Below are 461,373 nucleotides of genomic sequence, written 5' to 3' on the forward strand. Positions count from 1 at the left end.
ACTTAAAGGCCTATCTTCCCAAGGATAGCTTTTCAGCCTTAATGATATCCTTACATGTTACTGCGACCAATCTTTTGGACGGTACTTTAAAAATCTTCAATAAGGGTGAGCTCATTAAACCCATATTGGCTTCTGCAGCCGTTCCTGGGTTATTTGCACCTGTTCCCTTTAAAAACGGTTACTATGTTGACGGAGGCACTTTGAACAATTTCCCCGTTGATTTAATTAAAGATTCTTGCGATCAGATTGTAGGAATTTATGTAAATCCATTTGAAAAAATCACGAAAACAGAGTTGAAGCATGCACATAATGTATTGGAGCGTGCATACCATATAATGGTTGCCAACGAAACTGTGCTAAAATTTGATCAATGTGATGTTTTGATACGTCCAAAGCGCATGGCAGAGTTTAGTATGTTTTCCCTAAAAAATATAGATGTTCTTTTTGAACTCGGGTACAAATCCGCCAAAGAGGCCTTAGGGAACAGTAGTCTTTTTAAAGATCCTAAAATCTAGTTGATTCAAATTTCGACTATAAATCGATTTAAAATTTATCAAGAATTAATACACCTTTACGAAACTGTCCTTGCTTAAAAATAGAGGCTGAAAAGATGAAAAATCCCAAACCCAGCACATATATCACTTAAAAATAAATAAAAGGAAACCCATCCCGAATGAATCCATTTTAAATAATTACCAATGGTCTATTCGAGAGGGGTTTACTACTGATATTAGATTATGAGTAGTACAATTAATTTAAGAAATCTGTACCTTTTTTGGAGGTGTTTTTTTTGCTTCTTCCTTTTTAGCAAGGGTAAAGCTTAAAATACCGTCGTTATATTTGGCTTTGATCGCTTCCTGTTTTACACTTTCAGGCAATTGTAAGGAACGTTGGAAAGCGTTGTAACTAAATTCCCTTCGGGTATAGTTTTCCTCTTGCTCATCATCAGAAACGGACTTTTCAGCAGAGATATTTAAACAACCGTCTTCAATGGTTACTTCAAAATCTTCTTTGGCAAACCCGGGTGCAGCTAGTTCAATTTCAAACGTGTCATCGGTTTCCTTTATATTCAATGCAGGTTCTGATCTTTTACCGTTCCGAAATTGATCGGGCAACATATCCCTTACCCAACTACGGTTGTCAAAAAAATCGTCCATGTCAAAAAAATCTTGAGTAATCAAATTTCCAAAGGGTCTTCTTTTAAATTTTATGAGTGACATAACATTTTTATTTTTTAGGTTATACATTAGATTAAATCTCGAAAATACGTGCTACGATCACTTATCAAAATGATGTAGGTCAGTCTCATGTATTTTTTTTGCCTTTACTTTTGAGAAAATGAAAAACAGTATGTCCGCACATAAGTTTGATATAAAAGGATTGACGGATCAGGAAGTTGAGGCTTCGAGAAAAAAACACGGATTGAATTCCTTAACCTATAAAAATGAAAATGGTTTTTATGATGCACTAAAAAGTTTAGCCAAGGAGCCCATGGTAATCTTGCTTTTGGTGGCCTCATCTATCTATTTTATAAGCGGGAATGTAGGAGACGGTGTTTTTTTGGCGGTAGCAATTGTTTTAGTAGCCTCCATTTCACTTTATCAGGATTCTAGAAGCCGAAAGGCACTTGAAAAACTAAAGGCCCTTACCCAACCTAATTGCAATGTCATAAGGAATGGAAAGGTCATTGGGATACCCAGCGAACAGGTTGTAATAGGTGATAGTCTAATGGTTGAGGAGGGTAGCTTGATCCCTGCTGACGGAACCATTATCCATTCCAATGATTTTTCCGTTAATGAGTCCATTTTAACAGGAGAATCCCTTGCTGTTTTTAAGGATTCCAAAAAGGAGAATAATTCCATTTACAGTGGTACAACAGTAGTAAGTGGCTTGGCCATTGCAACCGTTGTTGCAATAGGTAATAATACGGAACTGGGGAAAATTGGCAAAAGTCCGGAGGCTATTCAAGAAGAAAAAACACCCTTGGAAAGACAAATCTCAAATTTTGTCAAAAAAATGTCAGTTTGGGGCGTGGTCGTCTTTTTGTTGGTATGGGTAATGAACTATAATAAATCCCTGGATTTGATAGGTAGCCTGCTAAAGGCCCTAACCATTGCGATGAGTATTCTACCTGAGGAAATACCAGTAGCTTTTACAACATTTATGGCGTTGGGCACTTGGCGCCTGATGAAAATGGGGATTTTGGTAAAACAAATAAAAACAGTTGAAACCCTGGGCAGCGCTACGGTAATCTGTGCGGACAAAACCGGTACCCTTACCCAAAATAAAATGAGCTTGGCAAAGGTTTTTGTACTGCAATCCGGAGAAACATCCGACCCAAAAACTGAAGTGGGCCAAGCTGAGAAAGAATTGATTACTTTGGCTATGTGGGCGAGTGAACCAATTCCCTTCGACCCTATGGAAGTAGCACTCCATAATGCCTATGGTCAGTTGATAGATCCTGACGAGAGATTAGATTACCATATGGTGCATGAATACCCAATTGGAGGTAAACCGCCAATGATGACGCATCTTTTCCAAAATGCAAAAGGCCATCGTATCATTGCGGCCAAAGGAGCTCCTGAAGCATTTTTTGAAACTTCAAATTTAACAATACAAGAAAAGTCCCAAATAGAGGCGACCATAAAAAGTTTAGGAAAACAGGGTTATCGGTTATTGGGGGTTGGACAGGCCCATTTTATGGGTACGGAATTTCCTGAAACACAACAAGAATTTAAGTTCGATTTTAAAGGAATTGTAGCCTTTTATGATCCACCCAAAGAAAATATTGCCAAGGTATTGGCATCCTTTGATAAAGCGGGAATCGAGGTGAAATTGGTTACCGGAGACAATTCGGAAACCGCAATTGCCATAGCGAAGGAAATTGATTTTATTGGATATGAACGATGCATGTCCGGAGATGAATTGATGCAATTAAATGACGTTGAATTAAGGGAAAAAGTTAAAACAACCCAGGTTTATACACGAATGTTTCCTGAAGCCAAGCTCCGCATTATTAATGCTATTAAGGCAAATAATGAGGTGGTAGCCATGATTGGTGACGGAGTAAATGACGGCCCTGCTTTAAAAGCGTCACATTTTGGAATAGCTATGGGTAAAAAAGGGACGGAAATTGCCAAACAGGCAGCATCACTAATATTAGTGGACGATGATCTTTCCAAATTGTTGGATGCCATAGCCATTGGAAGAAAAATTTATACAAATCTTAAAAAAGCAATTCAATATGTTATATCCATCCATATCCCAATCATATTGACCGTATTTATCCCATTGGCATTAGGCTGGCTCTATCCCACGATTTTCTCTCCTTCCCATGTTATATTGTTAGAATTGATTATGGGTCCTACCTGCTCAATTATCTACGAAAACGAACCCATGGAAAAAAATGCCATGGTTCAAAAACCTAGGCCCTTTTCTACTACCTTTTTTAAATTTAAGGAATTGGTGACCAGTATATTACAAGGAATCGCCATTACCATTGGGGCTCTGCTGGTATATCAATATGCAGTTTTAGAAGGATTTAGTGAATCCCTTACTAGAACCATGGTTTTCATTGTATTAATCTCAGCGAATATTTTCTTGACCTTGGTCAACCGTTCCTTTTACTTTTCAATTCTAACTACACTTAAGTATAAGAATAGTCTAGTTCCCTTAATAATTGGTATTACCGTTATCATAGCCGGACTCCTATTGTACATTCCTGCATTAACCCGTTTTTTCGAATTTGAGAAGCTTATGCCAAAGAACTTGTTCATAAGTATAGTTACGGGATTAGGATCGGTAATCCGGTACGAATTGGTTAAATGGGGCAAGCGACTTAGTTGACCCAAGATAATTGAATACTTACAGTTTCATTCCAAAAGCCAAATCACCCGCGTCTCCGATTCCAGGAACAATATATCCCCTACTATTAAGTTTTTCGTCTATGGCAGCAATCCATAAATGCGTGTTTTTGGGAAAAGTTCTTGTAATATGCTCAATTCCAGCTTTTGAGCCTATTACGGAAAGGATATGAATCTGATTTGGTTTTCCGTGATCCTTCAAGGCTTCAAGAACATTTTCCAATGTTTTCCCTGTAGCTAACATAGGATCGGTAAGCACCAAAGTTTTACCGGACAAAGAAGGAGCGGCAAAATATTTCACAATAACTTCAAAAGCATCCTCATCGCCCCTATGATGACGATAGGCCGAAATAAAAGCGTTCTCGGCACCATCAAAATAATTCAACATACCTTGATGCAAGGGCAAACCTGCCCGTAATACCGAACATAAGACCAGTTTATCCTTTGGTAAGGATATTTCCTTACTTCCAAAAGGTGTTTGTACCGTAGCATTAGAATAATTCAAGCTTTTACTCAACTCATAGCTGAGGATTTCCCCAATCCGCTCTATATTTCGGCGAAAACGCATGGAATCCCTTTGGGTGTCAACATCACTGATTTCTGCAATAAATTTATTTAAGAGCGTGTCTTCCTCGCCAAAGTGATGTACGGTCATTGTAGAAATATTTTACTTTAAAGGTACAGATTTGAATAGGATATATTCTCCAATATTAGTCCTATCAACGATACCTGCCAACATACCGTCATCCATTACCGGGAAAAAATGTTTCTTTTCTTTTGCGAACAGTTCCAATACCTTTTCCATTTCCATTGACGCATCTACCGTCTTAAAATCTTTATCCATAATATCTTTAACAACAAGCAACGGGTTGTTTGCATGTTTTATAATATGTTTACGGGTAACAATTCCAACAATCTTGTCATGCTCTATAACAACAAAATCCTTCTCTGTACCAGCAAGGGTAATGTCAATGACGTCCTTTACTGTATGGACAGGACTTAACAAAGTTATATTCGTTACAGTCGCTTCCCTCACCAAATGACCTCGCAATAATGAATTTTGCTTTACCATTTGGTTCTCGCCATAAGCTCCAAAAAAAATGAAAAAGGCGATTAGAATTAGAAATGGATTAAAAAAAAGTCCAAGAATGAAAAATATAATCGATAGGCCCTGACCAATGGAAGATGCTATTTTAGTAGCCTCAACTCGACCAAATCTAAAGGACAATAATGCTCTTAATACCCTGCCTCCATCCATAGGAAACGCAGGAATTAAATTAAAGACCACCAACATTACATTGGCAATAAAAAGATAGAATAAAAAATTTTGGATTGTTGTTTGGTACAACACTTCCTCCAAAACGATGGCATCAAAGTTAAAATAGCTTTTTACGGGAACTACCAATAAAATTAGAATGGCAATAACCACATTAACAGCTGATCCGGCAAGGGCAACCAACAGTTCCTGCCTAGGTTTTTCAGGCATCTTTTCCAACATAGCAACTCCGCCAATAGGTAAAAGTGTTATTTTTTGGGTGTTGATATTGAATTTTTTTGCGGTTAAGGCATGACCTAATTCATGAAGTATAACGCATATAAACAAGACTACAATAAGGGCTTCATTAAGTACTATTCTATCCAAATTGAATCCTCGCTGGATTTCTAGGAAAGCGACCCAAAACAACAATAGGGTAAACGTCCAATGTACTTCTATCTTAATCCCGGAAATACTCCCCAATTTTAAGACCCCTTTCATATTGTTTTGTTTTTAGACGAAAGTATCCCGGAGGTACTTTTTCAACAATGACATTGGTCATATGAGACCATTTGGTAGACTATTATATTTGAGAAAACACAGTTAATAAGACCCACAAAATGAATAGGATAATTACACTAACGGTCAACCCCGCCATAGACAAAAGCACTACTGTATCGGGAATAAAACCCAATAATAAATTAAGATGTAGCCATCCCGTCTATGAAGCAGGTGGTGGGGGTATTAACATTTCCCGAGTGCTTCTCGAACTGGGTGGAACATCCTTATGTATGTATATGGCAGGAGGGCCTACAGGAACCCTTTTAAACGAAATGTTGGTCGATTTTGGTATTCCACAACTAGTAGTTCCAATAAAAGGGTGGGTACGTGAAAACTTTGCGGTAACTGATACTGCGAATAAAGAACAATACCGATTTGGGATGCCCGGACTGACAGTCAAAGAACAAGAATGGAAAAAGACTTTGGAGCAACTGGAAGCTTTACTTACGGAAGGGGATATCTTGGTGGCCAGTGGGAGTCTTTGCCCTGGTATGCCAATTGATTTTTTTGCCGAGTTTCTAAAATTGCACGAGATAAAAATGTGAAATATATCCTGGACACCTCGGGGGAAGCATTATTGAAAGGTGCACGGGCCGGAGTATATTTGTTAAAGCCCAATCTAGGAGAACTCGCCACACTTTGCGGAGTAGAAACGATTTCCTTTTTGGAGCTGGAATCTATTGCGCAAACTTTTTTAAAAAACAATCCTTGTGAGGTATTAGTGGTTTCATTGGGACCTCAAGGTGCCGTAATGCTTACTGCTCAATCGGTTGATTACATTTCTGCACCCATAGTGTACCAAAAAAGTACTATCGGTGCTGGTGATAGCATGGTTGCAGGAATGGTCCATGCTCTTGCCCAGGGGAAATCATTATCAGAAATGGTCAAATATGGAGTTGCCTGTGGAACGGCAGCCACTATGACGGATGGCACCCAACTGTGTAAAAGGAAGGACGTGGAGGAATTAAATGATTGGATAAGCTCCAATTCCAACACATCTCAAAAAATAAAAATCAACGCCTAAAGCAAAACATATTCAAGACAACTACCATGGGAACATACCAAGTAGAAAAAATTGATAAAGATTCTAGAGCAAGGTTCATTAAAAATTTGCTAAACGATATTCAGGCATTACAAATCATGCTGAAAAAAGGTATGATTGAAAGTAAGGTAATGCATATTGGTTCTGAACAGGAGTTTTGCTTGATTGATGAGAACTGGCGTCCTACCCGAGACGCGATAAGAATCCTAAAGGCTATTGACGACCCCCATTTTACGAACGAAATTGCCCGATATAATCTTGAAATCAATTTGGATCCTGAAGAGCTAAAAGACAATTGTTTCTCGGTGATGGAAAAAAAACTGAGGATATTACTTAACAAAGCAATGCAGACCGCCAACAAATATGGTAACAAAATTATATTGACGGGTATATTGCCAACAATTACAACACAGGAGCTTTCCATGGAGTTCATGACACCAAACATCCGCTACGAACTCTTAAACAATGCGGTAAAATTACTACGTAAAAAAGATTTTGAAATGCATATTCGTGGGGTGGACGAACTATCCATTAACCATGACTCCGTTTTGTTCGAGGCTTGTAATACCAGTTTTCAAATGCATCTCCAAATCGCTCCAGATGATTTTGTAGCCAGTTATAATTGGGCTCAGGCAATTTCAGGACCTATACTGGGTATAGCCACCAATTCTCCTCTTTTGATGGGGCGCGAACTTTGGAGCGAGACACGCATTGCCTTGTTTCAACAGAGTATAGACACAAGAAGTTCTTCCTATACACTTCATGACAAACTGGCCAGGGTCACCTTCGGTAATTCATGGCTATCAGGGTCCATTATAGATATTTATAAGGAAGACATCGCCCAGTATGAAGTTATGTTGACCAATAATGTGGAAAAAGATTCTCTCTTAGAATTAAAAAAGGGGGGAAATCCCAAAATTGAATGCCCTCAATTTGCACAATGGCACTATTTATCGCTGGAACCGTCCTTGTTATGGTGCAACTAAAAAGAATGCCCATATCCGCATTGAAAACAGATACCTTCCTTCAGGATCTACAGTTCTCGGATGAAATGGCAAATTTTGCGTTTTGGGTAGGACTCATGAAATCCGAGACCTGCGGAATTTGACGACATAGGCAAAATCATGGACTTTCAGGATGCTAAGGATAACTTTATTAAGGCGGCGAGAAATGGGGCTGCAAGCATAATGCTATGGAAAGGAACTGAGATACCCATACGAGATTTAATTATCAAGGAATTACTCCCACTTGCGTATGAGGGATTAAAAAAATGCACTATCAATCCGAATGACATCCATCGTTATTTGGAAGTCATAGAGAAAAGGGCCAAAGGAAATAGTGGTTCAAGATGGAGCGTTCTAAGTTACCGTCAACTCAAAAAGAACATGAAACAAGACGATGCCGTTATTGCTCTAACGGAGGCAATTTATGAAAACCAGCAAACATTAGACCCTGTTTCAAATTGGCCAATAATTCCTAAAAGGTTTAAGGTTCGATCCAGTGCCGGACTGGCAAAACACATAATGTCCACCCAATTGCTCACCGTCAATGAAAACGATATGGCAGATATGGCCACCACCATTATGAATTGGAAGAATATTCACCATGTTCCAGTATTGAATGACGAGAATGAACTTTGTGGTCTCTTGACTTGGAGCCATATGACCGAATATCTAAAAGAGCGGTCAGATTTTACCACCGCCAAAGTAGGAGACCTGATGGTAAAGGAAGTAATCTCTGTAGCTCCCGAAACCGATTTGGAAACCGTTTACGAGTTACTTGAAAAAAATCATATAGGCTGCGTACCCGTAGTAAACAAAAGCTCCCTTGTTGGTATTATTACTCTAAAAGATATGACCGAAATATAAAATGGTAAAGGTTTATAGTAAGGCACTTGATCAATCCATTGAAATAAATCGTATCCTTGGACAGTTGGAGGGTAATACAGCCGGGCCCACCATAATTTTCACGGCTGGAATTCACGGCAATGAACCATCTGGTGTTTTCGCATTGGTCAAGGTGCTTGATGATATCAAATCAAAAAGCATTGATGTTCGAGGAAAGGTATATGCCATTGCCGGCAATGTTTCTGCCCTTAAACAGGGCGTACGATATAACCGAGAAGACCTGAACCGTATGTGGAATGATGAAAGGGTCGCATGGCTATTAAAAGAGGACAAAATCATTAAAAACGAAGAAGACTACGAACAATACCAACTTTATACAATAATTTCTAAAATTTTAGAAGTAGATAACGGATCCTTTTATTTTGTTGATCTGCATACCACTTCAAGCCCAACAAAACCCTTCATTACGGTTAACGACACACTCCTGAATCGGAAATTCACAGAACAATATCCGGTACCTTTACTTTTAGGGATTGAAGAATATCTCGGAGGGTACCTTATTAAGTTACATTAATCAACTTGGCTACATAGCCTTTGGATTTGAATCTGGACAGCATGATGCTCTTTCTTCTATAGAAAATCATATCGCATTCGTATACCTCACATTAATTTATACTGGTGTCATTCTAAAAGTCGGGGTAGATTACGATACCTATTATACCATTCTTAACCGTTCAACTAAAGATTTGAACCATGCATATGAAATTGTACACCATCATAAAATAGGACAAGATGAAGATTTCTATACAATACCGGGATTTACAAATTTTGAGCCGGTAAAAAAAGGGCAACAAATCGCTACCAGTAAATCGGCACCGGTTGTTACACCTATAAAAGGAAATATCTTCATGCCCTTATACCAGAAAAAGGGTGAAGATGGCTTTTTTATTATAAGGTACATACCTTCTATCTTTCTCTCACTTTCTTCATTACTTAGAAAATTGCAAGTAGATCATATCCTCGCCATTTTACCAGGCGTTTCATGGATTTCAGACCAGAAAGATGCATTAAGGGTGGATTTAAGGGTAGCGAAATTCTTGGCAAAAAAATTCTTTCATTTAATGGGGTATAGAAGTAGACGCATTAATGAAAATTTCCTAATAGTGAAGAACCGGGAGGCGGTCTCCAAAAACAAAGAGTATAAGAACACGACTTGGTATCGCAACTCGTATTAGGTAACTTAAAACCTTATCTTACTTAATTTACTAGTTATTCCAATATGATATAAATCATTAATCAAAAACCACACAATCAGTAACTTGACCCGCTAAACCACTATTATAAACATATTCAATACGATTCCTATTACACAAATCATGTCAATAAAACAGTAAATCAATGGACTACTATTTTTCTACCGAATTAAAAAACATAACATTTGAGGAAGCAATTTCAAAAACAAAAGAGGCCTTAAAAGAGGAAGGTTTTGGAGTTTTGACTGAAATAGATATGAAAACTACCCTTAAGCAAAAACTAGATGTTGACATCTTAAATTATAAAATTCTTGGGGCCTGCAATCCATCTATGGCTTACCATGCGCTTCAGGCAGAAAACAAAATTGGCACCATGCTACCTTGCAATGTAATAGTACAAGAGATTAAGGAAGGTAATATAGAAATTGCGGCTGTAGATCCAACTGCCTCCATGCAAGCTATTAAAAACGATGCCCTTATTTCGATAGCGAAAAAAGTACGTGCAAAACTTGAACAGGTAATTCAAAGCCTAGGCATAAGCTAGGTTTATTGTCAATAAAACACCTTAAACCTGTGGCGCCAACAATATAGAAGAATGTAGCTGAAAATTCCCTTGTTTTCCAATAGGTATATCTACATACTGACTAAAATCATTTTATGCTATTTTTCTGATAATTAACTTACTGGTCAAACTATAAGGGTAAATGCGGATGGAAACCTCAGCTAAAAATAACATATGCCAAAGTTGTGGGATGCCCATGCACCACTTGTCGGATTTTGGTACCAACAAAGACGATACCATAAATATGGATTATTGTCATTTTTGTTTTCTGAAAGGAAAATTCATTGACCATGGTATTAGCTTGGAACAGAAAATCGAAAAAAATATAGGAATCGCCCATGAAGCAGGTATGACCTTAGAGGAAGCCATACTTTTGGCGCGCGAAACCCTTCCTACGCTTAAACGATGGAAGGGTTTGAAACCGATGGCATAATCAGGGTATAAATCGATTCGTTGTGAACCATAATAACACGCGCTTTTCGTTCATCCAGGTTATTGAGGGGCTAGAAGGGGTTATAGTAATAATCGTGGGCTATCTATCATTTTTCCTAAGACCACTTCGGGATAGATGGGGGTTGAGTAAAGAGCAAGCTTTGCAAACATTTCCGGGTGATGAAATCGTACCAGTACCAAAGACAAGATTTACCCATGCCATTGAAATAAATGCTCCATCCAAATATGTTTGGCCCTGGATTGCCCAAATCGGTCAGGGTAAAGGTGGATTCTATACCTATGAGGCTCTTGAGAATTTAGTTGGATTGAATATTTACAATTCAGACGCTGTACTATCTGAATTTCAAAACCCGCAGATCGGTGACAAGGTCGGCTTTGCACCCAAAGATGCCCTCCCTATTGTTATTTGCGATCATGGCCGTTGTATGGCAATTGAAAACGCACTGGACATGGATACGAACAAATTGTATAATCCTAAGGTAGGCCGGCCCAAAAACTATTTACACCTTACTTGGCTTTGGTATGTTGAAGATATTGATGAAAAACGTTCAAGGTTTATCTCTAGAAATAGGGTTGACTTTAGTCCTTGGTTCAAAAACAAATTAATGTTCGGCAGTTTCTCTGAACCGATAGTATTTGCGATGGACAGAAAAATGTGTTTGGGCATTAAAAAACGAGCAGAACGGTTGTTCACCAACTCGTTTTCCTAAATCAGGTTTAAAAATCTTACTGAACTGATATACATCATTTTATCGGTATTTCATCTACTTTACATTTATCCGATGATATAGGTTTCGGTATGAATCTGATTCCCAATCATTTACTTCCCCCTAAACAATATTTAAAACGAGTGCTACCTGAAATACCAAGGGGAAAATTATGAAATCGTGGAAACGAGTACAGCAACAGATACCAAACCTTCTCAATAGTGAAATCAGAAAAATCTATCCTTTAAAGGAAGTAAAGGAGGCCATCCATGATTATAGGAGCCAAATGACTGGAGGCAAAATTTTGTTGCAAATGTCTTAATAAAGCAGAATACAAATGAAACATTCTCTCACCAGTTTATCGACTAGAAAAGCGGCAAGTACTGTAGGCGTTGCCTTTATAACTTCTGTGCTTATAGTAACCCTAGTTGATGATTTTCTTTTGGCCAATTTTGTGATACCGGGGGATACCGAGATACTTGCAAAAGATATACAGTCCAATGTTAGGTTGTTTCATTTTGCAGTTGTTGGATATTTGGCTGTACTTGTGCTAGACACCCTTATTGGTATTGCGCTTTATTTTGTGCTCAAGCCAGCTAATATTAGGCTTGCATGGCTAACTTCTGCCCTAAGACTTTTGTATGCCCTTACCTTGGTTATTGGAATTTTTGCTCTGGTATTCCAAGTTATTGATGTATACGGATATGCATTTATAAAAGGTATTGGATACATTTTTTTTGCACTTCATATCCTTCTACTTGGTTACTCAGTTTTACGGTCGGTGTATGTCCCTAAAAGTCTTGGAGGATTATTGATACTTGCGTCGTTTACGTATATCATATTTTTTGTGGATGTTCATCTTCCCAAAACATTTGAGGTTATTATAATGTCGACGATGGCCATTGCGGAACTTTCACTAAGTATCTCGGCTTATTGTAAAAAGAAATAGACTACCTGAAAAATAGTTTTTAGGGGTCAAAGCATGGATATATTTTATAAAATAAAGAATTATGAACGGCGCAATTTTTTTCTCAGGTAAATATGGCAGTACGGAACAATATGCCAACTGGATCGGTGAGGCTACTGGCCTACCTGTATTCAACATCAAGGACTCCAAGGCTGATCCTTTAAAGTACGATTATCTAATCTTGGGCAGTTCAATTGTCTATTTTAAGTTAACCATCCGTAAATGGGCAAAGGCCAATCTATCCAAACTCAACGGGCAATCTAAGGTTCTTTTCTCTGTTTCTGGTGCTGATCCTAGCGATAAGCTCGAGAGATGGGTATCCAAATCATTGCCCTCCGTATTATTGTCACAAATGAAACATGTGGCACTTGGCGGTAGATTGGATCATTCGAAAGTCGGTTGGTCAGTTCGGCTGATGCTTTGGATCGGTTCCCTTATCAATCCTGATCCATCGGCCAGTAAGGAAGAGCGATTTGGATTTGACCATGTGGACAAAGATAGCATTGAACCCATTGTAGAATGGATCCGTCAATTTCAAACAGTAAAGTAATTTGACACTTCAGTATCTTTCGTTCTTCTTAGAAAATATTGAGGAGCTTGGATTCGTTTGAAATTCCGCTACCCTAAATGCCATTAACAGCATTTTCCTTGTTTCTAATTAGATTTAAGGAATATATTAAAGTAAGGTCAGTACTTGCATGCTTCTGTGCTTCATTATAAGCTATCAGCTGCCGTATTTAATTAAGATTGCCATCTGACCGGCATGATGGTTGGTATGGGATACAATTCGCCCAAAAGCCTCCGCTTTTGTCTTTGTCCCGAATTCTTTGGTGGTCACCAGGGTTTCCCAATCCATTTCCTCTTGCCGTTCCACGATAGCTTTTAGGGATTTAAATGAATAATAAACATAGTCATTAAGTTCAGAAAGATTGATCCATTCACCCGTATCGGTTGAGGCTATTACCGTTTTGGCTATTACCTTAACTCCGGATGCACCAAAAACGTTCTTTGCAAAGAGCAGTTCTACGTCACCAATATGCCTAATAAGAAAACCGACACTATTTACAGAAGGTGGCAGCTTCTTCTTCAAATCTTCCTCTTTGAGTCTTTCAAGTTGATTGGTAAAACGTGTTCTTGCTTCTATCCGGAGTTCCAGGAATAATTGTGTTTTTGATTTCATCTATTATGGACTAAATATCCCTTATACTTTTTAAGCCCTAAATTAACCATCTGAATAGCGGCCGCACTAGTGATTGTAGCCCCGGAGATACCATCGACATATACACCATCATCCATCCTTCTCTCCATATTTTGTTGAAGGGTAAAGGAATTTTTATCTAAGTCAATTTTTGTTCCTACAAACTGATTTTCAAAAGTACTTTGTGTCACTGCCGATCCGTAACCATATGTTTCCGACTTGTGGTCAAATTCAATCTTTTTGATTTCCAAAGTCTTTATATCAACCAACACCTTTGCCCATATAGCTCCCCCAAACCCCTTCCCCTTTATTGATAAAATAGCTGAATTTGTATTTTTAACTTCAAATATGGGCAACACTTCTACAGTATTGGATTTAATCAATTCCTTATACAATAGAATACCTTCATTCATGTCAATATCCGTTGTAATTCCTTGGGCATCAATTTTTTTAAATGCAATTAATGCGTCCATATCCACGCGACCGGAAAAAGTAGAATCGGCAAAATTCAGTATTTCCTTTTGAACGGGGGATAAACCCTCATTCTTAGGCAAATCTTTTATAGTCTTTTCGCTATCGGGTATAGTACCCTTTGGTTTTTCTTTACAACTAAAAAATAAAATAATAAGCAATCCAATAATCCAAAATGCTCTCATAATTAAGTTTTTAGGTGTTTAAAAATGGCCATCAATTCTATTATCCTTTTTTTGAGGAAATAATTGCTGTTATAACGAGTCCCAAACCTATCCCGGATAAGATGCATGCAACCATTAACAATGGTGAGGTTTGTAAAAAGGCAAGTCCGACACCCACGCCTACCATGGTCATTCCACCTATAGCCCAAACACTCTTGTCCTCTTTTTTGTCTTCCATGATACTATTTATTGTAATATTTAATTGACCAGCATACCTCCATCGACAATGTGCATGCACCCCGTAACCATTTTACTATCCTCTGAAGCTAAGAAAAGTGCCATATCTGCTATTTCACTTGACTCTACATAACGACCAAAAGGGACTGCAGCTTCAAAACCATTGATTACTTCCTCAGGATTTTCAGGTGATATATCCTTTTCTATCCTCCTCATCATTTGATTGTTTACCGGACCTGGATGGATGGTATTCACTCGTATTTTGTTAGAGGCAAATTCCAGGGCTGCAACCCTCATTATGCCAATTATAGCATGCTTGGAGGACACATAGGCACCCAATCCCGCAAAACCCTTTAGTCCAGCAACGGAAGATGTAATCATCACACTACCACCAGCCTTCATTTTAGGAATTACATACTTGCAGCCATACCATACCCCTTTTAAGTTTACGTCAATAACACTATCAAAAATATCATCGGGATATTCCGCAATGGGCTTTGAAGTTCCCTCTATACCAGCATTTGCAAAAAAGATATCTATCTTATTATGAACTTCCAAAGTGTATGCAACCATCTTTTCGTTATCCTTCGGTTTGGAAACATCCACAACACAATACGACAAATTTTCGTGATTTATTTCCAAACTAGCCTTCTCCAATGCTTCTTTACTAAGGTCAGCAATGACTACCATGGCCCCTTGTTCCGGAAATAATTTTGCAGTTGCTATTCCAATACCACCTGCACCACCTGTAATAATGGCTACTTTATCCTTTAATCGACCCATATTTTATTTTCCTTGGAAACTGATTTGTTATTATTAAGTACTTCTTACTTCAATTTTTTAATGCTAATTTTCGTATTTCCCAACCTTGATCTTTACCATAAACCGCAACAAGGTCTTCAGCTAAATATTTTGCCCCAATTGTAGGCACCTGATACCGTTTCTTGGTCATTTGGATATTATGCCGACGTTCAAAAAACTCATCTATTTCACCTGAGGCATCCACCAATACATCAAAGAATTTAAACTCATAGATATCAAGTTTAAATTCATTTTTACCTTTCAGTGTCTTTTCGAACAAAACTCCAGTGGTATAGCCATTCTTAAAAGGGTACACATTTAAGAACTGGGGTTCTATTATGGTATTTCCTTTCGTATCCATAAATCCGTATATGGGAACACCATCCTCTACATTCTTGGTAATTAGACATCTACCCTCTTGAAATATAGGATATCGCACTCCGGAAATATCGGATTTGGACGTATCGGCATTACTGTTCCAATAAACATCATTTCTAAAATCAATTACCAAGGTTCCGTTCTCATCAATGAACCCCCACTTTTCACCTTGTCTAACACCAGCCAATCCTTCATTAAAAGGGGCTATTTCATCAATACCCTTAAGTTCCTGCGCCATCAATGTTAAAGGCAACATCCATAAAAAAGTCATTATTAATAATGTAGTTCTCATAACTTACTATTTTAGTATTCGTTTAAAATTAAAACAGTGATCATTACCCTGAAATGATAAAAGTCATCTGTACATGTGGTGTGGATTTTTTGGGCAAGCTTTTACGTATGTCTTCCAATTCGCCCAGCGACAGTTATTTTCTTATGTAAATAAAGGTCGTGTCAACATATCTTTCGGTAGTATCATCGCTATATTCAAGGTGGTTGACCTCGGTGGGCCAATCATGAGCGCGAACCAAATCCAGAAATTCAGCCATACTTATAATTTTTGGTTTTTTCTTCTTCACGACCATCTATTTACATAGACCGCTTTTGGGAACATAGGCAGTTGTGCAATTAAGTGTAAAGATTCTTCAGTCGGGAGAATATCTCGGAGCGCATGCATGATGGCAATGAAAATACGCCCCGCTTTATCTTGATCATTGGACATATTCATCTCCTTGGCATAATCTTTTAGAAATGTATAGCCTTCCGTAGCATATTGGTTAAAATTAAGAGCCATGAGGGTTCACTTTAAGATGAAACACAAAAGTTATAATTACTGTACGACCCTGAAATGATTTAAATCATTTTACCAAGAAGGAGGCCACTTTACCTTTGTTCAGGAATTCAAATATGTTTTTATGACTGTAAATATTCAATATATAGACATGCCGGAAAGTGAGTCATTAAGTGAGATAGTAACTCGAAATCTTCAAAAACTAGCACATAAATATCAATTCATAATCCGTGGAGATATTTATTTTAAGTTAGGTCAAGGAAAAGATGGAATCGATAAAATTTGTGAAATACAGCTAAGTGTGCCAGATCCCGCATTTTTGCAAAATCCATTGAAGATAATTTTGAAAAGTCCGCAGCTGAAACTTTAGGTGATTTAGAGCGGCAATTGAGAAAACGTAAGGAATCATTTAATAGACGTAAAAAAGCCATTTAGTATGAAAAGAATTTTGGTACCTGTAGATTTTTCTGAAACTTCAACTCATGCTTTGGAGATTGCCGCACTAATTGCGAAACGGCAAAAGGCTGAAATTGTAGTATTGCACATGTTGGGTCTTTCAGAAGCCGTACTGACTAAAAATGAAATACAGGAATATGAGGAGGCCGGATATTATATGGAACTTGCTAAAAAGCGATTCATACCTTTTTTGGACAAACCATATTTGAAAAATATTAAGATAAGGGAAATTGTCCAAAACTATAAGATTTTCAAAGAGTTCAACACCTTGGCCCAAGAACAAAAGATTGATTTAATAGTCATGGGGTCACACGGGACCAGTGGGATAAGTGAAGTGTTGGTTGGATCAAATACTGAGAAGGTAGTGCGTACGTCAAATGTGCCCGTGCTTGTAGTAAAAATGCAAAACCCGAATTCAAGATCGAAAAAGTGCTTTTTGCTTGTGACTTTTCTGAAGATGCTATTTTAGCGTTTAAAAATGTTCTAGCATTTACTGACAGCTTTTCCGCCAAATTAAAACTTATCTATATCAACACTCCATACAAAAGTTTTAAGAGCACGAACGAAATCGAAGAAAAAATCTCAAATTTCTTTTTTAAGTCAAATGACACATCACAAGAAGTGGTAATTTATGATGACTACACTATTGAACAAGGTTTGTTGAACTATTCCCAAAAAGGCGGTTTTGATTTACTTGCCATACCTACACGCGGTAGAAAGCCTTTTTTACATTTTTTATTAGGTAGTAGAAGTATAGGTGAGGATGTTGCCAATCATGCCAATATACCTGTTCTCACCATTAAAATCTAAAATCTCGAAATAATTATATACCAAGCATAACCATTTAATCTATTTCAACAACAAATCTAGCTTTGCTAAAATTATTAATTCTGACTTATTCTTTCCCGAAAAAGATGCAGCAATAGCACTTGCGGTTTTTTTTGCCGAGGACTTTATTTCCTCCGTAAAGGCATGCGGGTGTTCTTTATAAAATTCCTTGAACTCATCAAAACACTCATCACTGCTTTTTGGATATTCCATGAGTACATCGAAAACGATTTCTATTTGGTTAGCAGAGTCGGTGCCATACCTATCGGTAAAGTCATCTAAAGACAGCCAATCTTCCTTTACAATTTCTTTTAACTTATCCCATTCCTTAGCGTGAACGCTACCATCGCTTATCGCAACGGCGTAAAACAATTTACCCAAACTTTCATAGAGCATATTCATGGTTCTAGACGTATTTTTCATCTTATTTCTCCTTTTAAGCACTTAAAAGTATCGTATGCCGCATACTTGGCATATGACAAAAATCAGTCTAGAATCTTTATATTTGATTTATGCGTGTTTTCCGAGAAAAACAGTAATATTTTCAATCTACTTTCAGAAGGGGTTTCCGATGGTATTATTGTCATAAATGAAGAACAGATAATTGTAGCCACCAATACTTCAGCAGAGGAAATGTTTGGTTATGAAAAGGAAGAACTCATTGGAAAACCATTAGAAATCCTAATACCAAGAAGATACCACAACCATCACGACACCTATGTTCAAAATTTTTTCGCCAAAGGTGGAAAACGCCAAATGGGGCATGGAAGGGATTTATATGGTATTAGTAAAAATGGTCACGAGTTTCCCGTTGAGGCCGGTCTCAACCCATTTAAACTATATGGTTCTACCTACATCATGACATTGATCATTGATATTACGGAACGTAAGAGAAGAGAGAAAGAACTAAGCCACTGGGCACGTATCTTTGATGAATCACTGAATGAAATTTATGTTTTTGATACTGATAGTCTTAGATTCATTAACGTAAATAAGGAAGCTCAGCGAAATTTAGGATATAATTTGCAGGAATTGACGGAGATGACACCTATGGACATTAAACCTGACCTCAACCTTTCAGAATTTAGGTCTTTGTCAAAGCCACTCTTGGAGGATGAGATGGGCAAGGTGGATTTTGAAACTAAGCACCTAAGAAAGGATGGCACTTTATACCCGGTAGAAGTCCACCTACAACTTTCCCTAATGGGGGAGAAGAAAGTATTTTTTGCAATCATTTTAGATATAACCGAACGCAAAGGTTATACTGAAAAACTTGAAAAAATGGTAGAGGAACGAACAAGGCAGTTAACAAAAGCCCTGGCCAAGGAAAAAGAACTGAACGAATTAAAAACACGGTTCTTATCGCTCGTTTCCCATGAATTCAAGACCCCTTTGAGCAGTATTTTAACATCCATAACTTTATTGGGAAAATATACCGAAACAGAACAACAGGAAAAACGTGATAAGCACGTAAATACTATTAAAAACAAAGTAAAATACCTAAACACCATTCTGAACGATTTTCTATCCTTAGAACGCTTGGAATCCGGAAAGGTGAACTATAAAACCGAAATCTTTCCTTTGAGTAAAGTGGTGAATGAAGTAATATATAACGCTAACATGTTGCTCAAATCCGGACAGAAAATCCAGTATCCCGATAACATAGATGAAGCAATCGTTTTTTTCGATGAAAAGACACTGGAATTGGCACTTTCCAACTTGGTTCATAATGCCATTAAGTATTCCCAGAAGATTCCATTATTGATATAAAATTGGAAATTGGGGAGGAATTTGTTGTTATCAAAGTCATCGATGAAGGCATTGGAATTCGAGAAGAAGATCAGAAGCATATATTTGACCGGTATTTTAGAGCCGAGAATGCCTTGGTTACGCAGGGTACAGGAATCGGTCTAAATATCTCAAAACAGCATCTTGAAAACTTGGGGGCGAGTCTCGAATTCTCCAGTAAGATAAATGTTGGCTCTACCTTTGTTTTGCGAATTCCAAAAACTTAATCCCAATTAGAAAATGAAACAACTACTATTAATTGAGGATGATAGGGCACTACGTGAGAATACAGAGGAGCTCTTAGAGCTCTCGGGCTACTCGGTGCTAACTGCTGCAAACGGAAAAATGGGAATCCAATCCGCAAAGAAAAACCTGCCGGACATCATAATTTGCGACATTATGATGCCTTTAATAGATGGATATGGAGTTTTGGAGGAATTGTCATCCGATGAAAAAACCAAACACATACCATTTATTTTCCTGTCCGCCAAAACAGAACACAAAGAAATCCGAAAAGGCATGCATCTAGGGGCGGATGATTACCTAACCAAGCCATTTGAAGAAGAAGAATTGATCAGTGCCATTGAAAGTAGATTGGCCAAGGCACAGCTTTTGAACCGTATGCTCGATTCAAAAACTTCTGAACAGGCAGCATCAAACGATGAAATGCGTACTTTACATGAGCTTAAAAACTTTTTTGATGACAATGGTGAGGTAGTGGATTTTGTTCCAGGTGATATTATTTATAAGGAAGGTTCACGGTCAAATAAAATTTATCTTATTCTTAAGGGGTTGGTCAAGGGTCATAGTATGGATGCAGACGGTAAGGAACTCACAACATCCTTATATAGTGCAGATGATTTTCTCGGGATTTACCTCTTTTTTGAACAATGTTCCTTATCAAGAATCCGCAACAGCTTTAGAACAAGTAAAACTCGCCGGTATTTCCAAAGAAAACCTCAGGGAGATTTTAGGAAAAAATAAGGACATTTCTTTAGAGCTAATGGAGTTGTTTACTCAGAACATCACCATAATAAAAGCACAGTTACTTCAAATGGCCTACAGCTCAGTACGTAAGAAAACGGCGCAAACGTTATTACAGTTCGCAGAAATCATGAAAACAAAAACTGATGAGCCAATCAAAATTTCCAGAAATGATCTTGCCAGTGTGGCAGGAATAGCTACTGAAAGTCTAATACGCACCCTATCTGGTTTTAAAAAAGAGGGGCTAATTGCCATTGAGGGTCGTAACATTAGAATCATGGAACTTGAGGCTTTACAATATGTCGATTAGTCTTTATGATTGCAAAATCAAAACACTAAATAAGCTGACAAATATCATGTAGTAGGTTTATTCAATGGTCTATTTTTGCGTACCGCGACCAGTTTAATGAAGCATATTTTAATACCTACAGACTTCTCCGAAAATTCTTGGAACGCGCTTGAATATGCGATATATTTTTTTAAAACTGAAGTTTGTAGTTTTTATATACTGCACGTTGGAGAATTGAGCAAATCAGAAATCAAGAATAATTCCTTTGTACTTCCACGAAAAACTAAAAGTCCTGTCATAAGAGAGAAATTGAAATCACTCTTCGAAAGAATTACCGATGTATCCACAAATGATAATCATCATTTTATAGCACTTCAAGATTACGGGAATTTTATTGATATTGTGCGTAAGACAGTGGAAACAAAGAAAATAAACCTTATAGTGATGGGTACTAAAGGAGCTTCGGAATAATGGAATCCATTGTGGGAAGTAATACCGGGGATGTTATTACAAAAGTGCTTTGTAATGTACTGGTGATACCTGAAAACGCTTCATTTATGACTCCACAAAAAATTGCGTTTCCTACAGATTATAATCTTTACTACACTTATCCCATTTTAAGAACCCTTACAGAACTATTACGTATTACAAATGCCGATCTTCAGATATTTAATGTGGTACAGGTTAATATCCCATTAACTGACGAACAAGAAAAAAACAAAGACTACTTGAAAGATTATTTGGATGAAACCTTTCCTAAATCACATAGTTTTCACAGTGTTCATAATCAGGATGTAAAATCCAGTATTCTAAATTTTGTTAATGACAACCAGATTGATATGTTGACAATGGTTGCTAAGAATTTAAATTTCCTCCAACAAATCCTATTCGACACTACAATCGAAAAACTAAGTTTTCATACCACCATACCAATGTTGGTCTTGCACGAATAACTAAGACCATTTTGAATATTGCAAGAGCAATAAAAAAAGATCATACCTATAAATAAATCATGTAGCATTTTTTTGATTCCCCTGCTCTAACAGCGAATTATACAAATACAATGGTTTTAGGGTACATACTATACACCTCCTGGGGAATAACTATTTCCAACTGAACCTAGGGACAGGTACAGATAGTGAAATGGTGCTTTTGGTGTAAATACAAATCATAAAGCGGTTGTGATTACTTGAGCTGGGCATCATTGGAAAATTCATCTAATTCCCCCAAGAATCACAACATAACTTCATCTATTCAAAACCTACATAGACAAAATGAAGGTGATATCATCGACCTTACAGGTTTCTACACAGTTCTAGGCACCGTATAATTTATTCAAAGCCTAAGAACGCCTTAAATGACCTTTGTCATTTGATGATATAAAGATCAAAAATACCTTTAGGTAAAATACTTCGGAAATGAAAAATATACTAATACCAACAGATTTCTCGGAAAACGCTTGGAATGCCATCATCTATGGATTGGAATTATTCAACAAAACATCTTGTACATTTTATATAATAAATGTTCATCCCATAGCGGCATATTCTGGTGGTGAGCCTGCAATGTACATTTCTTCTGAAATACTTGAAGAAAGTATCTTAAAGGAAAACAAAGAAAAGATGAACAACTTGATCAAAAGAGTGGAACACCTTCCTATAAACACCAGGCATACTTTTAAAACTGAGGTTTCTTATGGGTTTTTTACTGATCATATAAAGAAAGAAGTCAACAACAAAGATATTGACTTAATTATCATGGGAACAAAAGGTGCGACAGGATTAAAGGCCGTTTCTATGGGAAGTAATACAGGTGATGTAATTACCAAAGTACCCTGTGCCGTTTTAGCCGTACCCGAAAACGCAAAATACAGTAGGCCTAATGAAATAGGATTTCCAACGGATCTTCAATTGGGTTACAATTGGAAAGTAATGCAAAATGTAAAGGAATTGGTCATAGCACATAAGTCGGCGCTACGGTTTTTATATGTTTCGTCAAATCAAGAAAGATTTAGTGAACAACAACAAAAGAATCGCCAATTCTTGGAGGATTATTTTACGGATACCGAATTCTCCTTCCATATCCTAACGGGTAAAAAATTAGACGAAACCATTCAAAATTTTATTGAATGTCGGGATTTGGATATGATTGTAATGGTGGCCAAACATTTGAACTTTGTGGAACGGATTCTTTTTAGGCCTACGGTTGAAAAAGTTAGCTACCACACAACAGTTCCTTTTTTAGTCCTGCACGATTGAACATTCAAAAAACTCTATTGTATTTTTTCAGATATCATGTTTGAAGTTTTCAAATCAAAAAAATTAAGAGTTATAGAAAATAATATACTTCCATGAACAAAAGAATATTAATACCTACCGATTTTTCAAAAAACGCTCTGAACGCTGCCAGATATGCTTTTGACCTTTATGCAAAATTGAATTGTGAATTCTACTTTCTAAACGTTTTCAACTTAGACGGCTATACGACCAAATCGCTAATCTTACCGGAACCGTGAAAGTGCAGAATACAAGACCGCAGAAGCAAAATCCAAAGACTCTTTTCTAAAACTCTTGGATATGTTGAAACTACATCATGATAATCCCAAACATACCCTTCACACAATTTCTGCCTTTAATTTTCTTTCTGAAGCGATAAAGCGAACCATTGCTGAAAAAGATATTGATTTAGTAGTCATGGGTACCCAAGGAGCCTCCGGAACAAAGGGTGTCATTTTTGGAAGCAATACGGTAAAGGCGATGGAAATAATTAGGGAATGTCCTGTATTGGCAGTACCCAAAGACATACAGTTTACAAATCCAATGGAAATTGTTTTTCCAACAAATTTTAAAACTTCTTTTAAACGTCAAAAACTCATTTATCTTATTGAGATTGCAAAAATGTTTGAGTCGACTGTAAGCATATTATATGTAAGTAAAAAACACGATTTAACGGAACTACAAAAAAGCAATAAGCAATTGTTGGAAGATATTATGGAACCCATCAGTTATAGCTTTCATCACTTAACTGAAAAAGACGTATCAGAAGGCATAACTTCATTTGTTGAAAGTAGGAATAGCGATATGATTGCATTTATAAATCATAAGCATTTTTTCTTCAATAGTGTCTTCTCGAAACCATTGGTAAAGGAAATAGGTTATAAGCCCATCGTACCAATCTTGGCCCTACACTGATAGGGAAGGCCTTCTTCAAAAAGAAATTGAATCTACTGCGAGAACTGTAATGTAATTTGAAATACCCACAAGCGAAGCAAAGAAACCGTTGCCTTGACGCTATTAAGTACTTGGAGAGCGACCAAAAAATTTATTTCGGCCCACATCCACTAAAACTCCAACTATTCTTTTCGAAATCAATAATATCCCAATAATTACATTTAAATTATCGTCGATTTTGATACTATGTTGAATTTGTAAAAACGTCCTTACCCAAACCAACCTTAAATGAAAACGATTTCCAATATCAAAAAAAGCATATTCTTTATTCTATTTATAATCCTTTTTACGGCAAACCTGGATGCTCAAAATTCAATGAACACATACGAGGATTTAGTCGTTATTTTCAAGGAATGGAGGATCTTTGAAAATCCTCCATTACGAAATGGGGCACCGGACTATACCGAAGAAACATTCGAAAAAAGATGGCCTGCATTCCAAACCCTTCAAAAAAAGCTTCAGGAAATGGACACCACACAATGGTCCATTCCCCAGCAAGTGGATTGGCGTATCGTTAATGCGGAAATGAACGGGTATAACTTTAACCATCGTATCCTAAAACCTTGGCAGCGAGATCCTGCCTTTTATACTACCATTTGGACAGACCGAAGCGACGTACCAGCACATGAAGGTCCTACCCATCATGCCGTTCTGGATTTATGGACATACGATTTTCCATTGAACAAGGAACAACGCATCAAATTATTGGCAGAATTGGAGGTCATTCCGCCCTTGAACGAACAGGCAAAACTAAACCTGACCGGGAATGCCAGGGACCTATGGATCGCAGGTATTCGTGATATCAAAACCCAGATCACCAACTTAGAGGATATGAAACAGCTTCCGGGAGTCTCAAAGGACCGAAAATTGTTGAAGGCCATTGAAGAAGCAATCTCCTCCACGGATAACTTGGCAAAATGGTTGGAGGCCGAGGCAGCGACTAAAACGGGTCCGTCCGGTATTGGAAAAGAAAATTATACCTGGTACCTGCAAAATGTGCATTTGGTTCCATTAACATGGGAGGATGAAGTCATGATTTTAAAACGGGAACTTTCCCGAGCTTGGTCGGCCTTAAAACTCGAGGAGCATCGCAATAGAAACCTACCTGAATTGACAGATGCCAATTCACCCGAGGAATACGACCGTCGTGCCAAAGCTGCTGCCAAAAGTCTCTTGGATTTTCTCGACAAAAATGAAATGGTCACGGTAAAGGATTATTTTGAACCAGCATTAAATGCACATCTTGGCGGTTTTGTACCCCGCGAAACACGCAACTTTTTCTGGATTACAGCGCATTTTGACCAACGTCCCCTCTACTCCCATTTTTATCATTGGTTTGAGCTGGCTCGTATGGACACCGAACCACATCCTAGTGAAATCAGGCGAACGCCCTTGCTGTACAATATTTTCGATTCACGAAATGAAGGTACGGCCACGGCCGTAGAGGAAATGTTCATGGATGCCGGACTCTATGATGATTCACCCCGTTCAAGGGAAATCGTATATATAATGATAGCCCAACGAGCCGCTAGAGGACTTGGTTCCCTGTATGCCCATGCCAATATCATGACCATGGAAGAGGCTGGGGGCATTCATTCCGAATATACTCCAAGGGGCTGGATGAAGACCGAAAAGGAATTGTTGCTTTTTGAACAGCATCTCTATTTACGTCAACCGGGCTATGGCACCAGCTACATCACCGGAAAATATCTGTTGGAAAACACCCTAGCCGAATACGCCCAAATGAAAGAAGGCAAAAATGAACCTTTTGAAATGCGCGCTTTCTTTGATGAATTGAATTCGGTAGGAAGTATTCCTATATCCCTTGGTAGATGGGAAATGACCGGTGTAGAAAATTACTTAGGACAAGAATAGTGGTAATAACCGAATCCTTTTCGTAATGTCCGATGCCAAACCAAAAAAATTAGCCCGGCAAATGGGTATATTGGCCCTTACCGCCACGGGGGTTTGTTCCATGCTGGGAGCCTCCATCAATGTGGTGCCCTTTATGATCCAGCGAAATGTTCCCGGTATTGGGCCCTATGTATTGCCAGCCTTTGCCTTTGCGGCGATACCCGCATTGTTTGCAGCTTTGGCATATGGCATTTTAGGTTCGGCCATGCCAAGGGCCGGTGGCAGCTACATTTATGCCAGCCGAGGCCTTAATCCCTACTTGGGTTTTATTGCCAGTTTTTCGCAGTGGTTCGGGCTTTCTATTGTTATTGGTGTCATTGCCTATGTGACTGTTCCCTTCATCAGAGATGTCACCTTGGCATTGGGTTGGGAAGGAATCTCACAAAGTTTGGAAATTGGTTGGATCAGGGTGACCATCGCCTTGAGTCTCATTTGGGCCTTTGTAGCTATCAACATCCAAGGCATTAAGAGTTACGAGCGCATTGTCCTGCCCATGATGTTCCTCATGTTTGGTTTGGGGGGTATCGTCATCGTTGCGGGATTGATCTATGATGCATCTGATTTTCTATTGGCCCTTGAAAACAAAACGGGAACCACTTTTCAGCCCACTGAACAGACCGATTTTGACTGGCGCATCTTCCTATCGGCCGCTGCCCTATTGTTCTCCAGTTTTATTGGGTTCGACTCCATTGCGCAGGCAGGAGGTGAGGCCAAAAACCCGACAAAATCCCTTCCCACAGCTATTCTTCTCGGCCATTTTTGGTGTAGGGTTGTTTTACTTTTTGTTTGCCGCATCGGTATACCATATCGTTCCATGGAGCTATGTGGCCCAGGAAGCGATGAATAAAGATATTTCCGCGCCCGGCCTTTTAAGTTATGTATTGTCCTCCTGGTTTGGGAATCGCAATTTTGGCCGGGGCCGCCATTGCCTTGATCAATGACCTACCGGCCATGCTTTTGTCCGTCTCCCGATTGATGTTCGCATGGGCGAAAGACGGTATTTTTCCCAAGGCCGTTTCCAAAATACACCCTAAAAACCGAACCCCGTACATGGCCCTTTGGGCGGCAGGAGGCATGGCCAGCATCGGTGTGTTGGGCTCCCATTTTGCGGGCGATTTCTTTTTGGGTATTGACATTATGGTCACTTCCATGATGGTGAATTTTTTGTTGATGTGCATCACTTTGGTTTCCATCGGCAAACTTAATCCTGCCCTTGCAAAGCGAATCGGTGTCATAAAAAATAGGACAATGCAGCTGCTAATAGGCTGGTTAGGTATAGTAACGCTAACGGCTTTTTTAATCATCCATACCTATAAAGATATGGTGGCGGAGACCACCGCCTGGTATTTTCACTCCACCCCCATTTGGCTCATCGTCATGGGCGTGGCAAGTGGTATCTTTGTGTATAATTGGGTCCGACTCACAAAAAATGAACCCCATTTAAAAAATAGATTTTTACAACTTCCCGAAGAATAAAAAATGGATACAACAATAGAGTTAGCGGATGGTTTTGAGATTTCACGTGTTGTGACCGGACTTTGGCAAATTGCCGATATGGAACGGCACGGAACTACCTTAGATCCCGTGGAAACGGCCAAATACATGCAGCCTTATCTCGGATGCTGGACTAACTTCCTTCGACATGGCAGACCATTACGGCTCCAGCGAAATCATTGCGGGTACTTTTAAAAACAATCTTGCCGATAAAAAAACTGTCCAACTTTTTACCAAGTGGGTACCCAAACCGGGTAAGATTACAAGGGAAGAAGTTCGGGGGGCGGTCAATATCGCCTTAAATAGGATGCAACAAACTTCCATTGACCTCATGCAATTTCACGCATGGTACTATCCGGATCCCAGTTGGTTGGATGGATTGATCTATTTGAAGGAACTAAAGGACGAGGGACTTATAAAGCATTTGGGGGTTACCAATTTTGATGCCGCCCATTTGCGCATTGCCCTGGCCAGCGGCATTCCAATTGTTAGCAATCAAGTGTGCCATTCCTTGATCGATCAACGTGCCCTAGGAAACATGGCCGCGGTCTGTAAACAATACAACGTAAAACTATTGGCTTTTGGCACCTTGGCAGGTGGCTTTTTAACCGATACTTGGCTGGGCAAGCCCGAACCCAAAAAAGAAGAATTGCAAACTTGGTCACAGATGAAGTATAAGCGCTTCATCGATGCTGCCGGGGGATGGGAACCTTATCAGCACGTGTTGAAAACCGTACGCACGGTGGCGGATAAACATAGGGCCTCCCTTGCCAACATTGCCACACGCTATATTTTGGAAAATCCGGCCGTGGCTGCTGTAATCGTTGGAGCACGGTTGGGTAAAAGTGAACACATACAGGACAACAGAAACATGTTGGACATCACATTGGACCCTTCTGATATGGAAACCATCAAAAATGCGTTGAAAGGGTTAAAAATGATTCCGGGTGACTGTGGGGATGAATACCGAAAGCCTCCATTCTTAACGGCATCAGGCGACCTCAGCGACCACTTGGAAACCATTCCAAAGGCGTTTACCCCGATAAAAACCGGGCACAACCGTGAACAGATTTATAGCGGTACGGAATGGGAGGAGTATGCGGGATACTGCAGGGCCGTAAAAGTGGATAACAGGATCCATGTCTCGGGGACGACCGCCACACATGGAAACCTGAGAATAGGCGGGAACGATCCAGCGGCACAGACCCATTTTATCATCGATAAAATTGAAGGAGCTATGACCTCTTTTGGTGGTTCGTTGGCCGATGTGGTCCGTACCCGAATTTTTGTGAACGAACTGACCGATTGGGAACTTGTGGCCCGCGCCCACGGGGAGCGTTTCAAGGATATCAACCCCGCAAACACCTTGGTAGAGGCCAAACTGGTGGGCGAAGGCTATCCGGTGGAAATTGAGGCCGAAGCGGTTTTAAGCCAATAACGCACCTATTCCATTTCCCAGTCCAAATCGGATTTTTTGATTTCCAATGCAAAGTCCTGCCACTTGGTTTTCATAAAATCGTCCACGGCACTGGAAAAATCGGAAACCAATTGGGTAGCCCGTTCCAAGGCTTCCCAATGTTGTTTGGATGGTTCCGTGGTCCGGGCAGCCGCAATCTGTAGGACTTCCTTAATTTTTGAATGGGCCGAGGTTTCAAAGGATTGCCAAGCCCCTACCTGACGATCCGGTCTTGGGGTCTGCCCTTTTGCTTTTAAGGTTTTTAAGTCGGTTTTCATTCGGTTGATTTTTCGTTGTAAGGAAGTGTTCGATTTTCCCGATGCATCGGAGACTTGCTTAAGTAGCTTATCCACCTTTTTCTGCTTTTCATCTATGGATGTAAGTTGTTCCGAAATCTGTTTTACCAGCTCATCGGCCGCTTTTCTGTAGTCGTACAATTGCCGGTCTACGGCTTTATCCAAATCGAAACGAGGATCCGGAATCACTTTTACTTTGGTGGTATCGGATACAGTTCCATAGTTCAGGACGATGGTATAATCTCCCGGCAGCACTGGAATATCCCTTGAAAAATCGTCCGTCCAGGAACCGGGTAGGGAACTTGACTTTTTGTCCAATTTCCAAAGAAGGTAGTTGAGTCCGACTTTGAGATTTTTGGTTTCCACCGAATTGATGTTATTGCCTTCATGATCAAAAATATCGGCCTTAATGATATCCCCCTCCTTGGGTACTTCCGAAAGGTAAAAGGGGATTTCGGTTTTTTGAAAGACCTTGTTCTCGCCCTCAAAAGTGGTGTGGAACCCGATCCAAATATTCCCGGGCGGATTTATAAATAGTCCTTTGACCTGTACGGCATCGTTCATGGGTAGGGCGGTCAACCCCTCTTTCAATCTGTTCCCGGCAATTTCACGTAAGGACAACAAATCGTCCAGCACCCAAATGGCCCTTCCAAAAGTTCCTACGATTAAGGCAGATTCCGTTTCCTGAATTTTTAAATCCATGGTGGAAACTGAGGGAAAACCGTTTTTAAACTGTGCCCATGTTTGGCCTTCATCGGCACTGATCCAAAGTCCGTGCTCCGTCCCTAGAAAAACCAGATTGGGTTCTATGGAATCTTGGATAACGGTGAGAGCGTATCCACGTACCGTATTACCGTTTACCATTCGCTGCCATGTCTTACCAAAGTCATCGGTCTTAAAAAGATAAGGCGCATAATCGCCCTTTCTATAATTGTTCACCACCATCCAAGCGGTTCCTTTTTTATAGGTCGATGCCTGAATCTGGGCGATCCACCCTTCTTCCGGCATATCGGTTACATTGGAAGTAAGATTGGTCCATGTCTCTCCACCGTCCGTGGTCAATTGCACCTGACCGTCATCGGTACCTGCCCAAATCAACTTCTCGTCCAGTTGACTAGGAGCTATGGTGAGAATGGAACTATAACGTTCCGCCCCGGAAATATCCAGCGTAAGACCGCCATAATCCCCTTTTTGATACTCCGGATTATTGGTGGACAGGTCCGGGGAGATAACCTTCCAAGTAGCCCCTTTGTCCAGGGTATAATGCACGAACTGGGACCCGTAGTAGGCCGCATCGGGATTAAACGGATCCCGTGCAAAACCAGCGTTCCAATTAAAGCGCAACTCGGTTTTAAGATCGGGCGCTGGCGGTTGTATGTTCACATAGTAACCCGTTAACTTATCATATCGGTACAAATTTCCATTTTGTGAGGAACCGTAGCCAAATCGGGAGTTGTCCAAATCGGGCGAAATGTCAAAACCATCGCCACCCACTAAATATTGCCAATATAGGGTACGGATGCCCCCGCGTTTCCATGTATAGGCCGGGCCGGACCAATTGCCATTATCCTGCATGCCTCCATACACATTGTAAGGCCGGTCGTTATCCACACCTACATGGTAGAATTGGGCCACGGGAATGGTCTCGGGAAAATACCAGCTTTTACCATGGTCATGGGTAATTCCCAAACCGCCATCGCCCCCAATGATAAAATGCTTTGCATCCTTGGGATTGACCCAAAAGGCATGAAAATCGGCATGGATTCCTTTGGTTTCGTCGGCAGGAATCATGGGAATCGTATCAAAAGTCACGGCCCCGTCATAACTGACGGATAAGGGCTGATAAATATTATAGACTCTATTGGCGTCCTCTGTATCCACCGCCAAATCCTGAAAGTAAAAAGGTCGGTTGTTCGCAAATTTGGGCGTATCATTGATCAATTCCCAATGCACTCCTGCATCATCGCTGCGGTATATGGCGTTTTTTTTCGCTTCTATCTTGGCGTACATCCTATTGGGATTTGACGGTGCGATCGCCAGCCCAATTCGGCCCAAATTGCCCGCAGGCAGGCCTTCATCTGCCCCTAATTTCTTCCAGTTTTTTCCTGCATCCTCGCTCACAAAAAGTCCGGAGCCTTCCCCTCCCGATGTAAAATAATACGGGGTACGTTCGTGCTCGTATAAGGCCACGAACAATTTCCTGGGATTCCTTGGATCCATGACCATATCCGCAACGCCCGATTTCTCATTGGTAAATAGAATTTTCTCCCAATGGGCACCGCCATCAACTGTTTTGTATAGCCCCCTATTTGGATTGGCCGAAAAAGGGTCTCCCATGGCACCAACATAGATAGTATTTGGGTCGTTAGGGTCAATGATAATCCTGTGGATGGTCTTGGTAGCTTCCAAACCCATGTGTTTCCAACGTATCCCACCGTCCTCGCTTTTGAAAATTCCCATGCCCAAGTTCATGGAGTTTACGGGGTTTCCTTCGCCGGTACCGACCCATATCACATTGGAATTACTTTGTTGGATGGCCAAGGCCCCAATATTCTGTGTGGGCTGGTTATCAAAAACAGGTTTCCAAGCAGAACCGCCATTCTCAGATTTCCACACCCCACCGGAGGCGGCCCCCACATACATGATTTTGGGATCATCGGTCACGACATCAATGGCTGTTATCCTGCCACTCATATTTGCAGGCCCCACGTTCCTAATTTTTAGGTTCTGTAGTTTTGAAAAATCGATTTGTTGGGCAAAGCACGTAACTATAAAAAAAGTAGAAAAAAGAAGCGTAAAAAGTGATTTGTTGGCCATTGGAATTATTGAGTTAAAAATCAAAAATAAACCATCCAAAACAATTCAGATACACATTATTGATCTCCTAAAATAGGATTTCAGATTTAACTAAAGTAGGCCTTCGCTTTCTAAGGTTTTTTTGAGTTTTGACTGGTTATCCCAAAATCGATCTTTTATCTTTTGCATAATGACTTGAAAATCAGAATGATTTTTCAGTGGTTGAATCAGTGGTTCATCTTCAATTAATAAAAACCAATAGAGATAATTCTCTGCTTTGGAAAATATTCTAAGCTCTTCGACTGCCTCATTGATCTTACCTTCATAAGCGTATTTCCAAACGAGATTTACACTTTTATAAGTTGATTGATCCCCTTCGCAGTATTCAGAGAAATCATTAAACAGTTTCTCAGCTTCCTTGTCCAACCCCATCTCTTTATAGACCTGTGCAATTTTGACGTTTTCCTGCTGATAAATATCCAGTCCATTTGCTTCCCTGGCTTCCACAAATTTTTTAAAATAGGAATAGGCACTGTCATAATTTTCCTCAATGTAGTACAACTTCCCTATGTCCTGTAAAATATCCGGACGGGTAGTATCCTTCTTCCATTCGTTTAAAAGTAAATTCCTTGTACGCTTAATATTACCATCTTTGGCAAATAAAATAAATGCCTTTAAGTGCGGAGCAAAGTAGTTTTCAGCATTATAATCCAGCGACTTGTTGATATATTTCAAGGCTTCATCCGGAAATCCTGACGATACAAGGGCATTGCTTAGCTGTAAATACGTGTAGCTGCGGGTAATGGAATCACTCGCAACGGTAAGCTGAACCCCTTTTAAGGCATATTCCAGGTATTTATTGGTATTGGGAAGCATATGTGAGTAAAATTCCGCCAGTATTTGTACCGCCAGCGATGAATTAGGATTATACTCCAATGCCTTATCAAGATGTGGCAAGGCCAAATGGTACTCCTTTGTTTGTATATAGTAAAAGGCCTTGGCGACCAAACTTTCGGCAGATTTTGAATCATATAGCAAGGCCTTATCCGCAAAGCTGTTTATCTTTTCGGTGTACTGTTTCTCAAGTTGCGACATTTCGAGCAGATAGTATGAAATAGCGATGTTGGCATAGGCCAGGGCAAACTCCGGATCCTGCTCTATGGCTTTTTCAAATAATGCAATGGCCTCTTCCAACCCTTCATTAGTGCGCGAATAATAAAGATCCAATGCTTGTAGATAGTAATCATAGGCCAATAGATTGTCAGTTGGTATTTTTTCAATCTGCTCCAATTCGGCCGGTGTCACGATAGCTTCAATGGCATCTGCGATTTTCTTGGCCACATCGTTTTGCAATTCAAAAATGTCCTCAACTTCACGACTGTACTGTTCGGACCATATAGGCGTGTCCGTCGTTGCATCTATCAATTGTACATTTAGCAAAACGGTATTTCCAACTCGTTGACCACTACCCTCTACCAAATAGTTCACATGGAGTTCCTGTGCTATCTCCTGCACATTTTTTTGGGTTCTTCTATATTTTTCGACGGAAGTTCTACTGATAACCCTCAAATCCTCAATTTTTTGAAGATTGTTCAGCGCCGATTCCATCAGCCCGTTTACAAAATAAAGGTTAGTAGAATCACTACTCTCATTATTAAAGGGAAGCACAGCAATGGATTTCTCCAATATCACCGATTGATTTGGCTCTTTTTTGGAAATAAAAAAATAAGCGGCCATGATTAGCAAAACTCCAACAATGGCAACAACCGGCCAAAAATAACGCCGTTGCCGACCGGTATCTTGTTGTGGGGGCAAGGACAACTCTGTCTCCTTATGTATTTCCCCTGGAGAAAAACCATATTGTTCCCTAAAGCATTTTATAAAGTATGAGGTACTTCCAAAACCTACTTGATACGAAACTTCGGATACCGTAGAATCGGTTTCCTTTAACAAGTTCATGGCCTCTTCCAATCTAATTTTACGTATAAACTGACTTGCAGATAATTGGGTCTCCTTTTTTATTTTCCGAAGCAAATTGGATCGGCTCATGTGCATGGCATCCGCCAACTCGGATACCCCAAATTGTTCATTAGAAAGGTTTTTGAGAATTATGTCCCTGGTTTCTACTATAAAGGTTGACCTGTTCACAGATTGGATAGAATACTAGTTTTTGCTCGCCCTAAATTAGAAAAAATGTAGGAAACTAAGGCATTTCCTAGAATCGCCTATCATGATAGACCAAACACCATATTGCGTCATATTTTATACCGTTGCGTCATAGTTTTTATCCCCTCCTGAAACTTGATACGTTCTTCCGCATAGCTCGTAAACCTTGCATCACAGCCTCATCGACCTTTGTAATATCAAAAAAATCATATAAAAACCTTTAAAAATTTATGCATGAAAACAATCAAAAAACAAATTATCTTAAGAACGGCCATTACTGCCTTTACCTTAATTTCAACTATTTGTTATGCTCAGAAGAATTCAGCTTCTCATAACAATTTTACCAGAGATGGCTTTATGTTCGAATTTGGCCTTGGAGGTGGTGTTATTAGTATTGAAGATAGTGGGGGACTCCGAAACTATGATGATAGTCAAGGTGGTGGTACTTTTCCGGAATTAAAGTTTGGTTACATGTTGAATAACAATTTGGCGATTACCGTTTCTTTACCTGGAATGATTTACACGCTTGATGAAAATGATAGGGACTTTGGTGGTATAATACCTTCTGTTCAGTATTGGATAAAGGATAGATGGTGGCTACATGGCGGCGCTGGTTTAGCAATAGATTCTCCTGCTCTATACGATATCAAGGAAAATGTTAATGACGATTGGAATACAGGTATAGCAGCAATGGTTAGTACGGGTTATGAAGTCTACAGAAAAAACAAATTTGCATTAAATGTGCAATCCAAACTCCTTGTTGGTGGTGTAAAGCTAAACAATGACATTGACAGAGAGGTTGTGCAATTTAGTTTGGGAATTGGTTTTAGCTGGTTTTAATTAATAAGGAATTTTAAAAAGTAAAGAAAATGAAAAGTCTATTTGTAATACCATTGGCATTAATGATTCTTAGTGCCTGCAGTGACCAATACAATACAAAAACCGAACAACCAACACCAGCTGATTATACGGCAGGTGAAAAATGGGTCTCGGAAATATAAGGGTGTGACTACTGAAGGAGAAGTACGCTCAGAAGGAACAGATACAAGGGTAGTCGTAAGTTATGATGGAGTTTTGGGAATGACTATCGGTAAAGATACCATTCCAATTGCAGAAATTGCAAAACCAGATGACAGTGAAACACCAAAGTACGACTGGCCACTTGAAATTGGCAAAAAGTGGAAATATGAGAATAATTGGACTAGTCAGGATGGAACCACCGGAAATCAAAGTCAAACTGCCGAAGTACTATCATTCAAAGAAGAAACAGTGGAAGCCGGAACTTTTATGGCATACACCATTAAATATTCCGGCAAGACTACCAATTCCAGGGGTTACAATGCAAATGAAACAGAAGTTTGGTTGTATGCTCCTGCCGTGAAAAATTTCATAAAACTAACCCAAGACCAAGGTGAATTTCACTACGTAGAGGAATTAATCGTATACTCAAAACCTAAATGAAAGCAAAAATGATTGTAAATAATGAACAAACGCGTATGATTAAGACAGCGAGAACAACCGGTATATGGTATTTAATGATGGCTATTACAGGAATTCTAGGATTTATGGTCTTTCATTCTCAAATATTCGTATCCGGTAATCCTGAACAAACCCTATCGAATTTGGTAGCATTGGAATCGACTGCAAGAATTAGGTTACTGTTAGAGTTTGCTATCGTACTATCACAGGCACTCACCGCTGTTTGGTTTTTCAAATTATTTAAGGACAATTATGAATGGGAAGCTTGGACGCTAGGTATATGGGGCATGGTGAATGCCATAGCCATAATGATAAGTGCAATTTCAATAGCCTCAGCAATAGGTATTGCAAATTCCGATATAAGTATTACGGAAGACAAAGTTCTACTAATTCAGATGCTTCAACATATGATTTCAAATGCTTGGGGAATTGGTGGTCTTTTCTTTGGGCTTTGGTTATTTCCAATGGGATACATTGTTATTAAGTCTAAAAGGTTGCCTATCTGGTTAGGAAGAGTTCTTATTTTAGGTGGTATAGGCTACCTGATTAGCACTGTTATACGCTACGCAGGAATTAATTTAAGCTTCAATAGATTTCTTATGCTACCCGCTACCATTGGAGAATTTTGGATGATAGGGTATTTACTAATTTTTGGAATAAGGCCAATCAACGAGAAAAATTAAATATAAATGGCATACAACATTGGTTAAAAAACAAAAGGTTGAAAGTTTTAAGTAAAGATTATGACATTCGACAAAAATCAGTTCTCGGATGAAAGATTTTCGGTTCTAAAACCGTACTTTTCTTACTAGAGACCATTGCGGCTAATTTGAGTTAACCTATGAAATTATTTAGAAAAATTCGGCATAAGTTAATTTTAGACAATAAGAAAACGCAGTACCTGAAGTATGCGTTAGGCGAAATTGTTCTAGTAGTCATTGGAATTTTAATTGCGATACAGATAAACAATTGGAACCAGTCGATTAAGGATAAGGATTCCTTACATGAATATTTGACTAAAATTAAATCTCATACGGCTGAAGATATAGAACAACTAGCAGGATTAACAAAAGGACGAAAACAAATTTCAGACATCTGTAAAGAAGCACGCAATAGCATTTTAAATAAGACCGAAAAAGAGAATCTTTTTTTATTCAAAGTAAGCGGGGCTGCTTTTGCCGATTTCTATTTCAAACCAAATTCAGGGGGGTATGAATCTTTGAAAAACTCTGATTTTTATGGAAAAATAAATAATACCAAACTTGATTCACTATTGGCTAAATATCATGGTTTAGTGGATATCATTGCGGAAAATGAGCGAAATTACAATCAATATGCCGTGTACCAAGAAAATTATCTCGATTCGCAATTCGATAGGTCACTTATGTTGGCTTCTGCGTTTATGCCATTGGATTCCTTAGCAACCAAAGCCACACCTCAATCCGAATATGACCAAGCATTTATCGAGTTTACAGCAGAACCTGCTTATAGAAATGTTATAAGTCTAGCTGCGTGGCAGTTTGACACGATGATTGAACAATATAGCGAGTTAACAGAACTAGGACATCTCATCATGGAAGAAATTAATACGACAACCGGTGACTAAAAAAGAAAATATAATCCAAAAAAATGGGATACTAGCCACAACTTGAATACAATCAGTTGAAATACAAAAAACAACAACTGTATTGATGTAGCAGCCTACAAAAAATCATGAAGACACTCTTCAAAACAGAACAAGGAAAACAAGCTATTTTACGTCTATATGATGAAAAGCTAAAGGAACTCAAAATTGCGCATAAATTTCTGAAGGTGAATACATCTTTTGGTGAAACAAACGTAATTGCAACTGGCAATTCAACTAATCCACCAATAATTTTAGTGCATGGCTCAAATGGCTGTGCACCAATAGCTTTAGAAACGTATCCAAACTTACATAAAACACATCGAGTATATTCTATTGATGTTCGGCTCAACCAAATAAAAGTGCTGGCACCCGTTTGAGCATGAAGGATGATTCTTATGGAAAATGGATGATTGAACTAATCCAAAATCTAAATTTAGACTCAGTAGCAATGGCAGGTTTCTCCTTTGGCGGATTAGTGATTTTGAAAACGCTTGAATACGATGAAAGTAGGATTGCCGGAGTCTATTTGTCTGCCCCAGCTTACATCGTAAATGGCAATCCATTAATAGCATTGTTCAAAATTTTCATTCCGATAAAACGATACATAAAGACTAAAAAACCAAAATACATTGAGAAGTTTTTAACGGAACTATTCACCGAAAGGGATGAATTTGCTTTCAAATTCCTATCAAAAGTGTTTTTGGAGTTTGAAATGGACTTCACACCAGTACCCGTGATTGATGCGAAGAATGCTGCCAATATTAAAACGCCGATTACAATTTTTGCTGCCCAGCATGATATTATTTTTCCCGGTAAGAAAATGCTAAAAAGAGCAAAAAGGATTTTTCCATCCTTGACATTGGATAATTTACTAATTGATTCAAAACACGTTCAGAGCAAAAACCAAAACCAAATCATTGAAGAAGTAATAATTAAAAATCCAATTTAATTTACTTTGACTTATGCCTTTCTCGGACGTACCGTATGGCCTGACCATTAGCATAGTATTAATTCAATTGGCACTCGAATGAAAGAAACATTTAAATCACCAATCATACCGAATGTAGCAGAAGCGAAAAAAGACACTATCCCAATAAGTGTGCAAATAGAAAATTATGGGTAATTCCAGTATTTCCACTAATAGCTTGCCACTAGGTCATAAATCCTGCTTTGCGTCATAATTTATATGAATTCACCATAGTTTTTATCCACTCCTGAAACTTGATATATGATTCCGCATAGCTTTTAAACCTTGCTTCATGACCTCATCGACCTTTGTATCATCAAATAAATCGATTAATAATCTTAAAACAAAAAGTCATGAAAACAAGTTCTTTCAAATCGTTTAAAAACAGAGTAGGTATCTCCGCTCTTATGTTAATATTCTTAACAGGATGTGGTGAATCGGCCAACAAGGAAAAAGTAACAACAGCTGTTACCAATGAAAAAAGCGTTCCTAAACCTACTATGGATCTACAGACGGCCATATTATCGAATAATGCAGAAGTAGTAGAACAGCATATTGCTTACGGAACTGATATCAACAAAAAAGAAGCCATGAGTGGTTCCACACCGTTGATTACCGCAGTAACTTTTAATAAAGGAAAGATTGCGGCAAAACTTATTGATGCAGGAGCTGATCTTACCCTTAAAAACAACGATGGTGCTACGGCTTTACACGTTGCGGCATTCTTTGCACGAGTAGAAATGGTACAACTCTTAATCGATGCCAATGCGGATAAATCCTTAAGGAACAACTTTGGAGCTACCGCTAGAGAATCTGTAATGGGTCCCTATAATGAAGTTAAGCCCATTTATGAAATGTTACAGCAACAGTTGGCTCCCATGGGCCTACAGTTAGATCTTGCCGAAATAGAAAAAACGCGTCCTGTCATTGCAATGATGTTGCAATAGGACATTTTAATCCACTAAAATGAAAACACAAAGAAGATACGACATTGATTGGTTGCGGGTCATTGCCATAGGCCTGCTTCTAATCTACCATATAGCCATTGTTTTTCAACCTTGGGCCATGTTCTTGGGATTTATTAGAAGTGAGGATTCATGGGAGGGTCTGTGGAAGCCAATGACCATGCTCAATGTCTCGGCGCATACCATTCTTATTCTTCGTTTCCGGTATGGGAGTGTATTTTGCCATGAAAAAAAGGAATTGGAAGCAAATGGTTTGGGAACGTTCCAAAAGGATTCTTTTACCTTTTCTCTTTGGAATCGTGGCCATTACACCGCTTCACATGTATATTTTTCAAAGCTATTACAAAATACCCTTAAACTATTTTCCACATATGGGTCACTTATGGTTTCTAGGTAATATTTTTTGTTATGTTCTACTATTGATGCCGTTATTTTTTCTTCTAAGAAAACACGAGAATGGTACGTTTCAAAAAGTACTGTCCAAAGTGATGAATCATCCTTTGGAATCACTAAGCATTGCCCTTTTCTTCATTTTGGAAACGTATATACTACAACCTCAACCCTTTGCGATGTACGCCCAAACCTGGCATGGCTTCTTTTTAGGATTACTTGCGTTCCTTTTTGGTTTTATGTTTATGTACAGCGGTACTAATTTTTGGAAAACCGTCTTACAATGGAAATGGGGGTATTTTGGCTTGGCTGCCATATTATATGCGATTCGATATTCCATTTTTGCCACCGAAGCACCAGGGTATTTAATGTCCCTTGAATCTATAAGTTGGATTCTATGGGTATTTGGAATGGGTTATGGCTATTTAAATAAACCTAGCAAAACGCTTACCTATTTAAGTCAAGCTGCATATCCAGTCTACATTGTTCATATGTTCGCTTTGTATTTGGGAGCATTATTAATTCTACCTACTGGACATACCTGTATCCGCTAAGTTTATTATCATTACGATATTCACTATGGCGCTCTGCTTTTTAATCTATGAATTCCTAATACGTAGAATTCCGTTCGTAGGGCCTTTATTCGGTTTGAAATGGGATATAAGACCTAATCCGAATAAAAAGCTACCTGAAATACAAAACACTTTCGATAATGAAAATCTTAAAACGGGAAACGAATCCCTATCTTAAAGACTTATAGTTAAAATGATGAAAAAAAAGGCTCACACTATTTTTAGAATCGTATTGCTTACGAGCACTGCAATCTCCTTGTTTTTCGTACCATGGTCTATTGTTTGGGCCTGGATAGTTCCATTACCGGATTCGGTACAGGAACAAGTGGAAGAGGCTTTGGATAGAGGGTTCGATGGCATCATAGTCTATGTGGATAAAGCCGGTGAATCACCAAAAACGTATACGGCCGGATGGCATGATTGGGACCACACTATACCTGCCCGTAAAGATGCTTTGTTTAAAATTGCGAGCGTAAGTAAACTGTACCATGCAGTTGCTATTGCTAAATTGGTACATAATCAGAAGTTATCTTTGGATAAAACCTTGGCCGATTACTTTCCGTAATTAGAGGGCAGAATCGAATATGCCAACGAAATCACGTTGCGCATGATGGTTCAGCACAGAAGTGGTATTCCTAACTATACGGATACCTATAATTATTGGGCAAACCCAAAGGAATCATCCGAAGAAAACCTAGCATTGATCTTGGATCAACCAGCTACTTTTAAACCTGGAAAAGGGTACGAATATAGCAACACCAATTATTTGTTGCTCTCGGAACTGATTCAAAAAGTAACCGGAGAAAGTGAGTTTCATTATTTCAAAAAGGAAATCCTAGACCCATTAGGCCTAAAAAATACGTTCGCTTCTGTTAAGGATGTCAACCTAGACGACGTAATGAGTGGATTTTATGTGGGTCATGATACCGACTTAAAAACGGATGACCAAGGAATGGTGGCCACTGCGCAAGACGTAGGTAAATTTTTAAGGGCACTTAACGATGGCATCGTATTTAAGGGAGGGGAACGTGAAATATATGCATCAATATATGTGTTCAACCACACGGGATTGGTACCAGGATACCGGACCATAGCAAAATATGATGAAGATATGGATGCTGTAATCGTACAATTCACCAATACCACTAATTTTAAAGGGTATAATTGGAATATTTCCGAAGTTATATATAATCGAATCGTTAAATTAGTGCGTCGTGGACAAAACGAATAAAACCTTGAAAACGATAACGGCTATTATTTTTGTTCTAATAGCAATAGTACTAGGAATCATTTTTTATCTCGGACGTAGAATTTCCTACTGGCCTATCGAGCTATTTTAAAAGGGAATATTATGGTCAATTTGGGCCTTTAGCCTTATGTATAGAATTGTTGGCTGCAGGTATTTATTTATTAAAACAAGATAAAAAGGTGAATTTCGCACTAGCCCTTTTTGGTTTTTCGGTACTTATGGATTTTCTATTTAGTATACTGGGAGTCTTTCCAAGTTCTTTACCGGTATATGCCAAGGTAATTTTTTTAATTTGTTCTGCTTGGTCCCTTTGGTTAGCATTTACGGATAGCTTCAATCTTGGGCGTATTTCCGTATGGGGTGCCTTAGTTAGCTTTATTTTGGGAAATATTGTTGAGTTATTTTTCAATCTTTGGTAAAGTATCAGTACAAAAATCATTTATGACATACTTGAATTCCTCCTATTTTTTTGATTACAACGATACTACAATTGACGTTCTCCTAAAGAAGTCGCTACCTAATGACCTTTCATCTAAGGAGAAGGCCATTAGATTATATACCCTTGTTAGGGATGGTTGGAAATACGACCCATATAGTATTAGCCTTTCTAAAGAAAACTACAGATCAAGCACGATTGTACAAAAATCAACGGGAAACTGTGTAGAAAAATCCATTCTATTAATTTCCCTTTTGCGCGGTGTGGGCATTCCGGCCGATTGCATTTGGGTAAGGTTAAGAACCATATCGCAGTGGAGCGTTTAATGGAAAAATTTGGTTCCAACGAGTTAACACCCCATGGTATGGTCAATGCATTTTTAAATGATTCATGGCTTAAAATGTCTCCAGCATTCAATTCCTCGCTGTGTAAAAAATTCAAGGTGGAGCCATTAGAGTTTAACGGTAAGGACAGTTCCTATTTACAGCAATACAATAACACGGGGAATCTATTTATGGAGTACATTGAGGACTATGGATATTTTGAAGACGTGCCACTCGATTTTATGAAAAAAAATATTGAGGAACATTACCCCCATATCTTCAAAACAAAAAAGGGAAAGACCGAATTTAAATTATAAATATCTCTTAAAACTTTGTTAAACCTAATGTTTGCTGGTTAAACAGAAACTGTTCCAAATCTATCTTTTAGCTACATTTATGGGTACCAACTCAAATGATTGACAATGCAAAAAGATTTAAAAAGGTTTAAAACCGCAGTTTCATTATAGTTCAAACTTACCTTAAGTACTATCTTCTTATTGGTTTCCTGCAATGAAAAACCTATTGCGGATGTATCGAAGCCTGAAGAAAACAGGTTTACTACAACTGTTTTGACAGAACCCGGAGAATTGGACGAGCCAATGGCCTTTACTTTTCTCAACGATACAGAAATGCTACTGGTTGAAAGGAAAGGAGGGGTTAAATCCTTTAACGCTGATACAAGAATCGTCAAAACCGTTGGAACTGTTCCCGTAAATATCATCTATACAAACAAGGAAGGGCAAACGAGGGCTGCAGAGGAAGGTTTGATGGGTATTGTCGCGCATCCTGATTATGCAACCAATCATTGGATATTTATGCTTTATGCGGATCCGGATGAACCCAAACACGTTTTGGCACGATGGGAATATCGAGACGGAAAGCTCTTGGATGAAACCAAAAAGGTAGTTTTGGAATATCCTGCACAACGCGAAGTATGCTGTCATACAGGGGGCGGTATGGTATTCGATAAAAATGGTAATCTTTTTATGACCATTGGAAACAATACGGCCAACCCACCCCAAGGAACATCGAATTTGGATGAACGACCCGGCCATGAAACTTCAGACGACCAAAGGATCGCTGGAAACTCCAATGATTTGAGAGGATCTATTATTCGTATCCATCCGGAAGATGATGGTTCCTACACCATTCCGGAAGGTAATCTCTTTCCCGAAGGTACACCTAAGACACGACCAGAAATTTATACCATGGGCCACAGAAATCCATGGAGAATATCCATCGATAATGAAACAGGATTTATTTATTGGGGCGAGGTAGGCCCCGATGCCTCAGAGGACTTTGACCAAGGACCCGTGGATATGATGAATTTAATCAAGCCAAAGGTCCCGGTTTCTTCGGTTGGCCTTATTTTATTGGCGACAATAAACCATATGCCGATTATGACTATGAAACAGATTCCATTTACGGTTATTTTGACGTAGAAAAACCGATGAACACCTCTCCAAACAATACGGGAATCACAGAGTTACCCCTACCACAAAAAGCCTTTTTCTCGGTATCCCTATGGCTACTCAGAAGAGTTTCCACTTTTGGGAAGTGCTGGACGTAGTGCTACGGGGAGTCCCGTTTTTAGACAGGCAGATTTTCCGGAATCAGATAAAAGGTTCCCTGCCTACTATGAAGGGAAATGGCTAATGACAGAATTTATGCGCGGTTGGATCATTGCCGTTACGATGGATGAAAATGGGGACTATGTTTCCATGGAACCCTTTTTACCTAACGAGAATTTCTCCAGTGCCATAGACATGCAGTTCAGTCCGGGAGGTGACCTGTATGTATTGGAATATGGTTCCGCCTGGTTTAGAGGCAATGAAAATGCGCAAATAAAAAGGGTACAATACAATGGAGGTAATCGGATTCCGATTATACAGGCCAGTGCTGATAAGAAAGCTGGGGCAGTACCCCTTGAACTAAACCTTTCTTCGGAAGGCACATTGGACTATGACAATGACGCGTTGTCCTATCAATGGACAGTGTCTTCAGAAAATGGATTTTCTGAAAGTTTGGAGGGCCCCAATCCTAAAATCACCTTGGAAGAGGCCGGTATGTACACCGTGAACCTTCAAGTGACCGATAGTGAAGGAAATAGCAACGAACAACAGTTTAAGGTTACAGCAGGTAACGAACCACCAAGTATCGCTTTGGAAATCGTGGAAGGGAATCAGAGCTTCTTTTTTCCGGACAATCAGCTTTCCTATAACATTAAAGTTGCGGACAAGGAAGACGGTTCCGTAACTGACGGAGGTATCAAGGAAGAAGAAGTAGCCGTCAACTTTGACTATGCCCCGGAAGGTTTTGACCCCATTGAAATTGCTCAAAACCATGTGAGCACAGACGAGTGGATTACGCTGTCAAAAGGGAAGTCCTTAATCGATGGGAGCGATTGCCTTTCCTGCCACCGCGTTGATATCCGTTCCATAGGACCCAGCTACCAAGAGGTAGCTGCAAAGTACAAGAACGACATTCAAGGGCAAAAGGTGATAGCCCAACGCATAATAAATGGTAGCGTGGGCATCCGGGGCGAGCATGCCATGAGTGCCCATCCGGATCTAGGTGAGCAAGATGCCGCATTGATCGTGGACTATATTATGGGACTTAATGACCCTGAACAGGAGATAGAAAAGGTTCCGCTTTCGGGCAGCTATACCACTTCCGTACCCCAAAAAGAAAATGGAAAAGGAAGCTACTTGTTACGTGTGGCATACACAGATAAAGGAACGGACAAGGTTCAACCCCTAACTTCAGAAAAGATCATTGCGCTGCGTAACCCTGTCATCACATCGGAAGAATATGATGAAGCTAATGGTATTAAGTTATTTATAACCCCAAGAAGATCCTTGAAGATGGAGAAGGACGGTGGATGGTTGTCCTATAAGAACATTGATTTTACGGGTATTTCCGAAATGGTCATAAATGCCGAGGCTTCTACCCGTACCCAAGATATTGGAGGGGTCATTGAAGTACATTTGGATGCTCCGGACGATCCTTTGGTTACCACCACGGAAGAAATAGCCCCACTGGAAATCGATTTTAGGGCAGAACTGCAACGACTAAGAAGCGAGTGGGAAGCCGGAGGAAAAAAAGGCCCGGAACCAAGTTTTAGAACGGTCATGGCATTATCCCAAAAAACGATTCCGGTTGATGTACAGGATGTAAATGGCTTTCATGACCTGTATTTGGTGGTTAAAAACCCAAATGCGAAAGAAGGCCAGTTATTGATGCAGATAAATACGGTAGAGTTTAAGCAAAGCTCGGAATCTTTATAAAAGAAGTTACATGATACTAAAAAAGGCAAGCCTGTTGGCTTGCCTTTTTTATTGATTATCAGTTCAATGACCGAAATTCCTTTGGCGAATACCCTACTTGCTGTTTGAACAAACGGCTAAAATGTTGCGGATACTTAAAGCCCAGTTCGTAGGCAATTTCACTGACAGATTTGTTCGGGTCAAAAACCTTGCTTTTTGCTACATCTATCAATTTGGTCTGAATATATTCTTGGGCGGTACTCCCTGTTTCCTTTTTGACCAAATCCCCAAAATAATTGGAGGATAAATGCAGCTGATCCGCAAAATAACCCACCGAAGGAAGGCCATATTTCTGTGGCTTTTCAGAATCCAAATAATCGTTCAAAAGGGCGTCGAACTTTTGTAAGGCCCCTAGGTGGGGAATCTCCCTTGTTAAGAACTGGCGATCATAAAACCGAAGCGAATAGTCCAACAATAATTCAATATTACTTACAATCAACTTTTTACTGTGCTTGTCCATATTTTGCTCCAGTTCAAATTGAATTTTATCCAAAACGCTCAGGATCAACCCTTGTTCTCTTTCTGAAAGGTGCAAGGCTTCTTTTACCCCATACGAAAAGTATTTGTAGGATTTCATTTTACGGTCCAACTCGGTACCCAATAACAAATCTGGATGGAAAATAAGGGCATATCCCTTGGGAACATAGTCCGGGTCATATGTGAGCTCTACCTCTTGCCCCGGTTCCATAAATACCATAGAGCCTTCATCAAAATCGTATTGGCCGCCTCCATATTTTAGCTTACAGTTTTTGGCCATTTTCAAAAAAACGGCATAGCAATCAAAACGTAAACGATTGAAAGAATAATCTGGATGAGAAGCAGTTTTCTCGTAATCCAAAATACCAACCAAAGGGTGATCAGGTTTGGAACTGCGCCAAGCAAAATAGTCGGCTACAGATTTAATATGGTAAACGTTCTCCATGGGTTATTTGAAATTGTAATATAAAGATAAGCGATTGATTTACAGATAATCAAGGGCAAACCTCAAAATCGGTAATATTGGTATGAACATCCGTAATCTGGGTAATGTTTATTGCAGTTTATTCCGGTAGGCACTGGGAGACATTCCTAAAGCCTTTTTTACATACCTACTAAAAAAAGAAGTGCTAGAAAAGTGAAGCGTATCCGAAATTTCGGTTAATGACAAGTTTTTGTTTTGAAGCAATAGAACTATACGTCTTGTGGTGTAATTCTTAATCCAATCCATGGCCGTTTTTCCACTATTTTTTTTACAAACCTCAGTTAGGTATTTAGCTGTTATGCATAATTTGCCGCTATAGAATTCTACCTCACGGTGTTCCATACAGTGCTCTTGGACCATGCTCAAAAAACGCTCAAAAATAGAGCCTCTAGTTTGATTTACGTCCCTATTTTCCATCTCTTGCGCCAGAATATTCCACATATCCATCACAAAAATTTCGGCCTGTCTATTTAAAATCTCTTTCCTAAACTTATGATTTTCATCATTATATTTTTGGTAAAGTAGATTAAAATTAGCCTCGCAACGGAGCTTAAAAGTTTTGTTAAGCTGTACAACCGGATTTGATTGAGTAAATAGAAAACCCTTAATTCCCCAACCTATATCAGGATTATTCTTACTTAATAAATCGTAAGACACCAACAAATAAGTTGCTTTAAAGTCCGGAGATAAAAAAAACTCTCTTACATCAGAGCCAATAAGCCATATAACAAAATCATTCTTTTTAATACTGTAAGAGGTATTACCAATTTTAAACTGACCTTCTCCCGAATGACATAAAATATGGGTAAAATATAATTCCAAATAGTTATCAGGAATTTTGGATCCATCATAATGGTCTAACAAGATTACTTCTTCCATTTATATAAAAAAGTGTTTTGTGCTATTCTTATTTTAAATATTTCTTAAAATATACCGATAATTTTATTTTCAAAGGCTATTTACAGTGTTTTATACAAGTATTACCGTAATATTTGTCATATTATAATAATGGTTGAAAGGTACATTTGTAAACTGGTTATTAGAAGTATAAGTCATATATCTAAAAACTATCAACTATGTAAATCTTTCAAAAATGAAAAAAATCTTCACAATTCTTTTAATTATCTCTGTTATGACTACACAAGCACAAGACATACAGGCCTTACAAGACCGAATGGATTTAAAACATTTGGTAGATACTTTTTCCAATTTGGCAGACACAAAAAATGTAGATGCACAACTACTTTTATTTACAAAAGATGCAGTTGTAGAATCTATAAGTAATAGTAGCTCAAGTTCTAAATTAGTAGGGCACGAGCAAATAGGAACAGCCTTTAAAAACTTCTTGGGTCTTTTTGAAACAGTATATCACCAAAACGGACAACAAACGGTCGAAATTAATGGTGATACTGCTTCGGGTACGGCATATTGTACTGTTGTGTTAATTGGAAACAATGATGGACTAAAAACCATGACCACCATGGGTGTACGTTACCAAGACCAATATGTTCGCATGGATGGAAAATGGCTTATTGCCAAACGTATTTCCAACTTTATGTGGCAAGATGTTAAATCAATAGAGTAATCCCAAAACATCAAAAAATGAAAAACAAGCAACAAAAGACGGTAAAATCCATTGAATTGGGTCGAAGAAAGTTTATAAAAAACACCGTTCTTACCGGTGGGGCATTAGCAGTAAGCCCTTCACTTTTTAGTATGGGTTCAAAATACCGTCAACTTTGGGCGAACCTGCCCGAGATATCTGAAAAAAGAAAACTGGGAACCCTAGAAGTCTCTTCAATGGGCCTCGGTTGCATGAACATGGCGGGAATCTACAACGACCCCATGCCAAAAGAGGCCATGATCGCGGTAATTAGAGAAGCCATAGATCGCGGATTGACATTTTTGGATACGGCAGAAGTTTATGATCCGTATTTGAGCGAGGAAATGGTCGGTGAGGCCATTAAAGGCCAACGAGATAAATTGGTGATTGCCACAAAATTTGGTTTTGACTACAACAACGGCCGAGTTGTGGGTCGCAATAGCAGACCTGAAAATATCAAAAACGCTCTCGAAGGTTGTTTGAAAAGATTGCAGACAGATTACATTGACCTTTTTTACCTACACAGAAACGACCCAAGCGTACCTATGGAAGATATTGCTGGTACGGTAAAAGACATGATTAAAGAAGGTAAAGTGAAACACTTTGGCCTATCTGAAGTTTCACCCGATACCATTCGTAAAGCACATGCCGAACAAACAGTAAGTGCATTACAATCAGAATATTCATTGTTACAACGAGTAGTGGAATATCAAGTTTTGGATACTTGTGAAGAACTGGGCATTGGTTTTGTACCATGGGGCCCCGTAGCCGAGAGGGTTTCTTACCGACAGATTTCAACCGGAGACCCCAGTATCACACCGAAGGGCCCAAGTACCTTATTTTACTGAGGAAGCGCGCCAAAATAACACGCTACTATTAAACGTGGTAAAAGAATGGGGCAAGAGAAAATCGTGTACTCCGGCACAAATCGCTATAGCATGGGTACAAGCCCAAAAACCATGGATCGTGCCTATACCGGGCACCACCAACCCTAAACACTTGGCAGAGAATTTAGGGGCAGAAGCCGTAAAGTTCACTGATACTGAATTAAAGGATTTTAGAACGACCATTGAAAAAATAGAACTAATGGGTGTACGTGAAAACGCGTCCGTATTAACCGATTTATAATCTTACTTGAACGATGATGATTGATTATTTAGACTCTAAAAGGGTGTGGATTGTAACTTGCTACACCCTTCTTTTCACCTCTTTAGTTTTAGGGCAATCTTTACAAGATTTAAAAACCCCACATGAACCTCGGTGTTACAATCGCAAGGCAGCTTTTATGTGGGTGGTGAAACCGTAGAACAGTCTTTTGAAGAATTAGGAAGCTTTGGGCCAGGAAAAACCATAACCGTAAATCAAATGTATGTACGATATATGACACCGGTGACCGAAGCAAAAAAGTTACCTGTTATCATGATTCATGGTATGGCCCTAACAGGTAAAACTTGGGAGACCACCCCGAGATGGCCGTATGGGCTGGGACGAGTATTTTATACGTAACGGTCATGCAAGTTACGTAGTGGACCAAGTGGCCAGGGGGCGTTCGGATTTAACCAAGCCATTTTGAACAACATTAGAAAAGGTGAAGCAAAGTCTGAACAAATGCCAATGGCCGAAGGTTTTCAGACGAATGGGTTTGGCGTAATTTTAGAATTGGCACAGGCGAGAACCAAGCTTTTGAGAACACCCAATTTCCAACGGAGTTTTTAGATGAACTTTCAAAACAAGGTGTGCCGGATATTAGTGGGATTTTACCCAACTACAATGCCAATTACAAAGCCCTCTCCATGTTAGCCAATGATTTAGAAAAAGCTGTATTAATAAGTCATTCGCAGTCCGGTTTTTTTCCTATGGAAGCTGCTTTGGTAGACCCAAAAGGCATTGCCGCAATTGTAGCCCTCGAACCTGGTTATTGCCCAACAAATTTAAGTAAGGAGCAATTAAAAAGGCTCTCCAACATTCCAATGCTTATCATTTTTGGTGATTATCTAGACACTACTACTGGCATAGACCACTCTTGGCAACGTGCTTGTGAGCAATGCGAGACCTTTTCAAAAAGCATAAACGAAGTGGGCGGTAACGCTCAAGTAGTCCGTTTGGCAGATGAAGGAATCAAAGGTAACAGCCACATGCTGATGCAAGACAATAACCACTTGCAATTAGCTGATAAAGTAATGAAATGGATGGACAGTTTAGAACAATAGTTAACCTGATTTTTTTCCTATCAGTAATATTGGTATGAACATCCGTAATCCGGGTATTACCTGCTGATATATATCTAATTAATTTTGGTGCATCTAAATTGTAGGTAGTGTTATCATTTAAAAAAAGGCGTGTTTTAATCTTAATGATGTTTAGCTTTTTCCTGTTGTTATCCACAATGGCAACCGGACAGGACACTTATAAAAGTATACAAGCTAAATTCATAAATGAGACCATTACCCTAGACGGTGTATTGGATGAACCCATTTGGCAAACGGCCCAGATTGCAGGAGACTTTCAACAATTTTTCCCGTCTGACACAGGTAGCTGCAGAACATAAGACCGAAGTAAAAGTATTATATTCAGCAACCCATTTATATGTGGGAATTTATGCTGAAAAAGCCCCAGGGGATTATGTAGTATCTAGTTTACGCCGCGATTTTGGCGCCTTAACGAATGACAATATTTCGTTGTTGTTCGACACGTTTAGTGACGGTACCACAGCCTATTTTTTTGGGGTGACCCCCTACGGTGTTTTACGGGAAGGCCTGGTTTCTGATGGTGGTACTGCGTTTAATAACACTTGGGATATTAAATGGCAGGCAGAAGCTACGCGTTTTGACGACCATTTTGTAATTGAGGTCGCAATACCTTTCACCTCAATGAAATTCCCTGAAGGAACAACTTCCTGGCGTTTTAGACCCTATCGATGGAACAACCAAGTAAACCAACAAGATACGTGGGTAAAAGTGCCACAACAGCAATTGTTATCCAGTTTGGCCTACATGGGCGAACTGAATTTTGAAAAACCGCTAGGAGAATCCGTAATGCCAATTGCGCTGATACCTTATATAAATGTATTGGCTGATAAGGACTATGGAAATGATGTTGCAAACACCAAATTTAAAACGGGCGGCGATGCCAAAATTTCTATAGGGAACGGAATGAATTTGGATTTGACCTTGAATCCTGATTTCTCCAATGTGGAAGTGGATGATATTTTCACCAATCTGACCCGATTTGAAGTACGCCTTCCGAGAAAAACGCCAGTTTTTTATAGACAACAGCGACCTTTTTGAAAATTTCGGTAACACTTTTAACGAGGCCCGACCCTTCTTTTCAAGACGAATTGGATTGGCCAGGGATGCCAATGGGAACTTAATCCGAGAACGATATCATCGGTGGGGTTCGTTTAAGCGGTAAACTCAACAAAGATTGGCGTTTAGGTTTTCTGAACATTCAGACCGCTAAAGATGAAGCCAATGAAATTACCTCAAACAACAATATGATGATTGCCCTCCAGCGAAAAATAGGAGCGCGGTCCAACATTGGTGCTTTTTGGGTCAACCGGCAAGTAGTGGGTGATGAGGATTACATAACACCGGATGAAAATTACAACAGGGTGTTGGGTATGGATTATAACTTGGCATCGGCCGATAATATCCGGAATGGAAAGTTCTATTTGCACAAATCCTTTCAACCCAACGATTCAAAGGGAAATCTTTCTTCCCAGGCCACGGTGACCTACAATCCCGTGACATTGGCGCATTATTGAAGATTTGGTCTACATTGACCAGGATTTTAGGGCAGATTTAGGTTTTGTACCGCGTAGGGATATTCTAAAATGGGGGAACGGAATTCAATACATTGCCTATCCCCAAGGTGGAATTTTTAACACCCATGGTTTTAGGGCACTTTCAGTAATGTTTTGGAGACCCAGTTTGGATTATAAGAAAACAGACCACCGATACAGCTTAAGTTGGGAAACCGACTTTAGAAATCAGGCTTCGGCCGAAGTATCATTTACAAATAATTTTATATTCCTGACCCAAGATTTCGACCCTACCGGAACACCTGGAGCCATACCCTTACCCGGTAATCAAGGGTATCATTTTAATCAAGTAAGTTTTGAATACCAATCAAACAACAGTAATATACTCACCTATGGTGGCACAGCTACCATTGGTCGCTTTTTTAACGGTGAAATCTCTTCGGTAGGCGGCCAGGTCGGTTTACGAATACAGCCCAAAGCGCAAATAAGTGTTGGGTTGGATTATAACGGCATTCGCTTACCGGACCCCTATGCCGATGCCGATATTTTCTTTGCCACGCTTCGTTCAGAAATCACCTTTAGTAAAAGCGTATTCTGACCACCTTGGCACAATACAGCAACCAACAAGAGAATTTTGGTATTAATTCACGATTACAATGGCGTTTTGCACCACTTTCTGATTTGTTTTTGGTTTATAACGATAATTATTTTACCAATCCGTATAGTCCAAGATTTCGTTCTATAAACCTTAAATTGACCTACTGGCTAAACTTATAATTTTTAAATTATCAATTATGAAATATGTTGTTTACCTATTTGTATTGTTTTTTTCTTTTGGAATTTCTGCCCAAGACTCAGAATATCCTATTTCTTCCTACCTCACTGAGGGGATTAAGGCACCCAACACCCATTATATTGGGGAGGCTTGGCTAAACGGAATCATTCACGATGATGCTGAATTGGGCTACAACATCACCAAGGCAACCTTTAAGGCGAACTCGACGTTGGATTGGCACAAGCATGAAACCCCACAAGTATTGATCATTGTTGATGGCGAAGGCTACTATCAAGAAAGGGGCAAGGAACCCGTAATACTTAAGGAAGGAGATGTAATTCGATGTGCAAAAGACACGGAACATTGGCACTCCTCGTCCAAAAATAAAGACGTGACCTATTTGGCCCTGTATGGAGGAAACAGTCCCACCACTTGGACAGAGGTACTGACCCAGGAATATTATGACAGCGTGGCCGAAAAGCTGCAATAGTAGTTATAAATAAATTTTACTTTAGGTCTTCCTTTTCAATAATTAAACGGCAACCGACCATGAGGAAAATCATTCCGACCATTTTATTATTATTTGGATTTGCATCATTTGTAAGTGCCCAAGAAGAAGACCGTAAATTTTTGGATGATTTTCGTGGGGTGGCCAGTGTTACCCAAAATGGTATTTCATTAGTGCCTTCCTTTTCTTTGGGTGATCCTGCCCTAATGTTTGATTTAAAGTTTACCAAGGGAAGATTCAGTTTTGAACCTGATATGCGGTTCGCCCTGGAAGGAAAACCATGATCATGCTTTTTTGGTTTCGGTACAAGGCCATTCAAAAAGAAAAATTCTCATTGAGGGTGGGTGCCCACCCGGCCCTGAATTTTAGGATCGTTAGTGTCGTTCGAAATGGACAAACGGAAGATATTTTGGAATCCGAGAAGATATATAGCTGCAGAAGTGGCCCCAAGTTATGCCTTGACCAAGAATACAGGAGTTGGTTTGTATTATTTGCACGGTCGTGGTTTTGATGAGGGCGTGAAATTATCCCATTTTTTTACACTCAATTCGTATTTCAACAACCTATATATTACCAACCAATTATATTTTAATGTGTCGCCACAAGCTTATTATTTACGACTGGATGGTGACGAAGGTTATTATGCCGTTGGTTTCATTACGTTGGCAAAAAAGGACTTTCCTGTAACGGTTTCCGCCATATTCAACAAAGCCTTAAAGACGGAAATCGCACCGGAAGATGATTTTCTATGGAACATTTCGTTGGACTACCGTTTTGGTGGTAATTATAGAAAGAGAAAGAATATAAAATGAATTCCTCCCTATCATCCAAAAAGCCCAAGACCTATCTCGGAAATAGGGGAAAACTTCTTGAAAAGATTGGAAGGACAATTCCCCATAAAGGATTCCTCCCAGGTTTTAAAATTCAGAACGGCTTCAGACTTTGCCAATGAATTGAACATTCATGTGAATTCTTTAAATAGATGCGTCAAATTATACACAGGACGTAGTACTACGGAAAACATCAACAGATCTCTTTTAAAAGAGGCCAAAAGACTGTTGAGAAAAAAACATTGGCCCATTCATAAGGTTGGCTTGGTTTTAGGTTTTAAGGAACCCAATCATTTTAGTTCCTTTTTTAAAAAGTACGAAAGCATAAGTCCCACAGAGTTTAGGTCAAAAAGGATAAAGTGATTGGGATGAGAATTACATTGCTTTTTCTTTTTATTTCCAAATTACTGGTTTGTCAAGATACTTCCCATTTTGGAGAAAGGTCTTTGGTCGTGTATTTGTCCGGAACAAAAAATACTCAGGTGGTTGCCGAAATGATACATGATAAAGTGGGTGGCGATTTGGTGGCTTTGGAACTTGAAATTCCTTATCCGGAAGACTATGACGTCATCGTAAAGCAGGTTTCCTACGAAAATGCCAATGGAATTCTACCAACACTCAAAACGCGAGTAAGCTTAGACGAATACGAAACTGTTTTTATTGGCTTCCCAACTTGGGGCATGCAACTGCCCCCACCCATTAAAAGTTTTTTAAATCAACACGATTTAAGTGGTAAAACCGTAATCCCCTTTAACACCAATGCCGGTTATGGCGTGGGCAGCGGTTTTACACAAATAAATGCACTGTGCAGGGATTCAAAAGTACTAAAGGGAATATCCATTAAAGGCGGCATTGAAAGGGATGGGGTTTTTCACGGCTATAAAAGATGACCGAAAAAAAGAGGTAAAACAGTTGTTGGACAATTGGCTATCAGACCTTAAACCTCCGGGTATCAAAAATTAAAATTCTTAAAAATTTAACACTCTAGCCTTTAAAAGGTTTGAATTTCATATCGATTTTAATACAAATTAGGTTTATTTTTAAATAAAATTAATCAAAATGGCAACTTTCAATTTAAAGATCAACGGGAAATCCCATGAGGTAGACGTTGATCCATCTACACCCATGTTGTGGGTACTACGGGACCATTTACAAATGGTAGGCACAAAATATGGCTGTGGTATCGCCCAATGCGGAGCATGCACGGTACATTTAGACAACAATGCCGTTAGGGCGTGTCAGTTACCGGTATCATCGGTCGGTGACCAGGAAATCACCACCATAGAAGGATTATCGGAACATGGCGATCACCCTGTGCAAAAAGCATGGCTAGAAGTGGATGTTCCCCAATGTGGCTATTGCCAGGCGGGTCAGATTATGTCCGCCTCAGCATTATTGAAAAGGAATCCAAATCCTTCTGATGAAGAGATTGAGGCTGCTATGAACGGGAACATTTGTCGTTGTGGTACCTATGTTCGCATCAAGAAAGCAATTAAAATGGCCTCAAATGGCGAATTAACCTAAATATAGAAACCCATGACATACGTAAAAACAAAATTAGGCCGAAGGGCCTTCATAAAAAATACCGGTTTGGCCGGTGGTGGATTGGTTACGGGGTTTAGTTTTTTCAATTCCTGTAAGCCTAAAGTTGCCGAGGCCGTCGCCATGGAATTGGAAATGCCCAAAGAGTGGTATGAAATTAATGGATATCTTAAAATTGGGGATAACGGGGTTGTGACCATCATGTCTCCAAACCCTGAAATAGGACAAAATGTACGTACATCCATGCCGATGATTTTGGCGGACGAACTTGAGATCGATTGGAAGAATGTCGTCGTGGAACAAGCACCGTTGAACACCAATTTATATAGTTGGCAGGTAGCCGGGGGAGTCGTTCCATTGCGAGTTCCTGGCAGAACTTGAGGATGGCTGGCGCCACGGCAAGACACATGTTAAAGGAAGCTGCGGCCCAGGCATGGCAAGTTCCTGCTAATGAAATTACGGCAATTGCCGGGGTATTAAAGCACGAAGCCAGCGGAAAATCTGCTGGGTATGGCGAAATGGCCTCAGCTGCAGCAGGTCTAGAAGTACCGGAAGAGGTAACATTAAAAAGTATTTCAGATTTCTCCATTATTGGCACTACCGGAAAGAATGTGGACGGTAAGAAAATAGTTACCGGCCAACCCCTCTTTGGTTTGGACGTGCAGCGTGAAGGGATGTTAATAGCCGGTTTGGTACATCCACCTGCATTTGGGCAAAGGTTAAAATCCTTTGATGCCGAAAAAGCCAAAAGTATGCCGGGAATAAAAGACGTTTTTTCCATAAAACTGTATGATGACGATTACAAGAAAATGGCTTTCCATTTTACCGCATTCAATGAAGTGGTTGTTGTGGTAGGTGAAAGCACATGGCAGGTTTTTGAAGCGAAAAAGGCCATTAATGCCGAATGGGAAGACAATCCTGAAAGAACCGAGGTTACCTCCATGTTCGGGAACGACATGACGGCGACCTATCCTGCAGGGATGGAAAATTCTGAAGTCCATACCGCAAAATTGAAGGAAATGATTGCCCGCAACGCCAAGGTTTCACGAAAAGATGGCAACCCGGAAAAGGCGTTCAAAGAAGCTGCCAAGGTTATAGAACGCAGTTATAGCTGTCCTTTCTTGGCACATAATACCATGGAACCCATGAACTTTTTTGCCAATGTAACCGAAGATCATGCTGAGTTGTTGGGCCCTACCCAAACACCGGAGTGGATGGAAGTTGCCGTGGCGGAACGTTTGGGCCTTCCATTGGAAAAGGTGGATATACAAATGACCCGCCAAGGCGGTGGTTTTGGGCGTAGACTATATGGGCACTTTATGGTGGAAGCAGCCGCTATATCGCAACGGATGAAAGCCCCAATAAAATTGGTCTATGCCCGTGAAGATGATATGAGCCAAGGTATTTATCGCCCAGCCTATTATGCAACATATCGTGCGGCCTTGGACGCAGACAACAACCTGATTGGTTTCCATGTAAAAGCTGGTGGTATACCAGAAAGTCCCTTGTTTGCAAATCGCTTCCCGGCTGGGGCCATTGATAATTATCTGGCGGAAGATTTCACGGTGGACTCCAATATCACAACAGGTGCTTTTCGTGCGCCAAGATCCAATTTTATTGCAGGGGCAGAGCAATCGTTCCTGGATGAATTGGCTGAGGAAATGGGCAAAGACCCTATTGACTTTAGATTGGAATTGCTAAAACGTGCCCAAGAAAATCCTGTGGGCAGCCCGGAATCCAACGATTATGATGCCTCCCGCTATGCAGGGGTGTTAGAATTGGTTCGTGAAAAAGCCAATTGGGGACAGGATCAGCCAGGAGTCCATAGAGGTGTATCTGCCTACTTCTGTCACCAAAGCTATGTAGCACAGGTTTTGGATGTTGTTATGGACGGAAACAAACCGGTAGTGGATAAGGTTACTGCCGCTATCGATTGTGGTATCGTAGTGAATCCAGGGGCAGCTGCCAACCTTTCAGAAGGCGGTGCTGTGGATGGCATTGGCCATGCCATGTATAGCCAGCTTACTTTTAATGAAGGAAGTGCGGAACAAAACAATTTTGATCGTTACCGATTAATTCGACATAGTGAAGCCCCAAAATCAATAGAAACCCATTTTGTGGAGAGTGATGTTGACCCAACGGGTATGGGTGAACCGCCCTTTCCTCCTATTATGGGCGCATTGGCCAATGCATTGTATAAGGCAACGGGACAACGGCATTACCATCAACCCTTTGTTACCAACCTAAAACCTATAGTAGGGTAATTATTGAAATAATTAAGCGCAAAAAGACCTGTAAAATTTACAGGTCTTTTTTGTTAATTAAAGGCAGGTACGGTACTAAACTCGGTCTAAGACAGGTGTTTTCAGTATTAGGATCACCTATTATTTCCTTGGAAGCTCGACAAGGCCATTTTCTATTGTCTCAAATTGAGACTTTAACACTTTTAAAAGCCTCTTTCTTTAAATAAATCACTACATTTCCAAGATTATAATTAATAAGCCGACAGATTATTTCAAAAGAAATCCACAAACTTTCAATCATTTAACAATTTGAAAGTCATACCCATAACCTTAGAACCATAATTTATTCAAAGGAACACGAGTAAAGTAATCATGGACAAAAAAAACATATTTGAACGTTTGACCTCAGGTGAGGTTATCCCTATGGACGATCCCGATTATAGCGCAATACGGGAAATGGTCAACAGAACTAAAAAGTTATCCAACCAATTGAACAGTGCGGACGATGGAGATGAAATCCGTAGGCTTTTGGGTGAAATCATCGGTAAAAAAGTAGATGAAAGCACCACCTTGTTCACCCCATTTTATACCAACATCGGTATCAATATTATGCTGGGTAAAAATGTATTTATCAACCATGCCTGTAGTTTTTTGGATTTGGGAGGTATTGAAATTAGGGATCATGTGATGATCAGATCAAGAGTGAATATAACTTCAGAAAACCATCCGACAGAAATTTTAACGAGAAAAAGCATGGTACCTGGCAAAGTGGTTATTGAAGAGAATGTTTGGATAGGTGCAGGAGCCACCATTCTTCCGGGCGTAACAGTAGGTAAGAATTCGGTAGTGGCCGCTGGTGCCCTAGTAAATAAGAATGTTCCACCCAACACAGTTATGGGCGGTATTCCCGCAAAAATCTTAAAGAGATTAAATTAACCAATAAACTTTTAAACATGAAAAATGAATATCAAAAACCCAAGGACTCATTTGCGATGAAGACCTTTAGAAAATCCTTGTATTTGTTCATGGTAGTCCTCACAATGTTCCCTTCTTTGATTCGTTCCCAAGAAGTAGGACAAACAGAGCGGCTGGTATCACCGGAAGTTGAAGAAGATAATTCCGTTGTTTTTAGAATTAAGGCCCCACAAGCCGAAAGCGTAAGTCTATCGGGCAATTGGATGGCTATGGTACCCAATGGCGAACAAGGTATGTTAAGACAGACCGTAGAACTATCTAAAGACGATAAAGGAGTTTGGTGCACAAAAGTCGGTCCGTTGGAACCTGAACTATATGGCTATACATTTTCTGTAGATGGGGTTACCACTTTAGACCCTTCAAATTTAAAAGTGGCCCGCGATGGAATATTTAGGACTGAAAGCTTACTTTATATACCAGGTGAAGCTTCAGACTTATATTGGGCAAAGACTGGCCCAAAAGGAAGTGTACATCAAATCCGGTACAATTCACCAACGCTGGATTTAACACGTCGTATGTATGTATATACACCTCCAGGATATTATGAGTCCAACGAGGATTATCCAGTTCTATACCTTTTGCATGGCGGAGGTGGAGATGAAGAAGCTTGGCCTACGTTAGGTGTCGCTCCAACAATTATGGACAACCTGATCAATAGTGGAAAAGCGAAACCAATGATCGTGGTAATGACCAATGGGAATCCCTCACAAGCTGCTGCACAGACTATCACTCCAAAATTGCCCAATGTAGATGTATCCGGGAGAGGAATGGCCAGTATGCTTTTTGAAAAAAGTCTAGTGAATGACGTCATTCCTTATATAGAAGCCAATTTCCAAGTTAAGGCCAACAAAGAAAACCGTGCGCTTACAGGTCTAAGTATGGGCGGTTTGCAGACCATGAATACTTCCTTCGCACACCCGGACCTTTTCAATTACATTGGGGTCATGAGTATGGGTTTTGCAGATTTAAGCCGTTTTGGAATAGAAGTGAATCACTCTAAAAGAGCCGAACAAATAGTGGCACTCAAGGATGCAAATCCTAAATTATATTGGATTGCCTGCGGAAAAGATGATTTTCTTTATGAAAGTGTAGTTACGATGCGCGAAGAACTGGACAAGCACGATTTTGTGTATACGTACAGAGAAAGTACAGGTGGACATACTTGGACCAATTGGAGAATATACCTTTCCGAGTTTGCTCCCATGCTTTTTAAATAATCAAAAAATAATCGCACAATAGCCTAAACCCTAAAATTTAAATAATGAAACTAACTATAATTAGTAAACAATTACCTTTTTCGCTGCAATTGGCTCTTTTTCTCACCCTGAGCATTGGCACTGGACAGGCTCAAGAAACTAAAAAGAGGTTACCCATCATCGATGTTCATGTACATGCCATGAAGGCAAATCCAAATTTCACATCAGAGATGTGTCCTTGGTTTCTCAAGGATATGCCGGGAAGCGGCCCTAACCAAGAGCCACCTTCCTTTATGAATACCGACTGTGTAGCACCGCTAAAAGCCGCCAAAACAGATGCCGAAATGCAAGAAGCCATCCTAAGGGCCAACAAAGAATTGAATATAACCATGGTGGTAAGTGGTGATGCTGGTGTCATCCATAAATGGCACAGCGCAGCACCGGATAAGATTATCCCTTCCCTGGGCATAAGCAACTCCAATCAAATGACTGTAGAAGCCTTTAGGGACTCACTTTCCAATGGTTTTTACAAGGTGATGGGCGAGGTTGCCCCACAATATCAAGGAATGTCACCAAGTGACATGTCCTTAGACGAATATTTTGGAGTCGCCGAAGAATTAGGCATACCTGTTGGAATACATATGGGAACTGGTGGTAATGGCATGGCCAATATAACTTCACCTAAATACCGTGCATCCCTTGGCCAACCATTTCTCTTGGAAGATATGCTTGCAAGACATCCTAAACTAAAAATATGGGTAATGCACGCAGGGTATCCCATGGCAGACCAAATGATTGCCTTGATGGGGGCGAATGCCTATGTTTATGTGGATCTGGCCGGCTTCATTTGGAGCTATCCGTTGGAAGAAATTCATGCCTATTTAAAAAGATTGGTACAGGCAGGCTTTGCCAAAAGGATATTATACGGAACGGATTTAATGATTTGGCCCGGTCTACTAGAAACTTCCATTGGTGTTATACAAAATGCCAATTATCTTTCCGAAGAGCAAAAACGCGATATCCTTTTTAACAACGCTGTTCGCTTCTTCAATTTGGACGCCTCTAAATTTGAATAACTAAGAAGTTTCCTCAAGACATCATTTTTTACTGATCCTTTGGATTTATCATAGGATCAGATTTTCCAATTTACCCCAATTCATGTCGAATTGCGCCATTTTCAGTAAAATCTTGACTGTTTTCCTTTAAAAATAAAGGTTTTTGGCCATTTATTTGGATTTTTAGATAAAAGGTGTAGGTTATGAATTAGTCATAATCTAAAACACTTTTATGCGTCAACTAAAAATTACAAAGCAAATCACCAACCGCGACACCAAGTCACTTGAAAAATACTTTCAAGAAATCAATAAAATTGATTTGATTACGGCAGAAGAGGAGGTGGAATTGGCCCAGCGAATAAAGCAAGGGGATCAGGAAGCTTTGGAAAAATTAGTAAACGCCAATCTTAGATTTGTAGTCTCCGCTGCCAAACAGTATCAAAATAGAGGCTTACGATTAACCGATTTAATCAACGAAGGAAACTTAGGTCCGGTTAAAGCCGCCAAAAGGTTTGATGAAACTAGGGGTTTTAAGTTCATTTCCTACGCCGTTTGGTGGATAAGGCAATCCATCTTACAGGCCCTTTCCAAGAAAGGTAAGGCTATAAGGTTGCCTCAAAATAAAATAGCCACTAATACCAAAATTTACAAGGTATATTCCTCATTGGAGCAAAAACTGGAACGTCCTCCAATTCCATCAGAAATTGCCAACGAATTGGATATGAGCGTAAAAAAGGTAGAAAGTTCCATAAAGAATTCCGGTATAGTCCCTATCACTGGATGCGCCTTTTAAGGAAGAAGAGTCATCAAATCTCTACAATGTCCTATCCTCTAAAGATGCGGACAAACCAGATGAGAAAATGATGGAAGAATCCCTAAATAAGGACTTGGACGAAGCCTTAAACACCATACCCGAAAGACAACGTGATGTTATTCGCCTATTTTATGGTATTGGAAAGGAACCGCCGATGAGTCTTTCGGAAATTGGTGAACTATTTGATATTACTAGGGAACGTGTGAGACAAGTACGTGAAAAAGGACTACGTGCACTAAGAAATAAGTCCGAAACAAAGTTTTAAGAACCTATTTATAAAAAAAAGAATATGCTAAAGATAGAAGTAAAAGAAGGAGAATCCATTGAGAGAGCCCTAAAACGGTATAAGAGAAAATACAGAAGAACTAAAGTATTGGATACTATTAAAGACAATCAATATTATACCAAACAATCCACTGAAAGGAGAGAAGCACTACAAAAAGCCGAATATAAGCAGCAATATTTATTGGAGAACGAAGACCAATAATCGTTTTGTTCCCCATTATCAATACAGTTGCAATACAGTCATAAAATTGACGATATCACTATAATATTGGTTAATCTTTAAAGATTAACCACCTGAAAATCAATATAACATAAGCTTAACATGGCAAACTTGTAAGACCAGCGTATAATTTTATGTTACACACCCACTAATACCAAAGAATGAAGATTATTTATGTAAAAAGAGAAAGTAATGTAAGAGAAGTGTACAGAACAAGACTTGGACGCTTAAACTCAAAAGTGACCTATATTAAAAAATACTTTTTAGGGTTGCCGTTCAAAACCATTCACAAATACACGCACACTTTTTTCGCTAAAAAAAATAATAGAGTAGAAAAAATGCTATTCGTTTAAGCTAAAAATTCAATTTCAAATTTTAATAAACAACAAAACTATAATATGAAGATTTTAGTAATCGGAGCAGGAAATATGGGACTTACCTACGCAGAAGGAATGTCCAAATCCAAACTTTTGAAAAGAAGAAATATCATGGTATTGGATACCTCCGAGGAAAAATTAGAAGAACTTAGGAAAGAGGCCAAGTTCGACACTTTTAAGGAGTTGGCAGAATGTGTTCCCCAAGCGGACATTATTTTTCTTGCAGTTAAACCTTATCATGCAGATGGTTTAATGATGAAAATGGAGCCATTGGTGAACAAAGGTCAGATCGTTATTTCAATAATGGCCGGGGTTACCATCAACACAATTAAAGAACTTACCGGATTAAAGAAAGTGGTAAGGGCTATGCCTAACCTACCTGCCAAAATAGGCAAGGGACTAACATCTTTTGTCGCATCGGAAGAAATCTCTAGAATAGAGCTATTAACCATTGAAAGCTTGTTGGACACTACGGGTAAATCTATTTTGGTAAGTGATGAAAACTTTATCGACGCTTCCACAGGAATATCGGGTAGTGATCCTGCATATGTATTTTACTTTATGCAAAGTATGATGGAAGCCGCACTGAAAATGGGATTCTCCAAAAACGTCTCCAAGGTGCTCGTAAGCCAAACATTTACCGGTGCCATTGAACTATTTAACCGGAACGATCTATCACCTAATTCCTGGATGGACAAAGTGGCCAGCAAGGGAGGCACTACCCGCGCTGCACTTGACAGTATGGAGGGCAACAACGTAGGTGAATTGATTAAGGAAGCAGCATTCGCCGCTTTTGAACGTGCCATTGAACTTGGAAAAGAAAAATCCTATGTATAAAGAAAAAATAGTGGTAAAGGTTGGTACCAATGTAATGACCAACAAGGACAATAGAATTGTTAGGCCAGTTCTCAGAAATCTGGTCGAACAAATCGCGAAATTATATGAAAGGGATATCATTACAGTACTAGTTTCCTCAGGTTCCGTAATTGCAGGAAAAGAGGTTTTGGGTAAATCCAATATTGAGGATAGAACCCAGCGAAGGCAAGTATATTCTGCCATTGGACAACCTCGAATGATGCGGCTTTATTATAATATATTTCATGATTACGGAATGAAATGTGCCCAGGTACTTCCCACAAAAAGAGATTTTAGTCCAGGGATCCATAGACAAAATATGATCAATTGTTGCGAAGGTCTTCTTTCAGAAGGTGTTATACCCATTGCAAATGAGGATGACGCTGTTTCGGTAACCATGAGTATGTTCTCGGATAATGATGAGCTGGCGAGCCTTATAGCACAACTTTTGAATGCGGACAGGTTAATTATCCTTACCGATATAGATGGGCTTTACACAGGAGATCCCAAAGCCAAGAACAGCAATCTGGTAGAACATGTAAAACCGGAAGAAAATTTGGATAAGTATATTAAGGACAATAATAAGAGAGAAGAGGAAGGACGTGGAGGTATGGGCTCCAAATTGGATTATGCCCAGCAGGCTGCGGCCAACGGTATTCCTACCTATATAGCCAATGGTAAAAATAATAATACCATCATCGACATCATCGATGGTAAAAATGTAGGTACTAGAGTCACCTTGGAAGAAGAAGAATTAATAAAATGAAACTATTGACTACGGATAAAAAAAACAACGTTTTGGACAGTATGATGCGACTGTTGGATGAAAATAGGGAAGGCATCATCAAAGCGAATAAAAAAGACCTTGAACTCTTTCAAAAAGAGGACTAAGGCCATGTTTGATCGACTTATTGTAACCGATACCAAAATTGATGGTATGATTAAATCGATCAAGGAAGTACATAGTCAGGAAGACCCTGTAAACAAACCAATTTCAACAAGGGTTTTGGAAAATGGTTTGGAAATCATCAATAAAACGGCCCCCTTTGGCACCATTATGATTATTTATGAGTCGCGACCGGATGTAACCATAGAAGCGGCTGTCTTAGCCTTTAAGGCCAGTAATAAAATTCTATTGAAAGGCGGAAAGGAAGCTTTGCATAGCAATACCATACTTACCAAACTTTGGCACCAAGCCTTGGAGGAAAACGGCCTTCCAAAGGATTATATACAATTAATGACCTTGAACAGACAGGAAACACAGGATTTCCTAAAAAATCCAACAGAAAAATTGGACCTCATCGTCCCTAGGGGCGGGGAAAGGTTGATCAATTTTGTGAAGGAACATGCCAACTGCGCGGTTCTTGTGAGTGGTAGGGGAAACAATTTCCTGTATGTGGACACTACTGCCGACTGGGAAAAAAGCATCAAGGTAATCATGAACGCTAAGACCGATAAAATTTCGGCGTGTAATGCGTTGGACAAAATACTGATCAGTCAGAAAATCGATAACTACGAACAAAAACTGACGGAGTTGTACAATCTATTGAGCTACAAAGGTGTTGAAACGTGGGTGGACAAAACGGTGGGCAAGACCTTGACATCTGCCAAACCGATTACGGACGAAGCCATGTGGAAGGAAGAGTTCCTGGCGATGAAATGCTGTTTGGCGGCAGTAGACTCGTTAACCGAAGCGGTAGCCAAAATCAACGAACATTCCGGAGGGCATTCAGCCACCATCATGACCAATGATAAAGGAAGTGCCATGCGATTTATGGAGGAGGTGGATTGCGCAGCGGTCTATCAAAATGCTTCCACAAGATTTACCGATGGCGGTCAAATGGGCGTAGGCGCGGAACTTGCCATTAGTACGGACAAGCTCCACCACAGGGGCCCCTGGGATTGGAGCAATTGGTCACCAATAAATACTACGTTTTTGGCGACGGTCAAATAAGAAAGTAGCAATTCTATTCAAAACCAAATCTTAATATATGTTTGAAACAATAGAAAGTATAGACGGGGCAACCATATATCATGGCGAAATCCATAATCGCGTTTATCTAAGTGAAATTAATTCAGGAAAAATTGATTCGATTTTGCCAAAAATGAAGGCCTTGGCAAAACAAAAAAAGTACGATAAGATTCTGAGTAGGGTTCCTGAAGATGCCATCAACCATTTTAAATCAAATGGATACAAGGTAGAGGCAAAAATACCCGGGTTATATAATGGTATGACCACGGGATATTTTTTGGCGGACTATTTAAGCAAGAACAGGCACCAATGCGATGAAAAGCAATTAAAAACCATAGAAACGGTTAAAACCATTGCAATGGCCGCCAACAAGCCCAACGAAAATCCGCATATGAGGGTTCCAAATGATTACATGGTAAGAAAGTTGGATAAAAATGATTTTTCCGAATTGGTAGCGTTGCACGAGAAAGCCTATAAATATCATCCTAAGCACATAAAAAGGGAGCAAGATCTTGAGCAATTGGCGGAATTGGACCATCAATTTCATGGCTTGTTCGTTAGGGGCGAGCTCTTGGTTTCCGCCATATTAAGGGAACATACGAAGGAATCCAATCTTGAAATTGTTGATTTTGCCACACACCCGGACTATAGGGGACAAAACCTCTCCTACTACTTGGTCCAAGAAATCAAGACGCTTATGGATAATAAAAGATGTACCACTATTTACGCTTTAGCAAGGGCTACGAGCTACGGTTTAAATATAACCTATAGTAAACATGGCTTTAAATATGCCGGTACGTTGACCAACAATGCCTTTGTAAGGGATGCTTTGGAAAGTATGAACGTATGGTATTACAATTGATGTTTTGAAAAGCGGATTAATCGAAACTTCTTGTGGGGTCAAAAGGGGTTATATCCATGGAAGTAGTTTCGCCATCCATAACCTCAGAAATTAATTTTCCAGTAGCGGGCCCTAAACTCCAGCCCATCATGGCATGGCCCGTTGTAATGAAAAGATTATTGAATTTTTCCGTTTTTCCAATATATGGTAGGCCATCCGGGAGACAGGGCGAAGTCCGCATTTAGCATTTTCAATTTCCGTTTGGGTAATCTCAATATCCGGATAGAATTTCTTTACTGCTTCTGCAATTGCCTCTACCCTTACCACATTTATATCATAGTTCACTCCTGAAAATTCCATGGTACCTGCAAACCTAGTAAATCCAGCCATGGGTGTAATCGCCACTTTGGCTTCCATTAAAATCGCCGGAAGTTCTATTCCCGTGGGCCGATGCACATCGATGCAATACCCTTTCCCTGCCTGTACTTGTAATGTAAGACCCAGCTGTTTTACCAAATCATTGCTCCAAGATCCGGAAGCCAAAACCACGTTGTCCGGATGGTAAATTCCCTTGTCGGTTTGCACCTTGTTGATTGTGGTATTTGTGTACTCGAACTTTAATACCGCTTCGCCATAGTTTATTTGAACGCCGTTCTTTAATAGATACTCCTTCATTTTGGCCATGAAGACCGTTGGCGTGGTATGGGAATCGCAAAAATAATGAAGGGCTCCCTTCCCTATAATTTGGGTATCCCCATGCAGCTTCTTTAATTCATCGGTTTCCAAATGAGAAACTTCTAAACCAAATTCCTTGGCCTTTAAGGCCACTTTTTTCTCGGCATCTCCATATTTATCGGTCTGATAAATCATGAGAAGCCCCTTTTTCTCCGGATGGAAGTCTCCCAAATCACCGGATTCCTTTATTTCATCGTACAAACTTGAGCTTAAAAGATTGATGTCCTTGATAATGGGTGCGGCCCTGTCCACCTTTTCCTTGGTCGAGGATTTATGAAAGGCCCAGGCCCATTTAAAGAAATCGAAATCCCATCGCGGTTTGATATAGAACGGGCTTTTAGGGTTCAACATCATTGACAATCCTTTTGTAATTACCCCGGGTGCCGCCATAGGTACAATATGACTGGGCGTTAGGTATCCGGCATTTACAAAAGAGGCTCCTTGGCCGCCCATGGATTTTTCCACTACCGTGACCTGATGCCCTTTTTTGTGCAGGTAATAGGCTGAACAAAGCCCCATTACACCAGCACCAATAATCAATGTCTTTTTCTTCTCAGCCATATTATATTACTTGAAAACCCATGGCATAAGGGTGCGATTCATCGATGGTAATTTCATTATAGCCATACTTTCTCGCCCACCCTTGTATACTTGGTACGATGCCCGTAAAATTACCAATTTTGCATTCCTTTTCAGCCATGCCTATGAATTTTGAACCGATGATGCTTTCATGTACAAACTCTTCTCCAAGCCCCAGTTTCCCTTTGGCATACCACTGGGCCATGCGCGCCGAGGTCCGGTACCACAAGGGGAACGATCAATCGCCTTATCTCCATAGAAAACGGCATTTCCGGCCGTAGCACCAGGTGAAATGGTGGTGCCCGTCCAAAGCACATGGCTCACATCCTTGATGGACGGATTTTCCGGATGCACGAATGTTCCAGGATATTTCAAGTTGATATTCTGCCGAAGTTCCCGGGCCATTTCTATCAATTGGGAGGCCGAATAATCCTGCAATCCCGAAAAGTTTTTCTGTGGATCAAAGATGGCATAGTAGTTTCCACCATACGAAACATCAAAAGTAAGTTCCCCTAAAAAACTGGAGGAAACGGTCAGATCCGATGCTGCCAAATAAGAACCGACATTAACCAGTTTTACCCATTCCACTTTGTTTGCGTTCTGTTCGTAGGTCACCTCCACCAAACCTGCCGGGGCTTCCATTCTGATCTTGCCGGGTTCCTTAGGAACGACAACCCCTTCTTCGATGGCCATGGTTATCACACCGATACTACCATGACCACACATGGGAAGGCAGCCACTCGTTTCTATAAAGACAATGCCAAAATCGTTTTCAGGATTGGAAGGGGGGTATAAAAAAGCACCGCTCATCATATCATGACCCCTAGGTTCGTACATCAAGCCCTTTCTGATCCAATCATACTCCTTCATAAAATGAAGCCGCTTTTCGCTCATATTCGACCCCTCCAAAGTAGGCGCACCTTCGACAATCAACCTTACCGGATTTCCACAGGTATGGCCGTCAATACACTTAAAAACATGCTTTTTCACTCAAATCAATTCCTTTTACTACTAATGTATTTATTCACTCTTCTTTCCAAAATGGGCAATGTCACCGTACCCTGACCTAATATTACCTCGTGAAACTCACGAATGTTAAAGTCGGGATCAAGTTCAGTCTCCGCCTTGGTTCTCAACTCCCGTATCTTTAGCTCACCCATCTTATAGGATAAGGCCTGTCCAGGCCATGCAATATATCGATCCGTTTCCGTATTGATTTCATGGAGCGAAAGCGCGGTATTGTCCTTCATAAAATCCAATACCTGTTGCTTTGTCCATCCTTTGGCATGAATGCCCGTATCCACCACCAAACGGGCTGCACGCCACATTTCATAGGTAAGCTTTCCAAATTTTTCATAAGGTGTTTTGTACATGCCCATTTCATTGCCCAAAAACTCAGCATACAAGGCCCATCCTTCCCCAAATGCGGAGAGATACATATTCCTTCTAAATTGGGGTATACTATCAGACATTTCTTGGTTAAGACTCCCTTGCAAATGATGTCCCGGAACTGCCTCGTGAAGGGTCAAGGATGGCAGCACGTATAAAGGCCTACTGTCCAATTTATAGGTATTCACCAAATAATATCCGGGTTCGGTGGGACTCCGAGAACCGGAATATCGCCCACCGGTATATTTTGGTGCCAAGGCATCGGGTACTTTTTTGACACCATATGGTTTTCCGGGCAAGGTGGAAAAGTAGGCCGGTAACTGCGCATCGATTTGCTTTGCAATGTTTCGGGCCTCTTTTAATAACTCCTCTCCATCGGTCACATAAAACTGGGGGTCGGTGCGGAGAAACTCCAAAAAGTCGGCAAAACTTCCCTTGAAACGGACGGACTTGATAATCTCTTCCATTTCAGACCGTATCCTAGCAACCTCCTTGAGTCCAATTTGGTGAACATCCTCGGCCGTATAGGTATTAGTTGTGGTGTAATAGTTTACCCTATTCTGATAGAGTTCGTCTCCCCCAGGAGTATCGGAAATCCCAAATGAATTTCGAGTACCTGGCAGGTATTCCGATTCAAAAAAGTCCTTTATTTTTTTGAAGGTTGGAACGACCGATGCTTCTATGGCGACTTTGGCAGCACTAAGTACGGAATCTTTTTGCACTTGTGTAAGCGATGAAGGCAAGTCCAAAAAGGGACCGTAAAATGCATTGTCCACAACCTTTTCAGTGATATGCTGATTATAGGTAGATTCATACCCCTCAAAAATCACCTTGGGTTGCGAAACTTTTTTTTCTAGAGCCATTCGTAATATTTGGAAATGCTCCTCTGCAAAACGTGGCATATCATTTAAAACATTTAAATAGTTCTTAGCGCTTTCATAATTGCGAAGGGGTCTTATTCGGTAATTTAGGCTCAGGTGAAAACCTTGATCCGCTTGGATTGGGTTAAGATACAGTCCGAAATTATACTCGTCCACCCTATTTTGGATAGTGAATTGTAATAATTCCAAGGAAATCTTTTCCGTTTCGGAAAGATTTTTAGTTTCAACCGATTCCAGTTTCTTCAACTGTTTAGCAGCGAAATCCGCATCCTTCTTGTAAACTTCGGGAAGGTATCGGCCTAAGGGAAATTCATTTCGATCGTACAATTGAAACGACTCCACTTCCTCGATAATTTTTTCCAAAGCTTCCTTTTGGGCATGCATGGGACTTGCATATAAAAGTATCCCAAAAACTAAGATCAAAATTCGCTTATCGATTCGTATTACCATCGTCTTTATATTTACGCCATTGCTTCTTCCAAGTGCAAATAATCCGGCAATTGGGGTCTGTTCGCCATCCCGATTTCGATAATTTTCAGTACTCTTTCGCGCTCCGCGCCTTGTAAAGGAAGTCTTGGCGCCCTAACATTTTCGGTACCGATGCCGGTTGCAACCTCGGCCAATTTAATGTTTTGCACCAATTGTGGATTAATGTCCAATTCCAATAGTGGCAGAAACCACCTATAGATTTCCAAGGCCTCTTTGATCCTTCCGGCCTTCGCCAGTTTATATATGGCAACCGTTTCAGCAGGGAAGGCGCATACCGGACCTGCGACCCAGCCTTCCGCTCCCATCAGCAAGCTTTCAAGACCTAAGGTATCTACACCGGTCAGCACTTTAAGTCGGTCTCCAAATCGATTCTTTATACGGGTGACGTTGGAAATGTCCCGGGTACTTTCTTTAACAGCTGTTATATTTTTTTCCTCCAACAAGGTTTCGAACATATCCAAAGTGACCATAATTCCATAATCAATCGGATTATTATAAATCATTATGGGCAAATCCGTGCTTCTTGCCACCTCCTGAAAATAGGTTACCGTCTCAAAATCATTGGCCTTATATCGCATTGGGGGCAACATCATAAGACCCATTGCACCGTTCTTCTCGGCAGCCTTTACGGCATCCTTGGCTCCTTGGGTAGTCTGTTCCGCAATGTTCAAAATAACCGGAACTTTTCCATTCACGATTTCAACAGTCTTTTTCAACAAGGTCTCCTTTTCAGAACCTGTCAGTGTACTTGCCTCACCTAAGGTACCTCCCAATATTATTCCATTGACTCCTGCAGCCACTTGTGCCTCAATATTGACCTGAAACATTTTCAAATCTAAAGATCCGTCATTTGTAAATTTTGTTGTAACCGCGGGCATAACCCCGCTCCATGAAAGTGCCATATCTAGATAATTTTGTTTGCTTAAAATTACGTAGCAATAACATGAAGCCCTAATTGGATTTTATCCTATTTAAATACTATATTACCCTTATTGTTGGTTGAAGTTTCCATTTTGTGAATAATTTGAACTAATTTAATAGTATGAAGGTATTACCGTTTATTATTCCCAAATCTCCGTCCGAAAATTTGGTGTTTCAAATCGACGAGGAAATACGATTTTATGATAAGCTTCACCAACATGAGGAAATACAGATAAGCTATATAGAACGGGGTGCAGGTAAACTTGTATTAATGGATGGTATCCACCAGTATCATTCCCACGACCTATTTGTTATCGGGAGTAATCTACCTCATCTGTTCAAAAGCGAGGACATTGGTCACATCAATTCCAAAATGTACACCTTGTTTTTCACAAAGGAATCCTTTGGTGAAAATTTCTTCCATTTATTGGAATTAAAACCAGTAAGCGGATTCTTTGATAAGGCTCAAAACGGATTTAAAGTCCTAGAAAATCAGGACCAACTTGGGTTTTATATTAAGGACATGGAAAATAGCAATAGGTTCGAACGCTTTTTAGGTTTGTTGAATCTACTTAACAAGTTATGTGAAATTCCTTCTGAAAACCTCTCTGTTCTAGCTCCCAATAAGGTTCGCAGTTTGGACGAGGGTGAAAGACTACAACGTATCTTTGACTTGGTCATTAAAAATTTTCAGAGGCCTATACCCTTGGAGGAAGTGGCTTCTTTAAGCTACATGACCAAGAACTCTTTTTGTAGGTTCTTTAAAAAACATACCAACAAAAGTTTTATGGATTTCCTGATCGAATACAGGATAGCACATGCCTGCCAACAGCTATTGCAATCGAATACCATTTCCGTAGCGGAAGTTGCAGAGGCATGTGGTTTTCATTCACAATCAAACTTCAACAAGAAATTCAAGGCAATAAAGGGAGTCTCCCCCACTGCCTTTAAAAAGAGCATGGAGTAGATATTTCCATTAGTCGACATTATTACTATAAATTTTGCGTAAATTATAGTAATTTCCCCCTCGTTAACAATCACTTAAAGAATACATTGGCATGAAAATTTGGTATACCTCAGCTTCACTTTTATTATTTGGATTTTTAAGTTTTGGACAAAAGGCCAATACCAAAACCTTTGAAAAATTTACGGAACTTAAAGTCTATGACCGCATTGTAGTTTCTTTGGTAAAGAGCAATGAAAACAAATTGGTCATCACTGGAGATGACCGTGACGAAGTGGAAATTTCCAATAAAAATGGACTTCTAAAGATTAAAATGGAGTTTGGCAATTTTATGGATGGTGACGAGGCCAAAGGAACACTCTATTACACGGAAGATCTAACGCTTTTGGATGTGAACGAAAATGCAAAAATTGTTTCTGAAGAAACCTTTAAGGGCGATAAAGTAGAAATAAAAGGTCAAGAAGGAGGCGTCATAGATCTAAAAGTTGCCTTGGAAGATGTATATGTCCGTTCCGTATCCGGTAGCGAGATAACATTGACCGGAACCAGTAAAAAACAAGATATATCGGTCAACACTGGTGGAAAAGCCTATTGCAAGGATTTAAGCACTAATGAAACAACCGTCACAGTAATGGCCGGTGGGAGGGCAGACGTTAAGGCATCCGATGAAGTAATTGCCAAAGTAAAGGCTGGCGGATCCATCTATATCTACGGAAATCCCAAAAATATTAAAAAGGACAAAGTGTTTGGAGGTAAGATTGAAGAAATGGATTAGTTATTGACCAATTTCCCTAGCTTCGAAACCAACCAACTCACTATTTTGAAATTCCGGGGTTACTTCAATGGGATTACAACATACCTCGCAATCCTCTATATACGTTTGGCGAACAATCGAAGGATCCATGAGCATTGACACCTCTTCCCAGCAATAAGGACATTGAAAAAAGTGTTCGTACATGATGCTGCAAGATTAATTTCCCTTGAGTCTTTTTGTCAACTCCTCCAAGGTCATTCTCTGCACTAAGTTTTCAGCATTAGAAGTGAATATAACCTCATTACCTAGTTTCAGCTCCAATTCATCCTCTTCCCTGTCCAAGAACAAGTCCGAAGCCTTGGCCTTAATCTCCTCCAATTTAATGTCAAAGCGTTTTTTTAAAGTAATATCCTCACCAGTTCGGGCCAATTCAAAACCCGTATAGTCAAATAAACGTTTTAATCCACTAAAAAAACGGATTCCCACGAAAATTAAACCCGCCATGGCAAATTTTACGGCAAGGGTAAATACATCTACTTCATCTCCATTAATAAATGTCATTACCAAGTTTACCACCCCATTTACGCCCACAAAGAATATAACCAAACCTAAAATAAAGGCGAATACATCCGTTAAAGTGGCATTCATGGTTCTAGTAATCAAAAACTTATTATCCGTGGTCTCCGCCTTGAAACCAAAATCCTTCAAATATTCAAAGTTTTTGATGCGGGATATTTTATCCTTGATAGCGGCATCCAATTCTGAAGTATCGGCAATGATACCTCTCTCCTTAATCTCCTCCTTTAAAATAAGTTGGGACTCAAATGTTAATTGAGAATTTTGATCCAACACCTCCAAAAGTTCCTTGTCCGTTTTATCCTTGTACATGGTACTATACTTTATAAATTGGCCTGTGCCTGTTATAATTCAACATTCATTAATTGCCCTGTTAGCTGAAGTAATTGTAGTTCCGCTAACTTGGCATCGTACTTTGCTAAATTCTTGTTGGTTTGGGCATTTAATAAATTGATTTGTGCTTGCCGCAATTCAACCGACGCAATTTGCCCTAATTTATACTGCTCATTGGATCGTTCAAAATTATTTTTAGCCGTAACAACATTCTGTTCTTGCAACTTTAATATTTCCAATCTGTTTCCATAGGTTTCCCTTGCGTTTTCAATATCACGACGTACCTCTAGCCTAGTTTGTTCCTGGGTAATTTCTTGATTATCCAACAACAATCGAGCATTTTTGATTTGGGTAATATTGCCTCCTCCATTAAACAAGTTCCAAGTCAAGTTAACACCTGCTGAAATACCTGTAGATACGCTGGAAGCCAAGAAGTTAGTCGCTGGAAAGTTACCTTCATTCCAACCATAGGATCCTGTCAGCCCGATAGTAGGTAAAAAAACAGACGTACTCGATTTAAGTGTGAGATCATTGATTCTAATGTTCCTTTCCATTTGTTGGATACGAACATTGTTTTCAATCCCTCTATTTAAAAACTCTTCCAACCTAATAGGGTCTGTAAACGAAACAACGGTATCTACTTCAAAAGAGGTAACAAGTTCTCGATTCAAAAGTAAGTTTAAGTCCCGTTTTGTATTTCTGAGTGATTGCCTTTCATTCATAAGATTTATACTATCGTTAACCAAGTCCACTTCAGCATTCAAAACGTCCAATTTATTGGTTCTCCCAAATTCAAAACTATATTCGGCACGCTGCAGACGATTTTTAGTATTTGAAAAAGTTTCTTCTAGCACGTTTATATTCTCCGTTAATCTTGCTACCTCGAAATAGACCGTGAACATTTGAATCATAGTGGTCTCAATAGTTTCCCTCGCCTGTAATTCACTAAGATTGTACTCTTCCTTAAGTCTTTTGAAATCATAAAATCTACCAAGACCATCAAATAGAGTGTAGTTGAGCCCTAGTGAGGCATTGTAACGTGTAGACTCGGCACCATCAATAGCTCTAACAGAACCATCCTGAAAAGTAGCTTCTTGATTATTCTTGTCATAAGACCCTCCAGCAGTTCCTGTAAGCGTAGGGAGATAACCCGAGTTTAGGATACTCTTATTGTTTTCTGCAATCTCCATATTATTGGTTGCTATGATGATTCCAAAATTATTTTCCAAAGCTTTAGCAATCGCTTCTTCTTTGGATAGTAAATTTTCTTGTGCAACAGCTAAAAAGGAAGACAGTACTAAGAAAATTGTTAAGCTGAATTTTGTCATTATAAGGTTTCTTCTAATTCTTTATGATGTGGTTTTTCCTCCAGTATATTTCCATTATGGTCATGATTACCCAGTCCCTCAAGATGTTCCTTTTCCCTTTGCTCGAGGATAGCTCTTTCTACCTCTTCCTTGGTAATCTTATGTCCGGATGACAACATTCTATTTTTAGATTTTAGATTATTACCAAAGGACAAAAATAATGGTAACATTAGAAGTGTAAGTATTGTTGCTATGGCAATACCGTAGGCAATTGAAATAGCCATAGGCTTCAAAAACTGGGCTTGCCTACTTGCTTCTGCCATTAACGGGGCCAAACCAGCAATGGTGGTTACGGAAGTTAGAAAAATAGCCCTAAATCTAGACCTACCTGCCTCATAAATGGCCGCATCAAAGGTCATTCCCTCACGTAGGTTGCCATTGAATTTTCCAATAAGCACGAGTCCATCATTAACCATAATTCCTATCAACGCAATAATACCCAAGACAGAAAGAACGTTAATGGGGAAATCATGAATCCAATGCCCCCATGCGACAGCGGTAAAGCTAAAGGGAACCAATAATAATAGCATTAAGGGTTGACTGAAACTCCTAAAGGTAAAGGCAATCGTGATATAAATGAGCAGTAATACTGATAAGCCCACAACTTTTAGAGAGCCCGTTAGTTTGCCCAATTCCCTATTTTGTCCTTCATATGAGGCCGCTACTGTGGGATATTTGGACGTAATTTCAGGCATGATAACATTTTGGATTTCGGCCATGACTTCTGTTGGACTATCCTTGATATCCTTCATATCGGCAGAAACCTGAATTTCCCTTCTACCCTCCAACCTATTTATGGCTACGTCCCCTCTCTCGATAGAGTACTCAGCAATTTCATTTAAAGGCACACGATCTCCTGTTGGCGTAACAATTCGCATTTCATCCAAGTTGGTAATAGACGACCTATCTTCTCTATCATATCTTACCCATACCCTAATCTCATCTTGTGACCTTTGAAAACGCTGCGCCTGCACTCCAAAGAATCCAGCCCTGACTTGGTTCATGACCGTTCTCAAATCCAATCCCAATAAATAGGCATTTTCCTTTAATTGTAACCTGATTTCCTTTATACCGGCCGGATCATTATCAGAAATATCCTTTAGTCGGGTATTGTTCTGTAATATGCCTTTCAATTCATTTTTGGCCGCCTTGAGTTCCTCAATATTGTTCCCCAATAAAGAAACAGAAACCGGGGAACCACCAAAATTCCCCCCTGAACCATAAATCAGGCTTTCTACACCAATAACAGGCCCCACCAATTCTTCAATTCTTCGGGTTACAATGTCTGCCACCACCTCATCTGGACGTTCCTCACCTGGTAAAAGGTTTATATTCAACTGAGCCGTTGACGATCCTGGATCAATTCTTCGAATCATATTTTCGAACATCATTTTGTCCGAATTCGGCAAGTATTTATCCGTTAGTTCCTGATTTACTATTTCTGCCTTTTCTTCAATAAGGCTGATAATGGAATCCGTAATCTTTTCATTGGTACCGTTCGGCATTTGCAATTCTATATTCACCCTATCACTTGCGATTCTCGGAAAGAAAGCGGTTCTGATGATACCACCTCCAAGAGCACCGAATGTCAAAACCAATGCCATGGCAAAAAAGCTAAATGTGAGCATTTTATATTTCATGGCAAATCGTAAAGATGGGCTGTACAATTTGTCCCTCATCCACATCATCAATCGATCTCCAAAATCATTGATAACCCTAAGTTTTGCAAAAGCACTGGCCATGCCTTTTTTTGGCTTATTGTCCAAAGGCTGTAACGCCTTTGAATGTGCCAAATGCGCTGGCAAAATAATTAAAGCTTCCACCAAAGAAACAACCAAAGTCAGTATAACTATTACCGAGACTTCCCCAAAAAATTCACCTATTCTACTATCTAAAAATAAAAAGATGGAGAAGGCTAAAATGGTCGTTATAATAGCCGAAATAATAGGAGGCAATACTTCCATGGTGCCATCCACAGCGGCCTGTACGGGCGATTTCCCCTTTTCATAATGCTGATAAATGTTTTCGGCAATAACGATACCATCATCCACCAAAATACCGATAACGATAATCATACCGAACAGGGACAATACATTTATGGTCACATCAAAAAATCCTGCGAACACGAACATTCCCAAAAATGCCACTGGCAAACCAAAAGCTACCCGGAAAGCAAGTCTTGTGTTGAGGAAGAGCGACAGGAATATCAATACCAATATCATCCCCATGATGGCATTCTCTGTCAACAACTGTGTCCTTTGAACTAATGTTTCAGACTGATCTGAAACAATGTCCAACTTTACATTGCTGTATTTTTGATTAAATTCCTCTACGTAAGCCTTTACATCGTTTGCGGATTGGATAAGGTCTTCCGTATTGGTACTCGTAATAGAAGTATTTACTGATAAATTCCCGTCAAAATAAGTCGCGTTAGGGTTTTCGGCAAACCTATCCCTTATATCCGCTACATCCTTCAAACGCACTGTACTACCCGAAGGATCTGCGCGTACAATCAAATTGGAAAGTTCATCGCCGTAATAAGACCTGTTGTTTGCCCTAATCAAATACTCCTCGGCATCTGTCTTAATATTCCCCCCAGTAACTAAAATGTTGGCGTTTCCAACGGCTGTAGCAACCTCCTGAAAGGAGATTCCATAGGCTAAAAGACTATTTTCATTTACGGCAATCTCTATTTCCTCCGCTGGAAATCCGGAAATTTCAATTTGGGAAATACCTGGAATGGCTCGCAGATCATTCTCAATCTGCCTACCTACATTTTTTAAAGTAGCTAAAGGAATATTTTCGCCGCTTATGGCAAAGGAAATTGTTTGACGCACCGCTTCCAATTTGGAAACCACAAGTGGTTCCATGCCTGTAGGAAAAGTCGGAACCCTGTCAACGGCATTTTTCACCTCAAGCAACATGAAGTCTATATCCCTACCCTTTTCTATTTCAATATTAATACTCCCACTGTTCTCCCTTGAGGTAGAGGTCACACGATCAACACCCTCCAATCCCTTTAAATTATCCTCTATCTTAAGTACAATACCTTCCTCAACCTCTTGTGGTGAGGCACCAGGATAGGTAATGGTTACGGATATATTTTTAGAATCGGTTAACGGAAAGAAGGAGGATTTAAGTGATTTTGCCCCTACTATTCCGAAAAGGGCGAAGGAAATCACTACCACATTGACCGCAACATGGTACCTAATAAAATATTCAATAATTTTTCGCATTATCCTTTGGAATTATCTGATTGGTCTTCGTATATCTTTACGGTCATACCCGTATATGCCCCAATCAATGGTTTGGACATAATTGTCATTCCATCAGGAACATCCTTCAACACCACACTTTTTTCTGAAAAATAAACAGGCTGAACATCGATAAGGTCCAAAACGGAATCCCTTACCACAAATATTTTATCGCCCTCCAACAATAAGCTTCTGTCTATTTCTATAGCGTTCTCCTCTTTTTTGGCGTCCAAGTTAGCTTCAAGGTACATGCCTTCCCTTAACTTGTCGTTGTCCACTTCAATGTAGGCTTTGATAGTCTGTGAGGCTTGATCTACCCTCCCATTTATCCTTGTAACTTTTCCTGTATACGTGTCATCACCATCCAAACTGGATAATCCAACAGATTCCCCTACTTTTAACAAATCCGTAAAGGACTTACTAACGGAAACCTCCAATTCATAAACACCCGGATTAATGAATTCACCCAATTTCTGACCGGCCCTCACCAAAGTACCTTCCGTCACAAGTGCTTCTGTGAGCACCCCAGTGAAAGGAGCAACAATGCGATATTTTGAAAGTCGTTGTTCCGGATTCTTGACATTGTAATAGCTTGAAAGAATTCCTCTACCAGTAATAAAGAAACGCTCGCTTTCAGAGTTCATTTCCGGTAACTTGGGCGTACTTTTGGAAAGGTCAAAACCATTTAAGTAGTCCTGCCATTTAGGATAGAAGTCTCGGATAGTCCAACCTTAAATCGGCATAATAGAAGTCAACTCATTATAGAGGTTGCTCTTCGCAGATTGTACACTCGCCGCATATTCCTCTGCATCTATACTAATAATGGTCTCGCCCTGTCTATAGGCCTGTCCCTCCTTGAACAATTTATTTCCTCTTCTAAATACCCCTTGGACCTCAGCATAAAGTTCAACCCGTTGTTTAGCCCTAAGGTTTCCATTCGCCGTAACCACAATTGGAATGGTTTTGTTTTCAACTACCTCCGTAAAAACGGTCTTTACAACCTTTTGTGCCCTTGGCTTAAAGACTTTCTTATTGTCAATTATCATTTTGGCCAAGAAAAATGAGGCTAGTATTAATACGATACCTAGTCCGGTAAAGATGATTTTTCGCATTTTGGTTTTGGTTTTAACTATTGATTTTTAAAACGACTACAAATATAGTCCTGTATATCTCCAACACTTCTGTAATGTAAGTGAAACGTCCAAATTGAATTGTGAAACGACTTGAATCAAAATTTAACTTTTCGCTAAGGATCCAAGCAAAATCCAATTGGCTCTAAAACATCAATCTAAGCAGACTTTAAAATTTCAACTTAATAACTATCAATGGATTAGAGTGCAATCGAACACTTTCAAAGGGCGAAACTACAAAAAATCGCTTCCCGTCTATGATCAAGGAGAGGTTAAAAATTTCATAAAACTTTTGTGTAGGTAATGTGCAAACTGGTCGCAGAGTTGAATATTGGATAGTTCATAAAACAAAAAAGAGGTGCTACCAACACCTCTTTTTTCACCAAACTAACTAAAAGTGTAAACTACTCTTAATTTTCTATGTCTTCATATTTTGTATCGGCCATTCTAGTCCTATCAAGCTTGAGTTCCTTAAACTCGTATTTTTTGTCAAATCCATCGTAATCGAATACCAAATACTCTCTTGTTTTAAGTTTTTCTAGATTCTTAAAGGAAGAAAAATTGTTGTTCTGTATTTGAAAGATTTGAAGACTGGCCAATTGGTCGAATTCTTTCGGAATTTCACCATTAAGACTATTGTTCGCAAGGATCAATTCCTTCAATTTGGTCAAATGACCTATTTCACCGGGGATAGCCCCTTCCAAAGTATTTTCAAAAAGACCTAGAGTTTCCAACTGCGCCAATTGTCCAAGAGTATCCGGAATAGTACCATTTAATGAGTTACTGGAAAGATTTAAGACTTTTAGATTTCTTATTTCCCCAATGCTTTCAGGAATACTTCCGGACAAAAAATTATTGAAGGCAGTAAGTTCCTCTAAATTTGAAAGTCCCCCTATGTTATCCGGCAGAGTTCCCTTTAATCTGTTCATCTCCAACTTGAGGACTTTTAGGCTTGTTAAATGGGCCAAATCTTCCGGCAATTCCCCGGTAATTAAATTAAACGCCAAATTCAAAACCTTTAGATTTTCCAATTTAGACATCCCTATCGGTAGCGGCCCCATTAAGTTGTTTTGAAAAAGATTGATTTCTACAACTTTATCGTCGACAACCTTAACCCCATACCATTCAGAAACGGGTTTTTTCAAATCCCACTTTCTGATCCAATGTGCACCGTTCGTACTATTGTAGAGTCCAATCAATGCCTTTCTTTCCATTTTGGAAACTTTAGCCATGCCAAGGCTTGATATTAGCATAAACGCTGAAAGAACTATGTAGAGCTTTTTCATATACTAAGAAGATGGTTACCGTTTAGTGTATTAAGAATTATCTTACAAATTTCTTACAATAACGATGAACGAGCAAAAATTATCGTTTAAGGGAGCTTCTATGTTGTGAAAATGCCTGAAACTGTTGTGAAAGAGTAAATACTGTATGTCTGTTTTTATCTGATACTCTCAATTTCCAAGGTAAGGGCTTCCCATTTTTCCATATGCTTTTCCAATCGTGCCTTTTTAGATTGATACTCATCAAAAAAGTTTGGCTTGGCAATCGTGGCATCATAATTCATTAATAAATCATGATCTATTTTTTTTATTTCCCTTTCTAGTGTGGATATCTTGCTTTCTATTCCGCTAAGCTGGTTCTTTAGACTCTTTAGTTGCTTTTGGTCCTCAAAAGTGGTATTCTTCTTTTCAACAGGTTTCTCCTCCTTTTTCTCTTCCCTCTTTTCTATACTTCTAAAATCATTGACTTTGCGCTGTTCCGAGATAAAAATCAATGTCCCCTAAATATTCCTTTATTTTTCTGTCCTTGAATTCATAGACTTTATTCGTTAGACCTTGAAGAAAGTCCCTATCATGGGAAACTAGGATAAGTGTTCCCTCAAAGTTCAAACATGCTTGCTTAAGTACATTTTTGGATTTTATGTCCAAATGGTTGGTAGGCTCATCCATCACCAAAACATTAAAGGGCTGCAAAAGCATTTTGGCCAAGGCCAAACGATTACGCTCGCCTCCGGATAACACTTTTACAAATTTTTCCACATCATCTCCCCTGAATAGGAATGACCCCAAAATATCCCGTACCTTACTTCGGTTAGATTCGTTGGCTGCGTCTATCATAGTATCCGGAATGGTCTTATCACCATCTAAATATTCCGCTTGGTTTTGGGCAAAATAGCCAATTTGAACATTATGCCCCAATTTTATATGGCCACCATGTTCCAATTCTCCAACGATGATTTTTGCCGAGTGGATTTCCCTTGCCCGTTCTGTCCTACAAAGGCTGTTTTACTATCACGCTCCACCAACAAATTGATATTATTCAAAACTTCCTTGTTCCCATAGGATTTAGAAAGGTTTTCCATTTCCACGACCACCTTTCCTGGGGTAACGGAAACTGGGAATCGAAGGCTCATAACACTGTTATCATCCTCGTCAACTTCAATCCGTTCAATCTTATCGAGCTTTTTAATTAGTGATTGAGCCATGGATGCTTTGGTGGATTTAGCCCTGAACTTTTCAATCAATCGCTCTGCTTGTTGAATCTCACGATCTTGGTTTTTTTGCGCACTTAACTGCTGTTGACGAATCTCGTCCCTTAATACTAGGTACTTAGAATAAGGTTTGTTGTAATCATAGATCCTACCCAATGATATCTCTATGGTTCTATTGGTCACGTTATCCAAAAACATTTTGTCATGAGAAACAATCATTATCGCTCCGGTATAATTGTTCAAAAATTGTTCGAACCAAATGATGGATTCGATATCCAAATGGTTGGTAGGCTCATCCAGCAGGAGTACATCATTACTTTGCAATAATAGTTTGGCCAATTCTATACGCATGCGCCAACCACCGGAAAAGGTTTCGGTCTTTTTATCAAAGTCTTCTCTTTTAAAGCCTAAACCCTGTAAAATTTTTTCGGTCTCACCTTGATAGTTATAACCGCCCAATATTTCATAGTGTGAGGTCACGTCGCTCAAATCAATTATGAGCTGATTATAGCCATCACTTTCATAATCCGTTCTTTCTGCTAATTGATGATTGATTTCATCCATCTTTGTCTCTAGAACTTTTATCTCTTCAAAGGCTTGATAAGCCTCTTCCAAAACGGTTCTACCCAATTCAAAATCTATATCCTGACGAAGAAAACCGATCTTAATGTCCTTCTCAATAGCAATAGTACCGAATCTATTGGCATATCCTTGGCCAACAACTTTAGCAATGTGGATTTTCCAGCACCATTCTTTCCAACAAGACCTACCCTGTTACCGGCGTTCAACCGAAAAGATATTTCCTCAAATAAATATTCCCCGCCAAATGAAACGGATAAATTATGAATGTTCAGCATTCTTTCTTTGTTTAATACCCTAAGAAATCAATGGATTTGTTTGCATCATTGATTCCCTTTTGGAATTTGCAAAGGTCAAAAAAAAGGATAATAACGCGATAGGATTTTAACAGAAGTTCCTATCCCTTGAAAACAGATTCATAAATGCAACTGCTAATGATTAATTTAGGCCAAATGCTGAAACCTATCAATGTTAACTTCATCGTTCATTAATGTCCCCTGCTCTATATTATAGAACAATTCCTTTGCCGCCCATGGTGCAATCATTACACCGTGGGAACCAAAGCCATTTAAAATATGAAGCCTTTTTTGGGTTGGATGGGTTCCTAGTAAAGGCCTTCTATCCTTTACCGTAGGTCTTACACCCGCAACGTGCCCTACCACTTGATATGGACAGTTGATCATCTTTTCCAATTTTTTAAGCAATTCCTGCTTAGTTTCCCCCGAAGGTATATTATCCTTATCTACGGAATTATAATTAGCTCCGACCAAATAAAGATTTGTCTCAATGGGTATGACAAAAATGGAGGCCTTGATTGCATTTTGCTCCCTTAATTCAGTAGATTTTATTACCAAATACTCCCCCTTTGAACCCTGTACCGGTAGATATTTAAAGAATGGATTTTTCTTTATTCCAAAGCCTTCGGCAAAAACAAGATTCTTAGCCCTGATTCCGTTGTACTCTATACATTCGCCCATTACATTTAAATGAGAATAATCAAAGGTGTCCGATAAGAATTTATCTCGCGAAAGTATCTTTTCTTGGTAATTGATCAGGAATGACTCCGTTCTTAATCTATACGCACCCATTAACTTTCCAAAATCAAATGGAGCTAATAGAGACTCGTTTGTATTGCGCACCAATTGCGGAGATAAAAATTGTTTCAGCACTTCCTTGTCGGAAGCTTCAAACCACATATTTTGTTCTTCTATAGAGCTGAACTTGCGTAATATGGGCTGATCCTCCACTAACTTGATTTTGAGTTGGCGCTCCAGATCCGGATAAAAATTTTGGGAAAGTGGCAGTAGTTCGTCGGCCTTCCAAGCAAGACTAAACCGTTTTAATATTACGGGATTAGATAGCCCAGCGGCCACTATGGAAGAAGTTTGGGATTGGTCACTTATCACAAAAAAACTCTTTTGATTTTGCCTTAGTGTTTCACAAAAGGCCGTTCCAGCCAAACCTAAACCCACAATAATATAATCCACCATTTGGCAAAAATAGAATAAACAAAAAAAGCTCCGATAGATTATCGGAGCTTATATTATTGAATTGGAATTTTTTTTGGCTAGTAAGCCCACATATCTTGTTCCCTGTCCCTAATCGCTTCTTTGATGCGTTTAGCTTCCAACAATTGGAATAGGGCATTATCCGCAATGTAATCATTTACTTCACGGTCTCCATGAACATTATCTTCCTTATAGATAACGGCATTGAACCTTCTTGCATTCAATAACATATCATAGGAGATTGGTTGGGCAGAATTTTGCTGATTAAATACCTTGGCCTCGTGCAAAATTTCGCGAGCATCAGGATACCATACCCGGAATAGTTCAACCATATCTCGGATTTTCATCATCGATGAAGTTTACGTCCGGAGCAACCGGAGCAATCCCCAACAAGCGATATTTTAACTCTCCTTGTCTTTTGTCAAAATACCACATTCCTTTTATATGGTACTCCTCAATTTCAGCGGCGGTTATATCTCTGCGGGTAATGTATTCTGCAGAAACCTGCTCGCCGGCATTCATTTGTTCGTAACCATAATCCAATGTGTCTACTGACTGCAGTGCACCAGAAAGATCATTATAGGTTCTTTTCTCAGTGAAGTAGGAATCTACATAAGCTTCCAGTTTCCCTTCCCTAAGATTTTTTATCAATACATGGTACAGGGACCTTCTGTCCTTTCCTATGTCCATAGTATCTGTTGGATAATATAATGGGAAGTTTACTCTTTCATCCAGGTCAATAGTTTCCCAAAGCGTCTTGGACCAAAGAATGTCCCTGTCATCCACATAACCATATTCTAAGGGAGCGTCATTGTCCACAGCTTTTTGCTGTTCCGTACGCACACCTATTTCTTCCGGTTTTTTGGCGTTCAGAATATTGGCTTGGGCCATCATGGAAGCTGGTAACAAAGTTACCGCACCCATTACTAAAACATTTTTCCAATTCATTATTTTAAAACTTTAAAATTAACCGGGCAACCAATTTTAAGGTTACCCGGTAGTATTCTACTTGTATTAATTAGTTATCTCTATTACTACTGGAGATACCTTTTTCAACTTGTAACTTTTATTGTTTGTGATATATGCTTCAATATCGAATATTTGTACAATATCACCTCTACCTGCACGTTTAAGGGCAGCTTTAGCTTTGGAATCCAACTTATTACCGTTAACACTAACCGTTGGTTGACCAGGAACTTTGAATTTAAATCCGCTAACAGCAAGATTCAAGTCAAAATCAAAATCATCCAGCATGGCTCCAATCGTAGCTATTTCTACATTGGCTCTTGGCAATTTAAGACTACCTGCTTGCTTGCTAATAGTACCTTCCGGTCTTGGTATATCCTTAATTCTAAACTCAGACCTAGAAGAAACCGTTTGTCCATCAGGCAATGTACCGAAGCGGATATAGTAACCGTTCTACCCGTACCAGGATTCATAACATAGTTGCTACCACCTATAGACTTAAGTCCAGGTGCGGATGCACTTACTTTGTTATTTGGAATACCAGGGATGGAGATAGACATTGGGTTCGCAACTCCACGATATACTACATTCATTTTATCAGCAGCAATCAAAGCAGCGTTGGGCTTGGAGATTGTAGCAAATGAGTTACTTACAGGCACCTCGATTTCCTCACCATCCTGCATAAAGTAAATATTTCCTTCTACTTTGTGATCACCGGCATTACCGGCACCGATCAACATTTTAACACCACCGGCTTCCAATTTATAATCAGAACCTTCAGATAGTTTTCTACCGTCCAAGGTCAATTCAGCTCTTACAGGAGTAGAAGTATTATCAGTTTTACTGATGATGATTTTACCATCATACTTTTCTCCAGCATAATATGCTGATTTAGAAGCAGAAAGTGAAGTAGCAAAATTCTTTAAAGAAACTTGACTTGTCAACTCTCCCTCCAACATAGACTTTAATGCAGCTTCCTCTGTAGCTTTTACGTCAGCTTGTAAAGAAGTTAACTTTGCCAAAGAAGCTACTAAAGGATATCCTTCATAGTGATAGTTGATCCAATCTTGCTTTGTACCATCTCTTTTTTCAACCTTTCCATTTTCATCACCTGTTTTAAAGCGATCGATAACGGATTGTTTTAGTGAAGAGGGAACGATAGTAGCAACCTGATCTCTATAGTCAGTAAGTCTTTTCATAAATTCTTGACCACCTTCTGATAGATTATCACCTTGAAAGAATTTCTGATCCAAATAATCTGAATTATCCATACGGGCATAATCCTTTGGATCTTCCAATCCTTCTGTCATACCATCCTTAAGAGACTCCAAATAATCAAAGTACTCTTGGGACATCGATTTAATTTTCCGGGCATTTTCGTACAGCTTTTCATATTTAGCTGCATCTTCCGATGCCTTAGTTTCTAGACTACCCAAGAACGCTTCGTTACTTGCTGTAGTCTTTTCGTTAGAAGTCTCTAGCTTTTCATTCATAATACCGAATGCCGCTAGCACCTCTTTACTCATATTTAACGCCAGCATTGCGATGAAGATCAAATACATAAGGTTGATCATCTTCTGACGTGGTGTTTGTTTTCCTCCTGCCATGGTTTTTTAATTAGATTTTAATTAATACTGATTTGGTTTGGTTTTATTAAAATCCAATTTAGTTTCTGTTCATTGCAGACAACATTCCACCATAAACACCATTCAAAGAAGAAAGGTTTGTAGATAGAGAGGCCATTTGCTCTTTAAGTGCGCTAGCATTTTGTACAACTTCCTCATTAACGGAAGCTTGTCTGCTTGCACTTTCCAATTGTACTTTATAAAGACTGTTCAAAGATTCCATTTGAGCGGCAGCTTGTACCATTTCCTCAGAATACTTCTTGGTAGATTCCATTGCATCAACTGTTGGAGCGATACCTTTAGCGGCACCTTCAAAGTTCCTGATACTAGAACCTAAGCTTTCCATAAGGTTGGCATCTACACCAGCTTCTTTTAACAAGTCATCCAATTTTTTGGACAAAGAAGTTTCTGCTTCCTTAACTTCAGCTAGTTCGTTTTTCCTTCCTTTGGATTCTCCACCAGCTAATTCGGGTATACCAAAGACCAATCCAATTCGTCGTCTACAGGTTCAAATGCACTAATAGCAAATATTAAGGCTTCTGTGATAAGACCGATAGCCAATAAAAGACCACCTGTTAAAGATCCGAACTCCCAGTGAAGAATTTTAAATAATGCACCTATAATTACGACCGATGCTCCAAGCCCGTAGGCCATGTTGAATAGTTTTTTTGTTGATTTTGACTGTGCCATGATTTAATTTTAATTTAAGGTTTAATACTAAAGATTTGGTTACTAATTTTAATTGATTTGATATGAATAGTTTACTTGTTTACTGTGTTGAATCTTCCTCGCCCATGTAATCCTGAACTGTTCTGAAGCCTATATAACTACGTGCAGAATCTGCATATTCGTAGTCCCTTGTACTTACTTGTAAGAAGTAGGCAACGTCTTTCCAGGAACCGCCTCGTATTACTTTTCTTGTATTAGATTGATCACCACCATTTGGGTTCATTGTAGATACATAATCGTAGGCGCTTGGATCATAACTAGAATTGATCCACTCTGCCACATTACCTGCCATGTTGTACAGGTTAAAATCATTGGGCTCATATGATTTTGCCTCTACGGTATATAAAGCCGCGTCAGCCGCATAATCACCTCTTTGTGGCTTAAAGTTCGCCATGAAACAACCAGTATCACTTATGACATATGGTGCACCCCATGGATATGTCCCACCTTCGATTCCACCCCGGGCAGCATATTCCCATTCTGCCTCTGTTGGTAACCTAAATTGGTTGACAAACTGTTTTCCACGACTTTTTTGGTCATCGTTCTTAAACTTGGTTCTCCAGTTACAAAAAGCTTTTGCTTGTTGCCAGGAAATACCTACTACAGGATAATCACTGTAGGCATCGTGCCGTAAATAATCATTGTGCATAGGCTCGTTGTAAGAGTACTCGAAATCCCTAATCCATACTGTCGTATCAGGATAAATTTCCAACTCTTCATGACGAATAAAGTCCTTTCTGCTACCCTTGCCTTTTTTGGCGGCACGTGCTGCAGCTTCAATATCCATCCAGCTATACTTGTACTTTAATTTTGTAACGTCTATACTTCTTTGACCGTTATATGATTCCTCCTCCGGAATATATAGGGAATCCATAACCTCGGCATAATACTCATCTGGATACTCTGAAGTGTCCCAAATAAGATCTTCATCTTTATTTAAAGCCCTTCCCTCATATCCTGTTTCTCCCATGCCGGAGTAATTGTCCAACATATACTTGTCATAAACAGATGCTCTTGTGGTATCCGCATCCTTAAAGGCATACTCACCGATTCCTCCATCTTCACGATTCAATACCAAGTTCGTCCGCCAAAATGGCCAATCGGGTTCTGGTGATTGAATCCTTTACCCATTCCACGAACTGACGATATTCACTGTTCGTAATTTCAGTATCGTCCATATAAAACGATCTTACCGTAACTGTTTTGGTTGGTGCGTTTAAAACTTTGGCTTGGTCTTCTTCACTTTTACCCATAATGAAAGAACCCCTTGGGATAAGTTCCATTCCATATGGTTTTTCTCGGATACCATTTTTTGCCCTGGACGCCGACTAGCTCTCCTTTACCCTTTGACCCACAACTCGTGAGCAAAAAAACAAACGCTATAGATGATAACAATAGCTTCTTCATACTTTAGGTTAAATTTCGATTATGGTTAAAATGCAAATACTATAATGTTATTCTAACTCTTAAAACTATGTTTTGAATAAATTATTGTATTAATAATTTTATGCGTTACTAATTTTTCAATTAATTAAAGCCCTTTTTATAGGCCTTAAACCACCTTTCGGGAATTTTTTGGTCACATGCGTCCAAATAATCCTGCTCTGTGCAAGGTAATAACGCTGGTGTACCTTCTTTAGTATGTGAAGTAAAAATTGATGGCACCTCTACCCACCATCTTTCGGTCAAAAGACTCTTGTAGAAAACCAGTTCCTCTTCTTCGTTGGGAACATTGTACTTGGTAAAGTCTTCCGTTTTATTATAAGGGGACTCTTTGATTCGGTAATTGATACCCTCAATAAAATACCATATTATCTGGGCCAATAGCTGTTGACATTGGATGTTGTTTTCCATTTCAAAAATGCCAAAGGCCATAACGCGCTCACTGATACCTGCATATCTTGCAATGGCACAAATCTCCCTACCGGTAAATCCGTTCGGGGAAAAATTTCCGGAAAATCCAATCTCACTGGCCTTTATGGCCCTAGAATCCAAGCTAACCATATGGGCATTTCTAAGTACCGGCTCCGCCAAGGAAAGATCATTGGCGATTTCACCTAGCCTATAGGAATCAAAAAAAAGCCGTTCCATAAGGTCTACCTCCTCTTGGGCATTAAAATAGCTCTGATAGCCAATATTGGAAAAGTTAAAAAGATTATTGGGTTTGTCAGTGATGATTTTGCTCATGTAAGAATGGGAAGATATGAGTTCGTCATCGATTCCAAAGTCGAAACGACTGTCTACGGCGACAAGATTGATCATGTCCTTTATTCCGTCAAAAGCGCGATATGCTGGATAAGTAATGTCCTGGGTAGCACCCAAAATGATTGGAATGATACCTTCCTCTAAAAGCCCCGCGGTAACTTCCTTCACTACAAAGTAGGTGTCGTCAACAGTTTCACCCTCTTCCAAATCACCAAGATCCACAATAGTAGTATCCCAGTTCCCCAACATCAATTTATACAATTGTAATCGGATGGCGGATACATCCAACGTTTCCAGTTTTTTCTCGTAGGCGTTTCCGGACTCTTTGACACCAAAGAGGGCGACCGTAGCATTTGCCAAAACAGGCAAACCGTCCTTTTCTGTATGTATATGGGTGTTTCTACCTATCGCCTGAGCAGGCAACAACTCACAATGTGCAAGTACTTTATCTGCTACGGGAACTAAAAAATCAAAAGCCATATGGATTTTGAGGTATTAATTTTGGTATTTCAGGAGGATTTCTCCATAACTCCCTTTCAAAATTATACTACTTTTTTGATTTAGGTTTCGCTTTTGTCTTTTTTTTAGGGGCCTTTTTTTCAATTAATTCGGAAGCTTCCTCCAAAGACATTTTAGAAACATCGACCGTTTTGGCCAATTCTACCTTTACCTTGCCCTTGATTATATTGTGTCGGCCCCATCTAGCCTTTTCAATTCGAATACCCTGATCTGGCCAGTTTTGAACCACCTTTTCCCGTTCCTTTTGCTTTTTGTCCTCAATAAGCTCTATAATATCTTCATTGGACAAGTTATCAAAGTCATACTTTTTATTGACATTGATAAACACACCGTTCCATTTAATATAAGGTCCAAAACGTCCTACACCTTTGGTGACATCTTCTCCTTCATAATTGGCAATAGGAGCATCGGCCTTTTGCTTCTCTTTGATAAGCTCAATGGCTCGTTCCATCTCAACTTCCATGGCACTTTCATCTTTTGGAAGGGAAATAAAGGTCTTACCAAAACGCACATAGGATTCAAACCTACCTACATTTGCCTCAACCTCCTCACCCTCATAAACTCCTAATTTTCTTGGAAGTTTAAAAAGATTCATGGCCTCTTCATAGGTAATCGTATTTAAGGACTGATCGGGTAAAAGACTGGCAAATAGTGGTTTTTCCTCTTCCTCGACCGTTCCAATTTGAACCATCGGCCCAAATCGACCCAAACGTACAGAAACCTGTCTACCTGTTTTGGGGTCTTTTCCCGAACCCTTTCACCACTTGCCCTATCGGCATTTTCTTCAACATCAAGGACATTGGGATGAAAATCCTTATAAAAGTTTTTCATCATTTTTTTCCAATCCTCCTCCCCGGTAGCAATTTCATCAAAATCCTCCTCTACCTGTGCCGTAAAGTTGTAATCCAGGATATTTCCAAAATTACTTACCAAAAAATCGGTTACAATAGTCCCAATGTCAGTAGGCACCATTTTACCCTTATCGGATCCCACGTTTTCAGTAAGATTCTTTTCCTTTATTTTATCGGCCTCCAAAACCAATTGGGAATATTTTCTTTCCGTACCCTCTATGGTTCCCTTTTCTACATAACCTCTATTTAGGATGGTAGAAATAGTTGGTGCATAGGTAGAAGGCCTTCCTATACCCAATTCCTCCAGTTTTTTAACCAAAGAAGCTTCCGTAAATCTATAGGGAGGTCTTGTAAACCTCTCCGTAGCCGTTATATAATTATTATATAGGACCTCTTCCACTTTCATAGAAGGCAACATTCCATCTTGTTCCTCTGCCAAATCCTCATCATCTACACCTTCAAGATATACCTTAAGAAAGCCATCAAATTTTATTACTTCCCCATTGGCAGTAAATTCCTCCGAATGTTTATCAGCTTGAATACGTACATTGGTACGTTCCAACTCTGCATCGCTCATTTGGGAGGCAACGGTTCTTTTCCAAATAAGGTCGTACAATTTAGCCTGATCACGCTCCAGGGAAGGCGATTGGTTTGACATATCGGTAGGTCTGATAGCCTCATGCGCTTCTTGGGCACCTTTTGATTTACCTGTAAAGTTTCTAACTTTACTATATTTCTCTCCGTAATTTTTTACAATTGCTTCCTTGGCGGAGTTTATAGCCTCACCGGAGAGATTGACACTATCCGTTCTCATATAGGTTATGAGTCCCGCTTCGTATAACCTTTGTGCCACTTGCATGGTTCTACCCACCGAAAAATATAGCTTTCTTGAAGCCTCTTGTTGCAATGTTGAAGTAGTAAAAGGGGCCGAAGGGGATTTCTTGGCTGGTTTCTTATCAAGTTTGGCGACGGAATACTCGGCTCCAATATTTTGTTTCAAGAAAGCATTCGCCTCTTCCTTAGAATCAAAGGCTTTTCCCAATTTTGCCTGGAAGACGCTACCCGATTCCGTCCGGAACTCTGCAGAAATTTTAAACGAAGCCTCTGCTGTAAAGGCCTCTATATCTCGCTCTCTTTCTACAATAAGTCTAACGGCGACCGATTGTACACGACCCGCGGACAAGCCCGGTTTTATCTTTTTCCAAAGTACAGGTGACAGCTCATACCCAACTAAACGATCCAATACCCTTCTAGCTTGTTGGGCATTCACCAAATTATAATTTATATCCCTCGGGTTTTCGATGGCCCTTTGTATGGCCGCCTTGGTAACCGAGTTAAAAACGATTCTTTTGGTTTTCTTTTTATCAAGTCCCAATTCTTCCGCCAAGTGCCATGATATCGCCTCTCCCTCACGGTCCTCATCACTCGCTAGCCAAATGGTTTCAGCCTTGTTCGCTAAATCCTTTAACTTCTTGACCAAGGCCTTTTTTTCTTTGTCCACAATATATTTTGGCGCAAAATCATTCTCCACATCCACTCCCAATTCCTTGGAGGGCAAATCCGCAATATGTCCAAAACTGGACTCTACCTTAAAATCTTTTCCTAAAAATTTTTCTATGGTCTTTGCTTTTGCCGGGGACTCAACTATAACTAGATTTTTGGCCATGCACTGTTTTTTATGAGCAACAAAAGTAGTCGATTTTTTTAATTTGCTTCTACATATAGCATTCACAAACAAAAAACACCCTTACTTCTAAAGGTGTTTTATTGTTTATTATAGTAAGAATAAATTCTATCTGAATATTCAATTCAGCTCAAATGTGCTTATTAATTTTATATCATTTTCCGAGATATTCATACTGTCTTAAGGTACCATTACCTATCATCAACAGACTATTTTGCAAGGGTATTACATCATAGGCCTCGATATTCCGGAAATGGTTCAAAGGAGTAATATTAGGAGCATTGCTTTTATCGAACACTTTCAAGCCATCGCTACCGTCGCAAATGAAGAGTTTGTCCCCTTTAATACCAAGTCCATTGGGCCCGAACATAGGATAAATGACCTTTAATTCAGGATTTTTTAAATCGGATATATCCACCACATAAAGACCGCTTTCAGTATTCCCACAAAAACCGCCACCTTGGAGGGTGATATAGGCGTAGCTGCCATCAACCACAACAGGGTCACAGGCTGTTCCATGTCTAAATTCCGAAATAAACTCCGGTTTGGCAGGATCCTTTATGTCATAAATATACATTCCCTGTCTTCCGCCAATAAATAATACTTCACCTTGGGCGAAAATAGTCTCAATATCCCAAGCTACGGATACATCGTCCATGGCTACTGGAGTTTCCAAATCTGAAATATCAAAAATATTAAGGTCGCTGTAATCGACCACATATAAATAATCCCCAACGATTCTGAATCGAGCCATGGAACCACCTTGGCCTACATTTTCCTGTGCCGTATTTATTGCGTTGTCAGTTGTAAAAAATTCACAGTTATCGCATCTATATTGCTCCTCATATTCGGATACCGGTCTCCGCTCCATATTTACTTCCCAACCAACCACTACATACCTATCATAATCAATATTCCCATAGTCATAGATATCGGCCTGAGGAAACTCAACATTTTGCACCCGGACATCATAGTTCTTGTAAATGGCGTTTACCATACGGCTCGTTAAGCTTATATTGTTAATGTCTGAAATATCAAAAATGACCAAATCACCGTAACTATCGGCAAATAGCTTGTCATCCTTTATGGAAATATCATTATTCCCCTCCAACTTAATAAAAGCTATATTTTTAGGGTTTACAGGATCATTATTGTCTATCACATGAAATCCGCTACCTACATCATTGATAAAGATAAAATCCTTATAGGCATAAATTTTTCCCGAAGACTGTATGGGAACCGGGTCAATAATATCAATGGCTTCAGCCTTAAAGGAAATGGCATCCTCGAGTATGGGCCGCGCAACCAAATAATCCCCATAAGGACCATCATCATCACAAGAAACGAATGGAAGCGCAACCAAAAACAACAACAGTATTATATTCTTTTTCATTTGTTTAGCAATTAATTGGTTTTACGATATTAAGATGCGAATTGATAGTCCAAGTTGCGTTATGTTTCACGAAATATTTTAGTCAAGCAACTTTAATCAACTCACATGACAACAGACTTGTTTTCAGAAATTCATAAACTATAAAATAAAGCTAAATAAAACTGTCATCTTGTCATATTTTTGAATATAATGTTATCTTTGCGCACCCTAGATTCAATGGCAATTAAAGCAGTTTATGGAGAAAATAATTGATGAGAGTAAACAAGGTTCCGCTTTAAGAACCCCTACTAAAATTCAGAATAATAGGAATCTATACATAGAAAGTTATGGCTGTCAGATGAATTTTTCCGATAGCGAGATAGTGGCCTCTATTACGGCGCAAGAAGGATTCAATACGACCGATCAATTAGAGAATGCCGATTTAATTCTGGTGAATACTTGCTCCATCCGTGAGAAGGCCGAACTAACGGTTCGCAAACGTTTGGAGAAGTTCAATGCAATCAAAAAGGAACGACCAAACCTCAAAGTGGGTGTATTGGGGTGTATGGCAGAAAGGTTGAAGCATCAGTTCTTGGAAGAGGAAAAGATAGTAGATATGGTCGTAGGGCCCGATGCTTATAAAGACCTTCCAAACCTCATTCAGGAAATTGATGAAGGCAGAAACGCCGTTAACGTGATACTTTCAAAGGACGAAACCTACGGGGACGTTGCCCCAGTAAGGTTAAATACAAATGGAGTTACCGCTTTTGTATCCATCACTAGGGGTTGTGACAATATGTGCACATTCTGTGTAGTACCCTTTACCCGGGGAAGGGAAAGAAGCCGGGACCCACAATCCATAATAAACGAGGTAAACGACCTTTGGGATAAAGGATTCAAGGAAGTGACCCTATTAGGGCAAAATGTGGATAGCTATCTATGGTACGGTGGTGGTTTAAAAAAGGATTTTGGAAAGGCTTCCGAAATGGAACAGGCCATGGCAGTCAACTTTGCCCAGTTACTGGAAAAAGTTGCACTCGCCCAACCCAAAATGAGAATACGCTTTTCCACATCCAATCCACAGGATATGACCTTGGATGTCATCCATACCATGGCCAAGTTTGATAATATATGTAATTACATACACTTGCCAGTGCAAAGTGGGAGTAATAGAATCTTAAAAGCGATGAATCGCCTACACACCAGGGAAGAATATTTTGAGCTTATAGATGATATTAGGAAGATTATTCCCGATTGTGGTATATCCCAGGATATGATTACCGGATTTCCGACTGAAAATGAGGAAGATCATCGAGATACGTTGAGTTTAATGGAATACGTAAGATACGACTATGGTTTCATGTTCGCATATTCGGAAAGACCGGGAACATTGGCCGAAAGAAAACTTGAAGATGACGTTCCACAAGAAATAAAAAAACGCAGGTTAGCGGAAATTATCGACTTGCAAAGACAACATTCCTACGAACGTATTAAAGCCAATCTTGGGAAAACACAGGAAGTATTGATAGAGGGGCCTTCCAAAAAATCCGATGCCCATTGGATGGGAAGAACCTCCCAAAATACCGTAGCCGTTTTCCCAAAAGAGGAATTCAAGATTGGTGATTTTGTCATGGTGGAAATGCAGGATTGTACATCGGCAACGCTATTGGGTAAGGCCGTAGGGTATTCCACTAATAATTAAGAAGATACAGAAGTGTAAATGGAAAGTATACAAAGCATAAAACAACGATTTGAAATAATTGGTCAAGACCCTAAGTTAAACAGGGCCATTGAAAAGGCTATTCAAGTTGCCCCTACCGATATATCCGTTTTGGTTACTGGTGAAAGTGGTGTCGGTAAGGAGTCCATACCCAAAATCATACATTCTCTATCTCATAGAAAACATGCGAATTATATTGCGGTAAACTGTGGCGCGATCCCGGAGGGAACCATAGACAGTGAACTTTTCGGCCATGAAAAAGGTGCCTTTACAGGTGCTACGCAAACAAGAAGTGGTTATTTTGAAGTGGCTGATGGAGGTACTATTTTCCTGGATGAAGTTGGTGAACTTCCACTAACTACTCAAGTGAGACTTCTAAGGGTTTTGGAAAATGGCGAATTTTTGAAAGTAGGTTCTTCCCAAGTACAGAAGACAAATGTTAGAATAGTGGCTGCGACCAATGTAAATATGTTCGACGCCATAAAGAAGGAAAAGTTTAGGGAAGATCTTTACTACAGGTTAAGTACTGTAGAAATTAACATTCCACCGCTACGTGAAAGACAAGAAGACATCCATTTATTATTTAGAAAGTTTGCTTCAGATTTTGGACAGAAATACAAAATGCCTACGATTCGTTTGGAGGACAGCGCTGTAGACTTATTATTGAAGTACCGATGGCCCGGTAATATTAGGCAGTTAAGAAATATTGCGGAACAAATATCTGTCTTGGAAGAAAATCGCTCCATTGATGCCGCAACACTCAATAGTTACCTTCCTCACAGTGTGGGTAGTAACCTTCCTGCCGTTGTTAACAATAAAAAATCAGAAAGTGATTTCAGTAATGAAAGGGAAATCCTTTATAAGGTACTGTTTGATATGAAGGGGGATTTGAACGACCTTAAAAAGCTGACCATGGAACTCCTTAAAAACAACGATACACAGAAAGTACAGGAGGAAAATGAAAATCTCATTCGCAAGATATACGGTGACAAACAGGAGGAAGAAATTGAGGAACAAGATATCTCCCCAATGGAAGTGCTGCATCTACCTGAACCCAAGATAGAACGCACCTATGCCTCTGCACCACAAGAAGACAAATATCATTTTGCTGAAGAGATTGAGGAAGAGGAAACTCTATCTTTACAGGAAAAGGAAATTGAATTGATTAAAAAGTCCTTAGATAGAAATAGAGGAAAGAGAAAAGCAGCGGCTTCCGAACTTGGAATATCAGAACGCACACTGTATCGGAAAATTAAACAGTACGATTTATAGGATTAAAAAGAAAGCATTGAAAGTAGGAAAGTATATTAGTGGATTCTATTTGATAGCCCTTATGGTGACCATAAACGGTTGTGGCATTTATAATTTTACCGGTGCAGGTCCCATAGATGCAGAAACCTTTCAGGTAAATTACTTTCAAAATTATGCCACCCAAAGTCCAGGTTCAACCTTTGAACCAGGTATGGATAGGGATTTTACCCAGGCCCTTCAAAACAGAATATTGAATCAAACCAGTTTAGATCTGGTGAACAACGGCAATGCAGACCTTTTATACGAGGGTGAAATCACCGAATATAGGATTTCACCGATGTCTGCCACAGCACGCCAAACTGCTGCTCAAAACCGATTATCGATAAGGGTAAAAGCCAGGTTCTATAATAGAAAAGATCCGGATGCGGATTTTGACCAAAGCTTTTCCTTTTTTTATGACTATCCAGCAAACGTGCAACTGTCCGCTGTGAAGGACGAAGCCCATGAGGTCATTTTTGAACGTATCACCCAAGACATCTTTAACGCATCCCTAGCAGATTGGTAACCTATGACAATAACGGACTTTACATACTTCCTTGAACATCCCAATAAAGTTGTAGACCCTTTACAGACAAAGCAATTGGAGGATATCATTGAAGAATATCCATATTTTCAAGCGGCCCGAGCGCTCCATTTGAAAGGGCTAAAAAATCTGCACAGCTATAAATATAACAAGGCGTTAAAAATCACGGCCGCTTATACTACGGACCGCGACATTCTTTTTGATTTCATTACCTCCAAGGATTTTCTTCAATATGATTTACCGTCCTCTTCCGAAGTATTGGAATCCATAGATTCTGAAGAACCTCAATCGTCAGTTATATCAGAAAAGGAAAAGCAGTTGATCGAGGAATCCGAGGATAGGCCCCTTCCACAAGATGTCCAAGACGCAGAACATATTTTGGATCCGTGAAATCTTTACCACCAAGGAACCTTCCGAAGAAATCAAAAAAGAGGTGAACTCCCTGGATATAGGCAAGCCCCTCAACTTTAACAAAGAGGAAAAATATTCATTTGCAGAATGGCTTCAACTTGCCTCCAAGAAAAAAATTGATCGAGAAGATAACGATGAGGGGGAAACGGTTGAAAAAGCTCGGGAAAAGGAATCAACAAATGAGGAGCCATCTAAAAAGGCTGTTCTTAAAAAGCAAAAGTTCGACCGTATAGATAAGTTCATTGCAGAAAATCCCAAAATTGTTCCGAAAGAAAATATTAAGTCTTCCTTCGATCCAAAAGACTCTATTAAAATTGACAAAAATGAGTTAATGACGGAAACTTTGGCAAGGGTTTATCCGGAGCAAAAAAAGTACAAGAAAGCCATTCAAGCCTACAAAATTTTAAGTTTGAAATATCCGGAAAAAAGTAGTTTCTTTGCAGACCGAATAAAATCGGTGCAAAAAATTCAACAAGAAAATAAGTAGGTAAAATGAGTACATTTTCAATATTTCTGATACTGATCATTATTGTTTGCTTTTTATTGGTATTGGTAATTATGGTACAAAACCCTAAAGGCGGAGGGTTATCATCTTCTTTCGGTGGCGGAGGAAATCAAGTTGTAGGAGGTGTCAAGAAGACCGGTGACTTTTTGGACAAGAGTACCTGGACATTGGCGGGGCTTTTGGTCGTATTGATATTGGCCTCGAATATTGCCTTAAAAGGAAATTTTGGCGATGCTGATTCTAAATTATTACAAGGTGACGATATTGAGACAACGGTACCTGAAACTTTGCCGGAGGAGGTAACTCCACCTGTCACAAACGATACTCCAACAAACGACAGTTTGTAGTCAAGACACTAATAATCCATATAAAATGCCAGCTTAATGACAAGCTGGCATTTTTGTTTTTACAATGTGTCAGTTTTTAGGTAATGGCATAATTTCTGCCTCTTAAGTGTGAAACTTAAAAAAATCAATTTAAAATTTTAATATTATGGCTAAAGTTAATATCAAACCATTGGCGGACAGAGTTCTTATCGAGCCGATGGCAGCTGAAACAAAAACTGCATCCGGAATCTACATTCCGAGATACGGCTAAGGAAAAACCTCAAAGGGGTAAAGTGGTTGCCGTAGGACCTGGAACCAAGGACGAAAAAGTTACTGTTAAGGTTGGTGATACCGTTCTTTACGGAAAATATGCCGGTACAGAATTAAAGTTGGATGGTTCTGACTACCTAATGATGCGCGAAAGTGACATTTTAGCGATTATCTAACAACATAGCTCGGATTACTCCAGCAAGAAAATCAAATTAAATACAAATAAAATTGGCCAAAGTTTCAAAAACTTGGCAAGACTTAAACTAAAAATAAAATGGCAAAAGACATAAAATTTGACATTGATGCAAGAGATGGCCTCAAAAGAGGTGTTGATGCGTTGGCAAATGCGGTAAAAGTAACCTTGGGATCTAAAGGTAGAAACGTAATTATCAGTAAATCCTTTGGTGCTCCACAAGTAACCAAGGACGGTGTTACCGTAGCAAAAGAAATTGAGCTTGAGAACGCACTAGAAAATATGGGAGCGCAGATGGTTAAAGAAGTAGCTTCCAAAACCAACGATTTGGCTGGTGATGGTACCACTACTGCAACCGTTCTTGCACAGGCAATCGTAAAAGAAGGCCTTAAAAACGTAGCTGCGGGTGCGAACCCAATGGACCTAAAAAGAGGTATTGACAAAGCGGTTGAGGCTATCGTTGAAAACTTGTCCAAACAAGCCAAAAAAGTGGGTGACTCTTCCGAAAAGATAAAGCAAGTTGCCTCTATATCGGCAAACAACGATGATGCTATCGGGGATTTAATTGCACAGGCTTTTGGTAAAGTTGGTAAAGAAGGGGTCATTACGGTTGAGGAAGCTAAAGGAACCGATACGTATGTGGATGTTGTAGAAGGTATGCAATTTGACAGAGGATACCTATCTCCATACTTCGTAACCGATTCGGAAAAAATGGTTACTGAATTGGACAATCCATATATCTTGTTATTTGACAAGAAAATCTCCTCCATGAAGGATTTACTTCCTGTATTGGAGCCAGTGGCACAATCAGGTAAGCCTTTATTGATTATCGCAGAAGATGTGGATGGTGAAGCATTGGCAACTTTGGTCGTGAACAAATTAAGAGGTTCCTTAAAAATTGCCGCTGTTAAAGCTCCAGGTTTTGGAGATAGAAGAAAAGCAATGTTAGAAGATATCGCAATCCTTACAAAAGGTACGGTAATATCTGAAGAAAGAGGATTCTCTTTGGACAATGCAACCATTGATATGCTAGGTACTTGTGAAAAAGTACAAATAGATAAAGATAATACGACTATCGTAAATGGTGGGGGTGTTGCCAAGGATATCAAGGCAAGGGTTAATCAAATAAAATCTCAAATTGAAACCACCACTTCTGATTACGACAAAGAAAAGCTACAAGAGCGTTTGGCTAAATTGGCCGGTGGTGTCGCAGTTCTTTATGTTGGAGCTGCTTCTGAAGTAGAGATGAAAGAAAAGAAAGACCGTGTAGATGATGCATTACACGCTACCGGAGCTGCCGTGGAAGAAGGTATTGTAGCCGGTGGTGGTGTTGCCCTGGTAAGAGCTAAATCGGTACTGTCAAAAGTAAGCACTGAAAACGAAGACGAAGCTACAGGTCTTCAAATCGTTGCCGAGCTATCGAGTCTCCGCTAAGAACCATCGTTGAAAATGCCGGTGGTGAAGGCTCTGTAGTAGTAGCTAAAATCTTGGAAGGAAAAGGTGATTACGGTTATGATGCAAAGTCAGACAAATTTGTTGAGATGATGAAAGCTGGTATCATAGACCCTAAGAAAGTGACAAGAGTAGCATTGGAAAATGCAGCTTCGGTTTCTCGGAATGATTTTGACTACGGAGTGTGCTTTGACCGACATTAAGGAAGATGCACCTGCAGGCCCACCAATGGGCGGCGGCGGAATGCCAGGAATGATGTAATTCATTGAATAAAAGCAATTTATTGCAACCATATGAAAACCGCTCTTATATAAGAGCGGTTTTTTTTAATCATAAAAAAACCACCTTCTTTCTTTACAGAAGGTGGTTTCTTTTTCCAAAAGTAAGGCCTATCCCATAGGTCCGAACATGACTACTTCTTTCTAGGAGCAGCTTTTGGAGCAGCCTTTTTACCAGCTTTTGCCGGTGAAGGTTTCCCAGCTGTTTTACCAGCTGATTTTGCTTGTGCCATTTGGTATCTAATTATTAGAAATTTGAGCTAAAGTATTCCAGTTTTTGATCCTTGATATTTTTGTTATGAAAATATTAACTAAAATACAGCTGCACTATATGAACACAACTTATAAGTATCTGTTTTTAAGAATTTTATAATCAATTAGGCAACCTTGAAATTTTAAAGTCAAACCATTGCATTTTTAATTGTTTAACCCCAATTTTACACCTCAAATAAACTCGTATATGTTTACTTCTTTACAATCCGAAATTATTTCAATTCTAGAATCGACAAAAGATACAGATTCAAAACTTCTAGAGGTCTGTGAATTACTAAAAAAGAAGATAGACCATTACGACTGGGTAGGTTTTTATTTTAAGAACGGTGAAAAAGAGGAATTAAAGTTAGGGCCATATGCCGGTGCCCCAACGGATCACGCGATTATCCCTTTTGGCAAGGGTATTTGTGGACAGGTTGCGGTTAGCAATAAAAACTTTGTAGTACCGGATGTGAAGGCACAGGATAACTACATCGCCTGCAGCATTACCGTGAAATCTGAAATCGTAGTGCCTCTCTTCGTTAATGGTGAAAACATTGGACAAATAGATATAGATTCCAATACTTTGGATCCGTTCACAGAAGAAGATGAACGGTTTTTGGAATTCGTGAATTTGGAGGTTGCCAAAATTCTTTAAAACTTTCCTGTTTTTGTTGATAAACTCAACCTTGTTTTACTTCTAAAAAAAGTACTTTTGTTGCCTTAATAGAAACCATAAGTATCCTATAATGAGCAGCTCAAAAAAAGCCTCCTCGGCCTTAATTTCCGTATTCCACAAAGATGGTCTCGGAACCCATCGTTAAAAAATTTCAAGAATTAGGTATTACCATATATTCCACAGGAGGAACGGAGAAATTCATTAAGGATTTAGGTATAGAAGTTATCCCTGTAGAAGACGTTACAAGTTACCCTTCCATTTTAGGGGGTAGGGTCAAAACTCTTCATCCAAAAGTTTTTGGAGGAATCCTAAATAGACAGGATAACGAAAACGATGTGGCCCAGTTGGAAGAATTTGATATTCCCCAATTGGATATTGTCATCGTTGATTTGTACCCTTTTGAAAAAACGGTGGCCAGTGGTGCTTCTGAACAGGACATCATTGAAAAAATCGACATTGGAGGTATTTCATTGATTAGGGCCGCTGCCAAAAATTACAAAGACGTCATATGTGTTTCTTCCATGGATGACTATGCGGAATTTTTGGATATTATTTCTAAAAACAACGGGACTACTACTTTGGAAGAACGAAAGAAATTTGCCGCCAAATCATTCAATATTTCTTCCCATTACGACTCGGCCATTTTTAATTATTTCAATCAGAACCACGACATTGCGGCTCTAAAAGTGAGTGAGACCAATGGAAAGGTGTTGCGTTATGGGGAAAACCCGCATCAAAAAGGATTTTTCTTTGGCGATTTTGATGCCATGTTTTCCCAACTACACGGCAAGGAACTTTCTTACAACAATTTGTTGGATGTAGACGCCGCTGTAAATTTAATGTTAGAGTTTAAGAATGAGGCGCCTACCTTCGCTATACTAAAACACAATAACGCATGTGGGTTGGCCCAACGAGATACGCTTCACCAAGCTTATGTAGATGCCTTGGCGGGCGACCCAGTCTCGGCTTTTGGAGGTGTTTTAATCAGTAACAAGGAAATCGATAAGGACACCGCAGAGGAAATTCATCAATTGTTTTGCGAAGTGGTCATTGCCCCAAGTTATTCAGAGGATGCTTTAGAGATCCTAAAAGGAAAAAAGAACCGTATCATTTTAGTTCAAAACGAAGTGGAAATGCCGAGAAATGCAAGTAAGAACATGCCTCAATGGAATATTACTTCAGGAAAAAGACCATAAGACAGATACTTCTGCAGACTTGAGCCATGCGACCAATACTAAGCCCAGTGAGCAGGAGTTAGAGGATTTACTTTTTGCTTCCAAAATATGCAAGCATACCAAATCGAACACCATTGTGTTGGCCAAGAACAAACAGCTTTGCGCGAGTGGAACCGGCCGGACATCGAGGGTCGATGCTTTAAACCAAGCGATTCATAAGGCAAACTCCTTCAATTTTGAATTAAAGGGCGCCGTTATGGCCAGTGATGCCTTCTTCCCATTTCCGGATTGTGTGGAGATTGCTGATAAAGCTGGAATAACAAGTGTGATACAACCCGGAGGGTCGATAAAAGACCAGTTAAGTATAGATTATTGCAATGAAAATGGAATTTCAATGGTGATGACCGGTACACGTCATTTTAAGCATTAATTTTACTACTTTTGTCGATATATTGCACCCCCTAATCCATAACCAAACATTATTATATGGGATTTTTTGACTTCTTGACCGAGGAAATAGCCATTGATTTAGGTACGGCTAACACCTTAATCATCCACATGGATAAAGTCGTGGTAGACAGTCCTTCTATCGTAGCAAGGGATAGAGTAAGTGGAAAAATCATTGCCGTTGGTAAAGAGGCCAACATGATGCAAGGAAAAACCCATGAAAATATAAAAACCATTAGACCTTTAAAGGATGGTGTAATTGCGGATTTTGATGCATCTGAAAAGATGATCAACATGTTTATAAAGAACATTCCAGCACTTAAGAAGAAATGGTTCCCACCTGCTTTGAGAATGGTCATCTGTATTCCATCGGGTATTACGGAAGTGGAAATGCGTGCGGTTAAGGAATCTGCAGAAAGGGTGAACGGTAAGGAAGTTTACTTGATACATGAACCCATGGCAGCTGCAATTGGTATTGGCTTGGACATTATGCAGCCAAAGGGAAACATGATTGTTGATATAGGTGGTGGAACCACCGAGATTGCAGTAATAGCCTTGGGGGGTATAGTATGCGATAAATCGGTTAAGATTGCAGGTGATGTTTTTACCAACGATATCATCTACTATATGCGTACACAGCACAACCTTTATGTAGGTGAAAGCACGGCAGAAGCCATAAAGATTGAAATTGGTTCTGCGACCGAAGACTTGCAATCTCCACCGGAAGAAAAATCCGTTCAAGGAAGGGATCTTTTAACGGGAAAACCAAAACAGGTTCAAATTTCCTATCGGGAAATTGCAAAAGCCCTTGACAAATCTATCTTAAGGGTTGAGGATGCGGTCATGGAAACCCTATCGCAAACACCACCTGAACTGGCTGCTGATATTTATAATACCGGGATTTATTTAGCCGGCGGTGGATCCATGTTACGTGGATTGGACAGGAGACTTTCACAAAAGACAGATTTGCCCGTCTATATTGCCGAAGATCCTTTGAGAGCCGTTGTTCGCGGTACCGGTATTGCCTTGAAAAACTTGGAAAGATATAAGAGCATTCTAATCAAGTAACTTCTCATATCAATTCCTAAAATGAAAATTTAGAAGTGAATGCAACAGATTATAAATTTTCTGATACGGTATAAGATATTCCTGTTATACCTTTTGTTGCTCTTCATTTCCTTAATTTTCACTTTTCAATCCCATTCATACCATCAATCTAGGTTCCTCAACTCCGCCAATTATTTTTCAGGTACCATTTACTCGTTTTTTGACAATACAACTTCCTATTTTGGTTTAAGGGAAGAAAACGAAAAACTGCTGCGGGAGAACCAAAGGTTACGATACCAACTGTACAATAAAAAAGCCAACAGCATACAACCATTGGATTCTTTGGAAAGTAATTATTTGGTTGTCCGTGGAAGGGTGATAAAGAACAGTTACTCTGACCAGCGCAACTACATTACTATCAATAAAGGAAGAAAAGACAGTGTAGAACAAGATATGGGGGTAATCACTTCCAAAGGCATACTTGGTATTGTTGAAAATACCTCGTACGGATTTTCTACCGTTCAAAGTATACTTAACGAAAAGTCCAACATAAATGCCAAAATAAAAAACTCAAATCATTTTGGTTCGTTAATATGGGATTCCAAGGATTATAATACTGTTCAATTGGTAGATATTCCCGAGACTGGTACAACTTACTATAGGAGATACCATAGTTACCGGAGCTATGAGCAGCATTTTTCCTGAGAACGTTCCTATTGGGATAATAAAGAAATTTGATTTGGACAAATCCAAAAGCTTTTACCATATAGATGTTTCGCTTTTTAACGACATGACCAACATTAACAATGTTTACATCATAAAAAACCTAAATAGGAAGGAAATTTTGGAACTACAGGAAGAAACGGAAACAAATGATTAATAACTCCTTTTTCATAAATGTATTAAGGTTTGTACTTTTGATTTTGGTGCAGGTTCTTGTCTTTAATAGACTGAATTTCTTCGGCTACATTAATCCAATGGTCTATGTGTTGTTCCTGTATTGGTATCCTATAAAGAGAAATAGAACAACCTTTATTCACGGTCTGTTTTTTTCTTGGACTTTTAATCGATATTTTCTCGGACACCTTAGCTTTAAATACTGCGGCCTCCGTTACCATAGCCTATTTAAGGCCCTCGATTATGAGGTTCGTTTTTGGCGTGAATTATGAGTTTCAAAGCTTTAAGTTAAATAGCTCTACCAAGGCACAACAATTTACATTTTTGGCGTTATTAATTGTAATCCATCATGTTATATACTTTACACTGGAGATTTTTAGTTTTGCAAATGCGCTATTAATTATTAAAAAAAGTATCACAATAGGGGCGGCATCTATAATATTATGCTTATTGTTCAGTTCCTTATTCAGTACTAAGAGGGAATGAGAAGAGTTTTACTTTCATCGATTATCATAATAATAGGAATTACCTTTTTAAGTAGGTTATCCTATCTACAGATATTCAGTTTCTCACCCGATCAAGTTATTGAAGACCCTAGTATTAAGAGATTATATACCTATCCGGAAAGAGGTTATATATATGACCGAAATGGAAATCTTCTTGTAGGTAACGACCCTGCTTATGATGTAATGGTCATCCCAAGGGAGGTTCAGCCTTTGGATACTTTAGAATTTTGCGAAATGTTGGGTATCGATAAGAAGAAATTTATTGAAAAACTAACCAACGCAAGGGTCTATTCCCCAAGATTACCTTCTGTTCTAGTACCTCAACTTTCTAAAGAGGACTATGCCAAGTTGCAGGAAAAAATGAGGAAATATAAAGGGTTCTATATTCAAAAAAGGTCCTGAGGTATTATGATACTCCAAGTGCCGCAAATGTCTTGGGATATATCAGTGAGGTGAATGAAGGGGATTTGGCCAAAAACAAGTATTATATACAAGGTGAGTTGAGAGGGAGAACAGGTGTAGAAAGATACTATGAAGAACTTTTAAGGGGTAGAAAAGGGGTACAGTATATACAAAAAGATCGATTTAACAGAGATATTGGTCCTATAAAAATGGTTCTCTAGACACATTACGGGAACAAGGGAAACAGATCAGTATAACCTTGGACAAAACCCTTCAGGAATATGGCGAACGCTTAATGGTAGGTAAAAGGGGCGGAATTGTGGCATTGGAACCTGCAACTGGTGAAATTTTAAGTATGATTTCAGGGCCAACCTACGAACCTTCCCTTCTCGTAGGTAGACAACGCTCCAAAAACTATACGGAACTTTATAATGACACCATTGCAAACCCTACATGGGATCGTTCCATCCACGCACAACAGCCACCAGGCTCACCATTTAAAACATTAAACGCTCTTATTGCCTTACAGGAAGGCGTAGTTAACGAGAATACAACAATACAATGTTATCACGGATTTTACGTCGGAAGAAAAAAACGAGGTTGCCATTGTGGTGGAGGAATGAGAAATCTCAACAGTGGTATCTATAAATCCTGTAATGCCTACTTCGCAGGAGTTTTTAGAAAGATTTATGAAAAGTTCGAAACTACGGACGAGGCTATGGATGTGTGGGAAAAACACATGAAGAGTTTTGGCCTAGGAGATTATCTAGGGTACGATTTACCTTTTGGTCAAAAAGGAAGAATACCGAGTAAGGAATACTATGACAAGTGGTACGGGGATAACAGATGGAGCTCCAGTTATATTATCTCCAATTCCATTGGACAAGGGGAGGTCCTAGCGACTCCTGTGCAATTGGCAAATATGGCAGCAGCGATTGCCAATAGAGGCTTCTATTACACGCCTCACATCCTAAAAAAGGTAGAAGGAAAAGACATTACAGACCCAAGGTTTACCGAAGCCAAACACACTACGATAGACAAACAATATTTTGAACCAGTTATTCAAGGTATGGCCGATGTATATCGGAAAGGAACGGCAAGCCATTTGCAAATACCGGGAGTCGAAATAGCTGGAAAGACAGGCACAGCTGAAAATTTCACAATAATTGATGGCTTACGCACCCAGTTGACAGATCATTCCGTATTTGTGGCATTTGCCCCTGTGAACGACCCAAAAATTGCGATAGCGGTTTATATTGAAAATGGATATTTCGGTTCAAGATATGCGGGTCACATAGCCTCTTTAATGATCGAGAAATACTTGAAAGGCGAAATTACCGGAAAGGATATGGAGAAGAGGATGTTAGAAAAAACACTGGAACACGAATATGCCAAACCTTATAGTGGCGAGGAATTTAAAATAAACGAACGTGTTTGGTAAGGTCTTAAGGAGAATAGATTGGCTTACGATTCTTATTTATTTGGCATTGGTATTCATCGGTTGGACCAATATATATTCCAGTACATTTAGTGAAGAACAATCCTCACTCCTAGATTTAAGCACTCGATCTGGGAAACAGCTTTTTTTTATGATTGTAAGCTTGGCGACCATAATCGTAGTCCTTGCTTTGGAAGCCAATTTCTATGAACGTTTCGCAAGCATATTTTACCTCCTTACAATTCTTTCCCTTCTAGGACTATTCTTATTTGGAAAAACTATCGCAGGGGCAACCTCTTGGTATGACCTTGGCTTTTTCAATTTTCAACCGTCTGAGTTGGCGAAGGTAGCCACTGCCCTGGCCCTTGCAAAATATTTGAGTGACATACAAACTGATCTTAGACGTACAAAGGATCAGCTTTATGCTTTATTGATTATACTAATTCCAGCTTTGCTCATAATACCACAACCTGATCCAGGAAGTGCCCTGGTATTCTTTTCGTTGGTTTTTGTAATTTTTAGGGAAGGTTTGCCTCTTTATTATTTGGGAATAGGGCTTACCTTGATTTTAATCTTTATAGTTACCCTGATGTTCGGAACAATATGGTTGATTATAGGTCTATCACTCTTCATCGTTTTGTTCTTTCTTTTGAAACGCAAGTCACTTAAGGTTCCTATTATTCCTTTAATAGCCGGTTCCATTGCCATAGTACTTTTTTCTTTGTCAGTAAATTTTGTATTCAATAATATTTTTGAGCAGCGCCATAGGGATAGGTTCAGCCTTTGGTTACGCTTGGAAAAAGATCCGGAAAAATTGGAACAAATTAGAAAGACCATCGGATATAATACTTATCAGTCCGAAAAAGCGATAGAATCCGGTGGATTTTCCGGAAAGGGCTTCTTGGAAGGCACACGTACCAAAGGGGATTTTGTTCCTGAACAGGATACCGATTATATATTTACAACCATAGGGGAAGAATGGGGGTTTGTAGGAACCGCTACAGTCATCATTCTCTTTTCAATTCTTTTTTTAAGATTGATCTATCTAGCGGAACGGCAAAAAAATGCATTCTCAAGAATGTATGGTTATGGAGTAATATCTGTCCTTTTAATCCATTATTTCATCAATATAGGTATGGTCATTGGAATTTTACCTACCATTGGCATACCCTTGCCCTTTTTTAGCTATGGAGGCTCTGGACTACTTTTCTTTACCCTTTTACTATTTATATTTTTGAAGTTGGACACAAATAGATTAAAAGAGAATTTTTAAAATTTCCATTCTCCGGTACCAACCACTCGTTCCAATTCTTTTTGATATTCATTATCAAGCTGCTTAAAAAAGTTGATTCCGGTTACTTTTTCTATACTATCAACGGGAACACAGTATTCTTCCAAAGGATTTTGCCGTTCAACACCCTTCATTAAAAAGCCAATTAATTTGAGTTGTCCTTTTTCCTTTCGTGCTACAATTTTATAGAAACTTTTAGGCACATCGACATCCTCGTCTCCTATTTCTTCTAAACCTAACTCCAATACACCGCCGGTAACTACATATAAAGTGCCGTACCGTTTCGCCCATTCCCTCACCTGTATTTCCAATCGATTCCAAATACGAGAATTGAAGTCCTTGTCTTGAGGACTGATATTGCTTGTATAAAAAGTTTCGTTATAGGCTTGTTCCGAAAACCGACGATCCCCAGCTGGGCATAAATGCCCCCTATCATACCCCGAACCTCTATAGTTTCGCCAATCGGCCGACTTGGATTGCACCCATGGATCCTCGATGAAATAGGGCCTTTTTCTATCATCGTAAGTCAAATGCCTTTTATCCAATACATAGGCAACCCATTCAGCTTGTTCATAGGGCTCATTGTATGATAAGGAAAAATAAGAATGATGTACAACCTGTTTTGTAGTGGAGCTGGGCAAATACTCCAAAGGAAATGTACTTTCCAGGTTCTCTATGCTATTTTTTGAATAAGTGCTCGGCGTATAAAAGTTCTCAAAAGCCCGGAACCCGATGATACAGACAACTATTAAAATGGAGTATATTGTACTATTTTTACTATATCTCGGACATCCTTCAAAGTTACTTACAATTTTGTAAGATTTATGATTTGGGAACGACAGATGGTATATATAACAATTATAAAAAGAAAGGACATTTTATGGCACTTACTTGGAAAGATGTAATTCATTTTTCTGTTAAAGGAAATCCTATTCCGAGACAGGCGCGTAGAAAAATCAGAAAACGAATGGAGAGAAACACTTACTCCCGAACAGTATAGGATAACGCGAAAAAAAGGAACTGAAGCGCCTCATTCAGGTGCTTTGTGCAGTGTTCATGATGCAGGAAAGTATGAATGTATTTGCTGTGGCACTCCCTTATTTGACTCCAGTATTAAATTTGAATCCGGAACCGGTTGGCCAAGCTTTACTCAACCCATAAAAGAGAACGCCATTAAGTATATAAAGGATTCCTCCTTTGGAATGGTTCGTGTCGAAGTGCTTTGTAACACTTGTGATGCCCACTTAGGACATGTTTTTCCTGATGGCCCCCCTCCCAGTGGATTACGCTATTGCATTAACTCGGAATCAATGAAAATGATAAAGGAGGAAGTCAATGAATAATTCAAATTTTGACTCTATTGTAGTAGGAGGAGGCTGTTTTTGGTGTACCGAAGCTGTATTTCAGGAAATCAAAGGCGTAGAAAACGTAATTTCGGGCTATACGGGCGGAAATGCACCTGGCAAACCCACTTATAGGGAAATTTGCTTCGGCCTTACCGGTCATGCCGAAGTTGTTAAGGTTACCTACGACTCTTCAATGATTACATTGTACGATCTTTTGCAAATCTTCATGACCACCCATGACCCAACTACTTTGAACAGGCAAGGTGCTGATGTAGGAACCCAATATCGCTCGGTTATTTACTATGCAAATGATTACCGAGAAAAAAATAGCGGAAAATGTATTGAATGACATTGCCCCACTTTATGATAGCCCCATCGTTACCGAATTATCACCTATGGGTGTATTTTATGAGGCCGAGGACTATCACCAGGATTACTATAAAAACAATAGCTCACAAGGATATTGCCAAGTTGTTATTAATCCTAAGCTTACCAAATTGAGAAAGTTATATGCTACTAAAATTAAATAAAAAAAGGCCCCTTTTAAAAGGGGCCTTTTTTTATTTAAGACTTAAGATATTTAATTTTTTACACTGCTGGCCAGTTTTAGATTCTTAAGGTTATTCATTTTTAAGTCTTCCAAAACATTAACGGCTTCTTCAACGTATACATCCTTGGCCAAGCTTTTATGCCATCTATCTCTTTTTTCCCTTAATACAGAATCTTGGGTAAACAGTTCCTGCTCGTATTTTAAGGACTCAAAAGTCAATTTGGAATCATAGTCCGATAGATTCTTAAAATAATCGGATTGCTCCTTATCCTTCTCTTTTTCCTCTTTATAGGTGACATAGTTTAAGGAAATCTCTGTTTCATCCTGTTCAGACTTCAACCATTTGGCGTTCTCCTCTATAAGCTTTATCTGTGGATTACTGGCCATTCGCTTTTTACTATTGGCAACCGTTTTGTCATAATCCAAATAACCATCCCAGATTTCATAGTCGGCAGGGGTAATCTTATCCCATTTCAAAGGGTTTGCTTGATCTCGCTCCCCTAAATCAATATAACTGTATTTATCTCGGCACGACAACATCACTTTTTACACCTTCCAATTGTGTAGAACCACCATTTATTCGATAGAATTTCTGAGTGGTCAGTTTTATGGCCCCTAAATCACCGTGCTCATTACTACGGACGATATTATCCAAAGGAATTACATTTTGTACGGTTCCCTTTCCAAAAGTTTGTTTGCTTCCTATTACAATCGCTCTTTTGTAATCCTGCATGGCAGCTGCCAATATTTCTGAGGCAGATGCTGATAGTTCATTTACGAGAACCACTAAAGGTCCGTCCCACTGTATTCTCTCATCCTTGTCGTCGTAAACTTCTTTTTGCTTGTTTCCAGATCTTACCTGTACGATTGGTCCGTCCTTTATAAAAAGACCGGCCATTTCAACAACGGTCTTCAAAGATCCGCCACCGTTATCCCTAAGATCCAAAATAAGTCCTTCAACACCTTCTTCCTTTAAACGCTCTACTTCCTTGGCAACATCGGTTGCAGCGTTTCTTTCATTGTAATCTTCAAAATCAACGTAGAATTTTGGAAGGTTTATAATTCCAAATTTTTCATCCCCTCTAATGATGTTAGCAGATTTTGCATAAGATTCTTCCAATTCTACCACATCCCTGGTCAAGGATATTTCCTCCAGTGAACCATCTACCTTTCTAACAATTAAATCAACGATAGTTCCTTCGGATCTTTGATCAATTTAATTGCATCATCCAGGCGCATCCCAACAATATTTATGGGCTCCTCGCCATTTTGACCAACTTTGATAATTTCATCACCTACTTCCAATCGTTGATCTCTCCAAACCGGACCTCCGGAAATGATTTCTACTATTTTGGCTCCTTCCGGTTTTTTCTGTAACCTAGCACCGATCCCTTCGAATTTTCCGGACATATTCATATCGAACTTTTCCTTGTCATCCGGGGCAAAATAATAGGTATGGGGGTCAAACTCGTCCACGATGGTATTGATATACTGTACAAACCAATCTTTACGCTCTAGGTCATCAACAAAATCGAAAAACTCATCCAAAGTAGCTTCTGTGGATTTTCTTGATTCTATTTCAGCTTCTTCAGGGGTATGCGCACTATGATCGTGGTCATCCGCCACAGCCTCCTCTATTGATTTTTCCGCATGGGAGATTTTTGAATCATATGTACCGAGAGTCGCATACTTCAACTGCTTCCTCCATCGTTCCTTTAATTCATCCCTATCGGAGGCAAAAGGCTCTTCGTCATATTTTATACTGATACTTTCATTTTCCGTGTAGTCAAAAGGCTTTTCTAATACTTCTTTATATATATTCTTGGCATCGCCCATTCTTTGAATCAATCTTTCATATACCAAGTTAAAGAATGAAATATCCGTGTTCTTGATTTGATCGTCAATTTGAAATTTGTATTGTTCGAAATCGGCGATGTCCGAAGCTAAAAAATATCTTTTTGTAGGATCGAGTACATCAATAAAGTCCTCAAAAACACTTACTGAAAAATCATCGTTGATATCCTTTGGCTCGTAATGTCCTTTTTCCAATACATAGGTAATGAGGTCTAATAATAATTTATCCTTATCGTCATTATCAAAGGACTTATTGGTGAAACTGCAGGAAGCTACAGCTACCAGCATCACCGTAAGAACATATGCTAAATTTCTTTTCATAAATATATTTTTAAATCTAATTTTCAAAACCTTAGAATTTGAAGATTATGTGTGCAACTTTTATGTCGAAATCCTCTAAGATAAAGAAAAAACCATGCCAATTAGGAGGCGGGGAATTAATTTTTTGTTAAACGACCCAATCGGCAAATCCTATTTAAAAACGTATTTTTACCCTAGAAAGTATATGCCATGGGAAAACCTTTGATATTGGTAACCAATGATGATGGGATTACCGCCCCCGGGCTTAGAGCATTGGTCTCCTACATGAAGGAAATAGGTGATGTTGTAGTAGTAGCCCCGGACAGCCCCCAATCCGGCATGGGACATGCCATTACCTTGGATAGCACCCTATATTCAAAAAAAATGCAAGTGGACCTCAGTCATACCGGAACAGAAGAATACAGCTGTAGTGGTACCCCTGCAGATTGTGTAAAACTAGGGCTTCAAGAACTATTGGAAAGAAAGCCCGATATCTGTGTAAGTGGAATCAACCATGGCTCTAACTCCTCGATAAACGTAATCTATTCAGGTACAATGAGTGCTGCCATCGAAGCAGGAATAGAAGGGATTCCGGCCATAGGATTTTCATTATGTGACTACAATTGGGATACAGATTTTTCACCTGCAGAAGTTTATGTTAAGAACATAGTGGGCGAGGCACTTACTTGTGGAATTCCAAAAGGAGTGGTTCTCAACGTAAACATACCCAAACTGCCAAAGCAGGAGTTAAAGGGAATAAAAGTATGCCGGCAGGCAAAGGCCAACTGGAAAGAGAAATTCGATAAAAGAACAAACCCAATGGGCAAGGATTACTATTGGTTGACTGGCGAATTCGAGCTTTTGGACAAAGGGGAGGATACGGATGAATGGGCCTTGGCGAACGGGTATATTTCCGTAGTGCCTACCCAATTCGACCTTACTGCACATCATGCCATACAGGACATAAACAATTGGAATTTGAAATGAACATAAAAAAAGAACTCTTGATCGGATTTTTGGTGGGCATTATAGCCAATAGCGTGGGCACTTTGGCCTATATCATTCTATTTTCAGATCTAAGTATTTCAGAGACCTACAAAGCCGCTGTTTCCCAAGGACATGTAGGTAGTCTCTTGGCACTGGGTGCCATCTTTAACCTGATTGCTTTTTTTGGTTTTTTGAGAATAAAGAGGGACAACCGTGCCAAGGGGGTTCTTATAGCTACTATCCTTACCGCTTTGGTCATTCTGTACTACAAAGTTTTCTAGAATGAAATACTACATTATCGCGGGCGAAGCTTCCGGAGACCTTCATGGATCCAATTTGATCAAGGCTATAAAGGTGGAAGACCCGGAAGCTCATGTGCGTTGTTGGGGAGGAGATTTAATGAAGGAGGCCGGCGGAACGTTGGTAAAACACTATAAGCAAATGGCCTTTATGGGTTTTTTGGAGGTATTGATGAATCTCAATACCATATTCAAAAACATTGCATTTTGTAAAACCGATATTAAAAATTCCGCCCCGGACATCATCGTTTTTATAGATTATTCAGGTTTTAACCTGCGAATTGCAAAATGGGCCAAAGAGAATGGTTATAGAACCAACTATTACATTTCTCCTCAAATATGGGCATCTAGGGAAGGAAGAATTGAAAAGATAAAGAGGGATATTGATGCGATGCACGTCATTTTACCTTTTGAAAAGGAATTCTATGAAGGTAAGCACCAGTATCCGGTAAATTTTGTAGGCCATCCTTTAATTGATGCTATCTCCATGCGCGCAGAGATAGACGAATCAACCTTTAGGAAATCATTTAGGCTAGATGAGCGCAAACCTATAATAGCCTTATTACCAGGAAGTAGAAAACAGGAGGTACAAAAAATGCTTTCCATAATGTTGTCAATTACCGAAGATTTTCCCGACTATGAATTTGTGATTGCAGGCGCTCCTAGTTTGGAAACCGAATTTTACCAACCCTTTCTAGAAGGTCAAAATGTGAAAATGGTAAAAAATAAAACGTACGATTTGCTATCCTTTGCAACCGCCGCCTTGGTAACCAGCGGGACCGCCACTTTGGAAACCGCTCTATTTGGTGTTCCGCAAGTGGTTTGCTATAAGGCCAATTGGGTTTCCTATCAAATTGCCAAAAGGATTATTACCTTGGAATACATTTCATTGGTAAACCTCATCATGAAAAAGGAAGTTGTAAAAGAACTTATTCAGAACGACTTAAACACTGAACGGCTAAAAAAGGAACTAACCGCAATACTAACTGGTAAAAAAAGAGAGGAAATCCTCATCGAATATACCGAACTTCGACAAAAATTGGGAGGAGTAGGCGCCAGTAAGAAAGCTGCAGCTTTGATTGTGGCAAATGCCAAATCCTAATTCAAATCAATCCATTACAAAATAATTCTATAATTTTGATGTTCAAGTAAGAGATACTACTTGAAACCAATGCGCTATTTTTCCATATTTCTGTTACTTTTTTTCATGGCCAGTTGTGGCAGTTCCAAAAAAAAGTTAAGCTCTACAGAACGCACCATATCCGTTGCCGCCGCGGATGAAGAGCGCAGAAATGATACTTCGAATGAGGCAAAGGATTCACCAAATGTATCGAACTCTCTTGAAATTCCTAGAGGATATGTCTCAAAAGCCGACGATATAATCAATACCGCGTTAACATTTTCTCAGTATCCGTTATAAATACGGTGGTACCACCGGAAAGGGTATGGATTGCTCCGGACTGCTATACGTTTCTTTTAGTGAGCATGATGTTGAGCTTCCAAGAACCTCCAGTAGAATGGCAGAAAGAGGCAAAAGAATCAGGGTCAAGGATATTGAAAAAGGAGATCTTCTTTTTTTTAAAACCACTAGAGGTTCAAAGCGTATCAATCATGTGGGAATGGTAGTTACGGTGGATGATGATGAAATAAAATTTATTCATGCTTCTACCTCAAGGGGGGTAACCGTATCTTCGTTACGGGACGGTTTTTGGAACCAGGCTTTCGTAAAAGCCACTAGAATATTATAGCATGAAATTGCTGGCGTATGCATCGATTAAGCTTACGCTTCTACTAATACTAGGAATCCTCATAGGATATACCTTTCAAATACCAATTAAATATTGCTTTGGTTTTTTATTGTGCTGCTTTGCGATATTGGGATATTTTTTCATTAGAAAAGCCGACAAAACTCTAAAGTTTAAACTAGTAGCGGGTATAACTGTAATTTTCATAGGAATGTTTTCCTTCCTACAATCCCAGTCGATACAGTATGATCATTATTTCAAGAAAGTTCAAAAAACCGAATTCCCTCTGCTTCAGGTCAAAATAACGGATGTACTAAAACCTAATGCATTCTCGCAAAATTACGTAGCCGAAGTGTTAATGGCAGATGGTAAGAAAACAATTGGAAAGATTCTTATAAATCAGTCTACAGACAGTATTCACAATACATTTCAGGTGGACGATGAGCTTTTCATAAAATCAAAAATATCACCTATTAACCCACCACTAAACCCCCATCAATTTAACTTTAAAGAGTACATGGGGCACCTAGGAGTCCACCATTCTTTAAAGCTCAGCTTGGAGAACTTCACCGTATTGCCAAACCCATCCAAGACCTTAATCGGTTATGCACAGCAAGTACGCTCCAATATCATTAAAAAGTTAGAAAATGAAGATTTTGGAAGGGAGCAATTATCAATTATACGGGCCCTGCTTTTAGGTGAACGGACGACTATCTCGGAGGATACTTATTCCAACTATGTAGATGCCGGTGCGGTACATATATTGGCAGTCTCCGGACTTCATGTCGGAATTTTGTTGATGCTTATCCAATTTGTACTGAGACCATTGAACCGTCTTCCATACGGCAAAAAAATAGTATTGTTCCTAACGTTGATCTTACTCTGGGCATTTGCTTTTATAGCCGGCCTTTCGCCCTCAATTATCCGTGCCTGTGCCATGTTCACTTTTGTTGCCTATGCCATGTACATGAACAGGCCTTCAAATAGCTTCAATATTTTGGCCTTGTCCATGTTCTTTATATTATTGGTAATTAATCCCAATTTATTGTTTCAGGTGGGTTTTCAGATGAGCTATGCCGCAGTGTTCGCCATAGTTTGGATCTACCCCTTATTACAAAAATGGTGGTTTCCAAAGAATAGAATAATAAGATATCTATGGCAATTGCTATCGGTTAGTATCGCTGCCCAATTAGGTGTTTTGCCCATCAGCCTATTCTATTTTCACCAATTTCCAGGGTTGTTCTTCATATCAAACCTATTGATTGTACCCTTTTTAGGGTTGATACTTGGGATGGGTATGATCATTATAGTATTATCCTTAGTAGAAAAGTCATCAAGTTCGTTGATTTGGATGTATAATGAAGTTATTGGGCTTATGAATAAAATTGTTTCTTGGGTAGCAAACCAGGAAACTTTTCTTTTTAAATCCATTTCCTTTGATGAAATGCAATTGACCTTAGGGTATCTTGTAATAGGTTCACTGGTATTCGCTTTCTCCAAAACAAATTATAGACGCATTATGTTGTTTTTGGGTTTCCTTTTGATGTTCCAAACTTACACGATTTATAAAGAATTTGAAGCAGGCAGTAAAAGTGAAACTATCATATTGCATCAAGTAAAAAATTCTGTGCTATTTGATAAAAACGGCAATATGTTGAAGGTTCTTACAGTGGACTCCACGAGATTAAAACGATTAGTAGATAATTATATCGTTCAAGAACGCATCGACCAAACCCGATACCTTCCAGTTAAAAACAGTTATTTGATATATGACAAGTCCCTACAAATAATCGATAGCGCAGGAGTTTACCTGCCGACGAATACAAATACCATATTTCTACTTACGAAATCTCCCAAAATAAATCGGAACGTTTTATTCAAGAAGCTAATCCTAAAGAAATTATTGCGGATGGCAGCAACTACCCTAGTTTTATCGCAAACTGGAAACAAACTTGTTTACAATATAAAATCCCATTTCATTATACAGGTGAAATGGGATTTTACAGATTAAACTTGGATTGAACTAATGGTCGGCAAGTTCGAAGTCTTCGGCTTCTTCATCCGAAATTTTTGATTCTCCATCCTCTGCTCCGTGAGCCAATCTTTTTAATGGTTTGAGCATAAGAATTACCAAAAGGCCAATTAATGTCCAAATAACGGCGATACCTGTAAATATTTCAAATTCCCCAAGTTCTTGGGAAGCCTGTCCTATTAAGCCAGCAACCTTGTTTCCCAATCCGGTAGCCGCCCAATAAAGACCCATAATTATGGAAGCATATTTTAACGGGGCCAACTTAGTAATATAGGATAATGAAACCGGTGAGGCACATAATTCACCAATAGTATGTAATAGGTAAGCCAAAATCAACCAATACATTGCTGAAGAACCATTGGCCTCATACTCAAGGGATGCTGCACTCATAAAACCAAATCCTAAGGCCATAATGATCAATCCAACAGCAATTTTAAACATAGAGGAAGATTCCCTTCCCTTTTTTCGCCACTTTAACCAAAAGGCACCAACCGCAGTTGCTAATGTTATTATAAAAAATGAATTAACTGATTGAAAAACAGAGGCAGGAATTTCGAACAAACCAAAAAAGTTTCTATCCGTTTTCTGCGAGGCATATAAATTCATTAGCCCTCCAGCTTGTTCGAAAGCGGCCCAAAATAAGATGATCAATAGAAATGAAATCAGTAATACTTTAATTCGATCCTTTTCTATACTTGTTAAAGGCCTATCAAGAATCTCCCGGTCCTTTTCATTTTTTCTACTTATCAGGTTTCCTACGTTGGTCAGGTATTTTTGTCCCCGGATGTATACCGCCTGGCCTAAAAACATTCCGATTGCAGCCAATCCAAAACCATAGTGCCAATTTATATTTTCACCTACATAACCACATACTATCGGAGCCAGGAATCCCCCAATATTAATTCCCATATAAAAGATATAAAAACCAAGGTCCCTACGCTCGTCTTTTTGCTTATACAAACCACCTACCATTGACGAAATATTTGGTTTTAAACAGCCCACACCCAATATGATGAAAAGACAACCAATATAAAAAGTGGTTTCTGAATTAAGTGCCAATACCGCGTGACCAATACACAAAAGAATACCACCGAGCATTACCGTTTTCTTTTGCCCTAAAAGTCTATCGGCAATCCATCCTCCGGGTATGGATGACACATAAACGAGCATGGTATACCAACCATATAATGCCAATGCTTCATCATTTGACCATCCAAAACCTGCATTGCTGGAAGTAGTTTCCGCTACTAAAAACAAGGTAAATAATGCCCTCATTCCATAGTATGAGAACCTTTCCCACATTTCGGTAAAAAACAGAATATAAAGTCCTACTGGGTGTCCAAATAATTCTTTCTTATGTGCGGGTTTAGCGTATGCCATAATATTTTGGTTTGGTTAATTGGTCGGTTATAAATTTTCCTTTACAAAGTTTGTCATCTTGTTAAATAGATGGACTCGAGTGTTTCCTCCATAAATCCCGTGGTTTTTATCTCGGGTAAATGCCCCATTCAAATTGTTTGTTGGCTTGTACCAGGGCCTCTATCATTCGCATGGTATTCTGTACATGAACATTGTCATCACCCGAACCATGGATCAATAAAAAATCACCTTGCAACAATTCCGGATAATTAAAAGGAGAATTGTCGTCATATCCACTTGGATTTTCCTCCGGCGTTCTCATAAAGCGTTCCGTATAAATGGTATCATAAAAACGCCACGAGGTTACAGGAGCCACGGCTATGGCCATCTCAAAAGTATCATTACCCTTTAGCAAGGAATTGGTGGCCATATGACCTCCAAAACTCCATCCCCAAATTCCGGTTCTATTTGAATCAATATAAGGTCTTTCACTTAATTTTTTGGCTGCGGCTATCTGATCTTCCGTTTCATACTTTACTAAATTCAAATAGGTGACCTTTTTAAAGTCCCTTCCCTTATATCCTGTACCCCTGCCATCTACACAAGCAACAATATAGCCTTCTGCAGCTAACAACTGATGCCAATAATCCCTAGTATTGTACCATGTATTACTTACACTTTGGGAACCGGAACCACTATATTGGTACATCAACAAAGGATACTTTTTGGAGGCATCAAAATCCTGGGGTTTTATCAAGTACATATTTAGGTCGTTCCCATTAATATTGATGGTCGAGAATTCTTTCGGATTAATGATATACCCTTCCAATTTCTTCAACAAGTCAGTATTATCCTTTATATCCTTCAATTTCTTCCCCGTTAATGCCTTATGCAACGTGTAGACAGGTGGGGTGGTAGCATTGGAAAACGTATTAATGAAGTAACTGAAATCGGTACTGAACGATGCACTATTCGTACCTTTATCGACTGTCAGGCCCCTTTTGTTTTTGCCATCACTTTCCACGCTATATACCCCTCTATTTATAGAGCCATTTTCCGTGGATTGATAATATACCTTATCCTCATTTTGATCATATCCATAGTATCGGGTAACCTCCCAATTCCCTTTGGTGATTTGATTCATGAGTTCTCCATCGGAATTATATAGATATATATGGTTCCAACCATCCTTTTCGCTCGTCCAAATAAAACTGTCGTCTGCCAAGAATGTAAGATTGTCGGTAATGTCCACATAGGCCTCATCTGTCTCCTGCAATAATAGGCGAACGGCATTAGTACCGGCATTAACCTCGTGCAGCCTTAAATCGTTTTGATGCCTATTAATAGTTTGAACGCTCAAATAGTTTGGATTGTTCATCCATTTTATTCTAGGTATATAATAAGGGTCTCCCAAATCAACTTTAGAAATTGTTCCATTGAGAACATCCAATAAGTGAAGACTTACCAACGCATTGTCCTCTCCCGCTTTTGGATATTTAAACACATTTTGGGAGGGATACTTTTCGACACCGTACATATCCATAGAAAATTCAGGTACATTGGTCTCGTCAAATCTTAAAAAAGCGATTTTAGTTCCATCGCTGTTCCATTCAAATGCACGTACAAAAGCGAACTCCTCTTCGTAAACCCAATCCGTAATACCATTAATAATTCTATTTTTTTTACCATCCATGGTGACCTGTTTCGTAGTACCCGTACTCAAATCCATGATATAAAGATTATTTTCCTTTACGTAAGCCACTAGTTTACCATTTGGTGACAATGCCGGTTCCTGAATCTTTTCCGAACTAATTTGGGTAAGGGTTTTCGATTGAATATCAAAGACGTAAAAAATACCTAATGTAGACCTCCTAAAGATAGATTCTACCTCTGTAGCCAATAAAACCTTGGATTCATCCTGACTAAATTCGTAAGAGGAAAAATTTTCTACTCCTTCTAAGTCATTTGATGTCACTATAGTTTCTACTTTATCCAGGGTTTTATAATCATATTTATCTATCGAAGAAACCTTTCTTGCCGAATCAAAATTCAATACAGTATACTGCTTGCCATTGTTCATGGAACGAAGTACGTCAAGACCTTGTGTGCTAAAGGTACCCGAATAAATTTCTTCTACAGAAATATTTTTTTGTTGAGCCCGAACAGTAGATAGAAAACCTATCAAACAAAGTGCAAGAATGTAAAATTTTCGCATGAAATGATCAAATTTGTTAAATTCTCCAAGTTTACCACTAATTCTCTAAAAAACCTCGATTTCCTTTTAAAAAGACCCCAACTTTAACGATGTATTCACGTTCACAAACATTATTCCCAATATCATTATCTTTATTGCTTAATTACCATTTTTAGGGTCTTTTTAAAGACTCTAATAGACCGTCTTTACTCAAGAAACCTAGAAAAATGAAGAAGCCCATTGCCGGTTTTTCAAAGCTTTCCAAGTCAGAAAAAATTGAATGGATCGCTACAAACTATACCCAAAACCCAAAACAATCAAAAAAAATCCTTGAATCATACTGGAATACAGATCCAAGGTTACAACAGCTCCATGACGAGTTTATAGAAAATACCATTAGTAATTTTTATATGCCGATGGGCATTGCCCCCAATTTTTTAATCAACGACCGACTTTACGCCATTCCCATGGCTATTGAGGAAAGTTCCGTAGTAGCTGCTGCCAGCAAGGCCGCCAAGTTTTGGGGTGATAAGGGAGGGTTCAAAACGACGATTTTGGGAACGGAAAAAGTGGGTCAGGTACATTTTATTTTCAAGGGCGACAAATCCAAACTTGAAGAATTTTTTCGTTCCATCAAGCCAAAATTACTGACAGATACCGAACATTTAACAAACAGTATGGTAAAGCGAGGAGGAGGTATCAAAGACATCGTCCTGAGAGATAAAACAATGGAGCTGGAAAGTTATTTCCAACTTCATTGCACTTTTGAGACCCAAGACGCCATGGGGGCCAACTTTATAAATAGTTGTTTGGAACAATTTGCTGCGACCCTCAAAAAAGAGGCCTTGAACCATTCCAATTTTACAGGTGAGGAGCGACAGATTGAAGTGGTAATGAGTATTCTCTCCAACTACGTTCCTAATTGTTTGGTTAGGGCTGAAGTGAGTTGCCCAATTGATCAATTACAGCTGTCCAATGATATATTGCCAAGGGAATTCGCCGAAAAAATGATAAGGGCAGTTCAAATTGCCAAGGTAGAACCCTACAGGGCCGTTACCCATAACAAGGGAATTATGAATGGCATCGACGCGGTGGTATTGGCCACGGGTAACGATTTTAGGGCCATTGAAGCGGGAGCTCATGCGTATGCTGCCAAAAATGGCAACTATTCCAGTCTTACCCACGCTAAAATAGAAGGGGATATATTTACTTTTTGGATAGAAATCCCTTTGGCCTTGGGAACCGTGGGCGGGCTTACAAAGCTCCACCCCATGGTAAAACTCAATCTAGAAATCCTGCAAAATCCATCGGCAAAGGAATTGATGGAGATTATGGCTGTTGCTGGTCTAGCCCAAAATTTTGCTGCCGTAAGCTCATTGGTCACCACGGGAATTCAAAAAGGGCATATGAAGATGCACCTTATGAATATCCTTAACCAACATGCAGCCACTGATGAGGAAAAAACATCCCTTATAGAACATTTTAAAACCCATATGGTCACCCACAGGGGTGTTTTGAATGCCCTTGAAAACCTACGAAAATAAATGATGGAGTTCTACAGTAACGGGAAATTACTGCTTACGGGAGAATATGCCATTCTAGACGGAGCCAAGGGCCTTGCTTTGCCTACTAAGTTTGGCCAGTCCTTGACAGTAAAAAAATCAAAGACCGGACAAATAAATTGGCGAAGTCTAACAGAAAACAACACCCCTTGGTTTACAACCGATATTTCAATAGATAATTTTAATGTTATAACTACATCTGATGTAGCGGCTGCTCATAGATTGGTACAAATTTTCAGGAAAACTAAAAGCCTAAATCCCGCCTTTTTAGATTCTTACCAAGGTGGTTATGTAGATACCAAACTGACGTTCCCAAAAGATTGGGGTTTGGGCTCTTCATCTACCCTCATTAATAATATGGCACAATGGGCCGAAGTTGATCCTTATCAGCTATTAGAAGACACTTTTGGTGGAAGTGGATATGATATTGCCTGTGCACAAAGTGACTCTCCCATCGTCTATCAGAAAATTGAAGGCAATCCAAATGTAGAAATAGTGGATTTTGACCCTGCCTTTAAAGACCGACTTTTCTTTATTTATTTAAACAAGAAACAAAACAGCAGGGACGCTATTGAAACATATCGTCAATTAGACATTGACAAAAAAGAGCTCGTTGCCGAAGTAAATGATCTTACTTCTCTGTTGTTAGGAGCAAAAAACTTAGATAGGTTTGAGGCAATTTTGAATCGGCATGAAATTTTACTCTCGGACACCTTAAAGTTACCAACCATCAAGCAGCAAATATTTCCGGACTATCAAGGAAGCATAAAAAGCCTTGGAGCTTGGGGCGGGGACTTTATATTGGTCACCGGAAGACAACAGGAAATGGAGTATTTCATTAATAAGGGGTATGCCACTGTTATCCCCTATTCCAAAATGATCCTATAAAAAAAGACTCTCAATTAAGAGAGCCTTTCTTAAAAATACTTTATAAAACTACTAATAGAATGTAGCTCTTTTATCTTCAATTTCGGAAGACTCCTTAAGGGCATTATATACTTCCGAGTTTACCCTGTTCGCCGCATTGGTCTTTAAGGTATTACTATACGTAGCGTAATTATCCAATTTTGGAGCTTCCGTTCTTTTGGTCACTTCAATTTTGAAAATACCTGTATTACCTTCCAATAAATCGGAAGTTTCACCTTCCTTCATTCCATATGCAGTACCAACGACCACTGGCTCGCTACCGGCACCTGGTATGGTCGGTGACTTGACGGTTAATGCACTAGCGGTAGAAACCGTGGTATTATTATCGGAAGCTATCGCATCCATGGCCTTCCCTTGATTTGCAGCTATTATTTGAGCTGCCTTTCTTTCCTTTCTTATGATAGGCAATACCGTTGCAGAAGCATCCTCGGCACTCATAAGTCCTTCACTGTAAACCCCCGTAAGTTGAACCACAGCATAGCCATCGTTAATATTAAAACGCTTGATATCACCAACTTCAGTATCGTCATTAAATGCCCATTGAACGATTCCTCTTTGAGCACCTAACCCAGGAAGGTTCTCGTCCAATTGCTTTATTTTATTAACTGGCCTAACCAAGTACTCGCTTTTTTGGGCGATATCAGAAAAAGAACCTTCATCCTCAATAGTTTCCATTTCAAATTTGGTAGCATCGGTAAAAAGCTTATTTGTAGTTTCTTCTGAAGCCGCTATTTCCCTTGACAACGTTGCTATTTGAACCAAATCTTCCTTATCATCAATTTTTATCACATGGAATCCAAAATCTGTTTCTACCATTCCAATAGTCCCCACAGGATTATCGAATGCAAAATCATTGAAAGCGGGAACCATTGTACCTTGTTGAAAATAGCCTAAGTCTCCACCATTTGGGGCAGATGGTCCATCTGAATTATCCCTAGCCAATTCCGCAAATACAACACCAGATTTTTTTGCCTCTGCCAGCAAACTTGTTGCTTCCTTTTCTGCCTCTTCCTTGGTTCTTGTCACCTCTCGGATTAGCTCCGGTAGCACCTTCATAGGCAATCAAAATATGACTTGCCTTAACCGAACCATTGGGTCTTCTTCCCATCATTTTGGATATCTTGTAGGAACCTGCATCTTTATACGGACCATAGATCTCACCAACATTCAAAGTCATTAATGTATCTGCAATGCTAGAAGGCAAGTTCTTTTTTGCTTTGAAAATCGTATCCAATTTTATATCGGAATGCCTATCAAGAAAGGCTTCCATATCCTCAGTGTTCCTAAAGCCTGATATAGTATCGTTCCTATCGGTCTGTGCATTATACTCGATTGTATCATCCAATAATTTGGTAACTTCTTCCTTTATTGCCAAATCATCCGCTTCAGATGGTTTCTCACTAAAATAAACGAACTGTATGTCGCGCGCTGGATCTTGCTTAAAATCGTCCTTATGATTATTGATATAAGTGGAAATCTCACTTTTGGTCACAATGATCGTACTATCCGGGATAGAGGAGTAAGGAACCCTCACATATCGAATATCCATTTTCTCATTGGCCAATTTATAGTCCAATTCACCCTCTTTCAAAGTAGCTCCTACTCCCGCCTTGATCAGGTCAAAATAAGTTTGCTCCTTGGCCATTTGGATGATTTCGTTTTCGGTCTGTAACCAAAATTCATATTGAGCAGGATTGTTGTTTTTCCAATCCAATACAGTAGATCGGAATCTGTTGGCATCAAAAACCCCATTTTCATTCTGAAATTCAGGATTTTGAGCGTAGCCCGTGGTTCTCAGAAAATCAACGATTTGATCCTGTTCTATACCAATTCCAAGGTCTTCAAACTGCTCTTCCAAGATGCTTCTTCTTACCTCTTGATCCCAAACTTGATTCATAGTCTGCATGGAAGAAACCGTTGGCCCCATTCTTTGGGAGGCCGCCTCGACCTTTTGTCTAAACTCGTCAATGGATATTTCATTACCATTGATTTCAGCCACAGAAGAGCCAATTTTTCCTCCAGCTCCAAAATTGCTACTTGTAAATACACCTGAGATCACAAAGGCGAAAAGTGCCAAACCAATTATCAGTATTAATACCGTGGTACGCTTTCTAATATTTTCTAAAACTGCCATCCTATCGAATCAAATAATTAAAATCAGTTGGCGAAATTACCATTTTTAATTGAAATAATAAAAACTAAAACATCATGCCAAATGCAATGGTACAGGCATCCTATTATTTCATTGGAGAGTCTATTTCTTAGCCTAAAAATATGATTAATCTTCCTTTAGAATTTCTAGGGAGACTAGGTCTATTTTGGTGTTTGAGACCTCTAATACGGTAAACTTGAAATGGTCTACTACAATTTCCGAATTCTTTTCAGGGATTTCCCCAACTTGATGGACCAAAAGACCTCCCAATGTCTCAAATTCATCCCCGATGGGAAGTTCCAATTTATAGTTCTCATTGATATAATCCACCTCCAATCGCGCCGAGAATAGAAAGTTTCTTTCATCTATCTGTTCTTCCCTAAGATCGGTGGTGTCGTGCTCATCTTCAATTTCACCGAATAGCTCTTCCACAATATCCTCCACAGTCATCAAACCGGAAGTACCACCATACTCATCCAGAACTACGGCCATACTTTTTCGCTTTTTTATGAGCACGTTGAGGATATCCTGTATAAGCATCGTTTCAGGTACAAATTCCACTGGCAACAAAATACTCTTAATAGTTTTTGGCTTTTTAAAAAGTTCATAGGAGTGCACATATCCTATTACATTATCAATGGTATCCTTGAAAACCAATATTTTGGAATAGCCTGTCTCCGTAAACAACTTGGCTAAATTTTTTGGTGTTTCATGAATTTCAACTGCTGTTATCTCCGTCCTGGGAACCATTACCTCCCGGGCTTTCACTTCTGCAAACTCCAAGGCATTTTGAAAAATCCGGATTTCGGAATCTACTTCGTCTTCCTCTTCCACGGTTTCCATTTGTTCGGTAATATAATCGCCCAATTCCAGCTTTGTAAATGCCAACTGCACCTCGTCACCGGAAGTTCTAAATATGTATTTTAAAATGAAGTCCGAAACATAAATAACAAAGTCAGAGATAAAACTAAACGCCAAATAAAAAAGATAGGCAGGTACGGCCAATAATTTCAATAGACTATTCGAATAGATTTGGAACAACACCTTTGGCAAAAACTCAGCAGTAATAAGGATGACCAACGTAGAAATAATGGTTTGGGACAATAGACTGAAATCAGTCAAAAACACCCTCAAAACTTCGTTTTTTGGATTCATACCCAAGAACCAATTCATAAGCACCTCTCCCATAAAAAGACCATATACCACTAAGGCAATATTATTGCCTATGAGCATGGTCGCGATGAACTTGGAAGGCCTTTTTGTAAGTCGGGTAAGAACCTTGGCCAGTAAACCCGCCTGCTTCTTCTCTATTTCAATATGGATTTTATTCGCAGAAACGAAAGCAATTTCCATTCCGAGAGAAAAATGCGGAAAATACCAAGGAAAGAACAATAATAACAATACTGCTATCCACCGCTATTTTTGATTATCCTTTGAGCGTTGTTCAAACTTTTTACGATAGTTTCTTCTAAAAAAGAACATTCCAATAGATACTACCGCAAAAAAAATAAAAAGATAGGCCATACTTCTATCCGAATTCCAGTCTGTGAAAATTCTGTAAATTGAAAAGACGGCCACAATTATATATAAGTATTCCGTATATCTTAAAATCTTAATCATCCTTATCTTCTTTAATCAACATTAGACCATAGGTTTTATGGGCGTTTAAAAAACTAAGGTCCTTTTTTATATCCATTCCTTCCCCATCCATAACGGTACCATCCTCCGGATTTGTAAACTTAAACTTTTCTTGGGTAAATGCCCACTCATTTTCGCGATCGTAGTACAACTGGGGGGCCTCCAACTTTTTACCATCATGCCCTTTTATTACTACGTTACCTTGAAGGTCAATGATAGTAGTTGACGCGTAGTATATACCATAGTCCGCTTCAATGGTGGTTTTTTCATTTCTTTCATTAAAAATTTCAACTAACAATCCTTCCGGAAAGGTTTGATAAGGAAAATCCAAATTCTCGAAATCATTTCGCAGTGATCCTGATATGACTGCCAATACCTTCGAAGAACCTACTTCTTCAGAATTTAAGTTTTCCTGGTAACTCAGTATATGTAAGGACAAAATTCTCTGCAACTCCTTGTGGAAAAACCTCTCTTTTAGCCTCATCACCAACACGTTTGTAGTTATCCTTGCATGAAAAAAAAAGCATTGCCATGGAAACCATGGCAATGCCCTTGAATATATCTACAGAATGTATCGTCATTTTATAATGAAGGTACCTTTACGCTACCTCCTACCCAACAAGAAAAAGATACTGATTGACCAGCCATACCTGCGCTGAAAATCATTTCCTTAGTTGGCGCTTTTGCGTTGTAACTAGCAGCAGCTTGACTGGCCCTACCACTTAATGCTGGGTCAACCCTTCCAGCTTGTCTCGCCATCTCAGCTGCTTTCCAATAAATGGCACGCTTTTCAAAAGGCGTACTACCACACTCATTGGCGCTACCAGCATATAGACTGGCAATTAACAAATAGGCCCTACCATTCGCAGGATTTGCATCAATAGCCTTTTGGGCATAACTTCTAGCCGTAGACCTACTAGATCTAGTGTAACTAGTTGCGATTTTATAAGCGATATTTGATTTTTTCTTTGAATCCGTTTCCAACTCCAAAGCTTTGTTATAATCGGCAACAGCTCCGTTTGTATCACCACTTGATTTCTTCAGGGAACCTAAATAGACATAGGTGTCAGCAGAAGGGGCAAGTTGTGCCTGAACCTCAACCAACTTTTTAAACATAGGATCCTCAGTACACTCTTTACTATACATTCTACCTACAGCACCTTTAACCCATTTTACATCACCCTTCTTTTCTTCAAAACTTTTTTCATACAAAGGGATAAGATTTTCACAATCTGCTAGCTTACCTAATTTAGAATCTATACTACCTGCAATTTTACCGTAATTCTCAGAATAACTATTCGCCACTTTTAGTGATCTTTTCTCTTTAGAAGTAAGTGTGCCTGCTTCTTCCTTGGGAAGCAATTGGGCTATTTTATCTGTATACTTTTCATTTTCCTCTTCAATTTTTCCAGTTACCTCATCGTAAACGTCAAACACTTCCTGAAGTTCCTTTTTTCCGGCATCGTGCAAATCCACTAAACTAGAAAAGTAAAGATATAACGCCTTTGGATTGGTGAAATTTTCCCTATCCTTGGTAAAGGCTTCAGACAACATACTGTACATTTCGGAATCATCTGCCATTTTGTTGTCATACTTTACCATGGCCTTATCTACCATAGTTTCCCCCGGACTTGTTTTTGAAGCAAAGTGTTTCAACTTATTGTCATACAGACCCATTAAATCATTAATGTATCCTTCCTTTTCCGCCCCGGAAGATTTTTCTATTTTATCATTTAGGATACGTTCCCCATATACATAAATGGCATTATTTAACTGTGGACAAGTCTCATAGGTCTTTTTCCAAGGCTCATAGGCCGCTTCATAATTTTTTACCTTTGCATGCTCAGAAAATATAGACAGATTCGTCATACATTCAGGATTTTGAGCCTGCGCATTACTTACTCCCATCATCCCAAGGAACATAATTGCCGCGAAGTAAAGTTTCGTTTTCATCATTCTAAATTTAAAAGTGGTTAATGTACTAAAAATTTATCAATTAATCTTTCGTTTTTGGAACCATCTATCATTTAAGGAAAGGCCGACATTGACCTTAAAGTAGCTCTCCTCTATCAAGTTTGCCCTGGTGGTTCCCCTTCTGCCCAGTTCAAAACCAACATTAAGATTGGAGAAACTTCTTCCCAATGGCAACCCTAATCCAAAAGTTATGCCAAAATTATTAATATCGACATCATTGACAACCATACCCGTCCTGTCCAAACGCACACCTGCCCTATAGGTCACCCTCTTAAAGTAGTTGTCTAACGACCTTGCATCGGGCGTTAAAAATCCTCCAAAAGCAATTGAACTGGCATCATTATAAAAAACATTATCAGTCCCCAAAAAAGGATTCTCAAAAGAGCTCAAGCCTTGAAAACTATATTCCGCACCTAAAAACCACTTATAATCCTTTCCATAACCAACTCCCAAGGTAGTAGTCGTGGGTATTTTAAATTCTGTATTCCTCAGGTTATTGGCATCCAGATTAACGTCGATATTTTCTATATTGCCTCCAGTAGCTATGGAGAAAGAGCCAATATTACGCTCATTTTTGGAAACAAGATTACCTTGAGTATTGACCCTTACAGAAGCGTGAAGCGTATGGTCTTCCTTAATTTGTGGTGTATACAAGAGGGCATAATTGAAATCAAAACCATTGATTTCAGAGGATCTTCTATCAAAGGTTCCAAATTGTACATCCTCAATTTGTTGCAATCTTTCGTTAGATAGGATCCCATAATTATAGTTTATGGTTACACCTAAACTTACATCCTTGATAATTTGATATCCAATGGAATAGTACACCTTAGTCAAATCACCTTCCCCGCTAAAAATATTGGTAAGAGCCTGTCCACCACTAGAGATTTCATCTACAAAATTATATCCCATGGAAGAATACGGCATAATACCGAAACCCATTCCCAAACCTTTTCCTAAACTAAAACCCAATGATAAATAATCCAGATTGGTCAACGAGCTGCTCTGTTCTTCGGTAAAACTCTTGAGACGAACTTGCTTATTGGAAATACCGGCGGTATAGGCTACCGGACCTACCTTGTCCATGACATCAAGACCTAATTCCCCATAACCCGCAGGGTTTTGTAAATTCAAGTGGATACTGTCTGCATACACACCCATATGACCCATCATTTGGTTTTCAACCGTTGCCGAAGTCCTTAAGTCACCAATACCGAAAAACGAATAGGGAGAAACAGTACCGTTTTGAGCATACATACCCGCTGAGGCCATGCACACTATTGCAATTACAATTTTCTTGATCATCTAGTGCTTGTTGTATTCCAGCAAATAATTAAGTCCCTTTAGCAGGAATTTGGAATCCGCAAAGATGGTATTTTTTAGTCTTTTAGACAAAAAATGCGCATCACCCCCTGTTAAAATAACTGTTAAATCTTCAAAACGGGTTGCATATTGATCGATTATTCCGTCCAATTCGGCACAGACTCCGTTGACCACTCCGCTGTGCATACTACTATTAGTCGTATTTCCAATTAAATCCAGGGGAGTCTCCATTTGGAGAAGTGGTAGTGCAGAAGTCTGCTCGTGCATGGCCCGATAACGCATTTTCAGGCCTGGAGATATGGCACCGCCAAGATACTCATCAAAATCGTTCACCATATCATATGTTATACAGGTACCGGCATCGATTACCAAGGTGTTCTTATGGGGAGCATGATAATAAGCTGCGGTTGCCAAGGCTATTCTATCAATACCCAAGGTTTGGGGTGTAGCATAGCTATTTTTAAATGGAACTTTGGACTGATGTGACAACACGTGTACCTTACAGAATAAGGTAAGAACAGTAAGGTATTTCTTCTCTGTTACACCTACCGTAGCATAAATGGCCCTTTGAATACCCGGATATTCCTTGAAGAGCCTTTTGACCTTGTCTTTAAAATCATCAATTTTAAACCGGTCGTCAAAAATTAGGGTGTTTTTGTCAAACACAGCGAACTTTACAAGGGTATTTCCTATATCAACGACTAAATTCATATTGTAAAGTTATGAAATGGAATGGCTTCACGAATATATAATGACCATTGAACTACCTTAATTTGGGCTCAAGCCATAAATATCCCGTAGTAATCAGAAATACAACAAAAAACCAAATTGGGTTCATTCTTTGGGGCAATAATTTTTCCTGATATTGGGTAGAACCATCATTAAAATATCGTTTATTCAATTCAAGGGTGTTATTGTTTGTCAAGGTATTCCAACTACCTTCCTTCATGGCGTAAAAATTAAAGGTAAGAACACTGTCCGACTCAGATGCCAATTGATGCCATCCAGCTTTTCCGGGGTAGACAGTTCCCTCCCACTGATCCGATATTATGGAATTCCTAATAAGAGGTACGCGATATTCATTTTCATAAAAGACATTAGAGTTCTTATTTGATGTAAAAAAGGAAAAGTTAAACGGTTCATTCACATAAGCCCAATAAGAATCTCCATAAAACATTTCAAAGTTTTCAGCCCTTTTGCGAAAGCCATTGATCAAACTAGACCAAATTTCCTTGTACTCCGATTCCTTTCCATCCAATAGCAGTTGGTAGGTATCTTTCAAGATTGTACTGCCGATGCGCCCCCGCCCCACTTGTTTCGAATTTCCATAGTTGTCTATTGGATTTTCCAAAAGTTCATCATTGCCGAATAGCACGGGATATTTATCCAAAACCGGAGTTGATCCAATGGGTAATTGTAAACTCGTTTGATTGTCCGGGACTATTTTAAATTCACCTAAAAGGTTCTTGGCTTGAAATTGATTCCCTGTTTGTTGCACAAAAACCCCAAGTCCATTATTAGTTACTTCTTCGGCCAAAAACCTTTGTTCCGATCGCGACAGGTATTTTAAAGACAGGTCATCAAAAATGATTAGGTCAAAAGTTTGAAGATTATCCTTGTTCAAGGAATAAACAGCTACCCTAGCCGTATTAAAATACTCAAACTTGTATTTCTGCTTGGTTAGTTTAGTTTTGACTATTACTTCATGACCTTCTTCCGACAAAAAATTCTTTAAATATTTAGTCTCGAAGGAAGGAAATTCATTAATCACCGGAATTTTTAATGGTTTGTTACCACATACCTCAACTGGCAAGGGTTCCATGTTAACGATAGAACCAGTACTATCCCTTACTTGTAAATGATATAGAAAATTTCCGGGTACTTTTAGGTTCGTGCGTAACTTAAAACGGGTACTATCCATTTTAGAGATTAAGGAATCCAAAGGCAAACCTCCAGGACCTAGCAGTACCAACTTCATTTGGGAAACGTTGCTTTTATGGTCTCCTTCTACAATCAAATCACTTCCCAAATTAGCCTTTCGGTTGTACTTTAACCGTACAATTCCATTTGAAATTTCAGTAGGCAAAAAAGAAACCTGGTCTTCCTTAATTTGCCATAAATCAAACTCCCGAACCCCGTGTCCCAAAATCAGTAAACGGTCAATGGAATCCAAACGGGCCGAAAGGTCCATCCCCGGTATATACTCTATACTAGAAATTCTGCGATTGGTTCTTTTTATGCTATCCAAGATTTCCTTTTGGTATCCTTCGGTCAATAGTATAGCTTCGCCTTTTACCTTTTGTAAGTAGGTTGGCCTCAAAACTAGTATTGAAAAACAAAGAATAGCCACGAGCCCTAGTACTAGATTTATATAGAATCGATTATCCGCCTTACCCTTCCACTCTTTAAATATGAAAACTGCCCATAGTAATAGAGCCGTAAATACCACCAGTAGCCACCCTTCCTTATAATCAAAATCAAAACTATTCCACATTCAAGGCATCAATAAAAAGGTTGTTCAATCGATTTGTATATCGCCAATCCGCCCGCGGTAATGTCTGCTTTTTGGGCAGGGCCCTATAAATTCCGTTCAGGGCTATTTTTATTTGTTCTCTATCTATCCTTTCTGCTTGCGATAGCCATTTGATCGCTTGCAAGGTTTCCAAATATTTCACCGGTTCTCCAATAGCCAATTGTGCCAGTTCGTTTCCTGCTTTATCGAACAATTGTTGGTCTTGTTTTAAAATTAAACCAGGGGAGTCCAAAAGAATTTCTAAACGGGCAACGGCTTTTTGCATATTGTCAAACGATTCTTGCCGATCCAACGTTTCGTCTTTGGAATAATTCCCTATTTCCTCAAGATCACCGGTCAAACGCTTATCTTCCTTGATAGGCGGAGGATCAAATCCAATTCTATGCACGTAAATCCGTGCGCTGTTCTTTATTTCCTGAATTAATTTTAAGGCCTTGTACTGATAGGGCAGGGATTTTTCCGGTTCAAAAAGTCGTAAATACAATTCGGCATCCCACATTTCCGCCATGGCTTGCTTCAACTTACTTTTAAGGGATTGGGCAAAGAGCGTAGAGGCTTCCGGGTCCTCATGATTATGCACATAGGCTTCCAACGGATCCTCCTCACCACCTTCGTTTCCTTCAACTTCGTGGTCTCCATGCTCCTCGGCCACCAAATTGTGCTCATTGGAACCATCATGGTCGTGAGTATATTCCGCCAAAGGATTTTCCGTTGCAGCTTCTTCCTGAGTTTCTGTAACTACAGGATCCCCTTCGCTTTCATCCCCCATAAATTCACCATATTTTATCCGTAATGCTTTTTGGTCAAAGCCCAACTCATTACTTCTAAAGTTGAATTCCTTTTTTCAATGACCGGTTTCTCTGCGATCAATTTTTCCGTATCGATGATTAATTGGCGTTGGCTCCTAAAATAATCGGGCATTAGATCGGCACCCAAAGTCCCTTCTACCGCAAATTGATTCGTTACGGTATCCTCAATCACCGAAAAAAATGTTTCCGTTCTAGAAATATTGGGTCCGGGTTGTTTATTGTCCTTGGCTTCCACGTAAAAATAGAGTTCATCACCAGGCCCCATGTTCAGTTCCTTTAAATTTAGGGTCTTGGTAAAGTTCTGATTCTTGGTACCAGCGACAAGTTTTGAGTCGAAACCCAACCGTTCTTCCCTAAACTTGACGGACTCCCCACTTCCCTTGCTCACAGTGGCTATTATTGCTACATCGGTCAAGCCAAAATCATCGTTTAGTTGGGTTTTAAATGTCAGCTTTTGGGGACTTTCATACTCAAAAGAACTAAACTGCTGCAAACCTTCCAATTCGATACTAGGGGGCTCATCACTATAAGTTTCCAAAGCATATAAATCAGACAAATATGCATTGCCGAGGGAATCCCTAAATTTTATGGCATAAAAACTAGAATAATCCGCCAACTTTGTTTTCGAATAGGTATCCTTTATCTTATCCATATAGAGGGAATCCTCCCCAAATTGTAACTGCACTCCGTTCAATGACTGATCAAACTGTATGTTCCAAGTTACCCTTGAGCCTTCCAAAACATCCAAGTTCATTTGTGACGTATACTCATCAGCTTTTTGTGTATACCCAGGATACTTAATACGAATTTGCCATGAAATAATATTTGGGGGTATAATTTCCTCATCCAAAGAATCCAATACTTGAAAATTCACTACATCACTTTTTGGCACCTCCAATTGATTTTGACCTCCGTGTAAAATACCTGAAATATGTAGCAGCCATGCAACCAAAACACAAACAAATGAAATCCCAATAATAGGTCCCAGTACATTTTTAAATCGTATTTTACTCTTGTGTCTTTGGAGTGTTTCACCTGCCCTCACCCGTTGAATTTGTGACAAAAGAGGTAGTTGACCCTCATTTTCTAAAAGTAACTCCGTACTATGCTCCATAGGGGCAATAGTCCCGTTAATATGGGAACAGAGATTTTTAAGAGTATACTTCCAAGGCCTTAGGTATATGGACGCTATTAAAAGAGTTCCTAAAAAACAGATAAATCCCACCAAAAGATTGGAAAAAAGGAAATAGGCAGTCAACCCCACGGCCAAGCTCGAAAGGAATACCTCTGCACTCTTAATCAAACGCCATTTAAGCAATGCCTTACGTAAAATATCTTGGGCCTCCCTCATTGTTTTTTCAATTTTGATAAGATTCTTTCCAAGACAAGCACCAAAACAATCGTCAGCCAAATCCAGGGTGAAATATCCATGGATTGAAAACTTTGGGAATCAACTCCTTCATTGGAGACTATCGTAGTCAATTCGGGTTCTGCCATTACACGTTGGTCCAAACCTTTCATTTTTTGATACAAACTATCATCTTCTAATAACAGCTTGGCCAACTCATTTGTAAAGTTTTCCTCTATGGTGTTCTTAATGTTCAATCGCCCTGTGAGATGATACCGATTTTTGGATTCCGTTTTTTCTAAAAGTGTATTGGCCAAAGAATCCTTTTTTATTGCAATGGTTGTCAGGTCGATTTCGGGTACCTTATCGTTTCGTAACCAAATTAACAAATCCATGGGTCGCCCTTCCGAAAACTGGGCGTCAGCATCTATTCTATTTAAAAGTATCTCCTGCATCCCATATTCCCTAACTGCCTCTAAGGAAGCCGAGAAGTATTGCATCTCCTTCTGATAGTACTCGTCATACGCTATGGTCACCTTAAGAGTGTCGTTCTTAACAATAGGGACTTTGATAGTTTTTCCGGATTCCTCCAATTCAAGGCTATCGCCTGTCATTAATTTTATTTTTTCATCATTTCCGGACAAAACATTTTTTTGTAAATCCGTTACCAATGAGGAACTGCTTACTTTATATAAAAGAACGGAGTCCTGCACTTTTTTTGCCGCAATGTACTTGTCAATTTCAAGCTCATTATCTACGACGATCCAATGCACCTTCTGAGAAATTCGGGGCCTTGTTCCTTTGATACCTTGGACAAGACCCTTTGTAAATACCACTATACTGTCAGAGTGTACTTCATGCAACTTTTGGGCAAGCTGCCAATAATTGGGATTTACTTTTGGGTCAATTTCAACTTCAAACTCCGGAAAACCCTCTATAAACCATCGCATATTGTTTTGGGGTAGGGAGTCCGTGAAAGACATAAAGGTTTCATCATCCACCAAAGAAGGTTCTATCAGATAGGTAAGCGACGCCTTTTCAACATTCCGTTTCCATTGGGGTTCCGCCATATACAGAATAATCAGAGCCAACAAAAGCATCCGAAGGAACAATAATAACAATTCGTTCAATCTAATTTTTCGGGATTGCTTTGTATCTGATTCCCTAAGGAATTTTACACTTCCTACTTTCACTGTTTTAACATCCCCTTTGTTCAACAAATGGATGATCAATGGAATGGCCAAAGAAAATAGGGCCCGAGAGATATGTAGGTTGCAAAAATGTCATTTATCTCAATGCGATCCGTTTCTTTAAAAATAATTGTAACGCCTCTTCAATAGGGTTTTGAAGGCGAAACAGTTCATAGCTAATATTTTTTGAAAGGAAATCATTCTTTAGTTTCGATAGATTGGCTTCCATTGATTTCAAATAGGCCCTCTTGGCATTTTTTGCATCCACCTTGACCTTTTTTCCAGTCTCCAAATCCTCAAAAACCACAGCGCCGGAATAGTTGAACTCCACTTCATTTTCACCCAAAATATGCAAGACCACCACCTCGTTTCTCGAGGTCTTTAGGTTTTGGATCCAGTGGGTCAATTCAGTGCCGGTTTCGTGCATATCTGTAATCACGAACAACAATTCCTTTTGGGTCCTTTGATGAATCTTTTCAAGATCGTCCAAGTTACCGGGCCATTCGCCTCCCACCTTCATTTCGATCAGTTCATGTAAAATACGATTGTAATGTTTTTTATGCGCCGCCGGATATACACTCCTCAAACCTGAATTATTCAGTGCATACAGCCCTACCATATCTCCTTGATTGTGTGACATATAGGCCAGCGATGCCACCAACACCCGTACAAAGTCAATTTTTGTAAGTCCGTCCTCTTCATGCAGCATTGAGGCACTGGTATCTACGATAAATTTCACGTTTACTTGGGTGTCAATATCCGATTCCTTTATGTAATATCTCCCTGAACGGGCCAACATTTTCCAATCCAACAGCCGCATATCATCCCCCGGTTGATAACCCCGATACTGACTAAACTCTTGTCCGGGACCTACCCGCCTACTTTGATGCGAACCGAGATAAAAAACCATCCACTATGACCCGGGCTATCAATGCCAAGCCTGATACACTGTTTATGATCTGTGGTTGAAAAAGTTCCCTGTAGTCCGTCTTCAAAAGGATACTATTTTACGTTTGCTATTATTTGATCTAATAATTCCTTGGTAACACTATCCGAATCGATTCCTTCAGCCTCTGCCCTAAAATTGACAATGACCCTGTGCCTCAATACTGGATAGGCTACTTTTTTCAGGTCTTCCATGGTTACTGAAAAACGACCTTCTTGTAGCGCCCTAGCTTTGGCTGTTAGAATCATGGCCTGCCCTGCCCTGGGTCCCGCTCCCCAACCTACCCATTTTTTTACAAAGTCGGAATTGGAAGATTCCGGACGGGTGGCCCTCACTAGATTGCTGACGTAACCAATAAGATCGTCACTTATGTGCACTTCCCGTACCAATTCCTGCAACCTAATTATTTCGGGGCCAGTGATAATCTTTTCCACTTTGGGACGATGCGTTCCAGTAGTGTTCTTTAAAATGATTTCTTCTTCGCTTGCGGTTGGGTACCCGATTTTGATATAAAAAAGAAAACGGTTCTGCTGCGCCTCCGGTAGAGGAAATGTCCCCGATTGCTCAATGGGGTTTTGCGTAGCCGAATAAAAAATGGCCGATCCATTTCATAGGTTTTCCCCGAATAAGTGACCTCAAATTCCTGCATGGCCTCCAACAAAGCGGCCTGCGTTTTAGGAGGCGTCCTGTTGATCTCATCGGCCAAAACGATATTAGCAAAAATGGGTCCCTTATTGAATTTAAAGAATTTGTTCCCAGTAGTATGGTCTTCCTCCAAAATTTCAGTACCCACAATATCCGAGGGCATTAAATCCGGGGTGAACTGAATCCTATTAAATTTTAAGTCTATAGCTTGGGAAATGGTCTTGATCAATAAGGTTTTGGCCAGTCCAGGCACCCCTTCCAAAAGGGCGTGGCCACCTGCCAAAAAAGTAATCAGCATATGCTCAATGGTTTCTTCCTGACCAACAATGACTTTTCCAATTTCCTTTTTCAGCAACGGTAATTTATCTGTCAATTTTTTTATTTCCTGCTCCGCGGCCATTAAATTTTTATCCATGTATTCTACTTAAGATGTTAATGCGTACATCACAATATTTACCCCAAACCGGGTGTTGTCATTTTTATACCAACGTTTGTTCCTAAAATCATAATCCCATTCACAGCCATAGTCCTTATTGCTGTAGAGAACGCCTATTCTACCATTTACCACTATTGCCTTTAGGTATTCATGTACAAGGTCGTCTCCCCAACCGTTCAATTCTTGGGAAGTTGTGGGCGGCCCATCCTCAAAATCAAAAAATATGGTATATAACTCATGGTCGTTGGGAAGTTTCACCAGTGCTTCGTTCCCGAACAGGTCCCCCATTTGGCGTTCAAAGGATTTTGCAAAAAGACCATCGATGTCATGATTACAGTCGTCCACAAAAACAAAGCCTCCGTTATCTACGTACTTTTTAAAATTCTCCTCTTCCTTTTTTGAAAACTCCACCAACTTGTGGCCTGATAAATAACAAAAAGGGCACTTAAAAATGTCATCACTGGCCAAGGGAACAATGTTTTCTACCGTATTTACCTGTAACGTCGTGTACTCGACCAAAGAATTTAGTAGGTTGGATGGCATGCGTTGGTCTACATCCCAATCGCCGGATTCATATTGTAGTCGTGTAAAGAAAAAATCGTTGCTCAACGGTAAACAAAAGTTTTTAAAAATGTAAAACCTTAGTGAAAAGAAAAACTGGTTGCAATTTGAATACTTATTACAACCAGCTTCTCAAAATTTTGGCCCCTATACGGCGTCCGACAAGCTCGTAAAGGTAAAGTCCCTAATTTTCATGTATGGGATTAAATTACCGTTGATACGAACCTGTTGCCCTAGTGACTCTAGATTATTCAACATGATGACCGGACTCTCGTTAAAACGAAAGTTCTTCACCGGATGCTTTATCTGTCCGTTTTCAATATAAAAAGTTCCATCTCTCGTAAGTCCCGTATATAATAAGGTCTGAGGGTCAACCGTACGGATATACCAAAGCCGGGTTACCAAGATTCCTTTCTTGGTGCTTTTTATCAAGTCCTCCAACGAGGCATCCCCACCTCCCATAATAATATTGTTCGGGAAGGGTACTGGCTCTACTCCCTGTTCTTGGGCCCAAAAACGATCATATGCCAAATTCTTGACTACGCCATTTTCAATCCATACCGTTTTCTTCAGAGGTTGTCCACCTCCGTTCCATGTGCTCGTTGGAACTGCTGGGTTCAAGGGATCTGACCAAAGGTTTACCCTTTCATCCACGATTTTCTCACCCATTTTAGTACCACCGCCTTCTTTGGACATAAAGCTTCGTCCTTCGTCTGCAGTACGGGCATTTAAAGACCTTGCCATGTTGCTTATCAGATTTTCCGCAGCTGCAGGTTCCAAAATCACAGTATATTTTCCAGGCTCAATGGCCATTGCCTCCTTGGACATGACCGCTTTATCGATGGCGACCTTGGAAGCCTCGGCCGCATCAAATTTTCCAATATCGTTGAAATCCCTAGAAACCCATCCGGAACCGGTCCCGTCATTGGTACGCATGGTCACCGTAAAATCCACGTTGGACGATTTGTTATAGGCAAAGAGTCCTTTGGAGTTCATCATAGCGCTAAAACCATAGGAATCATCCAAAAATCCTGCAGCTGTCACATCTTGGGACGCTGCCGGTGTAATACTATCATTAGCCACGGAGGCCCTGTACTCAGGGGTAATATTTGCCGTAGCCTCCACAAAATTTATAGCGGTATCGTAGGTCTGTTGCCCTAACGGTTCCATAAATTCCGGATTCTCCGGGGAAAGTTTCGCCAGTTCCTCCGCTCTTTTCACCACCTTTTCCAAGGAAGCATCATCAAACTCGTCTATGGTCGCCGTTCCGCATTTTTTTCCAAAACTGGATTGTACCACTAAAGATTGATTGGATCTATGACCCGCCGTGGAAACGGTATTTCCGGCATAGCGGATATTTCCACTCTCGCTTCCACTCAGGTTTATTTCACATGTATCGGCCGTGGAAAAGCTTAACGCTTTTTCCATGATTTTTTTAGCCTCTTCTTCTGTATATATTGCCATTTCTGAAATTTTGTATTGCGTATCGTTTAAATAGTACGACCCGTGTTAATTACATTGATATCATTGAACCTTGAGGTAGAACTACCATGGGACACGGCACTCACCTGAGAAGGTTGGCCTTTTCCATCAAAGAAGGAACCGAACATACGGTAATCCCCTTCATCACAAATCTTGGCACAGGAATTCCAAAATTCCTGGGTATTGGATTGGTAGGCCACATCGTTCAGCATACCCGCAATTTCCCCGTTCTTAATTTCATAGAATACCGTACCACCAAACTGGAAGTTGTATCGTTGCTGATCAATGGAATAGGAACCACGACCCGCTATATAAATACCTTTTTCCACATCCTTTATCATATCCTTAATGGAATACTTTTCGGTTCCAGGTTCCAAGGATACATTGGGCATACGTTGAAACTGGACGTCGTTCCAACTCCGGGCATAGCAACATCCATGGGATTCGTTCTGATCAATGATGTTCACCTGATCGCGAATGGCCTGATAGTTCACCAAGGTACCGTTGCGAACCAAATCCCATTTTTTGGTCTTCACACCTTCATCGTCATAGCCAACTGCTCCCAAACTTCCTACTTGGGTCTTGTCCGCTACGAGGTTTACGATCTTGCTTCCATAATTAAAATCACCCGATTTCCATTTATCCAAGGTAGCAAAACTGGTACCGGCGTAATTCGCCTCATATCCCAGGACACGGTCCAATTCCAATGGGTGGCCCACCGATTCGTGAATGGTCAACCCTAAGTGGTTGGGTTCCAGCACCAAATCATATTTTCCTGGATCTACAGATTTCGCCGAAAGCATTTCCTTTGCCTGATTGGCCGCCTGTATGGCATCCTCAACGATGTCATAGCTCTTGCTGTACAAGGTAATTCCAGCAGGACCTTCCATCTTTTCCGATGCGAGTCCGTCCATATATTCATATCCCATGCCCATAGGTGCGCTCATGGCTTGGCGCGTCTTGAATTTACCCGCTGCCCTATCTACGGCCGTTACACTAAAGGTTGGCCATATACGGTGTACGTCCTGATCTATATAAGAGCCATCGGTAGAGGCAAAATATTTTTGCTCGTTCACCATGAACAAGGCAGAGTTCACAAAGTTGGCCCCATTCTCCATGGCGGCCGCATTCGCGCTCAACAACAGATCTACTTTTTCAGAAACCGGTACATCCTTAAAATCCTTGGTTAAGGGGGTCTTCCATGAAACTTCGCCATGGGCCTGTACAGGTGCCAATTTAACGGGTTCCTTTTGAATTTTGGAGTTGGCCTTGGCAATGGCTACAGCCTGTTGGGTGGCTTTTTGGATTCCATCCTCGGTCACATTATTGGTAGAGGCAAAACCCCAGGTTCCATTTGCGATTACCCGGATGCCAATACCAAAGGATTCGGTATTTACCACGTTTTGTACCTTATCCTCTCCGGTAAATACATACTGGTTAAGGTATCTACCAATACGGGCATCCGCATAGCTGGCCCCCAAGGATTTGGCCGTGTTCAGGGCCACATCTGCCATTTTCTTTTTCAGGACCACGTCCATCCCCGGTTCTAGCAGGGCTTCGGTTTCAATTACATTGCCCATCATGCTGGCTGGCACCAATAAGGAGGCCGCCCCCATGCCGGACAACTGCACAAAGTTTCTTCGTTTCATCTGTTCGAGTTATATTTTTTCTAGTCAGTAACCATTAAGCCCATATTTTATAAAGGATTGGCCAGTAGGGCCTCACTTAACGATTAGCTTTAAAAATAGGGAATTATACATATAACTCCCATTCCTATTTAGATTTTATTAAGAACATTTTATGAAATTCCCAATTTCTCCCAATCATTAATGGGAATTATGGAAAAGGGTTGCTTTTTTGGCATTTAGGACGGTGCGCCCAGCAAAAAAGCCTCAAAACCGAGAAAATTGAAAGTACTTACAGAACAAAAGGATGCTTTTTTTGTTTTTTAGTTGGTATATGTGAAATTTGAAATTATATTTGCAGCCGCATTCCCGATAGCTATCGGGACTTGGTACCTTAGCTCAGTTGGTAGAGCAACGGACTGAAAATCCGTGTGTCCCTGGTTCGATTCCTGGAGGTACCACATAAAATCCTTACCGTTTGGTGAGGATTTTTTTGTTTACTAAAGTTTTCAATCCCAAATCCGCATCACTTTACTTTCCATTAGGCTGTCTATTTTAAGTTCGGTGTCAGAAGTGTTTTCTAACCTAAGCTCAGTATAATCCCCGTTGGGAAAGATTTGGTTCGTCATCACATACTGGCCTTTGTTTAAAAAGATTTCCAAGGACGAATGATCCAACAACATCTGAACTTCCATTTCTCCTTCGGGTATATTGGGAATGGGCATATGTTGGTTGCCAAGAACAAATTCGGGTTTAAAATCCACCTTTCCGATTTGGAGCGATCCAACAACAGCATTTTCTCCTGTTTGTTTAAGGTGATGACCAAACTGTCACCCTCCCCATTACTAAAAATCCATTTGGAATCGGTGGGATTCATCTTAAAACGAATCTCGGATTGGTTACCATACTTAAGGGCCACTTGGGTCTTCTGCATTGGTTTAAGGGCCACGGGTGTTTCTTCATAAGAATGTTCCACAATCTTGTCAAAATTGGCAATAGGATAACTATACAATTCCACCTCGCCATTATTTTCATGAAGCGATAGGTTTCGGGGAATGGTGTTGGCACTTCGCCATACCTCGGTGGGTGTGTCCCGGGCATAGGCCCAATTGCTCATCCACCCTATAAATATTCGTTCGTTGTCCGGTACATTATTGTAGGTGACTCCGGCATAGTTATCCCGGCCCCAATCGACCCATTTGGCATCTTCTTGATTCGTTGTAAAAGTAGTTCCGTCAAAATCGCCCACAAAATATTGGGTACCGCTCCCACCGTTGGGCGCACCGGGATTGATGCTGATCAACAAGACCCATTTTTCGGTATCTGTGCCTTCCACCTTTAACTTAAACATGTCGGGGCATTCCCGGACACCGCCATGGGCACCTTTATCTTTACCAAATTCGCTGACCTTTTCCCATTCCCTTAAATTCTTGGATTGCCAAATCTGTAAATGATCCCCAGCGACCAAAAGCATGGTCCAGTTGTTTTTGAGTTCGTTCCAAAACACTTTGGAGTCCCTAAAATCGCGTATACCTTCATTTAGTATCACGGGATTGCCTTCATATTTTGTCCAGGTATCCCCATTATCCAAACTATAGGCAATGCCCTGTGTCTGAAAATTGTCCTCCCCCGCTTTTTCCCCGTCCATATTATGATAGGTGAAAATGGCAACCAAAGGAGGATTTTCTTCCGTTCCAAAACCGGATGTATTTTGATGGTCTACCACCGCAGAACCGGAAAAAATAAGTCCATGTTCATCAGGATATAGGGCAATCGGTTTGTGTTCCCAATGAATCAAGTCTTTACTGGTCGCATGGCCCCAATGCATCGGCCCCCGGACAATATCATCCGGATAATACTGATAGAACAAATGATACATTCCTTCGTGATATACCAATCCGTTTGGGTCGTTCATCCATTTTTCTTGAGGGGAAAAGTGATATTGGGGTCTGTAAGGTTCGGTATAATAGGAGGTAGCTTCAGGTTCCTCAACAGCGACTTTCTTTGGAACATCCTTGCAAGAGGAAAGAAGGATGAAAATAGTGCAGACCTTGACGGCAAATTTTAGCATTTCGGTAACGTTATTATAAGGTTAGTGGATAGAAACACCCACATCTAAAAATACTACCTTTGTGGGGATGACACAAAAAGTTTTATCCTTTCTATTTTTAATACTTACCCTCATTTTGTTCAGAAATTCGGCGATGGCACAACGTACCTTGGATAATACCCTAAAATTGTTGAATAAGGAGTCTGTCCCCTATATTCAACCGGAAAATTTGGTAGTGGATGATTCCACTATTTTATTGGATGCTAGGGAACTAGATGAATTTAATGTAAGCCACTTAAAAAATGCTGTTTGGGTAGGTAACGGCGACTTTGATCCCTCTAAAGTACAGGAAACCTTACCCGATCAGGAAGCACCCATCGTTGTTTATTGCTCCATTGGTGTCCGCTCCGAGGATATAGGCGAAAGGTTACAAGAGTTGGGGTATACCAACGTAAAAAATCTCTATGGAGGCATTTTTGAATGGAAAAACAAGAACGGAACGGTATACAACTCACAGGGGGTTGAAACGGATAGTGTACATGCCTACAACCGCTTGTGGGGGAGATTATTGAAAAAAGGCATTAAGGTTTATGAACCTTGAACGACCTATGAAGGACCATCACTATTTGTTTAAAAAAGTCAAACGCCTCTGACCCTTGGGAATCTTACAGAACAACAAAAACGAAAAGGACGAAAAAACGATTGATTTCACTTTGGCAAGTTCTAAAAACCTATTGTTGATTTTTACAAGAAATCCGGAGCTAGGTAAGGGTAAAAGAAGATTGGCGGCCAAAGTTGGGGATCAAGCGGCCTTGGATATTTACAACTTTCTTTTGGATCATACTGTAAAGATTACATCGGGTTTATACGCTGATAAGACTGTCTACTACTCGGATGAAATTTGGGAACAGGATAAATGGGACAACAAGAAATATGATAAAAAATTACAGACAGGGGAAGATTTAGGTGCCCGGATGCTCAATGCCTTTCAGGACGGCTTTAGCCGAGGGTATGAAAGAATCATCATCATTGGAAGTGATTTATATGATTTGTCCCAAGAAGATTTGGAAGAGGGCTTTAAGGTACTCGCCCAAAACGATTTTGTCATAGGCCCTGCTGAGGATGGTGGCTATTATTTGTTGGGCATGAAACAACTAAAACCTGAACTTTTTAAGAATAAGGATTGGGGAACAGAAAGCGTATTAGAAGCCACGCTATCCGATTTAAAAGATGAAAAAAAAGTACTTTTAGAGCTTAGAAACGATGTAGATTATTACGAGGACATAAAGGACATTCCGGCCTTTGCCCCATTTTTAAAGAATATATAAGCATGCAAAAAAAACAGTTGGAAGAATCGGTAGCGCACTTAAAATCAAAGGGATTCGACGCTCCTGAAATTGGTATTGTTACGGGTACCGGTTTGGGAAAATTGGTGGATGATATACAGGACCCCATTGAGGCCCATTACAATCATATCCCCTTCTTTCCCTTGGCCACAGTCGAGTTCCATACAGGTAAGTTGGTGTACGGAATATAGAGGATAAAAAAGTAGTGGTCATGCAGGGCCGTTTTCATCTTTATGAGGGATACGATTTCTTGGACATCACCTATCCCATCAGGGTCATGCACATGCTGGGTATTTCAAAGCTATTTATTTCCAATGCTGCCGGGGCCATCAATCTGGATTTTCAGAAAGGCGACATGATGTTGATCGAAGACCATATCAACTTACAAGGAGGATCTCCCCTAGCCTTTAAGAACGTAGCCGAATTTGGATCCCGTTTTGTGGACATGTCCGAACCATACAATAAGGAGATGCGTCAGAAATTGATGAATATTTCCAAAGAACAGGGGATTTCCCTAAAATGCGGTGTGTACGCCTCTGTCGTAGGTCCTCAGCTGGAAACCAAAGCTGAATATCGCATGTTGAAAATCTTGGGCGCCGATGCCGTAGGAATGAGCACCGTTCCGGAGGTTATTGTGGCCAACCATTTGGAACTCCCTATTGTGGCGGTATCGGTGCTGACCGATGAATGCGACCCCGACCATTTGGAACCGGTGAATATTGCGGAAATCATAGCCATTGCCGAGGCGACCGAACCCAAAATGGTAAAGCTGTTCCGAGAACTCATCAAGCAATTATAGGTAGGCCTTCCGAGAGAATTTTAAAGATTAAATGCCCAGTAAACTACACCATATTAGTATTATCATCCCTGTATTGAACGAGGAAGATTATATTCAAAGGGTATTGGCCAAAATTTCCGAGAATTCGACCTCAACCCAAATAAAGGAGCTTTTGGTGGTGGATGGGGGTAGCACGGATCAAACCGTTTCAATGGCCAAACAATTTGGGGCCAAGGTTATCTCCGGTCCAAAAGGACGTGCCAAACAAATGAACTTAGGGGCAAAACATGTCCAAGGCGATATTTTGTATTTTCTACATGTAGATAGCCTTCCTCCACCAGGCTTCGATACACAGATTTTAGAAAACTTTGAAAAGGGAATACAAGCAGGTTGTTTCCGATTGAAATTTGACACCCCTAGTTATTTTCTCCGGTTTTTTGCTTGGTGTACCAAAATAAACCAGCCTATCTGCCGGGGTGGAGATCAATCGCTTTTCGTGGGCAGGGAACTCTTCGAATCCCTTGAAGGATTTGACGAAGATTATCTAGTGTATGAGGATAATGAGTTTATCAGGCGTTTATACAAAAAGACGCACTTTAAGATCATCAACGATTTTGTGGAAACTTCGGCAAGAAGGTATATGCAAATCGGAATGGTTACCTTACAATATCACTTCGCTATCATTCATTTAAAATATTATTTGGGAAGGGGCCCGGAATCCATGTACCAATATTACAGGAAGAATATCGCCTTGTAGTTATCGTTCCTCATAATCGAGAATCACGCCTTCTGAAATCCATTTGGCCAATGCCTGCCTGTTGTCCGGATCCAATATGCGTCGCTGATCCTTTTCATTACGAATGTTCCCGATTTCGATAAAGGTCATGGCGGGGTGTGTTTTTTTGACCAAAAAGAGAGATGTACGATCTTCAAAGGTACCTGAGTAGTTGCGGTTGGGCTGGTACTGTTTGTATTTTGCCTCGAAGGTCGTATGTATACTTTCGGCCAACCGTTTTCCATTTTTACTTTTTTCATGATGGTAGAAAAAGACATCTATGTTCTGCCCCTCACTCCTACTGTCTACATGGGTCACGATCAATCGCTGATACGCTCCTTTGTTCTTTTTGTACAGGTCGTTTACGATATCCACGCGTTGTTGTAATCGATCCAATTGGTTCAAAGGAATTTCGATATCGGGATAAGCGACCTCGTCCCGGTCCATTTCTAAAATCCGCTCCTCTCGAATACCATCGTTTTCATCCCGAATAATTATATAGACCGTAGCGCCGTGAGCCAAAAGCTCCTTGGCCAAGCGCAAGGTAATGTCGTAAGCGTATTCATCTTCGGAAATAGACTTACCCGCATAGACGGCCATGGCGCCAGGGTCGCGGCCCCCATGACCTGAGACCAAATAGTAAATCGCTCCTTTTAATCGCTCACTTTTGGAAAGTACCGTTTTGTGATCCTCACCAAAAATCTCGTAGGTTGTGGCCGCTACCTCCTTCACCTCCTTGGCCTGCTTTTGTATGGAATCCACCACGGGCACCGTATCCAGTTCTATTTTTGGAATCACATAGGTCCTACCTTCCAAGAGGTGAACACTGTCCCGTAAGTTATCCAAATTGATATCGATGAACTCACGGTAATACTCATATGGGTTTACCCCATGCTTCCTCAAAAGGGAATAAATACCATCTCCCTTTTCAGCAGTTACAGTCGCCAAGGTATCTTGCCCATGCAAAAGAAAACTTTGGGCATAGCATAAAAAAACAAATAAGAAAGCGTTGCGCACCATACCTTTTCCAAAATCAAAGTTCATGCCGAATAATCCCATAAAAAAGGCACTAATTTTCAAGGTTCAAATGAGAGTAGTCCTGTAGTATACCATCGTTCAATAAACCGGCCAAGGGTTTCTTTTCGGCTTTTAGGTTAAAGCCAGGACTCTTCGGATCTGAGGCATCGCTAAAATTCAAAATGATGACCGGCGGAACCAAATTATTGGCCAAGTATACACTTGCCTCATCCTTAAACGCATTGGTTTCCTTTTGAACCTTGCCAGGTATTTTTGCGTTTTTTCGCAGTACCTCATGTAAGACAGAAGCGAATTGTTGCCCTTCTCTACTTTTGGCATTATGACGTACGCTCAGGGTAGTATTTTGCCCTTTTGTTGCGTTATCCTCGAGTAGGATCACTCGCTGATAGCTCCCATTGTGCCTCAAATATTTTTTGTTGATGACACTGGAGTAATTTCCGTAGACTTCCCTTTTAGCAGCTAAAGAAAGGGAATCAGAGGAATAACCATCCATATCCGCATTTTCTAGAACATATACCCTAGCTCCTTTTACCATTAAATCCTTTGCCAGTTGGTTCGTTACCTCGTCAAACCGTTTTTTAGAGTCCGCCCCGCCGGAATGAACAAAATAATACACAGAATTTTGTAAGGAAGTATCCTTTATACTTAAAAGTGACAATTGGGTTTCGTCATAAATGGGTTCTTCCACATTAGTGTCAACCACTATACGGGTTCCTGTAACCCGAAAGGAATCAGGGGCATCTCGGAAGCATATATTCCTTTCCTACAATCAGTTCGCTACCATTTTTGATATTATCTCCGTTCAACACCAAGAATTGCTCATAATATTTAATGGGATGTATTCCAGATTTCCTCAAAACGGAAAATATACCATCGCCCGTTTTTGCCACAATAGTATTTGGGCTTGTTTGACCTGTGGATGAAAAAAAAGTCAGAAATAAACCGAGAAGTACTGTTCTAAATAAAGAGGTAGAGGTATAGTTGCGCATGCCGATAGTGTTCCTGCTACAAAGATTATCAAAAATAATAGCCTTGTCAAAGCAGCAGGGCAACTTATTTTTAAACAAGTTGGTATATATAAACTATTGATTTACAAAGTGAGCTAATCCTTGTGCAACTTATAGTAATTGGCAATGATAGTCCGGGAGGGTTTGTTACGGGGCGTGAACCTATTATCCTTATCGCCACCGGAACGGTCATGCTGTATAAACCATTTCCAAACGAAGCCTCCAGCAAACCAATCCTCACCCCAAAACTCCTCAAAAATAGCTCTTTTAGCATTGGACTGCCCCTCCATATTCACCCCTTCTTCTGTACGATCCACCAACCAGGGCTTTTTGGCAGTATAATCCATACTTCTGTAACCGTATTCCGTAAAAAGAACCGGCTTTGAGGTCTGAAGGGCCAAATCCGCTATTTTTTGTTTCCATGGCTTCCAACCCTCTTTCAATTCCGTAACTGTTGGGGTTTTGGATTCGGATAAGGGAAAGTAAGCATCTATGCCAATGAAATCCAATTGTTTCCAAAAGGGGGTTCGGAATATTCGTCCCAATTGGCCGCATAGGTAAGTTTACCGGAATATATTTTACGGATTTTGGCTATCAGTTCGTTCCAATATTCCGGACGGTTTTTTACAAAGGATTCCAATTCCGTACCGATACAAAAAATAGGGGCCTTGGTTTCTTCTGCCAATTCCGCATAGTTCAGAATGAATTTATCATAGGAATCCTCCAATACGTTCCAATCTTCGGGCGATGCCATTTTTATGGTGCCGGTAAACTGTCCTCCCCCAATCCAGATTTGCGGCTTCACCATGACCTGAATGCCATTCTTTTTTAAAAGCTCAATATATTGTTTGGCACCCTTTCCGGTTTCCCCAAACCACTGCCTCTCCGTATCGAATATAATGGTAGGCGAAGCTACATCTCGGATAAAGCCAAATGGCATCACCGAGGCACTATTGGCATAGATCTTCATGAGCTCGTCCACATGGGGCTGGGCCGCTTCCTCACGAGAGGCCACAAAACTTACCCCGTTCAATTTTTTCTGTGCCTCACCGCTGCAACAGAATTGTAGAAAGCACAGCACTAATAGTCCTAAGTTCCTCATAGTGAATCAATATTAAATCTAAAGTAATGCATTTAGGCATGCCATGTAAACCCATTTCAAGAAGTCATATGTTAAACTTTTCTTTAAAATGTACTCCATTTCCCTTTCCAAACCATCCAATGCAAAGCATTTGGGAATAGGATCAATTTCTATTTAAATTCTTTTTAAATTGACGTTGTTGGATAAGGAATTTATTTTTCCAACGACAAAATACAAACTAAAACCAACCTGCCCATGCAGCACATCGTCATCATTGGTAACGGCATTTACGGGGTAACCCTTGCCCGACATGTTCGAAAACGCTCCGATAAAAAAATCACTGTCATTTCTTCCGAATCAGACTATTTCTTTTCCCGTACGGCCCTAATGTACGTGTATATGGGCCACATGAAGTTTGAACACACCCAACCGTATGAGAACAACTTCGGAAAAAAAATAGGATAGAATTGGTAAACGGCTATATTGAAAAGGTACTTCCTGAGAAAAAAACGGTTTCCCTTTCCAATGGTGACCGAATAACCTATGATGCCTTGGTCATTGCCACAGGCTCCAAACCCAACAAATTTGGGTGGCCCGGTCAGGATTTGAAAGGTGTTCAGGGCCTTTACTCCAAACAGGATTTGGAGCAGTTGGAGAAAAATGCACCAAACAAAAATGTTTGCAAACGGGCAGTGATCGTAGGTGGCGGACTTATTGGTATCGAAATGGCGGAAATGTTGCGAAGCAGGGACATCCCGGTGACTTTTTTAGTGCGCGAGACCAGCTTACGGAACGGGGTGTTGCCCAAGGGAGAATCGGAAATGATCAATGAACATATCCGGGAACACCATATCGATTTACGATTGGATACCAATTTGAAGGAAATTCTATCCGACGAAAATGGCAAAGCAAAAGCCGTAGTGACGGATCGGGGCGAAACCATTGTATGTGATGTAGTGGGATTGACCGCTGGAGTTACCCCAAATATCGATTTTCTAAAAAATTCGGCATCGAACTGGGCAAAGGGGTCAAGGTAAACCGTTTGCTCCAAACTAATATTAAAGACATTTATGCCATTGGGGATTGTGCGGAACAGTATGAGCCCATAGGATTAAGAAGGCCCGTTGAGGCCGTTTGGTATACGGGAAGGATGATGGGCGAAACCTTGGCGCAAACCCTATGCAGCAACCCTACCGAATACAAACCCGGACATTGGTTCAACTCGGCCAAATTCTTGGACATTGAATATCAGACCTATGGGTGGGTCTTTAGTGAACGAAACAAAAAGGACTACGAGGAACATTTCCATTGGAGGCATCCAAAGGAAAAACTATGTATCACTATTGCCTTACACAAAGACACGCATGAATTTTTGGGTATCAATAATTTCGGAATACGATTGCGGCATGAACTATTTGACCGATGGCTCAATGAAAAGCGGTCTATAGAATATGTATTGGAGCATTTAAAGGATGCCAACTTTGACCCCGAGCTTTATGCCACTTATGAAGGTGCCATCGTCTCAAAATTCAATTCGGACTTTAATCAAAACATCCAGCCTAAAAAGAAAAGTTGGAAGCGAATTTTAAATCTACACTAAACCCAAACCAACACGATAAAACAACTTCAATGAGCACTATAGATAAAAGCATGTCACTGGCCGGCGAACCCCCAAAGGCCCTGAACACCAACCGAGAAAATATCCGTTCTGATCGGAATGACCGGTTTGGGCATCCTTACTTTACAACTGTTCAATTTACAGTTGGGCAACAGTGCCCTTTGGCTAAGCTTATCACTGCTGCTAATTTTCTTGGGTGTATTCCTATTTTCCCAAGCCGCCTATGCGCATAAATATGAAGGAATTAAAAACGATGGGGTGTGGTTCAAATCCATTTCGAGCAGGGGTATTACGGGCTGGCTGACCGGCATTGCGCTAACGGGATTTTATATTGTCCTTTATTTCTATCCGGAATATCCGGGTTTGGTTCAGGATGGCGACAACAAGGGATTGATTGCTCTGTTCGACCCACTAAGTAAGGCCTTGAGTGGAAACCCGGCCAGTCAGTGGTTTGTGTATGGCACTCTCTACACCCTGGGGATTTTAGCCTTCGGAATTAAATTCATGTGGAAATATAGACATAGTGGTTACCAAAGGTTGCGGACGCTAAGTGTTATGTTCTTCCAAACGGCCTTTGCCTTTATTATTCCAGAAATCATGGCGCGTTTGAACGGAGACCTCCCATATTACGACCTCAAGAACATGTGGCCACTCAACTATTACAATTTTGAGCGATATCGAATTAATGGATTTATCGATGCCGGGGATATCGGCTTGGCCATGTTGTTTTTCGGCATCCTTTCCATTTTTGTGATTTCCCCAATTCTCACATATAAATTCGGGAAACGATGGTACTGCTCATGGGTCTGCGGTTGTGGTGCCCTGGCGGAAACGGTGGGGGCCCGTTTCGTCAATTGAGCGATAAATCCAAATTCGCCTGGAAAGTGGAACGCTGGGTAGTGCATAGCGTAGTGGTTTTTGTTACGCTAATGACCACGGCAGTTATCTATTCTTATTTGGGGAACGATACCAGCAAATACTGGTTGACCAAAACAACATTTCTCATAGGTGTATCCGTAATACTAACCTTGGTTTTCGCTTGGGTAATGATCTTTAAAAGGGACCAACTACAAAAGGACGCCCGATACGGTGCCATTGGCTATTTTACAATTATTGCGGTGTTGACCGCCATGCACTTTTTTAGTGGGGACGGAAATATTTTTCTTTTCAAGTCCAACACTTTGAGAACTACCTACAGCTTTTTGATAGGAAGTATTTTTTCCGGGGTGATTGGAACAGGCTTCTACCCCATTTTTGGTAGCAGGGTATGGTGTCGCTTCGGATGTCCTATGGCAGCTATTCTAGGCTTTCAACAACGATTATTTTCAAAATTTAGGATAACCACCAACGGGGGCCAGTGTATTTCCTGTGGCAATTGTTCCACCTATTGTGAGATGGGTATCGATGTGCGTGCCTACGCCCAAAAAGGAGAGAACATTGTCCGTTCCAGTTGTGTGGGTTGCGGTATCTGCTCAGCGGTTTGTCCCCGTGGCGTTCTTAAATTGGAGAACGGGCCGCAAGAAGGTAGAATCAATCCTACCGAAGTGCTTTTGGGCAATGATGTGGACTTGATGGATTTGGTAAATAAGAAGTAGTTCTTCAATAACCATCCCAAAAGATGGTAAGTTATTGATACTTTTGCGACCAAATTACCTTTAGATGGTTAACCGCCTTTTCAATTAAGATAATGACGGACATAAAAGTTATTATTCCCGCCTTCAATGAAGCAGATTCCATTGCGCACGTTATCCATGACCTTCCAAAATCGGTTTCCGAAATAATAGTTATTAACAATGCATCTACCGATGCAACTGTTGAAAACGCCCGTGCAGCTGGGGCTACGGTGCTTACCGAGACCAAAAAAGGGTATGGATATGCCTGTCTTTGCGGAATGGATTACATCGACAAACAATCCAAACAACCGGATATTATCGTATTTATCGACGGAGACTATTCCGACTATCCTGAAGAATTGGATAAGGTTGTAGCTCCCATTATTGAAAACGATCTTGATTTTGTTGTAGGGGCGAGAAAAAAAAGTTTGCGGGAGGGAGGTTCCATGACCCCGCAACAGGTTTTTGGCAACCAATTGGCCACATTTTTAATGCGATTATTTTTTGGGTCGAAATTTACGGATTTAGGACCTTTTAGGGCGATAAAATACGAAAGTCTCAAAGAATTAAAAATGGAGGACAAAACGTACGGATGGACGGTGGAAATGCAATTGAAAATTTTGCGAAAAAAAATGGCATATACCGAAGTACCAGTACGTTACAAGAAAAGAATTGGTGTTTCAAAAGTGTCCGGTACGGTAAAAGGTACTATCTTTGCCGGAGTAAAAATATTGGGTTGGATCTTTAAATACAGTTTAAAATAATATGGCACTTACCATCTCTTACATTATCATCGCAATCTATAGTATTGCACTGCTGTTGATCTTCTTTTACAGTTTGGCACAATTGAACCTATTGGTCAATTACCTTTCCCAAAAAAGAAAGAACCAAACGGCTCCAAAATTCAACTTGATGAATCCAAAGGAAATCCCCTTTGTGACCATTCAGCTTCCCGTGTACAACGAGGAATATGTAATGGAGCGTTTGTTGGAAAACATAGCCAAAATTGAATACCCAAAAAGCAAGTTGGAAATTCAAGTGTTGGACGACTCTACGGATGACTCCGTAGCGGCCACCGCACAACGTATTTCTGAACTTCAGGAAACGGGGTTGGACATTCAGCACATTCGTAGAACGGATAGAACGGGCTTTAAGGCCGGTGCACTTAAAGAAGGACTTAAGATTGCCAAAGGCGAGTTCATTGCCATTTTTGATGCCGACTTTATGCCGTCTGCTGATTGGTTAAAGAAAACCGTTATCTATTTTAAGGACCCGGAAATTGGCGTGGTACAGACCCGTTGGGGCCACCTGAACCGTGACTATTCTACCCTGACCAAAATACAGGCCTTTGCCTTGGATGCCCACTTTACTTTGGAGCAAGTAGGTAGAAACGCTAAAGGACACTTTATCAACTTTAACGGTACCGCTGGTATCCGGAGGAAACAAACCATTTTGGATGCCGGTAACTGGGAAGGTGATACCTTGACCGAGGATTTGGATTTGAGCTACCGTGCCCAATTAAAGAACTGGAAGTTTAAATATTTGGAGGACGTTGAGACGCCTGCCGAACTTCCCGTAGTAATCAGTGCGGCACGTTCGCAGCAGTTCCGTTGGAATAAGGGCGGTGCGGAAAACTTTAGAAAGACCGTTTGGAGCGTAATCAGCGCCAAGAACATTCCGTTTAAGACCAAGTTTCATGGGGTGATGCACTTGTTGAACAGTAGTATGTTCCTTTGTGTGTTTACCGTGGCCTTGTTGAGCATTCCTATGTTGTACATCAAAAACATGTATGGCCATTTGGCATGGGTATTTGAGGCGACCAGCTTCTTTATCCTTAGTACCATCATCCTTTTTATCTGTTATTGGTTTACGTACAAGAGCGTACAGGGCAGTAGTTTTGACAATTTTGTGGACTATATAAAACTGTTCTTTACCTTTTTCTCGGTAGCCTTGGGCTTCTCCTTGCACAACTCCATTGCGGTGCTGGAAGGCCATATGGGTAAGCGAAGTGAATTTGTCCGTACCCCTAAGTTTAATATCAATAACCTCACCCAAAGCTGGAAGGGCAACAAGTACTTGGCCAAGAAACTGTCTCCCAACATGATCTTGGAGTTCGCCTTAATGCTGTATTTCCTTTTTGGCATGTACAGTGCGGTCCCATTAAACGATTTTGGGCTGTTTCCGTTCCACTTTATGTTGTTCCTTGGATTTAGCTTTGTCTTCTTTAAAAGCTTAACGGCCAGGGCATAATTAAACCTAGTGTATAAAGAATTTAAGGACGGCAATCGCCGTCCTTTTTTTGTTAATTTATTTATTATTTGGCAGGCTAGAATTTTATAATCGCTGTATTTTTATAGATTTGGCTAAATCAGCAGCTAATCAACAATAAGACACCAAAGTAAACTTTGATATGAATAAATTGAATATTGCGGATGTCACCACATATGTGGAGAAAAATATTGGAGATTTTCATTCTAAAAGAATAGAAAAGCTCGGAGGACTCAAATTAAAGACAGTTCTTAAAAGAAAAAATCCTTACTTATTTAAAGCCAAAAACATTCTAACGGCGCAAGATTTAATAAAAGCAATTGTAGATGCCTATATATCTTCGAGTGAAGAGGGGATTTTCGGAAATTGGTTAGAAGGACTTGCTATTCACGTTAATAGCTTAGTTTATGGAGGAAGGAAATCAGGAATCCCAGGGATTGATTTAGAGTTCAACAAGCTTGACGAAAGGTTCATAGTATCTATCAAATGCTGGATCGGACTGGGGAAATGACAGTCAAATTAAAAAAATGGTTGACCACTTTAATTCAGCAAGAAGGGTATTAAAAACTTCGGAGCCAAAATAAGTGTTACAGCGGTAAATGGATGTTGTTATGGCAAAACAACTCCCCGTAACCATTATAAAAAGAAAGGTGATTATTTTAAATATTGTGGTCAAGTATTTTGGGAGTTCATATCTGGTAATAAAGAACTATACAAAGAAATTGTTGAACCTCTTGGACATCTTGCCCACGAAAAAAACGATGATTATGAAATTTCCTATGCGAAAAAAATAAATATGTTCACTAAAGAATTGACGGAAGAATTCTTTACTGACATGGGTGATATTGATTGGGACAAACTGCTTGAGTTTAATTCCAAAGGAACTACCAAAAATGATTAACGCTAAGCCTCAATAAGAGAGTACTTTTTCTCAAACTTCTGAATTGATTTTTCGAAATCAATCTTCCATTCCTTATCATTTGTACGCTTGTAACGAGAATATGAAAATCCATCAAAAGTTGAAATTTCGTCTCCGTTTAGAAGTTTTCTAATATGTAATCCTATTGCCCTTCCCAAACCAACGGGCACTGCATTTCCAATCTGCTTATATTTATCGCGAATACTACCTTGAATATCCCAATCTTCGGGAAACTCCTGTATTCTTTTGTATTCTTGAACACTTAAGGGCCTATTTTCCTCGGGATGAGCTAAATCTGTCGCTGGCATTGCGGGGTGAGTTACTAAGGTGGGACTAGGCTTATTCCAATGAAGTCTTCTTAAAAAACCAGTCTTACCACCTCCGAGAAAAATAGGATTTGCCCATCGCCTCTCTTTGCAAATCATCTGGTAAATTTCTCCAATTCTCTCCTGATTTCAATAATCGATAATATTTTAATCTTTTTTCAGGAAAAGCTATATGCTCCGCATTTTCAGGAAGAAGATTTTTCACAGCTTGTTTAAATGTCTTCCATTTCGGTAAACCAAAACTGGAATTCTCAGAATTAGTTGGTTCCAAATATGGTGGTCTAATACCATCTCTTGAACAAATTATCACCACTCTCTCTCGTTTTTGAGGGGTTCCAAAATTGGCAGCATTGTATAGATTAAAACTTACTGCATAACCCGCATTTTCAAGTCTATTTAATATTTCGTGCAGAGCACCTCCGGGTAATTCATCAACCGTCAAATTTGGAAATCCCTCACCTCTTTGATTATGTGGTCGATGCTTAAGAGGGGCGGATAAAAGTCCACGGACATTTTCTATAACAGCATACTTCGGATTAAGCCCAATAACCATATCAATAAACGAAAGGAAAACATTTCCTCTTTCGTCTTCAAATCCTTTCCGATTACCTGCAGTACTAAAAGCTTGGCATGGCGGACCTCCAACAACAAGGTCTATTTCATCTGTTTTATTCAGTCCAGAAATCTCCCGAACAGTTTCAGGTGAAAACTCTCTAATATCTCCTACCAATGCAATCTCAGGTCTATTTTTTACAATTGTCTTTCTACAAGCATTATCTATTTCACTAGCGAAGAGTGTTTGAAAACCTGCTTGCTCAAGTCCGATATCCATACCCATAGCTCCGCTAAAAAAACTAATTGCAATAGGTTTATCTGATTTTTTTGGTGTACCCAAACCGTAAAAAAGTTGATCCTCCGCAACACCCGCACTTGTTGAAGAACAAAATTCATCTAAATCAGCTTCATTAATTATCCATGATTTCCCGACCATTTCAGCTTTTACCTTTCCATCTCGGCATAAATTTCGAACTTGCTGGGGGGTAATTTGAAGGATTTCAGAAACTTCTTTTACGCTTAACATGGTACTTGTTTTGTTTTCGCTTTCGAAATTATAAAAAGTACCTTCTCAATCAAAAAAAGTTATTAAAAACTACTCACAAAATTTTCAAAGGTACATTAAGTTGAAAAACTAAATTACGTGTACTTTAATAAGACAATATGGATTTATAGATTTTTTAATACAATCGTCTCCCCTCTAAATAATAAGTAAATTATCAATCACATCTACTACTAAGTTTTTCATTATATTTCCCTTTAATTCAGATAACAATCCAACCATATCATGAAAAACATAGTGCCATTCGCCACATCCATCTTTACCCTCTTTTTAATCGTAACCGTTGGAACGCAATGCTTTGCACAGGAAAATTGGGCCGCTAAAGTGGACAAGAGCAAACAGGAACGTATAATCATTACCACAGACTTGGAAATTGACGACATGAACGGGCTTATCCTAAGCCTTATGTATGCGGATCAGTATGACCTTGCCGGTATCGTATGGATCCTCGGGCATGTACCATTTTAATGGTGATAACGGGCAGCATACGCTAGGTGAGATTACCCCTAATTTTAGGTGCAATACCCAGCATTGCGAACATCGGGTAGAGTCGGCAGCGGATCTCACCGAGTATCGACCTGTAGACCCTACTTGGTTGGGGAGTATCGTGGATTATTATGAAGCAGATTACCAATTAATGAGCAAAAACAACCCCAACTACCCTACTCCGGAATACATTAGAAGTATCTCTAAAGTAGGCAATATTGAATTTGAGGGTGATTACCGTTTTGAAACCGAAGGTTCCAAATTGATCGAGGACCTCATCATGGAAGATGATATGCGGCCGCTACACATTCAACACTGGGGCGGTATCAATACGACGGTACGTGCACTGTATTCAATCTATGAGCAATACCATGGAACCCCGGAATGGGAAAAAGTATTAGAAAAAGTAGTAGCTAAGGTTCGTTTTCGAGGTAGTGGCGAGGACAATTGCCGCGCCGATAACAAGATTGACGAGATGTTCCCCGGTTTGCAGGATTTGGGCTATGGTCAGGGCTTCTTTAGTCATGGTTCCTTCTTTGCGGCCAGCTATAATTCCCCCGGACGAGTAGCCGATGAACTGCAGCCCTATCTCCATGCCGATTTCATCTTGGACGCTTACAAAAAAGGGCATGGGAAACTACCTAGTGAAATTTGGTTGATGGGTGAGGGCCGTGCCATTTACGGCGAACCGATTATCTACAACTACGGATTGATCACCTAAATGAACTGGGCAAAATCCGCCGAACTGGGTTGGGAATCGGATGCCCTCAAGACTTTTGAGCGGGCGGATTTTAAACCCAATGACTGGAGCATCTGCCAATTCGGTTGTGCCTCCTATATAGACATAGGGTTGCGTACTGAAATTACGAACAGGGTCGGAGGATTCAATTTTGGACCTAACCCGGAACCTGCGTCTTTCCATGAAAGTGATCGTTATACCATTATCATGTGGGAGGAACTAGCGGCCCGTGCCGATTGGGCAATAGAAGAACCTGAAAATTGCAACCATGCGCCAATCGTAAGTGCAGAAACACTGGATTTAAGTGCCAAACCTGGTCGAACAGTATCGCTTTCCGGTACCGCCACAGATCCGGATGGGAATGAGCTTACGGCGACATGGTGGGTACCCGCTTTCTCCTGTACGTACAAGGAAGGCAAGGCGGAAGGTTTATCGGTTTCATCAGAATCTGGCTGGAACACGGAATTCACCATCCCAAAAGACGCCAAGAAAGGAGATACGTTTTTAGTCAACCTTGAAGTAAAGGATAACGCAACAAGACCCATGACCCGCTTTGCGCAATATGTGATTACTACAAGGTAGAAACAATAAAAAGTAGGATTTTACAATTACCTCTTAGGTAGCGGATTATACGTTTTTAACTATATTCCCATAAATATCCATGCTACCATCCATTGGCATGTCCTTTAAAAATAGTTACTGAATTTAGTAAGGCTGCAAACGCTAGGTAGAACCAAAAATGACAGAAAAGACTATAATTACACAGGCACTCCATTATTTGAGCCCGGATTTGGTTTCAGAAATATCAGCATCGGCAATAATTAAAGAAATTCCAAAGGATAATGAAATTTTAAGGGAGGGACAATACGTAAAAGTGATCCCCATAGTATTGGAAGGACTCATTAAGGTTTTTACGAGACATAAGGACAAAGAACTGCTATTGTACTACATAAGGCCCAAGGAAAGCTGCATCATGTCCTTTTCTGCCAGCTTAAAAAACGAACCCAGCAAAGTGTTCGCCATAACCGAAGAGGACACTACGGCCCTGTTATTGCCAGTGGACAAGGTATCTGACTGGATCAATCAGTTCCCTGACATAAACACTTTATTCTTTCAGCAATATAATCTGCGATATAGCGAATTACTGGACACCATTCACCATGTGCTCTTCGATAAAATGGATCAGCGCTTATTGGACTATTTAAAAGAAAAGGTTCGAGTGACGAACAACAACCCTTTAAAACTTTCCCATAGACAAATAGCCGATGAATTAGGGACAGCACGGGAGGTAATTAGCCGAACCATGAAGAAATTGGAAACGGAAAACTTGGTAAAACAACTTGCAAACGGTATTGAAATCTTGTAGTGGTGACTTTGGTCACTGCACAGGTGAAAAAGGGTCGATACATTTGACATAAAGAATCATGAAAAAGAAAATAATACCTTTTTTGCTTGTTTGTTTGACTTGCATTGCGATGATAACAGGATTGGTTCTTTTGGTTCCATATTTGTCAAACTAAAAAATTATCCATTATGAAAAAAAACATGGGAAATGCCGACCGAATAATTAGAGTGATTATCGCAGCAATCATTGCAGCTCTTTATTATACGAATGTAATAACAGGAACATTGGGCATCGTACTTTTGGTGCTTGCAGGTGTATTTGTGCTAACTAGCCTTATAAGCTTCTGTCCTCTCTACGCTCCCTTTGGAATAAAAACATGCCCAATGAAAAAGGGGTAAATGCTAGCAGTAAAAAAATCTAAAAATAAGGTGGCTTTCTTTCGAGTAGAAAACCACCTTTTTTATTTTGCATAACAGCAATTTATTTGGCTTATCAAATAAGAAAATTAACGGCCAAGTTCAAAACTCCCTGTGATTTTAATTGGGTTCTTTTCAAATGTTACTAGTTGCCGGTAACAAAAACACCTATCTCCTTTGTTTATTGGACGGATTTTAATTGGTCCTTTTGGAATGACTACAAGTTTTCAGCTATTTAGAATTGGACAAAAAGAAAATCAAAAAAGTAGACCTTAAAAAACAAAAGGTGAAGCCAATACATTAAATGGACAATTCGTCTATTTTGTAATTTGAAAACATCTAAAATGAAATTCAAAAGCAAAAAAGACATATTATTCAGTATCTTAATCCTGGGAACAAATGCACTTCTTATTGGGGTAACCTTTGCGGGAATCGCAAAAGGGGAAATGGAAAAAGACGAATATTGGGTACCAGTATTGATTTTGATTCACGGTCATCTTTCTCTTTTGGCTCTATTTTGGAACCAACTATGAGTTATCCAAAGAAAATGGTCTGTTGTATAGAAGCGGATCATTTAATGGGAAAATAAGCATTGATAGAATCACGGAAATCGTAAAGGGCAGAACACTCCGGATAGGTTTCAGACCCGCCACATCCGAGAAAGGGACTCATTGTTAAATATGATCAATACAATGAAATTTATATAAGTCCGAGATACGAACGAAACTTTTATAAAAAAACTACTGGAACTCAATGACCAAATAAAAATCACCGAATGAACAGACGCGTAGCATTAAAAACCTATTCTTTGAGTTTGCTTGGATTAACCTTACCTGGCCTATCAATGTCAAAGGAGCCCTTTGTTAAGCAACAGGAATTATCCAAAAGCTTGGATATTCCAAAACATTATCCCAATATTCCCCCGGAAATTATTTCTGAGGTAGTGGGCAAGTCACACTCCGATTTGGAACGTGTAAAACAACTGGTGGATAAAAGACCGGAGCTTTCCCGATCGGTGTGGGAATGGCGGTTTGGGGATTTTGAATCGGCCATTGGAGCGGCATCCCATGTGGGCAGAAGGGACATCGCACAATACCTTATGGAAAAAGGCGCAAGAGCCACCTTGTTCACCTTTGCCATGTTAGGACATATAAATGTGGTAAAGGCATCCATAGAAGCCAATCCGGGGATAGAAAAAACTATGGGGCCCCATGGCATCAGCCTTTTGGATCATGCCTACGCGGGGGAACGAATGAAAAACGAAATGTCCAATACCGAGATAGAGAATTTGGAACGGACGATAGACTATCTCGCTAATTTGGGAAATGCTGGGGGTGATTCCTATATAGAAGTTACTCCTGAAGAGCAACAAAAATACATTGGCGATTATAAATACGGGGACGGGGAAAAAGAAGGTTTCACCGTAGGTGTAAACATGCGGAAATTACTTTCCTTAGGGCCCATAGGTGGCTTTGGAGGTGGATTGTATAAAACTGGAGAGAATACTTTTATTTATAATGGCACTCCATCCGTAACCATTAGTTTTGAAACGGAAAATAATGCCGTAACGTCTTTAAAAATTACAGATCCAGAGGTAACCGTAATCGCCAAAAAAATCTAAAATCATATTGGCAATATGGCCATTTTAAACCCTACTTAGTTTCGTAGGTTCGGAAAGAACCCAATCCTTTAGGGTGTCTTCATAAATGGTATAATTAAAACCTTCCTTGTTGTAGGTTCCGTCAATCAATCGGCCTTTTAATTGGTATGTATCCCCTGGCGCAAGCTTGGTATTATAGACGAGTTCCCCTTTTTTAATGGTAACATCGGATTCATAGTAGGGTTCGTCAAAGAAATACCAATAGGTCATTTTGGTAGTGGAGTGGTCCGTTTCTCCCCAATAGTGATACAGATGGGTTGGAAACTCGGTCAATCGAATATTATCGGCGACCCATGCATCGGACCATCCCGCAGCTTTATACACTTCCTGGGGTTTCTGATAATTTGCAAGATTATTGGTATCCAGCTCACCATCAAAAATCCACATTTTCAATCCGTTTTTGGCGGCATTCTCCCATTCGGTCGCTGTCCAAGTACCCTCGAACATGGCTTTTCCGGCAATGCCCCCTCCCATGAAGCCATTGTTAAGTATTAGAGTGTTTATCAGTCCCGGGTAGGCAGAGGCAATGGTGTTGATGGCAATAGTACCCCTAGAATTACCGGTAAGGGTTATCGCCTTTGGGTCTGCGTTATAGTTTTTAATAAAATGATGGATCACATTGTAATCATCCTCATAAAACTTGTAATCTTCACCCCCTGTATGGCTACGATCGTGGATATTGAATACGATGGCACCGTTATCCATCCACCGAAATCCGGATCCGTCAAAGTTCAGTCCTGTACCAAAATTATTTGTGCCATCCTCCATTTTCCAGTAAGAGGTACCGTAACCAGTTATGGTAATGATTAAGGGATACTTTTCAGCCCGTCCTGCTTCAAAATGCGGAGGGAAATAGGCCCAGCCCTTAACAAATTTATCACCATCTGTCGCCGTGGTAGGAACCTGGATTCCAAGGGTTTCAAAACTTTGAAAGCCATGCTCCCCATAGTTATTATGTACCGTGGGCAACCATAGCCCTTCGCTATCGTAACTTCCCATTTCATTGGCCGAGACTTGCTGCATTCTCCAAAGTTTCACCCTTATGGAACAATTTTAACTCCAAGGATTCACGTGTTTGATAGCCATCGTTTACAGGTCCGGCTTTATAATCGCCCTCATTCTCCTCCCCAAAATAGATGGTGCCATCCACAGCGCGGTACCATGGCCCGGTAGCCATAAGCCCAATTGGGTTTTTGGTCCGAGATCCCTGGGCATTATCACCTATGTAATTGACAACGTTATCCACAGAAGCTTCAGTATCCTGGGTAATGTACAATGAAACCTTTTGATCGCTTACCGAAACCGAATCTATGATTGCGGTCGCAAAATCTGGATTGGCATAACCCCGATCCATTAGGATATACATTTACGGGGACGCATTATTTAGGTCTACATTCTCTTGATACACAATATCTACCCGCACCAACTTCTGTCCATACCAGGTGAGGTCCGTAAAGGCCTGAATGGACTTTATATTAGTCAATGCCGGTTTTTCTTTAGGAGCTTGACAATTGAAAAAAAGAACAAGACTTACTAATAGTAAAAAAGGGTATTCACGTTTTAGGAGATGCATAAAGATTGGTTTAGGTTGACTATTTCAGTATATAGGTTCTAACTATCCCTACCATACCTTGCCGAAAAGTAGTAAATTCAGAACAATTTGTAACTCGTAACAATCAATAGCAAAAGAAAAAGGAAAAGAATCTTAAAACCGTTTTTAGAGTTTTATACCCAATACCATTGGTGAAAAAATGAATTTATCCAGCTATATAGAGAAAAGGAACGGAGTACCCTTGGGACATAAAGATTCACTCAAAAATATGTTGACTCGTTCTTTGGGTGCAGGAAAGTTCTCAACATTTTGGAAATACTGGAATCCTATTTGGAGCTACTATTTGGGGAAGTTCATATTTAAACCCTTAAAGAAAATACTCCCGGCGGCACCGTCCCTCTTACTTACTTTTATCATTTGTGGGTTTGTGCATGATGTCATCATCATAATGGTAAGGAGTAAAATAATTCTACTTTTTACCCCATGGTTTTTCTTTATGGGCTGCTTCGTTTTGCTGACCAATTGGCTCAAATTGGATTATTCTAACTTACAATGGCCGCTAAGAGCGCTGATAAATCTATTGTTTATTCTTGGATGTTTGTACTTGGCCTATCAAGTAAAAATTGAAATTTAGATTTGCTATATTTCCGGAAATAAAACTTGGGATTACGTCCTTAAAAACCAAGTTGAAACCAACTATATTCAACTAATGAAAAAACAACTACTTCTTTTTGGATTCCTTATAAGTGTAAGCACCATATTCCCCCAAGCTATTTTGGAAGACGAACGTTATGTTCCGGAAACAGACCCGTTGGTGCTGGAAAAACTGGACCAATGGCAGGATATTAAATTTGGTCTCCTCATGCATTGGGGATCTTATAGCCAATGGGGCATTGTGGAATCATGGTTCATCTGTCCGGAGGATTACGGTTGGTGTGAACGTACCAAAGGTAGCGACCCCTGAACTATTTTGTCTACAAAAGGGAATACGAGGACCTTAAAAAGACCTTTAATCCCGTAAAATTTGACCCTGACAAATGGGCACAAGCCGCAAAGGATGCCGGCATGCGCTATGTGGTGTTTACCACAAAACACCATGATGGGTTTTCCATGTTCGATTCCAAATACACCGATTATAAAGTAACGGATCCGGAATGCACCTTCAGCGACAACCCCAAGGCAAACATCACCAAGGAAATATTCGATGCATTTCGAGCCAACGACATGTGGGTAGGCGCCTACTTTTCCAAACCGGATTGGCATCATGAAAACTACTGGGATCCCTATTTTCCACCACAGGACAGAAATGTAAACTATGACCCATCCTTATATCCCGAAAAATGGGAAAAATATGTGCAATTTACACATAACCAGCTACTGGAATTGCTGACGGATTATGGCAAAGTGGACATTATTTGGCTAGATGGAGGATGGGTAAAAAAAGGACCAACAAAATCCGGAGGAAAACTATGCGGAGAAGTTTGCCGAGAACACCTCAGGCAATGGATTTATAAAACACAGAATGGTCTCACAAGACATCCGTATGGACGAATTGGTAACCAAGGCCCGTGAAAAACAACCCGGACTTATAGTCGTGGATCGTGCCGTATATGGAAAAAACCAAAATTACCTTACACCGGAAAACAGGGTCACGAAAAGGAACTTCCCTATCCTTGGGAATCCTGCATCATAACTGGTGATGGATGATCCTACACGCCTGATTCCAAATACATGACGGGTAAAGAGGGCGTACAGATGTTGGTGGATATCGTGGCCAAAGGAGGAAACTTATTACTTAACATTGCCCCCTCCCCGAAGGGGAATGGGACGAAGGTGCCTATAATTTGCTACAGGAATATGGGAAGTGGATGGATATAAACAGTGAAGCAATCTACAACAGCCATACCCTGGCCCCATTCAAAGAGGATAATATCTGTATGACACAACAAGATAATGGGATCACCTATTTCCTATACTTGGCTAAGGAAGGAGAAACTGAAATGCCCGAAAGTATTACCTTAAAATCACACCAACCTGCTGAAGGTAGTGTAGTTACACTTTTGGGATATAAAGACTCTTTAAAATGGACTCCAAAAGAAGGAGGTTTCGTAGCGGAAATACCAAAATCCATCCGTAAAAACCCTCCTAGTGATTATGTGTGGACTATAAAGGTATCGGCATTGAAATAACCTTATCAACTTCATTACGGAAAACCAAAATGTATTGAGGTTAAAACTATAGTTAAATGAGGCTTTATGTAACTTGGGTTACTGTCTATTTTTATAGCATCCCTTATTTTATAGGGACATAATACTCTAATAACAGAAATCTTAACCCAATGATTATAAAACAATTTGAATATTCCCCTTTAGCCCATTATTCCTATGCCATTGTTAGCGATGGACAAATGGCAATAATCGATCCTGAAAGGGACCCAATACAGTATTATAAATTCGCCCATGAACATCGGGCCAAAATTGTGGCAGTATTTGAAACCCACCCTCATGCCGATTTTGTAAGTTCCCACCTTCAAATTCATGAGGAAACAGGAGCGACTATTTACAATAGCAAAAAATTAGGGGCGGAGTACCCACATCAATCCTTTGACGAGGGAAGCACCTTAATCCTGGGTACGGTAATGCTATCTGCCATCAATACACCGGGACATTCGCCCGATAGTATTACCATAATGGCCAAAAGTGAAAATAAAACGGCCCTCTTTACTGGAGACACGTTGTTTATTGGAGACGTGGGAAGACCTGATTTAAGGGAAAAAGCGGGAAAAATGAAAGCCAAGCGTCAAGAATTGGCAGAAATGATGTATGATACCATACAGAACAAATTTAAAGATCTACCAGACGACGCCTTAGTCTATCCAGCACATGGAGCAGGTTCCCTTTGTGGAAAAAATTTAAGTTCTGACAAGAGCAGTACCCTTGGAAATGAACGTATGGGCAATTGGGCTTTTAAGAAACAGTCCAAAGAGGAGTTTGTGAACTATTTGTTGGATAGTCAACCATTTATTCCTTCCTATTTTGGATTTAATGTGGACATCAACAAAGCAGGGGCAAAAAATGTACGAAAATCGAATGCCAAGGTTGCTTTTAAATTCAATTCTTCCGAGAAAGGACTTTTGGTGGATACAAGAAATGAGACGGATTTTAAAAATGGCCATTTACCCGGAAGCATTAACATACAGGCAAATTCCCCAAGTGATAAATTTGAAACATGGCTGGAGTTCATAGTGGAACCAAATGAAATATTCCATATAGTCATTGATAATCCTTATGATTTGGAGGCTATCTTGGATAGGGTCTCTAAAATTGGCTATGAAAGTCAGTTAAATTCTGTTTTGACTGTGGATAATAACGCATTGGTAAAAAGTAGCGCTTTAGACCTGTCCGATTTCAAGAAGAATCCATCGAGTTATACCATTGTGGATATTCGTAATCAAAGTGAAATCAATGAAGGGACCTTTTTGAAGATGCTTTGGCACACCCGCTAAATGAACTTAGGAAAACGTATAAAGAAATACCTTTGGACAAGCCCATTGTGGTGCACTGTGCAGGGGGCTATAGAAGTGCGGCCGGGAGTAGTTTGCTCCAAAAACTGTTGGAAGGTGCCACCGTTCTGGATCTGGGCGATAATGTAAAAGAATTCAAGTAAACTATTTTTCATTTTCTAATTGATCTGGATAATTTTGAAGTTGAAATAATCCGTTAAATTAGTGTGCTTGTTCAACCAAACTAAACAACGTGCCCGGAAGGTTAACCACGTATCTTCAACTTCATAGACTGCCCCTACTTTTTGCGCTGTTCTCCTTTGTATTTTATTATGCTCCGGCGTATCAGTTGGAACGGACGGACTATGTAAAGCTGTTTACACTTTTTGCGGCACTCTTCTTTTTTTGTTGGAAACTCATCCAATTTGAAAAATGGAACTATCGGTTTCTTCTTGTTACCGGTATTACGGCGAGACTCATATTTATTCCCCTCGAACCCCATTTATCACAGGATTTTTATCGTTTTATATGGGATGGCCAATTGATCATCCATTTTTTGAACCCTTATTTAGAAGTTCCAAACACCCTGATGGAAAATCCAGAATTGCCCATCGCCAATGCACAAGAACTGTATCAGGGCATGGGTAGTCTTAGTGCAAAACATTATAGCAGTTACCCGCCGCTCCATCAATTGTTTTTCGCCTTAGCCGCCCTTTTGGGTGGAAAATCCATCCTGGGATCTATCATAGTTTTAAGGGGTACGGTCATTCTTGCCGATTTAGGCATCTTTTACTTCGGTCGTAAACTATTGAAAAAACTCAACCGGTCGCCCCATCTTATCTGTTGGTATTTCTTGAACCCATTGGTCATCGTAGAACTTACGGGCAACCTACATTTTGAGGGAATTATGCTATTCTTTACGGTATGGTCACTCTATCTGATATCCCAAAACAAATGGCAACTGGCGGGGGTTATTATGGCCTGCTCAATTTCGGTAAAGTTGGTGCCCCTACTTTTCATGCCTTTATTTTTAAAATACTTCGGCTTAAAAAGAAGCCTATTTTTTTATCTAATTGTTGGAACAGCCTCCATCCTTTTATTTATACCTTTTTACAGTCCAGCTTTTTTCTCGAATTATTCACAAACTGTAGGGCTTTGGTTTACAAACTTCGAATTTAATGCCGGATTCTATAATGTTATAAAACATATTGCTGTTTCAATGGGTGAAAGACCTTGGGAGTTCATAAAAGACTATGGAAAAGTAGTTCCATATGTGACATTGGGAACGGCCTTATTTTTAACCATACAAAGAAACAACAAGGAACTATTGGTACTCATGTCCTCTATGATGTGGCTGCTCACTCTGTATTACATGATTTCTACCACGGTACACCCTTGGTATATCATCCCCATTCTTCTATTAGGAATCTTTAATTCCTATAAATTTCCGGTTATATGGACAGGAATGATTGTGCTTAGTTATTTTGCTTACTCACAAGTGGACAATAAGGAGAATTTACTTTTATTAGGGTTGGAATATACCGTAGTCTTAGGCTTTATAGGCTACAGAATTTTTGCTCATCTTAACAAAAAGTAAGCTTTTTGTAAAAATTGCCCCGTCTTTTAGATTGGTCCGAATTAATTTGTACTTTTACTCTCATAATGAACGAGAACAATTACATTTTGATTTCTACGAGTATCAGTACTCCCATTAGTCCGTTCGTATCTCGCCGTAGTCGCCCGTAAGGGTTGTATATTTTTATTGGAATTAGGTGAGTCCATTTCCGCACGAGCAAAATCTTATTTTTATTTCTTTTTTAATCATAAATTATAGCAATGAAGCTAGTTGTTGCTAACGAATCACACTTCAAATACGCGCAGATTATCTGTGATACTATAGCTGAATCTGCAAAGATTCGGGGAACAGGTATAGCAAAACGCACTCCGGAATATATTCAGAAAAAGTTGTCCAACGGAAATGCCATTATAGCATTGAACGGGGATAAATTTGCGGGGTTCTGTTACATTGAAGTTTGGGGCCATGAAAAATTCGTGGCCAATTCAGGATTGATCGTACACCCGGATTATAGGGGTCACGGACTCGCAAAAGCCATAAAGGGTAGGATTTTTGAGCTCAGTAGGGAGAAATTCCCCAATGCCAAAATATTTGGTATTACCACTGGATTGGCAGTGATGAAAATCAATTATGAACTTGGTTACCAACCGGTTACCTTTTCCGAGCTGACGGATGACCCTGAATTTTGGAAAGGATGCCAAACTTGTAAAAACTTTGATATTTTAACCCGTACAGAGCGTAAAATGTGTCTGTGTACCGGAATGTTGTACGACCCCGAACGAAAGGAAAAAGACAAGAAGAAGAAAGAAATAAGCAGCAAATCTTTTAAACGATTAAAAAGTATCAAGGAAGCCCTGTTTTTTAAAAAAGAATATAAGTAATCATAATATCCCAACATTATTGGGAAAATAAAGTAACTAGAAATGAAATTAGTGTTAGCATACAGTGGTGGTTTGGACACCTCCTATTGCGCCAAATATTTATCGAAGGAAAAAGGATTTGAGGTCCACGCAGTGAAGTGTAAATACAGGCGGGTTTTCAGCGGAAGAAATCAAGAATATTGAAAAGAAGGCCCTTGAACTGGGTGCCTCTTCCTACACCTCCATTGACGCCGTGCAGACTTTTTATGACAAAGTGGTGAAGTACCTCATCTTCGGTAATGTCCTTAAGAATAATACCTACCCGCTTTCGGTGAGTGCCGAACGTATTGTACAGGCTATAGAGATTGTTAACCATGCCAAGAAAATAGGGGCCAAATATATAGCCCATGGTAGTACCGGTGCGGGCAACGACCAGGTGCGTTTTGATATGATCTTTCAGATCATAGCTCCTGAAATAGAAATCATCACCCCCATACGTGACAACAAATTGGCCCGGGAAGTTGAAATCAAATATTTGCAGGAAAATGGAGTCGACTACCCTTGGGAAAAGGCTAAATATAGTATCAACAGGGGCCTTTGGGGAACATCCGTAGGAGGAGAGGAAACTTTAACTTCGCAAAAAGCCCTCCCTGATAGTGCATATCCAAGCCAGTTGGAGGAAAAGACCCCAACAGATGTAACCTTGACCTTTAAGAAAGGGGAACTGGTGGCCATAGATGGTATAACGGACAACCCTGTAAACAATATTGAAAAATTAGAGGCCATGGCATCAAAGTATGCCATTGGTAGGGATATTCATGTGGGAGATACCATCATTGGAATAAAGGGTAGAGTGGGCTTTGAAGCAGCTGCTGCCTTGATCATCATTAAGGCACATCATCTATTGGAAAAACATACCTTATCCAAATGGCAACAGTTTCAAAAGGAACAACAAGGAAACTTCTATGGTATGCTACTACACGAGGGGCATTACTTGGATGCCGTGATGCGAAATATCGAGGCCTTTTTGACCGATACCCAAAAAACGGTTTCCGGCGATGTATTTGTTAGTTTATATCCTTTCCAATTTAGGTTAAATGGCATTTCATCACCACATGACCTAATGAACGCTTCCTTTGGAAGCTATGGTGAAATGAACAAGGGTTGGACAGCAGAGGAAGCCAAGGGCTTTATTAAAATTCAGTCCAACGCGGGCAAAATATACAACCATGTTAATCAAGGCAATGATTAAAGCTGGTATTATTGGAGGTTCGGGGTATACCGGTGGAGAACTTGTAAGGATATTATTGAACCACCCTGCGGTAGAAATCGATTTTGTTTATTCCACAACAAGAGCAGGAAAAGATTTGTCTACCGCACATCCCGACCTTTTAGGCATGACAGAAATCCGGTTTACCGGAACGGTAAATTTAGAGGTAGATGTCGTATTTCTTTGCCTGGGACATGGAAATTCCTCAAAGTTTTTATTGGAAAATGAATTCTCGGAAAAGACCATTATCATTGATTTAAGCAATGACTTTCGATTACAGGCGGATGCCAATTTCAATGGAAAGCAATTTGTGTACGGTTTACCTGAATTGAATACTTCCGATATTGAATATGCACAATACATCGCCAATCCGGGATGTTTTGCTACAGCGATTCAATTGGCACTTTTGCCATTGGCCAAGGCCGGAAAGTTATCGGATATGATACATGTCAATGCCGTTACAGGTAGCACGGGCGCCGGGATAAGCCCAACCGATACTTCACATTTTAGTTGGCGAAACAATAACGTAAGTTGGTATAAACCTTTTACCCATCAACATCTTGGGGAGATTAATGAGAGCCTAAAATCACTTCAAGAAAATGTTGGGGAGCTATTTTTTCTTCCCAACCGTGGAAATTTCACTAGAGGAATTCTAGCTACGGCCTACACAGATTTCCATGGGTCTTTAGAAGATGCAAAGGAATTGTTTAAAAGCTATTATTCCGATGCCATTTTTACCCATATTTCAGAAGAACCCATTAGCTTAAAGCAAGTGGTGAACACCAATAATTGTCATATCCATTTGCACAAACATAATGATACCCTTTTGGTAACATCGGCTATCGACAATTTATTAAAAGGAGCTTCGGCCAGGCGGTTCAAAATATGAATTTGATGTTAGGTTTGGAAGAGAATCTAGGATTGAATTTAAAAGCAAGTGTTTTTTAACTTCGACTGCGCTCAGTTACTCTTTTTAATTAGAATGTGGTCGACATAAAAAATAAACAACAAGACAATGAAAATAGCAATCATAGGTGCGGGTAATCCGGGGCTATCCATAGCAAAAGGAATTCTGAATAGCAATGGGGCCACTAGTATGTACCTGACCAAAAGAAACGTAAAGTCCATTTCAGAATATGAAAAATATGGCAATGTTACGGTAACTTCAGATAATAGGGAGGCAGTAGCGAAATGTGATATCTTGATATTTGCTGTGCAACCTGGTCATTTTGCAGGGATCCTGGAAAGTGTACAGGATTTGTTGACGGATAACCATGTCATTATTTCCACCATCACAGGTTTTGAAATTTATAAAATCGAAGCGGTAATTGGCGCCGATCACTATATTATTAGAAGTATGCCCAATACCGCCATTTCCGTAGGACAATCCATGACCTGTATCTGCAGCAACGAGAAAGGCAAAAAACGCATTGATTTGGCCAAAGCTATTTTTAATCGAATGGGTTATTCTATGGAAATTCCGGAATCCCAAATGCAGGCGGCCACGGTAATCTGTGCCAGTGGTATCGCTTTACGGATGCGTTTGATACGTGCCACCACACAAGGAGCCATTCAGTTAGGTTTTGATGCTAAAGACGCTCAAGAACTGGCTATGCATACTTGTAATGGAGCTGCCCAATTACTGATAGAGTCCGGCAATCACCCGGAAGAAGAAATAGATAGAGTGACTACACCCATGGGCTGTACCATACAAGGATTGAATGAAATGGAGCACCAAGGTTTAAGTTCTTCACTTATACAGGGCATTGTAGCTTCCTATGATAAAATAACCGAGTTCAAAAAGAAGTAAAAACGATGCAACTATTCGACGTATACCCATTGTATGATGTAACACCTGTTTCCGCTAAAGGAATCGTAGTTACAGATGATAAAGGACAAGAGTATTTGGATTTTTATGGTGGACATGCCGTGATTTCCATCGGCCATTCGCATCCCCATTACGTAAAGCGCATAAAGGATCAATTGGATAAGATCGGGTTCTATAGTAATGCGGTTCAAAATCCGATACAAGAAGAATTAGCACAGAAATTGGGGAAACTTTCCGACTGCGAAAACTATAATCTATTCCTATGCAACTCCGGGGCGGAAGCGAACGAAAATGCTTTGAAAATGGCTTCCTTTATTACCGGAAATTCTAGGATAGTCGCTTTTAAAAATAGTTTTCATGGAAGAACCTCGGCGGCTGTAGCGGCAACGGACAATGCTTCTATAAATGCGCCCATAAACAAACAACAACAGGTTACTTTTTTGGCTTTGGATGATTCCGATGGCTTAGAAATGGAACTCAATAAAGGAGATGTATGTGCGGTCATTATCGAAGCGATTCAAGGAGTAGGTGGTTTAGATGAACCATCAACTACGTTCTATCAAAACATAGCCTCTCTTTGTAAAGAACATAAGGTAGTACTCATCGCAGATGAAGTACAATCAGGTTATGGCAGGAGTGGCAAATTCTTTGGCTTTCAACACCATAATATAGAACCTGATATCATAAGTATTGCAAAGGGCATGGGGAATGGATTTCCCGTAGGTGGCATTCTGCTCCATGAAGATATAAAAGCAAGTCATGGCTTGTTAGGAACTACCTTCGGTGGCAACCATTTGGCATGCGCAGCGTCCTTGGCAGTTCCGGAAGTCATTGAAGATGAAAACTTGATAGAAAATGCAGCCAAGCTTGGGGTCTATTTTAATAGAAAAGCCAAGGAAATCCCTCAGGTCAAAAGAGTTAAAGGTAGAGGCTTGATGTTGGGTCCGGAATTTGATTTTGAAGTGGGATCGTTAAGAAAAAAAATGATTTATGATTATCACCTTTTTACGGGTGGTGCCAAAGATAAATACGTGTTGCGCATTCTTCCGGCACTAAATATTACCGAAAAGGATATCGACACATTTTTCGAGGCATTAAAAGCAGCATTACATTGAGTAAACAGTTAGATTTAAAAATAAGGAACTCCGTTTTGAAATCGATGGCACACTTGATTGCAATCGAAAAACCAAAATTATTATCCGCCAATAAAACGGATATGGATAGTTATGATGGGGCGGATTTGGCCATGGGCGACCGATTAAAAGTGGATGATGCCAAAATACGGGGAATGATTTCATCATTGGAAAAATTAGCCTCAGAACCGGACCCTTTAGGTATTGAGCGATTTTCATTCACCCACGAAAACGGAATCAAAGTAAGCAACAAGACAGCTCCCTTTGGCACCATTCTAATTATCTATGAGTCAAGACCCGATGTAACCATTGAAGCGGCTGGAATTGCCTTCAAATCAGGAAACAAAATTTTATTAAAGGGTGGTAAAGAATCCCTGAATAGCAATCTTTTTCTTGTAGAACTCGGCATAAGGCCCTAGCAGAACATGACTGCCCTAAGGAATGGGTTACCTATTTACAGTTTGATCGTTCCCAAACCCAAGCATTTTTGGAAAATCCCCCACAAAAACTGGATTTAATTGTTCCTCGTGGGGGTGAAAAACTGATTGCCTTTGTAAAAGAACATGCTAGCTGTCCGGTTATAGTAAGTGGTAGAGGTAACAATTTTGTTTATGTGGACACTGATGCCGATTTGCAAATGGCCTTAGATATAATAGTCAATGGGAAAACATCCAAAATTTCTGCTTGTAATGCCCTTGACAAAGTCCTTGTTTCAAGGGATTTGCCACGAAAACAGGAGTTTTTACAACATCTTATTCAATCACTTAAAAAACATAATGTAGAAATTTTAACGGATGCCAAATTGGAAGGGTTGGAGGGAACTTCCTTGATGGATGGCCAAAAAGTTTGGTACGAGGAGTTTTTGGATTATAAAATCTTGATTGGGCAGGTACCTGATTTAGAAGAGGCGGTAAAGACCATAAACACCTACGGCGGAGGACATTCGGCAGTTATTATTACCAATAATGAAGAAAAGGCAGAGGAGTTCATGACGGCAGTGGATTCTGCGGCAGTATATCACAACGCCTCTTCGAGGTTTACGGATGGCGGTGAGTTTGGTCTTGGTGGGGAATTGGCCATTAGTACTGATAAATTACATCAACGTGGCCCCATAGGCCTTCAACATCTAGTGACCAATAAATGGTATGTTAGGGGAAATGGCGAGATAAGATAAATGGCCGATGGATAAATCAAATAATATGTCCAAAAAAAGAATTTTGCTCAAAGTTGGATCCAATACACTTACTAAGGAAACAGACCAGATTTCCGAGAGGTAAGATTGAGGATATAGGTAGGCAAATAGCCAAACTAAAGAATGACTATGAGTTTATACTTGTAAGTTCCGGTGCTATTGCGGCTGCCAAGCAATTCGTAAAATTGGAACATAATGGCTGGGAGATCACGGTGAAACAGGCTTTGGCCGCAATAGGTCAACCCCACCTTATGCGGATTTTTCAGGAAAATTTTCGAGAACTAGGCCTGTTTACTTCTCAATGTTTGCTTTCCTACTCGGATTTTGAAAAACCGGAATCCAAAGAGAACATAAAAAACACGATTAACGTACTGGTTGAAAATAATTTCATACCCATTATCAATGAGAATGATACTGTAGCAACGGATGAGATTAAATTTGGCGACAACGACAAACTTGCCGCGTTGACCGCCAGCCTTCTTGACGTGGATTTATTAATCATTGCTACAAATACAGATGGTATCTACCTTAAGGAAACCATTCAGGACCCAACGCCAAAAACGATATTGGAAGTAAATGACATCAGTGAACTGGAAAAAGAAATTAGCGTTGAGAAATCGTCCCATGGAACTGGAGGAATGGAATCCAAAATGCAGGCTGCCGGAATAGCCAAAAAGGCCAATATTGAAACTTGGATCGTGAACGGACTCCAAGACAATTTTATTTCAGATGCCATTGCGGGTATATCGAACTTTACAAAAATTAACATATGAAGCATTATTTATCCATTAAGGACATAGACAATCTTTCCGAGTGGGTCAAAGAAGCAAGGATATTGAAATCCCAACCGAAAGCCGATAAGAATCTAGGGGCCAATAAAACCATTTGTCTTTTATTCTTTAACAACAGTCTTAGAACACGCTTAAGTACACAAAAAGCTGCGATGAACCTAGGGCTTGATGTCATGGTGATGAACTTTGGGAGCGAAGGATGGGCCTTGGAATACGGGGATGGAACCATCATGAATCAAAACACGTCGGAGCATATTAAGGAGGCTGCCCAGGTCGTTTCCCAATACTGCGATATTGTAGCCATAAGGGCATTTCCCTCATTAACTGACAAAGAACAGGATGAAGCTGAAGTGGTTTTAAACGGATTTAAAAAATACACCAGCATTCCCGTTGTAAATATGGAAAGTTCGGTTGGCCACCCTTTACAAGCCTTGGCAGATGCCATTACCTTGGACGAACAAAATACAAAGGCAAGACCAAAGGTTGTACTGTCATGGGCTCCACATCCAAAGGCATTACCGCACGCTGTTGCCAACTCTTTTGTAGAAATGATGGGTTTACAGGAAGCCGATTTTGTAATTACCCATCCTGAGGGGTATGAACTTAATGAAGCCATTACCCAAAATGCAACTATTGAATACGATCAAAAAAAGGCTTTGGAAAATGCAGATTTTGTGTATGTTAAAAACTGGAGTAGTTATAAAGATTATGGTAAAATTTTAATTCAGGATCCTAACTGGATGATGACCAAAGAGAAATTGGGATCGGCCAAATTTATGCATTGTCTCCCGGTAAGAAGAAATGTAGTTGTGGAAGATGCCGTATTGGATAGCGATCAGAGCCTGGTCATTGAACAGGCAAATAACAGGACATATTCCGCACAAATCGTTTTAAAGAAAATATTGGAAAGCCTCTAAATTTGACCGAACTAAAGCTGAAAAATAAAGTTTGTATAGTTACCGGTGCCACTAGTGGCATGGGAAAGGCCATTGCTAGAAAATTTTCAGAACACGGTGCAAAATTAATTTTATCCGGCAGGGACGAGGAACGTGGATTAAAGTTAGCATCAAGCTTAAAAAATGCTATTTTTTTTGGTGGTAATGTTTGTGACATTAGTTACAATGAAAGGCTGGTAACATCTGCAATTTCTCATTTTGGAACTTTGGACGTTGTTTCCCTGAATGCCGGAATTCTTGGTTTGGGTAATATAGTGGAACTATCCCCTGAGAACTGGCAAAAAACAATGGATACCAATCTAAGTTCCATTTTTTATTTGTGCAAATATGCCATTCCACAATTGCAAAATACCAAAGGAAATATATTAATTAACGCTTCCATTGCTGCATTTAAAAGTTTTCCCAATCACCCGGCCTATTGCGCATCAAAAGCTGGGTCTTTAGCACTAATGAAACAAATGGCTGTAGAATATGGTCCGAGATTCGAGTAAATGCCCTCTGCCCCGGTCCTGTGGATACACGGTTGCTGTGGGAATCTGCCAAAGCCTTTGAGAATCCGAGATACAGCCGTTGAAAAAGCGGCACAAGCTACCTTACTAAAACGATTGGGAACCCCTGAAGATGTGGCCAATTTGGCCCTGTTCTTAGTTTCGGAAGAGGCTTCCTGGATTACAGGAACAGCAATGACCATAGACGGAGGTATTATAAACTCATAAGATGAAAGAAAAATTATCCGTAGTAAAAATTGGAGGGAACGTCATCGAAAATAAGACCGAACTGGAAAAATTCATAAAGCTGTTTGCTAACTTGGAAGGCCTTAAAATTTTAGTGCATGGTGGGGGCAAATTGGCTACCCATTTAGCTTCCAAATTAGGAATCGAATCCAAAATGGTCAATGGGCGCAGAATCACGGATGCCGAGTCTCCGGAAGTCATTACCATGGTTTATGCGGGGCTTACCAATAAAAATATCGTTGCCCAGTTACAGGCCAATCAATGCAATGCCATTGGCTTAAGCGGTGCTGATGGTAATAGTATCCAAGCCCACAAGAGACCTGTCAAGGAAATCGATTATGGCTTTGTAGGGGATATTGATGGTGTGAATTCCACAACTATTTCCAACTTGATTTTTTCTGGTCTTACACCTGTGTTTTGTGCCATGAGCCATGATGGGGAAGGTCAGCTTCTGAACACGAATGCGGATACCATAGCTTCAGAACTTGCCATTGGTATGGGCAATATCTATGCCACGACACTTTACTATTGTTTTGAAAAACCGGGTGTATTAATGGATGTATCTGATGATACTTCAGTGGTAAAAAATATAAACACGAAAAAATACAAGGAACTTCTAAATGAAGGTATTATTGCGGACGGCATGCTTCCAAAACTGGAAAACTGTTTTCATGCCCTCAACAATAAGGTGACCACCGTTTGTTTGGGAAATATGAATATGTTGGATAAAAACAATACCTTGTTTACAACCCTAACCTTATAAAATGAATCAGCAAGTACTTACGGAAAAGGCCATAGAATTACTTAAGGAGTTAATCTCCATTCAGTCGTTCTCAGGGGAGGAAGAAGGTACGGCCACAGCCTTGGAGAATTGGTTCAAAGGTTTTGATATTCCCTTTGAGAGGATTCACAATAATATTTTTGCGAAAAACAAGTATTGGGACGATTCCAAACCTACTTTATTATTGAATTCTCATCACGATACCGTAAAACCCAATCAAGCTTATACCAAAGATCCTTTTCACCCGCACATAGAGGAAGGTAAATTATATGGGCTAGGCAGTAATGATGCTGGAGGATGTTTGGTCTCCCTATTGGCTACATTCACCTATTTTTATCATGCCGAAAATCTAAACCATAATGTTTTAATGGTCGCTTCTGCCGAAGAGGAGAGTGCTGGAGAGAACAGTTTACGCGGACTTTTACCTAGTCTTCCTAAAATTGATGTGGCCATTGTAGGGGAGCCAACGCTTATGCAGTTGGCCATTGCGGAAAAGGGGCTTGTGGTTTTTGACGCCGTGGTAAAAGGCACGCCATCCCATGCTGCCCATCCCAATGATAACAATGCCATCTACAACACAATTGAGGTATTACAGTGGTTTAAAAACTTTTCTTTTGATCGGACTTCCGAAGCACTTGGAGATGTAAAAATGACCGTAACCCAAATAAATGCCGGTAGTCAGCACAATGTAGTCCCCTCCCAAGTAGACTTGGTGGTAGACGTTCGGGTGAACGACCAATATACCAATAAGGAAATCGCAGATTTATTAAAGGAAGAAGCTCCATGTGAATTACAGGAAAGAGGTCTTAAACTGAACTCTTCTCGGATTGATAAAGACCATCCCTTGGTAAAATCTCGGAATCACTCGGGGAGAACAACCTATGGTTCACCTACCCTATCCGATCAAGCTGCATTGAGTTGTCAGTCCTTAAAATTAGGCCCTGGCGACAGTACAAGATCGCACTCGGCAGATGAATTTATCTACGTGAGGGAAATAGAAGAAGGCATAGATTTGTATATTAAAATATTGGAAGGCTTTCTTAAAATATAAACACAGGTACAGGTTCACTAGCAATTAATTGGACTTGACATTGAATTTGAAAAATTATGAAACTGCGGGACAAAGGATTTAGTACCGATAAGAAAATAGATCACTTTACAGTAGGGAACGACAGAGAATTGGACCTTCAACTGGCGAAGTATGATGTTATGGCCTCCAAGGCACATGCTAAAATGCTTGGTAAAATTGGACTTTTGACACATAAGGAAACACAGGAACTGGTCCAGGAATTGGATGCCATTGCCTCAAGGATTGAAAGGGGAACCTTTACAATTGAACCCTCTTTTGAGGATATGCATTCCAAAATAGAATACTTGCTTACCCTAAGTTTGGGTGATACAGGCAAGAAAATCCATACCGCACGTTCACGAAACGATCAGGTTTTGGTTGCCATGCATTTGTACCTAAAAGATGAGTTATCGGAAATTAAATCGATGACCAAGGAATTGTTCGACCTTTTGTTGAAAAAAGCTGAGGAACATAAAAATGTCTTACTTCCTGGTTACACACATTTGCAGATTGCCATGCCCTCCTCGTTTGGGCTTTGGTTTTCCGCTTATGCAGAAAGTTTGATTGATGACCTTTACTTTGTTGATGCTGCGTATAAGGTGGCAGATCAAAATCCCTTAGGCAGTGCTGCAGGGTATGGAAGTTCTTTCCCTATAGACAGAAGTTTTACAACCAAGGAAATGGGGTTTGAAACCTTAAAATTTAACGTGGTAGCAGCTCAAATGGGTCGTGGGAAGGTTGAAAAGGCTACGGCATTTGGAATGGCCAGTATTGCCTCCACTTTATCCAAAATGGCTATGGATATATGTTTGTATATGAGCCAAAACTTCAATTTTGTTTCTTTTCCGGACGAATTAACAACTGGGAGTAGTATTATGCCCCACAAGAAGAATCCGGATGTTTTTGAGTTAGTAAGGGGAAAATGCAACAAATTACAATCCGTCCCCAACCAATTGACAATGGTCATTAACAACCTGCCAAGTGGATACCACAGGGATTTGCAATTGGTAAAGGAAATTATTGTTCCGGCCATTCAGGATATGAAGGCCTGTTTAGAAATACTTACGTTTAGTTTGGAAGAGATTCAAGTAAATGACCAAATCCTTGAGGATGAAAAGTACGATTACCTATTTAGTGTTGATACCTTGAACGAGTTAGTTCAAAATGGAATGCCCTTTAGGGATGCTTATAAAAAAATGGGGCAAGAAATTCAACAGGGTACCTTTACCCCAAAAAGGGATATTTCCCATTCCCATGAAGGTAGCTTGGGAAATTTATGCCTTAAAGAGATCAAGGCCAAAATGGAAAAACTGGGCTAATTTTTCTTTATAAACGTATCAGAATAAATTTTTGTGAACTGGGCGCCAAAAGTGACAATTAAACTGGAATAGGAAACCCATAACATCACCAAAATCATGGAACCAGCGGCCCCATAGGTTGATCCCGGCTCTGCCTTTCCAAAATAAAAGGCCAAGGCATATTTGCCCAACAGGAACAGGATTGCAGTCAAGGCAGCTCCTATTTTTACAGCACCCCATTTTACCTTAACGCTTGGTAAGTATTTGAACATGGCTCCAAAAAGGAAGTAAATAAAAAACAGGGACAGCAATATGTCCATTACAAAAGTCCATTCCACAACACTCGTAGATAATAACCTTGAAAGTTGCTTCGAAAATGCCGATAAAAAAGAGGTAATTACAAAACTGACAAGTAAAAGGAATCCAAATATTAAAATAAATCCAAAACTCTTTAACCTTCCAAAAATGGTCGCCAATAGTTCATTGGAGTAATTGGACGACACCCCCCAAATGTCGTTCAATGCATTTTGAAGTTGGTAAAAAACACCGGTAGCCCCGTAAATCAAAACACATACCCCTAAAAAGGTCGCCAACATGGAAGTATTTTCGCTCCCTGGATCGGCCAACATTTCCTGAATGGACTGCGCCGTTTCAGGGCCCATGGCGGAAGATATTTCAGAAAACAATTCTCCCCTTACTATTTCCCTCCCCCATATGGATCCAACAATTTCTAAAATTATGATCAATAGCCCAGGCAGGGAAAGAATGGCATAATAGGCTATTACCGCGCTAATTTTAAATGGTTCCTTACCTAGCCAGGCATTAAAAGTAGTCCACAATAATTTTGGAAACTGGTTCAATGTAAACTTCATTATATCTTCTTTATGGGCCAGTTTCAAGTTAATTTATCATGGACAATATCTTTGATCCATATCAAATTTTTAGTGCTTCAATGTCTAGTATTTCCGACCTTTTTAAGCATCAAAAGTGGCATACACTCTTGTTTTTTTGCATCTGACATCATTTATGGAAAAACCTAAAATAATTCGAAGGTAAGATCGTTCTCAGCAAACATCATTATGTAGAATTATGTTCAAGAAGTTCTTCCCCATATTCGTACTACTCTTCTTGGGTGTAAAAGCCAATTCTCAGTCTTTTACCTCCATTTGGAATACGAACAATACTAGTAGTGGCTCCTCTCTGAATAACCGAGATAACAATCCCAACCAATCCGGCTTACAACAACTATAATTATGACGTAAACTGGGGCGATGGAAATACGGATACAGGTGTTACCGGAAATATCACGCACACTTACGCCACAGCAGGCAATTATACGGTAAGCATCAGCGGCACCTTTCCTTCTATTTACTTTAATAATACAGGAGATCGATTTAAGATTATTGAAATACTGGAATGGGGCACCATTGAATGGGAAACCATGGAAAATGCCTTTTACGGTTGTGAAAACTTGAACTTTGATGCGATCAACTCCCGGACCTTTCCTTGGTACTCAGTATGAAGCAGACCTTTAGGGACTGTAAGAATTTCAATGGGATTTTAAATAATTGGGACGTGAGTAACATCAGGGATATGTCTCGGCCTGTTTCATGGTGCCGCAATTTTTAATAGACCCTTGGATAGTTGGAATACCATATCCGTAACGGATATGTCCAACACCTTTAATGGTGCCAATCTATATAACGAACCCCTTGATAACTGGAACGTGGCTTCTGTCACCAACATGGCGGGAATGTTTTTAAGCGCCAGTGCCTTCAATCAAAACATTAATAATTGGGACGTGAGCCAAGTCACGAACATGAGCGGAACATTCCGAACACCAATAGTTTTAATCTTCCTTTAAACAATTGGATAGTAGGTAATGTAGAGGACATGTCCTATATGTTCTACAGTTCCAAGTTCAATCAACCTATCGGGAATTGGAACGTAAGCAAAGTTACCAATATGGCCGGTATGTTCGGGCAGAGTGAATTTAACCAGCCCATTGGAAATTGGGTGGTTGACAATGTTACCAATATGAGCGAGATGTTCTTTAGGCATAGAACTTTTAACCAACCATTAAACACCTGGAATGTAACTAATGTGACCAACATGTCCGGCATGTTCGATGGATGGATATGGAATGGTGTTTTTAACCAACCGTTGGACAACTGGGATGTTAGTAATGTCACCAATATGAGTTACATGTTCAGGGATACTGATAACTTCAACCAGGATATAACTGGATGGAACGTAAGCAAGGTAACCAACATGAAAGGCATGTTCAACGGTGCTAAAGTGTTCAATCAAGGAATTGGGAATTGGATCGTAAGCGCCGTTACCGATATGAGCGAAATGTTTCAAAATGCCCCATTATTTAATCAGCCTTTGAACAATTGGACAGTGGGTAACGTTACGCTTATGAACAATATGTTCTTGGGAGCTTTGGCCTTTGACCAACCCTTGGATAATTGGGTGGTTACAAATGTAACCAACATGAACAGCATGTTCAGAGGGGCGGCTGTTTTCAATCAATCGCTTACCACTTGGAATACGTCTAATGTATCAAATATGGGAAGGTTGTTTCAGGAAGCAACAGCATTCGATCAAAATTTGGCATCATGGAGTATCGGTATTGTTTCGAATATGGACAACATGCTATCCGATTCGGGAATGTCCCAAACAAATTATGACAACACTTTGATTGGATGGGAGGCCCAAACGGTTCAATCAAACTTGAACCTTGGAGCCCTAAATCTTACCTATTGCGATGGTCGCGATGCCCGACAAAACCTCATAGACAACTTCAATTGGAATATAAGCGGGGATGCCATTAATTGCTCCTTCGTCCTTTGTGCAGAAATTACTATGCCGGCAGCTGGTGATACCCAAGTACCAGCAAACAGCGATATAAGATGGAATCCCGTGCCCAATGCAACTGGGTATAAGGTAACCGTGACAAGAGATAGTGGTTCCGGATCGGTAGAGGTTTACAATCAAACCTTAGGGCCTTCTATTGTGGGTGTGGATTTCACGAATGAGTTCAGTCCTGGAGATGAAGTTTCCGCATTGGTCATTCCTTTCAATGATGAAGGAGATGCGGTTGGATGTTCACCAATAACCTTTACAGTTGTGGAAAGTTGGGTAAATAGTCCCGATGCTTTTAAGCTAACCTATGACACCTCCTTGACCGATTATAAAAGTACTCACGGCCAATCAATTAAAAATAGAGGCCAATACGGGCTACCCAGGTTATTACACCTATGATTATTCCATAGATTGGGGAGATGGCCAGTTTAACAACAACGTTACCGGAGAAATCACCCATACCTATCTTACTCCAGGGGTGTATACAGTTTCTATCATTGGCACCTTTCCTAGCCCATACCATTATTACTCCAATTCAGATAGTTTTAAGCTCATTTCGATAGATCAATGGGGAACACAGGCCTGGGAATCTATGGAACTGGCCTTTTATGGTTGTTCCAATATGGAATACAATGCCACAGATATTCCGAGACTTGACCAATGTCAATACAATGAGCAATATGTTCGGTTCCTGTTCCTCTTTTAACGGGAATATTAACAATTGGGACGTGAGCAATGTGACCAATATGTATGGCCTATTCCTGGCCGCTACGACTTTCAATCAACCTTTGAATAATTGGGATGTGAGCAACGTGACCAATATGAGCGCCATGTTTTTGGTAACCAGTGCCTTTAATCAGCCACTTAATAATTGGAATACAGGAAATGTGAACAATATGTCGGATATGTTTCGCCAAGCGGCCGCATTTAATCAAAATATTGATGGATGGAATGTAAGCAGCGTAACGAATATGTCCTCCATGTTTGAAAGAGCTCAATTGTTCAATCAACCTATTAATTCCTGGAATGTAATTAATGTAACGGACATGAGCCAAATGTTCGATGGCTATGTAGTAGACATGTCTTTTAATCAACCATTGAATAATTGGAATGTAAGCAATGTGCTCAATATGCAAGCCATGTTTCGTAGAAGCACTGCTTTCAATCAAAACATAGATGACTGGGATGTTTCTAGTGTAACCGACATGAGCTATATGTTCCAGGATACGGATAACTTCAACCAGCCATTAAATAATTGGGATGTATCCAAAGTGATAAACATGCAGTACATGTTCTATGATGCAAAAGTTTTTAATCAGAACATTAATCCATGGAATGTTACCAAGGTAACCAATATGCGAAGCATGTTCCAGCTGGCAGGGGCCTTCAATCAGCCGTTGGGGGGTTGGGATGTAAACTCGGTCGTAAATATGCAATCCATGTTTCAATCGGCCTCCGCATTTAACCAACCTTTGGATACGTGGAACGTAAGTGCCGTTGCAAATATGGCCTCTATGTTTAAAAGTGCTGTACTGTTCAACCAACCTTTAAATAGTTGGGATGTATCCTCTGTAACGTTGATGAACTCAATGTTCGAGGGCGCCTCAATGTTCAACGGCCAAATCAGTAACTGGAATGTGGGTTCCGTAACCAATATGGGAGCAATGTTTAAAGATGCCATTGTATTTGACCAACCCATACCCAATTGGAATACCGGAGAGCTCTTAAATGCCAAGGAAATGTTTAGTGGAGCATCGGCCTTTAATCAAAATATTGATAGCTGGAATACCTCTTTTGTGAACAATATGGAGGCGATGTTCCAAAATGCCGTATCCTTCAATCAATCTGTTAATTCTTGGAACGTGGCCTCCGTGACCACCATGCAATCTATGTTTAGTGGAGCGATAGTCTTTAATCAACCCTTAGATAATTGGAACGTTCGTAAAGTAACTACGATGCAGAACATGTTCGATAATGCGCTGGCCTTCAATCAAAATATTAACAATTGGCGAGTTTCAGGCGTTGGTAACATGAATTCAATGTTCAGAAATGCATCCACATTTAATCAACCTATGGATCAATGGGATCTTGGCACCGTTTCCGTACAATCCATGTTCGAAAATGCATCCTCCTTTGATCAATACTTGGGAGATTGGGATATAAGCAATGTAGGCAATGTAACCAATATGCTCAACAATACGGCCTTGACGAGAATCAATTATGATAACACATTAATATCATGGTCTGAACAGAACTTAACCCCGGGCTTAACACTTGGAGCTCAGGGATTATTGTATTGTGATGCCCTAGAAGAAAGACAGTCCATGATAGACAATTTTGGATGGTCATTCTATCAGGATATTCTAGATTGTCCCATCCCGAATGTACCCAACTTGTCGCTCCTCTTAATGGAGAGGTAGATGTACCTGTTAATACAAACCTCTCTTGGGAACCTGTCCTATATGCACATGAGTATTTTTTAACAGTGGGTACTACTCCTGGAGGCAATGATATTGTAAATAACCAAGCCATTGTGAATGAAACATCCTATGAATTTCCAAGTGAGTTTTCGGGAGGGGAAACAGTGTACGTTACTATTATACCTTCAAACGATACAGGTGATGCCATAGCATGTGCTGAAGAAAGTTTTACCATAGCGAGTGACCCGCCCGCTATTCCTGAATGTACCAATCTGAGCAGTCCCTTGAGCGGAGCCATCGATGTAAAAGTGGATACCGACCTTTTCCGGAACCCGGTTTCCAATGCAGATGGGTACCGATTAACCGTCGGCACTACCTTAGGGGGTAATGATATCCTAAACGCTTTTGATGTTGGCAATACTACTACTTATGATTTAGCTGCTGACTTACCAGAAGATACCGTTATATACGTAATCATAGTCCCTTACAATGAACAAGGTGATGCTACAGGCTGCATTGAAGAAAGTTTCCGTACAGAGCTTATTCCTGTACCACCTGTTTGCACAAATCTTACCAGTCCCATTACTGGTACTACAAATGTGCCCATTGATACCGACCTTACATGGAATACGGTGGACGGTGCAACTGGCTATATAGTGAATGTGGGGATTACCCAAGGTGGTATTGAAATCGCAAATGGGATAGATGTTGGAAATACAACTACTTATTCCTTTTCACAAAATTTACAGGGTAATAGAACCCACTATGTAACCATTATACCATATAAAGATGTGGGTGACGCTGTTGGATGTACCGAAGAAAATTTTAGGACCGGAACATCGACAATGAATAATCCTCCACAGTGTACGTCGTTGGTCAGTCCTTTGAATGGAGCCGTCAATGTGTCAATTGGTACCGATATAAGTTGGAATGCTGCGGCCAATACGGATGGATACTATCTATCAGTAGGTACTTCTTCAGGAGCAACTGATATTTTGAACAATGTGGATGTTGGAAATGTAACCATGTACAATCTAACATCGGATTTACCCGAAACCACTACCATTTTCGTACACATAATACCTTATAATAGTTTTGGAAGCGCTTCTTCTTGTACTGAAGAAAGTTTTACTACAGAGACTCCGGCGACTGCTCCAAGTTGTACTAGTTTAACGACTCCATTGCATAATGCCACGGAGGTGAGCATTTCTACCGATCTAACCTGGAATAGCGTTTCTAATGCTGAAGGTTACTATTTAACCGTGGGTACTTCATCAGGTGGTAATGAAATTTTGAACAATGTGGATACGGGCAATGTAACTACATATGATTTGGCATCAGATTTACCTGAGGCAACTACCATCTTTGTATCTATTGTTCCTTATAATTCCGTTGGAAACGCCGCTGGCTGTATCGAGGAAACTTTCACTACGGAAACCTTGGCGACCGCACCAAACTGTACCTATTTAACCGCGCCGATACAAAATGCTACCGAAGTGAGTATTTCGACTAGTCTATCGTGGAACGCCATTACAAATGCAAATGGATATTATTTGACGGTAGGCACAACATCGGGGGGAAACAATATTTTGGACAATATGAATGTGGGCAATGTAACAACCTATTCTTTTGCCTCGGATTTACCGAAGCGACTACCATTTTTGTATCCATTGTCCCCTATAATTCGGTAGGAAGTGCTACTGGCTGTACAGAGGAAAGCTTTACCACAGAAACCTTATTAAATGTTCCGAGCTGTACCAATTTGACTGCTCCCTTAAATAACGCTTCAGAAGTTAGCATATCCACTAATCTTTCATGGAATGCCATTATAGGTGCAGATGGATACTACTTGACTGCCGGTACAACATCGGGAGGTAACGATATCCTAAATACAATAGATGTAGGGAATGTTAGCACCTATAACTTTGCCACCGATTTACCAGAAGATACGACCATATTCGTAACCATTGTACCATATAATTCGGATGGAATGTCGGTTGGGTGTTCCGAAGAAAGTTTCACCACTGAAACCTTACCGACTATACCAGATTGTACCACGTTGATATTACCTGAAGATGGCGATATTAATGTAGCTACTGACGTGACACTTTCTTGGGAAGCATCCATGACTGCCGATGGATACCGACTAAGCGTTGGCACCACTTCAGGTGGTAATGATATTGTTGACAATGAAGATGTGAGCATTTTAACATCCTATACCTTTCCGGAAAAATTATTGGAGGATACAACATATTATGTAAACATCACTCCATATAACACCTTGGGCGATGCCCTAAACTGTTCAGAATTTACATTTACAACTATTGAACAAGATGACACCTTATACGGCTTTTCACCAAACGGGGACGGTATAAATGACTATTGGACCATTGATGGCATAGAGCGACATCCGGACAATACGGTTGCAATATATAACCGTTGGGGAGATTTAGTTTTCCGATTCAGGGATACGATAACCAATCCAATGTTTTTAATGGAATTGCGAATAGGAAAACACAACTTGGAGCAAGTGAACTTCCGAGTGGCACCTATTTCTTTACTATTCAGGTTACGGGTGAACATAATCTTAAAAAACTACAAGGGTTCGTAGTCTTAAAGCGATAATAAATGAATAAACCAATATACTATTTCGCTTTATTGGCGATATCCTTCATGTTGCAATTATCTGAAAACAGGCTATATGCCCAGCAAACCCCTTTGTTTGCTGAATATAATTACAATCCGTACCTAATTAATACGGCCTATGCTGGACTGGCACCAAGTACGGAAGTTTCATTAGGCAATTCCGGATTTTTTAATCAGATGGAAGGTAGTCCAAGAAATTTTTCTTTAAGTTTACATACCCCCTTGAACAGAGGTAAAGTAGGTTTGGGAGCTGGCTTTATTAGGGATGAGATCGGGGTAACCACATCTACCAATGCTTTTGCGACTTATTCGTATAAAATATTCTTCGACACTAAGAAAAACAGGCCTTACTGGCAGGTATATACACCAAACTCTCTTTCCTTTGCCATTACCGGGGGCATTCAACAATACCAGGACAACTTGTTGGAGTTAGGGATAACAAATGACCCCAATTTTGCCCAAAATATCAATGCTTCCATACCCACCATAGGCTTGGGTATACTATTGAATCCGGCCGATATCCACGTAGGCTTCTCTGCCCCTAATATATTAGGGGATACATTGGCATCTGATGATAACCTAGACCTTTCAAACGCCTACTATGGTTATTTGGGTTATCGATTCTACTCCAACATTTTTGAGGAAATTATGATTAAACCAAATATTACGGTGAAATATGAAAACGGAGCGCCACTACAAGTAGATTTTAATATCGCCATGAGCTATAAAAATAGGTTTGAACTGGGAACTGGCTATCGTACCAATTCGTCCATCAACCTTTTGGCCGGTATTTATATCTTCAAGAATATCAGGGCGATTTACAACTACAACCTAGCTTTTAATAATAATCCACTGGGAAATACACATGGCATTATAGTGAGTTATCTTTTTGGAGAGGGATACCACAGGGATTAATACTATACTGCACAAAACTAGTAGTATTCTTTGATTTCAGGAATTTTAGTTGCTTGGGTTCTCCAAACTGATGTCTAAAAGGTTTATATATTTTATCTTAGGCCCTCATTTTAGATAGTCTAACAAATTCATGAAAAAATATACCATTCCATCATTTGGCGTTCTTACCGCTTTCTTATTTTTTTCATTGTCCCTCTTTTCACAGGACACCTACATTAGAAATGAATCTGTAGATATAAAAAAGTATGTGTTCAATTTACAATTGAACGACACCACAAATAGTATTGAGGGGGAAGCCGAAATTCATGTAGACTTCGAAAATGAACCTATACCATTTAATCTAGACTTGATTGAATTTACTGGTAATTATGGGATGAGAATCTCAGATGTATCCGAAGCGGAAAAGTCCATTGACTATGTATTTGAAAATAATAAAATTAAAATCCAACCCACTAAATATTCACCGCTCTCCCAAGTATATAAGGTAAAATACCATGGAATTCCGGAAAGAGGACTTGTCATAGACACGACCAAGTTTGGCAAACGTTCCTTTTTTGGTGACAATTGGCCGAATCTTGCAAGACATTGGTTGCCATCAGTGGACTACCCCTACGACAAGGCCGCGATCGAATTCAGAATTACGGCCCCGAGACCATTATGATGTGGTTGCTACCGGAGAAAAAATTGAAGAAAGTTACTTGGAGAATGGTAATAAATTAACCATTTATAGAGAACCGGCCCCAGTGGCTATGAAGGTAGTAACGATTGGTGTCACCAAATTTGCAAGCAGACTGCTAGGGGAGGTATATGATATACCGGTGACCGCATGGGTCTATCCGGAGAATAGATTGGACGGTTTTTCTGATTATGGGGTTGCTACCAAAGTTTTAAGATACTTTATTGATCAAATTGGCCCTTACTCCTATGCTAAATTGGCAAATATGCAGGCAAAGACACAATGGGGAGGATTAGAAAATGCTGGAACCATTGCCTATTTTGAAAATTCCGTCAACGGTAAAAATGAGGTCGAGGGCCTCATAGCCCATGAAATTGCCCACCAATGGTTTGGTAATTCTGCTTCGGAAAATGACTGGAACCACGTCCGGCTTAGCGAAGGATTTGCCACTTACTTCGCCATTTTGTATCAGGAGAGTGTTTACGGCGACGATAAAAGAAAGGAAGAACTTCAATTGGATCGTAAGCAGATCATTGATTATTTTAAAAAAATCCAGCTCCGATCGTAGACCCATCAATCAAGGATCCCATGAAGGTATTGAGTGTAAACTCCTATCAAAAGGCCGGATGGGTTCTGAACATGCTTCGACATGAAATTGGAGATGAACTATTTTGGGAAGGAATTGTTGCATACTACAAGAAATATCAAAATTCCAATGCCTTAACAGAAGATTTTAAAAGTGTCATGGAACAGATTACCGGAAAAGATCTGAATGATTTTTTCCAACAATGGATATTCACCAAAGGATATCCGAGAAATAAAATGGGCCTGGCATCATGAAAAAAATAAGCTTTTTGTGGATGTGGAGCAGGTACAAGATTATTTTACTTTTTCCTTTCCTTTAGAGATACGTATGGGGGATGATATAGAAAAAACATTTACCCTGGATGTTGAAGGTAAAAAGACGATTTTTGAAATCCCCATGAAAGAGGCACCCAAATCTCTGACTATAGACCCCGATACCTGGTTATTATTTGAAGAAAAAAATTAATTGGGTTCTAAATAAATTCTACAGAAGCACTCATTGAATGGAGTAAAGGGTAAATTCAATACATGAAAAAAATAGGAGTTGCCCTTGGAATTATTATTTTAATATTTGTCCTATTTACTTATATCTCCATTTTCTCTACCAATAAGGAAAAATCAATCTCGGTAGTTCAAAATAAGGAGGATTTAAAGTCCAATGATTTTTTTCACTATGACTCCGTACTAGTAGCACCAAGTACTTTGTATGAAGCAAATGCTATAAAAAATATCATTCAGGGGGAGCAATATCGTAGGGCTTGGTCTACCCCAATTCCGTTTAAAGTTCTGAATTTGGATACCCTTCTAGGGGGAATGAAAATTCTAAAAGAAGGTGGTGGCCAACAAACCCATAGTCTTAAACTTGAGTCCGAAGAAGGGTTTATTTACAGCCTTAGAAGTATTAATAAAGACCCTGAACCCTTGGTGCCGAATGGGCCAAAACTATGGGCTTGGAGAATATTATAGTAGATGGGATTTCTGCCCAACACCCCTATGCCGCCATTGTGGTGGCTAGACTTGCCGAGAAATCCAAGATATTGCATACTGACCCAAAAGCCGTATTCCTTCCAAAACAAAGCTCCTTGGGAAATTACAATGAAGTATATGGCAATAAAATTTATATGTTAGAACACGAAACGGATGGAGGTAAGAATTGGACCTCTTATGAAAATGTGGAAGATATCCTAGATACGGAGGACTTGCAAGAATTAAAGATGGAGCTTGGAACTTCCCTTAGGATAAATACTTCGGCATTGATAAGAGCACGTCTCTTTGACATTGTAATAGGTGACTGGGATCGTCACTCCAAGCAATGGGGGTGGGTGGTAGTTCAAGAGCAAAATGATTATGAAGCTATACCACTGCCGGGAGATAGGGATAATGCATTTTTTAGTATAGAAGGAATCCTACCTAGCCTTATATCAAATAAGCTAATTTTACCTGACCTGCAATCTTTTGAAGAAGACATAGACTACCTGCCAGGATTGGTTATGCCTTTTGATATCTATTTTCTAAAAAATATTCCAAGGGAAGACTTTATCGAAGAGGCACAAAAATTACAGGGTTTACTCACAAATTCGGTAATTGACGAAAGTTTTAAAGTTTGGCCAAAGGTTATATATGAATTGGATGGTAAAACAATAATCAATTCGATTCAATCACGAAGAGATATGCTGCCTCAAATTGCTAAGGAATTTTATGACATTATAAATAAAATGGATTATCTGGACGAGCCTCTCAAAGGTTCGGAAGATTTAGAACTACCGAGTTACTTAATTGGCTGTTTTGACTGTCTTTGATTTGGATTTAGGATATTTACGCTTCCTATTTTTCAAAAATTTGTAGCCTACATATCCTAATTGGGCCCCAATCAATAATAATTTAGTCTTTCTACTCTTAACCAATAGTTTTGCAAAACCTAATACGGGTGATATATTCATTACTTATACTTTCTTTCAAGTAATGATTAATAAGTGAAAGAAGCTATCACATTTAAATCAAAGTTTGGTTCAAAAACTATTCCTCTCGTTTAAAAGGTTATGAATAAATTTCAATTTTCTTTGTACAGGTTCTGAAATGACAAAAGGATAAGCATCATCTTTTCCCATGGATCTATTCATACTGTTCACTGTATATAATAATGGAATTCCAGTTTCTAGAATGGCTCCAAAGTTTTGATGAAGATAAGGGTCAAAATTGGCGTTCAAATTTAATTTGTTGTTCCCTTGCAGTATGGGTGCAGTTCTAAGTCCAAAATTATAAGCAGTTTCCAAAGAGTCCATCAAATGTAGATAGTGGGATCATGTTTCCGCCCAATCTTCCCAAGCATGGGATGATGCATATTTACTGATATAGAAATTCTGCCAATTTTGCTTAGATCCATTGGCATAATAGTTTTGTAAGGAATCCTGATAAGAAACAGTGTCATCCCCGAATACTTCCCTAAAATTTGACAATGCCTTCCTGTTATCCCTTACCAATCTATCCCGGAAATAATGACCTACTTCATGCCTAAAATGACCCAACAATGTTCTGTAGTGTTCCTTCATTTCTTGCTTTACCTTTTCCCTTGTGGCAGCATCTGCCTCGGTAATAAGAATGGTAATCACCCCATTGACGTGCCCTGTCTTTTTATTGTCCTTGTTTTCGATGGATACGAAATCAAAACATAACCCGATATGCGAATTCGCCATTTTGCTAACAATGGGCAGCCTTAACCTCAAAAGTTGATACACCAATCTATGCTTGGCAAATTCAATTTGCTTCCATCGTTCCCAGTTTTCTGAAGTATCTAAGTCGGGTATTGTCCTATTCAATGAACAGGCAAGACAGAATCCGTAATTTTCGTCCGGAGTAACTAGCCAATTACAAGTCCCGTGTAGATTATTAGTGCAATATTTATAGGTGTCTCCGTTGAATGAGGGTATTGACCACTCCGATTGGTTAGGGTCAAGCGAAACAATTTGATTATGGAACGAAGAATACCCTAAGTAATGTCCGCAGGAAATACATATGCTGTTTTCAAAAACAACGGGGTTTTCACAATTGGAACATTGAAACAGCTTCATAAGATCCTGTGTTCTCTACTTAATCATCTTAAAATTGATGACCTCCTGCTCCGTTAAATATCTCCAATGGCCTCTTGGCAAATCCTTTTTGGTTAGTCCACCATACACGACACGGTCTAATTTAACAATGGTATAGCCCAAGTGTTCAAAGAGTCGCTGTACAATTTTGTTTCGGGAACTATAAATTTCTATGCCCACCTCCCTTTTTGGCGCATCGTCAATAAAACTAATATCCTGTACCTTAACAACCTTATCATCAACGACAACGCCTTCTTGAATCTTTACCAAGTCGGCATTCCTCAAATCCTTATCCAACACCAAATGATAGAGTTTTCTAAGGCCATTTATAGGGCTCTTTAAACGTTTGGTCAAATCCCCATCGTTAGTAAAAAGAAGCAATCCGGTATCCTCTTTATCCAGTCTGTCAACCGGCATGAGTTTGGATTTGGAGGCGCTTGATATCAATCCTGACACATGACGTTTGCCTTTCTCGTCCCTAATGGTAGTTGAAAAATCCTTTGGCTTGTTCAATAGCACATATTCCTTTTTTGCAGGATTCAGCAATTGACCATCGAACCTCACCTCATCCGTTAGTTTTACCTTGTATCCCATTTCGGTAATAGGTTTACCATTGACGGTAACATTACCTGCTGCTATATAAATATCGGCTTCCCTCCTAGAGCATACTCCTGAGTTGGCGACATACTTGTTCAATCGAATGGAATCTGGATTATTATCCTGTTTTGGCAGGGTATTTTTCTTTATTGGTGCATTGCCCCTTGCATAACTTTTTTTCCTGAAAGTGCCGCCTTGTCTCCCTGAAGCTTTGTTCCCTTTATTTGAATCGCCCCTACTCATAACTGTCTAATTTTGAACAAAGGTAGCAAAGGGATATGGTATTTCTTCTTGGATTTGCCTGTTTAATTATTTCCGGTCGACAAAAGGATTGCAACCGATATGGTATTTATGGTTTGTTGATTATAGAATTCTGTTTAGAACTAAATCCACATTAATCAATAAAATACTGAAGACACCCACTACTATAACCAACTTTAAGATGTTGTGTAGCCAAAGAAAGTGTTTCCTCGTCCTCGATTTGAATAGAATTACAAGAAAAAGTAAAAAAAGAAGGATACATCCAGCAAAATAATAATTCATGTATCCTACATTAAACTTAAAAATTAAGAGTAAAGCTGGAATTAAAGTCAATAGCATCAAAACAGCTATAAGCGATTTGGATACACCAACACCGTAAATAATGGGTATGGTATGATAATTTTGTGCAACATCCCCGGAAATATTTTCCAAATCCTTTACTAGTTCTCTAGCCAAAATCAATAAAAAGAGAAACATCGCATGAACAAAAATGACAGTTTCGAAGTTTTTGTAGTAAACGAAAACCGCAAAAAATGGTGTGATTGCGAGTGTTGCGGAAACAAAATTACCTATGAACGGAATCTTCTTCAGTTTATGGGAGTATAACCAAATACCAAATATATAGGCAGAAAAGAAAAGAACAGCCCGAAAAGAAACATAGCTGGCCGCAAAAACGGCCAAAAAGTTCAAAACAAAATAGGTGGATAATTTGAATCGCTGGCTTACCAATCGATCCAACATTGTTTTTCGGGGCTTATTGATCAGATCCTTCTCGGCATCATAAAAATTATTAATTATGTAGCCAGCTGCAATTACCAAAATAGAGGCAATTACTATAACAAACAGATTCAGGTCAAATACAACTTGACGCAGGGGCAAATCCGGAGCTAAAATGTAGATAGAAGCTAAGTACTGAGCCAATATAATTATCAAAAGATTATACCCTCGTACCACTGAAAACAGACTCAATACCTTTAAAAGCAGGAGTTTGTTTTTTCTACTAAGCATGAATTTGTTGGGTATATGCTAGAAGTTGTAGACTACCTCTAATTTGTAATCTTTTAAAGCCTTTTTTGCCTTTTCAAAATCCTCGGTGAATCCAAGAAAGTAGCCACCACCACGCGAACCACATAATTTTAGGTAATAGTCATTTGTTTCAATTCCTTGTTTCCACAAATCGTGAAATTTGGCCGGAATCATGGGCTTAAAATTGTCAAGCACAACATGTGAAAGCTTTTTAAGATTACCAAAAAGTGACTTAACATTGCCATTTACAAAGTCCTCTACGCAGGCATCGGTGTGCTTTATGAATTGGTCCTTCAACATTTTTCTGAAACCTTCGTTCTTCATTTGTTCCATAAAAATTTGAACCATAGGAGCGGTTTCCCCAATAGACCCACTATCCAACAAAAATACGGCTCCCTTGCCCTCCATGTTTTGGGAAGGTATGCTAGTAGATTCAATATTGTCCTTGGAATTAATAAGAATCGGCAGACTTAAATAACTGTTCAATGGGTCCAATCCGGAAGATTTACCATGAAAAAAAGACTCCATTTTGCCAAAAATAGCCTTTAAGGATAATAGTTTTTCCCTGGTCAAGTTTTCCAGAACCGTTATCTTTTCATTGGCGTATTTATCATATATGGCCGCTACCAAGGCACCACTACTCCCAACACCATAACCTTGTGGAATGGAACTATCAAAGTACATACCATCTTCGATATCCTGATCCATAGAAGCAAAGTCAAAGGAAACCAATTCCGGTTCCGTAATACTCAATTCTTTAAGATATGAAGCAAATTTATATAAGGCCTCATTGGATTTTATGGCTTTTTCAGAGTTATCATTGTTTTTCAACGCACCCTTAAAAAAATTATATGGAATAGAAAGTCCTTTTGAATCTTTAATAATTCCATACTCCCCAAAAAGAAGAATCTTCGAATAAAATAATGGTCCCTTCATTTGTCTTTGTAAACCGTCTAGGTCTTAATACTCTTAAATATAGATAACTAAAGTGCAAAATTTGCACTTTTTATTCAAATAAATTAAGTGTTTTGCGCAAATTAATAGTTCGAAAACGTTCAAATTAGTGTACGAGTATAAAATTACACATCTAATTTTACTGCTCCCTGCCCAATTCGATCACAAATATACTGTTGGTTTTCACAGTATGCAACTAACTCATTCACAATAAATTGATACACTTGTTCCTTTTCGCTTTCAGGGTAAAGCACATGAACATTGGCTCCAGCATCCAACGTAAAACAAATATGCAAACCGGTACGCTCTCTAAATTTCCATATTTTATTGATAATTTCTAAAGTATTTGGCTTCATGAGAATGAAGTAGGGATCACCCGTCATCATAATGGCATGTAAGGTCAGGGCTTCACTTTCAATAACCCTAATAAATTCCATTAAATTTCCTGTTTCCAATATGGACTTTATGCGAGTAAGGTTATTGTGAGCTTGTTGAAAACGTTGATTCGCAAATGGATGGCCCTTTACCAAATCATGGCCAACGGTGCTACTCACTTGTTTTTGACCTTTATCAACCAAAAGAATGGTATCGTGATAATTGTTGAATACTGGATGTATTTCAGACCCTAATCTTACACCATAAAAATCAGTGCTATTTGGAATAATATCATGGGCTCCCCATGCTACCAAAGGGCCTTCAATACTCCTGCAAGCACTGCCGAGCCTAATCGTGCTAAAAATGACGCTTTTTTTATAAAGAAGTTTTCATCCATTTCCGGTCGGTGCAGCCGTTCAATTTCCATAAGACATAGAGACATTGCCGACATACCGCTTGCTGATGAAGCAATTCCACTGCTATGGGGAAACGAATTAGTGGATTCAATGACAAAATGATAATGCCCTAAAAAAGATAGATAAGGTGCAATTCTCTTGAAAAACGATTCGATTTTAGGCCTAAATGATGGCTTTGGACTACCTTCGAAAAAAAAATCGAAAGAGTATTTATTCGTTGGTTTATCCAGTCTTTTAAAAGTTATTTTGGTAGTGGTAGCACAAGCGCTCAATGTGAAGCTGATAGAAGGGTTTGCAGGAATTTGACCTTCTCTTTTACCCCAGTATTTTACCAAAGCAATATTACTGGGAGCTTTGTAAGCTACTTTTCCTTCCGCTATAGGGATAATAGTTACAGAAGGAATAAAATCTTTTTCTATCATTAAACCGGCTATTTCCACAAAGATAGTTTTTAGCCAGGACCAATAAAAATAAATGATTATTTTAGGGCATGAACCCAACCCTGATTAAAAGAAGATTTACCTACATTTTTATTAGTGTTGCCGTGTGCCTCATTATTGGGTTTTTATCCAGCGTAGTCACTCAGAGTTCTGTGAACGACTGGTACCTTACGCTGAACAAACCTAGCTTTAATCCTCCCAATTGGGTATTTGCACCTGTTTGGACTACTTTGTACATTTTGATGGGGGTCTCCGCTGGATGGGTATGGTCCAAAGGGTTTCATCATAAATGGGTAAAGACTGCACTGTATCATTTTGGATTCCAACTATTGCTAAATGCATTATGGAGTATCGTATTTTTTGGTCTTCAGTCGCCATTTTGGGCTTTGTTGGTTATCCTAGCGCTTTTGGTCATGATCATTTTTACCATCAAATGGTTTAAATTGGTGAGTAAAGTAGCGGCGATTTTATTACTACCCTACTTAGCATGGGTATGCTTTGCGACACTTTTGAATTACAAAATTTGGGAACTTAATTAGTACTGCCCATTTCCAATAATTTCATTAAGGTTCTGTGGTTGCGGGTTGTGGCTTCCAATTTTAATTTACGTTCAACAAGATTGTTATTCAATTTGGCATTTCCATAGCCATTTTTGCAGCACAAGTAGAGACAATCGTCAACGAGCTCCCATTCTTCATTAGGATACTCTTCTAGCCTGAACGAATCGACCCTTTCCTGTTTTGGTTTCCCGAAAAGCATGATAAAATATATTCTATTGGATTCTAGATCTTCCTGATTAGTAAACGGATTTTGGTTGACGATTTTATTTAAATCCTTAACGGACTTTACCAAAACTGGAACATCAAATCCAAAATGGGCCTTTACAATTTCCTCTAGTGACAGTTTAAGTTCCTTTGCCGATACATCTGCCTCTTCAAAAACAACGTTTCCACTTTGGATATAGGTTTTTACTTCACTAAACCCGTTGCTCGACAAGAGTGAACGTAATTCTGCCATGGGTACTTTTCTCTGCCCACTTACATTGATTCCTCTTAAAAAGGCAACATATCTATTCACGATTTTTAAGTGTTTTCGAAACTGTTTACAATTCCCTTGGCCGCCAAAAAACCACTTGTCCAGGCATTCTGAAAGTTAAAACCTCCTGTAATGGCATCAATATCAAGAATTTCCCCTGCGAAGAATACATTTGGGAGTATTCTACTTTCAAAAGTCCTAAAATTTATTTCTCTTAAATCCACGCCACCAGCTGTAACAAATTCTTCCTTAAAGGTACTTTTCCCATTAACATAAAAAAGACATTCAGTTAATTGAACCGTCAATTCTTGTAAGAGGTTTTTGTTTATTTCCGGCCAAGTGAGCTTGTCATCTATACCAGCCGCCCGGATCAAATTGCACCATAACCTCTTGGGTACATCCACAACTTTTGTCCTGAGGATAGTCTTTTTCTCAACCTGTTTTACCTTCATGAGCAATTCCAATAATCCATTAGGATGATATTCGGAACCCAATTCACCTTGATTTTGAATTGATAGTTATAAGATTCCAATAGCCTTGCTCCCCAAGCAGAAAGTTTCAAGATTGCGGGATCGCTCATTCCCCAATGTGTAATTAACAAAGGACCTTCAGAAGAAAGAACTTCGTCTTGCATTGTAAGATTGTCCCTAAAATGCTTTTTGTTATCCAAAACGGATACTTCTGCATATGTACTAAGACCAGGAATATTATTAATGCGATTGTCCTTTATATTGAAGGTAAAAAGCGAAGGCACGGGTGGAACAATAGTGTGTCCCAATTCCGTCAAAAGATTCCAAATTTTGGTATTGCTACCCGTGCAAAGCAACAGTCTTTTTGTATTTATTGATTTATTTGAGGTTGCAATTTTCCAATAGTCCTCACTTTTAGTAGTAACAAATTCTAAGCCCGTGACCGTGCATATTTTTATGGTTTCTATCCCTAACCTACGAGCCTCCGAAGTAAAACAATCTACGATTGTCTGAGAAGAATCGGAAATAGGAAACATTCTCCCATCCTCCTCAATTTTTAAGGTAATGCCCCTTTTTTCAAAAAAGTGGATTGTATCTCCCGTTGCATAATTATGAAAAGGTCCTAGCAATTCTTTTTCACCTCTTGGATAGTTGGAAGCTAATTCCTTAGGGTTAAACTCGGCATGTGTAACATTACATCTGCCGCCACCTGAAACCTTTACCTTGTTAAGTACTTCCTTACCACGTTCTAGTATGGCAATTTTTAAATCGGGTCTGTCCTCGGCAATATGGATAGCTGCATAAAAGCCTGCCGCCCCACCACCGACTATGACCACATCATACATTAGCGAGCTCTTCCTGGATAATTTGTGATAATACCGTCGACTCCAAGTCGTTTCATGGCATCAATATCAAAATCCTCATTCACGATCCAAACATATATTTTCAGTCCGGCTTCCCTAATTTCATTAACATTCTCCAAATCAAGCCTTTTATAATAGGGGTTTATGGCAACGGCGTTCAATTCCTTGGCCGCAGATATGGCATCAACGGGGTTTTCTTCTGTTAAAACTGCTATCTGAACGTTTGGATTCAATCTCCTCATTTCCGTTAGCTCGTCCCATTTAAAACTTGAGATAATAAAGTTCTCAGGTGACCATCCATTCTTCTCGATATAATAATTTATAATATAGTTCACCCTATCCGCTGTATCATCGCCCTTCAACTCGATGTTCAAAGCCACTTTATTATCAATAAGCTTTAATACATCTTGTAGCATAGGAATTTTATGCCCTCCATCTACAACTAATTTCTTTAGGTCTATATAGTTATAGTTTTCAATTCGCCCAGGACCATTTGTCAATCTATCTACCGTTTCATCATGAAAAACTACAATTTCGCCACTCTTTATCTTGAAAACATCTATCTCTATCATATCCACTCCCAAATCAATAGCTTTTTGTATGGATGCTAAAGTGTTTTCCGTTTCATGTCCCATGGCTCCCCTATGACCTATGACCAATGGTTGTTTCATATTGCAAGAAGCTAAAGTTAAAACGCTAATTAAGATTAATATAAGTTTATTCATTGCCTATTGTATTTCAAAAATAAATGATTCCAGTGGTTCAAGACGCACATCAATATGACCGCCCTTATTAATTATGCTCAATTTACTTTTTTGGCCATAGAGCATTTCCTTTAGAATGTAATGACCATCCTCCAGCGCCCAAAGTTCAATCAAATCAGTTGGAAGTTTTAAGTCAAAAGTAAATGATTTATGTTCTTCGAAATTTACGACAATAATCAGTTTTTGATTTTCGGTGCATCTTACGAATGAAAGCACCCTATGATTATAATTTTGGGTAAGCTCCTTGTTGTAAAAATGAATTTCTCGATATTCTCCCATCAAGGCCTCGCTTTCCAGGGTAAAATTCAATAGTCTTTTGTAAAAATCACGTAAGTCACTTTCCTGTTCGCTTAATTGACCCCCATCAAATTTTTTGTTGTTTACCCAACGTTGGTGATGCGGTACCCCAACGTAATCAAAGATCGAGGTTCCGGACGAGCTTCCAAAACCCGGATTTTCCGCTGCTGGCTCACCTACTTCCTGACCAAAATATATCATCAATGGAGAACTACTTATTGTAGCGGAAACCACCATGGCCGGCTTGGCAATCTCTGCCCTTCCGACAAACTCAGGACTTGCGATGCGTTGTTCATCATGGTTCTCCAAAAAGTGTAACATGTGATGTTCAATATCTTTGAGGTTATTTTGTACCACGGGAATGTGATCGGACCATCCATAACCTTTCATAATATGTTTAAGCCCATCATAAAAATCAACCTTGTCATACAAATAGTCCATTTTCCCTTTATGGATAAAAGTTCTGTATAAATCAGGATTATAGACTTCGGCCATTAAAAAGGCATCTTCATTTCTCATCTTTATATAGGAGTTCATAAAACTCCGGAATTCAACAGGGATCATTTCGGCCATGTCATATCGAAACCCATCCACACCAAAATCCAACCAATAAAGGGCAATATCCCTAAATTTTATCCAAGAATCGGGCACATCCCTATGCTGCGAGAACCTAAAGTGTTCCTTATAGTCCTTTTCACCAAAATCATAAGGCAAAAGATCAAAATCCAAACCCCCATCAGGTTTAATCCCATAATTCACTCGGATCGTTTCGTACCAATCGTTCATATCGGGCTTAGGGCTTCGAGATCCATTCCCTGTCCATTTAGCGGGTTTTTCCTTCAAGGTTCCAATGGATTTATTTTTTTCACCTCCCAATGGCCTATATCCATCCTTCCAGTCTGGTACTTTAAAGCTAGATCCTGGGATGTAATAGAAATTATTGTTTTTTTGATATTCCTTATCTGTATCGTCATCGGCACCAAAACTAGTGGCGCCATCAGGATTGGTAATACTATGATAAGCCCTGGCCACATGGTTTGGTACTATATCTATTATAACCTTCATGCCATGCTTATGGGTCCTTTCTATAAGTTCCTTGTATTCTACCAATCTATTGGACGGATCTATGGCCAAATCAGGATTCACATTATAATAATCCTTAACTGCATAAGGAGATCCGGCTCGACCCTTCACCACATTTGGGTCATCGTTAGAAATACCATAGTCCGTATAATCCCTGATTACCGCATGATGTGGAACCCCAGTGTACCATATATGGGACACCCCTAAATTCTTGATTTCGGATAAGGCTTTGTCATCAAAATCCGCAAATTTTCCAACACCATTTTCTTCAATGGTTCCCCAGGGTTTGTTCGTGGTTTTTGTATTACCAAAAAGCCTGGTAAAAACATGATAGATTACAACCTTGCCCCTCATTTTCCGTTCGTTATTTCCAACTTATATGATAACGCCTGCCTATTAGTTAACATTTAATGAAGTATTGGGTAAGAGCTCATATTCCTTACCCCTAACCAAAATGGAAATACCACTATCCCCATCCAAATCAAAAGTTAGTCCTTTGGTTGCAACTTTCACCTTAATTATTCTATTTCTAAAGTTGACCTTAAACGAATATGCCTCCCATTGCTCAGGGATTCTAGGCTCAAATGACAATAGATCATTAACAACACGCATTCCACCAAATCCTTCAACAATACTCATCCAGGTACCCGCCATAGATGTTATATGCAGACCTTCTTCCACTTCCTTATTATAATCGTCCAAGTCCAATCTAGAAGTCCTTAGATAAAAGGTGTAAGCCTGTTCCATCCTTCCCAGTTTGGCCGCCTGAATACTATGCACACAGGGGGATAAGGATGATTCATGTACGGTAAAAGGTTCGTAAAAATCAAAATGCTTCTCGAGTTCCTCTAAGGTAAATCTATCTTCAAAAAAGTAAAATCCCTGAAGAATATCTGCCTGTTTTATGTAAGGTGATCTTAGAATGCGGTCCCAACTCCATTTTTGGTTGATTGGTCTTTGGGTCCTATCCAATTCACCCACTTTGACCAAATCCTTATCCAAAAAGCCATCTTGTTGAAGATAGACTCCATATTCATCTGAATAGGGAAAATATATATTATCGGCAACGTTCTTCCATGATTCACACTCGGTTTGTGTAAGATTGGTCTTTCCAACAATCCTATCGTAGTCCTCCGAATAACCTTCCTTGATTTTGGACAGTTGTTCCAAGGCAAAATGGATACACCATTGGGCCAAATAATTGGTATACCAATTATTGTTCACATTATTTTCGTACTCATTGGGCCCAGTTACTCCTAAAATGACATATTTTTTTCGGTATTCAGAAAAATTAGCCCGCTGATGCCAAAAACGGGCAATACCAATAAGTACTTCCATTCCCATTTCGGGATATAACTATAATCACCAGTATATCGGTAATAATTATAAATAGCGAAAGCTATCGCACCATTTCTATGGATTTCCTCAAACGTAATTTCCCATTCATTATGGCACTCCTCCCCATTCATGGTTACCATTGGATATAGGGCCGCACCATTTGTAAATCCAAGTTTTTCAGCATTTTCTATGGCCTTTTCCAAATGGTTGTACCTATATTTCAATAATTTGCGGGCCACTATTTCGTCTTTTGTGGCCATATAAAATGGAATGCAATAAGCTTCCGTATCCCAATAGGTACTCCCTCCATATTTTTCCCCAGTGAATCCTTTTGGTCAATGTTCAATCCGGAATCAGTACCTAAATAGGTTTGGTTTAACTGAAAAATATTGAAACGGATTCCCTGTTGCGCCTTAATATCACCCTGAATACCTATGTCGCTCATCTCCCAAATCTTGGCCCAAGATTCCTTTTGTTTTTCCAACATTTTTGCGAACCCAAGATTGGAAGCCTTGTCCAATACGTCATTGGCCGCTACTCTCAATTTTTCTTCAGCATGATTTCGTGATACGGTATACCCACCAAATTTTGTCAAGATTAGTTGCTGTCCCTTTTCTACTTTCTGCGAAAACTTTAAGGCTACAAAATTGTCCGTGGATTCATCCAAATTTGCAGATATATCAGTACCCTTATATTCCAAACTAGCCTGCATAAAGGTGCAGGTTTTAAAATTGGTTTTCATCGTATGGGCTTCTATGAAAGCCCTATTACCCGTTGAGGACACGTTGGTGGTATTCCAAAATTTATCATCCCAATTACTATCTTCATTGGTAATACCACTATCCAAATATGGGAGAAAGGTAATCTCGCCATCCATATTCTTTAAGGTAATATTGAACGAAATGGCACCCACCTCATCCATTTCCAAACTTAAGAATCTAGTGATGCTTACTTGGACTTCGGCATTATTTTTCAAAATGGCATCAAAACTTCTATTGTACCAACCTTCTTTCATGTTCAATTCACGCCTGAAGTCAGATACCTTTTTACAAGTCGCCAAATCCAATTCCAACTCATTGACAAATACCTTAATACCAATCCAATTAGGAGCGTTCAATACTTTGGCAAAGTACTCGGATATCCATTTTTCCACCATCCAACCCGAGTTTTATCAGGATAATAGACTCCAGCAATGTAACTTCCTTGAAAGGTGTCACCAGAATATGTTTCCTCAAAGTTGGCCCGCTGTCCCATGGCCCCATTACCTATACTGAAGATACTTTCTGAGGATTTTACTCTTTCCGCATCGAAACCCTCTTCTACAATGGATCACTCGTTAGGTAGTATATAATCCTGATTCATAATTTATAAGAGTGTAATAAATTTAAAATTAGACCTATAAAATATTCCTATTTTAGTAGGGTCTCTAAAAAGGAATCGCTCATTTCCGTAAAATCGTTAAAGTTATAATCGGCTTCCACCAATGTATCCGAATCCCCAATACCAATACTGGTCATTTGAGCTATATTGGCGGCTTGAATCCCCGCAATTGCATCTTCAAAAACGACGCAATTCTTTGGTTCTACATTAAGATTTGAAGAAGCTATCAAAAAAACTTCTGGATCGGGTTTCGCCTTGGTAACACTATTGCCATCCACGATACTGTTAAAATAGCTTAGAAGTCCTACTTTTTCCAATATTGGCTTTGCATTCTTACTTGCGGATCCCAAAGCGATAGGTAGGTCCCTTGTTTTAAGGAACTCTAGGACACGGGGCACATCCGCTAAAATCTCTGATGCATCCATTTTATCAATAAAGTCTAGATAGTCTTCATTCTTTTCAATCATCCAGCGGTCGAACTGTTCCTGTGTCGCATCGATATCACCTATCTCCAAAAGTATCTCCAAGCAGCGCTTCCTACTAACGCCTTTGAAAAGTTCATTTTGTTCCAAAGTAAATTCAAAACCCAATTCATTGGCCAATTTTTTCCAAGCCAAGTAATGGTATTTGGCGGTATCCACAATAACCCCATCCAAATCAAAAATAAAACCCTTTCTTTTCATAGGGGCAAAAATAACTAATTGATAGTGGAATCTCGATGAATTAAGGTGGCGGAAATTACTTCTGTTTTATAATTTCCTTCTAAATCGTTTTCGATTCGATCTATCAATAATTTTGCTGCGGTTTCACCCATCCTTTCACCATGTTGTGCAACAGTTGACAACTTTGGCGTTGAATATCTAGACAATATCCCATTAGTGAATCCAATAAAGGAAATATCTTCAGGCACTTTTTTTCCCTGTCTTTGAACCACATCCATACATTTAATCGCGAAAATTTCATTGACACATAATACGGCATCAATTTCATTACTTTCAAAAAATTCCCAAATGGGAATCTCATCCTCACTCTCATAGGGCAAGGTTAGCACCAAATTCTTCTCAAGTTGTAAATCGTTTGAAATCAAAGCTTTTTCATATCCCTGTGCCCTATCGGAACTTACATTAAAGTAACTCTCCGTTGTAACCAATGCTATCTTTCTTTTTCCGGAATTAATCATTGTTTCCACTGCCTCAAAGGCAATTTCTATATCATTAAGGATTACCTTATCACAGGCTACTTCATCAGAGACCCTATCAAATAATACCATGGGAATACCCTGGTCCATTATTTCTTGTAGATGATTGAAATCATTCCTTTCTTGTGTTTCGGCCGAAAGTGACATTATAATTCCGTCGATACTGCCATTAGCCAAAAGCTCCATATTTAATACTTCCTTTTCAAAGGACTCATCAGAAACACATATCATTACATTATAGCCTCTCTCACCGGCATAATGCTCAATTCCCCTAAAAACCGTAGTAAAAAAATGATGTACGATATCGGGTATGATGACCCCAATATTTTTGGTCTTTTTATTTTTTAGGCTTAGGGCAATATTGTTAGGCCTATAATTATAAAGTTTTGCGAATGCCTGAATCTTCTCTTTAGTCTCCCTACTTATTTCCTCACTGTTCTTCAACGCCTTGGAAACAGTAGAAACGCTGACGTCCAATTCCTTTGCTATATGTTTTAAGGTTACTCTTCTTTTCAAATCGTCCTTTATTTATTGGTCCCTAAATTTGGGGAATTTACTTAAAAAAAGCTTAAAAATTCTACCCCATATAGAATGGACCATTTTTATATTATCTTAATGATTTTATAACAAAACTTTAAGAAAAATAAAATTTATATATTTGTTCAAAATTGCAATTTCACATTATTAGGTATTTATTTTTGCGAAATGAATAAATTAAGAACTTGAGGAATTATGAATCTATAATTTTAAAAGTTATTAACACGAAACCGTTTTCGCTGCCCTTGTATTTGGCTTCTAATGTTGTTTATTGCTTTTTTTACATATTTTTAACGATTGAAATTAATTAAACTCAACTTAAATTAACATTTTATGAAGATTACGCTACTAAAAAGTTTGGTTGTTCTAGGGGCCTTTTTGTCCTTTGGTATAGCTCAGGCTCAGGAGGTTTCCGGTACCGTTTCTGACGCCAGTGATTCCCTACCGGGTGCCAGCGTTGTTGAAAAAGGCACCACTAATGGAACCCAAACAGATTTTGATGGTAATTTCTCGATTACGGTTGGAAATGATGCCATACTGGTGGTAAGTTACATCGGTTACAAATCGACCGAGATCGCCGTAAATGGTCAAAGCACGATTAACGTAACTTTGGAAGAAGATGCTCAGGCGTTGGAAGAGGTCATCGTTGTTGGTTATGGTAGCCAAGCCAAAAAAGAAATTACTACGGCAGTTACCAGTGTTAATGCGGAAGACTTTAACCAAGGGGTGGTTCAACAGCCTGCTCAACTTCTACAAGGTAAAGTTGCAGGATTAACTGTTGCCAACCCCGGTGGAAACCCCAATCAGGCTCCTACCATACGTTTGCGTGGTTTATCCACTGTTGGTGGTAACCAAGAGCCACTTGTGGTAATTGACGGTATATTAGGCGGGTCCTTAGATAGCGTTGACCCTGCTGATATTCAGAATATTACAGTATTGAAGGATGGCTCCGCCGCTGCAATTTATGGTTCACGTGCCTCTTACGGGGTTATCGTAATTACAACTAAAAGCGGAAAAAGTGGTCAACCGCTACAAGTCACTTATAATGGTCAATTCGGTGTCTCAACAATTGCCAATCAAATAGAAATTATGAATCGCGAGGAATTTTTGGCCGCGGGTGGAAATGACTTGGGAAGTGACACAGACTGGAGGGATGAAGTTACTCAAACAGGTATGGCACAAGTACATAACGTATCCGCGTCCGGAGGTAGTGAAAACATGACCTACCGTGTCGCAGCGAACTTTAGGGATACCGACGGTATTTTGGTAAACTCCGGTTTTCAACAAACTAATTTTCGTACAAACTTTACAGGAAGACTATTTGATGATAGACTAAAAGTAACAGTAAATACCGCACTTACAACTAGAGATTCGCAAATTGGGTTCAATGAAGCACTACGTTATGCGACTAGCTACAATCCTACTGCACCAGTCTTTGGTGACGATGCCCCTTTCGCATTCAACTCCGCACAATTTGGTGGTTATTTTGAGACACTAGGACTTTTTGACAGTTTCAATCCAGTAGCTATTGCTAAACAGAATAGAAACGATTTGGCTAGTACAACATTGAACTATAATATTAACTTGGATTATAAGATTTCCGACGCCCTTTCAATTAATGTGAATTATGCGAAAGAAGATGTAAAAGAGGACCGAAATCAGTACTATCCAACTACCAACCTATGGAGAGGTAATGCTTTAAGTCCAACACGTAGAGGACTGGCAAACTTTGGAAATAGACAACGTAACTTTACTTTATTTGAAACCTATGCTACATATAATAGTAATGTTAGCGACTTGGTTAATTTAACTGTTACAGGGGGGTATTCCTTCCAAGAAACTGATCAAAACTTCAATTTCTTCTCACTTGGAGATTTTCCTGCCGGTGTGGATTTCGACTTCAGCAATAGAATTCAGGATGCCCAAGATTTATTGGAAGGCGGAAGAGTTGTAGCAAGTAGCTCAAGACAGGATGATGACCGTATCATTAGAATGTTTGGCCGTGTAAACGCTACGTTTGATGATGCCATTTACCTGAATGCTGCATTAAGCCGTGAAGGTTCTAGCCGTTTCGGATCCGAAAACCAATGGGGTATATTCCCTGCGGTTGCAGTAGGTGCCGATTTAAATAAGTATTTGAATCTAAACAATGTTAATCTTTTAAAAGCCCGACTTGGATGGGGTGTTACAGGAGCAAACCCACCACAGGTAGGTTTGGCGCAACAGATTTACAACGTACAAAATGGCGCTGATGGACAAAGTGGAGCTGCTACAACACAAAATGGTGGTCGTGCAGCTAACCCTGACTTGAAATGGGAAGAAAAATCTGAAATCAACCTTGGTTTTGAATTTGCGACAGACCGTTTAGGAGCAACCCTGGATTTCTTTACTAGGGACATAAAAGACTTCATTATTCTTGCCAATGTTGAATCTTCTGAATTTGATGGATTTAGCCAACGATGGGAAAACGCAGGAACACTAGGCGTTAACGGTGTTGAATTATCTATCAACTACGACTTGATCAATCAGGAGAATTTAAAGTATAATTCTGGTCTTATCTTTACACATAACAAGACTATTTTGGAGGAAAATCCACAAGGGGATCAAGTATTAGGAAACCTTGGAGCACCAGGTCAAAATAACACTTTTGTAATTCGTGTTAAGGAAGGTGAGGAAGTAGGTCAAATATGGGGGCCAGTATGGTCCGGGGAACTTGATGCTTCCGGAACACCAATCCTGAGCGATATAAATGGTGATGGAAATTTAGTGACCGGTCAAGGTAGTGCTCTAGATGAGGATGCAGACTTTAGGGTATTGGGTACAGGTCTTCCAGATTTTGAATTGGGCTGGACCAACCAAGTTACTTTTGGCAATTGGGATGCCAATGTCTTCTTTAGAGCCGTTGTAGGTCATAGTTTAGTGAACAGCTTCAGGGCCTTTTACGAACCGGTCATTGGGTCACAAGCATCCTACAACTTTGTAAATACAGCAAATGCCAATCCAGCAATTAAAACGGCTCAGTTTAGCGACTACTACGTAGAAAAAGCTGATTTCCTACGTTTGGATAACATGTCCGTAGGATATAACTTTGACTTAAATCCGAGATAGTTATATCAAGGGATTGCGACTTTCCTTGGCAGGACAGAATTTATTTACCATAACGGGATACGACGGTATTAACCCTGATCCAAATTTGGCAGATGGTGGCGACCTTGGAGATTTAAGGTCTGCTCAACCTAATCCACTTGTACCTGGTATTGAAAGGAGAGAGGCCTACTTTACCTCAACAACCATAACACTTGGATTGAATGTTAATTTCTAAAAAAAATACTATGAAACGATTTATTAAAATAACATTGGCAAGTATAGCATTGATTGCTTACTCTTGTACCGATTTAGACGATGATTTAGAAGATTCCCTAACAGAGGAGTTTTCCATTGAGGGTGTATCAACAGGAGGTTCCGGTGGTAGCACTGGCCCCCTTTTAAGTGCCTATTCAAGACTTAGAAATGGATCAGCTGGTAATACAGGTTGGTTTGCTACACAAACCGTTACCTCTGACGCAATAGCCGTAGGTCAAAAGGGAGGTGACTGGTTCGATGGTGGTATATGGATACAACTACACCGCCATACCTGGGATGCCGCCCATGAGCGTATTGGTGAAACTTGGAACGACGCCTATGGTGGTATCGGAGAAGTAAACTCCGCCCTTGAGAGTGGAAACCTTGATGCCAACCAAACAGCTCAAGCTAGGGCTTTACGTGCATACTTCTACTATAGATTGTTGGATACTTTTGGAAGGGTGAAAATTGTTACCGTTTCAGGTGAAGACCCACCTCAAGCAGATAGAGCTGAAGTTTTTAGTTTTGTTGAGAGTGAATTGTTAGCAGCATTAGGTATTCCAGCAGTCACAGCTGCGATGGATTTAAGTGGAAGCCCTTTAGGTACCACAATAAACAATTACAGAATCAATCAATATGCGGCTTTGGGCTTATTGGCCAAATTATATTTAAACGCAGAAATATATACCGGTATTCCTAGATACATGGAGGCTGATTGGGCGGCTACATATATCATAGATAATAGCCCTTATATTCTTTGTGACGACGGATGTGTTTCTCCGAACCTAGCCAATCGCCCTGAAGTGGATAGCGACCCTGAAAACCTTGTGGGGTACGCAACCGTTTTTGCACCTAACAATGAGAACAATCCTGAAATCATTTGGTCTATAGAATACAATAGCGTTGGTCTTGGTGGAATGAATTTTAGCCAAATGACCTTGCATGGACCAAGCCAGTTAACTTATGGTTTGGATGCGGCTCCATGGAACGGTTTCCAAGTGTTGGAAGAATTTTACAACAGCTACGAAGATGGTGATGCAAGAAAAGAAGCCAATTTCTTGGTAGGTGCACAGACAGACTTTTCAGGAAATGCCCTTATTGATTTCGCTTCCGATGATGATGACCTTCAAGTGGTTTATACTCCTGAAATCAATGAATTGGAACCAAATTCGATCAGACAGTCGGGAGCACGTATGAAGAAATTCAGTTTTGAATTATTGGGTAGGCAGGATATGAACAACGACTACCCAATCATACGACTAGGCGATGTTTATTTGATGCGTGGTGAAGCTCGTGCAAGAGCGGCAGGTGATTGGAATCAATCTTTACCAGATGTCAATGCAATAAGATCAAGGGCTGGGGTAGCTCCTCTTTCATCAATAGATGCAGCAGGATTTTTAGCAGAAAGAGGTCGTGAAATGTTCCAAGAGTCAAGCAGAAGAACAGATCAAATCCGTTTTGGAACTTTTGACGATGTGTGGTGGGAGAAAACAAACACAGATACCTTTAGGTCATTAATGCCAATACCTATTGCTCAAATTAATGCATCTGATGGAACATTGACTCAGAATCCTGGTTATTAATCTTATTTTAAGTTTTATACTAAAAAGGGTTGTTCGTTAGAGCAGCCCTTTTTTAATAAGATTTATACCTTTGTCCAATGCGACAAAAGCTCGAAAATCGACTATTTCCAAGCATGAAGGTTCACTATTCCCTTGCATTACAGCTTTGCACCATACTATTGCTCAATGGAGCTATGTCAAGTTGTAAAAAAAAGGGGTTTCAAGAACCAAGTCCATTGTTTGTTTTACGAGATAGCTCAATAGGTATTTCTTTCGAAAATGAATTGATCTATGATGAACAGTTCAACCCGTACCTGTATCGCAATTTTTATAATGGTGGAGGTGTTGCATTAGGTGATATTAATAATGATGGCCTAGTGGATGTTTATTTTACTGGCAACATGGTCGATAATAAACTATTTCTAAACAAGGGCAATTGGGAATTTGAAGATATAACAAATAAAGCGGGTGTAGCATGTCCAAAAGTTTGGTCAACTGGAGCAACATTTGCGGATGTTAACAATGATGGTCTTACTGGATCTTTATGTCTGTAAGGCAGGCAAACCGGAAGGACCTAATAGGTACAACGAACTTTTTATAAATAATGGCGACCTTACCTTTACCGAATCTTCTAAGGAATATGGTCTCGGACATTCAGGGACTATCCGTTCATTCCGCCTTTTTTGACTACGACAAGGACGGTGACCTCGATGTTTATATTCTAAACAACTCACTACGTTCTATTGGTGGTTTTGATTTGAAAAAGGACTTACGAAAAATTCCGAGATGAAAACGGTAATAAGTTTTTACGAAACGATAATGGCAAATTTACGGATGTTACCACTGAAGTCGGTATTTTCTCCAGCAAAATAGGCTTTGGACTTGGTATTACCCTAGGTGATTTCAACAATGATAATTGGACAGATATTTTCATTTCCAATGATTTCTTTGAACGAGACTATCTCTACATCAACGACACCCGCGGTGGCTTTAGGGAGAATTTAGAAAAATACTTTGAATCCATCTCAATGGGATCCATGGGTGCAGATTTGGGTGATTTAGACAACGATATGTTGCCCGACCTTATAGTAACAGAAATGTTACCTGCCACAGAAGAACGAAAAAAAACAAAAACCTTGTTTGAATCTTGGGACAAACAACAACTGGCCGTAAAGGAAGGTTATTTCAATCAGTATGCGAGAAATGCGCTTCAGCGTAATCTTGGTAATGGGTCCTTTCTAGAAGTAAGTAGGCAAGCCAGTGTATCAGGAACTGAATGGAGCTGGGGTGCACTCATTTTTGATATGGACAATGACGGTTTTAAAGACATTTTTGTCAGCAACGGTATTTTCAAAGATTTGTTGGATCGTGACTATTTGGCTTATGACGCAAATGAAGAGAAAATAAGAAACCGCATAGCACAACAAGAAAAAAATGTCATTACTACGCTTATAGATGCAATGCCTTCCCAGGCTGTTCCTAATGCGGTATTTCACAATAAAGGGAACTTCAACTTTGAAAATACCGCGAAAAATTGGGGCTTAGGCACCCCAAGTTTCAGTAATGGGAGTGCCTTTGGAGATTTGGATAATGATGGGGACCTTGATCTAGTGGTGAACAATGTAAATATGCCGTCGTTCATTTATGAAAACACTACTGATACCTTAAAAAATCGAAGCATCCGAGATAGACCTTATGGATAACCAAGTAAAAGCAATTGGTGCAAAGGCATTGATAAAATCCAACGGCAAAGTGGTGGGGTATGGTGAGAATTTTGTTTCCAGGGGGTTTCAAAGTAGTATACCTTATGGAATTCATTTTGGAGTTGACAGTTTACTTGAAATTGACACCTTGATTATAACTTGGCCTAACAATGCCATTAGTAAACATTCCAATTTAAAAACCAATCAAAAGTATACTTTTAACCAACCAAGTTCTGATTCTGAACCTAGCGAATCCCAATTTAAATCGGTAAAGTATCCAGCCATTCTAAACAAAATTGACCCACTGTTTATTTTTGACCACAAAGAAAATAGGTATATCGATTTTGACAATGAAAGGCTGTTGACTCATATGAGCAGCAACGAGGGGCCGGCATTGGCGATTGAGGATATAAATGGGGACGGCAAACCGATTTTTTTATAGGTGGCGCAAAAAATCAATCCGGAAAAATTTTCATATCGAAAAAGGATGGCTATAGGGAAAACGATAATCCTTTTATAGATGATGCCATTTCGGAAGATACAGACGCCCTATTTTTTGATGGAGACGGAGACGGGGATTTTGATTTATATGTTTGCCATGGTGGCAAGGCATTTTCGCCCTATTCCATCGATCTCAATGATGCCTACTACATTAACAATGGTACTACCTTTATCAAAGCTCCTAACTCGCCAAATTTTAACAGGACCATGAGCTCATCTGTAGTGACATCTTCGGATTTTGACAATGATGGAGATAATGACCTATTCGTTGGAGAACGCTTTAAAACAAATTTGTATGGCCTCCCTGTATCAGGCTATATACTAGAAAATGACGGGAAGGGAAATTTCACCGCACAAGAAAATCCCTTATTCAAGGATTTAGGTATGATTACCGATGCAAAATGGAATGATATCAACAAAGACGGCTGGGAAGACCTAATTATTGTTGGCGAATGGATGCCAATTAAGGTATTTATAAACAACCAAGGCGTTTTTGAAGACCATAGTGCCAATTATGGACTTGAAGAAAGTTCAGGCCTTTGGAAAACTGTTGAACTCAAGGACATTGATGGAGATGGAGATACTGATATTATATCCGGGAACATAGGACAAAACGCCTTTTATGAAGGAAAAATGAAAATGTTTATTGCCGATTTTGATGGCAATGGTTTTCAAGAACAATTGATATGTAAAGAAAGGGATGGAAAATACTACCCCATAGCAGATAAAGATGAATTAATCTCGCAAATACCTTCACTCAAAAAGAAGTTTTTATATTATAAAGACTACGCACGAGCCGATATATCATCGATTTTTTCAGAGGAACAAATTAAAAATACCTATGCCGCTGAAATTGATATGGTAGAAAGTACTGTTTTTATTAATGAAAATGGCAAGTTCACAGCTAAGGCACTTCCTGATGAAATACAGTACGCACCCATATATTCCATTGCAATGGAGGACATAAACAATGACGGCCATCAAGACATTTTTCTTGGAGGAAATCAATTTATGGTAAAACCTCAGTTCGGCAGATATGATGCCTCAAAAGGATGGGCTATCTTTGGGCCTTTCACTTTAGAAAATACTCAAAAGGATGTAATTCCCTTATTTATAGATGGGCAAATACGTGCTATGACATGGATCGATTTCGAAGGAAAAAAGATATTAACGATTGGAAAAAATAATGAAGAAGTTCTTTTCTATGCATTCAAAAATAATTTTTAGAATAGGTATCCCCTTTCTTTTACTATGTTTATTGAGCTGTTCAGGTTCGGAATATACAAACCTCATTGAACGGGAAATGTCTAAGGGTATAATTCATGACTCCATACTATTTAATTTGAAATTCGGTCAGCACAGACAAGAGTTTTTTCGTGCTTGTTGGCAACTTAACCAACAAGGATTGGTCTCAAATGGGCCGGAAAATGAATCTGTAAAGTATAAATTACCCTTAAATGAGAATGATTCTTTGGAGTCTGAAATTACCCTACTTTTCTTTGGTGATTTTAATAATGAAAAAATTATGACGGGATTGGATTTGCAATTTTTTTATAGTGCATGGTCTATATGGAACAAAAAATTACAATCAGACAAATTGATTCCGGTCGTCATGGATACCTTAAAAAAATGGTACCCTGGGAATGATTTCATAAAAGTGCCTATAGAAAAGGACAGTACCCACCTATTCGTAAAAGTGGATGGTAATCGAAGAATAGTGATAAGGCCCTTGGACGACAATCGTATCGTTAAGGCAAAAATAGACGACCTTAGATATGTGTTGGATGAAAAGTAAAGACATGATGTTGGCTAAAATAATAAGAAGAATAGGGTTCTTAACTTTTTTGCTATTGTTCCTTTCCTCTTGTAAAGACAAAACCAGTGAACCTTCAAAACCTGAGGCTCAAACGGTCTTTAAACTACTTTCTGCCCAAAGCACTGGGATTGATTTCATAAACGATTTGAAATATGACCAAGAATTCAATGTATACAAATACCGTAATTATTATAATGGTGGTGGAGTAGCTATTGGTGATATAAACAACGATGGTTTACCAGATGTATATTTTATAGCAAACCAAAAAGAGAATAAGTTGTACCTGAATAAAGGCAATCTCCAGTTTGAGGATGTTACTGAACAAGCCAAAGTTGGAGGTACAAGACCTTGGTCTACCGGAGTAAGTATGGTAGACATTAATGCCGATGGTTATCTTGACATTTACGTTTGCAACTCAGGTGACCTGAATGGTGAAAACAAACAGAATGAACTCTTCATCAACCAGCAGGACGGTACTTTCAAAGAAATGGCGGCCGACTATAACCTAGACGACAAGGGCTTTTCCACGCACGCCTCTTTCTTTGATTTTGATAAGGATGGGGATTTGGATGTATACATACTTAATAATTCATACAAGGCAATCGGGGGATTTGACCTAAAAAAGAATGAACGTAATAAACGAGATATCCTTGGGGGCGATAAACTAATGGAAAATGTGGATGGAAAGTTTGTAGACATAAGTGAAAAAGCCGGTATTTATGGAAGTGTCATCGGATTTGGACTTGGGGTTACTGTTGGCGATGTGAACAATGATGGTTGGGAGGATATTTATGTATCCAATGATTTTTTTGAACGTGATTATCTATACATCAATAACCAAGATGGTACGTTTACCGAATCCCTTGAAAATGAAATAACCGCTACGAGCGTAGCTTCTATGGGGGCGGATATGGCCGATATAAACAATGATGGCTATAATGACATATTCGTTACGGAAATGCTCCCATCAGAATATGAAAGGTTAAAAACCGTAACCACATTTGAAGATTGGAACAAATACCAATTAAACCTAAACAGTGGATATTATCATCAGTTTACCAGGAACACCTTTCAACTCAACAATGCAGACAATACCTTTAGCGAAATTGGTAGATTAAGTGGTGTGGAAGCCTCCGATTGGAGCTGGGGAGCCTTGATATTTGATATGGATCATGATGGGCTAAAAGATCTTTTTATAGCAAATGGAGTCTATCAGGATTTGACAGACCAGGATTATCTTACCTACATTTCGAATACCGAGATCCTGAAATCGATGATTACAACTGATTCGGTGAACTATGCCAAACTAATAGAGCTCATTCCTTCTAATAAAGTCGAAAATCATGCCTATAAAAATCTTGGCAATTTAAAATTCGAAAAATTCGCAGTATCGGGCTTACTGGTGGAGAGTTTTTCAAATGGCTCAGCCTATGGAGACCTTGATAATGATGGAGATTTGGACTTAATTGTGAACAACCTCAACATGGAATCCTTTGTATATGAAAACACCACAATGGATACCAAAAAATCAAACTATCTCAAATTCGATTTACGCGGTGAAGGAAAAAATACCCAAGCCATAGGTTCTAAAATAATGGTGCTACCATATAATATTTCTGTGGAAAATCAACCGGTGAGAGGTTTTCAGTCAAGTATGGACATAAGACCAAATATAGGATTGCCAAACGACCAAAATGTTTCAGTTCATATACTGTGGCCATCCGGCAAAAAGACCATTCTAGAAGACATCAAGGTGAACCGGAGCCTTGTTCTTTATGAAAAAGATGCAAAAAAGACTGTTTTAGAGGAACCAGGTTCAGAAGCTAAATTGTTCAAAAAAGTGAATGGCTTATTGGACTATGTACATCAAGAAAATCGCTTTGTTGATTTTGACAGGGATCGTTTACTAAATCATATGGTGAGTACCGAAGGATCTAAAATGGCTTTTGGTGATGTAAATGGAGATGGAAGGGAAGATTTATTTATTGGGGGTTCCAAAGGGAATACACCCAGTCTTTTTATGAATACCCGTAATGGCTACGTTCTAAAAAAGTCAACGGATTTTGACCGAATAAAAATTCCGAAGATATGGAAAGTGTGTTTTTCGATGCGGACGGGGATAACGACCTAGACTTGTACGTATGCAGTGGTGGGGTGGAATATTCTCAATACTCAACGGATTTTCTAGATAGATTATACATCAACGATGGTCAAGGTAATTTTCAACTTTCCAATCAACAACTTCCGGTAAAAAACACTTTTCATAGCTCCTCTACAGTTGCAGTTTCAGATATTGACATGGATGGTGATTTAGACATATTCGTTGGTGAACGCATGGTACCTCTAAAGTATGGTATGGCTTGCTCCGGCTTTTTATTGGAAAATGATGGAAAAGGTAATTTTACTGACATTACAAAAACTTCGGCCAATGAACTTCAAGAAATAGGTATGATAACGTCGGCCCTTTTTCAAGATCTTGATGATGACGGGGACGACGATTTACTAATTGTTGGTGAGTTTATGGGCGTCGAAATTTTCACAAACGAATCCGGAAAGTTTGTACGAAAAAAGGATAATTCCTTAAGAGATTTAAAAGGTTGGTGGAATACTATAGTACCTAGTGATCTGGATGGGGATGGCGACATTGATTTTGTTGTAGGAAACCATGGCCTCAACAGTCGATTCAAAGCTAGCAAAGATCAACCTATCACCCTGTATTCTGAAGACTTCGACGGTAATGGATTTATTGACCCAATACTCACTTTTCGTAGTGACAACGGCCAAGACTATCCATATGCCCTTAGACATGATTTAATAGAGCAAATCAAGGCAGTAACCAAAAAATATCCAGATTATGAGTCCTTTAAAAATGCTTCGATAGACGATATTTTTTCATCTGAAACATTAAAAAATGCCGGAACCTTAAAGGCCAATACCCTTGAATCAGTACTATTGGAAAACAAAGGAAATTTCGTTTTTGAAGTTAAACCACTTCCCATCATGGCCCAGTTTTCAACGATTTATGCCATCGCGACGGATGATTTTGATGGAGATGGGGACCAAGACATTGTGCTAGGTGGAAACCTATACAACGTAAAGCCCGAAGTAGGGCGCTATGACGCATCCTACGGCGTGTTTTTGGAAAACCAAGGAGGTTTGGAATTTGATGCTCCTAAAAATGGAAAAGGTTTCAAGATCAAAGGTGAAGTTAGGGATATGGACATTACCGATCAGAAGCTATATGTAAGCAGAAATCGCGACTCAATAGCTGTATTTAAATTCAATTGATGAAAATTAATCCCCTAATACTAACAACTACACTTCTATTTCTAGCTTGTACCAACAAGGCTGAAAGAAATGCCTCTCTTGAAAAGGCTCCCATTTATTTCAATGAAGTACCAGCGGATAGTAGTGGAATCGATTTTTCCAATGACCTCCAGGATACGGAAGATTTAAACATCATAGAATACTTGTACTATTATAACGGTGGTGGCGTGGCTATTGGGGACATTAATAATGATGGTCTAGAGGATATCTACTTAACCGCAAACCGGAAGCCTGACCGCCTTTATTTGAATTTAGGTGATTTAAAATTCCAGGATATTTCTCTCGGATGCCGGTTTACTTATGGATTCAAGTTGGTCTACAGGGGTAACTATGACCGATATCAATAATGACGGTTTTTTGGATATCTATGTTTGCAAGGTAGGCGATTATAAAAGTCTTAAATCCCATAATTTAGTCTATCTTAACAACGGTGATTCCACATTTAAAGAGGTATCTAAGGAATATGGGCTTGACTTTTCAGGTTTTTCCACCCAAGCTGCTTTTTTAGATTACGATAGCGATGGGGATATGGATATGTATCTATTGAACCACTCCATCCATACTACTAGAAGTTATGGCAACATTTCCTTGCGACAACAGAAGGATTCCTTGGCCGGTGATCGATTTTATGAGAATAAGTTGAATGAAGGGGAAACGTTTTTTGCAGATGTAACCGATGCCAGTGGCATTTATAGCAGCGCACTGGGTTATGGTCCGGCGATTAGTGTTTCCGACATAAACAATGACGGGCTTCCGGATATCTATGTGGGTAATGATTTCCATGAAAATGATTATCTCTATATTAACCAAGGGGATAAAACCTTTAAAGGAATCCATGGCCGAATCTTTCAACCACACGTCTCGTTTTACCATGGGTGTTGATATTGCCGATATAAATAATGACCTTCTGCCTGATATATTTTCGCTGGATATGATGCCCTTTGATGCCCAAATCTTTATGAGATCAGGTGGTGAGGATTCAGATAAAGTAAGTCAAATCAAAAAAGGGTTTGGATTTGAAGATCAATTTGCAAGAAATACTTTTCAAGTGAATACGGGTCTAGGTCATTTTGCGGATGTGGCCCTATTGACAAATACCTATGCCACAGATTGGAGTTGGTCACCCTTGGTTCAGGATTTTGACAATGATGGGCAAAATGACATCTTCATAACAAACGGTATCTATAAAAGGCCAAACGACCTAGATTATATCAACTATTTGAGCAATATCGACTTCTCAAAATATCAAAGGGATGAACAGAATGAAATCGAATCAAAGCTCATTGCGCAAATCCCTACCGTAAATATTCCCAATATCATTTTTAGGAATACTGGAAAACTAAGTTTTGAGCGCCTTTCAGAGACTTCGGTCTCAATGCATCTTACTCCAATGGTGCAGCATATTCAGATTTGGACAATGACGGGGATCTTGATCTGATAGTGAACAATATCAATCAAAAGGCAAGTCTTCCGGAGAATGTAAGTGAACGACATGCGGGTAACAACTATATTTCCTTCAAATTGAATGGAAACGAAGAATATAAAAACCCCCTAGGATCAAAAGTAATAGTATATTCTGGTGGAAGTCAGTTTGTGAAAGAACTTACAAACGTAAAAGGTTTTCAGTCTTCTTCTACGCACAGACTACATTTTGGATTGGGCAATATCAGAGTTACCGATTCTGTTCAAATATATTGGCTGGATGGAAAAGTACAATCCGAAATTGGATTGAGCATCAATCAAGAACATCCCATTACTCGAAAATCAAACTTGCCCAAAAGGCCAAGAAAAGAAATACTTCAGAAAGACAATTATGAATTTTTCAATTTCGTCCATTTAGAAAATAACTATCTCGATTACGAACGCGAGCGACTTATTCCTGAAAAATTGTCCACCGAGGGTCCTGCTTTGGTAAAGGCGGATTTCAATGGCGATGGCCTCAATGACCTCTTTATTGGTGGGGCCAAATATCAATCTCCGTCTCTTTATTTTGGGAATAATGATGGTACGTTTTCTGAGGACAAAAATTCAACCCTTCGGAAGGACGCCATTTATGAAGATGTTGATGCTACCGTTTTAGATATAGAGAATGATGGTGATTTAGACCTGTATGTGATGAGTGGTGGCAATGAACTGGTAGAGGGCAATTCCAATTTGGAAGACCGTATCTATGTAAATGATGGTACTGGCACCTTTGAACGCCTAAATATTCCCTTAATAAAAACGAATGGCGGCAGTGTTTCTGCGGCGGATTTTGATGGTGATGGCTATGATGACCTTTTCATTGGCAATCGTTCTATCCCAGGCGGATATGGACTCTCCCCGGTTAGTTATATTCTAAAAAATGATGGTACCGGAAAATTTGTAGTTCTACAACAAGAAAGAATCGGTATGGTGACCGATAGTGAATGGGCAGACATTAACGCTGACGGATTATTGGACTTGGTTATAGTTGGCGATTGGATGCCAATTACAATACTTATCAATCAGGGGGATTCAAAATTATTGAACGAAACCAAGAACCTTGGATTGGAACATACGAGCGGTATGTGGAACACAGTATCTGTAACAGATCTTGATAATAATGGCCAACCGGACCTCTTGGTAGGCAATGTAGGAATGAATTACAAGTTCAAAGCCAGTACCGAACGCCCTATTAAATTATTTATCGATGATTTTGATGAAAATCAACAACCAGATCCTATCATATTTTATGATTTTTTCGGAAAATATGTGCCTTTTGCCTCTAAGGACAAACTAACCGAACAACTACCCCATTTAAAAAAGAAGTTCTTAAGCTATACCAAATTTTCCAAAATTAATGGTATCGAGGATTTGACCGGAAAAAAAGAGGAGGAAATTATGAAGACCAAACAGGTACAGGAACTTCGTTCTATGCTCTATCTTAATCCTGGAAATAATATAAAAGGGGTTCCCTTGCCAATTAATGCGCAAATGAGCAGTATTCAAGACTTTTATATATCAAAAAACGGAACCGTCTATTATATTGGAAACTTCAAGGGACAAACCAATGAGTTGGGACAAAATATTGAAAATGCTGGAGGTATATTTTATTTGAATTCCTCTGCGGATTTAATTCATAAAGATTTTCCGGATCTCCCCAAAGGATTAGAGACAAGAAAAATAACACCTATATCTCAAAATAAATTCTTGATCTTGGCAAACGATGACCGTTCCTATATCATTCAAGAAAATTGATCATGGTTATAGGTCTAACTAGAAGATTTTATTTCCGCTAAAGACTAAACTATAATTGTCCATAGCTAAATAAAAGAATTATGGCTCTATAAGAAAAACTCCAATCTAGCTGTGTCTTTTGATCTAATGAATTTTGAAAAGCAAAGTCTTTCTACTTATAAAATTTTAAAAAGGCTTAACGAAAGTTTAATGTACCTCTTTAAAACCCAATTTTAACCCTAAAGAATTGAATAGCAGTCAAAATAATGTAATTTTGCCTACGCTACGGGAATGCTCCTATTGTAAATAAAACAAAAAGACATAAGATATGTTCAAGAAAGTTTCGGCCATTTTGCTTATTGTATTTCTCTTTTCTTGTTCGGAGGAAAAGCCCATAAGCAATGAACCGATCAATGTAACGGCAGAAGATTTACATACCTCCATAGATAAGGTAGTAGAGATTATGATACATGATATATTTTCGCCCCCAGTGGCTAGTAGAATATTCGCGTATCCTAATATAGCTGCCTATGAAATAATTGCGCAGGTAAATCCGGAATACAATTCCTTGGCCGGACAGGTCAATGAACTAACACCAATTCCTGCATTGGATTCCCTCCAAAATGTAAATCCAAATTTGGCGGCTTTGATCGCCCATATGGACATTAGCAAACAATTGATTTTCTCTGAGGACAAATTCAACGTATTACAGGATAGTCTCTTTACCAAATGGGAAACAACGAACAAAGTTGAGTTCGAAGCATCAAAAGCGTATGGAGAAAAAGTTGCCAAGCATATTAAAGGAATGGATGGGTAAGGACAATTACAGCCAAACCCGTACAATGCCCAAGTTTACCGTAGACACGGACAATCCTGCTAGATGGCAACCCACACCTCCAGCCTATATGGATGGGATTGAGCCCCATTGGAACAAGATCCGTCCGTTTTTCTTAGATTCGGCAGCACAGTTCAAGCCTGTGCCTCCGCCAGCATTTTCAATGGACAAAAATTCTCAATTCTACAAGGAGCTTCTAGAGGTATATGAGACCAGCAACAGGATTACCGCTGTTGGAGACGACTCTGAGGAAGTGGCAATTGCGAAATTTTGGGACTGTAATCCATATGTATCCGTTACTCGTGGGCATTTAATGTTTGCCACCAAAAAAATAACACCTGGGGCACATTGGATTGGTATTACGAAAATAGCCTGCCGAAATACCGATAGCGATTTCGTTAAAAGTATCTATGCCTATACAAAGACTTCTATGGCCATTGCAGATGCCTTTATAAGTTGTTGGGACGAGAAATACCGTAGCAATCTTATTCGTCCGGAGACATTAATAAATCAGCATATTGACGAAAACTGGGTGCCCATTTTACAAACACCTCCTTTTCCGGAGTATACCAGTGGACATAGCGTGGTTTCCGGTGCGGCAGCCACGGCTTTGACCGATATTTTTGGGGACGACTTTAGTTTTGACGATGATACCGAACTGCCCTATGGCCTTCCCACAAGAAGCTTTACATCTTTCAACAAAGCAGCAGATGAAGCGGCCATTAGTAGAATGTACGGTGGCATCCATTACAGGGCCGCAGTAGAAGTAGGTGTGGGACAAGGCAGAAAATTAGGTGCGTTGCTTATCGATAAAATAAAAATGAAAAGCGACAATTCCGTTGCTTCAAATCAGGAGTAGTTCCCATTAGATTCGTAAATTCATATGTTCTTATCAAACTTTTTAGTAAATGATTAGAACATTTCTTTTGTTGCTCTTTATAACAATTACTTCCTGTACTAACTACGGTCAATTGAAAGTCGTTGCGGATTTACCCGGCAGCCTCAAAGAGAACTCCGGTATGGTAAGTCTTAAGGATTCAACGGTATGGATTGTTGAGGATGGGGGAAATAAAGACGAGCTTTATAAAATAAATTTTAAGGGCGAAATTCTCAAAACACTTGAGGTAAAGAACGGGGACAATGATGACTGGGAAGACCTAACAAAGGACAGTCTTGGTAATGTATATATTGCCGATATAGGAAATAACAATAACACCCGTAAAAACTTAACTATTTATAAAGTTCCCAACCCGGAAATAGAGCCCGGGGATAAAATAGATGCCGAAAAAATAGAACTGAAATATCCGGAACAGAAAGAGTTTCCCCCAAAAAAGGACAAACGTTTTTTTGATGCGGAGGCCCTTTTCCATTATAATAATAAGCTATTCATTGTCACCAAGAATAGGTCCAATCCTTTTACGGGCAGTGCCTATGTTTATAGTGTCCCGGATGAAAAGGGGGAGTACGAAGCTACTTTGGTTGCCGAAATTAACTTATGTTCAGATTGGGAGACTTGTCAAATTACAGGTATGGACATTTCTCCAAGTGGTAAGAAGGTGATTGCACTCAGTTACGGAAAACTATTCATATTTACGGATTTTACTTGGGACGATTTTTCCAACGGAAAAATTGAGGAAATAGATTTAGGGATTCGGATCCAATTGGAGTCCATCTGCTTTATCAATGAATATACCCTATTATTGTCCGATGAACGTTCTCATGGAACAGGAAACAACCTCTATTCTTTAGACTTAAGAAAGGTTAAAACCAATTAAAATCCGAAACCGAGACCAAAGGAAAAGCGTGGATCATCCTCACTATAGAACATGGCAACATTTGCCGTTAAAATATCGGCGCTATTAAGAAAAAATCCTCCTCCAAAAGAAGTATGCCATTGATTGGAAGCTATCCCTGGAGACCATACCCTTCCATAGTCAAATCCGCCAAAAAGTCCCGAGCAGTGGGTAATATACGAGTCCTCATTTTTCGGAGACTATACCTAACATCCGTATTTTGGTAATAAGAAGCTTTGCCTGTAAATCTTTGATTTCTGTAGCCTCTTAAACCATCCGTTCCACCAATACTGGCGGCTTGGTAAAATTCGTATCCGTTCCCCATATTTAAATGCCCTTTCCACTTGGTTGCAAGAACCAAACGTCCGTTTGGAATCAGTTTGTAATCGAATGAAATACTGGGTATCAAATACCCAAAATTCTTTCCTTCCAACCCAACATTATCCTTAAATCCGAGTGCAATCGACGTTGCCATTCCCATTGTAGGGAAGCTTTGGTTATCATGATTTTCATAAGAATAGCTACCATGCACACCTAAAAAACTATTCCCTGTTTCCTGTCCGTTTTGCTGGTAAAAACTATTGATAAACCTATCCGATGTTTCTTCCACCTCGATGGATTCATAGGAAATTCCAAGTCCGAATTTAGCCCCTAAAGGACTTCTCCATATTAATGACGGTGCAAATTCAAAATTTTGAATACGAACCCTATTATAATCCATACCTAAATCATCATCCAAATTTTCCGTATTATTTCCAAAACCAAAAAAGTTAATCGCAAAATTGGGAGTTGTGAATCTTGTCTTTAGTGCCAAATTCCAGTGTTCAAAAATATTTGCAAACTCTCCATTATAATGAAGTTCCACTCCACTAGTGGCAAAATAATAGGATGCTTTGAACGTATGTTGTTGTGTAAAAGGGTTCTGTCTGAAACCATTATAGGTGTAAGTATCCAAAAAACCAACTTTGATACCATCATCTGGATTAAAACCTACCGTTGGCAACACTTGATTATTGCTACTTCGTATGTTCAAAGGGTTGTAGGTATTTACAGGATAATCGTCCGTTAATCTTACCCTTGTTTTTGTCACCTCTTCAAAGGTATTGTCTTTACTTTTATAGTCATAAATAGCTACTCCCCTACCGTTTTTTATTCTATAAATATCATTGTTTTGCCCACCTATGATACGCACCTTAATACCACTGTAATTGTTGAAGTTGTCCATTTCAAAAACATCGTCATCATCCAATCCGTAAATCCAAATTTCATGGGTGCTGGAAGCATTGAAAATTTTATCGAAAAATTGTTTTTTCTTTTCTCCATCAATGATTCTATAGGCTTTCACTTGTGTTCTTCGATTATCCAATCGATTTATTACAAACCAGTCATCCTTGTCAGTACCCACAACTGTTGCAAATTTGTTCAGTACATTGAAATATTGAATGGCTGTACTTTCTACATTTTGAACCCTTGAAAGCAAGACTCTTTTAATTTCCTGAATACCCCCATCCTGCACCTCTTCGGGGAACATTTTAAATGCCTCATTTATCGCGTTTTCATCTAAATTATCCCTTAAGAATTTAGCCTGTTGCCTCCAGTCATCTAAAGTACTTTCAGACAATAGGGCTAAATCCAACACATAAGTTTTGGGTGAAGAATTAAATCCCTTGACATTTCTTATTTCTTCATTGAAGCCTTCCATTAACCTAAGTCCGGGGATAATACGTGTAGCTAGCCCCATGAAAATACCATCACCCATTTGGGAGTATGCCTGATCACGATCGCGGGGAACCGGTCTATATACTACTTTACCATCCTCCTTAAATTCTGCCCACCTCCATTGGTGCACATGCCTGTCCCAATCACCAATGACCATATCGAACAATCTAGCCCTGATATAGGCTTCCGTATCTACCTCATATTTCTCATCATCGCGCAGATCTTCCAACATGGAATCTGTACTCTTTAATTCGTTGGAATATCCAAAACTTTTTAAATCCCCATGGCCATCACCGGCATGTTCCTCTATCATATATAGCTCGTCACCAAAAACATCGTTGTATTCTCCCAAACCATCCTGCTTTGGGATGTAATAGAGAACCGGATTTGTATGTAAGATTCCAACAGCGTCTGAAAGCTTTCCTATGGTAAACGGTGCATAGGGATGGAATCCTGTATAAAAATCCTCCAATAGTTCTTGGGCATAAGTATCCTTTAAATCATCCATGACATATTGTTCTTGAAAGGCCATGGACTGTAAATAAAGTTCCGGAAGTTTTCGTAAGGCGCGCATCACATATTCCTTTCCTGAATCATGTCTTAGCCGCAGTGATTTGGACTGATGGCCCCCTCCTTTTTTTACAGGTTTAAGTCCACCGAACAAGGTATCAATATAAACGACCGGTGCTGTGACTTCCCTACCATAATATTTGCGGTAACGTTCACCCCGGATGGCTTTGAAAAACCCCGATCTATCAATTTCCTCTTTGGTGTAAACGGATGCCATTACTTCCTTCTCAGGAATTTTGGAGTATACGGTATCCACCTTTTTTACTTCCGGAGGGAGCACCGCCGATGTGAAAAGGAACTCTTCTTCCCCACTTTCATCCACACCATAATAGCGAACCCTAGAAGACCCGTCATCATATATTTCCAAGGTGGCATAACCCATTCTTCCAGTGGAAAAGCGAGATCCATTCAACAATCTTGTATCACCTTTTTTAGCACCGTGAACCGCTCACAATCTGTGGTGTACTGTTCTCAACGATATATTGCAACGTATGTTCATGCCCGGAAGCAAAAATCACCTTGTCTGAGTATTGGGCCAAGGTAGTAACCCGCTTTACCAAATCTAAATATCTTTTGTTCCCCATATCCTCAGTGGAAGCACCTGAGGTTCTCCTAAGAATATTTATAAAAGTGCCCAATCCAGGCAAAGGAATTGGCAAGTCTTTTGGATAAAAATGTTTCTTAAAGGAATATTGACCACCATGAGGTCCATAGCTGGTCATTGGATGATGCATGGCTATCAATGTAGTCCTGTCCCTATAATCCTTTATAGCACCCTCCAATTCCAAAAGGAATTTTTCCCTACTTTTTATTTCACATTTATCATTTATATCAGGTCTTCTATTCCAATTGGTAAGATACCATTCCGTATCCAAAACAATGATGGCCAAATCGTCGCTTACCTCTATCACATCAATAGGACAGCCATTTTTAGGCAGAAAAGCATCTTTATCGTCCAACTGTTCCTTTACATAGTCCTCTTCCCTTTCCAGCCCTATTAGTCCCTCTGTATACCAGTCATGGTTTCCAGGAATAAAAAGCTTTCTTCCCTTGAAATTTGCAAGTGTGTTCAATTGGGCATCTAAATGATTTTTTGCCGTTAGGTAGGCAATAGTAGAGTCCTTTGGATTTGGTAGTCCTGCGGGATATATGTTGTCACCAAGAAATATGGCCGTGCTATTCTCATGGGCTTTATCAAGTCTCTTTTTGAAGATTTTTAGGGCTGGATTCATACCTCTCATAGGGGAGAGACCTGCATCTCCGATCAAATAAAAGGTATGTTGCACTTCTTTATCCAAAACCAAATCTTCTGAATCCTTTATATCGGCATATTTGGATTTATAAGTAGCGCATCCTGTAATCAATAAAACTAATAAAAGAGAGGCACCATATTTTTTCATGTAAACGTTCCTGTATTCAATTTTTTGTAATTTGGAATTTCTAAATAAATTTTCTCATGGCGGATATTCTTCTGAATACCAAAAAACACGTTGAAGCACTATTGACCAAAGAGTTAGACCCCAATTATCTTTACCACAATTTACGTCATACACAACGTGTTGTTAAAAGTACTAAAGAATTATCTAAAGCATGCGCCTTATCGGATAAGGAAGTAGAGGTATTGGAAATTGCCGCTTGGTTTCATGACACAGGCTATACGATAGAAACAAAAAATCATGAGAAGAACAGCTGTATCATGGCTGCTGAATTCTTGGAGAAAAACGGATACGACCCCGAATTAACTTCCAAGGTTAGCCAATATATCATGGCTACGGAAAAAAATGCAGTGCCAACTAGTTTGGAAGAAAAAATAATTAGGGACGCCGATGCATCGCATTTCGCCCAAAAAAGCTATTTGGAAACATCGGAGTTATTAAGGGAGGAACTTAGATTATTGAACATCGCGGATTACACCTATAAAGACTGGGTAGATATCAACATAAAAATGCTAGGCAACCAGCATCGATACTATACCGATTGCGCTAAAGAACTCGGCAAGAAAAAAAGGATGATAACCTTAACAAACTTATCAAAGAAAAAAAATCGATAAAAAAGATTGCAAAAAAAGAGGCGTTAAAAGCCAAGTTTAAGGGAGAAAGTCCGGACAGGGGTATCCAAACATTGTTCAGGGTTACCCTAAAAAACCATATTACCTTGAGTGATATTGCCGATACCAAAGCGAACATACTTCTTTCTGTAAACGCAATCATTATTTCTTTGGCCCTATCCAACCTTATCCCAAAATTGGACAATCCATCGAATGATTATCTTATTTATCCTACAGTTATCTTCGTACTTTTCAGTGTTATCTCTATGATTTTAGCGGTGTTGGCAACGAGACCAAATGTTACAAGTGGCGAATTTACCAAGGAAGATGTGGCCAAAAAAAAGGTCAATTTATTGTTCTTTGGGAATTTTCATAAGATGAGCCTTCCAGATTATGAGTGGGCGATCAATGAACTGGTAAAAGACAGGGACTATATATATTCATCCTTGACCAAGGATCTTTATTTTTTGGGTATCGTATTGGATAAAAAATACCGACTGTTGCGTTGGATCTACACTACTTTTATGATAGGTATGATTATATCCGTGATAGCCTTTGCCGTTTCCTTTAAATTTTTTGGCCCGGAAAGACAGCTCCAGGAACTGGTATCCCAAGTACTATTCTTTTAAGGTTGCCATTAAATCCTCGTACGTATAGGATTCTTGTGATTCTTTGTCCGTTTTGTATAAAATTTCTGCCCTAATGGCCTTCAAACCGGAGACTCCTTGAAGACCCTCAAGTTCCACAATTTCAACCTTATCCGTAAAGTAATTTTTGGATTTTAAGAATTTGATATACCTTAAATATTCAAGCTCGTCCTTTTTTTGGGAGTAGACGATGGCTATTTTTCCGGTCCGGGTAAGGCGCTCATTGGTACCTTTAATATAGGCCTTATCTATCCGTTTTTTAATGACCTCGTATCGGGCGTTATATGTCCCATCCACATCGAATTTCTTTTCGTCCATTCTAAATCGAATGGACAGAGAAGAACTATAGACCAATATCAATGAAGTTGCATCCAAAGGTATGGGCAACTCCGGTTTAAGCTTGTAATGAACGTTTTCCATTTCGCACATTACCTGTAATTGCCATAATCTAAGATTGTTAAGGTAAAGCGAATTAAAGCCTCCATTTTCAGAAATACTTTCGCCGATGTACATATTATGTTCTACCCCATCCGTTTTGTAACGTTCAAAATAGTGGGGGAACATAGCCTGCGCATTTTCCTGCTTTTTATCCAAAACGGAAACCAATTTTTTGTTGATAAGGGTCACACTCTCATCATAGTTTTTTCTATGATCGTAATAGGAACCGGTACCCATATCTATCTTGGCCTCATAAGCCTGAATATGTTTCGCTATTTCTGTGTCGGTCCTTTTTAAATGAGTGAAGACTGGGTCAATTTCTTCTTGTACGAAATCAAATATCGCCTGCTCACTGTTGGTATATAGCATTTCCTTGATGCTATCCAAATGGTTATTTACCCTATAAATGAGCTCTTCGTAAATTGGCAACCTATTCTTTGCCATTGCCTCCTCCAAAACCATATTAATTTGCGACAATTGAATCATTAAATCCCTTTGAATGGCCTTGTTTCTAGCTTTGGAAGAATCTTTTATATCTATTTGGCCATATAATGGGTAGACATTTTTAAAAACAATTTCCTTGAAAGATGGAGATCTGTTTTCTAGCTGATCTTTGATAAAATACTTTGCTTCTTCTTGGAATCTCCAATATACGGAGGAATGTACAGATGTGCATTCATTTTGTATGATAGCATCTATGAGGTTTTCCTCTTCTACCTTAGACCGCACGACGGCAGAAACAATGTACGGCATTACATCGTCCAGTTTCCTGGCATTGACCCCATTTAATTCGTTCTTCCTACTGGAGACTACCTCCAAAACTCCCAAAAGTTCCCCCTCAAAGGCAATGGGCGCCAATATGGCGCTTTTTACCTTTTGGTCATCAAGTACATGATACGGGTCGCTACCATTAGATTCCTGATTGTATTTTTCTACATCGGATATGGCAAAATATTTATTTTCCTCTATTAGTTTTTTGTAGGAATATTGACAAAGGGCATCATGACATAATTTGGAATCCTTTCCATTCAAAATAAAGCTAGTCATATCCTTCCCATAAACAGGTTCAAATTGGTCCTTCTTTGCGTTATAGACCACAAAACCTACTTTGATATCCGGCAATCTGAAAAAGGACCTGAAAGTTTCCTGTAGGTTGCCCATGAAATTATCGCTTGATCTCTTATCGCTGGCAATTAGGCTTGATTTGATTTCCGAAATGGAATGCTCGGCGGTAACATCGAACATATTGGCAATAATGAAACCTTTGGCAACAAAACTGTCCGGTGGTATCTTATCCTGCCAAAGACTAAGATTATCCGGACTTTCCATGAGTTCATCTATATCCTGCTGGGAAAGGTCTTTTGATTTTTCCGTCGGTAAAATTTCCATAAAATCCGCATTGTACATAATGCGATAATGGTGCATTACGCCTTTGGAATCCGGTATATCATAAAAATAGGGCCTACTGAAATCCAACTCCACCCCATAGTGGAACTTTAGAATGACTACACATCCCATAATATAATCTACCCCAATCTCCTGATTGCGTATATGGGGTTTATAAGTAGGTCCAGCCTCGTTAACAATACTCGGAAACGCTTGGAGGGGTTAAAAAAGAAGTCGAAATAAGGGATGGATGCCACCTTAATTTCATTCTCTCCCAAAATAGGGGAAAAACTATCCTGAAGAATAAGCGAAATGACCTCCTTGTGTTCATGGATCAATTCCAAGTCTTCAAAACCTTCCCTTAAAACAGGGTATTCCTCCTGGGCCTTCAATACCTGCTTGGCCCTAGCCGCCAACACCTCATCATCTCCGTCGCGCAAGCTTTCATATTCGCTTAGAAGTTTATCAAAACTTATAAGATATTTTAATGGCCTTATTTTATCGTCACATCCCATATGCACCGTTGGTCTACAATAGACACCTAAAATTACAAAACTTACTGCTCTTTTTTGTTAAAGTTTATGGGAGCCATGTTACGGTTTTTCGGATATTTATAAAAACTTAGTAGATGTCCTCCGCAAAAAGACTTTCAAGAGCCTATTCCAATGCGAAATATATTCCGTTCGATGATACCTCGAAGTTTATCCTTTTTAGTGACTGCCATCGTGGTGATAATAGTTTTGCAGATGACTTTGCCAACAACAGGAACATCTATTTTCATGCACTAAACCATTATTATAATGAAGGTTTTGACTATTGCGAACTAGGCGATGGCGACGAACTATGGGAAAACTTGCACTTTGAGTCCATCTTTGAAGCCCACAAAAATGTGTATCAGCTTCTTCGAAAATTCCATTTAGAGAAAAGACTCCATATGATTTGGGGCAATCATGATATGGTCTACAAAGACAAGGACTATGTGGACAAGCATCTTTCCAGTTATTTTGAGCCCATTGACGATACGGACAAAGAGTTGTTTGAAGGAATCACCTATAACGAAGCCATTGTCTTAAAACATAGCGAAACGGATCAGGAACTATTTCTTACCCATGGCCACCAGGCGGATTGGTGGAACTATACTTTTTGGAGATGGGGCAGGTTTTTGGTTCGTGTTTTATGGAAGCCTCTTCAGGTGTGGGGTATCGCCGACCCAACGAGTCCGGCAAAGAATTATAAGGAGCTGATCAAACTGGAGCGTAGAATCAAACGCTGGATTCTAAAAAACAACCTCCTTATAACCATTGTAGGGCATACCCATAGACCCCGTTTTCGAGAACCGGGCGATATTCCCTTTTTCAATGATGGTAGCTGTGTGCACCCCGAAGCATCACCGGAATTGAAATTGAAAATGGCCAAATTTCTTTAATTAAGTGGCACATAGACACTACCCTAGATGGAACCTTAAAGGTGGTAAGACTACTTTTAGAGGGACCACAGAAACTAGTGGATTATATGGAAAAAAAGTAAAGTGGATCATTTAGAGCAGCTGATAGCACACATACCTATTAGGCATGATATTATTTCAAGCCTAATGTTTATGGGTGTTGTGCAAAGTTTTTTCTTGGCCTATGTTCTGTTTACAAAGGCCACGAACAACATAGGGATTAAATGGCTAGCAGTATCAATAGTATCTTCTGCCATTATTTTTCTCGGACACGTATCTATGCTATACAGGACAAATCAAATATATACTGGAATTCAACGATTCTACGGAAGCTCTTGTTCTTTTGGTATGTCCATCAACCTACTTTGCCATTTATGGGCTTTTACGAAGAAGGGATATAGGCCTAAAGAAAGGTTGGTGGCATTTTATTTTACCTATTGGTTATTTTTTGTCTCAAATGCCGTTTTATTTGGCGCCACTATCTGTAAAGTACAACGCTTATATTGGTGCTTACTATTCGAATTTTGAATATGCTTATGTTCCGGACTCTTTTGATTATAGTTACCATTTTATAAAAGATGTTTTTGATTGGCTGGTACTTTTCAGCTTTTTACTCTATACTGTTTTATCAATAAGATTGGTCTTGGGAGAAAAACATAGACTTAGAGAAATTGGTACGGCATTGAGCACCAAAAAATACCTTTTCACTAGAAATACAGTGTTCATACTTTTAATCCTATTTGTAGTAATTTTTATAGTATATTATAATTACGATGACGATGGTGGAGACCATTATTTAAGCATCTTTCATACCCTCATTGCATTTTTGACTACCTATGTTTTAATAACCGAATCACGATTTTTTGAAAAATCATGGATTGCCGATAAATATGAATCCCTGAGCCATGACCAAACAGGTTTGGATTTGGAAACCATTGAAGCCTACGTGGATAAAAACCAATACTTCCTAAAGGAAAAAGCCTCGTTAAAAGACTTGGCAAACCTTCTAAATACCCATCCCAACCATATTTCAAAAATTATCAATCAAGGGAAGGATTCAAATTTTAATGAATTCATAAACCAAAAGAGAGTGAAATTCTCACAAATAAAATTGTTGGATCAAAGTCTGTCACATTTAACAATTGAAGCTATAGGAACATCGGTTGGTTTTAAATCAAAATCTGCATTCTATATGGCATTTAAAAAATATACAGGTGTGTCACCTTCTGCCTACATTAAACGTTTTTCTCCAAAATTGTAATTCGGGACGTAAACAATGGTTCTAAAATTTGTCAAATAACAGACTTGTAGAATATTTGGCAAAAACTATTTTATGGGAACTGTTATCAGAAGGTATGACCTGGACTGGCTAAGGGTAATTGTCTTTGCCTTACTTATTTTTTATCACGTTGGTATGTTCTTTGTTCCATGGGGTTGGCATATTAAAAATAATTTGGTTTATGAATGGATAAAATGGCCCATGCTCTTTCTAAACCAATGGCGTTTACCTATTCTATTTGTTATATCAGGAATGGGAACATACTATGCCCTATCAAAAAGAAATTTGGGGCAGTTTAGCTGGGAGCGTATTAAAAGATTAGGAATCCCTTTGATTTTTGGAATGCTATTTATTGTACCCCCACAAGTATATATAGAGCGTTTGGCTAAAAATCAATTTTCAGGGTCTTATTTTCAATATTTTACCACTGAGGCTTTCCATGGGGTCTATCCAGAGGGAAATATCAGCTGGCACCATTTATGGTTTCTACCCTATTTACTGATTTTCTCATTGCTACTAGGCCCTCTTTTCATCTATCTTAAAAAAAACAATACCCGGTTTATTGACTGGACTAAAAAAATCATGGCCACCCGATTTGGCATCTATTGGTTTATAATCCCCCTGTATTTCCTTGAGGCCTTAGTAGAACCTTTTTTTGATATTACCCATGCCTTAATTGATGATTGGTTCAATTTCAGTTTTAGTATAGTACTGTTCTTCTACGGATTTTTATTGATCGCTACTGGAGAGAGTTTTTGGAAGTGTGTTGAGAGAATTAAATCCAAGGCACTTCTATTGGGTATGATTACTTTTTTAAGCCAAGCCTTCATTTGGCTATTTTTGGAGGACGGCTATGTAGTACATTTTACGGAAGCATTATTGAAGGTCTTGAATATCTGGTCATGGATTTTGGTTCTTTTTGGTTATGCGGCCAAATATCTAAATCACAAAAGTGGTTCCCTTGCCTATGCCAATAGAGCTGTTTACCCATTTTACATTCTACACCAAACAGTTACAATTGTACTGGGGTACTTTCTAATGAATTTATCATGGGGCCCGTTTCCAAAAGCTGCCATTCTTGTTATAGGAACTTTCGGTTTCAGCGGCTTGATATATCATTTTATAATTTTAAAAATTCCATTTTTACACCCATTGTTCGGCCTTAAAAAATCCAGTAACATATAAATCCTGTAAAAACCAAAAGTCATGTTCTTACCGCCAAGGTTTTTAGGGCGAGAACAAATTGATCCAGTTCCTTGGTGGTGGTATAGATATTGGGTGTAATTCTACAGCCCTGAACATTGGCGGAATCTATTGCAACGGTAAATATGTTATATTCTTCCAATAGGACCTTGGCCAAATCTGCCGGTTTTATGTGGGTAATGCCTACATTGGCAATACCACAACTTCGGTGTGCTTCCACTGGGGTATTTACGATAATGTGTTCGACATCTCTAACTGCATCGCTCCAATACCTTTGCAAATAACGAAGTCTTTCTTCCTTTCTCCTTATTCCAATTCGCTCCAAATAATCAATGGCATCATCTATGGCCAAATCGGTGTGAACGGGCAAGGTTCCCGTATGGTTAAGCCTTCTGATTTCGGGCACGTCATCGGTATGGTCTGCAAAAAGCGGCCAAATTTTGGAAATATGTGGCTTTGCCACATACAACATTCCACTACCCAAAGGAACACTTAGCCATTTATGGAGACTGCTTCCATAATAGTCGCATCCAAGTTCTGAAATATTCACATCGATATGACCTATACAATGGGCACCGTCCACCATCACATCCACCCCATGTTCATGGGCCATCTCACATATTTTTTTAATAGGGAGGATTTGACCCGTAATATTTATCATGTGACAGACCATTAACAGTTTAGTTTTTGGGGTTATTTGCGATTCGTATAAAGAGACTATTTCGGCATCGGAAGTTGGGTGATTGGGCAGTGAAATTATCTTATTAGTCACCCCGTACTTTTTGGATATCAATTTAAATTGATCTCTCATGGCGCCATAATCCTGCTCAGCAAAAATAGCCTCATCCCCTTTTTGCCAAGGATACCCACCTATAATCATATCTAAAGACTCCGTGGTATTTCTCGGTAATGATAAGTTCATCTCGGCGAAGCTCCCACGAAACTGGCCAAGCGGTTCCTAACCCTATCTTTATTTTCCCATTGTACGGTACGCATGTAATAGGATGCCTCATAATTCACCATCTTTAGGTGCTCCAAATACTTTTCCAAAGTTGGTTTTGGGATAAAGTTATAATACCCATTTTCCAGGTTGATATAATCCGGTTTCAACTCATAATCTTCTCGAATACGTTCCCAAAATGCATCCTCTGCTAAAGGATAGGGTTTGTGCGTACTTGAAAAATGATTTTGGGGCATTCCCAAAAAAGGGGAGAACAAGGCGGCACCTCCCAATTGCTTAATAAAATCTCTTTTTTTCATAGGAATAGGTCTTTGACTAAAAGTATTAAAAAAGGAGTAATTGGCTTCGACTGCCCTAAAAATATAATCAAGGTAATAACAACCATGGCGTGTATCTCCATCTGTGGTAATATGATTGCCATCCTCCTAAAATTTATATTATATTCGGGAAGACAAACTAATCCAATAAAAATCCATGCCACTTTTAATCGTAGTCCTAGGAATCCTCCTTTTATTCCTTTTGGTCGCAAAATTCAAATTGAACGGATTTATTTCATTCATTCTAGTATCGCTTTTCGTTGGAATCGCAGAAGGGATGCAACCAATTGCAGTTGTAGGCTCCATCCAAAAAGGAATTGGTAATATATTAGGTTTCCTAGTCCTAATTTTAGGTCTTGGAGCCATGCTTGGAAAACTAGTAGCAGAAAGCGGGGCCGCACAAAGGATTACTACCAAACTCGTGGATAAGTTCGGGAAAAAGAACATTCAATGGGCCGTGGTTCTCACGGGTTTCATTGTAGGAATACCCATGTTTTACTCCGTAGGCTTTGTGATTTTGGTGCCGCTAGTATTTACCATAGCGGCGGCCACGGGACTTCCCCTACTTTATGTTGGCCTACCCATGTTAGCTTCCCTATCGGTTACCCATGGCTACCTACCACCGCACCCTGCCCCAACGGCAATAGCGGCCACCTTCAATGCGGACATCAGCAAAACTTTACTTTACGGTATCATTGTGGCTATACCGGCCATTATCATAGCAGGGCCTTTGCTATCGAGAACAATGAAAAATATCAAGGCTTCTCCATTAAAGGAATTAATGAATCCTACCATATTAAAGGACGACGAAATGCCAGGAACCGGAATCAGTATTTTTACGGCCCTATTGCCTGTAATACTTATGGCTGTTTCCGCCCTTGCCGGACTTTTTCTCCCGGATGATTCTACCATAAGGTCGATTTTAGTTTTTTGCGGAGACCCGGTAATGGCCATGTTGATCTCTGTGTTGGTTGCCATTTATACTTTGGGATTGGCTCGTGGGAAAAAAATGAAGGATGTTATGGATACAGTCGGTGATGCTGTAAAGGGTATAACAATGGTTTTATTGATCATTGCCGGAGCAGGAGCTTTAAAACAGGTATTGATAGATAGTGGCGTAAGCGAGTATATTGGAGAGGCCCTTAGTGGGTCTTCTGTTTCACCTTTAATTTTAGCTTGGTTGATTGCGACCATAATTAGGGTTTGTGTTGGGTCTGCCACTGTCGCTGGATTGACCGCTGCAGGTATTGTCTTACCACTCATTGAAGGCACGGGTACCAGTGCGGAACTTATAGTCCTGGCCATAGGATCAGGTAGTCTCATGCTTTCCCACGTAAATGACAGTGGATTTTGGCTGTTTAAAGAGTACTTTAATCTCTCCATTAAGGATACTATTAAATCATGAATCTCTAATGGAAACAACCGTAGGCATTATGGGACTCATAGGCGTGTTGATCTTGAATCAGTTTATTTAAAATTTCATTGAATGAGTATATCTAAAAGAATTGAGGAATTGGGATTGGAACTACCTCCTGCCCCTCCACCGGCTGGGCTTTATCGTCCCATTTTGGTTGTAGATAATTTCCTGTATGTGTCCGGCCAAGGGCCCGTTTTAAAGGACGGATCTCTTTACAAGGGAAGAGTGGGTCATAATCTGGATTTAGAAGGAGGGAAATTAGGAGCTAGACACGTAGGTTTGACCATGTTATCAACCATTGTCACTCACTTTGGTGAAATAAATCGAATTAAAAGGTTGGTCAAGACCCTTGGTATGGTCAATTGTACTCCGATTTTCACGACCATCCTTTGGTTATCAATGGTTTTAGTGAATTAATGTCGGATGTTTTTGGCCCTGAAAACGGTGTGGGTGTTCGAAGTGCCGTGGGGATGATGCTTCCCGGGGGAATTACCGTAGAGATTGAGGCCATGTTCGAACTTCATAAGTAAATAGTATGAAAGAAGAGAATTGGTATCGTTTAAAGAACACTTCAAAAGTGATCTCACCCTCTTTATTGGTCTTCAGGGATAGGGTCATTCACAATATTGTAGAAATGATACGAATGTCTCGGCGATACAAGTAAGCTATGTCCCCATATAAAGACCCATAAGACTGCAGAAATTATACAAATGCAAATGGACTACGGTATAAACAAGTTCAAATGTGCCACCATAGCAGAAGCTGAATTGTTGGGAATTTGTGGTGCTCCTGAGGCGCTTTTGGCTATGCAGCCAGTAGGCTTCAATATAAACCGATTCATTACCTTGATAAAGACCTATCCAAATACGGATTTCGCAACATTGACCGACTCCATTTCCATTGCAGATCAACTTTCCGAGGCGGCGTCGGAGAACGATGTAAGAATCAATCTTTACATAGATTTGAACGTAGGAATGAACCGTACTGGAATTGCACCTGATGACAAGGCCCTCCGTTTATATCAATATGTTTTTGACAATGACCATTTGAACATATTAGGTTTACATGTGTATGACGGTCATTTAAGAAATCCAGATTTTGAAACAAGAAAAAAAGACTGCGACCAGGCATTCAATTCGGTTCTAAAACTAAAAGAAAGAATTCTAAAGGCTAACCTTCCTAAACCCGTTATCATTGCTGGAGGCTCCCCCACCTACCCAATTCATTGCAAAAGGGAAAATGTAATTGCAAGTCCAGGACCACGTTATTGTGGGATGCGGGCTACGGAAGTCTTTTTCCTGAAATGAAATTTCTTCCGGCCGCCGTTTTGTTTACTAGAATTATCAGCAAACCCAAAGCCGGAATCCTATGCTTTGATTTGGGTCATAAATCCATTGCACCTGAAATGCCGTTCCCTAGAGTGGAATTTTTGAGTTTGGAACATGATAAACAAATCAGTCAATCTGAAGAACATTTGGTGGTAGAGTATGATGATTTAAAAGTAATGGAGGTTGGTTCTGAGCATTATGCCATACCTAAACATATTTGTCCCACGGTCGCAAAATACGAGAGTCTTCAAGCGGTAGTAAATGGGGAAATTACTGGAGAATGGAAAGTAGCGGCCCGAAACCATAAAATTTCCATTTAACATGTTTGTTCTCGGATGCACACTTAGACCTTTCCATGAACGCCATGGAGTGGAACCGAGATCTTACATGGTCCATTGAAGCCATTAGGGCCAGTGAAAAAGGCATGACCGATAAACCTGATCGAGGAAAAAACACGGTCTCTTTTGAGGCCATGCGAAAAGGAAACATTGGCATTTGCGTGGCGACACAGATTGCCCGGTTTGTAAAGCCTGGAAATAATTTACCAGGATGGAAATCTCCCAACCAAGCTTGGGCGCAGACCCAAGGACAATTGGCATGGTACAGAGCCATGGAAGACCAAGGGGAGCTGTTTCAGATAAAGACCAAAAATGATTTTAATGCTCATTTTGAAAAATGGAAACAGGACAACGAAAATACCCCGATAGGGTATATTCTTAGTTTAGAAGGGGCCGATTCCATTATCAATTTAGATTACTTGCATAAATCCTATGAGGATGGCCTGCGCGCTATTGGGCCTGCGCATTATAGTCCCGGAACTTACGCTTTTGGAACGGATTCCGTGGGAGGAATAGGAATTAAAGGAAAGGAATTATTAAAGGAAATTCAAAAACTTAAGCTCATTTTAGATGCTACCCATCTATGCGATCAAAGTTTTTGGGAGACGATGGAGGTATATGATGGGCCCATTTGGGCCAGCCACAACAATTGTAGAAAATTTGTGAATCATAACCGGCAATTTTCAGATGAACAAATTAAAGAACTTATCCAAAGAAAAGCGGTGATAGGCATGGCCTTGGACGCTTGGATGATGGTACCCAATTGGATTCGCGGAAAATCAACCCCGGAAAGTACAGGAGTGTCATTGGAGCATACCATTCAAAATATTGACCATATCTGCCAACTTTCCGGCAACTCCAACCATGTAGGTATTGGGACCGATTTGGATGGAGGCTTTGGCCTAGAGCAATCCCCAAAGGATATTGATACCATTGCTGACTTGCAAAAAATTCCTGCAATGCTTGAAAAGAGAGGGTATACGCTTAAAGATATTGAAAATATAATGCACGGCAACTTTGTTCGGTTTTTACAACTTCACTTGCCGGACTAAGTAATAAGTACTTCCTTAATCGAATTTAACACCGTGTTAAGTGCCTGTGGCAGGGTATTTGTTATCTTTATTCCGTTTATTATCAATTTGTAAATGCCTAGATACAATTACATTATCCTCGGAATTTGTTTTTTGATTTTTGTGTGGAGTCATGCCCAAGGCGATATACCTGCCCAAAAACCATTGAAAGTGGAAGCCGTAAATAAAATTGATAACAAAGGCACAACCAATTCGGAACGGTCTTGAATATTCCATCGGTAATAAAGGAACAACCTAAGTTGGACATGACCACGAGAAACCCTGTAAAAATGCTACCGGACCAAGAGTTGGTACAGGCAGGTACCGGACTTAAAATAGACCCAAGAATTGATCCGGGCGAACGATTGAACGGGTCAGGTCAATTCTTTCCAGATCAGTATCTTGGAGACATTAAGAGTAATGGTAAATTCATAGGTATTGTTTGCAGGGACCACGAATATGTAGATGGCGACCGGGTAAAGATTTACGTAAATGATATGGTAGTGGAACCCAATCTGTTGTTAACGGGAGCCTTTAAAGGGGTCAATGTCGATCTGCAATCTGGTTTTAACAAGATTGATTTTGAAGCACTGAACCACGGTTCTTCCGCTCCAAATACTGCACAAGTGGATGTGTACGATGAAAATGGACAACTACTTTACTCTAATAAATGGTTGTTATCTTCCGGATCTAAAGCTACGTTGATCGTTACCAAGGATTAAAATTCCATTCCATCTTAAATTTTATCTTTAAATGCCATCTCATTTGATGGGGCATTCATCTACTATTTAATATCTTTAAAATTCAAAAGAATCATATTTAATGTCCAAAAATTACAAAGTTGCTGTAATTCAGCTCAATTTGAATAATACAGCGGATGTGAATCGAAAAAAATGTTCGGAATGGATAAAGAAAGCGGCACATGAAGGAGCCGAGGTCATCTGTTTACCCGAGTTATATAGCAGTCATTATTTTTGCCAAAGCGAGGATGTTGAGAACTTCTCGATAGCCGAACCCTTGGGTGATATTTCGTTTACGGCCTTTAGTACCCTGGCCAAAGAATTGGGAGTGGTTATCATTGTACCATTTTTTGAAAAAAGAATGTCCGGTATCTATCATAACAGTGCCTATATCATAGATACCGATGGATCCCAAGCAGGCCTTTATCGTAAAATGCACATTCCCGATGACCCCCATTTTTACGAAAAATTTTACTTTACGCCCGGGGATCTAGGTTTTCAATCCATAAGTACGCAAAAAGGAAATATAGGCACTTTGATCTGTTGGGATCAATGGTATCCGAAGCTGCGAGGTTAACGGCTTTAAAGGGGGCCGAAGTATTATTTTACCCCACGGCGATTGGTTGGCATCCTGCAGAAAAAGCGCAATACGGAGAAAATCAATATGGGGCTTGGATGAACGTCATGAAGGGACATGCGGTGGCTAACGGCATCTTTGTAGCAGCAGCTAATAGAATTGGTTTGGAAAAATACCTACCGGATACAGATGGTATCGAGTTACGGGGCAAATCTTTTATTTGTGAATTCTTAAGGCGAAATACTCGCACTAGCCTCGTATGATAAGGAAGAAATCCTAATGGCAGAAGTGGATTTGGCCTTACAGGAAAATGTGCGTCAAAACTGGCCCTTTTTTAGGGATAGACGTATCGATGCCTTCGGCGAGCTAACAAAACGTGCTTTGGATTAAATCATATGGGCAAAAGGAGATTTCCCGCAGAATGGGAAAAGCAAAAAGGGATTTTACTGTGCTTTCCACATAATGGTAAGGATTGGCCCGGTAAATTCGGGGCAATCAAATGGGCCTTCGTAGAATATGTAAAAAAGGTATCCACTTTTGAAACCGTGTTTTTGATAGTGGCCAGTGAGACATTTCAACAAAAGGTAACAGAATTACTTGAGATGGCCGATGTAGATCTTACCCAAATTTCCTTTATCGTTCATAAAACCAATCGCAGTTGGATGCGGGATTCCGGACCGATTATGGTTAAAAACGGCACGGAATGGGAGGCCCTAAATTTTAACTTTAATGGCTGGGCCAAATACACTAATTGGCAACTGGACAAACATGTTCCTACATTGGTTGCTAAACACCTGGATGTCCCCTTGACCCAAGTAACCCACAAAGGCAAAAAAGTCATCTTGGAAGGTGGCGCGTTGGAGGTTAACGGAAAGGGCACCTTGATTACCACTGAGGAATGTTTATTGCACCCTTCTATTCAGGTGCGGAATCCAAAATTTACCAAGGAGGATTATGAGGCTATTTTCCTTGAATATTTTGGAGTCACGAATACGATTTGGTTGGGTGATGGAATCCAAGGGGATGATACCCATGGCCATATCGATGACCTTTGTAGGTTCGTAAACGCCAACACCGTTGTTACGGTAGTGGAAAAAGATACTAAGAACAAGAATTACAAACCGCTTCAGGAGAATCTGAAAAGACTCAAAGAAGCAACTTTGGAAGATGGCTCACCATTGAAGGTAATAGAACTGCCCATGCCTACCTCCATTGTTTTTGAAGGTATTGAATTACCTGCCAGTTATGCCAATTTCCTGATTATAAACGGAGCGGTATTAGTCCCAACCTTTAACGATGCTCATGACCGATTGGCTTTGAATATTCTAGCGGATTGTTTCCCTGACAGGGAAATTATCGGCATTAATTGCATCGATTTGATTTGGGGATTTGGGACTTTGCACTGTTTAAGTCAACAGATTCCAGCATAACATGAAAACCTAATTACTTATTCTCTCCTGGTCTATAAGTTTTTTGAGCTCTTTTTAAAACATCTTCTCGGTAATAAGCCGCATCTTTCCAATCTATATTAATGTAACGTTCCGTTTGGTCATCAAAATGCGGTGAAGCCGGCCTCCACTTTGACCCCCGGCCAAAATCGTTTTTGCTTTTACGGTGTCCCCGAACTCTACCACAGCCGCAAAACTGTTGCCCCGAGTACCATAGATTTTTTTAGTGTTATTCGTGTAGCTGACCCCATATGCAGCCAAAGCTCCCCAACGTCCGGAAGCAAAACCGACCCCTACACTGGGAAGACTATCATTAAAAGCTTGCCTAATGTCTCCATTCAATCGCTGATAGCGATTCACTTCGCCCCAAGGCATCTTCCATGTTCCGAAGTCACTCTCCAATCGATCAATTACCTCTTCTAAAATCCCTAAACCTTCTTCGGGATAGTTTCCAAAATAGGTCATTCGTTCCATATCGCTAATACCTTTAGGTTGCTTAGCTTTTTGACCCATAGTAGTACCGTAATAATGAGCCAAGGTCATGGCAATGGATTCTTTAGAGGTTTTAAAATCCCAGTTTTCAAGGGTTTCGATTGGTTCCTGTAATTTTGGGTTTTTATCGTCGTGGGAATTATAGGCCTGAACAAGACCCGGTATTAGGGCTTTAAAAGCTGGTAAATAAGGATCATGCGCCAAAGTAATCAAGCTATCCAAGGTATAACCGCTTCTCCCTGTCAAGAGTTCAATGGCATGCACTCCCCTAAAATTTTCCTGGTCCTGGACATGTAATAGGGGTACTCTTCTTTTTTGGGACTAAACTCCGCAGCAGAGGTAAAGGGCGTTGAATTGCAATTCTGAATCCACCCGTTTTCCGGATTCAGAACCAAGATATTCTCGTCCACCGTATGAAGTCCTTGCCAATCGGTTTGGGGATTGCTCCCATCGACTGGTTCAGAATAATCAAAGGTGATATCCCTTTTAGGAATGAAATTCCCATGAAAGTAGGCGATATTCCCATCTGCATCGGCGTATACCGTGTTGTTGGAGGAATTGGTACGTATATCCATCATTTCCCTAAATTCTTGGAAACCATTCTTTTTTGTTCTAACAAAAGACTGTTCCAACGCCTTCACAGGCTCCCACATCATGGCGGAGGCTGTCCATTGTCCGCCCACGGCATGGGTTATGGATTCATGATGGGTTTGGTACATTGGGAATGTCCGATCCTCCATCCCTGTTTCCGTTTTATACTTTAAGGTTACCGAAGTAGAATCCACAGGTCGCAGTTCCTCACCATATTGGTAATACAGTTTTCCGTCGTTCTTTACGATGGTCTCCTTGAATTCATCCATCACGTCCGTATACGTAGAAGTGTGCATCCAACCCGTTTTTTCATTAAACCCTTGATAGACAAAAAACTGGCCCCAGGTTACCGCGCCATAAGCATTAAGTCCTTCCTCGCTTACTACATGTACCTCACCCCTAAAGTAGAAGGAGGTATGGGGATTGATCAATAACATGGCATTGCCTGATTCTGTTAATTTACCTGATATTGCTATTCCGTTGGATCCTTGTGGTTCCGCTATTTCGGCCTTCTTTTTTTGTTCCAGCAATTCCATTTCCGGAAGTTCCATGCCACTCTTGTAAAAGGATTCTATTTTACGGGTAGAAATGCGTTCGATATCCCCCCCTATGCTTCCCTCGCTGAAATACATAGGCATCCAAGGTTCAAACCGGGTCAGTAACCTGGGTTTAACATCCGGGTGGGTATGTAGATAGTAATTGATACCATCCGCAAAAGCATCACATAATTTTTTTAGCCACTCCGGACTTTTCTCGTAATTCGCTTTGGCCTCTTCTTCTGTCATGAACAGTTTTGCCCTAAGATCGCTATAGATGGCTTCTTCACCTTCCACTTCGGCCAACCTTCCTGTCGCCCATATATAGTTTTGTTCCACACGATTGAAATCATCCTCACATTGGGCATACAACAGACCAAAAACGGCATCAGCATCGGTCTTTCCATAAATATGCGGTACGCCAAAATCATCCCTTATGATTTCTATTCGGGAAGCCTGAGCCTCCCACTTTTCCGCTTCTGATTCTACTATGCCCTTTGAACCGCACGAAAAAAAGAAATACGCCAAAAACAAGTAACCTACATGCTTCATACCCTATATTTTATATTAGGGAAGGTACATAAATGTATCCGCTTTTTCCAAACCTATATGACTATCGTCATTTTTATACTCTTGCAAGCACCGTAGATTCGATAAATGGTGGTAAATTATGATGAATATTGTCATCGGTTTTTATGATTATAAGATATTTTAAACATCCGTTTTTGAAAAAAGGAATTCTTTTTTTTGCCGTTTTATGTTTTGTTTCCTGTGGCGAAAAAACCAAAAAAGTCTATCCTAAAAAAATGGCGATGACAGAATCTGTCTATGCCTCAGTAACCATTCAACCGGACAGTTTGTATCAGGCCTACGCAGCTGTTTCCGGGATTCTGAGCAAGAATTTGCTGGAGGAAGGAGACTTGGCTCCTAAAGGAACCCCTTTGGTACAGATTATTAACACGGCACCGGAACTCAATGCGCAAAATGCCCGATTAAACCTTGAATTGGCAGAGGAAAATTATCAAGGAAGTTCCGCAATATTGACGGCCTTGGAGGACGAAATCAAATCGGCCCAGCTATCCTTGGAAAACGACTCCATCAACTTTTTTCGGCAGAAAAGACTTTGGGAACAACAAATTGGTTCCAAAGCACAGTACGAAAATAGAAAATTGGCTTATGAGCTATCAAGAAACAACTTTAGATTGATAACCAATCGCTACGAAAGGACGAAAAACGAGCTAGCAACCCAATGGCAGCAGGCACGCAACAACTACAGGACAGCAAGGAGCAATACCGAAGATTTCACGGTGGAGAGCAAAATCAATGGAAAGGTATACGCTCTTTTCAAGGAGCCTGGAGAAATTGTAAATTCCATGGAGCCCTTGGCAACGGTGGGTAGCAAGGATGTCTTTATAATAGAAATGTTGGTGGACGAGGTGGATATTGTAAAACTTACAAAAGGGCAAAAAGTATTGGTTACATTGGATGCCTACAAAAACGAAGTTTTTGAAGCCAATGTTCACAAAATATATCCAAAAAAAGACCAACGTTCGCAGACCTTTAAGGTTGAGGCCACTTTTATGGATCCCCCTAAAATTCTATATCCGGGATTGGCCGGCGAAGGCAATATCATCATCGCCCAAAAAGACAACGTGCTGACTCTACCCAAATCCTATCTCATCAATGAAAATCAAGTCCAAACCGAAGATGGCCCGGTAACATTGAAAATTGGTCTTCAAAGTCTCGACCTCGTCGAAATTCTTGATGGTATAAACGAAACCACCGCTATCCTAAAACCCGAGGAATGACCAATTGGAGCGTGATAATAGGCATTGCCAAAACACATCTACTGACCAAAATGAAAAGTACAGTGACGGCGGCCTTAGGGGTTACTTTTGGTATAGGAGCTTACATTACCATGGCAGGTTTTATGACCGGCCTAAACAATTTATTAGATGGTCTTGTGCTGAACAGGATCCCCCATGTGAGACTTTATAATGAAATAGAGCCTTCTAAAAAGCAACCTGTTTCCGTATACGCCGATTTTAAAGATGCCTTCAATGTTATAAACTCGATAAAACCCAAGGAAAGCGAGAAAAAAATTCATAATGCACTGCCCATACTGGAGTATCTAAAAACCCAAGACGCCGTTAAAGGTGCCACTCCGCAATTACAGGCCCAAATCTTCTACCTGTCCGGATCCATTGAACTAGGGGGAATGTTGATAGGAGCCGATATTATGGAAGAAACCAGGCTTTCAAATTTCAACGACTACATAGTGAAAGGTAGCCCGGAAGCCCTTAGAAACAATGCCAATGGGATACTTTTAGGTGCGGGTCTCGGCCGATAAAATGTCCCTTTCCGTGGGAGACCGGATACAGGTAAGTACGGTATCGGGTGGTATTTTTCCCTTAAAAATTGTGGGTATCTATCAAAGTGGATTGGCAGAGGTAGACAATGTCCAAAGCTACGTGAACCTAAAGACCGCACAGCGAATTTTAGGGCAACCCGAAAATTACATCACAGACATCCATATAAAGCTTTTTGACATAGAGGCCGCTCCTACAATGGCGAAAAGATGGGAACGACAATTTGATATTAAGGCCATAGATATAAAGGAAGCCAATGCCCAATTTGAAACCGGCTCCAATATAAGAAACTTGATTACCTATGCCGTTTCCATCACACTGTTGATTGTAGCGGGGTTCGGAATATATAATATTCTCAATATGCTTATTTATGAAAAAATGAAGGATATTGCCATTTTAAAAGCCACCGGATTTTCTCGGAAATGATGTAGCCCTAATCTTTATAAGTCAGGCCATCATTATTGGCGTGCTGGGAGGAATATTGGGGTTATTGATAGGTTTTGGGCTTTCAGTTTTGATAGATAACACGCCATTTGAGACCGATGCTTTGCCAACCATCAATACCTATCCCATAAATTACAATCCTTTATATTATGCCATAGGCATCGCTTTTGCTTTGATTTCCACCTTTATAGCAGGCTACCTTCCTGCCAACAAGGCAAAAAATATAGATCCGGTCAAAATAATCAGAGGGACATGATAACCCATAAAATAATTCTTTGGAAAAGATGAGTTTGGTGCTGGAAACAAAAAATATCGATAAACATTTTTATAAACCAAAGGATTTTCACGTACTAAAAGATATTTCCTTTGGAATTAAGGAAGGTGAATTTGTTTCCATCGTTGGAAAATCAGGTTGTGGAAAATCTACTTTACTCTATATTCTTTCTACAATGGATACAGAGTATACCGGTGAACTCTTTTTGAAAGAGCAATTGATTACCGGAAAATCCCATGAGGAACTATCTAGGATTCGCAACAGGAACATTGGTTTCGTTTTCCAATTTCATTATTTACTCACGGAATTCAGTGTTATTGAAAATGTTATGTTACCTGCAAAAAAACTTGCCGAAAAATCCCCGAAAGAAATTGAACAAGACGCGCGTGAAAAATTGGAGATGCTTCATATAGGGCATTTGGCTGAGCAAAGGGCTTCACGTATATCAGGGGGAGAAAAACAACGTGTAGCGATTGCTCGCGCGCTGATCAACAACCCCACGATTCTTATGGGAGATGAACCCACAGGAAATCTCGACAGCCATAATTCCGAAAATGTATTTTCTATTTTTAAACGTCTTTCGGTTGATCAGGGACTTTCTCTTTTGATCGTAACGCACGACAACGATTTTGCTCAACGTACGGACCGCATTATAGAAATGGAGGATGGAAGTATTATAAGCTGATGCACCAAAAGATATGGGTGCAGATAGGATGTTATACTATAAAATTAGTACTCTCTTGTAGACCATGAGTATTACGTTGGGACAAAAAGGTATTTTTGTATAATGGCAGATAAAAAAGTAAGTATTCTTCAAGCATTTAAGACGATTATCCGGCCTAGAAGAAAATTAGTTCTTCTAGGGCTTTTATTGATTGTAATCAGTAAGGCTGCAAGCTTTGTGGCACCCGTATCCCTTCGTTACTTTCTGGACGATGTAGTACCCAACAAAAACTATGATTTCTTAAAGTTACTTGTGGTCGTGGTTATCATTTCGTTCTTGGTTCAAGCCGTTATGTCTTTTCTTTTGACCAAAGTGCTTAGTATCCAAGCACAGTTCATGATATCCGAATTACGGGCACAAGTTCAAAAAAGGTATTGGCACTACCAATTAGATTTTTTGACAACACTAAATCAGGGGCCCTGGTTTCACGAATCATGAGCGATGTGGAAGGGGTTCGTAACCTCATCGGTACGGGACTGGTACAATTGGTAGGAGGAACCATTACTGCAGTGGTCTCCCTTATTCTCTTACTGCGTATTAGTCCAACCATGACTTTATTGACCTTTATTCCACTCATTCTTTTTGCTGTCATTGCCTTAAAAGCCTTTAAAATTATCCGACCGGTTTTTAGGGACAGGGGAAAAATAAATGCAGAAGTAAAAGGGCGATTGACGGAGACTTTAGGGGGTATACGTGTCATTAAAGGGTTCAATGCCGAAGCCCAAGAGGCCAAAGTCTTTGAGGATGGGGTTGAGCGACTTTACCAAAATGTAAAGAAAAGCCTAACCGCTACAGCGGTAATGACCAGTTCCTCCACTTTTCTTTTAGGATTGGCCACAACGGGCATTATGATGGGTTACGGAGGATATAAAATGATGCAAGGCGAATTGAGCACAGGGGAATATTTTGAGTTTACCTTCTTATTGGCGCTAATGGTTGCCCCCATCGTTCAGATGAGCAATATAGGCAGTCAATTAACGGAGGCCTTGGCTGGCTTGGACCGTACCGAGGAGTTAATGAACCAAATCACCGAGGCGGATGATAAAAAACGAACCATAGAACTGACCGAGATTAAAGGGGATATGCGATTTGAAGATGTTTCTTTTGCCTATGAGGAGGATAAGGACGTATTGCACAATATCAGTTTTGAAGCTAATGCAGGTGACGTAATCGCCTTGGTAGGAAGTTCAGGTTCGGAAAGTCTACTATTGCAGGTCCGGCAGCCAGTTTTCTAAACCCGGATTCCGGAAAAATCAGTATTGATGGGCAGGACCTCGCCAAAATTGATTTGACCAGTTTTCGACAATTTACGGGCGTGGTGTTGCAGGACGATTTTCTTTTCGAAGGTACCATACGGGAAAACATACTTTTCCCTAGACCTAATGCCAGTGAAAATGAATTGAACGAAGCTGTCGATGCAGCCTATGTAAATGAATTCACCGACCGATTCGATAAAGGTTTGGATACCGTGATAGGGGAACGCGGGGTAAAACTATCCGGGGGACAACGACAGCGTATTGCCATTGCGAGGGCCATTTTGGCCAATCCAAGAATATTGATTTTGGACGAGGCCACTTCCAATCTGGATACCGAAAGTGAATCCTTGATCCAGAAAAGTTTGGCTGAACTCACCAAAGGCCGTACCACTTTCGTGATAGCACATCGCTTAAGTACCATTAGAAAAGCCAACCAGATTTTGGTGATTGAAAATGGGAGAATTGCCGAGCAAGGCACCCATGAGGAATTGATTGCCAAAGAGAGTAGATATTATAATCTATTTACCTATCAGGCGAGGATTTAAAATTGTCAATAAAAAATTAATTGTCCGTTCAAATGCGGTCGAGAAGTCTTTTGGAAGACATTATGAAAAAAGGCAAACTCAAGCATAGTTCATCAATCCAAAACGTACATCTTGGGTTTGCATTTGTACTTGAACTTGAGTTTGTATTAATTAAAGTTCTTCCGGGGCCAATTCCACTTCCAAGCCATCCATAGATTCGGTAATATGCAATTGACAACCCAGTCGACTATTTTCACGTACATTGAAGGCTTCGGACAACATAGCCTCCTCATCATCGCTTTTCTCCGGTAAGTCATGATCGGAGGTCACATAACATTGACACGAAGCACACATAGCCATACCACCACAGATTCCAATAGTTCCTTCAGGAGCCAATTCATAGGAGCGTACTACCTCCATCAGATTCATGTTCATATCCGTTGGTGCCTCGATCTCATGAATCACACCGTCACGGTCGGTTATTTTGATTTTTATATCCGTCATTTTAATCAATTGCTTTAACTACTGCTTTGGGTGCCTCTTTTTTGGAACCATCAAAACCACTCACACCTCCTACGGTGGTATATTTCATCACATATTTTTTATCTCGGAAAAATTCTTTGATATGCACTTTGGCACATCAAAGTCGCCTCGTGAAATCCACAAAGAATCAATTTTAACTTACCGGGATAGGTATTTACATCACCTATCGCATAGATTCCGGGAATATTGGTTTGGTAATCAAACGTATCCACTTTTATAGCGTTCTTCTCTATTTCCAAGCCCCAATCCGCAATAGGTCCCAATTTAGGCGATAGCCCAAATAAGGGAATGAAATTATCCACTTCTAAAGTAATATCTTCGGCCGCATTGGACGTCTTTCTAATAATTACCGACTCCAGTTTTCCATCACCCTTTAGCCCAACCACTTCACCTGGGGTTATCAGATTTATTTTCCCTTGATTCTTAAGCTGTTGTACTTTTTCCACAGAATCCAAGGCCCCTCTAAACTCATTCCTTCTATGGACCAAAGTGACTTCTGAAGCTACATCGGCCAAGAAAATACTCCAATCCAATGCCGAATCTCCTCCACCTGCAATTATTACCCTTTTGTTACGATACGCTTCGGATCCTTTATCATATAGGACACCCCGTTGTCCTCATAATCAGAAAGGTTTTCCAATAAGGGTTTTCTAGGCTCAAAACTTCCAAGCCCTCCGGCGATGGCCACAATCGGAGCATTGTGTTGAGTTCCTTTATTTGTGGTCACGACATAGGTATTATCATTTAGTTTTTCTATAGTTTCGGCCCTTTCACCCAACGTAAAACTAGGTTGAAAGGGTTTAATCTGTTCCATAAGATTATCTACCAAATCCCCGGCTAAAACCTCAGGGAATCCGGGAATGTCGTAAATCGGCTTTTTTGGATATATCTCGGAACATTGTCCACCTGCTTGGGGCAGTGCGTCAATGAGATGACATTTTAATTGTAATAATCCTGCTTCAAAAACTGCGAAAAGGCCTGTTGGATCGGCCCCTATAATAAGTATATCTGTTTTAATCATGTAAACCGCTATTAGCTGGCTAAACTACTTTTGGGAAAGTTTAAAAATTATGACTTTTATCAAGTACTCAATCTACATTGATAACCTCTTCAATTTGGGGTGCGTACTTTTTTATGGTCATCTCAACTCCACTTTTTAAGGTCATTTGGTTTACACTGCACCCTACGCAGGCACCGTGTAATTTTACTTTTACGGAATTCCCATTATCGATGGAAATCAAGGAGATGTCCCCACCATCACTTTGTAAAAAAGGGCGTATTTCTTCCAATGCCTTTTCTACCTTTTCCTTTAAGTCATCCGAAGTCATTGTTGTCATAACTACTTCTTTTTAACGGCAGAACAGCCTGCCATTGTCGTTATTTTTATAGCTTCCGTAGGTGGAATGTTTTCATTTCTATCTACTACTTGCTGCACTACATTCTTGGTCAATTCCTCAAAGGCAGCCTCAATTGGCGTTGCTGTCTGCAAGGCTGCCGGTCTTCCTACATCGCCTGCTTCCCTTATACTCTGAACCAATGGAATTTCACCTAAAAAAGGAACATCCAAATCATCCGATAGGTATTTGGCCCCTTCCTTTCCAAATATGTAATATTTATTATCAGGAAGTTCCGCAGGAGTAAAATAGGCCATATTTTCTACAATTCCTAAAACAGGAACGTTAATGGAATCCTGTTGGAACATGGCCACTCCCTTTCGGCATCTGCCAAGGCCACTTCTTGCGGTGTACTTACCACGACCGCCCCAGTAACCGGCATCGCCTGCATAATGCTTAAATGGATGTCTCCTGTTCCTGGCGGTAAGTCCAACAACATAAAATCTATTTCCCCCCAGTGGGCATCAAAGATCATCTCGGTTCAAGGCCTTGGAGGCCATAGGTCCCCTCCAAATTACAGCTTGATTGGGTTGGGTAAAAAACCCGATGGACAATAGTTTCACCCCATAATTTTCTACGGGCTTCATTTTAGACTTTCCATCTATAGTAACCGCCAAGGGTTTTTCTTGGGCCACATCAAACATAATGGGCATGGAAGGTCCGTAAATGTCCGCATCCAAAAGTCCAACTTTGAATCCCATTTTGGCCGGAGTAACGGCCAAATTTGCGGTCACCGTAGATTTTCCAACACCACCTTTACCGGAGGCCACCGCTATGATATTTTGTATCCCAGGAATGGGTTTTCCCTTAATCTCATTCGCCTTTGGAGGAGTAGCGGGAGCATCAACCTTAATATTGACCTTTATTTTCGCCTTCCCATACACATCCTTGTGTATCGCTTTTAAGATTTCAACCTCGGTCTTCTTGCGAGCCTGTAGGCTAGGGTTTTTTATGGTAATGTCTACCTCAACCTCATCCCCAAAAATTTGAATATTTCTTACAGCACCGCTTTCCACCATGTTTTGACCTTCTCCAGGAACTGTAATGGATTCCAATGCCCTTAGAACCTCCTTCTTATCTATCTTCATTATATAAATTCATTCTAAACAACAAAGATAGACCTTAGGTGCGAGATTAGGAAGCTATGCCATTGAAATTGAAGATAAAACAATAGGTTACATTTATTTTGTGAAATACCTAAAAAACACACTACTGCAAATTTTTACCTAAATACCGCCATTTAAAAAGCGGTAATTGTAGTATTTTAGGTTGCGAACCAAACATCTTAGATGAATGCAAAATACCCCTAGTTTTAAGTACCCAATTATATAGTTCCTAATCTGTATTGTTCTGACGAGTGCCTGTGGAGGTTCCAAGCACAAATTCTCAAAACGGGATGTAAAACATGCACAGAATTTGGTAGGTGTCGATTTTACCAAAAAACAGCTTGATACCCTATACCCTTATTTGGAAAGGAACAGAAAGGGATATGACTCCTTACGAACCTATAATTTGGATTATACTGTATTCCCCGCTATCAAATTTGATCCCTTACCCTTACATTTTTCTCCCAAACCACAGGATTCGTTTCCAATTTGGGAAATTCCTACGGATGTTGAATTGCCTGACAATAAATCAGAACTCGCTTTTTATACCATCCCGCAACTGGCATCGCTCATAAAGAACGGAAAGATTACCTCTATGGAACTGACAAAGTTCTTTATTGACCGAATTAAAAAGTATGATGGGGTCTTACAATCCACCATAACCATTACCGAAAAAATGGCATTGGATCAAGCCGAGAAAATGGATGCAGAATTACAATCGGGATCGTACAGGGGTATTCTACATGGCATTCCGTACGGCGTAAAGGACCTTATTTCGGTAAAAGGATATAAAACCACATGGGGCGCAGAACCTTATAAGGAGCAAGAGTTCGATATGACCGCTACCGTGGTAAAAAAACTGCAGGAGGCCGGGGGCGTGCTTATAGCCAAATTGGTTTCCGGTTCCTTGGCACGTGGCGATGTTTGGTTCGGGGGCAAAACAAAAAATCCGTGGGATGTAAAGCAAGGAGCTAGTGGTTCTTCCGCAGGCTCTGGTTCAGCTACCTCAGCGGGTTTGGTTCCTTTCGCATTGGGAACGGAAACCCTGGGAAGTATTACTTCGCCTAGTACACGTAATGGCATAACAGGTTTGCGTCCTACATATGGTCGTGTTAGCAGGTATGGTGTTATGAGTTTGAGTTGGTCTATGGATAAAATTGGTCCATATGGCACGGAATGCTGAAGATTGTGCCATTGTATACAGTATTATTTACGGAAAAGACCCTTTGGATCCCACTACCTCCGAATTTCCGTTTGGTTTTGACAAGACCAAGGAAATCACCTCCCTAAAAGTAGGATACCTAAAAAAGGATATTGAAAAGGATACTTCCAAATCCAAGGATAATCTAACAAAAGCTTTGGATGTCTTTAAAAGGATGGGTATAAAAATGGACAGCCTTGAACTGCCGAGATGATGTACCCTTCAATAGCTTCGATATTATTTTAAGGGCCGAGGCCGGAGCTTTTTTCGATAATTTGGTACTATCGGCCGACGTGGACAAGATGGTGGAGCAAGACCAACGTTCCAGGGCCAATTCGCTAAGACAAGCCCGATTTATTCCAGCAGTGGAATACCTTCAGGCCAATCGACACCGAGAAGTACTGATTGAAAAAATGTATGAACTAATTAAAGAATATGATGTCATCATCTCGCCTTCTTTTGGAAACAGACAGCTGGTCATAACCAATTTAACAGGACACCCGGTTATCGCTATCCCCACTGGATTGGACACCGATAAACATCCTACCAGCATTACCTTGATAGGAAACCTCTATGACGAAGCAAGTATCCTATTATTGGCAAAGGCTTTCCAAGAACAAACGGAATTTGATGAGATGCATCCGGAAGGATATACTGATTAAATCTTCCGGCCGTCCAATAAGTTGATAATTCTAGATCCGTAAGCAGCATTTTTCTCTGAATGAGTGACTTGTATGATGGTTACACCGTCTTCTTGATTCAATTTTTTGAATAGCTCCATTATTTCCTCACTCTGTTGGGAATTAAGGTTTCCTGTGGGCTCATCGGCCAATATTAATTTTGGATTGGCAATCAAGGCCCTGGCAACTCCCACCAATTGTTGCTGCCCCCCACTTAATTGTGCCGGAAACAAATCTTTCTTTCCTACAATATTAAATCGATCCAACATATCGGCAACCATAGCCTTCCTTTCGAATCCTTTGAATTTTTTGTATAACAGAGGCATTTCCAAGTTTTCCTGCACGGTTAGGTCGTCTAATAAGTGATAGGACTGAAAAACAAAGCCAATATATTCCTTGTACAGATTGGAACGATGTTTTTCCTTTAGGGTATGTACAGATTCGTCCAGGAAATTGTATTCGCCCTCATCAAAGGTGTCCAACATACCTATGACGTTCAACAAGGTTGATTTTCCTGAGCCCGAAGGCCCCATAACCGAAATAAATTCCCCCTCTTCCACTTCTAGATTAATGTCCTTTAACAGAAACACTCGCTGGCCTCCTGAATTGACCCACTTAAAAATATTCTTGAGCTCTAGTAACATAATTTGCTTGATTTTTTAAATATTTTATTGATTCTTGTAATATCCTTATTCATCCCTTAGCGATTTTACTGGATTGGCCAAGGCTGCCTTTATGGTTCGCGTTCCTATAGTTAAGAAGGCTATGGCAACGGCCAATACACCGGCTGTTGCAAAAAAGACCCAACTTAAACCTATCCTATACTCGTAGTTTTCCAACCATTGTTTTAAAAACCACCAGGCAATGGGGGAAGCGATTAAAAAGGCCAAAAGAACGAGGATCAAGAAATCCTTGGTCAGAATAAAAGTGATATTCGCCACGCTAGCACCTATGACTTTTCTTATGCCTATTTCTTTGGTTCGCTGGGTAACTACCAATATAGACATGGCGAAAAGACCTATACAACTAAGAATTATTGCTATTAAGGCACCACTTGTAATTAATAAGGCCATGGATTTTTCTCGCCGAAAAGTTCTATCCACATTTTCGTCTAAAAAAGATCCTAAAAAATCTGCATTCGGCTCTAGTTTTCTATAGGCACGCTCCACGGCTTCAAAGCTATTGGCCATATTTGTGGAACCTACTTTTACGTAGGCATAAGTTAAAGGCAAATCTTTGGTCATATAAAATGTGATGGGTTCAATGGCTTTATCCAAATCCTGAAAGTGATAATCCTTTACCACTCCCAAAATGGGAGACATCCCATCTCCATCTATGGGCAAGGAAACGGACAATATATCTTCTTCTCCCAATTGTCTCGGCCATAGCCTCATTGATCAATATACCCAAACTGTCGGAAACACCGTTGAAGTTTCTACCGGAGGCCATTTCCAATCCAAGTGTGGGAACGTAGTCCGGATTCACTATTAAGAAATTAGTCATGACCACCTTCCCGTTGTAGCTGAACCCAATGGCACTTGAGGACTGGCTCCCGTCCTTGCCTCTGCCTAAATTATTGTCGGCACCCGAAACCTCCAGTATATCCGGATTGCCGCGTAATTCATCCTTTAATAATTGCAAAACCGCATAACTATCCCTTTTTCCGTTCAATGGAAAGGAAAGTACATGGGTTTTGTCATAGCCCAAATCCTTGTTGCGCATATATGCTATTTGCCCTCTTAGAACCAACGTGCCCGTAATCAAAAGTATGGCGATCGCAAATTGAACAACCATTAGCACATTTCTCAAGCGATTCTTACCGTTGCTTTCCAACTTTCCCTTTAAGGATTGAATTGTCCCCAATTTGCTCAGCAACATTGCAGGATATCCCCCTACAATAAGGGTCACAACTAGTACGGACGTTAAAAAGAGTCCCAAAAAAAGCGGTGTGGTCAATGCCTGCATGGAGGCTTGTGTGCTAAATGCCGTTTTAAAATCCTCGAACAACAGCACACTGAGCAAAACACCTAATATCGACGCCGTGCAGAAAATTAAAAGGCTTTCTCCCCAAAATTGAAAGAAAAGATGTTTTCTTCGGCCCCTAAAGTCTTTCGCATTCCAATCTCCTTGAGTCGCTGTGAACTCTTGGCCACACTCATATTCACATAATTAACAAAAGCAATGAACAGAATTAAGAAAGCAACTCCAATTATAAGATAAGGCACACTTCTACTTATCTCGGCATACCCTTTTCTGAAACTCGTAAAGTGTTTGTCCTTTAACGGCAATAACTTAATTTCTCTATATAATCCTTCCTCATTTGGGGAAGCCCCTGAATTTTTCGCATTCTCCATCACCTCCTCATAGTGAAGATTTACAAAGGCGTGTGTATTTTGTTCAAATTGTTCAGCTGAAACATTGTCCTTTAATTCTACATAAACAGAATGGTACTGTGCGTTCCATGATTCTTTTGTATCCAAATATTCGGGATTGTTTTCAAATCTCAATGCGATTTCAAAACCCATGTCCGTATTGGTAGGTATGTCCTCGGCCACGGCACCCACCGTAAAAGGTTCCACTTTCCCGTTTATCAACACGTTGAAGTCACTTCCTACTACATCAGTGTTCCCAAATAGTTTTTCAGCAGCCTTTCTAGTCAATACAACCGAATTCAAATCCTGTAATGCGTTATCCGTATTACCTTCAATCAACGGAAAGGTGAACATGGAAAAATAGTCTTGATCCACCCAATTTGTTTTAAGCATTAGTTCCTTTTCTCCATTTATCACCAAGGCATCATTTTCCAAGACCCTAGTAATTTTACCAATTCCAGGCACTTCTGATTTTAAGGCTTCCGCAAAAGGTGTGGGTTGACTAACGCCGGCCTCCGAGCCTTTTTCTGTTTGCTGAACTATATAAACACCGTAAATATTTTCCCTGTTTTCATGAAAATCTTCATAAGAAAGTTCATAAAAACTCGCTGTAGCCAACAAAATAGCCACCCCAAAGGCAATGGTCAAACCTACCATGTTAATGGAAGTAAAGGTTTTGTCCTTCCAAAGATTTCTCCACGCGATTTTTAAATAGTTTTTGAGCATAAATCTAGTTTTAGAAGTTCTAAAATTTTATACTATTCGGCACGTAAGTTTTTCAGGGGTTTCAACAATGCAGCGCTAACTGATTGATAGCTAATTGTTAAAAGAGCAATCAACAGGGCCAAAATTCCCGCGATAAGGAAAATATCCCAACTTATCAATATCCTGTAGGCAAAATCCTCTAACCATCTTTTCATAGTATACCAACCTATGGGGATGGCAATGAGAATGGATAGCAAGATTAATTTCATGAAATCCAATGTTAGTAATTGATAGATATTTTTAAATGGAGCTCCGAGTACCAAACGAATACTAATTTCCTTTTTACGCTGCTCCACCAAAAATGCCGATAATGCAAACAAACCGAGGCAAGCCACCAGTATGGCGAACAATGCAAAACTGTTGAATATTTGACCCATACGTTTCACATCATCATGCATTTGTGCATATTCTTGATCCAAGAATGTATACTCAAAGGATTGCGTTGGAACATAGTCCTGCCGATTTTTTCGATAGTATCAATAGCGTCATAGTTTATCCCGTTGGCAAGTTTTACTGATATCATACTTGGTGCATTTCCAATCACCAAGGCCAAAGGATCGATATCCTCCTTTAAATTCTTAAAATGAAAATCTTCCAAAACACCAATAATGGTCCATTCTTGACTATTGGATATCTTTTTACCCAAAGGGTTTTCAAAACCCAATTGGTTGGCCATTTTGGCGTTTATAACAATGGCAGAGGAATCGCTGACAAAATCTTTGGAAAATCCACGTCCTTGACTCACATTCAGCCCCAAAGTCTTTATGTAATCGTAATCTACTCTCCATATTTGTGCCGGAACCGCTCTATCTTCCGATCCAGAACCTGTCTTTCTAAAACTGTTTCCATTGCGTTTGGTTCCTTCTAAGGGAAGATAATCGCTTATGGTTACATCTGTCACTTCAGGGAGATTCTGCAATCTTTCCTTAAATGTCAGGGCTCTGTCTTCCAATAAATTTGCTCCTTGAACAACTAAAACTTGTTCTTTATCAAATCCTAGTTTTTTGTCTAGGATAAAATTCATCTGTTTATAGATAATCAAAGTTCCAATAATTAGGACGACGGAGGTGGTAAACTGAAAAACAACCAATCCGCTTCGCAAACTACCGCTCTTACTTCCAATACTAAGATTGCCCTTTAATACATTTACCGGCTTAAATGCAGACAAATAGAATGCAGGATAAAGCCCTGCAAATAGACCAATGATTAGGGCCGAAATAAAAATAATTGGGATAAACCACCAAACGGACCATGGCATCACAATATCCTTATTGGCAATAGAATTGAAACTGGGCATCAAAAGCCAGGTCAATAAAACCCCAATTACAAATGAGATCAAACTATAAATGACGGATTCAGTTAAAAACTGACTCACCAAATTCCCCTTAAAAGCCCCCACAGTTTTACGGAGTCCCACCTCTTTTGCTCTGTTGGCAGACTTCGCCGTCGAAAGATTAATAAAGTTTATCACTGCCAACAATAAGACAAAACCGAGATATGGCCGCAAACAACCAAACAAAACGTATATCCCCATGTTTAAGACCATCCCCCATTTTAAGGTCAGACTTCAGATGAATATCACTTATTGGTTGTAATTTATATTCCAAGGTTTTTAGGACCTCCATAAAGTCCTCACCCATTCCTCTCTCTAGTTGCGCTGGAATAAAGTAGTTCTCCAAAATGGCGACCATCTTCTTTTCCAATACTGAAATATCAGTATTTTCATCGACCAATAAATACGTGAAGTAGTTAGTGGTGATTCAACTTGTATTCTTATCCTCAATGGCCAGCAAGAAATCAAAATTCAAATGGGATTTTAAGTACTTATCGTCTTTTATAATACCCGTGATCGTATATGGCTTTTCAGAATTATCATCTAAGTAAATGGTACTACCTAGAGCATTTCCATCGGGAAAATATTTTTTTGCCTTTGACTCCTTTATAACTATACTGCCTGGATTAGTCAAAACCTCATTGGGGTTTCCCTCGATTAAATCGTATTCCAAAATTTCAAAGGCCCTCTGATCGGCAAAAATAAAACCCTCTTCCAACGAATTTTGGGTAGTTCCTTCAGCCCTTATGGCCCTTCTTCCAGCACCAAACAATTCGCTTGTGTTAATTTTTCCAGCCTTCTTAATTTCAGGATAGGTGGCTTCTAAAGTTTCGGCGAACAAGCGTTGAAAATGTACACTTTTCAAAACTTCCCCATCCATGGTTCCCTGCATGACCACACGATAGATTCTATCCGCATTTTTATAGTGTCTATCATAGCTAAATTCATTCTTGATAAAAAGGCCAATTAACAGACAAGATGCGATACCTACCGCAAAACCACCAACTTTAATAATGGTGAAAAATTTGTCTTTTTTGATACTCCGCCAAGCGATCTTTAAATGATTTTTAAACATGTTTGATGATTTGCTGATTGATGATTCTTGTTACAATGGAAAACGTATCGGAGCTATTCCGTCCGTAAGCTCTTGATGGGATTGGCCTTGGCCGCCTTGATTGCCTGAAAGCTTACTGTCAAAACCGTTACGCCCATGGCCCCTAACATGGCCAAAGCAAAAATCCACCATTTAAGGATTACACGGTAGGGATATTCCTGAAGCCAACCGTTCATAACATAATAAGCAATGGGTACGGCAATAAAACAGGATATTACCACCAACTTTAAGAAGTCCTTTGAAAGCATGTTCCAAACATTGAAGACTGAGGCCCCCAATACCTTTCTTACCCCTATCTCCTTGGTACGCTGTTCTGCCACAAAAGAGGTCAAACCAAATAGTCCTAGGCAACTAATAAGTATGGCCAATGCGGTAAAAATTCCGGAGAGTCTGCCTATTCGCTCCTCGGAAGCAAATTTCTCCCCATATTGGTCATCCACAAATTGATATTCAAAAGGAATGTCGGGAAAATGTTCCTTAAATACGCGCTCCACAACTGCCAAGTTTTGACTGGCACTTTGATTAGGATTTAGGCGTAAATTATAATAGCTAAAATTGTTGAATCGATCATACACATATAATCCTTGCTTTACAGGCTCATAAGGTGATTGTGCAATCATATCCTGTACCACACCAATGATTTTTAAAGGTGGCCCCGGATCCTCTTCATCATCATCCTTTAACAATTTACCTACGGGGTTTTCCATGCCCAAATACTTCTTTGCAGTCTCATTGATCAATACTCCCAAAGAATCTGAAGCGAAATCCCTCGAAAAGTCTCGCCCCTCTACAATTTTTAGGTTAAGTGATTTTGCATACTCAGCGGAAACTTCCGTCCACGCCAAATCCTCTTGAAAACCTTCGGGTTTTCCCTCCCAGGTAAAACCACTTCTATTGGATCAAATTCTAGTTGTTGGACTACTGGAGGTCGACATTTCTACTACGGCTCCGAATTCAAAAACTCGGTACGCATCAAGTCAGTCTTTCCTTCAAAATCCCTACTAAAAGTAGGCACCTGAATAAGTCCCTCCTTATCGTACCCAATGGGTCTATTTTTGGCGTAATTGATCTGTTGCATTACAATCACAGTTCCAATGATAAAGGCAACGGAAACCGTAAACTGTAGCACCACAAGAATTTTCCTTGGCAAGCCTGAATATTTACCCGCTTTAAATGTCCCTTTAAGAACATCCACAGGTCTGAACGATGATAAATACAATGCAGGATAACTCCCTGCCAATAATGCCGTAAATAAAATAAACAGTAATGAGACCAACCAAAAGTTTGTATTGGCCCATGGAAAAGCAATTTCCTTTACGGCCAATTCGTTGAACCCGTTGAGGGACAACAAAACTATGATCAAGGCAACAATGAAAGCGAAAACAACTACCAAAAAAGATTCGCTTAGAAATTGATAAATCAATTGCCCTTTTAAGGAACCGATGGATTTACGAATTCCTACCTCTTTAGCCCTTTTTTCCGATCGTGCGGTACTTAGGTTCATAAAATTGATACAGGCCAACAAAAGGACAAATGCCCCAATGATGGCAAATAACCACACATATTTGATGCGGCCACCTACTTGCTTTCCATTTTCAAAACTACTTCTAAGGTGCCAGTCCTCCATGGGCAACAAGAAAATCTGTGGATTGAATTCTGCCGTATCCTCATTTAGGGTCTTCTTTACATCCCTAATGGTATTCGTTACTTGTTCAAAAGAAGTGTTGTCCGCAATTTGCACAAACATTTGAAATGAATTGTTTCCCCAGTTATCCTCTCCATTTTTCACCCATTCATTATCCGCTACATACTTATCCCAAGGAATTATGAATTCAGTGTCATTGAACGTATTATTGAAAGGAATATCCTCGTAAACCGCACTTACGTTCATATCGTGCTGGTTACTTACCCTTATGGTCTTTCCAATGGGTTCTTCCTCTCCGAACAAGGCATTTGCCGTAGATTCGGATAACATGATAGAATTGATTTCCCTTAGTCCGTCCTTTTCACCTTTCACTATTTCAAGCCCAAATAATTCCGGCCCCATCCGCTGCATGTAATTTCCAGGTCGCGGAAATACTTGTTTCTCCATATTTCAAATAATGGTCGTTGGTCCAAGAGCACATCATCAAATGCTCAAAATTGTCGCCATAGCCATCCCTTAGGGCCATTTCCAATGGACGGGGAATGGCCGATCCCGTACCGGTTTGCCCATTGAATGTTTGGGATTGATATACTTGGGCGATTTTGGCTTTATTTTCAAAATAGATATTATAGGAAAGCTCATCGAAGACCCGAGTCCAATGATCAAGGTTACGGCCATGCCCAACGCCAGCCCTCCCACATTTATCACGGAATACCCCTTATTTTTTAAGAGGTTTCTCCAGGCAATTTTTAAATAGTTCTTAAACATGATTCTCGTTTTTTGATGATTGATTTTTTCCTTTTACTCTGTTCTTAGACTTTTAATGGGATTTGCCCTAGCGGCCTTAATTGCTTGAAAACTGACGGTAATAAAAGCAATAATAAGCGTTAACCCACCGGATAGTATATACACCCACCATGATATACTTATCCTAAAGGCAAATTCGTTCAGCCAATTGCTCATAAAATACCAAGAAACGGGTATGGCAATAATTATGGAAATCATTACCAACTTTAAAAAGTCTTTTGAAAGCAGCCCTGTTATAGTAGACACGGAAGCACCAAGCACTTTTCGCACCCCAATTTCCTTGATTCTATTTTCAGCCACATAACTCGCCAAGCCAAACAAACCTAGACAAGAAATAAATATGGTCAACAAGGTAAAAATATTGGCAAGTTTGCCTGTAGTGCGTTGGTCATTGAACTTTTTGGCATAAGCCGCGTCCACAAATTCATAATTAAAGGGGTACTCAGGATTGTATTTATTAAAAATTCTTTCCGCGGCAGCTAGGCTTCCCGATACACTTTCCGAAGGATTTATTCTCATATGGATCACATTGAACCAGCCCTTGGCCCCTTCTATGACCATAGGTTCAATTTTCTGAAAGGGCGAATTATAGACAAAGTCCTTCACCACGCCTATGATATGCCAATCTATTCCATTATCCTTTATCTTTTTGCCGATGGGATCCTCAAACCCCATTAATTCGAGGGCCGACTCATTCAAAATAGCGGCAGTGGAATCAGTTGGATACCTTTCAAGATCAAAATCCCTTCCTTGAATAAGCTCAAGGCCCATGGTACTTACCACATCGTCATCTGAAATTAGCCTATGGATGATGGTCTTATCATTTTGATTCTTTCCTTCCCATTCAAACCCCCATGTGTTACTCCAACTTTCCGTTATTGGAGAATTGGTTTTGGTGACGGATGTGAACGCTCCTGATTCCAACAACTCGGTTTTTATCAAATCGTAGTTTTTTTCCATGTCACCCTCCATGGAACTATAGATCAGATTGTTTTTAGCGTATGCCAATTGTCTATTTTGAACCTTATGAAGTTGTTGAGTTATGATAAGGGAAGCCGTTATAAGAATAATTGCGACCGAAAATTGGAGCACCACAAGAATTTTTCTTGGGGTTACTTTGGCATCCACTTTTTTAAATGTGCCTCGAAGCACCGCTGATGGTTTGAACCGCGATAGATACAGTGCCGGATAACTCCCTGCCAATAAGCCGGTAACAATGGTTACGCATATCGCAATGGCCCAAAAACCGAAACTTGCCGTATTCAATGACAAGGGCCTCTCTACCAAATTATTGAAGGAAGGAAGTAACAACAATACGATAATGAAGGCAAAAATTGCCGAAATGAAAGTAATGAGCACGGATTCTCCAATAAACTGGCCGATCAACAGCTTTCTAGGAGCACCCAATACCTTGCGTACCCCAACTTCTTTAGATCTCTTTTCGCTCCGAGCCGTACTCAAATTCATAAAGTTGATGCAAGCAATCAATAGAATTATTACTGCTATGAATCCAAACATGCGAATAAGGTCAATTCTTCCTCCTTTTTCTACCCCATTTTCAAATTCACCATATAAATAGGTTCGGGAGTATGGGTATAACAAGGTTTTCATATCGGGGGTATCCTTGTCGTAATTTTTTCGAAGGGTGGCTATTTTAGCCGAAAAAGAATTTATATCCGTATTATCCTTTAACAATACATAGGTTGCCACTGAATTGTTCCCCCAGTGTTGGTCGTCCCAGCCCTGTTGTGTCAAATAGGACCATGGGATTAAAAACTCGAAACCAAAGTCTGTATTGGATGGGATATCCTTTAAAATTCGAGACACCTTAAAGGTGTCCCTATTGTCGATTTTCACCATTTTACCCATCGGATTCTGGTTCCCAAAGATCTTTTTCGCCAAGGATTCCGTTATCAATACGGAATTTACATCGCTCATTACGGTTCTAGGGTCGCCTTGAATCAAAGGAAATGTAAACATGTCCAAAAAATCAGGATCCACCATTGTTCCAGTTGCCTTTATTTTTTGGTTATCCCAGGCGAATAAAAATGTATTGTCGTAAAAATAACGGGATACCTTCTCTACTTCGGGATAATCCTTCTTGATGGCCGGCGCCATCGCTTTAGGAGTGGAATTCCATGTCCAAATTTCCCCTTCAACCTCATATTGGTTGTTTACTTCATACAACCGGCTAATTTTTTCATGGAACCTATCAAATCCCAATTCATAGTTTATCCATAGTATAATTAGGGTAGTCATGGCGGGACCTATAGATAGTCCCGGAATATTCAATAGGGAAAAACTCCTGTTTCTAGTTAAGTTCCTCCAAGCAATTTTTAGGTAATTCTTGAACATATGTCCGGATTTTTGCGGCCAATCTAGAACTCCCGTATAAAGGAATGAATAGAAGGGCTTTATAGTTTATTTTTTCAATTTCACGCTTTTTAATTCTACGCCAAGTCCGAACTTAGGATAACCAAAGTATTTAGGTTATGTCTGACTTACTCAGTTCTCAAACTCTTCACAGGATTTACGATGGAAGCCTTAATACTTTGATAACTGACCGTAACCACTGCGACCCCAACGGCCAATACGGCGGCCAAAAGAAATACCCACCAAGGAATATCTATTTTATAGGAGAAATCCTCTAACCACTTACTCATGGCGTACCACCCCAGTGGTAATGAAATTAAGATGGCAATCCCCACTAACTTTAAGAAATCCATAGTGAGTTTTACCGAAATTTGAGTCACACTTGCACCAAGTACTTTACGTACTCCAATTTCCTTAACCCGCTTTTGTGCATTAAAGGCAGCTAATCCAAATAATCCCAAACAAGCTATGATGATGGATAAAATGGTGAAGATGACAAAAATATTCCCTAATCGTCGCTCACTCTGGTAAGAGTCATTAAAGGAATCGTCCATGAAGTAATAGTTAAAGGGTTCTCCTGGTACTATATTGTTCCATACGTTCTCAATTTTTGAAACCGCATTTTCAAAATTACCCGCCTCTATTTTAATGGCCATGGCATAGGAATTATCGGCCAATCTCAGGCTAAGAGCATCTATTTCCTCCTTCATGGATTCAAAATGAAAATCCTTAACCACACCAATGATGGTGAAGAATTCGGATTCTCCGAATTGAAGTCGGGCGAATATCTTTCTCCCAAGGCCGTTTCAGGAGTCAATTTCATGACTTTCACAGCGGTTTCATTCACAATGATTGCAGTGGAATCATTTCCAAAATTCTGATCAAAATTCCGCCCTGCAACAAATTCAAATCCCATAGTGGGCACATAATCATAATCCACACCCCATGTTTGCATACTTACGGCACTCTCCTGATCCGTAAGTCCTTCCTCTGGTACAAATGTAGAATCACTTCTACTGGAGGGCGTTGGAAAAAAACTACTCAACGTAGCATTTTTAACAAAACCCAATTGCTTTACCTGTTCCTTGAAAGAATTAGCCTTGGGACCGGCGGTATACACATCGTTCACCACCAACACTTGATCTTTAGAAAAACCAAGGTCTTTACTTTGAATAAAATTTAATTGTTGGTAGACTACCAAGGTGCTGATGATCAAAAACACCGATATCGCAAATTGAAAGACCACCAATGAGTTTCGTATGTTTCCACCTCCAACACTGTTCTGACCGCTTCCTTTTAAAACATTTACAGGTATAAAACGCGACATAAAGAATGCAGGATAACTACCTGAAAAAAGACCTAACAACACCACCGCTCCAAGAAGAATCAACCAAAAAAACGGATTTAAAAAGGGAAGGGAAATGTCTTTATTTGCCAAATCATTGAAGAAAGGGAGGGCCAATACGGCCAAAACCAAAGCCAAAAACAAGGATATAAATGAAATTAAACCGGACTCAACCAAAAACTGTCTTATCAAGTCACTCTTGTTGGATCCCAAGGTTTTTCGTACTCCCACTTCCTTGGCCCTTTTTAAGGATTGGGCCGTGGATAGGTTCATAAAGTTTACGCAGGCCAAAACCACTAAAAAGATGGCGATAAAGGAGAGTATATAAATACTCTGCATATCATTATTACTGCTCATTTCCGCCACCAGATTATCGCTCAAATGAATATCGGTCAGGGGAATGGTACTATAGATCAAATAGTTTCCCGCAGCTTTAAATTGTTCCTCTGTAATTCCGGGCATGAATCTTTGTACTCCAGGAATTACATACTTACCCAAAAAACCTTCCAACGGTTCTTTGATATCCTCCACATTTGAAGAGGGAATCAATTTGAAAAAAGTCTGATAATTATTGCTGCCCCAATTAACAACATTGGAATCCTCATTACCGGCCATAGCCTCGAACAAACTATAATCCCTTAAAAAAGAATTGCTCGGCAAGTCTTCGATGACCCCCGTAACAGTAAATGGTTCTTCATTGTTTAGAATTAAATCCTGTCCTATCGCGTTGGTCACTCCAAAGTGTTTTTCGGCAGCGGTCCTAGTCATTACGATAGAGTTTGGATTCTTTAAGGCCGTATTGGGATCTCCCGCTAAAAGTTCGATTCCAAACATCTCAAAAAAAGAATCATCCACAAACGTAGTCTGCTCCTCCTTGACGTTAGTCTCCGCACCCGCTTTCCTAACCAAAGCACTGCCTCCGGTCCTAAACCTGGTAACCACTTCAATTTCAGAAAAATCATTTTCCGGAGCATCCGCCATAGGCGCTGGAGTCACGGCATATTTGCGGGCATCACCTCCAAATTTGATATCCGCATTCACCCGATAGATACGCTCGGCATCGGCGAACATGGTATCATATGTTAATTCATCATAGATATACAATGAAATAAGCAATGCCCCCGCCATGCCAATGGCAAGGCCAAAAGTGTTCAGAAAGGTGAAGAAAGGCTGCTTTTTAAGGCTTCTCCAAGCTATTTTTAAATGATTTTTGAACATGATTGATGATTTTTGATTGATGATAACTCCTTCTTACCTTAACTACGAGGCTAAATTCATGCCATATATTCAAATAATTCATAATCAATTGATTACAAAATTAACACTACATACAAGTGTAAAATATTTTGACAAAAAATGTACAATATATTTACAAAGACAAACCTCAAAAGAAAATGTTACAAAACTGTATTCCAGTAATATTTAGGTGTGCAAGGAAAGATAGTATCCCTTAGGTCTATTCCGTTCTTAAACTTTTTACCGGATTGGCAATTGCCGATTTCAAAGACTGAAATCCAACCGTCAAAAAAGTAATTATCAAGGCAAAGCCCCCAGCCAAGGCAAATACCCACCATCTTATTTCAATGCTATAAGTATATCCTTCTAGCCATTGTTGCATAAAATAGTAAGCTATGGGAGTTGCTATTATAAATGCGATTAATACAAGTTTTAAAAAATCTTTGGTTAATAACTGTACCACTGAATTAATACTTGCCCCCAATACCTTTCTAATCCCTATTTCTTTCTTCTTCTGTTCGGCAACGTAAGAAACAAGACCAAAAAGACCCAAACAACTGATAAATATGGCGAGTATGGTAAACGTCAAAGATATTTCACCTAACTTTTGCTCCTCTTCAAAAAGCTTTTGAACTCCATCATTTACAAAAGTATACTCAAAAGGCGCGTAAGGATTCACATTTTTCCATCTACTTTCCACATCGGTAAGTAGACTTTTGAAATCCTTGGTATTCGTTTTTAACACCAACCAATTAGGAGCGTTATCAAAATAGAGTAACATGGGATCTATCGCCTCTTTCAATGATGCAAAGTGATAGTTTTCAGAAACTCCTACAATCTCATACTCTGTAGTTTGTCCTTCATAGGTTTGGATTAATTTGGATGATAGGGCATTCTCCAAATCTATTCCAAATTCATCCAAAGTTGCTTTATTCACAATCACTTGTGTACTATCATTTGCCCTTAAATTCCTTCCTTTTAAAAGGTTTGTACCAACGGTACTAAAATAATTTTCCGTTATACCATTATAAAATACCGGTCTCATATTTTACGGGTTCTGACCTGGGAGGTGAATACCCAAATCGCCCATAATCCTTGCTGAGGGATAGTTGTTGGTTCCCGCTACTTCAGAAATTCTTGAAAGTGCCATTAGCTCATCCCGCAAAGCCGTATACCTGGTTTGAGCCTCTTGGGTACCCAATTTAATGGCGATAACATTTTCCTTATCAAAACCCATGTCTTTAGACTGCGCATATTTTAGTTGCTGGGTAATGATAAGTACGGCCGTCACCAACCCTATAGAAACCACGAACTGAAAAACGACCAAACCCTTACGAAGGTTTCCACTACCTAGGTTAATGTTCACCATGCCTTTAATGACCTTGGCAGGCTTGATGGAGGATAAAATCAAAGCAGGATATATTCCCGCAATTAGACCAGTAGCAACACCTATGGCTGTTAGAAGTCCCAAAATTTTTAGGTTCCATATATCTGCAAAAGCAAGGTTACCTCCGGTAAGCCCGTTCATGCCCGGTATTAAAAACGTGGCTAGAGGAATACTTATGACAAGAGCGAATAAGGACAATAACACAGATTCATTCAAAAACTGTTTAATGAGAGCGCCTCTTTCTGCTCCTATAACCTTCCGAACCCCGATCTCCTTAGCTCTTTTACTAGCCCTAGCCGTACTTAGATTTACGAAATTGACACAAGCTACCAATTGGATTATAAAAGCCAGTAATAACATAGCGTACAAATATTCGATATTCGATACGTTATCTATTTGGGCATCAATTCCCTTGGAATAGAGATGAATATCTTTAACAGCCTGCAATAATAGCGTCTTCTCAAACCCTATCGCGGCCAAATCGTCTGCACCTCCGGCCTGTAAAAATTCCGGTAATTTTTTCTCCAACTGGGCCACATTTGCCCCTGGCACTACTTTCAAATAGCTAAAGACAAAATTCTGTGTAGCGTAATTGTCTACACTACGCACAAACTCACCAATACCGGGCGAGGCCATACTCAAAACATAATTAGGTTGAAGGTGCGTTTTATTTTCCCCTTCCTTGAAAACACCTGTTACGGTAATATCCTGTTGCTGTTCTCCCGCTCCCAAGATCAATGTCTTGCCCAAAGCTTTTGTATTTCCAAATAATTTTTGCGCCAATTTTGAGGAAAGTACCACATTGTTGGGTGCCTTCAACAATTCTTTGGGATTACCACCCTCTAGAAGAGGATATTTGAAAAAACTGAAAAAAGTAGAATCGGCTACATAGCCTCTTGACACATAATAACTATCATCACTATCGGATACTCTTAGGAGTTGACTACTTTCTTCCCCAAAATATACGATACGGCATGCATCTATTACTTCGGGAAAATCTTCTTTCATGGCAAAAGCGATAGGCGGACTTGCAGCTGCCATATCCGAATCCAAACTACTATTATCGGTCTTAATCTTGGTACGAATACGATATAGGGAGGAAGCGTCATCATGATGTTGGTCATAGCCAAACTGTGCGTTCACATAGACTAATATGACAAGACAACATACCGTCCCCACAGTTAATCCAAGTAGGTTGATACTTGTTTGAAGTTTATTTTTTATTAGACTTCGCCAGGCGATTTTTAGATGGTTCTTAAGCATGATGTTCTTTTTTTGATGATGATGATTCTTATGTATAATTTCTAGCCTATTCCATTCTCAAACTTTTTACGGGATTCGCCCTGGCCGATTTAATGGCATGGTAACTCACTGTTAGTATAGCCACTGTTAGGGCCATTAGGCCTGCGAGCACAAAATACCATCCACTTATATCAATTTTATAGGCATAAACATTCAACCAATTATCCATGGCATACCAAGCAAAAGGGGTTGCTATGACAATGGATATAACCACCAATCTGATAAAATCCTTGGACAACAGCGTAACAATACTACTCACTTCGGCACCCAATACCTTTCTGATTCCTATTTCCTTGGTTCTTAACATGGCACTATAGGTTGCCGGACCAAATAATCCCGGACAAGCAATTAAAATCGCCAAAAAGGAGAACAGTGTGAACAGTTCCTTAAAACGAAAATCAGCTTGATATTGTTGATTGAAACTATCATCTAAAAAACTGTATTGAAAAGGTCTATGGGGTACCAATTGAGACCACTTGTTTTCAATTTTTGCAATGGCCGCGGATAAATTTTCTGATTGTATGCTCATCGAGAGGAACTTGCTGCTACCAGGCTCGTATCGTAAGGTCAACGGTGCCACCTTTTCATGTAAGGATAAATAATTGAAATCCTTAACTACCCCAATAATGGTTCCTTCTTTGCCCCACTGTTCAAACTTTTTACCTATAATATTACGGGCATCGGCATAGCCGAAATCCTTTGCTGCTGCCTCATTTATGACCATGGACGATAGGGTATCTGCGGGGAAATCCCTGGAATACGGCCTACCGGCAACCATTTCCAATTTATAATGGGGGATGAAATCTACATCTACTTCATATAGAAATGGAGAATAGTTCACCATATTGCCTTCCTTACTTTCAATATTGGTACCAGCAGCGGGAAAATGGGCACCAGGCACTGTCCTTGAAGCCGCTACGGAAACGACTTCCGGCAAGGTCAAAAATTCATTCTTTATCGATTCCAAATTATTACGTACCTCACCATCAAAATTAAAATCGATTACCAATTGCCTTTCCTTATCAAAACCTAGATTCTTATCCAACATATATCCCAATTGATAATAGACTATCACCGTACTGGCTATCAAGGCTATAGATAGACTAAATTGAAATACGACCAGTCCCTTTCTAAGGTTTACGCCTTGTTGTGAAGTACTTGCCGGACCCTTTAATACCCTGGAAGGTCTAAAACTGGACAGGATAAATGCCGGATAAATACCTGCGCATAATCCGGTAATGAATGCCACCGCAAAATATGCGGACATGACCCATGGATTAAGAACATCTGAAAGCAAAAATGTTTTTCCCGTTATAGTTTCCATTAAAGGAAGTCCTAGCGAAACCATTAACAACCCGAGTATGGATGAAATAAGCACCATCAATAGGCTTTCTCCTAAAAATTGATACACTAACCCTGTTTTATTGGCACCTATGGCTTTTCTTACCCCAACTTCCTTAGCACGTTCCATAGACCTAGCTGTAGCCAGATTCATAAAATTGATACTGGCAATGATCAGTATAAAAAGTCCAATAAGGGCAAAAATGTAGATATTCGATGTACTCCCCGTGATTCCCGGCTGCCTAGAGGCCGTCGAAGTAAGATAGGCATCCTTGAGGGGTTCTAAAGAAAAGTCGTAATAATACTCCGACTCCTCCTCAGGATATCTCTCCTCTAAAAATGAAGGTATCTTTTTTTCAAAAGAAGCCACATTAAAATTTTCGTTTACCAAGAGATAGGTGTAGAAATCAACATAGCCCCACATTTCAAATATACTAGGGCGGGTCTGATAGAAGGAACTCATAGACATGAGCACGTCAAAAGTAAAATGGGAGTTTTCTCGGAACATCCTTCATGACACCCGTTACGGTATAAATTCCATCATTGGCCCTGCCTCCTATGCCGTCCATGGTTTTGCCCATGGGATCCTCGTTTCCAAAATATTTTTTGGCGGTGCTTTCAGTAAGAACAATGGAATACGGAGCCTCTAAGGCGGTCTTTGGATTTCCGGATACCAAAGGCCAACTAAAAACATCGAATACCGTAGCATCCACGTAAAAACAATTGCTTTCCTGAAAGGCATTATTGTTATATTCCAACAACACATCGGATCTACCTGAAAACTGTACTTTCTCTTCAATTTCGGAAAAATCTTGTTTTAGTGCAGGATCAACGGGCGCATTGCCCCAAATCCATGAGCCTTCCGTATTCTTGGGGTCTCTATGATGTACAATCCTGTAGATATTCTCCGCCTTCTCATGATACGTGTCATAGGAAAGCTCATTGTTGATATATAATCCGATCATTAAAAAACAGGCCATTCCAATGGCCAATCCTCCAATGTTGATTATGGAATACCCCTTATTCTTTAAAAGATTTCTCCAAGCTATTTTAAAATAGTTTTTGATCATGGTTTTGTTTTATTCGGTTCTAAGACTTTTTACTGGATTTGCCCTTGCAGCATTAATTGCTTGAAAACTTATTGTTAGAAGTGCTATAGTTGATGCCGCCAATCCCGCTATAATAAATACCCAAACATTCATTGTTATTCTGTATGCAAAGCCTTCCAACCAATTTTGCATAAAATACCAAGCGATGGGTACTGCTAAAATAAATGCCAAACCCACGAGCTTTAAAAAGTCTATTGATAATAGGCCAACGATTCCGAGAAATACTTGACCCCAACACCTTACGAACGCCAATCTCTTTTCTGCGTTGATCAGCCGTAAAAGCGGACAATCCAAAAAGACCTAGACATGAAATGGCAATGGCAAGCATTGCAAAAACTTTTGAAAGGTTCCCAACAAGCCTTTCGTTATTAAACTTGGCTTCATAGGCATCATCCACAAATTCATATTCAAAAGGAAATGCAGGGTTGTGTCTTTTCAAAACGCCTTCCACAGATGAAAGTGCTCGCTCAGTAGACACACCATTTTTTGTTTTAACATAAAGATATCGAGCCTCAGAGGGGTCATTAAAGAAAATGACAGGGTCGCTGGAACCGTACATATCATCATATAAATAATCCTTCACCACTCCAATTATGGGATAATCATTTTCCACCGTTTTTCCAATAGCACTGCCTGAACCCATCAGTTTTGCAAAGGATTCCGTAACAATGATGTTTGTACTATCCTGGGCAGGGTTATTACTAAAACTTCTTCCTTCTACCAGTTGCATTCCCATGGTATCAAAAAAATTGGTGCTTATCTGCCGTATAGAGACGCGAACCTCTTCAGTGTCCACACCGCCTTGCCAAGATAGTCCTGAGGTATTGTTGCCCCCCGATAAAACTGTAGAATTGCTAACCCCAATATTTTCAATGTTGCCAGTAGCGAGCAAATCCTCTTCTATAGGATTTAGATTTTTTATAATGTCCCCATTTGCAGGTATTCGAATAACATTGTCTTTATCATAACCAAGATTTCTAGACTTAACATGTTGCACTTGCTGAAAGACAATTAACGTACTGATAATGAAAACGATGGAAACCACAAATTGGGCGGCCACCAAACCCTTACGAATTGCCTTTGCACCTCCGGAGATCTTATTGGTTCCCTTCAAGACCGATACCGGTTTAAAGGAAGACAGATACACAGCCGGGTATAACCCAGCCACAATACCGCAAACAAGACTAATACCTAGAAAAACCATCCAATGTGTAGGGTCAAAAAAACGTATGTTGAGTGATTTTCCAATGATCATATTAAAGTGGGGCAACAAAAGAAGAAGCAACAAAATGCTCAAGGTTGCGGCTATAAAGGAAGCGAGTAACGCTTCGGTCATAAATTGGGATAACAAACCTTTTCTACTAGATCCCAACACTTTTCTAACGCCCACTTCATTGGCCCTTTTTTCACTTCTTGCGGTCGCCAAATTCATAAAGTTGATACAGGCCACCAATAAAATCACCAAAGCAATTAGACTAAAAAGTTTTACATATACGATTTGTCCACCAACATTTTTTCCTCCTTCAAAAGTTGACCTTAAATGCCAATCCTTTAATGGATGCAAAAAGGCGTAGGTGTCATCGTCTTCTGTTTTGGCGGGCAAGAGCGCCTTGACCTTTCTATTGACCTCATCGAAGTTCGCTTGAGGGGACAGTTCTACAAAAGTATCGGCAAAGTTTGCACCATACTCATCTATCCATTGATTTCCCAGGGCAAAAATTTCAAAAGGTGCGACCCAGTCGTATTGGTACGTAACATTCTTGGGCAAGTCTTTAAATACCCCAACTATGGTATAAGTTGAATTGTTATTTATTATTACAGTTTTATTAAGGGCCGATTGATTTTCACCAAATAAGCTTATTGCCAGGTTTTCAGAAACTAGAATTATATCCGTACTATGAAAATCTAAAGCCTTACTCCCTTCAACGAAATGGAAATCAAACATGTTTAGAAAGTCGGAGTCTACATATCTTCCATTTTTATTGAACGAGTCGTCCCCAACCTGAAATAACAGATTATCCGATTTAGTACGTGCCGCACGTACGATACCGGGAATTTCGTTTTTTAGATTTTCTGCCAAGGAACCGGGGTAGCTTCGAAAAACGTACGCCATTCCCCATCGTACTTTTGATTTGTTGGAACGTAATATATTGTATCCTGTTTGCTAAAATTGGTATTATAGCTAAGTTCGTCTTCTACCCAAAGCAAAATGATACAGGCACAGGTGATACCAATGGACAACCCAAAAATGTTGAGTAGCCCATAATCCTTCCTTTTCCAAAGGTTTCTCCATGCAATTTTAAAATAGTTTTTGATCATGGTTTTGTTTTATTCGGTTCGAAGACTTTTTACTGGATTGGCTATAGCGGCCTTTATGGCCTGATAGCTAATAGTAATAAGCGTAATAGCCATCACGATGGCAACGGCAAGAGCAAAAACCCACCAATTCAAGGGCGTACGATATTCAAAACTCTCCAACCATCTATTCATAAAATACCAGGCTATAGGAGTTGCAATGATACCGGCGATGATAATAAGCTTGAAAAAGTCTTGCATAACCAGCCCCACGAGGTGACCAACACTACCTCCAAGAACTTTTCGAATTCCCAATTCTTTGGTCTTTTGTACTACGAAGAACAAAATAAGTCCATATATGCCCAAGCAACCTATCAAAATAGCCATGCCACTGAATACGCCGATCAAGGACAGAAAACGTTGTTCCGTCTCATACAATTCGGCCACACGGTCGTCGAGAAAATCATACTCAAAAACATAGTCCGGAAAAGTAGAACTCCATTCATTTCCTATATGTTCCAGGGCAGCCTTGGCATCTGCCGGATTTATTTTTACGGCCATCTCCGTAAACAATCTAGGATGGGATGCGATAAACACAGGGTTGATATTAGAATGAAAGTCCCTATCATGAAAATCTGATACGACCCCAACAATCTTACCCTGAATAAAACCATTGCTAATATTGATCTGCTTATTGAGTGCTTCTTCCGGGTTGGAAAGACCCACTTTCCGTACAAAGTCTTCATTGACTATTATCTCATCAACGGAATCTTTTTCATAAAAATTCCTGCCAGCCACAAGTCCCAAATCAAAAACCCCCAAATAGTTGATATCACCAGCTTTTGCCTGAATATTAAAATCTTCCGATTCTCGGCCTATTATTGAATTTAACACTGATCCCCCAATTGTTTTCCCCTGCCCCAGGGGATGCAAAACACGCTGTTATACTTTCAACGTTCGCACTTTTTGCAATACGCTGCTTTAGTCCTTCTAATTTTATAGGCTCAATTTCATCAGGTATTTCAACCATGACAATACCTTCCTTTTCAAAGCCTAAATCAGAATTTATGGCATACTTTAACTGTTTACCAACAACAATTGATCCTATGATAAGAACAATGGATATTACAAATTGTGTGATTACCAAAGTCATTCTTGTTAGATAACCTCCAGCGTCTTTTGAAGATAATTTTCTTTTTAGGGCCAAAACAGGTGCAATTCGGCCAAAAGAACTCCGGGATAACTCCCTGCAAATAAAGTTACGGACACGAGAACCAATAAAATGAAAATCAGAAAATTGGTATTCAATAATCCGTTGATGGAAAGCTCTAAATCAAATAGCGTATTAAAATAGGGTAATATCAAGAAACTCATTGAAGCTCCTATCAATAGCGCAAAGCCACTAACGATAAAGGTTTCTGCCATAAACTGCCGGAACAATTGCCTTTTTTCACTACCCAAAACCTTTCTTACGCCAACTTCTTTGGATCGCTGAGTAGATTGGGCGGTGGAGATATTTATAAAATTAATACTCGCAACTATGAGGATAAAAAAGCCTATTAAAGAAAAAATCCGAGCGTCTTAGGGTCTATTCCGCCACTATATCTTTCGTCAAAATGAATTTCTGATAATGGCTGAACTTTGTAGTGATGTACATTTTTACTGTTGGGCCGAAATTTTTGCACATAACTTTTTAATTGCTCTTCTATAAGTCCAATATCTTGATTTGGACGCATGAGAGCATAGCAATGTAAACTAGAATTAATACCACCCCAACCTTCCGATGCCAAGAAATCATCATAACCCTTGAGTGTTTCAAAAGAAATGAACATCTGTGCTTGGGTAAGGGAGGTTTTCGGTATGTCTTGTAAAACCCCTGTGATACGTATTGTCCTGTTATTTTCAAGTACAAAATCTTGATTTAAGGGATTTTCATCCCCAAACATTCTTTTGGCAAGTGATTGAGTGATTAAGGCCGTATTGGGTTCTAAGATGGGGGCATCATTGGTGCCGTTTACCAAAGGATAGTTGAAAATCTTAAAGAAATCCGCTTCGGTAAAAGCTATATCCGCTTTAAGTTGTTTTTTCTCCGATCCATATTCTATGGTAATCAACCAATTATCCCTATCTGCACTTTTCGCAACAATTTCAGCATAGTCATAGTCCTGCTTAAATGCATTTGCAAAACCAGGGGGCACTGCTGCCTCGTAATCTACAATATCCCTGTGCTCTTCTGTATTGAACCTATAAATCCTATCCGCATTTTTATGGAAGTTATCAAACTCCAAATGGTATTGAACAAATAGAAAAATTAGGATACTGCACCCAAAACCCAGTGATAGTCCCGGAACATTGATAAGGGTAAATCCCTTATGCTTTCTAAGGCTTCTCCAAGCAATTTTGAAATAATTCTTGATCATGATTGCTGTTTTTTCTCCTTGATTAGAGGATGATTTGATTGATGAATAAACTCGCTTTACATCATGGCGCCTATTGCACGGTTTTGACTCTCGGTCACAATTTGCCCATCAAATAAGTTGACTACCCTATGTGCATAATGTGAATCTCGATCAGAGTGAGTTACCATGACGATGGTGGTACCTTCTTGGTTAAGTTCGGTCAATAGATTCATTACCTCTATACCATTTTTGGAATCCAAGTTTCCAGTTGGCTCATCCGCCAATATCAATTTTGGATTGGTAACAACCGCTCGGAAATAGCAACACGTTGCTGCTGCCCACCGGACAATTGTTGAGGGAAATGCTTTTCCCTATGTGCTATTTTCATACGTTCCAATACCTTGATCACTTTTTCCTTGCGCTCGCTTTTCCCCATTTTAAGGTAGATTAGGGGAAGTTCCACATTTTCATAAACCGTTAGTTCATCGATTAGGTTAAAGCTTTGGAAAACAAAGCCCAAGTTTCCCTTTCTTAGTTGGGTACGTTGACTCTCCTTTAGTCCCCCAACCTCATGGCCAGCGAAATTATAGCTGCCTTCTGTTGGGTTGTCCAACATACCTATAATGTTCAACAAGGTAGATTTACCGCAACCGGATGATCCCATGATCGCCACGAATTCACCATCTTCCACTTTAAGGTTTACATTATTTAGAGCCAAGGTCTCTACTTCTTCGGTGCGAAAGCTTTTCTTTAGATTCTTGATTGTTATCATTTCTGTTTTGATTTAATTGATTGTTATAATGACATCCGGAAATCCCGGATGTGACAATATGCATTTATTTTAACACGATGCGCTCCGCTTCCCCGAAGCTATCATAATTACTGGTAATTACCTTTTCACCAGCATCCAGTCCTTCCAATACTTCATAGTACCTGGAATTCTGTTTGCCAATTCGTATAGGCCTTTTTAGGGCTTCTTCCCCATCTTGCCCTACCACAAATATCCATTGCCCTCCAGTGCTCCGGAAAAAACTACCTTTCGGCAACAAAAGGGCATCACTGGATTCACCTAGCTGCAATCTGATATTATAGCTCTGTCCCGTGCGAATGGTTTCCGGTTTATCATCGGTAAAGACCAAATCCACCCTAAACCTACCGTTTCGGATCTCAGGATACACTTTTCTAACCCGCAAGGGAAATTCATTTCCGTTACGCTCAAGCACAGCGTTCAGATCCCTTTTCACTCTGTCAATGTAATGTTCATCTATATCCGCCTCAATTTTATAATCGGTAAGAACATTAATTTGTCCAATTCTTTGACCTTGTGAAATGTTCTGTCCGATTTCAGCATCCAAAAAACCCAATTGGCCATCCGCAGGGGCACGAACATTCAAATGATCAAGTCTTTGATACACCATACCTAGGGTTTTTTGCATACGCGCCAAATCATTGTCCAGGCCGGTCAATGAGGTTTCACGTAACTCATCGTCGTTCTCTGTCTGAAGCTTGATTATATCGTATTGCTTTTGGGACAGCTCATAGTTCTCCTTTGATGTGAGGTAGGCTTCCTGGGAAATAAGTTCCTCGTCATAAAGGGCCTTGTTCTGTTCATAATTTCGCTTTAAACGCTGAAGGTCCGTACTCGCAGTGGCCAAGGACCGTCTGCCTTCCACCTGACGGGAATCAAAGGTCAGTTTTGTAGAACGAAGGTCATTTTGCTTTAAGGCCGATTACTTTCGCTGGCCAAAATCTGCTCGTACAGATTCATATTTTCCAACTTTAGGATAATATCCCCTTTTTTAACCATCGCACCTTCCTCAATCAACTTTTCGGTGACCCTACCACCTTCATAGGCATCCATATAAATGGTCGTAATAGGGGCCACATTTCCATTAATGGTAATATAATCGTCAAACTTACCTTGAGAAACCTCTGCAATGGAAAGTTTATCCTTCTCCGTCCTAAAAGTTGAGACCGAAGTAGCAAAAAGCAGTTGGTACCCAACAAAGAGCAACAATAATCCTAATGCTATATACCCATAATGTTTGGGGCGTAATCCTTTCTTTTTTTCTAATTGTATATCCATTCTATTTCCTAATCTAATTCTGGTTAATATTAAACACCGGCAACCCTCTGTAAAAATCCAAGGTACTTCTATTTATTTCCGACCTAAGCCTCACTTGTAAATTCTCGTTTTGGGCACTGGCAAATAGATTTTTAGCCGTGAATAGTTCTATGGCATTGATCATACCCTTCTCATACCTTTTACGGGCAATAGTAAAGGATAATCGTTGTGCTTCCATATTCCGGTGGCTTTGTTCCTTTTCTACCAATAGCGAATTATATTCCTGAACCAGCTGTTGTATGGTCTGAAAAAGGACTTGCTCCTGAACTTCCAAGTTGTTCTCTTGTCGTAACCTTTCTATTTTGGCCTGTTTCACCCTAGATCGAGCAGACCAACCATTGCTAATGGGAACATTTAGGCTGACGCCATAAAATCTTGATGTATTGTCCCTAAACTGCTGACGAAAAGGCAGGGTATTGCCCAGGGAATCCTGAAAGGTTTCAAAGTAACCTGTTCCTATACCCGCGAAAAGGCTCAACGAAGGATATAGATTTCCCCGGGCCACGCCCACCTGTTTTTTAGCAGCTTTTGCCCTTAATTCCTGTGCCTTTATCAAAGGCAAAAATTCTCTCGCTTTCTCGTAGACAGAATCGGATGCCATGTTCCCCGTAACTTCGTCTTTTGTCTCTTTGCCCATATCTCGGAACAATCTGAATATCGGCCGTGTTCTCCAAGTTCATTTCCTGTATCAATGATAGTTTGGCAGTGGCCAATTGATTTTCGGCTTGTGTAAGATTGAGCTCATCTGCCAATAAAAGGGATTGTGCCTCGTACAAATCGGCCCCGGCCATCAATCCCAATTCAATCTGCTTTTCAACCAGTTTGTAATTGGTTACGGAAACCTCCAATTGCTCATTCGCAATTGCCACCAATCCCTCAAAAAACCGTATGTTGTTGAAGGCCTGCATGACCCTAAATGCCAATAGATATTTTTGCTGCAACACTTCTTCTTGTGTAGCACTGTACAACAGCTTGGATGCCTTTATTGAATTTATCTTTTGGAATCCACGGAACAAGTCAATATTGGATTGCAACGAATAGTTATTGGAAAAGAAATCCTGAACCACAAAAGTACCTGTATTTGGATCTTCTGCCCTACCGGAATTAATAGTATAGTCAGAGCTCGCATTCAAGACTGGCAATAAGTTACGCACCGATTGCCGATAGGTTTCCTGGCCCGCTTGCGCCGAATACTCAAAATCGTTCAACTGTAAATTATTCTCCAGCGCATAGGCAACACATTCATCCACAGTTCACGTATCTTGAGCAACCAATTTGGTTCCCAAGAACATAAATATCAAAAGCGTTATTTTAAGTGTATGCGTCATATTTTTTTAATCGTATGCCGAATTAGTACTATTTGCATGCCACAATCATAGGTATTTGATTATCAGTTAAATACAATATTTCAATATTTTATATGTTTTTAAAAATGTAAAATAGTTGTACAGATATTGTAAAATATTTTGACACTCGGCAAAAACAGATCTTATCAATTTGTAGTTTTATCCATACCAACCCGTAATTTATTCGCATTATGGTAGATGCAAAGATTTTGGTCATTGACGATAATAAAAGCGTGTTAAGTGCTTTGGAGATTTTATTACAGTTTGAATATAGAAGTGTTCAGACCATTTCCAATCCCAATCAAATACCTTCCTTTCCAAATTTTAATTCGCTGGACATTATTTTGTTGGACATGAATTTCTCCGCAGGAGTAAACTCAGGGAACGAGGGACTCTATTGGCTTCGTGAAATTAAGAAGAAGGCACCTCACATTTCTGTTATCATGATGACGGCATATGGGGCGATTAACCTAGCCGTTGAAGCCCTAAAGGAAGGTGCCTCTGATTTTATCCTTAAGCCTTGGAACAACGAACGATTATTGACAACGGTCAAATCGGCGTACGAACTCAGAAAAACACAAAAGGAAGTACTTCATTTAAAGGAAAAGGAGACCAACTTAAAACAGGTTATCAATCAAAACTCCAACTTTATCATAGGTAATTCCAAGGCCTTGAACAGAGTGTTATCCTTAGTCCAAAAGGTGGCCAAAACTGATGTAAACGTATTGGTTACTGGAGAAAACGGGACCGGAAAAGAGTTGATAGCAAGGGAACTCCATAAACTTTCCGCACGGCAAAACGAAGTGTTCATTTCCGTAGATATGGGTTCCATTTCTGAAAACCTATTTGAAAGTGAACTTTTTGGTCATGTGAAAGGTTCCTTTACCGATGCCAAGGAAGATCGGGCCGGTAAGTTCGAAGCTGCCAATGGAGGTACCCTATTTTTGGATGAAATAGGAAACCTATCCCTGCAAATGCAGGCCAAATTGTTATCGGCCATACAGAATAGAGTGATAGTGCGTGTAGGTTCCAACAAGAACATACCCATCGACATCCGTTTAATCTGCGCTACTAATTGTAATTTGGATCAAATGGTGGCCGAAGGCCTTTTCAGGGAAGATTTATTATATCGAATTAACACTATACGAATAGAAGTTCCTCCTCTAAGGGAACGTGAAAATGACATATTGGTTCTCGCTGATTTTTATCTGAACAAGTTCATCAACAAATACGGAAAACAGGGATTACGGATCAACCAACAGGCCCAGGAAAAATTAATGGCCTATGCCTGGCCCGGAAACGTACGCGAACTGTTACACACCATAGAAAGAGCCGTTATCCTGAGTGAAGGAAACGTGTTGAAACCCGATGATTTCTTGTTGGAATCCAAGAATACCGTTTCCTTGGACAATGGATCCAGTACGTTGGAAGAGATGGAAATGGCTATGATCACAAATGCCTTAAATAAACATGATGGAAACTATAGTGCCGCGGCTGAGCAATTAGGTATTTCTAGACAAACACTTTATAATAAGCTTAAAAAATCCTCCAAATAACATGGTAAGCCGTAATATATATCTGCAGCTGGTGTTTAGGATTGTGCTAATCGTACTTACGGTTATAGTTTCTACCTACCTCTATTTTAAGGGAAATTATGTAGGATGCGGCATTGGTATTTTGATCCTAATTGGACAGACGACCGCTTTGATCAATTATGTCAACCAAACCAATCGTAAAATTGCTTATTTCTTTGATGCCATAAAAAATGAGGATTTTACGCTTCGTTTTCCCGAAAAATTGAGCGTAAAATCTCTAGAAGAACTCAACCATAGCCTGAATATGCTCAATAGCATGATACAGGATATCCATCTTAAAAAACAGGCTCAAGAGCAATACTACCAAGAGATATTAAGACAGGCAGATATTGGAATTTTTACCATCAATCCAAAGGGACATATCCTTTTTGCCAACCCCACGGTACAGGATTTGCTCAATTACAGGCCATTGAACCACATAAAGCAACTCAATCAAGTAGACACTGAATTATACGGGCTATTTAAGAATTTGAAACCCTTTGAAAATAAGATTTATCAATTGGGAAATGAAAGGGGAAAGCGGGATTTGAGTATAAAATGTACGCCATTGACCATAGAAGAGCAGGAATTATTACTAGTGGTTGTACACGACATCCATAGGGAACTGGATGAAAAGGAGACCGACTCCTGGGTAAAGCTGATACGCGTTCTCACCCATGAAATAATGAATACCATTACGCCCATCACCTCCATTTCAGAGTCTATACTCCGTTATTTTAAAAAAGGTGGATCTCTTACCGAACCTAACGAATTTAACAAAGATCAAATAAAGAATACCGCCAAGGGACTTGAGGTCATCAAAGATCAAGGCAGCGACCTTATGAGTTTTGTGCAATCCTATCGTACCTTTTTAAGTGTCCCGAACCGGATAAGGAATTGATTCCCGCCGATAAACTTTTGGAGCGTGTAAAACTATTGCTGGAAGAGCAAAATACAGAAAATACCGTTGCCATTTCGGTTGAAATTTCACCGAAAGACCTAGAACTATTCGTGGATCAAAAACAGATTTCTCAAGTATTATTAAACCTGGGGAAAAATGCTAAGCAATCATTGGAAGGTCTAGAAAATGGTGAGGTCAAATTTATCTGTGGAATTAATGAAATGAATAAAAAATACATTCAGGTATGGGATAACGGTGCTGGAATTCCGGCGGATTTATTGGATGAGATTTTCGTGCCTTTTTTCACCACCAAAAAATCAGGAACTGGCATTGGGTTGAGCCTGTCCAAACAGATCATGAGATTACATGGAGGTAGTATACAGGTACTCTCCAATGAACATACTGTATTTACTTTGGTTTTTGATTAATCGGATTCCCCCAACTCTTTCCATGGGTCCCAAAAATATCGATCCAAATCCTGAATCTGGTTAGCCTTGACTTTTATGCCTTCACTTTCCAGTAATTGCTGCATTAAATTCGTGCCTTTAAAATGATGCTTTCCCGTCAAAAGCCCTGCTTTATTTACTACGCGATGCGCAGGAACATCCTCCATATTTCCAGCGCCGTTCATGGCCCAACCTACCATTCTTGCACTTCGGGCCGCCCCTAAATATTTGGCAATGGCTCCATAAGATGTAACCCTTCCGTACGGGATCTGTCCGGCGACCTCATAGACCTTTTCGAAAAAATTATCGTTTTCTGCCATATCATCGGTTTAAAACACGAACCACGGTTATAAACAACAGAATTACCATTAGAAAGGAAAGTATGTAGTTGGCGTTCTTTTCAAATCTATTGGTTTTGTGCTCTAGTTTGTCAAAGTAAAATACGTATAGGTACAGTACCGAAAACGTGCCCAAACCGGCTGCCAATACGAAGATGGCTATATCCAAAAACATGAACTTTATCCAACCGGAAGCATTCCACATAATATTCAGTCCGCTGTAATAAGGAATGGTCAATAAATTAAGGGTTGCCAAAAACATCCCTTTAAAGTAGCTATTACGTTTACTGATTTTGATTGCCTTTATCTTGGTTTTTTTATTCCTTTTTGCAGCCATAAAGAAATACACTGCCAAAGCGGCAAAAACAAGAATAGCAACCTCAAGAAGAACGGAAACCACTTCAGGATTTCTATCCGAGAAACTTGGAGATAAAAACCGCTATGGTCGCTTGAATAATGATAACGGTAGATACACCCAAACTGAAAATAACACCATTTAGCTTGTCCTTCTCCACACTGGTTTTGGCAGCGTTTAAATTCAATAGACCGGGAGGAACCGTGGCCATAAACGCCGCTGAAAACGTTGCAAAGAAAAGGATGAGCAAATGTTGCATGTACTTAGTGTATCCTAAACTGGATATAGGTTATTGGTTTGCCTTTCTCAAGATACTGATTTTCATAGAATGTCTGTATTTCCAGTACGTCCTTTGGGCTTCCCTCATTTTTGTACACATCGTGATTGGCATAGAGTACATCCATACCCATTCCATGCAGCAAACCAAGTGTGTAGCCATGCATAAACTCACTATCGGTCTTGAGGTGCATCAAGCCATTAGGTGCCAAAATCTCCTTATACTTTTCCAAGAAAGCGGCATTGGTCATTCTATGTTTGATCCGCTTGTACTTTATTTGGGGATCTGGAAAAGTAATCCATATTTCAGATACTTCATTTTTTCCGAATAATAGGTCCACCAACTCTATTTGGGTTCTTAAAAATGCCACATTCTGCAATTTTTCCTCTAGGGCCGTTTTTGCCCCCCGCCAAAAACGAGCACCTTTGATATCGATACCGATAAAGTTTTTATTAGGGTTCCTTTTTGCCAAGCCCACAGTATATTCACCTTTCCCACAACCCAACTCCAACACGATTGGATTATCGTTCTTAAAATGTGTGTTCCAATTTCCTTTTAGTGGAAATCCATCGGTAACCTCTTGCCTAGTTGGCTGAATTACATTTGGAAAGGTTTCGTTTTCCTTAAATCTCTTTAGCTTGTTCTTGCTGCCCACTGATATTCCTTTATGATCGCAAAGCTAACAAAATTGATAAGGTACTTATTTTTTGGCGGTTGTATTTTCTGATTTACTCTTCTCCAGGGTGAAGGAAAACTCGGAGCCCACATCTTCGGAACTTTCTACATAGATTTTTTCACCATGCGCTTCTATTACATGTTTTACAATGGACAAGCCAAGGCCGCTTCCCCCTTCCTTTCTACTTCCACTGGGGTCTACCCGATAAAAACGCTCAAACAACCTAGGCAGATGATTGGCTGGTATGCCCTCCCCATTATCGGTTACCCGTACAATGACTTTATTCTTAACCAAATTTTCCACACTTACCTCGGTAGTACCATTCTCATTTCCATATTTAATGGAATTAACGAGTAGATTGGTCAACACCTGTTGAATTTTTTCTTTGTCGGCATACACCATAATGGGTTTGGTATAAGCCATATCAAAAGTGAGGACAATTTTCTTTTTGCTGGCCCTCATCTCCGGAAGGTCAAACACGTTTTGGATAAGTTCAATGATATTGAAATTTTCCTTTTCCAATCGAAGGTCTCCCACTTCCAACTTTGTAATCAGATCTAGATCCCTAACAATGTAAATAAGTCTTTCCACCGCCTTATTGGCCCTGGACAAGTATTTTTTCCGAATATTCTTATCATCAATGGCTCGATCTAAAAGCGTTTCCAAATATCCTTGAGCCGTAAATAATGGTGTTTTGAGTTCATGGGATACGTTACCTAAAAAGTCCCGACGGTATTCTTCCCTGATTTTTAGCGTATCGATTTCAATCTTCTTGTCCTTGGCAAATTTTTCAATTTCTGCGGTCAAGGTTCGCATATCCGTGGTTACTGGATTAGTGAAAAGAGGTGTGGACTCCAACAATTCCACATCATCGTAAATCTTCTTAATTCGGCGATAAATAAAACGTTCAATCCTAAGTTGAAGGGTAATAAAGGAAAGTACAAAAATAAGAGCTGTGGCAATACCCAATAGCGACCAGTTCATCAAATTGAAAAGCCATAACAGACTCCCAAAAACTAAAAAAGAAATAACACCTATATAAAATGCAGATCTAAAGGCAAACCTATAGGACTTTTTTGAACGTACCGGCATTATAACACAAACTTATAGCCTACTCCCTTAACGGTCTTAAAATGATCTTCCCCGATTTTCTCTCTTAATTTTCGGATATGGACGTCTATGGTCCTTCCACCTACAACGACCTCGTTACCCCATACCTTGTCCAAAATGACCTCACGCTTAAATACTTTATTAGGTTTTGAGGTCAACAGGGCCAAAAGCTCGAACTCCTTTCGAGGAAGAATTATCTCTTCACCTTGGTTTATGATCTTATATTCCTCCCTATTGATGACAATGTCCCCTACTTTGGTAATATCTTCTTGGGGGCCATCCTCTTTGGACAATCGTCTTAGCAAGGCATTTACCTTGCTCACCAAAACTTTTGGTTTTATAGGCTTGGTAATATAGTCATCGGCTCCTGCATCAAAACCGGCAACTTGTGAATAATCTTCACCACGAGCCGTTAGGAAGGTAATAATGGTATTTTCCAAACCGGGAGTCTTCCTCATGATTTCGCACGCCTCAATACCATCCATCTCGGGCATCATTACATCTAGGATGATCAAATCCGGCTGCTTCTTTTTGGCTTTGGAAACCCCTTCTGCACCATTTTTTGCCGTGATAATTTCATATCCCTCAGAGGAAAGGTTATAACTCAAAATCTCCAAAATATCCGGTTCATCATCTACTAAAAGTATGGTAATATCCTTTTTTTTCATCAATGTCTTTTTGTTTGGTTCTATAGGATCAGATGCAACTAATTAGTACTCAATACTAATGTTTTAGCCGTATTTATTGAAATTTTTAGTCTCGGCTAATTTATCAAAAGTACAGATAATACGCTTATCTAAAAATCGCTTAACGTTGATTTAATATAGTAACGTTTAGGTAACATTTTTGCAAACCATATTTAACATGGTCGTAACCGGACTTTTACAACCCCTAGCGTTCTTTGCGCAAGATTTTAGAGATCATACAAACAATGAAAAATTTTTTAATAGGTATACTATTTATTATCAGTGCAGGAGTCACTGCACAGAGCACCGGTTCTATAGTTGGAAAGCTAACGGACAAGGAATACAATGATGAACCACTTGCTTTTGCTAACATATTAATTAAAGGCACTACGAAGGGTGCCACTTCTGATTTTGACGGACTTTATGAAATTGACAACCTTGAACCTGGCATTTATGTCGTTGTCTTCAGTTATTTAGGTTACGAAACCATAGAAGTGCCTGGAGTAAATGTGGAAGCGGGAAAGGTGACCACTGTTAATGTACCCATGAGTGCATCAGAAGGAATGGCTTTGGAAGAAGTTACGGTAGTTACAACATCAAGAAAAGACTCTGAGGTTGCCCTGTTATTGCAACAAAAAAATGCCTCTATAATGCAAGAGGCAATTAGTGCGGAAGCATTAACATTAAAAGGTATAGATGATGCTGCCGCTGCGGTCGCGCAAATTTCGGGTATTTCAAAACAGCAAGGCTCGAGCAATGTATATGTTAGGGGATTAGGTGATAGGTATCAAAACACTACTATGAACGGTCTGTCACTGCCATCCAATGATGTAAACAAAAAGAATATCAATTTAGATTTATTTGCCTCAAGCATTATTGAGAATGTATCTGTAAGTAAAGCGTACAATAGCTCATATTATTCAGATTTTGCAGCGGGTAACGTTAATATTAAGTCCAAAGAGTATACTGGTAACGGATATTTTGATATTTCTATTGGTAGTGGCCTAAACACGAACGCCTATGGAGAGGATTTTTATAAAAGTGAGGGAACTAGCGCTTATGGCTTTTATAATAGATATGACAACAACCCTTTCGCCGTTGTTCTTTCTCATGGTGTTGACCCGGAAAATTCATGGGACCCTATCAATTTAAATGGAGCGGTCGAGGGAGGTTACTCTTTCAATTTTGAAAATGAATCGAGATTGAGCTTCTTTGCATCCGCCGGATTTGATAGCGGATATCAGTTGTTGAAAGGACCTGCTAGGGATTTCACCAATGTATTGAAAGTGGATTTCCCAAATGTTGAGGAGTATGCCTATAAAACATCCACAACGGCACTTCTAAATACTACCTATAAAATTAATAACGACCATAAAATCAATTATAACAGCCTGTTTATAAATAGTGCAACAGACGCCGTTGGTTTTTATGGTGTTAACGGACAAGGTAAAAATAGGGATGCCATTTTGGATACCGACCAAGGATTCTATATTATGAACGTTCAGTTCAATCAAGATATGATATTTGTGAACCAATTAACAGGTCAGCATATCTTTGATGAAAAATTTAGCCTAGACTGGGGTACGGGTTATAATAAGGTTTTTTCCTATGAACCTGACAGGAAGAGGATAACCTTGGAGAATTATCAATTTGCATTAGATAGTGATCCTTCCACAAATCCTGTTTTCTACACCAATATTCCTTTTGATAATCAGCGTTTTTTTCAAGATATAGAGGACGATGAATTAAACAGTTTTATCAATTTAACCTACAAACCCTCCGAAAATATCACTTGGAATTTTGGATATAACGGTAGAACAAAAGAAAGAAATTTCAGCAGTATTAGATACGGATATGATATACAGGATAGGGACGGTAATCCCGTAACCGATGTAAACAATTTCAATAGCATATTCAATGTAAACAACATTAATATTCCAAGTGGAAGTGGTATTTACAACTTATTGGTCTTAAACCCAATAAACAATGAAATTGGTAATGTCAATAGGCCTGGATTACCGGAAAACACTTATAAAGGTAATCCGGATATTCATGCCGGATTCATCACAGCAACCGTTAAGGCCGGTGAGAAATGGACATTTATACCTGGTTTTAGGGCTGAGTCCTTTAGTCAAAAAGTACAATATGATGTAATCAACATAAGGCCGGATGATCCGGGAATTAGAACGGTATATGAGAATTTATTCTTACCCAGTTTAAATATCAAATATACATTGAACGATGATTCCAATATTAGGTTCGCTTTTAGTAAAACGGCCTCATTTCCCGAGTTCAAGGAAGCTGCACCTTTTGTTTACGAATCCGTTACACAACGAGTTGGGGGTAATCCGGACCTTTTAGGGGGTCTAGATGGTACAGGTGCAACGTATTCCGATGTATATAATTTTGATTTAAAATATGAATGGTTCCGTGAACGTGGAGAAATAATCTCTTTGGCAGCATTTGCCAAGACTATCAATGATCCCGTGAACAGGGTCGTTGCCGCGGATGCCACTGGAACACAACGTTATTTTAGAACAGGAGATAGAGCGGATGTTTACGGGGTAGAACTTGAGCTTAGAAAGAATCTTTTAATGGATGAGGACGAGAATGCCATAGTTTCCTTAGGTTTAAATACCGCATATACGAAGACAAAACAAGATTTAAAAGATATTCCTGCCGGGGACTTGAACACCTTTGGAACCTCATTTGATAGGGACTCCGATGAATTGGAGGGGGCTTCTCCTTTTATTATCAACACAGATATCAATTATAGCCCAACTTTTGGAAACTATAAACCAAAAGCAACGCTAGCTTACTCCTATTTCTCAGATAGAATATTCTCCTTAGGAGCTGGTAGTTTGGGGAATATTGTAGAAAAGGCCGTTCCAACGCTCAATTTCATCTCGGAAAAATTCCTTTGGAGACAATTTTGAGGCAAACCTTTCAGCAAAAAACTTATTGAATCCAGATATAAGTTTAGTAAGGGAAGGTACTGATCAAGGGGACATTGTTATTAGAGAATATAACCTTGGATTAAACATAGGACTAACACTCAAGTATAAATTTTAATTTTTAATAGATTCTGAATAATGAAAAACAACTTATTACTTTTATGTATAGCTGCTGGCCTTTTTTGGTCATGCGAAAGCGATGACACCGCTGAAATCGTTATTAACGATAATAGCGTTGTAAACAACACTACTAATAACACTACCGGAGGGGAAGAAACCCCGGAGGAAACAACCGTAAACTTAAGTGGTGTTTACACTGAGAATATTACTTTGGATCCAACAATTGAATATATTGTTACCGGTCCCGTATTGATTGCCAATGGCGCTACATTAACCGTGCCTGCGGGTATGACCATTAAAGCTCAGCCTGTTGGCGTTAATGCTTACATCGCCATTCAACAAGGTGGTAGAATTATTGCCGACGGTTCTGCTAGTGAACCTATCGTTTTTACCTCTAATGCCGCATCACCTGCTTCGGTGATTGGGGTGGAATTGTTCTTTGTGGAAGAGCTCCTATTAACTCTACTCCTGATGGTTCAGAAGATACTGCAACTTCAGAGGTAGGAAGTCTTTCCTATGGAGGTAACAACCCGACCGATAATAGTGGAATCTTGGAATACGTGCGTATCGAATATGCTGGTGGTGCGATTGATGGAAACGCGGAGTTGAACGGTCTTTCCGTTTACGGTGTAGGTAGTGCAACCACTATTGATTATGTTCAGGTATACGAAGGATCCGATGACGGATTCGAGTTTTTTGGCGGTACTGTAAGCGCAAGCCACTTGGTCGTAGTTAACTCTGAGGACGATTCCATAGACTGGACAGAAGGATTTATTGGAACTTTGACCGACGTATATGTACAGCATGGAACAGCACACGATAAAGCTTTTGAATGTGATGGTTTCAATACCGATTTTAGCAACGAAGGCGGTTATTTCTCAAAACCAACCGTTACGAATGTTACCATCGTAGGTGCTAACGATGCTAGTGAAGCTATCCGGTTAAGAGCTGGTACACAAGGAATTTTTACCAACATGGTATTCAATGATTTTGACGAAGCTTTCGATCTTGATGATGCCGATACCGGAACGGGAGTTCTAAGTGGGGATTTAAATGTAACCGATGCTACATTTAACAATGTAACCACAAAACTAAAAAATGATACGGGTGCCGTATTTACTGAAGCAGAATTTATATCTCGGAGATGGTAACGGAACTGGTACCGATATCGCTACTTGGGGTGCGGGTTGGACCGTAGGTATCAACTAAAAGTATATTTAAATTAATATCTAAAAAGCCGGTCCGCGATAGCTATCGCGACCGGCTTTTTGCATTTCATCGAAAAATTTAAAGAAAGGATTCTATCGTATTGACATTCAGGTTCTATAATTCCTATATTTGTGGCATAGCATTTGTAACCAGCTATATATGAAGCACCTTTACCTCATTGTTTTCTTACTTTTTTTCGCTGTCGGTTTTGGACAAAGCTCCCAAAATCAAGGGGACATAGAGGGTTTTAGTATGTATCCCAACCCGGTTACAAATGGTAAGGTTTACATTACCACGGCCAATAACGCCCCTAAGGAAATCTTTGTATACGACGTCTTTGGAACCTTAATCCTCAAGACTACAATTTTGGGTAAGGAATTGTCCTTGAACGATATGGATGCCGGCGTTTACGTCCTTAGAGTTTTTGAAAAAGGATAAAATGGCGACCAGAAAGCTCATTGTCAAGTAAATTTCCCACTAATATCACAATTTCTTCCATCGATAATCGGTATTAAAAATCCGATGAATTGCAAGGGCTATTTTATTGACATACAAAATATTACAGTTCACAACATTTTTATTTTTACCCGCATCCATTGAAGTAACTTTATGGTGTTGATCCCAAATCAATGCCCTATGAAAAAAATCTACTTTGTCCTAGTTATGGGATTTTCCTTCATGGTATATGGCCAAGACTCCATTGATTTTAGGAATCTAAAAAATGAGGAAATATCCGGTTTCAAACTATATCCAAACCCTGCCACTGCGGATATGGTCTATGTGACGACCGAAAAAAACGATACCAAGGAAATAAGAATCTATGATGTGTTCGGGGAATTAGTATTAACCGATCGTATTTCCAATAAAACCTTGGATATTTCCAGGCTTTCACCAGGCGTTTATGTGATCCAAGTAACGGAAAACAAAAAATCCATCAACAGAAAGTTAGTGGTAAAGTAGTCTTTGCAATAGCCAAACTATTCCTCCTTACTACATTCTTTCTTAAGTGTTCTTTACCTTTGCGGGAATTTAATTTTCCATGAATCTAGGAAGTATTTTTTCCATTTCATCCAAAACAGAATTTGAAGCCAAAAGCTTGGATATTTTCCGTTTCCAATACAAAAACAATGCTGTTTACCAAAGGTTCTGTAACTATTTAAATGTTGTACCACAACATGTTAATGCCCTTGAGAGCATACCCTTTCTTCCCATACAATTCTTTAAGGATTATAAAGTTGTAAGTACTTCACAAACGGACCAAGCCATTTTCACGAGTAGTGGAACTACGGGGGCTATTGTAAGTAAACACTACGTTTCAGACATCGCTCTATATCAGGAGAGCTTTTTAAAGGGCTTTGAAAGGTTTTATGGCCCTATAGAGGATTATTGCGTGTTGGCCCTTCTTCCGTCCTATCTTGAGCGGGAAGGTTCCTCTTTGGTTTATATGGTTAACGATTTAATTGAAAAGAGCAAGCATCCAAAAAGCGGGTTTTTTTTGAATGATTTTAGGATGTTAAAATCGGTTCTAATGGAACTGGAGGCGAACAACCAAAAGACCCTATTAATAGGTGTTTCATTTGCACTTTTGGATTTTTCCGAAGAGTATCCGCTACAATTAAAAAACACCATTGTTATGGAGACCGGCGGAATGAAAGGACGCAGAAAGGAATTGATTCGTAAGGAATTACACGAACAACTGAAAAAGGGATTTCAGATAGACCACATACATTCAGAGTACGGAATGACAGAATTACTTTCCCAAGCTTATTCCAAAGGAAATAGTCTTTTTGAATGTCCACCATGGATGAAAATATTGGTTAGGGATACCGAGGATCCTTTATCGTTATTACCCAATGGAAAGACAGGAGGCATTAATGTGATCGATCTTGCCAACATAAACTCCTGTTCCTTTATAGCAACCCAGGATTTGGGAAAATTATATGATACTGAAAAATTTGAGGTCCTGGGACGTTTTGACCATTCGGATATTAGGGGTTGTAATTTGATGGCACTTTAAGTTCAATCTATTACAAGATCATAATATAAATCTGAGCCATCACAAGCTTTCCACATACTTTCCAATTTTCTATTGGAAATATACCTAAGTATTTCAATCCCCTCATAGCTAAAGCAACTAGTTGCCAATTCTTTACCGGTTGTAAATGTAAGTTCCAAATAATCAGCATCGTCATTATCAAATTCTACCATTTCAAAGGTCCCTGTCGCTTCTAAAACAGTACCATTCTGTTCCCTACTTTTTAGGAAGGAACCGTCCGGATTAAAAACGTAATATTCCTGCCACTCCATTTCCTCCCCTTTGGTAGAATATTTCACCCAACTTGATGCCATTTCTACAAGCACCCATTTCTGACTTGAAAATTGCAAGTCCTTTCCCTTTAAAACTAAGTCATCGCTTGTACATCCAATTACAAGTATGATTGACAATAGTATCCGAAAGTCATCCTTTCACAATTAAGCAGGTTTTATTTCTTCATTTAAGATACTACAAATTTAGATCGGTTGCGTTAAGACAATGTGAAGTATTATAAACCAGTTTTTTACTTTTAAAAGTTCAGGTTCAAGGTCTTATAAAGTAGTATGCCACCTCATCATCAGCAATATTGGGATTGTCCAAATATACCAAGGACAACTGACGCCCTTTTACCTGAAATTGATAACTGGTACCGTCCGTGAAATCGAGAATGTTGTTTTGTCCACCATAATAATATTCCCCAGCTTCCTTGAAAAATTGACTGGTGCCTTCATTAATGACAGTAAGCTTGCTGTTTTCAACATCAAAGAACAATTTTGTTTCGGAAAAATCAGTCTCAGGGTCAAATCCACAAAAACAACTTATTTCCTGTAACATCCATTCCCCATGTAATGCAGCATCTTGTATAACAGGGTCATTTTCAGAATCACAAGAGAGCAGTACAATTGAAACTATAAACAACAAAATTCTCTTCATTGCTACACTTTCCAAGAAGATGAAAAAATCAAATAAAGGTTGCCTATTGTGTAACGGTAAGTACGAAATAATTCTTTTTACCTCGTTGGAGTAGTACAAACTTCCCATTGATAAGGTCTTCCTTACTAAGGATATAGTCTTCTTTGACCTTTTCCTTGTTAACAGAAATAGAATTTTGTTTTAACTCACGTCTAGCTTCGCCATTAGAACCCAAAAAACCTGTCCGGGCGGATAGCGCAGCAATCATGTCCAGGCCGTTTTCCAAAGATTCCATGGGAATCTCAGCTTGCGGAACGCCTTCAAAGACGTCCAAAAAGGTTTTTTCATTCAGTCCTTTGAGATCTTGAGATGTAGATTTACCAAAAAGAATGTCGCTGGCCTTTACCGCATTTTCCAAATCCTCCTTGGAATGGACCATTTCAGTAATTTCTTCGGCCAATTTCCTTTGAAGCAATCTTAGGTGAGGGGCTGCAGAATGTTCGGCGACGAGACTCTCTATTTCCTCTTTGGAAAGGAAGGTAAAAATCTTTATATATTTTTCTGCATCCGCATCCGAAGTGTTGAGCCAGTACTGATAAAACTTGTAAGGGGAAGTCCTTTCAGCATCCAGCCAAACATTTCCGCTTTCTGTCTTTCCAAATTTAGTACCGTCGGCCTTGGTGATCAAAGGACAGGTTAGGGCATACCCTTTTCCTCCACCAATTCTTCTAATAAGTTCAGTACCTGTTGTGATATTACCCCACTGATCACTACCTCCCATCTGTAAGGTACAATTGTAGGTTCTGTATAGATGAAGAAAATCGTACCCCTGCACCAGCTGATAGGTGAATTCCGTAAAAGACATTCCTTCCTTTGCTTCGGCAGAAAGTCGCTTTTTCACGGAGTCTTTCGCCATCATATAGTTGACAGTAATATGCTTGCCAACATCACGGATAAAATCCAAAAAGGAAAAGTCCTTCATCCAGTCATAATTGTTGACTAATAAAGCAGCATTTTCGGCGTCGCTTTCAAAATCCAGGAACCTAGCTAATTGATTTTTTAATGCCTCCTGATTATGCCTTAAGGTAGCCTCATCCAATAGGTTACGCTCTGCGGATTTGCCGGAAGGTCCCCTATCATCCCAGTAGCACCGCCCACCAAAGCTATAGGTTTGTGTCCGGCCAACTGAAAGTGCCTTAACATCATGACCCCAACCAAATGGCCTATGTGCAAGGAATCTGCAGTTGGGTCTATTCCAACATAGGCAGATTGCATTCCTTCCATAAGATATTCCTCCGTTCCGGGCATTGCATCGTGTAACATTCCCCTCCATTCCAACTCCTTTACAAAGTTTGAAGCCATTGATATATTTCTTTTTAATTCACTGCAAATATAAAAGGAAAATTGCCGCTGATCAACTTGAAACAAACAGGAATTTATCCAAGGGTATTCCCTAAATTTGAAATATGGTTTTAGTTACCGGAGGCACTGGGTTGGTGGGATCCCACCTAATATTAAGATTAGTTTTATCTAAAATCAAGGTTCGGGCTATTTATAGGTCTTCGCAAAAGCTGGAAGAAGTAAAAAAAGTCTTCTCCTATTACCTAGAAGATGTCCAATCAATTTTTGATCAAATCGAATGGGTAAAAGGCGATATTCTAGACCTTCCTTCCTTGGAAGAGGCCTTTATAGGAATTAACCAGGTATATCATGCCGCTGCACTAATTTCATTTGACCCAAATGACTTTAAGAAACTTAGAAAGGTCAATGCAGAGGGAACGGCCAATATAGTAAACCACTGTATTCACCATAAAATCGACAAACTCTGCTATGTTAGCACTATTGGGACTATTGGAAGGAGTCTACCTCATAAAAGCGCTACGGAAAGCAATGAATGGACAGAGCATCACAGCAATGTTTATGCCTTGACCAAACGTTCCGCTGAAATGGAAGTGTGGAGAGGGACACAGGAGAATTTACAGGTCGTGATAGTGAATCCAGGCGTTATCATAGGACCAGGTTTTTGGAATACCGGAAGCGGCAAACTGTTCACTACGGCGAAAAAAGGCTATCCCTATTATCCACCCGGAGGTACAGGATTTGTTTCCGTGGATGATGTAGTTCAAATTATGTTGAAGCTGATGGAGTCTTCGATTCAAAACGAAAGATTTATACTTGTTGCCGACAACCTTTCATTCAAGACAATCCTAGGAATGATTGCTAAAAACCAGGGAAAGAATCCCCCTAAGAAAGAACTTAAGAAATGGCAATTGGAAATAGGTAGGTATTTCGATTTTTTGAAGACCCTTATTACCGGGAAGCCAAGGTCAATTACCAAAAACTCAATTTATTCCCTATTTCATCCGAGAAACCTACAGTAGCGATAAAATAAGGACAGCTCTTGATTGGGAATTTGAACCCATTGAGAATTCTATTGCTTTTAGTTCCAAAAAGTTTATTGAAGAGTATCCTGCACCAAATTAGTCGAGGATTTAACATTATCCAAAACAGAGTCTCTTTTTTGTTTACTTTCTAGCAATTTCAAACTATCAGCAATCTTGTTTTCTTCCTCTAATTGTATTCTTTTCTCTTCTAAAAGTGCCTCAACCTCAGTATACAAAGCTTCATACTCTAAAGGCAAAGATGCATAATATCGGTCGCTTTCTACAAATAAAGCACTATCTATATCATGCTTTTCTAAAACATAACTAGTTGGTTCTACTCCGTTATCTTTTAAGATTCCCAAATTTACACCTTTAGCTGCATTTAGTATGGCCATATCCTTTAATATCAAAACCATCTTATCCCGCGGAATAAGGTTGTCCGGTTTTTCTATTAATTTTTCACCACAAGAATAGGTAAGTAATAAAATAAGTATGCTTATTCTTAAATTTCTCATCTATTGAAAGTAAGTCTTTTTGCATTTCTTTTTTCTGACACCTTACCATTATCATACGCTAAATGGCCGTTCACAAAAGTATGTGTGACATTGGATCGAAATGAAGTTCCTTCAAAAGGGGACCATCCACACTTATATAAAATATTTTCTTTGGAGACTTGCCAGGATTCATTTAAGGACACAACCGCCAAATCTGCAAAATATCCTTCTCTTATATATCCTCTTTTTTCTATTTGGAACAACTTAGCCGGGTTATGACACATTTTTTCTACAATCTTTTCTAGGCCAATAACTCCATCCAAATGTTTTTCCAACATGGCAGGTAAAGCATGCTGCACCAAAGGCCCTCCGCTAGGGGCACTCGTATATGGTTTGTCCTTTTCCGACAACAGATGGGGAGCATGGTCAGTTGCTATAACATCAATTCTTTCATCTAACAGAGCCTTCCAAAGCGTATCCCTATCCTCGGCCGTTTTCACAGCAGGATTCCATTTAATTAAAGTTCCTTTATCCAAATAATCGGCATCTGAAAACCATAAATGATGTATGCAGACCTCAGCGGTTATTTTCTTTTCTTCTAAAGGAATATCATTCCTGAACAAATCGGTTTCCTTGCCTGTGGAAAGATGAAATACGTGTAATCTAGCACCTGTTTTTTTCGCAAGGGCAATTGCTTTCGAAGAAGAAATATAACAGGCCTCTTCACTTCTAATCAATGGGTGGTATTTTACGGGAATTTCATCACCATACTTTTCCTTATATTTTTCTAAATTTTGACGGATGGTAGTTTCATCTTCGCAGTGCGCGGAAATCACCATGTCCGTATTATTAAAAATCTCTCTATTACGGCCTCATCATCGACCAACATATTTCCAGTTGAAGAACCTAGAAACAATTTAATTCCTGAACAGGCATTTGTATCCAAACGCTTTAATTCTTCCAAATTATCATTGGTGCCTCCGAACAAAAAAGAATAATTTGCAAAAGATGAGTCTTTGGCTATTGAAAATTTATCCTCAAGCTTGGCGATTGTAGTCGTTTGTGGATTGGTATTGGGTTGCTCCATATAGGTAGTAATACCACCAGCAACAGCGGCTCTGCTTTCTGTAGCAATGTTTCCTTTATGGGTGAGGCCAGGTTCCCTAAAATGGACCTGGTCATCTATAATTCCTGGCAAAATATATTTTCCCTCCAAATCCATGACAACGGCCTCCTTGTCTGTAATATCTTCAGAAATTTTTGATATAAAATCCCCTTCTAAAAGAACGTCCAATTCCTTAATCGTACCCTCATTTACGACCTTGCCATTCTTTAATAGTGTTTTACCCATGGTTAAAATCTACTTTTTTGAAAAAGACTACGAAGTTTCATTACAAAAACACCCCGGATAGCTTCGCTGATTATGGAAGAGCTCATCTTGGATTTTCCTTTTAGCCTATCCTTAAAAATAATGGAAACCTCCTCAATCTTATAATTTTTTAGGTATGCCCTAAACTTCATTTCTATTTGAAATGCATATCCTATAAAACGAACGGAATCCAAGTCTATATTTTCCAAGACACGTCTTTTGTAACACACAAAACCTGCCGTTGGATCATGAACCCTCATCCCGGTAATCATTTTCACGTAAAATGACGCTCCATAAGATAATAAAACCCTATATAAGGGCCAGTTGACTACATTGACTCCTTTTTTGTATCTAGATCCAACCGAAACGTCCGCGCCATTTTCACAGGCCTTCAACAAACGCAATAGGTCAGTTGGATTATGTGAGAAATCGGCATCCATTTCAAATATATAATCATATTTTTTTGCAATGGCCCATTTAAATCCATGAATATAAGCAGTCCCCAAACCCGATTTTTCTTGTCTTACTTCCAAAAAAAGAGCATCCTTAAACTGATGCTGTAATTGTCTTACCCGATCAGCAGTACCATCTCGGGAGTTATCGTCCACAATAAGTACATGAAAGCTTTTCGGCAATTGAAAAACAGCATTGATAATGGCATCAATATTCTCAATTTCATTGTAAGTAGGAATGATTACAACACTGTTGGACATCGGTTCATGCTATATGGGCACAAAAATAGTGTTTTAATAATGGCGAAAAAATCGCATGGTGTCTTAAATGTCAATTTACAAAAGGAAAACAACCGTAAGTTTGTAATTTTACACCTTTAAAGACTGCCAATGTTCAAAAAAATCCCAAGGCAATTCTATTATTTTCTTGCAGCATTTTTTGTACTGAATCTATTACAATCCGTATTTACGGAATTGATATTTGATGAAGCCTATTATTGGTACTACAGTCAAAATATGGATTGGGGCTATTTTGACCACCCTCCTATGGTAGCCCTGCTAATAAAAGGTAGCAGTCTCTTTTTTAATGGAGAACTTGGGGTCCGTTTTGTGAGCTGTATTATTTCTGCCCTGAACTTTGTTGTTTTATGGTTGCTAATAGACCATCCAAAAAAGAATTTATACGTACCCCATTTCTTTGTCCTGGTCTTTTCCATGACTTTATTAAACGCCTACGGTTTCTTTACCCTACCGGATACCCCTTTGTTATTTTTTACTTCCTGCTTTTTATTGTCTTATAAGTACTTCTTGAAAAGCCCAAAGTTTGGAACAGCCATTATATTGGGAATTTTCATGGCGGCATTAATGTATAGTAAATACCATGCCGTACTGGTTATTATGTTCGTGTTGCTTTCGAACCTAAACCTAGTTAAAAACAAATATGCATGGTTATCGGTCATAGTCGCATTGATGTGTTATGCCCCACACTTTTATTGGCTTTACGAAAACGATTTTGTAAGCATAAAATATCACTTATACGAGCGTCCAAACGATGCCTATCAGTTTGAAAAATATACGTTGGGCTTTTTTGTAAACCTAATTGCCCTATTCGGACTCACCTTTCCTTTTATCTATTACGCCCTATTCAAAACAAAAAGTAGAGACTTATTTAACAAAGCGCTACTATTCTTGACTTATGGAGTTATCCTATTTTTCTTTTTGTCAAGTTTCAACAGGAGGGTTCAGACTCAATGGATCATTGTAATCTGTATCCCATTGGTGGTCATTGTCTATAATTTTATGTTAGGGAACAAACCCATTCTTAAGTGGATTATGAGATTGGGGATCGTTAATAGCCTAATAATTCTTTATTTGAGGATAGGTTTGGTCTACCAACCTATACTTTTCAACTTTTATTATGAAAGTCATGGAAACAAGGCTTGGGTAGAGGCAATTTATAAAGAGGTGGGTGATATTCCCATGGTTTTTGAAAATTCATATAGAAATGCTCCTATGTATGAATTTTATTCAGGAGGCATCCCTACTTTTTCCCTTAATAATGTCATGTATAGAAAGAACCAATATTCCATAGACAATTCAGAGGAACGTGTAAGGGGCAAAAAAGTGGCATATATATCCAAGTATATTAGCGACAATACATTTTCACATACCAAACCTGATGGCGGAATTTTAAAGGGTAAGTACATTTCCGAATTTAGCTCCTACAGAAAGTTGGAATGTATCCTTGAAGAGGATAAGGTATCTCTTGGGAATTCCAATTACCATCTTAAGGTTATCAATCCTTATGATTTTGATATTGATATTTCTAAACTCAAATTTTCTATAGCATATTTGAGTCCATATAAAATCACCCTTGGTTTAAAACCAGTTGAACCAAGACCAATGAAAGACAGTCTACAAATTTTAGCGAAAAATGATTCTATAGACTTTAGTTTGGATATCCCCGATTATGATAAGGAAAAAGTAGGTTATATTAGGGTTGTTATTTCAGAAAATGGACTTTATCCCGGTTTGAACGGAAAACCAACACCCATACAGTAATGGAGCCAATTAACAGGATTACCGAAAATTTAGATTGGATTACACTTGTGTTATTTGGCAGTTTGTTACTAATAGTTATCGCTAAAAAAATTTTCTACACACGTTTCTTGAATTTTATCATTTTACCCTTCAACAACAAGTACATTATCATGTACAACAAAAAAGAAAAATTATTTAATTGGTTTCATATACTCCTTACGGTATTCCAAATTATAAATATTTCTCTATTCGCATTTCTTGCCTGGAAAGCCTACTTAAGTCCGAGAAATCATCCCTACTAAAGTCACTTTTTTTGCAATCCTAGGATTGCTTTTTCTCTTTGTGCTGGTAAAGATGTTCTTACAATTAGGAAATAGTTTTGCCTTTGGTTCCTATCAAACCATTAACGAATTACTATTTAAAAAAACCTCTTATCTGAATTATGGCAGTATCATTCTTTTTGTTGCCAATATACTTTTGAGTTTTGTATATATTAACTCGATAACCGTAGTATTATTAGCGATTGCCCTATTTCTTATCATTAATATTATCGGCTGGGTTTCAGTAATTAGGATTCATCAAAAATTCATTAGTTCCTACTTTTTCTATTTTATTTTGTACCTTTGCGCACTCGAAATTGCACCCCTAATCATATTGGGAAGCTTTCTAAAATAGTGTAACCTATGAAAGTAAAAACAATTTTGGTCTCTCAACCTGAGCCAAAAATGGAAAATTCTCCCTATTCCAGGCTCATAGACAAAGAAAAGGTAAAGGTTGATTTTAGACCCTTTATTCATGTTGAAGGAGTTGATGCCAAAAGTGTCCGTCAACAAAAAATTGATTTAAAGGATTTTACGGCCATTATTCTTACAAGTCGAAATGCAGTGGACCATTTCTTTAGAATTGCGGAAGAAATGCGTTTCAAGGTGCCGGACACCATGAAATATTTTTGTCAGTCAGAGGCTGTTGCATATTACCTTCAAAAATATGTGGTCTATAGAAAAAGGAAGATTTATGTAGGAAAACGTTTGTTTTCTGACTTGGCCCCAATGATTAAAAAGTATAAGGATGAAAAATTTCTTTTACCCTCATCAGATGTCCTTAAACCGAAGTACCGGAAACCCTTAACGCACTAGAGATTAACTGGAAACGAGGTATCTTTTACAAAACGGTCATCAGTGATTTATCCGATCTTAGGGATGTCTACTATGATATTTTAGTGTTCTTTAGCCCATCAGGAATTGAGTCCCTATTACACAATTTCCCTGATTTTAAACAAAATGACACTAGGATCGCCGTCTTTGGGAACTCTACGGTAGAAGCAGCTACAGGTGCCGGACTCAGAATAGATATAAAGGCCCCAACTCCGGAGACCCCATCTATGACAATGGCATTACAGAAATATATTACGAACGCCAACAAATAATCGGTGCTTCAGAATTCATAAAAAAGGCCTTGCGATTTGCAAGGCCTTTTTAGTTTTTATCGTTTTGAGTTCATTAATTAAAAAGCATAACGCTGAGGGCCTCCTCGCCTAATTTCCTCACTAGCATACTTTTCAAACTTTTTAAAGTTTTCCCTAAAAGCATTTGAAAGCTTAAATGCGGTTGTATAATATCTTTCGTCATCGTTCCAAGTAGCCCTAGGACTTAGAACACTGGTAGGAACTCCTGGACATTCTCTTGGTTGAGCCACGCCAAAAACGGAATGAATATGATACGTGTCATATGAATAAAGACCAAGTTCCCCACTAAGGGCTGCACTGATCATGGCACGGGTATATTTAAGTTTCATTCTGGTGCCAACACCATAAGGTCCTCCTGTCCAACCGGTATTGACCAACCAAACATCAACTCCCGCTTCCTTCATTTTTCTACTTAACATTTCGGCATACTTTGTTGGGTGTAAGGGCATGAAAGGAGCTCCGAAACAAGCTGAAAAGGAGGGTTGGGGCTCAACCACCCCGGCTTCGGTGCCGGCAACCTTTGCCGTGTATCCGGAAATAAAGTGATACGCCGCCTGACTAGGTGTTAATTTGGAAATTGGAGGGAGCACTCCAAAGGCATCCGCGGTCAAAAAGAATATATTCTTAACATTTTTGCCGATGGAAGGCTGTTGGATATTGTCAATATGGTAAATTGGGTAACTTACCCTCGTATTTTGGGTTATAGACGTATCGGCAAAGTCCACATTACCTTTATCGTCCAATACAACATTTTCCAAAATGGCTCCGGGTTTTATGGCATTAAAAATCTCAGGTTCCTGTTCCTCCGAAAGGTTGATTACCTTGGCGTAACATCCTCCCTCAAAATTAAAAACGGTATTTCTGCTAGTCCAGCCGTGCTCATCATCGCCGATCAATTTTCTATTTGGGTCGGTAGACAAAGTTGTTTTCCCGGTTCCCGATAATCCAAAAAATATTGCGGTATCTCCTTCTTCACCCACGTTGGCAGAACAATGCATAGGCAACGTTTCCTTGAAAACAGGTAGAATAAAATTGAGCGCTGAAAAAATCCCTTTTTTTATCTCCCCTGTATAACCTGTTCCGCCAATTAAAGCAATCTTTTCGGTAAAGTTCAAAATCGCAAAATTATGTTGCCTTGTTCCATCCTTTTCGGGGTTGGCCATAAAACCTGGCGCATTGATTACTGTCCATTCCGGACTGAAATTTTCCAATTCCTCCTCCGTCGGCCTTAAAAACATGTTATAGGCAAACATATTAGACCATGGATATTCGTTTATGACCCTTATATTCAATTTGTAATCAGGCTCGGCACACGCGTAACTGTCCCTAACAAAAAGTTCCTTCTCGTTTAGATAGGCAATAACCTTGTCGTATAATTCCTTGAACTTTTCAGGCTCAAAAGGAATATTTACAGGACTCCACCAAATTCTATCATTAGTAATGTCGTCCTTAACTATAAATCGATCTTTAGGAGACCTACCCGTAAACTCTCCGGTATTTACCGCAAGTGTGCCATTTTTGGTCTCTACTCCCATCCCCAAATCCAAAGTGGCCTCTTGGAGTTCTTCGGGAGTTTGCTGATAATGAAAGTTATCATGTAGTATTCCGTAATTCTTAAGTGAAATTGTTTTTTGTTTGGAAGATGAACTGTTCATAACTCAAAATAATCGTTTCTCAAAGCTATTAAATTTACCCCTGAAACCGTTGGAAATCAACCGGTATTCGCACACTTATCGGTAAGAAATATGAAAACTTCGACAAAAGATTATATTTTTTGTAAAAAAATGGTGCGAAAAGTTACTTTTGCCGTATTTAAACCAACATAAACGTATAACCATTATCAATTTGATAAAATAATAAGATAATATTACCTATTTAATAATGGATTCTTGCCTAAAACCACCTAGTGAAAGAACCTAAAACCTTTTCTCAAAATAGGCAGCTACACTATTTTCGAGTAAGGTTTTGCCATTCTTCATATTATATTCCAATGGTTTGTTGGGGTCACCAATTTCAATCACATCTCGAACGCCATTCGATGTAAGAATATCCAATGAAACTTCCAATTTACCGCAAACAGCCAAAACTGGAATAGTATACTTTTTCGCCAAATCCATCACTCCCTGTATCAGTTTTCCACTAAGGGTTTGGTCATCTATTCTGCCTTCACCGGTCACGATGTAATCAAATTGTTGTGAATCCAGCACACTTTTAACTTCCGATAATTCTAAAATGAACTCCACACCACTTAGAAATTCCGCGCCTAAAAAAGCCTTAAGCCCAAAACCAGTTCCTCCAGCTGCTCCGGAACCTGGAACATCCGAAAAATCATCTCCATATGTTTTTTCAAAAATGTATGACAAGTTCTTCAATCCTTCATCTAGCTCGTGTATCAATTCTTCGTCGGCACCCTTTTGGGCGGCATAGACGTAAGCAGCTCCATTTGTACCATAAAGTGGATTTTTTACATCGTTTATGGCGTAGAATCGGATTTTTGATAGATCCATATCACTTTCTCGGATTCCTGATATCTTGAATTTGGCTTAAATTTTTTCCAATGGGTTCCAAAGAATGGCCCTTAGTGTCCGTAAATTCAAATCCCAAAGCATTGGCAATCCCAGTTCCTCCATCATTGGTAGCACTACCTCCCAATCCTACATAGACCTTTTTAGCCCCTCTTTTAATGGCATCGTTAATCTGTTGTCCGCTTCCATAGGTAGAGGTCAAAGAAGCATTTCTTTCTGATGGTTCCAACAATTCCATCCCGGAGGAATTGGCCAATTCAATATAGGCCGATTCATTTTTTTGATCATATAGATAATAGGAGGAAATTTTTCGCCCTAAAGGATCTAAGGTTTCCATTTCTATTTCATCACATTCGCGGTATGTTGAGATAGCATCCAAAAAACCATCACCACCGTCCGATGCCTTTACAAAATGAAAGGATGCATCACTTATTACTTTCTCCACACCCTGTTTAAAAGATTGATACACCTCTTCACTTGTCATGGAACCTTTAAACTTATCCGGAATGATCAATAATCTCATTTGTTCAAATTTTCCGGGAAGCCATTTATAACGATATCCCACAATTGGGGCAATAAAAAATAAACGAAAAGGCTCAATACGATAATGGATATTATATTCATGAAAAATCCTTTTCGAACCATATCCGGAATTCGTAGGTATCCAGAACCAAATACCACCGCATTGGGCGGAGTTGCCACGGGCAACATAAAGGCGCATGAGGCGGCAACAGCCGCACCTACCATCAAAACAAACGGATGCACCTCAATGGATAGGGCCATAGGCGCCAAAACAGGCAACAACATGGCTGTTGTGGCCAAATTGGATGTGATTTCAGTCAAAAAATTTACAGCTGCAATGAGCAGCAATACCAACAAAAAAACGGGAAGACCTGAAAGAGATGTCATTTGACTCCCAATCCAAACGGCAAGACCACTTTCATCAAAACCCTTTGCCAAGGCCATACCTCCACCAAAAAGTAAAATGATGCCCCAAGGCATCTGTACCGCCTCATCCCAATTCAACAGCTGTTCCCCTTTCTTCCTTGAAGGTATCAAAAACAATAGGATTGCGAAAAATATGGCGATAATAGTATCATCCAAATCAGGTAAAAGCTTTTGAAGTAAAAAGGAACGGGTTATCCAACAAAATGCAGTTGCTGCAAAAACAATGGCGATGAGCTTCTCCTCGTAGGAAATCTTTCCCAAGCTATTCCTTAATCTGCTTATTTCCGCCCGACCACCAGGAAATTCTACCTGCTTAAAGGAAAACGCGTAACGGGTTAAATATTTCCAACAGATAAAAATCAGCACTATGGAAATGGGAAGTCCGAACATGAACCACTGCATGAAGGTAATTTCATAACCGTATGTGTCCAATACCACTCCCGCCAAAACCAAATTGGGCGGAGTGCCTATCAAGGTTGCCATACCACCAATGGAAGCACTGTAGGCAATGGCGAGCATCAGGGATTTTCCAAATAACAGGTTCTCGTCCTCCACCGTAGCCGGATTATCCTTTAATTGTTTGATAATCGCCAGCCCAATGGGCAGCATCATGACCGAAGTTGCCGTATTCGAAATCCACATGGACAAAAAACCGGTCGCTACCATAAACCCCAAAATTATCTTTCGGATATCGGCGCCAATCACATGAATAATGTTTAAGGCAATTCTTTTGTGCAGATTCCACTTTTCAATGGCGATGGCGATGACAAAGCCGCCCATATAGAGAAACACGTATTTATGCCCAAAAGACCCCGAAGTTGCCGTAAGATCCAAGCCTCCGTGAAAGCGGAAAGAGTACAATGGGCAACAGTGCGGTTACGGCAATTGGGATGGCCTCTGTTATCCACCAAATTGCAATCCACACTGTCGAGGCCAATACTGCATTGGCTTCCTTTGACACCCCATCAGGATGAAAGAAACTAAGAATCAGAAAAAAAGAAAGAGGACCTAAAATAAGCCCCATTAATTTTGTTTTGCCCATACCTTAAAGGAAATCATTTAATTTTTGAACTATACAATTGATACCCTAAATATCCCCATGCCCCCAACAACAAGGTACCTCCAATAGGAGTGATAAAACCTATAGTTTTAAATTCGAACTGTGTGATACTATTTAAGGCCAAAAGATAAATAGAAAATGAAAAGAATACCACGCCAATTACGGTCAATCCATATACAATCCGTTGCGCCTGTTCTTTTATTCCGGGTATTAGAGCTAAAACAAATAAAAATATAGCATGATACATTTGATAACGAACACCTGTTTCAAAGGTGTTTACGGCCTCCGGTGATACAAGTTTCTCTAGACCATGGGCCCCAAAAGCTCCAAGGGCAACTGCCAAAAATCCAAAAATGGACGCCGTAATCAATATTGTTTTCTTCATAAACTCCAGTCTAAACGAAACCTATTATTTCATTTACAATTTACTTCATTGTTGGGTAATCACACATAGTTGATTTTATAACTTTATCGATATATATTTTTATATATATAACAAATTGATACCTTAGTATACTTAATTTCAACCAAAAGTAAGTAATAAGCATGGTGCGAAAAATTTTGATTGTAGGTGCTGGTAAATCCACTTCCTATTTATTGGATTATTTGTTAGAAAAATCGGATACCGAAAATTTGAAGGTCATCATTGGTGACCTTGATACCTCATCCATTTCGGGAAAAATTAAGTCGCACCCAAATTGTGCCGTTCGCACCTTGGATATCTTTAGGGAAGAAGAACGAATATCTGCGATTCAGGAGGTGGATTTGGTTATTTCCATGCTTCCGGCACGCTTTCACATCAAAATTGCTGAGGATTGTCTAACCTATAAAAAGCATTTAGTAACCGCATCCTACATCAGCCCGGAACTTAAAAAGCTCAATGAAAAAGTAATTGAAAGCGGTCTTGTTTTTATGAACGAGATTGGCCTGGACCCAGGTATTGATCATATGAGTGCCATGCAGGTCATTGATAGGATACGGGACAATGGAGGCAAAATATTGTTATTCGAATCGTTCTGTGGTGGACTGGTGGCCCCCGAGTTCGATAACAACCTATGGAACTATAAGTTCACCTGGAACCCACGTAATGTAGTTCTTGCAGGTCAAGGAGGAACGGCCAAATTCATTCAAGAGGGTACGTATAAATATATTCCCTATCATAAACTATTTAGGCGAACGGAATTTTTTGAAGTAGAGGATTTTGGCAAGTTCGAAGGCTACGCAAACAGGGATTCCTTAAATTATAGGGAAGCCTACGGTTTGCAGGATGCCCTGACCATTTACCGAGGTACCATGCGCCGCGTTGGGTTTTCAAAGGCTTGGAACATCTTTGTACAACTAGGGGCCACAGATGACACCTATACCATTGAAAATTCAGAAAATATGACCTATAGGGAGTTCATCAATCTATTCCTACCCTATTCTCCAACGGATTCCGTAGAACTCAAACTGAGGCACTATCTTAAAATTGATCAGGACGACAGTACATGGGAAAAACTCGTTGAACTAAACCTTTTCGATAAATCCAAAAAAATTGGTATTACCGATGCAACTCCAGCCCAAGCTTTACAAAAGATTCTAGAGGACAAATGGACCTTGGGAGACAAAGAAAAGGATATGATTGTCATGTACCATAAATTCGGGTATGAATTGAACGGGGAGAAAAAACAAATCGATTCAAAATTGGTAGTCATTGGTGAAGACCGTATTCATACTGCCATGGCAAAAACGGTAGGGTTGCCCGTAGCCATCGCAGCATTAAAAATTCTAAACGGACAAATCACCACTCCCGGAGTACAGATACCTATTTCAAAAGAGGTGTACCAACCCATTTTAAAAGAATTAGAGAGTCTGGACATCAACTTTAAGGAATACGAAGTTCCCTATCCGGGATATAATCCGGATTCTGTAGCTAGCTAAAATCACATATTCAAGGTATTTGCGTAATTTTGATTTCAATATGAAATAATAAACATGAAGTCTGATAACAAAAACACCAAGATTGATGGTATCGACAAGAAAATATTAAGATTTTTGATGGAGGATGCCCGAAAACCTGTGTTGGAAATAGCCCGAAGCATCGGTATTTCCGGAGCGGCTATCCATCAAAGACTCCGTAAACTGGAGGCCTCCGGGTTATTAAAAGGTTCAAAATTCATAATTAACCCTAGGGCCATGGGCTATACCACCATGGCCTATATAGGAATTTATCTCGGACAAAGCGATGAGCAATCCGGCTGCGGTTAAACAATTGGAAAAAATTCCGGAAGTATTGGAATGCCATTACACCACAGGAAACTGGTCCATCCTAATAAAAATCCTCTGCAAGGACAATGAGCACCTCATGCATGTTCTTAACAAGGAGATTCAGCAAATCGAAGGAGTATCCGAGAACCGAGACCTTTATTTCCCTTGCCCAACAAATTGACCGTCAAATAACGATATAAAAAAGCCTTTCCATAATTGGAAAGGCCTATTTTCATTTTGCAAAGGAAGTCTAATCCCTTCCTCCAAACACCTGAAGTCCCCAGTAAACCAATGTGGCCAAAGAACCGATGGCAGCTACCAAGTAGGTTCTTGCTGCCCATTTTAACGCATCCTCAGAACCCTTGTACTCAGATTGTGTTACCATGTTTCTATTCTTCAGCCAGGCCAAAGCACGGTTACTTGCATCATATTCAACAGGCAGGGTAATAAAACTAAAAAGCGTCGCCATTCCCATCATAATCAAACCTGCAACGGCCACCCAATAACCGAAACCTACACCAGCAGCGGCACCCAGTGCCGAGACCACCAAAAACGACCCAAGTAGACATTCCTGAAGTAACGCTTACCACAGGCACTAATTTGGAACGCATGGTCAACCACTCATAGGCCTGTGCATGCTGTACGGCGTGCCCACACTCATGTGCCGCAACGGCAGCAGCGGCAGCATTGCGTTGGCTATATACCCCTTCGCTAAGATTTACGGTTTTGTTTTTAGGATTGTAATGGTCTGTCAACATTCCTGGGGTTGAAATCACCTTTACATCCCGGATTCCATGGTCTGCCAACATTTTTTCGGCAATCTCGGCTCCGCTCATGCCATTTTGTAAGTGCACTTTTGAATAATGCTTAAACTTACTTTTTAATCGGCTACTAACAAGCCAACTCACCAAGGCAATAGCACCGATTAATATATAATATCCCATCATAACGTTACAATTTTTGTTTCAATAAATATACATAAGAATCCGCTTCGAAGCGGAATCATGTATTGGAAAGCAAAAACCCCGCCAAACCCATAATTCAGTAAGAATGGGCATGATGGGGTCTTCACAAACTGACAAATTGTACCGTTATGCAAAGGCTTCTTTCCAGCCAAAAGCTTCGATTATTTCTTCATAGACTACCTTACCTGAAACTATATTCAATCCTTTTTCCAGGGAAGCATCCTTCTTACAAGCTTCTTCCCATCCAAGATTGGCCAGTTTTAGTGCGTACGGCAAGGTAACATTGGTCAACGCCATGGTAGAGGTATAGGGTACCGCACCGGGCATATTGGCAACCGAATAATGCACCACATCATCAATGATGTATATAGGGTCTTCGTGGGTGGTAGGCCTTGTAGTTTCCACACATCCGCCTTGATCTACGGCCACATCGACGATAACTGTTCCAGGTCGCATTTCCTTTAACATATCCCTAGTGATAAGGTTCGGTGCTTTTGCCCCTTTCAACAATACACCACCAATAATCAAGTCGTGGGTCTTAATATGTTTTCTGATATTGAATTCGTTCGAAAATTCTGTAACTACATGGGGCGGCATCACATCGTTTACGTATCGTAGACGCTTCATATTGATATCCAATATGGTCACATGGGCACCCAAACCGGCTGCCATTTTAGCAGCTTGTATACCAACGACACCTGCACCTAATACCAACACCCTACCAGGTGCCACACCTGGAACACCGCCTAAGAGCACCCCGCGCCCCTTAACGGGTTTCTCCAAATATTTAGCCCCTTGCTGAATAGCCATTCTGCCGGCCACTTCGGACATTGGGGTCAATAATGGCAAGGTTCCATCTTCGTCCTCTACGGTTTCATAGGCAATACAAATAGCCTTTTGCCGTATCATTGCTTTGGTCAACGCTTCGCTCGATGCGAAATGAAAATAGGTGAACAAAATCTGTCCTTCCTGAATCAAATCATATTCTTCGGCGATGGGCTCCTTCACCTTTACAATCATTTCGCTCATCGCATATACCTGCCCAATGGTATCCAAAATAACGGCTCCTGCCTGTTGATAATCCTTATTAAAAAAACCGCTCCCTTTCCCTGCACCGGATTGCACATACACGGTATGGTTGTTCTTTACCAATTCAAAAACCCCGGCCGGCGTCATTCCAACCCTGCTTTCGTTGTTCTTAATCTCTTTTGGAATACCAACAATCATAATGATCAATTTTAAAATTATGGGGTAAAGGTGCGATAATTTTCATTTTTAAAAAACAAATAATCGATAAAAGGAGGGGTAAATCAATTAAAATAGCATTTAATTAATAACATACCCCTTAAATTTTAGGGGTGCGATATTATTTTTATATAATTAAAAAAGAATCACCCTCCTTTTTTAACCCTAGTCGAAAAAAAAAGAGGGTGTTTTAATTGAAACCCAATATTTACAGCAGCTTGTCGCTGTTGTGAACAACGGAGTGCCTTAACCTACAATGTTGACGATTTTCCCAGGTACCACAATTACCTTCCTGGGCGTTCTTCCCTGTAATTGCTGCTGCGTTTTTTCATGGGCCATTACCGCCGCTTCTATTTCCTCCTTGCCCATATCTAAAGGAAGCTCCAATTTAAATCGCATTTTACCGTTAAAGGAAATAGGGTATTCCTTACTACTTTCAACCAAATACTTTTCTTCAAATTTGGGAAAAGGTGTGGTGGAAATGGACTCTGCGTGACCCATATTTTCCCAAAGCTCCTCGGCAATGTGTGGGGCATAGGGGGAAACCAAAATAGCCAACGGTTCCAAGATGTCCCTGCTATTGCACTTTTGGGAGGACAATTCATTCACACAGATCATAAATGTAGAGACCGAGGTGTTAAAACTAAAGTTCTCAATATCCTCTTCTACTTTTTTAATGGTCTTGTGCAAGGTTTTTAGAGCCTCTGCGGAAGGCGCATCATCTGAAACACAGAATGTTTCATTGGGTCCCGTATGGTACAAACGCCACATCTTTTTTAAGAAAGAATGTACTCCAGTGATACCAGCCGTATTCCATGGTTTGGATTGCTCCAAAGGACCCAAGAACATTTCGTACAATCGGAGACTGTCCGCCCCATATTCTTCACAAATAGCATCCGGATTGACGACATTGTATTTGGATTTGGACATTTTTTCTACTTCGCGAGAAACTTTAAATGTGCCATCTTCCTCAGTGATAAATTCAGCCTCCGCATATTCTCGGTCGCCAATTTTTAAAATCTTCAATGTCCAATTCGTCAGATGCACTAACTAACGAAACATCTACATGAATGGGAATGATGCCGGACATACCTCGATCAATATCAATAGAAATATTATCTGCTTCGGAAATCTCAATTTAACCTTTGCTTCAATATTTTTGAAAAACTCAATTAAACTAAATTTAATCTTTTCAAAAGGTTCAGGATTCTGAGCATGCACTAATTCGTTTCTAATTTCCCTTGTAATAAAAATTGAGTTATTAGCAAATAAGTTGGAATAAAAGGCTTCAACCTCTTTATTATCATAATGGGAATCTGCATGCTTTGCTTCTAATAGTAACCTAAATGCAAAAGCACTCGTCCCCGTAATCATCCCCTGATTGATCAGTTTTTTGGCAAACTCATCTTCGGGTACCAAGCCTTTATCGAACATAAACTTTTGCCAAAAACGGGAGTACAATAAATGGCCTGTAGCATGTTCACTACCACCAATATATAAATCCACATCCTGCCAATAGTTAATGGCCTTTTGCGAAAAAATCTCCTCACTGTTATGAGGTCCATATAACGGTTAAAATACTGGGAACTCCCCGCCCAACCGGGCATAGTGTTCAACTCTAACGGAAATACGGTTTTATGGTCTATGCGCTCATTGGAAACCACCTCATTACTTTCAGTATTCCAAGCCCATTCCGTAGCATTTCCTAAAGGAGGCTCCCCAGTTTCTGTGGGAAGGTATTTTTCCACTTCCGGCAGGGTAATGGGCAAATACTCCGTTTCAATCATCCGGGGCATACCATCCGCATCATAATATACCGGAAAGGGTTCTCCCCAATAGCGCTGACGGCTAAAGACGGCATCCCGCAAGCGATAATTCACCTTGCCTTTTCCCTTTCCCAATTGCTCCAATTCAAAAATGGCACGTTTTACCGCTTTCTTATAGGGTAGTCCATTTAAGAAATCGGAATTCGCTATAATCGTATGGTCTTTATCGGCAAAAGCCTCCTCGGAAATATCCACGCCCTCAAAAATATTAGGAATGGGAATATTGAAGTGTTTCGCAAAGTCATAATCTCGTTGATCACCACAGGGAACGGACATGACTGCGCCAGTACCATAGCCTGCCAATACGTAGTCCCCAATCCAAATAGGAACAGGTTCCTTGGTAAAAGGGTGTTCCGCATATGCTCCTGTAAAGGCACCCGTAATGGTTTTCACATCGGCCATTCGATCTCGTTCGGAACGTTTGGCGGTGGCTTCGATGTAGGCCTCCACCTCGGCTTTTTGTTCCGGAGTGGTGATTTTGGACACCAACTCATGTTCCGGGGCCAAGGTCATAAAGGATACACCAAATATCGTATCGGGACGGGTGGTGAAGACTTCGATTTCCGGAAATTCCTCGTCGTTTTGCTCTGTTGGAATGACGTTAAACGTTACAGATGCCCCTTCGGAACGACCGATCCAATTGGTCCGGGAATCCTTCAATGGCTGTGGCCAGTCAATTTTTTCCAATCCGTCCAATAAACGCTGTGCATACGCCGTAATACGCATGCTCCATTGCGTCATTTTCTTTCGGATGACAGGGTGCCCTCCACGTTCCGAAACACCGTTTACAATTTCGTCATTTGCGAGTACAGTTCCCAAAGCAGGACACCAATTTACTTCGCTTTCGGCCGAGATAGGTCAAACGGTATTTTAGTAAAATCTCTTGTTTTTCCTTTGAGGAAAATGACTTCCATTCCTCCGCCGTAAAAGCAGCAATATTGTCATCGCATACGGCATTCACATTGGCATTTCCCTCTTTTTCAAAAACTTGGATCAAACTTTCTATATCCGCTGCCTTATTGGAATCCATATTATACCAAGAATTGAACAACTGAATAAAAATCCATTGGGTCCATTTGTAATAGCTGGGATCCGATGTACGCACCTCCCTACTCCAATCAAACGAAAAGCCTAACTGATCCAACTGTCTCCTATAGGTCTTGATATTGGCTTCCGTGGTAATGGCCGGGTGCTGGCCCGTTTGTATGGCATATTGCTCCGCTGGCAACCCAAACGAATCATAGCCTTGTGGGTGTAACACATTAAACCCCTTATGCCTTTTATACCGGGCATATATATCGCTGGCAATATACCCTAGGGGATGGCCAACGTGCAGACCTGCTCCCGAGGGATAGGGGAACATATCCAACACATAGAACTTTTCTTTGTCCGAATCATTTTCAGCTTTAAACGTTTGGTTGTCCGCCCAATATTTTTGCCACTTGGCCTCAATTTCGTTGAAATTGTAATTCATCATCGTTCCTATAAAAAAAGACCACATTGGAATGTCCGTGTACGGCATATTCCGCTATGATCCCCGAAATTATTCAAAGTACAAAAATAGGTGTATTCGATGAAAGTTGAAAAGATATTGATGATTTACACAATGGTCTTCCCTATATCCCAAAAACCGATGGTTTATGGTCGAAAACTGTATCTTTAAATCTGTGATAATTACTGATCCCAAATACTTTCTTTGTTTCATCATACTATCGATGTTCGCCTCAACTGACGTGAATGCTCAACTAGGTTTTTGCACCGGAAATTCCGGAGACCCCATTTTCACGGAGGATTTTGGTTCCGGCACCCTGGATGGCCCTGCATTACCGCTAGGTACCACAACCTATAATTTTACTACGGGAATCCCTAATGATGGTGATTATACCATCTCAAGTACCACTAATTATTTTGATTGGCACAATACACCGAGACCATACTCCTGGCGACACCAACGGAAAAGCATTCATCGTAAACGCCAGTTTTACAGCTGGTGAATTCTATCAAAGACCTGTTACCGGACTCTGTGAGAATACCACCTATGAATTCTCATCGTGGTTGGTAAATCTCCTTCCAAGTGGTTCCTGTGAAGGAAATGGAATCCCCATAAACGTACGGTTTCAAATTTGGGACGAAACCGATACCAACCTTTTGGCTCAAGGGGATACCGGAAACATTCCAGGAAGGGCATCCCCACAATGGGAGCAATATGCCTTGGTCTTCCAAACCCTACCCGGACAGACCTCCGTCATCCTAAAAATGCGAAACAATAGTAACGGCGGCTGTGGTAATGATTTGGCCATAGATGACATTGTTTTTAAATCCTGTGGAGACAGCGTAACGGTCTCAACTGACCAAGCCGAAGATTTTATAATTACCTGTGAAAACCAAGGAGCGGTTGGGGCAACCTTGGTGGCCAATCCTGACAATTCCATTTTTTCGACTCATGCCTACCAGTGGCAAGAAAGCACGGATAATCAAAACTGGACCGACATTCCCGGCGAAACGTCCAATACCTTTACTACGCCATTGGTGAACACAACAAGGTATTATCGTGTTAAGGTTGCCGAGGATCCCGTTAATGTTTCCAATGACCTCTGCAACGTTTTATCCGATGTATTTGAAATCAAAATCGTACCCATACCGCCTCCGCCCGTAAATAATGGAGATGTAACGGTTTGCGAAAATGAAACCCCGACACTGTCCGTCCAAATATCAGACTTATACCAGGTAAATTGGTATGATTCCCCAATAGGCGGTAATCTCCTTTTGGAAAATAGTACTACTTTTTCTCCTACAGTTGCTGGTACATATTATGCCGAAGCAAATTCCAACGAAATTAACTGTCCATCAGATGCCGTAACCCCCGTCATGTTGACCTTCAATCCGTTACCACAGGTTTTTGACAGTAATGAAAGCTTTTGCGAAGGAGATTCAGCAGTATTATCTGCTGAAATTGACAATGCCAGCTATTCATGGAGTACTGGAGAAATAACCAGTGAGATTACAGTGAACATGCCTGGCGAATATTATGTGACCGTTACGAATATGAATGGATGTACCAATATAAGAACCATTAATCTGGAACAAATAGATGCACCCAGATTGGATACCATCAAATCCGTGGGCCCTTCTATCGTCATAACGACCGAAAATCTTGGGGAGTTTGAATATTCATTGGACGGTTTTAATTTTCAGAACAGTCCAGTGTTTGAAACTGTCACGGGGGGGAGCCTATTCCATTTACATAAGAGATAAGACCAACTGTGGAACTATAAACATTGATTACCTTCATATTGTAATGCCTGCCTTTTTCACTCCAAATGGTGACAATTATTATGACTTATTCATCCCGGAGGGTATTGAAAGTTTTAATGAGATTGAACTTTCTATTTATGACCGATATGGTAAATTATTGAAGTTTGCCGGAGGTAGTGATGCTTCTTGGGACGGTACTTTTTTAGGGGCTCCCATGCCTTCGGATGATTATTGGTACAATATTAAATTGGACACTTTAAATCGAAAAGGGCATTTTTCCTTGAAGCGATGAGAGTTTTTGGATTTTATGATTCATTTCACATTACTTTTCTATTTTTACATCGCTATCCGTTACTATGAGTAAAGCATTTGAAAGATATCAAAGAAGAAAACTAATCTCTTCCTATTTCTCGGTCGTATTGAGTATTGCCCTGGTGTTATTTCTCTTGGGAATTTTAGGGCTTCCGGTTCTGAATACCAAAAAAATGGCAGATCGATCCAAGGAACAAATTACCATTTCCGTTTTTTTAAAGGAGGATGCGAAGGAAATAGAAGTTGAACAATTGCAAAAAACACTGGCAATGGCCGACTATACGAAGTCGGCCACCTATGTATCCAAGGAGGAGGCAGCTGCCCAGCATAGCAAGGAAATAGGAGAGGATTTTGTCGACTATTTGGGGTATAATCCTTTGAAAAATTCCATTGATGTAAAGCTTAATGCCGATTTTGTTACGGCTGAGAAAGTGGCAGAAATAGCTGCCACACTTGAAGAAAAAAGCTATGTAGATGAGGTGAGCTATGATAGGGTATTAGTGAGCATGGTGGCCAAAAGTGTGGAAAAAATAGGCTTTTGGATTTTGGTAGCCAGTGCCATTTTCACTGTAATAGCCGTTTTGCTGATCAACAGCTCCATTCGTCTTTCCATTTATTCAAAACGATTTATAATCAAGACCATGCAAATGGTAGGAGCAACCAAGAGTTTTATTCGCAGACCATTTATTTGGCAAAACATAAAATTGGGAATGTTGGGAGCTCTGATTGCTTTGCTAGCTATTGCCGGAGTCATCTATTACGTGAATACCAATTTTCAGGATTTGGGACTTTTAGAAGACCCTTATATTCTCATTATTCTATTGGTGGGGGTCTTTGTTCTAGGTATTATAATATCTTTATTAAGTACGTACTTCGCCACCCAGCGTTTCTTAAATCTGAGAACAGACGAATTATATTATTAAATTTGCCCCATGAGCAAAAAGAACAAAGTGGAACAGTCCCCAAGGAGAGAATTTATTTTTCAAAAGAAAAATTACCTTTTTATGTTCATTGGTGTTGCCTGTATAGCACTAGGATTTATATTGATGAGCGGTGGCGGAAGTGATGACCCTAATGTTTTTAACCCTGAGATCTATAATTTTAGAAGGATTCGATTGGCGCCGACATTGGTCTTGATCGGATTGGGAATAGAGGTCTACGCCATATTATTGAATCCTCACAAAAAGAAAGACTAACTTGGATATCTTAGATGCAATTATACTCGGAATCGTTCAAGGACTGACCGAGTTTCTTCCAGTTTCTTCCAGCGGACATTTAGAATTGGGCAAAGCCATTTTAGGGGATAACTCCGTTCCTGAGGAGAGCTTGCTATTTACTGTTATATTACATTTTGCTACCGCACTAAGTACCATTGTTGTTTTTAGAAAAGACATATGGTATATTATTAGAGGTCTCTTTCAATTTAATTGGAGCGAGGAAAGCCAATTCTCCGCAAAAATTATTGTTTCCATGATTCCCGCCGTTTTGGTAGGTCTTTTTTTTGAAAAACAGTTAGAAGCCTTTTTTGGTGGTAACGTGATGTTCGTTGGCTTTATGTTATTGGTTACTGCCGTACTCCTCTATTTTGCGGACAAAGCCAAGGATACGGATAAAAAAGTCGGCTTTGGAAGTGCATTTATTATTGGTGTTTCCCAGGCCATTGCAATGTTGCCTGGAATATCAAGGAGTGGAGCAACCATATCCACATCCGTGCTATTGGGGGTTGATAAATCCAAATCTGCCCGATTTTCTTTTTTAATGGTGATTCCCTTGATTTTTGGTAAAATTGCCAAAGACCTAATGAGTGGAGAACTCACTTTTAACGGTGAAAACAACATAGCTATGGGCGCTGGTTTTCTAGCTGCTTTTATTGCGGGATTGGCTGCATGTACTTGGATGATACAACTTGTTCGCAAAAGTAAACTTTCGTATTTCTCCATATACTGTCTAATTGTAGGTCTTATTGCCGTAATCTACGGACTGACCAATTCTTAATTTTTAAAACCCTAAGCAGTAATGGAACTTTTGACCAAAGAAGATTATTTGAACGGTCAGCTATTACTTATCGATAAACCTTTGGGTTGGTCCTCCTTCCAAGCGGTGAACAAGTTAAAATGGGCCATTAGAAAGAAATTCGGTCTAAAAAAAATTAAAATTGGGCATGCCGGAACACTTGATCCCCTGGCCACAGGGCTACTTATCATTTGTACAGGGAAATACACCAAAAAAATTCCGAATACCAAGGTCAGGCCAAAGAGTATACCGGAACTATAACATTGGGCAGCACAACGCCTTCCTATGATTTGGAAACGGAGATTAATAAAAAGTTTCCCGTAGACCATATCAACATAGACCTTCTAAATAAAACTACTCTTAAATTTCTTGGAGAGATTGAGCAGGCCCCGCCTGTTTTTTCGGCAATCAAAAAAGATGGAAAACGGCTTTATGAGTATGCTCGTGAGGGTAAGGATGTGGCCATCAACAAAAGAAAAGTGTTCATCCATTCCTTTGAAATCACCAACATTGAATTGCCTCATGTCGATTTTCGGATTTCATGCAGTAAAGGTACCTACATACGTTCTATAGCCCATGATTATGGAAAAGCGTTAGGATCCGGAGGTCATCTATCCAAGCTTAGAAGAACCAAAATAGGTGATTTTAACGTAGATATAGCCCAAGACCCTTCGGTCTTATCGGAACGGATTTTGCAGTAATCGTTATATCGATAGAATTTTATTAAATTCCCGTTCGTCGATTAACTGTAATATTTTTAGAAAAAATCGGTTATATACACATGAATCTCAACAGACAACAATTATCGTTTTTGATTACCCTATTTTCTATGGGCATCGTTGTCTTGACGTTATATAACATTCACTTAGGAGGCCAAGAGGAAGATGAGGATGACTATGTAGTAGAGATGATCCTAGAAGAGCCTGAAGAGCTTACCGAGGAAGAGGAAAAAATTCTGGAAGAACTCGCCAAAGCAGAAGCCATAAAGAGCCATATGGCCTTTAACGAAACGGCCAAACCGAGCGTTGGAAACCCCGAACCCTTACAGACCTTGGAGGAAATCATGGAAGAAAGAGCCATGGAAAACAATGGAGAAATCGCTGAAAACCTAATGTCTGACGGAGATTTTGTAGAAAGGGTCAAGGAGTTGGCAAAAAAAAGGGAAGAGAAAAAGCAATTGCTAGGAGAAAAGGAGGCTCAAAAACAGGAATACACAAATTATCTAGCGGAAAGACGTACTTCTATTTCTTTTTCCTTAATTGACAGAAATGGATATCGATTACCTCCACCTATTTATACCTGTATTGAAGGGGGAAAGGTCGTCATCAATATAGAAGTGAACAATCTAGGACAAGTGACCGATGCCAGTTTTAACGAAAAAAGCTCAGGAACTTCCAATGGTTGCTTAGTGGACAACGCTATTGCCTATGCCTATAAAGCGCAATTTAGCTCTTCCGATAAACCTACACAAAAGGGAACTATTACCTATCTATTCCAAGGAAAGTAGGCCCAACAAATCCTTTAGGATACTTTCTCCTTTGTCCTTATTGTACCAAATTTGAAGACTTTCCCTGAATTCCGGGGTTAAAGTGCCATATTGCTCTTTAAAGGTGTCTACCAATTGGGTAGCTTTCCTTGAACGCGGACCCCATGTGCCTAGAACCTTCTTAGTACCATATTCTATCTGTATGAGCTTGGGAATGGATCATGCACCGTTCGTTAAAAATTGCTGCATGAGTTACGGGTGTTCATCCCTTAAAATAATTCTTAATGTAATATTGGGGTTTATTTCTGTAATCTTGTTCATGATTGGTAATGCAGGTGAGGCGTCACCGCACCAACTTTCTGTTAGCACCAACCAGTTTATTTTTCGTTGGAAAGATTTAATTGTATTCACAGCGGTCTCCGGTAATTTAAGGGTCTTATCCCATCGTTGCATTCTCTTAGCATTCAACTTTGTATAATTTACATAAGTCTCTTTAGCATCCTCTCCCGTAGATTTTCCCTCCTTCACTAAGGTTCTTACCAACTGCGAATATTGTTCATATGTAAAGGCAACTTCCAGTGCGTTGGCCGAGAGATGTCTTTGTGAATACTTCCATAGTATCTTAATTTGAATTTGATTGGTTGAAAATATATACCAAACCTTACAGTTTAATTTCGGACAAAAAATGGGCCGGTCTTTTAAGAAGAGTCAAGACCGGCCCAAACTAACCAAACCAAACAAAACTCACATTCCCAAATATGGATTAAAATTCTTTGGCAGATAAGGTGCAGTATCGAAATCCAAGATAACCTCATCCTCTTCCTCAACAAGTATTAAAGAATCAATGTTCAACTCCATCCCATAATAAGGGTCAAAATCCGGGGATAGAAACAAGTAAGGGTCAAAACCTAGGTCTACCTCATAGTCCACCTCGATTAATGACAAACCCTCGTTTTTCAACATCTTAGGCCTGCTAAGGGCTCTACAATCCAATTGTTCGCATTCCTTGGACACCCGGTTATTTATAAGTTCAACATTTTGACCCATCTCCTTGGCATGCATCATTGAAAAAGTTACACATGAAATCAACAAAAAATAAAAACTATTCTTCATATAAATTATTAATTAATATTGGGCAAAGATAAGGAGAGAATGGAGTAATTAAAAGGAATACTATGTTAATTGAAGGTTAAACTTTCTTTTTTAATAGTAATACTATTAATTAATACTTCTTTTCTTTATCATACCTCCCCTGGTGTCATTGATCTTACTCATGACCACAAAAGCCTTAGGGTCTATTTTTGATATTTCTATATTCAATTTTCTGATTTCCAATCTTGTGATTACAGTAAAAATGACATCATATTCGTTATGTACACCATTTTTGCCATAACCTCCCTTTGCCGGATATATGGTTACGCCTCTTCCCAGCACATTAATAATCATTTCCCTGAGTTCCTCGCTTTGATCGGATATTATAGTTACACCGGTGTACTCCTCAATTCCTTCGATTACAAAATCCAAAGTCTTGGATGCCGCCAAATATGTCAGCATAGAATACAGGGCAGACTCTACCGAAAGCAAATAGGCCGCGGTTAAAAAGACCAAGATATTTATCAGTATAATAATATCCCCAATGGTAGTTCCCAACTTCCTACTAAGATAGATGGCCAGGATTTCCGTACCGTCCGGAACACCACCGCCACGAACGGAGAGTCCTATTCCTGCCCCTAGAAAGAAACCTCCAAAAACAGCCACCAAAAGTTTATCCTGGGTCACTTCGGAAAATCCAAGGTCATCAATACTAAGGCGAGACCCACAATGGCCAAAGTAGTCTTTATGGTAAACTGCCTTCCTATCACCCTATAACCCAAAAAGATAAAAGGTATGTTTACCAGAATGATCAAGATATACAAGGGTATGTCATAAACTTCTGCCAAAAGGAGTGAAATACCCGTGGCACCGCCATCTATAAATTGGTTTGGTAATAGGAAGCTTTCTAGGCCAAATGCCGCAGAAACGATTCCGCCTATAAGAAAAAAAGCGTCCTTGACGATTAATTTTACATTGGGTGGAACATGAGCGCTAGACTGGGACATAAATAAGGAGATTAGAGATTTTCCGGATTTACGGCCAAGCTATTAAAAAGCTTTGCCTTTGCCGTAAAGTACTTGTTCTGATCGCATTTTGTTTCAGCACGGCATCGATCAATTTACTTTCTCTTGAGTTAATAAGGAAAAGTGAACTTTCCCCAAAACTAAACTTCCGCTCCTCTGCGGTCAGCATACGCTCATAACTGTCCACTATATCCCCAATCAATCGGTTCTGATTTTCAAAAGAGTCCAACTCATTATAAATGGCCGTCACCTTATTTTGAATGGCCACCTCAGCATTGTCCAATTCCAATTGGGCATCCATTAATTTGATTTTTGCCAATTTTAAATCGCCCCGTTCCTTTCGTAAAAAAAGTGGCAATTGAAAAGTAACCCCTCCCTTGTAATATTCCGTCTCGAAGGAATTTAAGTACTCGGTGTTTCGGTCAACAGATTGTATTCCACATCAATTGTTGGAAGAAGCTTGTTTGTTTTTAAACGTTTATCAATTTTAAGTCCATCTACCTTAAAACCTAGACTTTTAAGTTTTGGATGGTTTTCCAATGAGAAACTGTCCAAAGGTTTGCCTAATATTTCAAAGGTCTCGGTCGATTTCAATGTCTAGGTCCTCGTCCGGAATAACATTAGGTTGCAAGTTTACAGGGATATTGTCTCCGAGCCACAAGAAATTGGATAGCTCCATGGACTGGTTGACCAAGGTGACCCTAGCCTGTTCCAATTCCGGAGCACGGTTCCGGATCGCGATTTTAGCCTCAACGGTGTCTATGGCCGCAATATCTCCGGCCAAGGCACTCTTTTTTATACCGATAAAACGGACTTGGGCATTCTCCAAAAAATTAGCATACACTCTACTATCCTTATAGGCCTGCAACCATTTAAAATAGGCCAAAGAAGCATCGAACAAAATTTGGTTTACAAGAAGGTCCCGATCCGCTTTGCTTTGTTCCCTAAATAGCTTGGCTCGTTTTAAGGTCGCCATGCGTTCGTTAATCCAAGAACCACGACCTAAGGAAAGGGATACCCCGGCACTATAAAGTCCGTCATCGGGGACAGTTTCATCCGAATTGATATAAACTCCTTCATTTTGTTCAAAGTTTCCTTTTAGTTCTATCCCGTACCAAGTAGGTATCTTGAACGTGGCGTTTAATCGGTCGTAATACTCCGTGCCTTTAAAATCCTTTCTCGGCATAATCTACATCCAATTTAGGGTCGAAGCCTCCTCTTGCCTTCAATAAATTCGCCTGACCTGTACTTAGGGCCAATTCGGCCTGTTTGGCAATGGGGTGGAACTTTTTTACATAACCCAAATATTCATTGAACCGCAGCACCAACGTATCATTCTGCTGACCGCTCACCAAAAAACAACTACAAAATAGTAGGACTAGGATAAAATACTTGTTCATACCTATTTTTTGACCGGTTCCGCTTGTGCTCCTTCTGGTTGATAATAATTTGGAGGGAATCCATTTAATTGCCTCCATAGTTCGAACCAAATAGGGACATCCTCCAATAAGGCAATTGTTCTGACTCCCGAACCTACCCTGATAGCTTCCGGCCAAGGATGATCTTCTTCGTCCGGAGCGACCAAAACACGATACTTACCATTAGAGCTAATAAAGGTTTCTATGGCCACTACTTTTCCACCATAGGTTCCGTAGGAAACATTAGGCCAACCGCTGAATACAATAACAGGCCAACCATCAAATTGAATCCTGATTTTTTCCCCTAAATGAATAAGGGGCAAATCAATGGGTTCTACAAAAGTTTCCACAGCCACGTCATAGTCTGACGGCATGATGCCCACCAAACGATCTCCCTCTTTAAAGGTCTCACCTATTCCTCCTTGAATGGCCTTATTAATAAAACCATTTTGAGGTGCCCGTATATAGTATAGGTCGTTCCTTATTTCATAATTGGTATACTCACTTTCCAACTTATTCACTTGGGCCTCAGAATCGAATTGGTTGGACTGGGCCGTAAACATGTCACTCTGTGCCTTTGAAATCTTATCGGTATACTCCGCTTGTACCCTATTGATTTCCACCTCAGAATTTATGACCTCATTCTTGGCCGCCAACAATTTATTTTCTTGTGATATAAGTTTCGCCTGGGCCTCTTGTAGCTTCATTCGTTTTTCCTCTACATCGGTTACCGCCTTTAGGCCTTCATCTTCCAACTGCTCGGTTCGATTGAATTGTCTCCGGGCTATTAAAATATTTGTTTTCGCGGCCTCTAAGTCTATACTGTCACTCTGTACCTTAAGCCTCGCCTGCAAGAGCTTATTTTGGGCTTGCTGTAATTTCAGTTTACGTTCGTTGACCAAGGCATCTATCTGTATGTTTAGAGCTTTGACCTTACCTTGATAGGAACTTACCGAAGCCTCTTTTGCCTTAAGCTGATTACCCGTTCTTTCTACCAGTTTTGGGTCAAAATATTCATTTTTAACCTCGGATATGTGCAGAATGGTATCTCCCTTTTCAACATAATCTCCTTCTCTTACGTACCATTTCTCAATTTTTCCGGGAATTGGTGATTGAATTGTTTGTGGACGTTGATCAGGGGTCAAGGTCGTTACCGAACCTGTTGCCGTAATATTCTGCGTCCAAGGCAAAAAAAGTATAATAACCCCAACAATGGCAAAGGCTAAAAGGAACCTATTAAAATGCTTGTAATGCCTTTGATGAAAAACCTTTTTTACAGAAATAAAGTGTTCTATGGAGACACTTTTATTTAGTTTGTTGTGCGAAATATTCAACATGACCTTACTTGTATTTTTCGTTTACGACCTTACCTTTTTCCAATGTAACCACACCATTACAGTATTTGGACCATAAATCATTCTCGCTAACAACCAGCAAGGCCCATCCGTTACTTGGATCCGTTAAAAACTTGATGATATTTTCAGCTTCCTCCCTCCCTATCTGATCTAATGGATCTTTAAGCACAAGCAGCTTGGGTTTGTTGACAATGCTTCGGGCCAGTACGATTCTTTTCGAAATAGTATAGGGTATCTGTTTACCTTCGGGATAAATGATAGTCTGCAGCCCGCGCGGTTGTTCCTTGACAAAACTCGTTAGCCCAACCTTGTCCAATGCCCAATAGATCTGTTCCTGTGGGATGGACTTGTCTCCAAAAGTGATATTGTCCAAAATGGTTCCCTCAAAAGGAGATTCCTCTAATAAGGACTGCCCTATATGTGCCCTATAAAAATTTAGGTTCATACCTTTCAAAGAGGCATTGTTAACATAAACCCCTCCTGAATCCGGCTCTAAAATACCGGCAACAACCCTAAGAAAACTTGTTCTCCCTGAATTACGACCGCCTATTAAATGTATAATGCTTTGAGGATTAATTTTCAAACTGATGCCGTCAAGAACAACCTTTCCTGTGTCAGGTAGACGATAGCGAACATCCTCCAATTCTATCGTGAAACTTTCTCCTTCTGCAAAGGGTCTTTCACCATCTTGCAGCTCCAGCTCCTTATCCACTACTTGGCCCATCTTCTCCAATGAGGTAAGTAAGTCGTAAAAAGTTTCAAGACCCGTAATCAACTTCTCTACGGAATTGATTACCAAGAGGATTATAATTTCGGCGGCAACAAACTGACCAATATTCATTTCCTGATTCAAAACCAACAATCCCCCGATCAACAATAATCCAGCGGTTACCAAAACCTTAAAGCCAATCATTTGGATGAATTGTATAATCAAAATCCTAAAGTGGCCTTCCCTAGCATCCAAGTACTTGGAAACCAGGCTGTCATTTTTGTCAATGGCATGTGATGTCTTACCTGAGAGCTTGAAGCTGACGATAGATCTAGCAACCTCCTGTAACCAATGGGCTACCTTGTATTTGTTTTTTGATTCCTCCAAACTGGTATCAAGCCCCTTTTTAGCGGTGAATTTAAACACCACGTAAATAAGCCCCAACAAAAGCATTCCGTATATAATAAAGAACGGATGGTAGAAGGAAAGCAATAATAATCCAAAGATTATTTGCAGTAAGGCCGCAGGGAAATCTATGAGTATCTTGGACAATGATTTTTGAATGGTAAGGGTATCAAAAAAACGATTGGCCAGCTCCGGCGGATAATAATTATGGAGTTCGCTCATTTTTATTTTGGGAAACCGATAGGCAAACTCGAACGAGGCCCTCGTAAATATCTTTTGTTGAAGGTTTTCAATAATCCTTATCTGCATTAATTGTAGGATTCCCGCAAATACTACTCCTAGGGTTACCAATATTACCAAAACAAACCATGACGTACTTGTTTGTGCGCCTTGTATCAAATTAATAATGGCCTGGATACCCAATGGCAGCGATAAACCGACAAGACCTGCAAAAATAGCGTAGTAGAAAACTTGAAAAACATCTCTCTTGTCCAATTGCAACATACCTAAAAGTCGTTGCCAAGGAGTCAATACTTCTTTACCCATTAAAGTTTTGGTTTAAAACGTTGAAGACTAGGTTCGTCAAATATTCGGTAGGTGTTACTTCCCCTCCACATTCGGTCATGGAAGAAAAATGATCCTTAAGAAAATGTTGGTGCAAGGCACCTCCCAAAATCGTACTTGCCAAACTGGATGGATACTTATAGTTGGGGTTGAACTGCTTTATCATCTCACTTAACCTCCTTGCCAATCGTTTGTAGCTGGCAAAATACCCTTCTTTATCTTCTTCATCCACTTCCTTGGTCAAATAGGACTTGGAGTATTCATTAATCACAATTTGATTTAATAGGACCTCGTTGATATGGGAAAAATTGGAATCCTCCGTAATTTCCCTGGTAATCATATAGATTGCCTTGGTCAATTTTTCTGTAGGCTCCAGGATATTATGGGTTGCAAAGACCAATTGATATTCCATCCATCCCCAATACCAAGAAGTCAAATACAGTAGAAGCTTATGCTTGTTCTCAAAATAGCGATAAATGGAACTTTCGTTGGATCCGATTTTTTCACCCAATTTTCTAAAATTAAACTTCTCAAAACCCAGTTCCCCCATCATTACGATACTCATCTTTACAATGGACTTGCCTAGCTCTGAAGACTCGGGTCTTTAACATATAATTTGTCGTTCACACGAATTTTTACGCCTTGAAAAAGCTCTTCCATGCCATAATTTTAATAATTAACACACGCTAATATAATAGTATTACTATCATTTTTTAAAAGTTTAACTTTTTTTAACAGAAGTAATACTTTTATGCAAAAATCGTTTTATATTTTTGAATCAAAAGTTTGGCAGGTTAATTTTGAGAATATAACAATATTATATATGTATAATTATCACTTAAACATTTTCAAGTCGATTCAACCTGTTTTAACATTCTAATTATTAACCTTAAATTGATAGAACTATGAAACATTTACTCTCTTTTTTAACATTATTTTTGGTGTCTTTTGGTGTATTCAGTCAAACAGAATCGTCCGAAATCAAAGTGGGGGATATTTTCACTATACAAAAAAGTACCAATCTTCCATTTGACCATATTCATTTCCCAAAGACCAATTTTATAATAAAACGTGTGGGAGTTGCCAATTATAAGGGACTCGATGACACCAAGGTGAAAGTGGTAAAGTTATTAGGGGACGATATGGTAACCCTTACTTCAGTAAACGGAAAAAAATTCTTTAACGCTTACAAATATGTGGAGGCCGATATAAACAAGGCCCTTGAAGAAGGGGAATTGCAATATCTTGACCTGAGAAGTAAAACGACCGTTGCCACAAATTAGTCACTCGCCAAGGGAATGGATTATTTTTCATTCCTGATTTATGGAATAAAAAATAAAACAAAATTCCCATCGCAAATAATTTGCGATGGGAATTTTTACTTTTGTTCCAGTTTGACTGTAACTGTCATAAGACCTATGGAAACAAATTCAAATGCATTAAAACGATGTGGGTGGTGCTTGGGCGACCCTTTGTACGAAGCCTATCATGATACAGAATGGGGTGTTCCAGTTATGGATGATGACACCTTATTTGAATTTCTCATTTTGGAAACCTTTCAAGCAGGACTTAGCTGGATTACCATCTTGAGAAAACGTGAAAATTTTAGAAAGGCATTTGACAATTTCAATTATAAAAAAATAGCCTTGTACGATCAAGAAAAAGTAAATGAACTCTTGATGAACGAGGGTATCATTAGGAATAAATTAAAGGTTCATGCTGCTGTATCCAATGCTAATGCCTTTATGAAAATCCAAGAGGAATTTGGAAGCTTTAGTAATTATTACTGGAGATTCGTTGAAAACAAACCTCTAAAAAACAAAGTTGCCAATTATAAAAATGCCCCCGGAACTACACCACTATCGGATACCATGAGCAAGGACCTAAAAAAAGAGGCTTCAAATTCGTTGGTAGTACCGTTGTGTATGCCATGATGCAAGCTACCGGCATGGTAAACGATCACGAAACAAGTTGTTTTAGATATGAAGAAGTATAGACTAATTCTTTTATTACTCCTATTAACTCATTATGCAAACTCACAAAATAAGTATGAGCGAGAATATAGAATTAAGAAAGCGCAGTTTCCATCGGCAGCGTTGGAACTTGTCCAGGATAAATTGCAAGAAGCCCGAAGAATAAAATTCTACAGGGAAACGGATAGCGCTAAGGTAAGTTATGAGGCCAAGTTCAAAAAAAATAGGTTATGGTATAGTGTAGAGTTCAATGAGCAAGGTATCTTGGAGGATGTTGAAATTTTAATCGAAGAAGTAGATATACCATCCGAAACAATGCAGCAAATAAGAGATTACCTAAAAGAATCTTTTACCAAATATAGAATTAAAAGAATTCAGCAACAGTATCCAACATCCACAGAAGAGCCATTGGAAAAAACCATAAAGAACGCTTTTCAAAATTTGATCATACCAAACATAAATTATGAATTGGTCATTGCTGGCAAGAAGGAAGAAGGATATCTTGATTATGAGTTGCTTTTTGGATCAGACGGTTCCTTAAAAAAAATAAGGAAGTCCTTACCACCCAACTATGACCATGTTCTTTACTAAGTATACTATTCTATTCATTTGCTGTGTACTTTATTTGATCCCAAAACAGAGCCAAGGACAAGATAACCTAGTTGGTTATTGGAATCCACAAATTGCCTTAAATTACAATGTAACCTCAAATTATTCCCATAATTTTTCGTTCGAGAATCGCTCCTATCTATACAGGGATTCAAATCTCCAGTTCAATGTTAGGCAAATAGATTTCAATCACTTTTCAGGCCTAAAAATAAGGGATAATCAAACTATTGGATTCGGAATAAAATATAGGATTAAGGAGTCTTTCGACCAAAACACCGATAATGAACTTAGGTTTACCGAACAATATAACATTAACTCCAAAATAGGTAATGTGCGATTGGGCAATCGCTTTCGTGCACAACAAAGAATTACGAATTCGGAACTGTTCATAGGTTTAGATACCGATTTGCCAGTGATTTTCCGCTTATAGGTGAACAGTTAGATGTTGGTGAGCCGTATTTGGTAATTTCGACCGAATCTTTACTGAGCGTTGGGAAATCAATGAACCCAGCATATGACCAAAGAATAACTTCCAAAATTGGTTGGGTCCTAAGCCCAAAGACCAAATTTCAAATTGGAGGTGAATATAGAGCAGAAAATTATACCCGAACCATAGAAAATGAACTATACTTTTTAACCGAGCTTGTTCTAAGTCTTTAATTGTTCCATAAAGGATTCCCTGGGGATTTCCCTTGCACCTAAGCTGGCCAAATGATCAGTGTATAATTGGCAATCAATAAAACGGTAACCCCTTTCTTCTAAATCTTTGGCAAGTTGTATAAATCCAAATTTTGATGCATTTGATTTTTTACTGAACATACTCTCACCACAGAACACATGCCCCAAATCCACCCCATATAGCCCTCCTACCAAACTATCACCTTCCCAAACCTCGTAGGATTTAGCTATCCCTTTTTCATATAATTTAATATAAGCCGACTTCATCTCTTTGGTAATCCATGTACCCTGTTGCCCCTCTCTTTCAATAGAGGAACATTGTTCCACGACACGTTCAAAACATGAGTTAACAGAAATACTAAAATTGCCTTTCTTGATAATCTTTCGCATGCTTTTTGAAATCCTTATTTCGGTTGGATATAATACCATTCTAGGATCTGGGCTCCACCATAAAATCAAGGAATCTTCATTGAACCATGGAAAAATTCCACTTTTATAGGCCAAGAGTAATCTTTCAGGGGACAAATCTCCCCCTACGGCCAAAAGTCCCTCAGAATTGGCTTGTTCTACTGGAGGGAAATATAGTTCCTTATCCAAAAAATAAATTGAATTTTTACCTCGTTGCAATTACAATCCTTTTAGTTCAAATTACACATAAGCCCAAAAAAGCAAAAACTTGTTTAACCTTTTCAGGCAAAACAAGTTTTAAAATATTAGTACGCTTATATGGTTTCTTCTACTCTAAAAGATGATTTAGAATGGCAAATCGTCATGATCTTCCTCATTGAGGTTGTCAACGGGCTCAAAAGCTTCCATTGGTGGTATAGGTGGCATTCCATCAGGTTGTGAAGGGGCTAAGCTTTCTATTCTCCAACCTTGTATGGAATTGAAATATTTGGTCTCTCCTTGAGGGTTCGTCCATTCCCTTCCCCTCAAATTTATACTGATCTTAACATCTTGACCCACGTTATAATTGTTCAACAAATCACATTTGTCCTGAACAAACTCGACCATAATATGTTGCGGGTATTGCTCATCTGTGGTCACTACTACCTCCCGTTTTCTAAAACCGTTGTTTCCAAAAGTTTTAGTATCTCCTATCAATTTAATTTTTCCTTCTAATTCCATCTTAATGCTCTTTTACTACTGAAATCAAAAATACATAAAATGTACGGGGAATAAAACTGTAAGACCAGCAATGCACAACAAATATTTACATTTTGGGTTATCTTTAGTAGAATAAAATTTACTGGATGAATTTTAGTCCTAAAAACAAGACTACCAACATATTCTTAGTCATCGGCTCCTTTATTGTTGTGAGCTTGATTCTTTGGAATACCAATAGTTTTTTTAAGACCTTTAAAGAGGAAGAGCGTCTAAAAATGGAGATTTGGGCCACCGCCCAATCAGAATTTTTGCAATCGGCCGAAGATGTTGATTTAGGCAGTCTTCACTTAAAGGTTTTCCGAACAATACCTCTACACCCATGATCCTTATAAATAAGGATAGTTCTATTAGAACAAATAATATACCGTCCGAACTTGCTGCTGATTCCTTATATATATCCAAAAAACTAAGGCAGTTCCAAGACGAGAACGTTCCCATTTCCATTGATCAGCAAGGAGAACATCTTGCAACGCTTTACTACGGAAATTCAGAGGTTTTGAACAAATTGAAGTTTTACCCCATCGCCCTTTTATTGATAATTTTGTTATTCGGCGCGGTTATTTATTTTTTATTCAAAACGAACAAGGCTTCTGAACAGAACAAATTATGGGCTGGGATGGCGAAAGAAACAGCGCATCAAATTGGCACTCCCCTTTCCTCGCTATTGGGTTGGAACGAAATATTGAAAACAGAAAATATCAATTCTGATATCACCAAGGAAATAGAAAAAGACATAGCCCGTTTACAGACCATAACCGAAAGGTTTTCTAAAATAGGCTCTCTTCCCGCCCTTGATGAGTGTGATATTGTTAAAGAGACCAAGAATGCTTACGACTATCTTAAAAGGAGGAGTTCTAAATTGATTCACTTTTCATTCAATTCCAAAGTAGAAAACACCCCAGTTTTGTTGAACAAATCACTTTACAACTGGACCATTGAAAATTTGGTGAAGAATGGCATCGATGCAATGAAAGGCAAGGGAAGTATAGCTATCGAGATAGAACCCAATGGAAAATTCGTGAATATTCTTGTGGCCGATACCGGTCAAGGAATCCCTAAGAGTAATTTTAATACTATTTTTAACCCTGGCGTAACCACAAAAAAACGAGGATGGGGCTTAGGCCTATCCCTCGTTAAAAGAATTGTGGAGGAATACCATAACGGTAAGATAAAGGTGCTTTCCTCGGGAAAGGAAGGAACCATTATGCAAATAACGCTCAAAGTACACCAATAGTCATGGCAAAGGAAAAGTTGAAAGTAATAAAGGAGGCAGACTTAACGAACAATTGTCCGGAGTGTTTTAACCAAGATTTAAAACTTACCTTTTACCAAAAACATACCTATGAATCTCTTTTTCCATAAAACAACGAACGAGATTACCAATCAAATAGTCTGTAGAAAATGTAGTTCTATGATTTATCCCGTTAAATGGACCGATGACATTGAGCGCATGTTCGATTATTATCAAAAAACAGTGGTTCCGGAGAGAAAATCTACTAAACCGACCTTTCTATTTTTTATAGTTCTCTTGTTGATGTTGGCAATAGTAGGTGCGGGAGTTTATTTTTATCCGGGCGGTACCATTAAAGTTTAGAAGCGATGGTTTTGGCTATCCCTTGAAACTCCTCTTCTGATAACTTCTCCTTCTTTTGAAAGGTGGCATCCTGCATTGAGTTCAAAGGAATCAAATGTACATGCACATGAGGTACTTCAAGGCCAATGACCGTTAACCCTACACGTTTGCAATCAATTACAGCTTCAATAGCCTTTCCCACTTTTCTCGGAAAATGCCATTAATCCCATATAAGTGGTTTCATCAAGATCCAAAATCTTATTTACCTCAACCTTGGGTATGCAAAGTGTATGTCCCTTTGCATTAGGGTTAATATCCAAAAATGCCAAGAAGTTTTCATCCTCGGCGACTTTGTAACAAGGTATTTCGCCTTTAATTATTTTAGTGAAAATTGTCGCCATCATTTAAAGTTTTAAAAACAAAAATCCCATCATGCGAACATGATGGGATTAAAATTAAGTAATTAGAAACTTCTATTCCCTTGTGATTTCCAAAATATCGAATTTCATGGTACCATTTGGAACGGAGATTTCTGCAACTTCCCCGACGCTCTTCCCCAATAATCCTTTCCCAATAGGAGAGTTTACAGAAATTTTACCCGATTTTAAATCGGCTTCACTTTCCGCTACCAATTTATATTTCATCTCCATACCATTGGTCTGATTCTTTAACTTCACAGTGGACAGTACAAGAACCTTCGAGGTATCCAATTGGGATTCGTCTATTAGACGAGCATTGGCCAATGTGGCCTCCATTTTAGAAATTTTCATTTCCAATAATCCCTGGGCCTCCTTGGCGGCATCATATTCGGCATTTTCGGACAAGTCGCCTTTATCCCTTGCATCTGCAATAGCTTGGGAAGCCTTTGGCCGCTCCACATCCCTCAAATAATTCAATTCCTCCTTTAGCTTCTTTAATCCTTCCGCGGTGTAATATGATACGTTACCCATTGTTTCCTCGTTTTATAAATAGCAAAATCCTCTATAACAGCCATATACCCGTGACTTTTTTAGAGAGGATTTCGTACAAATATATATAATTTTGCGCAACTTTGTGTATCCATACCCCAAACATTCTTAGCAGATGAAACGAATATCAGGTCTTATAATTTTACTACTTTTTTTGGCATGCGAAAACAATAGTACCAACCGAAATCCGTATTTGCAAGAAATCAATTTTAGGTTCGATGCCAATCTCAATCTTCCTCTTTATAGCCCTTTGACAAATACCGGAAGTGCTGTATTAGTCACCCAAGATGGTGTAGGAACACGTGGGGTGTTTATCATCAATGCAGGGTTTAATCAGTTTAAGGCATTTGAAGCCAGTTGCCCAAACCATGTTCCCAACGATTGTTCTACCATGACCTTGAATGGACAAGTAGCTACATGCTCTTGTGAGGATTATGAATACAGCCTTTTTACAGGCCAAATGTTGAACAGGCCGGACGATGGTAATCGATACTACGATATGCTGGAATATAGAACCAGTTTTGGAGGTGGTAGTGTTACCGTATCTAATTAAAGTTTAAGCCCCAAACAACAAAATTTATTACTTGGGGCTTTAGTTTATACCCGAATTAAAAATTTACGGTAGCTCCCAATAAAAAATTTATCCCCGCCTGAGGATAAAAGCCTGCACCCTCTATAGTGGTAATCACGCCTGGATTTGAAAAATCATCATCATACGTAAAAAAATATCCGTTGGACACGATATCGGCATCGAACAAGTTGTTGACCAAACCAGGAAAATATAATACTCTTCACAAACCCGTTCAGGCCTAGTTCATATTGAACATTCAAATCGGTTTGGGAATATGCATCCAGTACAGAGCCTTCAGAATCAATATTTCCCATGTATTGCTTGCCCACATATTTGGACAACAAGGAAATTTGGAATGCCTCTACGGGGTTGTAGGATATTAAATTTCCCGCAACAATATCCGGGGAATAGGCTATGTTGGTATTCCCCAAATTCTGTAACCCGCCATCCCTTTGAAACACAAAATCCTGATTCTTGTTTGTACTTAGGGTAATATTGGGCCTCCATATAAATTTATCCCCTAAATGTACTTGCGCATCCACTTCAAGACCAAAACGGTAACTATCCCCTATATTGGCCCTTAGAGGAGCCCCAACGTCGTTCAGTTCCCCTGTCAACACCAATTGATCCTGATATTTCATATAATATATATTGGTGTTCACCTGAACATCCGGTGTTATATAACGCCATCCCAGCTCCCAATCGTCCAATTTTTCTCGGTCTAGGGCTTCCATTTTCATAATCGTTTCTATTAGGTTCCCTACTGGCGTTTGCATAGGAGAAATAAAAATTATTGTTTCTGTTTAAATCATAGGTGATACCCGCCTTGGGATTAAAGAAGTTAAAGGTATCATCTACCAAGCCAGTATCATCCCCGTTGGCTTGATACCCAACCGTTCTGTACTGAAGGTCTCCATAAAGCGACCAACGGTCGTTCAGCTTATAATTTACCTTTGAATAAATATTAAAATCCGATTTTTTGGAGGTATCATCATAATATCGTTCACTATAATCGCTATTACTCGCAAATCTTGCCCAAATGACTTCTCCAAAATGGTCGCCCTCATAATTGTTCCATCCCCCTCCAAAAATCAGGTTAAGGTTTTCCTTATTGTAGGTCGCAGAAAAGACCGTACCATAAAAATCATTGTCTAACCAACGTCTGCGAATCAAGTCCGTTGTGTTCACTTCTTCTCCGTCTACGTTCAGAGTTTCAAAACCATAGGTTGAAAAATCGTCATCTTCCCTGTACTGTTCAAAAAATCCCCTACCCCTTGTATAGTGCAAGGCGATATTTGTGCTCCAATAATCGGAAAGCTGCTCATTCCACAAAAGTTGGGCGTGGTCTTGCTTATAATTGTCCACCTCGTTTTCATAGAATTGGGTATTGCCATTTTCATCCTCATAAATTCCCGAAGGGTTATAGGTGCGATTTGTCCGAAGCGTCTCCGCATCGATACCGTACCAAGCTTGATAGGTAATTTCATGTCCTCCAAACAGCAAAGCCTTTATCAAGGTATTATCATCCTTATAAGCTCCTTGTAAAAAATAAGAATCTAAATCTGATGAAGCTCTATCTATATAACCATCGGAATTTATTCTAGAAAGTCTACCGGAAATCTCTACCATATCATTCAAAAGACCGGTACTAAATTTAATATTGCGGCGAAAGGTGTTGAAGCTCCCATATGAGGAAGAGATCTGTGCATAGGCATCCCGCGAAAACCCATCGGTCAATAAATTAAGACTTGCGCCAAAAGCACCAGCACCATTGGTTGAGGTGCCCACTCCCCTTTGTAACTGTAGACTTTCAGTAGAGGAGGCGAAATCGGGCATATTTACCCAAAAAGTCCCTTGTGATTCTGCATCGTTGTATGGAATCCCGTTGATAGTAACATTTACACGGGTCGCATCACTACCGCGCACACGTATACCTGTATATCCTACTCCCGCACCGGCATCTGAGGTAGTTACCACCGATGGCAGAAAATTCATAAGTACGGGAATGTCCTGCCCAAGGTTTCTTGGTTTTATTTGTTCCTTGGTCAAATTGGAAAAGGTGACGGGCGATTCTTTGGTAACCCGGACTGCCGATACAAAAACTTCGTCTAAGACTACCTTTTTCCCTTCTAGGGAATCCGTTGGTTGTTGTTGGGCAAACGAGCCCATGGTTAGCCCAAAAAGGGCCATTGTTGCGAACATAGAGTATTTCATTCGTAAAAGTGTTACGAATAAAAGGGGCTATTATTCTAAATTAAACTTGATTGTTGTCCAACTAAGGACTTTGATAATCCAAATGTGGCGATTGCCATCCCTTGGCAGCATTACCTGCCCAGGTTCATTGGGTATAATCTCAGCTTCCTCCGTTCTCGGATTCGGCACCCCTTTGAGATGGGACAAAATTACACCACTTCCATCTATTAATCGATATTATTTTGTAAAAAAGTAACCAGAAAAAAGGGAGCTGACCGACCAGCTCCCTTTACAACCACCAAAACTAATACAGGACATATTCATTGGATACAAACCAAAACCCTTCTGAAAACTCTCAAAACACAAATAGTACAAAATCGTAAAGCCGTGTTTCTATTGATTGATCCTGAATCCTGATGATCCCCTTACAGTCAACGGTTAGTGTTTTACTTTCAGGGCTCTTACGTTTCTTTACATATACTAAGACCCGGATGCAATTTGGAAGTCACCTCATAAGCGATAAAAATTGATTCAAAACTTACATTTTTTGAAAATCAACCCCTAATGAATACTTTTTAATTGATTTTGGTTTTGAAAATTGAAAGGAAATTATGCCCAAGCGAATAAGAAAGCATAAAAAAGGCTGCAAATGCAGCCCTTTACTATCCGAAATTAACCATCTTATCTCTTCTTATTGGTAATCCAGTTCCCATAAGGATCAATATAGACCGTTCTTCGCGTTCCGCTCTTCAAGACCATGACCAACTTAAATATTCCTTTGGAGTTTCTGTATGCCGCACCCAACTTGGAGGTGGGGTATTCTTTTAAAATCTCTTCCACAACTGCAGGTGTCAACTCACTCGAAGGGATTCTTTCATAATCATCATTTATTATTTCCTTGCTTGAAACCTGATTCATTTGATTGGCCTTAGCATGAACATTCAAAACCATTCCAAATACCACTAAGGCAAATAAGAGATACTTTTTCATTTCAATTTTTTAATGTTAATGATTCGTACTTTATTTTAATTACGGAACTTATAACCAATTGGATGTTTTAATCAAAAACTTTAATTTTTTTTTAGGCCTCGAAGAGATTGCAAATAGACTATACATTAGTAAAGAATTAAATCTTTGGCATAAAAAAGTGTCTTACGCCTGATGCGAATCCTTTAGCAAATCCAATACGGTCTTTACCGGGTTAAAAGTCACCAAAGGTACTTCTACAAAAATTGTGTTCCAATGAGCCATGGCCCCATTCCATAGACCAGGAAGCTCCAATGCCTTTAATTCCTTTCCATTCATGGTTTTATCGGTAATAAAACCCTGTTTGGGGTCTACAAAGTCCATCAAGTTATACTTTTCCCCTTTGTAGTCCCGAATTCCACAGACCAAGTCCACGGGATTAAAATGGGTTGAGTTTTGCAGTATATCAACTTGATCTGGGTCATCCATATCTATTTGGGCCGATTCGATAATCTGAAGTGAAACATCTCCATTGGCACTTTTTATCCAAAACGGACCTCCTCCCGGTTCCCCCTCATTTTTCACCATACCACAAATCCGTATGGGCCTGTTGATTCTATTCTTTAGTAGTTTAACCTTTTCGGCCTTTGATAAACCATCAAAATTCTCTTTGAATTTTACGTTCAATTCTTCTGTCAAAAATTTCCGGATGTTTCCCGGATTATCCTCAGTAATACTATCTCCATCCAACATATTGGCAAACTCAAACGCCTTTTCCTGTACTTTCAATAGGACTCCAGCGAGTGTTTTCTTACTATCCGCCACTGCTTTTGCGTCCGCCATAACAGCCACGTTATCAATGTTTTTAATAAATATAATATCGGCGTCCTGTTCGTTCAAATTTTCAATTAAGGCACCATGACCGCCCGGCCTGAAAAGTACTGTACCATCCGGGTTCCTAAATGGTTTGTTTTCCATATCTACGGCGATGGTATCCGTTGACGGTTTTTGAAATGAGTAGTCCACCGTATAATCGATTCCCGTCTCCTTAGAAACGCGATCACCTACTTGATTTAATTCAGACTGAAACATTTCCTCATGCTGTTCGGATATGGTAAAGTGCAGCTTTGATCCTCCTGAAGAACTTGCATACAGTGCACCTTCCTTTAAATGTTCCTCAAAAGGGGTTGCAGTTGTGTATCCATATTTATGAAAGGGTAATAATCCCTTCGGATAAAAGCCATAGTTTAAAGCATCGTCGCCTAATAGTTCCTTTACAAACAAATAGACCTTTTCGCCATTGGATTTAAAGTTACTTGGAAGCCTATCCATAACTTTTTTATAAAATGGCATATTCTCCAATCCTTCCGACAGTTTTTTAATGTCCTTGTCATTGGTACGCTTCAAGTACGATTCCAAAGATTCCGAATTATAATCATAGCTATCCAAAAAAGAAAAAAGAGCCTTGAACATCCTAGATGCCGCCCCGGAGGCAGGCACAAACTTGAGTATATCCAAGTCCTTAACTTTTGATTCATATAACTCAATCAATTCCCTTTCCTCCTCCTCTTTAAAACGAAGAATACCGTTACCTACAACAGCGGCACTTTGTAAGTTCACAAAGGGAATTCCCTCTTTAAACGTATTGATTTGATTCTCTACTTTTTCCTTGGCAATCCCTTTACTTGCCATTTGTTTCATATCCTGTTCCGAAAGTGTTATCATTTTGCTCGTAAATTATCGATGTGTTCAACTGCGCGCGTTAGGCGTTCCTTTTTATTTCCTTTTAAGATAATAAAATTGCGATGATACTTTTCCAATGTTGCCTTGAAATATTCAAACATTTGGTCCCTTTCATTAGGTTTGTCCCTAAGGTCGTCGGCCTCCCATGGAATATCAATATACGTTAGCAAATAAAGATCATAAGAATTCTCTAAAGCGTACTTCTCCAAAATAGGGTCACAATCCCCTACATAATAAGCCTCTGAATATACCTTTGTTTCCAATAAATCCGTATCGCAAATAAGTATATCCGTGGCTTTTTTGGTCAGTTCATTTTCCAATCGCATTTGGCCCTCAGCTATGGGAAGCAGGTCTTCCGGTTCACAGGTCTTTCTTTCATTATTCCATTTGTTCTGTAGATACTCCCGCGCATATTCGGGAACCCAAACCGTATCGTAATGTCTCGGCCAATTGTTCCGATAGGGTGGTCTTTCCTGTAGATTCAGGTCCAAAAAGAACCACTTTTAAGATGCTCGAAGGTTGTTGTCTATACTTTTCTTCCATTCAAAATAGCCTTGGATAGCCAAGATGGTAAATATAAGGTATTGCAAGGAAAGCATTCCCCAACCCCTGTATGCATACAAAGGAACAGTAATAATATCCGCCAATATCCAAAGTGTCCAGTTCTCCAATTTTTTAAGCGCCATATACCACATTCCTGTAAAGAAAACTCCGAAGTGAAAATATCGATGTAATTAGATGTTCCAACTTCTACATCAAAAATCCAATAAACGAAGTAGGTAACGATCATTGTTAGGAGAAAAAGTCCAAAACCGATTATTTTTTCCTTTAAATCGATCCTGGAAATTTGAACTACCCTTTTATTATTCTTGGTCCTTGCCCAGTTCCACCAACCATAAATGCTCATGACCGAAAAATAGAAATTCATCATCATATCGCCCATTAAACGATCCCTGTACAGTAGATAAACCGTAAGGACGGTGGCAACCAATCCGGTTGGATATACCCAAATATTCTCCTTTTTTGCATACCAAACACTAAGTATACCAGTAATAAATACAATGGCTTCTATTACAATAATAAAAGTCTCCTTATCCTTATAAGATCCAAGGAAAAAATCAAAAATGGGGCTCATATTCGCTTCTATCGGACTTTACCAGTTTCATATACATCAAGCCCTTATCCATGAGTTCAAAGGCAATTTTTATTTCGGTCTTAAGTACGTCCATAACAACATCATATGGGCCAAATACTTGTGTACTTAAAGGGTTCTCTAAAATGACCAAGTCAGAACTTCTCAGTTTTTTTATAAAGTTGATGATGTGTTTCTCAAAATCGTCCTGTAAAGGAGAGAAGGTAAGTTCTACGGATATGTCCATGGAATTTTATTTTGGTAAATATATTTGATTATTCGTGGAAAACTACCTGTTTTCTACCTTAATGGCATAAACGCAAGTAAAGCCTTCAAATTCCAAAAATTTTACTTGATAATTCGAAACATCTCCTTGATAAACAATTTCTGCGGTAGTCCCATTTTGGTCGAATGAAAAATCTACAACGTTAATATGATGCAAAAAACTAATACCCTGTTTTCCGTAAATTTTATAGAGCGATTCCTTGGCACCCCAAACTATGGTGAGTTTCCGTATAATTGCCTCCGTATTTGCCAATGTTCTATACTCTTCAAAAGGAGTAAACTTATGGGCAATTCTAAGAATTTTTTCCCTGTTCTTTTCGATATCAATACCTACTTCTTCGATCCTACTAATGATAATAGCTGTAAAATGATGTGAGTGGGTAATGGAAATTAAATTACCGTCCTTGAGATGGGGTTTACCCGCTTCATCATAGTATAAATCTTAGTCCTGGTAATTATACAATGCCATCAAATGCCGAATACTCAAAAATGCCCTACGGTGTAATTCGGATTTCATTCCATTGTACCGGGTTTGACAATGCTCAGTCAACTCGATTCCCTTACTCAAAAAAGTCTCAGTCTCTTCAACTTTCCAAATAGCGATGAAAGTATCCTTGTTAACGGTTATAGTATCGTAAAGTGGCATTAATTAACAGGTATTTAGTACCTTTGCAACACATTAAAGGCAAGCTATTTTAAACGAAAATAAAAAGAAATTAAGATATGAGCACCACCACTATTCCATTTGTACCTTACAAGGTAAAAGATATAAATCTTGCGGCATGGGGAAGGAAAGAAATTGAATTGGCAGAAGCGGAAATGCCTGGTCTAATGTCGCTGCGTGAAGAGTATAAGAATGAACAACCATTGAAAGGGGCACGTATTGCAGGCTGCTTGCACATGACCATTCAAACGGCTGTACTGATTGAGACTCTAGTGTCTTTGGGAGCAGAGGTTACTTGGAGTTCATGTAACATTTTCTCTACCCAAGATCAAGCCGCGGCCGCAATTGCTGAAGCAGGCATCCCTGTTTACGCATGGAAGGGAATGAACGAAAAGGAATTTTATTGGTGTATTGAACAAACATTGTTTTTTGGTGAGGACAGAAAACCTTTAAACATGATTTTGGATGATGGTGGCGACTTGACCAATATGGTTTTGGATAAATATCCTGAATTGGCAGCTGGCATAAAAGGGTTGTCCGAAGAGACTACAACAGGTGTACATCGTTTGTATGAACGAGTGAAGAAAGGAACATTACCTATGCCTGCCATCAACGTAAACGATTCCGTTACCAAATCCAAATTTGACAACAAATATGGCTGTAGGGAAAGTGCGGTAGACGCCATCAGAAGAGCTACCGACACCATGCTTGCCGGAAAAAGGGTTGTCGTAGCTGGGTATGGAGACGTCGGTAAAGGTACTGCTGCCTCCTTTAAAGGAGCTGGTTCCATAGTAACCGTTACGGAAATAGATCCAATTTGTGCATTGCAAGCCTGCATGGACGGTTTCGAAGTAAAAAAATTGGAGACAGCCATAGGTACTGCCGACATCGTAATAACAACCACTGGAAATAAGGATATCATCAGAGGAGAGCATTTTGAAGCTCTTAAGGATAAGGCCATCGTTTGTAACATTGGTCATTTTGATAATGAAATTGACATGGCATGGTTGAACAAAAACTATGGCGATACCAAGGATGAAATTAAACCTCAAGTAGATAAGTATACTATCAATGGCAAAGATGTCATTGTACTAGCAGAAGGAAGATTGGTTAACCTTGGTTGTGCCACTGGCCATCCAAGCTTTGTAATGAGCAACTCTTTTACCAACCGAGACTTTGGCTCAAATTGAACTTTGGAATCACAATGATAATTATGAAAACCAAGTGTATATGCTACCTAAGCATTTGGACGAAAAAGTTGCGAAACTTCATTTGGCAAGACTTGGAGCCGAATTGACAGAGCTTAATGAGGAGCAGGCAGAATATATTGGGGTTACCGTAGACGATCCTTTTAAACCGGACTATTACAGATATTAATCTTATTTGCATCCTATTTATAGCCCTTACCAAAAAGTAAGGGCTTTTTTTGACTCCTATGGTTTTACTTTAATGCGATTATCCTTTAATTTCACGATCATAATTAAAGTCAAAGCTGCGATAGCATTTTAAATAGTATAATACCCTATGAAGAAAATTTATTTAATGACATTGATGTCGTTCATATTTGTCACTATATCGAATGGACAGGATGATATTTCTATAGACAAAAAATATACCAAGGAAATTGAGCGATTGGCAAAGAATAAAAAGGTGAAATACGCCTTTGGGTACATAGAAGAACAAAGGCAACAAACTACTGAGGACTATATTGCCCTGACGGAAATTCTAGCTGCACCCTTCAAAGAGAATGACAGGGGAATCGCCTTCGCTAAACTATTAGAAAATGCAGGTGTTGATAGTCTATGGACAGATAAAGTGGGAAATGTCATTGGCCTAAGGAAAGGTACGAGTGGGGAAAGTGGATATGTCGGAATCGATGCACATCTTGACGTTGTCTTTCCGAGAAGGCACGGATGTGACTGTAAAAAAAATAGGCGATACTCTAAAGGCCCCTGGTATTGGTGATGACACCCGGGCCTTGGCCAATCTTATTTCTATGTTAAATGGCATGAACAAAGCGGACATTAAAACTGAAAAGGACGTATTGATAGTTGGATCTGTTGGTGAAGAAGGTCGCGGGGGATTTAAGAGGGATGAAGTACATTTTCAACGAATCCGGTATGAAAATAGATTCTTGGATAGCGATAGATGGCGGTAGTATGGGGAGAATCAGTAATGCAGGATTGGGTTCCAAACGCTACAAACTGATTATAAAAGGTAAAGGAGGGCACTCATGGGGAGCATTCGGACTAGCGAATCCACATCATGCATTAGGCAAGGCAATTGACGTTTTTTCGAAAGAGGCATGGGCATATACCTCAGGTGACATTCCAAAAACAAGTTTTAATGTGGGACGTATTGGGGGCGGAACCTCTGTAAATTCCATCCCTTTTGAATCTTGGATGGAAGTGGACATGCGGGCCATTAGTCCAAAAAATCTAGATGAAATCGAAGAAATTTTCAAATCATCCATAGAAAAAGCCATCAAGGAATATAATGCAAGTGGCATCGAAGGTGAAGTCACCTATGAGCTCATTAAAATTGGGGATAGGCCTTCGGGCGAACTATCTTCTGATATTCCCTTAGTTCAAAGAAGTATGGCCGCCACGGAGTATTTTGGGGGAACTCCATCATTAGGTAGAGGTTCAACAAACATCAATATTCCCGTTTCCAAAGGAATACCGGCCGTATGTATTGGTAGGGGTGGTTCCGGAGGTGGGGCACATTCATTGCATGAATGGTACTTGAACGATGAACCATCAGAGGAGTCAATAAAACTTGCCCTCTTAATTACATTAGCACAAGCTGGATTGAGCAAATAAATAGAATAGATAATGACAATTTACGTTGACATGGACGAGGTATTGGCAGATACCTACGGAGCCCATATAGACATATACAATAAAGAATTCAACGGCAGGCTTACCGAGGAGTTGTGCCTAGGAAACGAAGTTTGGCATATGGTCCTGAAGCGCATCAAGAAAGTGTGAGGAACCATGCTAGGAGAAGAGGCTTTTTTAGGGATTTAAGACCAATTGCTGACAGTCAGAAAGTTTTAAACGAACTGGCTGAAAAATATGAGGTCTACATAGCCTCTGCAGCCATGCAATTTCCAAATTCCCTTGAAGAGAAAAGTGATTGGTTGGATGAACATTTCCCCTTTATACCCTGGCAGAATAGAATTCTTTGCGGGCATAAACACATCTTAAAGGGAGACATACTGATTGATGACAGGAGCTATAACCTTACCCAATTTGATGGTCGTCCATTACTATTTACTTCTCCGCATAATATTCACACAACCGGAATAGAAAGGGTGAATTCATGGGAAGAAGTTGCGGAAAAACTATTGTAAACGGCATAAAAAAGCCCTCACGTCATGAGGGCTCTATTTTTTCTTGAGAATTTAAGCTCTTAGGCCTCGAATGGCTCAATGGAAACATAGGATTTTCCACCTGCCTTTTTCTCGAATTTTACAAGTCCGTCAACACGGGCATGTAATGTATGGTCTTTACCAGCATACACATTCTCTCCTGGATTGTGCTTTGTACCTCGTTGTCTCACGATTATATTACCGGCAACGGCAGCTTGACCACCAAAAATCTTAACGCCCAGGCGTTTCGATTCTGATTCCCTACCGTTTTTTGAACTACCTACACCTTTCTTATGTGCCATAATTTTAAGGTTTTATATTGTTATACTTTGGGGATAAAGAGCTTAGGACTCTTTACCACCGTCCAATTCGTCTTGCCATTTCTTTAATTCGTCCCATTTACCTTCGGCAGCCAATTTAGCTTGTGCTGGCCAAGTATCCGTAACGTGGTTACCACGTACATCTGAGATGATTTCAGAAATTTTCTCTGGTGTTGATTTAGCCAATTCCGCGTAAGTTGTAATGCCAGCAGCATTCAAAGTTTCTGCGATTTTTGATCCAATTCCTTCTACCTTTTTAAGGTCATCAGCTGAAGCTTTTGCTTTAGCGGCCTTTGGTTTAGAGGCAACCGACTTTTCTACAGGAGCAGCCTTACCATCTGCCTTTGGTTTAGCGGAAGTCTCTTTTTCAGCAGGTGCGGCTTTTTTGGCGCCCTTCGCAACAATGGATTCAATTACAATCTCAGTTAAAGATTGTCTGTGACCATTTTTCTTTCTGTAACCCTTACGTCTTTTCTTATGAAAAACGATTACTTTGTCACCTTTAAGGTGCTTAATGACTTTAGCCTCAACTGCGGCTCCGTCTATAGCTGGGGCGCCAACGGTAACGTTCTTGCCGTCATCCAAAAGAAGAACATTGTCAAAAGTTATCTTTTTACCTTCTTCTGTTTGTAAACGGTGAACATACACTTTTTGGTCTTTTGCAACTTTAAATTGCTGCCCTGCCATCTCTACAATTGCGTACATATCGTTAAAAATGTAATATTAAAACCTGATGGATTTTTTCCAAAGGCGGGTGCAAATATACTGCTTATTCCTTAACCTACAAGGTATTTTTGATGATTTTAACCCCTTCCTTGTTTCAAGTTATTGGATGGCTTAAAAAGTTGCATAAATGATAGGGTAAGTACCAAGGAAGTCACAAAACCCATAGTAGCGACAACCAAAAAAACGATGGCCTCAAAATTTTCATATTCCTTTGCCCACTTCGTAGATAGTTCTTCCAAAAAACCAGGTGACAACTCTGTGGAATAAAAGGCAAAAAACAGCGTAAAGATTAGCGTTGCTACACCTCCAGTAACAAGGCCGGCAACGAAGCCAGTACCATATTCAAATGTTTCAGGTCTTTTAATTTTCAGATATTTAATTGTCTCATAAATCCCAAATCCGGTTATTATCACATTAAAAAGACTATAGAACACATTCGTATGCAGGCCCATTAATGCCAGTATCAAAAAATAAGCAATGAGACAGGCACTGGTAACAATTCCAAATCTTATGGGAAGGGTATAATTTTTCATGATGTTCTATTTTGTTCCTAAAAGTTAATAAAACTTCGGGTAAAATGTATCCAAAACTGCCATAAAAGAAAGTCATTTGATAAGACTAACCTTACAAAAAGCGTATTTTAGTGTAACAAATCCAATAAATCTATACCAATGGTATAGAACAACACTAAACATTGAAAAAATGAAGAAAACTTTACTTGGGGTTATTACCCTTTTATTTTCTTGCGCATTAACCCATGCCCAAGAAGTCAAATATGAGGAGTATGACCTGGAAAATGGCCTTCATGTCATCCTTCATCAAGACAATACGGCCCCTGTGGTCACGACTTCGGTAATGTATCATGTGGGGGGAAAAGACCGAACAGAAGGTAGAACAGGTTTTGCACACCTCTTCGAACATCTATTATTTGAGGGAACCCGAACATTGAAAAAGGCAAATGGTTTGAAATTGTATCCTCCAATGGGGGTACCAATAACGCCAATACGACACAGGATAGGACCTATTATTATGAGGTCTTCCCATCGAATAACCTGAAATTAGGTCTTTGGTTGGAGTCGGAAAGAATGCTTCACCCCGTGATTAATCAAGATGGTGTGGATACACAAATAGAGGTGGTTAAGGAAGAAAAAAGGCTTAGATATGACAATTCCCCTTACGGGCGGTTATTACCAGTTTTGGGTGAAAATCTATTTGAAAAGCACCCTTACAAAGATCCCAATATTGGTTACATGAAAGATTTGGAAGCCGCGACCCTGGAGGATGTTAAGGCATATAATGAAAAATACTATGCGCCCAATAATGCGGTGCTTGTCGTTGCCGGAGATATTGATGTCGATCAAACTAAAAGTCTGATCAAGGATTACTTTGGGCCCATACCCAAAGGCACTCAGGTCACGAGAAATTACCCAATGGAAACTCCTATTACTACAGAGAGAAGGGTACAAGCCTATGACCCAAATATTCAAATACCGGCAGCCGGATTGGCCTACAGAACACCTGGTTTTAAGGAAAGGGATGCCTACGTACTAGATATGATTTCCACCTATTTAAGTGACGGTCCCACCTCAAAATTGTATAAAAAAATGGTGGACGACCAAAAACAGGCTTTGCAAGTTGGAGCCTTTAATATTCCCCAAGAAGATTATAGTATGTACTTTGTTTTTGCCTTACCTGTTGGAGAAACTCCCTTGGACACACTAATCTCTGAAATGGAAGAAGAAATTGCCAAGGTACGCACCAATCTTATTTCAGAGAAAGACTATCAAAAACTTCAAAACAAGTTTGAAAATCAGTATGTAAACTCCAATTCAAGTGTTGAAGGCATCGCCAATTCCTTGGCCAGGAATTATATGTTATTTGGTGACACGGAACTAATCAATAAGGAGATTGAAATTTATCGATTCGTTACACGAGAAGAAATTATGCAAGTGGCCACTAAATATCTAAAGCCCAATCAACGAGTCATTATCGATTATTTACCTGAAGAAAAACCTTCAAATTAGAAAAGGAAATGAAAAAGTTACACATCATACTATTCAGCATATTTTTAACCACAGCAGTCCAGGCACAGGTGGATAGAACCATAATGCCAAAACCGGGGCCAGCTCCGAGAGATAAATCGGAAGAACCCCAAAGTTTTAACTTAAATAATGGACTAAAAGTAATGGTCGTGGAAAACCACAAATTACCAAGGGTATCCATTCAATTGACCATTGACAATCCTCCTATTTTAGAAGGCGACAAGGCTGGGGTTTCAAGTTTAACCGGGTCATTGCTAGGACAAGGTTCAAAGAACATTCCCAAGGACGATTTCAATGAAGAAGTAGATTTTCTTGGCGCCCGACTCAGTTTTGGTTCCCAAAGTGCTTTTGCTAGTTCACTTTCCAAATATTTCCCAGAATGATGGAGTTGATGGCCGATGCCGCCATTTATCCAAATTTTACCCAAGAGGAATTCGATAAGGAGAAGGACATATTACTTACTGCCCTAAAAGCGGAGGAAAAAGACGTCTCCGCCATAAGTGGAAGGGTACAAAGAGCCTTGGCTTACGGAAAGGACCATCCTTATGGGGAGTTTACTACCCTTGAGACGGTAAACAACATAAAGCTGGAAGACGTAAAAACCTTTTATAGGGATTATTTCGTTCCGGCCAATGCCTACTTGGTTGTGGTAGGCGATGTAAATTTTGATGAGGTCAAGGAATTAACGGAAAAATACTTTACCTCATGGATCAAAGCAGTTCCACCTTCCTTCACTTACAGCAAGCCCAAGGACGTATATAACACCCAAATAAGTTTTGTAGATATGCCAAACGCTGTACAGTCGGAAATTGCGGTTCAAAATATCGTCGATCTTAAAATGAAGGATGACGACTATTTGGCAGCATTGATCGCCAACCGGATTTTGGGCGGTGGTGGCGAAGCCCGGTTATTCTTGAACCTTAGAGAGGATAAAGGATACACCTACGGGTCATATTCCGCCCTTGGGAGTGACAAGTATGAACCTTCAAGGTTTAGGGCCACGGCAAGTGTTCGAAATGCCGTAACCGATAGTTCGGTGGTTGAAATACTCCAAGAAATTGACAGAATCATTTCGGAACCTGTGACGGAGAAAGAATTGAAAAACACAAAGGCCAAATATGCGGGAAGATTCGTGATGGCTTTGGAACAGCCACAGACCATTGCCAATTACGCTTTAAACATAGAAAAAGAAGGGCTACCCAAAGATTTTTATAAAACGTATTTGGAAAGACTGGACAAAATTACCGTTGCCGATGTTCAAAATGCGGCCAAAAAATACTTTAGTTCCTCCAATGCCGAGTTGTAGTGGCAGGAAAAGGAAGTGAAGTGCTGGAAAATCCGGAAAAAGTTGAGTTCAAAGGAAAAAAACTCCCAGTGCTATTTTACACAAAAACTGCAGAACGTACAGAAAAGCCAGATTATAATGCCGCAACACCGGAAGGCTTGACGGCAGAAAGTGTTATTGAAAATTATATAAAGGCTATAGGAGGTAAAGAGAAATTGGAAGGGGTAGATTCTTACTCCATGACGGCCGAAGCGGAAATGCAGGGAATGAAGTTGAATCTAGAACTTAAAAAAACGTCAAAAGACCAGTTTATGCAGGACATACAAATGATGGGGAATTCCGTAAGCAAACAGGTTTTTGACGGGGACAAAGGGTATATGGTTGCACAGGGCCAACGAAAAGATTTTTCAGAGGAGGAAATTACCAAAATCAAGGAGGAATCCGCTCCATTCCCGAGTTGAATTATTTAGCGGTAGGCGGTATTTCACTAGAAGGAACCGATATGGTAGGTGATAAAAAGGCCTACAAGGTCAAGATAACCGATAATAAAACCGCATTTTACGATGCGGAAACCGGACTCAAGTTACAGGAGGTGAATGTACTTGAGATGCAAGGACAGACCATGCAACAAACCATGATTCTCGGATGATTATCAAGAGGTTTCAGGGATATTGTTCCCATATAAATTAATTCAAAGTATGGGACTCCGTAATATCGAATTCGTTGTTTCAGAAATTAAGGTCAACGAAGGCGTTACTCCCGCAGATTTCGAGTAATCGAATTGACTTAATTAAAATAAAAAGCCCGCTCCATGACTGAGCGGGCTTTTACATGCAACACAACTAAATCCCAAATTATAGATCCATTAAAACTCTTATTGCTTTTATAAAAATCGGTACATTTTAAAACTATTCACATCCGTTTTTGAAAACCAGTACCGAATTATCGATTTTTAAATTCAAGTGCCATTTAATTGGAGGACTTTGTCTATAAGGGATAAAAAACGCGCTCCAGGAAGCGCGTTTTTTAATTTCCATAGTAATCAGTATGTACTAATAATACCATTGGGGAATGGGGAATTATTATATTAATACCATAAGCAAAGAATACGAAAACGTGAGAAAGACGATACAACTTATCAAAAAGTTATTATAATCTTTAAACGTCTGTTGGATTTCCTGAGTTTCCAATAGTTCCTTTTGGTTTATTTGGTTTGATGCTTTCATGTTTTTGAATTAAGGGGAAAATTGTTTGAGGGATTTTATAGGATTAAAGTATTGCTAAGAGCACGATATACTGAATGGCTAAAAATGCTATTAGGCCTTTTAGAAATTTACATTGCCCGATAAATATTTTTTGAACATCATCAGAAACATTTTTTCTGTTTGCACAACTTACGATTTCTATCTTTTTCATAATGTCGGTCTTTGCTTATATAACAACGTCACTTGAAAAACTCCCAAAAAAAATCATCTTATTTAAAAAGATTCAAGCCTAAATTTTTGAAAAAAACTTATAACTAATTGATAATGAAATATTTATTTTAAAATATTTTGATGTAAAAAATGATGACTTTTTTAAAAAAATCTTAGTATACAAACACTTCGCTTGTTTTTATATTGAAAAAATCTCCAAATCGGAGACTTTTAGTAAGTTACTTTCCTTTAGACTTCAGACTTAAGAATGGATTATAAAACCTAATTAGAGGAATTATTCATGGCCCTATTAGTATCTTTGCTTAGTTAACTAAAAGAGTACTCTGTAATGAAACTATTTCTAACCTTTACGGCCCTGTTTTTTGTCTCTACACTGTCCTCAGCCCAAGAGGGCCCTACGGAGGCGGAGAAAATTACCTCGGTACTTATTGAAGTAGAGGGGATGGCATGCCAAGAAGGTTGCGCGGATAAAATAAGTTCTAATCTTAATGGTACTCCAGGAATTACTTCTGCAGAAGTAAGTTATGTTAAGAAAGAGGCTATCGTTAAATTTAATCCAAACATTATTTCGCTTTCGGATATAAAATCAATCATTACCAACACTAAAGTAAAAGAATATACTTATACCATAGGTAAAACCACAATCAAAGAAAAATGAAAAAAATAACACTATTAATAGTAGTCGGATTTTTATTTATAACATCGTGTAAAGAGGAAAAGAGAAACGAAGAACCCTCTAAAATGGAACAGGTAATGGCTATACATAATGAGGTGATGCCTAAAATGGGCCAGCTGGGAAAATTGGTAGGCCAGTTAAAACCTATGGCAGATTCTCTTGGAGTCGATTCCCCCCAAGCCAAAGCAATGAGGGATCTACAGGATGCAAACAAGGCCATGATGGATTGGATGCAAAGTTTTGGAAATCGTTTTGATCATAGTGAGGTAATGGAAGGTAAGGAGCTGAGCGAAGAAAAAAAATTGTGGCTCAATGAAGAAGAAATAAAGATGAAGGAACTAAAAGAGAAAATAAATTCCAGTATTGCCAACGCCGAAGCTCTTCCGGAAAAAACTAATTAACGCTCTCCCACCATTCTTCTTTGTATTGAGAAGGTTGGTCTAAATAAATATATTCTCCAATTATTGGTGTAACTATCGGCACATTCAATTCCTTGGCTCTTTGGGTTACCCGTACCACCGGATCCGTCCATGGGTGCATGGCCAGTTTAAAAGCACCCCAGTGAATGGGCATTATCGTTTTTGCCTTCACATCGATTCCAGCTTGGGCAGTCTCTTCGGGCATCATGTGAATTTCTTTCCAAAGTGTATTGTACTGACCACATTCCAACATGGCAAAATCAAAAGGACTATAGTTTTGACCTATTTCCTTAAAATGGTTTCCATAGCCACTGTCCCCACTAAAGAAAATATTGGTACTATCGTTCTGTACCACCCAGCCACTCCATAAGGTCTTGCCCCTATCAGTAAGCCCGCGACCAGGAAAAATGCTGGGCAGGCGTACATTTTATGAAAAAACCATCATAGGTGGTTTCATCCCACCAATCCATTTCAATTACCCTATTCTTGTCCACTCCCCATTCTACTAAATGGGATCCTACCCCCAAGGGGGTAAAGAACATTTTAACTTTATCCTTTAATTTTAGGATAGATGCGTAATCCAAATGATCATAATGGTCATGGGATAGTATAACCATGTCTATGGATGGTAATTTTTCTATATCGATAGGAAGATTCTCGCTGAATCTTTTGCCACCCAATAAAGGATGAGGAGCAGGCACTGGTCCCAACATAGGATCGATTAATATATTCTTCCCATATATCTGATATAATAAAGTGGAATGGCCAAACCATACCAATCTTGCACGTCCATCATAGTTAACAAGATCTAGGGAATCTACTTTTGAAACAGGAAGTTCCCCCTCCGGTATCGTATTTGGTTGCGGATCAAAAAAGCCACGCATGGATTTCACATAATCATTAAAACCCATAGACATCTTTACACCTCCGATGTTTTCAAAAACACCATCTTTATAGTTTTCCGATTTTAAAAATTGCTCCTTTTGGGTATCAGAAATAGTACCTCCAAACTCCGGACTCAAGTTTACGAATAGTGCCACTAGAACAAAAAGCACAATAAATATGGTTAGAATCGCTATTAACATCCGTTTTAATATTCTTTTTAAGGTTTTCATCTAAAATGGTAATCGATTCAAATCCACATTACCCCCGAGAGATAATTATGCCTATTCTTTTATTTTGGTAGTCAGTAGGGTTTTCTCCAGTATCCCTGATCAAAGCGGCAAAAGCCACTGCACTTGAGGGCTCTATTATAATTTTCATTCGCTCCCAAACAAGCCGCATCGCAGAAACTATTTCTTGCTCGGTGACGCGAACAATTTTAGATACATTTTCCTTTATTATCGGAAAGTTAATATCTCCCAAAGTAGTCCTTAAACCATCCGCTATCGTATTCACGGTTTCGTTACCTTCAATTTTTCCGGAAACCAATGATCGGTAGGCATCGTCCGCCTCAAAAGGCTCACCCCCTACTACCCTACAATCCTTTCCAAAGTATTTAGCGGATAGTGAAGAACCAGCGATAAGTCCTCCCCCACCTACAGGACAGAAGATTGCGTTCAAATCAGGTTGTTTTTCAAGTAATTCAATGGCAGCCGTCCCCTGGCCGATTATAACGTTCAAGTCATTGGATGGATGTAAAAAAGCTGCGCCAGTTTCCTTTGCAATTTTATCGGCCAAGGATTGCCTCGCCTCCACCGTAGGTTCACATTCGTAGATTATACCTCCATAAGCTATGACTCCGTCCTTTTTTACTTGGGGTGCCGAAGTTGGCATTACAATGTGTGCAGGAACTCCTAAACTTTTGGCCGCCAAGGAAACGGCCTGGGCAAAATTCCCCGAAGAATGGGTAACAACACCTTTTTTTTGTTGCTCTCGATTTAACTCCAATATAGCATTGGTAGCACCCCTAATTTTATATGCTCCTGCTCTTTGAAAGTTCTCGCACTTAAAAAACACTTGACACTCTAAGCTTTCATTAATCAATGATGACGTTAGTATTGGAGTATTATGTACAAATTGGGCTATTCTATCATGACAATCCTTAAGTGCTACTCTGTTCATCCCCTATTATTTACTTCCATTCCAACGTTTCAATAATCCTTCTAATATCATTTTGAAGATAGGCGGCCGCCGGTAATATGGAATCATAATTCGGTTTAGTATAAAAATATACCGAACCCGTCAGAAAGTGTTCTGTGCTATCGGTGACAAAGAACTGGGATTGTGAAGCAGCGTTTCCTTGTACCTCAAACAAAGATCCATATACCTTTTTATTGGGATTTACATAAGGTTGTTCCACAATATTGTCCGCCTTGGCCGCATGCTCATAGCTTAAACGTTTTGCATCGACAATCAATTTTTCCAAATTATCATCGATCTTTTTATAACTTAAGAATATAGCCCCTTTCATTTACGGGTATTCCAAGGAGAATGCGGTTTCAGAATCCAAATTGGGTGTAGCCAGTTGATTGTATTGAAATTTAAAATTATCCGTTTCCAATGGTGAAGAGGCTCCTTCCGGATATTCCAATCGCATTTGAGCCTTTGGTTTTGGGATAGCCTGATCTTCGCATGATCCCTAGTAAAATAACAAATACGAGTAGGAGTGCTGATATCTTAAACCTCATGTGGCAATGTCACTTTAATCTGTTTTAATCTCTTCTTGTCGAAACTTTCAACTACAAATTTATAATCCTCAAAAACAACTTCCTCACCCCTTTTTGGAAAGCTTCCGGCCATTTCCAGTACGAAACCGGCTATCGTTTCAGATTCACCCTTATTTTCCTCAAAAATATCCTCATCGACCAACTTAATGACCCTATAAAAATCCTTCAAAGTGGTTTTCCCCTCAAAAACATAATTATAATCGTCCAGTTTTGAAAAAACAAGGTCCTCATCATCGAACTCATCGCTAATATCCCCAACTATTTCCTCAATAATATCTTCCAAGGTTACAATACCGGATGTTCCCCCATATTCGTCCACTACTACAGCCAAATGGTTTTTCTTGGCCTGAAAATCGGCCAGCAAATCATCCAATTTCTTATTCTCAGGTACAAAATATGGCTCACGTATCAAGGACATCCAATTAAACGACTTCCGGTCAAGATAGGGTAAGAGGTCTTTTACATATAAAACCCCAAGAACATTATCTATATTTTCCGAAAAAACAGGAATCCTAGAATATCCATTCTTTTTGATCTCCTCCAATACTTCCGGAAACTTCATTTGCTCGTTCAATCCAAAAATGTCGATTCGAGGCCTCATTACCTGTTTGGTGTCGGTATTCCCAAACGTAACGATACCCTGTAAAATCTTTTGTTCCTCTTTTGTAGTATCTCCATCCGAAGTAAGTTCCAATGCCTGGGACAAATGATCCACGCTAAGGCTTGATTTTTCCTTCCCCAACTTGTTGTATAAAAAAATCGTCCCGGAGCGCATGGGTAAGCTCAAAGGTGAAAATAGAAAGTCTAACACTCGTAAAGGATAGGCCATAAAATTTGAAAAACTCAATCGGTTTCTATTGGCATAAACTTTGGGCAAAATCTCGCCGAACATCAGAATTAGAAAGGTAGCCACTACCACTTCCAACAGAAATCTTACGGAAACGATATTGAATAGGATCGTATTTATTTCGGAAAATAGGGTGTCGCCGATTACATTAAAAATTAGTACAACCCCAATATTAATGGCATTATTGGCAATAAGTATGGTCGCCAATAGTTTTTTGGGTCGTTCCAACAACCTAATGAGGATGTTGCTTTTGTCCGTTTTCTCAGTCCTTTATTTCATTTATTTCAGTGACCGAAAGCCCAAACAAGGCTACCTCTGCCCCGGAAATAAGGGCCGAACATAAAAGAAGAAGAACTAAAACGGCAACATTTAGCGCAAATGCACTATCCATTACCATAAAAATCGAGGCCAGTGGTAAAGGGTCGGGATCCACTTACTATAATTTAATATCCAAATTAGAATGGTAAATCGTCATCATCATCCTGACTCAAAGGCGCTGATGATTTTGGGGGTGTCCTTTCATCATGATGCATTTGCTGTGGCTGGGAAGATTGACCGGAGCTGTTCTCCATACTTTCCTGCTTTGTGGTCAAAAAGGTGAAGTCCTGTACGTGCACTTCCGTAGTATATCGGGTGTTGCCATCTTCTCCTTGCCATTGACGATTTTTTAAACGTCCTTCGACATACACCTTATCTCCTTTGCTCAAATACTTTTCGCAGATTTCCGCTGCTTTATTTCTTAAAACAATATTATGCCAATCAGTATTGGTAACCCGCTCACCTGTTTGCTTGTTCGTATACGTCTCATTCGTGGCCAAAGGAAAACGTCCAATGCAACCTCCACCTTCAAAATAATGCATCTTAACTTCGTCTCCTAGATGCCCAATTAACATCACTTTATTTAATGTACCGCTCATATATTTATTCTAATATTCAAAAGTACTAAAATTTAAATGTTTTCATGAATTCCGCAATCAATACAGGAACTGGGTAATTTTTAAGATTGGAAACTTTTACTACATCTTCCGAATCAAAAACACCTTCCATTATCCGAATTTGGTATGCAAATGTTGGTGGGATAATTTATGGACAATGGCATTTTCATTATACAAGGTTATCTGTGGTTCTCCTTTAAACTCCAATACATCAGAAAAGTGATTATATATTTGCCCCAATCCTGCTTCGCTCTCAGTTTCCAATAAGGGAAATTCCCAAAGGTTTTGCCAAATTCCCCTTCCTTTTCGTTGCCTCAGCTGGGTTATTTTATTGTGCCCTTTATCATAACCAATGGGCACCAAATAGTTAAAAAACCTATTCTTTATTTTTGATTTCTTAATCTTAACCGGTAGCTCTTTTACAGTACCCTTTTCCAAAGCCATACAACCATTGGCAAGTGGACACACAGTACAATCGGGATTTTGAGGGGTACATTGCATCGCCCCAAACTCCATAATTCCTTGATTGTAGTCCCTTCTGTTCCCTGAGTGCAACATTTCCTGTGCTAGGCTTTTAAAGTATTTTATACCTGCCGTGCTGTTAATTGGTGTGGCCACTCCAAAATAACGGGATAAGACCCTATACACGTTACCATCAACTACCGCCTGTGCCTCATTGAAACAAATAGAGGAAATTGCACTGGCCGTATAATCTCCTATGCCTTTTAATTTTAATAAACCCTCATAGGTTTTAGGAAATTCTCCTTTAAATTCATCGACGACCATTTTGGCAGCAGCATGTAAATTACGGGCTCGGGAGTAATAGCCCAACCCCTGCCATAATTTTAATACCCTTTCCTCTTCCGCCTTCGCTAAATCCTCTACCGTTGGAAATGCCTCAATAAACTTAAAGTAATAGGGCATACCTTGTGCCACTCGGGTCTGTTGCAATATAATTTCGGATAACCATATTTTATAAGGGTCAACCGTATCACGCCAGGGCAGGTCACGCTTATTTTTATGGTACCATGTCAGAATTTTATCGGAAAAAGACATTCATAAAAATAATAAGCGTCAAAAGTATCAGTTTAATTACTTAAAATTAGATTATTAGAAAGAAAGATTGAATTTAATTTATATATTTGCAACCCGAAAAAAATACAGAAAATCTAATATTGTAAGATGACGAAAGCGGAAATTGTATCGAAGATCTCAGACAAACTGGGAATTGAAAAAGGAGATGTACAAGCGACAGTTGAATCCTTTATGGAAGAAGTAAAAACTTCTTTAGAAAGTGGAGATAATGTGTACCTAAGAGGTTTTGGAAGTTTTATAATCAAAACCAGGGCAGAGAAAACCGGAAGGAACATCTCTAAAAATACAACTATTAAAATCCCCGCCCACAACATTCCTGCATTTAAGCCGGCAAAGGTTTTTGTAGAAGGTGTAAAAAGCAACGTACAAGTAAAATAATAATCTAAAAGAAGAACTTTATGCCGAGCGGTAAAAAAAGAAAAAGACATAAGGTAGCTACTCATAAGCGTAAGAAGCGTAGAAGAGCTAACCGACACAAGAAAAAGTAGTTTTAGAAACTACTTTTTCGTTTTAATACCTACGTTCCTTGACATAGAGATTCCAAAAGAGAATCTCGGCAGATTTTAATATCTGTTTCCAACATTGTTTAATCTATCTATCCTTCAACTTTTTGAGGATAGATACAAATACATTCAGGTGAATAGAGAATTAATCGTAAGATCTAGTTCCAATGCCGTTGAATTTGCCTTATTAAAAGACGGAAAACTCACTGAACTTCATAAAGAGGAAGACAATAACAATTTCTCGGTCGGCGATATATTCCTGGCCAAAATTCGTAAGCCCGTAACGGGTCTAAATGCCGCATTTGTTAATGTGGGATACGAAAAAGATGCGTTCCTTCACTATCATGACTTGGGTCCGCAACTGTCTTCCATGCTAAAGTTCATTAAACAGGTGAGTACAGGAAAACTCAAGGATTATTCCTTAAAAAACTTTCCGTTTGAAAAGGATATTGATAAAAATGGGGTCATTACTGATGCCATCAAAGCAAATCAATCCCTTTTAGTGCAAATCGTAAAAGAACCTATTTCGACCAAAGGATACGTGAATAAGTTCCGAGCTATCCATTGCCGGACGATACTTGGTTATGGTACCCTTTTCTGATCGCGTCTCAGTATCACAAAAAATTGAGAGCAAAGAGGAAAAGGATCGGTTGAAAAGACTTGTGAAAAGTATAAAACCGAAAGGGTTCGGAGTAATTATTAGAACGGTTGCAGAAGGCAAAAAAGTAGCGGAACTGGACAAAGACCTTGCAAACTTGCTGAACAAATGGTCGGCAATGTGCAAAAAATTATACAAGGCACAGACGCCTTCAAAAGTATTAGTGGAGCTCAATAGGGCTTCCTCCATCCTTAGGGATATCTTTAACGATAGCTTTACCGGAATTTATGTTGACGATTCCACATTATACGGAGAAATCAAGGACTACGTTTCCGAGATCGCCCCTGAAAAGGAATCCATAGTCAAACACTACAATACCAATGTCCCCATTTTTGAAAAATTTGGAATAGACAGACAAATTAAGACTTCCTTTGGTCGTACTGCGACCATGAGCAAAGGTGCTTACCTAATAATAGAACATACCGAGGCGTTACACGTAATCGACGTCAATAGCGGAAACCGTTCCAACAAAGCAAAGAACCAAGAAGACACTGCTTTGGAGGTTAACCTTTTGGCCGCCTCTGAAATTGCAAGACAACTACGCTTAAGGGATATGGGAGGTATTATAGTAGTCGATTTTATCGATATGGTAAAATCACAACATAGAAAAAAGCTTTTTGATCATCTTAGGGATGAGATGAAAGATGACCGTGCAAAGCATAAAATTTTACCTCCTAGTAAATTTGGGCTGATACAGATTACAAGACAGCGTGTTAGACCCGAAATGAATATAAAAACAACCGAAGAGAATCCAAACAAAAACGGACAGGAGATTGAAGCTCCAATCGTTTTGATCAACAAAATCAATGTAGATTTGGAACGACTCTTGAAAGGACCTGCTAAAGACAATAGCATAACTTTAAACATTCATCCTTTCATAGCGGCCTACATTACAAAAGGATTCCCGTCCATACGTACCAAGTGGTTCTTGGAACATAAGCGATGGATAAAGATTCAACCAAGGGATGCCTATACGTATCTCGAATACCGTTTTAAAAATAAGGACGGAAAAACAATATATTGATAATTAAAAGCGACTCCCAAAAGGGGTCGCTTTTTTTGTTTTCATTTTTTGAATCCCTTCTGCCGTTTATTTAGAGCACCATACCATGTTTAAAAAAACAATTAATTAACTTGGGTAATTACATTCTTTAAAATATTCTTAAAGTGTTTTAAGAGACTTTTTCTTCCCTTACCTTTAGCGTTTACCCGATTAAACCCATCCGTCTAATGGCGAAAAATCATAGGAGAAAGCAACAAGCAAAGGTCATACGTATATTTAGAAAATTGCATCGCACAACGGGAGCCCTCCTATTCTTCTTTTTTTTGTTTATTTCTATAACTGGACTCCTTTTAGGCTGGAAAAAAAATAGCAGTGGACTTATCCTTGCAAAAACTGAGAAAGGTACATCAACGGAATTATCTGAGTGGCTACCATTAGATACATTGAAATTGACTGCCCTCAAAATTTTTAGAGATTCCATTTCATCAGAAACTTCGCTCGAAATCGATAGAATTGATGTGCGACCAGATAAAGGTGTTTTAAAATTCAAGTTTAAAGATAATTTCCATGGAATTCAATTAGATGGTGCCACCGGAGCTTTGTTAAAAATAGAAAACAGACGCTCTGATTTTATTGAACAAGTGCATGACGGTTCTATTTTGGATAGATATTTAGGTACTTCAAATGGTCAAATAAAACTTTTTTACACCTCTGTAATGGGCTTGTCGCTTTTACTTTTCAGTGTTACTGGTTTTTGGTTATGGTATGGACCAAAGCGGATGAAAAGAATATCAAAGAATTCATAATGCAAAAGGAATCGTATACCCTTGAGGAAGCGACTAGAAAGTTGGAAGGCTACTGTGCCTATCAGGATCGATGCCATAAAGAGGTTGTAAAAAAATTAAGGGACATGGGAATGATTCCAATCGCCATAGATACCATAATAGCCCACTTAATAAAAGAAAATTACCTCAATGAAGAACGGTTTGCTCAAAGTTTCGCAAGGGGAAAGTTCAACATCAAGAAATGGGGAAAAGGGCGAATTACTGCAGAATTAAAATTCCGGGAGATTTCCGGATTTAACATTCAAACCGCTCTTAAGGAAATCGAAGAGGCTCAATATTTAGAAACCTTTGATGCCCTTGCGAAAAAAAGATTAAGAGAAATCAAGGAGAAGGACATTCAAAAAAGAAAGAAAAAACTAGCTGATTATTTGCTTTACCGTGGATGGGAAAGTCATTTGGTCTATGACAAGGTAAATGAACTTATTACTTAGGACATAGACTATCCTGTTTTTAAAAAATTAGTTCCGGAGATAGCTCTTTTGTTCTTTTGATCAATCCATTTTTGCCCTTTAATTTTCCGCATCATCACATCAAAATGTCGCATAACAAGTACATTGTACAGTGCTTTCGCCAAATTTTTGGGATTTCTTGCAATAGCTCTTAGACTCATGGAAAAACCCGGAGTTGAGTATTTCATATAATGCCAGTATCCTTCGGGCATATACAATACCTCTCCATGTTTTAACTTAGTCCTAAATCCGTTCGCTTGCTTGAGAACTGGCCACATCTCATAATCTGGATTTGAAAAATCAATGCTCTCATGCGTAATCAATGAGTGAGGTACCTTATATAAATATTTGGTTTCTGACTGCGGAAAAAGAATACATTCCTTTTCGCCCTCAAAATGAAAGTGAAAAATATTTCCCAAATCAATATCATAATGCATGAAAGTATGCGAATTCTCACCCCCAAAGAACAACATAGGAAGTCCCTTCATGAGTTTGATCCCAAAATCAGGATATGAGAAGTCATTTTGTAGTTCACGGTACTTCCTTCAATATATTCCAAAGAAAAATACGGTATTTGGTAGGCTTGGATTTTAGCAACTCAATATATTCCGACATTTTCATTCTTGCATGCGGCTCATTGAATCCATCCTCATGTTGTACTGGCCTATCATCATATAGAGGAACTACCTTATCACCGGCAACACCCTTCATATAGTCCAAATTCCATTTGGTAAATGCAGGCCAGGCCTCAATGGCCCTTTGTATTACAACAGGCTTTTGGGGCTTGAAATAATTGGTTAAAAAATCTTCCTTGGAAATAGTTTCTACCCTTGGAATTTCTGTTAACTTCAAATCAATTTGGGTTTTAATAAGCCCCAAATTTAGTCAACAAAGGGAAGAAATTTTATTAAAATTGTGATAATGTAGGACTAGTCCGTCAATTTCACCTTCTGTTTGGCATCTTCATTACGCTCAATTTTATGTCCAGGTCCTGACCATTTTGGTTTTTCATCCAAAGATGTAAATTGAGATTCCGAAGCTTCGACTGTTTTAGGCTGTGATATCTTTGTAAAGGGCTTCTGTGGATTTAATCCTAAAAGTTTGAACATTTCCATATCCTCGTTTACGTCCGGGTTTGGGGTAGTCAATAGTTTGTCCCCAGCAAAAATGGAATTGGCTCCTGCGAAAAAGCACATAGCCTGGCCTTCCCTACTCATTTGTGTACGACCTGCGGATAATCTAACTTGGGTTTCAGGCATTACGATTCTTGTTGTTGCAACCATACGAATCATATCCCAAATGGGAATAGGATCCATATTCTCCATAGGGGTTCCTTCCACAGCTACCAAAGCATTAATAGGAACTGACTCCGGTTGAGGGTTTAAAGATGCCAAAGCTACCAACATTCCGGCCCGGTCTTCCAATTTTTCTCCCATACCTATAATACCTCCGCTACAAACGGTCACATTACTCTTTCGTACGTTATCTATGGTATCCAAGCGATCCTGAAAAGCTCGGGTTGAAATTACATCCTTGTAATAATCCTCAGACGTATCCAGATTATGGTTATAAGCGTACAAACCGGCTTCAGCTAACCTTTTTGCTTGATTTTCGGTGAGCATACCCAACGTACAGCAAACCTCCATATCCAGTTTATTGATGGTCCTAACCATTTCTAAAACTTGGTCGAACTCCGGACCATCCTTTACATTTCGCCATGCGGCACCCATACAGACCCTTGAACTTCCGGAAGCTTTGGCACGCAGGGCTTGGGCCTTTACATGTGACACTGTCATTAAATCGTTCCCTTCGATTTCGGTATGATATCTTGCCGCTTGAGGACAATACCCACAATCCTCAGGGCACCCTCCGGTTTTTATAGAAAGTAAGGTGGATACTTGAACCGTATTGGGGTCGTGATGTCTTCTATGAATGGTTGCCGCGTCATATAACAGTTCCATTAGCGGCCTATTGTAAATAGCCAAAATATCCTCCTTGATCCAATCATGTCTTACTTCGCTCATAAAATCACAGTTGTTTGTAGGTTTCAAAAATAGAAGAATAAGTTCAGAAAATATAATTGGATCCTAAACTTTAGAAAGTAATATGCTTACAGCATTTCCCCCAAAGCCCACAGCGTTTACCAAAACCTTTTTAATCTTTTTTGGTATAGTGGTATTTTTATAAAAAGGAACTTTAACCACTTCTTGGTGTTGCAACATGAGGACGGCCAATTCTATACTTAACATGCCTGAGGCCCCAAATGTGTGACCGATTTTCCATTTATTTGTCGTTAGAAAAGGGAGATCGCTACAAAATATTTTTTTTATGGCCTTTATTTCCGATTCATCACCTTTTAGGGTTCCTGGTGCATGCATGACGATGACATCTACCTCTTCCTTGGAAATGCCATTCAGAGCCATCGCCATGGATTTTTGAAAACATTGAGCATCGGCAGAAATAGATACGTTGTGTTCCAAAAGTTCCGTAGCATACCCAATGCCCTCAATTTCAGCCAAAGACCCTTGATGGATACCCTGCTCCAAACAAGCCACGGAAGCACCTTCACCCAACACCATGGTATTTCTTTTCTTACTTATATCCAACGCCCGGCATGGGTAGCTTGGGCTTACCTCGGCTGCGCTCGGCACAGATAGCTCAGCTATCTTAGTACCTCTTATATTTACAGAAGATGCATATATTTTTAAAGCTTTCATTTGAGCTATGGTGAAAGGTGTCAAAGGAGCTTCACTACCACCAACCAAAAATTTATCGGCCATACCGCTTCGTATCCATGCAACACCGTTCAACAAGGCATGCAATGCAGTGGAACAGGTAATGGAGTGTGAAAATTTCGGCCCCACCGTTCCCAAATCATGGGCAACCCAGGAAGCAATATTTCCCAAAGTAGTGGTCGGAGAAGTTAATGAGGCTGCTCTTTTATTCCTTAAAAATTCTTTATGGAAATTTTCGAACAAACGGGTAGCTCCTCTAGAGGAACCAATATTAATTCCAAAATTTGATGCTTCATCTTTTACGGATCAACCAGCCGATTTCACAGCTTTGCGCGAAGCATATATGGCATAAAGAACACTATTGTCCAGGTTTTTGTATTTGGAATCGGATTGCCTTAATGCCTCAATTTTTTGTGAAATAGTTTCGGGCAACCGACCTACCCAAGTACCATTCCATTCAAAATTCTCAAGAGTAAGCAAATGGCCCTCCTTTTGATAGTTTCGCCAAGTCTCTTCCAAGGAATCGCCCAATGGAGAAATTGAGGAGATGGAAGTTATTGAAATTTTCTCAGTAGACATGGCCATAGTTATAAGCTATCCAATAATTCAATTATCACCTCATAAATCTTTTGCAACTGACCATTGGTAATCACATAGGGTGGCAATACATATATCGTGTTCCCCAAGGGTCTTAAAAGAACACCTCGCTCCATGAAAAAACTATACAATTGGTCACGTAGATTTCCATATCGCTCTGTTTCCACGTTCAAATCGATAGCCAAAATCACTCCGATTGAACGGGCATTCAGCACTTTCTGGTGATTTTCAACCTTTGTAACAAAGGAATCGTGTACTGATGCTATATAATTTCTCCGCTCCACTATTTCACGGAGAATTCAGCAATTTAAGGCCCGCCAATGCAGCGGCACAACCTAGGGGGTGTGCACTATAGGTATGGGCGTGAAAAAAACCCTTTGAAATATCCTCGCTCAAAAAAGCATCGAAAATCTTTTGGGTACAACTTGTTATGCTCAAGGGAAATATTCCAGCGGTCAACGCCTTACTAAGGCAGAGGATATCAGGTTGATTCTGCAGATTTTCCGAAGCAAATATTTTCCCAGTCTTGCCAAAACCTGTCATTACCTCATCGGCTATGCAAAGTATGCCGTATTTTTGGCATATTTTAATGAGTTTATCCAGTCCTTCCGCAGAATGAAACTTCATTCCCGCAGCTCCCTGTACCAATGGTTCAAATACAAATGCCGCACATTTGTGACTTGAAACTATGGATTCCAGTTGGGATTGTACCATATCCAAATTGTCCTTTTGAGGCACCGGAATGCGCTCTACCTTTAACAAAAAATCTTCAAAAGGATCATTATACGAGGAGAGTCCCGAAGCACTCATTGCCCCAAATGTATCCCCATGAAAACCGTCCTCAAATGCGATTAGAGTGTCCCTCTTATCATTTTGATTAAAATGGTATTGCAAAGCCATTTTTATGGCGGCCTCTATTGCGGTGGAACCATTATCATTAAAAAAAAGCTTAGCTTGGTTTTTAGGCAATATGGCCATCAGCTCTTCGGATAGTCTTACGGCAGGTTCATGGGTAAACCCGCTGAACATGACAAAATCCAACAGCTGTACCTGTTCCGATATAGCCCTGGTAATATCCTTATGGCCATGGCCGTACATGGCCGTGTACCATGATGCAATGCCATCTATATACGATTTCCCTTCTTCGTCCCATAAAAGTGCCCCCTCGGCTTTAACAATACCTATTGGAGCTAAGGCCGTTTTGTGTTGTGTAAGCGGATGCCAAAGATGTTTTTTGTCCCGTTCAGATAGATTTCCCCCTTTCATAGAATTCAAGAATCCACAATTTATCTATCTTGCAAAGATGGGAAATAAAGTTAAACTTGTTAATGAATCTTAACGTCCTAAAGGAATCCTTTCTTGGTAATTCCCGATCAAACCATAAAGCCGTTTTTCTTTTGCTGACCGGAATTACATTTTTTATTAGGTTTCCCTTTTTCTTTAGGGATTATATTGATCGGGACGAAAGCACCTTTATCCTATTGGGTCAATCTTGGGTGGACGGTCACTTACCTTATACACAACTATGGGATTTAAAACCTCCTTTAACATTTGCATTTTTCTCAATTGTCATCTATCTATTTGGGAAAAGCTTTATTGCCATAAGGTTAATCGGGGCAATCCTGATTGCTTCAACTGCCTTTTTCAGTTTTAAAATCGCATCGAGAATAACCACTATTACCGTCGCTCTATGGTGTGGGATATTCTGTGTCGCCTTGCTCAGTTTGTTTGGAAGTCTTCAAGGGGTAATGTCAGAACATCTTTGCATGGCCTTCTTTGTACCATCTTTATACTTCATTATAGCAAAAAAAGGTCCCTATTGGCTCCTTCTTTCGGGTATATTTATGGGAATAGCTATTATGATAAAATTGAATATGGCCTATCCTGTTCTTTTTATTGGATTGTATTTGGCATTTGAGTATTTGAACAAACACAAAGCCGTTACATTTTGGGAGATTTTTACTTTTGGTCTAGGTATTTTATTGGTAATTGTCTTAACATTTTCCCCTTATTACTTGAGCAATCAGTTTGAGGTTTGGTGGAAGTCTGTCGTTTTGGCTTCTCTAGAATATAGTGAGGCAAGAAGGTTTTCACTTTTAAAATTAGCACCGACTTTTATCGCTGTGGCTCTATTGTTATTCTTTTGTTGGAAAAGGAATATTATCAAGTTCACAAACAGAACATCTCTTCTTTTACTTGTCTCTGTATGCGGAGTGCTTTTTTCCTTTTTTAAAGGTGGGAGGATCAATGGACATTATTTGATTCAGGTACATCCAATGCTCATTATATATTTTGGTATATTAATCCATCATCTGTACCATCAGTATAAAATTAGGATACCTGGGCTTCTCTTCTTTTTATTACTTCTTATTCCAATAGAGAGTTATCTCGGAATATGTCAATATTGTTAAGAACAAAATCGAGAGGGGAACATTTTTCAACGGGGAAGGCTTTACTGTTCCTAAATATATCACGGAAAACAAATTGGACACCAAGGACATTTTATTTTTTGGATACCATATTGGGTATTGGAACTTAGGTGTATTACCGCCAACATTGGCGGCGACCCACCCCAGCAACATTTGTAGGGACGAACTCTATCCGTTCTTTGACAACCCCGGAAAAGATTCCCTTGAGGAACTTCGTTTCATTATGGAAGAAATAAAACCAAAAACCATCGTAGTACGAAAAGGAAGACGGGTTTTTGACAAGGATGAAGTAGAAGAGAACGAGTATATAGATGCTTATTTATCTAAACATTACCAAGTTGAGGCCACAGTAGAAAAAGCAGAAATCTTACAAAGGTTAGAGGGTCTCTAAAACATGTTTGAACTTGCCAGCATATTTTGCAATAACCTCCTTGTCGAGTTTTGGTTCCTCATCGATCCTACCAATTAAAGGAACACCTGTCTTATGAAGGATGATTCTTTCTGTTTGGGGGTTTTCCTTTCCGTTGAACAATACGGAAACATCATACCCTTTATTCTGTAACCACCCTATTGTCAACAAGGTATGGTTGATGCTTCCCAAATAGTGTTTGGAAACCACTACTACTTTATATTCCGGCATAATGATGTCGAACATGGTATCCTCATCGTTTAATGGAACCAAAAGGCCCCCGGCACCTTCTATTACTAAATTTTTGTCCGTTGCCGGTTCATTAATATGGAAACGATCTATTTTAACCCCGTCGATTTCGGCAGCAGCATGTGGGCTCATAGCAGTTGTGAGCTCATAACTGCTGGGCATTATGGTCGTCTGGTCATTTGAAATAAGATTTTTAACGGTATCACTATCGGTTTGGTCTAAATCCCCTGATTGTATCGGCTTCCAATAATCAGCCTGAAGAGCCTCCGTAATAATTGCCGAAGCAACCGTTTTACCAACACCTGTGGAAATACCTGTAACAAAAATCTTTTGCATGCTTAATTAATTTATTTAATTCCTCTTTACAATCCCAATTAGCGAACAGTAGAAAACCGCTTATATTTTGAGCAAAGCCTTAAACTATTTAACTCTAAATTATCTTGTAATCATGCCACAATTTAGGCACTTATATTTTCTTTTCTCAAAAAAAGGAAAAAGTTTATAAAAAACTCCCTTCCTGTTATAATATACTTCAGATTTTGATGCCTTGCAATTGGGACACGTAATCGGGTTATCATTTTCGTCCAAAGCGTACGCCCTAACTTCGTTATAAATTTCAAGTGCCAAATCCTTATCCTGTGAATAGACCAATAATTTCACCCCACCAATGGCATTGCTGATCAAAGGATCAGAATTCAATGTATTCTCATCGCGAAGAAAAACAGGTATACCCTCTGATTCCAATTTACCTTTAAGGATTTGAACATCCGCCACATATTCAAAAGAAGCCAAGTGATAAAATTTATCCTTCATACATCACAAGTATTTTGCCAGTAATTGGACTATAAGACCTATTTCCTCTTTAGAGTTAAAACTATGAATACAGAAGCGCAAGCGTTCCTTTCCTTCAGGAACCGTAGGGGAAAGAATGGCCTTTACATTAAAGCCATCATCATTCAATTGTTTTGAAATCCTTTTTACGTTTTCATTACCGGGTATGATTACGGATTGTATTGCCGAACTACTATCGATTAAGCTGACACCGGCCTTTAGCTTTTTGGCTTGGATCTTAAAATATGCTATATTTTCCAAAAGTAGGGTTCGCTGTGTTGCACCTTCTTCAGCTAAAAATTCATAGGAAGATAGAATGCCGATAATATCATGCGGAGGCAACGCCGTAGTGTAAATCAAACTACGTGAAAAATTGATAAGATAATCCCTAAGGCCATTACTACCAAGTACTGCCGCACCGTGAACTCCAAGAGCCTTACCAAAAGTTACGATCCTGGCAAAAACATCCTTTTCCAGCCCCATTTCCTGAACCAATCCCAAACCCTTTTTGCCCATAACACCCACAGCGTGTGCCTCATCGACTACCAATCTATATCCTTCAGATACACAAAAAGAAACCAATTGTTTTAAATCAGGAGAGTCTCCATCCATAGAGAATACCGATTCAGTAACAATGTAAACTTCCGAGTCACCGTCCCCCGAAACCGTTTTTTGGATTTTCTCTTTTAAATCCGATAGGCTATTATGGTCAAACTTATAGCCTTTGGCATGGCTCATTTGTAACCCATCTCTAATACTGGCGTGAATGAATTCATCATAAAAGACAAAATCACCTCTTTGTGGCACACTGCCCAAAAAACCGATATTGGCATCGTATCCTGAATTAAAAACCAAGGCATTCTCTGAGTTATGGGTTTGTGCCAGCTTTAATTCCAAATCATGATAAAGAGAATGGTTTCCGGTTAACAATCTGGATCCCGTGGCCCCATTTTGGGTAATATTATGCTTCAATAATAATTGAAAAGTCTTGGAGAAAAGAATTTCGTTTCTTGCAAAACCCAAATAGTCGTTAGAAGAGAAATCAACCAATCCGGAAGGAACGCTCAACTGTCTTAGTGCACCATTACTTGCTCTCTCATCGAGCTTCTTTTTAAGTTTCTTGGGAAGGTCAATCATTCCATTTTATTTATAGCGCAATCTATCAAAAATCCAAAACAGAAAAATGAAATTTGTATCTATTTTTTATAGGAATGTAAGGTGTTGCCCTAACTATTATCGATATCTTATTTTATGAGTCATTTCGATCTTTAATTCAATAAACCGATTCTTAAATCTGTATATTTAAATCTATTGTTTATAAATCCTATTGTTTGATGAAATCTATTCAACTTTTACTTCTGCCCTTATTTGTAATTTCAATTTCCCGGGCGCAGACCAATAGTTATACCATTTCTTTTGAAAATGCCGTTCACCATGAAGCGTTCATTACAGCCACTTTTCCTGACATTTCTTCGGATACCATATCGGTACGTATGAGCAGGACTTCCCCCGGTAGATATGCGTTACATGAATTTGCGAAGAATGTCTATGGGTTTAAAGCGTATGATAGTAAGGGAAATGTATTGGAGGTGTTTAGACCAGATCCATACCAGTGGCAAGTATATGGCCATGACGGTACCGTAAAAATTGAATATGTATTATTTGCCAACCGCGGTGATGGTACTTACTCCCAGGTTGACGAAACCCATGCCCATTTGAATATTCCGGCCACTTTTATGTATGCTCCAAATTTAGCAGAGAGAACTATCGAAGTTACCTTTGACGTCAGGAAGGATTTGAATTGGAAAGTAGCCACTCAATTGCCCATAGTATCCGGTACCACTTACATGGCGCCTAATTTGCAGTATTTTATGGACAGCCCAACTGAAATAAGTGATTACGGCCTTAGGGAGTTTGATGTTGATGGACAAACCGTACAATTGATCCTACATCATAATGGTACCGAAGATGAACTGGACACCTATTTTGCAAAAGTTAAAAAGGTGGTCCTCGCTGAAAAAGAAGTGTATGGGGAATTGCCGGATTTCGATTATGGTCGCTATACGTTTTTAGCCTGTTATATTCCCAATGCTTCAGGGGATGGTATGGAACATAGAAACTCTACCATTCTTACAAGTACCGGAAGTTTGGATAATGGAGGCATGGAAGGCAACATAGGCACAGTCTCCCATGAGTTTTTCCATGCTTGGAACGTAGAAAGAATACGGCCGAGGAGTTTGGAACCTTTTAACTTCACAGAAGCAAATATGAGCGGGGCTTTATGGTTTGCAGAGGGTTTTACCAGTTACTATACCAATCTCATATTATGTAGGGCCGGTTTAATCTCCGCGGAAAAATATATTGAGGGACTGTCAGGTACCTTCAATTATGTTTGGAATTCCCCTGCCACACAATTTTTCAACCCTATTGAAATGAGCTTCCAAGCACCCTTTGTAGATGCAGCAACTTCCGTTGATCCGGTCAATAGGGAAAATATGTTCATATCTTATTACTCTTATGGAAGTGTATTAGGATTGGCCTTAGATCTTGCCCTACGTGAAAAAGGGCTGAACCTGGATGATTATATGAAACTCGTTTGGTCAACATATGGCAAAACCCAAACTCCTTACAAAATTGAAGATTTACACAATACCTTGAAGGTCTATGCGGGTAACTCCTTTGGGAACAACTTCTTCAACAACTATATTTATAAGAGCGAAAGACCAGAGTATCAAAAGCTTTTTGAAACGGTAGGAGTAAGCCTTGTTAGAGATCCAGCTAGCACATATTTAGGTGTTGCCGCCACTCTTGATGGGGACGGAAATGGCGAAATTAAGTCCAATCCCAAAATAGGAAGTCCCGCTTATATTGCTAATTTGGACAAAGGGGATGTGATTACCGCCATCAATGGAGAAGCATTTCCGGGTGGAAATCAATTGGATAATTATCTATCCCAATTTAAACCGGGAGATGTGTTAAAAATCTCTTTTGAGCGCTTTGGAGTCTCCAAAAGTACCGAAGTTCAATTAAGTTCTAGTCCAATGTATACTATTCAACCCACGGAAAAACATGGAAAAGAATTGAGCAAAAAACAAATCGATACTAGAAAGGACTGGTTAAAGTTGGAATAAATGGAAATAAAGTATTGTCGAGCCACCTCGGATTTCGAGTTAAATGGCATCTTGGCACTTCAACAAAAAAATGCAACTAGCTCCCTTTCTGATGATGAAAGATTAAAAGAAGGGTTTATAACCGTAATCCATTCTTTCGATTTGTTAAAGCGGATGAATGCAGATTGTCAACATATCATTGCAAAGGACGATGATGTAGTAATTGGCTATGCCCTCTGTATGACCCGAAAATTTAGCATCGATATTCCCCTGCTTGCCCCTATGTTTGAAACAGCGGATATCCTCATAACTGGAAAAAAGTACTTGGCCATGGGGCAAATCTGTGTTGCCAAGGAGTTTAGGGCGAAAGGAGTATTTAGAGGTCTGTATTCGTTTTATAGAGAAGAACTTCAACAAAATTATGATGGCCTAATTACCGAAGTGGCTACCAGCAACCAACGTTCTTTAAACGCCCATTTGAGCGTTGGGTTTGAAATTTTACAAACCCATATATCCGAGGATATTTCTTGGGAACTGGTTTACTGGGATTGGAATTAAATTTTCTTTTTACAATATTTAATTATTGTTTTTCAATAATTTTTATATATTTAGATATTATTAATCAATCCTTATAGAAGATGAAAATGTTCAGTCCAAAATCACTGTCATACTATTTGTTTTATGTTGCTAGAGTCTCCACTTTTCTCAGTTTAGCACTGATTTGTTTTATATTACTTTCACTGGCTACGAATAATTATGAAACAGTCGATGGACAATTTCAAATTGCACTTCCTTTATTACCAGAAACCTACATAAAGGGATTTTTCGATTCTAAGATTGTAATAACCATTACATTAGCCATGCTATTTTTCTGTGTCTTTTTCTATCTGCTCTCTAATATCCTTAAAACCTTTAAGGATGAAAATTATTTACGAAAAAAGCCATTAAACATCTGAAATATTTTGCCTTTCTTAATTTAGTGGTAGCTCCAGTACTATTTATTGTTATAGATTTCATCATTATAGGGAGACCCCACATTGGTAATATATATAATTATCTTCTGACATTCCTATTAGGTATTTTTTTGCTATTTATTGCAGCTATATTTAATCAAGGGTATTTAGTGCAATCAGAAAACGATTTAACAATTTAGCATGGGAATCGTTGTAAACTTGGATGTGATGTTGGCCAAACGGAAAATGAAAAGCAAGGAACTCGCGGAAGCCATAGGAATCACAGAAGCCAATCTTTCCATATTGAAATCAGGGAAGGCAAAGGCGATTCGGTTTTCAACCCTCGAAGCAATCTGTAAGGAATTGGATTGTCAACCGGGGGATTTACTCGAGTATCAGGAATGAAAAAACCGTCCTCACCTCAATTTTTCTAAGTGACCGGACGGTTCTCCTATTTTTTAGTTTTAGTTTTTAATCCGCTAAAACTATTACTTTATTGTCCTTAAGTTCCACCGTACCACTGGAAATTTCTAAAACCGTGTTCCCATTCACATTCTTAGTAAATTTAGAGGCATACTCCTCCTCAATATTCATGTTACCTTGTACCTTCACCTTTCCTTCTTGCAAGAGGGAAACAATAGGGGCGTGGTTCTGTAACATACGGAACTCTCCGTTGATTCCAGGTACTGTTACAGAAGTTACTTCTCGAGAAAATAAAGTGGCCTCAGGGGATACTATTTCTAAATACATTTTTTTTAGTTATAAGTTTTAAGTTTTAAGTCAAAAGTCAAAGCATCCTAAACCTTGAACTAATAACTTACAACTAGTAACTGTTTACGCTTCGGCTAACATTTTCTCTCCGGCCTCAATAGCGTCCTCTATGGTTCCTTTTAAGTTAAAGGCCGATTCGGCAAGTGGTCCAATTCACCATCCATAATCATATTAAAGCCTTTGATAGCGTCCTTTATATCTACCAAAACCCCTGGGATACCTGTAAATTGCTCGGCTACATGGAACGGCTGGGAAAGGAAACGTTGTACACGTCTTGCCCTACCTACGGCCAATTTATCCTCTTCGGATAATTCCTCCATACCTAAAATGGCAATGATATCCTGTAGTTCCTTATAACGCTGCAACAACTCTTTTACGCGTTGCGCACATGCATAATGGTCTTTACCTAAAATTTCAGGTGTCAAAATCCTAGAAGTAGAATCCAATGGATCCACTGCGGGATAAATACCCAACTCTGCAATTTTTCTTGAAAGTACCGTATTGGCATCCAAGTGGGCAAAGGTTGTGGCAGGAGCAGGGTCCGTTAAGTCATCCGCAGGAACGTAAACCGCCTGTACAGATGTGATAGATCCTCTTTTCGTAGAAGTAATACGCTCTTGCATAGCACCCATCTCCGTGGCCAATGTTGGTTGATAACCCACAGCAGAAGGCATACGGCCTAATAATGCGGATACCTCGGAACCAGCCTGTGTAAAACGGAAAATATTATCCACAAAGAAAAGTACATCCTTACCTTGTCCCTCACCGGAGCCATCCCTAAAATATTCTGCGATGGTCAAACCAGGAAAGTGCTACACGTGCACGTGCTCCTGGTGGTTCGTTCATCTGTCCAAAAACAAACGTTGCTTTGGAATCCTTCATCGCTTTCTTATCTACTTTGGATAAATCCCAACCTCCATTCTCCATAGAATGCATGAAGTCCTCACCATACTTGATAATACCGGACTCCAACATTTCGCGAAGCAAGTCGTTCCCTTCCCTAGTTCTTTCACCTACACCAGCAAAAACAGAAAGACCACCGTGTCCTTTGGCTATGTTATTGATCAATTCCTGAATCAAAACCGTTTTACCAACACCGGCACCACCAAAAAGACCAATTTTACCACCTTTTGCATAAGGTTCGATCAAATCAATTACTTTAATTCCTGTAAACAATACCTCTGTAGAAGTGGAAAGGTCTTCAAACTCAGGAGCTTCCCTATGAATTGGAAGACCATCCTTACCATCCTTGGGCAAATTCCCCAAACCGTCAATGGCATCCCCAATAACATTAAACAGACGACCATAAACGTCATCCCCTATAGGCATTTGTATCGCAGCACCAGTAGCAACTACTTCAGTTCCCCTGCTTAATCCATCGGTAGAATCCATGGAAATGGTCCTGACAGTATTTTCACCAACATGTGACTGAACTTCCAAAACCAATTTTGAATTGTCCTTATTGGTTATCTCCAATGAATCATAGATTTTAGGAAGATCTTCTCCCGACTGAAATTCTACATCAACCACTGGTCCAATGATTTGCGAAACTTTACCTGTAACTTTTGACATTACTATTCTGTTTATATATTACTTTAAAAATATCTTAAAAAAAGCTCTGATTTTCAGGCTGCAAAGATATGTCTTTCCGTTTTAAACAAAAATTGTTTTTTCAGGTTTTTTACAAAACAAAAAAGATGCACTAAAATGCATCTTTTTGTTACTTTTCATCTTCCTTCTTATTGAAGAGTGGGTGAAAAATTGGTTGGATAATCACCAACGTTCACCAAGTTTCCAGATTCTTCGAAATTGGAACCATAGGTAGCATCAATAGCCTTCATAAATTCGTTTGCCAAAAGGGCATATCCTCTTGCTGTTGGATGAACCCCATCCAAGGAAAAGGCGCTCCCTACTACCAAATTAGATGTCAAGGTAAAATCTCCACTGGTAATTCCCCCATTGGCCAATTGCTCCAATAAACTATTTGCATCTACAAAGGCGAGTCCTGCCTGGCTTGCCGAAGCCGAGATTATCCGGTTAAAAGCGTCCGTTGCATTTGCTATCTCGGTTTGTTCCTCCGGTGTCAAAACCCATTTATCTTCTAATGGCAAACTAATACCTTCTACGGAAAACTGTCCTGCCAAGGTGGCGGATAAGCCTTGTCCTACCAAGGCACCTGCTGCTTCCATGTTAACGGTACCGATTACATTGCTACTTGGTAAAACGAATAGATCCTCAGCCGTTGCCTGTCTTGCCTGACCATAGGTAGCACCTAAAAGGCCTGCAACTAGTGGTGCTGCCTCTGCGGGTAAACCAAATTGCTGAACGAATATTGGAAAACCAGGATTGGCATTTAGAGCCCCTGTAATCCGGGCGGAAAAATCTGTTAGGTCCTCATCCTTAATAACAACGGCACTAGCCTCTGTAGTTGAAAATGTAATAATTCTTTCTGTAGCCCCCAATGCGGTGAAAATTTGATTTAAGGCACCAAAAATGGTATTCAAGGTTGGAATTTGAGCCGCAAAATCAGGATTAGTAGGATCCAAGGGATTATAAGGAACCGTAGTGAAATGAGGTATGCTAGTCACATCGGGAATGTTTGCGACTACACCCTGGGCACCCCCTGATGTCAACGTCTGTATAAGTGCGCCATAACTGCCATCAAAGCCAGCACCTGGAGCACCATTTACCGGGGTTATAGGGTTCGAGCCATCACCTCCCGATAAGGCATATCCCAAAACATCATTATTTCCTATCCAAAGGGAAAAAAATGTTGGGGATTGGCTTACTGCCATCTCCAAAACACTGATATTTGGTGTGGAGCCCGTCATTCTTACAAAATATGGATTTGCCAATCCCGGAGATACATTTGCCAAATTTCCATAACCCGGGGCCAACAGATGAAAGCTTTTGGCACCAGGACCCCTAAATTATTAAAAGGTCCGGAAGGATTGTTCAAAACAATATCCGTGCCTACGGTTATAGGCCCTATGAGGGACTCAAGAGGTACCGGTCCAGCTCCTCCAAAAACCAATCTTGGGTCTTGGATTCTGTCACCACCCACTGCCAATCCTCCATAGTTATCACTGGTTAAAGGCTGTACAAAATTACCTCCTCCCACAAGTGCAAACTTTTGCGAAAGAATATTGGGTAATGAAAAGTTTTGGCCGGCTTGAAATAGAGCTCCATCAGTAAAGCCAGCCGTTAAAGAGTTTCCTAAGGAAATGTAATTTGAAAAATTTGCAGACCCTGCTGTAAGTTCCACTTGTACTTCAGCTTCAACAACTGGATCTAAATCTACATCCTCAGGGTCATTACAATTGGTAAAGACCAATAAAAGTGAGGATAAAAAAATATAGTTTATTTTTCTCATTTTTAAACGGAGTTTAAATTTCATTTTTAGTTGTTGATTGTCCATGATAGATAGTACATAGACCCAATAAATCCTGTTCCGAACGCCGTAAAGTATTCATCTCCCAATAAATTATTGCCCCCAATCTTGAAGGTAGATTTGATGCTAGGTACGGAATAATTTATTTGTGCGTCCACTACATGGAATTACGGGATAACCCCATTTCCAAAAGTAGCCTCCCAGTAATAATCGTCACTAAATCTATAATTTACATTGAACCCAAAGTTCTTGAATAGCTCAGCGTGACCAAAAGAAGCCTTAAATTGATGTTCGGGAGTATTAAAACCTACTTGAAAATCAGGATTCGCCACCCTATCAAAATCTAACTTAGCATAGGTATAGCTTCCGCTCAAATCAAAATCTCCTAAGACTTTCGCTGTAAGTCCTAAAGACGCACCATAAGAGTTGATGTCGACTTCCGAATTGGTATAGGCCTGATATGTTTGAAAATCCCCGTTGGAAATAGCCGCAACGGACAAAGCACCATCACCAACTGTCCCATAATAAGGGGCAATCACTGCCTCCGGTGCTAAAAAGTTACTATAGCTATTGTAATATGTGCTAAAATCAATAATCAATTTTTTGACCTTACCCCTATAGCCCAATTCCACGGAGGTAACTTGTTCCGGCTGGACTACATCAGGATTTGCAACTTCCAAATCCGCCGGATTGCCTGTTTGTGACAACCTTTGTACAGATTCCACTGTATAGGAATTTTCGTAAGCAGCCCTACCTGTTTGCTCAATACTGGAGGGTTGACCCAATAGTTGGCCACCTCCACTTACTTGAAATGTTCTACTATATCTGTCCAAATTGTCCGGAGCGGCACCTACTAAAATCGCCCGACCAGCATCTAGACCGATAAAGAGATCCTGCGTTGTTGGGTTTCTGAAGCCCGTCCGGATAGAGGCTCTTATATTATGATCTCTGTTTAAAGAATAACCTGCCGAAAATCTAGGGGAGAAAAATCCATCAAAATATTCATTCTTGTCGTATCGTACTGAGGCAGTTAATTTTAAGCTTTGTTCATTCGCCAACTCTATCTTCTTTTGCATCCGGGTGTACAAACCAAATTCTGAGTATTCGATAGGGCCATCGGCATCTGTATAAATAGTTCCAAAAGAGTTTAGGCTATACTGTCTAAAAGAACCCCCTATTTGCACTTCTGCCCAATCCCATAGGTGTCCAAAATTATAATTGGCATCGGCATGATAGTATTTTGAAGCGTCCCTAAACTGAGAGCCTTGTGATAGATCTGGATTTTTGATTACCCTATTGAATGCTGATTGAAATTCAGGAGTTCCTGGCAAAAACCTTCCGGATTCAGCCTGTGCCCTAGCAGCAGCATGTGCCTGTTCATTTGTGGCTCCCGCCAAGGTTGCCTGAACATAGGTTCCTGTGTATTCACCGAACCAAGTATTATCATCTTTCCAAGCCCGGTTAATATTTATTCCGGTAAATACCATGTCGTAGGAGTCACCTGCCTTATCCGCCACCAAATAACCTCTCAGGAAAAAATTATCGTTCCTAAGTTCCAGTTTATGCTGTTCTTGAAAGAAATTCGCAATATTGTAACGGTTGGTCCCTTGATAAATGGTATTTCCTGTTCCTATTTTACCCACGTAGGAAAGCTCCAGGTTGTTACCTTCAATCGGCCTATAATAAAGCCCCCAATCGGATTTTATACTTCTTGCCGTATAATTGGTCAAATCACTTTCATTGTATCCCGTACGGCTTACCTCAACGGAAGGTACAATAGCATTGGCTCCCGCAGGAAGAATTCCCAATCCCTCCAAAGTGACCGCAACATCCTTAATATCGGTTGAAACTTCATCGCCGTACACATTGATCCCATCATAGTTCAAGGCATCCCTTGTACGCCCAGGAACGAATTTGTCCACCGTACTCGTGGCTGCCCAATCGGTACCATCCAAATATCCAAAATTCCACTTAATGGCGAACTTATCACTAAACTTATGCGCAGCTCGCACTCCCACATCGGTATATGAATTGTTTCCAGCAGCTTCTTGGGAAGTTACGCCTTGCTTTACGGAAACACTAATCCCTTGATAATCAAAAGGACTTTTACTTCTCATAAATAAAATACCGTTAAAAGCGTTGGCACCATAAAGTGCGGAAGAAGCACCAGGCAGAAGTTCTACACTGAGTACATCGGTCTCTATCATACCTACTAGGTTACCAATTGGAAAGTTCAAAGCAGGAGTAGAATTATCCATACCATCCACCAATTGCATGAATCTGGTATTCGCAAAGGTTGCAAATCCTCTTGTATTGACCGATTTAAACGTTAAACTATTGGTATTTACGTCTACGCCCTTAAGATTCTCCAAACCACTATAAAAATCAGCTGAGGCTGTATTTTTGATAGTCTCGATACCCATTCTTTCAACCGTAACAGGGGATTCAAAAATTCTTTCCGGCGTTCTTGACGCGGAAATCACCACCTCATCCAAGAAGGTTTGGGCCTCGGACAAAACAACCCTAATTGTCTGGTTGTTAGAGGTAATGTTTTCGAGGCCATCAGAATATCCAATGCTCGTAATACTTAACTGAAATGGAGGAACTTCAGAGGTTTGTAATATGAAATTACCATCAAAATCGGTTGTGGTACCAATTGCCTTGCCAACAATGACAATGTTGGCACCGGGAATAGGTTCGCCATTCTGATCAACGACGTTTCCATTGATAGTTGTTTGTGCATAGCTCATTGCCCCAAACAAAATCAATGCTAACAGCAGTATTGTTCTCATTCTAAATTTGAGTTAAAATTTTTCGCAGTTGAAGATACAGATAATTTTATACCAAAAATAGGAATTTGAAAAAAATTATGCATGCATAGTATTATTTTGATAAAATTGACCCTATTTTTTGCAGGTACCCGTAATTGGAAAATAAAAAAGGACGCAATTACGCGTCCCTTTCTTATAATATTTTATAGATTTTATTCCACTGTGACAGACTTGGCCAAGTTTCTCGGCTGGTCTACATTGCATCCCCTCATCACCGCAATGTGATACGAAAGCAATTGTAACGGAATTGTGGTCAACAACGGTGAAAGACTTTCAAGAGTTTACGGAACTTCAATGACATGATCTGCCAATTCCTTAACCTGTTCATCACCTTCCGTAACGATTGCTATGATTTTTCCTTTTCTCGGACTTTATTTCCTGAATGTTGCTCACCACCTTTTCATAATGTCCTTTTTTGGTAGCGATAACAAAAACGGGCATTTGTTCATCAATCAAAGCAATGGGTCCGTGTTTCATTTCCGCAGCAGGATATCCCTCTGCATGTATATAGCTTATCTCCTTTAATTTCAATGCCCCTTCCAAGGCAACGGGAAAATTATATCCTCTACCTAAATAAAGACAGTTAGAAGATTCCTTATACACATCTGAAATAATCTCGATCAAAGGATTAGCCTCCAAGGCCTTTTCGACCTTGTTTGGTATAGTTTCCAACTCCGTAAGGAATTCATGAAACTTAGTCTCTGAAAAAGTTCCTTTTTCCTTTGCCAATTTTAAGGCCAACAAAGTCAATACTGTAATCCGGGTTGTAAATGCCTTTGTCGACGCCACTCCAATCTCCGGCCCTGCATGAGTATAAGCTCCTGCATCGGATTCTCGGGCTATAGAGGAACCGACGACGTTACAAACTCCAAAAACAAAGGCGCCTTTCTCTTTAGCCAATTTTATGGCTGCCAATGTGTCGGCGGTTTCACCTGATTGGGAAATGGCAATTAGCACATCCTTTTCAGTAATAACAGGGTTTCTATACCTAAATTCAGAGGCGTATTCAACTTCAACAGGTATTCTAGCCAAATCCTCAAAAATATATTCCGCCACAAGACCCGCATGCCAAGAAGTACCGCAGGCTACTATAATGATTCTATTCGCATTTAGGAATTTTTCCAAGTTCTGATCAATCCCTGCCATACGTATGATACCCTGATCTGCCAAAAGCCTACCCCTATAAGTATCTTTTATTGCCCTAGGTTGCTCATAAATCTCTTTCAACATAAAATGATCATAGCCGCCTTTTTCAATTTCCTCCAAATTCATTTGAAGCTCCAAAATCCTTGGATAGGCTACAGCATCATTCTTAATCTTCCTAAGCTTTATTTCCTTACCTAATCTTACAATGGCCATTTCCTCATCTTCAAGGTACACGGCATTATTGGTGAACTCAATAAATGGAGAGGCGTCTGAAGCTATAAAAAACTCATTTTCTCCAATTCCTATGGCCAATGGACTTCCTAATTTCGCAACGACGATTTCATCGGGCTTTTTCCTATCGAAAACAGCAATAGCATACGCCCCTACTACCTGATTCAATGCTATTTGCACTGCTTGACCCAATTTAACGCCTTCCGTTTTCTTAACTTCCTCAATGAGGTTAACCAATACTTCGGTATCTGTATCTGAGGTAAAAGTATATCCCCTTTTTGTTAACTCCTTTTTTACTGACTCATAGTTTTCGATAATACCATTGTGGATAATAACTAAATCTCCTGAATTGGAATAGTGGGGATGTGAGTTAACATCGTTTGGAACACCATGAGTAGCCCATCTAGTATGACCAATCCCAATGGTTCCCTCTTGGGATATCCCCCCCGCCTTTTGTTTAAGATCTTCTACCTTCCCCTTCGTTTTTACCAAGTTTATCTGACTACCATCAAATAAAGCAATCCCAGCACTGTCGTATCCTCTATACTCAAGCCGTTGCAATCCTTTTATGATTATTGGGAAAGCATCCCTATGTCCTATGTAGCCAACTATTCCACACATATTATTTTATTTGATTTAAAAAAAGTAACTCAAAAGTATACTAATGAACAGAAGTCCAATAACATATTTGTTAATTGAACGCAAAATTCCCGCAAAGTGTATGTCTAAAGGTAAAAAAAGTTATTACACCCGAGGCTAACTGGTTATTCCGATTTAGTATAGCTTATCTCCAGCTTTAATCTTTTGTCATAATTTGGGTCGGTCTCTTCCAGTCCACTACCAAAGAATACCGTGCCAAGGGGGGTGATAGTCGATGTAATTGGAATATCCTCTTCTTTACCTCCAGCTAACATTGCACTAGCGCTATTCACTTGGTCAATGTCAGTAGTTAAAGTAAGTCCCAATGTTCTGTTAATTGAATCCCTTACCACTATATTATTAATATGTTCCGTAATTCTAACGGTATACTTTATTCCTAAATCATTTTCCTCCACAATAATCCCATCATAGTTCAAATATTGTCCAAAAAGTGATTCCGCGAAATTCAGTTCCGTGTTTGGATTATACAAGGGTTCCTTAGTCTCTATATTATATAAATAAAGTCTAGGTGGTTCTGCTGGCTCCGCACTCATCCCAGGATAACTTCTGTCCACATAAAAAACTAAGTTAGCTTCGTTAATTATCCAGTTATTGCTTCTAATTTCCTCGACTATATTTTCAGCATTTCCAGATTCAAAAAGATTGATTTCGGTAGTTATCCCCGCCCCTCCTTTCAAGAAAATACGGGATGCATTAACACCACTATCCAAAGACTCGGCAATATCAGAAGGATAATTTTCATTTATTAAAGTATTCACGGCATTCCCAGCAAAACCCGCGGTTCCGGAACCCGCTAAAAGACCCAAAACAAAAGTACTTTCTCTTTCTTCTTCGATACCATCGGTGGTATTATATGCACTATATGAATACGTAATTGTAATATTGGCTTGAGTCAAATCCAAAAGCAATAGAACGTCCTGATTCATAGATTCTATTAGGGACAAATGAATACCTCTAAGAAATTCGGAAAAGTTTGCCTGACTTAAAAGTTCTGATGAGCCTTCTTTATTCAATATATTATTCTGAAAGAATTCTTCATTCAAAGATACCCTGATACCGGGTGCCAATTTGCTAAACGTTAGGGATTCATCAACATCAACAGTAGTTTCATCATCATCGTTTTGAATAAGTATCTCCTTGTTGTCAATTATGATACCTTCTTCTGATGAAGAATATAAAACATCCGAAACAAATTCGGAGCAAATTCTTGGGTTGAATAATATTGTTGTGCTTCTTGAAAGTTTGTATTTGGATCAAGATCTCTCAAAAAATAAGTTGACCTTTCAACCTTTAAACCGATAGATATGGGTTCATTAATTCCATCAAAATTCTTAGCATTTACATAAATACTATCCAAGTCAACCGAATTGGCATAATTATTAGTGAAAATAGGTGCATCATCCGGGTCATTTAATCCATTTCCATCGGCATCAACACTAGTTGCATCCAAAGGGTCTGTACTGGCAGAGGTTTCTGCTGCATTGGAAACTCCGTCTAAATCGCTATCATTGGTAGGGTCATTGGGCAATTCATCATATAAATCTTCTACACCATCGCCGTCAGAGTCCCGAGAGGTATCCTTTGTTAAATATGGAATATATAAATATACTTCCTTTACTGTCTCATTTTCATTGATAGTGGAGACGGAGGTGTCATTATCCGCATTATCTTCAATACTTTGTGAAAATAAGCCAAAGGTAGGGTTGCGCGAAGGCAATCTTAACTGTGAAGTTATAGTTGCTGTTGTTTTTCCATATACAGGATCATTAAATGTACCCAGTTGGTATACCGGCAACTTATTAGTTCTTACAGCTTCAATATTATGATTAAATGCAAACACATCATAAACCTCCTTACCAGTAGAAAAGGGATTCTCGCCAGTTAACCCAGCACCTACCGTAGTTAAGTCCTGCTCGCAGGAAAAAAATAGGGTAGATATAAAAACAACCCCTAATAGTAGGGGCAGACCCCGCTTTTGAAAAATGCTCATTCAGATTACTTTAAAACTTGCGTATTATAAAACTTAGCATAGGCTTCCTCAAATTCTTGGATCGGAACATACGCTAGCACAGGTTTTTCTAGGTTGGAAATATGTGTTGTTAAATCTTCAGGAATTTCTTCCGAGGCTAAAATAATGGCATCGGAATAATCGACGGCTACTTTTAACAAATTATTATAGGTGGGGCTTTCCAATGATGCTATTTCTTCTTCAGGTATACCATCAAAAGCAATTCTTTTGATCATATCCTGATCCAACTCACCTTCAAAAGTTTTCCCGTAGACAGAAAGGACAATTTTACTATCTGCAAACAAAGGCTCGTCAGCGTAATATTTCTTAAGATACAACGGTAGCAAACTGGCCATCCATCCATGAACATGAATTATATCCGGAGACCAATTTAGTTTTTTGACGGTTTCCATTACGCCCTTTGCAAAAAAAATGGCTCTTTGGTCATTGTCAGGAAATAGTTCGCCCTTTTTGTCTGCAAAAGTGGCCTTTCTTTTAAAATATTCTTCGTTGTCGATAAAATAAACCTGAATTCTTTCCCTTGGTATGGAAGCAACCTTTATGATTAAAGGCATGTCCATGTCGTTTATAACGAGGTTCATACCTGATAACCTGATTACCTCATGTAATTGATGCCTTCTTTCATTAATGTTACCGTACCTTGGCATAAAAATCCTAATTTGACCCCCATTGCTATTGACCATTACGGGAGCCTCATAGGACATATGTGAAACTTCATTTTCGGGGAGGTATGGAACTAATTCAGAAGATACAAACAATACCTTTTTACCATTCATAAAAACTAGATTTTATTTTTCTTGGAAACGCAGGTGCAAAATTACAAAAAATATAGAGATTACCAGTATTTATAGTAAGTTTGCTCGCTAAACCCGTTTTGACATGCCCTTAATCAGGACTAAAAAGGATCTTGATCAAAGATTAAAGAATATTTCCAATTCCCTGACCTTAGGTTTAGTTCCCACGATGGGGGCGCTACACAAAGGACATATTGAGCTAATAAAAAGGGCAGTCTCCGAGAATGGTCGAGTAGTGGTAAGCATCTTTGTAAACCCTACACAATTTAATAATAAGGAGGACCTTAAAAAGTATCCTAGAGACCTATCCAAGGATTTAGAAATTATAAAAGCTGTAGATTCCGAAATCATGGTTTTTGCACCTTCGGTCGAAGAAATCTATCAAAAAAATGTTCAAACCAAAAAATATAATTTTGCAGGTTTGGACAAAGTAATGGAGGGTGAGTTTAGGGATGATCATTTTAACGGTGTAGGAACCATAGTGGAGCAACTTTTTAACTTGGTTAAACCGGACAACGCCTACTTTGGCGAGAAAGACTTTCAACAGTTACGCATCATTAAAAAACTTGTGGAAATTCAAAAAATCCCTGTGAATATCGTACCATGTCCAATAGTAAGGGAAGAACATGGTTTGGCCATGAGTTCAAGAAATGAAAGGTTAAGTGAAAAAATGCGACTAAAGGCAGGATTTATTTATAAAACATTGCAAACTGCCAAGGAAAAATTTGGCACGAAAAGTGCTTTAAAAGTAAAGGAATGGGTTGTTAACCAGTTTATCAAAGAAGAGGATTTTAAAATGGAATATTTTGAAATCGCAGATATTGAAACATTGAGCCCTCTAAAAAGAAAGGAAAAAAATAAAAAATATAGAGCGTTTATTGCCGTTTATGCCGAGGATGTAAGGCTGATTGACAATATAGCTTTCAATTGATTAATTTTGTCCCATGCAAGTACAAGTAGTAAAGTCGAAAATTCATCGCGTAAAGGTAACCGGAGCAGACCTTAATTACATAGGGAGCATTACCATTGACGAAGATTTGATGGATGCTGCCAATATTATTCAAGGTGAAAAGGTCCAAATCGTAAACAATGATAATGGTGAACGACTGGAAACATATGTTATTCCAGGATCTAGAAATAGTGGTGAGATTACGCTGAATGGTGCCGCCGCGAGGAAGGTTGCTGTAGGAGATGTCCTTATTTTAATCACCTATGCCTGGATGCCAATTGAGGAAGCCAAAACATTCAATCCCAGCCTCGTTTTTCCGGATGAAAAAACGAATCTCCTAAAATAGGTTGAGCTCTTTCTTCTATTATACAAATTCCAAATCTCCAACATTCTTTTGAAGAATACTTGTGTACTTTAGCGGTCTACATCATTTGATACTATCGTGAACCAATCCTTGACAAAGACCCTTAAACTAATTGTACCGATTCTCATTGGGGTGTTTTTGGTGCTGTATTGGTACTTGAAAACTTCTCCTGAAAATAGGGAACAAATCCTTTTTTATATCAAGGAAGCAGATATTTTTTGGGTTTCAATTTCCTTGTTTTTAGGTGTCATTGGCCATGTATCACGGGCCATTCGATGGAACTATCTATTGGAACCTTTGGGTTATAAACCAAAGCTCATCAATAACATCCTTATGATATTCATGGCATATCTTGCCAACTTGGGTGTGCCAAGAACGGGCGAAATTTTAAGGGCAACGGCCCTCACGACCTATGAAGGCGTTCCTTTTGAAAAAGGCTTTGGGATCATCGTTACAGAACGCGTAATTGATTTGATCATGCTGTTGATCGTGGTCATTATCACGCTCTTTTTACAGACCGATATTATCATCTCCTTTTTTGAACAACGAGGATTCAATGCTAGTGGACTACTAATATTGGGGATTGGCGGATTGGTTGCTGCCCTGATTTTCTTTTTGTTCATCAAAAAATCAAAAAACGCCATTGCCCTAAAAATTAAAGCGTTTGTAAAAGGTCTATTGGATGGTGTCTTCAGTATTTTTAAAATGAAAAGAAAGTGGGCATTTGTTTTCCACACTATTCTTATGCGGGTATGTTATATAGGTATGATGTGGGTGATTAAATTCACCGTGCCGGAAACAACAGATCTGTCATTGAATGAAATTATGGTCGCATTTGTATTTGGTGCCTTTGCTATGGCAACTACCAATGGCGGTGTGGGTCTTTTTCCAATTTTAGTTAGTAAGGCTTTAGGTCTTTTTGGTATTAGCTCGGTATCGGGTGATGCTTTTGGTTGGATCATGTGGATCGCCCAAACCATGATGAACATCGTATTTGGTGCAATATCTTTTCTCCTATTACCGTTATTGAACAGAACCAAGTAATAGCGTTTTCTGTTTAAATAATGCCTATGCGTCATATACTTACCATTTTGGCCCTTCTTTTTATGATTACAGGAAGTGCCCAAACAACCCAGGAAATTTTTGAATCCTTCAAGCTACAGGAACGAAGGGACGTTCAATACTACTTTCCGCCCAATATGGACGAAAGCACAAAATATCCTTTGATAGTAGTTTTGGATGCCAATTACCTGTTTGATCAAGTGGTGGCCGTATCAAAATACTATAGTCAGTTTCATGGAATGCCAGAGAGTATCGTTGTTGGTGTGAATCAAAGTAAGAACAGCATCAGACTTGACGATTGTGCTTTTGACCAAGTTAGCGGCCTACCCACTGAAAAAGGAAAAAAATTCTATGAATTCATCGGTATGGAATTGATTCCGTATCTCGATTTAAATTATAGCACGGCCCCGTTTAAAATGATTTTCGGTTATGACATTACGGCCAACTTCCGAATTATTGGTTGTTCAAGGACAACTCCGTTTTTGATGCGTATGTAAGCATTTCTCCTACTTTGGCCCCTGAAATGGCCAGTAGGGTTCCCATGCGTTTGAACACATTTGATAAACAGATATTTTATCAGTTGATCGTGGAAGGCGAACAGACCGATGATACTCCACAAATCATGGCATTGGATTCCGGAATCAAGGCATTGAACAAGGAAACCTTACATTATTACTTCGATAAATACGACAAGGCAGACCACATTTCTGTAGCAACCTACGGTATAGGCAAGGCGTTCGACAATGTTTTTGGTATGTTCAAGCCTATTAGCCCCAAGGAATACAAAACACAAATATTGACCTCGGACGAACCGGTTTACCAATATCTAGAAAACAAGTATCAAGGTATCGTTGATTTATTCGGATTCAGCAAGCCCGTTGAACTAAACGATATCATGGCCATCTATGCTGCCGTAAGAAAGAAAGAGGATTTTGAATCCTTAAAATCCCTGTCAGAACTATGCAAAAGAGAATACCCGGATACCATGATGGGCTTTTACTTTGAAGGAGAATATTACGAGCAAATGGGGGAACCTAAAAAAGCATTGAAGACCTTTGAAAAAGCTTTTCAGATGGATGAAATCGATTTTTTAACTAAAGAAATGGCATTGGAAAAAATGGACGCATTAAAGGCGGATTTTGGTTTTTAACCTACACCAAACCCCGCAAACCCAAATATTAACTTAGATCCCAAATCTAACCTACAACCTACAATTATGTTTAAAGGCATCTTTAAATACTACGCCTGTGCTGGCGTGTATTTTACCTACTATGGCCTCAAAGGCGATAAACTATTGGCATTGAGCATACTTTCCTTGTTTTTGGCATGGGCCTCCTTTTTTATGGCCATCCGGGAATTCAAGAAAAATCAATCCGAAGAGGAATAACGGACTACTCTTTTTTAAAGTTCTTAGTACCTTAGCCAAAATACCAAAAGCTGAGGATGGCCAAAACTAAAACCGCATTTTTTTGTCAGAATTGCGGCACGCAATATGCCAAATGGGTGGGACAATGTACCGCTTGCAAGGAATGGAACACGGTAGTTGAAGAAGTGGTTCAAAAGGAGGAAAAAACCAACTGGAAACCTACCAATTCTGCTACCAAACGAGTTTCCAAACCTTTGTTGGTACATGAAATTAGTGTAGAAAAGGAACTGCGCCTTAATACGTTCGACCAAGAGTACAATAGAGTCCTGGGAGGTGGTCTAGTCCCCGGAGCTTTGGTACTTTTGGGAGGAGAACCGGGCGTTGGAAAAAGTACCTTATTGTTACAGATTGCCCTAAAATTACCGTACAAGACCTTGTATGTTTCGGGTGAGGAAAGCCGGAAGCAGATTAAGATGCGGGCGGACCGCATCCTTCCCAATAGCGAAACCTGTTATATCCTGACGGAAACCAAGACCCAAAATATCTTTAAGCAAATAGAGGCTACCGAGCCTGATATCGTGGTTATCGATTCCATTCAAACCTTACATTCGGATTATATTGAGTCAGCCGCAGGGAGTATTTCGCAGATTAGGGAATGCACCGCGGAGCTTATCAAATTTGCCAAAGAAACCAATACACCGGTTATTTTGATTGGCCATATTACCAAGGATGGTTCCATTGCGGGACCCAAAATTTTGGAACATATGGTGGATACGGTCTTGCAATTTGAAGGAGATCGCAATTATGTATACCGAATTCTCCGTTCCCTTAAAAACCGATTTGGCTCTACGGCAGAATTGGGCATTTATGAAATGCAGGGCAGCGGACTTAGAGAAGTAAACAATCCCTCCGAAGTCCTGGTGTCCAAGAACGATGAAGGCCTTAGCGGTACTGCCATCGCCTCGACGGTGGAGGGTATGCGACCTTTGTTAATTGAAATACAGGCGCTCGTAAGCACGGCAGTTTATGGCACCCCGCAGCGTTCTACAACTGGTTATAATGCCAAACGTTTGAACATGCTTTTGGCCGTGTTGGAAAAAAGGGCGGGATTTAAACTGGGAGCCAAAGACGTATTTCTGAATATCACAGGGGGAATCTCTGTAGACGACCCCGCTATTGACTTGGCCGTTATTGCAGCCATACTATCAAGTAATGAGGACATACCTATTGAAAAAGGCATCTGTTTTGCCGCCGAAGTAGGACTCGCTGGTGAAATACGGCCTGTTCAACGGGTAGAGCAGCGCATCTTGGAAGCTGAAAAATTAGGCTATACGACCATTGTTGTCTCCAAAAACAATAAAATCGGTTTAAAGAATACCAAAATCAAGGTTCAGCTCGCGGCCAAGATAGAGGATGTGGTGAGCAGTTTGTTTGGATAAACTGGTCATTAAATACCTGTTTAAAATCTAATGCCTATTTAGTACTTCCAAAGTAACCAAATTACCTCTTATCCCGCATAATCCGCGATAAAGTCAATATTATGATAATGACCACGATGATCAAGGCCACTTGCCAAAAGCCTACTCTTAGGAAAATCAATAAATCCATCATTATGGTGCAGGATTAGGATGTTCGTTGTGAATCTTCTCTATACCTTCTATTAGCTCCGCAGTAAGGGTAATATCAATACTTCCAATATTCTCTTTTAACTGCTTCATAGAAGTCGCCCCAATAATATTGCTGGTCAGGAACGGCCGGGTATTGACATAGGCCAAGGCCATTTGGGCCAAGGATATATTGTGTTCCTGTGCCAGTTCGTAATATTTGCGGGTAGCTTTTACTGCAGTTTCAGAGCTGTATCTTTTATAGTTAGGGAATAGGGCTATACGGGAACCCTCCGGCAGTCTGTTACCCAAATATTTACCACTCAATACCCCAAACCCTAATGGGGAATAGGCCAGCAGGCCAATATTTTCTCGCATGGAAATTTCGGCCAGGCCAACTTCGAACAGTCGGTTGAGCAAATTATACGGGTTTTGGATAGTTATTGTTCTTGGCAAGGAGGCATGTACCTTGCTTTCCTCCAAAAAACGCATGGTGCCCCATGGCGTTTCATTAGATATACCCACATGGCGAATTTTTCCCTCACGCATTAAATCCCGTAAGGTTTCCAACACTTGGTGGATATTGTCCTCCCAATAATCGGTTGCCTGATGGTTATAGCCCCGTTGCCCAAAATAATTGGTGTTTCGTTCGGGCCAATGCAGTTGATAGAGGTCGATATAGTCGGTCTGAAGTCTTTTCAAACTCCCTTCCAAAGCCTCAATAATGGACTCTCTTGTAAAACCTGTAGTTCTAATAAACTTGGTAAAATCAGCCTTGCCAGCAATTTTACTGGCCAAAACAACCTTGTCCCTATTCCCGTTTTTCTTGAACCAGGTCCCAATAATTTTTTCTGTGAGGGAATGCCTATCCGGGTGGGCCGGAATGGGATACAATTCGGCCGTATCAAAAAAATTTATGCCCTGATCCAGGGCATAATCCATTTGCTCATGACCTTCTTCTTCGGTATTCTGGTTGCCCCAGGTCATTGTTCCCAAACAGATTTTACTTACTTCGATATCGGTATGGGGAAGGTGGGTATATTTCATATTAAATGCGGTAGGTTATCGATTAAAAATCCTAAAATTACGAAATAGGAACGGTACTGCTAAAGAAGATGTTTAAATCAAACGTTAAGTTCGAGTAAAATAGGACAATGATCGCTGTGTTTGGCTTCGGACAAAATAACGGAACGCTTTAGATTATCGGTTAATGGTTCAGAAACCATTCCGTAGTCCAAACGCCATCCTTTATTGTTCTTTTCGGCATTGGCTCGATAGCTCCACCAGGTATAATTATCCGGTTCTTGATTAAAATGCCTAAAACTATCCGTAAAACCACTTTTGATAAAGTTACCGATCCATTCACGCTCTACTGGCAAAAAACCTGAAACATTCTTTAGGCCTATCGGATTATGGATATCAATGGCCTGATGACAAATGTTGAAATCCCCCAAAACAATTAAACTTGGATGCTTTTTCCGAAAATCGTCCGCAAACTTTTGAAAATCATCCATGTAGGTCAGTTTGTGTTCCAATCGGGCCGGATTGGTACCGGAAGGCAGGTACATACTCATCACAGCAACATCCCCAAAGTGGGCAGTGATATTTCGGCCTTCAAAATCCATATAGTCTATACCGGTCCCAAACTGAACTTCGTCGGGTTTTTGTTTGGACAAGATGGCTACCCCGCTATATCCTTTTTTCTGTGCGCTGAACCAGTAATGATGGGGATAACCGGCCGCCTCAAAAAGTGATAAATTCAATTGCTCTTTGTTCGCCTTTATTTCCTGTAAACAGACCACATCCGGATCCACCGCATTCAACCATTGTAAAAAATCCTTGCTCAATGCCGCCCTGATGCCATTTACGTTATAGGAGATTATCTTCATGTCCTAATGCTTTATTCCAAAAATAGAAAAGCCTTGTGTAATACTTCCTGCTACGCACTTCTAAATCCTACCTTTGTAGATTTTTGGAACAACCTTTGATTACAGTTTAAAGATTTAGAACACATTTGCCATGAAGTATATTTTGTTTCTTCTTTTTAACTTAGGTTTCACGCTGTCATCCATCGGTCAGGCATACCCCGGATTCCAAAATAACCATGAAGTGAAATTTAATATTGGTCAGTTTTTGGCCACCTCCACGGTTGAAGGTTCCTATGAATATTTTTTTACTGAAGACACCAGTATAGGAGGCACCCTTTATGTAAATGGAGATGGGACTGATTATAACGGGAACTTTGGAATTGGATCAAACCTCCGTGCCTATTTTGGTTATATCCCCGAAGTGGATTGTTTGCTGAAGTTTTTGGGCTGTATTATACTGGTGAAAGCAATGAAAACAACACCGCTTTAGGATCAAGAAATAACGACTATGGTACTACGTCCTTAGGTTTGGGAATTGGCAATAAATGGGTCACCCGTAGCGACCGTTTTACTTTGGAAATTCACGGGGGCATTGGCCGAAATATAAATCCCGAGGATTTTCAAAATGCATTTATGTTTCGGGGCGGACTCTCTATTGGTTTTAGATTTTAAGTCATAACTTCGTATTTCATTCCTATTTTAATGAAATACTTACCCGCTCTATTACTTTTTACCCTTTCCTTTGTACATGCCCAAGATCCGATTAGTGCCGATAGTATTACACAACTAGAAGAAGTTATTCTTATCGATGCGTTGAAGAACAAAAAGGTAATCGGTATTACCCCATCGGAAGTAATATCGGCCAAAACCTTTCAAAATTACAGCCCAGTGGATATCGTTTCCTCCATGAATCAAATCCCAGGGGTCTATGTTTTATCCGGGGCATTAAATACCAATAGAATTACCATTAGGGGCATAGGTGCGAGAACCCTCTTCGGTACAGATAAACTCCGACTGTATTACAATGAGATTCCTGTGACCAATGGAACGGGTTCGTCCACCATTGAGGCATATGACTTGGAGAATTTGGGGCAGATCGAAGTAGTGAAAGGACCTAAAGGAACTGAATTTGGTGCAAACCTAGGGGGAGCCATTGTCCTTACTCCAAAAGAAGCTTTGGGAAGATCTACCAACTTCAGTAACACCTTTACCGTAGGATCCTATAACCTCATAAAAAATAATCTGGCGTTCAATCATTACGATGGGAAACTTCGGTTGAATCTGCAATACGGCCATTTGGAAACCGATGGGTACCGGGAAAACAACAATTTTGAGCGCGACGGATTCCTTCTCAATACTTCGTATCAATTGAATTCCAAAAACAAGCTCTCTCTATTGGTTAACCATATTGATTACACGGCCCAAATACCTAGTTCCCTTGGATTAACCGCCTTTAACGAAGACCCCACCCAAGCTACTTTTACCTGGAGGGCCTCACAGGGTTATGAAACAAACAACCGAGACGCTGTTGGGCGTATCCCTAAACCATGAATTTTCGGCACGTTTTAAAAATACCACCAGTATCTTTTACAGTTATTTGGATAAAACCGAAGCGCGACCTTTTGGAATTTTGGAGGAAATTACCAAAGGTTTTGGGTTTAGGATCCTATTTTCTGCAGGTTTAACCCTTTTCGAAAAAAATGCCGATTTTTCTTTTGGTGCAGAACTTTACAAAGATGAGTACGATTGGGATGAGTTTGAAAATCTGTATCAGGAAAACAACGGTAACGGCAGTTTAAAGGGTGATCAGTTTGCACGTAATAAGGAATTCAGAGGTCAATGGAACGTTTTCAGTTCTTTGCAGTATCCTTTCTCGGATGCATTTTCGGCACAATTGGGCCTAAACCTCAACAAAACGGCCTTTGATTTACAGGACAGGTTCAATATTGGAAACTCAAACAACAGCGGTAGTCGGGATTTTGACCCCATTCTCCTACCAAGTCTTACCCTAAACTATTCGTTAGGCAATAATCAGGAATTATATGCCAACATTAGTAGGGGATTTACGAATCCAAGCCTTGAACGCACCTTGACACCCGAAGGTATCATCAATCCGGATATCAAGCAGGAGACCGGTACGAATTACGAAATTGGAGGTAATCTTCTTTTTGACCAAAACCGGCTACGCATTAACCTGACCCTATACCAAATGAACATCAACAATTTATTGATTAGAGAACAGGTTGGAGACGACCAATTTATTGAGAAGAATGCGGGTTCCTCCAAACATCAAGGATTGGAACTTGGAATGGATTATACATTTTCATCACCCACCTCAAAGATTCAAGTAAACCCATTTGTGAATTATAATCTTAACCACCATAAATTCACCAATTTTGTGGATAATAATATGGATTATTCCGGAAATGAATTAACAGGGGTTCCTAAACATCGGTTAACTATGGGACTACAAAATCGTTTCTTTACCCATTATTACTTCAACCTTATATACCAACACGTAGGTAGCATTCCCTTGACGGATGCCAACGATGCATATAGCGATGCCTTCAACTTAGTGAATTTCCGTGCTGGTTATCGCAAAAAACTAACGCCAAAATTCACTTTAGGAGTGAATTTTGGCGTCAACAATGTATTCGATACCCCTTATGCCCGATCCGTACTCATAAACACCCAAGGGTTTGGTGGGGCCGAGCCAAGATATTATTATCCTGGAGACGGACGAAACTATTACGGAGGGCTTAATTTGGCCTATGCCCTTTAGTCCTCCATTCTTAATAACCAAGTCCTCATGTCCACGGCTTTGTGGATGATTTCCCTCAATTGAGAAATAGCAACCCGTTCCTGCTCCATGGAGTCCCTATGGCGGATGGTAACCGTCTGATCTTCCAAAGTTTGGTGGTGCACAGTTATACAGAAAGGAGTACCATTGGCATCTTGTCTTCTATAGCGTCGCCCAACCGCATCCTTTTCATCATAGGTTACATTGAAATCCCATTTTAAATCATCCGGAATTTCTTGAGCCACCTCAGGCAATCCATCCTTTTTCACCAATGGTAAAATAGCAGCTTTTGTCGGTGCCAATACAGCTGGAAGTTTAAGAACTGTTCTCGAAGTTCCATTCTCCAATTCTTCCTCCTGAAGAGAATTAGAGAAGACCGCCAAGAACATTCGGTCTAGACCAATTGACGTTTCCAAAACATAGGGAACGTAGTTTTTATTGGTCTCATGATCAAAGTATTGAAGTTTTTTACCTGAATATTTTTCATGGCTTCCTAAATCGAAATCAGTCCTGGAATGTATCCCTTCCAATTCCTTGAAACCAAATGGGAAACGGAATTCGATGTCGGCAGCGGCATCGGCATAGTGCGCCAATTTTTCGTGATCATGAAACCTATAGTTATCCTCCCCCATACCCAGTGACAGATGCCATTTTAATCTATTTTCCTTCCAATGCTCATACCATTGTTGTTGCGTTCCTGGTTGAATGAAAAACTGCATTTCCATTTGTTCGAACTCCCGCATTCTGAAGATGAACTGTCTCGGCAACAATTTCATTTCTAAAAGCTTTTCCTGTTTGGGCAATTCCAAAAGGAATCTTCATTCTTCCTGCTTTTTGAACGTTCAAGAAGTTCACGAAAATACCTTGTGCCGTTTACGGTCTTAAGTACAAGTCCATCGCGGAATCAGCACTGGCACCCAACTTGGTACCAAACATCAAGTTGAACTGTTTTACATCCGTCCAATTTTTTGAACCCGACATGGGACATGCAATATCCAGCTCCTCTATTAAAGCCTTAACATCGGCTAAATCTTCTTTCTCCAAGGACTTGGCCATTCGGCTTAATATGCTTTTGCCCTGTTCAACATATTCTACTACTCTTGGATTGGTTTCCAAGAATTTTTCCTTATTAAAATGGTCGCCAAATCGCTTTTCCGCCTTTTTGACCTCTTTCTCAATCTTAGTATCTATTTTGGCCACATAGTCCTCAATAAGAACATCTGCCCTATATCGTTTCTTGGAGTCCTTATTGTCTATTAATGGGTCGTTGAAGGCGTCAACATGCCCTGATGCCTTCCAAGTGGTAGGGTGCATGAATATGGCGGCATCTATACCGACGATATTCTCGTTCAATTGAACCATGGCCTTCCACCAATATTCTCGGATGTTCTTTTTAAGCTCCACACCATTGTGACCGTAATCATATACGGCACTTAGACCATCATAAATTTCGCTGGATTGGAATACATAACCATATTCCTTTGCATGGGAAATTACCTTCTTAAAATTATCTTCTTGACTTGCCATGCGGCAAAAATAGAATATTAGCCAAAAAGAAAGGAATTTATTTTAGTTGAAATTCTGAAGAAGTAATTAAGCGCTCGTCCTCAAAAACGTTCAATGTATATGTGCCGTCCATCAATGAACCTTCAGGTATGGTTACAAAATCACAAATAGAAGTTTCAACACCTAAATATTCAAACTCGACCCTTTTACTATAAACATTTCCGTTAACGGTGATTGTGTTGGCATTATCCTCGATAATTTGTTTGTTTGGATCCAAGAACTGTAAATAAATTACCTTATCTGATAGGTCCACATCCGGGTCGGCCAATACAGTTACACAACCCCTTAGTTTTTCTATGGTAGAAGCTTTATTAGTACTTACTGGTCTTGACCCTCTTAATCTAAAACCACTACCTTCGGCATAATCCAATTTTAAATAGTTCTTAACCCTAAGCTGCTGGTTGAGTTCCATTATCTTTCTGCGCTGTAGGGCTTCGGCCTCGGCCAAGCTATTACTGTTGGCTTCCAGTAGTTCGATCTGTTTTCGAGCGTCGTCATACTTATCCGTCAACAACAAATTGTTATATCTGAGAAAGTTATTTTTAAGCTTTAGGCTATCATTTTTGGCCTCCAACCTTCTTAGCTCGGTTTTGAATTCCCTTAACTTATCTATAGTGAAGTTCAATCTTCCTACGGAGTCTTTAAGCTGTTGCACTTGATATTTGGCGTCCTGTAATTCAATATCGTTCATCTCGTTCAATGCCGAGAGTCGGTCCAAATCTGCTTTCATCAAAGTTAAATCTTTGACGAGGACTTCTTTTTGCTGTTCCAAGAAATTTATTTCGGATTTGGATTGGGCATAGCTATAATAAAAGGCAATTAGGATACCAATTATAACAGCTGCCATAGCGGCAAGAATTATTTTATAATTGAATTTAGTATCTTGATTGTCCATTCAATAAATGGGCGTTTAGTAGGTTAAATAATTCAGTAAGATTTGTTTCTCACCAAGCTTTCAAATATAGCAAATGATATAAACACCCTCCTATTTCCTCATTCATGTTTTGGATGTAATGACCGATTAATTAGAGGAGAGAAGCTTTTGTGCACCGTTTGTCGACACCAATTACCGCTCACCGATTACACATTTAACGAAGAAAACCCGGTAGATCGTATCTTTTACGGAAGAATTAACATTAAAAAAGCAAGTTCCTTTCTTCATTTTACGGATCAAGGGATTGTCAAAAACCTAATCCACAACCTGAAATACAAAAACCAAGAGCAAATTGGAGAATTTACGGGAAGTTGGTACGGGCAAATTATTAGTGAAAATAATTATTTACCAAAAATAGATTATGTGATACCTGTTCCATTGCACTGGAGAAAGCTAAGAAAGAGGGGATATAACCAAACTGCATTATTCGCACAACAATTGGCAAAAAAAATAGGGTCTGAATATTTAGACCATATAATGATAAAAACAGCCAATACAAGAATACGAGACCAAAAAGAACCGGTTGGCAAGGTGGTACGATAATAAATCATTGTATACCATAACCGATACGGAATTGTTGAAAAATAAAACCCTTTTGCTAGTAGATGATGTCATTACAACAGGGGCAACTATGGAACTTTGTGGAGAAGTACTTCTTAAAATTGAAGGTACCACTCTATTCATTGCCAGCATGGCTGTTGTTGATTAAATTCTAAGGAATATTCGTTTCTTTGCCCTATAATTTTATTACATGTTTCGTAAAATCCTTGGCTATATATTCGTAAGCCTTTCTATAGTAGCTTTTTATCAGTGTGCCCGTAAAGGAACCCCCACAGGAGGCCCTAAGGATATTACCCCTCCTGTTTTACTGCGGGCCGAACCGGAAAATATGAGTATCAATTTCAAGGGAAATAAGATAAGGCTTTACTTTGACGAGCTTGTAAAATTAGAGAAAGTACAAGAACAATTAATCGTCTCACCTCCCTTGAAATATCAGCCTATGTTAAGTCCCCAGGGAGGGGCCAACAAGTTCGTTGAACTTGTCATAAAGGATACTTTAAAGGAAAATACAACCTACACCATAAACTTTGGTCAAAGTATTGTTGACAACAATGAAGGAAATCCTAATTCCTTTTTGACCTATGTATTCTCTACTGGTGATTATATAGATTCCCTTCAGTTGCAGGGAGTTGTTAAGGATGCTTTTAACAAAGAGGCAGATGATTTCATTAGTGTTATGTTGTATAGTATTGATTCTACATATACAGACTCCACAATTTATAGGAAACCACCCAACTACATAACTAACACCTTGGATAGTACTATTGTCTTTAACCTGAAAAACCTTAAGGAAGGCACTTACGCACTTTTTGCAATAAAGGATCAGGCAAAGAACAATGTTTTCGACCAAAACACGGATAAAATAGGCTTTATAAAGGATACGGTTCACTTACCTACAGATTCCATCTACCTTCTTAATCTCTTTAAGGAAGTGCCTGATTATGTCGTGGCTGTACCATCATTTGTTGCAAAGAATAGGATAAGTTTTGGATATTATGGAGATGGACAGGATATTTCAATAGATCCCATTTCCAATATTCCAGATTCAGTAAACACCACTATTCTGAAAGAAAGGGATAAAGACACATTAAATTTTTGGTTTACACCTTACGATATGGACTCCATTCTTTTTACCGTAACCAATGAAAACTTAAAATTGATCGACACTTTTAAAGTGAAAAGCAGAAAAGTAGGGATAGACTCGCTTAGGCTGTCCCCAAGTCAAACCGGGACGCTAAATTTTAACGAGCGCTTTTCATTATATGCAAATACTCCTTTAAGTTCCATTGATAGCATCAAATTTAGTATCTTCAAACAGGATACACTTCAGTTGGCTCATATAGTAAAACTTGACACACTGAAGAACAAGGTTGACTTTGAATTTAAAGTAGAGCCCAATGAAAAATACAAAATCCGGATGCTTCCAGGTGCCGTGGAGGATTTCTTTGATGCTACAAACGATTCCATAATTTTTAACCTGAATACCAAAAGTTTTGCGGACTATGGCAACCTAACGGTAACTTTAAATGGCAATTCCATCGAATATCCGGTCATAGTTGAATTAACGAATGAAAAAGGGGAGGTTCAAAGGACTCAAACTGCAATGGAAAGCAAAAATTTTGAATTCAATCATATTAATCCTGGCAAATATCTTATTCGTGCAATATTTGATAAAAACAATAACGGAAAATGGGATACAGGGAACTACCTAAAAAGAATACAACCGAGAAAAAGTTTCCTACTATCCCAATATCATTGATATGAGAGCAAACTGGATTGAGAACATCACCTTTACTATTCTAGATTAAATTGATCCCTATCCTCCAAAAATCTTAATTTTTTTCTTGTTTCAACTAAATGAGCTTTGCTCAGAGTAACTTCCAAAATTTCTTCCTCTTCTGAAAAAACGAGTTGTTTTCCAAGTGCATCATAAACAGCGGAGTGCCCTACATACTCCAATCCTTTTTCATCCTTTCCTACTCTATTTACACCTATACAATAGCTCATATTTTCAATGGCCCTTGCCTTTAACAAAGTATCCCAAGCTTCAATTCGTGGTTTGGGCCAGTTTGCCACGTACAACAACACATCATAATCAACGGTATTCCTACTCCAAACCGGAAACCTAAGGTCATAGCATATCATAAGGTTTATTTTAAAACCCATGTAGTCCAAAATCAAATGTTTATTGCCTGCTTGGTATTTCTCATTTTCTCCGGCAAGGGTAAAGGTGTGCCTTTTATTATAATGTCGAACTTCTCCATTTGGATTGACAAAAAATAAGCGATTAAAATATGCTCCATTTTCTGAATAAATAATACTCCCAACAATTGCGGCATTTTTTTCCTTGGCTATATCTTGCATCCATTCTACCGTAACGTCTCCCTCTTTTACATCCAAATTTTCAGGAGTCATTGTAAATCCAGTGGTGAACATCTCGGGTAATACGATAAGGTCAACCTTTCCTTTGATAGATGCTATCTTAGAGGAAAAGTATTTTCTGTTACTGGTTGGTTGTTCCCAAATAATAGGAGATTGTACCAATGCTATCCTAAGTTCATTTTTCATTTTTATTAAAATAATTTATATCCTCTTTCTAACGAATAGAACTTTATCGTTAATTCTCCAGCAGTCCTATCAACTCAGGATTTCCCTTTTCAATTGCATATTCCAAGGCAGAGTTTCCTTTCGGTCTCTTATACCTTTATCCGCTCCCTCATCCAACAATAACTTGGCAATATCAAATTTATTGAACATTACCGAATAAATAAGTGCCGTTGCCCCCATTGTATTTTGTACATCGATTTTTGCACCATTCTCAATCAGAATTTTGGCAACTTCAAAAAATCCCTTAAAACAAACACCCATAAGTGCAGTATTTCCCGCAGCATCCCTAGCATTTATGTCAGCTCCAGATTCAAGTAAAAATTGTGTGATTTCCAATTGGTTATAGTAGGTGGCCAGTAATAAAGGAGTAGAACCCCTTTCATCTTTAGAATCTAAAATTTTTGGGTTTCCCTTTAAGGAATTATGGACGCCTTCCGATTTCCATTTCTCACATGGTTATGAATATCGTTTCCCATTTTTTTTGTGAAAATATAGGCAATAGTTAAACAATACTCAATCAAATTTTACATTCCTACGTTACTTTTAGTATTTTCCTACAACTTTATCTTATTTTTATTTAAAAACTGACCCCTTGAATACATTACCATCCAATTACACCCTTAAACATTTCCCAATTCCCACAGCAATTCTAAATAGGGAATTAAAGATTATAGATTATTCAGATACGTTTACCATTCACTTTGCGGAAAAGAAGGATTTTAAAGGAAAGGAAATAATAAGGGTCATTGAAGAATTGCCCCCTCAATTACATACAGATTTGCGAAAATCACTTCAGGGAACGACTGCTATTCAAAACGATAACCATAAATTCTTTTTGAAGACAAATAAGCCCAAATGGTTAAAATGGAACATCAATCCTTGGCAGGGGAATGAAGGTACGATTGACGGCATTATCTTGGTTCTTGAGGATGTTTCAGATTTTATGAGGGAACAAGAATTATTATTAAAAGCTGAAAGGGTATCTAAAACGGGAAGTTGGGAACTGAATTTAATAACCAATGAAATCTATTGGAGTCCAATGACCAAGTTGATGCATGAGGTACCCCTAGACTTTTTACCGGTACTGGAGGAGGGGCTCAATTTCTTTAAGGAAGGAGATTCAAGGGATAGAATAGCCCTTAGCGTTAGCAATGCCATTGCAGATGGTAAGCCTTATGATGAGGAACTGGTACTTATTACCTCTAAAGGCAACGAAGTTTGGGTACGGGCCAAAGGAGAACCTGAAATGGTACATGGAAAATGCGTACGCCTTTTTGGAACTATCCAGGATATAGACAAAGAAAAGAAGGCAGAATTGAAGTATTTAGAAACTTCAGAAAGATTACAAATTGCAACCGCAGTCGCGAATATTGGGATATGGGAATTATATCTTGATGAAAATATAGTTATCTGCAATGATAATATGTACGACATCTATGGTCTTTCGAAGGACTCTTCGAACATCCTAGAAGATTGGCTAAAGCGAATTCACCCGAAGATTTAGGAACTGTTCAAAAAGCATTGGATCAAACGATAAGCAAACTGATTCCATTTGACATCCAATTTAGGGCCCTTAAACCCAATGGTGAAACAATTCATTTAATTGCAAAAGCTAAAGCACAAAAGGATCATGAAGGACATGTTACTAAAATAATTGGATCCAATTGGGACATAACCGAACTAAAGCACACTAGACTTAAATTAGAACGTAGCAAAGAGTCTTTTACCGAAACTTTTCAAAATTCCGCCTCCGGTATGGCGATGGTAAGTCCTGAAGGCAAATGGTTAAAAGCGAATGAAAAACTTTGTCAAAGCCTTGGATATAGTGAAGAGGAGCTCTTGGTGAAAACCGTCCAAGAACTTACCCACCCCGAAGACTTGAAAATAAGTCAAGAAAATATCAACAAGGCATCAAAGGGAGAACTTGATAGCTATCAACTCACAAAGCGCTATTTCCATAAAGATGGGAGTATAGTTCACGCAATTATCTCAGTTACTATAGTAAAAAAACTAAATGGTGACCTATCCCATTCAATTGCCCAAGTACTGGATATTACATCTCGTATTGAAGCTGAAAAAAAACTAAAGTCCTTAGTAGAAGTTACTAAGGAACAAAATGAGAGTCTGCTCAACTTTGCCCATATCGTTTCCCATAATCTAAGATCACATTCCACGAACATGACAATGTTAACAAAATTTTTGGCACAGGAAAAAGAGGAGGAAGAAAGACAAAACTTGGTAGGTATGTTAATTGATGCCTCTGATGGTCTTTCAGAAACCATTTATCACCTAAACGAGGTAGTACAAGCTAAAACGGGCGCACTTGAAAAAATGCAAAGTGTTAACCTCCTCAAAACTTTGGAGAGTATTGAAAAAAATATCGAAGTCCTTTTATTAGAAAAGAACGTAATTCCAATAGTAGATGTTGCACCTACCCATTTTGTTATGGGAGTTCCTGCATATATTGAAAGTATTTTCTTTAATTTGTACACCAACGCACTAAAGTATAGTTCCCCAAACCGGAAGCTTGAAATCAAAATTAAATCGCAAGCAGTAGATAATTTTTTAAAAGTCTCATTTGCGGACAATGGCTTGGGTATAGACTTAGAAAGATTTGGGGATAAAATATTTGGTATGTACAAAACCTTTCATGAAAATAAGGATGCCAAGGGCATAGGTCTGTTCATTACCAAAAACCAGGTGGTTTCCATGGGAGGCACTGTAGAAGTTGAGAGCAGCCCTGATAAGGGAGCGACATTTATTATTACATTAAAAAAAGCTTAAACTATGGTCATGAACAAAGTTCAAACATGCTGTATAATTGATGATGACCCCATATTTATTTACGGGACCAAACGAATTATGAAAGAAATCGATTTCTGCGAAGAAATCATCATCTATAATAACGGACAAGAAGCACTTGAGGGTATAGGAAAAATTTCCAATCTTGGACAAAAAGTACCCGAAGTCATCTTTTTAGACCTTAATATGCCCGTGATGAACGGTTGGGAATTTTTAGATGAAATCACGAAGTTGCCCAGCAATAATCTAGAAAAAACATATATCTATATCATAAGTTCCTCTGTGGATCCAAGGGACTTGGAAAAAGTGAAAAACTACAAATCCATAAATAATTACATCCTAAAACCCATCACTCCAAGTGATTTGGAAAATGTACTGAATTCCATGACCAACTAAACCTAATTTTTAAGCTTAGTTGTAAATAAGTTTTTTAGTTTTGCCCTAATTGCTATGTTAAATAAGATTTACAGGCTCTTTTTTAGAGTTAGGCATTTCTAGGTCCCCCCATAGATTTTGGAATATTATAATTGATGAGAAATCCTTGTTAAAATAGCGATTCAAAAAAAGCATTTGGGTCATGAGTAAGATTGGTAGCTGTTGTATTATTGATGATGACGAGTTTTTTGCGTTCAATACAAAAAAACTCATGAAAGACATTGGGTTCTGCGAAAACGTATTGTGGTACTCAGATGGACAGGAAGCCATTGATAATTTAGTAGGACTATTAATTGAAAACATTCCTTTGCCGGAAGTGATACTCCTGGACCTCAACATGCCAAATAAGGACGGCTGGGCCTTTCCGGATGAATTTGAGAACATTCCGGAAAACCGGAGGAAAAATGTCAAAATTTATATTGTGAGCTCCTTTGTTAGTCCTCAGAACTTGGCCAAGGCAAAATCTTTCGCCTCCGTAGAATCCTATTTGGTCAAACCTTTGACGGAAAAAATTTTGAATACTTTAAAGTAAGGTTGCTACCTAACTCCCGGAGTGAAGTCATCCGGTGCCAACTGTGGTAAATTAAAAGTTCCTGCCTCTCCTGTATCATTAAATATTTCCCATTGTGAAAATTGATACTCCGGACTTCCTTCTGTAACATCCTGTTTTCTCTGTGCTCGTCCATCCTCAAACTCATGATTGGTCTCTGTCCCATCTTCACCAATCACCCCAAAAACATCTATAACCGTTCCAAAGGGATCCACCGAACGAGGTTGTCATCACCATTGGAATCCGCAGGCGAATTGGTTCCCGCATCCACATCGGGCAGAAATCCATATATTTCTTCAAATACCGATGGATTGGGCGATAACAACAGGGTACCTTCCCCGTTAATGATATATCCCGATAAATCCGTTGAAGAACTTGCGGTTTGACTTTCATTAGTGTACCTAATGATTTGCCATCCTTTCAAGGATAGAGGCTCAGAATCCGAATTATATATTTCCACAAATCTAGCTTCCGGATTGTTATCTCGGATCCGCCAATTCCGAAAAGAAAATAGTGTTGGAAGTAAATTCATCCACGAAATCCTCGCACCTTTCCTGGCCAAATTCGATATCGGTCAAATCCCTTATGACCAATTTAAAGTCATTTCCGTCTCTAATGAGGACACCGGTGATATTTCCACGACCCTCAGGAAGCAAAATGGATTGAAAATCGGCAAAACCACTGTTCAACAAAATCAACTCGTTATCCTCACAATCTACCAGTAGACGTTCCGTTTCGGCCTCTTTTTCGGCAAAAGGGTTGCCCAGTTCCCCAGCCGAAAACTCCAAATTTTGAAATTGGACCAGCGTGCCTGCATTGTTATCCTGCAAGTCCGGAATTGTAATTACATCCGGTTCCAAAACGGCTCCTTCACCACAGGCTACAAAGACATGCTCAAAGACTTGGTTGTACGGCAATCGCCCAACGGATACATTCCCAAAGGAGGTAAATACTCCACCAATTTTATACTGATTTCGGAACGTCCTAAGTACAATCCTTTCAGCTTGATCAAAATCTTGTTCCCAACCTCAAAAAATAGATGGGAATCCCGCATGTCTATCTCTATCTGAAGTCCATCGGTGGGATTGCTTGGAGTGTTCTGAAAATACAATACGCTGAAAAAGTTATTTTCGGTATCGGAAGAAATCACATACCCTTCTAGGATCAAATCCTCCTGAATTTGAAGGGTTTCGCCTTGATAGTATTCCTTAAGTTCCTGGATACTGATATTCGCGACCAGATTTGATTCACAGGCAGGTTCCAATTCCTCAAAATCCTTGTTCTTAACACAGGCAAAAAACATACATACCATAAGTAAGAATGTAATCTTTACAATGAACCGATAATATGTTTTAAAAAGATTTGTCATCAAAAACTTAGGGCTACGTTTAAAAAAAGGTCCTTCCATAGCCATACCAATATTTTGGGGCAAAAGAAGGGGTACCGCTTAAATTGTCCTGTCGTAACTGACCAAAGTTGCCGTTTCGGCTTTGTTCATAGCCACCAGTTCTAAAAGTGGTATCGAACACATTGTTCACACTGGCGAAAATACCTAGGTACTTCCCGTTTTTCAACCATGATTTTCCTCCCACAAGGTTCAAAAGATAAAAGTTGTCCAAGGGCTTTTGTTCTAAAAGTGCTTGCACATTTTCATCCGTGGCATCGGGAAAACGTTGCCCTGTCTCCGGATCCAAAACAAAACTTTCTGTCCTAGTTATCGTAGAAATATTGGCATAGTTATTCGCAAGGTAATTGGTAGTGACACCTACCCACCAGTATTTGGGATCCCTATATTCCATGCCGAAGGCAAAGGCTTGTTGTGCATTCCTGACCCAATTTATAACCCTTTATCTTAGCAGTTCCCAAATCCTTGAATCCCTGGACATTAATCAGTTCTTCCTCCGCCGATGCGGTATCGAAATTAATGGTCACCGAAGGATCACTGGCATACACATATTTTCCGATGGAGGAAACCAATGACAGTTTTACCGTTGAGGATACTTGGTATTCTAGCCCCAATTCCGTTCCCGGATGCAATTTGTCCAAATCCGTCAATACCTCTTGGACAAAATCCGACCCAACACCAGAGTCCACAAAGAAGAAGTTGATATCGGTAAGGTCTTGAAATCGAGTGTAATAACCAGTTATTCGCCCCGTAAGATTGGGCAAACGAAGGAAATAGTTGACATCCAAGGTGGAAACGTTTTCCGTACGCAAGTTGGGTACGATAGCGTTGGACTCCCTTGGGTTCACGAAAACATTCTGAAGCAACGGTGCCCTTTTGATGAAGGCCCCTTGCATAGTGACCCAATGTCTTCCCGTTATCGCATGGGTAAGGCCCCCTTTGACCCCAAAATTTGAAAAAGTTATGTTCCTGCTTGCGCCCAACGAATTATCCGGAAACCGTTCATTCTGAAATTTACCTGTTCTTTGATATGCTTTCCGATTGAATTGTCCGGCCAAAAAGAACTTCCACTTGTTCAAGTCGGCCGAAATCTGTGAATAGGCCCTAAGTTCATTAGCCTGGAATTCGTAATTATACCCAAAAACATCCCCTTGTTTTTTCTCCAAATTGGAATCGAGGTCATTTCTTGTATCGGAAAAAGGGTCGATGTCCGTGTGAAATTCGGCCCCCAATAAATCATCCACTTCGGCGAAGTTTTTAGATGTTAAGTATCGGTTCATTATACCAAAATTGACCTTTATGTTTGGGTTCCATTGGAAATTTCCGTTCAAATTGGCCGTGAACTTAGAATCCGAAACCACATCGTCATAGAGTACATAAACAGCTTCGCCGCCCAAGGAAGGGTTCGCATTGGCGCTGTATATGTTTTGCCAATCCAACTGCGGATTTCGCAGAAAACTATTTCTCGGCCATTTCTGCACTAATGAAGTTCGCACCAATGGGACTGTTCACATAAAAGCTGGGCAAGTATCTGTAGTATGTTGGGTCCGGATTAGGGGCATTGTAGTACCCCAACCTGCTTCGTTTATGTGTTCCATTTTGATAGACCATCCCAAGGGAGAGGTTTAGTTTATCGGAAGTATAAAAATAATTGAACAGCAGCATGGGTTCCGAAATAAAGCGTTCTCTTGAGTTCCTGATTTTACCATCCTGTAGCCCCCAATATGGATTGTATTTGTTACCCACCAAATCGAATACTTCCTCTGTAATCGCCGATGACCGGCCCCTCCTGTTGGTGGTAAATATTCCCGACAGTAAAAAACTGTGGTTGTCATTGAGCTCATATTCCAGCTGTCCGCTTACCGAATAGGCATCGTAAAGGGTTCCGTCAATGAAACCTTCTTTCGCCCATCTTCTGGATCCGGACAGTACATAGGCAAATCCATTTTCCTTCATTCCGGAATTATACGTCGCCATCAATCTTCCCGTGTAAGTCCTATTGGAGGCCGATGTTGAAATACGGGTTCCCGGTCGTAATCCGGAAGGTCTCAAATCGATATTGGTATTGCCCAATATACCGCCAAAGGTATAGTCCGAGGCATCGAGCCCATTCGAGTATTCCTGGTTCCTGGTAATATCGTTCAGCCCTCCCCAGTTATTCCATTGGGGACGACCATCGAATAATTTGTTCATGGGGACACCATTCAAAAGCACCTCCCCTTCTTGGGCATCATAACCACGAACCCTGAAAAAAGCTTGACCAAAATCAAAGGCGGCACGGCTCAGAAAAACATCTCTAGTTGCCTGTAAAAGCCCTAAAGTATTGGATGTGGATTCATCTTCAAGTAGTTCTGCATCGGTCAAGGTAATCAGGTTATCCTGTTGTTCTACTGAAATGTCCCTTTTTAAATATATGTCCCCTAGATTCAAATCGAGCCCTTCAAGAACAATCGGAATCCTCTTAGATTCATAGTCCTGAAAAGATACTCTAAGTATATATTCCCCAACTAAGTCATTCTGTAATTTAAACTCACCTGAAAAATTGGTGTTTATTTCAATCAGTTTGCCCTCAATTTCAATTTTGACCCCTTCGATGGGTTCACTATCAATTTGGTTCAGTATGGTGCCAATTATATAAGGATCGGTTTGTCCATATGTGAAGTTGAAAAAGACAAAAATCGGTATAAGAAATAAGCCCCTGTACATGGTCTTTGGTTAGTGCAAGCTGTTAATGGTATTCTAATATATTTAAAAACAATTGCTTAACTCGTTTTTCTATGTAAAAACCATATATTTCAGTCCTAATGAGAAATTTTAGTTTTTATTTTTTTCTGCTATCGGCACTGGTAACTTTGGGACAAACCGAAAAGGAGTACCAAGCACGAACTATCGCATTCTATAACCTAGAAAATCTATTCGATACCAAAAATGACAGTTTGGTTTTTGATGATGATAGAACACCTATGGGAAAAGATAATTGGATCGAAGAACGCTATTGGAAAAAGATTGAAAACCTAGCGAAGGTCATTTCTGAAATAGGTTTGGAAATCACAAGCTCAGCCCCCGATATCCTCGGTGTCTGTGAGGCCGAAAATAGGAATGTTCTTGAGGATTTGATCAACCATACCTCACTCCAAAAAAAGAACTACGGAATTATCCATTTTGATTCGCCCGATGAAAGGGGTATCGATGTTGGGCTCTTGTATGCAAAGTCTTCTTTTATACCTATTTCCTTTGTCAGCAGGAGATTGCTATTGACCAATGAAGACGGTCAAAGGGATTACACCGGAGATCAGTTGGTAGTAGAAGGGCTTTTGGATAATGAAAAAATCTTTGTAATCGTGAACCATTGGCCATCAAGAAGTGGAGGAGAACTTAGAAGCAGACCCTATAGACTAAAAGCCGCGGAACTTAACAATAGAATTATAGACTCCCTCAGATATTTGAATTTTGAGCAAAAATTATAGGAATGGGGGATTTTAATGATGACCCCATTAGTCCCAGCTTTAAAAAAATTCTTAAAATCAAAGGGAAAGAGAAACAATTGGATTCCATGAGCCTATTTGGACCCATGGAAAGATTGTTTAAAAAAGGGGTAGGTTCATTGGCATATAAGGATCAATGGAACCTTTTCGATCAAATATACCTAACCTCAAACTTGGTTGAAACTCAGGATGGATACCGGTTTTGGAAGGCCGATGTATTTAAGCCTTTATATCTTATAGATTCAAAGGGGAGGTACAAAGGGTATCCTTTACGAACCTATGCCGGAGGTAATTATATTGGAGGCTATAGTGACCACTTTCCTGTATATATTCATTTGATAAGGGAAGTAAAGTAGAGAGATGTCTACCTTAATCCAAAGGCGTCAATTCAATATTTTTCCATTGTACCTTGATTCCCCCTCCATCATGGATTTGAAGAAGAACGGAGCCTTCTCCCTTTCCAATGATCCTATCTTTAAAGGAAACCATCTCCGTACCGTTTAGCCAAGAGGTTATTTGTTTACCATCTACCTTGATAGTCATATGGTTCCATTCACCAAATTTTAGAGCCTGATCCTTTTCTCGGTTTTGGCTTTTTGAGCCATTGACGTCCATAGGATTCATAGACCCCTCCAGTGAACTTTCCAGGTGGTGCGACCTCCACTTGCCAACCGCTTACGGTAGTTCCATCAACACTTGATCTTATAAACACCCCACTATTACCATCGGCCTCTTGTTTAAAATCAAGATCCGGAATAAAATTTTTATATTCCTTTTCTGTTCCTAAATAGCCATATCCGGCATCAGGACTACTTTCACAAATTAGAAGCCCATCTTCCACATACCATTTTTCTGTACCAAAGACTTCCCATCCGTCCAGATTTTCTCCATTGAATAATGAAACTGTCTGAGCGTTGGCCACTATGCCGCAAAAAACAATATATACTACAACAACTAACCTTTTCATAAATATTCCTTTTAAAACCATTGACTCCATGGGATTCTACTTAAAATCAACACCGGACCAATACCATAGAAAATGGCAATACTCTTAAACTTTTTATCACCTTCCACAAATTTTTTGTGTCCAGATCAACCTATGGTTATGGCTGCAATGGCCAATATATTTACAAAGGGATGTTCTACGGCCAATAATCGGGCAGCAGAGGTTAATCCCCCCATCCCAAACTCTTGAATGGCACTTAATCCACTTGGAGAGATAAAGTAAAGAATAAGGCCTACCAATAATTGAATGTGGCAGATAATAAGGGTAAACAGGCTTATTCTTAAGTCCTTGTCCATAGTGAAAACACGTTTGCTTGATAATCCGGTAATAGCATTTACTACGGCAATAATCAATATTGCCAATGCCACATAGGCCAAATAGGAATGTAGCATTTGAATGGTTTCGTACATATTGTTGGTTTAAATGAGTTTTAAAAGTAATGATTTTTGGGCATAAAAAAACCCTACCGAATGGTAGGTCCTAATAATAGGTTTACCTAATTAGAAGTTATACCTCAAAGAAAAGTTCCACGTGGTACCAAAACCAAACCATACAAAGTTGGTGTCGTCAATACCCTTGTACAATGTGGCCCCAGTCCCTTGGAAATTGGTATTGGACTCCGAAATATAAACAGTATCGAATATATTATTCACGTTCAATCTTGCAAATAGATTAGAACCTCCAAAATCAAAAGTGTAATCAACTCCTAAATCAAAAAGATTGTAGGTTGGTAGCTCAAGAGCACCAGGGTTATCAGGAGTTAAGAACGTATCGTCCTGGGCAACATTAAAATCCGCATATAAATCAGAAGCTATTCTCCAGCTTAAGTCTACATTAAACCTATCGAACAACTCATATTTGGATGAAATATAAGAAGTAAACTGAGCGGCATTACCAACTTTTACGTCTTTAATGTACAAAGTGGAAGAACCTACCTGCTGGTTGTTATCATCAAAAACACTTGCTACAACATCATCCTTATACCTCCAATTGCCCAATGACATCATACCCTCTAATTTAAGTCTGTCAACTGGCCTGGCGGTTACTTCTACCTCAACTCCTTGGTGCAATTGGTCAATTCCTTGATATTGTGCGGTTCCGGAAATGCCTCCCTCAAGGGTCACACCATTAGAATCGAATCTATTATTCCAAGATGTACTATAGAGGTTTAAATCTACGCGTAGTCCGTTACTTCTAAAACCGTACCCCAATTCAATAGACGTAATTTTTTCAACTTCTAAATCTTCGTTGATGACATTAGCAAAATTTGGGAACACGGCATCAAACAATGGTTGACGCGCAATATAACCGGCATTAAAAAATACATTATTCTTTTCATCTAAATTATAATTAGCTCCACCTTTTATATATCCTCCAGTGATATTCTTTCTATCACTTTCTACATTATTCGTTTGATCAAAGTAATCTATCCTTTTGTAACCCTGATTGGAAATACCGGCTTGCAAAACTGCTGAAAGATTTTGTTGATTTTTGTACTCCACGATACCATTGAAACCTGTCCATCTTACATCTCCAATATTGTAGTAGTCAATCTTGTCACTTGTTAGTCCAGTGTTCTTGAAAGGAGAGGCTTCTATAGTTTCCGTAAGGATTGTACCATTAACCAAGTTCCTGTTTCCGGTACTATAATAAGCATCCAATCCCATAAGATCGTTCAAAGCGCGGTAGTGGAATCCTTTGTAAGCTCTTAAGTCTATTCCAACACCATAGGTCCAATTATTGGACTCGAACTTAAGGTTTGATATTGCACCATACCAGTTATGGGAATTCATAGAAGCTCTTCTGATTAGAACTGCCCTGTTTACATTGTCATCCCTAAAACCGTTGGAACCAATTAGTAAACCATCATAGTTACTATTTGCTCCAATATAACCAGCAGTAGTTGAGCGGTTGACATTAACTACATTGTCAAAATTAATGGAACCATCTGCATTTCTAGATGCTGCTCCATTACCTCTATTTAAGAGGTGTTCCGTTAAATCAATGTTGAAAGGGAAAAGGTCTATATCGCTATTGCGGAAGTTGTTACCTCTAGGACCTGTTCCTCCTCCACGTCCCCAAGAGCCGTAGAATGATGAAGAAAGAGATACATTGCCACTAATGTTCCAATCCCAGTTCAACGTACCTATTGGCTTATTGTAAAAGTTTCTTCTAATGTTGTACTCTTCACCATCCTTTGTACCCCAATCAAGATTGAATTTTCTATTGATGTCGTCATCACCACCAAAATTTTGATAATCCCTAATGGATAACCATGATGATCTCTGATGGTGCCATTGTCCAGCACCTGTAAAGGTGAAGTTAAAGGCATGAACATCAGAAGGTTTATAGCCTAAAGAAAATAGATATGTATATCCTTCACCTTGGGTCCCGTCAACATAACCATCTCCTGTCCAACGACCTAATAAGACACTGGTTGCCCAACCATTCTCATTGACACCAGTATTGTAACCTGCTATTGTTTTGATATAGGCATCGTTACCCATGGTAGCTCCTACAAAACCACCTTCTTCCTTATCCGTACTTTTGGTAACGATTGTAACGGTACCACCAACGGATGGAACTGCCAATTTGGAGGCTCCAAGACCTCTTTGCACCTGCATCCCGAAGCAACATCTGAAAGACCTTGCCAGTTAGACCAATAAACCCAACCGTTCTCCATATCGTTTACAGGTTGCCCATTAATGATAAAGGCCGTATTACTTTGGTCAAAACCACGTACATTGATACGTGAGTCTCCATAACCCCCACCTGTTTTGGTCGCATAAACAGAAGGTGTAGTGTTCAAGACTTCCGGAAATTCCATATTACCTACTTTGGCAATGATTTCTGATGCGGTTACGGTACTTACCGCAACTGGCGTTTCCCTTTCAGTTGCCAAATCGATTACTCCAGTACCTACAACTACCACTTCGCTAAGTTCCTCAGCATCCGGCATTAGGGAAATAGTTCCTACGCTTCCTCCGGTAAATGAAACTTCTTGAGTAATAAAACCGATATAGGAAACTCTCAAAGTTCCTGAAGCTGTAGCTGCCTGGATGGTAAAGTTTCCATCAAAGTCTGTGGAAGTACCATTAGATGTACCTTTAACAACCACTGTAGCTCCTGGTAAGGGACCTCCCATTTCACCATCGACTACCGTACCTGTGATCGTAGTTTGCGAAAAAACAGTCGCGGTCAATAAAAATGCCGCAATTGCAAAGTAGATTTTTTTCATTTTTTATCGTATTTGTTAGTTTTTTAACTGGTGCAAAAGTCTCGCATTTTTCGACTTTTAACGTTAAGGGAACGTTAAATCACCGTACCAAACTTACTGTAAAAAAAATGAAAAAAAGACTGAATATTAAGAAGTTATATATGCATATCTTAAAATGAGAATTGTTTAAATCAACTCTTAAAATATTGCAAAAGTCGTAAAGTGGAGCCGTCGTGGGAGGAAATTTCAGGCCCTTCTATATCCTTCAAAATAGTCCCTGCCAACTGTTTTCCCAGTTCAACACCCCACTGGTCATAACTAAAGATGTTCCATATGATTCCTTGCACAAAAATTTTATGCTCATATAAGGCAATCAGAGAACCCAAACTTTTAGGTGTCAAGGTATCAATCAAAATGGTATTCGTTGGTTTATTACCTTCAAATACCTTGAATGGAGCCAGCTGTTCTATCTCCTGTTCCGATATATTTTTATCCTTTAGTTCCCTAACAACATCCCTGAGAGTTTTACCATTCATTAAAGCTTCCGTTTGGGCAAAGAAATTTGCCATTAGTTTGTTATGATGGTCCGTATCACCATGCAAGGAGTTTTTAAACCCTATAAAGTCTGTTGGTATAAGTTTGGTGCCTTGGTGTATCAATTGGAAAAAAGCATGTTGCGAATTGATCCCGGGCTCCCCCCAAATAATGGTTCCGGTCTCATATCCTACCCGTTTTCCATTTCTACCCACACTTTTACCATTACTCTCCATAATACCTTGTTGTAAATAGGCAGAGAATCTACTTAAGTATTGCGTATATGGAATTATGGCTTCTGTTTCAGCATGGTAAAAATTGTTATACCGAGATACTAATAAGTGCCATTAAAACCGGTAGGTTTTCCTCGAATTCGGTTTCCTTGAAATGAATATCCATTTCGTTGGCTCCCTGTAACATGGAATCGAAATTCTCATAACCTACAGCTAGTGCAATAGAAAGGCCAACGGCACTCCACAATGAGAATCTTCCTCCTACCCAATCCCACATTGGAAATACATTCTTATCTGAGATACCAAACTCGGCAATTTTCTCTGTATTGGTAGAAACCGCTGCGAAGTGTTTTGCTATATCCTTTTGAGTGGCATGCTCCAAAAACCACTTTTTTATGGTAGTTGCATTGCTCAAGGTCTCCTGTGTTGTAAATGTTTTGGATACTACCACGAACAAAGTGGTCTCCGGGTTTAAAGTTTTCAAAACCTCATGAACGTGGTCACCATCCACATTACTTACAAAATGTACGTTCAAATGATTTTTATAGAATTTCAATGCTTCCGTAACCATTGCCGGATCCAAATCGGAACCACCAATACCAATATTTACCACATCGGTAAATGACTTTCCAGTGTATCCTTTACTATTTCCTTCGATTATTGATTCCGTAAATTCCTTGATATGCCTTTTCACCTCATATACCTCAGGAACTACGTTGACACTGTCCACATAAATTTCTTCATTTTCTTTAGCCCTCAATGCCGTATGTAATACCGCTCTTCCTTCTGTTTGGTTGATTTCGTCTCCGCTGAAGTACTTGTCTATTGAAGACTTCAGATTTAGCTGATTGGCCAAATCCAATAGTAACTGTATAGTTTCTGAGGTTATCTTGTTCTTTGAATAATCCAAAAGGAAATCGTTCCAAATTTTACTAAAGTTTTCAGCCCTTTTTTCATCTTGGGCGAACAACTCCTTTATATTAAGGTCTTTTGAATTTTTATGGTGTTCTTTCAGCTTATTCCAAGCATTGGTAGTAGTTGGGTCAATGTTATTTAGTGCCATCTAGTTCATTAAGTGTTAACAAATCATCCTCTTCAATCTTCTCCGGGTATACTATGCAATCCAATTGCTCTTTTATGGGGTCTATATATGCGTAGTAATCCGGTCTTAAAGGTTCAGCTAAGGGTTCCGCCTGTGGGAGTTCTTCTTTTAACGGATCTACCTGACGCCCGTTCTTCCAAAAACGGTAACAGACATGAGGTCCTCCCGTGTTACCGGTCATTCCAACCCAACCTATGACATCACCCTGACGCACAAACTGACCCTTTTTTACATTCTGCTTTTTCATGTGAAGGTATTGGGTAGAGTAAGTCTCGTTATGTCTAATCTTAACGTATTTTCCATTACCACCTCTTCTTGTAGATTCCGTGACAGTACCGTCCGCAGTTGCAAGGATTGGGATCCCAATGGCAGCAGCATAATCCGTTCCTTTATGGGGCCTCACCTTATAGCCATAATAACGGATTTTTCGTTTTAAGTTATATCGTGAGGATAGTCTTCCAAATTCTACGGGCATCCTTAAGAAGGTCCTTCTTAAATTATTGGCCTCGTCATCAAAATAATCTACAAGACTTTTCAGGGAATCGTTTTCATAGGCAAAAGCATATATAGGTCTGCCGTTGTGCTCAAAATAGGCGGCTTCTATTGGTTCCGCGCCTGCATAGACGGTATCGTTTATATACTTTTCCTTATAGATTACCTTGAACTTATCATTCTTCTGCAGCATTGAAAAATCTATTGTCCAGGCGTACACATTCGCAAGATTATGCGTGACATTATAATCTATACCTTGATCCAAAATAGCCTCGGACAAATTTGTTTCTATAACACCGAGATACTTCTCTTTCCACATATTTAACCTTCTTTTTTCCTTTGTAGACCTGTACACTGTCCCTAAGATCAACCACAGTGTAATCGATGGGATTGTTTTCGTATATAAATACCTGTGCCTGTTCTGTAGTATCCTTTGATTTTAGAATCAAATAGGGCTTGCCAACCCTAATCCTTCTAACATCAAAGGTATCCCTATACTTTTCTGAAATCGTTGCTATTTTGGGATATTCAACTTTGTTCTTTAGCATCAGTTCACCAAAGCTATCGCCATATTTGATGGTATCCTGATGTACATTGAATTCTTCGATGTTAAATCCAAATCTTGTAATTATAGGATCTTCTACAGGGCTAATCTTTAGCTCTTCGTGGCTTACCACTACTTTTTCCTTTTTACATGCCCCTAAAAAAACTAACGTAAATATTATGCCCCAATATTTTCGCATGAGTCTAAGTATTTATTTTATTGGGGTTATAAATATGGTCTACCCATTGTTTACCCCAGTCATTTAATTCCTCTTCTGTATATATCTCTCGGAAAGAATACTATTTTTTGAAAACTTGGAGGTAGATAATCCTTCCAGTTCGTACCACCTGTAGCACTCAAATTACCGGAATCCCTTCCTAAATATCGATGGGCAGAGCCCATGTGCATCAATGGCCAATTTACATTGGCATTCATATCCATCGTCTTTAACGCTTCGAGCAATTCTTTATTTTGCCTGGCTTCGTTAGGCAAAGCTAAGTATTTATGATAAATTGTGTTATTTAACAATTGTTTCGCCGTACGGATCAATCTGGGCGTATAGCGATACTCAAATTGTTTTAAAGTCAAGGTTTTTTCTCCCGTCACTATATCAGTGGCCCCCTTTTTCCAATAAATATTTTCATATAGTTCTTCGATGGCATTCTCCGAGGAAAATTCTTCCCTTTCGGATTCATACACCAAATTTTCAAGTGGAGTAGCATAAATTTCTATCATCCTGAATTGGGCGGATTGAAAACCGCTCGCGGGCAAAAGTGCCATTCTATATTGAAGAAATTGTTCCCGCTCCATTCCCTTAATCATAATACTGAAAGAGGAAATAAGAGCTGTATAATAGCTATTTATTCTTCTGAGTTTTTCTATAAAGAAATCCAGATTTTGAGACTTATCATCTACCAATTGTTTTTGTTCATGCAAGATGAGCTTAAAATACAATTCAGTAATTTGATGGTACATGATGAATATTTCCTCATCGGGAAAATGGGTTCTTGGAACTTGAAGACTCAATAGAGTATCTAGGTGAATGTAGTCCCAGTAGGTTAAATATCGTTGGTACAATAAACCATCCAAGTAAGAGCTAAGATCTTGGCCTGAATCCCTATATTTTTCCTCAAGTTTTAAAATCTGAGATTTGACCCGCTCTTTGTCGTCCATTCTAATTTAGTCCATTATTATCTTGAATTGATGCTTCAGACCGTTATAACCATCCAAATCTGCCTTGATAGCACCAACCGCTAAATCTGCTTTTATTCTAATTGGAATGCGATTATCATCATTGGAAACCCAAAGGGATAAGCTTTCCTGCTCCTTAAATACCCGACCAGATTGTACCAAGGGCCTAAACTTTAGACATTCTACTTTCCCGTACTTGGTATTTACTATCTCTTTACCTAGGTACTTTAGTTTGAAATTGAAAATACCATCATCATCGTACAACATTTTCAAGTCAATGGCCTCTCCAACAATCAAGTCTTCAGGCTCATAATTATTCCTTAGAAAATAGAAAGCCGAAATTAAATCCTGTATACTGTCTTGGAGGTCAAAATTAAACTTTTTATTGTTTTTTTTATCATTCAGAACCGCTTTGTCATTATCATGGTCAAAATTGATTTCTACGTCCTTGGTATACCCTCCTTCATTTATCTTTCTTATGAACTTATATGGCTTGCCATCCTCCTTGTCGAAATAACTTTCATAGGTGTCATCCACTTTAAAAAATAGACTTGCAAAACCTGTTGTCTCCCCATGACCAACAACATGATATACAGGAATAGAATCTATTTTGGCATTTTTCACATGTAGGGTGGCATAACTTGCGTTTAGAATACCGTAATGCATTCTAAACTTCAACCATTCCCCCGATTTAAAGGCAGATTGCTGTCCTTGAGAAAACACATCGCTAATCCCCATCAAAAGCAGTAAAACCAAAACCTTTTTCATATACCGATTTTTTCTATAAAAATACTATTAGATTGCCCATAATAAACAACCTTACAATAACTTAAACAAAATTTATTCCAAAGTATTGCATAAAAAAAGCCCAGTTGAACAACTGGGCTTTTCCTAAATAACCAACCAAACTTTAAATTATGAAAAACCAATACTTAAAGTTGTAAGGGAACCACCCCTTACGATTGTAAAATTAAAACTTACTTCTTACCTCAGGTAGGTTTTAACTTACTTTAACTTTCAACTTAACAGTAATTCACATTTAGAGGTTTAAATTATGAATACATTAAGAAAAACATCTAATGGATTGAATAATATCCATTAAAACCAATAGCCAATACTGAAGAAAAAGTTTGAGTTTTGTCTTTCCGGTGACCAAGAGTATAATACTTGTATAGGATCAATAAAGGACTCCCATCCGTAACCGACTCCATATCCGAGAAAAATCAGGGGTCGTAAACCATTCTCCCGTCCTAAAGATATCATCCTCTACGTTGGCGAAATTGGCTGCAAACAGTAGGTGATTCTTTTTTATAAACTCATAATCTATCCTACCATATGCCTTAACAAAACTATTCCCTGGAAGGCTCAAAAAGTCATATCCAAGGAATGGGGTGAAATTGTTGATCAAGTCTGTTCCAAATCCACCTAAAACAAAATCGAAGGTGGTAACTCCTGAAGTTCCCAATTTAAATCCACCTTCGGTTTCAATATTTATAGATAACTTTTTAAGAATAGGAAAAGCCATTCCCATCCTTGCTTTTGAAATGGAAAAATCTTTAAAATTTTGATTAAAATCCGACGACAATAAATAATAATGGGTATCCCCGTCAAAATACAAACCTCCGGTTGGAAAATACCTATCGTCATAGGTGTCAAGCTTTAAGTTCCCATAAACACTAAAATAACTTCCCTTTTCAAAATAGGTTCTATCACCTATACCAGTGGAAGGAGGTAAAGTATCATCCAAAGCATCAATGATCCTAGTACTATATTTTAAGTACTTGTATTCTGCCCCTAAAGTAAAGGCAAACTCTTCTCTTAAAACCGTCTGTACATAAACTTGGTTTGTAAAGTCCGAAACATCAAGGTTTAACGAGTTTATATTTGAACCTATGGGAATCTCAAAATTTTGACGGATCAAATCAAAATTAATTTCTTGACTAAAAGCATTATATCTAGAATTGACCCCAAAACTCCAATAGGTACCCTTGTCGACATAATATTGAAAGTTATATCTAACATTGTCTCCTAAAATAAGATCAAAAGATGCGGCATCATCCCTTAATGCCAAGTTTCTTTTAGTGAAATTAAGGATTGCCGCACTTTTATAAAGATCGTCATAGTGGGCTCCCAATCTAATAAATGAAGTATTCGGGGTTTCATCCAAGCGTAATATCAAATCCTCTCCATTTTCATTAGAAACCAGTTTGTATCTATTCGTTGTGAAATTACCTGTGGCCGTTAAATTGCTTATCCCTTGTTGTAGTTTTTTAAAAGAAATGGGATCCGCTAAATTAAATCGAAGCTTTCCCTTTACATAACCTCTCGGTATGCTGGTTATTTCCATTAATTATCAATCTATTGATAGTAATGGTGTCGTTAAGGCCCTTGTAGTCCACCGGATTTCTGATGATTTTAGCCTTACTTGAGATTTCTTTAAGTTCAGTTAGTTTTTCCTTGGCCGCTAATACACCACTTTCAATGATTTCGCCAGTCCTATCAAACTCAATTACAGTAAAGGATTCAATATTAGGTTTTATATAGATGTCCGTTTTTTTGGACTTAGCAACCATATCCCTTACGGTGCGGTAATTATTGATCTGTAATAAGATTTCAGTCGCTGATAAAAGAGCGTCCCTTTTGGATAAGTCATGCTGTACATCAACCCCAATGACAACATCCGCACCCATGGCCCTAACTTTATCTATTGGATAGTTGTTAACAACACCCCCATCTATCAAGATCCTGCCATCAATACTTGAGGGTTCGAATAAAGATGGTAAAGTACCACTGGCCATGATAGCTTGTGGTAGATAACCCGAATCCGAGAATCACTTCCTCTCCAGTCTCAATATCAGTTGCTATGCAGACGAAAGGAATTGGCAGTTGGGAAAAGTCACTTATGTCCTTTACATGATATAACAACCTAACAAGCTCATTGTAGATGTTTTGTCCTCCGAGAGAATGCTGTAGGAATGCTTACCCTAAAATTGTCAAATGGTAGGGTTAAGGCATATCTCTCAGAATCTTCCTTTTCGTAGAATGTCTTGGCATTCCTAGGCAGGTTATCCTGAATTAAATTGACGAAGTCCGTAGCTCGAAAAATAGAATCCAACTGGTCGGCGGAATATCCAGCTGCATATAAAGCTCCAACAATGGCACCCATACTAGTCCCTCCTATATAATCAATTTCAACGCCAGCCTCCTCAATAACCTTTAAAGCTCCAATGTGGGCCATACCTTTGGCCCCGCCACCGCTAAGAACGAGTCCAACTTTTGGTTTTTTAGAGGAATCCATTTGAGTGAAGCCTTCTAAAGAAACAAGAAGTGAGAAGGACAAAAGAATACATCTGACCATCCATTTTGGCAATATTCCCAAATCAATGAAATGAACCATATATTTTTTTTGCTTTGGAAGGTCCAACTGCTTCGGTCAAATGCTCTAATGAAGCTTCTTTAATCCGTTTAACGGACTTGAATTTCTTCAATAACTCCCTTGCTGTTTTTTCGCCCACTCCTTCAATGCCCTCCAATTCTGAATTTATTGCTCCTTTACTCCTTTTATTTCTATGAAAAGTTATGCCAAATCTGTGAGCTTCGTTTCTTAAATGTTGAATAATCTTTAAACTTTCAGATTTTTTATCCAAGTATAGGGGTATGGAATCCCCCGGGAAGTATATTTCTTCTAGCCGTTTGGCTATTCCCACAATGGCTATCTTACCACGCAACCCTAAAACTTCCAAACTTTTCAATGCCGAGGACAGTTGTCCTTTTCCTCCATCTATGATTATCAACTGAGGCAGGGATTCTTCTTCCTCCAAAAGTCTTTTGTACCTTCTGAACACCACTTCTTCCATAGAGGCAAAATCATCAGGTCCGGTTACTGTCTTAATGTTAAAATGTCTATATTCCTTTTTACTGGGCTTGCCGTCCCTAAAGACGACGCAAGCGGCCACAGGATTTGTTCCTTGTATGTTGCTATTATCAAAACACTCAATATGCCTTGGTTCTTCGGACAATCTTAAGTCTTTTTTCATTTGGGACATTATCCTATTGGTATGCCTATCCGGGTCGATAATCTTTATTTGGTTGAAACGTTCCTGTCTGAAGAATTTGGCATTTCGTTCTGATAATTCCAGCAATCGCTTTTTGTCCCCAAGCTTTGGCACGGATACTTTTAAGGACGCATCCAACTCCACGTTAAAAGGAAGGTAAAGTTCCTTGGATTGTGAATTAAAGCGCTGTCGTATTTCCACTATGGCCAATTGAAGCAGTTCTTCATCGGATTCGTCCAATTTCTTTTTAATCTCCATTGTATGCGATCTTATAATAGAACCGTGGGATAGTTGTAAAAAATTTACATAGGCCATGGCATTATCAGAAATAACCGTAAATACATCCACATCGCTGATCTTTGGGTTAACGATGGTGGACTTTACCTGGTAGTTTTCCGAATGTCTATCTTATCCTTTATTCTTTGGGCTTCTTCAAACTTCATCTCCTCCGCCAAAGATTTCATTTGACCCTTGAAATAATGGAGCGAGGATTTAAAATTTCCCTTGATGATTTCCTTTATATCCTCAATTTGACGATTATACTCCTCCGAGGACTGAAAGCCTTCACAAGGTCCCTTGCAATTACCTAAGTGATATTCCAAACAAACCTTATATTTTCCACTTTTGATTTTTTCTTGGGACAAATCATAGTTACAGATCCTAAGCGGATATACACTTTTAATTAGGTCCAAAAGTGTTCTGACGGTCTTCATACTTGTGTAGGGCCCATAATATTCCGAACCGTCCTTTATAACACGTCTTGTGGGAAACAATCTAGGAAAACGCTCGTTTTTGAGACATAACCAAGGATAGGACTTATCGTCTTTAAGCATGACATTATAGCGAGGTTTGTATTCCTTAATTAGATTGTTCTCTAGCAAAAGTGCATCAGACTCCGTAGGCACTACAATATGCTTGATTCTTTTAATTTTTTTTACGAGAACCCTAGTCTTACCATATTCATGATTTTTATTGAAGTAGGAAGAAACTCGCTTTTTAAGGTTTTTAGCCTTGCCTACGTACAAAATTTTATCATCCTTGTCATAAAACTGATAAACTCCAGATCCACTGGGCAGGGCACTTAGTTGAACTTCAATTGGAATTTGGGACATATAACTTAGGTTCTAGATCTTAAATCAATGGATTTGAATTTACACGCTTTTCTTGTAACAGTTAAAATTTAACAAGCATTTTAACTCAATAAATAGGATTGGAATTGAATAAAATAAGGATTAAACAATTGCAATGGCCATTCATAAGAATTAACATATGTTCATCGATTTTCAATGTTAAATCACTTTTTTATACAAAAAACACATAAATAATTGATTACTAATATATTATGGAATTTTCATTCAATTCTGTATTCTTCTTTCTGTTAATTTTCATATAAAAATGTGCTTTTTAACGATAAAAGTGTGCTTTTCAAGGAGATTTAATATTTTTTTTACTTACATTTAACTCAAATCAAAACCTCAAATACTATTTGTTTAATATATGGAAAGCTATATAATAACACTCGGAACTTACCTCATCTTAATGTTGTTTTTTAAAGTTTTCTTCGCTGTCGCTGGAAAAGAATAAAGATTGCCTAATCATAATCAAATCGTTTTTCAATTATGTTGAAGAAAGATTTGCGATTAAAATACTCCACTCTCAGAGAGAAGCTCTCTACGGCACAGATTGCAGAAAAAAGTCTGGCCATATCCAATAAAGTCTTAGAAATTCCAATTTGGTCCAGGGACTATTACCATGTTTTTCTTCCCATAACTTCAAAAAAGGAAATAGACACTATTAACATTCTATCTATTTTACAAGGTAAGGACAAGAACATTGTAGTACCTAAAGTTGAAAATGACTCATTACGCCATTATCTGCTGACGGACAATACCAAGTTTAAAAATAGTGCATGGGGAGTTCCAGAACCCATAAATGGAATACCTATCGACCCTGGCCATATTGACGTAGTGTTTATTCCATTATTAGCATTTGATACTAATGGTAATAGGGTAGGTTATGGTAAAGGTTTTTACGATAAGTTTCTAAGTGAATGCAACCCTGAAGTAGTGAAAGTGGGACTAAGCTTTTTTGAAGCGGAATCAACAATTACAGACATATTCAATGGAGATATCCCAATGGATTACTGTATAACCCCGAAACAATCTATTCGTTTATTGGTTCATGAGGACTTTCAGGTTTTTCATGACTATCATCTAGCCCTTCTTCCTCCTCGGTCTTCCCAAATGCTCTTTTATTAAAAACCAATAAAATTCCTACCCCAGTACTTATAGCAGTATCCGCAATATTGAAAACGGGCTCGAAAAACCTAAAATTCTTTCCTCCCACAAAGGGTATCCATTCGCGCCAAGTTGTATCCACTAAAGGAAAATAGAGCATGTCCACTACTTTTCCATAAAAAGCTTTACCATAGGGTTCATCAGAAAATAAGGTGGCTACCTGATTATAACTATCATCGAAAATCAATCCGTAAAAAACAGAGTCCAAAATATTACCCAAAGCTCCTGCAAATATTAAAGACACGGCTACTATTAATGTTTTAGAGGATTTTTTTCTTACAACGTCGTACAGCCAGTATCCTATCCCGAAAATGGCAAACAACCTAAAAATGGTCAGAATCAATTTACCTGTTGCGTCCGAAATCGGCAATACATCACTAAGTTTGGCTCCCCAGGCGGCTCCTTCATTCTCAATAAAGAGAATCTTGAACCAGCTAAAAACATCAACAGATTCCCCTAAAACAAAATTTGTTTTAATGTAAATTTTACTCCATTGGTCTACAAGGAGGATTAACAATATCAGTACAATTGACTTTTTGAGGTTCATGTGCTTGTTTAACCGCGCAAAAATAGAAATATTATTCGGTTTTGTTCAGAATGATATTTCCAGTTACGGTTTTTAAATTGTATTGACTAAATCCTTTAGGGATAGGGTTTTTTAATAACTCGCCATATTTTGTCTCTGCCGATATTTTAGCCCTATTGGCATTAACTATAATATTTCCGCTTTGTGTTTTCACGTCTACCTCCTCTGTAATATTATATAATTCACAGGTGCCATCGGATAGCGTAATGTCAAGATTGAGATAATCACCGGAGGCTATAATTCGCGCACCATTTCCAAAAACTTGCACCCTTTTGTATTTTGGGAGTGTGATTTTTAATGCAATTGAAATGACCTTATGCGCACTGAGCTTATCATTGGGGTTTTTGAAAATAGGTTGGAATCCTGCTCCTAATATTAATGTATTTCCCACTTCGGAAACCTTCATCTGCAAATCATTACTATATTCACCATCCATTTGGGCCTCCACTTCAATAGTCTCATTCTCCCGAGTTTCTAAAACTACCTCGTAACAATTTTCTGCATTCACCTGGATCAATTTTACAGATTCGTTCAAAAACACCTTGTGTACTTTCTTTTGTGCAGTAAGGTGCAAGGAAAAGAAGAAAACGAGTAATGGGATTAATTTCAAAACAGTCCATTAAAAAACGCCCCGGAAGGCGTTTCGATTATTTTTGCATATTCTTGGCTTCAATACTCAAGGTTGCATGCGGAACCAATTTTAAACGCTCCTTGTTTATAAGTTTACCCGTAATGCGGCAAATTCCATAGGTTTTGTTTTCTATTCTAAGAAGTGCATTTTTCAAGTCCCTGATAAACTTTTCCTGGCGAATGGCCAATTGTGTATTGGCCTCTTTGCTCATGGTTTCAGATCCTTCCTCGAATGCCTTAAAGGTAGGGGAAGTATCATCTGTACCATTATTACCATCGTTCATATAGGAACTTTTAAGAAGTTCCAAATGACTTTTTGCTTTTTCTATTTTCTCCTCAATCAATTCCTTGAACTCTGCCAAATCCTTATCGGAGTATCTAACTTTTAAATCTTCTGCCATCTCGTTAATGTTTTGCAATAAACAATTTAGTGTTCACTTCGTCAAAGGCAATTTCAGTGCCATTCTCTAAATTTTCCTCAAAATTCAATTCCGCTGTCAAAGTTTCCGCTTTTATATAATTAAGGTTACTGGTAACAGCCTGTTCTACCAACCCGTCCTTCAGCATCTTAATGTCAATTCTATCGGTCACCTCAAAACCGGATTCCTTTCTTAAATTTTGGATACGATTTACAAGTTCTCTAGCAATACCTTCTCTTCTAAGGTCTTCATTGATGGTTATATCCAGTGCCACTGTTGTCTTACCGGATGAGGCCACCAACCAACCTTCTATATCTTGAGAACTTATCTCTACATCCTGAAACTGTAAAATAATGCTTTTATTTTCTATTTGTAGGGATAATTCGCCTTCTTGTTCAATTTTTTGGATATCTTCCTGATTTAGAGCACTTATTGCTTTGGTAATCTGCTTCATCTCTTGGCCGTACTTAGGATCTAACGTTTTAAAATTAGGTTTTATCCTTTTTATCAGTACCCCGAAGCGTCATCAAGCAATTCAATTTCTTTCACGTTCACTTCTGATTTTATTAAATCGGATACCGCCAAAATATCCTTCCTATCCTGTCCATCCAAAACGGGGATCATGATTTTTTGAAGCGGTTGTCTCACTTTTATCTTTTCCTTTTGCCTGATGGACAATACCAAAGGAAGAAATGGTTTGAGCCTTTTGCATCTTTTGTTCCAAGGCCTCATTAATTAAGTTCTTATCCGATTTTGGAAAATCTGACAAGTGAACACTTTCAAAGGGTTCCAAATGGGTTGTTGCTATCAGGTCCTTGTAGAGTCTATCCATAAAAAATGGTGCTACCGGTGCTGAAAGTTTGGAAACGGTTACCAAGCAGGTGTATAAGGTTTGATATGCAGCAATCTTGTCTTTTTGGTATTCACCTTTCCGAACCTTCTTCTACATAAGCGAACGTACCAGTTACTCAAATTTTCCTGTACAAAATCTGAAATCGCTCTTGTGGCCTTAGTAGGCTCATAATCCGCATATGCCTCATCAACAAAAGCTACCAGGGAATTCAGTTCAGACAATATCCATCTATCTATTTCCGGTCTTTCCCCTACTGGAATATTTTCTTCTGCGTAACTAAACTCATCGATATTAGCGTACAGAGCGAAAAATGAATACGTATTATAGAGCGTCCCAAAGAATTTACGCTTAACCTCCACAATCCCTTCCGGGTCAAATTTGAGGTTGTCCCACGGATTGGCATTGCTGATCATATACCAACGAGTGGCATCTGCACCATGCTCTTTCATGGTTTCGAAGGGGTCCACCGCATTGCCCAATCTTTTGGACATTTTCTTGCCTTCTTTGTCCAGTACAAGTCCGTTTGAAACCACATTTTTGTAGGCAACGGAATCGAACACCATAGTGGCAATGGCATGAAGGGTATAAAACCACCCTCTTGTTTGATCGACGCCTTCCGCAATAAAATCGGCAGGAAAGGTCTTTCCTTCGTCAATAAGGTTTTTATTCTCAAACGGATAGTGCCATTGGGCATAGGGCATGGAACCACTGTCAAACCATACGTCTATCAAGTCACTTTCACGTTTCATGGGTTTACCCGAGTGTGAAACCAGTGTAATTTGATCCACGATATTTTTATGCAGGTCTATCTTTTCATAGTTATCTTCGGACATATCACCGACAACAAAATCCTTAAAAATATCCTTATCCAATACACCTGCCTCCAAAGCCTTTTGCATTTCCATCTTCAACTCCGCAACAGAACCGATGATCATTTCCTCCTTACCGTCAGTTGTCCTCCAAATAGGTAATGGAATTCCCCAGTATCGAGATCTGGATAAGTTCCAGTCATTTGCGTTGGCCAACCAATTCCCAAAACGCCCCTCACCGGTTGCCTTTGGTTTCCAATTAATGGACTGGTTCAACTCGAACATTCGATCCTTTATATCCGTAACCTTGATAAACCAAGAATCCAATGGATAATAGAGAATAGGTTTATCGGTACGCCAGCAGTTTGGATAACTGTGAACATATTTTTCAACCTTAAATGCCTTGTTTTCCTCCTTAAGCTTAATGGCAATTTCTACGTCAACGGAACGCTCAGGAGCTTGTCCATCCTCGTAGTATTCGTTCTTAACGAATTTTCCACCAAGTTCCTTCAACTCCGGCCTAAACTTTCCTTGTAAATCTACCGGAGGAACAAGGTTCGCATTTTCGTCCAACACCAACATAGGAGGTATTTACGGAACCGCCTGTTTTGCCACCATGGCATCATCTGCACCAAAAGTTGGAGCGGTGTGCACGATTCCCGTACCATCCTCGGTGGTTACAAAATCACCTGATATAACACGGAATGCATTTTCGGCATTTTCATATGGAAGCACGTAGGGTAAAAGTTGCTCGTATTTGATTCCTATCAAATCCTTTCCTTTAAATTCCTTCACTTGATAAAATGGAATCTTCTTATCTCCTTCCTTAAAACCAATTAAATCCGATTTCTCCTTAACCTCAATATACTTCCCAGCAAATTGCTTTCCGACCAAATTCTTTGCAAGGATAACGTTCATGGGTTCAAAGGTGTACTGATTATAGGTCTCCACCAAAACATAATCAATCTTTGCACCTACGGTGAGGGCAGTATTGGAAGGGAGGATTCATGGTGTGGTCGTCCATGCCGGAAAATAAATGGTTCCTTCATTCTGAAGAAAATCCGGAAGGGTTTCCTCTATAGCCTTAAATTGCGCCGTTACCGTAGTATCAGTAACATCTTGATAGGTCCCTGGCTGATTCAATTCATGGGAGCTCAATCCTGTTCCCGCTTTTGGAGAATAAGGTTGTATGGTATACCCCTTATATATTAAACCCTTGTCATAAATCTGTTTTAGCAACCACCAAACAGATTCCATATATTTAGATTTATATGTAACATATGGATCATCCATATCCACCCAATACCCTACTTGTTCTGTCATGGCGTTCCAAACATCGGTATATCGCATTACGGCTTTCTTACAGGCCGCATTGTATTCCTCTACTGATATTTTAACCCCGATATCTTCCTTAGTAATCCCAAGTTCCTTTTCCACACCCAATTCGATAGGAAGCCCATGGGTATCCCAGCCGGCCTTTCTTTTAACTTGGTAGCCTTTCATGGTCTTGTATCGAGGAAATATATCCTTGATGGTTCTCGCCATTACGTGATGGATACCAGGCATTCCATTTGCAGAAGGTGAACCCTCAAAAAAGACGTAACTTTCCTTACCCTCTCTTGACGTAATACTTTTTTCAAAAATATTAGCTGTCTTCCAGTAGTTTAAAACTTCATCTGCAACTTTAGGTAAGTCTAATCCCTTATATTCTGCGAACTTCATTTGAAATGCTTATGGTTCTGGGTTTTAAGCCTGCAAAATTAATTAATTTTGTTGTAACTGTTGTTCTACCGAACAATGAAATGGTTTAAATAAGAGAAACCCTGAATTGGGAACACACGAACTTTAATCCAAAACGGTAAACTCTGCGTATATGATTGTACAAACACTAAAAATTAACATCATGAAGAAATTAGCATTTGGAGCAATTTTAATTTTGGCTTTGAGCGTTTCTTTTGTTTCCTGCAGGGAAACTGCAGAAAAAGCCCAGGATGCCGCTAGCCAGGCAGAAGAAGCCTTGGAAGAAACTGGAAACGACCTAAAAGAAGTTGGTGAAGACGCTATGGATAAAGCCAAAGAGGCTGGTGAAAGTATGAAAGAAGCAGGGGAAAAAGCCCTTGATTCCGCAAAGGAAGCAGGTGAAGAGGCTTTGGACAAGGCAAAAGAAATTGGTGAGGACGTAAAGGACGCCACTAATGAAGCGGTTGAAAAAGTATCGCAATAATATACTTTTTCCTTATCAAAAATAAAGTTGGATTTTATCCTGAGCAATAGAAAGGCCCGTCTGTGACGGGCCTTTCTATTTTAAAAATGATATCCAATACCTAAAATCAAGTTGCTCCCCGGGGCCACTATCCCGGAAGAATAAGTTCTATACCTTTGATTTGTGATGTTTTCCAAACTGAGGGTAGCATTTACATTGTTTGCAACGGCATATTGAGAGCGGAAATTCAAGGTATACCATGATGGTGAAAAGGGATTTCCATTTTCGTCTATCGCATAGATATAATCCTTAGACTGCTCTGACAGGGCCAGTTCATTATTGGAAACTTCACCATTATAATTCAGGAAAAAATCGGTAGACAACTTTTCTCTTTTCCATTTAACATGGAAATCCCCAAAAGTGGGAGCTGCATGTCTCGCCGGTGAGTCCGTTCCATCCTCTTCTTCCTCAATTCCTTCAGTAATAGTAAGATTGGAGGATAAAGACCAATTTTCTGAAAGATAAGCATCAAATCCAAATTCGAAACCATATACATACGCTTTTGCCGCATTCTGTATGGCCTGTACATTGCTCAATTCACCTCCATACTCAATTTGCGACAAGCCATTGAAGGTAAAATCCCTTCGAACCAAGGCATCTACTAAGTAGGTGTAGAAGCTAGCACCCTTTACTACTAACTTATCCTTAAAATTCTTTTGAATTCCAAGCTCTACGTTATAGGCATATTCCGATTCCGCATTAGGATTGGGAACTACTACTGATCCCGGCTCAGAATCAAATATCTTTCCAATATCATCCACATTGGGCGCCCTAAACCCAGTTGAACCGTTAAAGGTTATTTGTAAATCTTGTTTTGGGAACCAACTAAAGCCCAAACTACCTGTTAGGGCCCCTGTACTTAAATCTGCATTCTCAAAAGGAAAAGAATAAAATGTACGATCGAACAAGGCATCTATCCAAACATGGCTATACCGTAAACCAGACATTACTATAAAATTGGGCTTGGCCTTGTATTCACCATTTAAATATCCTGCCAAGCTTTTCCACGTTGCACCATCTCGGATATCTCGGACGCCGCTCCTGTTATTTCATCGGTAAGTATATTTGTATCCTTGCCCATTGAACCCACAGTGTTAAAAATGAATTCAGCGCCATAGTAGAATTTGAAATTACCCATTTTCTTATTTTCAAAATCCAGATTCAGATTTAAGGCATCCACCTTTTCCTTTGGTGGTATTTAATATATCATCTTGAAAATCACGGTTGTTCCTGCTTTCCTCAAAAAATTGGTAGGCTGCAGTAAGCTTTAAGCCATCATATAATTTCCCATTCCCTCTCTTTTTTAACTGCATATTTCCCATAAACCATTTTTGCGGGCCGTAATACCATTCCGCCGACCTTAATCCTTGGCCATCCCGTGAAGGCCTTATTAGCCTATCATATCTCGGAATAATCTGAAGTTTCTGAAAAATGGATTCCCAAGTTCAAATCCCAGTTCGCACTGGGCCTATAGAAAAATTTCTGCATAAAACTCTTCTCGGTCGTATCCAGTAGTCACCTGTTTGCTAGGTTCATTATTAGGTACAAGAACATCTTGTCCGTTCATGGTTCTCACAAAGGAATTTCTCAAGTAGGATTCAGGTCCGTGGCTGCCCATTTTCAAATCTTGAAAGTCATTATATGTAAAACTTGTCAGGGATGCCCAATTTTTGCGCCCAATATTAATATCCGCATGTATCGTATTTTCAGTATTCGCGGAGGAGAATCTATAATTACCGTTTCCTGAAACTTGTGTATTTTCTTTTTGGCTCAGCATGGGTTGTCTTGTATAAAAATTCATTACTCCGCCAATGGCATCACTACCATAAATTACAGAGCCTGATCCGAAAATAATCTCTGTATTTCTAATGTTAAATGGATCTATGGAAATAACATTCTGTAAATTTCCACCTCTAAAAATCGCATTGTTCATGCGGACCCCATCTACGGAAAGTACCAACCTGTTGGTGGCAAAACCTCTTATCATGGGGCTTCCACCCCCTAGCTGACTTTTTTGAACGAACACCTTCCCGCTTCTTTGCAGCAGATCGGCAGATGTTTGGGGCGTATTGAGGGCTATCGTCCGGGCATCTATCGATATAATTTTATTGGGTATTTCTTTCTTTTGTTGCTCCCATTTGGAAATGGACATGACTACTTCGTCCAAGCGCTCAGGCACCATGACCATATAGATTTTATAGTCGTTCTTGACAATTTGAAGGCGTGTTACCTTGGTAGTTTCATAACTCAAATGCCTTAGTACCAATCTATCCTCATTTAAAAAAGGAGCAAAATCAAAATTCCCATCTAAATCAGTCACACTGATTTTGGTCCTTTCCGGGTTAAATACGGCCACATTCGGGATAGGTTCCAATGTTTCGTCATCCAGGACGGTTACTTGTTGCGACCAACCAGCAAAACAGTATAATAGAAAAAGTAGGAGTAAAAGTTTATTCATACTAACTAAACACCTCATTTAGAACCGCCAATGATTTAGGTTTTCTAAACCCCTGCAAATGCAATTCGTAATACAAAACCAATGATTGGAGAAGTTCTTGTCTGTTGTTTTTCCTCATTTTTATAGTACTTATCGCATCAAAATTTATGCCTAAAAAGGATTTGAAATACAAAAGATTCTCTCCGGAGAGTATGGGGTTTAAAGAAGTTGTGGAAACAAACTCTCCTTCCTGTAAATCAAAATAAGGATACGCTATATTATTTATATCAGGATAAAACCCTAGGTACTTGGTCAGTAGGGTCAAAAAATATAAATGGAAATTTGATATTTCCGTACGGATATCCAACCATTGTAACGATGCCTCCAAAAAATGGAACAGTTCTATGTTGGCCTCCTCCTCGTGAATACTATTGGCGAGCATTTCGGCTAAAAATAGGGCCATGGCATTTTTTACAATGTTAGTATGCAGATTTTGATAGTGGTAATGAAGTTTCGCTTCCTTGATGTTTTCCAAAGAACCCTTGTTTCTATGATTCGCCACCAGTTCCAATTGGGTAAGTGGTTGGAACAACGCTTTTTTTACCTTTCCCTTTTTTGAAGTCAAGATACCTCTAAGCAAGTAAGATTTCAATCCGTCCGATTCTGTAAAAACCCTTACAATCAAACTGGTATCCCCATATTTAATGGATGTTAGAACAATTGCCTTGGTAGTCACCTGCATGAATGTAGGTTTTTTGTAATAATATACGTTGCTGTTACATTCAGTTGTCCATCCATTTTTGGGAGTATTCATTCAGAATAATATCCCCTACATTTTTGGTGTAGTGGTGCTTGTCCAACCAATAGCATGGATTCATGGTCAATAGTTTTGATTTGTAAGGTCTAAATAGCTCGAAACCTTTCTTTTCTAAAGTATCCGGAAAATATCCGAACTGAATTCTTTTATCTGTGGAACTTATATAATTGTCATAGGAACTAGGGTGCACCAGTAAGGTAAGCCCAATGTTCTGTTGCTTGCACAAAAAAGTAATCTTTTCTAGAATTTCAATTTGGGAGGAAAAATCCAAAGGGTGACTTGGGGAGAAATCGGGAATATCTTGAACCTCTAAATTTTCCTTTTGGCTGCATTGGGCTTCATATGCATTTCGAGCATAGTAATTCCCATCTATATAAATATCATGTACAATGTGTTTTTTGTCCAAATCAGTGCCCAAAATTTTCTTCACAGAAATAGGCAAGAACAAAAACTCCCATTGCACCTTGTCTTCCTGTAAGTTCACAAATTTTCTAGAAGCGTCGTTTTCATGCGAACTGGTACGTTCATAGATGACACCTTCGTCCATAGCTATAATCAGGTTATTGATTTGTACATCGTTCTCAAGAAAAAGCAATAAATCGGCGTAAAACTCCTCCGGGGTACCTAGGGAATATGTCATATTATACCATAACTCATCCTTTGTATTCAACTGTTTTACATGCAACATCCCTCCTTTAGAATTGGAAAATAAAAAGTTGTTGAACTTTTTAGGATTTTGCAGTACGTAATGAACCTTTAAACTATGTTCGTTGGGTCTAATCCCATGGAATTCCCTGCGGTTGCCCATGATTCCATAGGGGTCTATGATGTAATTATAGATACTTGTAGCTGAAAAGTACAGAAGTACGATCAAACCGAAAAATGCCGCCTTTTTTAAAAATGCCCTCATTTAAAATTGAAAATAAATGAATTGCCCGGAACTTGTATTCAAACTGATCAGGTAGACCACAACGAGAATAACCAGTATCTCTATTAGGATATTAGCATTACTATTGAGTTTCCTTAAAAAACGGAAGTTCAGTCGCTCATCCTTTCTAAAAATCCAGTCCAAAACTAGCAAGGAACCCACACTATAAAGTCCATTCTTATAAATAAGTGGAAAATCAAATTTAGTGAACATAAGAGTTAAATATTCCATGGCCGAAACTAGGGATTCACTCCTGAAAAAGACCCAGGCCAATACCACCCAAAAGAAGGTGAGCAGTATTTTCCCCAACTCACTTAAAGTAGGAAACCAGGAGTTTTCCGCCACAATAGAGTCGGTATATTTTCTATTACTACCAACAATATAAGAGGGAACAAAAAGCATGGCATGTATACCTCCCCAAACTACAAATGTCCAATTGGCACCATGCCGGAGGCCACTTACCAAGAAAATCACAAATACATTCCTTAGCGATTTCCATTTACCTTCTCGTGAACCTCCTATAGGAATATAAAGGTAATCCCTAAACCATGTCGAAAGTGAAATGTGCCATCTACGCCAAAATTCCCCTACATTTCTAGAAAAATAAGGAAATTTAAAGTTGGACATCAATTCAATTCCAAATAACTTAGAAACCCCAATGGCAATATCTGAGTACCCGCTAAAATCACAATAAATCTGGATAGCAAAATACACGGCTCCCAACCAAAGTACCCCTCCTCCAAAATCATGATAATTCCCAAAGATATCATCCACCTTTATTGCCAGCACATCCGCGATTACTACCTTTTTCACCAATCCCCATAATATCAAACGTAGTCCTTGCATTCCTTTTTCATAAGAAAAGGTTCTTCTTCCCAATATTTGGGGCAGTAGATTGGAAGCCCTTTCAATAGGTCCAGCTACTAATTGTGGAAAGAAAGATACAAAGGCGGCAAAGGAAATAAAATCCTTGGTAGGCTTTAGCTTGTTCCGATACACATCTATGGTATAGGACATAGTCCGGAACGTATAAAAAGAAATCCCAACTGGAAGAATAATATTGAGTGACCACGTATTTTGGGTCTGATAACCCACATTGTTCAAAAGGTGTATCCAAGAATCCACAAAAAAATTGAAGTACTTGAAAAATGCCGGAAGACCAATATTAAAGGCCATACTGATTCCCGAAGGACTTTTCTTTCGGAACTTATAGTTGTCTTATCTATTCGTAGTCCTACAAAATAGTCGACCAAGGTGGACAGAAAAATAAGTGACAGAAACCTATAGTCCCACCATCCATAGAAAATGTAGGAACCAAATAGGAGTAATATATTCTGTTGCTTGATTTTCCTGTTGAAAACGAACCAATACAGGCCGAAGACAACAATAAGAAAAACCAAAAACTCAAAAGAATTAAATAGCAAGTCCTTGTTTTAAGACCCAAAAATAGGTCAAAATATAATTCCGAAGTCTAACCCGACACTGCAGCACAATAAAAAGCCCATCCTATAAAAGAATGGGCCTTAAAATGTAATTTCAGTATTGTTAAATGACTCCTTGGGCCAGCATAGCATCCGCAACTTTAACGAAACCAGCGATATTGGCACCTTTAACGTAGTTACAATACCCATTTTCTTCCATACCGTATTCTATACAGGAATCATGAATATCGGACATAATACCTTTCAAACGCTCGTCAACTTCCTCACGGGTCCAACTTATGCGTAAGGAGTTTTGGGACATTTCAAGTCCGGAAGTGGCAACACCCCCAGCATTGGACGCTTTCCCGGGTGCAAAGAGGATTTTTGCATTGTGGAATGCATGGACTGCATCCGCGGTACACGGCATGTTGGCTCCTTCAGCCACACAAATACATCCATTATCCAGTAATTTTTTGGCATCCTTCTCATTTAACTCATTTTGAGTGGCACATGGCAAGGCAATATCGCACTTCACTTCCCAAGGAGTTTTGCCCTCGTGAAATTCAGCCTTTGAAAATTCCTTTACATATTCCGAAATACGTCCCCTCCTATTGTTTTTCAAATCCATCACAAATTTCAACTTGTCTGTATCGATACCATCGGCATCATAGATATAACCACTGGAATCTGATAAGGTAACTACCTTTCCTCCTAATTGGATTACTTTTTCAGCAGCGTATTGGGCAACATTACCCGATCCGGAAATGACCACTGTTTTACCGTCAAAGTCCTCATCTCGAGTCTTCAACATGTTTTCAGCAAAATAGACCGTACCATATCCAGTAGCTTCCGGACGTATTTTGGAACCGCCCCAAGAAAGACCTTTACCTGTCAAAACCCCGGTGAACTCGTTTCGGATTTTCTTGTACATCCCAAAGAGATAACCGATTTCCCTAGCACCAACGCCAATATCCCCAGCAGGTACATCTGTATTAGGCCCTATATGCCTATTGAGCTCCAACATAAAGGCATGGCAGAAGCGCATCACTTCATCATCTGATTTACCCTTGGGATCAAAATCAGAACCGCCTTTACCGCCACCCATGGGTAGAGTCGTCAAGCTATTCTTAAATACTTGTTCAAATGCCAAAAACTTTAGGATACTAGCATTCACCGTTGGGTGAAAACGTAAACCACCTTTATATGGTCCAATGGCAGAGTTCATCTGTATCCTATATCCTCTATTTACATGAATCTCACCTTCATCATCTACCCATGCGACCCTAAAAGAAACCAACCTTTCAGGTTCTACCATTCTCAAAAGAATATTCTTGCCATTGTAAATTTCCTGTTCAGCAATGTACGGTATAACGGTATCCGCTACCTCCTGAACAGCTTGTATGAATTCGGGTTCATGTCCATTTCTCGGCCTTAACCTCATCCATAAATGCTTTTATTTTTGCTTTCATTGAGCTCATCAATATGGTTTTAAATTATTGAATTCAAAATATATCGGCAAAATTATAGTATTATTATAATTTTGTATCTAAATTTTTCACAATACTGTAAAATTTATGGTTTTAACGACAAATGCCAAATATCCGTGAAAAATAAGTAAGGTTTGTTCTTAAACGCTACATTAAATGTGCTGTTATGCCAAAGCCTGCGATAAATCCTCAATAAGGTCCTCAACATCCTCGATACCAACGCTCAAACGTATCAATGAATCCACAATACCGGCTTTTTCTCGCTCATCCTTTGGAATACTTGCATGCGTCATACTGGCGGGATGCCCCGCTAAGCTTTCTACACCACCTAGAGACTCCGCCAAAGTGAATATTTTTAAGCTTTCCACAATTTTAATGGCCTCTTTATAATTACCACCTTTTGGAACGAAGGAAATCATACCGCCAAAGTGCCTCATCTGTCCTTTCGCTACTTTATGATTAGGATGATTTTCAAATCCTGGCCAATAGACCCTTTCCACTTTGGGATGCTCATTTAAAAAATGGGCGATGGCCTCCCCATTCTCACAATGCCTTTGCATTCGCACATGTAAGGTCTTAATACCCCTTAACACCAAAAAACTATCCATTGGGCCGAGATACGGCACCACTAGCATTCTGAATGAAATACAATTGCTTGGCAAGATCGGGATCCTTTACCACTAGAGCCCCCAAAACCACGTCACTATGACCTCCTAGATATTTCGTAGCAGAATGCATAACGATGTCAGCCCCAAGATCCAAAGGCCTTTGCAAGTAGGGTGTGGCAAAGGTGTTGTCCACGGCCAATAGAATGTTTGTGCTTTGAGCTAATCCGAGAAACGGCCTTAATATCTATGATGTTCATCATGGGATTGGTTGGTGTTTCCACCCATATCAATTTTGTTCTATCATTGATACATGTCTTGATATTAGAGAGATCATCCATACCAACAAAGTGGAACACTATACCATAGGGTTCAAATACCTTTTTAAACAATCTGTAACTACCTCCATAAAGGTCACTAGTCGAGATTACCTCATCACCCGGCCGCAATAATTTAAATACTGCATCCATAGCGGCCAATCCACTGGCAAATGCAAGGCCAAAACTTCCATTCTCTATACTAGACAATGCATTCTCCAATGCAGTCCTTGTTGGATTGGCACTTCTAGAATACTCATAACCTTTGTGAATACCTGGAGAATTTTGTGAATAAGTAGATGTTTGGTAAATAGGTGTCATCACTGCACCATAGGCCTTTTCCGGCTCTTGCCCCCCATGTATTACCTTACTGTTGAATCTCATTTTATTTGTAGCCATACCCCACAATTATACCTACAAATGTATCGTTATCTTTTGGGGATTACAATGAAGCATTACATTTGTTCCTGTTTGATATTATAACATGAAACACACCCTCTCCATACTTTTATTCATCATGATTTTTATTGGCTGCAAAGAAGATAGGAATCTAATTTTTGAACCCTCTAATTTTAAGAACGAAACTTGTAAAAATTGTGCGTCGATAACAATTTTGGTACCCAGAGCTTTGGGTAATAAAAAAATCGACGAGGTTATCAATACCGCACTTAGGGAAGAAATAATTTCCATCCTTAAATATGACGATGAAGTAGATGCAAACTCCATTGATTCTGCCATGGAATCGTTTCAAAGTGAGTATATCCAACTAAGGGATAAATTCCCTGAAGAAGCAACTACTTGGGAGGCTACCATAAATGGGGAGGTAACCTATGAAAATGATACTATTTTGACCATCCGTTTGGATTACTATCTATTTACGGGCGGTGCCCACGGCTACAGTAGTGTTCGATTTTTGAACTTTAATAAAGAAAAAGGAAAGGAATTGGGAAATGAAGAGCTTTTTAGCGATATCGAAGCATTTGAAGGTTTGGCGGAATCCAAATTTAGGATCAAGGAAAAAATTCCAAACTCCGAATCCATAAACAGTACGGGATTTATGTTTGAAAACGATGTGTTTTACCTACCCGAAAATATCGGTTTTACCAAAGAAGGCCTACAGTTATTTTACGAGCAATATGAGGTAGCTTCCTATGCGGATGGCCCTATAGTATTGACAATCCCATTAGTGGAAATTCAAAAATATCTAATCCCCTTTAGATCCTAGGAATCTTTTTTCAAATGTCTTAATTGCGTCATTATGGTCGCCGTATGCAAGCCTTCATGCAACAGGTTAAAATTGAAGGCATCCTCAACATCATTCAATTGAAAACCGGCGCTTGTCTTGTACGGCTGATATTCCTTAAAAAGTCCTTCCTCAAAATCCTGTTTGATCCATTCTATCGTAGAGATTAAAAAATCACCAATTACTTTAATTTCTTCATCTGTGGCAGTTCCATCTCGGAAAGAACCTTTCATGAATTTAACCACCATTTCATCCGGAATTCTCATTTTAAGTCCACTGAACTTATACACCAATATTTGTTGGGTAGCAACAACGTGTGCAATGTTCCACCGGATGTTATTTCGAAAACCTTTCGGGATTCTTAATAAATCTTCCTTTGATGTAGTGGTTAAGATATGATAGAGATTTTTTCTACTCTGTAATGTTAGAGATAACTGACTTTCCAAATTCATACTGTTTTATTGAGTCTTAAAAATAGTACATTTAAATAGATTTGGGTTTCTTTGTGCCTCAATTCGATTCACCATGAGTAAAAAAATATACCACCTCAGCACATGCAATACCTGTCAAAGAATTATCAAAGAATTGGAACCCTTGGATGAATTTCAACTTCAGGATATAAAATCGGAACCTATTACTAAGAATCAGTTGGAAGAAATGTATTCCTTATCCCGAGTTACGAATCACTATTCAGTAAAAGGGCCATGCTCTTTAGGCAAAGGGGATTACATGAAAAGGAACTTGGGGAAGAAGATTTTAAAAGCCTTATACTGGACCATTATACATTTTTAAAAAGACCGGTAATCGTCATGAACGATTCAATTTTCATAGGGAATAGCAAAAAGACGATAGAAACGGCCAAAGAAGCAATTCATTCGTGAACCAAAGGACTCTTGCCATATTGGCTGCCTTAGGGGCCACCACAATTTATGCCCTTAACCATACCATTGCCAAGGGCGTGATGCCCAATTTTGTGCAGCCATTTGGTTTTATAATGCTCAGGGTAACCGGGGCGGCACTTTTATTCCGGATCTTCTCCATATTGGGGCCAAAACAAAAAATAGAAAAAAGGGACTGGGGCCGACTTGTGGTATGTTCCATTTTTGGAATGGTAATAAATATGTTGGCATTTTTCAAGGGCCTACAGTTATCAACTCCCATAAATAGTTCTGTTTTGGTAACGGTTACCCCCATTATTGTAGTAATATTATCCTCTCTACTGATCAGAGAGAAAATAACTTGGCAAAAGGCCAGCGGAATTCTCATGGGTTTTGTGGGTGCGTTATTATTGATACTGATGGGCTCGGAAATACGGCAGGATGCCCCTAATATCCCTTTGGGAAACACTCTTTTGATTGTAAATGCCACAGCCTATGGCACATATCTTATCCTAGTTAAAAAACTAATCGAAAAATACCATCCGTTTACTTTGATGAAATGGCTTTTTACCATAGCTGTAGTCATTAATTTCCCAATTACTTTTAATGAGGTAGCCGCGATACAATGGTCTTTGATCCCTCCACAGGCATACGCGGCGATTGCCTTTGTAATCATTGGCACCACTTTTCTAACCTATTTGTTCAATGTTTTTGCCTTGACCCAATTAAAAGCTTCTTCCGTAAGTGCCTTCACATATCTACAGCCACTTATTGGAATACTTTTTGCCTTGGGAACGGGAAAGGATAGCCTTAATACTATTAAAATAATGGCTGCTTTTCTAGTGTTGGCCGGGGTATACCTAGCAAGCAGAAGACCAACAAGGGTAAAGGTCTAAATTGAACGGCATAAGGTCATTATAAAATCGAGGACTTACAATAATCCAAATGTTGTTGCATGAGGAAAACAGCCTTGTCAGAATCCCTGTTATGAATTGCAGATATAATATCAAGGTGCTCCTGAAGTATCTCCTTGAGACAACGGGTACTTCCCAATAGGTCTAAGGCGGATCAAAAATTAGATTTCATGAACATATCAATTAAAATGGGGTTGCCACAATTCCGAACGATCAATTCATGGAAAATCCGGTCAATCTTTTGAAAAACATGGGCATTTGTAGGTCCTTTTTCAAAAGGTACCATTAAGTTTCGTAAATCATCTATCCTTTCCTGGGGTGCTCTTAGGGTAAATAGTTTTATCGCTTTCGTTTCCAAGGCAATCCGACAATCCAAAATATCGATAATTTCTTTGGTCGCGGACTTCCCTGACCATGATTTCCTTACTGGAGTTTAACGTGACCAACGCCTCCTTACGTAATTTTTTTATAACAAAGTTAAGGCAATCATCATTCGCATTAAGTATTTGGGATAGTTCCTTTTGGCAGATGGGCTCACCTGCACCTATTTTCTTTGTGACAATCAGCTTACGGAATTTGGTATATACCTCCTCGGTATAGTCACTTGCTCTTTCTAACATCTTTTAAATTTAATAAAATAAATCTTACAAAAAGCAAGCCTTTGTTCTCAGGGAAATAAGTATTCAAAGTCTTTAGATTGTACCTATAGATTTTTAGGGGCTTTGGAAAACTTACGAGTATCTTCTTTGGTCAAAATTCTGAATCCGTCCCCTTTTTCAACATTCCTGAAAGTGGTCAAAAAATCATCCGATAGAGCGGTAAGCTTTCTCGTTTTTAAATCCATCCAAGCACCCATCATCTCACAATGGGCGAAGTTTTCACCTTTATGGTTATAAAAGTTATGATGAAATTCAAAGAACTTCGCGTCCTCACTCATTCCCATAATTTCCATGGATACCTTAACAGGCTTCCCCGGAAAAGCTTCCTTGAAATAATATATGTGCTCATAAAAAACCACAGGGCCAATTTCATGAGTGGCCAAGGTCCTATGGTCAAAACCTATTTCCATAAGAAAGGACATTCGTGTATGGCTCATATAATTTAAGTAGGCCGAGTTGGCTAGATGCCTATTGGCATCTACATCGCTCCATCTTATTTCAAAATCTTTTAAATAAATTCTAGTTCATTTTTTTGCTATGCATGCATAATACTTAGTAAAAATACCATAGTTTTGGGTAAACCATTTAGAATCTAAGCCATTTTTTGCTTAAATTTTCAAATCAACTACAATCATCATGTCTACAAAAGCTCCATTTATAAAAGACCTTTCACTACCCGTTATCGCTGCGCCAATGTTTTTGATTTACGGGCCAAAACTCGTAATAGAATGTTGTAAAAATGGTATTGTGGGTACTTTTCCCGCTTTAAATCAAAGAACAAGTGAAGGTTTTGAGGAATGGTTGATTGAAATTAAATCGGCCTTAAAAAAGCACGAACAGGAAACTGGAAGAAAAGCGGCTCCATTTGGTGTAAATCTAATCGTTCATCAAACCAATCCAAGACTTGAAGCGGATATAAAACTCTGTATAAAGCATCAGGTGCCACTGGTAATTACCTCTCTAGGAGCGGTATCACAAGTTGTGGATGCCATCCATAGTTATGGTGGATTGGTCTTTCATGATGTTATCAAAAAAAGACATGCTCAAAAAGCGGCGGAAGCGGGTGTGGATGGATTAATTCTTGTTGCCGCGGGAGCAGGTGGCCATGCCGGCACCATAAACCCAATGACTTTGGTATCGGAAATAAAACAGTTTTTTAAGAAAACCATCATTCTTTCCGGTTGCATTAGTACAGGTCGCGATATTGCATCGGCATTACAAATGGGTGCAGATTTGGCCTACATGGGTACGAGATTCATCAATACGGAAGAAAGCAAGGCTACCCCGGAGTATAGATCTATGATCGTTGAGGCAGGGGCAAGCGACGTAGTCTACACGGCCGCTATATCAGGAGTCCATGCCAACTTCTTGGGAGCAAGTCTTAAGGCCGCGGGCATCACCGAAGAAGACCTAAAAAAAGACATCAAAATAGATTTTGGGAAGGAACTGGATACCGAAGCCAAAGCCTGGAAAACCATCTGGTCAGCGGGACAAGGAGTAGCATTGATTGATGACGTTTTGCCAGTTTCTTCATTGGTTTCCAACTTAAAATCGGAGTTCAAAAAAGCGATCGAAGAGCAAATTAAGGTCTTGGAAACGTTTCCAAAATAAGAGCAATGCCCCTTATTTCTTCTAACTACAATCCGCCATTAGCATTTAAGAATGGTCATTTTTCAACCATTTATAATGGACTGATAAGGAAAGTAACGGATCTAAACCAGGAGCGTGAAAGAATATGCCTTTCTGACGGCGATTTTTTAGATTTGGATTGGAGTTACTGTGCTACACCTACGGATATGGTCTGTATAGTTATCCATGGGCTTGAAGGCGACGCCCAACGGGCGTATGTTCAAGGTGCCGCTAAAATTTTAAGCCAGGATTCTTTCGACGTCTGTGCCATAAATCTAAGAGGCTGTAGTGGCGAACCTAACCGAACCTATCGCTCCTACCATTCGGGGGCAACCGAAGATTTAAGTGATGTAATTCAACATATTTTGGAATTGGATCAGTATAAAAAGGTGTTTCTGTATGGTTTCAGCCTTGGCGGAAACCTTCTATTAAAGTATTTGGGAGAATGCAACCATACTCCCAAGGAAATTTCCGGGGGGGTAGCCATTTCAGTACCATGCCAACTTGCGGATTCACTAACACAATTGTTACAATTTCGAAATATATTGTACGCGGAGAGATTTAGGGGAAACCTCATTGAAAAGCTTAAAATAAAAGAGCGATTGTTCCCAGATCGAATTACAGGACAGGAAATAAAAAAGGTAAAAACATTAAAGGACTTTGATGATATCTATACCAGTAAAGCCCATGGCTTTATGGATGCCATGGATTACTACGCCAAAAGTAGCAGCCTGCAATTCCTACCTTCAGTCTCTGTTCCTTGCCTAATCGTGAACGCAAAAAATGATTCCTTCTTAGGTAAGGCTTGTTATCCTAAAGAGGAAGCCGAACAAAATAAAAATCTTTATCTAGAAGTTCCTAGATACGGTGGTCATGTAGGTTTTTACGGCCCCAATAATATTACCTATACTGAGCAAAGGTCTTTAGAGTTTTTTAAATCCTTGAATTAATTTCTTGTTTTGCAAAAAACCCTTCAGAAAATAAAATTTCATATCTTAGTCCTTCCAACATTAATTAAGTTAAAATCCATAAAGAAATGCGAAAATTATTCACCTTATTGGCCCTTGGCGCCTTGGTAATGAGCTGTGGCGAAAAGAAAGAAGAAAAAAAGGATGGTTTTGAAATGAACCGTACCAAAAAAGAGGAAGTTAAGGCAACGGAAACCACGGGAGGTGTTCCTGTTGACATGGACAATAAAGGTGTGGATCCTATTACGAGCGTTGATTTTGGGGATGATATCGATACCGAATTGGCCGCTGCAGGTGAAGAAAAATTCCAAGCGATCTGTACCGCCTGTCATATGGCGGAACAACGTATGATCGATTCTGCATTAAAAGGAGTGTATGAAAGAAGAAGTCCGGAGTGGGTCATGAACATGATTCTTAATCCTGATGGCATGCTTAAGGAAGACCCTATTGCCAAAGCATTGCTTAAAGAATACAACAATGCCATCATGTTGAACCAAAATCTAACCGAGGATGAAGCTCGTAGCGTAGCTGAATATCTACGTACTTTATAAACAAGATTGAACTATAGAATGAAGCCCTTTCTAGAAATTAGAAAGGGCTTTTTTATGGTCTGATGAATCGCGTTCAGCAATTAGCGCATCCAACACGTTTCTAATTTTTTCGCTGTTCCAGTTCGATGCTCCTTTTTCCTTAATAACAATCTTTCCAGTGTGGTCGATAATATAATTAGTAGGAATGGTCTTTTCATAAAGGTCCTTAGGAGGATTCATGTTGGAAACTACCGCAGGTACCGAAAAGTTCTTCTTTTCTAAAAAAGACTTTATTTTTTACGGATCTTCGTTGGATATCATTAGAAAACTTATTTTATCTCCATAGTCTTGATACAACCCATCTATACTGGGAAGTTCCGCAATACAGGGAGGGCACCAAGTCGCCCAATAACTTATGAATGTGATTTCTCCATCTCCAACCTTGGCATTGACTGGTTCTCCATCCAAATTTTCAAGTTCATATACAAAAGGCTGTACTTGTATTTGTTCCTTTTCGGAGGCCGAGACCTGGTGAAAACAGTTCTACTTTTAATCGATTGACCAGGACCATCATGGGAGTTCTTGTTTGGGGAACAATCAACAAGATTATAAGGATAACAAAGACGACATCACTTATTTTAAATTTAGGTTTTTTCACTTTTTACCTTGTTATTAAAAATCACCCTTCAATAGACGTAGTTGGAGGGTTGACATTACAACCGTAACAAAATTCGTGATATCGCTACTAATAAGAAAAGAATTAAAATGGGTTTTGGTTTTCATTCTATGCCAGTAATTAAGGCCAATAAAGCACTTCTGAAAAAGCGGCGCAGCTATGGTGACATCCGTGCGGAATATGAAGGCTTAACCAGTAAGACCAAATTAAAGTTTAAGGATCTTAGCCCACTTCAGCAAAAGGTGATAAAAGATAGGATTCGGGAACAGGCCAAAAAAGATGACTTGTACAATTTTTGGGTAATGGTCATCAGTATTATGATTTTGCTATCCCTAATCATTTTCCTCTATGCGAGATATATGGTATAATTTAAAACTTATCAGCGACCACTTTGTAGGTGGGGTCCTCCAGTACGTTTACATCAATAATCTCATTCGCATTCTTCAGTAAGCGAATACAGTCTTTGCTCAAATGCCTCAAATGTACTTTTTTTCCAACTTTGGCATACCGCTCCGTAATCTTGTTCAAAGCCTCGATACCGAGACATATCGGCCACCCGACTTTCCTTAAAATCGATAATCACCTCATCCGGGTCATTGGGGACATCGAATTTTTCAGCGAAAAGTGTGGTGGAACCAAAGAAAAGGGGACCGTATATTTCATAGTGCTTCACTCCGTTCTCGTCCACATGTTTTCACGGCACGGATTCGTTTAGCATTCTCCCAGGAATAGGCCAATGCCGAGATAACTACACCCAATAGAACGGCTACAGCTAAATTGTGGGTAATCGCAGTAATCAGTGTCACCAATACCATCACGATAACATCGGATTTTGGCATTTTCCCAAATGTCTTAAAGCTTGCCCACTCAAATGTCCCTATGGCTACCATGAACATCAACCCGACCAAAGCGGCCATGGGCAAACGTTCAATAAGACTGGAACCGAACATAATAAAAACCAAGAGCATTACGGCTGCTGTAATTCCTGATAAACGGGCACGAGCACCGGCAGAGGTATTGATCAAACTTTGTCCGATCATGGCGCATCCTCCCATACCTGAAAGGAAACCTGACAAAATATTGGCCGTACCCTGCGCCACACATTCCTTATTTCCGCTCCCACGGGTCTCTGTAATCTCGTCAATAATGTTCAACGTCAATAAACTCTCTATCAATCCTACACCGGCAACAATGGCCGCGTAGGGGATAATGATCTTGAATGTCTCTAATGTAAAAGGCAATTGTGGAATGGATAATGGAGGAAATCCTCCTTTAATACTTTCACCCTCGGCCATAATATCTGCCACCTGCATGGTATCGATACCAAAACCTAAGACTATGGCCGAAACTACTAAAATGGCTACCAATGAAGATGGAACGGCCTTGGTCAATTTGGGTAGTCCCCAAATAATGAGCATCGTTAAAAGCGTTAATGCCAACATAATGTACATAGGACTTCCGCTTAACAAATCACCTGTAGCTTTATTATAGAAATTGGGAAACTGGGCCATAAAGATGATAATAGCCGAGACCGTTTACAAAACCGAACATCACCGGATGTGGAACCAATCGGATAAACTTACCCAATCTTAAAAGTCCCGCTCCAATCTGTAAAACCCCAGCCAGAATAACCGTTGCGAACACATAATTCAGAATGGTCTCGGGTTCAATTCCAGGAAAGTTTCGTTTTAACTCTAAAATCAGTCCTACGAAAACAACGGCCACTGCGCCGGTAGCACCTGAAATCATTCCTGGTCTACCACCAAGAATAGAGGTGACCAATGCCAAAACGAAGGCGGCATACAGCCCCGTTAAAGGAGAAAACCCCGGAATAAGGGCAAATGCAATGGCCTCCGGCACCAAAGCCAAGGCAACTGTGAGTCCGGATAGGATTTCCGTTTTGTAATCTACCTTCTGCTTAAAATCGAATAAATTCAAATACTTGCGCACGCCTCATTATTTTAAGGGCGCAAAAATACCATTATTTGTTGGATACCCTAGAAACCGAATGATTATTAACGATTTAGCAATCTACCAAGCCTTCAACCCCAATAATTTTTCTCCAAGCGGTGATAATTTGGCGGTTTCGTATTTGGTCTGCTCCCAATTTCTAGGATCCCCAGGGAAGGCATAGCCTTCGGGTGCCACTCTATTCTTCCAAGAGTTTATCCGCCATTTTTTTAAGGCTTCGTTATCCTCTTCGGCGGGCATCATGGAAATGTATTGCGCTATCCGAACCTTATCCCCGGATCTATTGGGCCGTATTCCGTGGGGTTCCGTACTATTGAAAATCAAAAGGTCGCCAGCCTCCATTTTTACCTTTACTATTTTATCCTCAATCCCAGTAACGTCAGGTTTAAAATGGTCGCGATCTTCGGGTTGCGTCAATTTCCAAGTATCATAATTTCGGTATAACCAAGGAATGCATTGAAAACCACCCATGTTTTCATCGGTTTGATCGGCCAAGGCCAAGACCCCTTGTACATTTTGGGGCCGGGTCTCCGGGTCATAATCCCAATGGATAAAACCCTTTTTATGTTCCCCTTCCCGTTGTGGGAAATTCAGGTTAGCGCGGTCAATGGTCACCCAAAGTTTCTCTGTCCCCCATACGTCCACAAAGGCATCATAGACTTTTTGTGTTTGGCGATTGTCCCAAAGATATTGATGGTTATATACTTCTACCATACCTGTTCCGGTAAGTTCCTTCATTTTCATCTCGGCCCGTGGAGGTGCATACCATGTATCTTTATCATGAGGGTCCTTTTCATCGAATTCCCAAAGAAAGTCGGCCGTTCTTTGGGCCTGTTCCTTAGGAACGGCATTCTTTATTACGATATAGCCGTTGTGCTTCGGGAACTTCCAATCCTCTTCGGATAATACACGTAATGGTTCCCTATTGGAACGGTCATTCAATTGTTGCTTACTGCTGGTAGCGGTGGATGGATTACCAGGGATATCCTGATGCGCCATATTTCCCATTTCCACCTTTTTCTTTAGACTGTAACATAGTATTTCTATTTAAGTTGATTTCTAATTTCTAGGATAAAACTAGTAGGAATACGCTATGAATACCACCGTAATATTGATGATAATTTGAACTATATTGACATTAATAATATAATAATACATATTTAATATCAATTTCGTTTATATTTAGGCTTAATTTATTGTAAATGAAAGTCCAACTGGAAAGCATTTCACCAGATTCCAAAAGTCCGTTCAGGTTATTGCACGATCCCAAACTGAGCCATCTCTTCTATTGGCATTTTCACCCGAACTGGAATTGGTTTACATCGAAGGAGCCGATGCCAAAAGACATGTGGGTGATCATATATCCAACTTTACCGGTAGCGACCTTGTGCTCATTGGATCCAACATTCCCCATTTAAATTTTGACCATGGTGTCACTACATCATATAGAAAAGAGATCCTTCATATAAAACCAAGCTTCAAGGAAAATGTGTTGAGGGACTATCCTGAGTTAAAACAACTGGACAGACTTTTGGACCTTTCCCGCTATGGAGTGGCTTTCTCAGGCGAGACCAAGCAAGAAGTGGGCGCACTTATGAAGACCCTTCACGAACAAGACCCTTTTTATTTTTTTATGTCCGTTATGCATATTCTGAAACGTTTATCCCAAAGCAAGGAGTTTCAACTATTACATAAAACACCCTATGTTAACAAGTTCAAAAACAAGGAGCAAAAACGAATGCGAAAGATATATGCCCTTATTGACGAACGGTATCATGAAAAGATAACCTTGGAGGAGGTGACCGATTTATGCGGGTTGACCAAACCGGCCTTTTGCCGTTATTTTAAAAAGACGACAGGTAGCACCTTTGTTTCCTTTCTAAACCAGTATCGCGTCAGTCAGGCAAAACGGTTGTTGTTGATGGGTAAAAATGTTGGCGAAGCCTGTTTTGAATGTGGGTTTGAAAGTCTCTCTTATTTTAACCGAAGCTTTAAAAAAATAACAGGGGAAAATCCATCTGTATTTAAAAAAGGGTATGTTAATGATCGGTAAATGACATATCTTAACTAATGGAAAAATAAAGTCTATGCTATCCGACATCCACCCCAAGCTCCCCATGCGAGACAAGTCCAAAACCTGCGAGTACTATATCGAAATGTTGGGTTTTGAAAATTTGGGCACTTCGGACTACCCAGTTATTTGATGTTGGTCAAGGACAACATCCAAATCCATTTCTTTCTTTTTAAGGGTCTGAATCCTTTGGAAAATTACGGTCAGATCTATATAAGATGTACTGATATCGATGGTTTTTACCAATCGCTGTTGGATCAAAAAGTGACCATCCATCCCAACGGGAAATTGGAGGTGAAGCCTTGGGGGCAAAAAGAGTTTTCACTTTTGGATCCAGATAACAATCTGTTGACGTTCGGTCAGAGCATTTAAAGATTTTAAACCACTGTTTTACAGTGAATTAAAATTTTAATAAAAAATCGCAACGGATCAATTTTAAATCTACCTTCGCGCGAAAAATTAGTGACCTTACCGCAAAAAGTAACGTTGATAGAACAGTTGTTCCACCAATTGGAACAAGAGACTTCTTCTTTTCAAAATAACACGGGAATTAGGTGTCTTTCCGGCTGCGGACGATGCTGTACCTATCCGGATATTGAAGCCTCTCCCCTAGAGTTTTTACCGTGGGCCTTTCATCTGTTTTTGAACGGTGAGGCCGAAAAGATGTTACAGACCCTTCGAGATCTCAAAACTAGTACCTGTGTTAACTACCAACCACTTTCCGTCGTAGACCAAGGCCATTGTAAGACGTACCGGTATCGCGGCCTTATTTGCAGGTTGTTCGGCTATGGAGCCAACACGGACAAATATGGTAAACTGCGCCTCGCCACCTGTAAAATCATTAAGGAAGGGCAGACAGTAAACTTTACTTCCGCAAACGAAAAAATAGCTCAAGGGTTGCCCGTTCCCGTCTTTACGGAATACTACATGCAACTCAACCAAATAGACTTCCGTCACGGGAAATATTATCGTACCGGTCAATAAGGCATTACGCTTGGCTCACGGAAGAAGTGTTGCAATACTATGCCTATAGACCTTTGCCACTTTCGGACAAAGAGTGCGTGTAACCTTTTAGAACACATCTTAAAGCGTATTGGGTCAACCCCAAAAAGGGATTTAAAGTACCTTGTTGTCATAAGAAAATCGTATTGGAGTCATCATTAGGTCTTCACTATAATCATTAAAAAAACAAGGAAATGAACATTTATAAAGCAATCAAGGACGATCACGATCTTCAAAGGGAGCTATGCTCTAAAATTTTAAAAACCTCACGGGGATTCTGAGGAACGAAGGGACATGCGGGAGGAACTGAAAAAGGAACTGGAAGTTCATGAAGTGGCGGAAGAACGTTTCTTTTATTCCCCGTTGATAGATTCTGATAAGATGCAGGAAGACGCACGCCACGGGATGGCGGAACATCACGAAATGGATGAACTTATAGAAGAACTGGATGACACGGACATGAGTTCTCCACATTGGTTGGCCACCGCTCAAAAATTGGTCGAAAAAGTAGAGCATCACTTAAAGGACGAGGAAGAGGACTTCTTTAAAAAGGCAAAGGATATATATTCCAGCGATGAAGCAGAGTCCCTTGCCAAAAGCTATGGTGAAACGGTTGCCGAATATAGAAAGGCGTGGCCCGAAGCCATACCGGGAAAATAAATAAAAAATTAGTTGCTGTTTGTATATAAAAAACCGCCGGGGATTCTGATCCTTCCGGCGGTTTTAAACAACTAACCAACCTAAAACTATTTTGTTCGCTTCCTAACTACATCCATGGTAGGATTGGAAGTCTTTGTTCTTTTCTTGGTGGCGGCACTTTTACCCGACTTTAAATACTGCTGATAGCCCCTGCCCTTAAACTCGTAAATGGTACCGCTATCTCGGGTGATATAATTCAATGGTCGCATCATTGATAACATACAGTTCAAAATAATCGTCCCCAAAGAAGTCGTAATCCAACGTCAAAGTCTTCAGGGAGGCATCATTGGCAACATCATACACCTGATAATTACCTTCAAAATCCCATTGTAAACTTCCTAGGGAAGTACCGGGAGCATCCACTGAGGAACGAAACATAGTTGGCAAAAACTGAAGAAAGTTCTCATCATCAAAATCATTCAAATCGCCCTCCACACTGGTATAGGTTTTCTCCCATGCATCATACTCCTGAATAAAGTAATTGATGTTGTCATAAAATACCTGGTCGTAATCAAAATTGCGTATTTGATACCCTTTTAGTAAGTACGAAGTGTCCGTACTTGGATTATATAGTTCCAGCGTACTATTGTTGATAGCATACACTTCCAATAACCATACCCCATCCAAATCATGATCTATTTCAACCACACCCCTGTAGGTATCATAGAAACCTACATCGATTCCAAATCCATTACCGGTCTTCCCTATACCTACAATATTATTATTGGCGAAGAAGGTACCATTGTCAAAGCTAACGGTAAACGCCCTTTGCAAAAAAGGAACCTCACCATTTCCACGTGTTTGGTTGATATCTATATACCAAAGGTCATAAACTTGTAAAACCTGATCCGTATTAAAAGCAGATTCTTCAATATACGCATCCTCAATAATAACATCCGCATAACAGGAAACCAACATGGTTGCCAAAAGTGCATATCCAAAAAGTAGTTTTACATTTTTCATACCCCTAAGTTTTTAATTTTGATTATAATAAAACAAGCACCGTGCCAAAACAGCAAACACTTTGATTTACAGGATATAAACTCCTGCTTATTATTTGGTAATTTAGCAGCATCAAATTCTTGATATGAAGAAAGACGTAAAATTTGCGGTACTTGGTGGAGGAAGTTGGGCAACGGCCATAGTGAAAATGTTGACAGCGAATCAGGACATGGTGGGATGGTATATGCGGAACACCGATGCCATTGGCTACTTAAAAATTCAAAAACACAACCCTAATTATCTTACCTCAGTAGAGTTTAAGACAGAACAGCTGTTTCTAACCGATAATATCAATGAAATTGTTGCCTATGCCGATGTCCTTATTTTTGCCATCCCATCTGCATTTTTAATGGAAGAATTGGAGAAATTGACCATCTCATTAGAGGACAAGATTATTTTTTCCGCCATAAAAGGTATTGTGCCGGAAACAGGAAAAATTGTAGGGGAGCATTTTCACGACTCCTATGACATTCCCTTTGAAAATATTGGGGTAATTACCGGGCCTTGCCATGCCGAGGAAGTGGCGATGGAACGACTTTCGTATTTGACCATTGCCTGTGCCGATCCCAAAAAGGCAAAATTGATAGCCGAAAACCTATCCAGCAACTTTATAAAAACCAAAATAACAAAGGATATTATCGGTACCGAGTATGCTGCCATGCTTAAAAACATCTATGCCATCGCCGCGGGTATCGCACATGGTTTGGGTTATGGTGATAATTTTCAAAGTGTTTTGATGAGTAATGCGATTCGAGAGATGAAGCGCTATACCAAACGAATCCACAAAATAGACCGGAACATCAACCAATCAGCCTATTTAGGAGATCTACTGGTCACCGGATATTCCACATTTAGTAGAAACCGAATGTTCGGGAATATGATCGGGAAAGGATATACCGTTAAAAGTGCCCAAATGGAGATGAGTATGGTCGCAGAGGGCTATTACGCCACCAAAAGTGCCTACCAAATCAAGAACGATTTTAAAAAGAAGGTAAAAACGCCTATTATAGATGCTGTATACGAAGTACTCTACGAGAACAAAAATGCCAAAAAAGTCTTTGCGGCATTAACGGAGAAGTTGGATTAAAAACCCTCAAGCTCTTAAAGACAGAATTCCTGACTACTACTTTCCAACGGCTATTGGAAGTAATTAATGCCTTGCTTTAAATGAGTGTTTAATTTATTGATAATCAATGTTTTACAACTATTTGGAAGCTAGTGTACTATTTTTTTTCGAATCTTATCAACTTTGCTGTTCCAAGCAAATCCTGTAGGATTAACTTTCATAGATTTTCCTGTGCTTTTATTTATTTCAAAAGCTGCAAGGGCAGTTTCTTTGCCAACATTACCAAAAGGGTGAAATGATTTTATGGAATAGTCTTTCTTGCTGGATATATAACATCCTGAGCATATATAGTAGTACCCATCAAGAACAATAATATCCTGAATTTTGTAAACCCTTTGATTTGAGTCTGGGTCAATTCTCACACTTTCAGAGGTAATAATTTGGTAATCCCCCTCAGTAAAATTAGTTGAGCTAGTTTCTATACCATCCTTATTCACTTCGGCCCTTGACTTATACACTAGTCCATTTAATTCGGAGACATCCGAATACTCCATTCCTATCAGATAGTCAAACTTATCGGTATCAGATATGATTTCCTTTTGTTGCCCGAATCCGTTGAGAGAAAAAAGAGCAAAAACTAGGACAAATCGAAAAATAGATTTAGTGGTTTTCATTTTAACTTTTTTAAATAAGTTACAACAATAATAAAGTAAAAATCAAGCCCTATTCAAGGAAAAATCCGAATGTTCCTTGATATCGTTTGCCAAAATTTCCCTCCAAGCAGTTAATTGTGCATCGTCCGTTTTAAAGGTCTTTTTAAATTCCTTTAGGACTGGTTCCATATACTGAGTGATACTGTCGATGTCAAAGTAAAGCCTTCCTGTACGCCTAATAAAGAAATCCATAGGATTCAATACCATTTCATTTGATATCCCATACTCCAATTCGGCCAAAATAAGCTTGGTAGCATTGCCCTTTTCGGTTCTTTTTTCATACAGTTCCAAAATCGCATCTGTCTGTTCCCCATAATTGGTCACCAAAAACCAGGCATCGTGTTTGGTAAAACCATCCGCTTTGATACGCTCATAGACTTGGGCTATGTATTTTTTTACATGTTTGTATTTCTTGAAACTATCATTCCCACAGAGTGATATTTTATCCGTGTAGCATTTTTTAGTTTCCGTGTCGTGCTCCAGTTTCAGTTTTTCAACCACACGGTCGACCACACGTTCCGCCATTTTACGGTAGCCTGTTAATTTACCACCTGCTATGCTGATAAGACCGGTATCCGATACAAAAATTTCATCCTTTCTAGATAATTCGGAGGCAGATTTCCCTTCCTCATGAATCAAAGGTCGGAGGCCTGCCCAAGAGGAAACGATATCATCCAATTCCGGATTGATATCCGGGAACATATTATTAACGGCAGATATCAGATAGATGGCATCGGCTATATCTGTTCGCACCTTATCCTTATTATCGTTGTAATTGGTATCCGTTGTGCCTACATAGGTGATTTTACCGCGGGGAATGGCAAACATCATTCTTCCATCCGGAATATCAAAATAAACAGATTGCTTTACAGGTAGCTTCTCATAAGGAAATACCAAATGGACCCCTTTGGTAAGGTGCAGCTGCTTTCCCTTTTTTGAATTATTGAGTACCCTAAGGTCATCTACCCAAGGTCCGGCAGCGCTAATGACGTATTTGGACTTGATCTCGAATTCAGATTCAGTTACCTCATCCCTCACTTTAACCCCCGCTACCTTTTCTTTTTTGTAGAGAAAATCGGTAACCGTAGCGTAGTTCAAAGCTTGTGCCCCGAACAATAGACTTGTCTTAATGTTTTCAATGGTCAAGCGGGCATCATCCGTTCTATATTCCGCATAATAACCTGCCCCATTTAATATTTTCTTTGGCAATAGGGGCTCCAATTTCAGGGCCTCTTTCTTCTCCAACATCTGCCGTTTGTCATCCCCGGTCACCTGGGCCAATATATCATAGACTTTTAAACCAATGGACGTCAACCATTTGCCATAGGAACCATTTTCGATCAAAGGCAAAAGCATCTTTTCAGGTAACACCAGATGCGGTGCCAATTTATGTACGATGGCCCTTTCGGAACCCACTTCTTTTACCAACCAAAAATCGAATTGCTTTAAATAGCGCAATCCCCCATGAATCAATTTAGTGGATTTGCTGCTGATCCCTGAGGCAAAATCGTTCTTCTCCAGTAAGGCAACCTTTAATCCCCTAGAAGCGGCGTCCAAGGCAATACCTGCCCCGGTAATCCCTCCTCCAATAACAATAAGGTCAAAAGATTCCTTTTGTAGTCGTTCTATATATTTTGTCCTATTAAGATTGGTAAATTCTATATGCTGCATACGATTCTTTCTTATATAAAGATAAAAAGAAGGCAAGGAGAAAGGATCCCTTGAAACTTAATTTAATATTTAAATAACAGACCTATTCCTCTTCCCAGCCCTTGGAGCGCTCCACGGCCTTTTTCCATTTGGCGTATAACTTCCGCCTCTTGGCACGGTCTAATTGAGGTTCAAAAATCCTGTTCATGGGCCGGCTTTCATCTATGTCGGACTGGGTCATAACCCTACTTGTATACCGGCCAAAAAGGCTGCACCCATTGCGGTAGACTCTATTACTTCCGGGCGATGCACCTCCGTATCCAAAATATCGGCCTGAAACTGCATCAAATAATTATTGGCACAGGCACCACCATCTACCCTTAAATTTTTCAACTGTAGCCCGAGTCGTCCTCCATGGCTTTCAGAATATCCTTGGTTTGATATGCCAAGGACTCCAAGGTAGCTTTGGCTAAATGCGCTTTGCCCGTATCCCTGGTAAGACCAAAAATAGCCCCACGGGCGTACATGTCCCAATATGGGGCCCCAAGACCAGCAAAGGCCGGAACCACATACACGGAACTTTCCCCTTCTACCGACTTTGCCAAATCTTCCGTTTCCCTAGCATCGGATATCAATTCCAATCCGTCCCTTAACCACTGTATGGCAGCTCCCGCTATGAATATACTTCCTTCCAAGGCGTAATTTACTTTACCATCCAATCCATACGCTATGGTGGTCAATAGTCCATTTTTGGAAAATTGAGGTTCTTGACCCGTATTCATCAACATGAAACAACCTGTTCCATAGGTATTCTTTGCCGTTCCCTTTTTAAAACATCCTTGTCCAAACAGCGCAGCCTGTTGATCGCCCGCTATGCCGGATATAGGAATTTTATGCCCTTCCAATTCATAATCTCCAAAATGAAAGGCGGACGGTTTTACCTCCGGAAGCATACTCTTTGGAATATCCATTGCATTTAATAGCCGGTCGTCCCATTTCAGATTTACAATATCATATAAAAGTGTTCGGAGGCATTTGTATAGTCGGTATAATGGTTTTTGGAAGTGGTCATATTCCAAACCAACCAAGAATCTATAGTTCCAAACAGTAAATCCCCATTGTCTGCCTTTTCCCGAGCCCCTTCCACATTGTCCAATATCCATTTAACCTTAGTACCAGTAAAAATAGGAATCGATTACCAAACCAGTAGTTTTTCTAACGTGTTCTGAAAGCCCTTCCTTTTTTAGGTGCTCACAAATACCAGCGGTTCGTTTGTCCTGCCACACAATGGCGTTATAAACGGGTTCGCCTGTATTTTTATCCCATACAACGGCCGTTTCCCTTTGATTGGTAATACCGATAGCTTTTACATCGGCTAAATCCACATTATTCTTGGAAATCAACTCCTTTAAGACACCCAATTGGGTTTCCAAAATCTCATTTGCATCATGTTCGACCCAGCCGGATTTAGGAAAAATCTGTTTGAACTCCTTTTGCACCATCCCCTTTATCCTGCCTTCTTCATCCACCAGTAAAGCACGTGAACTTGTCGTTCCCTGATCTAACGATATAATATATGCTCCCATAAAATCAATTGAATTTAAATGCAGCCAAGACTGCATGTTTCTAGAAAGATAAAGGGATCTGGCCAGTTTTCAAAGACAATACCAAAAGCGGAAGATCAATTATTCAGACTTTTCCCAAGCGTACTCGCGTTCCACCCTACAAATCCGAACCCTATAATTTTTGTACCAATCCTTGATTCCTTTTGATTGGGCCATTAAGTGTTCCGAATTACTCTTCCAATTGGCTATGGACTCCAAACTTTCCCAATAGCTTACGGTAATGCCGAGTTCTTCCCTGGCACTTTCAATCCCCAAATAGCCAGGTTGGGACTTGGCCAATTCATCCATGGCCTTAGCCATTTCAGAATAGCCCTGGTCTCCATCAGTTCGGATAGAAGTAAAAATTACGGCATAATATGGCGATGGGTTCATTTAGTTTATGAATTCCTTTTCCAAAAAATAGTCTACGATAGCCTCCTTCATTAGCACGGCCTGTTCTCCAGCTTTTAAAGGCGGCAGACTTTCCTTGATTTTATAATGTGGCCAACCATCTTCATCAAAATAATCGAATTCATAATACCCATAAGGTTCCAATAGTCTGCAGATAGCTATATGCATCAAATTTAATTTGTCATCCTTTTTATACTTCCTATGGTACTGCCCAAGCTCTTGTACACCTACGAGGTATATGATAGCATCCAACTCCAAAGGATCTCTATCTGAAAATCTACTAGACAATTTATGCACCGAATCTCCCAACGTTCCTTTAAAACGGTATCCCTTGCCATTGTATATTTTAAATTGTGATGATAGTATTATGGATATAAAGGTACTAATCTAAAGTTTTATATTTGTTCAAACTCGGGTAATGAATTTTTTGGATATTGTTCGGGCTTACTTCTAGTGTGGGGTCTTTGGAAAGGTCTTAGCAACGGACTATTAATCGAGATAGCCTCTATTATTGCCCTTGTTATAGGCATTTATGGGGCCATTCACTTTTCCTATATAGCAGGGGATTATCTTTCGGAAAGAATGGATTGGGACGAAAAGTTCATCAATATTGCCGCTTTAATAATCACCTTTATCATCATTGTTGTAGTGGTCCAAATTGTTGCAAAAATTCTGACTAAAATCATTGATATCGCCATGCTCGGCATCTTAAATAAAATAGCAGGTGCCCTTTTTGGTGTCGTTAAGGTAGCTGTCATCCTAGGTGCTCTTTTGATTTTCATAGAACGACTAAACACCAATTTCGATCTTCCTAGTCAAGAGATGAAAAATACATCTTTACTTTACTACCCATTAATGGAATTAGGAGCTTTTATATTTGACAACGTTTTGCAAGATGGACAATTGGAATTGTGATTTCTTCGACCAATTTTAAAATAATACCGACCAAAAACACCTTTTCCTGAATTTTGGGCAGTTCATCGAAAAATGAACGGCTTTTACCCCAGTAAAACCTTATTTTAACTAATATTACAATGTTGATTTCCCCAATCAGCACGAGAACAAGAACCCTATCTTACTTACCTACAAAGCTATCCTGAACGGCCTGCTTATTAAGAGAACACTATATGAAAATGAGATCGCTTTACGCTATCCCAGTTTTACTTGTTTTCCTCTTTTCGTGCACGGCCGAACCTTTGCAAGACGAGACGATAATACCGGAAGCGGAGAACAATGTTCAACTGGAGCAAGAGTTACTTACCGTGGTCAATGACCACAGGAACTCCCTGGGCTTAAACCAATTGGAATTCAGTGTTGTTGCGTATAAGTACGCCAATAAACATACAGACTACATGATTTCAAAAGGCAGTCTAAGTCATGACAATTTTAGCGCTAGGGCATCTAGCATTAACTCTGAAGTAACGGTTCAAATGGTTGCAGAAAACGTAGCCAAGGATTATGATACTGCAATGGAAGCTTTTGAAGGTTGGTATAATAGCTCAAGCCATAAAAAGACTATGGAAGGTGATTTTACCCATACGGCCGTAAGCATTAAGAAAAATGTCCAAGGAGAATTTTATTTCACCCAACTTTTTTACAAAGAGTAATTCCAAACCTAGGAATATCAATAAGTCATCTATGCCTTATTAAGTGGGATCACATCTTTAAACGGTTGATCAAAGCCGAATAAATAGTATTGTTGTTTGTCGATAAACCGTTATTTTTAGGTGTTTGTCGTATGGTCGTTTTTAAGAGACCGTATAAAGAATAGATTCCCCTTTACCCCAAGTTGCCCTTTATTTTTGCTCCAAATTTAACATTCCCCCGAATGACAAAATATTACCTA

The 461,373-nt window shown here is 39.5% G+C and carries 424 protein-coding genes, 1 tRNA gene and 94 pseudogenes (2 of these 519 running past the window's edge); 275 read left to right on the forward strand and 244 right to left on the reverse strand.

Annotation, left to right across the window (positions count from 1 at the left end; all coding sequences use genetic code 11):
- Nucleotides 1-515 carry the 3' portion of a patatin-like phospholipase family protein gene (locus NYZ99_RS16350; protein ID WP_260572326.1) on the forward strand. Its footprint begins 259 nt before the window's first position, so 515 of the gene's 774 nt are visible here — the last part of the coding sequence; its start codon lies beyond the left edge, outside the window; the stop codon is at nt 513-515.
- Between the two features lie 240 nt (nt 516-755).
- Here NYZ99_RS16350 and NYZ99_RS16355 read toward each other — a convergent pair whose 3' ends face one another.
- Nucleotides 756-1,220: an Hsp20/alpha crystallin family protein gene (locus NYZ99_RS16355; RefSeq protein WP_260572327.1), complete on the reverse strand. Its 465-nt coding sequence runs from the start codon at nt 1,218-1,220 to the stop codon at nt 756-758.
- Nucleotides 1,221-1,350: 130 nt separating this feature from the next.
- Here NYZ99_RS16355 and NYZ99_RS16360 point away from each other — a divergent pair, with 130 nt between their 5' ends.
- Nucleotides 1,351-3,846: a cation-translocating P-type ATPase gene (locus tag NYZ99_RS16360; protein WP_260572328.1), complete on the forward strand. Its 2,496-nt coding sequence runs from the start codon at nt 1,351-1,353 to the stop codon at nt 3,844-3,846.
- Between the two features lie 18 nt (nt 3,847-3,864).
- Here the strand turns inward: NYZ99_RS16360 and upp are convergent, their stop codons facing one another.
- Both upp and NYZ99_RS16370 read right to left on the reverse strand, forming a co-directional pair.
- Nucleotides 3,865-4,518 carry a uracil phosphoribosyltransferase gene (gene upp / locus NYZ99_RS16365; protein WP_260572329.1) on the reverse strand — a complete coding sequence of 218 codons (654 nt, stop codon included), beginning with the start codon at nt 4,516-4,518 and terminating at the stop codon, nt 3,865-3,867.
- 12 nt (nt 4,519-4,530) lie between these two features.
- Nucleotides 4,531-5,619, reverse strand: a complete 1,089-nt coding sequence (locus tag NYZ99_RS16370; RefSeq protein ID WP_260572330.1) for a site-2 protease family protein — start codon at nt 5,617-5,619, stop codon at nt 4,531-4,533.
- Between the two features lie 119 nt (nt 5,620-5,738).
- Between NYZ99_RS16370 and NYZ99_RS16375 the strand changes: the two are divergent.
- The 10 genes and pseudogenes from NYZ99_RS16375 to NYZ99_RS16420 all read left to right on the forward strand — a co-directional run bounded on the left by NYZ99_RS16375 (nt 5,739) and on the right by NYZ99_RS16420 (nt 13,060).
- Nucleotides 5,739-6,703, forward strand: a pseudogene (locus NYZ99_RS16375) (1-phosphofructokinase family hexose kinase).
- 26 nt (nt 6,704-6,729) lie between these two features.
- Nucleotides 6,730-7,707: a glutamate-cysteine ligase family protein gene (locus NYZ99_RS16380; RefSeq protein WP_260572331.1), complete on the forward strand. Its 978-nt coding sequence runs from the start codon at nt 6,730-6,732 to the stop codon at nt 7,705-7,707.
- Nucleotides 7,708-7,845: 138 nt separating this feature from the next.
- A complete protein-coding gene (locus tag NYZ99_RS16385) occupies nt 7,846-8,589 on the forward strand; it encodes a CBS domain-containing protein (protein ID WP_260572332.1) in 744 nt (247 codons plus the stop codon).
- A 1-nt stretch (nt 8,590) separates the two neighbouring features.
- The gene (locus NYZ99_RS16390; RefSeq protein ID WP_260572333.1) at nt 8,591-9,142 is read left to right on the forward strand and encodes a M14 family metallopeptidase; all 552 of its coding nucleotides are present in this window, start codon (nt 8,591-8,593) and stop codon (nt 9,140-9,142) included.
- The gene (locus NYZ99_RS16395) at nt 9,102-9,803 is read left to right on the forward strand and encodes a hypothetical protein (protein WP_260572334.1); all 702 of its coding nucleotides are present in this window, start codon (nt 9,102-9,104) and stop codon (nt 9,801-9,803) included. The genes NYZ99_RS16390 and NYZ99_RS16395 overlap by 41 nt, the downstream gene beginning before the upstream one ends.
- Before the next feature lie 163 nt (nt 9,804-9,966).
- Nucleotides 9,967-10,365 carry a DUF302 domain-containing protein gene (locus NYZ99_RS16400; RefSeq protein ID WP_260572335.1) on the forward strand — a complete coding sequence of 133 codons (399 nt, stop codon included), beginning with the start codon at nt 9,967-9,969 and terminating at the stop codon, nt 10,363-10,365.
- 208 nt (nt 10,366-10,573) lie between these two features.
- Nucleotides 10,574-10,816 (forward strand): zinc ribbon domain-containing protein, encoded by a 243-nt coding sequence (locus tag NYZ99_RS16405; protein WP_420845136.1) that lies wholly within the window; start codon nt 10,574-10,576, stop codon nt 10,814-10,816.
- Between the two features lie 22 nt (nt 10,817-10,838).
- Nucleotides 10,839-11,546 carry a hypothetical protein gene (locus tag NYZ99_RS16410; protein WP_260572337.1) on the forward strand — a complete coding sequence of 236 codons (708 nt, stop codon included), beginning with the start codon at nt 10,839-10,841 and terminating at the stop codon, nt 11,544-11,546.
- A 334-nt stretch (nt 11,547-11,880) separates the two neighbouring features.
- Entirely contained in the window at nt 11,881-12,492 is a 612-nt protein-coding gene (locus tag NYZ99_RS16415) for a DUF4386 domain-containing protein (protein ID WP_260572338.1), read from the forward strand.
- Nucleotides 12,493-12,553: 61 nt separating this feature from the next.
- Nucleotides 12,554-13,060, forward strand: coding sequence for a flavodoxin domain-containing protein (locus NYZ99_RS16420; protein ID WP_260572339.1), 507 nt, complete (start codon nt 12,554-12,556; stop codon nt 13,058-13,060).
- A gap of 174 nt (nt 13,061-13,234) precedes the next feature.
- Here NYZ99_RS16420 and NYZ99_RS16425 read toward each other — a convergent pair whose 3' ends face one another.
- The 7 genes from NYZ99_RS16425 to NYZ99_RS16455 form a co-directional block, all read right to left on the reverse strand.
- Entirely contained in the window at nt 13,235-13,690 is a 456-nt protein-coding gene (locus NYZ99_RS16425) for a DinB family protein (protein ID WP_260572340.1), read from the reverse strand.
- Nucleotides 13,687-14,364, reverse strand: a complete 678-nt coding sequence (locus NYZ99_RS16430) for an FMN-binding protein (protein ID WP_260572341.1) — start codon at nt 14,362-14,364, stop codon at nt 13,687-13,689. The genes NYZ99_RS16425 and NYZ99_RS16430 overlap by 4 nt, the downstream gene beginning before the upstream one ends.
- A gap of 40 nt (nt 14,365-14,404) precedes the next feature.
- Nucleotides 14,405-14,581, reverse strand: coding sequence for a hypothetical protein (locus NYZ99_RS16435; RefSeq protein ID WP_260572342.1), 177 nt, complete (start codon nt 14,579-14,581; stop codon nt 14,405-14,407).
- A gap of 20 nt (nt 14,582-14,601) precedes the next feature.
- Nucleotides 14,602-15,363 carry an SDR family NAD(P)-dependent oxidoreductase gene (locus NYZ99_RS16440; RefSeq protein WP_260572343.1) on the reverse strand — a complete coding sequence of 254 codons (762 nt, stop codon included), beginning with the start codon at nt 15,361-15,363 and terminating at the stop codon, nt 14,602-14,604.
- Nucleotides 15,364-15,412: 49 nt separating this feature from the next.
- Entirely contained in the window at nt 15,413-16,051 is a 639-nt protein-coding gene (locus NYZ99_RS16445; RefSeq protein ID WP_260572344.1) for a WG repeat-containing protein, read from the reverse strand.
- Between the two features lie 133 nt (nt 16,052-16,184).
- A complete protein-coding gene (locus NYZ99_RS16450) occupies nt 16,185-16,307 on the reverse strand; it encodes a hypothetical protein (protein ID WP_260572345.1) in 123 nt (40 codons plus the stop codon).
- 26 nt (nt 16,308-16,333) lie between these two features.
- Nucleotides 16,334-16,552, reverse strand: coding sequence for a DUF2267 domain-containing protein (locus tag NYZ99_RS16455; RefSeq protein ID WP_260572346.1), 219 nt, complete (start codon nt 16,550-16,552; stop codon nt 16,334-16,336).
- A gap of 121 nt (nt 16,553-16,673) precedes the next feature.
- Here NYZ99_RS16455 and NYZ99_RS16460 point away from each other — a divergent pair, with 121 nt between their 5' ends.
- The 3 genes from NYZ99_RS16460 to NYZ99_RS16470 all read left to right on the forward strand — a co-directional run bounded on the left by NYZ99_RS16460 (nt 16,674) and on the right by NYZ99_RS16470 (nt 17,815).
- On the forward strand, nt 16,674-16,919 hold the full coding sequence (locus NYZ99_RS16460) for an HPF/RaiA family ribosome-associated protein (RefSeq protein WP_260572347.1): 246 nt from the start codon (nt 16,674-16,676) through the stop codon (nt 16,917-16,919).
- A 66-nt stretch (nt 16,920-16,985) separates the two neighbouring features.
- Nucleotides 16,986-17,474 (forward strand): universal stress protein, encoded by a 489-nt coding sequence (locus tag NYZ99_RS16465; RefSeq protein ID WP_260572348.1) that lies wholly within the window; start codon nt 16,986-16,988, stop codon nt 17,472-17,474.
- Nucleotides 17,435-17,815, forward strand: coding sequence for a universal stress protein (locus tag NYZ99_RS16470; protein ID WP_260572349.1), 381 nt, complete (start codon nt 17,435-17,437; stop codon nt 17,813-17,815). Before NYZ99_RS16465 ends, NYZ99_RS16470 begins: the two co-directional genes overlap by 40 nt.
- Nucleotides 17,816-17,854: 39 nt before the next feature.
- Here NYZ99_RS16470 and NYZ99_RS16475 read toward each other — a convergent pair whose 3' ends face one another.
- Nucleotides 17,855-18,256 carry a hypothetical protein gene (locus NYZ99_RS16475; RefSeq protein WP_260572350.1) on the reverse strand — a complete coding sequence of 134 codons (402 nt, stop codon included), beginning with the start codon at nt 18,254-18,256 and terminating at the stop codon, nt 17,855-17,857.
- Between the two features lie 45 nt (nt 18,257-18,301).
- On the opposite strand from NYZ99_RS16475, the gene NYZ99_RS16480 reads away from it, so the two are divergent.
- The 13 genes and pseudogenes from NYZ99_RS16480 to NYZ99_RS16530 all read left to right on the forward strand — a co-directional run bounded on the left by NYZ99_RS16480 (nt 18,302) and on the right by NYZ99_RS16530 (nt 28,970).
- Complete coding sequence (locus NYZ99_RS16480) at nt 18,302-19,603, forward strand: PAS domain-containing sensor histidine kinase (protein ID WP_420845137.1); 1,302 nt, start codon at nt 18,302-18,304, stop codon at nt 19,601-19,603.
- Between the two features lie 2 nt (nt 19,604-19,605).
- Complete coding sequence (locus NYZ99_RS23015) at nt 19,606-19,848, forward strand: sensor histidine kinase (RefSeq protein ID WP_420845138.1); 243 nt, start codon at nt 19,606-19,608, stop codon at nt 19,846-19,848.
- A 13-nt stretch (nt 19,849-19,861) separates the two neighbouring features.
- Nucleotides 19,862-20,915, forward strand: a pseudogene (locus tag NYZ99_RS16485) (response regulator).
- Nucleotides 20,916-21,011: 96 nt separating this feature from the next.
- Nucleotides 21,012-21,365, forward strand: a complete 354-nt coding sequence (locus NYZ99_RS16490) for a universal stress protein (RefSeq protein ID WP_260572351.1) — start codon at nt 21,012-21,014, stop codon at nt 21,363-21,365.
- A complete protein-coding gene (locus NYZ99_RS16495) occupies nt 21,365-21,847 on the forward strand; it encodes a universal stress protein (protein ID WP_260572352.1) in 483 nt (160 codons plus the stop codon). Before NYZ99_RS16490 ends, NYZ99_RS16495 begins: the two co-directional genes overlap by 1 nt.
- Nucleotides 21,848-22,312: 465 nt before the next feature.
- Nucleotides 22,313-23,152, forward strand: coding sequence for a universal stress protein (locus tag NYZ99_RS16500; protein ID WP_260572353.1), 840 nt, complete (start codon nt 22,313-22,315; stop codon nt 23,150-23,152).
- 92 nt (nt 23,153-23,244) lie between these two features.
- A complete protein-coding gene (locus tag NYZ99_RS23020) occupies nt 23,245-23,409 on the forward strand; it encodes a universal stress protein (RefSeq protein ID WP_420845139.1) in 165 nt (54 codons plus the stop codon).
- Nucleotides 23,410-23,470: 61 nt separating this feature from the next.
- Nucleotides 23,471-24,085 carry a universal stress protein gene (locus NYZ99_RS16505; protein ID WP_260572354.1) on the forward strand — a complete coding sequence of 205 codons (615 nt, stop codon included), beginning with the start codon at nt 23,471-23,473 and terminating at the stop codon, nt 24,083-24,085.
- Nucleotides 24,086-24,352: 267 nt separating this feature from the next.
- Nucleotides 24,353-25,999, forward strand: a complete 1,647-nt coding sequence (locus NYZ99_RS16510) for a hypothetical protein (protein ID WP_260572355.1) — start codon at nt 24,353-24,355, stop codon at nt 25,997-25,999.
- Nucleotides 26,000-26,024: 25 nt separating this feature from the next.
- On the forward strand, nt 26,025-26,885 hold the full coding sequence (locus NYZ99_RS16515; protein WP_260572356.1) for an APC family permease: 861 nt from the start codon (nt 26,025-26,027) through the stop codon (nt 26,883-26,885).
- A 29-nt stretch (nt 26,886-26,914) separates the two neighbouring features.
- Nucleotides 26,915-27,514 carry an APC family permease gene (locus tag NYZ99_RS16520; protein WP_260572357.1) on the forward strand — a complete coding sequence of 200 codons (600 nt, stop codon included), beginning with the start codon at nt 26,915-26,917 and terminating at the stop codon, nt 27,512-27,514.
- Between the two features lie 3 nt (nt 27,515-27,517).
- On the forward strand, nt 27,518-27,727 hold the full coding sequence (locus NYZ99_RS16525) for a hypothetical protein (protein ID WP_260572358.1): 210 nt from the start codon (nt 27,518-27,520) through the stop codon (nt 27,725-27,727).
- Nucleotides 27,681-28,970, forward strand: coding sequence for an aldo/keto reductase (locus NYZ99_RS16530; protein ID WP_260572359.1), 1,290 nt, complete (start codon nt 27,681-27,683; stop codon nt 28,968-28,970). The genes NYZ99_RS16525 and NYZ99_RS16530 overlap by 47 nt, the downstream gene beginning before the upstream one ends.
- Before the next feature lie 5 nt (nt 28,971-28,975).
- Here NYZ99_RS16530 and NYZ99_RS16535 read toward each other — a convergent pair whose 3' ends face one another.
- Together NYZ99_RS16535 and NYZ99_RS16540 are read right to left on the reverse strand one after the other, a co-directional pair.
- Nucleotides 28,976-31,978 carry a VPS10 domain-containing protein gene (locus NYZ99_RS16535; protein WP_260572360.1) on the reverse strand — a complete coding sequence of 1,001 codons (3,003 nt, stop codon included), beginning with the start codon at nt 31,976-31,978 and terminating at the stop codon, nt 28,976-28,978.
- A 213-nt stretch (nt 31,979-32,191) separates the two neighbouring features.
- Nucleotides 32,192-34,228 (reverse strand): helix-turn-helix domain-containing protein, encoded by a 2,037-nt coding sequence (locus tag NYZ99_RS16540; RefSeq protein WP_260572361.1) that lies wholly within the window; start codon nt 34,226-34,228, stop codon nt 32,192-32,194.
- A gap of 252 nt (nt 34,229-34,480) precedes the next feature.
- Here NYZ99_RS16540 and NYZ99_RS16545 point away from each other — a divergent pair, with 252 nt between their 5' ends.
- From NYZ99_RS16545 to NYZ99_RS16610, 14 genes and pseudogenes are all read left to right on the forward strand, one after another.
- Nucleotides 34,481-35,086 (forward strand): hypothetical protein, encoded by a 606-nt coding sequence (locus NYZ99_RS16545; protein ID WP_260572362.1) that lies wholly within the window; start codon nt 34,481-34,483, stop codon nt 35,084-35,086.
- Between the two features lie 29 nt (nt 35,087-35,115).
- Nucleotides 35,116-35,247: a hypothetical protein gene (locus NYZ99_RS16550; protein WP_260572363.1), complete on the forward strand. Its 132-nt coding sequence runs from the start codon at nt 35,116-35,118 to the stop codon at nt 35,245-35,247.
- Nucleotides 35,248-35,251: 4 nt separating this feature from the next.
- Complete coding sequence (locus NYZ99_RS16555; protein WP_260572364.1) at nt 35,252-35,707, forward strand: hypothetical protein; 456 nt, start codon at nt 35,252-35,254, stop codon at nt 35,705-35,707.
- Nucleotides 35,704-36,408, forward strand: coding sequence for a DUF4386 domain-containing protein (locus tag NYZ99_RS16560; protein WP_260572365.1), 705 nt, complete (start codon nt 35,704-35,706; stop codon nt 36,406-36,408). The genes NYZ99_RS16555 and NYZ99_RS16560 overlap by 4 nt, the downstream gene beginning before the upstream one ends.
- A gap of 158 nt (nt 36,409-36,566) precedes the next feature.
- On the forward strand, nt 36,567-37,331 hold the full coding sequence (locus NYZ99_RS16565) for a DUF6090 family protein (RefSeq protein ID WP_260572366.1): 765 nt from the start codon (nt 36,567-36,569) through the stop codon (nt 37,329-37,331).
- A 107-nt stretch (nt 37,332-37,438) separates the two neighbouring features.
- Nucleotides 37,439-37,729, forward strand: a complete 291-nt coding sequence (locus NYZ99_RS16570) for a hypothetical protein (protein WP_260572367.1) — start codon at nt 37,439-37,441, stop codon at nt 37,727-37,729.
- A 2-nt stretch (nt 37,730-37,731) separates the two neighbouring features.
- Nucleotides 37,732-38,301 carry an alpha/beta fold hydrolase gene (locus NYZ99_RS16575; protein ID WP_260572368.1) on the forward strand — a complete coding sequence of 190 codons (570 nt, stop codon included), beginning with the start codon at nt 37,732-37,734 and terminating at the stop codon, nt 38,299-38,301.
- Between the two features lie 371 nt (nt 38,302-38,672).
- Complete coding sequence (locus NYZ99_RS16580) at nt 38,673-39,266, forward strand: ankyrin repeat domain-containing protein (protein ID WP_260572369.1); 594 nt, start codon at nt 38,673-38,675, stop codon at nt 39,264-39,266.
- 242 nt (nt 39,267-39,508) lie between these two features.
- A complete protein-coding gene (locus NYZ99_RS16585; protein WP_260575260.1) occupies nt 39,509-40,228 on the forward strand; it encodes an acyltransferase family protein in 720 nt (239 codons plus the stop codon).
- 211 nt (nt 40,229-40,439) lie between these two features.
- Nucleotides 40,440-41,477, forward strand: a pseudogene (locus NYZ99_RS16590) (serine hydrolase domain-containing protein).
- Between the two features lie 459 nt (nt 41,478-41,936).
- Nucleotides 41,937-42,257 carry a transglutaminase domain-containing protein gene (locus tag NYZ99_RS16595; RefSeq protein WP_260572370.1) on the forward strand — a complete coding sequence of 107 codons (321 nt, stop codon included), beginning with the start codon at nt 41,937-41,939 and terminating at the stop codon, nt 42,255-42,257.
- On the forward strand, nt 42,245-42,571 hold the full coding sequence (locus NYZ99_RS16600) for a hypothetical protein (protein WP_260572371.1): 327 nt from the start codon (nt 42,245-42,247) through the stop codon (nt 42,569-42,571). Before NYZ99_RS16595 ends, NYZ99_RS16600 begins: the two co-directional genes overlap by 13 nt.
- A 180-nt stretch (nt 42,572-42,751) precedes the next feature.
- Entirely contained in the window at nt 42,752-43,696 is a 945-nt protein-coding gene (locus NYZ99_RS16605; RefSeq protein WP_260572372.1) for a PQQ-dependent sugar dehydrogenase, read from the forward strand.
- A gap of 108 nt (nt 43,697-43,804) precedes the next feature.
- Complete coding sequence (locus tag NYZ99_RS16610; RefSeq protein WP_260572373.1) at nt 43,805-45,541, forward strand: c-type cytochrome; 1,737 nt, start codon at nt 43,805-43,807, stop codon at nt 45,539-45,541.
- 58 nt (nt 45,542-45,599) lie between these two features.
- Here NYZ99_RS16610 and NYZ99_RS16615 read toward each other — a convergent pair whose 3' ends face one another.
- Complete coding sequence (locus tag NYZ99_RS16615) at nt 45,600-46,502, reverse strand: helix-turn-helix domain-containing protein (RefSeq protein ID WP_260572374.1); 903 nt, start codon at nt 46,500-46,502, stop codon at nt 45,600-45,602.
- 108 nt (nt 46,503-46,610) lie between these two features.
- Nucleotides 46,611-47,363: an AraC family transcriptional regulator gene (locus tag NYZ99_RS16620; protein WP_260572375.1), complete on the reverse strand. Its 753-nt coding sequence runs from the start codon at nt 47,361-47,363 to the stop codon at nt 46,611-46,613.
- A 271-nt stretch (nt 47,364-47,634) separates the two neighbouring features.
- Here NYZ99_RS16620 and NYZ99_RS16625 point away from each other — a divergent pair, with 271 nt between their 5' ends.
- The 25 genes and pseudogenes from NYZ99_RS16625 (at nt 47,635) to ablB (ending at nt 66,413) form a co-directional block, all read left to right on the forward strand.
- Complete coding sequence (locus NYZ99_RS16625; RefSeq protein WP_260572376.1) at nt 47,635-48,126, forward strand: nuclear transport factor 2 family protein; 492 nt, start codon at nt 47,635-47,637, stop codon at nt 48,124-48,126.
- 275 nt (nt 48,127-48,401) lie between these two features.
- Nucleotides 48,402-48,992, forward strand: coding sequence for an aldo/keto reductase (locus NYZ99_RS16630; protein ID WP_260575261.1), 591 nt, complete (start codon nt 48,402-48,404; stop codon nt 48,990-48,992).
- Nucleotides 48,979-49,272 (forward strand): annotated as a pseudogene (locus NYZ99_RS16635) (aldo/keto reductase); the annotation flags it as partial. The gene NYZ99_RS16630 and the pseudogene NYZ99_RS16635, both read left to right, overlap by 14 nt.
- Nucleotides 49,273-49,404: 132 nt before the next feature.
- Nucleotides 49,405-49,650, forward strand: a complete 246-nt coding sequence (locus NYZ99_RS16640; RefSeq protein WP_260572377.1) for an alpha/beta hydrolase family protein — start codon at nt 49,405-49,407, stop codon at nt 49,648-49,650.
- A gap of 63 nt (nt 49,651-49,713) precedes the next feature.
- Nucleotides 49,714-49,860, forward strand: coding sequence for a hypothetical protein (locus NYZ99_RS16645; protein WP_260572378.1), 147 nt, complete (start codon nt 49,714-49,716; stop codon nt 49,858-49,860).
- 20 nt (nt 49,861-49,880) lie between these two features.
- Entirely contained in the window at nt 49,881-50,354 is a 474-nt protein-coding gene (locus NYZ99_RS16650) for an alpha/beta hydrolase family protein (protein WP_260572379.1), read from the forward strand.
- A gap of 282 nt (nt 50,355-50,636) precedes the next feature.
- On the forward strand, nt 50,637-51,431 hold the full coding sequence (locus tag NYZ99_RS16655) for a carbohydrate binding family 9 domain-containing protein (RefSeq protein WP_260572380.1): 795 nt from the start codon (nt 50,637-50,639) through the stop codon (nt 51,429-51,431).
- Nucleotides 51,432-51,637: 206 nt separating this feature from the next.
- Nucleotides 51,638-51,907 carry a hypothetical protein gene (locus NYZ99_RS16660; RefSeq protein ID WP_260572381.1) on the forward strand — a complete coding sequence of 90 codons (270 nt, stop codon included), beginning with the start codon at nt 51,638-51,640 and terminating at the stop codon, nt 51,905-51,907.
- A 4-nt stretch (nt 51,908-51,911) separates the two neighbouring features.
- A complete protein-coding gene (locus tag NYZ99_RS16665; RefSeq protein WP_260572382.1) occupies nt 51,912-52,502 on the forward strand; it encodes a hypothetical protein in 591 nt (196 codons plus the stop codon).
- 196 nt (nt 52,503-52,698) lie between these two features.
- On the forward strand, nt 52,699-53,169 hold the full coding sequence (locus NYZ99_RS16670) for a cupin domain-containing protein (protein WP_260572383.1): 471 nt from the start codon (nt 52,699-52,701) through the stop codon (nt 53,167-53,169).
- 59 nt (nt 53,170-53,228) lie between these two features.
- Nucleotides 53,229-53,471: a hypothetical protein gene (locus NYZ99_RS16675; RefSeq protein ID WP_260572384.1), complete on the forward strand. Its 243-nt coding sequence runs from the start codon at nt 53,229-53,231 to the stop codon at nt 53,469-53,471.
- 105 nt (nt 53,472-53,576) lie between these two features.
- Entirely contained in the window at nt 53,577-53,999 is a 423-nt protein-coding gene (locus NYZ99_RS16680; protein ID WP_260572385.1) for a hypothetical protein, read from the forward strand.
- A 57-nt stretch (nt 54,000-54,056) separates the two neighbouring features.
- Nucleotides 54,057-54,380: a helix-turn-helix domain-containing protein gene (locus tag NYZ99_RS16685; protein WP_260572386.1), complete on the forward strand. Its 324-nt coding sequence runs from the start codon at nt 54,057-54,059 to the stop codon at nt 54,378-54,380.
- A gap of 5 nt (nt 54,381-54,385) precedes the next feature.
- Nucleotides 54,386-54,907: a flavodoxin gene (locus tag NYZ99_RS16690; protein ID WP_260572387.1), complete on the forward strand. Its 522-nt coding sequence runs from the start codon at nt 54,386-54,388 to the stop codon at nt 54,905-54,907.
- Between the two features lie 169 nt (nt 54,908-55,076).
- A complete protein-coding gene (locus tag NYZ99_RS16695) occupies nt 55,077-55,541 on the forward strand; it encodes a (2Fe-2S)-binding protein (protein WP_260572388.1) in 465 nt (154 codons plus the stop codon).
- 12 nt (nt 55,542-55,553) lie between these two features.
- A pseudogene (locus tag NYZ99_RS16700) lies at nt 55,554-57,823 on the forward strand (xanthine dehydrogenase family protein molybdopterin-binding subunit).
- A 351-nt stretch (nt 57,824-58,174) separates the two neighbouring features.
- Nucleotides 58,175-58,738, forward strand: a complete 564-nt coding sequence (locus tag NYZ99_RS16705; protein WP_260572389.1) for a DapH/DapD/GlmU-related protein — start codon at nt 58,175-58,177, stop codon at nt 58,736-58,738.
- Between the two features lie 17 nt (nt 58,739-58,755).
- Nucleotides 58,756-59,994 (forward strand): esterase, encoded by a 1,239-nt coding sequence (locus NYZ99_RS16710; protein ID WP_260572390.1) that lies wholly within the window; start codon nt 58,756-58,758, stop codon nt 59,992-59,994.
- A 44-nt stretch (nt 59,995-60,038) separates the two neighbouring features.
- Nucleotides 60,039-61,049: an amidohydrolase family protein gene (locus NYZ99_RS16715; protein WP_260572391.1), complete on the forward strand. Its 1,011-nt coding sequence runs from the start codon at nt 60,039-60,041 to the stop codon at nt 61,047-61,049.
- A 211-nt stretch (nt 61,050-61,260) separates the two neighbouring features.
- A pseudogene (locus tag NYZ99_RS16720) lies at nt 61,261-62,107 on the forward strand (sigma-70 family RNA polymerase sigma factor).
- A gap of 24 nt (nt 62,108-62,131) precedes the next feature.
- Nucleotides 62,132-62,329 (forward strand): 30S ribosomal protein S21, encoded by a 198-nt coding sequence (gene rpsU / locus NYZ99_RS16725; RefSeq protein ID WP_260572392.1) that lies wholly within the window; start codon nt 62,132-62,134, stop codon nt 62,327-62,329.
- Between the two features lie 416 nt (nt 62,330-62,745).
- Nucleotides 62,746-63,561 (forward strand): pyrroline-5-carboxylate reductase, encoded by an 816-nt coding sequence (gene proC / locus NYZ99_RS16730; RefSeq protein ID WP_260572393.1) that lies wholly within the window; start codon nt 62,746-62,748, stop codon nt 63,559-63,561.
- The gene (gene proB, locus NYZ99_RS16735) at nt 63,554-64,345 is read left to right on the forward strand and encodes a glutamate 5-kinase (RefSeq protein ID WP_260572394.1); all 792 of its coding nucleotides are present in this window, start codon (nt 63,554-63,556) and stop codon (nt 64,343-64,345) included. The genes proC (NYZ99_RS16730) and proB (NYZ99_RS16735) overlap by 8 nt, the downstream gene beginning before the upstream one ends.
- A pseudogene (locus tag NYZ99_RS16740) lies at nt 64,342-65,541 on the forward strand (glutamate-5-semialdehyde dehydrogenase). Before proB (NYZ99_RS16735) ends, NYZ99_RS16740 begins: the two are co-directional and overlap by 4 nt.
- A gap of 29 nt (nt 65,542-65,570) precedes the next feature.
- Nucleotides 65,571-66,413, forward strand: coding sequence for a putative beta-lysine N-acetyltransferase (gene ablB, locus NYZ99_RS16745; RefSeq protein WP_260572395.1), 843 nt, complete (start codon nt 65,571-65,573; stop codon nt 66,411-66,413).
- A gap of 16 nt (nt 66,414-66,429) precedes the next feature.
- On the opposite strand, the pseudogene NYZ99_RS16750 reads toward ablB, so the two are convergent.
- From NYZ99_RS16750 to NYZ99_RS16765, 4 genes and pseudogenes are all read right to left on the reverse strand, one after another.
- A pseudogene (locus tag NYZ99_RS16750) lies at nt 66,430-67,688 on the reverse strand (NAD(P)/FAD-dependent oxidoreductase).
- A gap of 1 nt (nt 67,689) precedes the next feature.
- Nucleotides 67,690-68,696: pseudogene (locus NYZ99_RS16755) on the reverse strand (4-hydroxyproline epimerase).
- Between the two features lie 5 nt (nt 68,697-68,701).
- A complete protein-coding gene (locus NYZ99_RS16760; protein ID WP_420845140.1) occupies nt 68,702-70,426 on the reverse strand; it encodes a DUF885 domain-containing protein in 1,725 nt (574 codons plus the stop codon).
- Between the two features lie 11 nt (nt 70,427-70,437).
- Complete coding sequence (locus NYZ99_RS16765; RefSeq protein ID WP_260572396.1) at nt 70,438-71,367, reverse strand: dihydrodipicolinate synthase family protein; 930 nt, start codon at nt 71,365-71,367, stop codon at nt 70,438-70,440.
- Between the two features lie 140 nt (nt 71,368-71,507).
- Between NYZ99_RS16765 and NYZ99_RS16770 the strand changes: the two genes are divergently transcribed.
- Nucleotides 71,508-72,353, forward strand: a complete 846-nt coding sequence (locus NYZ99_RS16770; protein WP_260572397.1) for a helix-turn-helix transcriptional regulator — start codon at nt 71,508-71,510, stop codon at nt 72,351-72,353.
- Nucleotides 72,354-72,444: 91 nt separating this feature from the next.
- The gene (locus NYZ99_RS16775; protein ID WP_260572398.1) at nt 72,445-73,125 is read left to right on the forward strand and encodes a head GIN domain-containing protein; all 681 of its coding nucleotides are present in this window, start codon (nt 72,445-72,447) and stop codon (nt 73,123-73,125) included.
- On the opposite strand, the gene NYZ99_RS16780 is transcribed toward NYZ99_RS16775, so the two are convergent.
- The 15 genes and pseudogenes from NYZ99_RS16780 to NYZ99_RS16850 all read right to left on the reverse strand — a co-directional run bounded on the left by NYZ99_RS16780 (nt 73,126) and on the right by NYZ99_RS16850 (nt 94,317).
- A complete protein-coding gene (locus NYZ99_RS16780; RefSeq protein WP_260572399.1) occupies nt 73,126-73,308 on the reverse strand; it encodes a CPXCG motif-containing cysteine-rich protein in 183 nt (60 codons plus the stop codon).
- Between the two features lie 12 nt (nt 73,309-73,320).
- Complete coding sequence (locus NYZ99_RS16785) at nt 73,321-73,992, reverse strand: hypothetical protein (protein ID WP_260572400.1); 672 nt, start codon at nt 73,990-73,992, stop codon at nt 73,321-73,323.
- 32 nt (nt 73,993-74,024) lie between these two features.
- Entirely contained in the window at nt 74,025-75,341 is a 1,317-nt protein-coding gene (locus tag NYZ99_RS16790) for a TolC family protein (RefSeq protein WP_260572401.1), read from the reverse strand.
- A complete protein-coding gene (locus NYZ99_RS16795; protein ID WP_260572402.1) occupies nt 75,341-78,616 on the reverse strand; it encodes an efflux RND transporter permease subunit in 3,276 nt (1,091 codons plus the stop codon). The genes NYZ99_RS16790 and NYZ99_RS16795 overlap by 1 nt, the downstream gene beginning before the upstream one ends.
- Nucleotides 78,616-79,746, reverse strand: a pseudogene (locus tag NYZ99_RS16800) (efflux RND transporter periplasmic adaptor subunit). Before NYZ99_RS16800 ends, NYZ99_RS16795 begins: the two are co-directional and overlap by 1 nt.
- A gap of 428 nt (nt 79,747-80,174) precedes the next feature.
- Complete coding sequence (locus tag NYZ99_RS16805; RefSeq protein ID WP_260572403.1) at nt 80,175-80,978, reverse strand: hypothetical protein; 804 nt, start codon at nt 80,976-80,978, stop codon at nt 80,175-80,177.
- Nucleotides 80,979-81,205: 227 nt separating this feature from the next.
- Nucleotides 81,206-83,115 (reverse strand): annotated as a pseudogene (locus NYZ99_RS16810) (ABC-F family ATP-binding cassette domain-containing protein).
- A gap of 165 nt (nt 83,116-83,280) precedes the next feature.
- Nucleotides 83,281-84,327 carry an NAD(P)/FAD-dependent oxidoreductase gene (locus NYZ99_RS16815; protein ID WP_260572404.1) on the reverse strand — a complete coding sequence of 349 codons (1,047 nt, stop codon included), beginning with the start codon at nt 84,325-84,327 and terminating at the stop codon, nt 83,281-83,283.
- Between the two features lie 77 nt (nt 84,328-84,404).
- A pseudogene (gene porN, locus NYZ99_RS16820) lies at nt 84,405-85,293 on the reverse strand (type IX secretion system ring subunit PorN/GldN).
- Nucleotides 85,294-85,359: 66 nt separating this feature from the next.
- Nucleotides 85,360-86,918, reverse strand: a pseudogene (gene porM, locus NYZ99_RS16825) (type IX secretion system motor protein PorM/GldM).
- Nucleotides 86,919-86,976: 58 nt separating this feature from the next.
- Nucleotides 86,977-87,626: pseudogene (gene porL / locus NYZ99_RS16830) on the reverse strand (type IX secretion system motor protein PorL/GldL).
- Nucleotides 87,627-87,705: 79 nt separating this feature from the next.
- Nucleotides 87,706-89,072: pseudogene (porK, locus tag NYZ99_RS16835) on the reverse strand (T9SS ring complex lipoprotein PorK/GldK).
- Between the two features lie 120 nt (nt 89,073-89,192).
- Nucleotides 89,193-90,350, reverse strand: coding sequence for a formimidoylglutamase (locus NYZ99_RS16840; protein ID WP_260572405.1), 1,158 nt, complete (start codon nt 90,348-90,350; stop codon nt 89,193-89,195).
- 67 nt (nt 90,351-90,417) lie between these two features.
- Nucleotides 90,418-92,906 (reverse strand): annotated as a pseudogene (gene topA, locus NYZ99_RS16845) (type I DNA topoisomerase).
- Nucleotides 92,907-93,078: 172 nt separating this feature from the next.
- Nucleotides 93,079-94,317 (reverse strand): LVIVD repeat-containing protein, encoded by a 1,239-nt coding sequence (locus NYZ99_RS16850; RefSeq protein WP_260572406.1) that lies wholly within the window; start codon nt 94,315-94,317, stop codon nt 93,079-93,081.
- 235 nt (nt 94,318-94,552) lie between these two features.
- On the opposite strand from NYZ99_RS16850, the gene miaB reads away from it, so the two are divergent.
- From miaB to NYZ99_RS22225, 13 genes and pseudogenes are all read left to right on the forward strand, one after another.
- Nucleotides 94,553-95,998 (forward strand): tRNA (N6-isopentenyl adenosine(37)-C2)-methylthiotransferase MiaB, encoded by a 1,446-nt coding sequence (gene miaB / locus NYZ99_RS16855; RefSeq protein WP_260572407.1) that lies wholly within the window; start codon nt 94,553-94,555, stop codon nt 95,996-95,998.
- Between the two features lie 18 nt (nt 95,999-96,016).
- Complete coding sequence (locus NYZ99_RS16860) at nt 96,017-97,288, forward strand: sigma-54 interaction domain-containing protein (RefSeq protein ID WP_260572408.1); 1,272 nt, start codon at nt 96,017-96,019, stop codon at nt 97,286-97,288.
- Between the two features lie 61 nt (nt 97,289-97,349).
- Nucleotides 97,350-97,832 (forward strand): LptE family protein, encoded by a 483-nt coding sequence (locus tag NYZ99_RS16865; protein WP_260575263.1) that lies wholly within the window; start codon nt 97,350-97,352, stop codon nt 97,830-97,832.
- 3 nt (nt 97,833-97,835) lie between these two features.
- A complete protein-coding gene (locus NYZ99_RS22215; RefSeq protein ID WP_338039069.1) occupies nt 97,836-98,240 on the forward strand; it encodes a hypothetical protein in 405 nt (134 codons plus the stop codon).
- On the forward strand, nt 98,206-98,748 hold the full coding sequence (locus tag NYZ99_RS22220; protein WP_338039070.1) for a hypothetical protein: 543 nt from the start codon (nt 98,206-98,208) through the stop codon (nt 98,746-98,748). Before NYZ99_RS22215 ends, NYZ99_RS22220 begins: the two co-directional genes overlap by 35 nt.
- A gap of 5 nt (nt 98,749-98,753) precedes the next feature.
- Entirely contained in the window at nt 98,754-99,113 is a 360-nt protein-coding gene (secG, locus tag NYZ99_RS16875; RefSeq protein WP_260572409.1) for a preprotein translocase subunit SecG, read from the forward strand.
- 145 nt (nt 99,114-99,258) lie between these two features.
- Nucleotides 99,259-99,538, forward strand: a pseudogene (locus NYZ99_RS16880) (co-chaperone GroES).
- Nucleotides 99,539-99,636: 98 nt separating this feature from the next.
- A pseudogene (groL, locus tag NYZ99_RS16885) lies at nt 99,637-101,268 on the forward strand (chaperonin GroEL).
- 477 nt (nt 101,269-101,745) lie between these two features.
- Nucleotides 101,746-102,195 carry a GAF domain-containing protein gene (locus NYZ99_RS16890; protein ID WP_260572410.1) on the forward strand — a complete coding sequence of 150 codons (450 nt, stop codon included), beginning with the start codon at nt 101,746-101,748 and terminating at the stop codon, nt 102,193-102,195.
- 91 nt (nt 102,196-102,286) lie between these two features.
- Nucleotides 102,287-103,821: pseudogene (gene purH / locus NYZ99_RS16895) on the forward strand (bifunctional phosphoribosylaminoimidazolecarboxamide formyltransferase/IMP cyclohydrolase).
- A 56-nt stretch (nt 103,822-103,877) separates the two neighbouring features.
- On the forward strand, nt 103,878-104,906 hold the full coding sequence (locus NYZ99_RS16900; protein ID WP_094997287.1) for a rod shape-determining protein: 1,029 nt from the start codon (nt 103,878-103,880) through the stop codon (nt 104,904-104,906).
- Nucleotides 104,907-104,945: 39 nt separating this feature from the next.
- Complete coding sequence (mreC, locus tag NYZ99_RS16905; protein WP_338039071.1) at nt 104,946-105,590, forward strand: rod shape-determining protein MreC; 645 nt, start codon at nt 104,946-104,948, stop codon at nt 105,588-105,590.
- Nucleotides 105,571-105,765, forward strand: coding sequence for a rod shape-determining protein MreC (locus tag NYZ99_RS22225; protein WP_338039072.1), 195 nt, complete (start codon nt 105,571-105,573; stop codon nt 105,763-105,765). The genes mreC and NYZ99_RS22225 overlap by 20 nt, the downstream gene beginning before the upstream one ends.
- 22 nt (nt 105,766-105,787) lie before the next feature.
- On the opposite strand, the gene NYZ99_RS22230 is transcribed toward NYZ99_RS22225, so the two are convergent.
- Complete coding sequence (locus tag NYZ99_RS22230) at nt 105,788-106,003, reverse strand: hypothetical protein (RefSeq protein ID WP_338039073.1); 216 nt, start codon at nt 106,001-106,003, stop codon at nt 105,788-105,790.
- A gap of 261 nt (nt 106,004-106,264) precedes the next feature.
- On the opposite strand from NYZ99_RS22230, the pseudogene mrdA reads away from it, so the two are divergent.
- Both mrdA and rodA read left to right on the forward strand, forming a co-directional pair.
- Nucleotides 106,265-108,131 (forward strand): annotated as a pseudogene (mrdA, locus tag NYZ99_RS16915) (penicillin-binding protein 2).
- Nucleotides 108,121-109,401: a rod shape-determining protein RodA gene (gene rodA, locus NYZ99_RS16920; RefSeq protein ID WP_260572411.1), complete on the forward strand. Its 1,281-nt coding sequence runs from the start codon at nt 108,121-108,123 to the stop codon at nt 109,399-109,401. Before mrdA ends, rodA begins: the two are co-directional and overlap by 11 nt.
- On the opposite strand, the gene NYZ99_RS16925 is transcribed toward rodA, so the two are convergent.
- Nucleotides 109,398-110,069, reverse strand: coding sequence for a DNA/RNA non-specific endonuclease (locus tag NYZ99_RS16925; RefSeq protein WP_338039074.1), 672 nt, complete (start codon nt 110,067-110,069; stop codon nt 109,398-109,400). The genes rodA and NYZ99_RS16925 overlap by 4 nt on opposite strands.
- Nucleotides 110,070-110,299: 230 nt before the next feature.
- On the opposite strand from NYZ99_RS16925, the pseudogene msrB reads away from it, so the two are divergent.
- Together msrB and msrA are read left to right on the forward strand one after the other, a co-directional pair.
- Nucleotides 110,300-110,762: pseudogene (gene msrB / locus NYZ99_RS16930) on the forward strand (peptide-methionine (R)-S-oxide reductase MsrB).
- Nucleotides 110,755-111,295: pseudogene (msrA, locus tag NYZ99_RS16935) on the forward strand (peptide-methionine (S)-S-oxide reductase MsrA). Before msrB ends, msrA begins: the two co-directional pseudogenes overlap by 8 nt.
- A gap of 50 nt (nt 111,296-111,345) precedes the next feature.
- On the opposite strand, the pseudogene NYZ99_RS23025 reads toward msrA, so the two are convergent.
- Nucleotides 111,346-113,490: pseudogene (locus tag NYZ99_RS23025) on the reverse strand (carboxy terminal-processing peptidase).
- Nucleotides 113,491-113,679: 189 nt separating this feature from the next.
- Here NYZ99_RS23025 and surE point away from each other — a divergent pair.
- The 6 genes from surE to NYZ99_RS16980 all read left to right on the forward strand — a co-directional run bounded on the left by surE (nt 113,680) and on the right by NYZ99_RS16980 (nt 118,511).
- Nucleotides 113,680-114,456, forward strand: a complete 777-nt coding sequence (gene surE, locus NYZ99_RS16955; protein ID WP_260572415.1) for a 5'/3'-nucleotidase SurE — start codon at nt 113,680-113,682, stop codon at nt 114,454-114,456.
- Nucleotides 114,453-114,737: a hypothetical protein gene (locus NYZ99_RS16960; RefSeq protein WP_260572416.1), complete on the forward strand. Its 285-nt coding sequence runs from the start codon at nt 114,453-114,455 to the stop codon at nt 114,735-114,737. Before surE ends, NYZ99_RS16960 begins: the two co-directional genes overlap by 4 nt.
- A gap of 1 nt (nt 114,738) precedes the next feature.
- Nucleotides 114,739-115,857 carry a lipid-A-disaccharide synthase gene (gene lpxB / locus NYZ99_RS16965; protein WP_260572417.1) on the forward strand — a complete coding sequence of 373 codons (1,119 nt, stop codon included), beginning with the start codon at nt 114,739-114,741 and terminating at the stop codon, nt 115,855-115,857.
- A gap of 105 nt (nt 115,858-115,962) precedes the next feature.
- Nucleotides 115,963-116,175 carry a hypothetical protein gene (locus NYZ99_RS16970; protein WP_260572418.1) on the forward strand — a complete coding sequence of 71 codons (213 nt, stop codon included), beginning with the start codon at nt 115,963-115,965 and terminating at the stop codon, nt 116,173-116,175.
- Nucleotides 116,176-116,200: 25 nt separating this feature from the next.
- Complete coding sequence (locus tag NYZ99_RS16975) at nt 116,201-116,503, forward strand: C40 family peptidase (RefSeq protein WP_260572419.1); 303 nt, start codon at nt 116,201-116,203, stop codon at nt 116,501-116,503.
- A gap of 1 nt (nt 116,504) precedes the next feature.
- Nucleotides 116,505-118,511 carry a ComEC/Rec2 family competence protein gene (locus NYZ99_RS16980; RefSeq protein ID WP_260572420.1) on the forward strand — a complete coding sequence of 669 codons (2,007 nt, stop codon included), beginning with the start codon at nt 116,505-116,507 and terminating at the stop codon, nt 118,509-118,511.
- 12 nt (nt 118,512-118,523) lie between these two features.
- On the opposite strand, the gene NYZ99_RS16985 is transcribed toward NYZ99_RS16980, so the two are convergent.
- Both NYZ99_RS16985 and NYZ99_RS16990 read right to left on the reverse strand, forming a co-directional pair.
- Nucleotides 118,524-119,912, reverse strand: a complete 1,389-nt coding sequence (locus tag NYZ99_RS16985) for a peptide MFS transporter (RefSeq protein ID WP_260572421.1) — start codon at nt 119,910-119,912, stop codon at nt 118,524-118,526.
- 27 nt (nt 119,913-119,939) lie between these two features.
- Nucleotides 119,940-122,106, reverse strand: a pseudogene (locus tag NYZ99_RS16990) (S9 family peptidase).
- A gap of 206 nt (nt 122,107-122,312) precedes the next feature.
- Between NYZ99_RS16990 and NYZ99_RS16995 the strand changes: the two are divergent.
- Nucleotides 122,313-123,629, forward strand: coding sequence for a hydroxymethylglutaryl-CoA reductase, degradative (locus NYZ99_RS16995; RefSeq protein ID WP_260572422.1), 1,317 nt, complete (start codon nt 122,313-122,315; stop codon nt 123,627-123,629).
- Nucleotides 123,630-124,535 (forward strand): GYDIA family GHMP kinase, encoded by a 906-nt coding sequence (locus NYZ99_RS17000; protein ID WP_260572423.1) that lies wholly within the window; start codon nt 123,630-123,632, stop codon nt 124,533-124,535.
- A gap of 51 nt (nt 124,536-124,586) precedes the next feature.
- On the opposite strand, the gene NYZ99_RS22235 is transcribed toward NYZ99_RS17000, so the two are convergent.
- From NYZ99_RS22235 to NYZ99_RS17085, 17 genes and pseudogenes are all read right to left on the reverse strand, one after another.
- A complete protein-coding gene (locus NYZ99_RS22235; RefSeq protein ID WP_338039075.1) occupies nt 124,587-125,600 on the reverse strand; it encodes a peptidylprolyl isomerase in 1,014 nt (337 codons plus the stop codon).
- The gene (locus tag NYZ99_RS22240; RefSeq protein WP_338039076.1) at nt 125,509-126,708 is read right to left on the reverse strand and encodes a peptidylprolyl isomerase; all 1,200 of its coding nucleotides are present in this window, start codon (nt 126,706-126,708) and stop codon (nt 125,509-125,511) included. Before NYZ99_RS22240 ends, NYZ99_RS22235 begins: the two co-directional genes overlap by 92 nt.
- 144 nt (nt 126,709-126,852) lie before the next feature.
- Nucleotides 126,853-128,140, reverse strand: a pseudogene (locus tag NYZ99_RS17010) (hemolysin family protein).
- A gap of 198 nt (nt 128,141-128,338) precedes the next feature.
- The gene (gene lptC, locus NYZ99_RS17020; RefSeq protein WP_338039077.1) at nt 128,339-128,848 is read right to left on the reverse strand and encodes an LPS export ABC transporter periplasmic protein LptC; all 510 of its coding nucleotides are present in this window, start codon (nt 128,846-128,848) and stop codon (nt 128,339-128,341) included.
- 98 nt (nt 128,849-128,946) lie between these two features.
- Nucleotides 128,947-130,317, reverse strand: coding sequence for a hypothetical protein (locus NYZ99_RS17025; protein ID WP_260575265.1), 1,371 nt, complete (start codon nt 130,315-130,317; stop codon nt 128,947-128,949).
- Nucleotides 130,318-130,356: 39 nt separating this feature from the next.
- Nucleotides 130,357-131,643, reverse strand: a complete 1,287-nt coding sequence (gene bamG / locus NYZ99_RS17030) for a BamG family beta-barrel-assembly machinery protein (RefSeq protein WP_260572426.1) — start codon at nt 131,641-131,643, stop codon at nt 130,357-130,359.
- On the reverse strand, nt 131,644-132,372 hold the full coding sequence (locus tag NYZ99_RS17035) for a type III pantothenate kinase (RefSeq protein ID WP_260572427.1): 729 nt from the start codon (nt 132,370-132,372) through the stop codon (nt 131,644-131,646).
- Nucleotides 132,373-132,424: 52 nt separating this feature from the next.
- Nucleotides 132,425-134,155 (reverse strand): hypothetical protein, encoded by a 1,731-nt coding sequence (locus tag NYZ99_RS17040; protein WP_260572428.1) that lies wholly within the window; start codon nt 134,153-134,155, stop codon nt 132,425-132,427.
- The gene (locus NYZ99_RS17045) at nt 134,145-134,963 is read right to left on the reverse strand and encodes a hypothetical protein (RefSeq protein ID WP_260572429.1); all 819 of its coding nucleotides are present in this window, start codon (nt 134,961-134,963) and stop codon (nt 134,145-134,147) included. Before NYZ99_RS17045 ends, NYZ99_RS17040 begins: the two co-directional genes overlap by 11 nt.
- A gap of 14 nt (nt 134,964-134,977) precedes the next feature.
- On the reverse strand, nt 134,978-136,354 hold the full coding sequence (locus NYZ99_RS17050) for a hypothetical protein (protein ID WP_260572430.1): 1,377 nt from the start codon (nt 136,352-136,354) through the stop codon (nt 134,978-134,980).
- Nucleotides 136,351-137,595, reverse strand: a complete 1,245-nt coding sequence (locus tag NYZ99_RS17055; protein WP_420845141.1) for a BatA domain-containing protein — start codon at nt 137,593-137,595, stop codon at nt 136,351-136,353. The genes NYZ99_RS17050 and NYZ99_RS17055 overlap by 4 nt, the downstream gene beginning before the upstream one ends.
- A gap of 43 nt (nt 137,596-137,638) precedes the next feature.
- Nucleotides 137,639-138,451, reverse strand: a complete 813-nt coding sequence (locus NYZ99_RS17060; protein ID WP_338039078.1) for a DUF58 domain-containing protein — start codon at nt 138,449-138,451, stop codon at nt 137,639-137,641.
- Nucleotides 138,452-138,543: 92 nt separating this feature from the next.
- Entirely contained in the window at nt 138,544-138,921 is a 378-nt protein-coding gene (locus NYZ99_RS17065) for an AAA family ATPase (protein WP_338039079.1), read from the reverse strand.
- A 29-nt stretch (nt 138,922-138,950) separates the two neighbouring features.
- Entirely contained in the window at nt 138,951-139,547 is a 597-nt protein-coding gene (locus tag NYZ99_RS17070) for an AAA family ATPase (protein WP_260572431.1), read from the reverse strand.
- A 9-nt stretch (nt 139,548-139,556) separates the two neighbouring features.
- A complete protein-coding gene (locus NYZ99_RS17075; protein WP_260572432.1) occupies nt 139,557-140,177 on the reverse strand; it encodes a DUF4159 domain-containing protein in 621 nt (206 codons plus the stop codon).
- Between the two features lie 99 nt (nt 140,178-140,276).
- Nucleotides 140,277-141,593, reverse strand: a complete 1,317-nt coding sequence (locus tag NYZ99_RS17080) for a TldD/PmbA family protein (RefSeq protein WP_260572433.1) — start codon at nt 141,591-141,593, stop codon at nt 140,277-140,279.
- Nucleotides 141,594-141,619: 26 nt separating this feature from the next.
- Nucleotides 141,620-143,260, reverse strand: a complete 1,641-nt coding sequence (locus NYZ99_RS17085; protein WP_260572434.1) for a TldD/PmbA family protein — start codon at nt 143,258-143,260, stop codon at nt 141,620-141,622.
- 364 nt (nt 143,261-143,624) lie between these two features.
- Between NYZ99_RS17085 and NYZ99_RS17090 the strand changes: the two genes are divergently transcribed.
- Nucleotides 143,625-143,697: transfer RNA gene (locus NYZ99_RS17090), tRNA-Phe, on the forward strand.
- Between the two features lie 48 nt (nt 143,698-143,745).
- Here the strand turns inward: NYZ99_RS17090 and NYZ99_RS17095 are convergent.
- Nucleotides 143,746-143,961 carry a GH32 C-terminal domain-containing protein gene (locus NYZ99_RS17095; RefSeq protein WP_260572435.1) on the reverse strand — a complete coding sequence of 72 codons (216 nt, stop codon included), beginning with the start codon at nt 143,959-143,961 and terminating at the stop codon, nt 143,746-143,748.
- The gene (locus NYZ99_RS17100) at nt 143,883-145,307 is read right to left on the reverse strand and encodes a glycoside hydrolase family 32 protein (protein WP_260572436.1); all 1,425 of its coding nucleotides are present in this window, start codon (nt 145,305-145,307) and stop codon (nt 143,883-143,885) included. Before NYZ99_RS17100 ends, NYZ99_RS17095 begins: the two co-directional genes overlap by 79 nt.
- Before the next feature lie 67 nt (nt 145,308-145,374).
- On the opposite strand from NYZ99_RS17100, the gene NYZ99_RS17105 reads away from it, so the two are divergent.
- From NYZ99_RS17105 to NYZ99_RS17120, 4 genes and pseudogenes are all read left to right on the forward strand, one after another.
- A complete protein-coding gene (locus NYZ99_RS17105) occupies nt 145,375-145,887 on the forward strand; it encodes a rhodanese-like domain-containing protein (protein WP_338039080.1) in 513 nt (170 codons plus the stop codon).
- Nucleotides 145,888-145,948: 61 nt separating this feature from the next.
- Nucleotides 145,949-146,614, forward strand: a complete 666-nt coding sequence (locus NYZ99_RS17110; protein WP_260575269.1) for a TIGR04282 family arsenosugar biosynthesis glycosyltransferase — start codon at nt 145,949-145,951, stop codon at nt 146,612-146,614.
- 2 nt (nt 146,615-146,616) lie between these two features.
- A pseudogene (locus NYZ99_RS17115) lies at nt 146,617-147,431 on the forward strand (purine-nucleoside phosphorylase).
- 31 nt (nt 147,432-147,462) lie between these two features.
- The gene (locus tag NYZ99_RS17120; RefSeq protein WP_260572437.1) at nt 147,463-148,167 is read left to right on the forward strand and encodes a TIGR04283 family arsenosugar biosynthesis glycosyltransferase; all 705 of its coding nucleotides are present in this window, start codon (nt 147,463-147,465) and stop codon (nt 148,165-148,167) included.
- On the opposite strand, the gene NYZ99_RS17125 is transcribed toward NYZ99_RS17120, so the two are convergent.
- From NYZ99_RS17125 to NYZ99_RS23030, 4 genes and pseudogenes are all read right to left on the reverse strand, one after another.
- Nucleotides 148,168-149,244, reverse strand: a complete 1,077-nt coding sequence (locus NYZ99_RS17125; RefSeq protein ID WP_260572438.1) for an N-acetylmuramoyl-L-alanine amidase family protein — start codon at nt 149,242-149,244, stop codon at nt 148,168-148,170.
- A gap of 10 nt (nt 149,245-149,254) precedes the next feature.
- Nucleotides 149,255-149,926 carry a hypothetical protein gene (locus tag NYZ99_RS17130; protein ID WP_260572439.1) on the reverse strand — a complete coding sequence of 224 codons (672 nt, stop codon included), beginning with the start codon at nt 149,924-149,926 and terminating at the stop codon, nt 149,255-149,257.
- Between the two features lie 28 nt (nt 149,927-149,954).
- Nucleotides 149,955-150,212 (reverse strand): hypothetical protein, encoded by a 258-nt coding sequence (locus tag NYZ99_RS17135; protein WP_260572440.1) that lies wholly within the window; start codon nt 150,210-150,212, stop codon nt 149,955-149,957.
- A 113-nt stretch (nt 150,213-150,325) separates the two neighbouring features.
- A pseudogene (locus NYZ99_RS23030) lies at nt 150,326-151,332 on the reverse strand (glycoside hydrolase family 113).
- Nucleotides 151,333-151,566: 234 nt separating this feature from the next.
- Between NYZ99_RS23030 and NYZ99_RS17145 the strand changes: the two are divergent.
- From NYZ99_RS17145 to NYZ99_RS23035, 6 genes and pseudogenes are all read left to right on the forward strand, one after another.
- Nucleotides 151,567-152,911, forward strand: a pseudogene (locus NYZ99_RS17145) (NAD(P)/FAD-dependent oxidoreductase).
- Nucleotides 152,912-152,940: 29 nt separating this feature from the next.
- Nucleotides 152,941-154,524 (forward strand): annotated as a pseudogene (locus NYZ99_RS17150) (4Fe-4S binding protein).
- A gap of 92 nt (nt 154,525-154,616) precedes the next feature.
- The gene (locus NYZ99_RS17155) at nt 154,617-155,306 is read left to right on the forward strand and encodes a glycosyltransferase family 2 protein (RefSeq protein WP_260572441.1); all 690 of its coding nucleotides are present in this window, start codon (nt 154,617-154,619) and stop codon (nt 155,304-155,306) included.
- 1 nt (nt 155,307) lies between these two features.
- Nucleotides 155,308-156,792 carry a cellulose synthase family protein gene (locus NYZ99_RS17160; protein WP_260572442.1) on the forward strand — a complete coding sequence of 495 codons (1,485 nt, stop codon included), beginning with the start codon at nt 155,308-155,310 and terminating at the stop codon, nt 156,790-156,792.
- Between the two features lie 160 nt (nt 156,793-156,952).
- The gene (locus NYZ99_RS17165) at nt 156,953-157,321 is read left to right on the forward strand and encodes a PmeII family type II restriction endonuclease (protein WP_260572443.1); all 369 of its coding nucleotides are present in this window, start codon (nt 156,953-156,955) and stop codon (nt 157,319-157,321) included.
- A gap of 16 nt (nt 157,322-157,337) precedes the next feature.
- Nucleotides 157,338-157,510, forward strand: a pseudogene (locus tag NYZ99_RS23035) (PmeII family type II restriction endonuclease); the annotation flags it as partial.
- A gap of 203 nt (nt 157,511-157,713) precedes the next feature.
- On the opposite strand, the gene NYZ99_RS17170 reads toward NYZ99_RS23035, so the two are convergent.
- Together NYZ99_RS17170 and NYZ99_RS17175 are read right to left on the reverse strand one after the other, a co-directional pair.
- On the reverse strand, nt 157,714-158,154 hold the full coding sequence (locus NYZ99_RS17170; RefSeq protein WP_260572444.1) for a DNA cytosine methyltransferase: 441 nt from the start codon (nt 158,152-158,154) through the stop codon (nt 157,714-157,716).
- Entirely contained in the window at nt 158,102-159,136 is a 1,035-nt protein-coding gene (locus NYZ99_RS17175; RefSeq protein ID WP_260572445.1) for a DNA cytosine methyltransferase, read from the reverse strand. The genes NYZ99_RS17170 and NYZ99_RS17175 overlap by 53 nt, the downstream gene beginning before the upstream one ends.
- A 261-nt stretch (nt 159,137-159,397) precedes the next feature.
- On the opposite strand from NYZ99_RS17175, the gene NYZ99_RS17180 reads away from it, so the two are divergent.
- The 9 genes from NYZ99_RS17180 to NYZ99_RS17220 all read left to right on the forward strand — a co-directional run bounded on the left by NYZ99_RS17180 (nt 159,398) and on the right by NYZ99_RS17220 (nt 163,779).
- The gene (locus NYZ99_RS17180) at nt 159,398-159,640 is read left to right on the forward strand and encodes a DUF1593 domain-containing protein (RefSeq protein WP_260572446.1); all 243 of its coding nucleotides are present in this window, start codon (nt 159,398-159,400) and stop codon (nt 159,638-159,640) included.
- Nucleotides 159,627-160,379: a nucleoside hydrolase-like domain-containing protein gene (locus tag NYZ99_RS17185; RefSeq protein WP_260572447.1), complete on the forward strand. Its 753-nt coding sequence runs from the start codon at nt 159,627-159,629 to the stop codon at nt 160,377-160,379. The genes NYZ99_RS17180 and NYZ99_RS17185 overlap by 14 nt, the downstream gene beginning before the upstream one ends.
- Nucleotides 160,380-160,979 carry a hypothetical protein gene (locus tag NYZ99_RS17190; protein WP_260572448.1) on the forward strand — a complete coding sequence of 200 codons (600 nt, stop codon included), beginning with the start codon at nt 160,380-160,382 and terminating at the stop codon, nt 160,977-160,979.
- A gap of 157 nt (nt 160,980-161,136) precedes the next feature.
- Nucleotides 161,137-161,763 carry a Crp/Fnr family transcriptional regulator gene (locus NYZ99_RS17195; RefSeq protein ID WP_260572449.1) on the forward strand — a complete coding sequence of 209 codons (627 nt, stop codon included), beginning with the start codon at nt 161,137-161,139 and terminating at the stop codon, nt 161,761-161,763.
- A 167-nt stretch (nt 161,764-161,930) separates the two neighbouring features.
- Nucleotides 161,931-162,140, forward strand: a complete 210-nt coding sequence (locus NYZ99_RS17200; protein ID WP_260572450.1) for a YgaP family membrane protein — start codon at nt 161,931-161,933, stop codon at nt 162,138-162,140.
- Between the two features lie 362 nt (nt 162,141-162,502).
- Entirely contained in the window at nt 162,503-162,691 is a 189-nt protein-coding gene (locus NYZ99_RS17205) for a hypothetical protein (protein ID WP_260572451.1), read from the forward strand.
- A gap of 22 nt (nt 162,692-162,713) precedes the next feature.
- Nucleotides 162,714-162,836, forward strand: coding sequence for a hypothetical protein (locus tag NYZ99_RS17210; RefSeq protein ID WP_260572452.1), 123 nt, complete (start codon nt 162,714-162,716; stop codon nt 162,834-162,836).
- Nucleotides 162,829-162,915 carry a hypothetical protein gene (locus NYZ99_RS17215; RefSeq protein ID WP_260575270.1) on the forward strand — a complete coding sequence of 29 codons (87 nt, stop codon included), beginning with the start codon at nt 162,829-162,831 and terminating at the stop codon, nt 162,913-162,915. Before NYZ99_RS17210 ends, NYZ99_RS17215 begins: the two co-directional genes overlap by 8 nt.
- Before the next feature lie 18 nt (nt 162,916-162,933).
- Complete coding sequence (locus NYZ99_RS17220; protein WP_260572453.1) at nt 162,934-163,779, forward strand: hypothetical protein; 846 nt, start codon at nt 162,934-162,936, stop codon at nt 163,777-163,779.
- Nucleotides 163,780-163,803: 24 nt separating this feature from the next.
- On the opposite strand, the gene NYZ99_RS17225 is transcribed toward NYZ99_RS17220, so the two are convergent.
- On the reverse strand, nt 163,804-164,841 hold the full coding sequence (locus NYZ99_RS17225) for an alpha/beta hydrolase (RefSeq protein ID WP_260572454.1): 1,038 nt from the start codon (nt 164,839-164,841) through the stop codon (nt 163,804-163,806).
- Nucleotides 164,819-165,172, reverse strand: a complete 354-nt coding sequence (locus tag NYZ99_RS17230; RefSeq protein ID WP_260572455.1) for a hypothetical protein — start codon at nt 165,170-165,172, stop codon at nt 164,819-164,821. Before NYZ99_RS17230 ends, NYZ99_RS17225 begins: the two co-directional genes overlap by 23 nt.
- Before the next feature lie 397 nt (nt 165,173-165,569).
- On the opposite strand from NYZ99_RS17230, the gene NYZ99_RS17235 reads away from it, so the two are divergent.
- From NYZ99_RS17235 to argH, 19 genes and pseudogenes are all read left to right on the forward strand, one after another.
- Complete coding sequence (locus tag NYZ99_RS17235; RefSeq protein WP_260572456.1) at nt 165,570-166,004, forward strand: hypothetical protein; 435 nt, start codon at nt 165,570-165,572, stop codon at nt 166,002-166,004.
- Nucleotides 166,005-166,079: 75 nt separating this feature from the next.
- On the forward strand, nt 166,080-166,334 hold the full coding sequence (locus NYZ99_RS17240) for an alpha-L-fucosidase (RefSeq protein ID WP_260572457.1): 255 nt from the start codon (nt 166,080-166,082) through the stop codon (nt 166,332-166,334).
- Nucleotides 166,331-166,942: an alpha-L-fucosidase gene (locus NYZ99_RS17245; protein ID WP_260575271.1), complete on the forward strand. Its 612-nt coding sequence runs from the start codon at nt 166,331-166,333 to the stop codon at nt 166,940-166,942. Before NYZ99_RS17240 ends, NYZ99_RS17245 begins: the two co-directional genes overlap by 4 nt.
- Before the next feature lie 159 nt (nt 166,943-167,101).
- Entirely contained in the window at nt 167,102-167,248 is a 147-nt protein-coding gene (locus NYZ99_RS17250; RefSeq protein ID WP_260572458.1) for an alpha-L-fucosidase, read from the forward strand.
- A complete protein-coding gene (locus NYZ99_RS17255) occupies nt 167,239-167,559 on the forward strand; it encodes an alpha-L-fucosidase C-terminal domain-containing protein (protein ID WP_260572459.1) in 321 nt (106 codons plus the stop codon). The genes NYZ99_RS17250 and NYZ99_RS17255 overlap by 10 nt, the downstream gene beginning before the upstream one ends.
- A gap of 149 nt (nt 167,560-167,708) precedes the next feature.
- Nucleotides 167,709-169,036: pseudogene (locus tag NYZ99_RS17260) on the forward strand (MBL fold metallo-hydrolase).
- A gap of 89 nt (nt 169,037-169,125) precedes the next feature.
- Nucleotides 169,126-170,469 (forward strand): MptA/MptB family glycosyltransferase, encoded by a 1,344-nt coding sequence (locus tag NYZ99_RS17265; RefSeq protein ID WP_260572460.1) that lies wholly within the window; start codon nt 169,126-169,128, stop codon nt 170,467-170,469.
- A 239-nt stretch (nt 170,470-170,708) separates the two neighbouring features.
- A complete protein-coding gene (locus NYZ99_RS17270; protein ID WP_260572461.1) occupies nt 170,709-171,329 on the forward strand; it encodes a GNAT family N-acetyltransferase in 621 nt (206 codons plus the stop codon).
- 42 nt (nt 171,330-171,371) lie between these two features.
- Nucleotides 171,372-172,560: pseudogene (argG, locus tag NYZ99_RS17275) on the forward strand (argininosuccinate synthase).
- Nucleotides 172,553-173,526 (forward strand): annotated as a pseudogene (gene argC, locus NYZ99_RS17280) (N-acetyl-gamma-glutamyl-phosphate reductase). The pseudogenes argG and argC overlap by 8 nt, the downstream one beginning before the upstream one ends.
- Before the next feature lie 67 nt (nt 173,527-173,593).
- Entirely contained in the window at nt 173,594-174,388 is a 795-nt protein-coding gene (gene proC / locus NYZ99_RS17285; RefSeq protein ID WP_260572462.1) for a pyrroline-5-carboxylate reductase, read from the forward strand.
- A gap of 5 nt (nt 174,389-174,393) precedes the next feature.
- On the forward strand, nt 174,394-175,521 hold the full coding sequence (locus NYZ99_RS17290; protein ID WP_260572463.1) for an aspartate aminotransferase family protein: 1,128 nt from the start codon (nt 174,394-174,396) through the stop codon (nt 175,519-175,521).
- Between the two features lie 44 nt (nt 175,522-175,565).
- Nucleotides 175,566-176,713, forward strand: a pseudogene (locus tag NYZ99_RS17295) (glutamate-5-semialdehyde dehydrogenase).
- 25 nt (nt 176,714-176,738) lie between these two features.
- Nucleotides 176,739-177,504 (forward strand): annotated as a pseudogene (gene proB / locus NYZ99_RS17300) (glutamate 5-kinase).
- Entirely contained in the window at nt 177,501-178,439 is a 939-nt protein-coding gene (locus NYZ99_RS17305; protein WP_260572464.1) for a Rossmann-fold NAD(P)-binding domain-containing protein, read from the forward strand. The pseudogene proB (NYZ99_RS17300) and the gene NYZ99_RS17305 overlap by 4 nt, the downstream one beginning before the upstream one ends.
- A 59-nt stretch (nt 178,440-178,498) precedes the next feature.
- Nucleotides 178,499-179,194 (forward strand): annotated as a pseudogene (locus tag NYZ99_RS17310) (SDR family NAD(P)-dependent oxidoreductase).
- Nucleotide 179,195: 1 nt separating this feature from the next.
- Nucleotides 179,196-179,975 (forward strand): acetylglutamate kinase, encoded by a 780-nt coding sequence (argB, locus tag NYZ99_RS17315; protein WP_260572465.1) that lies wholly within the window; start codon nt 179,196-179,198, stop codon nt 179,973-179,975.
- Between the two features lies 1 nt (nt 179,976).
- Nucleotides 179,977-181,044 carry a M20 family metallo-hydrolase gene (locus NYZ99_RS17320; RefSeq protein WP_260572466.1) on the forward strand — a complete coding sequence of 356 codons (1,068 nt, stop codon included), beginning with the start codon at nt 179,977-179,979 and terminating at the stop codon, nt 181,042-181,044.
- A 56-nt stretch (nt 181,045-181,100) separates the two neighbouring features.
- On the forward strand, nt 181,101-182,381 hold the full coding sequence (gene argH, locus NYZ99_RS17325; RefSeq protein ID WP_260572467.1) for an argininosuccinate lyase: 1,281 nt from the start codon (nt 181,101-181,103) through the stop codon (nt 182,379-182,381).
- Here argH and NYZ99_RS17330 read toward each other — a convergent pair.
- A complete protein-coding gene (locus tag NYZ99_RS17330) occupies nt 182,378-183,232 on the reverse strand; it encodes a YihY/virulence factor BrkB family protein (protein WP_260572468.1) in 855 nt (284 codons plus the stop codon). The two genes, argH and NYZ99_RS17330, sit on opposite strands and share 4 nt — an antisense overlap.
- Before the next feature lie 347 nt (nt 183,233-183,579).
- Between NYZ99_RS17330 and NYZ99_RS23040 the strand changes: the two genes are divergently transcribed.
- The 14 genes from NYZ99_RS23040 to NYZ99_RS17390 all read left to right on the forward strand — a co-directional run bounded on the left by NYZ99_RS23040 (nt 183,580) and on the right by NYZ99_RS17390 (nt 194,269).
- Complete coding sequence (locus NYZ99_RS23040; protein ID WP_420845233.1) at nt 183,580-183,882, forward strand: PKD domain-containing protein; 303 nt, start codon at nt 183,580-183,582, stop codon at nt 183,880-183,882.
- A complete protein-coding gene (locus NYZ99_RS23045; protein ID WP_476738696.1) occupies nt 183,879-183,989 on the forward strand; it encodes a BspA family leucine-rich repeat surface protein in 111 nt (36 codons plus the stop codon). The genes NYZ99_RS23040 and NYZ99_RS23045 overlap by 4 nt, the downstream gene beginning before the upstream one ends.
- A 7-nt stretch (nt 183,990-183,996) precedes the next feature.
- Nucleotides 183,997-184,224, forward strand: a complete 228-nt coding sequence (locus tag NYZ99_RS23050; RefSeq protein WP_420845143.1) for a BspA family leucine-rich repeat surface protein — start codon at nt 183,997-183,999, stop codon at nt 184,222-184,224.
- Nucleotides 184,155-185,627, forward strand: a complete 1,473-nt coding sequence (locus tag NYZ99_RS17340; RefSeq protein ID WP_260572470.1) for a BspA family leucine-rich repeat surface protein — start codon at nt 184,155-184,157, stop codon at nt 185,625-185,627. The genes NYZ99_RS23050 and NYZ99_RS17340 overlap by 70 nt, the downstream gene beginning before the upstream one ends.
- Before the next feature lie 233 nt (nt 185,628-185,860).
- Nucleotides 185,861-187,648 (forward strand): BspA family leucine-rich repeat surface protein, encoded by a 1,788-nt coding sequence (locus tag NYZ99_RS17345; RefSeq protein WP_260572471.1) that lies wholly within the window; start codon nt 185,861-185,863, stop codon nt 187,646-187,648.
- Nucleotides 187,570-189,339, forward strand: a complete 1,770-nt coding sequence (locus NYZ99_RS17350; protein ID WP_260572472.1) for a hypothetical protein — start codon at nt 187,570-187,572, stop codon at nt 189,337-189,339. Before NYZ99_RS17345 ends, NYZ99_RS17350 begins: the two co-directional genes overlap by 79 nt.
- A gap of 71 nt (nt 189,340-189,410) precedes the next feature.
- Nucleotides 189,411-190,259 carry a T9SS type B sorting domain-containing protein gene (locus NYZ99_RS17355; RefSeq protein WP_260572473.1) on the forward strand — a complete coding sequence of 283 codons (849 nt, stop codon included), beginning with the start codon at nt 189,411-189,413 and terminating at the stop codon, nt 190,257-190,259.
- Between the two features lie 17 nt (nt 190,260-190,276).
- Nucleotides 190,277-191,209: a PorP/SprF family type IX secretion system membrane protein gene (locus NYZ99_RS17360; protein ID WP_260572474.1), complete on the forward strand. Its 933-nt coding sequence runs from the start codon at nt 190,277-190,279 to the stop codon at nt 191,207-191,209.
- A gap of 130 nt (nt 191,210-191,339) precedes the next feature.
- On the forward strand, nt 191,340-191,870 hold the full coding sequence (locus NYZ99_RS17365; RefSeq protein ID WP_260572475.1) for a M1 aminopeptidase family protein: 531 nt from the start codon (nt 191,340-191,342) through the stop codon (nt 191,868-191,870).
- Nucleotide 191,871: 1 nt separating this feature from the next.
- Entirely contained in the window at nt 191,872-192,453 is a 582-nt protein-coding gene (locus tag NYZ99_RS17370; RefSeq protein ID WP_260572476.1) for a M1 family aminopeptidase, read from the forward strand.
- A gap of 20 nt (nt 192,454-192,473) precedes the next feature.
- Nucleotides 192,474-192,725 carry a M1 family aminopeptidase gene (locus NYZ99_RS17375; RefSeq protein ID WP_260572477.1) on the forward strand — a complete coding sequence of 84 codons (252 nt, stop codon included), beginning with the start codon at nt 192,474-192,476 and terminating at the stop codon, nt 192,723-192,725.
- Nucleotides 192,658-192,936 (forward strand): hypothetical protein, encoded by a 279-nt coding sequence (locus NYZ99_RS17380; protein WP_260572478.1) that lies wholly within the window; start codon nt 192,658-192,660, stop codon nt 192,934-192,936. Before NYZ99_RS17375 ends, NYZ99_RS17380 begins: the two co-directional genes overlap by 68 nt.
- A gap of 62 nt (nt 192,937-192,998) precedes the next feature.
- On the forward strand, nt 192,999-193,436 hold the full coding sequence (locus NYZ99_RS17385) for a hypothetical protein (RefSeq protein WP_260572479.1): 438 nt from the start codon (nt 192,999-193,001) through the stop codon (nt 193,434-193,436).
- Nucleotides 193,421-194,269, forward strand: coding sequence for a hypothetical protein (locus tag NYZ99_RS17390; RefSeq protein WP_260572480.1), 849 nt, complete (start codon nt 193,421-193,423; stop codon nt 194,267-194,269). The genes NYZ99_RS17385 and NYZ99_RS17390 overlap by 16 nt, the downstream gene beginning before the upstream one ends.
- A 210-nt stretch (nt 194,270-194,479) precedes the next feature.
- Here the strand turns inward: NYZ99_RS17390 and NYZ99_RS17395 are convergent.
- The 5 genes and pseudogenes from NYZ99_RS17395 to NYZ99_RS17415 all read right to left on the reverse strand — a co-directional run bounded on the left by NYZ99_RS17395 (nt 194,480) and on the right by NYZ99_RS17415 (nt 199,607).
- Nucleotides 194,480-195,538: pseudogene (locus NYZ99_RS17395) on the reverse strand (zinc-binding metallopeptidase family protein).
- A 15-nt stretch (nt 195,539-195,553) separates the two neighbouring features.
- Entirely contained in the window at nt 195,554-196,396 is an 843-nt protein-coding gene (locus NYZ99_RS17400) for a pseudouridine synthase (RefSeq protein WP_260572481.1), read from the reverse strand.
- A gap of 120 nt (nt 196,397-196,516) precedes the next feature.
- Nucleotides 196,517-197,422 carry a geranylgeranylglycerol-phosphate geranylgeranyltransferase gene (locus tag NYZ99_RS17405; RefSeq protein ID WP_260572482.1) on the reverse strand — a complete coding sequence of 302 codons (906 nt, stop codon included), beginning with the start codon at nt 197,420-197,422 and terminating at the stop codon, nt 196,517-196,519.
- Between the two features lie 18 nt (nt 197,423-197,440).
- A complete protein-coding gene (locus NYZ99_RS17410) occupies nt 197,441-198,376 on the reverse strand; it encodes a mevalonate kinase family protein (RefSeq protein ID WP_260572483.1) in 936 nt (311 codons plus the stop codon).
- 143 nt (nt 198,377-198,519) lie between these two features.
- Nucleotides 198,520-199,607: pseudogene (locus tag NYZ99_RS17415) on the reverse strand (diphosphomevalonate decarboxylase).
- 68 nt (nt 199,608-199,675) lie between these two features.
- Between NYZ99_RS17415 and NYZ99_RS17420 the strand changes: the two are divergent.
- Nucleotides 199,676-200,164: a TspO/MBR family protein gene (locus tag NYZ99_RS17420; protein ID WP_260572484.1), complete on the forward strand. Its 489-nt coding sequence runs from the start codon at nt 199,676-199,678 to the stop codon at nt 200,162-200,164.
- Here NYZ99_RS17420 and NYZ99_RS17425 read toward each other — a convergent pair.
- The 8 genes and pseudogenes from NYZ99_RS17425 to NYZ99_RS17455 form a co-directional block, all read right to left on the reverse strand.
- Nucleotides 200,157-200,702, reverse strand: a complete 546-nt coding sequence (locus tag NYZ99_RS17425) for a DUF1697 domain-containing protein (protein ID WP_260572485.1) — start codon at nt 200,700-200,702, stop codon at nt 200,157-200,159. The genes NYZ99_RS17420 and NYZ99_RS17425 overlap by 8 nt on opposite strands.
- Before the next feature lie 5 nt (nt 200,703-200,707).
- Complete coding sequence (locus tag NYZ99_RS22255; protein WP_338039083.1) at nt 200,708-201,154, reverse strand: NAD(P)/FAD-dependent oxidoreductase; 447 nt, start codon at nt 201,152-201,154, stop codon at nt 200,708-200,710.
- Nucleotides 201,109-201,975, reverse strand: coding sequence for an aminoacetone oxidase family FAD-binding enzyme (locus tag NYZ99_RS17430; RefSeq protein WP_338039084.1), 867 nt, complete (start codon nt 201,973-201,975; stop codon nt 201,109-201,111). The genes NYZ99_RS22255 and NYZ99_RS17430 overlap by 46 nt, the downstream gene beginning before the upstream one ends.
- Nucleotides 201,975-202,664 (reverse strand): glycerophosphodiester phosphodiesterase, encoded by a 690-nt coding sequence (locus NYZ99_RS17435; RefSeq protein ID WP_260572486.1) that lies wholly within the window; start codon nt 202,662-202,664, stop codon nt 201,975-201,977. The genes NYZ99_RS17430 and NYZ99_RS17435 overlap by 1 nt, the downstream gene beginning before the upstream one ends.
- 57 nt (nt 202,665-202,721) lie before the next feature.
- On the reverse strand, nt 202,722-204,491 hold the full coding sequence (locus tag NYZ99_RS17440; RefSeq protein ID WP_260572487.1) for an alpha-amylase family protein: 1,770 nt from the start codon (nt 204,489-204,491) through the stop codon (nt 202,722-202,724).
- Nucleotides 204,492-204,533: 42 nt separating this feature from the next.
- Nucleotides 204,534-206,801, reverse strand: a pseudogene (locus tag NYZ99_RS17445) (glycoside hydrolase family 65 protein).
- A gap of 83 nt (nt 206,802-206,884) precedes the next feature.
- Nucleotides 206,885-207,538 (reverse strand): beta-phosphoglucomutase, encoded by a 654-nt coding sequence (gene pgmB, locus NYZ99_RS17450; RefSeq protein WP_260572488.1) that lies wholly within the window; start codon nt 207,536-207,538, stop codon nt 206,885-206,887.
- A 14-nt stretch (nt 207,539-207,552) separates the two neighbouring features.
- The gene (locus NYZ99_RS17455) at nt 207,553-208,569 is read right to left on the reverse strand and encodes a LacI family DNA-binding transcriptional regulator (RefSeq protein ID WP_260572489.1); all 1,017 of its coding nucleotides are present in this window, start codon (nt 208,567-208,569) and stop codon (nt 207,553-207,555) included.
- A 354-nt stretch (nt 208,570-208,923) separates the two neighbouring features.
- On the opposite strand from NYZ99_RS17455, the gene NYZ99_RS17460 reads away from it, so the two are divergent.
- The 17 genes and pseudogenes from NYZ99_RS17460 (at nt 208,924) to NYZ99_RS17545 (ending at nt 226,649) form a co-directional block, all read left to right on the forward strand.
- Nucleotides 208,924-211,698, forward strand: a complete 2,775-nt coding sequence (locus NYZ99_RS17460; RefSeq protein WP_260572490.1) for a SusC/RagA family TonB-linked outer membrane protein — start codon at nt 208,924-208,926, stop codon at nt 211,696-211,698.
- Between the two features lie 13 nt (nt 211,699-211,711).
- Nucleotides 211,712-211,912 carry a hypothetical protein gene (locus NYZ99_RS17465; RefSeq protein ID WP_260572491.1) on the forward strand — a complete coding sequence of 67 codons (201 nt, stop codon included), beginning with the start codon at nt 211,712-211,714 and terminating at the stop codon, nt 211,910-211,912.
- Between the two features lie 10 nt (nt 211,913-211,922).
- Nucleotides 211,923-213,515, forward strand: coding sequence for a RagB/SusD family nutrient uptake outer membrane protein (locus NYZ99_RS17470; protein WP_260572492.1), 1,593 nt, complete (start codon nt 211,923-211,925; stop codon nt 213,513-213,515).
- A gap of 113 nt (nt 213,516-213,628) precedes the next feature.
- Nucleotides 213,629-214,048: an FG-GAP repeat domain-containing protein gene (locus tag NYZ99_RS17475; RefSeq protein WP_260572493.1), complete on the forward strand. Its 420-nt coding sequence runs from the start codon at nt 213,629-213,631 to the stop codon at nt 214,046-214,048.
- Nucleotides 214,049-214,098: 50 nt separating this feature from the next.
- Nucleotides 214,099-214,284 (forward strand): hypothetical protein, encoded by a 186-nt coding sequence (locus tag NYZ99_RS17480; RefSeq protein ID WP_260572494.1) that lies wholly within the window; start codon nt 214,099-214,101, stop codon nt 214,282-214,284.
- 238 nt (nt 214,285-214,522) lie between these two features.
- Nucleotides 214,523-215,197 (forward strand): FG-GAP repeat domain-containing protein, encoded by a 675-nt coding sequence (locus tag NYZ99_RS17490; protein ID WP_260572495.1) that lies wholly within the window; start codon nt 214,523-214,525, stop codon nt 215,195-215,197.
- Nucleotides 215,190-215,639: an ASPIC/UnbV domain-containing protein gene (locus tag NYZ99_RS17495; protein ID WP_260572496.1), complete on the forward strand. Its 450-nt coding sequence runs from the start codon at nt 215,190-215,192 to the stop codon at nt 215,637-215,639. The genes NYZ99_RS17490 and NYZ99_RS17495 overlap by 8 nt, the downstream gene beginning before the upstream one ends.
- Nucleotides 215,640-215,905: 266 nt before the next feature.
- A complete protein-coding gene (locus tag NYZ99_RS17500; protein WP_338039085.1) occupies nt 215,906-216,925 on the forward strand; it encodes an FG-GAP repeat domain-containing protein in 1,020 nt (339 codons plus the stop codon).
- Nucleotides 216,926-217,001: 76 nt separating this feature from the next.
- On the forward strand, nt 217,002-217,493 hold the full coding sequence (locus NYZ99_RS17505; RefSeq protein WP_260572497.1) for a hypothetical protein: 492 nt from the start codon (nt 217,002-217,004) through the stop codon (nt 217,491-217,493).
- The gene (locus tag NYZ99_RS17510; RefSeq protein WP_260572498.1) at nt 217,483-219,645 is read left to right on the forward strand and encodes a CRTAC1 family protein; all 2,163 of its coding nucleotides are present in this window, start codon (nt 217,483-217,485) and stop codon (nt 219,643-219,645) included. Before NYZ99_RS17505 ends, NYZ99_RS17510 begins: the two co-directional genes overlap by 11 nt.
- Nucleotides 219,603-220,802 (forward strand): FG-GAP repeat domain-containing protein, encoded by a 1,200-nt coding sequence (locus NYZ99_RS17515; protein WP_260572499.1) that lies wholly within the window; start codon nt 219,603-219,605, stop codon nt 220,800-220,802. Before NYZ99_RS17510 ends, NYZ99_RS17515 begins: the two co-directional genes overlap by 43 nt.
- The gene (locus tag NYZ99_RS17520) at nt 220,802-221,188 is read left to right on the forward strand and encodes an FG-GAP repeat domain-containing protein (RefSeq protein WP_260572500.1); all 387 of its coding nucleotides are present in this window, start codon (nt 220,802-220,804) and stop codon (nt 221,186-221,188) included. The genes NYZ99_RS17515 and NYZ99_RS17520 overlap by 1 nt, the downstream gene beginning before the upstream one ends.
- Nucleotides 221,172-221,723: an FG-GAP repeat domain-containing protein gene (locus tag NYZ99_RS17525; RefSeq protein WP_260572501.1), complete on the forward strand. Its 552-nt coding sequence runs from the start codon at nt 221,172-221,174 to the stop codon at nt 221,721-221,723. Before NYZ99_RS17520 ends, NYZ99_RS17525 begins: the two co-directional genes overlap by 17 nt.
- Nucleotides 221,677-222,279, forward strand: coding sequence for an FG-GAP repeat domain-containing protein (locus NYZ99_RS17530; protein ID WP_260572502.1), 603 nt, complete (start codon nt 221,677-221,679; stop codon nt 222,277-222,279). Before NYZ99_RS17525 ends, NYZ99_RS17530 begins: the two co-directional genes overlap by 47 nt.
- Entirely contained in the window at nt 222,252-224,060 is a 1,809-nt protein-coding gene (locus NYZ99_RS17535) for an FG-GAP-like repeat-containing protein (protein WP_260572503.1), read from the forward strand. Before NYZ99_RS17530 ends, NYZ99_RS17535 begins: the two co-directional genes overlap by 28 nt.
- Before the next feature lie 307 nt (nt 224,061-224,367).
- Nucleotides 224,368-225,733: pseudogene (locus NYZ99_RS17540) on the forward strand (vanadium-dependent haloperoxidase).
- 49 nt (nt 225,734-225,782) lie between these two features.
- Nucleotides 225,783-226,649 carry an NHL repeat-containing protein gene (locus NYZ99_RS17545; RefSeq protein ID WP_260572504.1) on the forward strand — a complete coding sequence of 289 codons (867 nt, stop codon included), beginning with the start codon at nt 225,783-225,785 and terminating at the stop codon, nt 226,647-226,649.
- Nucleotides 226,650-226,779: 130 nt separating this feature from the next.
- Here NYZ99_RS17545 and NYZ99_RS17550 read toward each other — a convergent pair whose 3' ends face one another.
- A complete protein-coding gene (locus NYZ99_RS17550; RefSeq protein ID WP_338039086.1) occupies nt 226,780-229,371 on the reverse strand; it encodes a BamA/TamA family outer membrane protein in 2,592 nt (863 codons plus the stop codon).
- Between the two features lie 16 nt (nt 229,372-229,387).
- Nucleotides 229,388-230,356, reverse strand: coding sequence for a metallophosphoesterase family protein (locus NYZ99_RS22265; RefSeq protein ID WP_338039087.1), 969 nt, complete (start codon nt 230,354-230,356; stop codon nt 229,388-229,390).
- Between the two features lie 56 nt (nt 230,357-230,412).
- On the opposite strand from NYZ99_RS22265, the gene NYZ99_RS22270 reads away from it, so the two are divergent.
- Nucleotides 230,413-231,006 (forward strand): HD domain-containing protein, encoded by a 594-nt coding sequence (locus tag NYZ99_RS22270; protein ID WP_338039088.1) that lies wholly within the window; start codon nt 230,413-230,415, stop codon nt 231,004-231,006.
- Nucleotides 231,007-231,077: 71 nt separating this feature from the next.
- Nucleotides 231,078-231,632, forward strand: coding sequence for a Pycsar system effector family protein (locus tag NYZ99_RS22275; protein ID WP_338039089.1), 555 nt, complete (start codon nt 231,078-231,080; stop codon nt 231,630-231,632).
- On the opposite strand, the gene NYZ99_RS17560 is transcribed toward NYZ99_RS22275, so the two are convergent.
- Together NYZ99_RS17560 and NYZ99_RS22280 are read right to left on the reverse strand one after the other, a co-directional pair.
- On the reverse strand, nt 231,621-233,606 hold the full coding sequence (locus NYZ99_RS17560) for a GAF domain-containing protein (RefSeq protein ID WP_338039090.1): 1,986 nt from the start codon (nt 233,604-233,606) through the stop codon (nt 231,621-231,623). The two genes, NYZ99_RS22275 and NYZ99_RS17560, sit on opposite strands and share 12 nt — an antisense overlap.
- An 8-nt stretch (nt 233,607-233,614) precedes the next feature.
- A complete protein-coding gene (locus NYZ99_RS22280; protein ID WP_338039091.1) occupies nt 233,615-233,989 on the reverse strand; it encodes a hypothetical protein in 375 nt (124 codons plus the stop codon).
- A 113-nt stretch (nt 233,990-234,102) separates the two neighbouring features.
- On the opposite strand from NYZ99_RS22280, the pseudogene NYZ99_RS17565 reads away from it, so the two are divergent.
- The 3 genes and pseudogenes from NYZ99_RS17565 to NYZ99_RS17575 all read left to right on the forward strand — a co-directional run bounded on the left by NYZ99_RS17565 (nt 234,103) and on the right by NYZ99_RS17575 (nt 237,382).
- A pseudogene (locus NYZ99_RS17565) lies at nt 234,103-235,001 on the forward strand (metallophosphoesterase family protein).
- A gap of 260 nt (nt 235,002-235,261) precedes the next feature.
- Nucleotides 235,262-236,179: a helix-turn-helix domain-containing protein gene (locus NYZ99_RS17570; protein ID WP_260572505.1), complete on the forward strand. Its 918-nt coding sequence runs from the start codon at nt 235,262-235,264 to the stop codon at nt 236,177-236,179.
- Between the two features lie 72 nt (nt 236,180-236,251).
- Nucleotides 236,252-237,382 carry an acyltransferase family protein gene (locus NYZ99_RS17575; RefSeq protein WP_260572506.1) on the forward strand — a complete coding sequence of 377 codons (1,131 nt, stop codon included), beginning with the start codon at nt 236,252-236,254 and terminating at the stop codon, nt 237,380-237,382.
- A gap of 19 nt (nt 237,383-237,401) precedes the next feature.
- Here the strand turns inward: NYZ99_RS17575 and NYZ99_RS17580 are convergent, their stop codons facing one another.
- Together NYZ99_RS17580 and NYZ99_RS17585 are read right to left on the reverse strand one after the other, a co-directional pair.
- Complete coding sequence (locus NYZ99_RS17580; RefSeq protein ID WP_260572507.1) at nt 237,402-238,322, reverse strand: aminotransferase class V-fold PLP-dependent enzyme; 921 nt, start codon at nt 238,320-238,322, stop codon at nt 237,402-237,404.
- On the reverse strand, nt 238,319-238,660 hold the full coding sequence (locus tag NYZ99_RS17585) for a hypothetical protein (protein WP_260572508.1): 342 nt from the start codon (nt 238,658-238,660) through the stop codon (nt 238,319-238,321). Before NYZ99_RS17585 ends, NYZ99_RS17580 begins: the two co-directional genes overlap by 4 nt.
- 175 nt (nt 238,661-238,835) lie before the next feature.
- On the opposite strand from NYZ99_RS17585, the gene NYZ99_RS17590 reads away from it, so the two are divergent.
- The 9 genes and pseudogenes from NYZ99_RS17590 (at nt 238,836) to NYZ99_RS17630 (ending at nt 245,578) form a co-directional block, all read left to right on the forward strand.
- Nucleotides 238,836-240,083 (forward strand): gluconate:H+ symporter, encoded by a 1,248-nt coding sequence (locus tag NYZ99_RS17590; RefSeq protein WP_338039092.1) that lies wholly within the window; start codon nt 238,836-238,838, stop codon nt 240,081-240,083.
- Nucleotides 240,084-240,164: 81 nt separating this feature from the next.
- Nucleotides 240,165-240,625: pseudogene (locus tag NYZ99_RS17595) on the forward strand (RidA family protein).
- A gap of 5 nt (nt 240,626-240,630) precedes the next feature.
- Complete coding sequence (locus NYZ99_RS17600; protein WP_260572509.1) at nt 240,631-240,759, forward strand: hypothetical protein; 129 nt, start codon at nt 240,631-240,633, stop codon at nt 240,757-240,759.
- A 46-nt stretch (nt 240,760-240,805) separates the two neighbouring features.
- Entirely contained in the window at nt 240,806-241,402 is a 597-nt protein-coding gene (locus tag NYZ99_RS17605) for an alanine racemase (RefSeq protein WP_260572510.1), read from the forward strand.
- Complete coding sequence (locus tag NYZ99_RS17610; RefSeq protein WP_260572511.1) at nt 241,399-241,743, forward strand: type III PLP-dependent enzyme domain-containing protein; 345 nt, start codon at nt 241,399-241,401, stop codon at nt 241,741-241,743. The genes NYZ99_RS17605 and NYZ99_RS17610 overlap by 4 nt, the downstream gene beginning before the upstream one ends.
- 35 nt (nt 241,744-241,778) lie before the next feature.
- Nucleotides 241,779-242,813 carry a dipeptidase gene (locus tag NYZ99_RS17615; protein ID WP_260575273.1) on the forward strand — a complete coding sequence of 345 codons (1,035 nt, stop codon included), beginning with the start codon at nt 241,779-241,781 and terminating at the stop codon, nt 242,811-242,813.
- A 242-nt stretch (nt 242,814-243,055) separates the two neighbouring features.
- On the forward strand, nt 243,056-243,553 hold the full coding sequence (locus NYZ99_RS17620) for a hypothetical protein (RefSeq protein WP_260572512.1): 498 nt from the start codon (nt 243,056-243,058) through the stop codon (nt 243,551-243,553).
- Nucleotides 243,554-243,653: 100 nt separating this feature from the next.
- Nucleotides 243,654-244,538 (forward strand): annotated as a pseudogene (locus tag NYZ99_RS17625) (carbon-nitrogen hydrolase).
- Nucleotides 244,539-244,543: 5 nt separating this feature from the next.
- Nucleotides 244,544-245,578, forward strand: coding sequence for an agmatine deiminase family protein (locus tag NYZ99_RS17630; protein ID WP_260572513.1), 1,035 nt, complete (start codon nt 244,544-244,546; stop codon nt 245,576-245,578).
- Nucleotides 245,579-245,591: 13 nt separating this feature from the next.
- Here the strand turns inward: NYZ99_RS17630 and NYZ99_RS17635 are convergent.
- Nucleotides 245,592-247,767, reverse strand: a pseudogene (locus tag NYZ99_RS17635) (acylase).
- A gap of 173 nt (nt 247,768-247,940) precedes the next feature.
- On the opposite strand from NYZ99_RS17635, the gene NYZ99_RS17640 reads away from it, so the two are divergent.
- The 4 genes and pseudogenes from NYZ99_RS17640 to NYZ99_RS17655 all read left to right on the forward strand — a co-directional run bounded on the left by NYZ99_RS17640 (nt 247,941) and on the right by NYZ99_RS17655 (nt 252,827).
- Entirely contained in the window at nt 247,941-249,023 is a 1,083-nt protein-coding gene (locus NYZ99_RS17640) for an efflux RND transporter periplasmic adaptor subunit (RefSeq protein ID WP_260572514.1), read from the forward strand.
- A pseudogene (locus NYZ99_RS17645) lies at nt 249,020-250,284 on the forward strand (ABC transporter permease). The gene NYZ99_RS17640 and the pseudogene NYZ99_RS17645 overlap by 4 nt, the downstream one beginning before the upstream one ends.
- A gap of 28 nt (nt 250,285-250,312) precedes the next feature.
- Nucleotides 250,313-250,987: an ABC transporter ATP-binding protein gene (locus tag NYZ99_RS17650; RefSeq protein WP_260575274.1), complete on the forward strand. Its 675-nt coding sequence runs from the start codon at nt 250,313-250,315 to the stop codon at nt 250,985-250,987.
- Between the two features lie 102 nt (nt 250,988-251,089).
- Nucleotides 251,090-252,827 (forward strand): annotated as a pseudogene (locus tag NYZ99_RS17655) (ABC transporter ATP-binding protein).
- Between the two features lie 150 nt (nt 252,828-252,977).
- Here NYZ99_RS17655 and NYZ99_RS17660 read toward each other — a convergent pair.
- From NYZ99_RS17660 to NYZ99_RS23060, 5 genes and pseudogenes are all read right to left on the reverse strand, one after another.
- Nucleotides 252,978-253,310 (reverse strand): 2Fe-2S iron-sulfur cluster-binding family protein, encoded by a 333-nt coding sequence (locus NYZ99_RS17660; RefSeq protein ID WP_260572515.1) that lies wholly within the window; start codon nt 253,308-253,310, stop codon nt 252,978-252,980.
- Between the two features lies 1 nt (nt 253,311).
- Nucleotides 253,312-254,370, reverse strand: a pseudogene (locus NYZ99_RS17665) (NAD(P)/FAD-dependent oxidoreductase).
- A gap of 67 nt (nt 254,371-254,437) precedes the next feature.
- Nucleotides 254,438-254,677: a NifU family protein gene (locus NYZ99_RS17670; RefSeq protein WP_138257341.1), complete on the reverse strand. Its 240-nt coding sequence runs from the start codon at nt 254,675-254,677 to the stop codon at nt 254,438-254,440.
- A gap of 11 nt (nt 254,678-254,688) precedes the next feature.
- Nucleotides 254,689-255,218, reverse strand: a pseudogene (locus tag NYZ99_RS23055) (P-loop NTPase).
- On the reverse strand, nt 255,208-255,831 hold the full coding sequence (locus NYZ99_RS23060; RefSeq protein WP_420845144.1) for a P-loop NTPase: 624 nt from the start codon (nt 255,829-255,831) through the stop codon (nt 255,208-255,210). The pseudogene NYZ99_RS23055 and the gene NYZ99_RS23060 overlap by 11 nt, the downstream one beginning before the upstream one ends.
- A gap of 328 nt (nt 255,832-256,159) precedes the next feature.
- Between NYZ99_RS23060 and NYZ99_RS17680 the strand changes: the two genes are divergently transcribed.
- Genes NYZ99_RS17680 through NYZ99_RS17690 form a run of 3 tightly spaced genes read left to right on the forward strand, consistent with a single transcriptional unit; the run spans nt 256,160 to nt 257,712 of the window.
- Complete coding sequence (locus tag NYZ99_RS17680; RefSeq protein WP_260572516.1) at nt 256,160-257,032, forward strand: amidase family protein; 873 nt, start codon at nt 256,160-256,162, stop codon at nt 257,030-257,032.
- Nucleotides 257,016-257,264, forward strand: a complete 249-nt coding sequence (locus tag NYZ99_RS17685; RefSeq protein WP_260572517.1) for an amidase family protein — start codon at nt 257,016-257,018, stop codon at nt 257,262-257,264. The genes NYZ99_RS17680 and NYZ99_RS17685 overlap by 17 nt, the downstream gene beginning before the upstream one ends.
- Nucleotides 257,248-257,712, forward strand: a complete 465-nt coding sequence (locus tag NYZ99_RS17690; RefSeq protein WP_260572518.1) for an amidase family protein — start codon at nt 257,248-257,250, stop codon at nt 257,710-257,712. The genes NYZ99_RS17685 and NYZ99_RS17690 overlap by 17 nt, the downstream gene beginning before the upstream one ends.
- On the opposite strand, the gene NYZ99_RS17695 is transcribed toward NYZ99_RS17690, so the two are convergent.
- The 28 genes and pseudogenes from NYZ99_RS17695 to NYZ99_RS17820 form a co-directional block, all read right to left on the reverse strand.
- Nucleotides 257,709-258,374 (reverse strand): ABC transporter ATP-binding protein, encoded by a 666-nt coding sequence (locus NYZ99_RS17695; RefSeq protein ID WP_260572519.1) that lies wholly within the window; start codon nt 258,372-258,374, stop codon nt 257,709-257,711. The genes NYZ99_RS17690 and NYZ99_RS17695 overlap by 4 nt on opposite strands.
- A 45-nt stretch (nt 258,375-258,419) precedes the next feature.
- Nucleotides 258,420-259,052: an ABC transporter permease gene (locus tag NYZ99_RS17700; protein ID WP_260572520.1), complete on the reverse strand. Its 633-nt coding sequence runs from the start codon at nt 259,050-259,052 to the stop codon at nt 258,420-258,422.
- Nucleotides 259,000-259,782 (reverse strand): ADOP family protein, encoded by a 783-nt coding sequence (locus NYZ99_RS17705; RefSeq protein WP_260575275.1) that lies wholly within the window; start codon nt 259,780-259,782, stop codon nt 259,000-259,002. The genes NYZ99_RS17700 and NYZ99_RS17705 overlap by 53 nt, the downstream gene beginning before the upstream one ends.
- Nucleotides 259,782-260,828: an ABC transporter permease gene (locus tag NYZ99_RS17710; RefSeq protein ID WP_260572521.1), complete on the reverse strand. Its 1,047-nt coding sequence runs from the start codon at nt 260,826-260,828 to the stop codon at nt 259,782-259,784. Before NYZ99_RS17710 ends, NYZ99_RS17705 begins: the two co-directional genes overlap by 1 nt.
- Before the next feature lie 32 nt (nt 260,829-260,860).
- Nucleotides 260,861-261,265, reverse strand: coding sequence for an ABC transporter permease (locus tag NYZ99_RS17715; RefSeq protein ID WP_260572522.1), 405 nt, complete (start codon nt 261,263-261,265; stop codon nt 260,861-260,863).
- Nucleotides 261,250-262,413, reverse strand: coding sequence for an FtsX-like permease family protein (locus tag NYZ99_RS17720; protein ID WP_338039093.1), 1,164 nt, complete (start codon nt 262,411-262,413; stop codon nt 261,250-261,252). The genes NYZ99_RS17715 and NYZ99_RS17720 overlap by 16 nt, the downstream gene beginning before the upstream one ends.
- Nucleotides 262,322-262,600, reverse strand: coding sequence for a hypothetical protein (locus NYZ99_RS17725; protein WP_260572524.1), 279 nt, complete (start codon nt 262,598-262,600; stop codon nt 262,322-262,324). The genes NYZ99_RS17720 and NYZ99_RS17725 overlap by 92 nt, the downstream gene beginning before the upstream one ends.
- Nucleotides 262,601-262,627: 27 nt before the next feature.
- The gene (locus NYZ99_RS17730; protein ID WP_260572525.1) at nt 262,628-263,275 is read right to left on the reverse strand and encodes an ABC transporter permease; all 648 of its coding nucleotides are present in this window, start codon (nt 263,273-263,275) and stop codon (nt 262,628-262,630) included.
- A 53-nt stretch (nt 263,276-263,328) separates the two neighbouring features.
- Nucleotides 263,329-264,159: an ABC transporter permease gene (locus tag NYZ99_RS22285; protein WP_338039094.1), complete on the reverse strand. Its 831-nt coding sequence runs from the start codon at nt 264,157-264,159 to the stop codon at nt 263,329-263,331.
- Between the two features lie 95 nt (nt 264,160-264,254).
- Nucleotides 264,255-265,406 (reverse strand): ABC transporter permease, encoded by a 1,152-nt coding sequence (locus NYZ99_RS22290; protein ID WP_338039095.1) that lies wholly within the window; start codon nt 265,404-265,406, stop codon nt 264,255-264,257.
- A 354-nt stretch (nt 265,407-265,760) separates the two neighbouring features.
- Nucleotides 265,761-268,121, reverse strand: coding sequence for an ABC transporter permease (locus NYZ99_RS17740; RefSeq protein ID WP_260572526.1), 2,361 nt, complete (start codon nt 268,119-268,121; stop codon nt 265,761-265,763).
- Between the two features lie 146 nt (nt 268,122-268,267).
- Nucleotides 268,268-268,849 (reverse strand): ABC transporter permease, encoded by a 582-nt coding sequence (locus NYZ99_RS22295; RefSeq protein ID WP_338039096.1) that lies wholly within the window; start codon nt 268,847-268,849, stop codon nt 268,268-268,270.
- On the reverse strand, nt 268,846-270,702 hold the full coding sequence (locus NYZ99_RS17745; protein WP_338039098.1) for an ABC transporter permease: 1,857 nt from the start codon (nt 270,700-270,702) through the stop codon (nt 268,846-268,848). The genes NYZ99_RS22295 and NYZ99_RS17745 overlap by 4 nt, the downstream gene beginning before the upstream one ends.
- 238 nt (nt 270,703-270,940) lie before the next feature.
- Nucleotides 270,941-271,765, reverse strand: coding sequence for an ABC transporter permease (locus tag NYZ99_RS17750; protein WP_260572527.1), 825 nt, complete (start codon nt 271,763-271,765; stop codon nt 270,941-270,943).
- Nucleotides 271,766-271,768: 3 nt separating this feature from the next.
- Nucleotides 271,769-273,370 carry an ABC transporter permease gene (locus NYZ99_RS17755; protein WP_260572528.1) on the reverse strand — a complete coding sequence of 534 codons (1,602 nt, stop codon included), beginning with the start codon at nt 273,368-273,370 and terminating at the stop codon, nt 271,769-271,771.
- A gap of 46 nt (nt 273,371-273,416) precedes the next feature.
- Nucleotides 273,417-275,258 (reverse strand): FtsX-like permease family protein, encoded by a 1,842-nt coding sequence (locus NYZ99_RS17760; protein WP_260572529.1) that lies wholly within the window; start codon nt 275,256-275,258, stop codon nt 273,417-273,419.
- A complete protein-coding gene (locus tag NYZ99_RS17765; RefSeq protein ID WP_260572530.1) occupies nt 275,227-275,820 on the reverse strand; it encodes an ABC transporter permease in 594 nt (197 codons plus the stop codon). Before NYZ99_RS17765 ends, NYZ99_RS17760 begins: the two co-directional genes overlap by 32 nt.
- A 52-nt stretch (nt 275,821-275,872) precedes the next feature.
- Complete coding sequence (locus NYZ99_RS17770; protein WP_260572531.1) at nt 275,873-277,972, reverse strand: ABC transporter permease; 2,100 nt, start codon at nt 277,970-277,972, stop codon at nt 275,873-275,875.
- Nucleotides 277,924-278,178: an ABC transporter permease gene (locus NYZ99_RS17775; RefSeq protein ID WP_260572532.1), complete on the reverse strand. Its 255-nt coding sequence runs from the start codon at nt 278,176-278,178 to the stop codon at nt 277,924-277,926. Before NYZ99_RS17775 ends, NYZ99_RS17770 begins: the two co-directional genes overlap by 49 nt.
- Nucleotides 278,179-278,187: 9 nt before the next feature.
- On the reverse strand, nt 278,188-279,048 hold the full coding sequence (locus NYZ99_RS17780; RefSeq protein WP_260572533.1) for an ABC transporter permease: 861 nt from the start codon (nt 279,046-279,048) through the stop codon (nt 278,188-278,190).
- Nucleotides 279,008-279,361 carry an ABC transporter permease gene (locus NYZ99_RS17785; RefSeq protein ID WP_260572534.1) on the reverse strand — a complete coding sequence of 118 codons (354 nt, stop codon included), beginning with the start codon at nt 279,359-279,361 and terminating at the stop codon, nt 279,008-279,010. The genes NYZ99_RS17780 and NYZ99_RS17785 overlap by 41 nt, the downstream gene beginning before the upstream one ends.
- Nucleotides 279,352-279,726 carry an ABC transporter permease gene (locus NYZ99_RS17790; protein WP_338039463.1) on the reverse strand — a complete coding sequence of 125 codons (375 nt, stop codon included), beginning with the start codon at nt 279,724-279,726 and terminating at the stop codon, nt 279,352-279,354. Before NYZ99_RS17790 ends, NYZ99_RS17785 begins: the two co-directional genes overlap by 10 nt.
- Nucleotides 279,714-280,574, reverse strand: a complete 861-nt coding sequence (locus NYZ99_RS17795) for an ABC transporter permease (RefSeq protein WP_260572535.1) — start codon at nt 280,572-280,574, stop codon at nt 279,714-279,716. Before NYZ99_RS17795 ends, NYZ99_RS17790 begins: the two co-directional genes overlap by 13 nt.
- A 56-nt stretch (nt 280,575-280,630) precedes the next feature.
- Nucleotides 280,631-281,325 (reverse strand): annotated as a pseudogene (locus NYZ99_RS17800) (ABC transporter ATP-binding protein).
- A 64-nt stretch (nt 281,326-281,389) separates the two neighbouring features.
- A complete protein-coding gene (locus tag NYZ99_RS17805; RefSeq protein WP_260572536.1) occupies nt 281,390-282,226 on the reverse strand; it encodes an efflux RND transporter periplasmic adaptor subunit in 837 nt (278 codons plus the stop codon).
- 47 nt (nt 282,227-282,273) lie between these two features.
- Nucleotides 282,274-282,639: an efflux RND transporter periplasmic adaptor subunit gene (locus tag NYZ99_RS17810; RefSeq protein ID WP_260572537.1), complete on the reverse strand. Its 366-nt coding sequence runs from the start codon at nt 282,637-282,639 to the stop codon at nt 282,274-282,276.
- Nucleotides 282,640-282,652: 13 nt separating this feature from the next.
- Complete coding sequence (locus NYZ99_RS17815; protein ID WP_260572538.1) at nt 282,653-283,234, reverse strand: TolC family protein; 582 nt, start codon at nt 283,232-283,234, stop codon at nt 282,653-282,655.
- Complete coding sequence (locus NYZ99_RS17820; RefSeq protein WP_260572539.1) at nt 283,197-283,928, reverse strand: TolC family protein; 732 nt, start codon at nt 283,926-283,928, stop codon at nt 283,197-283,199. Before NYZ99_RS17820 ends, NYZ99_RS17815 begins: the two co-directional genes overlap by 38 nt.
- Nucleotides 283,929-284,215: 287 nt before the next feature.
- Here NYZ99_RS17820 and NYZ99_RS17825 point away from each other — a divergent pair, with 287 nt between their 5' ends.
- From NYZ99_RS17825 to NYZ99_RS17835, 3 genes are read left to right on the forward strand one after another with little or no spacing between them, the layout of a single operon-like run.
- Nucleotides 284,216-285,580, forward strand: a complete 1,365-nt coding sequence (locus NYZ99_RS17825; protein WP_260572540.1) for a sigma-54-dependent transcriptional regulator — start codon at nt 284,216-284,218, stop codon at nt 285,578-285,580.
- A gap of 1 nt (nt 285,581) precedes the next feature.
- Complete coding sequence (locus NYZ99_RS17830) at nt 285,582-286,499, forward strand: sensor histidine kinase (RefSeq protein ID WP_260572541.1); 918 nt, start codon at nt 285,582-285,584, stop codon at nt 286,497-286,499.
- Nucleotides 286,496-286,927, forward strand: a complete 432-nt coding sequence (locus NYZ99_RS17835) for a sensor histidine kinase (protein ID WP_260572542.1) — start codon at nt 286,496-286,498, stop codon at nt 286,925-286,927. Before NYZ99_RS17830 ends, NYZ99_RS17835 begins: the two co-directional genes overlap by 4 nt.
- Here the strand turns inward: NYZ99_RS17835 and NYZ99_RS17840 are convergent.
- From NYZ99_RS17840 to NYZ99_RS17860, 6 genes are read right to left on the reverse strand one after another with little or no spacing between them, the layout of a single operon-like run.
- On the reverse strand, nt 286,924-287,265 hold the full coding sequence (locus NYZ99_RS17840) for an MGMT family protein (protein WP_260572543.1): 342 nt from the start codon (nt 287,263-287,265) through the stop codon (nt 286,924-286,926). The genes NYZ99_RS17835 and NYZ99_RS17840 overlap by 4 nt on opposite strands.
- Nucleotide 287,266: 1 nt before the next feature.
- Nucleotides 287,267-287,683: a hypothetical protein gene (locus tag NYZ99_RS17845; protein ID WP_338039099.1), complete on the reverse strand. Its 417-nt coding sequence runs from the start codon at nt 287,681-287,683 to the stop codon at nt 287,267-287,269.
- 10 nt (nt 287,684-287,693) lie between these two features.
- Nucleotides 287,694-287,897: a hypothetical protein gene (locus NYZ99_RS22300; protein ID WP_338039100.1), complete on the reverse strand. Its 204-nt coding sequence runs from the start codon at nt 287,895-287,897 to the stop codon at nt 287,694-287,696.
- Nucleotides 287,898-287,901: 4 nt separating this feature from the next.
- Entirely contained in the window at nt 287,902-288,570 is a 669-nt protein-coding gene (trmB, locus tag NYZ99_RS17850) for a tRNA (guanosine(46)-N7)-methyltransferase TrmB (protein WP_260572544.1), read from the reverse strand.
- A 45-nt stretch (nt 288,571-288,615) separates the two neighbouring features.
- Entirely contained in the window at nt 288,616-289,683 is a 1,068-nt protein-coding gene (locus NYZ99_RS17855; protein WP_260572545.1) for a sensor histidine kinase, read from the reverse strand.
- Complete coding sequence (locus NYZ99_RS17860; protein ID WP_260572546.1) at nt 289,683-290,369, reverse strand: response regulator transcription factor; 687 nt, start codon at nt 290,367-290,369, stop codon at nt 289,683-289,685. Before NYZ99_RS17860 ends, NYZ99_RS17855 begins: the two co-directional genes overlap by 1 nt.
- Before the next feature lie 263 nt (nt 290,370-290,632).
- Between NYZ99_RS17860 and NYZ99_RS17865 the strand changes: the two genes are divergently transcribed.
- The 6 genes from NYZ99_RS17865 to NYZ99_RS17885 all read left to right on the forward strand — a co-directional run bounded on the left by NYZ99_RS17865 (nt 290,633) and on the right by NYZ99_RS17885 (nt 296,687).
- A complete protein-coding gene (locus NYZ99_RS17865) occupies nt 290,633-293,323 on the forward strand; it encodes a TonB-dependent receptor (RefSeq protein ID WP_260572547.1) in 2,691 nt (896 codons plus the stop codon).
- Between the two features lie 156 nt (nt 293,324-293,479).
- Complete coding sequence (locus NYZ99_RS22305; RefSeq protein WP_338039101.1) at nt 293,480-293,965, forward strand: hypothetical protein; 486 nt, start codon at nt 293,480-293,482, stop codon at nt 293,963-293,965.
- A 47-nt stretch (nt 293,966-294,012) separates the two neighbouring features.
- Nucleotides 294,013-294,612 (forward strand): hypothetical protein, encoded by a 600-nt coding sequence (locus NYZ99_RS22310; RefSeq protein WP_338039102.1) that lies wholly within the window; start codon nt 294,013-294,015, stop codon nt 294,610-294,612.
- Nucleotides 294,613-294,829: 217 nt separating this feature from the next.
- Nucleotides 294,830-295,108 carry a T9SS type A sorting domain-containing protein gene (locus tag NYZ99_RS17875; RefSeq protein ID WP_260572548.1) on the forward strand — a complete coding sequence of 93 codons (279 nt, stop codon included), beginning with the start codon at nt 294,830-294,832 and terminating at the stop codon, nt 295,106-295,108.
- Between the two features lie 198 nt (nt 295,109-295,306).
- The gene (locus NYZ99_RS17880) at nt 295,307-295,630 is read left to right on the forward strand and encodes a T9SS type A sorting domain-containing protein (protein ID WP_260572549.1); all 324 of its coding nucleotides are present in this window, start codon (nt 295,307-295,309) and stop codon (nt 295,628-295,630) included.
- Nucleotides 295,631-295,709: 79 nt separating this feature from the next.
- Complete coding sequence (locus NYZ99_RS17885; RefSeq protein WP_260572550.1) at nt 295,710-296,687, forward strand: LuxE/PaaK family acyltransferase; 978 nt, start codon at nt 295,710-295,712, stop codon at nt 296,685-296,687.
- A 2-nt stretch (nt 296,688-296,689) separates the two neighbouring features.
- Here the strand turns inward: NYZ99_RS17885 and NYZ99_RS17890 are convergent, their stop codons facing one another.
- From NYZ99_RS17890 to tyrS, 3 genes and pseudogenes are all read right to left on the reverse strand, one after another.
- On the reverse strand, nt 296,690-297,004 hold the full coding sequence (locus NYZ99_RS17890) for a hypothetical protein (protein ID WP_260572551.1): 315 nt from the start codon (nt 297,002-297,004) through the stop codon (nt 296,690-296,692).
- Between the two features lie 244 nt (nt 297,005-297,248).
- Complete coding sequence (locus NYZ99_RS17895; protein WP_260572552.1) at nt 297,249-297,638, reverse strand: hypothetical protein; 390 nt, start codon at nt 297,636-297,638, stop codon at nt 297,249-297,251.
- A 43-nt stretch (nt 297,639-297,681) separates the two neighbouring features.
- Nucleotides 297,682-298,979, reverse strand: a pseudogene (gene tyrS, locus NYZ99_RS17900) (tyrosine--tRNA ligase).
- A gap of 104 nt (nt 298,980-299,083) precedes the next feature.
- Here tyrS and NYZ99_RS17905 point away from each other — a divergent pair.
- The gene (locus NYZ99_RS17905; protein WP_338039103.1) at nt 299,084-299,998 is read left to right on the forward strand and encodes an NAD-dependent epimerase/dehydratase family protein; all 915 of its coding nucleotides are present in this window, start codon (nt 299,084-299,086) and stop codon (nt 299,996-299,998) included.
- Nucleotides 299,999-300,072: 74 nt separating this feature from the next.
- Here the strand turns inward: NYZ99_RS17905 and NYZ99_RS17910 are convergent, their stop codons facing one another.
- The 3 genes and pseudogenes from NYZ99_RS17910 to NYZ99_RS17920 all read right to left on the reverse strand — a co-directional run bounded on the left by NYZ99_RS17910 (nt 300,073) and on the right by NYZ99_RS17920 (nt 302,577).
- Entirely contained in the window at nt 300,073-300,516 is a 444-nt protein-coding gene (locus NYZ99_RS17910; RefSeq protein ID WP_260572553.1) for a DUF4296 domain-containing protein, read from the reverse strand.
- Nucleotides 300,513-301,846 (reverse strand): annotated as a pseudogene (locus NYZ99_RS17915) (dihydroorotase). Before NYZ99_RS17915 ends, NYZ99_RS17910 begins: the two are co-directional and overlap by 4 nt.
- Nucleotides 301,847-301,848: 2 nt before the next feature.
- Nucleotides 301,849-302,577 carry a polyprenol monophosphomannose synthase gene (locus NYZ99_RS17920; RefSeq protein WP_260572554.1) on the reverse strand — a complete coding sequence of 243 codons (729 nt, stop codon included), beginning with the start codon at nt 302,575-302,577 and terminating at the stop codon, nt 301,849-301,851.
- Nucleotides 302,578-302,706: 129 nt separating this feature from the next.
- Between NYZ99_RS17920 and NYZ99_RS17925 the strand changes: the two genes are divergently transcribed.
- The 4 genes and pseudogenes from NYZ99_RS17925 to NYZ99_RS17940 all read left to right on the forward strand — a co-directional run bounded on the left by NYZ99_RS17925 (nt 302,707) and on the right by NYZ99_RS17940 (nt 305,782).
- Nucleotides 302,707-304,377 (forward strand): ArnT family glycosyltransferase, encoded by a 1,671-nt coding sequence (locus NYZ99_RS17925; protein ID WP_260572555.1) that lies wholly within the window; start codon nt 302,707-302,709, stop codon nt 304,375-304,377.
- A complete protein-coding gene (locus NYZ99_RS17930) occupies nt 304,377-304,658 on the forward strand; it encodes a DUF4271 domain-containing protein (protein ID WP_260572556.1) in 282 nt (93 codons plus the stop codon). The genes NYZ99_RS17925 and NYZ99_RS17930 overlap by 1 nt, the downstream gene beginning before the upstream one ends.
- A gap of 52 nt (nt 304,659-304,710) precedes the next feature.
- Complete coding sequence (locus NYZ99_RS17935; protein ID WP_260572557.1) at nt 304,711-305,031, forward strand: DUF4271 domain-containing protein; 321 nt, start codon at nt 304,711-304,713, stop codon at nt 305,029-305,031.
- 8 nt (nt 305,032-305,039) lie between these two features.
- A pseudogene (locus tag NYZ99_RS17940) lies at nt 305,040-305,782 on the forward strand (uroporphyrinogen-III synthase).
- 77 nt (nt 305,783-305,859) lie between these two features.
- Here the strand turns inward: NYZ99_RS17940 and pckA are convergent.
- The 5 genes and pseudogenes from pckA to NYZ99_RS17965 all read right to left on the reverse strand — a co-directional run bounded on the left by pckA (nt 305,860) and on the right by NYZ99_RS17965 (nt 310,739).
- Nucleotides 305,860-307,476 carry a phosphoenolpyruvate carboxykinase (ATP) gene (gene pckA, locus NYZ99_RS17945; RefSeq protein WP_260572558.1) on the reverse strand — a complete coding sequence of 539 codons (1,617 nt, stop codon included), beginning with the start codon at nt 307,474-307,476 and terminating at the stop codon, nt 305,860-305,862.
- Nucleotides 307,477-307,737: 261 nt separating this feature from the next.
- Nucleotides 307,738-308,328 (reverse strand): glycerate kinase, encoded by a 591-nt coding sequence (locus NYZ99_RS17950; RefSeq protein ID WP_260572559.1) that lies wholly within the window; start codon nt 308,326-308,328, stop codon nt 307,738-307,740.
- 1 nt (nt 308,329) lies between these two features.
- Nucleotides 308,330-308,869 carry a glycerate kinase gene (locus tag NYZ99_RS17955; protein WP_260572560.1) on the reverse strand — a complete coding sequence of 180 codons (540 nt, stop codon included), beginning with the start codon at nt 308,867-308,869 and terminating at the stop codon, nt 308,330-308,332.
- Nucleotides 308,866-310,336 (reverse strand): annotated as a pseudogene (locus tag NYZ99_RS17960) (SLC13 family permease). The gene NYZ99_RS17955 and the pseudogene NYZ99_RS17960 overlap by 4 nt, the downstream one beginning before the upstream one ends.
- Before the next feature lie 13 nt (nt 310,337-310,349).
- Nucleotides 310,350-310,739 (reverse strand): DUF423 domain-containing protein, encoded by a 390-nt coding sequence (locus tag NYZ99_RS17965; protein WP_260572561.1) that lies wholly within the window; start codon nt 310,737-310,739, stop codon nt 310,350-310,352.
- 161 nt (nt 310,740-310,900) lie between these two features.
- On the opposite strand from NYZ99_RS17965, the gene NYZ99_RS17970 reads away from it, so the two are divergent.
- Both NYZ99_RS17970 and NYZ99_RS17975 read left to right on the forward strand, forming a co-directional pair.
- Nucleotides 310,901-312,274: a saccharopine dehydrogenase family protein gene (locus NYZ99_RS17970; RefSeq protein ID WP_260572562.1), complete on the forward strand. Its 1,374-nt coding sequence runs from the start codon at nt 310,901-310,903 to the stop codon at nt 312,272-312,274.
- A gap of 54 nt (nt 312,275-312,328) precedes the next feature.
- Nucleotides 312,329-312,801 (forward strand): annotated as a pseudogene (locus tag NYZ99_RS17975) (Lrp/AsnC ligand binding domain-containing protein).
- A 50-nt stretch (nt 312,802-312,851) separates the two neighbouring features.
- Here the strand turns inward: NYZ99_RS17975 and NYZ99_RS17980 are convergent.
- The 3 genes and pseudogenes from NYZ99_RS17980 to NYZ99_RS17990 all read right to left on the reverse strand — a co-directional run bounded on the left by NYZ99_RS17980 (nt 312,852) and on the right by NYZ99_RS17990 (nt 318,111).
- Nucleotides 312,852-313,548: pseudogene (locus tag NYZ99_RS17980) on the reverse strand (zinc metallopeptidase).
- A gap of 144 nt (nt 313,549-313,692) precedes the next feature.
- Nucleotides 313,693-314,793 carry an alanine dehydrogenase gene (ald, locus tag NYZ99_RS17985; protein ID WP_260572563.1) on the reverse strand — a complete coding sequence of 367 codons (1,101 nt, stop codon included), beginning with the start codon at nt 314,791-314,793 and terminating at the stop codon, nt 313,693-313,695.
- 264 nt (nt 314,794-315,057) lie between these two features.
- Nucleotides 315,058-318,111, reverse strand: a pseudogene (locus NYZ99_RS17990) (leucine--tRNA ligase).
- Nucleotides 318,112-318,352: 241 nt separating this feature from the next.
- Between NYZ99_RS17990 and NYZ99_RS17995 the strand changes: the two are divergent.
- The 8 genes and pseudogenes from NYZ99_RS17995 to NYZ99_RS18030 all read left to right on the forward strand — a co-directional run bounded on the left by NYZ99_RS17995 (nt 318,353) and on the right by NYZ99_RS18030 (nt 323,724).
- Nucleotides 318,353-318,631: a hypothetical protein gene (locus NYZ99_RS17995; RefSeq protein ID WP_260572564.1), complete on the forward strand. Its 279-nt coding sequence runs from the start codon at nt 318,353-318,355 to the stop codon at nt 318,629-318,631.
- Nucleotides 318,546-319,892, forward strand: a complete 1,347-nt coding sequence (locus NYZ99_RS18000; RefSeq protein ID WP_260572565.1) for an immunoglobulin domain-containing protein — start codon at nt 318,546-318,548, stop codon at nt 319,890-319,892. Before NYZ99_RS17995 ends, NYZ99_RS18000 begins: the two co-directional genes overlap by 86 nt.
- Nucleotides 319,846-320,184 (forward strand): T9SS type B sorting domain-containing protein, encoded by a 339-nt coding sequence (locus NYZ99_RS18005; RefSeq protein WP_260572566.1) that lies wholly within the window; start codon nt 319,846-319,848, stop codon nt 320,182-320,184. The genes NYZ99_RS18000 and NYZ99_RS18005 overlap by 47 nt, the downstream gene beginning before the upstream one ends.
- Before the next feature lie 64 nt (nt 320,185-320,248).
- Entirely contained in the window at nt 320,249-321,127 is an 879-nt protein-coding gene (locus NYZ99_RS18010; protein ID WP_260572567.1) for a cell division protein FtsX, read from the forward strand.
- 9 nt (nt 321,128-321,136) lie between these two features.
- Nucleotides 321,137-321,400, forward strand: coding sequence for a DUF3098 domain-containing protein (locus NYZ99_RS18015; protein WP_260572568.1), 264 nt, complete (start codon nt 321,137-321,139; stop codon nt 321,398-321,400).
- A gap of 1 nt (nt 321,401) precedes the next feature.
- Nucleotides 321,402-322,199 carry an undecaprenyl-diphosphate phosphatase gene (locus NYZ99_RS18020; protein ID WP_260572569.1) on the forward strand — a complete coding sequence of 266 codons (798 nt, stop codon included), beginning with the start codon at nt 321,402-321,404 and terminating at the stop codon, nt 322,197-322,199.
- A 21-nt stretch (nt 322,200-322,220) separates the two neighbouring features.
- Nucleotides 322,221-322,918, forward strand: a pseudogene (truB, locus tag NYZ99_RS18025) (tRNA pseudouridine(55) synthase TruB).
- 80 nt (nt 322,919-322,998) lie between these two features.
- The gene (locus tag NYZ99_RS18030) at nt 322,999-323,724 is read left to right on the forward strand and encodes an energy transducer TonB family protein (protein ID WP_260572570.1); all 726 of its coding nucleotides are present in this window, start codon (nt 322,999-323,001) and stop codon (nt 323,722-323,724) included.
- Here NYZ99_RS18030 and NYZ99_RS22315 read toward each other — a convergent pair.
- The 12 genes and pseudogenes from NYZ99_RS22315 to NYZ99_RS18065 all read right to left on the reverse strand — a co-directional run bounded on the left by NYZ99_RS22315 (nt 323,707) and on the right by NYZ99_RS18065 (nt 330,836).
- Nucleotides 323,707-323,838, reverse strand: coding sequence for a hypothetical protein (locus NYZ99_RS22315; protein WP_338039104.1), 132 nt, complete (start codon nt 323,836-323,838; stop codon nt 323,707-323,709). The two genes, NYZ99_RS18030 and NYZ99_RS22315, sit on opposite strands and share 18 nt — an antisense overlap.
- Before the next feature lie 117 nt (nt 323,839-323,955).
- Complete coding sequence (locus tag NYZ99_RS22320; protein ID WP_338039105.1) at nt 323,956-324,246, reverse strand: thioredoxin family protein; 291 nt, start codon at nt 324,244-324,246, stop codon at nt 323,956-323,958.
- 201 nt (nt 324,247-324,447) lie between these two features.
- Nucleotides 324,448-324,816, reverse strand: coding sequence for a hypothetical protein (locus NYZ99_RS18040; protein ID WP_260572571.1), 369 nt, complete (start codon nt 324,814-324,816; stop codon nt 324,448-324,450).
- A gap of 105 nt (nt 324,817-324,921) precedes the next feature.
- The gene (locus NYZ99_RS22325) at nt 324,922-325,149 is read right to left on the reverse strand and encodes a YitT family protein (RefSeq protein ID WP_338039464.1); all 228 of its coding nucleotides are present in this window, start codon (nt 325,147-325,149) and stop codon (nt 324,922-324,924) included.
- 54 nt (nt 325,150-325,203) lie between these two features.
- Nucleotides 325,204-325,802, reverse strand: a pseudogene (locus NYZ99_RS18045) (YitT family protein); the annotation flags it as partial.
- Nucleotides 325,803-325,830: 28 nt separating this feature from the next.
- Nucleotides 325,831-326,256, reverse strand: a complete 426-nt coding sequence (locus tag NYZ99_RS22330) for a TolC family protein (protein WP_420845234.1) — start codon at nt 326,254-326,256, stop codon at nt 325,831-325,833.
- Nucleotides 326,223-326,414 (reverse strand): hypothetical protein, encoded by a 192-nt coding sequence (locus NYZ99_RS22335; RefSeq protein ID WP_338039107.1) that lies wholly within the window; start codon nt 326,412-326,414, stop codon nt 326,223-326,225. Before NYZ99_RS22335 ends, NYZ99_RS22330 begins: the two co-directional genes overlap by 34 nt.
- Nucleotides 326,392-327,006 carry a TolC family protein gene (locus tag NYZ99_RS22340; RefSeq protein WP_338039108.1) on the reverse strand — a complete coding sequence of 205 codons (615 nt, stop codon included), beginning with the start codon at nt 327,004-327,006 and terminating at the stop codon, nt 326,392-326,394. Before NYZ99_RS22340 ends, NYZ99_RS22335 begins: the two co-directional genes overlap by 23 nt.
- Nucleotides 326,987-327,220: a hypothetical protein gene (locus NYZ99_RS22345; protein ID WP_338039109.1), complete on the reverse strand. Its 234-nt coding sequence runs from the start codon at nt 327,218-327,220 to the stop codon at nt 326,987-326,989. The genes NYZ99_RS22340 and NYZ99_RS22345 overlap by 20 nt, the downstream gene beginning before the upstream one ends.
- Before the next feature lie 2 nt (nt 327,221-327,222).
- Nucleotides 327,223-328,575, reverse strand: a complete 1,353-nt coding sequence (locus tag NYZ99_RS18055; RefSeq protein ID WP_260572572.1) for an HlyD family secretion protein — start codon at nt 328,573-328,575, stop codon at nt 327,223-327,225.
- Between the two features lie 4 nt (nt 328,576-328,579).
- Complete coding sequence (locus NYZ99_RS18060; protein ID WP_260572573.1) at nt 328,580-330,253, reverse strand: peptidase domain-containing ABC transporter; 1,674 nt, start codon at nt 330,251-330,253, stop codon at nt 328,580-328,582.
- Nucleotides 330,246-330,836 carry a TetR/AcrR family transcriptional regulator gene (locus tag NYZ99_RS18065; protein ID WP_338039110.1) on the reverse strand — a complete coding sequence of 197 codons (591 nt, stop codon included), beginning with the start codon at nt 330,834-330,836 and terminating at the stop codon, nt 330,246-330,248. The genes NYZ99_RS18060 and NYZ99_RS18065 overlap by 8 nt, the downstream gene beginning before the upstream one ends.
- A 340-nt stretch (nt 330,837-331,176) precedes the next feature.
- On the opposite strand from NYZ99_RS18065, the gene NYZ99_RS18070 reads away from it, so the two are divergent.
- The 4 genes and pseudogenes from NYZ99_RS18070 to NYZ99_RS18085 all read left to right on the forward strand — a co-directional run bounded on the left by NYZ99_RS18070 (nt 331,177) and on the right by NYZ99_RS18085 (nt 333,513).
- Nucleotides 331,177-331,554: a hypothetical protein gene (locus tag NYZ99_RS18070; protein WP_260572574.1), complete on the forward strand. Its 378-nt coding sequence runs from the start codon at nt 331,177-331,179 to the stop codon at nt 331,552-331,554.
- Nucleotides 331,555-331,689: 135 nt separating this feature from the next.
- Nucleotides 331,690-332,267, forward strand: a pseudogene (locus NYZ99_RS18075) (DNA-3-methyladenine glycosylase I).
- On the forward strand, nt 332,254-332,835 hold the full coding sequence (locus tag NYZ99_RS18080) for a hypothetical protein (protein WP_260572575.1): 582 nt from the start codon (nt 332,254-332,256) through the stop codon (nt 332,833-332,835). Before NYZ99_RS18075 ends, NYZ99_RS18080 begins: the two are co-directional and overlap by 14 nt.
- Nucleotides 332,822-333,513 (forward strand): annotated as a pseudogene (locus tag NYZ99_RS18085) (DUF2490 domain-containing protein). The gene NYZ99_RS18080 and the pseudogene NYZ99_RS18085 overlap by 14 nt, the downstream one beginning before the upstream one ends.
- Here the strand turns inward: NYZ99_RS18085 and aat are convergent.
- Both aat and NYZ99_RS18095 read right to left on the reverse strand, forming a co-directional pair.
- On the reverse strand, nt 333,502-334,137 hold the full coding sequence (aat, locus tag NYZ99_RS18090; RefSeq protein ID WP_260575277.1) for a leucyl/phenylalanyl-tRNA--protein transferase: 636 nt from the start codon (nt 334,135-334,137) through the stop codon (nt 333,502-333,504). The pseudogene NYZ99_RS18085 and the gene aat sit on opposite strands and share 12 nt — an antisense overlap.
- 147 nt (nt 334,138-334,284) lie before the next feature.
- The gene (locus NYZ99_RS18095) at nt 334,285-334,659 is read right to left on the reverse strand and encodes a DUF3127 domain-containing protein (protein WP_260572577.1); all 375 of its coding nucleotides are present in this window, start codon (nt 334,657-334,659) and stop codon (nt 334,285-334,287) included.
- Nucleotides 334,660-334,784: 125 nt separating this feature from the next.
- Between NYZ99_RS18095 and NYZ99_RS18100 the strand changes: the two are divergent.
- Together NYZ99_RS18100 and NYZ99_RS18105 are read left to right on the forward strand one after the other, a co-directional pair.
- Nucleotides 334,785-335,932: pseudogene (locus NYZ99_RS18100) on the forward strand (sensor histidine kinase).
- 108 nt (nt 335,933-336,040) lie between these two features.
- Complete coding sequence (locus NYZ99_RS18105; RefSeq protein WP_338039111.1) at nt 336,041-336,292, forward strand: hypothetical protein; 252 nt, start codon at nt 336,041-336,043, stop codon at nt 336,290-336,292.
- Here NYZ99_RS18105 and NYZ99_RS18110 read toward each other — a convergent pair.
- Together NYZ99_RS18110 and greA are read right to left on the reverse strand one after the other, a co-directional pair.
- Nucleotides 336,282-336,672: pseudogene (locus tag NYZ99_RS18110) on the reverse strand (HIT family protein). The gene NYZ99_RS18105 and the pseudogene NYZ99_RS18110 overlap by 11 nt on opposite strands.
- A 72-nt stretch (nt 336,673-336,744) precedes the next feature.
- On the reverse strand, nt 336,745-337,221 hold the full coding sequence (gene greA, locus NYZ99_RS18115) for a transcription elongation factor GreA (RefSeq protein ID WP_260572578.1): 477 nt from the start codon (nt 337,219-337,221) through the stop codon (nt 336,745-336,747).
- 133 nt (nt 337,222-337,354) lie between these two features.
- Here greA and NYZ99_RS18120 point away from each other — a divergent pair, with 133 nt between their 5' ends.
- Nucleotides 337,355-337,792, forward strand: a complete 438-nt coding sequence (locus NYZ99_RS18120) for a Rieske (2Fe-2S) protein (RefSeq protein ID WP_260572579.1) — start codon at nt 337,355-337,357, stop codon at nt 337,790-337,792.
- A 55-nt stretch (nt 337,793-337,847) separates the two neighbouring features.
- On the opposite strand, the pseudogene NYZ99_RS18125 reads toward NYZ99_RS18120, so the two are convergent.
- The 7 genes and pseudogenes from NYZ99_RS18125 to NYZ99_RS18155 all read right to left on the reverse strand — a co-directional run bounded on the left by NYZ99_RS18125 (nt 337,848) and on the right by NYZ99_RS18155 (nt 344,775).
- A pseudogene (locus tag NYZ99_RS18125) lies at nt 337,848-340,024 on the reverse strand (TonB-dependent receptor).
- Between the two features lie 660 nt (nt 340,025-340,684).
- Entirely contained in the window at nt 340,685-340,993 is a 309-nt protein-coding gene (locus tag NYZ99_RS18130) for a hypothetical protein (RefSeq protein WP_260572580.1), read from the reverse strand.
- A 162-nt stretch (nt 340,994-341,155) separates the two neighbouring features.
- Nucleotides 341,156-342,694, reverse strand: a complete 1,539-nt coding sequence (locus tag NYZ99_RS18135; RefSeq protein WP_260572581.1) for a DUF4301 family protein — start codon at nt 342,692-342,694, stop codon at nt 341,156-341,158.
- Nucleotides 342,691-343,255 (reverse strand): annotated as a pseudogene (locus NYZ99_RS18140) (AAA family ATPase). Before NYZ99_RS18140 ends, NYZ99_RS18135 begins: the two are co-directional and overlap by 4 nt.
- Nucleotides 343,216-343,847 (reverse strand): annotated as a pseudogene (gene pnuC / locus NYZ99_RS18145) (nicotinamide riboside transporter PnuC). The pseudogenes NYZ99_RS18140 and pnuC overlap by 40 nt, the downstream one beginning before the upstream one ends.
- Nucleotides 343,831-344,091 (reverse strand): hypothetical protein, encoded by a 261-nt coding sequence (locus NYZ99_RS18150; RefSeq protein ID WP_260572582.1) that lies wholly within the window; start codon nt 344,089-344,091, stop codon nt 343,831-343,833. Before NYZ99_RS18150 ends, pnuC begins: the two are co-directional and overlap by 17 nt.
- 42 nt (nt 344,092-344,133) lie before the next feature.
- A pseudogene (locus NYZ99_RS18155) lies at nt 344,134-344,775 on the reverse strand (4'-phosphopantetheinyl transferase family protein).
- Between the two features lie 77 nt (nt 344,776-344,852).
- Here NYZ99_RS18155 and ahcY point away from each other — a divergent pair.
- From ahcY to NYZ99_RS18185, 6 genes and pseudogenes are all read left to right on the forward strand, one after another.
- A pseudogene (gene ahcY, locus NYZ99_RS18160) lies at nt 344,853-346,170 on the forward strand (adenosylhomocysteinase).
- Between the two features lie 147 nt (nt 346,171-346,317).
- On the forward strand, nt 346,318-346,758 hold the full coding sequence (locus NYZ99_RS18165) for a hypothetical protein (RefSeq protein ID WP_260572583.1): 441 nt from the start codon (nt 346,318-346,320) through the stop codon (nt 346,756-346,758).
- A 31-nt stretch (nt 346,759-346,789) separates the two neighbouring features.
- Entirely contained in the window at nt 346,790-346,951 is a 162-nt protein-coding gene (locus NYZ99_RS18170) for a hypothetical protein (protein WP_260572584.1), read from the forward strand.
- Nucleotides 346,914-347,615 (forward strand): peptidase dimerization domain-containing protein, encoded by a 702-nt coding sequence (locus NYZ99_RS18175; RefSeq protein WP_260572585.1) that lies wholly within the window; start codon nt 346,914-346,916, stop codon nt 347,613-347,615. The genes NYZ99_RS18170 and NYZ99_RS18175 overlap by 38 nt, the downstream gene beginning before the upstream one ends.
- 12 nt (nt 347,616-347,627) lie before the next feature.
- Complete coding sequence (locus NYZ99_RS18180; protein ID WP_260572586.1) at nt 347,628-347,783, forward strand: 5' nucleotidase, NT5C type; 156 nt, start codon at nt 347,628-347,630, stop codon at nt 347,781-347,783.
- Complete coding sequence (locus NYZ99_RS18185) at nt 347,747-348,148, forward strand: 5' nucleotidase, NT5C type (RefSeq protein WP_260572587.1); 402 nt, start codon at nt 347,747-347,749, stop codon at nt 348,146-348,148. Before NYZ99_RS18180 ends, NYZ99_RS18185 begins: the two co-directional genes overlap by 37 nt.
- A 59-nt stretch (nt 348,149-348,207) precedes the next feature.
- Here NYZ99_RS18185 and rpmA read toward each other — a convergent pair whose 3' ends face one another.
- The 3 genes from rpmA to NYZ99_RS18200 all read right to left on the reverse strand — a co-directional run bounded on the left by rpmA (nt 348,208) and on the right by NYZ99_RS18200 (nt 349,745).
- Entirely contained in the window at nt 348,208-348,468 is a 261-nt protein-coding gene (rpmA, locus tag NYZ99_RS18190; protein ID WP_055396357.1) for a 50S ribosomal protein L27, read from the reverse strand.
- A 42-nt stretch (nt 348,469-348,510) separates the two neighbouring features.
- Nucleotides 348,511-349,191 (reverse strand): 50S ribosomal protein L21, encoded by a 681-nt coding sequence (rplU, locus tag NYZ99_RS18195; protein ID WP_260572588.1) that lies wholly within the window; start codon nt 349,189-349,191, stop codon nt 348,511-348,513.
- Nucleotides 349,192-349,289: 98 nt separating this feature from the next.
- Nucleotides 349,290-349,745, reverse strand: a complete 456-nt coding sequence (locus NYZ99_RS18200; RefSeq protein ID WP_260572589.1) for a DUF4199 domain-containing protein — start codon at nt 349,743-349,745, stop codon at nt 349,290-349,292.
- Nucleotides 349,746-349,914: 169 nt separating this feature from the next.
- Here NYZ99_RS18200 and NYZ99_RS18205 point away from each other — a divergent pair.
- From NYZ99_RS18205 to NYZ99_RS18220, 7 genes and pseudogenes are all read left to right on the forward strand, one after another.
- Nucleotides 349,915-351,236 (forward strand): annotated as a pseudogene (locus tag NYZ99_RS18205) (M16 family metallopeptidase).
- An 8-nt stretch (nt 351,237-351,244) separates the two neighbouring features.
- Complete coding sequence (locus tag NYZ99_RS22350; protein ID WP_338039112.1) at nt 351,245-351,637, forward strand: peptidase M16 family protein; 393 nt, start codon at nt 351,245-351,247, stop codon at nt 351,635-351,637.
- The gene (locus NYZ99_RS22355; protein WP_338039113.1) at nt 351,634-352,560 is read left to right on the forward strand and encodes a M16 family metallopeptidase; all 927 of its coding nucleotides are present in this window, start codon (nt 351,634-351,636) and stop codon (nt 352,558-352,560) included. Before NYZ99_RS22350 ends, NYZ99_RS22355 begins: the two co-directional genes overlap by 4 nt.
- Complete coding sequence (locus tag NYZ99_RS22360; protein ID WP_338039114.1) at nt 352,560-353,000, forward strand: hypothetical protein; 441 nt, start codon at nt 352,560-352,562, stop codon at nt 352,998-353,000. The genes NYZ99_RS22355 and NYZ99_RS22360 overlap by 1 nt, the downstream gene beginning before the upstream one ends.
- The gene (locus tag NYZ99_RS22365; RefSeq protein WP_338039115.1) at nt 352,997-353,188 is read left to right on the forward strand and encodes a hypothetical protein; all 192 of its coding nucleotides are present in this window, start codon (nt 352,997-352,999) and stop codon (nt 353,186-353,188) included. The genes NYZ99_RS22360 and NYZ99_RS22365 overlap by 4 nt, the downstream gene beginning before the upstream one ends.
- Before the next feature lie 1,115 nt (nt 353,189-354,303).
- A complete protein-coding gene (locus tag NYZ99_RS18215) occupies nt 354,304-354,633 on the forward strand; it encodes a heavy-metal-associated domain-containing protein (RefSeq protein WP_260572590.1) in 330 nt (109 codons plus the stop codon).
- Entirely contained in the window at nt 354,630-355,052 is a 423-nt protein-coding gene (locus NYZ99_RS18220; protein WP_260572591.1) for a hypothetical protein, read from the forward strand. Before NYZ99_RS18215 ends, NYZ99_RS18220 begins: the two co-directional genes overlap by 4 nt.
- Here NYZ99_RS18220 and NYZ99_RS22370 read toward each other — a convergent pair.
- From NYZ99_RS22370 to mutY, 7 genes and pseudogenes are all read right to left on the reverse strand, one after another.
- The gene (locus tag NYZ99_RS22370; RefSeq protein ID WP_338039116.1) at nt 355,045-355,425 is read right to left on the reverse strand and encodes an MBL fold metallo-hydrolase; all 381 of its coding nucleotides are present in this window, start codon (nt 355,423-355,425) and stop codon (nt 355,045-355,047) included. The genes NYZ99_RS18220 and NYZ99_RS22370 overlap by 8 nt on opposite strands.
- Before the next feature lie 28 nt (nt 355,426-355,453).
- On the reverse strand, nt 355,454-356,185 hold the full coding sequence (locus NYZ99_RS22375) for an MBL fold metallo-hydrolase (protein ID WP_338039117.1): 732 nt from the start codon (nt 356,183-356,185) through the stop codon (nt 355,454-355,456).
- Nucleotides 356,186-357,134 (reverse strand): annotated as a pseudogene (locus NYZ99_RS18230) (pyridoxal-phosphate dependent enzyme).
- 10 nt (nt 357,135-357,144) lie between these two features.
- Nucleotides 357,145-357,648 (reverse strand): annotated as a pseudogene (gldD, locus tag NYZ99_RS22380) (gliding motility lipoprotein GldD); the annotation flags it as partial.
- A gap of 41 nt (nt 357,649-357,689) precedes the next feature.
- Nucleotides 357,690-359,019 (reverse strand): annotated as a pseudogene (locus tag NYZ99_RS18240) (gliding motility-associated protein GldE).
- Between the two features lie 22 nt (nt 359,020-359,041).
- Nucleotides 359,042-359,503, reverse strand: coding sequence for a single-stranded DNA-binding protein (locus tag NYZ99_RS18245; RefSeq protein WP_260572592.1), 462 nt, complete (start codon nt 359,501-359,503; stop codon nt 359,042-359,044).
- A 129-nt stretch (nt 359,504-359,632) separates the two neighbouring features.
- Nucleotides 359,633-360,577 carry an A/G-specific adenine glycosylase gene (mutY, locus tag NYZ99_RS18250; protein ID WP_338039120.1) on the reverse strand — a complete coding sequence of 315 codons (945 nt, stop codon included), beginning with the start codon at nt 360,575-360,577 and terminating at the stop codon, nt 359,633-359,635.
- 126 nt (nt 360,578-360,703) lie between these two features.
- Here mutY and NYZ99_RS18255 point away from each other — a divergent pair, with 126 nt between their 5' ends.
- The 4 genes and pseudogenes from NYZ99_RS18255 to NYZ99_RS18270 all read left to right on the forward strand — a co-directional run bounded on the left by NYZ99_RS18255 (nt 360,704) and on the right by NYZ99_RS18270 (nt 364,056).
- Nucleotides 360,704-360,994: an HU family DNA-binding protein gene (locus tag NYZ99_RS18255; RefSeq protein WP_013306152.1), complete on the forward strand. Its 291-nt coding sequence runs from the start codon at nt 360,704-360,706 to the stop codon at nt 360,992-360,994.
- Between the two features lie 258 nt (nt 360,995-361,252).
- Nucleotides 361,253-362,801 (forward strand): annotated as a pseudogene (locus tag NYZ99_RS18260) (Rne/Rng family ribonuclease).
- Nucleotides 362,802-363,007: 206 nt separating this feature from the next.
- A complete protein-coding gene (locus NYZ99_RS18265) occupies nt 363,008-363,586 on the forward strand; it encodes a PepSY domain-containing protein (RefSeq protein WP_260572593.1) in 579 nt (192 codons plus the stop codon).
- Complete coding sequence (locus NYZ99_RS18270; RefSeq protein WP_260572594.1) at nt 363,586-364,056, forward strand: regulatory protein RecX; 471 nt, start codon at nt 363,586-363,588, stop codon at nt 364,054-364,056. The genes NYZ99_RS18265 and NYZ99_RS18270 overlap by 1 nt, the downstream gene beginning before the upstream one ends.
- A gap of 8 nt (nt 364,057-364,064) precedes the next feature.
- Here NYZ99_RS18270 and NYZ99_RS18275 read toward each other — a convergent pair.
- The 4 genes and pseudogenes from NYZ99_RS18275 to bioA form a co-directional block, all read right to left on the reverse strand.
- Nucleotides 364,065-364,926: pseudogene (locus NYZ99_RS18275) on the reverse strand (cupin-like domain-containing protein).
- A 77-nt stretch (nt 364,927-365,003) separates the two neighbouring features.
- Nucleotides 365,004-366,098 carry a biotin synthase BioB gene (gene bioB / locus NYZ99_RS18280; protein ID WP_260572595.1) on the reverse strand — a complete coding sequence of 365 codons (1,095 nt, stop codon included), beginning with the start codon at nt 366,096-366,098 and terminating at the stop codon, nt 365,004-365,006.
- Between the two features lie 63 nt (nt 366,099-366,161).
- A pseudogene (locus NYZ99_RS18285) lies at nt 366,162-367,388 on the reverse strand (beta-ketoacyl synthase N-terminal-like domain-containing protein).
- Nucleotides 367,389-367,396: 8 nt separating this feature from the next.
- Nucleotides 367,397-368,672, reverse strand: a pseudogene (gene bioA / locus NYZ99_RS18290) (adenosylmethionine--8-amino-7-oxononanoate transaminase).
- A 62-nt stretch (nt 368,673-368,734) separates the two neighbouring features.
- Between bioA and NYZ99_RS18295 the strand changes: the two are divergent.
- On the forward strand, nt 368,735-369,817 hold the full coding sequence (locus NYZ99_RS18295) for an ArnT family glycosyltransferase (protein ID WP_260572596.1): 1,083 nt from the start codon (nt 368,735-368,737) through the stop codon (nt 369,815-369,817).
- A 73-nt stretch (nt 369,818-369,890) separates the two neighbouring features.
- Nucleotides 369,891-370,226, forward strand: coding sequence for a hypothetical protein (locus NYZ99_RS18300; RefSeq protein ID WP_260572597.1), 336 nt, complete (start codon nt 369,891-369,893; stop codon nt 370,224-370,226).
- On the opposite strand, the gene bioD is transcribed toward NYZ99_RS18300, so the two are convergent.
- The 3 genes from bioD to NYZ99_RS18315 form a co-directional block, all read right to left on the reverse strand.
- Nucleotides 370,212-370,829: a dethiobiotin synthase gene (gene bioD / locus NYZ99_RS18305; RefSeq protein WP_260572598.1), complete on the reverse strand. Its 618-nt coding sequence runs from the start codon at nt 370,827-370,829 to the stop codon at nt 370,212-370,214. The two genes, NYZ99_RS18300 and bioD, sit on opposite strands and share 15 nt — an antisense overlap.
- A gap of 99 nt (nt 370,830-370,928) precedes the next feature.
- Nucleotides 370,929-371,306, reverse strand: coding sequence for a putative signal transducing protein (locus tag NYZ99_RS18310; protein ID WP_260572599.1), 378 nt, complete (start codon nt 371,304-371,306; stop codon nt 370,929-370,931).
- Between the two features lie 3 nt (nt 371,307-371,309).
- Nucleotides 371,310-372,461 carry an aminotransferase class I/II-fold pyridoxal phosphate-dependent enzyme gene (locus NYZ99_RS18315; protein WP_260572600.1) on the reverse strand — a complete coding sequence of 384 codons (1,152 nt, stop codon included), beginning with the start codon at nt 372,459-372,461 and terminating at the stop codon, nt 371,310-371,312.
- Between the two features lie 197 nt (nt 372,462-372,658).
- On the opposite strand from NYZ99_RS18315, the gene NYZ99_RS18320 reads away from it, so the two are divergent.
- The 4 genes from NYZ99_RS18320 to NYZ99_RS18330 all read left to right on the forward strand — a co-directional run bounded on the left by NYZ99_RS18320 (nt 372,659) and on the right by NYZ99_RS18330 (nt 375,792).
- A complete protein-coding gene (locus tag NYZ99_RS18320) occupies nt 372,659-374,455 on the forward strand; it encodes a M61 family metallopeptidase (RefSeq protein ID WP_260572601.1) in 1,797 nt (598 codons plus the stop codon).
- Nucleotides 374,456-374,992: a GNAT family N-acetyltransferase gene (locus NYZ99_RS18325; protein ID WP_260572602.1), complete on the forward strand. Its 537-nt coding sequence runs from the start codon at nt 374,456-374,458 to the stop codon at nt 374,990-374,992.
- 421 nt (nt 374,993-375,413) lie between these two features.
- Entirely contained in the window at nt 375,414-375,587 is a 174-nt protein-coding gene (locus NYZ99_RS23070) for a hypothetical protein (RefSeq protein WP_420845145.1), read from the forward strand.
- Nucleotide 375,588: 1 nt separating this feature from the next.
- Nucleotides 375,589-375,792: a helix-turn-helix domain-containing protein gene (locus NYZ99_RS18330; RefSeq protein WP_260572603.1), complete on the forward strand. Its 204-nt coding sequence runs from the start codon at nt 375,589-375,591 to the stop codon at nt 375,790-375,792.
- A 66-nt stretch (nt 375,793-375,858) separates the two neighbouring features.
- Here NYZ99_RS18330 and NYZ99_RS18335 read toward each other — a convergent pair whose 3' ends face one another.
- The 9 genes and pseudogenes from NYZ99_RS18335 to NYZ99_RS18370 all read right to left on the reverse strand — a co-directional run bounded on the left by NYZ99_RS18335 (nt 375,859) and on the right by NYZ99_RS18370 (nt 387,222).
- Nucleotides 375,859-376,137 carry a F0F1 ATP synthase subunit delta/epsilon gene (locus NYZ99_RS18335; protein ID WP_260572604.1) on the reverse strand — a complete coding sequence of 93 codons (279 nt, stop codon included), beginning with the start codon at nt 376,135-376,137 and terminating at the stop codon, nt 375,859-375,861.
- A gap of 84 nt (nt 376,138-376,221) precedes the next feature.
- A pseudogene (atpD, locus tag NYZ99_RS18340) lies at nt 376,222-377,730 on the reverse strand (F0F1 ATP synthase subunit beta).
- A 167-nt stretch (nt 377,731-377,897) separates the two neighbouring features.
- The gene (locus tag NYZ99_RS18345) at nt 377,898-378,989 is read right to left on the reverse strand and encodes an SGNH/GDSL hydrolase family protein (protein ID WP_338039122.1); all 1,092 of its coding nucleotides are present in this window, start codon (nt 378,987-378,989) and stop codon (nt 377,898-377,900) included.
- 2 nt (nt 378,990-378,991) lie between these two features.
- Complete coding sequence (locus tag NYZ99_RS22390) at nt 378,992-379,531, reverse strand: hypothetical protein (protein WP_338039123.1); 540 nt, start codon at nt 379,529-379,531, stop codon at nt 378,992-378,994.
- A gap of 26 nt (nt 379,532-379,557) precedes the next feature.
- Nucleotides 379,558-382,341 (reverse strand): annotated as a pseudogene (locus NYZ99_RS18350) (TonB-dependent receptor).
- A 191-nt stretch (nt 382,342-382,532) separates the two neighbouring features.
- Nucleotides 382,533-384,378: pseudogene (gene glmS, locus NYZ99_RS18355) on the reverse strand (glutamine--fructose-6-phosphate transaminase (isomerizing)).
- A gap of 143 nt (nt 384,379-384,521) precedes the next feature.
- Nucleotides 384,522-385,640, reverse strand: coding sequence for a DUF4270 domain-containing protein (locus tag NYZ99_RS18360; RefSeq protein ID WP_338039465.1), 1,119 nt, complete (start codon nt 385,638-385,640; stop codon nt 384,522-384,524).
- On the reverse strand, nt 385,565-386,407 hold the full coding sequence (locus tag NYZ99_RS18365; RefSeq protein WP_260572605.1) for a DUF4270 domain-containing protein: 843 nt from the start codon (nt 386,405-386,407) through the stop codon (nt 385,565-385,567). Before NYZ99_RS18365 ends, NYZ99_RS18360 begins: the two co-directional genes overlap by 76 nt.
- A gap of 5 nt (nt 386,408-386,412) precedes the next feature.
- Complete coding sequence (locus NYZ99_RS18370; protein WP_260572606.1) at nt 386,413-387,222, reverse strand: glycogen/starch synthase; 810 nt, start codon at nt 387,220-387,222, stop codon at nt 386,413-386,415.
- Nucleotides 387,223-387,325: 103 nt separating this feature from the next.
- On the opposite strand from NYZ99_RS18370, the gene panC reads away from it, so the two are divergent.
- From panC to radA, 7 genes are all read left to right on the forward strand, one after another.
- Nucleotides 387,326-388,171 carry a pantoate--beta-alanine ligase gene (gene panC / locus NYZ99_RS18375; protein WP_260572607.1) on the forward strand — a complete coding sequence of 282 codons (846 nt, stop codon included), beginning with the start codon at nt 387,326-387,328 and terminating at the stop codon, nt 388,169-388,171.
- A gap of 13 nt (nt 388,172-388,184) precedes the next feature.
- Nucleotides 388,185-388,535 (forward strand): aspartate 1-decarboxylase, encoded by a 351-nt coding sequence (panD, locus tag NYZ99_RS18380; protein ID WP_260572608.1) that lies wholly within the window; start codon nt 388,185-388,187, stop codon nt 388,533-388,535.
- A 96-nt stretch (nt 388,536-388,631) separates the two neighbouring features.
- Entirely contained in the window at nt 388,632-389,597 is a 966-nt protein-coding gene (locus NYZ99_RS18385; RefSeq protein ID WP_260572609.1) for a lysylphosphatidylglycerol synthase transmembrane domain-containing protein, read from the forward strand.
- A gap of 26 nt (nt 389,598-389,623) precedes the next feature.
- Nucleotides 389,624-390,112 carry an alpha/beta hydrolase gene (locus NYZ99_RS22395; RefSeq protein ID WP_338039124.1) on the forward strand — a complete coding sequence of 163 codons (489 nt, stop codon included), beginning with the start codon at nt 389,624-389,626 and terminating at the stop codon, nt 390,110-390,112.
- Nucleotides 390,076-390,765 (forward strand): alpha/beta hydrolase, encoded by a 690-nt coding sequence (locus NYZ99_RS22400; RefSeq protein ID WP_338039125.1) that lies wholly within the window; start codon nt 390,076-390,078, stop codon nt 390,763-390,765. The genes NYZ99_RS22395 and NYZ99_RS22400 overlap by 37 nt, the downstream gene beginning before the upstream one ends.
- Nucleotides 390,766-390,831: 66 nt before the next feature.
- Nucleotides 390,832-391,002 (forward strand): hypothetical protein, encoded by a 171-nt coding sequence (locus NYZ99_RS18395; RefSeq protein WP_260572610.1) that lies wholly within the window; start codon nt 390,832-390,834, stop codon nt 391,000-391,002.
- 56 nt (nt 391,003-391,058) lie between these two features.
- On the forward strand, nt 391,059-392,420 hold the full coding sequence (gene radA, locus NYZ99_RS18400) for a DNA repair protein RadA (protein ID WP_260572611.1): 1,362 nt from the start codon (nt 391,059-391,061) through the stop codon (nt 392,418-392,420).
- 171 nt (nt 392,421-392,591) lie between these two features.
- Here the strand turns inward: radA and NYZ99_RS18405 are convergent, their stop codons facing one another.
- Nucleotides 392,592-393,632, reverse strand: a complete 1,041-nt coding sequence (locus tag NYZ99_RS18405; RefSeq protein ID WP_260572612.1) for an aldo/keto reductase — start codon at nt 393,630-393,632, stop codon at nt 392,592-392,594.
- A gap of 77 nt (nt 393,633-393,709) precedes the next feature.
- Entirely contained in the window at nt 393,710-394,474 is a 765-nt protein-coding gene (locus NYZ99_RS18410; RefSeq protein ID WP_260572613.1) for an exodeoxyribonuclease III, read from the reverse strand.
- A 130-nt stretch (nt 394,475-394,604) separates the two neighbouring features.
- On the opposite strand from NYZ99_RS18410, the gene NYZ99_RS18415 reads away from it, so the two are divergent.
- From NYZ99_RS18415 to NYZ99_RS18425, 3 genes are all read left to right on the forward strand, one after another.
- Nucleotides 394,605-394,943, forward strand: a complete 339-nt coding sequence (locus NYZ99_RS18415; RefSeq protein ID WP_260572614.1) for a hypothetical protein — start codon at nt 394,605-394,607, stop codon at nt 394,941-394,943.
- Nucleotides 394,944-395,155: 212 nt separating this feature from the next.
- Nucleotides 395,156-396,004, forward strand: a complete 849-nt coding sequence (locus NYZ99_RS18420; RefSeq protein ID WP_260572615.1) for a TonB-dependent receptor plug domain-containing protein — start codon at nt 395,156-395,158, stop codon at nt 396,002-396,004.
- Complete coding sequence (locus NYZ99_RS18425) at nt 395,958-397,235, forward strand: TonB-dependent receptor (protein WP_260572616.1); 1,278 nt, start codon at nt 395,958-395,960, stop codon at nt 397,233-397,235. Before NYZ99_RS18420 ends, NYZ99_RS18425 begins: the two co-directional genes overlap by 47 nt.
- Here the strand turns inward: NYZ99_RS18425 and NYZ99_RS18430 are convergent.
- Nucleotides 397,232-398,780: pseudogene (locus NYZ99_RS18430) on the reverse strand (glycine--tRNA ligase). The gene NYZ99_RS18425 and the pseudogene NYZ99_RS18430 overlap by 4 nt on opposite strands.
- A gap of 37 nt (nt 398,781-398,817) precedes the next feature.
- The gene (locus NYZ99_RS18435; protein ID WP_260572617.1) at nt 398,818-399,714 is read right to left on the reverse strand and encodes a coiled-coil domain-containing protein; all 897 of its coding nucleotides are present in this window, start codon (nt 399,712-399,714) and stop codon (nt 398,818-398,820) included.
- A gap of 147 nt (nt 399,715-399,861) precedes the next feature.
- Between NYZ99_RS18435 and NYZ99_RS18440 the strand changes: the two genes are divergently transcribed.
- Genes NYZ99_RS18440 through NYZ99_RS18450 form a run of 3 tightly spaced genes read left to right on the forward strand, consistent with a single transcriptional unit; the run spans nt 399,862 to nt 402,073 of the window.
- The gene (locus NYZ99_RS18440; RefSeq protein WP_260572618.1) at nt 399,862-400,296 is read left to right on the forward strand and encodes a ComF family protein; all 435 of its coding nucleotides are present in this window, start codon (nt 399,862-399,864) and stop codon (nt 400,294-400,296) included.
- Entirely contained in the window at nt 400,277-400,462 is a 186-nt protein-coding gene (locus NYZ99_RS18445; protein ID WP_260572619.1) for a ComF family protein, read from the forward strand. Before NYZ99_RS18440 ends, NYZ99_RS18445 begins: the two co-directional genes overlap by 20 nt.
- Before the next feature lie 42 nt (nt 400,463-400,504).
- The gene (locus NYZ99_RS18450) at nt 400,505-402,073 is read left to right on the forward strand and encodes an Ig-like domain-containing protein (protein WP_338039126.1); all 1,569 of its coding nucleotides are present in this window, start codon (nt 400,505-400,507) and stop codon (nt 402,071-402,073) included.
- A gap of 35 nt (nt 402,074-402,108) precedes the next feature.
- Here NYZ99_RS18450 and NYZ99_RS18455 read toward each other — a convergent pair whose 3' ends face one another.
- The gene (locus NYZ99_RS18455) at nt 402,109-402,882 is read right to left on the reverse strand and encodes an amidohydrolase (RefSeq protein ID WP_260572620.1); all 774 of its coding nucleotides are present in this window, start codon (nt 402,880-402,882) and stop codon (nt 402,109-402,111) included.
- 69 nt (nt 402,883-402,951) lie between these two features.
- The gene (locus NYZ99_RS18460; protein WP_338039466.1) at nt 402,952-403,320 is read right to left on the reverse strand and encodes an ankyrin repeat domain-containing protein; all 369 of its coding nucleotides are present in this window, start codon (nt 403,318-403,320) and stop codon (nt 402,952-402,954) included.
- 193 nt (nt 403,321-403,513) lie between these two features.
- Between NYZ99_RS18460 and NYZ99_RS18465 the strand changes: the two genes are divergently transcribed.
- From NYZ99_RS18465 to NYZ99_RS18480, 4 genes are all read left to right on the forward strand, one after another.
- Nucleotides 403,514-404,425 carry a PAS domain-containing protein gene (locus tag NYZ99_RS18465; protein ID WP_260572621.1) on the forward strand — a complete coding sequence of 304 codons (912 nt, stop codon included), beginning with the start codon at nt 403,514-403,516 and terminating at the stop codon, nt 404,423-404,425.
- A complete protein-coding gene (locus NYZ99_RS18470) occupies nt 404,395-405,705 on the forward strand; it encodes a sensor histidine kinase (RefSeq protein WP_260572622.1) in 1,311 nt (436 codons plus the stop codon). The genes NYZ99_RS18465 and NYZ99_RS18470 overlap by 31 nt, the downstream gene beginning before the upstream one ends.
- A gap of 9 nt (nt 405,706-405,714) precedes the next feature.
- On the forward strand, nt 405,715-406,119 hold the full coding sequence (locus NYZ99_RS18475) for a response regulator (RefSeq protein WP_260572623.1): 405 nt from the start codon (nt 405,715-405,717) through the stop codon (nt 406,117-406,119).
- 181 nt (nt 406,120-406,300) lie between these two features.
- Nucleotides 406,301-406,690, forward strand: coding sequence for a response regulator (locus tag NYZ99_RS18480; protein ID WP_260572624.1), 390 nt, complete (start codon nt 406,301-406,303; stop codon nt 406,688-406,690).
- Nucleotides 406,691-406,695: 5 nt separating this feature from the next.
- Here NYZ99_RS18480 and NYZ99_RS18485 read toward each other — a convergent pair whose 3' ends face one another.
- From NYZ99_RS18485 to NYZ99_RS18515, 6 genes and pseudogenes are all read right to left on the reverse strand, one after another.
- On the reverse strand, nt 406,696-406,923 hold the full coding sequence (locus NYZ99_RS18485; protein ID WP_260572625.1) for a hypothetical protein: 228 nt from the start codon (nt 406,921-406,923) through the stop codon (nt 406,696-406,698).
- Nucleotides 406,899-407,168, reverse strand: coding sequence for a lamin tail domain-containing protein (locus tag NYZ99_RS18490; protein WP_260572626.1), 270 nt, complete (start codon nt 407,166-407,168; stop codon nt 406,899-406,901). Before NYZ99_RS18490 ends, NYZ99_RS18485 begins: the two co-directional genes overlap by 25 nt.
- Before the next feature lie 19 nt (nt 407,169-407,187).
- A pseudogene (locus NYZ99_RS23075) lies at nt 407,188-408,122 on the reverse strand (DUF5689 domain-containing protein).
- Nucleotides 408,097-408,507 carry a hypothetical protein gene (locus tag NYZ99_RS18505; RefSeq protein ID WP_260572628.1) on the reverse strand — a complete coding sequence of 137 codons (411 nt, stop codon included), beginning with the start codon at nt 408,505-408,507 and terminating at the stop codon, nt 408,097-408,099. The pseudogene NYZ99_RS23075 and the gene NYZ99_RS18505 overlap by 26 nt, the downstream one beginning before the upstream one ends.
- A complete protein-coding gene (locus NYZ99_RS18510; protein ID WP_260572629.1) occupies nt 408,497-409,609 on the reverse strand; it encodes a TonB-dependent receptor in 1,113 nt (370 codons plus the stop codon). Before NYZ99_RS18510 ends, NYZ99_RS18505 begins: the two co-directional genes overlap by 11 nt.
- A complete protein-coding gene (locus NYZ99_RS18515) occupies nt 409,572-410,819 on the reverse strand; it encodes a TonB-dependent receptor (protein WP_260572630.1) in 1,248 nt (415 codons plus the stop codon). The genes NYZ99_RS18510 and NYZ99_RS18515 overlap by 38 nt, the downstream gene beginning before the upstream one ends.
- 98 nt (nt 410,820-410,917) lie before the next feature.
- On the opposite strand from NYZ99_RS18515, the pseudogene NYZ99_RS18520 reads away from it, so the two are divergent.
- Nucleotides 410,918-411,954: pseudogene (locus NYZ99_RS18520) on the forward strand (endonuclease/exonuclease/phosphatase family protein).
- 13 nt (nt 411,955-411,967) lie between these two features.
- Here NYZ99_RS18520 and NYZ99_RS18525 read toward each other — a convergent pair.
- The 14 genes and pseudogenes from NYZ99_RS18525 to uvrC form a co-directional block, all read right to left on the reverse strand.
- Complete coding sequence (locus tag NYZ99_RS18525) at nt 411,968-412,141, reverse strand: 3-keto-alpha-glucoside-1,2-lyase-like domain-containing protein (protein ID WP_260572631.1); 174 nt, start codon at nt 412,139-412,141, stop codon at nt 411,968-411,970.
- Between the two features lie 10 nt (nt 412,142-412,151).
- The gene (locus NYZ99_RS18530; RefSeq protein ID WP_260572632.1) at nt 412,152-412,565 is read right to left on the reverse strand and encodes a 3-keto-disaccharide hydrolase; all 414 of its coding nucleotides are present in this window, start codon (nt 412,563-412,565) and stop codon (nt 412,152-412,154) included.
- An 11-nt stretch (nt 412,566-412,576) separates the two neighbouring features.
- Nucleotides 412,577-413,014: pseudogene (locus NYZ99_RS18535) on the reverse strand (hypothetical protein).
- Nucleotides 413,015-413,104: 90 nt separating this feature from the next.
- Entirely contained in the window at nt 413,105-415,228 is a 2,124-nt protein-coding gene (locus NYZ99_RS18540) for a TonB-dependent receptor domain-containing protein (protein WP_338039127.1), read from the reverse strand.
- Entirely contained in the window at nt 415,120-415,842 is a 723-nt protein-coding gene (locus tag NYZ99_RS22405; protein WP_338039128.1) for a carboxypeptidase-like regulatory domain-containing protein, read from the reverse strand. The genes NYZ99_RS18540 and NYZ99_RS22405 overlap by 109 nt, the downstream gene beginning before the upstream one ends.
- Before the next feature lie 170 nt (nt 415,843-416,012).
- Nucleotides 416,013-417,651 (reverse strand): annotated as a pseudogene (pgi, locus tag NYZ99_RS18545) (glucose-6-phosphate isomerase).
- Nucleotides 417,638-418,925: pseudogene (locus NYZ99_RS18550) on the reverse strand (M23 family metallopeptidase). The pseudogenes pgi and NYZ99_RS18550 overlap by 14 nt, the downstream one beginning before the upstream one ends.
- 4 nt (nt 418,926-418,929) lie before the next feature.
- Nucleotides 418,930-419,899 (reverse strand): annotated as a pseudogene (locus tag NYZ99_RS18555) (tryptophan 2,3-dioxygenase family protein).
- A gap of 6 nt (nt 419,900-419,905) precedes the next feature.
- Nucleotides 419,906-420,685, reverse strand: a complete 780-nt coding sequence (locus NYZ99_RS18560) for a DUF3108 domain-containing protein (RefSeq protein ID WP_260572633.1) — start codon at nt 420,683-420,685, stop codon at nt 419,906-419,908.
- 330 nt (nt 420,686-421,015) lie between these two features.
- Entirely contained in the window at nt 421,016-421,144 is a 129-nt protein-coding gene (locus NYZ99_RS22410; RefSeq protein WP_338039468.1) for a hypothetical protein, read from the reverse strand.
- Nucleotides 421,095-422,264 (reverse strand): hypothetical protein, encoded by a 1,170-nt coding sequence (locus NYZ99_RS22415; protein ID WP_338039129.1) that lies wholly within the window; start codon nt 422,262-422,264, stop codon nt 421,095-421,097. The genes NYZ99_RS22410 and NYZ99_RS22415 overlap by 50 nt, the downstream gene beginning before the upstream one ends.
- Entirely contained in the window at nt 422,212-422,715 is a 504-nt protein-coding gene (locus NYZ99_RS22420; RefSeq protein WP_338039130.1) for a patatin-like phospholipase family protein, read from the reverse strand. Before NYZ99_RS22420 ends, NYZ99_RS22415 begins: the two co-directional genes overlap by 53 nt.
- Before the next feature lie 137 nt (nt 422,716-422,852).
- A complete protein-coding gene (locus tag NYZ99_RS22425; protein ID WP_338039131.1) occupies nt 422,853-423,314 on the reverse strand; it encodes a patatin-like phospholipase family protein in 462 nt (153 codons plus the stop codon).
- Nucleotides 423,298-425,084, reverse strand: a pseudogene (gene uvrC, locus NYZ99_RS18570) (excinuclease ABC subunit UvrC). The gene NYZ99_RS22425 and the pseudogene uvrC overlap by 17 nt, the downstream one beginning before the upstream one ends.
- A 507-nt stretch (nt 425,085-425,591) precedes the next feature.
- Here uvrC and NYZ99_RS18575 point away from each other — a divergent pair.
- Nucleotides 425,592-426,230 carry a 5-formyltetrahydrofolate cyclo-ligase gene (locus NYZ99_RS18575; RefSeq protein ID WP_260572634.1) on the forward strand — a complete coding sequence of 213 codons (639 nt, stop codon included), beginning with the start codon at nt 425,592-425,594 and terminating at the stop codon, nt 426,228-426,230.
- On the opposite strand, the gene NYZ99_RS18580 is transcribed toward NYZ99_RS18575, so the two are convergent.
- From NYZ99_RS18580 to ileS, 4 genes and pseudogenes are all read right to left on the reverse strand, one after another.
- Nucleotides 426,136-426,816: a lipoprotein signal peptidase gene (locus NYZ99_RS18580; RefSeq protein WP_260572635.1), complete on the reverse strand. Its 681-nt coding sequence runs from the start codon at nt 426,814-426,816 to the stop codon at nt 426,136-426,138. The genes NYZ99_RS18575 and NYZ99_RS18580 overlap by 95 nt on opposite strands.
- 31 nt (nt 426,817-426,847) lie before the next feature.
- The gene (locus tag NYZ99_RS18585; RefSeq protein ID WP_260572636.1) at nt 426,848-427,465 is read right to left on the reverse strand and encodes a DUF4097 family beta strand repeat-containing protein; all 618 of its coding nucleotides are present in this window, start codon (nt 427,463-427,465) and stop codon (nt 426,848-426,850) included.
- Between the two features lie 37 nt (nt 427,466-427,502).
- Nucleotides 427,503-427,886: a TraR/DksA family transcriptional regulator gene (locus tag NYZ99_RS18590; protein ID WP_099544332.1), complete on the reverse strand. Its 384-nt coding sequence runs from the start codon at nt 427,884-427,886 to the stop codon at nt 427,503-427,505.
- Between the two features lie 4 nt (nt 427,887-427,890).
- A pseudogene (gene ileS / locus NYZ99_RS18595) lies at nt 427,891-431,288 on the reverse strand (isoleucine--tRNA ligase).
- A 181-nt stretch (nt 431,289-431,469) separates the two neighbouring features.
- Between ileS and NYZ99_RS18600 the strand changes: the two are divergent.
- Nucleotides 431,470-431,790 carry a hypothetical protein gene (locus NYZ99_RS18600; protein ID WP_260572637.1) on the forward strand — a complete coding sequence of 107 codons (321 nt, stop codon included), beginning with the start codon at nt 431,470-431,472 and terminating at the stop codon, nt 431,788-431,790.
- 80 nt (nt 431,791-431,870) lie between these two features.
- Here NYZ99_RS18600 and NYZ99_RS22430 read toward each other — a convergent pair whose 3' ends face one another.
- The 8 genes and pseudogenes from NYZ99_RS22430 to NYZ99_RS18630 all read right to left on the reverse strand — a co-directional run bounded on the left by NYZ99_RS22430 (nt 431,871) and on the right by NYZ99_RS18630 (nt 440,225).
- Nucleotides 431,871-432,776 (reverse strand): TonB-dependent receptor domain-containing protein, encoded by a 906-nt coding sequence (locus NYZ99_RS22430; protein WP_338039133.1) that lies wholly within the window; start codon nt 432,774-432,776, stop codon nt 431,871-431,873.
- Between the two features lie 35 nt (nt 432,777-432,811).
- Nucleotides 432,812-433,009 (reverse strand): hypothetical protein, encoded by a 198-nt coding sequence (locus NYZ99_RS22435; protein WP_338039134.1) that lies wholly within the window; start codon nt 433,007-433,009, stop codon nt 432,812-432,814.
- A gap of 288 nt (nt 433,010-433,297) precedes the next feature.
- Nucleotides 433,298-434,287, reverse strand: a complete 990-nt coding sequence (locus NYZ99_RS22440) for a TonB-dependent receptor (protein WP_338039135.1) — start codon at nt 434,285-434,287, stop codon at nt 433,298-433,300.
- Nucleotide 434,288: 1 nt separating this feature from the next.
- A complete protein-coding gene (gene recO / locus NYZ99_RS18610) occupies nt 434,289-435,008 on the reverse strand; it encodes a DNA repair protein RecO (protein ID WP_260572638.1) in 720 nt (239 codons plus the stop codon).
- Between the two features lie 40 nt (nt 435,009-435,048).
- Nucleotides 435,049-435,993: a hypothetical protein gene (locus NYZ99_RS18615; protein ID WP_260572639.1), complete on the reverse strand. Its 945-nt coding sequence runs from the start codon at nt 435,991-435,993 to the stop codon at nt 435,049-435,051.
- Nucleotides 435,994-437,187, reverse strand: a complete 1,194-nt coding sequence (locus NYZ99_RS18620) for an MBOAT family O-acyltransferase (protein WP_260572640.1) — start codon at nt 437,185-437,187, stop codon at nt 435,994-435,996.
- Nucleotides 437,188-437,556: 369 nt separating this feature from the next.
- Nucleotides 437,557-438,901 (reverse strand): annotated as a pseudogene (gene gdhA, locus NYZ99_RS18625) (NADP-specific glutamate dehydrogenase).
- A 182-nt stretch (nt 438,902-439,083) separates the two neighbouring features.
- A pseudogene (locus NYZ99_RS18630) lies at nt 439,084-440,225 on the reverse strand (cystathionine gamma-synthase).
- Between the two features lie 244 nt (nt 440,226-440,469).
- Here NYZ99_RS18630 and NYZ99_RS18635 point away from each other — a divergent pair.
- On the forward strand, nt 440,470-441,066 hold the full coding sequence (locus tag NYZ99_RS18635) for a DUF3298 and DUF4163 domain-containing protein (RefSeq protein WP_420845146.1): 597 nt from the start codon (nt 440,470-440,472) through the stop codon (nt 441,064-441,066).
- Here NYZ99_RS18635 and NYZ99_RS18640 read toward each other — a convergent pair.
- Nucleotides 441,063-441,530, reverse strand: coding sequence for a DinB family protein (locus NYZ99_RS18640; protein ID WP_260572641.1), 468 nt, complete (start codon nt 441,528-441,530; stop codon nt 441,063-441,065). The two genes, NYZ99_RS18635 and NYZ99_RS18640, sit on opposite strands and share 4 nt — an antisense overlap.
- A 79-nt stretch (nt 441,531-441,609) precedes the next feature.
- On the opposite strand from NYZ99_RS18640, the pseudogene NYZ99_RS18645 reads away from it, so the two are divergent.
- A pseudogene (locus tag NYZ99_RS18645) lies at nt 441,610-441,965 on the forward strand (arsenate reductase family protein).
- Nucleotides 441,962-442,858, forward strand: coding sequence for a DMT family transporter (locus tag NYZ99_RS18650; protein WP_260572642.1), 897 nt, complete (start codon nt 441,962-441,964; stop codon nt 442,856-442,858). Before NYZ99_RS18645 ends, NYZ99_RS18650 begins: the two are co-directional and overlap by 4 nt.
- A 19-nt stretch (nt 442,859-442,877) precedes the next feature.
- On the opposite strand, the pseudogene NYZ99_RS23080 reads toward NYZ99_RS18650, so the two are convergent.
- The 3 genes and pseudogenes from NYZ99_RS23080 to NYZ99_RS18660 all read right to left on the reverse strand — a co-directional run bounded on the left by NYZ99_RS23080 (nt 442,878) and on the right by NYZ99_RS18660 (nt 444,053).
- Nucleotides 442,878-443,252 (reverse strand): annotated as a pseudogene (locus NYZ99_RS23080) (GntR family transcriptional regulator).
- On the reverse strand, nt 443,176-443,496 hold the full coding sequence (locus NYZ99_RS18655) for a hypothetical protein (RefSeq protein WP_260572643.1): 321 nt from the start codon (nt 443,494-443,496) through the stop codon (nt 443,176-443,178). Before NYZ99_RS18655 ends, NYZ99_RS23080 begins: the two are co-directional and overlap by 77 nt.
- Before the next feature lie 83 nt (nt 443,497-443,579).
- The gene (locus NYZ99_RS18660) at nt 443,580-444,053 is read right to left on the reverse strand and encodes an acyl-CoA thioesterase (protein WP_260575282.1); all 474 of its coding nucleotides are present in this window, start codon (nt 444,051-444,053) and stop codon (nt 443,580-443,582) included.
- A gap of 118 nt (nt 444,054-444,171) precedes the next feature.
- Here NYZ99_RS18660 and NYZ99_RS18665 point away from each other — a divergent pair, with 118 nt between their 5' ends.
- From NYZ99_RS18665 to NYZ99_RS18675, 3 genes are all read left to right on the forward strand, one after another.
- Nucleotides 444,172-445,146: an NAD(P)H-dependent flavin oxidoreductase gene (locus NYZ99_RS18665; RefSeq protein WP_260572644.1), complete on the forward strand. Its 975-nt coding sequence runs from the start codon at nt 444,172-444,174 to the stop codon at nt 445,144-445,146.
- 5 nt (nt 445,147-445,151) lie between these two features.
- On the forward strand, nt 445,152-446,114 hold the full coding sequence (locus NYZ99_RS18670; protein WP_260572645.1) for a YheT family hydrolase: 963 nt from the start codon (nt 445,152-445,154) through the stop codon (nt 446,112-446,114).
- An 86-nt stretch (nt 446,115-446,200) separates the two neighbouring features.
- Nucleotides 446,201-446,683 carry a c-type cytochrome gene (locus NYZ99_RS18675; protein WP_260572646.1) on the forward strand — a complete coding sequence of 161 codons (483 nt, stop codon included), beginning with the start codon at nt 446,201-446,203 and terminating at the stop codon, nt 446,681-446,683.
- A gap of 30 nt (nt 446,684-446,713) precedes the next feature.
- On the opposite strand, the gene NYZ99_RS18680 is transcribed toward NYZ99_RS18675, so the two are convergent.
- A complete protein-coding gene (locus NYZ99_RS18680) occupies nt 446,714-446,902 on the reverse strand; it encodes a hypothetical protein (protein ID WP_260572647.1) in 189 nt (62 codons plus the stop codon).
- Nucleotides 446,903-446,959: 57 nt separating this feature from the next.
- The gene (locus NYZ99_RS18685; RefSeq protein WP_338039136.1) at nt 446,960-447,130 is read right to left on the reverse strand and encodes a TlpA family protein disulfide reductase; all 171 of its coding nucleotides are present in this window, start codon (nt 447,128-447,130) and stop codon (nt 446,960-446,962) included.
- A 297-nt stretch (nt 447,131-447,427) separates the two neighbouring features.
- Here NYZ99_RS18685 and NYZ99_RS18690 point away from each other — a divergent pair, with 297 nt between their 5' ends.
- Nucleotides 447,428-447,706 (forward strand): hypothetical protein, encoded by a 279-nt coding sequence (locus NYZ99_RS18690; RefSeq protein WP_260572648.1) that lies wholly within the window; start codon nt 447,428-447,430, stop codon nt 447,704-447,706.
- A 1-nt stretch (nt 447,707) separates the two neighbouring features.
- On the opposite strand, the pseudogene NYZ99_RS18695 reads toward NYZ99_RS18690, so the two are convergent.
- Nucleotides 447,708-449,288, reverse strand: a pseudogene (locus NYZ99_RS18695) (SulP family inorganic anion transporter).
- A gap of 81 nt (nt 449,289-449,369) precedes the next feature.
- Nucleotides 449,370-450,317: a phytanoyl-CoA dioxygenase family protein gene (locus NYZ99_RS18700; RefSeq protein ID WP_260572649.1), complete on the reverse strand. Its 948-nt coding sequence runs from the start codon at nt 450,315-450,317 to the stop codon at nt 449,370-449,372.
- A 280-nt stretch (nt 450,318-450,597) separates the two neighbouring features.
- Here NYZ99_RS18700 and NYZ99_RS18705 point away from each other — a divergent pair, with 280 nt between their 5' ends.
- From NYZ99_RS18705 to NYZ99_RS18720, 4 genes are all read left to right on the forward strand, one after another.
- Nucleotides 450,598-451,362, forward strand: coding sequence for an AraC family transcriptional regulator (locus NYZ99_RS18705; RefSeq protein ID WP_260572650.1), 765 nt, complete (start codon nt 450,598-450,600; stop codon nt 451,360-451,362).
- A gap of 150 nt (nt 451,363-451,512) precedes the next feature.
- Nucleotides 451,513-451,752: a VOC family protein gene (locus tag NYZ99_RS18710; protein ID WP_338039137.1), complete on the forward strand. Its 240-nt coding sequence runs from the start codon at nt 451,513-451,515 to the stop codon at nt 451,750-451,752.
- A 90-nt stretch (nt 451,753-451,842) separates the two neighbouring features.
- Nucleotides 451,843-452,364, forward strand: a complete 522-nt coding sequence (locus NYZ99_RS18715) for a YkgJ family cysteine cluster protein (RefSeq protein WP_338039138.1) — start codon at nt 451,843-451,845, stop codon at nt 452,362-452,364.
- Between the two features lie 312 nt (nt 452,365-452,676).
- A complete protein-coding gene (locus NYZ99_RS18720) occupies nt 452,677-453,042 on the forward strand; it encodes a hemerythrin domain-containing protein (protein ID WP_338039139.1) in 366 nt (121 codons plus the stop codon).
- An 86-nt stretch (nt 453,043-453,128) separates the two neighbouring features.
- Here NYZ99_RS18720 and NYZ99_RS22445 read toward each other — a convergent pair whose 3' ends face one another.
- Both NYZ99_RS22445 and NYZ99_RS18725 read right to left on the reverse strand, forming a co-directional pair.
- Nucleotides 453,129-453,281 carry a hypothetical protein gene (locus NYZ99_RS22445; protein ID WP_338039140.1) on the reverse strand — a complete coding sequence of 51 codons (153 nt, stop codon included), beginning with the start codon at nt 453,279-453,281 and terminating at the stop codon, nt 453,129-453,131.
- Entirely contained in the window at nt 453,259-454,044 is a 786-nt protein-coding gene (locus NYZ99_RS18725; protein ID WP_338039141.1) for a nicotinic acid mononucleotide adenyltransferase, read from the reverse strand. Before NYZ99_RS18725 ends, NYZ99_RS22445 begins: the two co-directional genes overlap by 23 nt.
- Nucleotides 454,045-454,168: 124 nt before the next feature.
- Between NYZ99_RS18725 and NYZ99_RS18730 the strand changes: the two genes are divergently transcribed.
- Nucleotides 454,169-455,170, forward strand: coding sequence for an NAD(P)H-dependent glycerol-3-phosphate dehydrogenase (locus NYZ99_RS18730; RefSeq protein WP_260572651.1), 1,002 nt, complete (start codon nt 454,169-454,171; stop codon nt 455,168-455,170).
- Between the two features lie 128 nt (nt 455,171-455,298).
- On the opposite strand, the gene NYZ99_RS18735 is transcribed toward NYZ99_RS18730, so the two are convergent.
- From NYZ99_RS18735 to NYZ99_RS18755, 7 genes and pseudogenes are all read right to left on the reverse strand, one after another.
- Nucleotides 455,299-455,823: a hypothetical protein gene (locus tag NYZ99_RS18735; protein WP_260572652.1), complete on the reverse strand. Its 525-nt coding sequence runs from the start codon at nt 455,821-455,823 to the stop codon at nt 455,299-455,301.
- Between the two features lie 42 nt (nt 455,824-455,865).
- Nucleotides 455,866-457,533, reverse strand: a complete 1,668-nt coding sequence (locus NYZ99_RS18740; RefSeq protein WP_260572653.1) for a glycerol-3-phosphate dehydrogenase/oxidase — start codon at nt 457,531-457,533, stop codon at nt 455,866-455,868.
- A gap of 82 nt (nt 457,534-457,615) precedes the next feature.
- Nucleotides 457,616-457,753: a hypothetical protein gene (locus NYZ99_RS23085; protein ID WP_420845147.1), complete on the reverse strand. Its 138-nt coding sequence runs from the start codon at nt 457,751-457,753 to the stop codon at nt 457,616-457,618.
- Nucleotides 457,750-458,659, reverse strand: a pseudogene (locus NYZ99_RS23090) (FGGY family carbohydrate kinase). Before NYZ99_RS23090 ends, NYZ99_RS23085 begins: the two are co-directional and overlap by 4 nt.
- Nucleotides 458,660-458,681: 22 nt before the next feature.
- Nucleotides 458,682-459,098: an FGGY family carbohydrate kinase gene (locus NYZ99_RS23095; RefSeq protein WP_420845148.1), complete on the reverse strand. Its 417-nt coding sequence runs from the start codon at nt 459,096-459,098 to the stop codon at nt 458,682-458,684.
- A gap of 99 nt (nt 459,099-459,197) precedes the next feature.
- The gene (locus tag NYZ99_RS18750; RefSeq protein WP_260572654.1) at nt 459,198-459,509 is read right to left on the reverse strand and encodes an antibiotic biosynthesis monooxygenase family protein; all 312 of its coding nucleotides are present in this window, start codon (nt 459,507-459,509) and stop codon (nt 459,198-459,200) included.
- A pseudogene (locus NYZ99_RS18755) lies at nt 459,510-459,865 on the reverse strand (hypothetical protein).
- A 115-nt stretch (nt 459,866-459,980) separates the two neighbouring features.
- Here NYZ99_RS18755 and NYZ99_RS18760 point away from each other — a divergent pair.
- The 3 genes from NYZ99_RS18760 to NYZ99_RS18770 all read left to right on the forward strand — a co-directional run.
- Entirely contained in the window at nt 459,981-460,442 is a 462-nt protein-coding gene (locus NYZ99_RS18760; protein WP_260572655.1) for a CvpA family protein, read from the forward strand.
- Nucleotides 460,443-460,723: 281 nt separating this feature from the next.
- The gene (locus tag NYZ99_RS18765; RefSeq protein ID WP_260572656.1) at nt 460,724-461,134 is read left to right on the forward strand and encodes a CAP domain-containing protein; all 411 of its coding nucleotides are present in this window, start codon (nt 460,724-460,726) and stop codon (nt 461,132-461,134) included.
- 221 nt (nt 461,135-461,355) lie between these two features.
- Nucleotides 461,356-461,373 carry the beginning of a CAP domain-containing protein gene (locus NYZ99_RS18770; RefSeq protein ID WP_260572657.1) on the forward strand. It continues 477 nt past the right edge of the window, so 18 of the gene's 495 nt are visible here — the first part of the coding sequence; its start codon is at nt 461,356-461,358; its stop codon lies off the right edge, out of view.

Origin of the sequence: Maribacter litopenaei, assembly GCF_025244665.1 — a bacterium.
GTDB classification, from domain to species: domain Bacteria; phylum Bacteroidota; class Bacteroidia; order Flavobacteriales; family Flavobacteriaceae; genus Maribacter; species Maribacter litopenaei.

What these genes read in the sequence shown, in the direction of transcription:
- NYZ99_RS16355 (WP_260572327.1), bottom strand. Translation starts at nt 1,220, where the DNA reads ATGTCACTCATAAAATTTAAAAGAAGACCCTTTGGAAATTTGATTACT.
- NYZ99_RS16360 (WP_260572328.1), top strand. Translation starts at nt 1,351, where the DNA reads ATGTCCGCACATAAGTTTGATATAAAAGGATTGACGGATCAGGAAGTT.
- upp (WP_260572329.1), bottom strand. Translation starts at nt 4,518, where the DNA reads ATGACCGTACATCACTTTGGCGAGGAAGACACGCTCTTAAATAAATTT.
- NYZ99_RS16370 (WP_260572330.1), bottom strand. Translation starts at nt 5,619, where the DNA reads ATGAAAGGGGTCTTAAAATTGGGGAGTATTTCCGGGATTAAGATAGAA.
- NYZ99_RS16380 (WP_260572331.1), top strand. Translation starts at nt 6,730, where the DNA reads ATGGGAACATACCAAGTAGAAAAAATTGATAAAGATTCTAGAGCAAGG.
- NYZ99_RS16385 (WP_260572332.1), top strand. Translation starts at nt 7,846, where the DNA reads ATGGACTTTCAGGATGCTAAGGATAACTTTATTAAGGCGGCGAGAAAT.
- NYZ99_RS16390 (WP_260572333.1), top strand. Translation starts at nt 8,591, where the DNA reads ATGGTAAAGGTTTATAGTAAGGCACTTGATCAATCCATTGAAATAAAT.
- NYZ99_RS16400 (WP_260572335.1), top strand. Translation starts at nt 9,967, where the DNA reads ATGGACTACTATTTTTCTACCGAATTAAAAAACATAACATTTGAGGAA.
- NYZ99_RS16405 (WP_420845136.1), top strand. Translation starts at nt 10,574, where the DNA reads ATGCCCATGCACCACTTGTCGGATTTTGGTACCAACAAAGACGATACC.
- NYZ99_RS16415 (WP_260572338.1), top strand. Translation starts at nt 11,881, where the DNA reads ATGAAACATTCTCTCACCAGTTTATCGACTAGAAAAGCGGCAAGTACT.
- NYZ99_RS16420 (WP_260572339.1), top strand. Translation starts at nt 12,554, where the DNA reads ATGAACGGCGCAATTTTTTTCTCAGGTAAATATGGCAGTACGGAACAA.
- NYZ99_RS16425 (WP_260572340.1), bottom strand. Translation starts at nt 13,690, where the DNA reads ATGAAATCAAAAACACAATTATTCCTGGAACTCCGGATAGAAGCAAGA.
- NYZ99_RS16430 (WP_260572341.1), bottom strand. Translation starts at nt 14,364, where the DNA reads ATGAGAGCATTTTGGATTATTGGATTGCTTATTATTTTATTTTTTAGT.
- NYZ99_RS16435 (WP_260572342.1), bottom strand. Translation starts at nt 14,581, where the DNA reads ATGGAAGACAAAAAAGAGGACAAGAGTGTTTGGGCTATAGGTGGAATG.
- NYZ99_RS16440 (WP_260572343.1), bottom strand. Translation starts at nt 15,363, where the DNA reads ATGGGTCGATTAAAGGATAAAGTAGCCATTATTACAGGTGGTGCAGGT.
- NYZ99_RS16445 (WP_260572344.1), bottom strand. Translation starts at nt 16,051, where the DNA reads ATGAGAACTACATTATTAATAATGACTTTTTTATGGATGTTGCCTTTA.
- NYZ99_RS16450 (WP_260572345.1), bottom strand. Translation starts at nt 16,307, where the DNA reads ATGGCTGAATTTCTGGATTTGGTTCGCGCTCATGATTGGCCCACCGAG.
- NYZ99_RS16455 (WP_260572346.1), bottom strand. Translation starts at nt 16,552, where the DNA reads ATGGCTCTTAATTTTAACCAATATGCTACGGAAGGCTATACATTTCTA.
- NYZ99_RS16460 (WP_260572347.1), top strand. Translation starts at nt 16,674, where the DNA reads ATGACTGTAAATATTCAATATATAGACATGCCGGAAAGTGAGTCATTA.
- NYZ99_RS16465 (WP_260572348.1), top strand. Translation starts at nt 16,986, where the DNA reads ATGAAAAGAATTTTGGTACCTGTAGATTTTTCTGAAACTTCAACTCAT.
- NYZ99_RS16475 (WP_260572350.1), bottom strand. Translation starts at nt 18,256, where the DNA reads ATGAAAAATACGTCTAGAACCATGAATATGCTCTATGAAAGTTTGGGT.
- NYZ99_RS16490 (WP_260572351.1), top strand. Translation starts at nt 21,012, where the DNA reads ATGAAGCATATTTTAATACCTACAGACTTCTCCGAAAATTCTTGGAAC.
- NYZ99_RS16495 (WP_260572352.1), top strand. Translation starts at nt 21,365, where the DNA reads ATGGAATCCATTGTGGGAAGTAATACCGGGGATGTTATTACAAAAGTG.
- NYZ99_RS16500 (WP_260572353.1), top strand. Translation starts at nt 22,313, where the DNA reads ATGAAAAATATACTAATACCAACAGATTTCTCGGAAAACGCTTGGAAT.
- NYZ99_RS23020 (WP_420845139.1), top strand. Translation starts at nt 23,245, where the DNA reads ATGAACAAAAGAATATTAATACCTACCGATTTTTCAAAAAACGCTCTG.
- NYZ99_RS16505 (WP_260572354.1), top strand. Translation starts at nt 23,471, where the DNA reads ATGTTGAAACTACATCATGATAATCCCAAACATACCCTTCACACAATT.
- NYZ99_RS16510 (WP_260572355.1), top strand. Translation starts at nt 24,353, where the DNA reads ATGAAAACGATTTCCAATATCAAAAAAAGCATATTCTTTATTCTATTT.
- NYZ99_RS16515 (WP_260572356.1), top strand. Translation starts at nt 26,025, where the DNA reads ATGTCCGATGCCAAACCAAAAAAATTAGCCCGGCAAATGGGTATATTG.
- NYZ99_RS16520 (WP_260572357.1), top strand. Translation starts at nt 26,915, where the DNA reads ATGTATTGTCCTCCTGGTTTGGGAATCGCAATTTTGGCCGGGGCCGCC.
- NYZ99_RS16525 (WP_260572358.1), top strand. Translation starts at nt 27,518, where the DNA reads ATGGATACAACAATAGAGTTAGCGGATGGTTTTGAGATTTCACGTGTT.
- NYZ99_RS16530 (WP_260572359.1), top strand. Translation starts at nt 27,681, where the DNA reads ATGGCAGACCATTACGGCTCCAGCGAAATCATTGCGGGTACTTTTAAA.
- NYZ99_RS16535 (WP_260572360.1), bottom strand. Translation starts at nt 31,978, where the DNA reads ATGAGTGGCAGGATAACAGCCATTGATGTCGTGACCGATGATCCCAAA.
- NYZ99_RS16545 (WP_260572362.1), top strand. Translation starts at nt 34,481, where the DNA reads ATGAAAACAATCAAAAAACAAATTATCTTAAGAACGGCCATTACTGCC.
- NYZ99_RS16550 (WP_260572363.1), top strand. Translation starts at nt 35,116, where the DNA reads ATGAAAAGTCTATTTGTAATACCATTGGCATTAATGATTCTTAGTGCC.
- NYZ99_RS16560 (WP_260572365.1), top strand. Translation starts at nt 35,704, where the DNA reads ATGAAAGCAAAAATGATTGTAAATAATGAACAAACGCGTATGATTAAG.
- NYZ99_RS16565 (WP_260572366.1), top strand. Translation starts at nt 36,567, where the DNA reads ATGAAATTATTTAGAAAAATTCGGCATAAGTTAATTTTAGACAATAAG.
- NYZ99_RS16570 (WP_260572367.1), top strand. Translation starts at nt 37,439, where the DNA reads ATGAAGACACTCTTCAAAACAGAACAAGGAAAACAAGCTATTTTACGT.
- NYZ99_RS16575 (WP_260572368.1), top strand. Translation starts at nt 37,732, where the DNA reads ATGAAGGATGATTCTTATGGAAAATGGATGATTGAACTAATCCAAAAT.
- NYZ99_RS16580 (WP_260572369.1), top strand. Translation starts at nt 38,673, where the DNA reads ATGAAAACAAGTTCTTTCAAATCGTTTAAAAACAGAGTAGGTATCTCC.
- NYZ99_RS16585 (WP_260575260.1), top strand. Translation starts at nt 39,509, where the DNA reads ATGAAAAAAAGGAATTGGAAGCAAATGGTTTGGGAACGTTCCAAAAGG.
- NYZ99_RS16595 (WP_260572370.1), top strand. Translation starts at nt 41,937, where the DNA reads ATGACATACTTGAATTCCTCCTATTTTTTTGATTACAACGATACTACA.
- NYZ99_RS16615 (WP_260572374.1), bottom strand. Translation starts at nt 46,502, where the DNA reads ATGGAGAACGTTTACCATATTAAATCTGTAGCCGACTATTTTGCTTGG.
- NYZ99_RS16625 (WP_260572376.1), top strand. Translation starts at nt 47,635, where the DNA reads ATGAAAAAAATCTTCACAATTCTTTTAATTATCTCTGTTATGACTACA.
- NYZ99_RS16630 (WP_260575261.1), top strand. Translation starts at nt 48,402, where the DNA reads ATGATCGCGGTAATTAGAGAAGCCATAGATCGCGGATTGACATTTTTG.
- NYZ99_RS16660 (WP_260572381.1), top strand. Translation starts at nt 51,638, where the DNA reads ATGATGATTGCCCTCCAGCGAAAAATAGGAGCGCGGTCCAACATTGGT.
- NYZ99_RS16670 (WP_260572383.1), top strand. Translation starts at nt 52,699, where the DNA reads ATGAAATATGTTGTTTACCTATTTGTATTGTTTTTTTCTTTTGGAATT.
- NYZ99_RS16675 (WP_260572384.1), top strand. Translation starts at nt 53,229, where the DNA reads ATGAGGAAAATCATTCCGACCATTTTATTATTATTTGGATTTGCATCA.
- NYZ99_RS16680 (WP_260572385.1), top strand. Translation starts at nt 53,577, where the DNA reads ATGGACAAACGGAAGATATTTTGGAATCCGAGAAGATATATAGCTGCA.
- NYZ99_RS16690 (WP_260572387.1), top strand. Translation starts at nt 54,386, where the DNA reads ATGAGAATTACATTGCTTTTTCTTTTTATTTCCAAATTACTGGTTTGT.
- NYZ99_RS16695 (WP_260572388.1), top strand. Translation starts at nt 55,077, where the DNA reads ATGGCAACTTTCAATTTAAAGATCAACGGGAAATCCCATGAGGTAGAC.
- NYZ99_RS16705 (WP_260572389.1), top strand. Translation starts at nt 58,175, where the DNA reads ATGGACAAAAAAAACATATTTGAACGTTTGACCTCAGGTGAGGTTATC.
- NYZ99_RS16710 (WP_260572390.1), top strand. Translation starts at nt 58,756, where the DNA reads ATGAAAAATGAATATCAAAAACCCAAGGACTCATTTGCGATGAAGACC.
- NYZ99_RS16715 (WP_260572391.1), top strand. Translation starts at nt 60,039, where the DNA reads ATGAAACTAACTATAATTAGTAAACAATTACCTTTTTCGCTGCAATTG.
- rpsU (WP_260572392.1), top strand. Translation starts at nt 62,132, where the DNA reads ATGCTAAAGATAGAAGTAAAAGAAGGAGAATCCATTGAGAGAGCCCTA.
- proC (WP_260572393.1), top strand. Translation starts at nt 62,746, where the DNA reads ATGAAGATTTTAGTAATCGGAGCAGGAAATATGGGACTTACCTACGCA.
- proB (WP_260572394.1), top strand. Translation starts at nt 63,554, where the DNA reads ATGTATAAAGAAAAAATAGTGGTAAAGGTTGGTACCAATGTAATGACC.
- ablB (WP_260572395.1), top strand. Translation starts at nt 65,571, where the DNA reads ATGTTTGAAACAATAGAAAGTATAGACGGGGCAACCATATATCATGGC.
- NYZ99_RS16760 (WP_420845140.1), bottom strand. Translation starts at nt 70,426, where the DNA reads ATGGTAATACGAATCGATAAGCGAATTTTGATCTTAGTTTTTGGGATA.
- NYZ99_RS16765 (WP_260572396.1), bottom strand. Translation starts at nt 71,367, where the DNA reads ATGGCACTTTCATGGAGCGGGGTTATGCCCGCGGTTACAACAAAATTT.
- NYZ99_RS16770 (WP_260572397.1), top strand. Translation starts at nt 71,508, where the DNA reads ATGAAGGTATTACCGTTTATTATTCCCAAATCTCCGTCCGAAAATTTG.
- NYZ99_RS16775 (WP_260572398.1), top strand. Translation starts at nt 72,445, where the DNA reads ATGAAAATTTGGTATACCTCAGCTTCACTTTTATTATTTGGATTTTTA.
- NYZ99_RS16780 (WP_260572399.1), bottom strand. Translation starts at nt 73,308, where the DNA reads ATGTACGAACACTTTTTTCAATGTCCTTATTGCTGGGAAGAGGTGTCA.
- NYZ99_RS16785 (WP_260572400.1), bottom strand. Translation starts at nt 73,992, where the DNA reads ATGTACAAGGATAAAACGGACAAGGAACTTTTGGAGGTGTTGGATCAA.
- NYZ99_RS16790 (WP_260572401.1), bottom strand. Translation starts at nt 75,341, where the DNA reads ATGACAAAATTCAGCTTAACAATTTTCTTAGTACTGTCTTCCTTTTTA.
- NYZ99_RS16795 (WP_260572402.1), bottom strand. Translation starts at nt 78,616, where the DNA reads ATGCGAAAAATTATTGAATATTTTATTAGGTACCATGTTGCGGTCAAT.
- NYZ99_RS16805 (WP_260572403.1), bottom strand. Translation starts at nt 80,978, where the DNA reads ATGGAAAGAAAGGCATTGATTGGACTCTACAATAGTACGAACGGTGCA.
- NYZ99_RS16815 (WP_260572404.1), bottom strand. Translation starts at nt 84,327, where the DNA reads ATGGTGGATTATATTATTGTGGGTTTAGGTTTGGCTGGAACGGCCTTT.
- NYZ99_RS16840 (WP_260572405.1), bottom strand. Translation starts at nt 90,350, where the DNA reads ATGGCTTTTGATTTTTTAGTTCCCGTAGCAGATAAAGTACTTGCACAT.
- NYZ99_RS16850 (WP_260572406.1), bottom strand. Translation starts at nt 94,317, where the DNA reads ATGAAAAAGAATATAATACTGTTGTTGTTTTTGGTTGCGCTTCCATTC.
- miaB (WP_260572407.1), top strand. Translation starts at nt 94,553, where the DNA reads ATGGAGAAAATAATTGATGAGAGTAAACAAGGTTCCGCTTTAAGAACC.
- NYZ99_RS16860 (WP_260572408.1), top strand. Translation starts at nt 96,017, where the DNA reads ATGGAAAGTATACAAAGCATAAAACAACGATTTGAAATAATTGGTCAA.
- NYZ99_RS16865 (WP_260575263.1), top strand. Translation starts at nt 97,350, where the DNA reads ATGGTGACCATAAACGGTTGTGGCATTTATAATTTTACCGGTGCAGGT.
- NYZ99_RS22215 (WP_338039069.1), top strand. Translation starts at nt 97,836, where the DNA reads ATGACAATAACGGACTTTACATACTTCCTTGAACATCCCAATAAAGTT.
- NYZ99_RS22220 (WP_338039070.1), top strand. Translation starts at nt 98,206, where the DNA reads ATGTCCAAGACGCAGAACATATTTTGGATCCGTGAAATCTTTACCACC.
- secG (WP_260572409.1), top strand. Translation starts at nt 98,754, where the DNA reads ATGAGTACATTTTCAATATTTCTGATACTGATCATTATTGTTTGCTTT.
- NYZ99_RS16890 (WP_260572410.1), top strand. Translation starts at nt 101,746, where the DNA reads ATGTTTACTTCTTTACAATCCGAAATTATTTCAATTCTAGAATCGACA.
- NYZ99_RS16900 (WP_094997287.1), top strand. Translation starts at nt 103,878, where the DNA reads ATGGGATTTTTTGACTTCTTGACCGAGGAAATAGCCATTGATTTAGGT.
- mreC (WP_338039071.1), top strand. Translation starts at nt 104,946, where the DNA reads ATGCAACAGATTATAAATTTTCTGATACGGTATAAGATATTCCTGTTA.
- NYZ99_RS22225 (WP_338039072.1), top strand. Translation starts at nt 105,571, where the DNA reads ATGAGCAGCATTTTTCCTGAGAACGTTCCTATTGGGATAATAAAGAAA.
- NYZ99_RS22230 (WP_338039073.1), bottom strand. Translation starts at nt 106,003, where the DNA reads ATGGTAACGGAGGCCGCAGTATTTAAAGCTAAGGTGTCCGAGAAAATA.
- surE (WP_260572415.1), top strand. Translation starts at nt 113,680, where the DNA reads ATGGGAAAACCTTTGATATTGGTAACCAATGATGATGGGATTACCGCC.
- NYZ99_RS16960 (WP_260572416.1), top strand. Translation starts at nt 114,453, where the DNA reads ATGAACATAAAAAAAGAACTCTTGATCGGATTTTTGGTGGGCATTATA.
- lpxB (WP_260572417.1), top strand. Translation starts at nt 114,739, where the DNA reads ATGAAATACTACATTATCGCGGGCGAAGCTTCCGGAGACCTTCATGGA.
- NYZ99_RS16970 (WP_260572418.1), top strand. Translation starts at nt 115,963, where the DNA reads ATGGCCAGTTGTGGCAGTTCCAAAAAAAAGTTAAGCTCTACAGAACGC.
- NYZ99_RS16975 (WP_260572419.1), top strand. Translation starts at nt 116,201, where the DNA reads ATGGATTGCTCCGGACTGCTATACGTTTCTTTTAGTGAGCATGATGTT.
- NYZ99_RS16980 (WP_260572420.1), top strand. Translation starts at nt 116,505, where the DNA reads ATGAAATTGCTGGCGTATGCATCGATTAAGCTTACGCTTCTACTAATA.
- NYZ99_RS16985 (WP_260572421.1), bottom strand. Translation starts at nt 119,912, where the DNA reads ATGGCATACGCTAAACCCGCACATAAGAAAGAATTATTTGGACACCCA.
- NYZ99_RS16995 (WP_260572422.1), top strand. Translation starts at nt 122,313, where the DNA reads ATGAAGAAGCCCATTGCCGGTTTTTCAAAGCTTTCCAAGTCAGAAAAA.
- NYZ99_RS17000 (WP_260572423.1), top strand. Translation starts at nt 123,630, where the DNA reads ATGATGGAGTTCTACAGTAACGGGAAATTACTGCTTACGGGAGAATAT.
- NYZ99_RS22240 (WP_338039076.1), bottom strand. Translation starts at nt 126,708, where the DNA reads ATGGCAGTTTTAGAAAATATTAGAAAGCGTACCACGGTATTAATACTG.
- lptC (WP_338039077.1), bottom strand. Translation starts at nt 128,848, where the DNA reads ATGAGGCTAAAAGAGAGGTTTTTCCACAAGGAGTTGCAGAGAATTTTG.
- NYZ99_RS17025 (WP_260575265.1), bottom strand. Translation starts at nt 130,317, where the DNA reads ATGAAAACGAAACTTTACTTCGCGGCAATTATGTTCCTTGGGATGATG.
- bamG (WP_260572426.1), bottom strand. Translation starts at nt 131,643, where the DNA reads ATGATCAAGAAAATTGTAATTGCAATAGTGTGCATGGCCTCAGCGGGT.
- NYZ99_RS17035 (WP_260572427.1), bottom strand. Translation starts at nt 132,372, where the DNA reads ATGAATTTAGTCGTTGATATAGGAAATACCCTTGTAAAGTTCGCTGTG.
- NYZ99_RS17040 (WP_260572428.1), bottom strand. Translation starts at nt 134,155, where the DNA reads ATGTGGAATAGTTTTGATTTTGATTATAAGGAAGGGTGGCTACTGGTG.
- NYZ99_RS17045 (WP_260572429.1), bottom strand. Translation starts at nt 134,963, where the DNA reads ATGGGGGATGAAAGCGAAGGGGATCCTGTAGTTACAGAAACTCAGGAA.
- NYZ99_RS17050 (WP_260572430.1), bottom strand. Translation starts at nt 136,354, where the DNA reads ATGAGGGAGGCCCAAGATATTTTACGTAAGGCATTGCTTAAATGGCGT.
- NYZ99_RS17060 (WP_338039078.1), bottom strand. Translation starts at nt 138,451, where the DNA reads ATGGTTTTTTATCTCGGTTCGCATCAAAGTAGGCGGGTAGGTCCCGGA.
- NYZ99_RS17070 (WP_260572431.1), bottom strand. Translation starts at nt 139,547, where the DNA reads ATGGATAAAAATTTAATGGCCGCGGAGCAGGAAATAAAAAAATTGACA.
- NYZ99_RS17080 (WP_260572433.1), bottom strand. Translation starts at nt 141,593, where the DNA reads ATGGCAATATATACAGAAGAAGAGGCTAAAAAAATCATGGAAAAAGCG.
- NYZ99_RS17085 (WP_260572434.1), bottom strand. Translation starts at nt 143,260, where the DNA reads ATGAAACGAAGAAACTTTGTGCAGTTGTCCGGCATGGGGGCGGCCTCC.
- NYZ99_RS17095 (WP_260572435.1), bottom strand. Translation starts at nt 143,961, where the DNA reads ATGCCCATTCCCAATATACCCGAAGGAGAAATGGAAGTTCAGATGTTG.
- NYZ99_RS17100 (WP_260572436.1), bottom strand. Translation starts at nt 145,307, where the DNA reads ATGCTAAAATTTGCCGTCAAGGTCTGCACTATTTTCATCCTTCTTTCC.
- NYZ99_RS17105 (WP_338039080.1), top strand. Translation starts at nt 145,375, where the DNA reads ATGACACAAAAAGTTTTATCCTTTCTATTTTTAATACTTACCCTCATT.
- NYZ99_RS17120 (WP_260572437.1), top strand. Translation starts at nt 147,463, where the DNA reads ATGCCCAGTAAACTACACCATATTAGTATTATCATCCCTGTATTGAAC.
- NYZ99_RS17125 (WP_260572438.1), bottom strand. Translation starts at nt 149,244, where the DNA reads ATGGGATTATTCGGCATGAACTTTGATTTTGGAAAAGGTATGGTGCGC.
- NYZ99_RS17135 (WP_260572440.1), bottom strand. Translation starts at nt 150,212, where the DNA reads ATGCGCAACTATACCTCTACCTCTTTATTTAGAACAGTACTTCTCGGT.
- NYZ99_RS17155 (WP_260572441.1), top strand. Translation starts at nt 154,617, where the DNA reads ATGACGGACATAAAAGTTATTATTCCCGCCTTCAATGAAGCAGATTCC.
- NYZ99_RS17160 (WP_260572442.1), top strand. Translation starts at nt 155,308, where the DNA reads ATGGCACTTACCATCTCTTACATTATCATCGCAATCTATAGTATTGCA.
- NYZ99_RS17165 (WP_260572443.1), top strand. Translation starts at nt 156,953, where the DNA reads ATGAATAAATTGAATATTGCGGATGTCACCACATATGTGGAGAAAAAT.
- NYZ99_RS17170 (WP_260572444.1), bottom strand. Translation starts at nt 158,154, where the DNA reads ATGATTTGCAAAGAGAGGCGATGGGCAAATCCTATTTTTCTCGGAGGT.
- NYZ99_RS17175 (WP_260572445.1), bottom strand. Translation starts at nt 159,136, where the DNA reads ATGTTAAGCGTAAAAGAAGTTTCTGAAATCCTTCAAATTACCCCCCAG.
- NYZ99_RS17180 (WP_260572446.1), top strand. Translation starts at nt 159,398, where the DNA reads ATGAAAAACATAGTGCCATTCGCCACATCCATCTTTACCCTCTTTTTA.
- NYZ99_RS17185 (WP_260572447.1), top strand. Translation starts at nt 159,627, where the DNA reads ATGTACCATTTTAATGGTGATAACGGGCAGCATACGCTAGGTGAGATT.
- NYZ99_RS17190 (WP_260572448.1), top strand. Translation starts at nt 160,380, where the DNA reads ATGAACTGGGCAAAATCCGCCGAACTGGGTTGGGAATCGGATGCCCTC.
- NYZ99_RS17195 (WP_260572449.1), top strand. Translation starts at nt 161,137, where the DNA reads ATGACAGAAAAGACTATAATTACACAGGCACTCCATTATTTGAGCCCG.
- NYZ99_RS17200 (WP_260572450.1), top strand. Translation starts at nt 161,931, where the DNA reads ATGAAAAAAAACATGGGAAATGCCGACCGAATAATTAGAGTGATTATC.
- NYZ99_RS17205 (WP_260572451.1), top strand. Translation starts at nt 162,503, where the DNA reads ATGAAATTCAAAAGCAAAAAAGACATATTATTCAGTATCTTAATCCTG.
- NYZ99_RS17220 (WP_260572453.1), top strand. Translation starts at nt 162,934, where the DNA reads ATGAACAGACGCGTAGCATTAAAAACCTATTCTTTGAGTTTGCTTGGA.
- NYZ99_RS17225 (WP_260572454.1), bottom strand. Translation starts at nt 164,841, where the DNA reads ATGCAGCAAGTCTCGGCCAATGAAATGGGAAGTTACGATAGCGAAGGG.
- NYZ99_RS17230 (WP_260572455.1), bottom strand. Translation starts at nt 165,172, where the DNA reads ATGGATCGGGGTTATGCCAATCCAGATTTTGCGACCGCAATCATAGAT.
- NYZ99_RS17235 (WP_260572456.1), top strand. Translation starts at nt 165,570, where the DNA reads ATGAATTTATCCAGCTATATAGAGAAAAGGAACGGAGTACCCTTGGGA.
- NYZ99_RS17240 (WP_260572457.1), top strand. Translation starts at nt 166,080, where the DNA reads ATGAAAAAACAACTACTTCTTTTTGGATTCCTTATAAGTGTAAGCACC.
- NYZ99_RS17250 (WP_260572458.1), top strand. Translation starts at nt 167,102, where the DNA reads ATGACGGGTAAAGAGGGCGTACAGATGTTGGTGGATATCGTGGCCAAA.
- NYZ99_RS17255 (WP_260572459.1), top strand. Translation starts at nt 167,239, where the DNA reads ATGGATATAAACAGTGAAGCAATCTACAACAGCCATACCCTGGCCCCA.
- NYZ99_RS17270 (WP_260572461.1), top strand. Translation starts at nt 170,709, where the DNA reads ATGAAGCTAGTTGTTGCTAACGAATCACACTTCAAATACGCGCAGATT.
- proC (WP_260572462.1), top strand. Translation starts at nt 173,594, where the DNA reads ATGAAAATAGCAATCATAGGTGCGGGTAATCCGGGGCTATCCATAGCA.
- NYZ99_RS17290 (WP_260572463.1), top strand. Translation starts at nt 174,394, where the DNA reads ATGCAACTATTCGACGTATACCCATTGTATGATGTAACACCTGTTTCC.
- NYZ99_RS17305 (WP_260572464.1), top strand. Translation starts at nt 177,501, where the DNA reads ATGAAGCATTATTTATCCATTAAGGACATAGACAATCTTTCCGAGTGG.
- argB (WP_260572465.1), top strand. Translation starts at nt 179,196, where the DNA reads ATGAAAGAAAAATTATCCGTAGTAAAAATTGGAGGGAACGTCATCGAA.
- NYZ99_RS17320 (WP_260572466.1), top strand. Translation starts at nt 179,977, where the DNA reads ATGAATCAGCAAGTACTTACGGAAAAGGCCATAGAATTACTTAAGGAG.
- argH (WP_260572467.1), top strand. Translation starts at nt 181,101, where the DNA reads ATGAAACTGCGGGACAAAGGATTTAGTACCGATAAGAAAATAGATCAC.
- NYZ99_RS17330 (WP_260572468.1), bottom strand. Translation starts at nt 183,232, where the DNA reads ATGAAGTTTACATTGAACCAGTTTCCAAAATTATTGTGGACTACTTTT.
- NYZ99_RS23045 (WP_476738696.1), top strand. Translation starts at nt 183,879, where the DNA reads ATGAAGCAGACCTTTAGGGACTGTAAGAATTTCAATGGGATTTTAAAT.
- NYZ99_RS17345 (WP_260572471.1), top strand. Translation starts at nt 185,861, where the DNA reads ATGCCACAGATATTCCGAGACTTGACCAATGTCAATACAATGAGCAAT.
- NYZ99_RS17350 (WP_260572472.1), top strand. Translation starts at nt 187,570, where the DNA reads ATGGTCATTCTATCAGGATATTCTAGATTGTCCCATCCCGAATGTACC.
- NYZ99_RS17360 (WP_260572474.1), top strand. Translation starts at nt 190,277, where the DNA reads ATGAATAAACCAATATACTATTTCGCTTTATTGGCGATATCCTTCATG.
- NYZ99_RS17365 (WP_260572475.1), top strand. Translation starts at nt 191,340, where the DNA reads ATGAAAAAATATACCATTCCATCATTTGGCGTTCTTACCGCTTTCTTA.
- NYZ99_RS17375 (WP_260572477.1), top strand. Translation starts at nt 192,474, where the DNA reads ATGAAGGTATTGAGTGTAAACTCCTATCAAAAGGCCGGATGGGTTCTG.
- NYZ99_RS17380 (WP_260572478.1), top strand. Translation starts at nt 192,658, where the DNA reads ATGATTTTTTCCAACAATGGATATTCACCAAAGGATATCCGAGAAATA.
- NYZ99_RS17385 (WP_260572479.1), top strand. Translation starts at nt 192,999, where the DNA reads ATGAAAAAAATAGGAGTTGCCCTTGGAATTATTATTTTAATATTTGTC.
- NYZ99_RS17400 (WP_260572481.1), bottom strand. Translation starts at nt 196,396, where the DNA reads ATGAGTAGGGGCGATTCAAATAAAGGGAACAAAGCTTCAGGGAGACAA.
- NYZ99_RS17405 (WP_260572482.1), bottom strand. Translation starts at nt 197,422, where the DNA reads ATGCTTAGTAGAAAAAACAAACTCCTGCTTTTAAAGGTATTGAGTCTG.
- NYZ99_RS17410 (WP_260572483.1), bottom strand. Translation starts at nt 198,376, where the DNA reads ATGAAGGGACCATTATTTTATTCGAAGATTCTTCTTTTTGGGGAGTAT.
- NYZ99_RS17420 (WP_260572484.1), top strand. Translation starts at nt 199,676, where the DNA reads ATGAACCCAACCCTGATTAAAAGAAGATTTACCTACATTTTTATTAGT.
- NYZ99_RS17430 (WP_338039084.1), bottom strand. Translation starts at nt 201,975, where the DNA reads ATGTATGATGTGGTCATAGTCGGTGGTGGGGCGGCAGGCTTTTATGCA.
- NYZ99_RS17435 (WP_260572486.1), bottom strand. Translation starts at nt 202,664, where the DNA reads ATGAAACAACCATTGGTCATAGGTCATAGGGGAGCCATGGGACATGAA.
- NYZ99_RS17440 (WP_260572487.1), bottom strand. Translation starts at nt 204,491, where the DNA reads ATGAGGGGCAAGGTTGTAATCTATCATGTTTTTACCAGGCTTTTTGGT.
- pgmB (WP_260572488.1), bottom strand. Translation starts at nt 207,538, where the DNA reads ATGAAAAGAAAGGGTTTTATTTTTGATTTGGATGGGGTTATTGTGGAT.
- NYZ99_RS17460 (WP_260572490.1), top strand. Translation starts at nt 208,924, where the DNA reads ATGAAGATTACGCTACTAAAAAGTTTGGTTGTTCTAGGGGCCTTTTTG.
- NYZ99_RS17470 (WP_260572492.1), top strand. Translation starts at nt 211,923, where the DNA reads ATGAAACGATTTATTAAAATAACATTGGCAAGTATAGCATTGATTGCT.
- NYZ99_RS17475 (WP_260572493.1), top strand. Translation starts at nt 213,629, where the DNA reads ATGAAGGTTCACTATTCCCTTGCATTACAGCTTTGCACCATACTATTG.
- NYZ99_RS17480 (WP_260572494.1), top strand. Translation starts at nt 214,099, where the DNA reads ATGGCGACCTTACCTTTACCGAATCTTCTAAGGAATATGGTCTCGGAC.
- NYZ99_RS17490 (WP_260572495.1), top strand. Translation starts at nt 214,523, where the DNA reads ATGGGATCCATGGGTGCAGATTTGGGTGATTTAGACAACGATATGTTG.
- NYZ99_RS17495 (WP_260572496.1), top strand. Translation starts at nt 215,190, where the DNA reads ATGGATAACCAAGTAAAAGCAATTGGTGCAAAGGCATTGATAAAATCC.
- NYZ99_RS17500 (WP_338039085.1), top strand. Translation starts at nt 215,906, where the DNA reads ATGAGCTCATCTGTAGTGACATCTTCGGATTTTGACAATGATGGAGAT.
- NYZ99_RS17505 (WP_260572497.1), top strand. Translation starts at nt 217,002, where the DNA reads ATGTCTAAGGGTATAATTCATGACTCCATACTATTTAATTTGAAATTC.
- NYZ99_RS17510 (WP_260572498.1), top strand. Translation starts at nt 217,483, where the DNA reads ATGAAAAGTAAAGACATGATGTTGGCTAAAATAATAAGAAGAATAGGG.
- NYZ99_RS17515 (WP_260572499.1), top strand. Translation starts at nt 219,603, where the DNA reads ATGGAAAGTGTGTTTTTCGATGCGGACGGGGATAACGACCTAGACTTG.
- NYZ99_RS17520 (WP_260572500.1), top strand. Translation starts at nt 220,802, where the DNA reads ATGAAAATTAATCCCCTAATACTAACAACTACACTTCTATTTCTAGCT.
- NYZ99_RS17525 (WP_260572501.1), top strand. Translation starts at nt 221,172, where the DNA reads ATGACCGATATCAATAATGACGGTTTTTTGGATATCTATGTTTGCAAG.
- NYZ99_RS17530 (WP_260572502.1), top strand. Translation starts at nt 221,677, where the DNA reads ATGGCCGAATCTTTCAACCACACGTCTCGTTTTACCATGGGTGTTGAT.
- NYZ99_RS17545 (WP_260572504.1), top strand. Translation starts at nt 225,783, where the DNA reads ATGATTAGAACATTTCTTTTGTTGCTCTTTATAACAATTACTTCCTGT.
- NYZ99_RS22265 (WP_338039087.1), bottom strand. Translation starts at nt 230,356, where the DNA reads ATGAAAAAATATGGTGCCTCTCTTTTATTAGTTTTATTGATTACAGGA.
- NYZ99_RS22270 (WP_338039088.1), top strand. Translation starts at nt 230,413, where the DNA reads ATGGCGGATATTCTTCTGAATACCAAAAAACACGTTGAAGCACTATTG.
- NYZ99_RS17560 (WP_338039090.1), bottom strand. Translation starts at nt 233,606, where the DNA reads ATGGGATGTGTAGTCATTCTAAAGTTCCACTATGGGGTGGAGTTGGAT.
- NYZ99_RS22280 (WP_338039091.1), bottom strand. Translation starts at nt 233,989, where the DNA reads ATGGGATGTGACGATAAAATAAGGCCATTAAAATATCTTATAAGTTTT.
- NYZ99_RS17575 (WP_260572506.1), top strand. Translation starts at nt 236,252, where the DNA reads ATGGGAACTGTTATCAGAAGGTATGACCTGGACTGGCTAAGGGTAATT.
- NYZ99_RS17580 (WP_260572507.1), bottom strand. Translation starts at nt 238,322, where the DNA reads ATGAACTTATCATTACCGAGAAATACCACGGAGTCTTTAGATATGATT.
- NYZ99_RS17585 (WP_260572508.1), bottom strand. Translation starts at nt 238,660, where the DNA reads ATGAAAAAAAGAGATTTTATTAAGCAATTGGGAGGTGCCGCCTTGTTC.
- NYZ99_RS17590 (WP_338039092.1), top strand. Translation starts at nt 238,836, where the DNA reads ATGCCACTTTTAATCGTAGTCCTAGGAATCCTCCTTTTATTCCTTTTG.
- NYZ99_RS17600 (WP_260572509.1), top strand. Translation starts at nt 240,631, where the DNA reads ATGAAAGAAGAGAATTGGTATCGTTTAAAGAACACTTCAAAAGTGATC.
- NYZ99_RS17605 (WP_260572510.1), top strand. Translation starts at nt 240,806, where the DNA reads ATGCAAATGGACTACGGTATAAACAAGTTCAAATGTGCCACCATAGCA.
- NYZ99_RS17610 (WP_260572511.1), top strand. Translation starts at nt 241,399, where the DNA reads ATGAAATTTCTTCCGGCCGCCGTTTTGTTTACTAGAATTATCAGCAAA.
- NYZ99_RS17615 (WP_260575273.1), top strand. Translation starts at nt 241,779, where the DNA reads ATGAACGCCATGGAGTGGAACCGAGATCTTACATGGTCCATTGAAGCC.
- NYZ99_RS17630 (WP_260572513.1), top strand. Translation starts at nt 244,544, where the DNA reads ATGGGCAAAAGGAGATTTCCCGCAGAATGGGAAAAGCAAAAAGGGATT.
- NYZ99_RS17650 (WP_260575274.1), top strand. Translation starts at nt 250,313, where the DNA reads ATGAGTTTGGTGCTGGAAACAAAAAATATCGATAAACATTTTTATAAA.
- NYZ99_RS17660 (WP_260572515.1), bottom strand. Translation starts at nt 253,310, where the DNA reads ATGACGGATATAAAAATCAAAATAACCGACCGTGACGGTGTGATTCAT.
- NYZ99_RS17670 (WP_138257341.1), bottom strand. Translation starts at nt 254,677, where the DNA reads ATGACTTCGGATGACTTAAAGGAAAAGGTAGAAAAGGCATTGGAAGAA.
- NYZ99_RS23060 (WP_420845144.1), bottom strand. Translation starts at nt 255,831, where the DNA reads ATGAAGATAGATAAGAAGGAGGTTCTAAGGGCATTGGAATCCATTACA.
- NYZ99_RS17685 (WP_260572517.1), top strand. Translation starts at nt 257,016, where the DNA reads ATGGCACGGAATGCTGAAGATTGTGCCATTGTATACAGTATTATTTAC.
- NYZ99_RS17695 (WP_260572519.1), bottom strand. Translation starts at nt 258,374, where the DNA reads ATGTTACTAGAGCTCAAGAATATTTTTAAGTGGGTCAATTCAGGAGGC.
- NYZ99_RS17700 (WP_260572520.1), bottom strand. Translation starts at nt 259,052, where the DNA reads ATGTCTCCCATTTTGGGAGTGGTAAAGGATTATCACTTTCAGGATTTG.
- NYZ99_RS17710 (WP_260572521.1), bottom strand. Translation starts at nt 260,828, where the DNA reads ATGCTCAAAAACTATTTAAAAATCGCGTGGAGAAATCTTTGGAAGGAC.
- NYZ99_RS17715 (WP_260572522.1), bottom strand. Translation starts at nt 261,265, where the DNA reads ATGCATGATGATGTGAAACGTATGGGTCAAATATTCAACAGTTTTGCA.
- NYZ99_RS17720 (WP_338039093.1), bottom strand. Translation starts at nt 262,413, where the DNA reads ATGGTCTTAAACATGGGGATATACGTTTTGTTTGGTTGTTTGCGGCCA.
- NYZ99_RS17730 (WP_260572525.1), bottom strand. Translation starts at nt 263,275, where the DNA reads ATGTTTAAAAATCATTTAAAGATCGCTTGGCGGAGTATCAAAAAAGAC.
- NYZ99_RS22290 (WP_338039095.1), bottom strand. Translation starts at nt 265,406, where the DNA reads ATGGAGAAACAAGTATTTCCGCGACCTGGAAATTACATGCAGCGGATG.
- NYZ99_RS17740 (WP_260572526.1), bottom strand. Translation starts at nt 268,121, where the DNA reads ATGTTCAAGAATTACCTAAAAATTGCTTGGAGGAACTTAACTAGAAAC.
- NYZ99_RS22295 (WP_338039096.1), bottom strand. Translation starts at nt 268,849, where the DNA reads ATGAAGGAGGAAATAGATGCTCTTAGCCTGAGATTGGCCGATAATTCC.
- NYZ99_RS17745 (WP_338039098.1), bottom strand. Translation starts at nt 270,702, where the DNA reads ATGTTCAAAAATCATTTAAAAATAGCTTGGAGAAGCCTTAAAAAGCAG.
- NYZ99_RS17750 (WP_260572527.1), bottom strand. Translation starts at nt 271,765, where the DNA reads ATGAGACCGGTATTTTATAATGGTATAACGGAAAATTATTTTAGTACC.
- NYZ99_RS17755 (WP_260572528.1), bottom strand. Translation starts at nt 273,370, where the DNA reads ATGCTTAAGAACCATCTAAAAATCGCCTGGCGAAGTCTAATAAAAAAT.
- NYZ99_RS17760 (WP_260572529.1), bottom strand. Translation starts at nt 275,258, where the DNA reads ATGTTCCGAGAAAACTCCCATTTTACTTTTGACGTGCTCATGTCTATG.
- NYZ99_RS17765 (WP_260572530.1), bottom strand. Translation starts at nt 275,820, where the DNA reads ATGATCAAAAACTATTTTAAAATAGCTTGGAGAAATCTTTTAAAGAAT.
- NYZ99_RS17770 (WP_260572531.1), bottom strand. Translation starts at nt 277,972, where the DNA reads ATGGCGTACGTTTTTCGAAGCTACCCCGGTTCCTTGGCAGAAAATCTA.
- NYZ99_RS17775 (WP_260572532.1), bottom strand. Translation starts at nt 278,178, where the DNA reads ATGATCAAAAACTATTTTAAAATTGCATGGAGAAACCTTTGGAAAAGG.
- NYZ99_RS17795 (WP_260572535.1), bottom strand. Translation starts at nt 280,574, where the DNA reads ATGATCAAGAATTATTTCAAAATTGCTTGGAGAAGCCTTAGAAAGCAT.
- NYZ99_RS17810 (WP_260572537.1), bottom strand. Translation starts at nt 282,639, where the DNA reads ATGGATATACAATTAGAAAAAAAGAAAGGATTACGCCCCAAACATTAT.
- NYZ99_RS17825 (WP_260572540.1), top strand. Translation starts at nt 284,216, where the DNA reads ATGGTAGATGCAAAGATTTTGGTCATTGACGATAATAAAAGCGTGTTA.
- NYZ99_RS17830 (WP_260572541.1), top strand. Translation starts at nt 285,582, where the DNA reads ATGGTAAGCCGTAATATATATCTGCAGCTGGTGTTTAGGATTGTGCTA.
- NYZ99_RS17840 (WP_260572543.1), bottom strand. Translation starts at nt 287,265, where the DNA reads ATGGCAGAAAACGATAATTTTTTCGAAAAGGTCTATGAGGTCGCCGGA.
- NYZ99_RS22300 (WP_338039100.1), bottom strand. Translation starts at nt 287,897, where the DNA reads ATGCAACATTTGCTCATCCTTTTCTTTGCAACGTTTTCAGCGGCGTTT.
- NYZ99_RS17855 (WP_260572545.1), bottom strand. Translation starts at nt 289,683, where the DNA reads ATGCCGGTACGTTCAAAAAAGTCCTATAGGTTTGCCTTTAGATCTGCA.
- NYZ99_RS17860 (WP_260572546.1), bottom strand. Translation starts at nt 290,369, where the DNA reads ATGAAAAAAAAGGATATTACCATACTTTTAGTAGATGATGAACCGGAT.
- NYZ99_RS17865 (WP_260572547.1), top strand. Translation starts at nt 290,633, where the DNA reads ATGAAAAATTTTTTAATAGGTATACTATTTATTATCAGTGCAGGAGTC.
- NYZ99_RS22305 (WP_338039101.1), top strand. Translation starts at nt 293,480, where the DNA reads ATGAAAAACAACTTATTACTTTTATGTATAGCTGCTGGCCTTTTTTGG.
- NYZ99_RS17875 (WP_260572548.1), top strand. Translation starts at nt 294,830, where the DNA reads ATGAAGCACCTTTACCTCATTGTTTTCTTACTTTTTTTCGCTGTCGGT.
- NYZ99_RS17880 (WP_260572549.1), top strand. Translation starts at nt 295,307, where the DNA reads ATGAAAAAAATCTACTTTGTCCTAGTTATGGGATTTTCCTTCATGGTA.
- NYZ99_RS17885 (WP_260572550.1), top strand. Translation starts at nt 295,710, where the DNA reads ATGAATCTAGGAAGTATTTTTTCCATTTCATCCAAAACAGAATTTGAA.
- NYZ99_RS17895 (WP_260572552.1), bottom strand. Translation starts at nt 297,638, where the DNA reads ATGAAGAGAATTTTGTTGTTTATAGTTTCAATTGTACTGCTCTCTTGT.
- NYZ99_RS17905 (WP_338039103.1), top strand. Translation starts at nt 299,084, where the DNA reads ATGGTTTTAGTTACCGGAGGCACTGGGTTGGTGGGATCCCACCTAATA.
- NYZ99_RS17910 (WP_260572553.1), bottom strand. Translation starts at nt 300,516, where the DNA reads ATGAGAAATTTAAGAATAAGCATACTTATTTTATTACTTACCTATTCT.
- NYZ99_RS17920 (WP_260572554.1), bottom strand. Translation starts at nt 302,577, where the DNA reads ATGTCCAACAGTGTTGTAATCATTCCTACTTACAATGAAATTGAGAAT.
- NYZ99_RS17925 (WP_260572555.1), top strand. Translation starts at nt 302,707, where the DNA reads ATGTTCAAAAAAATCCCAAGGCAATTCTATTATTTTCTTGCAGCATTT.
- NYZ99_RS17930 (WP_260572556.1), top strand. Translation starts at nt 304,377, where the DNA reads ATGGAGCCAATTAACAGGATTACCGAAAATTTAGATTGGATTACACTT.
- NYZ99_RS17935 (WP_260572557.1), top strand. Translation starts at nt 304,711, where the DNA reads ATGTTCTTACAATTAGGAAATAGTTTTGCCTTTGGTTCCTATCAAACC.
- pckA (WP_260572558.1), bottom strand. Translation starts at nt 307,476, where the DNA reads ATGAACAGTTCATCTTCCAAACAAAAAACAATTTCACTTAAGAATTAC.
- NYZ99_RS17950 (WP_260572559.1), bottom strand. Translation starts at nt 308,328, where the DNA reads ATGGATCTATCAAAAATCCGATTCTACGCCATAAACGATGTAAAAAAT.
- NYZ99_RS17955 (WP_260572560.1), bottom strand. Translation starts at nt 308,869, where the DNA reads ATGAGATTATTGATCATTCCGGATAAGTTTAAAGGTTCCATGACAAGT.
- NYZ99_RS17965 (WP_260572561.1), bottom strand. Translation starts at nt 310,739, where the DNA reads ATGAAGAAAACAATATTGATTACGGCGTCCATTTTTGGATTTTTGGCA.
- NYZ99_RS17970 (WP_260572562.1), top strand. Translation starts at nt 310,901, where the DNA reads ATGGTGCGAAAAATTTTGATTGTAGGTGCTGGTAAATCCACTTCCTAT.
- ald (WP_260572563.1), bottom strand. Translation starts at nt 314,793, where the DNA reads ATGATTGTTGGTATTCCAAAAGAGATTAAGAACAACGAAAGCAGGGTT.
- NYZ99_RS17995 (WP_260572564.1), top strand. Translation starts at nt 318,353, where the DNA reads ATGTTCGCCTCAACTGACGTGAATGCTCAACTAGGTTTTTGCACCGGA.
- NYZ99_RS18010 (WP_260572567.1), top strand. Translation starts at nt 320,249, where the DNA reads ATGAGTAAAGCATTTGAAAGATATCAAAGAAGAAAACTAATCTCTTCC.
- NYZ99_RS18015 (WP_260572568.1), top strand. Translation starts at nt 321,137, where the DNA reads ATGAGCAAAAAGAACAAAGTGGAACAGTCCCCAAGGAGAGAATTTATT.
- NYZ99_RS18030 (WP_260572570.1), top strand. Translation starts at nt 322,999, where the DNA reads ATGAATCTCAACAGACAACAATTATCGTTTTTGATTACCCTATTTTCT.
- NYZ99_RS18040 (WP_260572571.1), bottom strand. Translation starts at nt 324,816, where the DNA reads ATGAAGAATAGTTTTTATTTTTTGTTGATTTCATGTGTAACTTTTTCA.
- NYZ99_RS22325 (WP_338039464.1), bottom strand. Translation starts at nt 325,149, where the DNA reads ATGATTATTAATGTGCTGGGAAGAGGCGTAACCATATATCCGGCAAAG.
- NYZ99_RS22340 (WP_338039108.1), bottom strand. Translation starts at nt 327,006, where the DNA reads ATGCCGAGAAAGGATTTTAAAGGCACGGAGTATTACGACCGATTAAAC.
- NYZ99_RS22345 (WP_338039109.1), bottom strand. Translation starts at nt 327,220, where the DNA reads ATGAACAAGTATTTTATCCTAGTCCTACTATTTTGTAGTTGTTTTTTG.
- NYZ99_RS18055 (WP_260572572.1), bottom strand. Translation starts at nt 328,575, where the DNA reads ATGTTGAATATTTCGCACAACAAACTAAATAAAAGTGTCTCCATAGAA.
- NYZ99_RS18060 (WP_260572573.1), bottom strand. Translation starts at nt 330,253, where the DNA reads ATGGGTAAAGAAGTATTGACTCCTTGGCAACGACTTTTAGGTATGTTG.
- NYZ99_RS18065 (WP_338039110.1), bottom strand. Translation starts at nt 330,836, where the DNA reads ATGAGTATCGTAATGATGGGGGAACTGGGTTTTGAGAAGTTTAATTTT.
- NYZ99_RS18070 (WP_260572574.1), top strand. Translation starts at nt 331,177, where the DNA reads ATGAAACATTTACTCTCTTTTTTAACATTATTTTTGGTGTCTTTTGGT.
- NYZ99_RS18080 (WP_260572575.1), top strand. Translation starts at nt 332,254, where the DNA reads ATGAAGAAGTATAGACTAATTCTTTTATTACTCCTATTAACTCATTAT.
- NYZ99_RS18095 (WP_260572577.1), bottom strand. Translation starts at nt 334,659, where the DNA reads ATGGAATTAGAAGGAAAAATTAAATTGATAGGAGATACTAAAACTTTT.
- NYZ99_RS18105 (WP_338039111.1), top strand. Translation starts at nt 336,041, where the DNA reads ATGAATCTCTTTTTCCATAAAACAACGAACGAGATTACCAATCAAATA.
- greA (WP_260572578.1), bottom strand. Translation starts at nt 337,221, where the DNA reads ATGGGTAACGTATCATATTACACCGCGGAAGGATTAAAGAAGCTAAAG.
- NYZ99_RS18120 (WP_260572579.1), top strand. Translation starts at nt 337,355, where the DNA reads ATGAAACGAATATCAGGTCTTATAATTTTACTACTTTTTTTGGCATGC.
- NYZ99_RS18130 (WP_260572580.1), bottom strand. Translation starts at nt 340,993, where the DNA reads ATGAAAAAGTATCTCTTATTTGCCTTAGTGGTATTTGGAATGGTTTTG.
- NYZ99_RS18135 (WP_260572581.1), bottom strand. Translation starts at nt 342,694, where the DNA reads ATGATAACACTTTCGGAACAGGATATGAAACAAATGGCAAGTAAAGGG.
- NYZ99_RS18150 (WP_260572582.1), bottom strand. Translation starts at nt 344,091, where the DNA reads ATGGACATATCCGTAGAACTTACCTTCTCTCCTTTACAGGACGATTTT.
- NYZ99_RS18165 (WP_260572583.1), top strand. Translation starts at nt 346,318, where the DNA reads ATGAAGAAAATTTATTTAATGACATTGATGTCGTTCATATTTGTCACT.
- NYZ99_RS18170 (WP_260572584.1), top strand. Translation starts at nt 346,790, where the DNA reads ATGTTAAATGGCATGAACAAAGCGGACATTAAAACTGAAAAGGACGTA.
- NYZ99_RS18175 (WP_260572585.1), top strand. Translation starts at nt 346,914, where the DNA reads ATGAAAATAGATTCTTGGATAGCGATAGATGGCGGTAGTATGGGGAGA.
- NYZ99_RS18180 (WP_260572586.1), top strand. Translation starts at nt 347,628, where the DNA reads ATGACAATTTACGTTGACATGGACGAGGTATTGGCAGATACCTACGGA.
- rpmA (WP_055396357.1), bottom strand. Translation starts at nt 348,468, where the DNA reads ATGGCACATAAGAAAGGTGTAGGTAGTTCAAAAAACGGTAGGGAATCA.
- rplU (WP_260572588.1), bottom strand. Translation starts at nt 349,191, where the DNA reads ATGTACGCAATTGTAGAGATGGCAGGGCAGCAATTTAAAGTTGCAAAA.
- NYZ99_RS18200 (WP_260572589.1), bottom strand. Translation starts at nt 349,745, where the DNA reads ATGAAAAATTATACCCTTCCCATAAGATTTGGAATTGTTACCAGTGCC.
- NYZ99_RS22350 (WP_338039112.1), top strand. Translation starts at nt 351,245, where the DNA reads ATGAAAAAGTTACACATCATACTATTCAGCATATTTTTAACCACAGCA.
- NYZ99_RS22355 (WP_338039113.1), top strand. Translation starts at nt 351,634, where the DNA reads ATGATGGAGTTGATGGCCGATGCCGCCATTTATCCAAATTTTACCCAA.
- NYZ99_RS18215 (WP_260572590.1), top strand. Translation starts at nt 354,304, where the DNA reads ATGAAACTATTTCTAACCTTTACGGCCCTGTTTTTTGTCTCTACACTG.
- NYZ99_RS18220 (WP_260572591.1), top strand. Translation starts at nt 354,630, where the DNA reads ATGAAAAAAATAACACTATTAATAGTAGTCGGATTTTTATTTATAACA.
- NYZ99_RS22375 (WP_338039117.1), bottom strand. Translation starts at nt 356,185, where the DNA reads ATGAAAACCTTAAAAAGAATATTAAAACGGATGTTAATAGCGATTCTA.
- NYZ99_RS18245 (WP_260572592.1), bottom strand. Translation starts at nt 359,503, where the DNA reads ATGAGCGGTACATTAAATAAAGTGATGTTAATTGGGCATCTAGGAGAC.
- mutY (WP_338039120.1), bottom strand. Translation starts at nt 360,577, where the DNA reads ATGTCTTTTTCCGATAAAATTCTGACATGGTACCATAAAAATAAGCGT.
- NYZ99_RS18255 (WP_013306152.1), top strand. Translation starts at nt 360,704, where the DNA reads ATGACGAAAGCGGAAATTGTATCGAAGATCTCAGACAAACTGGGAATT.
- NYZ99_RS18265 (WP_260572593.1), top strand. Translation starts at nt 363,008, where the DNA reads ATGGCGAAAAATCATAGGAGAAAGCAACAAGCAAAGGTCATACGTATA.
- NYZ99_RS18270 (WP_260572594.1), top strand. Translation starts at nt 363,586, where the DNA reads ATGCAAAAGGAATCGTATACCCTTGAGGAAGCGACTAGAAAGTTGGAA.
- bioB (WP_260572595.1), bottom strand. Translation starts at nt 366,098, where the DNA reads ATGAGCGAAGTAAGACATGATTGGATCAAGGAGGATATTTTGGCTATT.
- NYZ99_RS18295 (WP_260572596.1), top strand. Translation starts at nt 368,735, where the DNA reads ATGAATCTTAACGTCCTAAAGGAATCCTTTCTTGGTAATTCCCGATCA.
- bioD (WP_260572598.1), bottom strand. Translation starts at nt 370,829, where the DNA reads ATGCAAAAGATTTTTGTTACAGGTATTTCCACAGGTGTTGGTAAAACG.
- NYZ99_RS18310 (WP_260572599.1), bottom strand. Translation starts at nt 371,306, where the DNA reads ATGAAGGATAAATTTTATCACTTGGCTTCTTTTGAATATGTGGCGGAT.
- NYZ99_RS18315 (WP_260572600.1), bottom strand. Translation starts at nt 372,461, where the DNA reads ATGATTGACCTTCCCAAGAAACTTAAAAAGAAGCTCGATGAGAGAGCA.
- NYZ99_RS18320 (WP_260572601.1), top strand. Translation starts at nt 372,659, where the DNA reads ATGAAATCTATTCAACTTTTACTTCTGCCCTTATTTGTAATTTCAATT.
- NYZ99_RS18325 (WP_260572602.1), top strand. Translation starts at nt 374,456, where the DNA reads ATGGAAATAAAGTATTGTCGAGCCACCTCGGATTTCGAGTTAAATGGC.
- NYZ99_RS18330 (WP_260572603.1), top strand. Translation starts at nt 375,589, where the DNA reads ATGGGAATCGTTGTAAACTTGGATGTGATGTTGGCCAAACGGAAAATG.
- NYZ99_RS18335 (WP_260572604.1), bottom strand. Translation starts at nt 376,137, where the DNA reads ATGTATTTAGAAATAGTATCCCCTGAGGCCACTTTATTTTCTCGAGAA.
- NYZ99_RS18345 (WP_338039122.1), bottom strand. Translation starts at nt 378,989, where the DNA reads ATGACGGGCTCCACACCAAATATCAGTGTTTTGGAGATGGCAGTAAGC.
- NYZ99_RS22390 (WP_338039123.1), bottom strand. Translation starts at nt 379,531, where the DNA reads ATGAGAAAAATAAACTATATTTTTTTATCCTCACTTTTATTGGTCTTT.
- NYZ99_RS18365 (WP_260572605.1), bottom strand. Translation starts at nt 386,407, where the DNA reads ATGAGCATTTTTCAAAAGCGGGGTCTGCCCCTACTATTAGGGGTTGTT.
- NYZ99_RS18370 (WP_260572606.1), bottom strand. Translation starts at nt 387,222, where the DNA reads ATGAATGGTAAAAAGGTATTGTTTGTATCTTCTGAATTAGTTCCATAC.
- panC (WP_260572607.1), top strand. Translation starts at nt 387,326, where the DNA reads ATGCCCTTAATCAGGACTAAAAAGGATCTTGATCAAAGATTAAAGAAT.
- panD (WP_260572608.1), top strand. Translation starts at nt 388,185, where the DNA reads ATGCAAGTACAAGTAGTAAAGTCGAAAATTCATCGCGTAAAGGTAACC.
- NYZ99_RS22395 (WP_338039124.1), top strand. Translation starts at nt 389,624, where the DNA reads ATGCGTCATATACTTACCATTTTGGCCCTTCTTTTTATGATTACAGGA.
- NYZ99_RS18395 (WP_260572610.1), top strand. Translation starts at nt 390,832, where the DNA reads ATGTTTAAAGGCATCTTTAAATACTACGCCTGTGCTGGCGTGTATTTT.
- radA (WP_260572611.1), top strand. Translation starts at nt 391,059, where the DNA reads ATGGCCAAAACTAAAACCGCATTTTTTTGTCAGAATTGCGGCACGCAA.
- NYZ99_RS18405 (WP_260572612.1), bottom strand. Translation starts at nt 393,632, where the DNA reads ATGAAATATACCCACCTTCCCCATACCGATATCGAAGTAAGTAAAATC.
- NYZ99_RS18410 (WP_260572613.1), bottom strand. Translation starts at nt 394,474, where the DNA reads ATGAAGATAATCTCCTATAACGTAAATGGCATCAGGGCGGCATTGAGC.
- NYZ99_RS18415 (WP_260572614.1), top strand. Translation starts at nt 394,605, where the DNA reads ATGAAGTATATTTTGTTTCTTCTTTTTAACTTAGGTTTCACGCTGTCA.
- NYZ99_RS18420 (WP_260572615.1), top strand. Translation starts at nt 395,156, where the DNA reads ATGAAATACTTACCCGCTCTATTACTTTTTACCCTTTCCTTTGTACAT.
- NYZ99_RS18425 (WP_260572616.1), top strand. Translation starts at nt 395,958, where the DNA reads ATGAAACAAACAACCGAGACGCTGTTGGGCGTATCCCTAAACCATGAA.
- NYZ99_RS18435 (WP_260572617.1), bottom strand. Translation starts at nt 399,714, where the DNA reads ATGGACAATCAAGATACTAAATTCAATTATAAAATAATTCTTGCCGCT.
- NYZ99_RS18450 (WP_338039126.1), top strand. Translation starts at nt 400,505, where the DNA reads ATGTTTCGTAAAATCCTTGGCTATATATTCGTAAGCCTTTCTATAGTA.
- NYZ99_RS18455 (WP_260572620.1), bottom strand. Translation starts at nt 402,882, where the DNA reads ATGAAAAATGAACTTAGGATAGCATTGGTACAATCTCCTATTATTTGG.
- NYZ99_RS18475 (WP_260572623.1), top strand. Translation starts at nt 405,715, where the DNA reads ATGAACAAAGTTCAAACATGCTGTATAATTGATGATGACCCCATATTT.
- NYZ99_RS18480 (WP_260572624.1), top strand. Translation starts at nt 406,301, where the DNA reads ATGAGTAAGATTGGTAGCTGTTGTATTATTGATGATGACGAGTTTTTT.
- NYZ99_RS18505 (WP_260572628.1), bottom strand. Translation starts at nt 408,507, where the DNA reads ATGGAATATAGGGATCCCAAATACTGGTGGGTAGGTGTCACTACCAAT.
- NYZ99_RS18515 (WP_260572630.1), bottom strand. Translation starts at nt 410,819, where the DNA reads ATGTACAGGGGCTTATTTCTTATACCGATTTTTGTCTTTTTCAACTTC.
- NYZ99_RS18525 (WP_260572631.1), bottom strand. Translation starts at nt 412,141, where the DNA reads ATGACTATCAAGGTAGATGGTAAACAAATAACCTCTTGGCTAAACGGT.
- NYZ99_RS18530 (WP_260572632.1), bottom strand. Translation starts at nt 412,565, where the DNA reads ATGAAAAGGTTAGTTGTTGTAGTATATATTGTTTTTTGCGGCATAGTG.
- NYZ99_RS18540 (WP_338039127.1), bottom strand. Translation starts at nt 415,228, where the DNA reads ATGCAGGTGCAAAGAGGTCTTGGAGCCTCCAAATTGGCAGTTCCATCC.
- NYZ99_RS22405 (WP_338039128.1), bottom strand. Translation starts at nt 415,842, where the DNA reads ATGAAAAAAATCTACTTTGCAATTGCGGCATTTTTATTGACCGCGACT.
- NYZ99_RS18560 (WP_260572633.1), bottom strand. Translation starts at nt 420,685, where the DNA reads ATGAAAAAGGTTTTGGTTTTACTGCTTTTGATGGGGATTAGCGATGTG.
- NYZ99_RS22415 (WP_338039129.1), bottom strand. Translation starts at nt 422,264, where the DNA reads ATGGAAATAACCAGCATACCGAGAGGTTATGTAAAGGGAAAGCTTCGA.
- NYZ99_RS22420 (WP_338039130.1), bottom strand. Translation starts at nt 422,715, where the DNA reads ATGGCCAGTGGTACTTTACCATCTTTATTCGAACCCTCAAGTATTGAT.
- NYZ99_RS22425 (WP_338039131.1), bottom strand. Translation starts at nt 423,314, where the DNA reads ATGGTTCATTTCATTGATTTGGGAATATTGCCAAAATGGATGGTCAGA.
- NYZ99_RS18575 (WP_260572634.1), top strand. Translation starts at nt 425,592, where the DNA reads ATGTTGAAGAAAGATTTGCGATTAAAATACTCCACTCTCAGAGAGAAG.
- NYZ99_RS18580 (WP_260572635.1), bottom strand. Translation starts at nt 426,816, where the DNA reads ATGAACCTCAAAAAGTCAATTGTACTGATATTGTTAATCCTCCTTGTA.
- NYZ99_RS18590 (WP_099544332.1), bottom strand. Translation starts at nt 427,886, where the DNA reads ATGGCAGAAGATTTAAAAGTTAGATACTCCGATAAGGATTTGGCAGAG.
- NYZ99_RS18600 (WP_260572637.1), top strand. Translation starts at nt 431,470, where the DNA reads ATGAAGAAATTAGCATTTGGAGCAATTTTAATTTTGGCTTTGAGCGTT.
- NYZ99_RS22430 (WP_338039133.1), bottom strand. Translation starts at nt 432,776, where the DNA reads ATGTCTGGTTTACGGTATAGCCATGTTTGGATAGATGCCTTGTTCGAT.
- NYZ99_RS22440 (WP_338039135.1), bottom strand. Translation starts at nt 434,287, where the DNA reads ATGAATAAACTTTTACTCCTACTTTTTCTATTATACTGTTTTGCTGGT.
- recO (WP_260572638.1), bottom strand. Translation starts at nt 435,008, where the DNA reads ATGCAGGTGACTACCAAGGCAATTGTTCTAACATCCATTAAATATGGG.
- NYZ99_RS18615 (WP_260572639.1), bottom strand. Translation starts at nt 435,993, where the DNA reads ATGAGGGCATTTTTAAAAAAGGCGGCATTTTTCGGTTTGATCGTACTT.
- NYZ99_RS18620 (WP_260572640.1), bottom strand. Translation starts at nt 437,187, where the DNA reads ATGGCCTTTAATATTGGTCTTCCGGCATTTTTCAAGTACTTCAATTTT.
- NYZ99_RS18655 (WP_260572643.1), bottom strand. Translation starts at nt 443,496, where the DNA reads ATGTTAGAAAGAGCAAGTGACTATACCGAGGAGGTATATACCAAATTC.
- NYZ99_RS18665 (WP_260572644.1), top strand. Translation starts at nt 444,172, where the DNA reads ATGTCTACAAAAGCTCCATTTATAAAAGACCTTTCACTACCCGTTATC.
- NYZ99_RS18670 (WP_260572645.1), top strand. Translation starts at nt 445,152, where the DNA reads ATGCCCCTTATTTCTTCTAACTACAATCCGCCATTAGCATTTAAGAAT.
- NYZ99_RS18675 (WP_260572646.1), top strand. Translation starts at nt 446,201, where the DNA reads ATGCGAAAATTATTCACCTTATTGGCCCTTGGCGCCTTGGTAATGAGC.
- NYZ99_RS18680 (WP_260572647.1), bottom strand. Translation starts at nt 446,902, where the DNA reads ATGAATCCTCCTAAGGACCTTTATGAAAAGACCATTCCTACTAATTAT.
- NYZ99_RS18690 (WP_260572648.1), top strand. Translation starts at nt 447,428, where the DNA reads ATGGGTTTTGGTTTTCATTCTATGCCAGTAATTAAGGCCAATAAAGCA.
- NYZ99_RS18700 (WP_260572649.1), bottom strand. Translation starts at nt 450,317, where the DNA reads ATGGGAAATATGGCGCATCAGGATATCCCTGGTAATCCATCCACCGCT.
- NYZ99_RS18710 (WP_338039137.1), top strand. Translation starts at nt 451,513, where the DNA reads ATGTTGGTCAAGGACAACATCCAAATCCATTTCTTTCTTTTTAAGGGT.
- NYZ99_RS18720 (WP_338039139.1), top strand. Translation starts at nt 452,677, where the DNA reads ATGCGGGAGGAACTGAAAAAGGAACTGGAAGTTCATGAAGTGGCGGAA.
- NYZ99_RS18725 (WP_338039141.1), bottom strand. Translation starts at nt 454,044, where the DNA reads ATGAAAAATGTAAAACTACTTTTTGGATATGCACTTTTGGCAACCATG.
- NYZ99_RS18730 (WP_260572651.1), top strand. Translation starts at nt 454,169, where the DNA reads ATGAAGAAAGACGTAAAATTTGCGGTACTTGGTGGAGGAAGTTGGGCA.
- NYZ99_RS18735 (WP_260572652.1), bottom strand. Translation starts at nt 455,823, where the DNA reads ATGAAAACCACTAAATCTATTTTTCGATTTGTCCTAGTTTTTGCTCTT.
- NYZ99_RS18740 (WP_260572653.1), bottom strand. Translation starts at nt 457,533, where the DNA reads ATGCAGCATATAGAATTTACCAATCTTAATAGGACAAAATATATAGAA.
- NYZ99_RS23085 (WP_420845147.1), bottom strand. Translation starts at nt 457,753, where the DNA reads ATGACCCAGTCCGACATAGATGAAAGCCGGCCCATGAACAGGATTTTT.
- NYZ99_RS23095 (WP_420845148.1), bottom strand. Translation starts at nt 459,098, where the DNA reads ATGGGAGCATATATTATATCGTTAGATCAGGGAACGACAAGTTCACGT.
- NYZ99_RS18750 (WP_260572654.1), bottom strand. Translation starts at nt 459,509, where the DNA reads ATGAACCCATCGCCATATTATGCCGTAATTTTTACTTCTATCCGAACT.